395 protein-coding genes, 5 tRNA genes and 1 riboswitch (2 of these 401 cut by a window edge) are annotated in these 461,373 nt (G+C 36.8%); of the genes, 192 read left to right on the top strand and 208 right to left on the bottom strand.

The annotated features are described in order from the left end of the window. The 3 genes from MMF97_RS05560 to MMF97_RS05550 form a co-directional block, all read right to left on the bottom strand. Positions 1-518 carry the 5' portion of a hypothetical protein gene (locus tag MMF97_RS05560; RefSeq protein ID WP_243360410.1) on the bottom strand. It extends 427 nt beyond the left edge of the window, so only the first 518 of its 945 coding nucleotides appear in the window; its start codon is at positions 516-518; its stop codon lies off the left edge, out of view. A 205-nt stretch (positions 519-723) separates the two neighbouring features. Further along, complete coding sequence (locus MMF97_RS05555) at positions 724-1,908, bottom strand: M20 metallopeptidase family protein (RefSeq protein ID WP_243361174.1); 1,185 nt, start codon at positions 1,906-1,908, stop codon at positions 724-726. After that, positions 1,909-2,346: an SPOR domain-containing protein gene (locus MMF97_RS05550; protein ID WP_243360408.1), complete on the bottom strand. Its 438-nt coding sequence runs from the start codon at positions 2,344-2,346 to the stop codon at positions 1,909-1,911. It lies immediately after the preceding gene. A gap of 265 nt (positions 2,347-2,611) precedes the next feature. Here MMF97_RS05550 and MMF97_RS05545 point away from each other — a divergent pair, with 265 nt between their 5' ends. Both MMF97_RS05545 and MMF97_RS05540 read left to right on the top strand, forming a co-directional pair. Then, a complete protein-coding gene (locus MMF97_RS05545; protein ID WP_243360407.1) occupies positions 2,612-3,958 on the top strand; it encodes a T9SS type A sorting domain-containing protein in 1,347 nt (448 codons plus the stop codon). Positions 3,959-3,964: 6 nt separating this feature from the next. Continuing rightward, positions 3,965-5,686 carry a collagen-like protein gene (locus tag MMF97_RS05540; protein ID WP_243360405.1) on the top strand — a complete coding sequence of 574 codons (1,722 nt, stop codon included), beginning with the start codon at positions 3,965-3,967 and terminating at the stop codon, positions 5,684-5,686. 225 nt (positions 5,687-5,911) lie between these two features. Here the strand turns inward: MMF97_RS05540 and secA are convergent, their stop codons facing one another. Continuing rightward, entirely contained in the window at positions 5,912-9,214 is a 3,303-nt protein-coding gene (secA, locus tag MMF97_RS05535; RefSeq protein WP_243360403.1) for a preprotein translocase subunit SecA, read from the bottom strand. Between the two features lie 237 nt (positions 9,215-9,451). Beyond that, positions 9,452-9,748, bottom strand: a complete 297-nt coding sequence (locus MMF97_RS05530; protein WP_243360401.1) for a hypothetical protein — start codon at positions 9,746-9,748, stop codon at positions 9,452-9,454. 165 nt (positions 9,749-9,913) lie between these two features. Between MMF97_RS05530 and purD the strand changes: the two genes are divergently transcribed. Next, on the top strand, positions 9,914-11,185 hold the full coding sequence (purD, locus tag MMF97_RS05525; protein WP_243360399.1) for a phosphoribosylamine--glycine ligase: 1,272 nt from the start codon (positions 9,914-9,916) through the stop codon (positions 11,183-11,185). Positions 11,186-11,420: 235 nt separating this feature from the next. Here purD and MMF97_RS05520 read toward each other — a convergent pair whose 3' ends face one another. Next, entirely contained in the window at positions 11,421-12,254 is an 834-nt protein-coding gene (locus MMF97_RS05520) for a hypothetical protein (RefSeq protein WP_243360398.1), read from the bottom strand. Between the two features lie 179 nt (positions 12,255-12,433). On the opposite strand from MMF97_RS05520, the gene MMF97_RS05515 reads away from it, so the two are divergent. Continuing rightward, the gene (locus tag MMF97_RS05515; RefSeq protein ID WP_243360396.1) at positions 12,434-12,682 is read left to right on the top strand and encodes a hypothetical protein; all 249 of its coding nucleotides are present in this window, start codon (positions 12,434-12,436) and stop codon (positions 12,680-12,682) included. A 69-nt stretch (positions 12,683-12,751) separates the two neighbouring features. On the opposite strand, the gene MMF97_RS05510 is transcribed toward MMF97_RS05515, so the two are convergent. Together MMF97_RS05510 and MMF97_RS05505 are read right to left on the bottom strand one after the other, a co-directional pair. Continuing rightward, positions 12,752-13,903, bottom strand: a complete 1,152-nt coding sequence (locus MMF97_RS05510; protein WP_243360395.1) for a TlpA disulfide reductase family protein — start codon at positions 13,901-13,903, stop codon at positions 12,752-12,754. 116 nt (positions 13,904-14,019) lie between these two features. Next, positions 14,020-15,201, bottom strand: a complete 1,182-nt coding sequence (locus tag MMF97_RS05505; protein ID WP_243360393.1) for a formimidoylglutamase — start codon at positions 15,199-15,201, stop codon at positions 14,020-14,022. A gap of 35 nt (positions 15,202-15,236) precedes the next feature. On the opposite strand from MMF97_RS05505, the gene MMF97_RS05500 reads away from it, so the two are divergent. The 5 genes from MMF97_RS05500 to MMF97_RS05480 all read left to right on the top strand — a co-directional run bounded on the left by MMF97_RS05500 (position 15,237) and on the right by MMF97_RS05480 (position 19,976). Continuing rightward, complete coding sequence (locus tag MMF97_RS05500) at positions 15,237-16,235, top strand: NAD-dependent epimerase/dehydratase family protein (protein ID WP_317228598.1); 999 nt, start codon at positions 15,237-15,239, stop codon at positions 16,233-16,235. A 1-nt stretch (position 16,236) separates the two neighbouring features. After that, on the top strand, positions 16,237-17,535 hold the full coding sequence (locus MMF97_RS05495) for an HAD-IB family phosphatase (RefSeq protein ID WP_243360391.1): 1,299 nt from the start codon (positions 16,237-16,239) through the stop codon (positions 17,533-17,535). A gap of 65 nt (positions 17,536-17,600) precedes the next feature. Beyond that, positions 17,601-17,762: a hypothetical protein gene (locus tag MMF97_RS05490; RefSeq protein WP_243360389.1), complete on the top strand. Its 162-nt coding sequence runs from the start codon at positions 17,601-17,603 to the stop codon at positions 17,760-17,762. Between the two features lie 73 nt (positions 17,763-17,835). Next, on the top strand, positions 17,836-18,801 hold the full coding sequence (locus MMF97_RS05485) for a tryptophan 2,3-dioxygenase family protein (protein WP_243360388.1): 966 nt from the start codon (positions 17,836-17,838) through the stop codon (positions 18,799-18,801). A gap of 110 nt (positions 18,802-18,911) precedes the next feature. Then, the gene (locus tag MMF97_RS05480) at positions 18,912-19,976 is read left to right on the top strand and encodes a branched-chain amino acid aminotransferase (protein WP_243360386.1); all 1,065 of its coding nucleotides are present in this window, start codon (positions 18,912-18,914) and stop codon (positions 19,974-19,976) included. Between the two features lie 369 nt (positions 19,977-20,345). Here MMF97_RS05480 and MMF97_RS05475 read toward each other — a convergent pair whose 3' ends face one another. Together MMF97_RS05475 and MMF97_RS05470 are read right to left on the bottom strand one after the other, a co-directional pair. After that, positions 20,346-22,130, bottom strand: a complete 1,785-nt coding sequence (locus MMF97_RS05475) for an AsmA family protein (protein ID WP_243360385.1) — start codon at positions 22,128-22,130, stop codon at positions 20,346-20,348. A 56-nt stretch (positions 22,131-22,186) separates the two neighbouring features. Further along, positions 22,187-23,902 (bottom strand): AsmA family protein, encoded by a 1,716-nt coding sequence (locus MMF97_RS05470; RefSeq protein ID WP_243360383.1) that lies wholly within the window; start codon positions 23,900-23,902, stop codon positions 22,187-22,189. Between the two features lie 134 nt (positions 23,903-24,036). On the opposite strand from MMF97_RS05470, the gene MMF97_RS05465 reads away from it, so the two are divergent. The 8 genes from MMF97_RS05465 (at position 24,037) to MMF97_RS05430 (ending at position 32,184) form a co-directional block, all read left to right on the top strand. After that, positions 24,037-25,578, top strand: a complete 1,542-nt coding sequence (locus MMF97_RS05465) for a MiaB/RimO family radical SAM methylthiotransferase (RefSeq protein WP_243360381.1) — start codon at positions 24,037-24,039, stop codon at positions 25,576-25,578. A 66-nt stretch (positions 25,579-25,644) separates the two neighbouring features. Continuing rightward, complete coding sequence (locus tag MMF97_RS05460) at positions 25,645-26,877, top strand: sigma-54 interaction domain-containing protein (protein ID WP_243360380.1); 1,233 nt, start codon at positions 25,645-25,647, stop codon at positions 26,875-26,877. A 1-nt stretch (position 26,878) separates the two neighbouring features. Beyond that, positions 26,879-27,391: an LptE family protein gene (locus tag MMF97_RS05455; RefSeq protein ID WP_243360378.1), complete on the top strand. Its 513-nt coding sequence runs from the start codon at positions 26,879-26,881 to the stop codon at positions 27,389-27,391. A 32-nt stretch (positions 27,392-27,423) separates the two neighbouring features. Further along, on the top strand, positions 27,424-28,725 hold the full coding sequence (locus MMF97_RS05450) for a hypothetical protein (RefSeq protein ID WP_243360376.1): 1,302 nt from the start codon (positions 27,424-27,426) through the stop codon (positions 28,723-28,725). Between the two features lie 12 nt (positions 28,726-28,737). Further along, positions 28,738-29,085: a preprotein translocase subunit SecG gene (gene secG, locus MMF97_RS05445; protein ID WP_243360374.1), complete on the top strand. Its 348-nt coding sequence runs from the start codon at positions 28,738-28,740 to the stop codon at positions 29,083-29,085. Between the two features lie 216 nt (positions 29,086-29,301). Next, positions 29,302-29,580 (top strand): co-chaperone GroES, encoded by a 279-nt coding sequence (locus tag MMF97_RS05440; protein ID WP_243360373.1) that lies wholly within the window; start codon positions 29,302-29,304, stop codon positions 29,578-29,580. Between the two features lie 125 nt (positions 29,581-29,705). After that, positions 29,706-31,343 (top strand): chaperonin GroEL, encoded by a 1,638-nt coding sequence (groL, locus tag MMF97_RS05435; RefSeq protein WP_243360371.1) that lies wholly within the window; start codon positions 29,706-29,708, stop codon positions 31,341-31,343. A gap of 172 nt (positions 31,344-31,515) precedes the next feature. Continuing rightward, positions 31,516-32,184 (top strand): MgtC/SapB family protein, encoded by a 669-nt coding sequence (locus tag MMF97_RS05430; protein ID WP_243360369.1) that lies wholly within the window; start codon positions 31,516-31,518, stop codon positions 32,182-32,184. Here the strand turns inward: MMF97_RS05430 and MMF97_RS05425 are convergent. Continuing rightward, positions 32,144-33,253 (bottom strand): HEPN domain-containing protein, encoded by a 1,110-nt coding sequence (locus tag MMF97_RS05425; protein ID WP_243360366.1) that lies wholly within the window; start codon positions 33,251-33,253, stop codon positions 32,144-32,146. The genes MMF97_RS05430 and MMF97_RS05425 overlap by 41 nt on opposite strands. A gap of 7 nt (positions 33,254-33,260) precedes the next feature. Continuing rightward, a complete protein-coding gene (locus tag MMF97_RS05420) occupies positions 33,261-34,091 on the bottom strand; it encodes a hypothetical protein (RefSeq protein ID WP_243360365.1) in 831 nt (276 codons plus the stop codon). Positions 34,092-34,187: 96 nt separating this feature from the next. Here MMF97_RS05420 and MMF97_RS05415 point away from each other — a divergent pair, with 96 nt between their 5' ends. Then, positions 34,188-34,874 (top strand): S24 family peptidase, encoded by a 687-nt coding sequence (locus tag MMF97_RS05415; RefSeq protein ID WP_243360363.1) that lies wholly within the window; start codon positions 34,188-34,190, stop codon positions 34,872-34,874. 24 nt (positions 34,875-34,898) lie between these two features. After that, positions 34,899-36,326, top strand: coding sequence for an L-serine ammonia-lyase (locus MMF97_RS05410; RefSeq protein WP_243360361.1), 1,428 nt, complete (start codon positions 34,899-34,901; stop codon positions 36,324-36,326). 32 nt (positions 36,327-36,358) lie between these two features. On the opposite strand, the gene MMF97_RS14620 is transcribed toward MMF97_RS05410, so the two are convergent. Next, the gene (locus MMF97_RS14620; protein ID WP_243360359.1) at positions 36,359-37,294 is read right to left on the bottom strand and encodes an energy transducer TonB; all 936 of its coding nucleotides are present in this window, start codon (positions 37,292-37,294) and stop codon (positions 36,359-36,361) included. After that, positions 37,284-37,862: an RNA polymerase sigma factor gene (locus MMF97_RS05400; protein ID WP_243360358.1), complete on the bottom strand. Its 579-nt coding sequence runs from the start codon at positions 37,860-37,862 to the stop codon at positions 37,284-37,286. Before MMF97_RS05400 ends, MMF97_RS14620 begins: the two co-directional genes overlap by 11 nt. Before the next feature lie 187 nt (positions 37,863-38,049). On the opposite strand from MMF97_RS05400, the gene MMF97_RS05395 reads away from it, so the two are divergent. Then, entirely contained in the window at positions 38,050-38,796 is a 747-nt protein-coding gene (locus MMF97_RS05395) for a DUF4197 domain-containing protein (protein ID WP_243360356.1), read from the top strand. Between the two features lie 192 nt (positions 38,797-38,988). Here MMF97_RS05395 and MMF97_RS05390 read toward each other — a convergent pair whose 3' ends face one another. Next, positions 38,989-40,548 carry a trypsin-like peptidase domain-containing protein gene (locus tag MMF97_RS05390; protein ID WP_243360355.1) on the bottom strand — a complete coding sequence of 520 codons (1,560 nt, stop codon included), beginning with the start codon at positions 40,546-40,548 and terminating at the stop codon, positions 38,989-38,991. A gap of 186 nt (positions 40,549-40,734) precedes the next feature. Here MMF97_RS05390 and dapF point away from each other — a divergent pair, with 186 nt between their 5' ends. The 4 genes from dapF to MMF97_RS05370 all read left to right on the top strand — a co-directional run bounded on the left by dapF (position 40,735) and on the right by MMF97_RS05370 (position 47,735). Next, a complete protein-coding gene (dapF, locus tag MMF97_RS05385; RefSeq protein ID WP_243360353.1) occupies positions 40,735-41,520 on the top strand; it encodes a diaminopimelate epimerase in 786 nt (261 codons plus the stop codon). A 354-nt stretch (positions 41,521-41,874) separates the two neighbouring features. Then, positions 41,875-43,059, top strand: a complete 1,185-nt coding sequence (locus MMF97_RS05380) for an efflux RND transporter periplasmic adaptor subunit (protein ID WP_243360350.1) — start codon at positions 41,875-41,877, stop codon at positions 43,057-43,059. 70 nt (positions 43,060-43,129) lie between these two features. Next, positions 43,130-46,315, top strand: a complete 3,186-nt coding sequence (locus tag MMF97_RS05375) for an efflux RND transporter permease subunit (RefSeq protein ID WP_243360348.1) — start codon at positions 43,130-43,132, stop codon at positions 46,313-46,315. 16 nt (positions 46,316-46,331) lie between these two features. Further along, positions 46,332-47,735 (top strand): efflux transporter outer membrane subunit, encoded by a 1,404-nt coding sequence (locus tag MMF97_RS05370; RefSeq protein WP_243360346.1) that lies wholly within the window; start codon positions 46,332-46,334, stop codon positions 47,733-47,735. A gap of 145 nt (positions 47,736-47,880) precedes the next feature. On the opposite strand, the gene MMF97_RS05365 is transcribed toward MMF97_RS05370, so the two are convergent. Next, on the bottom strand, positions 47,881-50,166 hold the full coding sequence (locus MMF97_RS05365) for a helix-turn-helix domain-containing protein (protein ID WP_243360344.1): 2,286 nt from the start codon (positions 50,164-50,166) through the stop codon (positions 47,881-47,883). Positions 50,167-50,443: 277 nt separating this feature from the next. On the opposite strand from MMF97_RS05365, the gene MMF97_RS05360 reads away from it, so the two are divergent. Together MMF97_RS05360 and MMF97_RS05355 are read left to right on the top strand one after the other, a co-directional pair. Beyond that, on the top strand, positions 50,444-53,227 hold the full coding sequence (locus tag MMF97_RS05360) for an outer membrane beta-barrel family protein (RefSeq protein WP_243360343.1): 2,784 nt from the start codon (positions 50,444-50,446) through the stop codon (positions 53,225-53,227). Between the two features lie 4 nt (positions 53,228-53,231). Further along, positions 53,232-54,014, top strand: coding sequence for a GLPGLI family protein (locus MMF97_RS05355; protein WP_243360341.1), 783 nt, complete (start codon positions 53,232-53,234; stop codon positions 54,012-54,014). A gap of 20 nt (positions 54,015-54,034) precedes the next feature. On the opposite strand, the gene MMF97_RS05350 is transcribed toward MMF97_RS05355, so the two are convergent. The 3 genes from MMF97_RS05350 to MMF97_RS05340 all read right to left on the bottom strand — a co-directional run bounded on the left by MMF97_RS05350 (position 54,035) and on the right by MMF97_RS05340 (position 57,066). After that, on the bottom strand, positions 54,035-54,730 hold the full coding sequence (locus tag MMF97_RS05350) for a response regulator transcription factor (protein WP_243360339.1): 696 nt from the start codon (positions 54,728-54,730) through the stop codon (positions 54,035-54,037). Between the two features lie 10 nt (positions 54,731-54,740). Next, the gene (locus MMF97_RS05345) at positions 54,741-56,570 is read right to left on the bottom strand and encodes a sensor histidine kinase (protein WP_243360337.1); all 1,830 of its coding nucleotides are present in this window, start codon (positions 56,568-56,570) and stop codon (positions 54,741-54,743) included. Between the two features lie 130 nt (positions 56,571-56,700). After that, complete coding sequence (locus tag MMF97_RS05340; protein ID WP_243360336.1) at positions 56,701-57,066, bottom strand: DUF3127 domain-containing protein; 366 nt, start codon at positions 57,064-57,066, stop codon at positions 56,701-56,703. Between the two features lie 65 nt (positions 57,067-57,131). Here MMF97_RS05340 and MMF97_RS05335 point away from each other — a divergent pair, with 65 nt between their 5' ends. Continuing rightward, positions 57,132-58,316, top strand: a complete 1,185-nt coding sequence (locus MMF97_RS05335; protein ID WP_243360334.1) for a THUMP domain-containing class I SAM-dependent RNA methyltransferase — start codon at positions 57,132-57,134, stop codon at positions 58,314-58,316. A 315-nt stretch (positions 58,317-58,631) separates the two neighbouring features. Here the strand turns inward: MMF97_RS05335 and MMF97_RS05330 are convergent, their stop codons facing one another. Then, positions 58,632-59,579 carry a DUF5694 domain-containing protein gene (locus tag MMF97_RS05330; protein ID WP_243360332.1) on the bottom strand — a complete coding sequence of 316 codons (948 nt, stop codon included), beginning with the start codon at positions 59,577-59,579 and terminating at the stop codon, positions 58,632-58,634. 97 nt (positions 59,580-59,676) lie between these two features. Here MMF97_RS05330 and MMF97_RS05325 point away from each other — a divergent pair, with 97 nt between their 5' ends. Continuing rightward, positions 59,677-60,150: a VOC family protein gene (locus MMF97_RS05325; protein ID WP_243360330.1), complete on the top strand. Its 474-nt coding sequence runs from the start codon at positions 59,677-59,679 to the stop codon at positions 60,148-60,150. A 40-nt stretch (positions 60,151-60,190) separates the two neighbouring features. Here MMF97_RS05325 and MMF97_RS05320 read toward each other — a convergent pair whose 3' ends face one another. From MMF97_RS05320 to MMF97_RS05305, 4 genes are all read right to left on the bottom strand, one after another. Continuing rightward, positions 60,191-62,380 (bottom strand): ATP-binding protein, encoded by a 2,190-nt coding sequence (locus MMF97_RS05320; protein WP_243360328.1) that lies wholly within the window; start codon positions 62,378-62,380, stop codon positions 60,191-60,193. A 217-nt stretch (positions 62,381-62,597) separates the two neighbouring features. Continuing rightward, positions 62,598-62,669: transfer RNA gene (locus MMF97_RS05315), tRNA-Glu, on the bottom strand. Between the two features lie 82 nt (positions 62,670-62,751). Next, positions 62,752-62,823 (bottom strand) — tRNA-Glu (locus MMF97_RS05310). Between the two features lie 29 nt (positions 62,824-62,852). Then, a tRNA-Met gene (locus MMF97_RS05305) sits at positions 62,853-62,928 on the bottom strand. A 117-nt stretch (positions 62,929-63,045) separates the two neighbouring features. Here MMF97_RS05305 and era point away from each other — a divergent pair. Together era and der are read left to right on the top strand one after the other, a co-directional pair. Next, positions 63,046-63,924, top strand: a complete 879-nt coding sequence (gene era / locus MMF97_RS05300) for a GTPase Era (protein ID WP_243360326.1) — start codon at positions 63,046-63,048, stop codon at positions 63,922-63,924. A gap of 210 nt (positions 63,925-64,134) precedes the next feature. Then, positions 64,135-65,436, top strand: a complete 1,302-nt coding sequence (gene der, locus MMF97_RS05295) for a ribosome biogenesis GTPase Der (RefSeq protein WP_243360325.1) — start codon at positions 64,135-64,137, stop codon at positions 65,434-65,436. A gap of 33 nt (positions 65,437-65,469) precedes the next feature. On the opposite strand, the gene MMF97_RS05290 is transcribed toward der, so the two are convergent. Continuing rightward, the gene (locus MMF97_RS05290) at positions 65,470-66,600 is read right to left on the bottom strand and encodes a histidine decarboxylase (RefSeq protein ID WP_243360322.1); all 1,131 of its coding nucleotides are present in this window, start codon (positions 66,598-66,600) and stop codon (positions 65,470-65,472) included. Between the two features lie 171 nt (positions 66,601-66,771). Continuing rightward, positions 66,772-68,379 carry a S41 family peptidase gene (locus MMF97_RS05285; protein ID WP_243360320.1) on the bottom strand — a complete coding sequence of 536 codons (1,608 nt, stop codon included), beginning with the start codon at positions 68,377-68,379 and terminating at the stop codon, positions 66,772-66,774. A 162-nt stretch (positions 68,380-68,541) separates the two neighbouring features. Between MMF97_RS05285 and murQ the strand changes: the two genes are divergently transcribed. From murQ to metF, 6 genes are all read left to right on the top strand, one after another. Then, positions 68,542-69,345, top strand: coding sequence for an N-acetylmuramic acid 6-phosphate etherase (gene murQ / locus MMF97_RS05280; protein ID WP_243360319.1), 804 nt, complete (start codon positions 68,542-68,544; stop codon positions 69,343-69,345). A 56-nt stretch (positions 69,346-69,401) separates the two neighbouring features. Continuing rightward, entirely contained in the window at positions 69,402-69,968 is a 567-nt protein-coding gene (locus tag MMF97_RS05275; RefSeq protein ID WP_243360316.1) for a hypothetical protein, read from the top strand. Between the two features lie 37 nt (positions 69,969-70,005). After that, positions 70,006-70,743: a Bax inhibitor-1/YccA family protein gene (locus tag MMF97_RS05270; protein WP_243360314.1), complete on the top strand. Its 738-nt coding sequence runs from the start codon at positions 70,006-70,008 to the stop codon at positions 70,741-70,743. A gap of 121 nt (positions 70,744-70,864) precedes the next feature. After that, positions 70,865-70,963, top strand: a riboswitch (SAM riboswitch). 108 nt (positions 70,964-71,071) lie between these two features. After that, on the top strand, positions 71,072-74,773 hold the full coding sequence (gene metH, locus MMF97_RS05265; protein WP_243360312.1) for a methionine synthase: 3,702 nt from the start codon (positions 71,072-71,074) through the stop codon (positions 74,771-74,773). A gap of 37 nt (positions 74,774-74,810) precedes the next feature. Further along, a complete protein-coding gene (locus MMF97_RS05260) occupies positions 74,811-75,077 on the top strand; it encodes a four helix bundle protein (protein WP_243360310.1) in 267 nt (88 codons plus the stop codon). Positions 75,078-75,200: 123 nt separating this feature from the next. Next, on the top strand, positions 75,201-76,154 hold the full coding sequence (gene metF / locus MMF97_RS05255; protein ID WP_243360308.1) for a methylenetetrahydrofolate reductase [NAD(P)H]: 954 nt from the start codon (positions 75,201-75,203) through the stop codon (positions 76,152-76,154). A gap of 54 nt (positions 76,155-76,208) precedes the next feature. Here the strand turns inward: metF and aqpZ are convergent, their stop codons facing one another. Further along, positions 76,209-76,919, bottom strand: coding sequence for an aquaporin Z (aqpZ, locus tag MMF97_RS05250; RefSeq protein ID WP_243360306.1), 711 nt, complete (start codon positions 76,917-76,919; stop codon positions 76,209-76,211). Positions 76,920-77,160: 241 nt separating this feature from the next. Here aqpZ and MMF97_RS05245 point away from each other — a divergent pair, with 241 nt between their 5' ends. Then, entirely contained in the window at positions 77,161-78,657 is a 1,497-nt protein-coding gene (locus MMF97_RS05245) for a glycoside hydrolase family 10 protein (protein WP_243360305.1), read from the top strand. 129 nt (positions 78,658-78,786) lie between these two features. On the opposite strand, the gene thrC is transcribed toward MMF97_RS05245, so the two are convergent. The 5 genes from thrC to MMF97_RS05220 all read right to left on the bottom strand — a co-directional run bounded on the left by thrC (position 78,787) and on the right by MMF97_RS05220 (position 85,716). Further along, positions 78,787-80,094 carry a threonine synthase gene (gene thrC / locus MMF97_RS05240; protein ID WP_243360303.1) on the bottom strand — a complete coding sequence of 436 codons (1,308 nt, stop codon included), beginning with the start codon at positions 80,092-80,094 and terminating at the stop codon, positions 78,787-78,789. Between the two features lie 41 nt (positions 80,095-80,135). Then, entirely contained in the window at positions 80,136-81,068 is a 933-nt protein-coding gene (locus MMF97_RS05235) for a homoserine kinase (protein ID WP_243360301.1), read from the bottom strand. Between the two features lies 1 nt (position 81,069). Further along, on the bottom strand, positions 81,070-83,517 hold the full coding sequence (gene thrA / locus MMF97_RS05230) for a bifunctional aspartate kinase/homoserine dehydrogenase I (RefSeq protein WP_243360300.1): 2,448 nt from the start codon (positions 83,515-83,517) through the stop codon (positions 81,070-81,072). A 270-nt stretch (positions 83,518-83,787) separates the two neighbouring features. After that, positions 83,788-84,843: a ferredoxin--NADP reductase gene (locus tag MMF97_RS05225; RefSeq protein ID WP_243360298.1), complete on the bottom strand. Its 1,056-nt coding sequence runs from the start codon at positions 84,841-84,843 to the stop codon at positions 83,788-83,790. Between the two features lie 87 nt (positions 84,844-84,930). Next, a complete protein-coding gene (locus tag MMF97_RS05220) occupies positions 84,931-85,716 on the bottom strand; it encodes a lytic transglycosylase domain-containing protein (protein WP_243360296.1) in 786 nt (261 codons plus the stop codon). A gap of 199 nt (positions 85,717-85,915) precedes the next feature. Between MMF97_RS05220 and MMF97_RS05215 the strand changes: the two genes are divergently transcribed. Then, a complete protein-coding gene (locus MMF97_RS05215) occupies positions 85,916-87,073 on the top strand; it encodes a pseudouridine synthase (protein ID WP_243360294.1) in 1,158 nt (385 codons plus the stop codon). Between the two features lie 55 nt (positions 87,074-87,128). Here MMF97_RS05215 and bshA read toward each other — a convergent pair whose 3' ends face one another. The 4 genes from bshA to tilS all read right to left on the bottom strand — a co-directional run bounded on the left by bshA (position 87,129) and on the right by tilS (position 90,803). Further along, positions 87,129-88,259, bottom strand: a complete 1,131-nt coding sequence (gene bshA, locus MMF97_RS05210) for an N-acetyl-alpha-D-glucosaminyl L-malate synthase BshA (protein WP_243360292.1) — start codon at positions 88,257-88,259, stop codon at positions 87,129-87,131. Between the two features lie 144 nt (positions 88,260-88,403). Further along, positions 88,404-88,865, bottom strand: coding sequence for a hypothetical protein (locus MMF97_RS05205; RefSeq protein WP_243360290.1), 462 nt, complete (start codon positions 88,863-88,865; stop codon positions 88,404-88,406). 108 nt (positions 88,866-88,973) lie between these two features. Next, on the bottom strand, positions 88,974-89,456 hold the full coding sequence (locus MMF97_RS05200; protein ID WP_243360288.1) for a hypothetical protein: 483 nt from the start codon (positions 89,454-89,456) through the stop codon (positions 88,974-88,976). 12 nt (positions 89,457-89,468) lie between these two features. Further along, complete coding sequence (tilS, locus tag MMF97_RS05195) at positions 89,469-90,803, bottom strand: tRNA lysidine(34) synthetase TilS (protein ID WP_243360286.1); 1,335 nt, start codon at positions 90,801-90,803, stop codon at positions 89,469-89,471. A gap of 68 nt (positions 90,804-90,871) precedes the next feature. Between tilS and MMF97_RS05190 the strand changes: the two genes are divergently transcribed. Beyond that, the gene (locus MMF97_RS05190) at positions 90,872-93,004 is read left to right on the top strand and encodes an OstA-like protein (RefSeq protein WP_243360284.1); all 2,133 of its coding nucleotides are present in this window, start codon (positions 90,872-90,874) and stop codon (positions 93,002-93,004) included. Here the strand turns inward: MMF97_RS05190 and rdgB are convergent. Next, on the bottom strand, positions 93,001-93,585 hold the full coding sequence (rdgB, locus tag MMF97_RS05185; protein WP_243360283.1) for an RdgB/HAM1 family non-canonical purine NTP pyrophosphatase: 585 nt from the start codon (positions 93,583-93,585) through the stop codon (positions 93,001-93,003). The two genes, MMF97_RS05190 and rdgB, sit on opposite strands and share 4 nt — an antisense overlap. Continuing rightward, positions 93,578-94,177: a hypothetical protein gene (locus MMF97_RS05180; RefSeq protein ID WP_243360281.1), complete on the bottom strand. Its 600-nt coding sequence runs from the start codon at positions 94,175-94,177 to the stop codon at positions 93,578-93,580. The genes rdgB and MMF97_RS05180 overlap by 8 nt, the downstream gene beginning before the upstream one ends. Positions 94,178-94,273: 96 nt before the next feature. Between MMF97_RS05180 and MMF97_RS05175 the strand changes: the two genes are divergently transcribed. From MMF97_RS05175 to rsgA, 6 genes are all read left to right on the top strand, one after another. Beyond that, positions 94,274-94,864: a hypothetical protein gene (locus MMF97_RS05175; protein WP_243360279.1), complete on the top strand. Its 591-nt coding sequence runs from the start codon at positions 94,274-94,276 to the stop codon at positions 94,862-94,864. A gap of 54 nt (positions 94,865-94,918) precedes the next feature. After that, on the top strand, positions 94,919-96,286 hold the full coding sequence (locus MMF97_RS05170) for a peptidylprolyl isomerase (RefSeq protein ID WP_243360277.1): 1,368 nt from the start codon (positions 94,919-94,921) through the stop codon (positions 96,284-96,286). Next, positions 96,286-97,248, top strand: coding sequence for an AAA family ATPase (locus tag MMF97_RS05165; RefSeq protein ID WP_243360275.1), 963 nt, complete (start codon positions 96,286-96,288; stop codon positions 97,246-97,248). Before MMF97_RS05170 ends, MMF97_RS05165 begins: the two co-directional genes overlap by 1 nt. Before the next feature lie 21 nt (positions 97,249-97,269). Then, entirely contained in the window at positions 97,270-97,743 is a 474-nt protein-coding gene (locus tag MMF97_RS05160) for a GNAT family N-acetyltransferase (protein ID WP_243360273.1), read from the top strand. A gap of 59 nt (positions 97,744-97,802) precedes the next feature. After that, positions 97,803-98,924 (top strand): lipase family protein, encoded by a 1,122-nt coding sequence (locus MMF97_RS05155; RefSeq protein WP_243360271.1) that lies wholly within the window; start codon positions 97,803-97,805, stop codon positions 98,922-98,924. Between the two features lie 85 nt (positions 98,925-99,009). Next, positions 99,010-99,930: a ribosome small subunit-dependent GTPase A gene (rsgA, locus tag MMF97_RS05150; RefSeq protein WP_243360269.1), complete on the top strand. Its 921-nt coding sequence runs from the start codon at positions 99,010-99,012 to the stop codon at positions 99,928-99,930. Between the two features lie 7 nt (positions 99,931-99,937). Here the strand turns inward: rsgA and MMF97_RS05145 are convergent, their stop codons facing one another. Beyond that, entirely contained in the window at positions 99,938-100,984 is a 1,047-nt protein-coding gene (locus MMF97_RS05145) for a 3-oxoacyl-ACP synthase III family protein (protein WP_243360267.1), read from the bottom strand. A 135-nt stretch (positions 100,985-101,119) separates the two neighbouring features. Here MMF97_RS05145 and MMF97_RS05140 point away from each other — a divergent pair, with 135 nt between their 5' ends. After that, complete coding sequence (locus tag MMF97_RS05140; protein ID WP_243360266.1) at positions 101,120-102,034, top strand: serine hydrolase; 915 nt, start codon at positions 101,120-101,122, stop codon at positions 102,032-102,034. A gap of 60 nt (positions 102,035-102,094) precedes the next feature. After that, positions 102,095-102,376: an ATP-dependent Clp protease adaptor ClpS gene (locus MMF97_RS05135; protein ID WP_243360264.1), complete on the top strand. Its 282-nt coding sequence runs from the start codon at positions 102,095-102,097 to the stop codon at positions 102,374-102,376. Here MMF97_RS05135 and MMF97_RS05130 read toward each other — a convergent pair. After that, complete coding sequence (locus MMF97_RS05130) at positions 102,363-102,842, bottom strand: nuclear transport factor 2 family protein (protein WP_243360262.1); 480 nt, start codon at positions 102,840-102,842, stop codon at positions 102,363-102,365. The genes MMF97_RS05135 and MMF97_RS05130 overlap by 14 nt on opposite strands. 91 nt (positions 102,843-102,933) lie before the next feature. On the opposite strand from MMF97_RS05130, the gene MMF97_RS05125 reads away from it, so the two are divergent. Together MMF97_RS05125 and MMF97_RS05120 are read left to right on the top strand one after the other, a co-directional pair. Next, the gene (locus MMF97_RS05125; protein ID WP_243360260.1) at positions 102,934-103,350 is read left to right on the top strand and encodes an OsmC family protein; all 417 of its coding nucleotides are present in this window, start codon (positions 102,934-102,936) and stop codon (positions 103,348-103,350) included. A 228-nt stretch (positions 103,351-103,578) separates the two neighbouring features. Next, positions 103,579-104,892: an alpha/beta fold hydrolase gene (locus tag MMF97_RS05120; RefSeq protein ID WP_243360258.1), complete on the top strand. Its 1,314-nt coding sequence runs from the start codon at positions 103,579-103,581 to the stop codon at positions 104,890-104,892. On the opposite strand, the gene MMF97_RS05115 is transcribed toward MMF97_RS05120, so the two are convergent. Continuing rightward, positions 104,879-105,709: an NAD(P)H-binding protein gene (locus MMF97_RS05115; protein ID WP_243360257.1), complete on the bottom strand. Its 831-nt coding sequence runs from the start codon at positions 105,707-105,709 to the stop codon at positions 104,879-104,881. The genes MMF97_RS05120 and MMF97_RS05115 overlap by 14 nt on opposite strands. Positions 105,710-105,801: 92 nt before the next feature. On the opposite strand from MMF97_RS05115, the gene MMF97_RS05110 reads away from it, so the two are divergent. Then, positions 105,802-106,650 (top strand): DUF2911 domain-containing protein, encoded by an 849-nt coding sequence (locus MMF97_RS05110; protein WP_243360255.1) that lies wholly within the window; start codon positions 105,802-105,804, stop codon positions 106,648-106,650. A gap of 54 nt (positions 106,651-106,704) precedes the next feature. Here the strand turns inward: MMF97_RS05110 and MMF97_RS05105 are convergent, their stop codons facing one another. The 3 genes from MMF97_RS05105 to MMF97_RS05095 form a co-directional block, all read right to left on the bottom strand. Beyond that, positions 106,705-108,414, bottom strand: a complete 1,710-nt coding sequence (locus MMF97_RS05105; RefSeq protein ID WP_243360253.1) for a sodium:solute symporter — start codon at positions 108,412-108,414, stop codon at positions 106,705-106,707. 135 nt (positions 108,415-108,549) lie between these two features. Then, positions 108,550-108,948, bottom strand: coding sequence for a GxxExxY protein (locus MMF97_RS05100; protein ID WP_262916090.1), 399 nt, complete (start codon positions 108,946-108,948; stop codon positions 108,550-108,552). A gap of 23 nt (positions 108,949-108,971) precedes the next feature. Then, positions 108,972-111,395 carry a PIG-L family deacetylase gene (locus MMF97_RS05095; RefSeq protein WP_243360250.1) on the bottom strand — a complete coding sequence of 808 codons (2,424 nt, stop codon included), beginning with the start codon at positions 111,393-111,395 and terminating at the stop codon, positions 108,972-108,974. A 187-nt stretch (positions 111,396-111,582) separates the two neighbouring features. Between MMF97_RS05095 and MMF97_RS05090 the strand changes: the two genes are divergently transcribed. After that, entirely contained in the window at positions 111,583-112,182 is a 600-nt protein-coding gene (locus MMF97_RS05090; protein ID WP_243360248.1) for a hypothetical protein, read from the top strand. A 258-nt stretch (positions 112,183-112,440) separates the two neighbouring features. Then, positions 112,441-115,224: an outer membrane beta-barrel protein gene (locus MMF97_RS05085; RefSeq protein WP_243360246.1), complete on the top strand. Its 2,784-nt coding sequence runs from the start codon at positions 112,441-112,443 to the stop codon at positions 115,222-115,224. Positions 115,225-115,280: 56 nt separating this feature from the next. Here the strand turns inward: MMF97_RS05085 and MMF97_RS05080 are convergent, their stop codons facing one another. Next, on the bottom strand, positions 115,281-115,913 hold the full coding sequence (locus tag MMF97_RS05080) for a hypothetical protein (RefSeq protein WP_243360244.1): 633 nt from the start codon (positions 115,911-115,913) through the stop codon (positions 115,281-115,283). A 45-nt stretch (positions 115,914-115,958) separates the two neighbouring features. Beyond that, positions 115,959-117,605 carry a urocanate hydratase gene (hutU, locus tag MMF97_RS05075; protein ID WP_243360243.1) on the bottom strand — a complete coding sequence of 549 codons (1,647 nt, stop codon included), beginning with the start codon at positions 117,603-117,605 and terminating at the stop codon, positions 115,959-115,961. Positions 117,606-117,695: 90 nt separating this feature from the next. Between hutU and MMF97_RS05070 the strand changes: the two genes are divergently transcribed. Both MMF97_RS05070 and MMF97_RS05065 read left to right on the top strand, forming a co-directional pair. Continuing rightward, the gene (locus MMF97_RS05070) at positions 117,696-118,028 is read left to right on the top strand and encodes a hypothetical protein (protein ID WP_243360241.1); all 333 of its coding nucleotides are present in this window, start codon (positions 117,696-117,698) and stop codon (positions 118,026-118,028) included. A 93-nt stretch (positions 118,029-118,121) separates the two neighbouring features. After that, positions 118,122-120,434 (top strand): TonB-dependent receptor, encoded by a 2,313-nt coding sequence (locus MMF97_RS05065; RefSeq protein ID WP_243360240.1) that lies wholly within the window; start codon positions 118,122-118,124, stop codon positions 120,432-120,434. Between the two features lie 144 nt (positions 120,435-120,578). Here the strand turns inward: MMF97_RS05065 and hutH are convergent, their stop codons facing one another. After that, positions 120,579-122,069 (bottom strand): histidine ammonia-lyase, encoded by a 1,491-nt coding sequence (gene hutH, locus MMF97_RS05060; RefSeq protein ID WP_243360238.1) that lies wholly within the window; start codon positions 122,067-122,069, stop codon positions 120,579-120,581. Between the two features lie 145 nt (positions 122,070-122,214). Then, a complete protein-coding gene (locus MMF97_RS05055) occupies positions 122,215-123,228 on the bottom strand; it encodes a Gfo/Idh/MocA family oxidoreductase (protein WP_243360236.1) in 1,014 nt (337 codons plus the stop codon). A 77-nt stretch (positions 123,229-123,305) separates the two neighbouring features. On the opposite strand from MMF97_RS05055, the gene MMF97_RS05050 reads away from it, so the two are divergent. Continuing rightward, positions 123,306-123,650 (top strand): hypothetical protein, encoded by a 345-nt coding sequence (locus tag MMF97_RS05050; protein WP_243360234.1) that lies wholly within the window; start codon positions 123,306-123,308, stop codon positions 123,648-123,650. 71 nt (positions 123,651-123,721) lie between these two features. Here the strand turns inward: MMF97_RS05050 and MMF97_RS05045 are convergent, their stop codons facing one another. The 4 genes from MMF97_RS05045 to MMF97_RS05030 all read right to left on the bottom strand — a co-directional run bounded on the left by MMF97_RS05045 (position 123,722) and on the right by MMF97_RS05030 (position 128,080). Then, a complete protein-coding gene (locus tag MMF97_RS05045; RefSeq protein WP_243360232.1) occupies positions 123,722-124,402 on the bottom strand; it encodes an OmpA family protein in 681 nt (226 codons plus the stop codon). Positions 124,403-124,618: 216 nt separating this feature from the next. Then, the gene (locus MMF97_RS05040; RefSeq protein ID WP_243360231.1) at positions 124,619-125,314 is read right to left on the bottom strand and encodes an ABC transporter ATP-binding protein; all 696 of its coding nucleotides are present in this window, start codon (positions 125,312-125,314) and stop codon (positions 124,619-124,621) included. Positions 125,315-125,318: 4 nt separating this feature from the next. Further along, positions 125,319-126,791 carry a DUF5687 family protein gene (locus tag MMF97_RS05035; protein ID WP_243360229.1) on the bottom strand — a complete coding sequence of 491 codons (1,473 nt, stop codon included), beginning with the start codon at positions 126,789-126,791 and terminating at the stop codon, positions 125,319-125,321. A gap of 8 nt (positions 126,792-126,799) precedes the next feature. Then, positions 126,800-128,080: a replication-associated recombination protein A gene (locus MMF97_RS05030; protein WP_243360227.1), complete on the bottom strand. Its 1,281-nt coding sequence runs from the start codon at positions 128,078-128,080 to the stop codon at positions 126,800-126,802. Between the two features lie 225 nt (positions 128,081-128,305). Here MMF97_RS05030 and MMF97_RS05025 point away from each other — a divergent pair, with 225 nt between their 5' ends. The 5 genes from MMF97_RS05025 (at position 128,306) to MMF97_RS05005 (ending at position 132,879) form a co-directional block, all read left to right on the top strand. After that, positions 128,306-128,974, top strand: a complete 669-nt coding sequence (locus MMF97_RS05025) for a succinate dehydrogenase cytochrome b subunit (protein WP_243360225.1) — start codon at positions 128,306-128,308, stop codon at positions 128,972-128,974. 28 nt (positions 128,975-129,002) lie between these two features. Then, entirely contained in the window at positions 129,003-130,982 is a 1,980-nt protein-coding gene (locus MMF97_RS05020) for a fumarate reductase/succinate dehydrogenase flavoprotein subunit (RefSeq protein ID WP_243360224.1), read from the top strand. 69 nt (positions 130,983-131,051) lie between these two features. Continuing rightward, entirely contained in the window at positions 131,052-131,822 is a 771-nt protein-coding gene (locus MMF97_RS05015; RefSeq protein ID WP_243360223.1) for a succinate dehydrogenase/fumarate reductase iron-sulfur subunit, read from the top strand. 111 nt (positions 131,823-131,933) lie between these two features. Further along, a complete protein-coding gene (locus tag MMF97_RS05010) occupies positions 131,934-132,161 on the top strand; it encodes a YtxH domain-containing protein (RefSeq protein ID WP_243360221.1) in 228 nt (75 codons plus the stop codon). Positions 132,162-132,168: 7 nt separating this feature from the next. Next, positions 132,169-132,879, top strand: a complete 711-nt coding sequence (locus MMF97_RS05005; protein WP_243360218.1) for a class I SAM-dependent methyltransferase — start codon at positions 132,169-132,171, stop codon at positions 132,877-132,879. Here MMF97_RS05005 and pepT read toward each other — a convergent pair. Then, a complete protein-coding gene (gene pepT, locus MMF97_RS05000; RefSeq protein ID WP_243360190.1) occupies positions 132,876-134,129 on the bottom strand; it encodes a peptidase T in 1,254 nt (417 codons plus the stop codon). The genes MMF97_RS05005 and pepT overlap by 4 nt on opposite strands. 72 nt (positions 134,130-134,201) lie before the next feature. Between pepT and MMF97_RS04995 the strand changes: the two genes are divergently transcribed. The 4 genes from MMF97_RS04995 (at position 134,202) to MMF97_RS04980 (ending at position 138,110) form a co-directional block, all read left to right on the top strand. Next, positions 134,202-134,906 carry a hypothetical protein gene (locus tag MMF97_RS04995; protein ID WP_243360181.1) on the top strand — a complete coding sequence of 235 codons (705 nt, stop codon included), beginning with the start codon at positions 134,202-134,204 and terminating at the stop codon, positions 134,904-134,906. Between the two features lie 85 nt (positions 134,907-134,991). Continuing rightward, a complete protein-coding gene (locus MMF97_RS04990; RefSeq protein ID WP_243360179.1) occupies positions 134,992-135,678 on the top strand; it encodes a hypothetical protein in 687 nt (228 codons plus the stop codon). Between the two features lie 66 nt (positions 135,679-135,744). Continuing rightward, the gene (locus tag MMF97_RS04985; RefSeq protein WP_243360177.1) at positions 135,745-137,496 is read left to right on the top strand and encodes a M14 family metallopeptidase; all 1,752 of its coding nucleotides are present in this window, start codon (positions 135,745-135,747) and stop codon (positions 137,494-137,496) included. A 2-nt stretch (positions 137,497-137,498) separates the two neighbouring features. Continuing rightward, positions 137,499-138,110, top strand: coding sequence for a rhomboid family intramembrane serine protease (locus MMF97_RS04980; protein ID WP_243360176.1), 612 nt, complete (start codon positions 137,499-137,501; stop codon positions 138,108-138,110). On the opposite strand, the gene MMF97_RS04975 is transcribed toward MMF97_RS04980, so the two are convergent. Both MMF97_RS04975 and MMF97_RS04970 read right to left on the bottom strand, forming a co-directional pair. Further along, positions 138,090-139,055 (bottom strand): hypothetical protein, encoded by a 966-nt coding sequence (locus tag MMF97_RS04975; protein ID WP_243360174.1) that lies wholly within the window; start codon positions 139,053-139,055, stop codon positions 138,090-138,092. The genes MMF97_RS04980 and MMF97_RS04975 overlap by 21 nt on opposite strands. Positions 139,056-139,130: 75 nt before the next feature. Next, complete coding sequence (locus MMF97_RS04970) at positions 139,131-140,264, bottom strand: hypothetical protein (protein ID WP_243360172.1); 1,134 nt, start codon at positions 140,262-140,264, stop codon at positions 139,131-139,133. Positions 140,265-140,342: 78 nt separating this feature from the next. Here MMF97_RS04970 and MMF97_RS04965 point away from each other — a divergent pair, with 78 nt between their 5' ends. Beyond that, entirely contained in the window at positions 140,343-141,374 is a 1,032-nt protein-coding gene (locus MMF97_RS04965) for a dipeptide epimerase (protein WP_243360170.1), read from the top strand. A gap of 91 nt (positions 141,375-141,465) precedes the next feature. Here MMF97_RS04965 and MMF97_RS14660 read toward each other — a convergent pair whose 3' ends face one another. Further along, positions 141,466-141,651: a DUF6358 family protein gene (locus MMF97_RS14660; protein ID WP_394801153.1), complete on the bottom strand. Its 186-nt coding sequence runs from the start codon at positions 141,649-141,651 to the stop codon at positions 141,466-141,468. 82 nt (positions 141,652-141,733) lie between these two features. Further along, entirely contained in the window at positions 141,734-142,051 is a 318-nt protein-coding gene (locus MMF97_RS04960; protein ID WP_243360168.1) for a rhodanese-like domain-containing protein, read from the bottom strand. 171 nt (positions 142,052-142,222) lie between these two features. On the opposite strand from MMF97_RS04960, the gene MMF97_RS04955 reads away from it, so the two are divergent. The 3 genes from MMF97_RS04955 (at position 142,223) to MMF97_RS04945 (ending at position 146,755) form a co-directional block, all read left to right on the top strand. After that, positions 142,223-143,326 (top strand): DUF4407 domain-containing protein, encoded by a 1,104-nt coding sequence (locus MMF97_RS04955; RefSeq protein ID WP_243360166.1) that lies wholly within the window; start codon positions 142,223-142,225, stop codon positions 143,324-143,326. Positions 143,327-143,586: 260 nt separating this feature from the next. After that, positions 143,587-145,416 carry a M61 family metallopeptidase gene (locus MMF97_RS04950; protein ID WP_243360164.1) on the top strand — a complete coding sequence of 610 codons (1,830 nt, stop codon included), beginning with the start codon at positions 143,587-143,589 and terminating at the stop codon, positions 145,414-145,416. Between the two features lie 16 nt (positions 145,417-145,432). After that, on the top strand, positions 145,433-146,755 hold the full coding sequence (locus MMF97_RS04945) for a M20/M25/M40 family metallo-hydrolase (RefSeq protein WP_243360154.1): 1,323 nt from the start codon (positions 145,433-145,435) through the stop codon (positions 146,753-146,755). A gap of 55 nt (positions 146,756-146,810) precedes the next feature. Here MMF97_RS04945 and MMF97_RS04940 read toward each other — a convergent pair whose 3' ends face one another. From MMF97_RS04940 to MMF97_RS04930, 3 genes are read right to left on the bottom strand one after another with little or no spacing between them, the layout of a single operon-like run. Then, positions 146,811-147,305 (bottom strand): GNAT family N-acetyltransferase, encoded by a 495-nt coding sequence (locus tag MMF97_RS04940; RefSeq protein WP_243360152.1) that lies wholly within the window; start codon positions 147,303-147,305, stop codon positions 146,811-146,813. Then, the gene (locus MMF97_RS04935; RefSeq protein WP_243360150.1) at positions 147,302-147,865 is read right to left on the bottom strand and encodes a thiamine pyrophosphokinase; all 564 of its coding nucleotides are present in this window, start codon (positions 147,863-147,865) and stop codon (positions 147,302-147,304) included. Before MMF97_RS04935 ends, MMF97_RS04940 begins: the two co-directional genes overlap by 4 nt. Positions 147,866-147,868: 3 nt before the next feature. Next, on the bottom strand, positions 147,869-148,486 hold the full coding sequence (locus MMF97_RS04930) for a hypothetical protein (RefSeq protein WP_243360149.1): 618 nt from the start codon (positions 148,484-148,486) through the stop codon (positions 147,869-147,871). 54 nt (positions 148,487-148,540) lie between these two features. Between MMF97_RS04930 and MMF97_RS04925 the strand changes: the two genes are divergently transcribed. After that, the gene (locus MMF97_RS04925; RefSeq protein WP_243360147.1) at positions 148,541-149,035 is read left to right on the top strand and encodes a DUF1579 family protein; all 495 of its coding nucleotides are present in this window, start codon (positions 148,541-148,543) and stop codon (positions 149,033-149,035) included. Between the two features lie 53 nt (positions 149,036-149,088). Here MMF97_RS04925 and MMF97_RS04920 read toward each other — a convergent pair whose 3' ends face one another. Continuing rightward, on the bottom strand, positions 149,089-150,024 hold the full coding sequence (locus tag MMF97_RS04920) for an SPFH domain-containing protein (protein ID WP_243360145.1): 936 nt from the start codon (positions 150,022-150,024) through the stop codon (positions 149,089-149,091). Between the two features lie 135 nt (positions 150,025-150,159). Here MMF97_RS04920 and MMF97_RS04915 point away from each other — a divergent pair, with 135 nt between their 5' ends. Next, positions 150,160-152,193, top strand: coding sequence for a M13 family metallopeptidase (locus tag MMF97_RS04915; RefSeq protein WP_243360143.1), 2,034 nt, complete (start codon positions 150,160-150,162; stop codon positions 152,191-152,193). A 47-nt stretch (positions 152,194-152,240) separates the two neighbouring features. Here MMF97_RS04915 and MMF97_RS04910 read toward each other — a convergent pair whose 3' ends face one another. From MMF97_RS04910 to MMF97_RS04900, 3 genes are all read right to left on the bottom strand, one after another. Next, positions 152,241-152,426 carry a hypothetical protein gene (locus MMF97_RS04910; RefSeq protein ID WP_243360141.1) on the bottom strand — a complete coding sequence of 62 codons (186 nt, stop codon included), beginning with the start codon at positions 152,424-152,426 and terminating at the stop codon, positions 152,241-152,243. A 15-nt stretch (positions 152,427-152,441) separates the two neighbouring features. Next, positions 152,442-153,545: a CapA family protein gene (locus tag MMF97_RS04905; RefSeq protein WP_243360139.1), complete on the bottom strand. Its 1,104-nt coding sequence runs from the start codon at positions 153,543-153,545 to the stop codon at positions 152,442-152,444. A 77-nt stretch (positions 153,546-153,622) separates the two neighbouring features. Next, positions 153,623-154,174 (bottom strand): C40 family peptidase, encoded by a 552-nt coding sequence (locus tag MMF97_RS04900; protein ID WP_243360137.1) that lies wholly within the window; start codon positions 154,172-154,174, stop codon positions 153,623-153,625. Between the two features lie 417 nt (positions 154,175-154,591). Here MMF97_RS04900 and pdhA point away from each other — a divergent pair, with 417 nt between their 5' ends. From pdhA to hisS, 4 genes are all read left to right on the top strand, one after another. Then, positions 154,592-155,587, top strand: coding sequence for a pyruvate dehydrogenase (acetyl-transferring) E1 component subunit alpha (pdhA, locus tag MMF97_RS04895; RefSeq protein ID WP_243360127.1), 996 nt, complete (start codon positions 154,592-154,594; stop codon positions 155,585-155,587). Between the two features lie 36 nt (positions 155,588-155,623). Then, positions 155,624-157,273 carry a 2-oxo acid dehydrogenase subunit E2 gene (locus MMF97_RS04890; protein WP_243360125.1) on the top strand — a complete coding sequence of 550 codons (1,650 nt, stop codon included), beginning with the start codon at positions 155,624-155,626 and terminating at the stop codon, positions 157,271-157,273. Between the two features lie 127 nt (positions 157,274-157,400). Next, positions 157,401-157,739 (top strand): TfoX/Sxy family protein, encoded by a 339-nt coding sequence (locus MMF97_RS04885; protein WP_243360124.1) that lies wholly within the window; start codon positions 157,401-157,403, stop codon positions 157,737-157,739. Between the two features lie 83 nt (positions 157,740-157,822). Then, positions 157,823-159,199, top strand: coding sequence for a histidine--tRNA ligase (gene hisS, locus MMF97_RS04880; protein WP_243360122.1), 1,377 nt, complete (start codon positions 157,823-157,825; stop codon positions 159,197-159,199). A gap of 176 nt (positions 159,200-159,375) precedes the next feature. Here hisS and MMF97_RS04875 read toward each other — a convergent pair whose 3' ends face one another. After that, the gene (locus tag MMF97_RS04875; RefSeq protein ID WP_243360120.1) at positions 159,376-159,978 is read right to left on the bottom strand and encodes a thioredoxin family protein; all 603 of its coding nucleotides are present in this window, start codon (positions 159,976-159,978) and stop codon (positions 159,376-159,378) included. 86 nt (positions 159,979-160,064) lie between these two features. Here MMF97_RS04875 and MMF97_RS04870 point away from each other — a divergent pair, with 86 nt between their 5' ends. Genes MMF97_RS04870 through MMF97_RS04855 form a run of 4 tightly spaced genes read left to right on the top strand, consistent with a single transcriptional unit; the run spans position 160,065 to position 166,339 of the window. Further along, positions 160,065-162,548 (top strand): TonB-dependent receptor domain-containing protein, encoded by a 2,484-nt coding sequence (locus MMF97_RS04870; protein ID WP_243360118.1) that lies wholly within the window; start codon positions 160,065-160,067, stop codon positions 162,546-162,548. Between the two features lie 18 nt (positions 162,549-162,566). Further along, positions 162,567-164,972, top strand: coding sequence for an outer membrane beta-barrel protein (locus tag MMF97_RS04865; RefSeq protein WP_243360104.1), 2,406 nt, complete (start codon positions 162,567-162,569; stop codon positions 164,970-164,972). A 54-nt stretch (positions 164,973-165,026) separates the two neighbouring features. Further along, positions 165,027-165,581 (top strand): NUDIX domain-containing protein, encoded by a 555-nt coding sequence (locus tag MMF97_RS04860; protein ID WP_243360102.1) that lies wholly within the window; start codon positions 165,027-165,029, stop codon positions 165,579-165,581. Between the two features lie 11 nt (positions 165,582-165,592). Next, positions 165,593-166,339, top strand: a complete 747-nt coding sequence (locus tag MMF97_RS04855) for a lysophospholipid acyltransferase family protein (protein WP_243360100.1) — start codon at positions 165,593-165,595, stop codon at positions 166,337-166,339. A gap of 19 nt (positions 166,340-166,358) precedes the next feature. Here MMF97_RS04855 and MMF97_RS04850 read toward each other — a convergent pair whose 3' ends face one another. Together MMF97_RS04850 and MMF97_RS04845 are read right to left on the bottom strand one after the other, a co-directional pair. Then, positions 166,359-167,123, bottom strand: coding sequence for a LytR/AlgR family response regulator transcription factor (locus tag MMF97_RS04850; RefSeq protein WP_243360098.1), 765 nt, complete (start codon positions 167,121-167,123; stop codon positions 166,359-166,361). After that, positions 167,120-168,154 carry a sensor histidine kinase gene (locus MMF97_RS04845; RefSeq protein WP_243360096.1) on the bottom strand — a complete coding sequence of 345 codons (1,035 nt, stop codon included), beginning with the start codon at positions 168,152-168,154 and terminating at the stop codon, positions 167,120-167,122. Before MMF97_RS04845 ends, MMF97_RS04850 begins: the two co-directional genes overlap by 4 nt. 242 nt (positions 168,155-168,396) lie before the next feature. Between MMF97_RS04845 and MMF97_RS04840 the strand changes: the two genes are divergently transcribed. The 3 genes from MMF97_RS04840 to MMF97_RS04830 are packed head-to-tail and all read left to right on the top strand — an operon-like array spanning position 168,397 to position 170,282. Continuing rightward, positions 168,397-168,573, top strand: coding sequence for a hypothetical protein (locus MMF97_RS04840; RefSeq protein WP_243360089.1), 177 nt, complete (start codon positions 168,397-168,399; stop codon positions 168,571-168,573). Then, a complete protein-coding gene (locus MMF97_RS04835) occupies positions 168,573-169,481 on the top strand; it encodes an ABC transporter ATP-binding protein (protein WP_243360088.1) in 909 nt (302 codons plus the stop codon). Before MMF97_RS04840 ends, MMF97_RS04835 begins: the two co-directional genes overlap by 1 nt. A 6-nt stretch (positions 169,482-169,487) precedes the next feature. Further along, positions 169,488-170,282, top strand: coding sequence for an ABC transporter permease (locus tag MMF97_RS04830; RefSeq protein WP_243360078.1), 795 nt, complete (start codon positions 169,488-169,490; stop codon positions 170,280-170,282). Positions 170,283-170,307: 25 nt separating this feature from the next. Here the strand turns inward: MMF97_RS04830 and MMF97_RS04825 are convergent, their stop codons facing one another. After that, on the bottom strand, positions 170,308-171,669 hold the full coding sequence (locus MMF97_RS04825; RefSeq protein ID WP_243360076.1) for a M20/M25/M40 family metallo-hydrolase: 1,362 nt from the start codon (positions 171,667-171,669) through the stop codon (positions 170,308-170,310). Positions 171,670-171,822: 153 nt separating this feature from the next. Between MMF97_RS04825 and MMF97_RS04820 the strand changes: the two genes are divergently transcribed. Beyond that, complete coding sequence (locus MMF97_RS04820) at positions 171,823-173,397, top strand: M28 family metallopeptidase (protein WP_243360074.1); 1,575 nt, start codon at positions 171,823-171,825, stop codon at positions 173,395-173,397. A 64-nt stretch (positions 173,398-173,461) separates the two neighbouring features. Here MMF97_RS04820 and MMF97_RS04815 read toward each other — a convergent pair whose 3' ends face one another. Further along, on the bottom strand, positions 173,462-173,899 hold the full coding sequence (locus tag MMF97_RS04815) for a helix-turn-helix transcriptional regulator (RefSeq protein ID WP_243360072.1): 438 nt from the start codon (positions 173,897-173,899) through the stop codon (positions 173,462-173,464). A 254-nt stretch (positions 173,900-174,153) separates the two neighbouring features. On the opposite strand from MMF97_RS04815, the gene MMF97_RS04810 reads away from it, so the two are divergent. The 4 genes from MMF97_RS04810 to MMF97_RS04795 are packed head-to-tail and all read left to right on the top strand — an operon-like array spanning position 174,154 to position 176,687. After that, positions 174,154-174,642 (top strand): hypothetical protein, encoded by a 489-nt coding sequence (locus MMF97_RS04810; protein ID WP_243360071.1) that lies wholly within the window; start codon positions 174,154-174,156, stop codon positions 174,640-174,642. A 41-nt stretch (positions 174,643-174,683) separates the two neighbouring features. Then, positions 174,684-175,298 carry a hypothetical protein gene (locus tag MMF97_RS04805; RefSeq protein WP_243360069.1) on the top strand — a complete coding sequence of 205 codons (615 nt, stop codon included), beginning with the start codon at positions 174,684-174,686 and terminating at the stop codon, positions 175,296-175,298. Beyond that, a complete protein-coding gene (locus tag MMF97_RS04800) occupies positions 175,256-176,041 on the top strand; it encodes a sensor histidine kinase (protein WP_243360067.1) in 786 nt (261 codons plus the stop codon). The genes MMF97_RS04805 and MMF97_RS04800 overlap by 43 nt, the downstream gene beginning before the upstream one ends. A gap of 4 nt (positions 176,042-176,045) precedes the next feature. Beyond that, on the top strand, positions 176,046-176,687 hold the full coding sequence (locus MMF97_RS04795; RefSeq protein WP_243360065.1) for a response regulator transcription factor: 642 nt from the start codon (positions 176,046-176,048) through the stop codon (positions 176,685-176,687). Here MMF97_RS04795 and MMF97_RS04790 read toward each other — a convergent pair. Continuing rightward, positions 176,684-178,087, bottom strand: a complete 1,404-nt coding sequence (locus MMF97_RS04790) for an MBL fold metallo-hydrolase (protein WP_243360064.1) — start codon at positions 178,085-178,087, stop codon at positions 176,684-176,686. The genes MMF97_RS04795 and MMF97_RS04790 overlap by 4 nt on opposite strands. A gap of 119 nt (positions 178,088-178,206) precedes the next feature. Between MMF97_RS04790 and MMF97_RS04785 the strand changes: the two genes are divergently transcribed. The 18 genes from MMF97_RS04785 to rfbA all read left to right on the top strand — a co-directional run bounded on the left by MMF97_RS04785 (position 178,207) and on the right by rfbA (position 196,978). Continuing rightward, on the top strand, positions 178,207-178,584 hold the full coding sequence (locus MMF97_RS04785) for a BlaI/MecI/CopY family transcriptional regulator (RefSeq protein ID WP_243360062.1): 378 nt from the start codon (positions 178,207-178,209) through the stop codon (positions 178,582-178,584). Further along, positions 178,581-180,239, top strand: a complete 1,659-nt coding sequence (locus MMF97_RS04780; protein ID WP_243360060.1) for a M56 family metallopeptidase — start codon at positions 178,581-178,583, stop codon at positions 180,237-180,239. Before MMF97_RS04785 ends, MMF97_RS04780 begins: the two co-directional genes overlap by 4 nt. Before the next feature lie 12 nt (positions 180,240-180,251). Beyond that, the gene (locus MMF97_RS04775; RefSeq protein WP_243360051.1) at positions 180,252-180,893 is read left to right on the top strand and encodes an energy transducer TonB; all 642 of its coding nucleotides are present in this window, start codon (positions 180,252-180,254) and stop codon (positions 180,891-180,893) included. A gap of 230 nt (positions 180,894-181,123) precedes the next feature. Then, complete coding sequence (locus tag MMF97_RS04770; protein WP_243360050.1) at positions 181,124-181,375, top strand: DUF4834 domain-containing protein; 252 nt, start codon at positions 181,124-181,126, stop codon at positions 181,373-181,375. A 149-nt stretch (positions 181,376-181,524) separates the two neighbouring features. Next, positions 181,525-184,008 (top strand): YfhO family protein, encoded by a 2,484-nt coding sequence (locus tag MMF97_RS04765; RefSeq protein ID WP_243360042.1) that lies wholly within the window; start codon positions 181,525-181,527, stop codon positions 184,006-184,008. Positions 184,009-184,312: 304 nt separating this feature from the next. Then, positions 184,313-185,167, top strand: a complete 855-nt coding sequence (locus tag MMF97_RS04760; RefSeq protein WP_243360040.1) for a UDP-2,3-diacylglucosamine diphosphatase — start codon at positions 184,313-184,315, stop codon at positions 185,165-185,167. 29 nt (positions 185,168-185,196) lie between these two features. Continuing rightward, entirely contained in the window at positions 185,197-186,183 is a 987-nt protein-coding gene (locus MMF97_RS04755; RefSeq protein ID WP_243360038.1) for a glycosyltransferase family protein, read from the top strand. Between the two features lie 30 nt (positions 186,184-186,213). Then, positions 186,214-187,191 carry a DUF6427 family protein gene (locus MMF97_RS04750; protein WP_243360036.1) on the top strand — a complete coding sequence of 326 codons (978 nt, stop codon included), beginning with the start codon at positions 186,214-186,216 and terminating at the stop codon, positions 187,189-187,191. Positions 187,192-187,307: 116 nt separating this feature from the next. Further along, positions 187,308-188,045, top strand: a complete 738-nt coding sequence (locus MMF97_RS04745) for a type III pantothenate kinase (RefSeq protein WP_243360035.1) — start codon at positions 187,308-187,310, stop codon at positions 188,043-188,045. Position 188,046: 1 nt separating this feature from the next. Next, the gene (locus tag MMF97_RS04740; protein ID WP_243360027.1) at positions 188,047-189,339 is read left to right on the top strand and encodes a hypothetical protein; all 1,293 of its coding nucleotides are present in this window, start codon (positions 188,047-188,049) and stop codon (positions 189,337-189,339) included. Between the two features lie 12 nt (positions 189,340-189,351). Further along, positions 189,352-189,921, top strand: coding sequence for an LptA/OstA family protein (locus MMF97_RS04735; protein ID WP_243360018.1), 570 nt, complete (start codon positions 189,352-189,354; stop codon positions 189,919-189,921). Between the two features lie 126 nt (positions 189,922-190,047). Next, positions 190,048-192,141, top strand: a complete 2,094-nt coding sequence (locus tag MMF97_RS04730) for a peptidylprolyl isomerase (protein ID WP_243360016.1) — start codon at positions 190,048-190,050, stop codon at positions 192,139-192,141. 67 nt (positions 192,142-192,208) lie between these two features. Continuing rightward, on the top strand, positions 192,209-192,724 hold the full coding sequence (locus MMF97_RS04725) for a DUF2480 family protein (protein ID WP_243360008.1): 516 nt from the start codon (positions 192,209-192,211) through the stop codon (positions 192,722-192,724). A gap of 36 nt (positions 192,725-192,760) precedes the next feature. After that, complete coding sequence (locus MMF97_RS04720; RefSeq protein ID WP_243360006.1) at positions 192,761-193,531, top strand: DUF3108 domain-containing protein; 771 nt, start codon at positions 192,761-192,763, stop codon at positions 193,529-193,531. Beyond that, entirely contained in the window at positions 193,531-194,097 is a 567-nt protein-coding gene (locus MMF97_RS04715; RefSeq protein ID WP_243361170.1) for a DUF3109 family protein, read from the top strand. The genes MMF97_RS04720 and MMF97_RS04715 overlap by 1 nt, the downstream gene beginning before the upstream one ends. 65 nt (positions 194,098-194,162) lie before the next feature. Further along, positions 194,163-195,215 carry a dTDP-glucose 4,6-dehydratase gene (gene rfbB, locus MMF97_RS04710; RefSeq protein ID WP_243360005.1) on the top strand — a complete coding sequence of 351 codons (1,053 nt, stop codon included), beginning with the start codon at positions 194,163-194,165 and terminating at the stop codon, positions 195,213-195,215. A 16-nt stretch (positions 195,216-195,231) separates the two neighbouring features. Beyond that, positions 195,232-196,095 (top strand): dTDP-4-dehydrorhamnose reductase, encoded by an 864-nt coding sequence (rfbD, locus tag MMF97_RS04705; RefSeq protein WP_243360002.1) that lies wholly within the window; start codon positions 195,232-195,234, stop codon positions 196,093-196,095. Positions 196,096-196,117: 22 nt separating this feature from the next. After that, complete coding sequence (gene rfbA / locus MMF97_RS04700; RefSeq protein WP_243360000.1) at positions 196,118-196,978, top strand: glucose-1-phosphate thymidylyltransferase RfbA; 861 nt, start codon at positions 196,118-196,120, stop codon at positions 196,976-196,978. Between the two features lie 52 nt (positions 196,979-197,030). Here the strand turns inward: rfbA and MMF97_RS04695 are convergent, their stop codons facing one another. The 14 genes from MMF97_RS04695 to MMF97_RS04635 form a co-directional block, all read right to left on the bottom strand. Further along, entirely contained in the window at positions 197,031-198,776 is a 1,746-nt protein-coding gene (locus tag MMF97_RS04695; RefSeq protein ID WP_243359992.1) for an ABC transporter ATP-binding protein, read from the bottom strand. 88 nt (positions 198,777-198,864) lie between these two features. Beyond that, a complete protein-coding gene (frr, locus tag MMF97_RS04690) occupies positions 198,865-199,431 on the bottom strand; it encodes a ribosome recycling factor (RefSeq protein WP_243359985.1) in 567 nt (188 codons plus the stop codon). Between the two features lie 34 nt (positions 199,432-199,465). Further along, a complete protein-coding gene (pyrH, locus tag MMF97_RS04685) occupies positions 199,466-200,173 on the bottom strand; it encodes a UMP kinase (protein ID WP_243359984.1) in 708 nt (235 codons plus the stop codon). Between the two features lie 43 nt (positions 200,174-200,216). Further along, positions 200,217-201,308 (bottom strand): N-acetylglucosamine-6-phosphate deacetylase, encoded by a 1,092-nt coding sequence (gene nagA, locus MMF97_RS04680; protein WP_243359973.1) that lies wholly within the window; start codon positions 201,306-201,308, stop codon positions 200,217-200,219. A gap of 104 nt (positions 201,309-201,412) precedes the next feature. Continuing rightward, complete coding sequence (gene tsf, locus MMF97_RS04675; RefSeq protein ID WP_243359963.1) at positions 201,413-202,252, bottom strand: translation elongation factor Ts; 840 nt, start codon at positions 202,250-202,252, stop codon at positions 201,413-201,415. 113 nt (positions 202,253-202,365) lie between these two features. Continuing rightward, positions 202,366-203,190, bottom strand: coding sequence for a 30S ribosomal protein S2 (gene rpsB, locus MMF97_RS04670; protein WP_243359960.1), 825 nt, complete (start codon positions 203,188-203,190; stop codon positions 202,366-202,368). 18 nt (positions 203,191-203,208) lie between these two features. Then, positions 203,209-203,595 (bottom strand): 30S ribosomal protein S9, encoded by a 387-nt coding sequence (gene rpsI / locus MMF97_RS04665; protein ID WP_243359958.1) that lies wholly within the window; start codon positions 203,593-203,595, stop codon positions 203,209-203,211. A 16-nt stretch (positions 203,596-203,611) separates the two neighbouring features. After that, positions 203,612-204,055, bottom strand: a complete 444-nt coding sequence (gene rplM, locus MMF97_RS04660) for a 50S ribosomal protein L13 (protein ID WP_243359937.1) — start codon at positions 204,053-204,055, stop codon at positions 203,612-203,614. A gap of 121 nt (positions 204,056-204,176) precedes the next feature. Next, on the bottom strand, positions 204,177-204,710 hold the full coding sequence (locus MMF97_RS04655) for an ORF6N domain-containing protein (RefSeq protein ID WP_243359928.1): 534 nt from the start codon (positions 204,708-204,710) through the stop codon (positions 204,177-204,179). Between the two features lie 61 nt (positions 204,711-204,771). Beyond that, positions 204,772-206,877 (bottom strand): ATP-dependent DNA helicase RecG, encoded by a 2,106-nt coding sequence (gene recG, locus MMF97_RS04650; protein WP_243359926.1) that lies wholly within the window; start codon positions 206,875-206,877, stop codon positions 204,772-204,774. A gap of 6 nt (positions 206,878-206,883) precedes the next feature. Then, positions 206,884-207,789: an EamA family transporter gene (locus MMF97_RS04645; protein ID WP_243359924.1), complete on the bottom strand. Its 906-nt coding sequence runs from the start codon at positions 207,787-207,789 to the stop codon at positions 206,884-206,886. A gap of 2 nt (positions 207,790-207,791) precedes the next feature. Beyond that, positions 207,792-208,172: a RidA family protein gene (locus MMF97_RS04640; protein ID WP_243359916.1), complete on the bottom strand. Its 381-nt coding sequence runs from the start codon at positions 208,170-208,172 to the stop codon at positions 207,792-207,794. An 11-nt stretch (positions 208,173-208,183) separates the two neighbouring features. Then, positions 208,184-208,297, bottom strand: coding sequence for a DUF6728 family protein (locus tag MMF97_RS14615; protein WP_317228597.1), 114 nt, complete (start codon positions 208,295-208,297; stop codon positions 208,184-208,186). A 141-nt stretch (positions 208,298-208,438) separates the two neighbouring features. After that, a complete protein-coding gene (locus MMF97_RS04635; RefSeq protein ID WP_243359915.1) occupies positions 208,439-209,062 on the bottom strand; it encodes a porin family protein in 624 nt (207 codons plus the stop codon). Between the two features lie 321 nt (positions 209,063-209,383). Here MMF97_RS04635 and MMF97_RS04630 point away from each other — a divergent pair, with 321 nt between their 5' ends. Beyond that, complete coding sequence (locus MMF97_RS04630; RefSeq protein ID WP_243359913.1) at positions 209,384-211,096, top strand: glycoside hydrolase family 3 protein; 1,713 nt, start codon at positions 209,384-209,386, stop codon at positions 211,094-211,096. 39 nt (positions 211,097-211,135) lie between these two features. Here MMF97_RS04630 and MMF97_RS04625 read toward each other — a convergent pair whose 3' ends face one another. Beyond that, complete coding sequence (locus MMF97_RS04625) at positions 211,136-211,621, bottom strand: thioredoxin family protein (RefSeq protein WP_243359911.1); 486 nt, start codon at positions 211,619-211,621, stop codon at positions 211,136-211,138. Positions 211,622-211,773: 152 nt separating this feature from the next. Here MMF97_RS04625 and MMF97_RS04620 point away from each other — a divergent pair, with 152 nt between their 5' ends. From MMF97_RS04620 to MMF97_RS04580, 9 genes are all read left to right on the top strand, one after another. Further along, a complete protein-coding gene (locus tag MMF97_RS04620) occupies positions 211,774-212,433 on the top strand; it encodes a TatD family hydrolase (protein WP_243359910.1) in 660 nt (219 codons plus the stop codon). 42 nt (positions 212,434-212,475) lie between these two features. Beyond that, the gene (locus tag MMF97_RS04615; RefSeq protein ID WP_243359907.1) at positions 212,476-213,276 is read left to right on the top strand and encodes a tRNA threonylcarbamoyladenosine dehydratase; all 801 of its coding nucleotides are present in this window, start codon (positions 212,476-212,478) and stop codon (positions 213,274-213,276) included. 137 nt (positions 213,277-213,413) lie between these two features. Then, positions 213,414-216,629, top strand: a complete 3,216-nt coding sequence (locus MMF97_RS04610; RefSeq protein ID WP_243359905.1) for a UvrD-helicase domain-containing protein — start codon at positions 213,414-213,416, stop codon at positions 216,627-216,629. 16 nt (positions 216,630-216,645) lie between these two features. Continuing rightward, a complete protein-coding gene (locus MMF97_RS04605; RefSeq protein WP_243359896.1) occupies positions 216,646-219,507 on the top strand; it encodes a PD-(D/E)XK nuclease family protein in 2,862 nt (953 codons plus the stop codon). A gap of 67 nt (positions 219,508-219,574) precedes the next feature. Further along, entirely contained in the window at positions 219,575-222,751 is a 3,177-nt protein-coding gene (locus MMF97_RS04600; protein ID WP_243359895.1) for a S41 family peptidase, read from the top strand. A gap of 64 nt (positions 222,752-222,815) precedes the next feature. Beyond that, positions 222,816-223,379, top strand: coding sequence for a GNAT family N-acetyltransferase (locus MMF97_RS04595; RefSeq protein ID WP_243359893.1), 564 nt, complete (start codon positions 222,816-222,818; stop codon positions 223,377-223,379). Between the two features lie 62 nt (positions 223,380-223,441). Further along, complete coding sequence (locus MMF97_RS04590) at positions 223,442-224,608, top strand: PQQ-dependent sugar dehydrogenase (protein ID WP_243359891.1); 1,167 nt, start codon at positions 223,442-223,444, stop codon at positions 224,606-224,608. 4 nt (positions 224,609-224,612) lie between these two features. Next, a complete protein-coding gene (locus tag MMF97_RS04585; RefSeq protein ID WP_243359889.1) occupies positions 224,613-225,023 on the top strand; it encodes a c-type cytochrome in 411 nt (136 codons plus the stop codon). A 48-nt stretch (positions 225,024-225,071) separates the two neighbouring features. After that, positions 225,072-225,317, top strand: coding sequence for a hypothetical protein (locus MMF97_RS04580; RefSeq protein WP_243359887.1), 246 nt, complete (start codon positions 225,072-225,074; stop codon positions 225,315-225,317). 56 nt (positions 225,318-225,373) lie between these two features. Here MMF97_RS04580 and MMF97_RS04575 read toward each other — a convergent pair whose 3' ends face one another. The 5 genes from MMF97_RS04575 to MMF97_RS04555 all read right to left on the bottom strand — a co-directional run bounded on the left by MMF97_RS04575 (position 225,374) and on the right by MMF97_RS04555 (position 231,605). After that, positions 225,374-225,775 carry a GreA/GreB family elongation factor gene (locus tag MMF97_RS04575; protein ID WP_243359885.1) on the bottom strand — a complete coding sequence of 134 codons (402 nt, stop codon included), beginning with the start codon at positions 225,773-225,775 and terminating at the stop codon, positions 225,374-225,376. A 443-nt stretch (positions 225,776-226,218) separates the two neighbouring features. After that, positions 226,219-228,537, bottom strand: coding sequence for a S9 family peptidase (locus MMF97_RS04570; RefSeq protein ID WP_243359883.1), 2,319 nt, complete (start codon positions 228,535-228,537; stop codon positions 226,219-226,221). Positions 228,538-228,611: 74 nt separating this feature from the next. Then, positions 228,612-229,496 (bottom strand): DMT family transporter, encoded by an 885-nt coding sequence (locus MMF97_RS04565; RefSeq protein WP_243359881.1) that lies wholly within the window; start codon positions 229,494-229,496, stop codon positions 228,612-228,614. A gap of 132 nt (positions 229,497-229,628) precedes the next feature. Beyond that, positions 229,629-231,059: a pyruvate kinase gene (pyk, locus tag MMF97_RS04560; RefSeq protein WP_243359879.1), complete on the bottom strand. Its 1,431-nt coding sequence runs from the start codon at positions 231,057-231,059 to the stop codon at positions 229,629-229,631. 126 nt (positions 231,060-231,185) lie between these two features. After that, positions 231,186-231,605, bottom strand: coding sequence for an IPExxxVDY family protein (locus tag MMF97_RS04555; RefSeq protein WP_243359870.1), 420 nt, complete (start codon positions 231,603-231,605; stop codon positions 231,186-231,188). Positions 231,606-231,757: 152 nt separating this feature from the next. Between MMF97_RS04555 and MMF97_RS04550 the strand changes: the two genes are divergently transcribed. The 3 genes from MMF97_RS04550 (at position 231,758) to rnc (ending at position 234,088) form a co-directional block, all read left to right on the top strand. Next, on the top strand, positions 231,758-231,994 hold the full coding sequence (locus tag MMF97_RS04550) for an acyl carrier protein (protein WP_008508386.1): 237 nt from the start codon (positions 231,758-231,760) through the stop codon (positions 231,992-231,994). Positions 231,995-232,022: 28 nt separating this feature from the next. Then, positions 232,023-233,276 (top strand): beta-ketoacyl-ACP synthase II, encoded by a 1,254-nt coding sequence (gene fabF / locus MMF97_RS04545; protein ID WP_243359867.1) that lies wholly within the window; start codon positions 232,023-232,025, stop codon positions 233,274-233,276. An 83-nt stretch (positions 233,277-233,359) separates the two neighbouring features. After that, positions 233,360-234,088: a ribonuclease III gene (gene rnc / locus MMF97_RS04540; RefSeq protein WP_243359856.1), complete on the top strand. Its 729-nt coding sequence runs from the start codon at positions 233,360-233,362 to the stop codon at positions 234,086-234,088. Here the strand turns inward: rnc and MMF97_RS04535 are convergent. Beyond that, entirely contained in the window at positions 234,081-234,794 is a 714-nt protein-coding gene (locus tag MMF97_RS04535) for a hypothetical protein (protein ID WP_243359841.1), read from the bottom strand. The genes rnc and MMF97_RS04535 overlap by 8 nt on opposite strands. A 70-nt stretch (positions 234,795-234,864) precedes the next feature. Between MMF97_RS04535 and MMF97_RS04530 the strand changes: the two genes are divergently transcribed. From MMF97_RS04530 to nadD, 4 genes are all read left to right on the top strand, one after another. Further along, on the top strand, positions 234,865-235,605 hold the full coding sequence (locus tag MMF97_RS04530; RefSeq protein WP_243359839.1) for a lysophospholipid acyltransferase family protein: 741 nt from the start codon (positions 234,865-234,867) through the stop codon (positions 235,603-235,605). Between the two features lie 69 nt (positions 235,606-235,674). Beyond that, positions 235,675-236,538 carry a YicC/YloC family endoribonuclease gene (locus MMF97_RS04525; protein ID WP_243361168.1) on the top strand — a complete coding sequence of 288 codons (864 nt, stop codon included), beginning with the start codon at positions 235,675-235,677 and terminating at the stop codon, positions 236,536-236,538. Positions 236,539-236,594: 56 nt separating this feature from the next. Further along, positions 236,595-237,161, top strand: a complete 567-nt coding sequence (gmk, locus tag MMF97_RS04520) for a guanylate kinase (RefSeq protein WP_243359836.1) — start codon at positions 236,595-236,597, stop codon at positions 237,159-237,161. A gap of 6 nt (positions 237,162-237,167) precedes the next feature. Beyond that, entirely contained in the window at positions 237,168-237,755 is a 588-nt protein-coding gene (nadD, locus tag MMF97_RS04515; RefSeq protein ID WP_243359828.1) for a nicotinate (nicotinamide) nucleotide adenylyltransferase, read from the top strand. 107 nt (positions 237,756-237,862) lie between these two features. On the opposite strand, the gene MMF97_RS04510 is transcribed toward nadD, so the two are convergent. Further along, positions 237,863-239,515, bottom strand: a complete 1,653-nt coding sequence (locus MMF97_RS04510) for a glutamine--tRNA ligase/YqeY domain fusion protein (RefSeq protein WP_243359826.1) — start codon at positions 239,513-239,515, stop codon at positions 237,863-237,865. Between the two features lie 117 nt (positions 239,516-239,632). On the opposite strand from MMF97_RS04510, the gene MMF97_RS04505 reads away from it, so the two are divergent. The 9 genes from MMF97_RS04505 (at position 239,633) to MMF97_RS04465 (ending at position 247,961) form a co-directional block, all read left to right on the top strand. Further along, positions 239,633-240,052, top strand: a complete 420-nt coding sequence (locus tag MMF97_RS04505) for a cobalamin B12-binding domain-containing protein (protein ID WP_243359825.1) — start codon at positions 239,633-239,635, stop codon at positions 240,050-240,052. A gap of 2 nt (positions 240,053-240,054) precedes the next feature. Continuing rightward, complete coding sequence (locus MMF97_RS04500; RefSeq protein ID WP_243359823.1) at positions 240,055-240,837, top strand: enoyl-CoA hydratase/isomerase family protein; 783 nt, start codon at positions 240,055-240,057, stop codon at positions 240,835-240,837. A gap of 123 nt (positions 240,838-240,960) precedes the next feature. Beyond that, a complete protein-coding gene (locus tag MMF97_RS04495) occupies positions 240,961-242,370 on the top strand; it encodes a sigma-54-dependent transcriptional regulator (RefSeq protein WP_243359822.1) in 1,410 nt (469 codons plus the stop codon). A 69-nt stretch (positions 242,371-242,439) separates the two neighbouring features. Next, a complete protein-coding gene (locus MMF97_RS04490; RefSeq protein ID WP_243359820.1) occupies positions 242,440-244,842 on the top strand; it encodes a sensor histidine kinase in 2,403 nt (800 codons plus the stop codon). Next, positions 244,839-245,255 carry a response regulator gene (locus MMF97_RS04485; RefSeq protein ID WP_243359818.1) on the top strand — a complete coding sequence of 139 codons (417 nt, stop codon included), beginning with the start codon at positions 244,839-244,841 and terminating at the stop codon, positions 245,253-245,255. The genes MMF97_RS04490 and MMF97_RS04485 overlap by 4 nt, the downstream gene beginning before the upstream one ends. A gap of 4 nt (positions 245,256-245,259) precedes the next feature. Beyond that, complete coding sequence (locus MMF97_RS04480) at positions 245,260-246,705, top strand: hybrid sensor histidine kinase/response regulator (RefSeq protein WP_243359816.1); 1,446 nt, start codon at positions 245,260-245,262, stop codon at positions 246,703-246,705. A 150-nt stretch (positions 246,706-246,855) separates the two neighbouring features. After that, positions 246,856-247,122 carry a YtxH domain-containing protein gene (locus tag MMF97_RS04475; protein ID WP_243359814.1) on the top strand — a complete coding sequence of 89 codons (267 nt, stop codon included), beginning with the start codon at positions 246,856-246,858 and terminating at the stop codon, positions 247,120-247,122. A gap of 25 nt (positions 247,123-247,147) precedes the next feature. Next, entirely contained in the window at positions 247,148-247,519 is a 372-nt protein-coding gene (locus MMF97_RS04470; protein WP_243359812.1) for a phage holin family protein, read from the top strand. Further along, positions 247,506-247,961 carry a hypothetical protein gene (locus MMF97_RS04465; protein WP_243359805.1) on the top strand — a complete coding sequence of 152 codons (456 nt, stop codon included), beginning with the start codon at positions 247,506-247,508 and terminating at the stop codon, positions 247,959-247,961. The genes MMF97_RS04470 and MMF97_RS04465 overlap by 14 nt, the downstream gene beginning before the upstream one ends. A gap of 6 nt (positions 247,962-247,967) precedes the next feature. Here the strand turns inward: MMF97_RS04465 and MMF97_RS04460 are convergent, their stop codons facing one another. Next, the gene (locus MMF97_RS04460) at positions 247,968-248,678 is read right to left on the bottom strand and encodes an SAM-dependent methyltransferase (RefSeq protein WP_243359803.1); all 711 of its coding nucleotides are present in this window, start codon (positions 248,676-248,678) and stop codon (positions 247,968-247,970) included. A gap of 258 nt (positions 248,679-248,936) precedes the next feature. Between MMF97_RS04460 and MMF97_RS04455 the strand changes: the two genes are divergently transcribed. Both MMF97_RS04455 and MMF97_RS04450 read left to right on the top strand, forming a co-directional pair. After that, positions 248,937-250,250 carry a DUF6600 domain-containing protein gene (locus tag MMF97_RS04455; protein WP_243359802.1) on the top strand — a complete coding sequence of 438 codons (1,314 nt, stop codon included), beginning with the start codon at positions 248,937-248,939 and terminating at the stop codon, positions 250,248-250,250. A gap of 129 nt (positions 250,251-250,379) precedes the next feature. After that, a complete protein-coding gene (locus MMF97_RS04450; protein ID WP_243359801.1) occupies positions 250,380-253,790 on the top strand; it encodes a glycosyltransferase in 3,411 nt (1,136 codons plus the stop codon). Positions 253,791-253,850: 60 nt separating this feature from the next. Here MMF97_RS04450 and typA read toward each other — a convergent pair whose 3' ends face one another. After that, on the bottom strand, positions 253,851-255,659 hold the full coding sequence (gene typA, locus MMF97_RS04445) for a translational GTPase TypA (protein ID WP_243359793.1): 1,809 nt from the start codon (positions 255,657-255,659) through the stop codon (positions 253,851-253,853). A 311-nt stretch (positions 255,660-255,970) separates the two neighbouring features. Here typA and MMF97_RS04440 point away from each other — a divergent pair, with 311 nt between their 5' ends. The 7 genes from MMF97_RS04440 to MMF97_RS04410 all read left to right on the top strand — a co-directional run bounded on the left by MMF97_RS04440 (position 255,971) and on the right by MMF97_RS04410 (position 261,435). Continuing rightward, positions 255,971-257,071, top strand: coding sequence for a carboxylate-amine ligase (locus MMF97_RS04440; RefSeq protein WP_243359791.1), 1,101 nt, complete (start codon positions 255,971-255,973; stop codon positions 257,069-257,071). Between the two features lie 5 nt (positions 257,072-257,076). Further along, on the top strand, positions 257,077-257,901 hold the full coding sequence (locus MMF97_RS04435) for a glutamine amidotransferase-related protein (protein ID WP_243359789.1): 825 nt from the start codon (positions 257,077-257,079) through the stop codon (positions 257,899-257,901). 9 nt (positions 257,902-257,910) lie between these two features. Continuing rightward, positions 257,911-259,095 carry a hypothetical protein gene (locus MMF97_RS04430; RefSeq protein WP_243359787.1) on the top strand — a complete coding sequence of 395 codons (1,185 nt, stop codon included), beginning with the start codon at positions 257,911-257,913 and terminating at the stop codon, positions 259,093-259,095. Between the two features lie 49 nt (positions 259,096-259,144). Next, a complete protein-coding gene (locus MMF97_RS04425) occupies positions 259,145-259,303 on the top strand; it encodes a FeoB-associated Cys-rich membrane protein (protein ID WP_243359785.1) in 159 nt (52 codons plus the stop codon). A gap of 4 nt (positions 259,304-259,307) precedes the next feature. Further along, entirely contained in the window at positions 259,308-259,901 is a 594-nt protein-coding gene (locus tag MMF97_RS04420; protein WP_243359783.1) for a Crp/Fnr family transcriptional regulator, read from the top strand. A gap of 95 nt (positions 259,902-259,996) precedes the next feature. Continuing rightward, a complete protein-coding gene (locus MMF97_RS04415; RefSeq protein WP_243359781.1) occupies positions 259,997-260,527 on the top strand; it encodes a YceI family protein in 531 nt (176 codons plus the stop codon). 32 nt (positions 260,528-260,559) lie between these two features. Next, complete coding sequence (locus MMF97_RS04410) at positions 260,560-261,435, top strand: pirin family protein (protein WP_243359780.1); 876 nt, start codon at positions 260,560-260,562, stop codon at positions 261,433-261,435. 60 nt (positions 261,436-261,495) lie between these two features. On the opposite strand, the gene ispF is transcribed toward MMF97_RS04410, so the two are convergent. Together ispF and porV are read right to left on the bottom strand one after the other, a co-directional pair. Continuing rightward, entirely contained in the window at positions 261,496-261,975 is a 480-nt protein-coding gene (ispF, locus tag MMF97_RS04405; protein ID WP_243359777.1) for a 2-C-methyl-D-erythritol 2,4-cyclodiphosphate synthase, read from the bottom strand. Beyond that, positions 261,972-263,135, bottom strand: coding sequence for a type IX secretion system outer membrane channel protein PorV (gene porV / locus MMF97_RS04400; protein WP_243359760.1), 1,164 nt, complete (start codon positions 263,133-263,135; stop codon positions 261,972-261,974). Before porV ends, ispF begins: the two co-directional genes overlap by 4 nt. Positions 263,136-263,500: 365 nt before the next feature. Here porV and MMF97_RS04395 point away from each other — a divergent pair, with 365 nt between their 5' ends. Further along, on the top strand, positions 263,501-265,048 hold the full coding sequence (locus MMF97_RS04395; protein ID WP_243359758.1) for an SUMF1/EgtB/PvdO family nonheme iron enzyme: 1,548 nt from the start codon (positions 263,501-263,503) through the stop codon (positions 265,046-265,048). Positions 265,049-265,207: 159 nt separating this feature from the next. Here the strand turns inward: MMF97_RS04395 and MMF97_RS04390 are convergent, their stop codons facing one another. The 31 genes from MMF97_RS04390 to MMF97_RS04240 form a co-directional block, all read right to left on the bottom strand. After that, positions 265,208-265,708 carry a biotin/lipoyl-containing protein gene (locus tag MMF97_RS04390; RefSeq protein ID WP_243359730.1) on the bottom strand — a complete coding sequence of 167 codons (501 nt, stop codon included), beginning with the start codon at positions 265,706-265,708 and terminating at the stop codon, positions 265,208-265,210. Position 265,709: 1 nt separating this feature from the next. Next, entirely contained in the window at positions 265,710-266,321 is a 612-nt protein-coding gene (locus MMF97_RS04385; RefSeq protein WP_243361166.1) for a DUF4159 domain-containing protein, read from the bottom strand. Positions 266,322-266,428: 107 nt separating this feature from the next. Beyond that, positions 266,429-267,133, bottom strand: a complete 705-nt coding sequence (locus MMF97_RS04380) for a 16S rRNA (uracil(1498)-N(3))-methyltransferase (protein WP_243359728.1) — start codon at positions 267,131-267,133, stop codon at positions 266,429-266,431. 11 nt (positions 267,134-267,144) lie between these two features. Continuing rightward, entirely contained in the window at positions 267,145-268,455 is a 1,311-nt protein-coding gene (locus MMF97_RS04375) for a hemolysin family protein (RefSeq protein ID WP_243359725.1), read from the bottom strand. Positions 268,456-268,457: 2 nt separating this feature from the next. After that, positions 268,458-269,009, bottom strand: coding sequence for an inorganic diphosphatase (locus tag MMF97_RS04370; RefSeq protein ID WP_243359716.1), 552 nt, complete (start codon positions 269,007-269,009; stop codon positions 268,458-268,460). A gap of 22 nt (positions 269,010-269,031) precedes the next feature. Further along, entirely contained in the window at positions 269,032-269,676 is a 645-nt protein-coding gene (locus MMF97_RS04365) for a DedA family protein (protein ID WP_243359714.1), read from the bottom strand. Between the two features lie 48 nt (positions 269,677-269,724). Then, positions 269,725-271,098 (bottom strand): NADH-quinone oxidoreductase subunit N, encoded by a 1,374-nt coding sequence (locus MMF97_RS04360; protein ID WP_243359712.1) that lies wholly within the window; start codon positions 271,096-271,098, stop codon positions 269,725-269,727. Positions 271,099-271,101: 3 nt separating this feature from the next. After that, positions 271,102-272,565 (bottom strand): complex I subunit 4 family protein, encoded by a 1,464-nt coding sequence (locus MMF97_RS04355; RefSeq protein ID WP_243359709.1) that lies wholly within the window; start codon positions 272,563-272,565, stop codon positions 271,102-271,104. A 20-nt stretch (positions 272,566-272,585) separates the two neighbouring features. Beyond that, positions 272,586-274,487 carry an NADH-quinone oxidoreductase subunit L gene (nuoL, locus tag MMF97_RS04350; protein WP_243359700.1) on the bottom strand — a complete coding sequence of 634 codons (1,902 nt, stop codon included), beginning with the start codon at positions 274,485-274,487 and terminating at the stop codon, positions 272,586-272,588. A gap of 15 nt (positions 274,488-274,502) precedes the next feature. Beyond that, positions 274,503-274,832, bottom strand: a complete 330-nt coding sequence (gene nuoK, locus MMF97_RS04345; protein WP_243359697.1) for an NADH-quinone oxidoreductase subunit NuoK — start codon at positions 274,830-274,832, stop codon at positions 274,503-274,505. Further along, the gene (locus MMF97_RS04340) at positions 274,825-275,331 is read right to left on the bottom strand and encodes an NADH-quinone oxidoreductase subunit J family protein (RefSeq protein ID WP_243359696.1); all 507 of its coding nucleotides are present in this window, start codon (positions 275,329-275,331) and stop codon (positions 274,825-274,827) included. The genes nuoK and MMF97_RS04340 overlap by 8 nt, the downstream gene beginning before the upstream one ends. Before the next feature lie 99 nt (positions 275,332-275,430). Continuing rightward, positions 275,431-275,931, bottom strand: coding sequence for a NuoI/complex I 23 kDa subunit family protein (locus MMF97_RS04335; RefSeq protein ID WP_243359694.1), 501 nt, complete (start codon positions 275,929-275,931; stop codon positions 275,431-275,433). Beyond that, complete coding sequence (gene nuoH, locus MMF97_RS04330) at positions 275,931-276,968, bottom strand: NADH-quinone oxidoreductase subunit NuoH (RefSeq protein ID WP_243359691.1); 1,038 nt, start codon at positions 276,966-276,968, stop codon at positions 275,931-275,933. Before nuoH ends, MMF97_RS04335 begins: the two co-directional genes overlap by 1 nt. Further along, entirely contained in the window at positions 276,968-277,978 is a 1,011-nt protein-coding gene (locus tag MMF97_RS04325) for a 2Fe-2S iron-sulfur cluster-binding protein (RefSeq protein WP_243359689.1), read from the bottom strand. The genes nuoH and MMF97_RS04325 overlap by 1 nt, the downstream gene beginning before the upstream one ends. Positions 277,979-278,029: 51 nt before the next feature. Next, complete coding sequence (locus MMF97_RS04320; protein ID WP_243359687.1) at positions 278,030-278,395, bottom strand: four helix bundle protein; 366 nt, start codon at positions 278,393-278,395, stop codon at positions 278,030-278,032. 11 nt (positions 278,396-278,406) lie between these two features. Further along, a complete protein-coding gene (nuoF, locus tag MMF97_RS04315; RefSeq protein WP_243359678.1) occupies positions 278,407-279,780 on the bottom strand; it encodes an NADH-quinone oxidoreductase subunit NuoF in 1,374 nt (457 codons plus the stop codon). A gap of 64 nt (positions 279,781-279,844) precedes the next feature. Continuing rightward, entirely contained in the window at positions 279,845-280,369 is a 525-nt protein-coding gene (locus tag MMF97_RS04310; protein WP_243359675.1) for an NADH-quinone oxidoreductase subunit NuoE family protein, read from the bottom strand. Further along, complete coding sequence (locus MMF97_RS04305) at positions 280,362-281,579, bottom strand: NADH-quinone oxidoreductase subunit D (protein WP_243359666.1); 1,218 nt, start codon at positions 281,577-281,579, stop codon at positions 280,362-280,364. The genes MMF97_RS04310 and MMF97_RS04305 overlap by 8 nt, the downstream gene beginning before the upstream one ends. Positions 281,580-281,582: 3 nt before the next feature. Continuing rightward, entirely contained in the window at positions 281,583-282,083 is a 501-nt protein-coding gene (locus MMF97_RS04300; RefSeq protein ID WP_243359664.1) for an NADH-quinone oxidoreductase subunit C, read from the bottom strand. Next, the gene (locus MMF97_RS04295) at positions 282,083-282,625 is read right to left on the bottom strand and encodes an NADH-quinone oxidoreductase subunit B (protein ID WP_243359663.1); all 543 of its coding nucleotides are present in this window, start codon (positions 282,623-282,625) and stop codon (positions 282,083-282,085) included. The genes MMF97_RS04300 and MMF97_RS04295 overlap by 1 nt, the downstream gene beginning before the upstream one ends. 111 nt (positions 282,626-282,736) lie before the next feature. Next, positions 282,737-283,108, bottom strand: coding sequence for an NADH-quinone oxidoreductase subunit A (locus tag MMF97_RS04290; RefSeq protein ID WP_243359662.1), 372 nt, complete (start codon positions 283,106-283,108; stop codon positions 282,737-282,739). A 77-nt stretch (positions 283,109-283,185) separates the two neighbouring features. Further along, on the bottom strand, positions 283,186-284,916 hold the full coding sequence (locus tag MMF97_RS04285) for a tetratricopeptide repeat protein (RefSeq protein WP_243359661.1): 1,731 nt from the start codon (positions 284,914-284,916) through the stop codon (positions 283,186-283,188). A gap of 92 nt (positions 284,917-285,008) precedes the next feature. Then, positions 285,009-285,920, bottom strand: a complete 912-nt coding sequence (locus MMF97_RS04280; protein WP_243359660.1) for a PstS family phosphate ABC transporter substrate-binding protein — start codon at positions 285,918-285,920, stop codon at positions 285,009-285,011. Continuing rightward, positions 285,917-286,159 (bottom strand): hypothetical protein, encoded by a 243-nt coding sequence (locus MMF97_RS04275; protein WP_243359657.1) that lies wholly within the window; start codon positions 286,157-286,159, stop codon positions 285,917-285,919. Before MMF97_RS04275 ends, MMF97_RS04280 begins: the two co-directional genes overlap by 4 nt. 9 nt (positions 286,160-286,168) lie before the next feature. Further along, positions 286,169-286,981, bottom strand: a complete 813-nt coding sequence (locus tag MMF97_RS04270; protein ID WP_243359655.1) for an energy transducer TonB — start codon at positions 286,979-286,981, stop codon at positions 286,169-286,171. Positions 286,982-287,011: 30 nt separating this feature from the next. After that, positions 287,012-287,557: an ExbD/TolR family protein gene (locus MMF97_RS04265; protein ID WP_243359638.1), complete on the bottom strand. Its 546-nt coding sequence runs from the start codon at positions 287,555-287,557 to the stop codon at positions 287,012-287,014. An 8-nt stretch (positions 287,558-287,565) separates the two neighbouring features. Then, positions 287,566-288,186 (bottom strand): ExbD/TolR family protein, encoded by a 621-nt coding sequence (locus tag MMF97_RS04260; RefSeq protein WP_243359636.1) that lies wholly within the window; start codon positions 288,184-288,186, stop codon positions 287,566-287,568. An 83-nt stretch (positions 288,187-288,269) separates the two neighbouring features. Beyond that, positions 288,270-289,154: a MotA/TolQ/ExbB proton channel family protein gene (locus MMF97_RS04255; RefSeq protein ID WP_243359634.1), complete on the bottom strand. Its 885-nt coding sequence runs from the start codon at positions 289,152-289,154 to the stop codon at positions 288,270-288,272. A 280-nt stretch (positions 289,155-289,434) separates the two neighbouring features. After that, positions 289,435-291,039, bottom strand: coding sequence for a phosphoenolpyruvate carboxykinase (ATP) (pckA, locus tag MMF97_RS04250; protein WP_243359632.1), 1,605 nt, complete (start codon positions 291,037-291,039; stop codon positions 289,435-289,437). Positions 291,040-291,170: 131 nt separating this feature from the next. Further along, positions 291,171-291,527 (bottom strand): translation initiation factor, encoded by a 357-nt coding sequence (locus tag MMF97_RS04245; RefSeq protein ID WP_243359629.1) that lies wholly within the window; start codon positions 291,525-291,527, stop codon positions 291,171-291,173. Positions 291,528-291,536: 9 nt separating this feature from the next. Beyond that, a complete protein-coding gene (locus tag MMF97_RS04240) occupies positions 291,537-292,427 on the bottom strand; it encodes a diacylglycerol/lipid kinase family protein (protein ID WP_243359627.1) in 891 nt (296 codons plus the stop codon). 224 nt (positions 292,428-292,651) lie between these two features. Here MMF97_RS04240 and metK point away from each other — a divergent pair, with 224 nt between their 5' ends. Then, positions 292,652-293,938: a methionine adenosyltransferase gene (metK, locus tag MMF97_RS04235; RefSeq protein ID WP_243359624.1), complete on the top strand. Its 1,287-nt coding sequence runs from the start codon at positions 292,652-292,654 to the stop codon at positions 293,936-293,938. Between the two features lie 48 nt (positions 293,939-293,986). Here metK and MMF97_RS04230 read toward each other — a convergent pair whose 3' ends face one another. Next, entirely contained in the window at positions 293,987-294,544 is a 558-nt protein-coding gene (locus MMF97_RS04230) for an ExbD/TolR family protein (protein WP_243359623.1), read from the bottom strand. 70 nt (positions 294,545-294,614) lie between these two features. Next, positions 294,615-295,142: a superoxide dismutase family protein gene (locus MMF97_RS04225; protein WP_243359613.1), complete on the bottom strand. Its 528-nt coding sequence runs from the start codon at positions 295,140-295,142 to the stop codon at positions 294,615-294,617. 145 nt (positions 295,143-295,287) lie between these two features. On the opposite strand from MMF97_RS04225, the gene MMF97_RS04220 reads away from it, so the two are divergent. Next, positions 295,288-296,334, top strand: coding sequence for a tetratricopeptide repeat protein (locus MMF97_RS04220; protein WP_243359611.1), 1,047 nt, complete (start codon positions 295,288-295,290; stop codon positions 296,332-296,334). 74 nt (positions 296,335-296,408) lie between these two features. Here the strand turns inward: MMF97_RS04220 and MMF97_RS04215 are convergent, their stop codons facing one another. The 5 genes from MMF97_RS04215 to MMF97_RS04195 form a co-directional block, all read right to left on the bottom strand. After that, the gene (locus MMF97_RS04215; RefSeq protein ID WP_243359609.1) at positions 296,409-296,699 is read right to left on the bottom strand and encodes a DUF3892 domain-containing protein; all 291 of its coding nucleotides are present in this window, start codon (positions 296,697-296,699) and stop codon (positions 296,409-296,411) included. Between the two features lie 336 nt (positions 296,700-297,035). Further along, positions 297,036-297,109, bottom strand: a tRNA-Asp gene (locus tag MMF97_RS04210). 139 nt (positions 297,110-297,248) lie between these two features. Continuing rightward, complete coding sequence (gene prfA / locus MMF97_RS04205; RefSeq protein ID WP_243359599.1) at positions 297,249-298,322, bottom strand: peptide chain release factor 1; 1,074 nt, start codon at positions 298,320-298,322, stop codon at positions 297,249-297,251. Positions 298,323-298,444: 122 nt separating this feature from the next. Next, on the bottom strand, positions 298,445-299,263 hold the full coding sequence (locus MMF97_RS04200) for a hypothetical protein (RefSeq protein ID WP_243359598.1): 819 nt from the start codon (positions 299,261-299,263) through the stop codon (positions 298,445-298,447). A gap of 15 nt (positions 299,264-299,278) precedes the next feature. Further along, a complete protein-coding gene (locus MMF97_RS04195; RefSeq protein ID WP_243359596.1) occupies positions 299,279-300,022 on the bottom strand; it encodes a UDP-2,3-diacylglucosamine diphosphatase in 744 nt (247 codons plus the stop codon). 157 nt (positions 300,023-300,179) lie between these two features. On the opposite strand from MMF97_RS04195, the gene MMF97_RS04190 reads away from it, so the two are divergent. Together MMF97_RS04190 and MMF97_RS04185 are read left to right on the top strand one after the other, a co-directional pair. Next, positions 300,180-301,190: an NAD(P)/FAD-dependent oxidoreductase gene (locus MMF97_RS04190; RefSeq protein ID WP_243359594.1), complete on the top strand. Its 1,011-nt coding sequence runs from the start codon at positions 300,180-300,182 to the stop codon at positions 301,188-301,190. Positions 301,191-301,193: 3 nt separating this feature from the next. After that, positions 301,194-301,523 carry a 2Fe-2S iron-sulfur cluster-binding protein gene (locus MMF97_RS04185; protein ID WP_243359586.1) on the top strand — a complete coding sequence of 110 codons (330 nt, stop codon included), beginning with the start codon at positions 301,194-301,196 and terminating at the stop codon, positions 301,521-301,523. Between the two features lie 57 nt (positions 301,524-301,580). Here the strand turns inward: MMF97_RS04185 and MMF97_RS04180 are convergent, their stop codons facing one another. The 7 genes from MMF97_RS04180 to MMF97_RS04150 form a co-directional block, all read right to left on the bottom strand. Continuing rightward, positions 301,581-303,263, bottom strand: coding sequence for a S41 family peptidase (locus tag MMF97_RS04180; protein WP_243359577.1), 1,683 nt, complete (start codon positions 303,261-303,263; stop codon positions 301,581-301,583). 74 nt (positions 303,264-303,337) lie between these two features. Further along, the gene (locus MMF97_RS04175) at positions 303,338-303,553 is read right to left on the bottom strand and encodes a hypothetical protein (protein WP_243359575.1); all 216 of its coding nucleotides are present in this window, start codon (positions 303,551-303,553) and stop codon (positions 303,338-303,340) included. 66 nt (positions 303,554-303,619) lie between these two features. After that, on the bottom strand, positions 303,620-304,438 hold the full coding sequence (locus MMF97_RS04170) for a DUF4397 domain-containing protein (protein WP_243359573.1): 819 nt from the start codon (positions 304,436-304,438) through the stop codon (positions 303,620-303,622). Positions 304,439-304,442: 4 nt separating this feature from the next. Further along, a complete protein-coding gene (locus MMF97_RS04165) occupies positions 304,443-306,023 on the bottom strand; it encodes a SusD/RagB family nutrient-binding outer membrane lipoprotein (RefSeq protein ID WP_243359571.1) in 1,581 nt (526 codons plus the stop codon). Positions 306,024-306,041: 18 nt separating this feature from the next. Beyond that, complete coding sequence (locus MMF97_RS04160) at positions 306,042-309,128, bottom strand: SusC/RagA family TonB-linked outer membrane protein (protein ID WP_243359568.1); 3,087 nt, start codon at positions 309,126-309,128, stop codon at positions 306,042-306,044. A 334-nt stretch (positions 309,129-309,462) separates the two neighbouring features. Next, a complete protein-coding gene (locus MMF97_RS04155) occupies positions 309,463-311,124 on the bottom strand; it encodes a RagB/SusD family nutrient uptake outer membrane protein (protein WP_243359566.1) in 1,662 nt (553 codons plus the stop codon). 12 nt (positions 311,125-311,136) lie between these two features. Next, positions 311,137-314,319, bottom strand: coding sequence for a SusC/RagA family TonB-linked outer membrane protein (locus tag MMF97_RS04150; RefSeq protein WP_243359563.1), 3,183 nt, complete (start codon positions 314,317-314,319; stop codon positions 311,137-311,139). 223 nt (positions 314,320-314,542) lie between these two features. On the opposite strand from MMF97_RS04150, the gene MMF97_RS04145 reads away from it, so the two are divergent. Further along, positions 314,543-315,289: a DeoR/GlpR family DNA-binding transcription regulator gene (locus tag MMF97_RS04145; RefSeq protein ID WP_243359561.1), complete on the top strand. Its 747-nt coding sequence runs from the start codon at positions 314,543-314,545 to the stop codon at positions 315,287-315,289. Positions 315,290-315,292: 3 nt separating this feature from the next. Here the strand turns inward: MMF97_RS04145 and MMF97_RS04140 are convergent, their stop codons facing one another. After that, positions 315,293-316,492 carry an anhydro-N-acetylmuramic acid kinase gene (locus tag MMF97_RS04140; RefSeq protein WP_243359551.1) on the bottom strand — a complete coding sequence of 400 codons (1,200 nt, stop codon included), beginning with the start codon at positions 316,490-316,492 and terminating at the stop codon, positions 315,293-315,295. A gap of 194 nt (positions 316,493-316,686) precedes the next feature. Between MMF97_RS04140 and nagB the strand changes: the two genes are divergently transcribed. Then, positions 316,687-318,606, top strand: a complete 1,920-nt coding sequence (gene nagB, locus MMF97_RS04135) for a glucosamine-6-phosphate deaminase (RefSeq protein WP_243359542.1) — start codon at positions 316,687-316,689, stop codon at positions 318,604-318,606. A 65-nt stretch (positions 318,607-318,671) separates the two neighbouring features. Continuing rightward, complete coding sequence (locus MMF97_RS04130) at positions 318,672-319,820, top strand: acyltransferase family protein (protein WP_243359539.1); 1,149 nt, start codon at positions 318,672-318,674, stop codon at positions 319,818-319,820. Positions 319,821-319,880: 60 nt separating this feature from the next. Here MMF97_RS04130 and MMF97_RS04125 read toward each other — a convergent pair whose 3' ends face one another. The 3 genes from MMF97_RS04125 to pnuC all read right to left on the bottom strand — a co-directional run bounded on the left by MMF97_RS04125 (position 319,881) and on the right by pnuC (position 323,794). Beyond that, positions 319,881-322,331, bottom strand: a complete 2,451-nt coding sequence (locus MMF97_RS04125; protein ID WP_243359529.1) for a TonB-dependent receptor — start codon at positions 322,329-322,331, stop codon at positions 319,881-319,883. A gap of 343 nt (positions 322,332-322,674) precedes the next feature. Beyond that, entirely contained in the window at positions 322,675-323,211 is a 537-nt protein-coding gene (locus MMF97_RS04120) for an AAA family ATPase (RefSeq protein WP_243359527.1), read from the bottom strand. Then, complete coding sequence (gene pnuC / locus MMF97_RS04115; protein WP_243359514.1) at positions 323,195-323,794, bottom strand: nicotinamide riboside transporter PnuC; 600 nt, start codon at positions 323,792-323,794, stop codon at positions 323,195-323,197. Before pnuC ends, MMF97_RS04120 begins: the two co-directional genes overlap by 17 nt. 568 nt (positions 323,795-324,362) lie before the next feature. Here pnuC and MMF97_RS04110 point away from each other — a divergent pair. Continuing rightward, positions 324,363-327,227 (top strand): M16 family metallopeptidase, encoded by a 2,865-nt coding sequence (locus MMF97_RS04110; RefSeq protein ID WP_243359505.1) that lies wholly within the window; start codon positions 324,363-324,365, stop codon positions 327,225-327,227. A gap of 118 nt (positions 327,228-327,345) precedes the next feature. Beyond that, positions 327,346-328,098, top strand: coding sequence for a DUF1835 domain-containing protein (locus MMF97_RS04105; RefSeq protein WP_243359496.1), 753 nt, complete (start codon positions 327,346-327,348; stop codon positions 328,096-328,098). 9 nt (positions 328,099-328,107) lie between these two features. Here the strand turns inward: MMF97_RS04105 and MMF97_RS04100 are convergent, their stop codons facing one another. Next, positions 328,108-329,655, bottom strand: a complete 1,548-nt coding sequence (locus tag MMF97_RS04100) for a glycoside hydrolase family 10 protein (RefSeq protein WP_243359494.1) — start codon at positions 329,653-329,655, stop codon at positions 328,108-328,110. Positions 329,656-329,818: 163 nt separating this feature from the next. On the opposite strand from MMF97_RS04100, the gene MMF97_RS04095 reads away from it, so the two are divergent. Continuing rightward, the gene (locus tag MMF97_RS04095; protein WP_243359492.1) at positions 329,819-330,730 is read left to right on the top strand and encodes a hypothetical protein; all 912 of its coding nucleotides are present in this window, start codon (positions 329,819-329,821) and stop codon (positions 330,728-330,730) included. Between the two features lie 18 nt (positions 330,731-330,748). On the opposite strand, the gene MMF97_RS04090 is transcribed toward MMF97_RS04095, so the two are convergent. The 12 genes from MMF97_RS04090 to MMF97_RS04035 all read right to left on the bottom strand — a co-directional run bounded on the left by MMF97_RS04090 (position 330,749) and on the right by MMF97_RS04035 (position 342,950). Beyond that, entirely contained in the window at positions 330,749-331,903 is a 1,155-nt protein-coding gene (locus tag MMF97_RS04090) for a glycosyltransferase family 87 protein (protein ID WP_243359490.1), read from the bottom strand. Between the two features lie 64 nt (positions 331,904-331,967). After that, positions 331,968-333,356, bottom strand: a complete 1,389-nt coding sequence (locus MMF97_RS04085) for a Gfo/Idh/MocA family protein (RefSeq protein ID WP_243359488.1) — start codon at positions 333,354-333,356, stop codon at positions 331,968-331,970. Positions 333,357-333,508: 152 nt separating this feature from the next. Then, positions 333,509-334,840: an argininosuccinate lyase gene (gene argH, locus MMF97_RS04080; RefSeq protein WP_243359487.1), complete on the bottom strand. Its 1,332-nt coding sequence runs from the start codon at positions 334,838-334,840 to the stop codon at positions 333,509-333,511. Between the two features lie 3 nt (positions 334,841-334,843). Further along, positions 334,844-335,497, bottom strand: coding sequence for a hypothetical protein (locus MMF97_RS04075; protein ID WP_243359479.1), 654 nt, complete (start codon positions 335,495-335,497; stop codon positions 334,844-334,846). Positions 335,498-335,526: 29 nt separating this feature from the next. Further along, positions 335,527-336,591, bottom strand: a complete 1,065-nt coding sequence (locus MMF97_RS04070; protein WP_243359470.1) for a M20 family metallo-hydrolase — start codon at positions 336,589-336,591, stop codon at positions 335,527-335,529. 90 nt (positions 336,592-336,681) lie between these two features. After that, positions 336,682-337,470 (bottom strand): acetylglutamate kinase, encoded by a 789-nt coding sequence (gene argB / locus MMF97_RS04065; RefSeq protein WP_243359468.1) that lies wholly within the window; start codon positions 337,468-337,470, stop codon positions 336,682-336,684. Between the two features lie 12 nt (positions 337,471-337,482). Further along, a complete protein-coding gene (locus tag MMF97_RS04060) occupies positions 337,483-338,466 on the bottom strand; it encodes a Rossmann-fold NAD(P)-binding domain-containing protein (RefSeq protein WP_243359459.1) in 984 nt (327 codons plus the stop codon). A gap of 42 nt (positions 338,467-338,508) precedes the next feature. Further along, positions 338,509-339,639 carry an aspartate aminotransferase family protein gene (locus MMF97_RS04055; protein WP_243359457.1) on the bottom strand — a complete coding sequence of 377 codons (1,131 nt, stop codon included), beginning with the start codon at positions 339,637-339,639 and terminating at the stop codon, positions 338,509-338,511. Between the two features lie 27 nt (positions 339,640-339,666). Then, positions 339,667-340,644 carry an N-acetyl-gamma-glutamyl-phosphate reductase gene (gene argC / locus MMF97_RS04050; protein ID WP_243359455.1) on the bottom strand — a complete coding sequence of 326 codons (978 nt, stop codon included), beginning with the start codon at positions 340,642-340,644 and terminating at the stop codon, positions 339,667-339,669. A 32-nt stretch (positions 340,645-340,676) separates the two neighbouring features. Beyond that, positions 340,677-341,036, bottom strand: a complete 360-nt coding sequence (locus MMF97_RS04045) for a four helix bundle protein (RefSeq protein ID WP_243359454.1) — start codon at positions 341,034-341,036, stop codon at positions 340,677-340,679. Between the two features lie 30 nt (positions 341,037-341,066). Beyond that, on the bottom strand, positions 341,067-342,254 hold the full coding sequence (gene argG, locus MMF97_RS04040) for an argininosuccinate synthase (RefSeq protein WP_243359451.1): 1,188 nt from the start codon (positions 342,252-342,254) through the stop codon (positions 341,067-341,069). Further along, on the bottom strand, positions 342,255-342,950 hold the full coding sequence (locus MMF97_RS04035) for a GNAT family N-acetyltransferase (RefSeq protein WP_243359448.1): 696 nt from the start codon (positions 342,948-342,950) through the stop codon (positions 342,255-342,257). It abuts the gene before it with no gap. A gap of 444 nt (positions 342,951-343,394) precedes the next feature. Between MMF97_RS04035 and MMF97_RS04030 the strand changes: the two genes are divergently transcribed. Then, positions 343,395-344,102 (top strand): DUF4397 domain-containing protein, encoded by a 708-nt coding sequence (locus tag MMF97_RS04030; protein WP_243359445.1) that lies wholly within the window; start codon positions 343,395-343,397, stop codon positions 344,100-344,102. Between the two features lie 226 nt (positions 344,103-344,328). Here MMF97_RS04030 and carB read toward each other — a convergent pair whose 3' ends face one another. The 5 genes from carB to MMF97_RS04005 all read right to left on the bottom strand — a co-directional run bounded on the left by carB (position 344,329) and on the right by MMF97_RS04005 (position 349,598). Next, complete coding sequence (carB, locus tag MMF97_RS04025; protein WP_243359443.1) at positions 344,329-347,220, bottom strand: carbamoyl-phosphate synthase large subunit; 2,892 nt, start codon at positions 347,218-347,220, stop codon at positions 344,329-344,331. A gap of 280 nt (positions 347,221-347,500) precedes the next feature. Next, positions 347,501-347,950 (bottom strand): hypothetical protein, encoded by a 450-nt coding sequence (locus MMF97_RS04020; protein WP_243359429.1) that lies wholly within the window; start codon positions 347,948-347,950, stop codon positions 347,501-347,503. A gap of 126 nt (positions 347,951-348,076) precedes the next feature. Further along, entirely contained in the window at positions 348,077-348,688 is a 612-nt protein-coding gene (locus tag MMF97_RS04015; RefSeq protein WP_243359427.1) for a superoxide dismutase, read from the bottom strand. Between the two features lie 81 nt (positions 348,689-348,769). Then, a complete protein-coding gene (locus MMF97_RS04010) occupies positions 348,770-349,243 on the bottom strand; it encodes a nucleoside deaminase (protein ID WP_243361164.1) in 474 nt (157 codons plus the stop codon). A gap of 19 nt (positions 349,244-349,262) precedes the next feature. Beyond that, positions 349,263-349,598 carry a tRNA-binding protein gene (locus MMF97_RS04005; protein WP_243359425.1) on the bottom strand — a complete coding sequence of 112 codons (336 nt, stop codon included), beginning with the start codon at positions 349,596-349,598 and terminating at the stop codon, positions 349,263-349,265. A gap of 158 nt (positions 349,599-349,756) precedes the next feature. Between MMF97_RS04005 and MMF97_RS04000 the strand changes: the two genes are divergently transcribed. Beyond that, positions 349,757-350,284: a GNAT family N-acetyltransferase gene (locus MMF97_RS04000; RefSeq protein ID WP_243359423.1), complete on the top strand. Its 528-nt coding sequence runs from the start codon at positions 349,757-349,759 to the stop codon at positions 350,282-350,284. A gap of 51 nt (positions 350,285-350,335) precedes the next feature. Here the strand turns inward: MMF97_RS04000 and MMF97_RS03995 are convergent, their stop codons facing one another. Together MMF97_RS03995 and MMF97_RS03990 are read right to left on the bottom strand one after the other, a co-directional pair. Further along, a complete protein-coding gene (locus tag MMF97_RS03995) occupies positions 350,336-351,199 on the bottom strand; it encodes a PorP/SprF family type IX secretion system membrane protein (RefSeq protein ID WP_243359421.1) in 864 nt (287 codons plus the stop codon). A 154-nt stretch (positions 351,200-351,353) separates the two neighbouring features. Then, a complete protein-coding gene (locus MMF97_RS03990) occupies positions 351,354-359,102 on the bottom strand; it encodes a YDG domain-containing protein (protein ID WP_243359419.1) in 7,749 nt (2,582 codons plus the stop codon). A 71-nt stretch (positions 359,103-359,173) separates the two neighbouring features. Here MMF97_RS03990 and MMF97_RS03985 point away from each other — a divergent pair, with 71 nt between their 5' ends. Next, positions 359,174-360,190, top strand: a complete 1,017-nt coding sequence (locus tag MMF97_RS03985) for an SAM-dependent methyltransferase (protein WP_243359410.1) — start codon at positions 359,174-359,176, stop codon at positions 360,188-360,190. A 22-nt stretch (positions 360,191-360,212) separates the two neighbouring features. Here the strand turns inward: MMF97_RS03985 and MMF97_RS03980 are convergent, their stop codons facing one another. The 5 genes from MMF97_RS03980 to MMF97_RS03960 are packed head-to-tail and all read right to left on the bottom strand — an operon-like array spanning position 360,213 to position 364,043. After that, on the bottom strand, positions 360,213-360,806 hold the full coding sequence (locus MMF97_RS03980) for a phage tail protein (protein ID WP_243359408.1): 594 nt from the start codon (positions 360,804-360,806) through the stop codon (positions 360,213-360,215). A gap of 19 nt (positions 360,807-360,825) precedes the next feature. Continuing rightward, the gene (locus MMF97_RS03975; RefSeq protein ID WP_243359406.1) at positions 360,826-361,434 is read right to left on the bottom strand and encodes a phage tail protein; all 609 of its coding nucleotides are present in this window, start codon (positions 361,432-361,434) and stop codon (positions 360,826-360,828) included. A gap of 16 nt (positions 361,435-361,450) precedes the next feature. Then, positions 361,451-362,062 (bottom strand): phage tail protein, encoded by a 612-nt coding sequence (locus MMF97_RS03970; RefSeq protein ID WP_243359404.1) that lies wholly within the window; start codon positions 362,060-362,062, stop codon positions 361,451-361,453. Between the two features lie 14 nt (positions 362,063-362,076). After that, positions 362,077-363,036: a methionyl-tRNA formyltransferase gene (locus MMF97_RS03965; protein ID WP_243359402.1), complete on the bottom strand. Its 960-nt coding sequence runs from the start codon at positions 363,034-363,036 to the stop codon at positions 362,077-362,079. Between the two features lie 29 nt (positions 363,037-363,065). Next, on the bottom strand, positions 363,066-364,043 hold the full coding sequence (locus MMF97_RS03960; protein WP_243359399.1) for an SAM-dependent methyltransferase: 978 nt from the start codon (positions 364,041-364,043) through the stop codon (positions 363,066-363,068). Between the two features lie 237 nt (positions 364,044-364,280). Between MMF97_RS03960 and MMF97_RS03955 the strand changes: the two genes are divergently transcribed. The 4 genes from MMF97_RS03955 (at position 364,281) to MMF97_RS03940 (ending at position 368,217) form a co-directional block, all read left to right on the top strand. Next, positions 364,281-366,227: a histidine kinase dimerization/phosphoacceptor domain -containing protein gene (locus MMF97_RS03955; RefSeq protein WP_243359390.1), complete on the top strand. Its 1,947-nt coding sequence runs from the start codon at positions 364,281-364,283 to the stop codon at positions 366,225-366,227. 4 nt (positions 366,228-366,231) lie between these two features. Beyond that, on the top strand, positions 366,232-366,834 hold the full coding sequence (locus MMF97_RS03950; protein ID WP_243359389.1) for a response regulator transcription factor: 603 nt from the start codon (positions 366,232-366,234) through the stop codon (positions 366,832-366,834). A gap of 248 nt (positions 366,835-367,082) precedes the next feature. Further along, on the top strand, positions 367,083-367,628 hold the full coding sequence (locus MMF97_RS03945) for a cyclic nucleotide-binding domain-containing protein (protein ID WP_243359388.1): 546 nt from the start codon (positions 367,083-367,085) through the stop codon (positions 367,626-367,628). A gap of 238 nt (positions 367,629-367,866) precedes the next feature. After that, entirely contained in the window at positions 367,867-368,217 is a 351-nt protein-coding gene (locus MMF97_RS03940; protein WP_243359387.1) for a hypothetical protein, read from the top strand. A gap of 179 nt (positions 368,218-368,396) precedes the next feature. Here the strand turns inward: MMF97_RS03940 and MMF97_RS03935 are convergent, their stop codons facing one another. Genes MMF97_RS03935 through MMF97_RS03925 form a run of 3 tightly spaced genes read right to left on the bottom strand, consistent with a single transcriptional unit; the run spans position 368,397 to position 373,490 of the window. After that, on the bottom strand, positions 368,397-369,758 hold the full coding sequence (locus MMF97_RS03935) for a RagB/SusD family nutrient uptake outer membrane protein (RefSeq protein WP_243359385.1): 1,362 nt from the start codon (positions 369,756-369,758) through the stop codon (positions 368,397-368,399). 4 nt (positions 369,759-369,762) lie between these two features. Then, complete coding sequence (locus MMF97_RS03930) at positions 369,763-372,933, bottom strand: SusC/RagA family TonB-linked outer membrane protein (protein ID WP_243359382.1); 3,171 nt, start codon at positions 372,931-372,933, stop codon at positions 369,763-369,765. Further along, positions 372,930-373,490, bottom strand: a complete 561-nt coding sequence (locus MMF97_RS03925; protein WP_243359380.1) for a TlpA family protein disulfide reductase — start codon at positions 373,488-373,490, stop codon at positions 372,930-372,932. Before MMF97_RS03925 ends, MMF97_RS03930 begins: the two co-directional genes overlap by 4 nt. Positions 373,491-374,465: 975 nt before the next feature. Between MMF97_RS03925 and MMF97_RS03920 the strand changes: the two genes are divergently transcribed. From MMF97_RS03920 to MMF97_RS03905, 4 genes are all read left to right on the top strand, one after another. Then, positions 374,466-375,020, top strand: a complete 555-nt coding sequence (locus tag MMF97_RS03920) for a hypothetical protein (RefSeq protein ID WP_243359378.1) — start codon at positions 374,466-374,468, stop codon at positions 375,018-375,020. A 74-nt stretch (positions 375,021-375,094) separates the two neighbouring features. Next, positions 375,095-376,093, top strand: coding sequence for an HNH endonuclease (locus tag MMF97_RS03915; RefSeq protein WP_243359375.1), 999 nt, complete (start codon positions 375,095-375,097; stop codon positions 376,091-376,093). A gap of 116 nt (positions 376,094-376,209) precedes the next feature. Further along, positions 376,210-376,698, top strand: coding sequence for an XF1762 family protein (locus MMF97_RS03910; protein WP_243359374.1), 489 nt, complete (start codon positions 376,210-376,212; stop codon positions 376,696-376,698). A gap of 1 nt (position 376,699) precedes the next feature. After that, on the top strand, positions 376,700-377,692 hold the full coding sequence (locus MMF97_RS03905; RefSeq protein WP_243359371.1) for a hypothetical protein: 993 nt from the start codon (positions 376,700-376,702) through the stop codon (positions 377,690-377,692). Between the two features lie 52 nt (positions 377,693-377,744). Here MMF97_RS03905 and MMF97_RS03900 read toward each other — a convergent pair whose 3' ends face one another. The 4 genes from MMF97_RS03900 to MMF97_RS03885 form a co-directional block, all read right to left on the bottom strand. Further along, entirely contained in the window at positions 377,745-378,665 is a 921-nt protein-coding gene (locus tag MMF97_RS03900) for a response regulator (RefSeq protein WP_243359368.1), read from the bottom strand. Beyond that, positions 378,662-381,436, bottom strand: a complete 2,775-nt coding sequence (locus tag MMF97_RS03895) for an ATP-binding protein (RefSeq protein WP_243359367.1) — start codon at positions 381,434-381,436, stop codon at positions 378,662-378,664. The genes MMF97_RS03900 and MMF97_RS03895 overlap by 4 nt, the downstream gene beginning before the upstream one ends. Beyond that, positions 381,414-383,051, bottom strand: coding sequence for a DNA cytosine methyltransferase (locus MMF97_RS03890; RefSeq protein ID WP_243359366.1), 1,638 nt, complete (start codon positions 383,049-383,051; stop codon positions 381,414-381,416). The genes MMF97_RS03895 and MMF97_RS03890 overlap by 23 nt, the downstream gene beginning before the upstream one ends. A gap of 354 nt (positions 383,052-383,405) precedes the next feature. Then, positions 383,406-383,909 (bottom strand): very short patch repair endonuclease, encoded by a 504-nt coding sequence (locus MMF97_RS03885; RefSeq protein WP_243359365.1) that lies wholly within the window; start codon positions 383,907-383,909, stop codon positions 383,406-383,408. Positions 383,910-384,057: 148 nt separating this feature from the next. Between MMF97_RS03885 and MMF97_RS03880 the strand changes: the two genes are divergently transcribed. Continuing rightward, entirely contained in the window at positions 384,058-384,543 is a 486-nt protein-coding gene (locus MMF97_RS03880) for an SH3 domain-containing protein (protein ID WP_243359364.1), read from the top strand. A 118-nt stretch (positions 384,544-384,661) separates the two neighbouring features. Here the strand turns inward: MMF97_RS03880 and MMF97_RS03875 are convergent, their stop codons facing one another. The 4 genes from MMF97_RS03875 to MMF97_RS03865 form a co-directional block, all read right to left on the bottom strand. Next, positions 384,662-385,969 carry a serine hydrolase domain-containing protein gene (locus tag MMF97_RS03875; RefSeq protein WP_243359362.1) on the bottom strand — a complete coding sequence of 436 codons (1,308 nt, stop codon included), beginning with the start codon at positions 385,967-385,969 and terminating at the stop codon, positions 384,662-384,664. A gap of 305 nt (positions 385,970-386,274) precedes the next feature. Beyond that, a tRNA-Arg gene (locus tag MMF97_RS03870) sits at positions 386,275-386,346 on the bottom strand. A 556-nt stretch (positions 386,347-386,902) separates the two neighbouring features. Beyond that, a complete protein-coding gene (locus tag MMF97_RS14685; protein ID WP_449586275.1) occupies positions 386,903-387,112 on the bottom strand; it encodes a bacteriocin-like protein in 210 nt (69 codons plus the stop codon). 345 nt (positions 387,113-387,457) lie between these two features. Beyond that, the gene (locus MMF97_RS03865; RefSeq protein ID WP_243359360.1) at positions 387,458-388,753 is read right to left on the bottom strand and encodes a mechanosensitive ion channel family protein; all 1,296 of its coding nucleotides are present in this window, start codon (positions 388,751-388,753) and stop codon (positions 387,458-387,460) included. Between the two features lie 234 nt (positions 388,754-388,987). Between MMF97_RS03865 and MMF97_RS03860 the strand changes: the two genes are divergently transcribed. The 4 genes from MMF97_RS03860 (at position 388,988) to MMF97_RS03845 (ending at position 395,402) form a co-directional block, all read left to right on the top strand. Continuing rightward, positions 388,988-392,239: a SusC/RagA family TonB-linked outer membrane protein gene (locus MMF97_RS03860; protein ID WP_243359358.1), complete on the top strand. Its 3,252-nt coding sequence runs from the start codon at positions 388,988-388,990 to the stop codon at positions 392,237-392,239. 33 nt (positions 392,240-392,272) lie between these two features. Next, positions 392,273-393,718, top strand: coding sequence for a SusD/RagB family nutrient-binding outer membrane lipoprotein (locus tag MMF97_RS03855; RefSeq protein ID WP_243359355.1), 1,446 nt, complete (start codon positions 392,273-392,275; stop codon positions 393,716-393,718). Between the two features lie 27 nt (positions 393,719-393,745). After that, positions 393,746-394,669 carry a DUF1735 domain-containing protein gene (locus MMF97_RS03850; protein WP_243359354.1) on the top strand — a complete coding sequence of 308 codons (924 nt, stop codon included), beginning with the start codon at positions 393,746-393,748 and terminating at the stop codon, positions 394,667-394,669. Between the two features lie 73 nt (positions 394,670-394,742). Further along, positions 394,743-395,402 (top strand): hypothetical protein, encoded by a 660-nt coding sequence (locus MMF97_RS03845; protein WP_243359353.1) that lies wholly within the window; start codon positions 394,743-394,745, stop codon positions 395,400-395,402. A gap of 127 nt (positions 395,403-395,529) precedes the next feature. Here the strand turns inward: MMF97_RS03845 and MMF97_RS03840 are convergent, their stop codons facing one another. Both MMF97_RS03840 and MMF97_RS03835 read right to left on the bottom strand, forming a co-directional pair. Next, complete coding sequence (locus MMF97_RS03840) at positions 395,530-395,937, bottom strand: DoxX family protein (RefSeq protein ID WP_243359351.1); 408 nt, start codon at positions 395,935-395,937, stop codon at positions 395,530-395,532. A 4-nt stretch (positions 395,938-395,941) separates the two neighbouring features. Continuing rightward, the gene (locus MMF97_RS03835; RefSeq protein ID WP_243359347.1) at positions 395,942-396,838 is read right to left on the bottom strand and encodes a S66 peptidase family protein; all 897 of its coding nucleotides are present in this window, start codon (positions 396,836-396,838) and stop codon (positions 395,942-395,944) included. A 37-nt stretch (positions 396,839-396,875) separates the two neighbouring features. On the opposite strand from MMF97_RS03835, the gene metG reads away from it, so the two are divergent. Continuing rightward, a complete protein-coding gene (gene metG / locus MMF97_RS03830; protein ID WP_243359346.1) occupies positions 396,876-398,984 on the top strand; it encodes a methionine--tRNA ligase in 2,109 nt (702 codons plus the stop codon). Between the two features lie 166 nt (positions 398,985-399,150). Here metG and MMF97_RS03825 read toward each other — a convergent pair whose 3' ends face one another. The 5 genes from MMF97_RS03825 to MMF97_RS03805 form a co-directional block, all read right to left on the bottom strand. Continuing rightward, the gene (locus MMF97_RS03825) at positions 399,151-400,029 is read right to left on the bottom strand and encodes a DUF1735 domain-containing protein (protein ID WP_243359342.1); all 879 of its coding nucleotides are present in this window, start codon (positions 400,027-400,029) and stop codon (positions 399,151-399,153) included. 13 nt (positions 400,030-400,042) lie between these two features. Continuing rightward, positions 400,043-401,611: a SusD/RagB family nutrient-binding outer membrane lipoprotein gene (locus MMF97_RS03820; RefSeq protein ID WP_243359341.1), complete on the bottom strand. Its 1,569-nt coding sequence runs from the start codon at positions 401,609-401,611 to the stop codon at positions 400,043-400,045. A gap of 11 nt (positions 401,612-401,622) precedes the next feature. Next, positions 401,623-404,748: a SusC/RagA family TonB-linked outer membrane protein gene (locus tag MMF97_RS03815; RefSeq protein ID WP_243359340.1), complete on the bottom strand. Its 3,126-nt coding sequence runs from the start codon at positions 404,746-404,748 to the stop codon at positions 401,623-401,625. Between the two features lie 248 nt (positions 404,749-404,996). Further along, entirely contained in the window at positions 404,997-405,923 is a 927-nt protein-coding gene (locus tag MMF97_RS03810; protein WP_243359337.1) for a tyrosine-type recombinase/integrase, read from the bottom strand. 365 nt (positions 405,924-406,288) lie between these two features. Continuing rightward, a complete protein-coding gene (locus MMF97_RS03805) occupies positions 406,289-408,781 on the bottom strand; it encodes a M14 metallopeptidase family protein (protein WP_243359336.1) in 2,493 nt (830 codons plus the stop codon). A 221-nt stretch (positions 408,782-409,002) separates the two neighbouring features. On the opposite strand from MMF97_RS03805, the gene MMF97_RS03800 reads away from it, so the two are divergent. Continuing rightward, positions 409,003-410,304, top strand: coding sequence for a UDP-N-acetylmuramoyl-tripeptide--D-alanyl-D-alanine ligase (locus MMF97_RS03800; RefSeq protein ID WP_243359335.1), 1,302 nt, complete (start codon positions 409,003-409,005; stop codon positions 410,302-410,304). 75 nt (positions 410,305-410,379) lie between these two features. On the opposite strand, the gene MMF97_RS03795 is transcribed toward MMF97_RS03800, so the two are convergent. The 4 genes from MMF97_RS03795 to MMF97_RS03780 are packed head-to-tail and all read right to left on the bottom strand — an operon-like array spanning position 410,380 to position 414,545. Continuing rightward, positions 410,380-411,564 (bottom strand): thioredoxin family protein, encoded by a 1,185-nt coding sequence (locus MMF97_RS03795; protein WP_243359332.1) that lies wholly within the window; start codon positions 411,562-411,564, stop codon positions 410,380-410,382. A 4-nt stretch (positions 411,565-411,568) separates the two neighbouring features. Then, the gene (locus MMF97_RS03790) at positions 411,569-412,030 is read right to left on the bottom strand and encodes a gliding motility lipoprotein GldH (RefSeq protein WP_243359330.1); all 462 of its coding nucleotides are present in this window, start codon (positions 412,028-412,030) and stop codon (positions 411,569-411,571) included. Then, positions 412,023-413,393: a PSP1 domain-containing protein gene (locus MMF97_RS03785; protein ID WP_243359327.1), complete on the bottom strand. Its 1,371-nt coding sequence runs from the start codon at positions 413,391-413,393 to the stop codon at positions 412,023-412,025. Before MMF97_RS03785 ends, MMF97_RS03790 begins: the two co-directional genes overlap by 8 nt. A 3-nt stretch (positions 413,394-413,396) precedes the next feature. Then, positions 413,397-414,545: a DNA polymerase III subunit gene (locus tag MMF97_RS03780; RefSeq protein WP_243359325.1), complete on the bottom strand. Its 1,149-nt coding sequence runs from the start codon at positions 414,543-414,545 to the stop codon at positions 413,397-413,399. 112 nt (positions 414,546-414,657) lie between these two features. On the opposite strand from MMF97_RS03780, the gene MMF97_RS03775 reads away from it, so the two are divergent. The 3 genes from MMF97_RS03775 to aspS all read left to right on the top strand — a co-directional run bounded on the left by MMF97_RS03775 (position 414,658) and on the right by aspS (position 419,350). Beyond that, entirely contained in the window at positions 414,658-415,089 is a 432-nt protein-coding gene (locus tag MMF97_RS03775) for a MarR family winged helix-turn-helix transcriptional regulator (RefSeq protein ID WP_243359323.1), read from the top strand. A 27-nt stretch (positions 415,090-415,116) separates the two neighbouring features. Continuing rightward, complete coding sequence (locus MMF97_RS03770; protein ID WP_243359322.1) at positions 415,117-417,534, top strand: outer membrane beta-barrel protein; 2,418 nt, start codon at positions 415,117-415,119, stop codon at positions 417,532-417,534. A gap of 70 nt (positions 417,535-417,604) precedes the next feature. Next, positions 417,605-419,350, top strand: a complete 1,746-nt coding sequence (gene aspS / locus MMF97_RS03765; protein WP_243359320.1) for an aspartate--tRNA ligase — start codon at positions 417,605-417,607, stop codon at positions 419,348-419,350. Positions 419,351-419,401: 51 nt separating this feature from the next. On the opposite strand, the gene MMF97_RS03760 is transcribed toward aspS, so the two are convergent. Beyond that, positions 419,402-419,851 (bottom strand): GNAT family N-acetyltransferase, encoded by a 450-nt coding sequence (locus tag MMF97_RS03760; protein ID WP_243359319.1) that lies wholly within the window; start codon positions 419,849-419,851, stop codon positions 419,402-419,404. Between the two features lie 876 nt (positions 419,852-420,727). Here MMF97_RS03760 and MMF97_RS03755 point away from each other — a divergent pair. The 8 genes from MMF97_RS03755 to MMF97_RS03720 all read left to right on the top strand — a co-directional run bounded on the left by MMF97_RS03755 (position 420,728) and on the right by MMF97_RS03720 (position 432,439). Next, complete coding sequence (locus tag MMF97_RS03755) at positions 420,728-421,930, top strand: HEAT repeat domain-containing protein (RefSeq protein ID WP_243359318.1); 1,203 nt, start codon at positions 420,728-420,730, stop codon at positions 421,928-421,930. Between the two features lie 182 nt (positions 421,931-422,112). Continuing rightward, entirely contained in the window at positions 422,113-423,414 is a 1,302-nt protein-coding gene (locus MMF97_RS03750; protein WP_243359317.1) for a glycosyltransferase family 2 protein, read from the top strand. After that, complete coding sequence (locus MMF97_RS03745; protein WP_243359316.1) at positions 423,395-426,268, top strand: tetratricopeptide repeat protein; 2,874 nt, start codon at positions 423,395-423,397, stop codon at positions 426,266-426,268. Before MMF97_RS03750 ends, MMF97_RS03745 begins: the two co-directional genes overlap by 20 nt. 2 nt (positions 426,269-426,270) lie before the next feature. Further along, on the top strand, positions 426,271-428,412 hold the full coding sequence (locus MMF97_RS03740; RefSeq protein WP_243359315.1) for a DUF4838 domain-containing protein: 2,142 nt from the start codon (positions 426,271-426,273) through the stop codon (positions 428,410-428,412). Continuing rightward, positions 428,393-428,974: a DUF1573 domain-containing protein gene (locus MMF97_RS03735; RefSeq protein WP_243359314.1), complete on the top strand. Its 582-nt coding sequence runs from the start codon at positions 428,393-428,395 to the stop codon at positions 428,972-428,974. Before MMF97_RS03740 ends, MMF97_RS03735 begins: the two co-directional genes overlap by 20 nt. Before the next feature lie 77 nt (positions 428,975-429,051). Further along, positions 429,052-431,568, top strand: a complete 2,517-nt coding sequence (locus MMF97_RS03730; protein ID WP_243359313.1) for a glycoside hydrolase family 9 protein — start codon at positions 429,052-429,054, stop codon at positions 431,566-431,568. A 68-nt stretch (positions 431,569-431,636) separates the two neighbouring features. Then, complete coding sequence (locus MMF97_RS03725) at positions 431,637-431,822, top strand: hypothetical protein (RefSeq protein ID WP_243359311.1); 186 nt, start codon at positions 431,637-431,639, stop codon at positions 431,820-431,822. Positions 431,823-431,863: 41 nt separating this feature from the next. Continuing rightward, the gene (locus MMF97_RS03720; protein WP_243359310.1) at positions 431,864-432,439 is read left to right on the top strand and encodes a DUF2911 domain-containing protein; all 576 of its coding nucleotides are present in this window, start codon (positions 431,864-431,866) and stop codon (positions 432,437-432,439) included. A 15-nt stretch (positions 432,440-432,454) separates the two neighbouring features. Here the strand turns inward: MMF97_RS03720 and MMF97_RS03715 are convergent, their stop codons facing one another. The 4 genes from MMF97_RS03715 to MMF97_RS03700 all read right to left on the bottom strand — a co-directional run bounded on the left by MMF97_RS03715 (position 432,455) and on the right by MMF97_RS03700 (position 434,541). Beyond that, positions 432,455-432,946 carry an anti-sigma factor gene (locus tag MMF97_RS03715; protein ID WP_243359309.1) on the bottom strand — a complete coding sequence of 164 codons (492 nt, stop codon included), beginning with the start codon at positions 432,944-432,946 and terminating at the stop codon, positions 432,455-432,457. A 5-nt stretch (positions 432,947-432,951) separates the two neighbouring features. Further along, positions 432,952-433,533: an RNA polymerase sigma factor gene (locus tag MMF97_RS03710; RefSeq protein ID WP_243359308.1), complete on the bottom strand. Its 582-nt coding sequence runs from the start codon at positions 433,531-433,533 to the stop codon at positions 432,952-432,954. A gap of 47 nt (positions 433,534-433,580) precedes the next feature. Beyond that, positions 433,581-433,910: a DMT family transporter gene (locus MMF97_RS03705; protein ID WP_243359307.1), complete on the bottom strand. Its 330-nt coding sequence runs from the start codon at positions 433,908-433,910 to the stop codon at positions 433,581-433,583. 64 nt (positions 433,911-433,974) lie between these two features. Then, positions 433,975-434,541, bottom strand: coding sequence for a Crp/Fnr family transcriptional regulator (locus MMF97_RS03700; RefSeq protein WP_243359306.1), 567 nt, complete (start codon positions 434,539-434,541; stop codon positions 433,975-433,977). A gap of 149 nt (positions 434,542-434,690) precedes the next feature. Between MMF97_RS03700 and MMF97_RS03695 the strand changes: the two genes are divergently transcribed. Then, a complete protein-coding gene (locus MMF97_RS03695) occupies positions 434,691-435,047 on the top strand; it encodes a DUF6249 domain-containing protein (RefSeq protein WP_243359305.1) in 357 nt (118 codons plus the stop codon). A gap of 127 nt (positions 435,048-435,174) precedes the next feature. Continuing rightward, a complete protein-coding gene (locus MMF97_RS03690; RefSeq protein ID WP_243359303.1) occupies positions 435,175-436,572 on the top strand; it encodes a DUF4932 domain-containing protein in 1,398 nt (465 codons plus the stop codon). A gap of 8 nt (positions 436,573-436,580) precedes the next feature. On the opposite strand, the gene MMF97_RS03685 is transcribed toward MMF97_RS03690, so the two are convergent. From MMF97_RS03685 to MMF97_RS03675, 3 genes are read right to left on the bottom strand one after another with little or no spacing between them, the layout of a single operon-like run. Then, positions 436,581-437,009, bottom strand: coding sequence for a hotdog fold thioesterase (locus MMF97_RS03685; protein ID WP_243359295.1), 429 nt, complete (start codon positions 437,007-437,009; stop codon positions 436,581-436,583). Next, positions 437,006-437,509: a DinB family protein gene (locus MMF97_RS03680; RefSeq protein ID WP_243359292.1), complete on the bottom strand. Its 504-nt coding sequence runs from the start codon at positions 437,507-437,509 to the stop codon at positions 437,006-437,008. The genes MMF97_RS03685 and MMF97_RS03680 overlap by 4 nt, the downstream gene beginning before the upstream one ends. Beyond that, positions 437,490-438,698, bottom strand: a complete 1,209-nt coding sequence (locus MMF97_RS03675) for a sensor histidine kinase (protein WP_243359290.1) — start codon at positions 438,696-438,698, stop codon at positions 437,490-437,492. Before MMF97_RS03675 ends, MMF97_RS03680 begins: the two co-directional genes overlap by 20 nt. 115 nt (positions 438,699-438,813) lie before the next feature. On the opposite strand from MMF97_RS03675, the gene gltX reads away from it, so the two are divergent. The 8 genes from gltX (at position 438,814) to MMF97_RS03635 (ending at position 448,287) form a co-directional block, all read left to right on the top strand. Next, positions 438,814-440,319 (top strand): glutamate--tRNA ligase, encoded by a 1,506-nt coding sequence (gltX, locus tag MMF97_RS03670; RefSeq protein WP_243359288.1) that lies wholly within the window; start codon positions 438,814-438,816, stop codon positions 440,317-440,319. 96 nt (positions 440,320-440,415) lie between these two features. Next, positions 440,416-441,240, top strand: a complete 825-nt coding sequence (gene ypfJ, locus MMF97_RS03665) for a KPN_02809 family neutral zinc metallopeptidase (RefSeq protein ID WP_243359286.1) — start codon at positions 440,416-440,418, stop codon at positions 441,238-441,240. Positions 441,241-441,448: 208 nt separating this feature from the next. Then, on the top strand, positions 441,449-442,564 hold the full coding sequence (locus tag MMF97_RS03660) for a hybrid sensor histidine kinase/response regulator (RefSeq protein WP_243359285.1): 1,116 nt from the start codon (positions 441,449-441,451) through the stop codon (positions 442,562-442,564). Between the two features lie 13 nt (positions 442,565-442,577). Further along, entirely contained in the window at positions 442,578-446,141 is a 3,564-nt protein-coding gene (locus MMF97_RS03655; protein WP_243359283.1) for a response regulator, read from the top strand. Positions 446,142-446,158: 17 nt separating this feature from the next. After that, a complete protein-coding gene (locus MMF97_RS03650; protein WP_243359281.1) occupies positions 446,159-446,521 on the top strand; it encodes a response regulator in 363 nt (120 codons plus the stop codon). A 1-nt stretch (position 446,522) separates the two neighbouring features. Continuing rightward, the gene (locus MMF97_RS03645) at positions 446,523-447,347 is read left to right on the top strand and encodes a CheR family methyltransferase (RefSeq protein WP_243359279.1); all 825 of its coding nucleotides are present in this window, start codon (positions 446,523-446,525) and stop codon (positions 447,345-447,347) included. Continuing rightward, positions 447,329-447,919, top strand: coding sequence for a chemotaxis protein CheB (locus tag MMF97_RS03640; RefSeq protein WP_243359274.1), 591 nt, complete (start codon positions 447,329-447,331; stop codon positions 447,917-447,919). Before MMF97_RS03645 ends, MMF97_RS03640 begins: the two co-directional genes overlap by 19 nt. 2 nt (positions 447,920-447,921) lie before the next feature. Then, entirely contained in the window at positions 447,922-448,287 is a 366-nt protein-coding gene (locus MMF97_RS03635) for a response regulator (protein WP_243359272.1), read from the top strand. 112 nt (positions 448,288-448,399) lie between these two features. On the opposite strand, the gene MMF97_RS03630 is transcribed toward MMF97_RS03635, so the two are convergent. Both MMF97_RS03630 and MMF97_RS03625 read right to left on the bottom strand, forming a co-directional pair. Continuing rightward, entirely contained in the window at positions 448,400-450,835 is a 2,436-nt protein-coding gene (locus tag MMF97_RS03630; RefSeq protein ID WP_243359270.1) for a TonB-dependent receptor, read from the bottom strand. 252 nt (positions 450,836-451,087) lie between these two features. Next, positions 451,088-452,758, bottom strand: a complete 1,671-nt coding sequence (locus tag MMF97_RS03625; protein WP_243359268.1) for a dipeptidyl-peptidase 3 family protein — start codon at positions 452,756-452,758, stop codon at positions 451,088-451,090. Between the two features lie 83 nt (positions 452,759-452,841). Here MMF97_RS03625 and MMF97_RS03620 point away from each other — a divergent pair, with 83 nt between their 5' ends. After that, entirely contained in the window at positions 452,842-453,696 is an 855-nt protein-coding gene (locus tag MMF97_RS03620) for an N-acetylmuramoyl-L-alanine amidase (protein WP_243359266.1), read from the top strand. A gap of 45 nt (positions 453,697-453,741) precedes the next feature. On the opposite strand, the gene MMF97_RS03615 is transcribed toward MMF97_RS03620, so the two are convergent. The 5 genes from MMF97_RS03615 to MMF97_RS03595 form a co-directional block, all read right to left on the bottom strand. After that, positions 453,742-453,990, bottom strand: coding sequence for a DUF6952 family protein (locus MMF97_RS03615; protein ID WP_243359263.1), 249 nt, complete (start codon positions 453,988-453,990; stop codon positions 453,742-453,744). Positions 453,991-454,039: 49 nt separating this feature from the next. Continuing rightward, positions 454,040-454,348, bottom strand: a complete 309-nt coding sequence (locus MMF97_RS03610; RefSeq protein WP_243359262.1) for a thioredoxin family protein — start codon at positions 454,346-454,348, stop codon at positions 454,040-454,042. Between the two features lie 16 nt (positions 454,349-454,364). Then, positions 454,365-454,997: a peroxiredoxin gene (locus MMF97_RS03605; RefSeq protein WP_243359260.1), complete on the bottom strand. Its 633-nt coding sequence runs from the start codon at positions 454,995-454,997 to the stop codon at positions 454,365-454,367. A 373-nt stretch (positions 454,998-455,370) separates the two neighbouring features. Beyond that, the gene (locus MMF97_RS03600; protein WP_243359258.1) at positions 455,371-457,740 is read right to left on the bottom strand and encodes a S9 family peptidase; all 2,370 of its coding nucleotides are present in this window, start codon (positions 457,738-457,740) and stop codon (positions 455,371-455,373) included. Positions 457,741-457,833: 93 nt separating this feature from the next. Then, entirely contained in the window at positions 457,834-459,003 is a 1,170-nt protein-coding gene (locus MMF97_RS03595; protein WP_243359255.1) for a hypothetical protein, read from the bottom strand. A 101-nt stretch (positions 459,004-459,104) separates the two neighbouring features. Here MMF97_RS03595 and MMF97_RS03590 point away from each other — a divergent pair, with 101 nt between their 5' ends. Together MMF97_RS03590 and MMF97_RS03585 are read left to right on the top strand one after the other, a co-directional pair. Continuing rightward, positions 459,105-460,505, top strand: coding sequence for an aldehyde dehydrogenase family protein (locus MMF97_RS03590; RefSeq protein WP_243359253.1), 1,401 nt, complete (start codon positions 459,105-459,107; stop codon positions 460,503-460,505). Between the two features lie 2 nt (positions 460,506-460,507). After that, a complete protein-coding gene (locus tag MMF97_RS03585) occupies positions 460,508-460,972 on the top strand; it encodes a DUF6265 family protein (RefSeq protein ID WP_243359248.1) in 465 nt (154 codons plus the stop codon). A 28-nt stretch (positions 460,973-461,000) separates the two neighbouring features. Here MMF97_RS03585 and MMF97_RS03580 read toward each other — a convergent pair whose 3' ends face one another. After that, positions 461,001-461,373: the 3' portion of a multicopper oxidase family protein gene (locus MMF97_RS03580; protein ID WP_243359246.1), read on the bottom strand. The gene runs 1,760 nt beyond the window's last position; 373 of the gene's 2,133 nt are visible here — the last part of the coding sequence; its start codon lies off the right edge, out of view; its stop codon occupies positions 461,001-461,003.

Below are 461,373 nucleotides of genomic sequence, written 5' to 3'. Positions count from 1 at the left end.
CCCGGATTAAAGATCAGCGTTTTCAGTTTGTCTTTATAACCCTCATTGCTGCCACCTTTACCATTGCTTTTTGGGGCATTGGGTACAAAATCGGTGCTATAGGCATTCATAAAAATGTAATCGAACATTTCTACTGTATATAACTGGTATTTGCCATTTTTCTTATACAGGTTTCCCCAGTCTTCTTTAGCCAGATATTCCATTTTATAAGGCCCGTCATTATTGTGCCTGATTTTACGGTAAATGCGGCCATCTACCTTGTTCTTTTTATCGTAGGTATAAATCCTGTTTTCGGCAATAAAAGTATATTTTTTCATATTGCGAAAAGCCTGATAGAAACTGGTATCATTAATAATGGCATCTATAAACGTTTCTATATTTAAACGTTTGGCTTTGATGTTCACAACTGAATCAAGTGTAATGGTTTTGATGGTATCAGGATTAAAACGGGGTATCTGCTGGGCATTTACCTCAACAAAAAACAATAACAGCAATATAACAAAACTAAGTTTTTTCATAATTATTCAATTTCAGTTGGCAGTTTTTGAACCACAAAAGGCACAAAAGAATACCAAGGCTTCTGAGACTTTAATGATTTTATATCGGGCTGCACTCAAAGTCTCGAGACAGGTAGTCGAAACCCGATAATTTAACACTCCAACAAAAAACACTCCAACAATTTAACAATATATTCAGTTGGCGGTTAACAATTCGTAAATCAACTTAATTACCCATTTGTTTTAATGCCATATAAGCCATTAGCCCGGTTGATATTTTAAAGGCATCTTCATCAATATCAAAGTTTGGCGTATGTACCGAGTTTAGCGTATTCTTTTCTTTATTTCCTGTTCCCAACCTGTAAAAGCAGGCATTGGTTTCCTGCGAGTAAAAAGCAAAATCTTCGGCCGCCATCCAGATATCCAGGTCAATTACGTTGTCTTTTCCCAAATAATCTTGTGCAAACATTTTTGCATTATTGGTCAGTTTTTCTTCATTAATCAGAAAAGGGTAACCTTTGTGGATATCGAAATCGCAATGTGCACCCATGCTTTCTGCAATACCCTCGGCCATTTTTTTCATGATCTGGTGGGCTTCTTTGCGCCATTCTTCATTCAGCGTTCTGAAAGTTCCTTCTAATTTTACCTCGTTAGGGATAATATTGGTAGCACCATTGGCAGTTACTTTTCCGAATGATAATACAGATGGCAAACGCGGATCTGAACGACGGCTCACAATTTGCTGCAAGGCTACGATAATATGAGAAGTGATCAGAACCGGATCGATATTTAAATGCGGTTGTGCACCATGTCCACCTTTACCGGTAACCGTTACATACAATTCATCGGTTGAAGCCATATAAATTCCCGATCTGAAACCCACTTTACCAGTTTCAATAAAAGGCATTACATGTTGTCCCATTATGCCCTGCGGTTTAGGGTTTTCAAGCACACCTTCTTTGATCATGATACTGGCTCCGCCCGGTAGCAATTCTTCAGCAGGTTGAAAAATCAGTTTAACCGTACCTCCAAACTCTTCTTTTAACTGGTTTAGGATATAAGCTGTTCCCAATAAAGAAGAAGTATGCACATCATGCCCGCAGGCATGCATTACACCTTCTATTTTTGATTTATAAGGTTTATCATTGGTTTCATGAATAGGCAGCGCATCCATATCTGCACGCAAAGCAATTACCTGATCTGAAGGTTTAGCACCTTTGATCAAGCCTACAACTCCTGTTTTAGCCATTTCTGTAAACGGAATACCCCAATCTGTAAGTTTTTGCTTAACAAAACGAGCGGTTTCAAATTCCTGAAAAGAAAGTTCCGGATTTGCGTGTAAATGATGCCTGTAAGCAACCACTTCTTCAAAAATGGTATGGGCTAAGTGTTGTACTTTTTCTTTCATAATTTAATTATCGCTGCCATCTAACGCAGGGGCGTTTATTTTTTCCCTGAAAATAAAAAGGGTTGGATAAACGCTTTTGAACTCGTTAAGAAACTGCTGGGCTTCAAGACGTGTTCTGAAATCGCCCACCCGTAAAAAATAATTAGGTTCTTTGTAGGTAATATAGGTATTCAGCTTAGGATAATCGGCTTTAAATTTTGCCTGTTCTCCAAAAGCCTGTTTCCGGTCTGACCCGTAAAAAATCTGCACCCTATAGCCCATTGATGAAACAATGGTAGGGCTTGTTGGATTAGTAGTTGTTGGCCGGGCTTTGTTCAGTTCAATTCGTTTAGCAATCAGGCTATCTATTAAAGGGTCTTTCACTACAATAACTTCTCCCTTGCTTTGGGCAAAAGCCTGACAACTCACAAAAAGAAGAAGTATAGTTAAAAGCTTATTCATTTGATCTTTAAGAATTACTCTACTTTGAAGATGTATATTCTTCGCAAAATTCGGCATAATTGACGGGCTAAACAAATTAATTAATGTTCTTTCTTAGCATACAAAATGAGACTTTCATATAATTCCTTTTAATTGAATAATTAAAACTGCTGAACAGCTTTTAGTTTAGTTATCTCAGACAATCATTTATTTACAAGAAATAATTATCGCTTTTTTGTTTTAAATAAATACAAAAGTTATAACTTTATTTTACCAAAATCTAAAAATGAACTTTCAGCGTCTCGCACTCTTGCTCTTTTGTTGGTCTGTAGCTACCGCAAGTGCACAGGTTACCATTTCTAGCGGAACAAATTTTGTAATTAATACCGGAGCTAATGTTATCTTAAATGATCTGTCTTTGAATTATGGCAGTAGTAATCTGGTAAACAACGGAAACCTGATTTTTACCGGTAATTCTGACAATACCATTGCAGGATCTTCAGCATTGAACAAATTTACTTTGGCGAAAAGTTTTGGTAAAAAACTGATGCTGGGCAATCAGCTTTCGCTAACAGGTTCGGTTGATCTAAGCATCGGAATTTTAGATCTGAATGGCTATAACTTAAATCTGGGTACTACAGGACAGTTATTAAACGAAAATGCGGCTTCATACGTAACAGGAAATTCGGGCTATATTATTGCTACTGCAAATTTAAATGCCCCACAAAGTGTAAATCCAGGTAATATAGGAGTAGTGCTTACCAGCTCAAGTAACTGGGGTAATACTACGATCAGAAGAGGCAATTATGCGCTGAGCGATGGTACCCACCAAACCATAAAAAGATTTTTTGAGATTGAGCCTACGCTTAATACCAACCTTAATGCTACTATCAGGTTTAATTATCTAGATATGGAGCTTAATGGATTGCAGGAAAGTCAGCTCAAGCTTTTATATTCAGATAACAATGGTACAACCTGGAATAATTTAACCAGCGCCACCATCAATACAGCCCAAAGTTATATAGAAGTTTCAAATGTAAATACAATGGGTCAGTTTTCTGCCGCCAATGATTTTACTACGCTACCTATATCTGCTATTAATTTAAGTGGCATTTCCAACAATAGTAAGATTGTTGTTAAGTGGTCTACGCTGAATGAGATCAATGTAGATTATTTTATCATAGAGAAAAGCATAGACAGATCCAGTTTTAAAGAAATTGCACGTATGGCTTCTAAAAGCAATGTTTCTGCAAATAACGATTATTCAATTGAAGATAAGAGCCCTGTTCTTGGCGCAAACTATTATCGCATAAGAGGCATTGATAAAAACGGAGATGAAACAACTTCTGGTATTTTAGCTGTTCCGTTCAGTTTAACTAAAGATCAGACCGTTTCCATTTATCCAAATCCAACAGCAAAACTGATCAAGGCCAGTTATTATGCTTACAATAACCAACCTGTAACTTTATCTGTGATTTCCAATTCTGGTAAAACAGAGTTTAGTAAAGTATTCCCGATCATATCAGGATTGAACGAACTACCATTGGATGTTTCATTACTGCCGGCCGGTGTTTATTATTTAAAAATATCTAATATAACCTTTAATAAATCAATAAAATTCATCAAAAATTAAGTTCGAATGAAGCTTAGAATTTTACAATTAGCTGTTTTAACCTGCATTTCATTTTCGTTGAAAGCACAGAATGTAGGTATCAATACCGATGGCTCTACCGCCAATGCCAGTGCAATGCTGGATGTAAAAAGTACTGACAAAGGTATGCTGATACCCCGAATGACAGCCTCGCAACGCAATATGATAGCATCTCCCGCAACCGGTCTGTTAGTTTACCAAACCGATGGCACAAGCGGATTTTATTTTAACCAAGGCACACCAGCTAGTGTAAATTGGGTTTTACTTGGTGCCAAAGGTGATACTGGAGCTACGGGTGCTGCAGGTACAAGTGTCTTACAGGGATCAGGAGCTCCAGCCGGAGGTCTTGGTAATGTAGGAGATTCTTATATTAACAGTGCTAATGGCAGTTTATATTATAAATCAGGTACATCCACATGGACTTTATCGTCAAATATAACAGGGGCTACAGGAGCAACAGGTCCGGCAGGAATAAACGGTTACAGCATATTGCAAGGGACTACTAACCCTTCATCAAGCACTGGTGTAGACAATGATACCTATATCAATACTTCAACCTGGGATGTGTATAAAAAGTCGGGCGGATCTTGGTCATCACAAGGAAATATTAAAGGACCGCAAGGTGCTCAGGGTATCCAAGGCCCTCAAGGAAATACCGGGGCTACAGGTGCAACAGGTCCGGCAGGAATAAACGGTTACAGCATATTGCAAGGGACTACCAACCCTTCATCAAGCACTGGTGTAGACAATGATACCTATATCAATACTTCAACTTGGGATGTGTATAAAAAGTCGGGCGGATCTTGGTCATCACAAGGAAATATTAAAGGGCCGCAAGGCTTTCAGGGTATTCAAGGCCCTCAAGGAAATACCGGAGCTACAGGAGCAACGGGTGCTACCGGCGCAACAGGTCCGGCAGGAATAAACGGTTACAGCATATTGCAAGGGACTACCAACCCTTCATCAAGCACTGGTGTAGACAATGATACCTATATCAATACTTCAACCTGGGATGTGTATAAAAAGTCGGGCGGATCTTGGTCATCACAAGGAAATATTAAAGGGCCGCAAGGTGCTCAGGGTATTCAAGGCCCTCAAGGAAATACTGGGGCTACAGGAGCAACGGGTGCTACCGGCGCAACAGGGGCCACCGGACAAGGTTTTGCCAATGGAACTGCTGCTAACCAAATTTATATCACGGCTAGTATTAGCCCTTGGGCTCCAACTAGCCCGGTTACAGTTAGTGGTGATGCTACTTTAGCCAGTAATGGAACCTTAACTATCGCTAATAATGCTATTACCTCCTCTAAGATTGCCAATGGAGCTGTAGGTATTGCAAAAATTAATACTACGAGTGGAACGGCCGGCAGTACGACCTATTTAAGAGGTGATGGAACCTGGGCTACACCTAGTGGCAACGCTTTAAAAACGATAACAGTAAGTAGCAGTACAACACTTACTAATGAAACTCAATTTGTATTTATTAATGCAGATTGTACGGTTACTTTGCCTACTGCTCCTGCAACAGGGCAAATAGTTTACTTGTATTCTGATGCTTCTACTGCAAACCGTAAAATTGACTTCGGAGGAAAATATTTCTATAGCAGCGGTATTAGAAGCAATGCTCAAGCAAACTTTGGTAACCTAGGGTATGCTATAACATTCTTGTACAATGGCACTGATTGGTTTCTTATATCTCCCGCATTTTAAGAAATAGCTAGCAATTATGCCATGGTTTATAGCCGGAGGAGGAAAATCTCCCGACTTTTTTGTTTATACGAATTAAGCTTGTAGCTCAGCAACCATGATTTGCGGCTTACAAAGCTTGATGTGAAATGCAAATTCACAAAAAAGCCTCAATTGCTTTGATTGAGGCTTTTTATGTTAATAAAGGCTTGTGAAGTATAATAAACTTCACAAGCCTTTAGAGAATTTTTATGCATTTGCACCGTGGCAGTTTTTATATTTCTTACCGCTACCGCAAGGGCATGGCTCGTTACGGCCAATGGTTGCTTCTTTTCTGATAGGCTGCATAGGTTGTGGCTCGCGGGTATCGCCCACTAGATCCAAACCTGAGTTATCTCCGTATTCTTGCTTGGTTGCATTTAATTTAGGCTGTGGTTGCGGTGCTCTGGCCTCGCTTAAGTTCTCTGGCTCAGCCTGTACAGGAATACCGCCTTTAAACAAAAAGCTTACCACTTCTTTGTTTACGGTACTCAACATGCCTTTAAACAAGTTAAATGCTTCCATTTTGTAAATGATCAATGGATCTTTCTGCTCATAAACGGCATTTTGTACCGATTGCTTCAACTCGTCCATTTCACGTAAATGCTCTTTCCAGCTATCATCTATCAGTGCAAGGATAATAGTTTTCTCAAAAGATTTGGTTACTTCCCTGCCTTTGTTTTCAATTGCTTTTTTAAGGTTAACCGGAACCTGTACATGACGCATACCATCTGTAAACGGCACGATTACCTGCTCTATCATCTCTCCTCTTTCGGCAAATACCTGGCTCAGCACTGGCATAGCCTGATTAATTACGCCATCAGATTTACGAATGTAGAACTGCATTACTTCATCAAACAAACGATCGGTAAGGTCATGTATTTTTCCTGAGTTAAAATCCTGCTCGCTGATAGCTGTATCAACCGAGAAGTTCTTGATCACTTCAAGCTTAAATCCTTCATAATTGGTGTTCTCTTTATATTCGGTAACGATATCTTCAACCACATCAAAGATCATGTTGTTCATATCTACATCTAAACGATCGCCAAATAAAGCGTTACGTCGTTTAGCGTAAATTACCGTACGTTGTGAGTTCATTACATCATCGTACTCTAACAAACGTTTACGCACACCAAAGTTGTTCTCTTCTACTTTTTTCTGTGCTCTTTCAATAGAGTTGGTAATCATTGAATGCTGAATTACTTCACCTTCTTCGATACCCATTTTAACCATAATGTTAGAGATACGCTCTGAACCAAATAAACGCATTAAGTTATCTTCTAACGACACAAAGAATTGAGATGTACCCGGATCTCCCTGACGACCTGAACGACCACGCAACTGCCTGTCTACACGACGCGACTCATGACGCTCTGTACCAATAATAGCCAAACCTCCAGCTTCTTTTACACCAGGGCCTAACTTAATGTCGGTACCACGACCAGCCATATTGGTAGCAATGGTTACCGTACCTGCCTGACCTGCTTCTGCAACGATATCAGCCTCTTTCTGGTGTAATTTCGCGTTTAATACATTGTGCTTAATACCTCTCAGTTTTAACATACGGCTTAACAATTCCGATATCTCAACCGATGTGGTACCTACCAATACCGGACGACCTGCTTCTGTCAATTTCACAATCTCATCTGCAACAGCATTGTATTTTTCACGTACAGTACGATACACATAATCTTGCTGGTCTTTTCTTAATAAAGCTCTGTTTGTTGGGATTTCTACCACATCTAATTTATAGATAGACCAGAACTCACCAGCTTCTGTAGTTGCTGTACCCGTCATACCGCAAAGTTTGTGGTACATACGGAAATAGTTTTGTAAGGTAATGGTAGCGTAGGTCTGCGAAGCATCTTCAACCTTTACATTTTCCTTAGCCTCGATAGCCTGGTGTAAACCATCAGAATAACGACGACCTTCCATGATACGCCCCGTCTGCTCATCAACGATCTTGATCTTATCTTCGTCAATGATATATTCTACATCTTTCTCAAATAAGGTATAAGCTTTTAAAAGCTGGTTGATAGAGTGGATGCGTTCTGCTTTAATACCATAATCGCGCATTAAAGCATCTTTTCTTGCAATTTTTTCTTCGTTGCTTGCGCTCGATTTCTCGATCTCTGCAATTTCTGTACCTACATCGGGTAAAACGAAAAAGCTTGGATCTTCTCCTTGCTGAGTGATCAATTCAATACCTTTTTCGGTAAGTTCAACCTGGTTATTTTTTTCATCTATATAGAAAAACAGTTCAGCATCAACCTTAGGCATATTCTTAGATTGATCTGCCATATAATGGTTTTCTGTTTTTAATAAGGTTTGTCTTACGTTACCTTCACTTAAAAACTTGATCAATGCTTTATTTTTTGGCAAACCTCTGTGTGCACGTAATAAGGCTAAACCACCTTCTCCTTCTTCTGTACCTGTATTACCACTGTTAATAAGATTTTTTGCCTGATTTAATGCCTGGGTAACATAAGCTTTTTGTGCGTTTACCAAACGCTCAATACGTGGTTTTAATTCATAGAATTCATGCTGATCACCAAAAGGTACCGGACCTGAAATGATCAAAGGTGTACGGGCATCGTCAATTAACACAGAATCGACCTCATCTACCATAGCAAAGTGCAGTTTGCGCTGTACCAGTTGATCTGGTCCTTGCGCCATATTGTCACGCAGGTAGTCAAAACCAAATTCGTTATTGGTTCCGTAAGTGATATCTGCCAGATAAGCTTTTCTACGTTCTTCTGAATTCGGTTGGTGTTTATCAATACAATCTACACTTAAACCATGAAACTCAAAAAGAGGCGCATTCCATTCAGAGTCACGACGGGCCAGGTAATCGTTCACCGTAACTACGTGTACACCTTGTCCGGCCAGTGCGTTTAAGTACGAAGGCAAAGTACTTACCAAGGTTTTACCCTCACCGGTAGCCATCTCGGCAATTTTACCGCTGTGCAATACCATACCACCTATTAACTGCACATCGTAATGTACCATGTTCCAAACCACTTCGCTACCCGCAGCATCCCAACGGTTTGCCCACAGCGCTTTATCACCTACAATCTTAACATTGTTCTTACGGGTGGCCAGATCTCTGTCAAACTGAGTTGCAGTAACTTCAAGAACTTCATTTTCTGTTAATCTGCGTGAAGTTTCTTTTACTACAGCAAATGCAGCAGGTAATATTTCTTTTAATATTTTTTCAAGTTCTGTGTCTCTTTCTTTACCTAAAGCATCAACTTCTTCATAAACAGCAGTTTTCTCCTGTAGAGAAAGTTCGCTGTTCTCTCCCTGAGCTTTCAGGTCTGCAATCTTTGCATCAATATCAGCTAATCCTGAAGCTATGGTTGCTTTAAATTCGGTTGTTTTTGCACGTAACTCGTCATTACTTAAAGATGAGAGCTTGCTATATTCTTCGTTTATCTGCGCTACAATAGGCTGTAATGCTTTAATATCTCTTTCTGATTTGGTTCCAAATATCTTGGCTAAAAATCCTAACATTTTATGGGTTGTTTATATTGTTTTATTGCTGAATTGTTTTGTTGTTAATAGTTCTTGGTCAGCATCATGTTTATGCTTATGACCTTATTCATAAATCAACTGCTTCTGTTTTCAAGTGTTTCTAATCTTCAGACATGAGCCTGCCGACATCTTACACAACAACCAGGCCAGCAGCACAATACGGCCAACTTGACAGATGCTTTTATAAATTAACTATTGAAGTTGAAGGGGAAACAGCTAAGGACTGTTATTCTTGGTATGGCGCCCGGTAACGTTTTCATTAAGTCTGCTTGCTGTAAAATCAGGGTAGCAGGTCTTGATCTGAAACAAAGTACCGCTTAAAGAAAGATCGCTGTAAGTTAAAAAACCTGAATTAAGCTGTTCGGTTTGTTCGTAAGCTTTTACCAGTTGTATGGTAGCATTCTGATTTGCACATACGCGTTCACTCGAAAGATCGACGCTCTCCACACGCTGGGCCTGAGCCAAATGTGTTAAGCTAAAAAAAACAAGCGAAAGGGTAAACAGGTGTTTCATTAAGAGGGCAAATCTAATTTTAATCTTTAAAAAACCGAAAAAAGATTGCATAAAAGCCTGATTATTTGCAAAAACATTACCCAAACATTAAAAAAAATCTGAACAGATGCCTCACAAAGCACAGTTTTTATATAGCATTTAAGTTTAATGCAATATCTTTGCCTTATGAATATCCTATTAATCGGTTCAGGTGGAAGAGAATGTGCTTTTGCCTGGAAAATGAGCCAGTCTGAACAATGTTCTAACCTCTTTATTGCACCCGGTAATGCCGGTACACTAAATTATGGTAAGAACGTAAACATCGATATTAAAAACTTTGAAGCCATAAAAGAAGTTGTGCTGAAAGAAAAAATTGAGCTTGTTGTAGTTGGTCCGGAAGAGCCGCTGGTTTCAGGTATTCATGATTATTTTGTAGAAGATGAAGAATTGCAGAAAATACCGGTAATAGGTCCTAAAAAAGAAGGTGCAGTTTTAGAAGGCAGTAAAGATTTTTCTAAGCAGTTTATGGAGCGCCATCAGATCCCTACGGCAAAATCAAGATCATTTACAAATGAAAATTTACAGGCAGGCTTAGATTACCTTGCCAGCCATAGTTTACCTGTTGTTTTAAAAGCCGATGGATTGGCAGCTGGTAAAGGTGTGTTAATCATCGATAATCATCAAGAAGCACAGGACGAACTGAAACTAATGCTTGATGGCAAGTTTGGCAATGCGGGTTCTACTGTAGTAGTTGAAGAGTTTCTTACCGGAATTGAGCTTTCTGTTTTTGTATTAACAGATGGCGAGAATTATGTAACCTTACCCGAAGCCAAAGATTATAAACGCATTGGCCAAGGCGATACCGGCTTAAACACAGGCGGTATGGGTTCGGTTTCTCCGGTTCCTTTTGCAGACCAGACTTTTATGTCTAAAATTGAGGAACGGATCATTAAACCAACCATTAAAGGTTTAAAAACCGATAATATTGATTATACGGGTTTTATTTTCTTTGGGCTGATCAAAGTTGGTAACGAACCTTATGTAATTGAATACAATTGCCGTATGGGCGATCCAGAAACAGAGAGTGTTTTACCAAGAATTGAAAACGATCTTGTTGAATTGTTCTTAGCTACTGCTCATAAAAAACTTGGCGATTACCAAATTAAGATAAACCCTAAAAATGCAGCTACTATAGTAATTGTTGCAGGTGGTTATCCTGGCGATTACGATAAAGGAAAAGCCATAAGCGGTTTAGAAAACCTAAGAGATTCTATTGCATTCCATGCCGGAACGCTTAAAGACGGAGGCGTGGTAAAATCAAACGGAGGTCGCGTTTTAGCCATTACCAGCTTACAAAACACGCAATTTGAAGCTTTACAATGCGCCACTGCAGATGCCGGACGTATTTATTTCGATGGAAAATATTTCAGAGAAGATATCGGGTTTGATCTGGTGTAAAACCTTAGAGACCTAACAAAAAGCTTCGCAAAATTTGTGAAGCTTTTTTGTTACATTAGAAACTTCATAAAAGGATTTCGTCATCCTGAACTTGTTTCAGGATCTCTATTAAAATCTCTTAAGAACAATCCTTTCCCTGAAGTAACTTACATAAAGGCAATAAAAATACCATCGATATGCAAATTCATGGGTAATTTTTCCTACTAGTTTATTGTTAATGGATTAAACTTCAACCCTAACCGCCTTTTTTAACCAGCGTGTACGTTCCTGAAAAATCAGTAGCATATGTTACATAAAGATTATCTGCCCCTACAGTTGTTAGAACATTTCCCGAGATGGTTGGAGGAGCATAAGGGCTATCAGGTGCTTTTTCAGGCAGCCCGTTCATTTTAATATTATAACTGAATTTCTGTCCATTGTTGATAGAAGGCCCCAGATATTTCAACGGTATAGCTAGCTCATATGTGTACTGAAAGTGTTCATTAAGCTGTGCTGCTACCTTTATGCCTTCGGCATTGTAAATGGAAATTGAACGTTCTGGAATATTTTTTATACCAGTTACATTTATTTCTTTAAAGGTTTCATTGATGTATTTATTAGCAAAAAGCCTTAATGAATCCATCTTTTTCTTACCTGAATTTGTTGTATCAGCTTTTTGTTGTCTAATAGTGGTCATCGTAAGCCTAATAGGCGTAGTTTTTCGCACCTCGCTTAATGGTGGAAATGTGACCATTACATTTTCTTTAGATTTGCCACCCTTTTCACTAGGCAATTTTACAGTAAAGCTTATTCCAAAGATTGCCTTCTCATTACCATATCCATCACTGGTGCGTACAGTAAGATATAAATTGCTGTCATCATTAGATATGGTATAATAAATACGGTTATTTAAATTATGGGCCTGAAATTCGTCATTCCATTCCGTTGTCTTACCGTCAATTTTAATATCAGCGGGCGCAAGCTTACCCGTTTGCTGGATTTGAGGCAGCTTTTGCGATTTAGCAATAAAGGGAATGCTTCCGAACAGACCAATAAGAAATAGTGAAATATTGATGGTCGTAATTTTCATTGCAAATTGGTTATAAATCGATTTTAGAAAGACAATAATGAGCGCTAATATTTAAAAGTCAAGTACAAGTTAGTGAAAGATTTTTAATAACTAATAAAATAGTTTTAATATTTTATTATGATTGATATAACACAAAAAAATACTTACTTTCAGTAAATCAATCATTTAAACCTTAAAAAATGAAAACAACGAAATTAAACAATCTCACTTTTAACGGCGAAGCATTGTCTAGGGCGCAGTTAAAAGAAGTACGCGGTGGGGCTGCGAATTATGTTGATCTGTGCGGAGTAATAGGGGGACTTGTATGTGACTGGACATGTGACATGCCAAATCAATCTATACATTTGGGTGAGATGGCTTGTTTTGAAGCCGAAGCAGCCTGTCCTTTTGGCAACACTCACGGAAACGATTGTAGCGGAGCGAATTAGCTTATCAATTTAGTATTAAAAAAGCCGCTTGAGTCTCTCAAGCGGCTTTTTTAATATGATAGCAGAAATTTATTTACTTCTGTTCGTTAAAACTTCTTCTAATTTTTTGTGAAGTTTAGAACCTCTCAAGTCTTTAGCAATGATCTTGCCTGAAGGATCTAACAAGAAGTTAGCAGGAATAGAAAAGATTCCCCATTCTCTCGATACTTCGTTATTCCATCCTTTTAAGTCAGATACCTGAGTCCAATTCAAGCCATCATCTTTGATTGCTTTCATCCATGCTTCTTTTGTTGTTCTGGTATCACCTCCATCTAACGAAACACCCAAAATGGTAAAGTTTTTATCTTTGTACTTGTTAAAAGCAGCAACAACATTCGGATTTTCTCCACGGCATGGCCCACACCATGATGCCCAAAAATCAATCAGAACATATTTACCTTTAAAGTCTGATAATTTAACCGGCTTGCCATCTACATCATTTTGGGTAAACTCAATTGCATTTACTCCAATAGCGGTTTTCCTGGTTGAAGAGAATCTTGCAGGCAAAGAAGCGCCAATCTTGCTTTGTTTTAAAGCCGGATCTAAAGCTGCATATAATTTTTCTGTTTGATCTATAATCTTATCATCGCCCGAGATACCACTCAAGGTAACTAAGCTAATGTATGACTTAGGGTTTTGCTTAATGAATTCTAGATAAATTGGTTTCTTTTCATTATCAACCTTATCATATTTCTCATAGAAAGCTTCCATAAAAGCTTCATCTTCTTTCTGCTCTTTGGTAAATTTTGCATACTCGTCATTAAGCACTTTCTCTTTTGCAGAAATGGCAGTAAGCATTCCTTTTAGTTTGGTATTATCAATGTTTGCGGCAGTACCACCAGCAACTAAAGATTTTACACTGTCAACACTGGTTACTGTAACGGTTCCAGGTTCAATATAAAAACCTGCAAAATCTAAGTTCTTGGTATTTGCTCCTTTAACAAAAGGGTTTACATTTTTAAATAATTGTGCAGTAGTTGGGTTTTCAATGGCCCCTTTAAACTCAAAGCTTCCGTTTGTAACAACAGCTGAATCAATTACACGCTGATTGTTATATGGGTAGGCTATATAAAGCTTGGTGCCATCTTTAACTTTTGCTAGTTTCCCTTTTACCGTAAATTGGTTTTGGGCAAAAATGCTCAGTGGTAACACAAGCATTGCCGATAATAATGTTCTTTTCATGGTTCGTTTATGCGTTGATTAAGTTTTTATAACGCAGAGTTTTACTCTAAATTGCGCTTTTTAATAAGTTAGTTTTTTCAAATATAAGCTTTTGAAAAAAACATATTCACATTTATTTAGGATAATTTTTGAAAAGTTCGCCACCATAAATTAGGCATTTCGCCATTAATGGCCATCTGATAATCTTCATATCTGCAAGGCACCAAGTGATATCTTTCATTTTTTGAGCCGCTTGAAGGATAAGGAACCTGCATCCACCAGCGATCCGATTTTTTGCTTTTTACAAAGTTCATTTCGCCCGAACCGTCTTTTAAACTTGCTCTGTAAATCAGATATTGTGATTTTGGTGTAAGCGGAAAATCTTGTTTACGGTTATAAAATCCATCTACAAAATACCACACCATCTGAGCCAGTAGCATGGCACTTTGCGCATTTTGATCAAAAGCCGGATTAAACTCATAAAAACCTATCGAAGTTAATTTATCGCTCATCCCCGCATAACGGGCAATCCTGCACGCATCCTGACCAAAAAAACCATTTGGCACAGCATTGTAATTAGCACATAGATCTGCCGAACGAATAGAGCCTACGTCAAAACTCAGCATATTGGCATTTCTTACGATCGGCTCTGCAATGGTCAGATCATTCATAAACTCGCCCAAACGATGTGCATCAAAATAAAGCTTGTCCATAACCTTTAGACTTTCCTGGCTCACAAAATAAGTCTGGTAACCAATATTGCTGAAATTGAACAAATAATTAGGTTGATGCAAAAATATTTTGCTCAGGTAAGATTGAGAAGTGGTTATATTACTGTCTGGTTCATCCTCTTCCAAGTCAAATTTAGAATCTACCACTACTAGATCTACTTTTTGCTCCAAAGCTTCATAAGCCATATATTGCGCATAAGTCAGATCCTGCCCCCCGCCAATAATTACCGGAACAATGTTCAGTTTAACCAGCTCTTCAACAGTTGTTTTTAAGGCAAAATAAGTATCAGATATGTTTTGTCCTGCAATGATGTTACCCAGATCAATAATGCGACTGGTATAGGGTCCTTCATGCAAAGTATAAAACTGCGATCTGAAATAATCAGGTGCTAAACCACAACCCGAATTTTCAACCGCTCCCCTATCTTCGTTAACCCCTATTATAGCAATATCGTATTTGCCTTTCTCCAGGTCAGGAAAATATTCGGTATGAAACTGAGCTTTTGCTCCTATCTGCGTTGTATAAAAACCTTTCTTGGGGGTGAACTTTTCTACGCTAAGCGGCGAAAAAAAATCTGACAAAGACATATGCTATTTAAATGTTTGAGCTCAAATATCTATTTTTGAAAGCATATTTTAACATCGTTTTAAAAAAAGATATGATATTGGTAAGCGGAGCCACGGGCTTTTTAGGTTCTGAACTGGTTAATCAGCTCACAGCTCAACATTTAAAAGTAAGAGCCTTAAAAAGGAACTCATCTAAAATACCCGAACTGCTTAAGAACAATCCTTTAGTAGAATGGTATAATGCCGATATCAATGAACCCGAAGATTTAGCCGATGCTTTTGAAGGGATTACAGCCGTTTACCATTGTGCGGCATTTGTTTCATTTGACCCAAAAGACAAGAAAAAACTTTTTAAAGTAAATATAGAAGGTACCGGAAACATAGTTGATCTCTGTCTTGAAAAACAGATCCGCTTATTACATGTAAGTTCTGTTGCAGCACTTGGTGATGCCAAGAAAGATGAGTTGATCACTGAACAACATTTTTGGGAGTACGACCCAAAAGTACATGCTTACGCCATTTCTAAATACGAAGGCGAAATGGAAGTATGGCGTGGCGTAGCCGAAGGGTTGGATGCAGTTATTGTAAATCCATCGGTAATTATTGGCAAAAATGCAGGGTTTGATGGCAGTGGAGCTATTTTTAAACTGGTTAAAGACGGATTAAAATTTTATACAGATGGCGCAACCGGACTTGTAGATATTGAAGATGTTGCAAAATGTATGATCAGCTTAATGCAAAGCTCAATTACCGGGCAGCGATACATATTATCTGCCCAGAATTTAGATTATAAAACTTTCTTCGCCCAAATTGCAAAAGGTTTTGGTATTAAAGCCCCGAGTATTGAAGCAAAACCCTGGATGTTAGGTCTTGCATGGCGGGGAGCAAAATTAGCTTCGCTATTTACCGGAAAAGCTCCTGCACTTACCAAAGATGCTGCCCGTAGTAGTTTTAATCATAGTTATTATAGCAACCAAAAAGTATCTGCTGCTTTAAATTTTCAATTCAGACCTATAGAACAAAGTATTACCGAAGTTTGCAAAGCACTTAAATAAAATGGACGAACAGCATTTCTATATCATAGATTTTGACAGCACCTTTACACAGGTAGAAGCATTAGATGAACTGGCCCGCATTTCTCTTAAAAATAATCCCGACCGTGAGGCGATCTACCAAAAAATAGAAGATTATACCAATCTTGCCATGGAGGGAAAGTTATCCTTTTCTGAAAGTCTTGCCCAACGCGTAAGATTGCTCGAAGCCAATGAAGAAGATCTGAAGAAGTTGATCAAGCACCTGAAAAAGAAAGTATCTAAATCGTTTTCCAGAAATGCCGCTTTTTTTAAAAAACATGCAGATGAAGTGTTAATCGTTTCGGGCGGATTTAAAGAATTTATTACGCCTGTAGTAAGTCAGTACCATATTAAAAAAGAAAACATTTACGCCAATACATTCATTACAAACAGTGAGGGTAAAATCATAGATTACGATCATGCCAATCCGCTTAGCAAAGAGGGAGGCAAGGTTAAACTTTTGCAAAACCTGAATTTAAAAGGCAGTTTATATGGCATAGGCGATGGTTATTCAGATTTCCAGTTACGCGAAAGCGGACTGATCAAAAAATTCTTTGCGTTTACTGAGAATATTGCCAGAGAAAGTATCATCTCAAAAGCAGACCATGTAACGCCAAGTTTTGATGAGTTTTTGTATGTAAACAACTTACCACGTGCAATTTCTTATCCAAAAAACAGAATTTTATGTCTAGTAATTGGCGATGTACCACAGGAAAGTATCGCTTTGCTCAAAAAAGATGGTTTTTCTATACGCCATAAAACAGAATTTGAAGAAAAGTATGTTAAAGATGTAGGCATGCTCATTTTAGCCGATGGAGAAAAGATAGAACAAGAAAAATTGCAGCGAGCGGCCAAGCTCAAAACCATTGGATATTTAGGCAATGCCCGCAACAAATTCTCTATAGAAACGTGCAACAATATGGGTATTGTGGTTTTTGATGATCCAAAAGCCAACCCAAGAAATGCCAGTTTTATTCCTAAACGGGTAATTGATTTCATGAACAAGGGCACAACTTATTTAAGCAGCAATTTTCCAAGCATACAGTTACCAGCTCTTGAGAGATCGCACAGGCTCATTCACATCCACCAAAATGTGCCTGGTATAATGGCTCAGATCAATACAGCCTTTGCTAAGCATGACATTAACATTGTTGCACAGTTTTTAATGACCAAAGACAATATTGGCTATGCCATAACCGATATCAATACACAATATGATAAAACCCTGTTCAAATCATTAAAAAAGATTGAGCACACCATAAAATTCAGAGTTCTGTATTAAATTTTAATTGTAACTTCAACAACATTTTTAAAGGATAAAGAAGAACTGAGTTTCGTTTTGTAAATATGACAATAGAGCGTTACCTTTTACATATAGCCCCTAAAAACAGTGCGGCAATTAACAGCTATAGTTCTGCAGCTTTATTTACCCGTTCTTATCCAATTCCTTTTCCATGTACCTGGATGTCTTTATGTGAATTGTGCTTAATTATAGACAGGCCAAGCTAAATAGGATTTGATGACTTGTAGCGCCTTTATTGGCGTTGATTAAACAAACATTCTTATCATTTTATTTAGACACATGGAACTTACGCCTGAAATAAAACAAAAAATAACCCTGCTTCAGGAAAAATATGAAGCAATGGGACAAGATATGGCATCTTATTTAGATGGCCTTTTATATGCTGATTTTCTCACTTATTGGGATTATATACATTTAGACACTTTATTAAGTCTTCAAAATCCTAAAACACCTTTTCCTGACGAGAAGATTTTTATCATGTACCACCAGATTACAGAATTGTACTTTAAACTGGCTTTACATGAGTGCGAGCAGATTGCAGAAAGAGAAAATCTGACCGCTGATTTTTTCACTGCAAGGATTAAACGCATCAATGCTTATTTTAATGCTTTAACCACCTCATTTGAGGTAATGGTTAACGGTATGGAAAAAGAACAGTTCTTAAAATTTAGGATGTCACTTTTACCTGCAAGCGGTTTTCAAAGCGGACAGTATCGTATGATCGAAATCAGTGCTACTGATTTTATACAGCTTATCGATAAAAGCAAGCGCGAAGAGCTTAAAAATGCAGCTATAGAACAGCAATTTGAATATATTTACTGGAAGTTTGGCGCAACCGAACTGGCTACAGGTAAACAAACCTTAACCCTTAAACAGTTTATCAGCAAATACGCACAACAGTTTCTGCAACTGGCTAAAGATCGTGTAAACACCAATTTCAGTGCACTTTACTTAAAATTAGAAGCAGAGGGCGAAGATGTAAGTCTGCTGGCCGAAGAGCTTAGAAAACTTGACCTTTATGTGAATGTAGAATGGCCACTTTCTCATTATAAATCGGCGGTACGTTATTTGGAAAAAGATCCTGAAGATATTGCGGCAACAGGCGGTACAAATTGGCAGAAATACCTACCTCCACGTTTTCAGAAGCGGATTTTCTATCCATTCTTATGGACCAACGAACAGATAGACGAATGGGGCAAAGGTTGGGTATTAAATGTGTTAAGCTCACTTAAAAATAACAAATAAATAACCTTACACCCATTTTTTTTACTAATTTTGCGGCACATTTTTTTCACTAAATGCCTGAAATAAAACCAATAAACTATTCGTTTAAACAGGCAAAAAATTGTTATATCATGACCGATACAATTGACATAAAAGTAACCAAAGTTGAACAAAGCCGTTTAACTGTTACTGATTTTTCTCAGCTTCCATTCGGTAAGGTTTTTACCGATCACATGTTCTTATGCGATTATGAAGACGGTGCCTGGAAAAATCCTCGTATAGTGCCTTATGGTCCAATACCGATGAGTCCGGCTATTTCTGCCCTTCATTACGGACAAGCTATTTTTGAAGGTATAAAAGCTTATCGTCAGCCTGATGGCAAGATCAGCATTTTTAGACCGGAAAAGAACTTTGACCGTTTCAACAAATCAGCAAAGCGCATGGCGATGCCTGAGGTTGATAAAGAAATTTTTATGCAAGGTATGGCCGAGTTGATCAATGTAGATGAAAAATGGGTACCTTCTCAGGAAGATTACGCTTTGTACATCAGACCTGTAATGTATGCTACCGAGCCTTATTTAGGTGTAAAAGCTTCTGATACTTATACATTTGCTATATTAACTACACCTACAGGTAAATATTATACCAAGTCTTTAAGGGTAAAAGTAGAAACTGAATTTACAAGAGCTGATGACGGTGGTGTAGGTTTTGCCAAAACAGCAGGTAACTATGCCCGCTCTTTATATCCTTTTGAAGTAGCTAAAAAAGAAGGTTTTGACCAATTGTTATGGACTGATGCACAAACACATGAGTTTATAGAAGAAGCCGGAACAGCCAATTTATTGTTCGTAATTGATGGTAAATTAGTTACGCCTTCTGTTAGAACCACTGTTTTAGATGGTGTTACAAGAGATACCATTATTCAGCTTGCAAAAGCCAATGGCATAGAGGTAGAAGAGAGAAGATTATCTGTTAAAGAAGTCATAGAAGGCATCGAAAACGGAAGATTAACTGAAGCTTTTGCTGCCGGAACTGCTGCAACGGTAACGCACATCGGTGTAATCAATTACAATGGTAAAGATTACCAGTTAACTGATCCTGAGACCAGAAAAGTATCTAACGGTATTGCCAAACAGTTGAACGATATTAAATATGGTTTAGCAACAGATAATTTTGGCTGGAACTGGATTGTATAATCCTGGTGATCAATTGATATAAAAGTAAAAAAGCAGCCTATTGGCTGCTTTTTTACTTTAGCTATAATCTTTGGTACGATGTCAAGCCTTAGCACAAACCATTAATACACGAAAAATCGGCCTCCGCTATTTGCGGTAGTCATGCAATTGCCCTATCACTTACTTTAAAGCAAAAAGCGCAGCCGAGAGTTTATTCACTGTTTTTTATTGTTCTTATGGTGTTCATGAGCTCGGCAAGGCCTCGGTTTTGGGTACTTTTTGTGGAAAAAAGTACCTGCCATTGCCCGGCATGAGGGTAGGCAAGATTGCGAGGTGGACTATAAAAAGTTTTAAGGAAATGAGCAGATCCCCCCATAACTCAAGTTGTTTTTACTTTTCTAACCTTTTCCTTTGCTCTCTTTTAAATCGTCGCAGATCTCTATCTTCTTTCATCTGTTTAAATTTGGCAATCTGTTGCTTGATCTCGGCTTCTTTTTGGGGTGTAAACCCAACGCTGTATTTAACACCCTGAAAAATAGTTTTCCACAAAAAATTAAAAAATGAAGCACTGGGCTTTCTTTGGTAATTTATAGGCGCAATAACATGTCGCCCATTTTCTGAAGGATTATCAGGAGAGATTACAATAGCATTAGCCAGTAACGATAAAATCCCCATTCCGGTTAACCCCTCTCCTTCTTCCTGTTTTTTCAGTATTTTTAACGATAGGTCGTTGAACCTGAAATCTATTTTACCCTTGGCTATATCTTTTTTCACATCAATATCAAAATCCAATTCCTTGATCTGGCATCTGTTTACCTGAACCATAGCTAAAGGCTTAGTCACATAATTCAGTTGTCTTGCATCCATTACGCCTAAATTTCCCTTATAACTAAAATCCCCATCAGGCGAAATGATGTTAAATTTAAAATCGACCTGAAGTTTTCCTTGTCCCATTAAATAACTGGTTAGTTTCGCTGTTGTAAAAGAATTTAGCTTTTTAAACTTCTCCTGATTGGTTACATTACTAAATTCTCCTGAAGTATTTTTAAATTCTACCCTACCTCGCTGTTTGGTAACCTTATCGTATTCGGCATAATCAATATCCAGATTATTGACGTTGATCTTATGGATACTTAAAGGAATATTAAGCTTTTGCAGTAGCTGGTGTGGAAACCGGCCACTTTTAGGCTCCGTATTTTTGGGATAAAAATTGTCGTTAAAAACCGAAAGTGTTCCATCGGCAATATTCATTTGCTTAGCAATAATTTCTCTCCTTCTGATATAAGCCAGAATATCTATGTCTGTAAGGTTAATATTATTCAGATTAAGCAGATAACGATCCTGTGCCATTCCTACTTTATGCGCAAAGTCTGCTTCACTATATCTAGGCTGAACTTCAAAGTTTTTAATGTTTACCTTTTTTGAGGTAACAGAAAAATCCAGTTGACTGAGCTTAATGTAGTACAAACTGTCTGGAGTAGCATAGCTATAATTATTAAGATAAATCTGTATATCTTTTAATAAAAATGTTCGGCTTTCATCTTTAGCAGATAAGGAATCTATAAGCCAATCTGTAAGGGTAATATTTAAATTAGCTATGGTATCTGTTTCGGGCTTTAAACCATTTTTATCTACATATTCAAAAAAAGCATTCCTGAATTCTATCTTATCTACATGAAATGACTTACAAATAGACTTGATATAATGGTAAGGTGAAATCTCAGGTCTCGAAGGTTTATTCTCGTTAAATTCAAATGCCTTATTGTTCATGCTTATACTGGCATAATCAAAACGCAAAAGCCCTATTTCTATTTCTTTTTTAAAGAAAAGCCTGAAAGGATGAAATTGTTTAATGGTTAATTTTTTAAGCTTGATCTGGTATAAATTATTTGGGGCTTTCTTATTTGTTACCAACTGTTTATAGGTATTGGTATCGGGATTTAGAGTTACATCTCTTAATGTGGCATTACCTGTTAATAGATTAGCATTGATGTCTTTAAAATCTATATCATAAAGCTTGCCCGAGGCATCTTTGATCAGTAGCTTAAGCTCCTCCCTAACACGGGGTTTTATGTTCATGAAAATAAGAACAGAAACACCATAAAGCAACAGTAAAGAACCCACAACAAGGGCAAGTACCTTATAAAGTAATTTCATTTTTGCTTTCTGTGGCATAACCTGCTTTTAAAACCAAGATAGCTTTTATTTGATGAACATCAATTAGCCGGAGCTTACTTTTTTATACCTTTTTTAGGCGGAGGCATTTTTTTCATCGGTATCATTCCTACACTTGCTGTTTCTCTGATTCCTTTAAGTACTGTTTTCCACATCAGGTTAAAAAAAGAGGCCTGTTTAACCCTATTATGATCAACATAGGCAATACGTTGCGGATTGTTTCCTGTTGGGTTATCATCTTTAATTAAAAGAGTATTAGCCAAAAATGATAACAAGCCCTTTTTCTTTTCTTTTCCATCTCCATCCTCTCCTAGCATCTTAATTTTTAATCCGTTATAAAGAAATACAATCTTACCACTAGCCTGATTAAAATTTGCATTTACATTAAAAGTTGCACTGTTTGCATGTCCGCTTTCAATTTCCATCTGTCCTAAAGGTTTTGAAATGGCATTCAACACTTTCATATCAAAACTTCCAACAGTACCATAATAACTAAAAGCACCATTTTTGGCAGCCAGGTTAAAATCTATCTTTACATTCATTTTTGCAGCTCCCATTATCATGGTGTTCAGATCTGCATAGGCATGATTATATTGGTTAAGACGTAAACTATCATTGGTTAAATTACTTAGCGTGCCGCTAAGCGCCTGTAATTTTACCGTTCCTTTATTATTGGTTTCAGGATTAAACTCTGTATAGGCAACATCAACCTTATTGAGTACTACCTGTTCAATAACCGTTGGCAAGGGTAATCGTTGCAAAGCAACATGCGGAAAATTTCTGCCTTTATCAATATCAGGAGGAGGCAAAGACCTATTCATAAAAACGGCAACTTTTGCGGGACCTATAGTCATCTTTTTAACCTGTAAATTCCCATTATTACTTAAACCCGTGAAATCAACTTTATTCAGGGTAATTGAACTAAAATCTAAATCGTACCTATCTTTTTGAACCTTGTATTGTCTACTGAACTCCAACTCAGGGTACATGGGAATAACTTTAAATCCTTTAACCTCCAGACTGCTTTTATTTAAAGATCCTCTTACACTGTCTATTTTAATCGTGTACATCTTATCTTGTGTCAGTGATTTATACCCACCCAATTCAAAGCCAATATTTTTACTGTAAAGCACTCGGGTTGTGTCCAATGATGTTAACGAATCAATCAGCAGATCTTCAATCCTAATATTTACATGTTTCACTGCACTGAGTTTGCGATCTGCATTATAGTAATCGAAATCAGCATCAATAACTTTAATCAGTTTAACCTCTATTGAGTTTAAGATATTTTTTAAGATTTGGTATAAATTTTCTGAGCTTGCTGTATCATTAGTTCTTTTTATCCCTTTATGGTAAACCATATCTATGGAAGGGTTATCCAAAAGTATGGCCTTAGCATGTAGCTCCTTTTTAAAATAAGCATCCAAAATCCCTATCCGAGTTATTTTTAAGTGTTCCAGTTTTACCCGAAATAGATGTACCGGAGCTTTCTTTTGCAGTTTAAGTTGATTAAAAACATTGCTATCCGGCCAAAAAACTACATTATCCAGCGTTACTGTTCCTCTAAGCGGGTTGAGATGCAAATCTTTAAAATCCAATGTATATAATTCGCCAGAAGCTTTTTTCACACCCTCTTTTAATTTACTACTTAATACAGGTTTCCATTTTACTGCTATGATGGTTATCCCCATAACCAGAATAATTAGCAAACTCAGCGCTATGCCTCCAAACCAATACCAAAACCTTTTTTTTGTATAAAAATGCTTACTCATTAAAATAAAATACAAAAAAGCTGTTTAATTGTTTTGAGGTAGGTATTGTAATATAATTCATTCGTAAAATAACTGCCATTCTGTCATTTTCTATTTATTTTTTGTATTTTTGAAGCCCGTAAAATTTTTATTTAATGATCGATTTTAAACTTCAGGACAAAAGTCACGACGAATCTCGTCAGGGCGAAGCCTTAATATTAGATAATCAGAATGCCGATAGCAAAAAGCTTTATATTGAAAGCTATGGTTGCCAGATGAATTTTGCAGACAGCGAGATCGTTGCCTCAATTCTTGCTGAAACCGGCTATCAAACTACAGGCGATTATCAAAATGCTGATGTGATCTTTATCAATACCTGCTCTATACGCGAAAATGCTGAGCAACGTGTTCGCAACAGATTATCGCAATTTGGAGTAGAAAAACGTAAAAATCCAAAATTGGTAGTTGGCGTATTAGGCTGCATGGCCGAACGTTTAAAATCTAAATTTTTAGAAGAAGAAAAACTAGTTGACGTAGTAGTTGGACCTGATGCTTACCGTGATTTACCCAAACTGATCAATGAAGTAGAAGATGGTCACAAAGCCGTAAACGTAATCCTTTCTCGCGAAGAAACTTATGCAGATATCAATCCTGTTCGTTTAACCGGTAATGGTATTAGTGCATTTATTTCTATTACCCGTGGCTGCGATAACATGTGTTCTTTCTGTGTGGTACCTTTTACACGTGGCCGTGAGCGCAGCAGAGATCCAAAGTCTATTGTAAACGAAGCCATCCAGTTATTTGAACAAGGCTATCGTGAGGTTACTTTATTAGGTCAAAACGTAGATTCTTACCATTGGAAAGATGGTCAGGAATTAAAAAGCAAAGCCGATGATTTGCAGGATGAAATGAACACCCTAACTGGCGATGCATTATTAGAGGCATTGGTAAATAAAACCGACCTGCCTGAAAAACGTGGACATCATACCGATGAACAAGTTGATGGCAGTGTAAATTTTGCACAGTTAATGGCAATGGTAGCAGAAATTAGTCCTGAATTAAGGGTTCGTTTCTCAACCTCGCACCCTAAAGACATTACTGATGAGGTGTTGCATACCATAGCTAAATACGATAATATTTGTAATTACATCCATTTACCGGTACAAAGTGGCAACAGTCGGATATTAAAGCTGATGAACCGCACTTACGATCGTGAATGGTATATGGACCGTGTAGATGCCATTAAACGTATTATTCCGGGTTGTGCAATATCTACTGATATCATCACAGGTTTCTGTACCGAAACAGAAGAAGAACATCAGGATACTTTAAGCATGATGGATTATGTAACTTACAGTTTTGCTTACCAGTTTGCTTATTCTGAACGTCCGGGAACACTTGCCGCACGCAAATACGAGGATAATGTACCTGAAGAGGTTAAATTGAGACGTTTAAACGAAGTTATCCAAAAACAGCAGGAAGGCTCACATGCCTACATCAAAAACTTTGTAGGTAAAACCGTAAAAGTACTCATCGAAGGTTTCTCTAAAAAATCTGATAAAGAATACAGAGGACGTAATGATGAAAATGTAATGGTGGTTTTCCCTATTACAGATTCGGTAAAACCAGGAGCGTATGCAAATGTTTTAATAGAAAGCTGCACATCAGCTACCTTAATTGGAAAAGTTGTTGACTAATTAACGTTTCAGGAAACCAGATTTTTTAAGAAACAAGCAGTCCGAACCCTAAACAGGAAAACACGAATGGACATACAAGACATTAAAAACAGGTTTGGTATCATTGGCAATTCGCCCTTACTAAACCGGGCAATAGATACGGCAAGACAGGTTGCACCTACCGATATGTCGGTTTTAATTACCGGCGAAAGTGGTAGTGGTAAAGAAGTCTTTTCACATATTATACATCAATTAAGCGCTCGTAAACACGGAACCTTTATTGCCGTGAACTGTGGCGCTATACCGGAAGGCACCATAGATTCTGAACTTTTCGGACACGAAAAAGGTTCTTTTACCGGAGCACACGAAGCACGAAAAGGTTATTTTGAAGTAGCCAATGGCGGCACCATCTTTTTAGATGAAGTAGCCGAACTCCCTTTAGGCACACAAGCCCGTTTATTACGTGTTTTAGAAAGTGGCGAATACCTGCGTGTAGGTTCTTCTAAAGTTCAGAAAACAGATGTGCGCATTGTAGCTGCAACAAACGTTGATGTTTACGACAGGGTTAAATCAGGGAAATTCCGTGAAGATTTATACTATCGTTTAAATACGGTTCCATTACGCATCCCTTCATTAAAAGAGCGTAAGGAAGACATCTATCTTTTATTCAGAAAGTTTGCGGCCGATTTTAGTGATAAATACCGCAGCCCCGGTATTGTTTTAGAACCCGATGCCATACAGGTTTTAAGTAATTACAGTTGGCCCGGTAACGTACGTCAATTGAAAAATATTGCCGAGCAAATCTGTGTATTAGAAAAAGACCGCAATGTAAGTGCACAGGCTTTACTAAATTATATCCCTAATGAGCAGGGTAACCAGCTACCTATGGCTTTAAATACGGGTAGTAAAGAAGATTTTTCAGAACGTGATATCCTTTACAAAGTATTGTTTGATATGAAGAAGGATATGATGGACCTTAAAAAACTGGTTGCAGAAATTATCCAGAATGGTGGAAATACTTCTCACATCGTAGCCGATAATTCGCCATATATCAACCAGCTTTATCAGGATATTGAATTAAGTAGTCCTAATGAACCTACTTTAACTATCAAGCATCCTTCAAACAACATGCCTACAGACTACAATTATGCGCATGATGCTGAGGAAGTTGAAGAATCATTATCATTGGTAGATAAAGAATCTGACCTGATTAAGAAAGCACTTAAAAAGCACAAAGGAAAAAGAAAATTTGCGGCTCAGGAACTGGGTATTTCTGAACGTACTTTATACAGGAAAATTAAAGAATTAAACCTGAGCTAAGATGAAAAAAATATGGGCCGTACTGGCTGCTATTATTGTTCTGTTTGGATGCAGCTATAAATTTAACGGAGCATCTATTCCAGCCGGAATGAAAACCGTTAATGTTCGTTTTTTTGAAAATAACGCTCCCTTGGTAGTTCCTGATCTAAGTCAGCAGTTTACCGAAGATCTGAAAGAGAGAATACGTACACAGAGCAGGCTGGTGGTTACCCAAAATGAAGCCGATGCTACTTTTGAAGGACGCATTACAGGTTACGATATTAAACCAATTGCTTTTACCGATAACAAAAATCCTGTGGCAGGCGCAAACCGTTTAACCATTACCGTTTTTGTTAAATACATCAATAACCTGGATACAGGAAAAATTAAGACCAGCTTTGAAAAAAGCTTTACCCAATATGAAGATTTTACTTTGGGTGGGCAGACATTACAAAGTATTGAGAGAGGCCTGATTAAGAAAGTAAATGCCAAACTTACAGAGAACATTTTTAATGATGCTTTTGCACAATGGTAAAAAATTGAGCTTTCAATTACTATCTTAGCAACATGGAGTTAGATTATCAACATAAACAGCAGCTTTCTAAATTACTGGCACAACCTTGGCTGGTAACATCTGAGCATGCTGAAATGTTGCATACACTTACTCAAAAATATCCTTATTACCAGCAATTATATCTTTTGCTGGCCAAGGCAGAAAGCAATACACCCGAAGCTGCAAAGTCACTAACTAAAGCAGCTATCTATAACAATGGTACAGTTCTGCACAGATTAATAAACAACCCCAGATCATTAAAGAAGTTTAATGAAATTGAAGTTGTAAAATACGATTCTGTTGAAACTGCCTTGCCAATTAGTACTGAAAATCAAGCAGAGCCTAACAATACGTATCAAACACATCAGGAAGAACCTGTTACACATCAGGAAAAGACAGCAGCTTATCATGAAACTATAGTTCTTGCTGCTGAACCAGATGAACAGGAAGTTTTTGAAGAAATCAATGAACTGATTATTCCGGAAGCTACAGAAACGCCAAAGGCAGACCCGGTTCATCATACAGAAGAAACACCTGTAATTGAAAGTTTAGACAGTACAAATACTGACATCCCTCAAGAACATTATGCAGATTTCTTAGAAGAACCTGCAAATGAATACGCAGGCATAAACCATACGGTTTCTGAAGAAAAAACAGACACTGACAATTTAAAGCCTGAGAGTTTAGCCAATACCGATTTTTTCTATTTCGACAGAGATTTTGTTTCGGAGAAGGTAGATGAAGACACAGAAACCGCAAGAGATGTTGAAGAAACAACTTCTGCTTTAAATATCACCGAGCCTGAAAAAAACAATGTTGATACCGAAGCCAAAGTAAGTAAATATGACGATGATAAACTTCCGTTTACTTTTCTTTGGTGGCTTGCTAAAACACGTAAACATTACGAAGCTGTTTTCAGACCTTTTGTAACACAGAAAACCAATACCAAAAACACAGGTTCTGAGCTTCAGCAACAATATGTAGAGCATATTTTCCATGCCCAGTCTCCACTTGAAGAAGATGAACATGGCGCTATTATCAGTATCACTACCAAAGAAAGTGAGCTGATAGATAATTTTATTAAAAATGATCCGCAGATCAAGCCTTTAAAACCAGATCAGATCAATAACGAAAATAAGGCCAAGAAAAGCGCTGAAGATAACTATGATTTAGTATCAGAAACTTTAGCGTCGATCTACATTGAACAGATGCTTTATCACAAGGCAATAGACACTTATCAAAAATTAAGTTTGAAGTTTCCAGAAAAAAGCCGTTACTTTGCCGACCTTATCCAATCATTAGAAAAGAAAATTTAGAATAACGATATTATGGTAACCTTTTTAATTATTTTATTAGTTGTTGTATGCATTGCTTTAGGTCTTTTTGTTTTAGTTCAAAACCCTAAAGGTGGTGGTTTAGCTACAGGCGGCGCTAACAGCAATATGTTTGGCGTACAACGCACAGGCGATGTTTTAGAAAAAGGAACATGGGTTTTATTAGCATTACTTGTTGTTTTTAGCATGGCTATTACAGTAGCTTCAAAAAACGGTGGTGCAGCTACAGGTTCAAAAATTGACGACCATATCAACAAAACAGCAACTCCGTCGGTAATTGGAGGTGGCTTACAAAAACAAGAAGCTACTCCGACTAAAACTGGTGACAGTACAAAAAAATAAGGCTTAAACATATTTTACATAAAACTCCGCAGTAGATTACTGCGGAGTTTTTTTGTTTAACATGGCACTGTCAGACTGACACTCCTGTGTTAAACTTATTTTAAGAAACTGACAGCTTTGCCAAGTTTTTCAGACAAAAGCCAATTGGCATAAAAACTGATAAAACGTTAACTGTTAAATTAAACATTTTAAATCAAAATAAATATTATTAGAGTTATGGCTTTAAATTTAAAACCAATTGGAGACAGGATTGTAGTAGAAGCTGCTCCTGCCGAAGAAAAAACAGCGTCGGGTATCTATATTCCTGATACCGCTAAAGAAAAACCTCAACAAGGAACTGTAGTTGCTGTTGGATCTGGTAAAAAAGATGAACCAATGACTGTAAAAGTTGGTGATATTGTGTTATACGAAAAATTTGCCGGTACAGAAATCACTCATGAAAGTAAAGAGTACTTAATTATGCGTGAAAGCGATGTTTACGCTGTAATCGGATAAAAATTAATGATTAAGTGATTGAATTTCGAATGAGTAAATTCAGCACAAATCAGAAGTAATTATTAAAAAATTCGAGGGAATATTCAATCATTCTCTCATCCAATCATTCAAAATTTCATAAAGAAATGGCAAAACAAGTAAAATATAACGTTGAAGCCCGTGATGCTTTAAAAAAAGGTGTTGATGTTTTAGCAAATGCAGTAAAAGTAACTTTAGGTCCAAAAGGACGTAACGTAATTATCGATAAAAAATTCGGTTCACCAACCATTACTAAAGACGGTGTATCTGTAGCTAAAGAAATTGATTTAAAAGACCCAATTGAAAACATGGGTGCACAAATGGTAAAAGAAGTAGCTTCTAAAACTGCTGATATTGCAGGTGATGGAACTACCACTGCTACCGTATTGGCGCAAGCAATTGTTACTGCTGGTATTAAAAACGTAGCTGCAGGTGCAAATCCAATGGATTTAAAACGTGGTATTGATAAAGCAGTTGCAGCTGTGGTAGCTAACTTAAAAGAGCAATCACAAACTGTAGGCGAAGACAACAATAAAATCAAACAAGTTGCTTCTATCTCTGCCAATAATGACGAAGTTATTGGTTCTTTAATTGCAGAAGCAATGCAAAAAGTAGGTAAAGACGGCGTAATTACTGTAGAAGAAGCAAAAGGTACTGAAACAGAAGTAAAAACTGTAGAAGGTATGCAATTTGACAGAGGTTACCTTTCTCCATACTTTGTAACCAATGCTGATAAAATGGAGGCTGAGCTAGATGCGCCTTTCATCTTAATCTATGATAAAAAAATCAGCAACATGAAAGAATTGTTGCCTGTTTTAGAAAAAACTGTTCAAACTGGTAAACCGCTTTTAATTATCTCTGAAGACCTAGACGGCGAAGCTTTAGCTACTTTGGTAGTAAACAAAATCCGTGGTTCACTAAAAGTTGCTGCAGTTAAAGCTCCTGGCTTTGGCGATAGAAGAAAAGCAATGTTAGAAGACATCGCTATCTTAACTGGTGGTACTGTAATTTCTGAAGAAAGAGGTTATAAATTAGAAAATGCTGATTTAAGCTATTTAGGTACTGCAGAAAAAGTAGTTGTTGATAAAGACAATACTACTGTAATCAATGGTTCAGGTAAAACTGAAGACATTAAAGCTCGTGTAGGCCAGATTAAAGCTCAAATCGAGACAACTACTTCAGATTACGATAAAGAAAAATTACAAGAGCGTTTAGCTAAACTTTCTGGTGGTGTTGCCGTACTTTATGTAGGTGCCGCTTCAGAAGTTGAAATGAAAGAGAAAAAAGATCGCGTTGACGATGCTTTACACGCAACTCGTGCAGCTGTAGAAGAAGGTATTGTTGCTGGTGGTGGTGTTGCTTTCATCCGTGCGGTAGGAGCTTTAACCAATCTAAAAGGTGATAATGATGATGAAACTACTGGTATCGCAATCGTGAAGCGCGCTATCGAAGAGCCATTACGTCAAATTTGCGAGAATGCAGGTATTGAAGGTTCTATCGTAGTGCAAAAAGTAAAAGACGGTAATGCCGATTTCGGTTACAATGCCCGTACAGATGTTTATGAGAACTTAATTGGTGCCGGTGTTATCGACCCAACTAAAGTATCTCGTGTAGCTTTAGAGAATGCTGCTTCAATTGCATCAATGTTATTAACAACAGAAGTTGTTTTAGCGGATGAACCAGAAGAAGCAGGTGCTGGTGCTGCTCATCCGCCAATGGGCGGTGGCATGGGCGGCATGATGTAATAGCAGCCGAAAGACAGGAGCTAAAAGCATAAAGCTATTTGCAAGCTCTAAGCTTCTTTAGTCTTTAAACCTTATATAAAATCCCTCGGAACACAAATTCTGGGGGATTTTTATTTAATCAGTTTTTCTATTTCTCAAAAAACAGCCAAAGCAATTACTTATATTTACCTACATGGAAGAATTGTTTAAGTTTCTTGGCGACAATAATAAGTACCTCACCATGGCAGAAGTAAATAAGTTTCTGCTAACCATACTTCTATGTGGAATCATTGGTGCAGAACGTGAATATCGAAGCAAATCTGCCGGATTAAAAACCATGATCATGATAGGACTTGGTGCTTCTTTATTTACTATTCTTTCCATTAAAATCGGGGTAAGCAGTCATGATCGTATTGCTTCAAATATTGTAACAGGTATAGGCTTTTTAGGGGCGGGCGTAATCTTTAAAGAAGAGAACCGAGTTAAAGGTTTAACCACTGCCTGTGTAATCTGGATTGTGGCAGCTATTGGTATGGCGGTAGGTTCAGGATATTTTATACAAGCTGTTGGCGTAACTATCGTAGTACTGTTTGCACTCCTGATCTTCCCTTCTGTTGAGAGTATAGTAGAACGCAGGTTCACCAAACGTACCTATCGTATTGTAAAACACTTTAACGATCAGGATTTTGATGAATATGAACAACTCTTTAAACAATTTAAATTAAAGGCCGACAGGGGTAAGCACCAGCTAGCCAAAGGCATTATTACAGGTACCTGGAATGCCGTTGGTACCCCGCAGCACCATCACCAGTTTGTTCAGGCTATGCTAAAAGACAGCAGTATTCTTGAGTTTGATTTTTAGCATCAGGAAACTGTACCGCATGTAGCTGCTCATCTTGCAGATCTTTTACCTTATCTGCAAACAAGATAAAAGCTTTCTGATACAACATGTTTACTTTCTGGTATAAAGAACTTACAGTTTCTTCTGTAATGGTATATTCACGATTGTAACGGGCATCACAGTAACCTTTTTCAAGAATTTCCAGATCATGTAGTTCTTCTTTTTCATCCGCAGAAAAAATACCTATAAGATAAGGTGCAAAACGTTTCAAATTACGTCTTAACACAATAAGTGAATGGCATTTTATATCCTTGCCTCTCATAATATTTAAAAAACATCTGTAAGTAAGTTCTGCTGTTTGCTGCAACATAAAAACGGCCAGTTCATAAGAACCGGTATCAATATAATTTACGGCCCCGCTTAAAAATGAAGAAGCTTTTTTCATTTCTGCATCAAACACATGTTTACAACGAGCTATCATCACTTTATAAATTTTAACACCTGCACAAGGCAATAACTCTGCAGTGCTTTTTCTGTAAACAACGTTTTTTTCAATACAAACAGAACTGTAAAAGAAATTTCCTTCTAACATCTGTTGTTTTAAATAACCAAAAGTATGCAGCGTACAAACACTATCAGGATAACCGAGCAAACTCATGTCTATAACGTTTTCAAACGTTTCTAAAGGCTTACCACAACATTTTTCTAAAACAATAATCAGATCCAGTTTATTTTTTTCACTGCTGATATTGTAAATAGTACCAATAGGTATAGCCTGCTTAAGTAAAGAAACAATCCCATCAAAAGATACCAGTGTATGTTCAGAAAAAGAACAATCAATAAACATTTCATCTTCATTACACTGATAACTCGAAGCTAAGCTGTTCAGCACATTTAAAAGCTCCTCTAAAAAATCTGATTCTTTATGGCAAAGATGCCCAGTTAACTGATTGCTTTCTCTGTAACATTGCCAAAACTTTTGCAGATGATGGTAAATATCTAACTGACTATATTTATTAAAAAACCTACTGAAAGACTGCTCATGCATGTCCTGATCAGTTTCCCTGTACATGATTGGGTATATATCCATTGCTTCACTAATTTTCGTTACCGTTATTAATTACATGATCTAAGAAATTGTTTAACCGGTAATAATCACTTACTACCTCTTCAAAATCAAGAGGCAGTCCATTCGCATTATACAGCGTATAATCTACCAGCATTTTACGCAAACTCATAGATAATTTAACAGGTGAGCGTGTTTTAATTAACGTATTTAAAGAATCATTAACTGAAGTAAAAAAACCGCGATCTTCATTTTCCTTTACAGACTCTATAACCGTTTCTGTTGTATGATGACTTGCGATCTCATTCTTAAAAATTAGCCAACAGCATATCAAAACTTTAACTAATGATTTATAAACCTTTTTGATTTTTACCTGTTCTTCAGCATGTTCATTAGAACAAAGACTCAGATTCAACATCTCATACAATTGATCCTGAAGTTTATATAAACTTAGTTCCTTGTAAAGTATTTCAAACACTAAATAAGGGTCAACTATTTCATCAGGCTTTAGGTAAGCAGCTAGCTTAGTATCACTTAATACCTTACCTTTCAATTTATGCTTACCGGACAGGCCAATACTTTTAGAAAATTTCACATCTGTTTTATAAACCACCCACGTAGCATTTAAAAGTTGAGAAATCAGTTTATATCTATATAAAACATCTGCAATATCCCGGTTAAAAGATTTCAGGCTTATGGCATTCTTATATATCCTCCTTAACAACAATAAATGATCTTCAATGCTTGCTGCATCAAAAAAATTGCTGATAATTTCATAAGGATTTGTGCTTTCTCCGTAAATAGGATTTTTTTGTAAGGCCTTTTTAAAGTAGCCTTTGTAAACCGATTGCAAATTCTCCATAATTGAAAAGATAAGATGTTAGTTATAGATTAGGTTATTTCTTATATTAGCTCTACTTACCATTAAATTTACAAACACATTTGAAGAATTCAAACAATGTTGAAAAATAATTCAAACATATTTGAGAGAATGATGTCTTTCGCTCTTGAAGAAGGATGTAAAAATGCCAACGATTTATCTAAGCGGTTAGGATATAAAAGTCCTGAAAAATTATATCGTTTAGAAAGAGATAACGCCGCTAAACCCTCAGCAGATATACTCATTGATTTCTCAAGGGTATTTGAGAACGCAAACATGAACTGGGTATTAACCGGCATAGAGCCTAAATACAATTCTGAACTAACCGAAGGCATAAACCCTTACGAGGAGATTGAAGATAATAGAGTACCTTATTATGATGTTAAGCTTACAGAAATAAACAGCTTAACAGCCATGGAAGAAAAGCCCGATTATTTTGTAAGCTATAAACCCTTTAATGATTGCACCGCTTACCTACCCGTTTATGGCGATAGTATGTACCCACGGTATGCAGCAGGCGATGTAATAGCCGTTAAGGAAGTAAAAAATAAAAGTATTATACTTTGGGGAGAAGCCTATGTGGTTATTACAAACGAAAATGCCAATGAAATTAAGGCCATTAAAATTATCCATGAACATACTGATGAAAAGAAAGTAATTCTAAGATCATCAAACCCCAACTATAAAGGCGATATTATCATACAAAAACAAGATATCTTATCATTATACATTATTAAAGGGAAAATAACGAGAAATATTATTTAAACCTTGTAATTTTGTATACAAATCATGCAACAAGAACAAATCTCCGTTTTCGATATTTTTAAAATAGGTATCGGCCCTTCAAGTTCGCACACATTAGGTCCGTGGCGTGCAGCCCAGAAATTTACTGATCTGCTCATTCAGCACAATGTGCTTAACAATGTAGAGCAGGTTAAAATATTATTATATGGCTCTTTGGCTAAAACAGGCAAAGGACATGGAACAGATATCGCCATATTATTAGGCTTATCAGGGGGTGATCCTGTAACTTTTGATGTAAATGCAATAGACAGTACTGTTAACCAGATTAAAGGGGAACAGAAGCTTAGTTTGGCTGCTAAACATGAAATTAGCTTCACTTATGCCGAAGACCTGATTTTCCTGTTTAATGAAAGTTTGCCTTTCCATCCAAATGCCGTAACCTTTCAGGCTTTTTTAAATAACGGAAAAGCCATTTCTGAAACCTATTATTCTATTGGAGGCGGTTTTGTAGTAAAAGAAGGTCAGGAGAACAGCGATAAAGAATCTGTAGAGCTACCTTTTCCTGTTGAAAAAGCCAGTGAATTACTGCACTGGTGCTTATCTACAGGGCTTAAGGTAAGTGAAATTGTAATGGAAAATGAAGCTGCATGGCGTCCTGAAGAAAAAACCCGCAAAGGTATTTTAGAGCATTTTCACGTAATCAGAGATTGTATCTATCGCGGCTGCCACACCGATGGTTTTTTACCGGGAGGATTAAATGTAGCCCGTCGTGCTGCCAAACTAAATAAAAGACTGATTAATAACCAGACTTATACGGATTACAACACTTGGGTTAAAGCTATCCAAAATGGCGGAACTGGTTTTAATTATATATTAGACTGGGTAAGCTGTTTTGCTTTAGCTGTAAATGAAGAGAATGCTGCTTTTGGTCGTGTGGTTACGGCCCCAACCAATGGTGCATCGGGCGTTATTCCGGCTGTTTTGCAATATTTCATCACATTTTGCAATGGCTATACAGAAGATAAGATTATACAGTTCATTGCCTGTGCAAGTGAGATTGGCAGTATCTTTAAAAAAGGTGCTACCATATCGGCCGCAATGGGTGGCTGCCAGGCAGAGATTGGAGTTTCATCTGCAATGGCTGCTGCGGCTTTAACCGAATGTTTGGGAGGATCTCAGCGACAGGTTTTAATGGCCGCAGAAATCGCTATGGAGCATCATTTAGGTTTAACTTGCGATCCTATTGGCGGGCTGGTACAAATTCCTTGTATCGAACGCAATACCATGGGCGCCATCAAAGCCATCACAGCAAGTCAGCTTGCATTACAAAGTAACCCAGATAAAGCTAAAGTAAGTTTGGATGCAGTAGTAAATACCATGTGGGAAACCGCTCTTGACATGAACGTGAAATACAAAGAAACCTCTGATGGTGGTCTGGCAACCAAAGTGCCTATAAGTCTGCCTGAGTGCTAATGATATAACTTATTGAAAGTACGGTTTTAGCATTAAAATTGTACTTTCAATATAACTTGGTTAGGAGTTCCTTCAATATACTTCCACTTAGAACCCTCTTTAACTAAACGTACTGCCTCATTATCCAGCTGCCCTCCTGCAGATTTGGTTACTTCTATTTTAGCTGGTAAACCATTTCTATCTATAAGAAAATGCAGTTCTACTGTTTTGCCCAATTCCTGATTTTTACTTACTCTGTTCTGTTCTGTTAAATAATTTTGGTAGGTAGTCCATCCGTTTAAAGGTTGAGGCTTAGATGAAATACTATCTGCTTTAGGTACAGATAAGGCTACCGGGCTGCTCATTGCGGCCACACCTAAACTTTCTGGTTTTGCCATTGACCGTTTAGCCTGTGCAGCCATCGGTGGTTCTGCTGCTGTTACTATTTCTTGTGATGGAGCAATATCTTTCTGATTTTTATCAGTCTGTTTATTGTTTCGGGCAAGTGCCTCGCTATTGTTTTTTAAAGTATGATCTAACTCTGCCTCTACTTTTTCAGGCACAACCTGTGATTCATTTTTTTGGCTTTCAGGAACATCAGCAGCCTGTGGTGCCAGATTTACTTCTATATTTTTAGGTTTGTTTGCAGCCAGTTCTGCCTGCTTCTGTCTATTGGTCTCCCGCATCCAGAACAGAATACTAACTGATATAAATACAACTGCAGCAGTAGCCGCAATGCTTAAACGATGAGAAGTTAAACGCCACATTTTACGTTCAACAGGTTTCTGCTGCAAACGCTCTTGTAATTGCTTTTGTAAGAGCGAAAGATGATAGGTTCGTTTTTTACTGGCAGCCAGACCTTCTAAAGCCTGAGCAACAAAGGGATCTTCAAGGGATAGTTTTTCCACCTGATGCATCTCTTTAGCATCCAGCCTACCGTCAAGGTAATCTTCTAATACCTCAATATCTAACCAATCGTTATAAGCCACTGTTTTTCTCTATACAAATTTTTAAATTTCGTTTACCATTCTGGATATAGCTTTTTACTTTAAGCATATCGTAGCCTGTAATTTCGGCAACTTCCTTATAGCATTTTTCTTGCAGATAAAATAAATCTACACTTTTTCTCTGCTCTTCAGAAAGCGTTTCCATGCACTTTTCCATAATGCTTAGCTGCGTTTCTTTTGTATCGTCAATATCCAGATGCACAAAATCATCTTTTTCCACAAAGTTCTCATCCATTGGCACCAATGGATTTCTATTTTGTTTACGCAGGGCCATTAAGCAATGATTACGGGTTAAGACATGCAACCAGCTTTTGAAATTCTGAACCTGATGAACCCGCAGTTTAACAACCAATTCTTCAAAAATCTGCATAACAGCATCTTTGCTCTGCTCTTCATCTTTAAAATAACTCAGGCAAACACCGTACACCAAATGCATGTACCTGTTATAGAGATTACCCAACACATCCAGATCGCCACTTTTTTGGTAAAGGGCAACCAACTCTGCATCGTCAGGGTTTTGATTTTTGGATGTATTTTTGATAAACTTCAAGTGGACATTAAACTTTAATCTTATTCAATTATAAAAATATTTTTTGACATGAGCGTTTAATTTTAAAAAACACATTACCTCTTAAATAAGACGATAATCTATTTATTTAAGCGACAGCCGCATTGATCGTAAAAGATTTATTAATATTGTAGCAATTCTAGTCATTGAACTTTAGTCTTCAAATCAAATGAATAAAAAGATAGCGTTAAGCATGTTAATTGCAGCTACAGTTACTTGTAGCAGCTGCGATGTACAATCACAACAACAAATAAGTGGAATTTTAGGCCAGGTAGCTACAGGAGCTACTGGTACGCCTACCAGTTTAGAAATAGGCAATGCTTTGAAACAGGCATTAGAACTGGGTACCAGTGCCGGAGCAGATCGTTTATCGGCAAGAGATGGTTTCTTTGGCAATATGGCAATAAAAATATTGTTTCCAACAGAAGCACAAAAAGTAGAAAGCACGTTGAGGAGCCTTGGTTTAAACAGCTTGGCTGATAATGTTATTTTAAGCTTGAACCGTGCTGCCGAAGATGCGGCAAAAGAAGCCAAGCCTATTTTTGTAAACGCGATAAAACAAATGACCATTGCCGATGCTACCAATATTTTATTGGGTAATAAAGACGCGGCTACCCAATATTTTAAAAGAGTTACTACCGCACAGTTAATGGAGAAATTTTCGCCTGTAATTGCCAGCAGTTTAAGTAAGGTAGGTGCCACAAAATACTGGACGGATGCTGCAAGCGCCTACAATAAAATACCTTTGGTAAAACCTGTAACAACAGACCTTACCAGTTATGTGGCTCAAAAAGCCATTGACGGTATGTTTGTTCAGGTAGCACAGGAAGAATTAAAGATCAGAGATAATATAGGCGCCCGTTCAACAACATTATTGCAGAAAGTATTTGGTTACGCTGACAGCAAAAAAAGATAACAAACCTAACTGATTCTTTATATTTAGGGGCGTTAAAATCGAAAGTTGTATCATATAAAGGCAAGCCACCTATTTTTATCTGCAAGTAAAAAGCCTGTGTTAAACACAGGCTTTTTTTATTCTAATAAGGTAAAAAAGAGACCATCTCAAAAACTCTAATTAGTGGTGCTTTAAGATGATCTCTCTCAGTTTTTATTCTCCTCCATTAAAAGAGAAAGTAAATGCACCTCTCTCGCTCACTCCTGTAATAGTAACCTTACCATCTCTTGAGGCAGGCAGAGCTTTCTGTATATCAGCAGCACTATTTACAGCGGTACCATTCACTTTGGTAATGATCAACCCTTTGTGCACGTCCCAGTAATCAAATAATTTACCCGGAACAACATCGGTTACTACTACCCCATTTTTAATACCATATTTAGATTTCTGAGCATCGCTTGCAGGCGCAAAACTTGCACCTAATGCACTGATGTTAGTTCCTGTGGCTTTCTCTTTAGTATTATTTTTAGCCAGTACAGGGTTAATCACACCTTCAGGTTTTAAAGTAACTGATACATTTTTTAATGAACCATCTGTTTTTAGAACAGTTAAATTTACTTTATCACCAGGGCTCATACGCCCTATTTTTTCCTGCAGATCTGGTGAATCATAAATATCAACACCATTTACTTTTTTAATGATATCTCCCGATTTAATACCCGCAGCTTCAGCACCTCCATTCGGAACAACTTCGCTCACATATAAACCTGCTATTTCTTTGGTTTTTAATTCCTCAGCCATATCAGCATCTAAAGGTTTAAATGATACGCCTATATAGCCACGTTTTACTGAACCGTATTTCCTGAAATCTTCTAAAATCTTCTTAGCCAGATTAACAGGGATCGCAAATCCATACCCTTCATTTCTGCCAGTTTGTGAAGCAATAGCTGCATTAATACCGATCAGTTCTCCATTTGCATTTACTAAGGCGCCTCCGCTGTTTCCAGGATTAATGGCTGCATCTGTCTGAATAAATGCTTCTATAGAATTATTGGTACGGCTTGGTAATTTACCTGTTCTTTGGTATTCTTCATACTCTTCCTGGGTCATTTGTCCGCTCTCACGATTTAAGATACCAATATTGCGTGCTTTAGCACTCACAATACCTGCTGTAACGGTAGTTTGTAAATCTAAAGGGAAACCAACAGCCAATACCCACTCTCCTACCTGTACGTTATCTGAGTTGCCCATTTTTATAAAAGGCAATCCATTAACATCAATTTTAATTAGGGCTAAGTCTGTGTTAGAGTCTTTACCAACAACTTTTGCAGTTACCTTACGTCTGTTAGATAAAATTACTTCTATTTTATCTGCGCCATCAACTACGTGATTATTCGTTGCAATATACCCATCAGAAGTTAGGATTACTCCCGATCCTGAAGCAGCTTGCGGCTGACGCGGAACGCGTTGCATACCACCACCTCCAAAACCAAAGAACTGCTCAAAAATATCACCCATATCTCTGCCTCCATTACCCGATTTAGCGGCATACGTAGTTTTAATGTGTACCACTGCTGGAGAAACAGCTGCTGCTGCCTGGACAAAATCAGGCGCACCAGTAGATGAGGAAACTATAGGATTTTTTGCAAACATCATATTTTGTCTGTCTGCAATTGTAAAACCATCATCGTGGCGCTCAAATAACTTATAGGCGCCTATTGCAGCTACCCCTCCTATAAAGGCAGCCAGCACAATCAAACCTATTTTTTTCATTTGCATATTATTACTTTTATTCTCGTAAAATCAATTTTTAATGTCAAGTATTCAAATTTAATACCATATCAACGATATTTGTACATTTATAACACATCTTTTGATGTTAAAAAATGTTAAAACAATTAGCTCTTAAATAATTGTTTAACAGCATAGGCAAATATTTCATCATTAAATGAAGAAAATATGAATATCTCTTTCTATAAATACCAGGGGGCAGGAAATGATTTTATTGTGATAGATCACCGCGAAGCACCCTTAAAAAATATCGACAATGCGCTTGTTGCCCAACTTTGCGACAGAAGATTTGGCATAGGAGGCGACGGATTAATGTTTTTAACCTCACATCCTGAGTACGATTTTGAAATGCATTACTACAATGCCGATGGCAATGTGGGTACGATGTGTGGTAATGGCGGACGTTGCATTGTTGCTTTTGCCAAACATCTGGGTATCATTGAAAATGAAACTAATTTTTTGGCAGTTGATGGCCCGCACTATGCCAAAATTACAGAAGAAGGCAACTGGGTAGAGCTGCAAATGATAGATGTAGAGCAAATTGCCAATGATGAAGATGCCTTTGTGCTCAACACGGGCTCTCCTCATTATGTAAAGGAAGTAAGTGGTTTAGAAGCATTAGATGTGTACAAACACGGTTACGAAATCAGGAATAACGATACCTATAAAGTAAATGGCATTAATGTAAACTTTGTGGAAAAAAAGCCGAATCATTTATTTGTACGCACCTTTGAACGTGGCGTTGAAGATGAAACTTATGCATGCGGAACAGGCGTAACTGCCGTTGCTATGGCCATGGCAAAGAAAGATAACCGCATAGGCCATATTGAAACTCCTGTTAAAGTTTTAGGTGGTAACCTGGAAATAAAATTCAATTATAACGGTCAGGTTTTCTCTGATGTATTTTTATGTGGCCCCGCCGAGAAAGTTTTTGAAGGAAAGATAATAGTTTAATCTTCTCATCATAAATAGGTTCTGCGGCATTACACACAACCTATTTTGTAACAAAATTCAATCAATTGATTAAATGAGATTTCTCTGACTTTGGCGAAACAACGCTCTGCTATTTTTGTTGTCGTTTTAATAATTAAAATACTGCAACTTGGTAAAAAGGAATATCATCAAATCAAGCATTAATAGGTTGTTACGCAACAGAAACCATTTATTTCATGATTTGGTCATACCAAGTTTTTCCCCTGATTTTAAAAATCAATATCTCAATCATAAAACCATTAAACCATCTCGTTTAATGGTTTCTATTTTTAGTATAGACATATTATCAAAAGCATCAAACTCAGTAACATATATATGAAAAAAGCAACACAATTTTTAACCTTAGCAGGTACATTTAGCATACTGGTTGCCGCTTGTAGCGGCGGCGATAAAGGTCAAAAAGCAGGTGCACCTGCGGGGCCTACAGGTCCGCAACCTTATCCTGTTGTGCAGGTTGATGAGCAAAACACTTCTCTTGAAACTGATTATCCTGCTACTTTAGAAGGTATGCAGAATGTAGATATTAGACCAAAGATCGATGGCTTTATTGAGCGTATATATGTTGATGAAGGCGCTACCGTAAAACAGGGGCAACCTTTATTTGCCATTAACGCACCTCAGTATGAGCAGGCGGTAAGAACTGCCGAAGCTGCTATTAAAAGTGCTGAAGCAGATGTTAATGCAGCTCAATTGCAGTATAACAAAACAAAACCTTTAGTAGAAAAGGACATCATCAGCAAGTTTGACCTTCAGAATGCTGAGCTTACATTAACTGCAAAAAAGGCTAACCTTGCTCAGGCAAAAGCAGCTTTGGTTAATGCAAAAGTTAACTTAGGTTATACTGTAGTTGCAAGTCCGGTAAACGGGGTTATAGGAACAATTCCTTATAAAGTAGGTGCTTTGGTAAGCAGCAACAGTCAGTTACCTTTAACCACTGTATCTAATATTTCTAAAGTTTTTGCTTATTTCTCTTTAAACGAAAAGCAACTGCTTGATATTTCTCGAAATGTAAAAGGAAATAATCTGGCTGATAAAATTAAACAAATGCCTGCCGTTTCATTGGTATTGGCCGATGGAAGCATTTACAATGAGAAAGGGAAAATCGAAACGGTTAGCGGACAAATCAACAGCCAAACTGGCGCTTCGAGCTTAAGAGCTACTTTCTCAAATCCTAATGGCTTACTCAGAACCGGAGGAAGTGCATCGATCAGAGTACCTCAATACCTAAAAAATGCCATCTTGGTTCCTCAAAAATCAACCACAGACATACAGGGTAAGAAATTTGTTTATCTGGTAACAGATACAGGAGGTGTAAAAATCACCAACATAGAAATTATGGAGTTAACCAAAGGCAATTTCTTTGTAGTAACCAACGGCTTAAAAACAGGCGATAAAATTATTTTGGAAGGTTTTTCAGGTTTAAAAGAAGGTGATAAGATCAAGCCTGTAAATAAACCTGCCGATTCTGTTTTTGCTGATATTAAAACGCAAAAACCATAAATTTTAGCTGCTGCCCTCTCGTATGAGGCTTAACTTTATCATCATAAATTTAAAATCGTAAATCGATACTATGTTTAAGAAATTTATAGAAAGGCCGGTTTTATCTACAGTTATCTCCATTATCATTGTTATACTGGGTATCTTAGGTATCATTACTTTGCCGGTTTCTCAATATCCAGAAATTGCGCCTCCAACCATTCAGGTATCCGCATCATATCAAGGTGCCAATGCCGATGTGGTAATGAGTAGTGTGGTTATTCCGCTCGAAGAGCAAATAAACGGGGTTGAAAACATGACTTACATGACTTCAACAGCTGGTAACGACGGTTCGGCAAATATTACCGTTTATTTTAAATTGGGTACTAATCCCGATCTTGCCGCCGTAAACGTGCAAAACCGTGTTGCTAGGGCAACCAGTTTATTACCTGCCGAAGTTACACGTGCAGGTGTAATTACGGCCAAACGCCAGGCCAGTAACGTACTGATTTTCTCTTTATACGGAGAAAAACCTGAGTATGATCAGAAGTTCTTACAGAACTATGCTGAAATCAATATTATCCCGCAAATTAAACGTGTACCGGGTGTAGGTGATGTAAACGCTTTCGGCCAGTCTATTTACACTATGCGTATCTGGTTAAAACCTGATGTAATGGCTGCTTATGGATTGATTCCTGCCGATATCAGCGCTGTACTTGCCGAACAGAATATTGAAGCCGCACCAGGTCAGTTGGGCGAGCAAGGTCAGCAATCTTTTCAATATACTTTAAAATATACAGGCCGTTTAAAAGACGAAAGCCAGTTTGGCGATATTATCGTTAGAACCGCAGCAAACGGACAGGTATTAAAATTAAAAGATATTGCCCGTATTGAAATGGGTGCACAAAGCTATGCCAGTTCTATTAAATTAAATGGTAAACCGGGTTTAGGTTTTGCTATTAACCAAACTGCAGGCTCTAACGCCAAAGAAGTTATTGAAGGCGCATTGGCTGCTATTGAAAGTGCATCGCACACTTTTCCTTCGGGTGTAAAATATACTGTTCTTACCAACGTAAACGATTTCTTGGATGCATCCATTGAAAAAGTGTTGCATACTCTTTTTGAAGCATTTATCCTGGTATTTATTGTGGTGTTTATTTTCCTGCAAGATTTTAAATCTACTTTAATCCCAGCCATATCTGTACCGGTTGCTATTATTGGTACATTCTTCTTCCTTAGTTTATTTGGTTTTACCATAAACCTGTTAACGCTGTTTGCTTTGGTATTGGCCATAGGTATTGTGGTAGATGATGCCATTGTGGTGGTTGAAGCAGTACATGCCAAGTTAGAAACGGGTAAATATACTTCGGCAAAATCGGCCACAAAAGATGCTATGGATGAGATTACCGGAGCAATCATTTCCATTACATTGGTAATGTCGGCGGTATTTATCCCGGTAAGTTTTATCAGCGGTTCATCAGGTGTGTTCTTTAAACAGTTTGGTTTAACACTAGCTATTTCCATTGTGTTATCGGCCATCAATGCCTTAACCTTAAGCCCTGCGCTTTGTGCTTTACTTTTAAAACCACATAAAGATCATCCGGAGCATGAAAAAACAACTTTCATAAAACGTTTTTATGCTGCATTCAATGCTTCTTTTAACAGCATGACAGCTAAATACCGTAAGTCTGTTAACTTCTTAGCACATAAAAAGTGGATTGCTGGTTTAGGTTTATTAATTGCTACCCTTGCTTTTGGATGGTTGATGTATAGCACACCTAAAGGCTTTGTACCAAACGAAGATTTAGGCTCAATCATGTCTGATATTGCCTTGCCTCCAGGTTCTTCAATGGAACGTACCGCAGAGGTGTTAAACAAAGTAAACGATATTGTTAAAGAAATTCCAGAGGTAAGATTAACCTTACAGGTAAACGGCCGTGGTATGTTAAGTGGTAGCGGAAGTTCTAACGGTATGGTAATTTCAAGGTTAAAGCCTTGGAACGAAAGAAAACGCGATGTAAAAGCGATCATTAAAGAGCTTTTTGCAAAAACTGCTGGTATCAAAGAAGCCCGTATCATTTTCTTTGCACCACCTACTATTTCTGGTTTCGGTTCGAGCGGTGGTTTTGAACTTCAGTTACAAGATCGTACAGGCGGAAGCATTGAGAACTTTACGCAGGTAAGCAGTAAGTTTATTGGCGCTTTAAATCAACGTTCTGAAATACAATACGCATCTACTTCATTTAACCCTAATTATCCGCAATACCTTATTACAGCCAATGTGCCTAAAATTAAACAGGCAGGTCTTTCACTTAATGAAGTAATGAGCGTTCTACAAGGTTATTATGGTGGTATCTACGCTTCTAACTTTAATAAATTTGGCAAGCAGTACCGTGTGGTTTATCAGGCAGACCCTCAGTACAGGGCTAATTTAGAGAGTTTAAATAATGTTTATGTACGCACACCGGGCGGAACAATGGCACCTATAAAAGGATTTATCAGTCTCCAGAAAGTATATGGTCCACAAACCATCTCACGTTTTAACCTTTATACGGCTATTACCATTACGGGTAACCCTAGCCCAGGTTTCAGTTCTGGTGATGCCATCAATGCCATTAAAGAAGAAGCTGTTAAAAATCTCCCTCCGGGATTCGGTTATGAGTTCTCGGGCTTATCTAGAGAAGAACAGAATGCAGGTAGCCAAACGGTATATATTTTCTTACTGTGTCTGGTATTTGTTTACTTCCTGCTTTGTGCACAATATGAAAGTTATGTATTACCAATAGCCGTTATTTTATCCCTACCTGTAGGTATGGCGGGAGTATTCATTTTTGGTAAGATCTTTGGCATCGATAATAATATCTATACCCAGATTACACTGATCATGTTAATTGGTTTATTGGCCAAAAATGCCATCCTGATCGTAGAATTTGCCGTTGACAGGCGAAGAAGGGGCATGAGCATTTTACATGCAGCTTTAGATGGGGCTACCGCTAGGTTAAGGCCTATTTTAATGACATCCTTTGCATTTATCTTAGGTTTATTACCATTGATGCTATCTACCGGAGTAGGTGCCGCCGGTAATAATTCTATTGGTGTGGGTGCTGTAGGTGGAATGCTTTTTGGAACCATTTTAGGGGTATTCGTAATCCCGATATTATTTATCGTGTTCCAGACTTTACAGGAAAAAGTAAGCTCAAAATCTCCTTTTGAAGAAGATTTAATTCAAGAGCAAACACATTTAAATTTTGAAGAGGTTAAAGAAGATACAGACGAATAAAAAACAGTCTTTAGAAATGAACAACAATAAGAACATATTCATTTTTGTGGCAGGTTTCATTGCTTTAAGCTTTGCATCTTGCGTTACACAAAAATATAAACAACCCGAGCTCAAAACAGAAAACCTGTACAGAGGTATAAGTAGTACAGATAGTACCAGCATTGCCGATTTGCAGCCTTCAGTCCTTTTTAAAGATGAGGCCTTGAGAGCTTTAATACAGGAAGGTTTAAGTAACAATCTTGACCTGAAAAGTGCTATAGAACGTATGCGAATAGCGCAGGCCAATTTAACAGGAAGCAAATTAGCATTTTTGCCTACTTTAACGGCCGATGTTTCTGTTGCAGATAATAAACAGTCTTCTGCAGCTTTAAACTTTCCTTCGGGCGTAAATATCAATACTGAAACCCAACTTTACAAGGTGCAACTAAGTGCTGCATGGGAATTAGATGTATGGGGTAAACTGGCAAGCAGCAAGCGTTCTGCTTTAGCTTCTTTTCTACAAACAGATGCGGCAAAAAGAGTGGTTCAAACCCAGCTGATCAGTAATATAGCCAATGCTTATTATAGCTTAATTGCATTAGACCAGCAGTTAAAGATTACTGAGCAAACTTTAAGAGTTAGAGAAAAAAGTGTTGAAACCATTAAATCTTTAAAAGAAGCCGGTATAGTAAATGGTGCGGCAGTAGTGCAAAGCGAAGCCAATAAATATGCAGCCGAGGTGAGCATCCCTGATTTGAAAAGAAGCATCAGAGAAACCGAAAATGCTTTAAGTATTTTATTGAACAGACCTGCCGGACAAATTCAACGCAGTAACATAGACAACCAACAAGTTTATACCAATTTGAACACCGGAGTGCCGAGCTTATTGCTCAAAAATCGTCCGGATGTACAACAAGCAGAGTTTGCTTTCAGATCGGCTTTTGAAAACACCAATGTGGCCAAAACTTATTTCTATCCTTCATTAACTTTAACGGCTAATGGTGGTTTATCCAGTTTAAAGCTTCAAAACTTGTTTGATAATTCTATCTTCTATAACATTGTAGGTGGATTAACTCAGCCCATTTTTAACCGCGGACAAAATAAAGTCCGCTTAGAAACCGCTAAAGCGAACCAGCAAATTGCGTTCAACGATTTTAAGAAAACGATCTTAACAGCCGGAGGCGAAGTTTCAAACGCATTATATGCCTACCAAACTGCAATAGAAAAAGAAACTTCAAGAGCAAAGCAAATTGCTTCTTTACAAAAAGCGGTTGAGTTTACAGAAGAATTGTTAAAATATAGTTCGGCTACCAATTATACCGATGTGTTAACTTCGGAGCAAAGTTTATTAAATGCACAGCTAAGTGCTGTTAACGACAAGTTGCAAAAATTGCAAGCTGTGGTTAACTTGTACCGTGCGCTGGGCGGTGGATGGAAATAATTTGCTAAGCTTAATATAAAAGGCTGTTTAAAGCAACAACACTGTCAGGCTGAGCTTGTCGAAGCCTCTCTAAAAATGCATTTCGACAACTTGTCCTGATACTTCGGGAAGCAATGTGACAGTTATTTTAAATAGCCTTTTTCTTTTACTCTCCTTCTGCAAGATAAGCGGCTATACCTATTTTGATTTCGGCATAATCTATATTTTTAGGCAGAATTTCTTTCAGTTCTCCCAACTTTATAGTCTTATGTTCCCTAATGACGTGTAGAATTTCTTCTAGTTTTTTCGGAGCTATAACTTCTTTGGCATTGATGATTTGCTGAGCTACAAAATACGCCAAATGCCCTTCAATAGTGGCTTTGGCCATTTTCCTTTCCTGTGCTATTTCCGTTGGCGTTTTTCCTTCTTTAAATAACCTTAACGTAATGGCTTTGGTATCTTCTTTAGGTTCTTTTACCTTCTGGGCTTTTTTAACCTTTTTAGGTTTGCTAAAATAAGTTTCTTCTGTAAGCTCTTCGTCATTGGCTAAAGTATAAGCTCTTAGGATTTGTGCTTCCCGTTCAGGATTTTCATTCAGAGAAGCAAAGGCTTCTTTGTCTAATTCTATATTATTAACAGCAGCCCGCAACAATAATCCCGCTTTGGCAATCCTCTTGTATTGCTCGTAAATCATCGCCTCCAAATCCAACAATTCTCGATGATAAGTCTTGGTTTGCTTTTGCTGCTTAATTTCCTCTATGGTATCAAAAACAGAACGGCTATATTGTTGCAACAAAGGGTTAAAATATTGGGTCGCAGCTTCTATCCTTTCGCTTAATATATTTAATTGTTCAGTATTTTCTGTGGCAAATATTCTTTCTATCTGCTTTAAAAACTTATCGGCATTTACCTTGAGCGCTTTGATATCTGTTTGCAATTGTTCTGCCCATTTTGCATAGTGTTGTTTAACCGATCTTTTTTCATCTTTTGAGTAACTGAAAGCATGCTCATATGTATATATATCCAGATGAGTAAAGTCAAAACTATTGATCAGGATATGCCTGATATAAAGCCCTCTCTCTTTTTTGATCTGTGTCTGCAAATCGCCCTGTTGCTCTTTAAGCCGAGAAAAATAAGTAACATTCTGATCTGCCCTTATTACCCTGTTGCCCATTAAAGAAGTAAGCACCAAACCATTTAATGAACGTAATCGCGATAAAGCCACGTAAATCTGTCCCGGAGCAAAAGCATCCCCAATATCTATAATGGCTTTATCAAAAGTTAATCCTTGGCTTTTATGTACGGTTATTGCCCAAGCTAGCTTAAGAGGAAACTGGGTAAAAGTTCCGATGACATCTTCTTCAATCTCGTTGGTTGTTTTATTAGTGGTGTACTTGATATTTTTCCAACTATATTGCTCCAATACCAATGTTTCTGCTTCACCATCAGGCTGTACTTCTATAAACGAATTGCTTAAATGGGTTACAACAGCCAGCTTACCATTAAAAAACCGCTGCTCTCCCCGCGGGTCGTTTTTGATAAACATGACCTGCGCTCCTACTTTTAATTCTAAAGTGCCTTCGGCCGGGAAAGCATTTTCAGGAAAATCACCCTCAATATGAGCCTTGTAAAAAAAAGATTTAGATTTTAGTTTCTCCAGATTGCTTTTGTTCAAGCCATCAGCTTTATGATTATGCGTAGTTAAGGTAATGTAATTATCTTTTAATGAAGGCTCGAAATCAGCCTTATAATATTGCTCCAGCAAAGCAATATCTGCTTCGTTAGTTTTATTATTGCGTAGGTTGTTCAATAAGCTGATGAAAGTGTTATCATCCTGACGGTATATTTTTTCAAGTTCAATGTAAACCGGAGGCTGGTTCCTTAATGCCAGTGCATCAAAAAAGAAAGCACTGCTATAACATGAGCTTAAAAGATTCCATTCCGTACTTTTTACCACAGGAGGTAGCTGATGTAAATCACCTATAAACAGGAGTTGCACACCTCCAAAACCTGCATTATTTCTGCGCACAAATCTCAATACAAAATCTATGGCATCTAACAAATCGGCACGCAACATACTTACCTCATCTATGATCAGTAACTCTAAATCCAACAGCATCCGCCTTTTTACAGCATTCATCCCTAAATGCTTTACCAAAGTTTGAGGATTATGGTAATGCTGTCCTGCAAATTGATTCTCAGTAAGAATACGAGGTATAAAAGTACCAAAAGGAAGCTGGAATAATGAGTGTATCGTTACACCTCCCGCATTAATAGCCGCAATGCCTGTAGGTGCTACAATAATGGTTTTCTTATGCGTTTTAGCAATAATTTCTTTTAAGAAAGTAGTTTTTCCTGTACCAGCCTTACCTGTTAAAAAAACATGACGATGCGTTTGGTTAATAAATTTTGCCGCGATCTCTGCAGGTGCAAGTGATAAATCTTCTATCATTAAAAACTAATTTTTCTTAAGCTGGGTCAGGTAAACTGAAAGGCCAAACCTATCTATAAAAGTTTGACTATCATAATTGTTACTTGCTAATCTGGAGCAAATTTAAAATTATAATACTTAATAATACCCCCTTTTAATGATATATGCTCAGTAAAATACCGCCCAATTAATTATCATACAAGTGTTAAATAATGTTACAAAATGTTAAATCTTAAAATTCTACTTTTAAAACTAAGATTTTAGTTTTAATTTAACTCCCAAATCAAACCAGCCAGATATGAAGAAAGCTCTTTTGCTGTTATGCTGTTATTTAATAATAGGCATAACTGCCCGCGGACAGAACAATTCTATAAAGGGAATAGTTGAAGATGTTGCCGCAAAAGTGAAACTCACCAATGCAACTATTAGTATTTTAAATGCTAAGGATTCTACGCTTTACAAATTTACCCGAGCTGCTGCTGACGGTAGTTTTGCGTTGAACAATTTAAAACATGGGAATTTTATTCTCTTACTCACCTACCCTGAATATGTTGATTATGTTAATCCCTTTACCTTAAGCAACGAGCAAAACCACATTGATCTGAAAAGCATAGATATGAAATTAAAATCTAAGCTTTTAAATGAGGTAATTATCAAAGGACAGGCTACTGCCATCAAAATTAAAGGCGATACCACCGAGTTTAATGCCGCAGCTTATACCATACAACCCAATGATAAGGTAGAGGATCTGCTAAAGAAATTTCCCGGCTTACAGGTTGATGCAAACGGTAAGATTACAGCGCAAGGCAAAGCTGTGGAAAAAGTTCTGGTAGATGGTGAAGAGTTTTTTGGCGACGACCCTACTTTGGTTACCAAAAACCTACGGGCAGATATGGTTGATAAAGTACAGCTTTTTGAAAAAAGCAGCGATCAGGCTGCATTTACCGGTGTTGATGATGGACAGAAAAAGCAAACCCTCAATATTGTACTGAAAGAAGATAAAAAACAAGGGTATTTCGGAAAAGCTGAGGCTGGTTATGCCACACAGGATTTTTATGTATTGCAAGGCATGTTCAATAAGTTTAAGAACAAAGAGAAGGTTGCTGCTTATGTAACCTCAAGTAACACTAACAGAACAGGCTTGGGATGGGAAGATGCAGGTAAATACGGCAGCATGTCTGGCAATATGGAAATGACAAGTGATGGTGGTATGATTATGTACTCAACTGACGATATTGGCAGTCAGTTCTGGGGCGAAGGTTTACCTAAATCGACAAATGGGGGTTTCCATTATGAAAATAAATGGAACGATGATAAGCAAGGCATCAATACCAATTATAAGTTAGGTAATATGAATGTATTTCTTGATAAAAATACTTTAAACCAAAACAATCTGCCTGATGGCATTTTTAACTCTAATAGTAGAGAGTTAACCAACAGCAAATCGTTTAAACAAAAAGTTGACGGTACCTATACGATTAAAATTGATACAACCTCTAATTTAAAAGTTACTATAGACGGAAGCCTTAGCACTATGACCAAGAACAGTTCTTATAATTCCGTTACAAAACGAGGTGATAATACGCTTGTAAATACTTCAGGGCGTACCAATGATGATAAAAGTAAACAACAGGCTTTTAATTTAAACGCCTTATATGCTAAAAAATTCAAAAAACCTGGCAGGAATTATTCTCTCAATTTAAGCCAATCTTATAACCAGAGCAATAGTGATGGTTATATCAACTCTTTAAACAAGTTTTTTAATGAGAAGGAGGTTAACTACAAAACAGAAGCTATAGATCAGTTAAAAGACAATAATCTTTCGACTTTTAAAATAAGTACAAACTTCACTTATAATGAACCATTGAGTAAATTCTTTACTCTGGTAGCTAACTACGGGCTTACTTTTATAAATGGCAAAGCCGATAAAAGAACTTATGATGCATCTGTTCCCGGTGTTTATGACCAGCTAAATGGTGAATACAGCAATTACTTTGAATCAGATCAGCTTACGCACCAGGTAGGAGCTGTATTTAATTATGTTAAAGGTAAAACGGTACTTAATTTTGGTAATAAAACCAATTTTGCCAGTTTTAATCAGCTAGAGCATTTAACCAATCAAAAGTTTGACCGCAATTTTATTAACTGGTTACCACAGGCCTCTTATACCTATAAATTCTCTGCTCAGAGATCGTTTTCAATTGGCTATAATGGAAATACTACCCAGCCAAGTGTAGCACAGCTACAACCCGTAAAAACCAATGACGATCCGTTAAATATTCCAGAAGGGAACCCAGACCTGAAACCTTCTTACAGCAGTAACATACGACTTAATTACAGAACTTATAAAGTTATTTCAAGCGAGAGTTTTTATTTTAATGCCAACTACCGTTTTACCAATAATCCTATTGTAAGCAATAATACCACCGATGGTAAGGGTGTAACTATTTATAGATCTGCAAATCTGCATGAAAAAACACCTTTTTCTGGTTATGCATATCTAGGATATAATAGAAAAATTCCTGTTTTAAATGGAATGAGTGGGGGGATTAATTTGAATTTTAACAATTCTAAAAATTACAACTACGTTAACGGCGAGATGAACACTTCTACCAGTACAAGTTATGGCCCAAGTTTGGAATTGTCATCTTTTAAAGACAAAATCAATTATTATTTTAGTTTCGGCCCGCGTTATAGGGCACAGGAAGCCTCATTACAAAAACAAATGAGCAATAAAGGTTGGGGTACGTCAGGCTATTTTGATATGAGTGCCAAATTGCCTCAAAAAATAAGTATAAGAACCAATGGAGATTATTCTTATGAACCAAAATCGGCTACATATGACCAAAGCATTGAGCAATTTATTATGAACGCCAGTTTAACCAAAGCTTTCTTTAAACAAGAAAACCTAAAACTCGTATTAAGCGTTAACGATATTTTTAACCAGAATCGTGGTTTTGACCGTTTTAGCAATGCCAACAGTATAACTCAAACCACATCGAACAACATTAACCGCTACTTCATGTTCTCATTAGTTTGGGATTTCAATAAAATGGGTGGTGGTGCACCTCAAAAACCTTAGAGCCATGAACAAGATAAAAAATTTCATTATCATCATATTATTGGTTGCCATGCATAAAAGCTATGCACAGCACACACGTTTTGTAACACAGGGTACCATTGAATTTGAGAAAAGAATAAATTCATTTGCTTTGATCAAAAAGCAAATGGAATTATGGGGTAACAGCGATAACATTTTCAGTAAAACGTTTGTTGAGAATTACCAGAAAAACAATCCGCAGTTTAAACTTCAAAAAAGCAAACTTACATTTGCCAACAACAAAACACTTTTTACACCTATAGAGGATGCTGTGGCCTCTAATGGTTTCTTAGACCTAATCCAGTTTCAACAAAATAATACCATCTTAACTAAAGTAAATGAGGGTACCAGTACCATTTTAAAAAAGGTATATGAACAAAATTACCTCATTAACGATAGTACAAGAAAAATAAACTGGAAGATTACCGATGAGTTCAGAGATATTGCCGGCTACAATTGCCGCAGAGCCAATGCATTGATTATGGATTCGGTTTATGTAGTGGCCTTTTATACCGATGAGATTGCTGTAAGCGGTGGTCCTGAAGGTTTTAGCGGTTTACCGGGTATGATCTTAGGTGTAGCTTTACCTTATGAGCATGTAACCTGGTTTGCTACTTCTGTAAACGATCAGCCCATTACAGATGATAAATTAAAAGCACCTACAAAAGGTAAAGCTGTAAACCATAAACAGCTCTACGATATTTTAAAAGAAGCGTTTAAAAGTTGGGGAAAAACAGCAAATGAAAACTATAAATGGTTTACACTTTAAGTGAACCAAAACAAAGGGTATTAGCTTACAATAAGCTTGTACCCTTTTCCATGTACATTAATAATTTCTACCTTAGGATCCTCTTTTAAGTATTTACGAAGCTTACTTAAAAAAACATCCATACTGCGCCCGTTAAAATAATTGTCGTCATGCCAGATATTAAGCAGGGCCTCTTCACGGGTTAAAACGCTATTCATTTTTAAGCAAAGCAAGCGCAATAACTCTGCTTCTTTGGTTGATAATTTTTGTTGTGTACCGTTAAAGTTGATCTGCTGTGTAGTATAATCAAAAATATATTTTCCAATTTCAAATTGTGTTGGCTCAGGTTCTGCTGGAGTAGTTTCTGTTGTGGTTATACGTTTTAAAAGCGCATTGATCCTCAAAAGCAGTTCTTCTATTCTGAAAGGTTTGGTAATGTAATCATCACCTCCTAAATCATATGCCGAAGCTTTATCTTCTATCATTGATTTAGCTGTGGCAAAAATAATAGGTACCTGCTGATTAATCTTTCTGATCTCCTTACCTAAGGTAAACCCATCTTTCTTAGGCATCATCACATCCAGTATGCAGAGGTCAAAATGCTGTTTTGAAAAAGCTTTAAATCCTTCTTCTCCATCTGTACATAAAATTACCTCAAAATTACCCTTAAGCTGTAGGTAGTCTTGCAGCAGCAGGCCTAAATTTGGATCATCTTCAACTAATAGTATTCGTTTCATGGTTTTATTTTTATATCGGAAGGATTATTTCAAATGTGGTTCCCTTATCTTTTTCACTGTTTACTTTAATTTTGCCATGCATTTGGGTAATAATATCCTGCACGTAATTTAGTCCCAAACCAAAACCCTTTACATTGTGTAAATTTCCGGTTGGTACTCTGTAAAACTGGTCAAATATACGTTTGGTCTGCTCACGGGTCATCCCAATACCTTCGTCAGTAATTTTTATATTGATATGGCTAAAACTGCTTGCAGTCTCTATGGTAATCTTAGGTTCGTTTACACTGTATTTAATGGCGTTATCTATCAGGTTATAAATTACGTTTGATAAATGTAGTTCATCGCCTTCCAGTTCATCTGTAATGGCATCCAGATGCAAAGTAAGCTGAGTATCTCTTTTTTGTAGCTGTAAGCTCATGCTATCTACCACAGCTGCAATCAATTCATTGATTTTAACTGGCTTAACATCAAACTTAATTTCTTTCCTATCGGCTCTTGCTGCATTCAATACCTGTTCAATGTGATTACCTAAGCGCACATTTTCATCATAAATAACATTGGCCAACCGGTTAACTCTGTTCTTATCGCCAATAATATCAGGATCTTTCAAAGCCTCACTTGCAATCATAATAGTAGCTACCGGAGTTTTAAATTCATGAGTCATGTTATTGATGAAATCATTTTTCATTTCAGACAATTTTTTCTGTCTTACTATAGACATGATGGTATAAGTAAAAATAAAGATTAATATCAATAACAAACTCGCTGATGATGCAAGTGTTACAAACATATTACTTAAGATCAGGCTGTTTTTAGAAGGGAAACTCAAGTAAAGCATTCCGGGGTCGGCAATGGCAATATCATTACCAAAAACAACCTTCTGATAGGTATTTTTAGGTAGAAGCTCGTCATTTTTATTGACAGCATTCCTGTAAATGATCTTATCCTGATTTTTTGAAGGGGTTAGCCAAAAGCTATAAGGCAGGTTAATATTGCGGCTTAAGAGTTCTTTTCTAATCAATGTATCGAGATCATCTTTACTAGGCACTCTGTTCTCTAAAGGCACATCTTTATTCTGTAATTCTTTAGCTACATCCTGCACCAGGTTATAGCTTGTTGTTTCATATATGTTTAAAGTATCTGCATACAGGCGTTCCAGTTCCATTTGATATTTACGTTCTGCCTTGGCATCTTCAACCTTAAATTTCCGAACCAATTCTGGATCTTTACTGGCCAGTGAAACTGTATAAGGTAAATAATTGGATGGATTAATGGCAATGTATCTGATGGTATCGGGCAGGTTATTGATTCCAGGCAGACGCCTTATACTGGCAATATTGGTAATAATGCGTCTGTCAACCAAATTACCATTACTGTCCTTGATATCTTTAACTTCGTATTTAAGGCCGTTACTTCCCGGGTTAGGATTGGTAAAGGCTCTATAAGTTTCTTCGCTAATAATGGTAGGTGAAAAATAATTGGCTCTGATTGCACTATCCTGAAAATTCAGATAATCTACCAATTGTTGTTGCTGTTTATATTTTCTGATAGCTTCATTTTCTTTGAATCTTACTTTAAAAGCAACAATAGAATCTGTCTGGCTTCTTATCCTTGAAGTGTGTTCTCTTTGCGAAACCCGATCTCTTTCGTCAAAATGCTTTACCACATTACGTTTTTGTATGTTGTTTACCACCGACGCAAGCACCTGGTTCACATCCTGATCAAACAACTGTAATTTCAGGGAATAAGATTCTCTGATGTAAAACAATTGCATTACAAATACTCCCAAAAGGGCTATTGTCATTAAAGCCGTAATAATCCAGAGGTTTCTCTTTTTCATGTTATCTCATTCAAAAATAAGCAAGTAAGCACTAACCCGCCTTCATTTAACAATTTTTAACAGTGAAAAGCATAAAAAAAGCCATCCAGAAATTACTCCGGATGGCCTCAATTGTTTCCTTAAAAATTTATTAAAATGGCAAATCGTCTTCTTCAGCAGTCGTATTTAAATCAGCTGGTGCTGCAAAAGCCGGTTGAGCGGCCGGCGTAGCGGTATTGGTAAGGGCAGTTAAGCGCCAAACCGAAAGGGTGTTAAAATATGTGGTTACACCTTCTCTGTTTGTCCATGGTCTGCCACGTAGGTTAAAAGAAACTTCCACTTCATCACCCGGTTTTACCGTATCAAATAAAGATGTTTTATCTTGCGTAGCTTCAAATCTGATGTATTCAGGGTATTGTGGGTTTTCTACGTATTCTATAATTAAGTCACGTTTTTTAAACGTTTCGGTTACTTGTTGTACAGCGCCAATTTCATGCACCTTGCCTTTAATTTCCATGTCAAATCTTTTTATTATCTCTCCAATCAAATCTCTATATTTTTATTGATAACTTCGCAATCGTTATGAAACAAGTTTTCCACACAAAAAGCAAGGTCATTGTAACCTGCAACAAAAGGTTATCTCCATACCTGGAAAAAGAGATTACAGAACTTGGTTATGAACCGGTTAGAACATTTCAAACAGGGGTAGAGTTAAACATAACGCTTACTGAATGTATAAAACTCAATTTGAACCTGCGTTGTGCAAGTCAGATTTTATATAGTTTACAAAGCTTTAAGGCTGATACTCCTGCCGAATTGTATGACACATTGGTGCAATTGGAATGGGAAGAACTGATTGATTTTGCAGGTTATTTCTCTGTAACCTCAAATGTAAACAATGTACATATTACTACTCCGCTTTTTGCCAATTTAAAGGTTAAGGATGCCATTGCCGATAGGATTAAAGCACAAAAGGGGATGCGTCCTAATTCTGGAAATGAGGTTAACAAAGCTGTCATTCACCTGTACTGGCAAGACAATAATGCCGAAATTTTTATAGACAGCAGTGGTGAAACGCTGAGCAAGCATGGTTACCGCAAAATTCCGGGAAAAGCGCCTATGCTCGAGGCTTTGGCTTCAAGCGTAATCTTTGCTACACAGTGGGATCAGAAATCGCCTTTTGTGAACCCGATGTGCGGCTCTGGAACTTTAGCCATTGAAGCTGCTTTGATTGCCACTAACAGACGCCCGGGCTTATTCAGGATGAATTATGCTTTTATGCACATTATAGGATATGATGAACTGGTATTTTTTGCCGAAAGAAGAATATTAAAGGATCAGGTTGTAAAAAATACAGATATACAGATTTATGCTACCGATATTTCTGAAGATGCGGTTGATGTGAGTCGTAAAAATGCTAAAACTGCAGGAGTTGATCAGTTGATTCATTTTGAGGTATGTGATTTTGCAGCAACACCTGTGCCCGAAAATGGAAAGGGCGTGGTTGTTTTTAATCCTGAGTATGGCGAGCGTTTGGGTACACACCAGAAACTGGAGCTTACGTACAAACGCATGGGCGATTTCATGAAACAGTATTGTAAAGGTTACAGGGGCTATATTTTTACAGGTAACCCTGACCTGGCTAAGAAGATTGGTTTGAAAGCTGAACGCAGAATTGAATTTTACAATGGTAAATTGGATTGCAGATTGCTAACCTACGAATTGTATGACGGTACACGCAGAACAGATACCAGACCTGCTGATTAACCATCACACTGAAACAGTTATCGTCATTCTGAACTTTGTTTCAGAATCTAAAACATTCTTGTACTGCCCTACAAAGAGACCCTGAAACAAATTACCTTCGATGAGCTTGCTTAGGCTCGGTTTACTCTGTAGCTTTCCGCATTGCTCCAAGTCAGAGTGACGAGAAAAATTTTCATCATGCTGAACTTCCTGATTGAACTCGGAACAAATCTAAAAAAAGAAAGTATCCATTTTTTAAATTAAATGGATACTCCTGTCTGGTTCTATATTGATCCAGAATACTTTTATCTATCTTAAGCACTACTTCTTACACAGCTATTTAAAAGCCTCCTTCAGTTCAATTAAATTAAAGTTCTCATCATTTTTGAAGAATTCCCTGAACATTGCAGCATGTCCTCCGCCAACCAACACCACAACGTTTTTGGCACTAGGCTTTAATTGATGTTGAATATTTGCATACATGATTAAATTTCGTTTATACCAATCAGCAACCAGGTGTGCCCCAAAGTACTTTCCATCTTTGCCCAATGCATTGGCAAAAGAAATGTAGAAACCTTTGTTCCGGTTAAAATCAGCCTCTTCATTCATACATAGCAAAACCTCCTTTAAATTCTTTTTGCTTAAACAATCATTAGATCTTGCCGTTAAGCTTGCCAGTGTCTCCTCAAAAATCTTGTTAGCTACAGGATCTGCTTTTACCATTTTCTGCAACAGGTCAAAGCGCATTTCTATCAAGGTATCTATCGGATAAACTTCTTTATTTCCTGATTTTTTTGCCAATCTGAAAGCTAGCTGATAGGTCTCACCTTCTATGTAAAACCTTTTCATACGAGGCTTTGTTACAGTATCTGTAAATTTAGCAAACTCATTGTTAAAATATAATTGGTATTGTTGATCCAGCTTAGCCTTTTGATTGAAATTGCTTTCTACAAAAATCTGATCAGGTTGATACTTTTTTTGTAACTGATTGGTAATCTGCTCCAGGTCTTTTTGGCTTTCTTCCGAAAGGATATTTCTTTCCTTGGCCTTTACAGCATCATTTCCTGGATTATTAAAATGATAGGTTCCGATTAAGATTACATTTATTTTTTTGTTTTGGGAAAAAGCATTCAGGAAGCATAAGGAAAAAGCGAAAGCAATAAACAGTTTTTGAAAACTTGATTTTAACATAGGTTCAATTATTTTATGAGGCGGCAAAGGTAACAAATGACAAGGTTGTTTTAAAGGAAAAACACTTGAATAAGGGCTTTTCTTTATCCTCATATCATTATTAGAGTCATGCTTTTCTGCCTTAAAATGGCTAGTTAAAATTTTATTTATCTGGTCTGCTACGTATATTTAAGAATCACAAACACTTACAATGAAAAGAACATTATTAATAGTTTCAGTCATCGCGACATCTTTTCTGTCGGGTTTTACGCTTAAAACAATCATTTCAACACAAAATAAATCAGCAATGAAAAAAGTAACGGGCATTGGCGGCATTTTCTTTAAATGCAAAGACCCTAAAAAAATGACAGAGTGGTATCAAAAACACCTTGGCTTAGATACAAATCCTTATGGTGCAACTTTTGAATGGTACGAAGGAGAAGATCATAGCAAAAAAGCCCAAACGCAATGGAGTCCATTTGCCGAAACCACCAAATATTTTGAACCTTCTGCAAAAGATTTTATGATCAATTACAGGGTTGCAGATCTTGAAGCGCTTGTTGAAGAATTGAAAAAAGAGGGAGTAACTATTGTAGATAAAATAGAAACCTACGACTACGGTAAATTTGTGCATATTCTTGATGCAGAAGGCAATAAAATTGAACTATGGGAACCTAAAGATTAATTTTGATCGCAATAGAAAAACCGCTAATTGATTAGCGGTTTTAAAATTTCCGTAGAGGGAAGTTGCAAGATGTCGAACCCGTATGCGGATTTGCAACGCATGTTGGCAACCTTACAAAAAAAGTAGTACACTGATTTTGAATACTTTCAAACCATATCTTTCCTCCATGTGCTTCAACAATTTGTCTAGAAATGGCTAATCCAAGTCCAAAGGTTGCCTCACCTGCTGTACCAACCCGTTTTGTTTCACTTGGCATATCAAATATTTTTGTCTGTAATTCAATCGGGATCCCAATGCCTTGATCAGCAACGGCAATAAGCACATATTCTTTTTCAGGCGTTAAGCTTACTTTTATTGTTGTATTTGAATGACTAAACTTAACTGCATTTCCTATCAAATTGCTAATTACACGCCATAACTTCTCACGATCACCGTAAATTATAGTTGGTTTTGCATCGAGCTCAATGCACAATTGTTTTTGTGCAGCCTTAATTTCCAAAAGACCAACACAATATTTCAATAATGCCCGAACATCTAAAGCCTCTTTTTTAAGTTTTTCTTTTTGGGTGTTGGTTTTTAACAGATCATTTACCAATGCAAGAGAGCGATCTCCTGCTTCTCTAATTAAGTTCAAGCTGTGTTGATCTTCTTTACTCCTATCTGCTTTAAGCATCAGTTGTGACAACATGGTCATTGCCCCTATTGGATTACGAAGATCATGGGCAACTACCAGAAGCATCTCGGTATTTTCTCGCTGGCTTTGCTCTAGATCCTGAAGTGTATATTGTAATTGCTCATTCTGCTCATAAACTCGTTTGTTGAGGGTGGTTAATTTTAATACTTGTCTACGACTTTTTTTCAAATTCACAATTACAATCCAGATAATCAAAACCGCCATCACTACAAAAACAACCGCTGTAAATAAGGAAAGATTCTTAATCTTATTATCTTTTGCCAGCAAAGCTAACTGTTGTTGTTGTTCTTTAAACTTAAATTTATTTTCTATATCAATGGATATAAGCTGCTTACGAACATCAGCAATAGAATCTCTAAGGTGGTAATAAGAATTTATAGCGCGATAAGCCTGATGGGTTTGTCCTTTCAGATCAAAATATTTCCAGCTTAACTCGTGATAAAGCAACCATTGATCTAAATCCTCTTTAAGTGAGGGATTTTTATCAATCTCAATCTTTATTTGCTGCAAAAGATTGTTTGCATCCGAAAACCTGTTTTGAGCAAGATATAGCTTAAAAAGCTTGTTTAGAGAAGAGATTGATTCTGAACAGCGACAATCTGGCTTTATGGTTAATGCTGCACTTGTTTTAAGATATTCTTCTGCTTGCTTTTCTTTTCCTGTTAGCGCATAAACACCTCCCAAATTCCCCAAAAATTCTCCACGATAATAATCAGTAATATTTTTCTCTAGGCGATATCTTTTCTCTTGATAATATAAGGTATCTAGAGCTTGTTGATAGTAATGGATTGCACTGTCTAATTTATTTATACGCTCATAACACATTCCTATGTCATTAAGCGTAGATTGAATGAAAGGTATTCTACCAGGTTCTTTGGGCGAAGGTTTGCAGGTACCAACGTATTTTGCCGCTTTCTTGAAATAAGGTATTGCTTGATCAAATTTCAATTGTTTGATCTTCATACGCCCCAAAGCATCGTAAAAAGTACCAACATCACAGCTGTCAAGATGTTTCTTGGCAAACTCCAAACCATCATAAAAATGATCAAAAGCTTCATCATTACGATTTACATACAACAATAGCTTAGCATGGTTATATAAAGTCCAAGCATAGTTCTGAGGATACCTATCAACCTTATCTTTAACAATTGCATACATGCTGTCTATTACTTTAAACGCCTCAGCAGTATCTCGCAGGTTAAATATATACATATTAGATTTCACAGAAAGTAATTTCCAACGATCTCCTGGGCCTGCCGAAGTAAAGTTTTTTGATAATGAATCAATATAATGGATTAACAACCTAGGATCTTCTTTAGATAAAGCCGCAGCACGCGTAATGATCACTTGAGTTTGCTCGGGATAATCCTCTTGATGTTTTAGGTACTTTTTACAAGCCCCTAAAAATATCAGGATTAGCAGGCCTAAACAGATTGACTTAGAGGTTAATAATTTAAAGGTATCCAAAATTTCATTTATTACTCTAAATATTAAGATACGAATAAATTCAATACAATTAGAAACCTGCTTAGCCAAAAGTGTATTATTTGTCAATATTCGAATTATAAAATGAAATTACAATAGCTAAAAAGGAACAGGCTATATATATAGGTTTTATGACGTATTATTACTAAATTTTAAATTAAAAAGCTTGTTTGGAAGGTGCAATTATATCACAATTAGATAAGAACCATTTGTTTTTAACTTTTTAAGCATAAAAAAAGGAAACATGCAATAAGCATGTTTCCTTAAGTAGTCCATAGGGGAATCGAACCCCTGTTTCCAGAATGAAAATCTGGCGTCCTCACCCCTAGACGAATGGACCAAAATTCAGTAAACCAAGCAGATATACGCTCTTTAATCTGCATAAAAAAACACCAACCTTAATTTTTGATTGATGTTTTTCGTAGCCCGTAGGGGAATCGAACCCCTGTTTCCAGAATGAAAATCTGGCGTCCTAACCCCTAGACGAACGGGCCATTATTTCAAGTGCTACCTTGCACTTATTTGGTAGCGGGGACACGACTCGAACGTGCGACCTTCGGGTTATGAGCCCGACGAGCTACCAACTGCTCCACCCCGCACTATATACAATTCTTCTTATTTTTAATGTTAAATCCTTAACACTTGTTCCGAATTGGAATGCAAAGATATAATTCGTTTCTTTGTATCGCAAATTTTTTTTAAAAAAATATTAGAAGATGGCACATAAAGCAGGCTTTGTAAGTATTATTGGTAAACCTAACGTAGGAAAATCTACATTAATGAATGCCATAGTGGGCGAAAAACTATCTATTATTACCCCAAAAGCACAGACTACGCGTCACCGTATATTGGGGATAGTAAACTCAGAAGATTATCAGATTGTTTTTTCTGATACGCCCGGCATTATCAAACCTAAATACGAATTACAAGATTCGATGATGAGCGCTGTGAGCTTATCTTTATCAGATGCCGACCTCATTCTCTTTGTAACCGACATTCATGAAAAGCATGATGAAAACGACGTTTTAGAAAAAATTGCAAACAGCAACATTCCCTTAGTGGTATTGATCAATAAAATAGATACGGCTACACAGGAACTCGTTGCCGAAAAAACTGCTTTCTGGCAGGAGAAACTTAATCCGTTGTACATTTTTGCCATTTCGGCATTACATCAGTACAATTTGGAAGGCTTATTACCTCTTATTTTGGAGCATTTGCCCGAGCATCCGGCTTATTACGATAAAGAAGATCTTACAGACAGGCATTTACGTTTCTTTGCTTCAGAGATTATCAGAGAAAAGATCTTTTTAAATTACCAGAAAGAAATCCCTTACAGTACCGAAGTAATTATCACTTCATTTAAAGAAGAAGACGGACTTACCCGTATCAGCGCCGAAATTATTGTTGAACGCGATTCGCAGAAAAATATCCTGATAGGCAAAGGTGGTAGTGCACTAAAAAAAGTGGGCACAGAAGCCCGTAAAGACATTGAGAAATTTATAGATCAAAAGATATTTTTACAGTTGTTTGTGAAAGTGATACCAGACTGGCGCAGTAAAAAGAATTACTTGAAGAGTTTTGGATACGACAGTTAGTTGTTGGTTGTTTAGGATTATTCTGCCACTAACAATTTGCCACTCAACCACTTCGTCATATCGATAAAATACCGTACCTTTGCACTCCTTTAAAGGTTTAAATCCTTTGGAGCTTAAAACGTTAGCAGAAATAGGGCTTTTCGACAGAATAGGTAAAATGCATTATATCTAACCAACGAACCGACCAACAAACTAACAAACCATAATATCATGAGCAACATTATAGCAATTGTAGGAAGACCAAACGTAGGTAAATCAACACTTTTTAACCGTTTAACGGAAAGCAGAAAAGCTATTGTTGACGATTTTAGCGGTGTAACACGTGATAGGCATTATGGTATTGCAGAGTGGACCGACAAAAAATTTACCGTAATTGATACCGGGGGTTATGTTGCAGGTTCTGACGATGTTTTTGAAGCTGCCATACGTGAACAAGTGGTTATTGCCATTGAAGAGGCTACCGTTTTGCTTTTTATGGTAGATGTAACTACAGGCGTAACTGATCTGGATGATGAAATAGCCGATATCTTACGTCGCAGCAAAAAACCTGTTTTTGTAGTGGTAAACAAGGTTGACAACAATAATCTTGAACATGATTCTGCTGTGTTTTACAGTTTAGGTTTAGGAGACATTTATACCATTTCTTCAATGACCGGCTCAGGTACTGGCGACTTGCTTGATCAGGTGGTAAGTCATTTGGAGAATGTTGAGGAAGAAGAAAGCAAGCTACCTAAAATCACCATTATTGGTCGCCCTAATGTAGGTAAATCATCTTTGGTTAACGCATTAATGGGCAAAGACCGTAACATTGTAACGCCTATTGCAGGCACCACCCGTGATTCGATCCATATACATTATAACCAGTTTGGGCATGAGTTCATGTTTATAGATACTGCCGGGCTGCGCAAAAAAACCAAAGTTAAAGAAAACATAGAGTTTTATTCAGTAATGCGTACCATCAAAGCTTTGGAAGAAGCCGATGTATGTATTTTAATGCTGGATGCCATAGAAGGTCTGGAAGCGCAGGATATCAATATTTTCCATTTAGCCGAAAAGAACAAGAAAGGCGTTGTAATTTTAGTGAACAAATGGGATTTAATTGAAAAGAACAATAAAACCATGAAGGTTTTTGAAGATCAGATCAAAGAAAAGCTACAGCCTTTTACAGATGTTCCGGTTATCTTTACATCGGTATTGAACAAACAGCGTATTTTTAAAGCGGTTGAAACCGCCATGGAAGTTTACCAGAACCGCAGCAAAAAAATACCGACTTCTAAGTTAAACGATGTAATGTTGCCTATTATTGAGAATTATCCACCACCAGCAACCAAAGGAAAGTACATCAAGATCAAATACATTACGCAGATCAATGGAGTAGCACCTATGTTCGCTTTCTTCTGTAACCTGCCTCAATATATTAAAGAGCCTTACAAACGCTTCTTGGAGAATAAATTGCGTGAGAATTTCGATTTTTCGGGAGTGCCTATCCAAATCTATTTCAGACAGAAATAAGAGAGCGCTAATTAGAACGTATGTTTTAAGGTTTTAAATCAAAACTGGCTGTGCTGCCATTTCGGCAATCAGTGCATCAATGTGTTCTTTTTGTACGTTTGGCATACAAATAATATGCGACCAGCCGTTTTCTGAAGCCAGTTGCCATTTTTGTCGTATAACCGGATCTGGAGCAGGAAAATTAACCGTTATGGTATTAGGATTGCGCCATGCTTTTACGCCTATCTCATTCAATTTATCAGTAGCATATTGGGCAACGGCCAAACTGTGTACCGCACGTTCACGTAAACCCTCTATGCCTAACTTCTTAATGGTGTACCATAAAAACAAAGGACTATGCCCGTTTCTTGATCCTGTTATGGTGGTATCCATGCTACCAATATAAGCCACAGATCTAGCGATACGATTACGGTTAGATTTCTTTACCACTACAACGCCACAAGGCATAGGCGAACCAAAAAATTTATGTCCGCTTATGGCAATGCTATCTGCGCCATCAGCAAAATCAAATGCTGGTCTTGGCTCAATAAAAGCACTGTAACTACCCGATAAGGCCCCATCGGCATGGATATAGTAATTCTTGATTGCTAATTTCTTCAATATGGCTTTGATCTTCGCAATATCATCTCGGGCTTCGGTCATGGTAGTGCCAATATTCGCCATAATAATCACCGGAATATGCCTGTTCATGCCAATCGTTCTTTCTAAATCCTCATAATCTATCTCACCGTTTTCCTGAGCACTGATCACGATATTGGGCATATTCAATAAATGCAAATTCTTTTGTACACTGTAATGTGTAGCTTCAGAATAATAAACCATTCCCTTAGGGTGCAGCTCACGAGCCAAATACAAACCATACAGATTTCCCTCAGAACCACCATTGGTTACATAACCCCACCAATCGTCTAAGTTAGCTCTGAATAGAGAAGCAAAGAAAGCAATGACTTCCTTTTCCATCTCTCTTGAATCAACCGCATAAGTAGAATCTACAAAAGGATCTCCCAGATTGTTCATCGGGTAATTTAAAAAGGGTAGCAAATCGGTATAATCGAAATCTTTAGCAACCGGATAACCCATAAAATGATCGGTATTGGTCTTTACTTTTTGCAGTAAGTTCTGTAAGGTTTTTAAATCTCCAGGCAATAAATTTTGTAACGGCATCGGCTATATGTTTGAAATGCAAAGCTACAGCCAGTAAAACTATATTTCAAAAAATAATTTCAATTCAAAATAAAATTCTGAAATAAAAATTTTAATAAAATATTAAACCGAAAGGAAAAAGAAAAAGAGAGCTAACCGGTATTTTAATTGTTAGTGAGCAGTTAGAAAATTTTATTGCAAAGCATTTAAGGCCTGTTTCACAACATTATCGTTTAAATTCAGCGCTCTGTAATAACCATTATCACCTAAATAAAACTTGCAGAGCAGAATTTTAAGCGCATTATAGATCAAAGGTTTGGCTGCGTTAATCTGTTTAGCATCAGCTACAACCTGTTTTTGTTTAGCATATTTTAGAAAATCTGTAAAGTCCTGCTCGCTTATGGTAAAAGCACTTAAATTCTGGTTTAACTGATCAGCATTGTATCTTTCTGATAATACATCAAAAACAAAATCGATCATCACATTTTTACTTTGTAAACCTGCATAGAATTTATTATAGCCTGTTGTATCCAGTTTCACGTAAATATCAGGCTGTATGCCTCCGCCTGCAAAAACCCTTTTGCCATTTTTAACCACATAAGGCATGGTCTTGTTAATACTGTCTATCTGTTTATTTTCTGCGGTAAGTTCACCCGTACTTAATCGGTCTTCTATTTCGTGCTGATAAGCTTTCAATCCATTTTTATAAGATTTTTGGATACTTCTGCCTAGCGGCGTATAATATCTTGCTACGGTAAGGTTTAAAGCTGCTCCATCTTCAAACGCGAACTGCTCCTGCACAAGCCCCTTACCAAAAGACCTTCGACCAATGATAATTCCCCGGTTCAGATCCTGAATAGCACCTGCAAAAATCTCGCTGGCAGAAGCCGAATTCTCATTGATCAGTACAGCAACCTTCCCCTGTGCAAATTCAGCACCACCTGTGGTAAAATAATCTGTTCGGGGTTCATGTTTACCCTCGGTATAAACAATCAGTTTATTTTCGGGGAAAAACTGGTTAGCCAGCCCCGTTGCAGCACTTAAATAACCGCCGCCGTTATCCCGTAGATCCAGCACCATCTTTTTCATGCCTTTGGTTTTCAAAGCTTTAATAGCATTCACGAAATCTGCGTCGGTATTTGCACCAAATCTGCTGATCTTAATATAAGCTGTTTCAGCATTCAGCATGTAAGCTGCATCAATGCTACTTACTTCCACACGTCCTCTTCTGATATTTAAAGAAACCGGATTACTCAGTCCCTGATGTAAAACCTGCAGTTTAACATAACTTCCTTTTTTCCCTTTTATTCTTCCCGTTACTTCAGATCGCGGCAAAGATCTGCCGCTAACCACCATACTGTCAATTTTTAAGATTTTATCTCCTTGTCTTAAGCCTGAAGAAAAAGCGGGGCCATCTTTCAAAACATTGGTAACCAACAACGTATCATTTAAAATATAATACTCAACCCCAATTCCTTCAAAATTACCATCTAAAGACTGACTCAATTCTTCGGCTTTAGCAGGTGGCAGATAAGTGGTATGTGGATCTAACTGATTTAAGATACTGTCTATAGAAGTGTCACTCTTTAAATGAGAGGTACTGACTTCATCCACATATTTTTTCTTGATGATGTGAATAATATCTTCTACCCTATCGGCTTCAGTACTTGTTGCCGTTACCTGTTTACTACGCTCAAATTCAGAACGGCTCAGAAGTCTGTAACCCAGATACATACCTCCAACTAAAAACACCACATAAATTAAAGCCAGCAGTAAGGCAGAACGGTTATTCTTTTTCATGTAAATGAACTACACAAAGTTACAAAAATTTAATCTTCTTATTTCATAACAACGCTGAAATTACTTTTGAGTTTTTTAATTTTTATTCTCGATATTTGTGTTTAAAGCACACTTTCTAAAAAAGTGTGTTTATAAGTTAAGAGATTTATCCCGATTTATAGAATGAACAGAATTACCGAACAAGAATCAAAATATAAAGACATTGATAAAATGTCTGTATCAGAGATATTAAAGAACATAAATAACGAAGATAAATTAGTACCACTGGCTGTAGAAAATGCGCTCCCTCAAATAGAAAAATTAGCTACCGCAGTAGCAGAAAGAATGCAAAACGGTGGAAGATTGTTTTATATTGGAGCTGGTACCAGCGGACGTTTAGGCATTGTTGATGCCTCAGAATGCCCTCCAACCTTCGGTGTTCCTTTTGATATGGTAGTAGGTATTATTGCGGGAGGTGACACAGCGATACGTAAAGCAGTAGAGTTTGCCGAAGATGATGATGAACAGGCATGGAAAGATCTGCAGGAATACGAACTTAATGAAAACGACTCTTTAGTAGGTTTAGCCGCATCAGGCACTACACCTTATGTAATTGGTGGATTAAATATGGCCCGTAAACATGGTATTTTAACCGGATGTATCATTTGTAACCATGGCGGACCTGTTGTTGCAGCAGCAGATTATCCTGTTGAAGTGGTAGTTGGACCTGAATTTTTAACAGGTTCTACCCGCATGAAATCGGGAACTGCACAAAAACTGGTACTAAATATGCTAAGTACAACAGTAATGATCAAATTAGGTCGCGTAAAAGGTAACCGCATGGTTGATATGCAACTGACTAATCATAAACTGGTTGATAGAGGCACACAAATGGTAATGACCGAGTTAAATATTAGCCAGGAAGAAGCATCGGCATTGCTAAACAAATACGGAAGTGTACGTAAAGCCGTTGAAGCTAAACATTAAAAAGCAGATCAGATCATCTAAAAAATCTCTTTATTTTTTACCCTGAAAATCCGTAAATGCACGAGATAGAACCATATTACCAATGGCGTGATGATTATATTGCTGCAGAAGATGAGCGATCACCATTTTACAATACAGAATATTCTGAGTTTTATTTCGATAAGCAGATCTATAATTTTCTTTTGCACCCACAATGGGATGCTTTTGGTTCAAATACACTTTATCTCAAAGTTTTATTTGTTGATTATGAGCGTTGCTATGCAATTATTGAATTTATAGGCGAATGGAATGATGCCATTACCAATGACATCATGATACTAAAGCGCGAGATCATTGAGTTAATGATAGATGAAGGCATTAATAAATTTATCCTGATAGGTGAAAATGTATTGAATTTTCATGCTTCAGACGATAGTTATTACGAAGAATGGTTTCAGGAAGTTGAAGAAGGATGGGTAGCCGGAGTAAATTTCAATGAGCATGTGGTTAAAGAATTTAGAGATAACGGTATCGATTACTATATCAATTTTGGTGGTGAACTGGATGATTTGCACTGGCGCAAACTAAAACCTTTACAGGTTTATAAAAAAGTTGAAGAAATATTGACCAAAAGGTTAAACTAAAATAGTATTTTTAACCAATAACCAATTTTTAATAAGAATGGAACAACAAAATTATCAATACCAGAACGATTCAGTTTTTGTACAAGAAACTTCAGCCTCAAAAAAATTCTTTGCCAATGTATTTTTATGGATGTTTGTGGCTTTAGCAGTTTCTACAGTATCAGCCTACTTATTGGCTACTACTCCTGCTATGCTATCTTATCTAGTAAATGAAAACGGCTTCACCATTTTTGGCTATATCACCATATTTGCACCACTTGGATTAGTTATGATAATGGGAGCAGCTATGCAAAGATTATCTTTTCCTGCGTTGGTAGGTATCTTTCTATTATATTCTATATTAACAGGGGTAATGTTAAGCTTTATTCTTTTAATATACACTTTTTCATCTATAGCTATCTGTTTTGCAGCGGCAGCAGTTATTTTCGGGGTAATGGCTATTATGGGCTATACAACCAATGTTGATTTAAGTAGGTTTGGTCCTATATTAATGGCCGGTGTAATTGGCTTGGTTATAATAAGCGTTATTAATATGTTCTTAGGCAGCGGTACTTTAGATTATATTTTAGGTTTTGCAGGTGTAGCAATATTTACTGCTTTAACTGCTTATAAAGTCCAAGAGATTAAAAGAATAGGTGAAGGATTAGACGAACACGGTAATGAAATAGCTATTGCAGATAGCAAAAAATTAGCCTTAATGGGTGCCTTATCTCTATACATTACCTTTATTAATCTGTTTATCTCTCTATTAAGAATTTTTGGAAACAGACGATAATTTTTTAGTCACCTCAGAATATTATACCGAAGGCCGTGCAATTTTGCATGGCCTTTGTAATTTTATTTGGTTATTATCGCCTCTTTTTTGGAAATAACAAAGCGATGTTACATTTTTGTACTGCTTATTAAGAAAGGCGGAGGGATTAGACCCTACGATGTCTTAGCAACCTGTGCTAACAAGGTGCTACATTCTACCCGTAACCGGGGAAAGATAAGTTTAGGATTACGATCACGTACCATCTTTTAGATAAGCCTTTTATAGATTTGAGTTAAAGATAAACCGTTAAGTCAACGCATCTTTCTCTTCATCTCTCCTATCTTAAGAAATGGATATTAGAAAAGAATTAGAAAATAAGATTTTGGTGATTGATGGTGCAATGGGCACCATGATACAGCAATATCAACTTACCGAAGAAGATTTTAGAGGCGAGCGCTTTAAAAACCACCCTTGTGATGTAAAGGGGAATAACGATTTGTTAAACATTACCCGTCCTGATATCATCAAGGCTATTCACACCAAATACCTGCAAGCGGGAGCCGATATTATAGAAACCAATACCTTTAGTACGCAACGCATTTCCATGGCTGATTACCAAATGGAAGAGCTTTCGTATGAACTGAGTTTTGAAGGTGCCAGAATTGCCAAAAAAGCTACTGCCGATTTTATGGCAGCAAATCCCGGCAGGGTTTGTTTTGTTGCCGGAGCCATTGGTCCTACAAACCGTACTTTATCCTTATCGCCAGATGTAAACGATCCCGGCTTCAGAGCCATCTCTTACGATGAATTATATGAGGCCTATTATGAACAGGTTAAAGGCCTGGTAGATGGTGGGGCTGATGTACTATTGATAGAAACGATTTTCGATACTTTAAATGCTAAGGTTGCCATTGCCGCCATTAAAGATTACGAAGAGATCATAGGCCGCAAGCTCGAAATCATGATTTCGGGAACCATTACCGATGCCTCGGGAAGAACTTTATCAGGGCAAACGGCAGAAGCATTCTTAAATTCAGTAGCACATGCCAAGCCTTTAAGTATTGGATTCAATTGTGCTTTAGGCGCTAAAGAAATGCGTCCATATATAGAAGAACTGGCGGCAAAAGCAGCCTGCTTTGTTTCTGCTTATCCCAATGCCGGCCTGCCTAATGAATTTGGTGCTTATGATGAGTTACCGCATGAAACCGCTCATTTGGTAGAAGACTTTATTGAATCTGGTTTTGTAAACATTGTAGGCGGATGCTGCGGAACCACACCTGAGCACATTGGTTGTATAGCCAAAAAGGCTAAAAAAGCCCAACCCCGCAAAATTCCTTTCGTAAATCCTTATTTACGTTTAAGCGGTCTTGAACCCGTTACCATAACACCCGAAAGTATTTTTGTGAACGTAGGTGAACGCACAAACATTACGGGTTCCCCAAAATTTTCTAAACTCATTTTAAGTGGCGATTATGAAGCAGCACTTTCTGTTGCACTTCAGCAGGTTCAAGGCGGTGCCCAGATCATCGACGTAAATATGGATGAGGGCATGCTGGATTCAGAAGCGGCCATGACCAAATTCTTAAACCTGATTGCTTCTGAACCTGAAATTGCAAAATTACCTATCATGGTCGATTCTTCTAAATGGAGTGTGATAGAAGCTGGGTTAAAATGCTTGCAGGGGAAAGGAATTGTCAATTCAATTTCTTTAAAAGAAGGAGAAGAAAGCTTTAAATCTCATGCCCGCCAAATCTTAAAATATGGTGCAGCGGTAGTGGTAATGGCTTTTGATGAACAAGGACAGGCCGACAATTACGAACGTAGAACAGAAATCTGTAAACGCAGCTATTATATTTTAGTGAACGAAGTCGGTTTTCCACCCCAAGATATCATTTTCGACCCTAATATCTTAACGGTAGCTACCGGTTTAGAAGAACACAATAATTATGCAGTAGATTTTATAAAAGCTACCAAATGGATCAAAGAAAACCTACCTCTGGCAAAAGTGAGCGGTGGGGTTTCCAATATCTCTTTCTCTTTTAGAGGAAACAATGTAGTTCGCGAAGCCATGCACTCTGCTTTTCTGTATCATGCCATTAAAGCTGGCTTAGATATGGGTATTGTAAATGCAGGAATGTTGGAGGTTTACGAAGAAATTGAACCCGAATTATTACAAAAAGTAGAAGATGTACTGTTAAATCGCAGACCTGATGCTACCGAGCGTTTAGTAGAATTTGCTGAAACAGTAAAAAACAAAGGCAAAGTCCTCAGCAAAGATGAAACCTGGCGCAAAGAAACTGTTGAAGAACGCCTTTCGCATGCCTTGGTTAAAGGTATTATCGAATACCTGGATGAAGATGTAGAAGAAGCCCGTCAGAAATATCCACGTCCTATACAAGTGATAGAAGGTCCTTTAATGGATGGCATGAACATCGTGGGTGACTTGTTTGGATCAGGGAAAATGTTTTTACCTCAAGTAGTAAAATCTGCCCGTGTAATGAAAAAGGCTGTAGCCTACCTCTTGCCCTTTATTGAAGCAGAAAAACAGGCCAATCCCGATTTAGATCAGGGTGCTTCGGCAGGTCGAATCCTTTTAGCTACCGTAAAAGGCGATGTACACGATATCGGAAAAAATATTGTAGGTGTGGTTTTAGCCTGTAACAACTTTGAAATTGTAGACATGGGCGTAATGGTTCCTGCACAGGATATCATTAAAAAAGCCAAAGAGATTAATGCAGATATTATTGGCCTAAGCGGACTAATTACGCCGTCTTTAGATGAGATGGTGCATTTTGCCAAAGAAATGGAACGCGAAGGCTTTAACATACCGCTTATTGTGGGTGGCGCAACCACTTCACGCATCCATGCAGCTGTAAAAATTGCTCCGAATTACTCAGGCCCTACCATTCATGTATTGGATGCTTCAAGAAGCGTTACGGTATGTAGTACTTTAATGAACGGCGAGCTGAAGAACAATTATATTGCGCAGATTAAAGAAGAGTATAACAAAGCCCGTGAAGCGCATTTGAACAAGCGCTCTGATAAAAGATTTAAAAGTATTGAAGAAGCAAGGGCAGCAAAATTTAAGATAGATTTAAACAAGGTAGCTTCTGCGCCTTCATTTACGGGCACAAAAGTACTACATGATTTCCCGCTTACCGAGCTTATTCCTTATATAGACTGGACACCGTTTTTCCATACCTGGGAACTCAGGGGCAGTTACCCTAAAATATTTGAGGATAAGAATGTGGGTGTTGAAGCCCGGAAATTATTTGATGATGCACAGGCCTTATTAAAAACAGTAGTAGATGAAAAATTGCTGAAAGCTAAAGCCGTATTAGGCTTCTGGCCGGCTACTTCAATTGGCGATGATATAGAGCTGGAACTTGATGCACAGCTTTTAGCTCAAAGCGACCGACTGAAAAACGGAAAAGCAGATAAAGTACGTATTCATACCTTACGCCAGCAGGCAGAAAAACCTGAAGGACAACCTTATTACGCATTATCAGATTTTATTGCACCGAAAGAGAGCGGAGTAAAAGATTATTTTGGCGCTTTCGCCCTAACTGCAGGTATTGGTTGCGATGAATTGGTAGCAGAGTATGAACGCAATCATGATGATTACAACAGCATTTTAATTAAAGCACTGGCCGATCGTCTTGCAGAAGCATTTGCCGAAAAACTGCACGAAATGGTACGTAAAGAATACTGGGGCTATGCAAAAGATGAACATTTTACCAACGAAGAGCTGATTAAAGAGCAGTACTTAGGTATACGTCCGGCACCGGGTTACCCTGCCTGCCCAGAACATACCGAAAAAGGAACTCTGTTTGCCTTACTAAATGCAGATGAAGAAATTGGCCTGCACATAACCGAAAGCTACGCCATGTATCCTACTGCAGCGGTAAGCGGCTTTTACTTTTCGCACCCCGAGTCTAAATATTTTGGATTGAATAAAATCACCAAAGATCAGGTAGAGGATTATGCACAACGTAAATCTATGCCACTTGAAGAAGCAGAACGCTGGCTGGCTCCTAATTTAGCATATTAGTTGTATGGATAATTAGTTTTTTAGTTATTTGGGATTAATGCAGTTCAATAACAATATGGCATATCAGAAATATACAGAGCTAGAGGTTTGGAAAGTTGCAAGAACATTTACCGCCCAAGTTTATAAGATTACAGCTAATTTTCCGAAAGAAGAAACGTACGGACTAACCTCTCAAATCAGACGTTGTGCTGTTTCAGTACCATCAAATATTGCGGAAGGTTCGGGAAGACAACATACAAAGGAAACAATTCGGAAGAGCAAGCGAACGAATGTATTGCCCAAATTGAAATACTTGGAAAGTTAATAAATGGCTATATCAGATATTTAAACAAAGGATAATATAAAAGATACTATTATTGGGATTGCGTAGGATTAGTAAAGCTATGTACCAAGCAACTAACAAACTAAACAACCAACAAACCAACCAATGAAAATAACAGAACATATTAAAAATGCAAAAGGCAAGACCTTATTCTCATTTGAACTGCTACCGCCTATAAAAGGCCAAAGCATACAATGGGTTTATGATTCAATTGAACCTTTATTAGAATTTAACCCTCCTTTTATTGATGTAACTTCATTACGAGAAGATTATATCTACAAAGATAAAGGCGATGGTTTATTACAAAAAATATCCTACCGTAAACGCCCAGGTACCATTGCCATTTGCGCTGCAATCATTAACAAATATGGCATTGATGCTGTACCTCATTTAATTTGCGGTGGATTTACCAAAGAAGAAACCGAAAATGCGCTGATAGACCTTCAGTTTTTAGGAATAGATAACGTATTGGCTCTGCGTGGAGATTCTCGTCAGGCCGATGCAAGCTTTGTGCCTACTCCCGGCGGACATACTTATGCCAGCGATCTGGTGCAACATATCAAAAACCACAATAATGGTAAATTTCTACATGAAGATATTGATACTTTTAAAAGTGATTTTTGCATTGGTGTAGCTGGTTATCCCGAAAAACACTTTGAAGCTCCTAACCTCAACACAGATTTTAAATACCTGAAGCACAAAGTTGACTTGGGTGCAGAATTCATCGTAACGCAGATGTTTTTCGACAATCAGAAATATTTTGATTTTGTAAAGAAGTGCAGGGAGAACGATATTAATGTGCCCATTATTCCGGGCTTAAAACCCATCAGTACCGCCAAACAATTAATCAGTTTACCAAAGATTTTCCATATCGATCTGCCCGATGATCTTACAGATGCTGTTCATCATTGTAAAACAGCGCAGGAAGTGAAAGAAGTAGGCACCCACTTTATGATCAAACAATGTAAAGAACTCATTGAGTTTGGTGCTCCGGTACTACATTTTTATACCATGGGCAAGCCTGAACAGACTCAGCAAATCGCACGTGCTATATTTTAATTAAAAACTATATAAAAGAAATCCCGTTTTCGGGTAACGGGATTTCTTTGCGTTTTATTGAGCTGTTTCTCTTTTGCTAATTAAGTAAGTATAAATCAAAGCTCCTGCAATTGCACCCAAAATAGGTGCTGTCCAGAATAGCCACAATTGATTTACGTACTCACCTCCCGCCATAATAGCCTGTGAAGTAGATCTGGCAGGATTAACCGATGTATTGGTTATAGGAATAGAAATGAGGTGGATAAGTGTAAGTCCTAAGCCTATGGCCAAACCTGCAAATTTTCCATTTGAGGTAGGGGCAGTAGCTCCGAGGATAATAATCAGAAAAAAAGCCGTAAGTATAAATTCTGCTAAAAATGCTGAAGCAAGTGCGTAGCCGTTAGGCGATAGCGCTCCATAACCATTGGCGGCAAAAGCGCCGGGTTTTGTGTTATCAATTGCAAAATCAGCATGACCTAAAGAGATCATGTAAAGTGCTGTGGCTGCCAACATTGCACCCAAACATTGTGACACAATATAAGGGATTAAATCTTTCATAGGGAAACGACCTCCCACAGCCAGCCCTACAGATACCGCAGGATTAAAATGCCCTCCCGAAATAGAGCCAACGGCATAAGCCATTGTAAGTACCGTTAATCCGAATGCCAGTGCAACACCAGCAAAGCCAATCCCTAAATTGGGTATGCCTGCGGCAAAAATTGCACTGCCACATCCTCCAAAAACCAACCAGAAGGTACCGAAAAATTCAGCGAATAATTTCTTCATATGATTAAAATTTAGTTTAACAACATCAACTATAACAGCTTAATGCACAAATTGTTCTCCTTTTTTCTCTAACATCTTAACACGAGTATATCTTTATAAAATAAGTTTATAGAACAAACGCTTTGGTTGTATCAAAAACCAAGAAAATAAGCTTTTATATTGCTGCTTTATGTTTTGTTTTGCAGGTATATGCGGTATTTAGACAAAATATTTTTATTATTGAGAAAAATACTTTGCGATCATGCTTAAAAAAACCATCATTTTTACACTCCTCAGCTGTTTAATCATCTTACAAGTAAAAAGTCAAATTGTAAATGGCCCCAAGGCGCAGCGTGAATTCAGGGCAGCTTGGATAGCAAGTGTTGCTAATATCAACTGGCCAAGCAAACCGGGTCTTAGCACACAGCAACAACAGGATGAAGCCATTGCTTTATTAGATATGTTGCAGAAAAATAATTTTAATGCAGTTATTTTTCAGATCAGACCTCAGGCAGACGCATTTTATAAAAGCGATCTGGAACCCTGGTCATATTACCTAACAGGAGAACAAGGTAAAGCACCCGATCCTTATTATGATCCTTTAGAATTTTGGGTAAATGCTGCTCATGAACGTGGTATGGAACTTCATGTTTGGTTAAATCCTTACCGTGCACATCACATTGCCGGTGGCCCTGTTAGCGATTTCTCAGTAGTGAAGAAACATCCTGATCTGGTAGTAAAATTAAAACAAGGCTATTGGTGGTTCGATCCTTCAAAAAAAGGAACGCAGGATCTGGCTGTTGCCGTGGTAAAAGATATTGTTAAACGATATGATATAGATGGTGTACATTTTGACGATTATTTTTATCCTTACGCCGAATACAATGGCGGCGCCGATTTTCCTGATGATGAAAGTTATGCTGCTTACCAAAACAAAGGCGGCAAATTATCAAGAGGTGACTGGCGCAGAGAACAGGTAAATACTTTTGTGGAGCGTGTTTACAAAACTATTAAGGCAGAGAAAAAATATGTAAAATTCGGGATCAGTCCTTTTGGTATATGGCGCCCGGGTTATCCCGAATCAATCAGGGGAATGGATCAATATGATAAACTCTATGCCGATGCCAAATTATGGTTAAATAAAGGCTGGATAGATTATTTTATGCCACAATTATATTGGCAAATTAATAATATACCTTTAAGTTTTCCTGTGTTATTGAACTGGTGGAATTCAGAAAACACTAAACAACGCCACTTATGGCCCGGATTAAACAGTGGAATAGGCGGCGGTGAAAAAAACAGCGACGAAATCATCAATCAGATCATGATTTCACGTGCAATTACACCTTCATCGCCCGGAGTGGCACACTGGAGCATTGCAGCTTTAGTTCAACATGAAAGTTTGCGTAAAGATTTATTAGCAGGCCCTTATCAGGAAGAAGCTTTGGTACCTCAATCTCCATGGTTAAATAAAAACCTTCCAGCGGCACCTACAGTAACTACAGAAAACCGGGACAATGACCTATACATCAAATGGGCACAAAAAGACGCTAAAGATGTATTTAAATATGTAGTTTATACCCAGTATGGCACCAAGTGGACATACCGTACCTTAAATGCCAAGAGTTCATTCCTTCAATTGCCAAAAACCATTGAGCTAAATGGTAAAGTCAAATCTACACAGACCTTAAAAGCCATTATGGTTACGGCGGTTGACAGAATAGGAAATGAAAGTAAAGCAGATATTATTAATTTATAATTTGCTATAAAAAGGGTTGTTTTAAATAGGCCTGTGTCACATTGAGCCTGTCGAAATGTAAAGCCTCTACCATAGAGAGACTTCGACAAGCTCAGTCTGACATTATAGTCTATAAACAACCCTTTTTAATTAAAATTGCATCAAGTAAGCCTTAAACACATTAAAATCAGCTGCCAATTGCTCAGATTGCTTAGGCTTGTGCATCAAATCCCTAACCTGAGCCGGAACTTCTATCTTAGCAGCCATTTCTACAGGAAACACTTCAGGAAATTTACAAGGATGCGCAGTTGACAAAAATACCGTTGTTTCATCATTTGTCTTATTTTCACTTTTATACCTTTCGGTTGCCAGATATGCAATGGCTGTATGCGGACAAGCGATGTAATTATATTTATCAAAAATCGCTTTCATACCATTTAAGGTTTCTTCATCGGTAAAACGATAAGCTTTGATCATCGTTTTTACGGCTTCCATATCATTATGAAACAAATCCATAATGCGTACCCAGTTGCTGGGTGCACCTACATCCATAGCGTTTGCATAAGTAGGCACAGATGGTTTGGTTTGGTAAATCCCCGATTCCAAATAACGGGGAACCGTATCGTTTACATTAGTCGCAGCAATAAACTGCTTTACAGGTAAGCCCATCCTATAAGCCAGCAGGCCAGCACCTATATTCCCGAAATTACCGCTCGGTACAGCAAAAGTTACTTGTTCAACACCTTTGCGTTTAAGTTGAGCATAAGCATTGAAATAATAAAAAGTTTGCGGTATTAAACGGGCAATATTAATGGAGTTAGCAGAAGTTAAGCGTAATTTAAGGTTCAATTCTTCATCTGCAAAAGCCTGTTTAACCAATGCCTGACAATCATCAAAAGTACCTTCAATTTCTATTGCTCTTATATTTTGCCCATTTGTGGTTAACTGCAGTTCTTGTATTGGGCTAACCTTTCCTTTAGGATAAAGAATAGTAACCCGCGTATTCGGCACACCTAAAAAACCTAAAGCCACTGCTCCTCCGGTATCACCAGATGTAGCCACCAATACATCTAGCAAAGGTTCGTCTGCCTGCAAAAAGTAGCTCATTACCCTGCTCATAAAACGCGCTCCAAAATCTTTAAAAGCTAAAGAAGGACCATGAAATAATTCTAGCACGTAAGTAGAATTATCGAGCTTTACCACGGGTGCTTCAAAATTTACAGCATCTTCTATAAGCTTTCTTAACGTTTCGGAAGGTATTTCGTTTTGCAATAAGGCAGAAGCCACTTCAAAAGCAATTTCCGGCAAATTGTATTTTTCTATCTGGTCAATAAATCGACTGCTTAACCGGGGAATAGACTCAGGCATATACAATCCTTTATCTAAAGGCATACTGTTAAAAACAGCATCCTTAAAGGATACGCGAAGGTTTTTATTTTGGGTTGAATAGAATTCCATTTTTCAATATTGATTATATGTACAAATAATTGGAGGCCAGATTACAATAGCTTAGGCCCTTCAGTATTTACGGCTGATACAAAAGCAGAACTGTTGATTTTCATTTTTGTAAGATGCGCCTGCTGTAAATCGGTTATTTTCCTGGCAGTAAGAGAATCTTTGGTCAATGCAAAAACCGACGGCCCTGAACCCGATATGCCAAATCCTACTGCTCCGTTTTCTATGGCTATATTTCTCAATTCTTCAAAACCCGGTATCAGAATAGAACGAAAAGGTTCTACCAACACATCTTTCATACTACGTCCCACTAAATCCAGATCATCTAAAAACAACCCACTTACCAGACCTGCAACATTGCCCCATTGTGTAACCGCATCTTTCAACTGAATTTTTGTACGGATCATTTGCCGGGCATCTTTGGTAGGCACATCAACTTCGGGATAAACGATAGCTGCATGTAAATTGGTTGGTACTGGCAGAGATATAATATCCAAAGGATCATAGCTTCTAATCAGTACAAAGCCTCCCATTAGAGCAGGAGCTACATTATCTGCATGACCATAACCACAAGCCAGTTCTTCACCCTTCATAGCAAATGGAATCAATTCTTTTGCTGTTAATCGACTACCCATTAATTGGTTAATGGCAAAAAGACCTGCAACTGTGCTTGCCGAACTTGAACCTAGTCCACTACCTATAGGCATTTTCTTATGTAAAGTGATTTCTACACCCACATCTTCTCTGTTGATGTGTTTCAGATAATGCTGTACAGATACACTTACTGTATTTTTATGACTTTCCAAAGGGAGTTTTCCATTATCACCTGTTATCTGTACAATTTTAACTCCCGGTTGATCTGTTAAAGTCATTTCTACTTCATCTCCAGGTTCATTTACGGCAAAACCCAACACATCAAAACCGCATACCACATTGGCTACAGTAGCGGGAGCAAATACTTTAATCTGCTTTTTCATGTTATGCTCTCCCCACGTTAATGATATCAGCAAAAACACCAGCTGCAGTTACTTCAGCTCCCGCTCCCGGTCCCTTTACCACCATTGGTCTGTTCATATAGCGATCTGTGGTAAATGAGATAATATTATCACTACCCGAAAGCATATAAAAAGGATGATTTTCATCTACCATCTGTAAGCTGATTTCAGCTTTTCCATCTTCCAGTTTACCGATGTAGCGTAATACCTTATTTTGGTCTTTTGCTTTATTTTTAAGTGTTTCAAAATAAGCGGCATTGCGCTCCAGTTCCTGATAAAAAGCTTCTACTGTTGGAGCCTGCAAACATGAATCAGGCAAAATATTATCAATCTTTACATCATCTGCCTCGAGATTGTGACCCGCATCACGAGCCAGAATAAGCATCTTGCGCATAAAGTCTTTACCATTCAGATCATCACGCGGATCGGGTTCTGTATAACCTAAATCCTGTGCCTGTTTAACAGTTTCATAAAATCCGGCATCATCTTTAAAATTGTTAAAGATGTAAGAGATCGTTCCCGACAAAATTGCTTCTATCCTGGTAATCTTATCGCCACTCATCATCAAATCTTTTAAAGTGCGTATGATAGGTAATCCCGCACCTACATTGGTTTCGTAATAAAAATCTACACCATGTTTACGGGCTGCATCTTTAAATGATTTATATTGCGCATAGGCCGCTGAGTTGCCTTTCTTGTTACAGGTTACTATAGAAATCGTATTTTGAAAGATATGCTGGTAAAAAGTTACAGGTGCCTCGCTGGCGGTATTATCCACAAAAACGCAGTTTGGTAAATTCATAGCTATCATCTGGTCAATGAATTGTTTCAACTCCGCCTGTTCGCCATGCTCGTTCAATTCAGTTTCCCAAGCACTCAGATCTAAGCCCTCGGCATTAAAAATCATTTTCCGGGTATTGCCTATACCTGTAACCCTTACTTGCAAATCATTATTCTTTGCTAAAAATGGCATCTGCTCTTTTAACTGAGTAAAAAGGGTTTTCCCTATGTTTCCTGTTCCTAAGCAAAAGATGTTCAACGTACGTTTAAGATCAGTAAAAAAAGCATCGTGAACAGCATTTACCGCTTTTGATAAATCATCTTTCCCGATAATAACCGAAATATTGTATTCTGAAGATCCCTGCGCTATAGCTCTTACATTAATACCATTTCTGCCTAATGCATGAAAAAGCCTGCCACTCATCCCGGGAGTATGTTTCATATTTTCTCCAACCACTGCTAAAACGGCAAGGTTATGTTCTACTTCTGGCCGACTTAATTTTTGTGCATTGAGTTCCAGTTCAAATTCTTTCTCGATCAATTTGATAGCTGTTTCTACATCTGATGGTTTTACAGCAAAAGTGATACTATGTTCTGATGATGATTGGGTAATCAATACCACGTTGATCTGTTCTCGGGATAGCAGGGAAAACAAGCGCCCGCTAAAACCTGCTTTTCCTACCATTCCACCTCCTGATAAATTGATGATGCTGATCTGATCTATAGAAGATATACCTTTAATAGGCATAACAGAGGGTTTTACATCGCTTCTAATATAAGTACCTTTAAAATCGGGCTGAAAAGTGTTTTTGATAACCAAAGGTATTTTCTTAAGAAATGCAGGCAGCATGGTAGGCGGATAAATGACTTTGGCTCCGAAATAGCTCAGTTCCATCGCTTCAGTATAGCTTAACTCCTCCAATGAAAAAGCTTTCTTTACCATACGGGGATCTGCGGTCATCATGCCGTTTACATCTGTCCATATTTGTATTTCTTCTGCATCTAATGCCGAACCCCATATTGCAGCAGTATAATCTGAGCCGCCTCTACCCAAAGTGGTTACTTTATTTTCTGTATTACTGGCGATAAAGCCGGTTACAAAAAGTACTTTATCTTGATTTGAATGGTAAAAATCTTTGATTAAGAGATCTGTTAAAACAGTATCGACTTTGGCATTACCAAAATTGTGATCAGTTTTAATGTAATCTGCTCCAAAAACATACAAGGGATTATCAATATACTGCCTAGCAATATGACTAACCATAAAAGTAGCGCATTTCTCGCCATAGCTCAAGATCAGGTCTTTAGTTTGCAGGCTTAGTTCTTTTAATGAAGAAACGGCCTGTAAAACATCTTCCAGTTCATTCAAAAATATCTTGATCTTTGTAAAAACCGGATTTTGATCTGCTGCAGGCAATAACGTCCTGATTACCTCAAAATGTTTGTTTTCAATTTGTTTAAGTTGTGCAGCAAAAGGCTCGCCCCGTTCGGCCATTTCGGCCATTTCGGTAAGCATATTGGTTACACCACTCATTGCCGATAATACAACTACCGGGTTTTCGTTCTGTTTTTCTTGTAATACAAGTTTTAAAAGTGTTTTAATGTTCTCGGCCGAACCTACGGATGTGCCGCCGAATTTCAGTACTTTCATCGTTTTTAGGATATGGTTAAATAAAAAAAGCGCCCCCAAAATTTGGGGGCGCTTTCTGTGTTTATATGTTCTTCAGATTATAACAACAGGCTATCCCCCAGAAAAAATTCCGGTGGTAATAATTGTTGTAATAATTGAAGTGTTAAATTGCATTTTGCTGTAAGTGTATTGTGTACACCGCAAAGTAGAAAATAAAATTTTACTTTATCAAGCATTATTTCAAAAAACAAATACCTGATTTTTAATACTTAAGAAACGAGATGGATCAGATTATGCATCCCAGGTTATGGTCGTATCGTTTTGTGTAGGATGTCCGGTACAAACCAAAACCCTGCCCTCGGCAATTTCTTCGTCAGTAAGCACTTCGTTATAATCCATACGAACATCTCCTTTTATACAGGTAGCTGCACAGGTACTGCATACACCTCCGCTGCAACTGTAAGGCAGTTTTATTTTATTTTCTAATGCCACATCCAGAATGCGCTTAGGATAAGGAACCGCTAAACGGTACTGACTTCCTCGAAAAATCAAATTAACAGTATAGGTATTTTTATCTACCAGCTTTTCAGTGGTATCATCTTCATCTTGTTCATCTTCGGGTAAAACAAAGGTCTCTCTTTTAATTTGTACAGGCGCATAACCCAGGCCTAAAAGCTTAATTCTGCACATATCCATATAATCTACCGGTCCGCAGGTATAGAAAAGTGCATCTTTAGCATCGAAATGTATATTTTCATGTACCAACTGGCCAATTAAGAAGCTATTTAACCGTGCCCGCATTAAGTTTTTTGAACTGCTGAACAAATAAATCAGAGTCAGTCTTTCAGCATATCTTTCTTTCCAAGCGTCAAGCTCGTCTTTAAAAAGCACATCTTCGGCTGTTCTGTTACTAAAAATAAGTACAACCTCACTGTGCGTTTCTGCTGTAAGCGCCGATTTTAAGATAGAGAACAAAGGCGTGATACCTACACCTGCGGCAAACAGAAAAACTGTACGTTTTATTTCTGCATTGATTTCATAAATAAACTGACCATTGGGTTCTGTTGCTTCTACAACATCGCCCACAGCTATCTGATGATGCAAAAATCTGGAAATTTCACCATTCTCTACCAATTTAACAGCTATAGCCAGAGGTTCGGCAACATGAGGAGAACTACAAAAAGAATAAGACCGTCTCAACTCCCTATTATTTACATTAAATACCAAGGTTAAAAACTGTCCGGCACTATAACTAAACGGTTTACCATCTGTCGTTTCAAATGTGATTTTTATCGTTTCATTAACCTGCTGTTCTACCGCTGTAACCTTTAATTTCCTGTTATGCATAACAATGCTAATGTAGCGTTTTTAAACTTTGAGACATAAAAAAGCCCCGATTAAAAACCGGGGCAAATTGCTTATCACATGTAAATGCTATTCAATTGCAGTATTAGCATTTTCATTTTCAACATTATAGGCAATAAATGGTCTTTGATTCTTGTAACCATATACCGCCGGATTTTCCAAGATCTCTTTCATAGATATCAGCTTATAAACATAACTGGCAGTTTCTCTGTTCAGCTTCATCTTAAAGTAGTTATCCTGCTTCTGTTTTCTAATCTGTTTCTTCATATGCGTATCGCCTACATTGTAAGCTGCTGCAACTAAAGTCCAGCTCTCAAAAACACCATACAATTCATTGAGATACTTGCATGCCGCTATGGTAGATTTGCGCAGATTATATCTTTCGTCTATCTGACCATTAACTTTTAAGCCATAAGTGCGGGCTGTACCTGGCATAAATTGCCAATATCCAGCCGCTCCTTTAGGAGAAACCCCGTCTAATAAACCGGATTCTACCAAAGGCAAATACTTAAAGTCATTAGGAATACCGTATGCCGCCAGAATAGGCTCAATAATCGGGAACCATTTCCCCGCCTTTTCATGCAAACGGTTAGTTTGTAATTTCTGATAAGAGAAGGCAGCTAATGCTTTTTTCATCTTTTTGCTTACTTTTTCATCACCTACTGGTAATGTTTCTTCTGCAAAAGCCAACTGCTCTTCGTGTTTAGGTTTAAGCTCCTCAGCCTTTTGTATAATGTTGATTTTTTTGTCTTCTCCAAGACTTGTTTTTACTGCCGGTCGTGTATAAGCAAACACTTTTACCATAAGTAGCATTACTAAAATTGCTACCAATGGAATGAGGTGTTTTTTAAACATCTTCCTCCTTTTTTAGTTAAACAATAATTTTAGGGCAGCAAAGATAATACATATTTATTTAATTATCAAATAGTTACAAAATAAGCCGCAAAAAACAGCCTCTAAAGCACTTTAAACATCGATTCTATTTTTATTCTTTTAGCGCATTTTTTTAGAAATACATTAGCACATTTTGTGTAATTTTGCATCCGCATATTTTATGCATTTTGAATATATGATGAGCAAAGATAACCACAAGAACAGTCGGGATGACAAGTCTGGTAAGGGCGAAAAAAGAGGAGGAAGAAGAACTGCTGAGAAGCCCTTTTCTAAATCAGGTAAAAAGGATTCACAGAATTTCACACCAAGAAATTTTAAAGAAAACGGTCCTTCGCCAAGATTTAAAGATAACAAGGATAGTAAAAACAAAGAATTTAATAAATTTGATTCTAAACCTTCAAAATTTGACCGCGGTACCCGCAGTAAAGAAGGCTATAAAGGCAAAGAAGGTTACAAAAGAGATGAACAGGGTAAGTTTTCAGATAACCGCCCGTTCAGAAAAAGAGAAATCTCAAAATACAATCATAACACTGCCAACGAGGATAAAGGAGAAAGAGTAGCTCCTGTTTTAAGACCAAGGAAAAAGACCAGTGTTGAACAAGATACCATCCGTTTAAACCGCTACATTTCTAATTCAGGTATTTGCTCAAGAAGAAAAGCCGACGAACTTATAGAGGCTGGTGTAATCAGCGTAAATGGCAAGGTGGTTTCTGAATTAGGTTTTAAAGTAGATCCGTTTAAAGATGAAGTACGTTACAATGGCGAATTGCTTAAACGGGAGAAAAAAATCTATGTACTTTTAAATAAACCAAAAGACTACATCACAACTACCGATGATCCCCAGGAACGCCGTACTGTAATGCAATTGGTTGATAATGCCAGCAGAGAACGCATTTACCCTGTAGGTCGCTTAGATAGAAATACAACAGGCTTGTTATTAATGACCAATGATGGTGAACTGGCTGATAAACTTTCGCACCCGAGAAACGGCATTACTAAGATTTATCATGTTGAACTGAACAAAAATCTTACACAAGGTGATTTCAACAAAATTCAATTTGGTTTGGACCTAGAAGATGGTTTTATTAAGCCAGACAATATTTCTTTTGTAAGCGGAGGTAGTAAACGCGAAATAGGCATTCAGATACACAGTGGAAAAAACCGTATCGTAAGAAGGATTTTTGAACACTTAGGTTATGATGTGGTAAAACTTGACCGTGTAGTTTATGGTAACTTAACCAAAAAAGATTTACCAAGGGGCAGATGGCGTTACCTTGATGAGCACGAACTGATACAGATTAAACATCTAATCAAATAAAAAAAGGTGTCTAATTAATTTTAGACACCTTTTTCTTTTCAGGTTATTTATTCTATTATGATTTGATTTGCATCACTTCATTGTAAAGCTCAATATATTGAGGCAATATTTTTTTCAGATCGAAATCTTTAGCCCTCGTTAATGCATTCTCTTTAAACCTTTGTAAAGTTTCATCATCTTTTAAAATGGAGATTGCTTTTTGTGCCATATCATCTACATCGCCCACATTGCTCATATAGCCACAAAAGCCGTCTATATTCAGCTCTGGCAAACCTCCTGCATTTGAAGAGATTACCGGAACCTTACAAGCCATCGCTTCTAAAGCGGCCAAACCAAAACTCTCATTTTCTGACGGGATAATAAACAGGTCTGATACCGAAAGAATTTCTTCAATAGCATCCTGCTTACCTAGAAAGCGAACATTATCGCAGATATTTAGTGTACGGCACAATTGTTCATCTGCCGAACGTTCAGGGCCATCGCCCACCATTAGCAGCTTTGAAGGAATTACTTCCTGAACTTTCTGAAACATTTTAATCACATCAGCCGTGCGTTTAACCTTTCTAAAGTTAGAGGTATGAATTAAAATCCGTTCATTGTTTGGTGCAATGGCTTTCTTAAAATGATCTTTGGGTTGCAGACTAAAACGGTTAAAATCTATAAAGTTTGGTATTACTCTGATGTCTTTGGTAATCTCAAAATGGCGGTAAGTATCGTCTTTTAGATCCTGGGATACTGTTGTAACACCATCACTCTGATTAATAGAAAAAGTAACTACGGGTTTGTAAGTAGCATCTTTTCCTACCAGTGTAATATCTGTTCCATGCAAGGTGGTTACTACAGGAATATTTATACCGTATGTGGCTAAAATCTGTTTTGCCATAAAAGCGGCAGAAGCATGCGGAATGGCATAATGTACATGTAACAGGTCTAGTTGCTCAAACCTTACCACATCTACCAATTTACTGGCCAAAGCCGATTCATAAGGTGCGTAATCAAAAAGAGGATAATCTCTTACCGCTACTTCATGATAGAACAAATTGGCTGAGAAGAAGTCTAGTCTGGCTGGCTGGCTATAGGTTATAAAATGTACCTGGTGCCCCTGATTTGCCAAAGCTTTACCCAACTCGGTGGCTACAACGCCGCTACCTCCAAAGGTAGGATAACAAACAATCCCTATTTTCATTTAGTTTAATGATTTGCTGTTTTTATAAAACAAAGTAACCGATATACATTTAACTTTTTGTTAATGGTCTGTAATTAAAAATAAAAAGAGCCGCATATTTTTTAGGAATAATGCGGCTGCTCTTATTTAAAAAAATTATAACCTTTATTTAAATACAACTTGTGAGCTTTTCTGTGTAATTTTTTGCTCTTCACTTTGTATCTGGGCACGTAAATCCTCAACTCTTTTAATTTGCTTATTGTATTTTTCTAAGGCCTTAGCGGCTGCAGCCATTTCAGATTGAGCAGCTTTAGCAGCTTTAGCTACATTCTTATGCTCTGTTTTTCCATCTTTTAAAAGTTCGGCAACAGATGTATTTTTCTTTGCGGCTTGTTCCGCTTTGGCATTGGCATCTGTGAGTTTTACCCTTAGTTTTTCAACTTCAGCCTCTTCATCGGCCTCTTTAATCTTAAGCTCATACAACTTTTGGCTTGCCTTTAGAGCATCTAACCTATAGTTTAAAGTGGTTAAAGAATCTTTAGAAACCTGTGAGGTATATTTTTGAGCAAAAACATTTGCTGACAATAAACTAAATCCGACGGTTAACAAGGTGTAGATTTTTTTCATATTGTTCAATTTAATTAACATATAACATGCCTTAGTAAGGCAATAACTATTCCTAATTTAAAACTTATTGTAATGAAAAAGCAAATTAAAATTGAAGGGATACTGGATTTAACCGTTCATTTCCTTTTGGATAACCAAGAGCATCTCGTTAGGTCTTTGAGTACCAATAAAATACTCTAAACCATCACGATCTGTAAGTACAACAGCATCCTTACCTGAAGAGTAAAATCTGATGCTTCCTTTTTTATGCAGGTTATAAACGGGATTATTAAAAAGATAATTGCTATAGGTAGCCTTACGCACATTTACAATGCTATTCAAGTCTATTTTTACTCTTTTTGCAGTCCATAAACCATCTATAATTACACTTTTATTGGTTATAGTGGTTTTATACTGAATTAAAAACAAGAGAATGATAGATACAGCTATGATACCAAAGCCTACCACAAGAAACAGATCTACAGTATTATCACGGTCTCTTTCATAAACATAAGCACCAAAACAAAATGCAGCCATCAATAACCTGATACAAATACGGATATAATCCCTGCCTATGTATTGTTTCTCAACGAAAGGATATTTACTGTCCATTGGTCGCTTAAATTAAATGATATTTAACAGTTCGAATATAGCAACTTTTTTTGTGCTTGCAGTTAATTTATAGCGATCGTCCTGCCTTATTCCAGCCAGCCAGATAATTTCATCATTGCCGTTTACCAAAACCAGGTTTTCGTTTTTCTGCGGCAAAGGCACTTTTTGGTCTATAAAAAAATCACTGAGTTTCTTAAATTGTTTCATACCCAAAGGCTTAAACTTATCGCCCGCCTTCCATACTCTAACTGTAAGCGGAAATACCAATTGATCCGCATCCACATATGCGGCTTCTCTCCTTGTATCAAATGATAAACTATCGCTATAGCTCAATTGCAGTTTTACAACACTATTTACCGTAAAAGTTCCTTCATGATCAATCTCAAAATATGGATAATCTTCTTCAGCTGTCGAAATGATGAGTTGTTGCCTGTCAACAGTTACTCTATGGCTCTTGCTGTAAAAAGAGGTTCCACTTTGTGCATTTAGATGTTCTAAAATTTCTTTACAGACCACTGCACTAAAATGATAAGGCAATAAGAGCTCATAAAACAACAACTGTTGAGGTTCTAAGCTCAGCACATCTTTTTTACTGATTAATATATGATTACCATCTTTAACCAGCATTTGTTCCCGCAGCCCGTTAACCACATGTTGCAACAGTTTTTCGGTTTGTGCAAAACGCTCTATATTCTGCGCAAAAGTTTCTTCCAGATTTGGGTTAATTTGTCGCAAGTGCGGAACTACTTCCAATCTTATCTTATTGCGGGCATACTTGCTGCTCAGATTTGAACTGTCTTCTACAAAATCAATATGGTTTTTGCTGATCCATTCGTCTATCTCCTGACGTGACAGAAACAATAAAGGTCTTACAATTTGATCTCTCTTAGCTAAAATACCATGCATCCCGCTGATACCCGTTCCACGCACCAGGTTAAGCAGCAAAGTTTCTATGGAATCGTTCTGATGATGGGCTACAGCTACACAAGCGTAATTATTTTCTACACAAAGCCGCTCAAACCAGTCGTAACGAAGCGTCCGGGCAGCCATTTGTATAGATATGTTATGTTCAGCCGCATAAGCTGCTGTATCAAAATGCACAACATGAAAATGCACACCTAAAGTAGTAGCCAGAAGCTTTACAAAAGCTTCGTCTCTTTGCGCTTCTTCTCCTCGCAGATTAAAATTACAGTGCGCAATACTAAAATTAAATCCGGCCTGTTTAAAAAGATATGCCATTAATACAGAATCCTTACCCCCGCTTACGGCTAAAAGGACTTTATCCTTAGCTGTAAACAGCTGATTTTGGCTTACAAATTGTACGAATTCATTTAAGGGCAACAACATTGTTCAAAGTTATTTAAATATTTATGGCTTCTGATAAACAGTTCTAAAATTAAATCTAAATTTGCAGCGTGTACAGGATTTTAACATTTATATTTTTTCTTTTTTCGCCTTTGTTCTTACTTGGTCAAACACCGGGACAACGCACTTTGATTTTCCTGGAGCGGGCCGACATGATGCATGGCGCCAATAAAGACCAGATTGCGTACCTAAGGAATCCTACATTCAGACATGATAATGCCCGTTTATTTTGCGATAGTGCTGTATTTTATAAAGAACGGAATTATTTTGAAGCTTTTGGCAATGTACACATTAATCAGGCCGATACCCTGAATATTTATTCAGACCTGCTCAATTACGACGGCAATAAAAAGCTAGCCCACTTAGAGAAGAATGTACGCATGGTAGATAAAAACAATTCTACCTTAACTACCAACGTGCTGGATTATAATATGGCAACCCGTATAGGCACCTATGTTAACGGGGGAAAAATTGTTACCAAAGATGTAACCATTACCAGTAAAAGAGGCTGGTATTTTGCCAATACCCGTGATGCTTTTTTCAGGTATGATGTTTTGGTAACCAACCCTGAAAGCACCATAAAATCAGATACCTTACGTTACAATACGTTGAGCAATTGGGCATATTTTTATGGCCCTACCAATATCAAAAATAAAAAGAACGAAAATCTTTATACTGAAAACGGAGTTTATAATACCAAAACAGAGAATGCCGTTTTCGGGAAAAATAACCTTTACACCACTGGCAGTAAATCTCTAAAAGGTGATAGTTTATTTTATGATGGTAAACGAGGTTATGGAAAAGCCGTAAAAAACATTGTTTTTAAAGATACCGTTGACGATTTTACTCTGAAGGGAAATTTGGGAGAATATTTCAGAGATATAGAAAAGATCTTAGTTACCAAAAACCCTTACGTGGCTATGGTATCTGACGACTCGGTAATGGTTGACAATAAAAAAATAGCGGATACACTTTGGCTCGGAGCAGATACTTTAGAAAGCCAGATGGTGCTACAAAAAACACTCAAACTGTTGGCCAAACCTGTTATTAAAAAAGATAACGAAGTAGGTAGTGAAGATGAAAAAGCCAAACAGGAAAGGGAAAAAGAGAAAGCAGAGGCCAGAAAAGCCTTAACTGCAACCGGAAATAAAGAAAGAAATGCTACTACTATAGCACCTAAAAGTAAAAACCGCAAAGATGCAAAATCCTTAGATGATAAACCGGGTACTGTTGTTCCTATAAGTGCTGACACAACAATTAAACAAAAACTTACCGACACGCTTAGCAAACATGCCCCACCTGCCATAAAAGACACAGCAAATACGAAAGCCATTAAAATAGACAAAGAGCTCAAAGCTGACTCAAGTAAAAAGCTACAGGATAAAAAAACAGGCAATACACAACAGGCATTAACCAAAGCTGTTGTAAAAGATTCGCTGGTTAGTCCTGCTGATACGATACGTACCAGAGTAATTAAAGCTTACCACAACGTTAAGGTTTTTAAACACAACCTGCAGGCAAAGGCAGATTCATTGTTTTTTGCCGCTGCTGATTCTACTTTAAGATGGTATAAAAATCCTATTCTGTGGACAGACAGTACTCAACAAACCGGCGATACCATTAACGTATTTCTAAAAAACAAAAAAATACACAGCTTTCAGATTATTGAGAATGGCTTCATTGCCAACCAACAGTCTGACACTTCTAAATTTAACCAGATCAAAGGCAAGCTCATCACCGGTTTTTTTAATGATGGGCAAATGCGTGATTTGTATGTAGATGGTAATGCCGAAAGTATTTATTTTACTAAAAACAATAAAGGCGATATAGACAATTTAAATCAAACGGTAAGTAGCCGGATCAGGTTTAAATTCAAGGATAAAAAAATTAACCAGATTACAATGGTTAAAGAGATTGATGGCGCAGTTAATCCTGCCGATAAGCTTCCCAAAGAAAGTTTCCTGACAGGTTTTACCTGGAAACCAGAATTAAGGCCAGCGAATAAAGATGAAATTATTAAAGGGAAACCTAAAAAGACTGTAAAAAATCAACCTCCCACAAAGCCTGCAGTTAAAGATAGCAAACCTAAAACAGTTAATAGCAAAAGCATAGATAGTATTCCTCTAACAGCTAAGCCCAAAACAATTGTAAAAGATATAGAAATCAAAAAGCCGGTTAATTAACCGGCTTTTTGATTCAGAAATGCGATAAGCCTTTTTGTAGCAATTGCTCTATGACTGATCTGGTTTTTTTCTTCCATTCCCATCTCAGCAAAAGTAATCTCATAACCTTCGGGTACAAAGATAGGGTCATAACCGAAACCTTTTTCACCTCTTGGTTTATCCAGCAAAGTACCTTCTATGGCACCTTCAAAAAGATAATTCTGTTGATCCATCATAAGCGAGATCACTGTTTTGAAACGGGCTTTCCTGTTTTGAATACCTTTCATCTTTTTCAGTAGAAATTCAAGATTGATCTTATCATCTTTTACTCCGCTGTATCTGGCCGAAAAAATACCCGGCTCGTTATTTAACGCGTCAACCTCTAGGCCACTGTCATCAGCAAAGCAATCCATATTAAAATGTTGCACAACATAGGTACTTTTTAATGTAGCGTTTTCAGCAAACGAATTGCCGGTTTCGGGTATATCTACATCGCAGCCTATATCTTTTAAATTCAATACCTCGTAGGCAGAGCCTACTAAGGTGGCTATTTCTTCTTTCTTATTTTGATTATTAGTTGCAAAAACTAATTGTTTAGACATATTTCAGTTGTTTTAAATTTCCCCAAAGCTGCTTTTTTGCAGACAGATCAGAGCTTAAAGGATGTAAATTACTTGTAAAAATGATTTCCACATCATTGTATAGCTCCAGATCATGCAACGGAAATTCTTTCTCTAAGCCCAGTTCACTAGCAGAAACGCCAAAAGACATTAACAGCCTGAACCCAAAAAAAGATTTCAGACTTTCATATCTGGCATGTGCATTTCTTGCAAAGTTTAAAATAGCAATATCTTTGCTGGTTAAGCCTACAGCGCCTACAATTTTGGTCAAAAATTCCATCCCCTCTTTACTGCAAACACTGTTCTCTGCATCATTTACAAGTACAAGGATATTTTTCTGGTTTTTACCCAAATACACAAAATTTACGGCTTGGGTTACAGCAGGAGTTTCAGCAATAACAGGCACCTCTATTTTTGCAGATTGTTCTTCTACTTTTAAAGGTGCTTTTTCTTTGCTTTCTACTGAAGGTTTTTCCTGTAAATCATACTGCTGCACAGGTTCATTAACCAGATAAACATCATCTGTAAAGAATAAACGTAAAGCTTGTTCGTTATGGGTTAGCTGACTATGCATAATAATTGAAAAAAATTTCTGTTAAAATTAGTTAAATATCTTATTATAGCAGTGCAATTTGTTACTTTTATAAACTAAACTTAGACCTTATTCTTTGTGAAACAGTTCTTTTTTGTATTAGCTTTAAGTACTATTGGTAGTGTATCATGGGCTCAGAATGTAGCTTTGGTAAATAACGTACCGGTGCATGCTGATGAGTTTTTATGGGTGTACACTAAAAATCATACGGATAATACTATTTATACGCTAAAAGACCTAAAAGCTTATCTAAACCTTTATATTAATTTTAAGCTTAAGGTTGCCGATGCCAGAAGCATGGGCTTAGATCTGGATAGTGGCTACATAAGTGAAATAGATGGATATAAAACCACCTTAATGCAGCAAAAAGATAGGAATGACAACGCAAAAGAGCTCAATTTCATTCTTAATGAATATAAAGAAGGTGTTTTAATGTTTAACGTTTCAGAAAAAAAAATCTGGAACCAGACAGATGATAATGAAGAAATACTTAAAGACTATTATACCAGGAACAAAACAAAATATGCAGGTTTAAATTATAATGAGATTAAGGGTAACCTGATTGGCGATTACCAGCAGGACCTGGAAAATCAGTGGATAAAAGATCTCAAAAAGAAGTATAAAGTAATCATTTACGAAAGAGAGTTAAAGAAATTAGCAAAGCCCTGAAAAGCCTTAACTTAATAATGCTAAATTTGCAAAAATTAACAGTATAAATACAGAATGAAGAAAATATTTACATTGGCAGTAGCTTTAATATATTTTGCCTTAAATGCCAATGCACAAAAACCTAATCTTGATAAAATTGTAGCCGTAGTAGGCAACAACATCATATTATTATCAGAACTAAACCAGCAATATGCTATTTACTTAAATCAGGGCAATCCTGCCGATGAAAAGGTAAAATGTTACTTTTTACAGCAAATGTTGGTTCAGAAATTATTGAAACAACAGGCTGAAATAGACTCTATCGTGGTTGAAGAAAATCAGGTAGATGATGTTTTAGATAAAAGAATGCGCTACCAGATACAGCGTATGGGTGGACAGGAACGTTTAGAGCAATTTCTACAAAAATCTGTGCTGCAATATAAAGATGAAATGAGAGCCGATGTAAAAGAAGGTCTTATAGCTGAAAAAATGCAGCAAAAAATCACGGAAAACACTACAGTAACACCTTTAGAGGTAAAAAAATATTTCGATAGCTATCCTAAAGACAGCTTGCCAGATATTGGTGCCGAGGTTGAAGTGGGCGAAATTGTTTTAACGCCTAAATTAACTAAGGCAGAAAAACAAAAATATTACGACAGACTTGAAGCCATACGCTTACGTGTAAAAAGCGGTGAAGACTTTGGTTTTTTAGCTAAAACTTACTCTGAAGACCCAGGCTCTGCAGCAGATGGCGGTGATTATGGTTTTATTGACAGAAGCACCATGGTTAAAGAATTTACTGCATGGGCATTCAAATTAAAAGCCGGAGAGATGTCGCCGGTATTTGAAACTGAATATGGCTATCATATTTTACAGGTTATTGAAAGACGTGGAGAACAGGCCCATGTACGCCATATCCTGATCAGACCGCAGAATACACCTGAAAGTTTAGAGCGCGTAAAACTTAAAGCCGATAGTATCTATAAAGATCTTATAGATAAAAGATTACCTTTTGCTACAGCAGCTTCTTTATTTTCAGATAATAAAGAAACACAATATAATGGAGGTATGCTGTTATACGCAGATAACCAGACTTCAAGAACCACTTTGATCCCGGTTGAAAAGTTAGATCCTGCGGTTTTCATGGCAATAGATACTATGAAAGTGGGCGAAATTTCTAAGCCGATTTCTTTTAAAAACCAGAATGATGGCAAAGAAGGTTATAAGATCTTTTTCTTAAAATCTAAAATAGCTCCGCATAAAGGAAGCTTAGAACAGGATTATCCTAAATTTAAGGAGCAGGCTCAACGCGAAAAGGAAGCTAAAGTGATGAGCCAGTGGTTTGAAAAACGTAAAGAAAACACCTATATTAGGGTTGACGACGAATTTGCTACATGCGATGAGTTGAAACTTTGGGTTAATAAAAATACTAAAAGCAACTAATGCATTTTAAAAACGAAGTTGAAGCTGTTGATGCTTTACACCAATCGTTTAACAACATTAAAACCGAAATTGGTAAGGTTGTTATCGGACAAGATGATATTATTAAATCAGTGCTCATTGCGATATTCAGTAATGGGCATTGCCTTTTAGTGGGCGTACCGGGTTTGGCAAAAACCTTATTGGTACAAACTGTTGCAGGCGTTTTGGATCTTAACTTTAACCGTATCCAGTTTACACCAGATTTAATGCCCGGAGATATTATCGGTACTGAGATTTTAGGTGAAGACCGCCATTTTAAATTTGTAAAAGGCCCCATCTTCTCTAATATTATTCTGGCCGATGAGATTAACCGTACGCCTCCTAAAACACAAGCGGCCTTATTAGAAGCCATGCAGGAAAGAGCTGTAACCGCAGCCGGACAAACCCATATTTTACCTAAACCATTTTTTGTTTTAGCTACCCAAAACCCTATTGAACAGGAAGGAACCTACCCTCTTCCCGAAGCGCAGTTAGACCGTTTCATGTTCAATGTGCAGCTAAATTACCCAAGCTTTAACGATGAGCTTACCATTGTTAAAAATACCACAGGAAATAATGTTCCGTCTATCTCTAAAATAATCAGCGCTGAAGAAATCCAGTATTTTCAGCAATTGATCAGAAGCATACCCGTAACTGATAATGTATTACAATATGCGGTAAAACTGGTGGCTCAAACCCGCCCTCATACCGAACTGGCCACAGCGCAGGTTAATCAGTATGTGGCATGGGGTGCAGGACCACGTGCTTCGCAATTTTTAATTCTAGGAGCCAAATGCCATGCTGCCATATCTGGCAAATATGCTCCTGATATAGAAGATGTACAGGCAGTAGCAGAAGCCATACTCAGACACCGTATTGTACGCAATTACCGTGCAGAAGCCGAAGGCTTATCTACAGAACAGATCATTAAAAACCTTTTCTAAGTCTATTTCTGTTATTTGAAGATGTTCAATAACAACTATGCCATTGTTCTGCTGCAAAAGAACGAGCTCTTACCTCTTGATCTACTGTTAATGGCCGATGAAACTGAGGCTGCTGTCCGTAAATATATTTTTCAATCGGAGGTATATCTGGTAACAGATAAAATTAGCCATGAAAAAATTGCGGTATTTGTGCTGTTCAAAATTGATAATACTAAACTCGAAATCAAAAATATTGCAATTACTGAAAAGCTCAGAGGAAAAGGCATAGGTTCATGGTTAATCTCAAATATTAAACAAATAGCCACTCAGCAGAACTATAAAAGCTTAATTGTAGGTACTCCCGACTGTGCTATTCAGCAAATCAACTTCTACCAAAAGGCAGGCTTTATACCATTTGCGCTTAAAGAGAATTTCTTCATAAATAATTATGAAGAGCCTATATATGAGAATGGTATCTTATTAAAAGATATGCTCATGCTTAAAATGACATTATAAAAAATTAAAGGATCTTTTTAACTTTAGGGATATAGGTTTCATTTCTATAGAACTATAACATGAAAAAGACTCTCTACCTGCAATGTATAATGATGCTTGGCATTGTTATAAGCTCTTTTGCGCAGCAAAAGCCCTTTACTTTTAATCCCGGTTTTAATGCACAGGAATGTGATGAAATGCTAAAAATCAATTCTGCCTTTACAGATACATTAAAAGGCAATAAGTTTCAGGCTTTCCTTAATGGATATAGCTTTTTGTCGCGTTCCAAAAGTGTAGGCTTAGATAATATGGTAGATTTTTGGTTGAGGTCAGATTCTACCGTAATCATTTCATTAAGAGGTACCACCAAAGACCCTAAATCATTACTGGCAGATTTCTATTGTGCCATGATTCCTGCCAAAGGAAAGGTTATCATTGCTCCTTCAGATACCATAAAATATTATTTAGCAGACGATGACCGCGCAGCCGTGCATGCAGGTTTCCTGGTAAGTTTTGCTTATCTATCTAAGGAAATAGCACCCAAAATAGATTCTTTATACCATAAAGGTTACCATAAATATTTAGTTACGGGTCACAGTCAGGGCGGTTCTATCAGCATTTATGTAACGGCCTGGCTGGCTTATTTAAAAAAGCACGGTACTTATCCCGAGTTAGTCCTAAAAAATTATGCAACAGCCCCAGCTAAAATGAGCAATATGTATTTTGCGTATAATTTCCAGCATATTATGCATTCCAATCAGGCATTTAGCCTCATTAGCAATGTAGATCCTGTACCCGAAATGCCTTTTACCACGCAACAACTGGCTACCGATATGAACAAGCCTAATCCTTTCATCACTATTTATGAGCATGTAGGCAATCTTTCTTTTTTTAAACGCATCATTTTAAAAAATGCTTTCAAGAGTATGGAGCGCAAAGCCGAAAAATCATCTAAAGCTTACCAACAATACCTAGGAAAAACAGTAGAAAAAATGGTAAAGACTGCTTTACCGGGCTTACAGTTAGAGCCTATGGCAAATACCACTCATTTTGTAACTCCCGGGGTAACCGTAGCTTTAATGGCTGATGAAAATTACGAACGTCATTTCAAAACTGAGATTGATAAATCTCTTTTTCATCATAGTTACGAGGCTTATAGGTTTTTACTCAAACAGTATGCTCTAGAGCTAGAGAAGAAATAAAAGCTGTATCTCAGGGCTTTTACAAAGATGGATAAACAATTGAATTACATTTCAGAAAAATGTTTTTTATACCTTTATGCCCAATATGCATGGATTAGTTATTAAATCTACGGGAAGTTGGTATCAAGTGCTGGCCGATAACGGGCAAGTGTACGATTGCCGTATCAAGGGAAAATTCAGGATTAAAGGCATACAAACCACAAATCCTGTTGCGGTGGGCGATAATGTAGATTTTGAACTTGAACCAAATGCCCAAACAGGAGTGATTGACCATTTGCATGAACGTAAAAACTATATCATCCGCAAATCGATCAACCTGAGCAAACAAGCCCAGATCATAGCTGCTAATTTAGATCAGGCATTTCTAATTGTTACTTTAGCTTCACCCAGAACATCTTTAGGTTTTATAGATCGTTTTTTGGTTACTGCCGAAGCCTATGATATACCAACCTGCATCATCTTTAACAAACTAGACCTGTTTAATGAATATGGTTTAGAAATTTTGGCCGAATACAAAGCCATTTATGAGAAAATAGGTTATCCCTGCTATGAAGTATCGGCTTTAAAAGGTACAAACATAGAGCAGATCAAAGCATTGCTTAAAGACAAAACCACTTTATTTTCGGGACATTCAGGAGTTGGCAAATCAAGCTTAATTAATGCCATTTTACCCGGTTTTAGCATCAAAACGGGAGAAGTGAGTGAATGGAGTGATAAAGGACAACATACCACTACTTTTGCAGAAATGTACCAATTACCATTTGGCGGTCAACTGATAGATACGCCTGGCATACGCGAGTTAGGCATTGTAGATATAGAGAAAGAAGAGCTCAGCCATTTCTTTGTTGAAATGCGTGAGCGCTTAAATCAGTGCAAGTTTAACAATTGCAGGCACATTAACGAGCCGGGTTGCGCCGTAATCAAAGCTGTTGAAAATGGCGAAATTGAGCTTTCACGCTATGAAAGTTACCTGAGTATTTACAATGGTAATGAAACTCGTGGTTAATTGATATTTACCATCTGATCAGCGCACTTGCCCAGGTAAAACCCGAACCAAATGCGGCAAGACAAACCAGATCACCTTGTTTAACTTTTCCGGCTTCCCAAGCTTCACTCAATGCCAAAGGCACAGATGCTGCCGTAGTATTTCCGTATTTCTGTATATTGTTAAAAACCTTATCATCAGGTAAACCCAATAATTGCTGTACGTACTGACTGATCCGTAAATTGGCCTGATGCGGAACCAGTAAATCAATATCCTTAGCCGTAAAGCCGTTTTTAGCTAAGGCTTCGTTAATTACCTCTGGAAATTTAACTACGGCTTTTTTGAATACTGCTGGGCCATCCATATAAGGAAGCGCAGCACCGCTATCTAATTGCTCATGCGTTAAAAACAAACCTCCCAATTCCTGATCCGGAAAAGGTGGATTATCTGGCAACCATTTATTGGCATGTGCACCCGGATAGTGCATAGCTAATATCTCTGCATCAGCTCCATCGCTATGTAAATGCGTACTTAAAATTCCCTGACCTTCTTGATCTGCCCGTTGCAGAACAACAGCACCTGCTCCATCTCCAAAAATTACAGAAACATTTCTGCTCCGGGTTTGAAAATCCATAGCAAACGAATGCTTTTCACTGCCCACTACCAAAATATTTTTGTACATCCCTGTTTTAATAAACTGATCGGCAACAGACAAGGCATATACAAAGCCCGAACACTGGTTGCGAATATCCAATGCTCCTACTTCTTTCATTTTCATTTCACGTTGCAGCAAAACACCACATCCCGGAAAATAATAATCAGGACTTAACGTAGCAAAAATGATAAAATCGATATCCTGTTCAGTAATACCTGCACGTTCAATGGCAATTTTGGCGGCTTCGATACCCATTGTGGTAGTCGTTTCTGCAAAACGATCCGCAAATCTGCGTTCCTTTATACCCGTACGCTCCTGTATCCATTCATCGCTGGTTTCCATGAAACGTGATAAATCATTATTGGTATAAATATTTTTAGGCACATAATGCCCTATTCCCGCAATTTTTGAACTGTACATATATGATGGTTTGATAACAAAAATACTAATTTACCCCTTATGTAGCTAAGTAGAGCTGATTATAACTTAAACAAAAGATAAGCATTAAAAATGGTAAAAGGTTTTATAAATTTGTAAAACACCAGATTTAAAACTATGCGTAATTTATACTGTATCATCTTATTAAGCTTTGCCAGTTTCTTTTCATTTGCTCAAACAGAAAAGACAGACACCAAACTTCAGAAAATGATTACCGATTTAGCCAAAGGCTTTAACGGGGATGTAGGTATTTATGTAAAATCACTTAAAACAGGTAAAGTTGCAAGCCTCAATGCTGATAGTATATTTCCTACTGCTAGTATGGTTAAAATACCTATAACCATTGGGATGTTTAACAAGATTGACCAGGGAGAGCTGGATTACAACGCTTCTCTTACTTATAAAGACAGCTTGCTTTATGCTGGAGAAGATATTTTAGGCTCTTTTAAAAATGGTGAAAAAATATGGCTGCCTAAAGTTCTAATGCTCATGATCACAACAAGCGATAATACAGCAAGCTTATGGTGCCAGAGCATGGCCGGAGGTGGAGAAACTATTAATGGGTTATTAGAAAAATATGGTTTTGCCCATACTCGTGTAAATTCACGTACGCCCGGACGAGGTGCAAACCAGCGAAAATATGGCTGGGGACAGACCACCCCACGCGAAATGGCTACTCTGCTTACCATGATCAGACAGGGGAAAATAATTAGTGAAGCCGCTTCTGAACGTATTTACAGAAATCTCATCAGGATTTATTTTGACCATGAGGCTTTATCTGAAATTCCACCTTATGTACAAGCTGCTTCTAAATCTGGTGCGGTTGATCCCGCACGTTCTGAAGTGGTTATGGTAAATGCACCCCATGGCGATTATGTTTTTTGTATTGCTACCAAAAATCAGAAAGACACTTCATGGAAGCATGATAATGAAGGCACAACGCTGATCCGTAATTTAAGTAAAATGTTATGGAACTATTTTGAACCTCAAAGCAAATGGGAGCCAGCAAAAGGCATGGAAAAATATTACTAAGGAAAATCTGACCACAGTTTTATTTAAATATGAAATTCTATTTTTTAGTAAATTTGTAGCATGTCCACCCAAACAAAAGAAGAAACTTTTACGCTCGAAGAGATCTTAACTTCGTTAAAGACGATACATCGTTTAATTTTATGGAACGACGATGTAAATACTTTTGATCACGTAATCTGGTGTATGATGAAATACCTGGATTATACCGAAAGCCAGGCCGAAAAAATTGCATGGGAGGTACATACCAAAGGTAAATGTGCAATTTTAGAGGGTTCTTTTACAGAAATGGAGGTTTACCGGAAAATATTAAAAGCCGAAGGTCTTGAGGTTACGGTTGACTGATTTTTTTCATAAAAGCCGTTAAATTTTTTCGGGCCTGCTCTCCTACCTTTTCTTTAAAGTTTCTTGTTCCGCCCAATAACCAACCCCCAAAACCAAAGGCTTGTTTTGCCCATTTTTTAAAATCAAATTCATCGGTTTGATTAATAATCTTACCTTCTTTAATCTCAAAAGAAGATTTTACATTATTGATTACTTTTTTTCCGGTGGCAGTAAAAAGATATGAAGCCTGCCAAACAGCAGTAACCCTTTCTTCATCCTGTTGCTCAATTTGTCCAAATTCTATTTTAAGCTCTTTACCTCTGCTAATCAACATTTGCCACATGGCACGTACCTGTGTAGCATCCAGATTGCCAAATACAGGATCATTAAACCTGGCTTCATCAGCATAGCTTTTCTGCATAGTCTTAAAATCACTACCGGCAAAGGCAGTATAAAACTTGTTGATGAGTTGTTCGTTAGAAGTCATAACTGATTTGAACTAAATTTTATCAAATGTATTAAAACAATCAGCAGGCTAAAAACATTATTTAAAAGAAGTAAAACTTAACCTTAAAATTATGAACCGATATGCAACTGCCATTTGGAATGGCACCGGAAAAGAGGGCTCCGGAAAATTAAGTACACAAAGTACGGTTTTGAGCGAAGCTCAATATGGCTTTAAAAGCAGGTTTGAGAATGGAGCAGGTACTAATCCCGAAGAGCTGATTGCAGCAGCACATGCTGGATGTTTTAGCATGAAACTAAGTTTTAATATCTCTGAGGCCAATGTTATTCCTGATTCGATCAGAACAAAATCAAGCGTAAACTTTAATACTGAAAAAGGCGAAATAGATAAAATACATCTCGAAGTAAGTGTGAAAGCGCCGGGCTTAACCAAAGAGAAGTTTGAAGAGCTGGCCAATGATGCTAAAAATAATTGTCCCATCTCTAAGCTGCTTAATGCAGAAATTACCATGAGTGCCGAATTGGTATAAGTATAAATTCTTAACTACACAACTTTGACAAGCTTCGTGATAAGTGAATGGGTTTGTCAAAGTTTATTTGTTTTTCGCTCTCAAATGAAATAGATCGTTTCCCCTAGAAAGTCTTGTAAACCCGCACAATAAAGGTTTCTTTATTTTTAACAGGTATTAACAATAGCCTACGTTGTTTTCGTAGTAAATATTATTACATTTGGTCTTTCAGACATTTTGAAGATACACATGAAAAAATTTTTCTTAATACTGCTGTTAAGCGTTTTTAGCCTGAGCTCTTTTGCCCAGAACGTTTTAAGCCTTTTTAATAAGGCCAATACCTTTTTCGATTTGTTTTTTGAAAACAAGCTCGATGAGGCTCACAATTATTTCTCTGATGAGGCAAAAACCAAAGTTTCTACTGAAAATCTAAAGCAATTGGCTAATCTGCTCGAAAGTAGATTAGGGAAAGTAAAAAGCATAGATGCCATACAGAGCAAAAATCAGGGTGATTTTTTTGCGGTAATTTTAAATGGAGTTTTTGAGAATGACACACAGGATTTTGTAATGCTGTTTGATAAAAGCGAAAAAATTGTAGGTCTGCAACTCCTTCCTAAAGCCATTACTTACCAAAAGCCTTCATATGCAGACACAAATGTATATGTAGAAAAATCTACTTATATCGAATTTCCTAATCACCAGTTAGCTACTGTCATCACCACACCTAAAAATGTAAAAAGTTTTCCTGTAGTGGTTCTGGTACACGGTTCTGGTCCTAGTGATATGGACGAAACCGTTGGCCCGAACAAACCTTTTAAAGATATGGCAGCTGGTCTGGCTGCAAAAGGTATTGCTACGGTAAGATATGTTAAAAGAACTTTAATTTATCCAAATGATTTTAAAGGTGCTTTTACAGTAAAAGAAGAAACATTGGATGATGCTGTTTTAGCGCTAGAGCTGGCTAAAAAAATACCAGGAGCAGATTTGAAAAATATTTATGTTTTAGGACATAGCTTAGGCGGTATGCTTGCACCCAGAATTGCTACATTAGTATCTGATTTAAAAGGAATTGTACTAGTTTCAGCCCCTGCCCGTAAACTTACCGATATCATTGCAGACCAGAATAAATACATGTTTGAGCTGAGTAAAGATACTTCTCAGGCCATGAAAGATGAGCTTCAAAAGGCTATGACCGAATTGGAGAAAACTAAGATTACCAAGTTATTGCCAAACATGAAACCAGACTCTGCTATTGGCGGATTACCTGCTTCATACTGGATAGACCTCAATAATTACGATCAGCTTGCTACAGCAAAAAAACTAAATAAACAGCGTATATATATCTTACAGGGCGGAAACGATTTTCAGGTTACAGAAACTGATTTTAACATCTGGAATAATGAGCTTGGCAAAAAGAAAAACGTAACCTTAAAGTTATACCCTGAATTAAATCACCTCTTAAGTGTGCAAACAGAAAAAGGCAATATTATGCAGTACCAGAAACCTGCAAACGTAAGTGAGCAGCTTATTGATGATCTGGCCAATTGGATTAAAGCGAATTGATATCCTGTTCTGCAATCCAACTGAACCAATTGCTTACCATAAATTCATAATTTAAGATACGAGGCACGTTGAAACTATCTATTTGTTTCCATGTGCCTTTTTCACATACAAACTCAGGTGTTTCATATCCTGTATTTTTTGCCAAAGCCGTATAAAAATCTGCTCTTGTTGGATGGTGTGGGCAAACTGCGTGATAAATTCTTCCAAACGCATTTTTAGCTAATAATTGCAAGCAAATGCCAATGCAATCTTCCAATACAATAAGATTAATTGGAGCTTCTCCATTAGGTATATGATTTCGTCCTGCAAAAAATTTAGCCAGATTTCGTCCTGGACCTATTAAACCCGCAAAACGAATGATAGTAGTTTCAAACTTAGTATTGCTATTAAAAACTGCCTCAGCTGCGAGCAATGCCCTCCCGGCATCCGTATCAGGTTGGGGTATAGAATTTTCGTCAACCTGAGAGTTTCCATCTTCAAAAATGCCTACAGAACTAATAAAAACGAGATGCTTTACTTTTCCTTCAGCTGCTTTAACCACTGCACTCATCTTCTTAGGATATTGAGATACATCTTCGGATTTGGCACGTGGTGGTACACTTATGAAAAGTACATCAACATCAAAAAAATCAGGAGGCAATTCTCCAGTATCATTTAAATTAATCTGATAAGGCCTAATTCCGGATTCTTCTAACTCTTTCAACTTAGCGGTACGGGTAGTTGAGCCTTTAACTTCATAGCCTGATTTTACCAAAGTTTTGGCAAAAGGCAAACCAAACCATCCACACCCTAAAATTCCGACTGTTCTATTTTCCATTTGTTTGCAAAATAACATAATTCTAAGTAGCAGTAACCATGAAAGATTTATTCTGTAATTTTAAGTCGCAACTCTAACAAAATATAAAAAACATGAAATCATCAATTAAACTAGTTTTAGTACTTTTTGTACTGGTTATTTTGGGTGAAAATATTAAGGCCCAAGGCATAAAAATGCCTCAACCCAGCACATCGCAAACCATTTCGCAGGATTTTGGTTTAGGAAAAATCACTGTAAATTACTCACGTCCAAACGTTAAAGGACGTAAAATATTCGGCGCATTAGAACTTTATGATAAAGTTTGGCGTACAGGAGCAAACTCTGCTACCGTAATTAAATTTACTGATGCCGTTAAAGTTGAAGGTAAGGATCTGCCAGCTGGCGAATATGCTTTATTTACCATCCCCGGAAAAACGGAATGGACCATTATTTTTAACAAAGGTGTTAAAGAATGGGGAGCTTATACTTATAGTGAAGCCAACGATGTATTACGTGTAAAAGTGAAACCTACTATCCTGAAAGAAAAGGTAGAAACTTTCACTATCAATTTTGCCCATGTATATGATACTTCGGCGCAAATGCAATTATCGTGGGAAAACACTTTAGTAAATGTTAACCTTAGCACTTCTATTGATGAAAGAGTAATGGCCAGCATTGCAGAAGCAATGAAAGGCGACAAAAAACCTTACTTTCAATCGGCAATTTACTACTACAGTAACGGAAAAGACTTGAAAACTGCATTAGGATGGATGAACGAAGCTGAAAAGGAAATGACAGATGCTCCTTGGGTTAAACTTTGGAAGGGCAGAATACAATTGAAAATGGGTGATAAAGCTGGTGCTGCAAAATCGGCAAAAGAGGGTATTGAGATCGCTACCAAAATCAAAAATGATGAATACATTCGTTTGAATACCCAATTATTAGACGAAACGAAGAAATAATATCATTTCCAGAAAATAATTTAAAAGGCTCCTAAATTGGGAGCCTTTTTTCTTTTAAGCTACTGAACATACTTCACTGCTTTTTTCTTCGATGAACATTTGCAGCAAGTAAGCAATGATCACTACTGATAAACATCCAATTACATTTAGCCATAAATAGGCAACTACTTCTTTAAATCCTAAAATACATACGATCACTTCTGCTAAAATAGCCGCATAAAAAACAGCTCTGCCTCTAACTTTTTTCAAGTAAAAAGCCACCAAAAACACACCCAAAATAGTTCCGTAAATAAAGGATCCCAGAATATTTACCGCTTCTATCAAATTACCAATTTTACTGGTAAACAAAGCCATAACCACACAAACCAATCCCCAACCAACCGTAGCCCATCTTGAAGCATTTACATAAGCACCATCGTTACCACTTTTATTAATCAATCGCTTGTAAATATCTACTACCGTGGTGGAAGCCAAAGAGTTTAAAGCACTGGCTGTCGAACCCATCGACGCTAGAAAAATGATTGCAATGAGCAATCCTATCAATCCTTTTGGAAGATACTGTGTTACAAAACTTAAGAAAATATAATTGTTGTCATTGGTAGCTGCATCCGCATCATTCTTTATCATTAAAGCCTTCAATTCCCCTCTAATGACTTTACCTTCTTCATCATATTGCTTTACCAAGGTACGTTGTTGATCAATCAAAGCCTGATTATGGGTAGCTAAAGCAACATCCAATTTTTCTACTTCTTGTTTCTTTTTTTCAAAAAGCTGATCGTGTTTTAACTGGATATTTGCCAGTTCAGCCCTATGCTCACTATGTTCCAGTTTATGTAATTCATAACTATTAAAAAACAGTGGTGCTTTGTTGTATTGGTAGAAAGTAAATACCAAAACGCCAATCAGTAAGATCAAAAACTGCATAGGAATTTTAACCAAACCGTTCATTAATAATCCCAGTCGGCTTTGCCCTACCGAAGAGCCCGTTAAATATCTACCCACCTGACTCTGATCCGTACCGAAATAAGACAACTGCAAAAAGAAACCACCAATAATTCCGCTCCAAACATTGTAAGGATTAGTCCAGCTAAAATCGAAATCAATGGCATTAGTGCGACCCATTTTACCTGCAATATTAATCGCCTTACTAAAGCCAACACTTTCAGGCAGCAGATGTACCACCATTACGCCTGCTGCAAATAAGCCGCAAAATATAATGGTCATTTGCAATAGCTGTGTGTATGAAACTGCTTTTGTCCCTCCAAAAACCGTATAAAAAATAACCAATCCTCCCATAAACAAAGTAGTATAGGTCACATTGATATTTAAGATGGTGGAAAGGATAATGGCTGGTGCGTATATGGTGATTCCTGTAGATAGTCCACGTTGTATTAAAAATAAAAAAGCAGTTAATGCTCTCGTTTTAAAATCGAAGCGTTGTTCTAAAAACTCATAGGCGGTATATACTTTCAATCTATGAAAAATAGGCACGAAAGTGATGCACAATACAATCATAGCCAATGGCAAGCCAAAATAGAATTGCACAAAACTCATCCCCGATGAATAAGCTAAACCGGGTGCTGATAAAAAGGTAATTGCACTAGCCTGTGTAGCCATCACCGAAAGACAAACAGTGTACCAGGGCATACTTTGACTACCTAACAGATAAGCGTCCATGCTTCTGGTACCACGACTTTTATAAACACCATAACTCACTATTCCCAACAGGGTAATTAGTAACACTGCCCAATCTAAATTACTCATTGAAAATATTCAGTAAAAGCGTAAAACAAAGCAATAAGTAGCACCAACCAAAATAGCAGCAGGTAATAAAACTGTTTCCAGCTTTTTACAAATGGGGGTAGTTCGTTTTTACTATGACTCATTTGATTTTTATGATTACCTTGATGACTTGTATTTCTTATTTGTAAGTCGTTTAAAATTCAGACTTCTTTCTCCAAAATTAATGAGCAAACCTATTTCCAAATTATAAGCTTCTAAATAATTAATTGCTTGCGCAAAATGTACGTCTTCTATCTGTGTTCTTGCTTTAAGTTCTACAGAGATAACACCTTCAACCAAAAAATCAACTCTTCTTGTACCAATTCGTTGTTCCCTATAAAAGATGGGCATTTCAAATTCACGACTAAAGGAAATATTTTCCAACATCATTTCAATTTCCAACGCTCGCTGATAAATTGCTTCCTGAAATCCATTGCCTAGAGCGCTGTGAACATTCATCGCACAGTGTATAATTTTAGAAGTTAACTCTGAATATTTGTACTGTTCATTAATCATAGGAAATCAATTAATCAGAAAAATCATAGTGGCTTTGCTAATAAATTTGCGAATAAACGATAAGCTCCCGAAACACCTGCAGGCAGTTGCCTGAAAAATGATAAAGAAGTGTAAACAAACTTGCCTTTACCATAGTTAGCAATCAGGAGCGAACCATCGTTAGCCGCTTCGTTCGTATCATTCATCTTTAAAACCGTTTCATATTTAGGATCAATATCTTCTGCAAAATACAAGCCTCTTTCCTGTACCCAACCTTCAAAATCTTTACTGGTAATTTTATTAGGATAATTCAGCGCAGCATGAGCTGGATTTGTGAAGGTTATTATCGCATCTTCTTCGGTAACCCGTTTATTTACCAGTTTAAATGGATATGGACCCAAATTAGTTGACTTCAATCCATTGTTCACATTGTATTGCTCCAATAAAACACCTCCATTCTTTACATATTCCATCAATTTAGGATAGATGTTTTTAACCTCTTCGTTCACATTGAAAAATCTTATCCCAGTCACAATCGCATCGTAGGTAGAAAGGTCATTAAGCAATACTTGCGAAGGGTTCAAATGTACCACCTGATATCCTGCTTGTTGTAAGGCATTAGCGACTAAATCTCCTGCACCATCTATGTAAGCAATACGTTTTCCTGCGATTTTCAAATCGGCCACTTCTAATTTAGCAGTAGCTTCTGGAAAAAGATTGATATTAGGAATATGGTCGTAACGAATGGTTCTTAGTCCTTTATTTTCCGTCTGCCCATTGGTTTTTACTTGTAAATTGAGTTTTCCGGTAATTGATGCCACACTTGGAGTAATTTGAAATACCACTAATTGTGCATCACCTTTTGCATTAAACTTAAAATTGATTTTCTCTGGACTAGTCTTCCATCCACTTGGTAAAATAGGGACAAGCTCACCTTCCACATTCTTGGTAAAACTTTTCAGGGTTACTTCAATGTTTTTTGGTTGTTGGTTCACAAACAAATAAGCCTGATCACTCAAGGTAGCTGTTACCTGTGGAGCAATTACCAACGGCTGGTAAAGTTCTCCTTTAATGGGGTCTGTAGATTTGTATAAAATTGGCAAATCAAGTTCAATCTGCTCATTGTCCAATTTAAAAATTGCTTTTGCAGTTAGGCTGTTGGGATTTTCCGGATAGCCAACTTCCTCTTGCTGATCGATTATATAATGCCCAATTGGATGTTCTTTTTTGAGGTAATATGGCTGAGTAATGTCTGATTGGTTTGCTTTAATACCGTATTTAATAGAAGACATGCGATTTTCTTGCAAATCAAGACTCTTACCATTTACCGAAGCTTTTACTTTCAATGGGGTGGCACCTCTGTAAATAGCATTTACCGTAACCGCAACTGAATCGCCTACTGCATAACTTGCTTCAGGAACCACTGCTTCGGCCCATAAACCTGCACAAGCAGCAATCACTTCGTCTAATAATTGATGATTAAAACCTTGCTCTTTAGCCGCCAATTTTTTTAACTTCAATAAATCTGGCAAAGATGCTGCTGGTTGACTAAGTTGATATTGCTGCTGGATTTTTGCTAAAAGATTGATGATTTCTTTATTGCCCACAGTGATATTAATTCCATCAAATAATGAAGTTTTTGCAGGTTCTCCAGCAGTATGGCTAAAAAACTCAAAAGCTTCGCCACGTTGCAAAGCCGAACCAAAACCCTGGCTTTTATGATTGGTGCGGCTAATGGCGGCAATCTCACCATAATTTCTTCCCAAAAGGGAATTATAAACTCCTACATTGATCTTTAACTGATCAGGTGCAGTCGTATTATTTCCGCCAAAATTGTAGGTATTCCACAAAATGCGTTTGGCCTGCCATACGCTTACACCATTTTTTAATTGTTCTGGAAATCGCTTTGGATCCGCAGCAGCCACAAAAGCTTCCCTAGCTATAATTGCAGAAGCCGCATGATGACCATGACCAGCTCTCTCATCCTCAGGAAAACGGGTGATAATTACATCAGGTCTAAATTTTCTGATGATCCATACTGCATCAGCTAAAATCTGTTCTTTCCCCCAGATCTTAAAAGTTTCCTCCGAGGTTTTGGAAAAACCAAAATCATTTGCCCGACTAAAAAACTGGCCAGCCCCATCAACTCTCCGGGCCGCCAATAGCTCCTGTGTTCTGATTTGTCCTAAGAGTTCAGCCTGTTCGTTTCCAATTAAGTTTTGCCCACCATCTCCTCGGGTCAGTGATAAATAAGCTGTTCTTACTTTAGCTTCCTTGGCCAAATAAGCCAGCAACCTGGTATTTTCATCATCTGGATGGGCTGCGATATAAAGTACACTGCCTTTTACAGACAGACTAGCAATGTCTTGTGCTATTTCAGCAGCATTAAGCGTACCAGGCATTTGCATTTGTGCGCTTACAAGACACGGCAATAGCATAGCAGCAAGGAAAAGTCTTTTGACGTTCATTCTATATTGGTTGTATGGCTAAAATAGCTAAATTTTACTAAAGCTTTTGAAATGGAACACTGTTTGCAGAACTTATCGCATATTTTTACAAGTTGCAGATATACAAATATTTTTTATTCAAATAGAAGCCTAGCTTTCTGCTGATTAAAACAGCTGTACACTTGCGACTATTTTAAACTACACACATATGAAAAATTTAGTTTTAGCTTGTCTTATCGTTTTAAGTTTGGGCTCATGTGGCATCAATAAGCAAGCGCAGCAGATTAGAGCATTAGAAAAATGTGAATACAGGGTTATTGATGCCACAGATATTTCTTTGGCGGGTACTGATGTAAAAAAACTGATTAATGGTAAAGCAGTAAATCCTGTAAACCTCCCCGGCATTGCACTAGGTTTATTGAGGAAAGATATTCCATTAAGAGCAAGACTTAACTTAGAGATTACCAATCCAACAGGTGACTTGGCAGCCATCAACAATTTTGAATATAAAATCCTGATCAATCGACAGGAAATTGCAAATGGCTTTGTTGATCAATCTGTAAATATTGGCAGTAACCAGTCTGTTAGAGTTCCTCTGGTGCTAAACACAAATGTTTACCAGTTCTTAACGGATAATAAAATTATTGACGACATTTCTTCATTCATTGCCGGAGCTACCAACGGATCTGAAAAAAAAGGTCTGGTTACGCTTAAAATAAAACCTTCTATAAGGGTAGGAAATGAACTCATTAAATACCCTGGATTTATTACCATCAATAAAGAAATTAGCAGTAAAATCTTGCTATAATCTTTTCATTAAAATACAAGTCAAACAGGCTCTTATTAAATGTGTAACAGGCATTTTAATAAGAGCTTTTTTATTTTTCATTTAAACGTGCAACATTTTTAAAGGCGTTGCGTCTAAATATCAAATGTCTTTTTGAAGAAAGAATTTATGATATTCTACAGTTTGCATGCAACAGGCTTTTTACAACTAAAGAATTAATTATATTACGAATTAACCGTAGATTTAAACCAACAACACTAAAACCACAAATAAACCTACATGAGAAGATTTACCCTAACTGCTATACTTGTAGTATGTGCCCTTATTACGTTTGCTCAAAAAGGTACTGTAACCGGAACGCTTGTAGATAGTGTTAACACGAAGAGAACTTTAAATTATGCTACTGTATCTGTATTTAAAGGTGCTGATACCGTATTAAGTACATATAGACTTTCTGATGATAAAGGTGTTTTTAAGATCAACAATTTGGAGCTTGGCGTTAAATACCGCCTTGTAATCAATGCGTGGATGTATAACATCGTACGTAAAGAAATAACGGTAGAAGCTGGGCAGCCTAATCTAAATTTAGGCACTATAGCCCTGAGCGAAAAAACCAATACACTGAATGAAGTAGTAATCCAATCTGAAAGACCACCTGTTATTGTACGCAAAGACACCATAGAATTTAATGCCGAATCATTTAAGACTTTACCTAGTGCGGTAGTAGAAGATATGTTAAAAAAACTGCCTGGTGTAAGCATAGACAACGATGGCAATATTACAGTAAATGGCAAAACTGTAAGTAAAATATTGGTTGATGGCAAAGAATTCTTTGGTGGAGACCAGCAGATTGCAACCAAAAATCTTCCTGCCAATATTATCGATAAGATACAGGTAACTGATGATAAAGATGCAAAAAGACGTGATCCAGATATATTAGCAGCAAATACTCCACAAGTGATCAACCTTAAGCTTAAGAAAGCTATTAAAAGCGGGGCTTTTGGTAAACTTTATGCAGGTGCAGGCATAAAAGATCTTTATGAAGCCGGCGGTATCATGAACTTTTTCAGAGATACCACACAGGTTAGTGTATTGGCCTATGGCAATAATGCCAATAAACCGGGCTTTAACATGAGCGATGTAATGCGTATTGGTGGCTTTCAAAGAACGGGTGTAAACAGTGTTATGATTAACTCTGAAGGTGCTTATTCGCTTAACGGTATTTCTTTTGGCGGCGGTATGTCTGGTGGTGTGCAAAAATCAGCAGGAGCCGGTGCTAATTTTAACACGCTTACTAAAAAAGGAACAAAGATTAATGCCAAATACTTTTTTGGGCAGGGTAATAATCTTACGGAACGTTTCACTGATGTTGAGCAGACTTACGACAACAATAATCGCCTGTTTACAAATAGCATTAGTAACCAGGACAATAACAATTACACGCATAACTTTGGTGGACGTATAGAAGCCAAATTAGATAGCCTTACACAACTTACCATTGAACCTAGCATCTCACTTGGAAAAACCAGAAATTATAGTGCAACTTCAACCTCAAATCAAGATTCAAATAACCAGAAAATAAGCGATGGAAACAGAAGCTCGAATGTTAAGGGGCTTTCTACAGAATACAATCTTTCTACCAATTTATGGAAAGACTTTAAAAAAGCCGGCCGCTCATTAAACATCTCTCTTAATGTAAGTAAAAAAGAGAATGACAATGATGATTTCAATTTCAATAATACTAATTTTTTCAACCCTATCTCTTCAACTACCAGAGACCAATTAAGAAATACCAACATACGTAACTTTAACACTTACTTAAGCTTAAATTACAGTGAGCCTTTGAGTAAAAAATTAACTTTAGGTATTGTTACCAATGGTAATTATATTGATAATGAAAATGCTTTGAGTACGTTTTATAAAAATCCAGCCAATCAGGCTTATGATATTGCCATACCAAACTTATCAGAAACGGTAATGCAAAGTGGTTTTAAAACCAATACCCGCGTAACCCTTAAATGGAAAATAAACCAAAGCTTTAATATACAACCGGGTATTGTTTTCAATACGATAGATTTAGAGAATAAATTCTTAAACAACCCTCAAATTAACCAGAATTACACCTTCTTTGCACCTCAGTTAACGGTAAAATATAAAGACCTTAACCTGAGTTATACACCAAGTTTCAGGGAAGCTGATATTTCATATTTACAACCTGTACCGAACAATACCGATAATTTATTTAAGCAAAATGGTAATCCTTATCTTAAGCCCTCTAAAACACATCAGATTAACCTGAATGTTTATAAATATGATACCAAAAGAACTTTGAGCTACAACGCTTATTTAGGAGGTAGTATTCAGAACGATGGCATTATCATGTCAAAAACTATATATACTGATGGTAGACAGGAAAGTACACCTGTAAACGCAAATGGCATATGGCAATTCCACGCTAACGGCAATCTTTCTAAAGACTTTAAAAATAATCCTAAGTTCCAGTACAACCTTAACACAGGATTCTGGTCTAATTTTAACCGCGGTGTAGTTCTGGTAAATAATGAACGTAGCCACAGCAACATTTTACAATTTGGCCCAAGAATTGGTGGTCGCATCAACTTAAATGATAAAATAGAGTTTAGTGAAACCTACAGCGTTACCTTTAACAACAGTAAGTATGAAACTGAGTTCTATAAGAATCTAAGTTATACTTCTCAGAATTCAGATTCAGAATTGATCATCCGTTTCCCTAAAAAGATCGTTTGGGAAACCACTTACCGCTTACAATATGATAACCAAAAAATACAAGGTTATAACAATACTCAACAAATCTGGAATGCTGCTGTTACCTTATTGTTCATGAAAAATGACAGGTTGCAATTAAAAGCCTCTGTAAATGATATCCTGAATACCAACTTAAGAAATTATGCCTATATAACCGCAAACGCATTAAATACGATCAGGACAAACAATCTGGGTCGTCACGGTTTGCTTACTTTAACTTACAATATCCAAAACTTTGGAGGTAAGGTAGGCGGAAGAGAAACTATGTTTAGGTTTTAGCGTAGTTTGATTAATAATAAAAGGCCGCAATTGCGGCCTTTTTAATTTTTATATTTTTACGAGATTTGCTCTCCTTTTTGTAGTTTTTCTTTCCTCTGATCCTGCCATAAATAGTGCATCAAAGTATTCAGAACAACCGCGTTCCAATCATCATGTAAGCTTAAAGCTAGCTTTTTCTTCCCATCATGCATATCCTGTATATGCAACATTCCTTTATCCTGAAAATACCTGATGTTTGTCCATGGCACTACCGTAGTTTTAGTTTTACCCCAAAACCAGGTTTTATAAGGCATTACAAAACCCTGGTGATCAAACTTGGCATTGCCTACTTCCAGTGCTTGCTGTTCATTAAGCTGGGTAATAAAACGATTCACCAAATGCTTTTTCACATTTTGCCATAAACCAGACATGATGTAATAATAAGTATGATCTTCGGCCAGCATTTCTTCAACTTTAGTGCTGCTAAACTGAATATGAACTGTTTTGCCATCTTTACTTTTTACCTCTATTGCATATATCTTACGCTGAGGCTTTTTAGCTCCACCAATTAAAGAAACGCCATATTTTACGGCATCAATATCTTCGCAACGAATAGTAGTCTGATCTACCTGTACAATATCTGAATTGATTTTTACCTTTTGTTTTGAATAAGGGATTACAAAATCTACATCAAAGTTATGTTGTTCCATATGGCTAAGTTAAAACTATTTTAATTACAAAAAGCAAAAAAACTTTTAGAGGTTTAAGCCCAGTCTGTATTTACGCAAGGTATCTTTTGCAATATCATAACCTGCGTCGGCATGACGAATTACGCCCATTGCCGGATCATTATGCAATACTCGTTTTAATCTTTTTGCAGCATCTTCGGTACCATCGGCAACGATTACCATACCTGCATGTATAGAATAACCTATGCCTACACCGCCTCCGTGATGCAACGAAACCCAGCTTGCTCCTCCTGCAGTATTGATCAGCGCATTTAAGATTGGCCAGTCTGCAACTGCATCAGAACCATCTAACATAGCCTCTGTTTCTCTATTAGGTGAAGCTACTGAACCTGTGTCTAAATGATCACGACCAATTACAATCGGTGCTTTAACTTTACCTTCGGCAACCAGTTTATTAAATGCCAAACCGGCTTTTTCACGTTCGCCCTGGCCTAACCAACAAATACGTGCCGGTAAGCCCTGAAAAGCAATACGCTCTTGTGCCATGGTAATCCAGCGGCGTAAACTTTCATTTTCTGGGAATAGCTCCAGGATAACCTTATCGGTTTCATAAATATCTTGCGGATCGCCACTTAAAGCAGCCCATCTAAAAGGACCTTTTCCTTCGCAAAACAATGGTCTAATGTAAGCCGGCACAAAACCTGGAAAATCAAATGCATTTTTTACACCAACTTCCAGTGCTCTGCCTCTCAGATTATTTCCATAATCAAAAGTGATGGCACCTCTTTTTTGCAATTCAAGCATTTGCTGTACATGTTTGGCCATGGTGGCATAAGAACGTTCTACATATTTGTCTGGGTTTTCAACTCTCAGTTTTGCGGCTTCTTCAACCGTTAACCCTTCAGGGAAATAACCGATTAAAGGATCGTGAGCAGAAGTCTGGTCGGTCAATGTATCAGGTGTGATATTTCTGTCTATTAAACGCTGCAACAACTCAACAGCATTGCAAACCACACCTATTGAAATGGCTTTATTTTCAGCCTTGTATTTTAAAGCACGATCTATGGCTTCATCAATATCATAAGCAATCTCATCAATATAACGGGTTTCAAGACGTTTTTTGATACGCCATTCTTCTACATCTGCCGCAAGACAAACACCTTCATTCATGGTAATGGCCAAAGGTTGTGCTCCACCCATTCCGCCTAATCCGGCCGTAACATTCAATGTACCTTTTAAGCTACCGTTAAAATGTTTACGTGCCAATGCTGCGTAGGTTTCGTATGTTCCCTGTACAATACCCTGAGAACCGATATAAATCCATGATCCGGCAGTCATCTGTCCGTACATCATCAATCCTTTATCTTCAAGCTCATCAAAATGTTGCTGTGTAGCCCATTTTGGCACCAATTGTGAATTAGAGATCAACACTCTTGGCGCATCTTTATGTGTAGGTAAAATGCCAACGGGTTTACCCGACTGAATTAAAAGTGTTTCATCTTCTTCAAGGCTCTTTAAAGCTTTAATGATCAACTCTAAACTCTCCATATTACGGGCAGCTTTTCCTCTGCCTCCATATACAATTAAATCTTCTGGACGTTCTGCCACCTCCGGATTAAGGTTATTAAGCAACATTCTTAAGGCTGCTTCCTGTATCCATCCTTTACAATTGAGTTGTGTACCGTTAGGGGTTTGATTAACTTTTAGGTTCATATCTGGTGTTTATATATAGTAATAGTTAAGCCTTTTGTTACAAATAAATGCGCGTAAAGTTATTATTATTTGCTTAATTTTGTGCTTAAAGTGAAAAAGCGCAACGCAAATATCAAACAATTTTTTACCATAATCATGTTATGGGTATTTGGTATTGCCATTACGCCATGGGGTGCTTTACACCATCACCAAGTAAATGATGTTCCGGTAGAAAAAACATGTACACACTCTGTACACGTAAAATCTAATCAGGATCATTGTTTGATATGTAAAGCCCACTTTGAAAAAAATTATACCATTGCTTCTTTAAGTTATTATACTTATTTAAGCAGCAAGTTAATGCGAAGAATTGCACCTGTAGTAAGCGGTTCTTTTGTTCAGCTCATCTCTACCTCGCTAAGAGGCCCTCCTGCCTTAAGTTAAACTTTGTATTTTTTTTGCACCCGGCAAAGCCGATGTGCCTTACCTTCAATTAACTAAAGTTTAATATTAATTAGGCGCTGCCTTTTTATATACATGAAAAAATCATTTATTCTTTTTGTCGGCCTTTTTTTATTGGCCTTTCAAAATATTTTTGCTCATCCTGCATTTATTGATATCAAGGGAAAAGTTACCGATGCGGCTACTAAAGAACCTTTAGCTGGAGCAACCGTTTTTATTTCTGATTTAAAAACCACTGTTATTACCGGTAATACCGGCGAGTTTATATTTAAAAACGTACCTGTAAAGGGTAAGTTTCTGGTAGAAGTACGTTATATTGGCTATAAAACCTCTTCTCAATTGATTGATTTTGCTTCAAAGAACGATATTGAGTTTGCATTAGAACCGTCTGTAGTTGAAAGTGCCGAAGTTGTGATTACCGGAACGCCTTCAAGCGCAAACAGCAAAACCAATAGTTTAGCCGTTGTAACGGTAAATAAACAGAAATTGGCACAGGCAGCAGGAACCAACCTGGTAGATGCTATTGCCAAAGTGCCTGGTATATCTCAGGTTACTACAGGTGGTGCCATTTCTAAACCAACCATTAGAGGATTAGGCTATAACAGAGTATTAACCATGGTTGATGGTGCCCGCGAAGAAGGCCAGCAATGGGGAGACGAGCATGGTATTTTAGCCGATCAGTTTGCGGCTTCGAGAGTTGAAGTATTGAAAGGTCCGGCAAGTTTATTATATGGTTCTGATGCACTTGGCGGTGTAATTAATATTATCGACGATTTGGTACCTCCTCCGGGAACTTTTAATGGTAATTTCAATGCAAATTATTCTACTAATGGTGGATTAATGGGTTCTTCATTAATGTTTCAGGGTAATGACAATGGCTTTGTGTACCGTGGCAGGGCTTCTTATAAAAATGCTTACGGATTTAGTTACAAAGACAAAGTAGTACCTAATTCTGGCTATAACGAAACAGATTTCAGTACCATGTTGGGTTTAAATAAAACCTGGGGCTACACTCATTTGAACTTATCGCGCTTTAGCACTAATATAGGACTTGTTGAAAGTGGACCCGATGCCAGTGGCGATTTCTTGGATGAAGATGGCGAGGTTATTTCAAATGATGAGGCAAGACAGCGAAGACTTGAAGTGCCTTTCCAAAATATTAACCACTACAGAGCCGCATTGAACAGCAATATTCTTATTAACGGTGGGCAACTAAAAAGCACTTTTGCTTTCCAGAAAAATATCAGAAAAGAATTTGAAGACAGCCCTACCGAACCGGGTTTACACTTAGGTTTAAGCTCATTTACTTACGATGTTAAGTATTTATTTGCTGGTAACGGTAAATGGGAACCTGCCATAGGTGTACAAGGCATGTATCAGAAAAACGTAAACAGCGGAGATGAATTTCTAATACCAGATTACCGCAGCGATAATATTGGTGCATTTGTTTATTTAAAAAGGAACTTTACCAACGGTGCTATTAACGCAGGCGTACGTTACGATTATAAAAAGATAAACGGCGATGAACTGATAGAAGATCATGGTAACCATAGCCATGAAATCTTTAAAGCTTTCGACAATAAATTTTCTAATCTGACTGCTTCGGCAGGGTTTGCTTTTGAATTAGCCAAAGATTTCAATATTAAAGGTAATATCGGATCGGGGTTTAGAGCACCAAACATTGCCGAATTGGGTTCTAACGGGAAACACGAAGGTACTTTCAGGTATGAGATTGGTAACAGTAGTTTAAAACAGGAGACCAGTCTGCAATTTGATCTGGGCTTAGAATATCACGCAAAAAGTATAACGCTTGGTTTAAATGCATACCATAATTCTATATACGATTACATTTATCTGGCTAATCTTAACAACGAAACTATACAGGTAGGCGATCATCATACGGGCATTACAGAAACTTTACCGGTTTACAGATACCTGCAAACTAATGCAACTTTAATGGGCGGAGAAGCTTCTGTAGATTTCCATTTGGTTAAATCTTTACATTTTGAAAATACCTTTGCTTATGTTAAAGGCACTAATAATGCTACCAACTCGCCTCTGCCTTTTATTCCGGCAGCCAGTTTAAACAATGAGATCAGATTCGAACCCGAAATTAAAGGGTTAGAAGACAGTTTTATTAAAGTGGGTTTAAACAATGTATTTAAACAAGATCGTTTTGATGTTTTTGAAACAGAGACAGATGGTTATACCTTATTAGACGCAGGTATTGGGACCTCTTTTAAAACACCAAAAGGCAAGATTAATGTTTGGATTACAGGACAGAATCTTACCAATAAACTTTATTATAACCATTTAAGCCGCTATAAACTGGCTAATATTTACAATCCGGGTCGTAATGTAAGTTTTGGTATCAATATACCACTGTAAGTAAAAACGATTATTATAATGAAAAGAAGGTATCTAAAATAGATTTATCGTCATCCTGAACTTGTTTCAGGATCTTAATTATATTTTAAAGATTCCGTATCGAGTACGGAATGACGAAAGAACTTTTAGATACCTTCTTCTATTTTAGTTTAATTGGTATGTTCCGATAAAATTTACCGCAGATTTAATATCAACAGAAAGTATCCGGTCTGTTTCATTAAAAGGAACTCTTTTTCTAAATTCCTGCATTAAGCTTTCGATCTTTTCAGATGATTTTTCAGGTCTTCGCAAGTCTAACGCCTGTGCTGCTGTAATCAGTTCTATAGCTAAGATGCGCTCTAAATTTTCTACTACTCTTAAACATTTGGTTGCGGCATTTGCACCCATACTTACATGATCTTCCTGTCCGTTACTGCTTACAATACTATCTGCCGAGGCAGGTGTACACAATTGTTTATTTTCACTTACAATTGAAGCCGCAGTATATTGGGTAATCATTAAGCCCGAATTTAATCCTGCTTCTTTAACCAGGAACGGAGGTAATCCTCTGCTACCCGATATCAGTTGGTAAGTCCTCCTTTCAGAAATAGAACCTAGTTCAGCCAAAGCCAGACATAAAAAATCTAAGGTTAAAGCCAAAGGTTGTCCGTGAAAATTACCTGCCGAAATCACAAGATCTTCATCCGGAAAAACGTTGGGGTTATCTGTTACTGAATTAATCTCCGTTTCGAACACCGACTGAATATAAGCAATGCTATCTTTACTTGCACCATGCACCTGTGGTACACAACGGAACGAATAAGGGTCCTGTGTTTGTTTGCCTGGTTTATTGATCAGCTCGCTACCTTTAAGCAATTCTGAAATATTTCTGGCTGTGTCTAATTGTCCTTTGTGCGGTCTGATCTCATGGCTTAAGCTTAAAAAAGGATCTATACGACAATCAAAAGCATCAATAGCGATAGCTGCAGAAGTATCTGCCCATGTAGAAAGTTTCTGTGCCTGCAATAAACAATATACACCATAAGCGCTCATAAACTGTGTTCCATTAATCAAGGCCAGCCCCTCTTTGCTTTGCAAAAACAAAGGTTTCCAGTTTAACTGCTCATACAGTTTAGTAGTACTCATCCGCTCATCTTTATACCAAACTTCACCTTCGCCAATTAAGGGCAGGGTTAAATGTGCCAAAGGTGCTAAATCACCTGATGCACCCAAAGAACCCTGGGTATAAATTACTGGAGAAACATTGTAATTATAAAAATCTACCAATCGCTGTATAGTGGTTAAAGCTACAGCAGAATGACCATAGCTTAAAGATTGAATTTTAAGCAACAGCATTATTTTTACAATCTGCTTAGGTACTTCTGCGCCTGTGCCGCAGGCATGAGACAATAATAAGTTATGCTGTAATTGGGTTAATTTACTGCTATCTACTTTGATATTTTGCAAATAACCAAAACCTGTATTGATACCATAGATAGGATCCTCGCTTTTGGCTAATTTACGGTCTAAATAAAGACGACATTTTTCAACTTTGTCTATCGCTTCTTTAGACAGTTTTATCTTAATTTGGTTTTTTAATATAAAATCGATTTTTGCGAGGCTTAATTTTTCTGCCCCTACTTCATATACATTCATTTAAATTGTGTTAGATCAGCAAATTTATAAATATTTATAAGGATTGGCTAAAGCCGGAAGTCCGATGACCGATTTGGAAGTCTGGAATTAGAAAATCCTTAAGCAATTCAATGCATAACGAACACCCAAAGACGATCAACGTCCCTTAAAACTCCAAAATCTCTATCTGGGTTAAAATATCCTGTTGAGTAACCGGAAAAGGTACATCATTTACAAGGGTAGCGTAAACCGCATCAAATAACTCCATGTAATTTCCTTTAAGCGATGCCGGTCTGATTACTTTACGCTCTCCGTTCTCTTCCATTAACGTAATTTTGCCCATGTCTTCTTTATGCTCAACACCATAGATTTCTGCTGTTGGTTTGATTCCTTTCAGTAACTGACCTTCCTGTACATCAGCATGATTTTTTGAAAAAGAACCTGAGGTACCATTTACAATAAATGAAGCTGGAATATCGGCTACCAACATACTTGCATGCAAATAAACATTTAACTGATCGGGATATTGTAAGTGAATAAAAAAGTAATCATCAACTTGGGTATGTTCACGGTTTTTAGACAGTACTTTATAAAAGTTAAGTGGTTTGCCAAATAAAGCAATGGCCTGATCAAGTAAATGAGGCCCTAAATCGTATAAAAGTCCACTTCCGGGTACAGGTTCTTCTTTAAATTTTTTAGGTCCGATATGATTTCTATAACGGTCAAACCTGAAATAGACATCGGTTAATTTACCCAACTGCCCACTTTCTATGACTTGTTTGGTTAATTTAAATCCACTATCGTACCTGCGGTTTTGGTAAACCATTATCTTTTTATTCTGCTTTTCTGCCAATTCAAAGAGTAATTGTGCTTCGCTAACTGTAATAGCAAAAGGCTTTTCTACCAGCACATGCTTACCAGCCAACAAAGCTGCTTTAGCATATTCACAGTGCGTATAGTTGGGTGTATTGACAATAATCAGATCTAAGGTTTCATCTTCAATCAAATCATCAACCTTATTATAACTGATTACTTCTGGATAGATTTGTTGAGCCTGTTTCTGATTTCGCTCTGTTACGGCCTTAAAAGCAAAACCTTTATGCGCATCTATAAAAGGTGCATGAAAGACTTTACCCGACATACCAAATGACAGTAAACCTGTATTTATGACTGTACTCATTAAACAAAGCTAAAAATTTGACCTATATGTGGTTTAAATTTTAACAACAAAAAGACGGATACAGTATATTTGCCTTTATGAAACCTTCAGAAATTAACAGTAAGTGGAAGCAATTACAAAACAAAATAGCCAGTGAATTCGATTCTGAAATTCCGGATTTAAAGGTTGTTCTTTTTTTAATTGGTGTACAGGAATTAGGTAAAGGCCCTAAAAAGTATAGCAAAAGGCAAAAAGAAGAGCTGATGCATATTGCGACCTGCAGGTTATTAAGTGAAATGGGTTTTTATGAGCTGGAAGGTCTTGATCAGGATGGTTGGCCACATTGGAAACTGACCAAAAAGATACCAGCCTATACAGGTCTTGAGCAGGAAATGCTCTTAAAGTCTTTAGCCATAAATTACTTTGCTGATATTTACGAATAACCGTATCTTATAAATGAAAAAGCCCGGAATATTCCGGGCTTTTCACGTTTTTAATAGATAGATATTATGTTTTACCCTGCTTTTTGTGCAGCTTCTTTTTTCAATTCGTCGTTAGCAACGATTACAATTTCAACTCTACGGTTCGCAGCTCTTCCGGCTTCAGTAGAATTATCAGCAATTGGGTCTGAGAATCCTCTTCCTTCGGTTACTAAACGTGATGACGGAACACCTTGTGACACAGCATAAGCTTTAACCGCAGCAGCTCTTTTCTCTGATACCGATTGGTTTACTGCAGCAGTACCTATGTTATCTGTATGGCCGATTACTTTTACATCAGTACCTGGGTATTGATTTAATGAAGCAGCTAAAGATTGAATATTTTTCTTAGCCTCATCTTTAAGATCGGTTTTGTTAAAGTCGAAAAGGATACCGCTGTCAAATCTCACAATAATTCCTTCACCTTCTCTGATTACGTCTGCTCCCGGAATAGCTGTTTTAATTTCTGCAGCCTGTTTATCCATTCTTTTACCGATAAAACCACCGGCAGTACCACCTACAGCAGCACCAATAACAGCACCAACAGCTGTGTTACCTGCTTTTTTGCCTATTAAAGCGCCAATTACTCCACCAGCCGCAGCACCAATACCTGCTCCTTTTTGTGTATTATTTAAGCTGTCGCAACTTTGAAATAACATTGCTCCTACTGATAGGGCTACTGCTAATGTTGCTGTTTTAAATTTTGAAATCACCATCTTTTTGTACTTTATAATTAGTTTATTATGTGGCTATCTATTCAAACCTGATGCCAAAAATTAATAGACCGACATGTTAACCTCAAAAAATACTGAATTAAAATGCGTTAGGTTTAATTTTTAACAGCATATACTGCCTTTTTACAATAATTGCAAAATCAAATCGGTAAATCCGTTACTCATTTTTACCTCCCCACTGACCATAATTTTGTACAATTAAGCAGAAAAATAACTCTCCAGTTCTTTCAATGAATTTTCATTTGTATGGAAATCCTTGATTACTTTTCCTTTTTCAAGCAGGATAATTCTATCGCATACATCTGTAACATGATTTAAATCATGGCTTGATATCAAGCAGGTAAAACCCCTGCGTTCTTTTAATTTTTTGATAATCGTTTTCAATCTTATTTGAGTACTCGGATCTAAGTTCGCAAAAGGCTCATCTAAAATCAAAAGTTCAGGTTCCTGCATTAATGCAGCAACAATACCTACTTTATTTTGGTTTCCTTTTGAAAAATCTCTGATGTATTTACCTCTGCCTAAAATCTCACCATTAAAAAAATCTGTATAGCTGTTTAAACAATCGGCTACATGAGCCTCGTTAAATCCATTTAAACTGCCAATAAATTTAAAATACTCTTCAGGAGTAAGGTAATCTATCAAAAAACCTTCATCCAAATACGAAGCGGTATAATTTTTCCACTGTGTATCCTTAGCTACGTTCTGGTCTTTTGATAAAACTTCACCAGCATCAGGTCTGATCAGATCTAATATCATTCTGAAAAGCGTGGTTTTTCCGGCTCCGTTATTTCCTACCAAACCTATAACCTCTCCCGATTTGATTTCAAGATGATCAATATCTACAGCCAAACGCTGGGCATATACTTTTTTTAAATCTCTTATTGTTAACATAGTCTTATTCTCTAAAGCCTTCGGCTATTTTATATTTTTCTTTTTCAAATCTTTTTACAATAATATCTATAAAGAAATTTCTCAGCAGCAATGCTGTTAATCCAAAAATTCCTAACGCCAGCAACCCCCAATAGGGTTGGTTCATCATACCAAAAGGCACATAAATTACAAATGGCAATAATAATAAAGGAAAAGCCAAGATCCATTGAGTAGCGCCTACACCCTGCCAGTTAAAGCTGGCTGATTTTGTAATATCGAGGCGCTTACGGTTAAATGTAGCAATATACAGTACCAGAGTTGCACCAAAACCAATATTAAAAAAGTAGGCAGCTAGGTGTATAAACAATATTTTATAACTAATCACAACGTAAAAGCTCGACAGAATAGTGATAATGGTTGAGCTTAAAGTAAAAAGCAGGTATTTGGCTTTTATAAAATCGCGGTGGTCTATCTTATTAACCAGCAGGCCATCAAAATGGGCACTTTGCCAGGCAAACATGAACTGTCCATAATTTACTAAGGTTATACCTGTCATAAAAACTGCGGCAAAAAGCATTTTTCCGAACTCATTATTTGCCACCAATTTTTCCTTGTAAAAAATGAAACCATATAACAGAAATAAGATACTCATAAAAAACGCAGTACGCGAGCGCTTGTGCCTTAAAATAAGTTTAAATTCAAGCGCTGCCAGCTCACCTACTCTGCCAAAACGATTAAAGAAAGCGTAGTCTGTACTTACTTTTTTCTGTTCTTTAGAACCCAGTTCTTCTGTATAAAGGTTAGCACTTAAAAATGCACTATTTAGCTTAAACATTGCAAAAGCGATAGCTGCCAAAATAATGGATAAGTAAGGATGTAGAGCAATACCTGTAAATAAAGTATTGGATAGGCTACGTATAGATACAATATGGTAATAATCCAAACCCATTAGCACAAATACAGCAAGAAGTATTATCCCAAAATAAGCGATATTATTAATCGATTTCCTTTTAACATAGAGGATAAGGAAGTTATTAAGCATGGTTAAGCTTAAAATAGCGCACACATATCCAGCCAAAGTTCCTGCTCCATAAAATGAGTAAATGCGGGTAAACACAAAGGGCAGGAAAATAAAGAGAGGCAGAAAATTAAAGAAATTAATAAGAGCTCTTACATTCAGAAAATTGACAATAGTTTTTCTTTTTATTTTAAGATGCAAATAAGGCACAATACTTAGGGTTGGCAATTCCTGTAATTGTATGCGCATGGCTATATCCAACATAAAATAATAAAGAATAAGTCCATTAAATGCCTCGATAAGGTTTACTTTAGGCAGAGTTTTTTCTAGTAGTACCGGCATGAGAAACCCGACACCTATAGCTACAGCTAAAAGATACAGCATAAAAAGTCCTAAGATAATCTGTACAATAATACTTGACCCTTTATTTCTACTGCGCCAAAAAGATTTCCATTGGTGGTTTAAGAAAGTTGATATCATATGCGTTTTTAGTATTGGTATTTGTTTCCCCAGTTTTGTTTCAGTTTTTCCCTTAATTTTTCTTCGGCCGCATTTTTACCCGGATCATAAAGCTTTGTTCCACTTAAATTTTCAGGCATAAATTCTTGTTCTACAAAATTACCCTCATAAGCATGGGCATATTTATATTCTTTACCATAGCCTATGTTTTTCATCAGCTTAGTTGGCGCATTTCTTAGATGCAAAGGTACCGGCAGATCTCCTGTCTGTCTTACAAGAGCCTGTGCCTTATTAATTGCTTCATAAGCGGCATTACTTTTAGCAGATGAGGCCATATAGGTTACGCATTGTGACAATATGATACGTGCTTCGGGATAGCCGATCACATTTACAGCCTGAAAACAATTATTGGCTAATAGCAAGGCATTGGGGTTTGCATTACCTATATCTTCAGATGCCAGGATCAGTAACCTTCTTGCAATGAAAGAAGGATCTTCTCCACCTTCTATCATCCGGGCAAGCCAATATACAGCTGCATTGGGGTCGCTGCCTCTTATTGATTTTATAAAGGCAGAAATAATATCATAATGCTGTTCTCCTGCTTTATCATAAAGCGCCATGTTTTGTTGCGCATGTGCCAAAACATTCTCATTGGTTAGTTCTATTACATCGCCGCCTATTCCGTTTATGGCAATTTCCAACACATTTAAAAGTCGTCGGGCATCTCCTCCGCTCAGACGGATCAAAGCTTCATGTTCTTTTATGGTGATTTTTTTAGCAGAAAGAATTTCATCTTTTTGAATGGCTGTATTTAATAACCCCACCAATTCATCCTCAGACAAGTTTTGTAAAATATATACCTGACACCTCGACAATAAAGCCGAGATAACTTCAAAACTTGGGTTTTCTGTAGTAGCACCTATTAAAGTAACCAAGCCGCGTTCAACAGCACCAAGCAAACTGTCTTGTTGCGATTTACTGAAACGATGAATCTCATCTATAAACAGAATAGGCTGCCCCATAAAACTGTCTTTTAAAGCAGCGGCCTTATCTATGACTTCTCTTACTTCTTTTACACCAGAGTTGATTGCACTCAGATTAAAGAAGGGGCGGTCTAGACTATGAGAAATGATTGTAGCTAAAGTCGTTTTTCCAACTCCCGGTGGTCCCCAGAATATCATAGAGGGGATACGGCCGCTTTCAATGGCTTTTCTCAGCACGGCATCTTTACCTACTAAATGCTTCTGACCTACATATTCATCCAGATTTTGAGGGCGCATACGTTCGGCTAAAGGTGGAATATTTTGCATAGTTAAAGGTAATTAAAATATCAATTTTTCTATAGATATATGTCTGTTGGCTTTATATTTTTAACCAAATACGAACTCTCCGATTGTCATGGAAAAGTTTGCGCGTTTTTTCTTAGAATGTTTCTAAATAATTTAATCCCATGATTTTTACCTTATTGCTTTCACAATTTGATTTATATTTTAAATACATTTGTGCATCAAGAATAAAAATATAAAAACAATCTAATGGGTAGTTTAAGTAAGACTTTTACGTCATCTGTAGGTAGAAAGTTTGTAATGGGATTAACTGGTCTGTTTTTGATCTCATTCCTTATTGTTCACGTATCTATAAATGCACTAATTTTTTTAAACGATGGCGGCCAGACTTTTAACGTAGCTGCTGATTTCATGGGGCATAATTTAATTGTCCGCATTATGGAGATCGGTTTATTTGCCGGCATTATCTTACACATTGTTCAAGCTATTGTATTAACCGCACAAAATAAGGCTGCACGCCCGGCTACATATGCTTACAGCAATGCATCAGCAAACTCAACATGGTACTCTCGCAGTATGGGTTTATTAGGCACATTAATTTTAATGTTCCTTATTTTACACCTTTATCATTTCTGGTGGCCAACTAAAGCGGCTGTGTTTAACCACGAAGAACATGACACTTTTCAAAACATCACTATGGTTTTCCAAGAACTATGGGTTGTTATTGTTTATGTTCTGGGAGTAATTTCATTAGGGTACCACTTATTACATGGTTTCCAATCTGCTTTTCAGACCATGGGCTGGAACCATAAAAAATGGACTCCAATTGTTAAAGCCATAGGTTTCTGGTTTTCTATTATTGTGCCGATAATTTTTGCCTTAATGCCAATTTCAATTTATTTAGGCTGGATTAGTTAACCAAAGTTTTATTTAAAAGATTAAGTAAATGTCAAATTTCAATTCAAATATACCTGAGGGAGAATTAACACAAAAGTGGACAAAATACCGTTCTTCTGTAGCTTTGGTTAACCCTGCAAATAAAAGAAGTATCGAGGTTATTGTTGTAGGTTCGGGTTTGGCCGGTGCTTCGGCTGCTGCAACACTTGCAGAAATGGGTTACAAAGTAAAGTGTTTCTGTTTTCAGGATTCGCCACGCAGAGCGCACTCAATTGCAGCTCAAGGTGGTATCAACGCAGCTAAGAACTATCAAAACGATGGTGACAGCGTTTACCGTTTATTTTACGATACCATTAAAGGAGGCGATTACAGAGCACGCGAAGCAAACGTACACCGTTTGGCAGAAGTAAGTGCAAATATTATAGATCAGTGTGTGGCTCAGGGTGTTCCTTTGGCTCGTGAATATGGCGGTTTATTAGATAACCGTTCTTTTGGTGGTACACAGGTACAACGTACTTTTTATGCCGCCGGACAAACTGGTCAGCAATTATTATTAGGTGCCTACAGCGCATTAGAGCGTCAGGTAGGTATGGGTAAAGTAGAAATGTTTACCCGTCACGAAATGTTAGATGTTGTAGTTATTGACGGAAAAGCACGTGGTATTATTGCCCGTAACTTACTTACCGGAGAACTGGAGCGTCATTTCGGTCATGCGGTAGTATTAGGAACCGGAGGTTACGGAAACGTTTTCTTCCTTTCTACCAATGCTATGGGTAGTAACGTTACTGCAGCATGGAAAATACACAAAAAAGGTGCTTTCTTCGGAAACCCTTGTTATACACAAATTCACCCTACCTGTATTCCGGTATCAGGTGATCACCAATCTAAATTAACCTTGATGTCTGAGTCGTTACGTAACGACGGTAGAATCTGGGTACCAAAGAAAAAAGATGATCCCCGTAAGCCTCAGGATATTCCTGAAGATGAAAGAGATTATTACTTAGAGCGCAGATACCCTGCTTTCGGTAACCTTGTTCCTCGTGATGTGGCCTCTCGTGCGGCTAAGGAACGTTGCGATGCAGGTTATGGCGTAGGTGCTTCTAAACTGGCGGTATATTTAGATTTTACAGCAAATACTGAGCGTTACGGCCGTATAGAGGCCAACAAACAAGGTAACCACCATCCAGATAAAGAAACCTGCATGCGTTTAGGGCGTGAGGTAATCAAAGAAAAATATGGTAACCTGTTTGATATGTATGCGCAGATTACTGGCGAGAATCCTTATGAAACCCCAATGCGTATCTACCCTGCTGTTCACTATACCATGGGTGGTATTTGGGTTGATTATGATTTAATGACTACCGTACCAGGCTTATACTGTATAGGAGAAGCCAATTTCTCTGATCATGGTGCCAACCGTTTAGGTGCCTCTGCATTAATGCAAGGTTTGGCAGATGGTTATTTCGTATTGCCTTACACCATAGGATCTTATCTATCAAAAGAGATTTCTACAAAGGCAATTCCAACGGATCACCCTGCATTTGTTGAAGCTGAAAACCATGTAAAATCAACTTTAGATAGATTCCTGAATATCAAAGGAACAAAGTCTGTTGATCATTTCCATAAAAAATTAGGCCACATCATGTGGGAAAAATGTGGAATGGCTCGTAATGCAAAAGGTTTAACTGAAGCAATTGAAGAAATCAAGGCATTACGTAAAGAGTTCTGGTCTGATGTTCGTGTACCGGGCTCTAGCGATGAGTTTAACCCTGAATTAGAGAAAGCAGGCCGCGTTGCAGACTTCCTTGAATTAGGTGAATTGATGTGTATCGATGCTTTACATCGTGAAGAAAGTTGTGGTGGTCACTTCCGTGAAGAATTCCAGACTGAAGAAGGTGAAGCAAAACGTGATGATGCTAACTTCTCTTACGTAGCTGCTTGGGAATACAAAGGAGAAAGCGTATATGAGCTACACAAAGAAGAGTTAAATTACGAGAACATTAAAGTAGCACAAAGAAATTATAAATAAGATATGAGATAAGAGGTTTAAACAAAAAGCTTAATACCTCAAATCTAATGTCTCAAATCTAAAGATAAAATGAGTACAGGAAATATGAATTTAACGCTAAAAGTTTGGCGTCAAAAAAACAGTAAATCAACAGGAAATTTAGTTGATTATAAAGTTTCTGATATTTCTCCAGACATGTCTTTTTTAGAGATGTTTGATGTTTTAAATGAACAACTGATCAATAAAGGCGAAGAACCTATCGTATTTGACCACGATTGCCGCGAAGGTATCTGCGGTATGTGTTCAATGTATATCAATGGTCGCCCACATGGTCCTAAAGACCTGGTAACTACTTGCCAACTACATATGCGTTCATTTAAAGATGGCGATACCATTGTAGTTGAACCATGGAGAGCAAAAGCATTTCCGGTAATTAAAGATTTAGCGGTAGACCGCTCTGCTTTTGACCGCGTAATTGCTGCCGGAGGTTTTATTTCTGTAAATACGGGTAATGCACAAGATGCCAATAACCTGCCTATTGCCAAATCAAAAGCTGATGCAGCGTTTGAAGCAGCAGCATGTATTGGTTGTGGTGCATGTGTTGCAGCATGTAAAAATGCTTCGGCAATGCTATTTGTATCTGCAAAAGTATCTCAGTTCTCTTTACTTCCTCAAGGCCAGCCAGAAAGATACAAACGTGTACAAAATATGGTAGCCCAAATGGACTCAGAAGGTTTTGGAAACTGTACCAACACAGGTGCCTGCGAAGCAGAATGCCCTAAAGGAATTTCTTTGGAAAACATTGCCCGCATGAACCGCGACTATTTAACTGCAAAGTTATTTAGCGAAGAAGAAGCATAAACACAATATCTGAATAGAGATTATAAAAGCCCCGGCCTTAAAACCGGGGCTTTATTTTTTTAAGAACAATTAATTATTGCATTTGTTAGTACTCTATAAAAACTGTGCGTTATGACAAAGAAAACTAAAGTATTAACAGGTGTATTGGCTGGTGCAGCACTAGGCATCACTATTGCGTTATTATTAACGTCTGATAAAAAAGGTAATCTGCAACGTAAAGCAGAAGATTGGTTTTGTGATGTATTGAAAAAATCAAAAAAGAAAATGGCGGGTATGAGCGAAAAGGTAGATAAAGTTATAGATCATACTAAAAACCAAGCCGAAAATCTTACGGTCTAAAACATAAATGCACTGCCATTTTTTATCTTTGTTTATGGATATTTATGGCAGTGCATTATTAGACTTTTATAAGAACAACCAAAGCCAAACACTCTGGCTACATAATAGCTACGGCGAAACAGAAGAAATGCCGGTAGATGTTTTCTTCAGGGAAGAAGAAGAAATGCCAGAAATCGAGTTAAAAGCGATGGATTTATGCCAGGGAAGTATTCTAGACATAGGCGCAGGCGTTGGCAGTCATGCTCTAATTCTCCAAAAACACCATAAAGATGTTACAGCTATTGACACTTCTTTAAATGCTGTTAATATTATGAAACAGCGTGGTGTAAAGCGGGCTTTACAACAAGATATTTTTACTTATAAAAGTAAATTTGACACCCTCTTACTTTTAATGAACGGCATTGGATTAACCCGAACTTTAGATGGATTGGAACATTTTTTAGAAATGGCTAAAATCTTGCTTAATCCAAAAGGCTCACTTATTTTCGACAGTTCAGATATCAGTTATCTTTATGAAGGCAGCATCAAACCAAAAGACAAGTACTTTGGCGAAGTGAGTTATGCCTACGAATATAAAGGTAAAAAGGGCGAGTGGTTTAAATGGCTTTACATAGATCCATCCACACTTAAAACATTAGCGCTTAAACATGGATGGAACTGCAAGATCATTATAGAAGATGAATATGATCAGTATTTAGCTCAGCTTACTTTACATTAAGCTTTTTCTTCATATATATTGGCAATATGGATAATGGTTTCTGTTGCCTTTATCATATCTTGTACCGATACCCATTCCTGTTTGCTGTGAAAAGCATGTTCGCCTGCAAAAATATTAGGGCAAGGCAAACCCATGTATGATAAACGCGAGCCATCTGTACCTCCTCTTATGCTTTGTTTTTTAGGCTCAACCCCAGCTCTTTTAATAGCTTCTACCCCATTTTCAATAATATAAGGGTATTGGTCTAAAATGCGTTTCATATTTCTGTATTGCGCTTTTATATCTAACTGATACGAAGAGTGAGGATAATTCTTTAATACATTTTTCGTGGTTTCTTCAATTAAGGTAGCATGTGCTTTTAAAAGCTCATCATCAAAATCGCGGATGATGAATCTAATCTCGGCCTGTTCAACACTACCGCTCATCCCTACCGGGTGTACAAAGCCTTCTTTTTGCTGTGTACTTTCAGGAGAAAGATAATCTTTAGGCAAAGCAGCAAGAATATCGCCGGCAATTTTGATAGCGCTTTCCATTTTGCCTTTGGCAAATCCAGGGTGAGCACTAATACCATTAATGGTAAGTACTGCTCCATCAGCAGAAAACGTTTCATCTTCAATAGAGCCTAAAGTTTCTCCATCAATGGTATAAGCTAGATCAGCTCCTAATTTTTCTAAATCGGCTTTATCAACGCCTCTTCCAATCTCTTCATCAGGCGTAAATAGAATTTTTATATCGCCATGTTTTATGTCTGGATTTTGTGCCAGGTAAGTAACCGCTTCCATAATTTCAGCAACACCAGCCTTGTTGTCTGCACCCAGTAAAGTGGTTCCACTGGCTGTAATGATGTCGTTTCCAATCTGGTTTTTCAGGTCTTTATGATCGGCCATTTTTAAAATAACAGTTTGATCATCAGGCAATATCAGATCTTCACCCTGATAGTTTTTATGCACAATAGGTTTTACATTTTCGCCACTGGAATCTGGCGAGGTGTCCATATGAGAACAAAAACACACAACGGGCACTTTTTTATCACTGTTTGATGGAAGTGTTGCATACACATAACCCCACTCATCTAAATGTGCATCAGATAAACCTAATGCTAAAAGCTCATCAGCCAATAGTTTCCCTAAATTCTTCTGTTTTTCAGTAGATGGAATAGAAGTAGAAAAAGGATCCGATTGAGTATCTATTTTAGCATATTTTATAAACCGCTCTGTAAGCGAATCTGAATTAATTTTGATATTTAGCATAATTTCAAAGTTAATACTAAAAGTTTTCAATAAAATTATATTTTTGTAATAAAGCACCTAATTCATAAGAACTTGAAAAAAATTTGTGCCGCTTTCATTCTAAGCATTTTTACTTCAGTAACATACGCTCAATCTAATTTTTACAAGCTGGGCGTTGGACTGGGCGCTGGGGGTACATACTCTTTCACAGATGTTAAAAAAGGAAAATTCGGTCTGGCCGGTTATGGCACAGTAGAATATTACCTTACTCCATTTATTACAAGTGGTTTAGAACTTCAGATGGGTACGGTTAAAGGAGGTGATGTAAAAACCGATCCTCATAACAGAGAGTTTTTTAACACTTATAAAGCAATAACATTAGGTGGCAAAGTAAGACTTGGACAGTTCACAGATTTCTATTACAACGATTTACTTAATTATACCAAAGGCTTTTATATTGGAACAGGGGTTGGGGTTATTCTCAATAACATGAAAGATATCATAAGGACTAAACCTGATGGAAGTGGCTATGTTTTTCCCGGTAAAGATAAAAGCGTTAACGCTGCTGTTCCAATTAATGTAGGTATAGATTTTTATTTTCCCGATCAGTGGGGTGATATCAGATATGGAATCAACATTAACTACCAAACCAATTTTACCTTTGGTGAAGGATTGGATGGATATGATGACCCGAAAACCAAATTCAAAAATGTAAGCCCTGATCTATATACTTATTTCTCTGTAGGTGTGAGATATAATTTCGGCTTCATGGGTCTTACAAGCAAACCTGTAAGATAGCTATTGTAACTTACTTATTACCAGAGTTTAAATTTCTTTTTTACATTGATTATTTATAATATTACATTAAATAATTAATGCCTTTTTGATTAAAAACCTAACACTACTATTTGTCCTTTTTTGCTGTAAAACCTGCTTAGGCCAAGTTTATTACAATAAATTTGCTGCCGAGGTTCTTGTTGGTGCCAATGTGGTCTATGCAGATCTGGATACCAAACGATCAAAAGCTACGGTTTCTGCAAATCTAGACTATTATTTTACACCTTATGCTAACCTGGGTTTTAACCTGCAGGCCGGCAATTTAACCGGCGGAAGCTCATCTTCTGATCCGCACCAACGCTATTTTGTAAATAATTATAAGGCTATTTCCTTAAACACTAAATTGTTTTTAGGGAATTTCTTTCCACTCACAGAAAATGAAACGCTGGCGGCTTTAAAAAATTTTTATGTTGGCCCGGGCTTTGGCGTAATTAAAAATAAAATGACACATATTATCCGTCAAAAACCTAGCTCCAGTTATATTTTCCCTGGTAAAGACGAAAGCCTTAACACTTTATTATCCTTTACTACGGGGCTTTATATTCCTTTAAAAGATTATGCTGGCGACAGCATTTTTGCCATTCATTTTAACTTTCAGAGTAATTTTACTTTTGGAGAAGGATTAGATGGATATGACGATCCGAAAACCAAATTCAAAAACACAGGTATAGATGTTTATAATGTAATATCTTTTGGTTTACGTTATTCTTTTGGTCCTCTAGATTTTTGGTAATAAAAATTTCGTTATACATCCATTATTTGAATAATTGTAGCTTAAATTTATAGCAAATAATTTCTTATGAAACCACTGTACTTCTGTTTTGCATTTTTAACCTTCGTCTTTATGATAGATACCAATGCCCAGGTAACACCCTTTGAAAAAAGCAAAGGAAAAGAAACCACAACGTATTATCAAGCCATTTCTTTCTACCAGGAAATTGCCAAACAATATCCTAACCAAGCTAAACTGTTTACCTATGGCAGTACAGATTTTGGCAAGCCCTTAAACGTACTGGTACTTTCAAAAGAGGGTGTATTTAATCCTGCAGAAATTAAGAAACAACATAAAGCTATTTTGCTAATTAACAATGGCATTCATCCGGGCGAACCCGAAGGTGTAGACGCGAGCATGATGCTGAGCCGCGACCTGTTAAAGAATAACAAGCTTCCGCAACATACTGTAATCTGTATTATTCCGCTTTATAATATTGATGGAAGTTTTAATCGTACAGGTACTTCAAGAGCTAACCAGAATGGCCCTGTTGCTTACGGATTTAGAGGCAATTCAAAAAACCTGGATCTGAACAGAGATTTTATTAAAACTGATTCGAAAAATGCCTATACTTTTCAGCAGATTTTTAACACCTGGGACCCTGATATTTTTGTAGATACGCATACCAGCAATGGGGCTGATTACCAATATACCATGACTTTGATCCCTACACAGAAAGATAAATTAAACCCGGTACTGTCATCGTATTTAACACAAACTATGCTACCTTATCTTTACAAGAACATGAAAGAGAAAGGTTTTGAGCTTATTCCTTATGTAAACTCTATTAAGCAAACTCCTGAAAGTGGTATTACAGGATTTTTAGAAACACCCCGTTACTCTACTGGTTACGCAGCGTTGCACAATGTAATTGCTTTTATGCCCGAAACACATATGCTCAAATCATATGATAAACGGGTTGAATCGACTTATAAACTTTTAGAAACTTATATCAGCGTTGTAGATCGAGATGCGCATACTATTACGGAAAACAAACGCAAAGCCAATGAACTAACTGCCAGCCAAACTGAGTTTCCTTTAGAGTGGCAACTGGATAACAGCCAGTTCAACGAAATTGAGTTCAAAGGATTTGAAGGAAAGCAAAAGCCAAGTGAAGTAAGTGGCTACAACAGGTTATATTATGATAGAAATGATCCTTACACCAAGACCATTAAAGAATACAATACCTTTAAGCCATCGGTAAAAGTAAACAAACCTTATGCGTATATTATCCCAAAAGCATGGGATAGAGTAATTGACCTGCTCAAAACAAACGGCGTAAAATTACAGCGGCTAACTAAAGACAGTCGTTTAAAAGTTGACATGTATTACATCGAGGATATGAAAACAGCATCAAGACCTTTTGAAGGGCATTATCTGCACAATGATGTAAAAGTGCGCAAATTAAAACAGGATATTGATTTCTATGAAGGTGATTATGTAGTTTTTACCGACCAGCCTAAAAACCGTTATATTATGGAAACTTTAGAACCTCAGGCTACCGATTCATTCTTTAACTGGAATTTCTTTGATTCTATTTTAGGCCAGAAAGAACATTTTTCCGCTTATATCTTTGAAGACACCGCAGCAGAATTATTGAAAAATGATGCTTCTTTACGCAAGAAGTTAGAAGATGAAAAAGCTAAAAATCCTGAGTTTGCCAAAAGCGGAAGCGCTCAGCTTAATTTCATTTATAAGAATTCAGCTTATTATGAACCTACATTTATGCGTTACCCTATAGGCAGATTAGAAGAACGAACCAATTTAAATTTAAAATAACAATGGAATATCTTAATGCCGCACCTGTTGCATCAGCTATATTTGTTTTAACTCTATTAACCAGCATTTACGCTTTTAATAACTATAACCTGTATGCCAAATTTGTGCTGCATCCCTATTCGGTTTCAAGAGGACAAAGAATATATACATATGTTACAAGCGGCTTAATCCACGCCAACTGGATGCACCTTTTCTTTAACATGTTTACCTTTTTCTTCTTTGCTTTTAATTTGGAGGTAATGATTGGCCACTGGCAATTTGCCCTATTGTATCTCGGATCTCTGATTTTAAGTGATATTCCTACTGTAATGCGGCATAAAGACGATTTCAGATATAATAGTTTAGGAGCATCTGGAGCAATTAGTGCAGTATTATTCAGTTATATTTTATTTCAACCCTTAAGCATGATCGGTGTAATGTTCATACCTATGCCGGCCATCTTATTTGGGGTGCTGTATCTGGTATATTGTATGTATATGTCGAAAAATGCAAACGATAATATTAACCATGACGCCCATTTTTTTGGTGCGCTTACCGGATTAATTTTTACTGTTCTTTTAGTAAAAGGCATTATTCCACATTTTATTGATCAGTTAACCAGCATCTGGCAATAATGACGGTTCAAAAAAGCTTACAGGCTGCATAGGATTTTTAATGATTTCAAAAAGAGTCAACTCCCATGGTTTCCAGAAGTTTTCAAGCACCTGTGCATAAGTTTTATGCTCCCATTCGTCAAAAACAGGCTTATTTTGCATACCTCTTAAAGGCATCTGGTCAATATACACTACTCCGTTAACGGGTAGGTAATTATACTCAGGCAAACGATTAAATAAATAAGCTGAATAAAAGAACCGGGCGGCTATCTCTTCAAATTGCTGGCCACTCAGGTGTTTATCCTGTATTGAGGATAAGATTTCCTGATGATACCTTTTATTGGTACCATTATCTTGTAAACAGGCTACAATGCCAAAATCTTTAAATTTTAAGGAGAAAATCAATGTATTGATCTCATCTCTGAAAGAAAAAGCGGTATGCTGATCTTCTAAAGGTACAACTACAATAGACCAGGGTTTAAATTCCTCAAACTCAACCTCGGTATGCATCCCCTGTAACATGGCGTGCAGGTTTGCAAACTTATGCATCAATCCTTGCGACATGTTCATACCATCACCACTCAATTGTTTTAAACGTATAGCAGCCTGCATTTCTAAATACAGAAATCCATACATCAGTTTACCTATCCAGTGAAACAGGTCTAACTCTTGCAGGGCAGAAACTTCTTTGTATCCTTCTTCAAAGGCTTTTTCTATCCTGTTCTCAAGAGGAAGTATATTTTTCAGGTAAACTTCTTCGTTACATGGAACTTTTAAACTATTGTATGATTTTACGCTTTCATCTAACAATTTGATCTGTTCGTTACCCGTAAGCTGGGCCATATCAAGCAACCATTGAGGCAGCAGATTGATCATTATAGGCTCAGAAGTAGAAAGTCCTGTTAAAAAGCATTTATTACCTTTAAAATCAAACAGTTTAAAAGGATTATAGAGTCCGGTATTCATAAGCCTGCAAAGCTAAGGCATTAATATAAGGCTGCCTAAGAAGTTTTATTTTTTAACTTTTATATTACTTTAAGCTTAAAATCTGCTGTAGTAACTATTTAAATAATCTACAAACTGGCTGTAAATAGGTTTGGTAAATTCTACAAACAATGTAAGCGGAGGTGGCGGAACAGTTTCTCTTCGTTTGGTTAATGCAAGCTGATTTCTGTCTAACGCTCTTTCATCGCCTTTATAATTTGCCCAGCTATCAGTCCATACAAAGGTTCCGGGTAATTTCTTCTGTGTCACCACTTTGTTGGTCTGCCAATCGGTTATAGCAACACCTAAAAGCCCGCTTGATGAAATGCTTTTCTCAAACACGCTCAATTCTGCGGTTACAGTACCATAAACAGGCTTATTATCTCTTGTTCGACCTATTTCAACACTATCTTTTTTAAGTTTTTCTACCTTCTCTTTTACATAAGTCTGTCCTACTATAAAATCATCGAACCTCAGATTAATGACCTGATCTGGAACTAATCTTTTAGCATTGGCTTCTTTTTCCGTGTAAAAGGCTACATATTTATTGTTACGGTAATTAGCCGTATAATTTTCTATTTGCTGCTGAAAATAATCACTACTTAGCTTATAATAATTACTATTTACAATTACAGGACGCAACACTACTTTTAGCACAGAAGCCCAGTAAGCATCTTCTATCTTATTATTAATATCTTTATACCCGGGTACCCACTGTTTTACCATCTCAAAATTCTGTAAGGCCCTTTTTGCACTTTCTCTGGTATTTTCGCTCAACAGATTTTGGCCTAAAGCATAACGCACCTCTGCCGATCTAAGTCTGGCATCCTCATATTCTCGAACAAATTTTTGCGGGGCAGGCACCACTTCTAAACAAGACGGACAGCCATTGATCTCATCTGCCATGCGGTTAATTTTACCATATTGTTCCATAATGGTTTCCCATCGCAAAACATTGGTCGACATTTTAGCTTCGTCAATTATTCTCAAACTATTTTTCAAAGACAGATCATAAGCCTTAGATAAAACGCCTGAAGCTTCATTATTTCGTGGCGAACTTTTTAACCGATCTACCGCTTTGCTAACTGCTGCCTCATAATTACCTTTTTGCAAGGCATTTTTTCCTGTGGTACAACCCGCAAGAACCAACAACAGATAAATAAAATATGGTATTCTTGAATAAAATTTCATTGGTTTAGTATTTTTTACAATTTTTACAAAAGTAATCTTTTTAGTATTTGCATACCTTAATTTTTAAGACGATAAATAATGGAAATTAGTTACAAGGATTTTGAACTTCAACTTAAACATCCCTTTTCTATATCAAAATTTACCCGCACAAGTACACCAGTACTTCTGCTTAAAATAAATCATGAAGGCTTTACAGGATATGGTGAAGCCAGCATGGTTCCTTACATGGGCGAAAGCTTTGAATCTGCCCATGCGTTTTTAAAGAAAATTGACTGGAAGCAGTTTAAATTTCCTTTTGATTTTGCTTCAATCAATGCTTACCTGGACAATATTGCTACAGGTAATCCCGCTGTTAAAGCAGCCGTTGATATTGCTTTAAATGATCTGAATGGTAAAATGCTGAACAAATCCTGCCATGAAATTTATGGTGCAGATGTAAGTAAAATGCCAGCGACTTCATATACCATTGGTATTGACACCCCCGAGGTAATCAGGGAAAAAGTGGCTGATGCCAAAGGTTTTAAGGTACTTAAAGTAAAATTAGGTCGCGATAATGATAAAGAGATTATTGAAACCATTAGAAGTGTAAGTGACTTACCTCTTTTTATAGATGCCAACCAAGGCTGGAGCGATAAAAAACAGGCCATAGACATGATTTACTGGCTACATGATCAAGGAGCGCTATTGATAGAACAACCTATGGATAAAAACAATCTTGAAGGCAATGCCTGGCTTACAGAGCGCAGTCCCATCCCTATTTTGGCCGACGAAGCTTTTCAACGCTTAGCTGATATTGACGGGTTAAAAGGCGCTTATCATGGCATCAATATTAAACTGATGAAAAGTACAGGAATGTATGAAGCACATCAGATGATTTTAAAAGCCAAAGGTCATGGCATGAAAATATTGGTTGGTTGTATGAGCGAAACTTCCATTGCAACCCTGGCCGGGGCTGCTTTGGCGCCTCTTTGTAACTGGGCTGATCTAGACGGACCATTTTTAACAGTAAACAATCCTTTTGATCGTCCTGATTTTATAGAGGGAAAATATGTATTGAACAATTTGCCAGGTTTAGGTTTAACTGGAGAGAAACCAGATTTGTTTAATTAATAATAGATTAATACACTTCGTAGCCCTGAACAAGATTTAGATTTGGTTGATTAACCTATCAAATAAAAAAAGCGCTTAATAAGCGCTTTTTTTATTTTTTCAGATCGTTTCTAATCTGTTTTGCCAGCCTAAATTTAAAGTAAATAAAAGCAATTAGCATAACTGCAAAAAAGACCACAATTAAAGGGCTGCTATTCTTATAAGCCCAGTTTGCGCCTACAATTGAACAGATTATAGCGATATTATAAAAAACGTTTAAAAAAATCTTCTGTTTCATACTTCTTTTTAAAGAGAGCAGGCAGAATTAAGCGCTGCTTTAATAGTAATTACTATAGTTACTACTACTCTCTATTTCAATATTAATAAACCGGCATGTTCGGATCAAAAGCCTCTTGCCAGGCCAGGATACCACCTTTTAAATTATACAGATTATCGAAGCCATGAACCTGCTCTAATTGCATAATAGCTGCAGCACTTCTTTTACCACTGCGGCATTGTATAATTACGGGTTTGTCTCTGTCTATTTTATCAGCTTCGATCAAGATACCTCCCAATGGAATATTCACTCCATCTAAATTAGACATTTCGTATTCAAAGGTTTCTCTTACATCGATCAGTTGAAAAGCTTCTTTTTGATCAATTTTTTGTTTTAGTTCCTGAACTGTAATCTCTTTCATTGTGTATTTCTTTTTTTCAAAGATAAATAAATCCCTGTAATATCATTATCTGCTTAAGCTAGCTTTACTTTTGGTAAACAAACATTTACAGAGAAATGGAACTGATTTTCTATTTCACTTTTTTTTGTAACAACTTCATACCACGGGCGTTTAATAATAAATAAAAAACAAATGCATAATCTAACGCGTTTTTTCTGGTTCTGTTCAGGAGTGCACATCAGCACACTGCAAAAACATCCTACAGAGCATAATAAGTATATTGGTATTGGTGCAACTATCTTTTTTACCGGTCTGTTTGCAGCATTATCAGGTGGATACGCCATGTATTTTGTATTTAAGGGTTCTGATCTAGACTGGCTTGCAGCAATACTATTTGGATTAATATGGGGCTTGGCTATTTTTAATATGGATCGTTACATCGTATCCAGTATCAATAAAAATGCGACAACCAACAAGCAGATTTTACAGGCTACACCTCGTATTTTACTGGCCATTATGATCGGTATCGTAATCTCTAGGCCTCTTGAGCTTAAAATATTTGACAAAGAAATCAAAGAAAAACTAAAAGTAAGTTACCTGAACGGGCAGCGTTCTAAAATAGACACGATAAATAAGGCTTTTGAAAATAAATATGCTATAGAAATAGGCAAACTTAATGACGTAAAAAAACAGCGTGATTCTATGGCGGCCACGATTAAAAACGATCGTCAGAAACTCAACTTTGAAATTTTTGGAAGTAAAACCACTGAAACTTCCGGCGTAATGGGTTATGGACCTTATGCCAAACGTAAAGAAGCAGAACTTAAAAAAAGGGAAGAAGATCTGGACACTTTAAATGTTGCTCTTAAAAAAATGGAATCATTTATTGATGGCAGAAAACAGTTTGACGGCTTAATGAGCGAGAAATTGTACACTTCAAAACAGCTAGACAGTTTAAGTGCAATTGCCGGTTTTGCCGATAGAAACTGGGCCTTAGGGCAAATAGGTTATAAACAAGACGGAACCCGCGATACAGGTACTGCTATGGCTGTAACCTTTATCGGGCTTCTTTTTATATTCTTTGAATGTTTACCTGTATTTGTAAAGTTAATGAGCGGCAAAGGCACTTATGATCATGCCATACTCAATGCAGAGCAGGTAGAAAATCATGTTTCTGATAAAGACAGAGATTTCGAAATAGAAGTAACAGACCAAACCCACTCACAACGTGTACAAACAGGTATAGAAGACCGGATTATAGAAATGCAATCAGGCAGAAAAGATAAAGGTATTTAGCTTCGTCATATAGAATCTGATTCTGCATCTACAAAAATTATATATACAGGCTAAAAGACCCTGAAATAAATTCAGGATGACGATTAATTTGGATAAATTTTCCTATGCATCATATTGACCTCGGTTCAGTATCTTTAGGCGTACTCAAAAAGAATATTAGAATCATATTCTGCAAATAAATTAACAGGACAAGTAACAATAGGTTCACAAAAGCTGAAAATTAAGCGGTAAATATTAATTTCAATCTATAAATTTATAACATGAAGAAATTTATTTTCACTACCGCAGTTTTAGCCTTGGCATTAAGCGCAAATGCCCAGCAGGAAATCAGCTATCAGGTTAGTTTTCCAAACGCTAACCATCACGAGGCACAAGTTTCGATGCTTATCCCGAATGTTCCTTTGAACCAGCCCTTAAAGATTCGTTTTAGTCGCTCATCACCAGGCAGATATGCCACGCATGAATTTGGTAAAAACATTTATAACCTTAAAGCTTTTGACCAGAGCGGCAAGGTATTAAATTTAAAACAACCGGCAGGCGATGTGTATGAAATTGCCAAACCTACTACAACAGTAAAAGTAACTTATACCGTATTTGGTAACTGGGTTGATGGCACTTATGCCGCTTTTGACCAGGATCATGCCCATATGAACATTCCTTCTACTTTTGCTTTTCCTGTTGGAATGGATAAAAGACCTCGTCTGGTTAAATTCGATTATAAAAACAATCCCGAATGGAAGGTTGCTACCCAACTTAAACCTATGCCTAACGGCGCTTATTATGCTAAGGATTTCCAATTCTTTATGGATAGCCCGATAGAAATTGCCAATTATAAAACAGCCAGCTGGCAGGTAAAAAATCCTGATGGGAAAATCCAGACCATTCATTTGGTTTCTCATGTAAACGATAGTCAGGAAGCCGTTAACAATTATGCAAAAATGCTTGAAACCATGGTGGCAGAACAGCAGGCTGTTTACGGAGAGCTTCCTAATTTTGACTACGATAATTATTATTTCCTACATTGTGTACATCCAAGCTATGCAGGCGATGGCATGGAACACCGCAATTCAACAGTAATTGTACAACGTACGCCAACCATCAAAGGATATGAAAGCAATTTATTAGGTACTTTCTCTCACGAGTTTTTTCACGCGTGGAATGTAGAACGCTTACGTCCAAAAACATTAGAGCCTTTCGATTTTACGCAAGCCAATGTGAGTGATGAATTATGGATTGCCGAAGGTTTTACCCAATATTATGGCAATCTGGTTCTTAAGCGAGCAGGCTTTAGAAACCTGGAAAATATACTGATGGTATTTAATGGATTGGTTAATTCTGTATTGAATTCACCAGGAGCTAAAAATTTCTCTCCAGTACAAGCGAGCAGATATGCGGTATTTGCAGATGCCGCAACATCTATAGACCAAACCAATAAGCAAAATATCTTTACTTCATACTATACTTATGGTGCCGCAGTTGCCTTAGCTTTAGATTTGAGATTACGCAGTGATTTTAAACTGACCTTAGACGATTATATGCGTGCACTTTGGAAAGCTTATGGCAAAACCGAAATCGCTTACACCATTCCTGATTTAGAAAAAACACTGGCAACCTTAACTAAAAATCCTTCTTTTGCCACTAACTTCTTCAAAGATTATATCTATTCTACCAAAAAAGAAAACTATGAAGCATTACTTAAAAATGCAGGACTGATCTTAAGGAAAAAATTTGCTGGAAAAGCTTATAATGACCTGGGCCGTTTAACTGATAACAAAGGTGAAATTACGTTACCTGCTACTTTAAATGGTTCTGCTGCTTACAATGCTGGGCTTGATATTGACGATGTATTAATTAAAGCTGATGGGATGGAAATCAAATCTATAACTGATTTTGATAAAGTTGCAGAAAAACACAAACCGGGCGATACCATTGATATCGTTTACAAAAGACAGGGTGTAGAAAAAACAACTCGTCTTACATTTTTAGAAAACCCTATAATGGAATTGGTTACTGTAGAAAGTACAGGAGGTAATTTAACCGATACGCAAAAAACTTTCAGAGAAAACTGGTTAAATTCGCAGATCAAGTAAATCATAAGATAAACGCATGAAAAAAACAATTTATACCTTAGCCTTAGTATGGATAGCTTCTTTAAGTTATGCCCAGCAGATCGATAAAATCATTACCAAAGACTATGTTGATCATTTAATTAAAACCTTAAGCAGCGATGATATGCAAGGCCGTGCAACTTTTTCGCCAGGCATTGATAAAGCCGCTAGCTTTATTGAAAAAGAGTTCAAAGAAATTGGCCTGAAACCGCTTGATGGAGAAAATGGTTACCGCCAGACTTTCTACAAATACCAGATTAAACCAGCCGAAGCCAAAGTTACCATAGATGGCAAAGCTATTGCTACTGAGAACATTTTAGTAGCAGGTAACAATACTGCCGAAAGCTTAACTTTTGATAAAAGCAATAGCGAAGGATGGATCAAATTAGATGAAAGCAAAGATTTTATCAGCCAATATAGAACCCTGTCAAGAAGTACTAAAAACCAATTGGTTTTAGTAGATGTTAAATTTGTAGATGCTTTTAAACGTTTAAAAGGATTTGCAGGAAGAGGTGCCATTGTTGATGAAAAAGACTACAAAGCAGGCACAGGCAGTGCCGTAGTTTTTGTTTTAGACGTAGATCATGTGCAGAACGATTTTAAAGTAGAGCTTAAAAATACGGTTACCAAAGCACCTTTATTTAACGTTGCTGGTATGATCCCAGGTAAATCTAAAGCTAAGGAACTGGTAATTTTTAGCGGACATTATGACCACATGGGTATTGTTAAACCTTTAGAAGGCGATAGTATCATGAATGGTGCAGATGACGATGCTTCAGGTACTTCGGCAATGATCGCCCTAGCCAAATATTATAAAAAACTGAACAAGAACGAACGTACTTTAATCTTCGTAGCTTTCACTGCCGAAGAAATAGGCGGTTTTGGAGCCCGTTATTTCTCTCAGAAATTAAATCCTGATGATGTGGTAGCAATGTTTAATATAGAAATGATTGGTAAAGACAGCAAATTTGGTAAAAATACTGCTTTCATTACAGGTTATGAGAAATCAGATTTCGGGCAAATCCTGCAAAAGAATTTAGAAGGTACTGAGTTTACTTTCCATCCAGATCCATACAAAGATCAAAATCTTTTCTATAGAAGTGATAACGCTACTTTGGCTGCATTAGGTGTGCCTGCACATACCATCAGTACAGACCAGATTGATATAGATAAGTTCTATCATACCGTTAAAGATGAGTATTCAACGCTTGATGTAGACAATATCTTATCAACCATTAAAGCCATTGCAAAAAGTGCGGTGAGCATTATTTCGGGTAAAGATACCCCTACACGTATCCCTAAGCTTGAAAACAGAAGATAAACCAACCGATATCATAAAAAAGGGGCTGTTTAATTTAAACAGCCCCTTTTTTATTTTAAAGCGCAATCTCCATCACGTAATCGTTCATATAAAACCCATTGCCAATATCAATATCTACCGTTTCTTTTACCCTGAAACCCATTCTCTCGTAAAAATCTTTTGCTTTGTTAGCTCTGTTTACATTAAGCTGTAGATATGCCCCCCCTGCCTTACGCACCTGATCTACCACTTCATTGATCAGAAATTTGCCAAAGCCGCCGCCATGAGCATCAGGTAAAACATAAAGCTTATGTAATTTGTACACATTATTTTCATTTTCGTCTGCAGAGAATCCGGCAAAACCAATATCAACCATATCATTACTTAGAATTAGAAAAGTATGTCCTTTCTCTAGCTGTAATAACAATTCTGCATGACTGTACATTCTATCCAGCATATAGCGCAATTGCTCTGAACTTATGATATCACCATAAGTTAAGGGCCACGTTCTTTCCGCAATATCAGCTATAACAGACAGGTCCTGTTCTTTTGCTTTTCTCAGTGTAATCATATGCGTTCTCCTATAAATAAAAATGGGGTATTAAAGTTAAAGCTCACCATGCCATCTTCTATTACTACAAAAGTACCATCCTCCTGCTGTTCCAGATTATCTGTTTCAAAATAGGATATGATATCAATTAAAAAAATCGAATCTTTAGGTTTCCAAACGCTAAAATCCTTTTTAATCACATAATATTTCTCATTACCGGTAAAGAGCACAATGTTAATATAAGGTACAAAATCAATCAGATCATCAAACTTACTCACCTTGCTGATAATGTTCACAGCAGGATATTTCTCTGCAATCAGGTAGCGCAAAGCAGTATCCATTGAGCTTCCTCCAGCTGTAATAACTTTAGTATGCTCCTGCAATAAGCTGGCATCTATATCTCCTATTACAAAATCTACCTTTAAGCCCAATGATATTACTTTTTCATATTCCTGAGCTGAGGTAATAATAGTAGGGCTCCACTCCAAAAGCTGCCCTAAATATTCTTCATCAAAACTACCCAGTTCATGAATATACAGTGCCGGTTCTTGTTTTTCTTTTACAATATGATGTGATGACATATCTTACTTTTCAAAAGTTGAAGCTTTTAAAGCGTTTAACAGAACATCTTTATCTGCTTCGTTATTAAATGAAATATTTATTCCCAGATCGTAGCCTTTAATTAACGCCGCATACATCTGCTGTTGCATAACAACACTGCCATTAGGCCCATAAATTTTAATATTAAACACCTGAAAAGGTACATCTGATATTTTCTGGGTAAAAGAAGAGGTATCTATCCTGATCTTTTGCGCTGCATAAATATCATAAAGCATTTTTTGCGTGGCTGCATTATTTTTTAAATAATCACCATCTCGTTTCACATCAAATTTCTTTATGGTAGAATCAAAAAGGTTAAACTGGTTTCTCTGAAAACTAAGTAGATGCATAATACTGTCTGTATTAACTTCTGTATTGTAGTTTTGCTTAACCGCGTTTTTCCCATTCTCATCGTTCAGTTTTAAACTGTTTTCATGAGTCTGTTTATATCCCTGAGGAATATCAATATGCCAACCTATAATCGCATTATAATACTGCCGTTCGTTATCTTTTACTGATGTTTGAGCGGGTTTCTTATCGTTACGGCATGATAGTGCCAGACAGGTAAAAAACAGCAGGATTTTTATAAAATTTGATTTCATCTGTTACACTTTCTGCGTGTAGGTAAAGCTAAATAAAATCCTTATATTAGAAGAATGAGCAAAAGTAAATTTGATATTTCAAAAGAAAGTGGCCCACATTGGAAACTCCATACATTAATTGGTAACTGGGATGGAAATACACGCACTTGGTTTGAAAAAGATGTACTGGCAGATGAGTCTCCGATGGAAGCAAAGATCACTGCTGTTTTAGGAGAAAGATTTATCCGTTATGAGTATAAAGGTAGTGTACAGGGCAAAACTTTTGAAGGGATCATGATATGGGGATTTGATTTAGACAATAACAAATGCCAATGTAGTTGGGTGGATAGTTTCCATATGGGTACAGGCATTATGCTTTCTGAAGGCGAAGAAAATAAAAAAGGATTTTGGGTATTGGGAAGCTATGGCAGTTTAGAATATCCCGAACGCTGGGGCTGGCGTACCGAGTTAGAAATCATGAACTCTGAACAATTTTTAATCAGAGCGTTTAACATCTCTCCTGATGGTGTTGAAGCTAAAGCTACTGAAACCATTTATTATAGGAAATAAAAAAGCGAGAGTTTCATTTCCTCTCGCTTTTTTTAGCTGTTTACCTTATTGGCTCAGCTTTTTTTAGGTTCGGCCTGCTTATTCAGTTGCATAGCCATTAGTTGCTTCATGGTATTGTTCATACCATCTGTACTTCCATCCAAAAAGATTACATTACCTTCACTGTACTCGGCAAACTGTTTAATCGCTTCAGTCCACATAGTAAATAAAATTACCGAAGTATCTAAATTAGCTTGCTGCATTTCTTGCGCTGCATTGGTCATACCCTTTGCTACCTCTTCTCTAAACAAAGCAATACCCTGTCCACGTAGCTGTGCAGCTTCACGCTCTGCAGTTGCGGCTATTTTAATGGCATTACCATCGGCCTCTGCTCCTTTAGTTTTGGTAATTAAAAGTGCCTGTCCTTCATTTTCAGCAGCCGCTTTTAAGTTATTAGAAGCCACCACTCTGCTCATTGAACGCATAATTTCTTCATCAAATGTGATGTCGTTCAATTGTAGATCTTGTAAATGGTAACCCCATGTTTCTAAAACAGGATCTATCTGATGTTTTACATGTTCAACTATTTCATTCCGTTGCGCAAGAACATTCGCTTGCTTTTGTGTAGCTACGTATGCTCTTATTGAACCTTCAATGGTTCTGATCAATGCCTGCATCAGGTTATTCTGATCCACAAATTTAAACGCCACATTTTTTATGGTCTCTTCATTCTGGTCTAATACAGAATAAAGTAACATCGCTTTAAAATAAACATTTGCCTGATCTTGCGTTACAGCCTGAAAAGAAAGTTCTACAGAACGATTTTGCACCGATATGCGGGCATGTATCTGTTCAATTAAAGGAATTTTAAAATTTAATCCGGGAGGTAACTGCCTTCTGTATTTGCCAAATACGGTAACCACCGCAATAGTTCCCTGTTTAACTGTTACAAAAGAGCTTAAAAGTACAACCAGTAACAAGAAAAGTAAAATACCGCTTATATATTCCATAATATTTGTTTTTTCTAAAAATAGGAAACAGTTTCAGTATTTCACCAATAATGCACTTAAATATTTCTGTGACCAAATACCATTTCAAACATTTTTGTCGTAAATTGTATTTAAGAACTAACTTATATTAACATTATGAAAATAAAACTTGGTTTACCTTTGGTGGGTTTAACGCTGATGATCGCCTGCCAGAGCAAACAAAACAACAACGAACAACAGGGACCATTTATAGATACCTTAGGTATGGATAAATCAGTAAGTCCCGGTGATAACTTTTTTGAATACGCCAATGGAAAATGGCTAAAATCTGCCAAGATACCAGACGATCAAAGCGGATGGGGCAGTTTTTATATCTTATATGAAGATAACTTAAAAAAACTTAAAGGCATTGTAGAAGACGCCGAAAAAGAAAATGCCGCAAAAGGTAGCATTAAGCAAAAAGTTGCAGATTATTATGCCAGTGCAATGGATACCGTAACTATAGAAAAATTAGGGGCAACTCCTCTTCAGGCTACTCTAGCTAAAATAGATGCCGTTAAAACTCCACAGGAACTGTTAACGGTTATCAATGAATTGTCTAAAACCAGTGATCAGAACTTAATTAGCTTTTATGTAGGTGCTGACGAGAAAAACAGTACAAAAAATATTGCCTCGTTTTCGCAGTCAGGAACATCATTACCTGAAAAAGATTATTACTTTGCCACAGATAGTGCCTCTAAAGCTGCAAGAGAAGGTCTTATAAACTATGCAAAACAGATGTTTAGCTTTACCGGACTTGATGCAACTAAAGCCGCTCAGGAAGCCAACACTTTATTAGCTTTAGAAACGCAGCTAGCCAAATCACACCGTACACCGGTAGAGTTACGCAACCCGCAAAAGAATTACAACAAAATGAGCGTTGCAGAATTTGCACAGCTTATGCCAATTGTTAATCTTCAGGAGCACTTTAAAGCCTTAAATGTAAAAATGGACAGTGTAAATGTTGCCCAGCCAGATTACTTTAAAGCGCTAAATGCTCTATTGAGCAGCCAACCGGTTGATGCATGGAAAACCAAACTTAAATTCGATTATATTTCGGGTAATGCCCGTTACCTGAGCCGTAATTTTGTAGATGCTTCATTTAATTACAGCAAAATCTTTAGCGGACAGAAAAAGCAATCTGAGCGCTGGAAACGTGTAATTAATCAGATAGATGGTAAACTTAGCGATCCGCTTGGACAGCTTTATGTAGAGAAATATTTTACCCCTGAAGCTAAAAGCAGAATGGATGAGTTGGTAAACAACCTGCAAAAAGTATTTGCTAAAAGAATTGAAAAACTGGACTGGATGAGTGCCGAAACTAAAACCAAGGCTACGGAAAAATTAAATATTTTCCTTAAAAAGATAGGTTATCCGGCCAAATGGAAAAACTACAGCGATGTAACCATTACAAAAGACAACTACTTTGAAAACGTAATGAGCACAAAAGCCCATGCCATTAAAGAAGAATTGGAAAAAATAGGCAAAAACGTTGACAAAACAGATTGGGAGATGACCCCTCCTACGGTAAATGCTTATTACAATCCCACTTACAATGAAATTGTATTCCCTGCTGGTATTTTACAACCTCCTTTCTTCTATGCCAGTGCAGATGATGCTGTAAATTACGGTGCTATTGGTGCAGTAATAGGTCACGAAATGACACACGGTTTTGACGATCAGGGCAGACAATATGATGCTGCAGGAAATATGAAAGACTGGTGGACAAAAGCTGATGCAGAAAAATTCCAGCAGAAAGCTGATAAAGTTGTGGCCAAGTACAATAGTTTTACTTTGTTAGACAATCAACATGTAAACGGTAGTTTAACTTTAGGCGAAAACTTAGCCGATATAGGCGGATTAGCTATAGCATACGATGCTTTTAAACTCACTAAACAAGGTAAAGAAGACAACACCAAAATTGATGGCTTTACACCTGACCAACGTTTCTTCTTAGGATTTGCACAGGTATGGCGTATTAAAACCAGAGATGAGTTGATGAGAGTAAGGTTAAAAACAGACCCTCACTCACCTGAACAATACAGAGTTAATGGTGCAGTTTATAACATGGAATCTTTCTATAAAGCTTTTGATGTTAAACCTACTGCTAAAATGTACCTTACTCCTGAAAACAGATTGGGCGTTTGGTAATAAATTCTAAATAATCTTATAAATAAGGGTGTTCAAATTGAACACCCTTATTTTTTACTTTTCTTTTGTCTTATAATCAAAATTTGCCCTACCGCAACCAATAAACATCCCGCAATAGTGAGCATCAGAAATTTAGCGTTAGCGCTGTCTTGGTAAATCTTGAATAAAGCTGCAAGCACTACCATAAGCGCAGATATCGTAATGATATAATGAAGTAAAAGATTAGATTTCATTTCAGGTTAATAATGTTATTTCAGACTAATACGCTGCTTTTGTTCATCAAATAACAATTGGTTTTCTGGAAAGTCTAATGCGGTAAGACTCTGTATCTTTTTAAATGCTCCAAAATCCCGGTCTAAAGTTAAACCATCCTGTTTGTCTTGCTTTACAGATACAATATCTGCATACAGAAAATCGCCTTTGGAATTGATTTTAAGTTGCAATAAAGGCGCTATCCCGTTAGGACCTTTTAGGCTGAACATACCGTAGGTACAAAAATTACCAAGACTGTAGGCTATAAATTTATTTTTATAAACTTCTACCGCACGGGCTACATGCGGCCCATGCCCCAGAACCACATCGGCTCCTGCATCTACCACCGCGTGAGCAAAAGCATAAACATTCCCCCTGTTTTCACCAAAAAAGGTTTCTGTTTTACGGGTTACCCGCTGATAATTGCCCCCCTCACCTCCACCATGAAAAGATACAATAACAATATCGGCTTTAGCCTTAAGTTGAGCAACCAGAGCCTTGGCACTATCTATTTTTAGAATTGAAACCGTATTTTCATTCGGTGCAAAAGCACAAAAAGCATAAGTAACACTATCTATGGTAAAAAGATCAAATGGCTTTTGCAGCTGACCTGCATATTTAATCTGCAACGAATCTAAAACACGTGCCGTGTTCTTTCTCCCTTTTGAATTAAAGTCGCCAACATGGTTGTTGGCTACACTCATTACATTAAAACCCGCAGCTTTTATAATCCCTGCATAACGCTCAGGCATCCTAAAAGCATAGCAATTATTGGGATTGATGCCTTTGCATTTATCAGAATTACCACTGTTTAAAAAACAGCCTTCCAGATTACCAAAAACGATATCGCCTTTTAAAAGACTATCTACCGCTTTAAAACTATCTTTACCATCGTTAGGCGGCAAGAGCTTAACACTTGGAAAGGCAGAACCGATCATTACATCACCTACCGCTGTAATGCTAAGTGTGTCTTTTATTCTTTTTAACGGAACCGTATCGGTATGCACTTGCTGTTTTGCTTCAACCGTTTTACTTTGACAGCTCATCAGGCCAAACAATAACACCAGCGATAAATTAAGCAGGTAAAAGAATTTCCTCATTTTATTTCATAAAAAAATCCCCCTAAAAATAGGAGGATTATATGTCTTTATTGTAAAATCTACAATGAATTGTATTTCTATTCCTCTACAAAGTTCTTATCTCCCGGTTCAATAATACGTCCGCCCTTGTAAAAATAGCGACTGTAATAAGGCTCGTTCAGATTGCTGATTACCACACCTCTTGTGCTCGAAGCATGTGCAAATCTGTTATCACCTAAATAAACACCTATGTGAGATATGCTTTTACTTTTAATTTTAAAGAACACCAAATCCCCTTCTTTCAATTCATCTTTAGACAAGGGATTTACCATGCTAAAAATATCTCTTGAATTACGAAGGATATTAGTATTAAAAACTTTATCATAAATAGCTTTGGCAAAAGCAGAACAGTCTATTCCCTTTTTGGTATTTCCCGCATAACGGTAAGGCGTACCAATCCACTCATAAATAAACTTGTAAAGTTTTAAATTAGAAGTCGCATCTACTGCTACTCCCATTACCTGAGAGAAATACTGCGACGCCAGGTTGTCTGGATCTTCAACTTTAGTTTCTTTTGGTTTAGTTTGTGCAAAACTTGCTGAGCAAACAAAAAGGGCAATTAAAGTAGAACACAAAAACTTTTTAATCATTATACAATTAAGTTTGGGTAAACAACACTTACACTTAACGCAAACCTTAGAGGCTTATTGTTTGGTGAGCAAAAATAGAACTTTAACAAACTTAATCCAAATATATTAACAGCTATTGCAAAAGTTTTTAACATTTTAACGTTTTTAAACATTTCAACCAGCGTTTCTCATTGTAATATTTTATTCACAAACCCGCAAAAACAACAACCGCTACATATTAGGTTAATTATGCACAGCACAAAATTTAATTTGCCAGCAATGTTAATTATCATGCATTTGAAGTCCGTTTGTTCTGCAAATGCCAAAACAGGGTGGGCAACACACACTATTTAATGTTGTTTTTGCAAAGGCTTATATCAAAAAATAAAAGAAAAAAAGTTAGATTTGCTCCTTGATAAACAAAACTAATATCTTAAAATGAGTGCAGTAGAAATAAATAAAGATACTTATTTGAAGTGGTTCGAGTCGATGTTGCTAATGCGTAAATTCGAGGAAAAGACCGGACAACTTTACGGACAGCAAAAAATTCGTGGATTTTGTCACCTTTACATTGGGCAGGAAGCAGTAGTTGCCGGTGCAATTTCTGCAATGCAAAAAGGCGACTCAATGGTTACTTCATATCGCGATCATGCTCACGGCCTTGCTTTAGGTATGGACGCAAAAAGTATCATGGCCGAAATGTACGGCAAAGCCACCGGTTGTTCTAAAGGCAAAGGTGGATCTATGCACATCTTTAGTAAAGAACATAATTTCTTCGGCGGGCATGGTATCGTAGGTGGTCAAATCCCATTAGGTGCCGGTATCGCTTTTGCCGAAAAATATAAAGGAACTAACAATGTAAACATTTGCTATATGGGTGATGGTGCTGTACGTCAGGGAGCGCTGAACGAAGCATTCAATATGGCTATGTTATGGAAATTACCGGTTATTTTTGTTTGTGAAAACAATGGTTATGCTATGGGTACTTCAGTACAACGCACAACAAATATGATCGATATCTTTAAAATAGGTTTAGGTTTTGATATGCCATGTGCGCCGGTTGATGGTATGGACCCTGTAGCTGTACACAACGCTATGGATGAGGCTATACAACGTGCTCGTGCTGGCGAAGGACCAACTTTCTTAGAAATGAGAACCTACCGTTACAGAGGTCACTCTATGTCAGACCCTGCTAAATACCGCACTAAGGAAGAATTAGAAGAGTACAAAGCTAAAGACCCTATTGAACACGTTAAAGAAGTAATCTTAAAAGAAAAATATGCTGATGAAGCATGGATTACAGCAATTGAGGAAAAAGTAAAAGCAACGGTTGATGAAGCTGTAAAATTTGCAGAAGAATCTCCTTGGCCTCAACCGGAAGAATTGTTCACAGATATTTATGTTCAACAGGACTATCCGTTTGTTAAAGATTAATTTAGTTTAAGACCATCATTTAAAATATAAATATAAATGGCTGATATTATTAGAATGCCTAAAATGAGCGACACCATGACTGAAGGGGTTATGGCGAAGTGGCACAAAAAAGTTGGCGACAAGGTAAAAAGTGGAGATGTGCTTGCCGAAGTAGAAACAGATAAGGCAACCATGGATATGGAATCATATTGGGATGGCACATTACTTTATATCGGTGTAGAAGAAGGCAAAGCCGTTCCGATTGATGCAATTATTGCAGTAATTGGTAAAGAAGGCGAAGATTATAAAGCAGCTTTAGCTGCAGAGCAAGATACTGCTGCTCCTGCTGCTGAAACAACAGCACCAAAAGAAGAAGCTAAAACTGAAACTGCTCCTGCAAAAGGTGATGGTTTAAGTGAAGAAGAACTTGCTGCGAAAGGTATTACAGTAATACGTATGCCTTTATTAAGTGATACTATGACTGAAGGCGTAATTGCCGAATGGCATAAAAAAGTGGGTGATAAAGTAAAAGATGACGATGTACTTGCTGATGTAGAAACTGATAAGGCTACAATGGAAGTAATGGGTTATGCTACAGGTACTTTATTACACATTGGCGTTGAAAAAGGTCAGGCGGCTAAAGTAAATGGTATTATCGCCATTGTTGGACCTGAAGGAACTGATGTATCTGGCATTTTAGCACAGGGCGACGCACCTGCTGCTGCTAAGTCGGAAAGCAAAGAGACTGAAAGTTCGAAAGCCGCTGCTGAAGCTTCAAAAGAAACTACTGCCCCTGCTGCAGTAAACAATGCTAATGGTGGGCGCATTATTGCTTCTCCTTTAGCAAAGAAAATTGCACAGGAAAAAGGAATTGACTTAGCACAGGTTGCAGGTAGTGCAGAAGGTGGCCGTATCATTAAAAAAGACGTAGAGAACTTTACGCCAGCGGCGAAGTCTGAGAGCGCTAAGACCGAAAGCCCGAAAGAAGCTGCGGCTGCTCCGGTTATCCCAACTTATGTTGGCGAAGAAAGATACACTGAGAAACCTGTTTCGCAAATGCGTAAAGTAATTGCTAAACGTTTAGGCGAAAGTTTATTTACAGCTCCACATTTCTACTTAACGATTAGTATTGATATGGACAATGCAATGGCAGCTCGTACAGCGATCAACACTGTTGCTCCTGTAAAAGTATCTTTCAACGATATCGTAATCAAAGCAGTTGCTGTAGCATTGAAAAAACACCCAGCAGTTAACTCTTCATGGCAAGGCGATAAAATCCGTTTCAACGAGCATACCAACATTGGTGTAGCTATGGCTGTTGAAGATGGTTTATTGGTTCCTGTAGTTCGTTTTGCTGATGGCAAATCTTTATCTCACATTTCTGCTGAGGTTAAAGAGTACGGTGTTAAAGCAAAAGCTAAGAAATTACAACCATCAGATTGGGAAGGCTCAACTTTCACCGTATCTAACTTAGGTATGTTTGGTATCGATGAGTTTACTTCAATCATCAACTCTCCAGACGGAGCTATTTTATCTGTAGGTGCTATCCAAGCAGTTCCTGTAGTTAAAAATGGTGCTGTAGTTCCTGGAAACGTAATGAAATTAACTTTAGGTTGCGATCACCGTGTAGTAGACGGTGCAACTGGTGCAGCTTTTTTACAAACATTAAAGCAATTGTTAGAAGCACCTGTTACGTTATTAGCATAATTGTAAAACTGTCATCTTCGCCTGTTTCCGTAACAACGGGAAGCTTGTCGAAGGATAAACCATATAAAGGCTTCCAAAAATTTGGAAGCCTTTTTTCTTTTTTAAAGCCAAATGAATAACTTTAAAAATGGCTTACAGCATTGCATTAGCAGATAGAATACGGGAATATTTATCAACAATACCCAATATCACAGTAACCGAAAAACGAATGTTTAGCGGTCTTGCTTTTATGGTAAATGATAAGATGTGTATTAACGTAAGCGGCGAAAACCTGATGTGTCGCTTCGACCCGAATTTACTTGAAGAATTAGCAGAAAAAAGAGGCTTTTTACCTATGAATATGAAAGGAAGGCAGATGAAAGATTATTGTTATGTAGAGCCCATCGGCTTCAATCGAAAAGAAGACTTTGAATTTTGGCTTAAGCTGTGTTTAGATTTTAATGAACGGGCAAAATCATCAAAGTAGCTACCAAAGAAAGTTACCTTAGCTAACCAAGGGCAAACCTTTACTCTCTTTTACCTTTCGTCTTAATTAGTTACTTTTGCGCCATGTCAGTTACAAAACCGAGCTTACCAAAAGGCACAAGAGATTTTACCCCGCAGGAAATGGTAAAACGCAATTATATTTTCGACACCATTAAAACTGTTTTCAGAAAATATGGCTATGCCGAAATCCAGACCCCAAGTATGGAAAATCTGCAAACGCTTACCGGTAAATATGGTGATGAGGGAGATAAACTGATTTTTAAGGTTCTTAACAGCGGAAGCTATTTTCAAAAAGTTCCTCTACATTTTTTAGAATATAAACAAGAAAACGCTGTAACCCCCCTCATCTCAGAAAAAGCTTTACGTTACGATTTAACAGTTCCCTTTGCTCGTTACGTGGTAATGCACCAGAACGAGATTGCTTTCCCGTTCAAACGTTTTCAGGTACAACCCGTATGGCGTGCAGACAGACCACAAAAAGGTCGTTACCGTGAGTTTTACCAATGCGATGCCGATGTGGTTGGTTCTCCTTCTTTATTAAATGAAGCTGAGTTCGTACTGATTTACCAGGAAGCTTTAAGTAACCTAGGTTTAAAAGATTTTACGATCAAGATCAATAACCGCAAAATCTTATCGGGCATTGCCGAAATAATAGGGAAACCTGAACTGATTGTAGACATGACCGTAGCCATTGATAAACTAGATAAGATTGGTTTAGATGGCGTAAGCAAAGAATTGTTAGAACGTGGTTTTACTGAAACCGATATCGAAAAACTGAAACCGGTAATTTTATTACAAGGTTCTAATACAGAGAAATTAACCAGCTTAAAAACAGTGCTCAAAAGCTCTGCTGTTGGTTTAAAAGGTATTGAAGAGATTGAAACCGTTTTCAATTATATCTTAAATCTCAAATCTCAAATCTCAAATCTTGAGCTGGATATTACCTTAGCCCGTGGATTAAATTATTATACAGGCTGCATTTTTGAGGTAAAAACCAATGAAGTTGCTATGGGCAGCATTGGAGGTGGTGGCCGTTACGATGATCTTACAGGCATGTTTGGCCTAAAAGACCTTACAGGCGTAGGTATTTCTTTTGGAGCAGACCGTATTTATGATGTACTGGAAGAATTGAACTTATTCCCGGCAGAAACCGTACAAGGTACAAAAGTACTCATCAGTAACTTTGATGAAAAAGCAGAGTTATATGCTTTATCTGTTTTACAGGAATTAAGAACCGCAGGTATAGCTACTGAACTTTATCCTACATCTGCCAAGTTAAAGAAACAAATGAGCTATGCCGATGCCAAAAACATACCTTATGTAATTTTAATTGGAGATGATGAGATGAGCAGTGGTTTATTGACGTTAAAAAATATGCAGAGCGGCGAGCAGCAAAAATTAAATATTGTTGATATCTTAGAAAAGCTAAAAGCTGCTTAAATTTATTGTTTTCGCAAAATCCAATACCCTTAAGTAAAAGTAAAAAAAAAGCATTGTTCCTTCGACAAGCTCAGGATGACAATGCTTTTTTTATGCGAGAAGTCTTCTACAGGCTCAGACTGACAGCATAATAAATAGTTTATGCTTTAAATGTACAACAAGTACAAGAGAAACAATTAAGGCAATTGCTTAATCAATACGGCTAATTCTTTCTGCGTATGCTGTGTTTTATCTTTAGCATACCAGCCATGCAGTTTTTCTGCCAATTCGGGCATAACTACGCCTTCTTTTTTCCATTCGCCCATTAACTCTTGTAATGCAACAGGTCTTGGTCCCCATTTAGGCAGCATCAGGTTTCCTTCTTTATCCAATATCAGTAACACAGGAATAGCTCTTCCACCATTTGTTAAATGCGCATCTATTAAAGGCAGGTTTTGATCCCTAAGCACAAGTTTTAAAGACAGTTTACCATTGGCAATCTCAGTCATTTTATAAATTACGGGCACAATTTGAGCTGCATCTCCACACCAGCCCTCAGTAATAACCAAAAGATCATATGATCCTTTTAATTGTGCCAGAGCTTCAGTTAATTCTTCATTTAAAACCGCAGTTTTTTCAACACGGTTCATGCGTTGCACATTCATTTTGCTATAATGCAACATAGCCTCGCTATGGTCTTCTCCTGTTGTTTTTCCCTCTGCTAAAAGGTCATCTACTAGCTTTCTGTAAGCTTCATAAGTTAAAGCTTCCTTATCAAAAATATTACGGTATTCTGTCATAACTATGGTGTAATAAAATGGTTACTGCCCTCACTTTAAAGTTTTAATTAGCGAGATTTGGGGCTCACAAATGAAACTGAATTAAAATGAATAGGATTACGTGCAAAGTTCTTTTATTATTTGTTGTTTTTAGTATAGTTATTGTAAAAACTCATGCGCAAAACAATATTGGAAAAATTACAGGTAAAGTTGTAGATGCAGAAACCGGCGAAACTTTACCTTTTGCATCAGCTACGGTTTTAAATAAAAAAACCAAAGCTACAATCAGGGTTGTACAAAGTGATTTAGATGGAAACTTTGAAGTACCCAATTTAGCATATGGAACTTATAGTTTTAAAGTAAGTATGATCGGATACCAAACCATGGTGCGCGATTCTGTTGCCATTAATGCAGCCCAGAAAGAAGTTAAACTAGGTACCATTAAAATGAAAACCGGAAAAGGTAATATTTTAAATGAAGTAACCGTAACAACTTCTAAACCAACCATGCAGTTAGGCATTGATAAAAAAGTTTTTTCGGTTGATCAGAGTATCGTAAGTGAAGGCGGATCGGCAACAGAAGTATTGCAGAACGTTCCTTCAGTACAAACTGATATGAATGGAAATGTTTCATTACGTGGTTCAAATGCAAGAGTTTTAATTGACGGTAAACAATCGTTAATTGCAGGGGGAGATGTGGCGCAGATTTTGGCTTCTATCCCTGCAAGTTCTATTGAAACCATTGAAGTAATTACCAACCCTTCGGCTAAATATGATGCAGAAGGTCAAACAGGTATCATTAATATCATTTTAAAAAAGAATAAGAAGCTTGGTTTTAATGGTAGTGTAGCATTAACCGCAGGAAACAAGGATAATTATAATGCTAGTACCAATATTAGTTTCCAGAATAAAAAGGTCAATTTATACGCAAACTATGGTTATCGCTATGGCAACAGGCCTGGCGGTGGTTATAACAATATCTTTTATAAAAATGCGATCAATAGTATAAGTCTTGCTAACCAGTTAACCTCATCATCAGATTTGAATAAAGGCCATAATGCAAAAATAGGGCTTGATTATTACTTAGCTCCTAAAAGTGTGATCAGCCTTTCGGGAGGTATTAATAGTCGTAACAGTGAAGAAGATAACAACCTGAGCATTAACGAATATGACATCAATCGTACACCTGTTAACCTGAGTAATCGTATTAATGCAGAGAACCGTAAAGGTAACAGCTATGACGCAAATTTGGATTTTGTTCAAAAATTTAAAAAACAAGGTGAAGAACTATCTATAAATATGAACTATTCAACAGGTAACAATAACACTTACCAGGTTTACAATACTTCAAAATATTTCCAGGGTGGTTTACCAACACCTAACCAGCCGGCTTCATTACAACGTACTACACGCTTAGGCGATAACAATAATTACAATGCACAAATTGATTATGTTTTGCCTTTAGGTGAAAAAGGTCGCATAGAAGCGGGTTTTAGAAGTCAGATACGTAAATCTACCAGCGCAACCGTTGCAGATTCATTAATCAACAATGTTTACGAGTTTAGTCGTACTTTAAGTAATGATTTTAACAGTACAGATCAGGTACATGCCATTTACATGAACTACCAGAACCAGATCAACAACTTTGGTTATCAGGTTGGTTTACGTGGAGAGGATGCCACCTTAGATACGGAGATGGGTACATATAATGCTAATCATAACATTAGTTATACACCAGGGAAAGTGGCTTACACCCGCTTATATCCAAGTGTTTATTTAACCCAAAAATTAAAAAACGATCAGCAGTTACAGTTAAGCTACAGCCGCAGAGTTAATCGTCCGCGTGGTTGGGATACCAATCCTTTTATAGATGTATCAGACCCTTTAAACCACCGCATGGGTAATGTAAACTTAAAACCTGAAGATGTACATGCTTTCGAGTTAAGTTACAGCAGGTTTTTCAAAAAATGGTCTTTGGTATCAACTGCTTATTTCCGTCAGACCAATGATGTAATTCAACGTTTAAAATCTGAACCCGATGCCAATGGGGTTACATTGACCATACCTCAGAACTTAACCAATGCCAAAAACAGTGGTATTGAGCTTATTGGTAAATTTGATCTGGTTAAAAACTGGAATTTTACGGCAAATGTAAATATGTACCAGCGTAATATTAAAGGTATTCCGGCCTTAGGTACTATTGATAATAGTGGTTTTAGCTACAATGCCAACCTAACCAACAACTTTACTTTACCTTATAGCATTACTCTCCAGGTAAGAGGTGATTACCGTTCAAAAGAAGTAATGGCACAGGGTACCATGAAAGCCATGTACGGCCTTGATGCAGGCGCTAAAATGGATTTTTATAATAAGAAAGCAAGCTTGAGTCTTAATATAAGAAACGTTTTAAATACCCGTAAATTTGAAATGCAGACCGTAAATCCTGCATCTGTTACAGACTTTAGCCGTAGCTGGTCTGGTACAATGGGTAGCCTTACCTTATCTTACCGATTTGGAAAATCAGACTTCAGTTTAAAGAAAAGCAAAAAGCCTGAAGAAAATCAGTCGAGACCTGATGAAGAAAGCTTCTAAAATTATATATTAGGTGTAATGAAAAGAATTATCTGCTGTTGCATTTTTATACTCACATTACACCTATATTCTTTTGCACAAAACAATAATAATGGCATTATAAGAGGCAAAGTAGTTGAGCAGGAAGGTGGACTTCCCATTCCCTTTGCAGTAGTGGCTGTTTCAGAAAATAATGCTGAACAGCCATTATTTACTTTCCAGACTGATGAAAATGGTCTTTTTAAATTTACTAACCTTAAACCGGGCACTTATAAATTAAAGGTAAGCTATGTAAGCTACACTCCTTTAATCGTTAATGAGATTGCCATTACCGCAGCAAGTCCCGATAAAAACCTGGGATTACTGAAATTAGCCTCCAGTCAAAATAACTTAAACGAAGTAGTAATTACCCAAGATAAACCTGTTATAGAAATAGGGGCAGATGTAATTACTTATAATGTAGGCTCAAGTATACTTGCCGAGGGTAGCACAGCTACAGATTTATTAAAAGAAGTTCCCATGGTTCAGGTAGATATAGATGGCAATGCAACCATAGCTGGTAAAAGGAGTACCAGAGTTTTTATAGATGGCAAGCCGTCTGATTATATGACTTCCAATATAGCCGATCTTTTAAATGTACTGCCATCTGATGCTATAGAAAAGATAGAGGTGATGACCAATCCACCGGCCAAATATTCTGCTGATGGCGAAGGGATCATTAACATTGTAATGAAAAAAGGCTTTAAGGTAGGCTTTAATGGCAATGTAAGTATTTCTGCAGGCTTACAAGGCAACACCAATGCCAATGCCAATGCATCATACAAAGGGCAAAACTATAACCTTTCACTAGGAGGAGCCTACCGTAAAAATGTGGGCAAAAGCAATAGTGAAAGCTACCGTACTAATTTTTTCCCTGATACAACCTTTTATTATAACCAGTTTAATCAGGCCAATTCAAAAAGCGATGGTGGTAACTTCAGAACATCTTTAGACTGGGATATTACCAAACAGCAAAACTTAAGGGTTACCGCAAGCTTTAATCTTAATAATGGCGATAACGAATCGGGAAATGATTTTTACTATATCAGTGAAGAAAATATTACCAAGCGTTTGCGCAACCAAATAAACACTGGCAATACCAGTAGCAATAACTTTGTATTCAATACAGATTATAACTTTAAATTAGACACCATTGGCAGTAAATTAAGTGCAGGTATTACTGTAGGCACAAACAGCAACAATTCTTTGCGGAGTTTCCATCGATCTTATGCCTTTCCTGCAAATTTAAATCCTACTTTACAGCAAAATGATAACGAAATAGGCAATCGCAATATCAATTTCAATCTCGATTACGACAAGCCTGTATTTAACAAAAGAGATCGCCTAGAGTTTGGTATAGCTTATAACTATCGTAAAAACGACAATAACCAGCTCGTAGAAGATTACAATTTTAAGACACAGCAGTATAATACTAACATAAAGCTAAGTAATCAGTTCTTTTATAATGAGAACATATTAGCTGCTTACGGTTCGTACAATTACCGTAAAAACGGCTGGTCTGCAAAGGCTGCCTTACGTTCAGAATATACCAATGTTAACTTCGATCTGTCAACCGGGCAAACTTACAATGTAGATCCTTATTTCAGCTTTTTCCCTTCTCTATCATTAAACAGATACTTTAGAAAACGTTACAATATTGGCTTAAGTTATAGTGTACGTATTAACCGCCCCCGTGAAAATGCTTTAAATCCACAGATCAATAACGCAGATACACTGAATATTTCTTACGGAAATCCTCATCTTAATCCTTCATTTACTCATCAGGTAGATCTTACATTTGGTGTATTTGGTAAAAACTGGTCTTTTACACCCCGTTTATCCTATTCAACCGCTAAAGGTGTAATAGAGCGTTATCGTTTTGTAAAATCTAATGGGGTTTCAGAAAGCACTTTTGATAATGTGGGGTCAAACGATAACATGTCTTTAATGCTAATTGGTAATTACAGGCCTACAAAAACCATCTCTGCAAATGGCAATTTTGGTGTATTCAGAAGCAAGTACCGTTCAGACATCAACAACAGCCTAAACAAAGAAGGGGTCAGTATCAGATCAAGAATAGGTTTTTCTGCTCAGTTACCTTATAAAACGGCTTTTGAAGCAAGTTTAAGCTACAACAATAATGTAAATGCTCAGGGGCGTAATAAAGGTTCTGTAAATACAAGTTTCGGATTACGTAAATCTTTCTTAAAAAACAATCTGATTGCTCGTATCAGTGCCAATGATCCTTTCAGGGCTAGCCATACAAGTACTTACAGCGAAGGTCTCAATTTCTATTCTCAAAGCTATGGAGTTAGCAATAGCAACAACGTTACCTTTTCGTTAACATGGCGTTTTACCAGAATAAAAACTAACAAGGTTGAAATACCCCCACCCCCTAAAAATTAAGCATTCAGTTACCAACAATATGGTGCTGTAAAAGCTTTTACGTATCTTGCGGCCATGAACAATAATAACCCCTGGCAAACGCTGGGCAGTAAAAATATATACCAAAACAACTGGATTAGCCTAACCGAATATCAGGTTATAAACCCTGCCGGTAATGAAGGTATTTATGGTGTTGTTCACTTTAAAAATATTGCAATTGGTATCTTACCGCTAGATCAAGATCACAACACCTGGTTGGTGGGTCAGTTCAGATATGCTCTAAATGCCTATAGCTGGGAAATCCCGGAAGGTGGAGGACCGTTGGATATTGATCCTGTAGAAAGTGCAAAAAGAGAATTATTAGAAGAAACTGGTTTGCATGCTCAACAATTTACAGAAATACAACGTATGCATTTATCAAATTCTGTAAGCAATGAAAGTGCTATTATTTATATTGCGCAAGGCCTTAGCCAAGGCATAGCAGAGCCAGAAGAAACGGAAGACCTGCAAGTCAAAAAAATCCCTTTCGAACAGGCTTACCAAATGGTACTCAACAATGAAATAACCGACAGCATGAGTGTAGCTGCTATCTTAAAAACCCGCTTATTGATGCAACAAGGTTTAATTTAATCTGACAAATTATGAATAAGATATTAGGTATCATTTTAACCCCTATTTTTTACCTGTTATTTGGACTTTTTTTATGCATATTTCACCCCGTACAATGGATATGCTATAAATTATTTGGCTATAAGGCACATAAAAAATCTGTTGACTATCTAAATTTCTGTCTTACTTATTGTAATCTATTCTTGCTAAACAGTGTCAGCTTTAAGAACGAGCAGAACTTGCCTGTTGATCAACCTATCATCTTTGTGGCCAATCACCAAAGTATGTATGATATACCTGCACTGATTTGGTTTTTACGTAAGTTTCAACCTAAATTTATTTCTAAAATAGAACTGACAAAAGGAATTCCATCTATTTCATTTAATCTTAAATATGGGGGCGGAGCCAATATTGACCGTAAAGACAGTAAACAGGCTATTGGAGAAATCATCAAATTGGGCCGCCGTTTAAAAGAAAACAACTGGAGTACGGTTATTTTTGCTGAAGGAACACGTGCAAGAGATGGTAAAATGAAACCTTTTCAGGTAGGCGGTATAGCTACGCTTTTAAAAACCACACCCAATGCTTTAATTGTACCTGTTGCCATTGAAAACTCCTGGAAAATTGTACAATATGGTTCTTATCCGTTAAATGCCTTACTCAATCTGAGATGGACCGTTTTAGCTCCTGTTGAACGCGAAGGCAAAACCACGGATGAAATTGTATTGGAAACCGAAAATGCAATAAGAGAACAATTAAATCAACCCCGCCGCAGCTAATATTAAAGGGGTTATAATCTTAAATATTTTTCCCATCAATATGCTTAAAGAATTCGTCCCGGTAGGTGTCCCCTATCGGAATAATTTTTGATGCAATACTAATCCGGCTACGCTCAATACTCTCAATCTTATCTAAAGCAATGATATAAGATTTGTGCACACGCATAAAATTGCTCTTGGGCAAAGTTTCTTCCATCTTTTTCATGCTTTGCAAAGTAATGATACGCTCGTTATTGGTAAAAATAGAGATATAATCTTTCAGTCCCTCTATGTAGAGTATATCCTCTAGTTCTATTTTTTGAATCTTATGCTCGGTTTTAACAAAAATATAATCCTGAATTGCATTGGCAGGAGGTGTATTTACCGGACTAACTATCGGAGCAGCCTGCTGTTCGGCTGGTTTAGAGTTACCATTGTTCTCCAGTTTTTCACGTAGGTTACGCACCTTTTCTACTGCTTTGTAAAAACGATCAAAAGCAATCGGTTTCAGTAAGTAATCAGAAACATTTAAGTCGTAGCTTTCTAATGCATACTGCGAGTAAGCTGTTGTTAAAATATAATCTGCCTTATTACCTGCTATCTTTAAAAACTGTATACCTGTAAGCTCAGGCATCTGAATATCTAAAAAAACAAGGTCTATACCACCTTCATTTACAACTTGTAATGCTTCAATAGCATTTTCGGTACGTTTTACCAGCTTTAAGAAAGGTACTTTAGAAATATAGTCCTCTAAAATATCGAGCGCCAAAGGCTCATCATCAACCGCAATGCATTTTAAAATCATAGATCAAGCATAAGTTCTGTTGTATAATGTGTAGCCGTATTTACAATATTTAGTTTATACCGGTCAGGATATAACAGTTGCAGCCTACGTTCTACGTTATTTAAGCCAACACCGCCTATGGCATCTTTATTGGCTTTACTTTTTTTATTGGTTACGCTAAAATGAAGAATTTTTTGATTAGCAACAATATTTATTCTTATCGGGTCGCTATGGTCATTTGCCACCCCATGTTTAAAGGCATTTTCAACGAAAGAAATCAAAATTAATGGCACGATCTTTTGTCCGTCAATTTCGCCATGTATGGTAACTTCTACAGCCGCTCCATCTTTAAACCGCAATCTTTGCAGATCAACAAAGCTTTGCACATACTCTACCTCTTTATTTAAACTTACCCAACTGTCGTTACTTTCATAAATCATATACCGCATAATTTCTGAAAGCTTGAGGATAGCGTCTGCTGTCTTATCAGATTTTTGGTAAGCCAACGAATAAATATTATTTAGAGAGTTAAACAAGAAATGCGGGTTTAACTGCGATTTTAAAAACTGCAGTTCCATATCTTTTTTTTCTGTTTCTAAATTACGCCTGATGCGCATATTAGAGAACCAGTCTGTAGCAAATTTGATGATACAGGACGAAACCAGAAAGAACCCACCACTAAATATGCTATTAACTACATAAGTAGTAATAGATAAAGTTTCTGTTTTGCCTTGTCTGGTATATTGCAGGATTTCCTCGGGATTAAGTACCGCAACCACAGCTTTAATCAAAGTAACAACACCTAGCAATACCACAAAACAAATAAAGTAAACCCAATAACGTTTACGCTTGATGATCAATTCGGGCATCAGATAAATATAATTGATATAGAACATCGATATGTTCAATAATCCATATATACCTATACTGATCAGATAATCTTTAAGCGAGTGGTCTTTTGGTGAAAAAAATATAAGTAAAGCAATAATAAGAGAGATGATTCCCCAATAAATGCAGTTCAATACAATTGATGCCTTGCTATTTTCTGTCATAACATATAAAAACGAATGCTTACTAAGCTAACCTTTTAACCTATATTTTTCTTATGCTTTCGACCAACTGGCATTTTTTTTCTACCAAAAGGCTCTATCATTCAATTATCAGTAAAAGTACCAATAATGGGCATTTATCTATAATTTTTTACGCTTGGTCTAAAACATTTTTGCAGCATTTTTTTAATTATTCTCTTTGTTATGTAAAACAAAAACAATTTTTTACCAAAGCAAATAAAGCCATGAAAAGATTATCAAACGTTTCGCCTTTTTTATTACTGTTATTTCCGGTAATTATGGTTATGCTTTTAGGCATTACCCTAAACTCTGCAAACGATAATCAGGATACTGATATAGTAGTAAAAACAAATACACCTGCAAAAACAGTGGTTAAAATAGCTTCATCTCTTTTAAAATAATGAACAACTTTGCCATACAAACCGTTGACCTCAGTTACAATTTTGGCAGCCAGGTCATTATTAAAGATTTAAACTTAAATGTACCTAAAGGAAGCATTTACGGGTTTTTAGGCCCAAATGGTGCGGGTAAAACCACAACCATAAAGATTTTGCTCAACCTGTTACGTACACCTAATGATACGGTATTTATTTTTGGCAAAGACATTAATACGCACCGTATAGAATGTCTGAAAAAAATGGGTTCTCTGGTAGAACAGCCCGCTATTTACGGACATTTAACCGGTAAAGAAAATTTACGTAACAGAGCATTGCTTTTAGGCATTCGCAAATCAAAATGTGATGAGCTTTTAAAGCTTGTAGGGCTAAACGATGCAGCAAATAAAAAAGCTGGTAAATACTCTTTAGGAATGAAACAACGCTTGGGTATTGCACTGGCATTATTATCAGACCCAGATCTGCTGCTGTTAGATGAACCTACTAACGGATTAGATCCTAACGGAATTATTGAGATCAGGAATTTAATGATAGAGCTGGCCGAAAAGCACCAGAAAACTATTCTAGTATCGAGCCATTTACTTGCCGAAATTGAAAAAACAGCTACTCATATTGGTATCATCAATAAGGGCGCCTTACTTTTTCAGGGAGAAGTAAGTGAACTGCGTAATCTTAATAAACCTGCTCTTAAAATAGAAACCAATAACAATAATCTTTCCATCCAGATCTTAGCTCAAAAAGGTATAGAGATTTTACGTAAAGATACTGGCAGCATTTATCTTACTTACCAGGACAAAACAAATATTGCTCAAATCAATGCCTTACTTGTAACCAATGGCATAGATGTTTATGGTATAGGAACGGAGAATAAAGACCTCGAGAATTTATTTTTAGATATTACCTCAAAAAATTAACCGTTTATGAAGCAGTTTTACATCGCACTTCTTTCTGAGTTTTATAAATCACGCAAGACTTTAGCCTTTTGGGCTGCCATTATACTTCCTGTCTTAATTTGTGGTTCAATTACATTAGGTTTTTATTTCAATGCCGAAAAAATCTTAAAGTCCAACTATCCGGGCATGATATTATGGGCTCAGTTTAGTGGTGCTTCACTGAATATCATGGGTTTGCTGATCTTGCCATTTTATGTAATCTTTATGGCTTTCTCCATAAATAACATTGAGCATAAGAATGATACCTGGAAAACGCTGTTTTCCCAACCTTTAAATAAGTTCTCAATCTATGCAGCCAAATATGCTTATGCAGTTCTGCTCATTTTTATCTGTCTGCTCCTGTTCTTCGGCATTACTTATCTATCGGGATATTTATTACAGAGCCTAATACCTGAATACACTTTTAAAGACTATAACCCAAGTATTATTCTTTCTAAATTTTACACCCGTCTTTTCTTTTCATCCTTAGGTATATTGTCTATCCAGTTTATTTTAAGCTTAATCTGGTCAGATTTTCTAAAGCCGATGGGTATTGGTTTTGTAGGAACCATTATGGGCATCATTACGGCTAATGTACAATGGAAATATGCACAATATATCGCATATGCCATACCTACAATTACATTACGCTCAGCAAAACCCAAGGGTAGCAACCCCGAAGATTTCCAGATATTCAGCAATGATATTTATATTAGTATAGCTTATGGTGTATTGCTATTTATTATCGGTTATTTCATCTTAACCAAAAAGAATATAAAATAATTTCTATTTACCTAAGCCTGCAAAACTACTTATTTGCAGGCTTAGGTATCATAATAAGGCTTTCATGCCCTCCATTATCTACGCTTTGAACACCAAATAGGTAATTATCTTTAGAGTAGCCTAATAAGGCTTCATTACCTTTTACAAAGATTTTTCTTTCCCAAACAGGGTTGGTGGTTTCCCTCATGAGCACATAGTAGCCAAAAGGTTCTTTTCCTTTAGGTTTATCCCATTTTAACTGGGTTTTATTGGTTAAACCACCTGTTATAATTTTTACATTTTCAGGCTCCTGTACAGACAAAGCTAGATTTGCCATTGTCGATAAGTTTAAACGTGTAACTTTCTGCAAATAAATATAATCCAAAAATTCAGGTAAATCTCCATATTGCTTTCCATTCTCAACCCTCACATTCTGGTGTTGTTTATCAAAATCCTCATTCATTTCGGTAACTCTTACTGCAGTAAAGCCCTGTGCAGAAAAAGGAGTATGATCCCCCCCACGCAAAAACCGATCTCTTCTATAAATCAGTTTTACATCTAATTGATCCACATAACGTTCAGCTATTTCCTTAATGTATCTGGCAGCTTGTCTTGCTGTACCGTCATTATCATATCCGGTAGAATATCTCAATGCAGCCTGTTCTTTGGTTTCTGCCGGTGACACACCCTCACTAAAAATCCTTACGCTCCTGTTATCTCGTATATTGGTTTCAGAGCTGTAAGAATTACCTACAATATCATTGTTCAATAAAAGATGAACTTTCCATCCTTCATCCTTTGCTTTTTTAGCTAAATGAGTAGCACCATATAGCCCTTGTTCTTCACCTACAAAAGCAATGAAAACCAAGGTTGCATTAAATTGGTATTTACTTAAAACGCGGCAGCTTTCTAAAACCGCTGCCACTCCTGAGGCATCGTCATTTGCACCAGGTGCAAAGTCTTTAATGTTCATTACATCAGTAACCCTCGAGTCATAATGTCCCGAAATCATGATCAGACGTTTATCTGTTGTATCTGTTCCTGGTAAAACAGCCATTACATTTTTTAGTACCGTTTCCTGGCTCACACGTCTTCCGTCTGCAGGTTGTACAAAACTATCAAAACTAACCTTTAATCTTCCTCCGCTATTTTTAGCATATCGCTCAAACTCTGTTTTAATCCAGTTTCGGGCAGAACCTATGCCTGTTGTTTTGTTTAAGGTATCGCTTAGCGTATGACGGGTATTGAAAGACACCAGTTTTCTAACTAAGCTCTCAAGATTCTGATTAGAAACTTCCTCTACCATTTGTACAATCTGAGGGTCTTTATTTTGGGTAGTCTGTGCCTTTGCATTAAAAATAAGGACAAAAAGTGCAAATAGTACTATTGATATTCTTCTATTCTTCATGACATGGTTTTTCTTAAAGTTAAATGATAGGTTATTTACTGCATCATAAAAACTGTAAAATTCTGAATAGATAGTTAAAACAAGCTTACATAAAATGTAAATTCACATTAAAAATTAAATTAGCTGAATTAGCTAAAACCAAAAACTAATTATATGTTCAAAAAATTTACGACTACCACCACACTGGCTTTTGTTGCTTGTTTTGCTGCTTTGGCACAAGAGCCTGTGAACAACGCTGCTGTTCAGAAGATCAGAACAGAAGGGCTAGAAAAATCAAAAGCAATGGAAATTGCTTATAAGATTACAGATGTTGCAGGTCCACGTTTGTCAAATTCGCCGGGCTTAAAAAGAGCGCAAGACTGGGCTGTAAAATATTTCAATGAAATTGGCTTAAAAAATGTGCATTTAGAAGCTTGGGGAGATTTTGGTAAAGGATGGCAGGTTGACAAATACTATGCTGCAACCACCAAACCTTTTTACCGTCCTATTATTGGTTATCCTAAAGCATGGACACCAGGCACAAATGGGCCTATCAAATCTGAAGTTATCTTAATCAAAGCTGATACGGTAACTGATTTAAACAAATATAAAGGCAAACTGGCTGGCAAAATTGTTATGATTGAGTCTGTTGCCATCCAACCTTTAAAAAACTCCTACACTCCTGATGTAGTACGTTATACAGACGAAAAATTAGCCGAAATGGCTGCTCAGCAACCTGCAGCTGAAGGACAGGGAAATCGTCCTCAGAGATCGGGAAACAACCAAATGGCTATGATGATGAGAATGCGTCAGAACAGAGCTGCCATTAACGAAGCATTGCTACAAGAAAATGTAGGCCTAATCTTAACTTATGCACGTGGTAGCTATGGTACGTTTTTTACCAGCAACGGGGCATCATATGCTTTAGATGCTAAACCCGTTTCTCCTGAACTTGAAATCTCTGCCGAAGATTACTTACACGTTTTAAGATTATTACGTGGTGGTGAAAAAGTTGAAATTGAAGCTGATATAAAAACTTCTTTCTATAATGATGACCCTAAAGGTTATAATGTAGTTGGTGAAATTCCAGGTACAGATCCTAAATTGAAAAGTGAGATTGTAATGATAGGCGGTCACTTTGATTCATGGCATGCAGGTACTGGCGCTACAGATAATGCTGCCGGCTCTACTGTAATGATCGAAGCTATGCGTATTTTAAAAGCTATTGATTTTAAACCTAAACGCACCATCAGAATTGCATTATGGAGTTCTGAGGAACAGGGTTTATTTGGTTCAAGAGGATATGTTAAACAACATTTTGCAGATCCTGCAACCATGGCTGTAAAACCTGAGCATGAAAAACTAAGCGCTTACTATAACTTAGATAACGGAACAGGTACTATTAGAGGAGTATATTTACAAGGAAATGCCGCTGTAAAAGATATCTTCCAATCTTGGTTAAATCCGTTTGAAGACTTAGGTGCAAAAACCATAACCATTGGCAACACAGGTGGTACAGACCACTTAGCTTTTGATGCAGTTGGATTACCTGGTTTCCAGTTTATTCAGGATCCTATGGACTACAACACCCGAACCCACCACTCAAATCAGGATACTTATGATCGCTTAGTTGAAGATGATCTTAAAAAATCAGCAACCATTGTAGCATCTTTTGTTTATCACACATCAGAAAGAGCACAAAAAATACCTCGCAAGGAAATGCCTAAACCGGCACCTGCAAGACAATAAAAGCGAAGAGGCTGGTTAATACCAGCCTCTTTTTTTTGCACAACCAACTAATGTTTAACACAGGTTAAGAGAAAAAAATCTTATAATGCATAATTTCTGCTAACGAATTATACTTTAACTTCTGTCTCAGATTCTTTCTATGGGTAAAAATAGTGTGATAAGATAAAAATAACCGATCGGCAATTTTACGAGAGCTATATCCTTGTAGTAGATATGAGAGCACTAATTTTTCCATTTTTGTTAAAGTGTTGAATTTACTCGTACACTTTTTCAGTTCAATATTTTCATTAACAATATCTTTGAAGCGTTTAATGTAAAAAGTCAGTTCTTCTATTTCAACTTCCAGGCTAATAGTGGCTTTTTGCTGATCTGCAATGTAAATATTCAACTCGGGTTCATTGCAACCGGTTTCCTGTTTATGAGCCAGCCAGCTAACATTTAATAGGCTGCTCTTGAGTACTTTTGTACTTTCTTCTAAAGATTGAAGAATATTCTTATACATATACATTTAGTTAGAAATAGATACAGCTTTTAACTGATGAGCAGTTTATAATTTTGACATCATCCTAATTTGCCTGTTAAGTTTAACAAAGCTATCACTTAAAAGAATAAGCGTTTTTCAACAAAACACCTTAAGCAAAAAGGTATTTTTACGGTATTGCATACAGCAATTAAACCCTTGTGTGCATTACATCCTTTAAGCACTTTTAGCAAATCTTTATATATATTTAAAACCACTAATTATTACTTAAAACAATGAAGAGATTAACCGCAGACGGAATACCATTTGACGAGGCCAAAACGATGGTAAACAATTTCCTTACTAAACAGGAAAAAGATGTTAACGGCAATTATGCCAATACAATAGCTGTTTGGTTTAGTTTAGAACAGCTCAATGAAATGGTAATCAGATTAAATGAAGAACAGAGAACAACTGCAGCTATAAGTCCTGGCAAAGAAACAGACGGAGTACGTATTTATTTTGCCAATTATGGTGAAAACCCTCCGGCTGAATACCCTGAATACACCAATAGAAATACTGTGGTATTTGTATCAACACATAAAGACATTGATATACCCGAAAAGCATATCGATTATTTTTCTGAAGATAAATTATTTAACAACGGTGGTATTATAAAAATGTCTCCTCAAAACAGAGGAATGCTATGTCCTCCTGACAAAGGATGTGACTGCGATAGCGAAATTTATACAGAAGAAAACAAACCTCTTTGCCCTTTTGAATAATGTCTGAAGTAAACCTTCTTCTTGAATTCATATGTTTTGCTATGGCATTATACTTTTTAAAGGGTAATAATGATAAATTTGCGCTTTTTACAAAGCTATATCTAGGTCTGGTATGTGTCACAGAAATATCGGGTTTCATGTGGAAGTTATACACGAACAAATCCAATGTGTGGATTTATAACATTTATATTTTATTTGAGGTTCTGTATGTGAGTTTCGGTTTATACCATTTTATAAAACCATTTAAAAAGAACGCCAGACCTCTGTATATCTCCGCCTATTTTGTCTTTATAGCAGTATATCTATATGGAGTATTTACCCGTGGTGCTTTTAAATTCCAAACTACTGCAATTATGGTAGCATCGGTATTGATTGTATTTCTATGTTTATATTATTATTACAATTTAATGAAAAGCGATAAGATCATATCTATAAGAAACAGTTTTGGTTTTTGGTGGGTGGCAGCCGTGTTATTTTTCTATTTTGGCAGCACAGTTTATAATTTGTTCATGAACGTAATTTTTAGCAATAAGCCGTTTGCATATGAAATTTTAGTCTATATTATGCTAACTTTAAATGCTATACTTTATGGTATTTGGTCTTATTCATTTATATGCAGTTCTCGTCATCAGAAATTGTTAACATCATCATATTAGCTACCTGTGTATTCTTAATTGCACCGGTTTTTCTACTTATTTATATTAAGGAGTATTTACGCAAGAAAAGAGTTCACGAAGAAGAAAAGGTAACATTAAACCAAAAATTTGAAGCTGAAGTTTTAAAAACCCGTATAGAAGTACAGGAACAAACCATGCAAACCATAGCAGCTGATCTACATGATAATATTGGTCAGCTGCTTAGTTTAACTGCGTTAAACCTGAATTCCATCAATATTGAACATACTGAAAAAGCCAGGCAAAAAATAAATAACTCAATAGAGTTGATTAACAATTCAATCAGAGAACTCAGAGCACTGGCTAAATTGATGCAGGCCGAAAACATATTGATGATGGGTTTAGGGTCTGCCTTACAGCAAGAATTTAATCATATAGAAAAAACAGGTCGCTATCAGTTAATCATTAGCAATCAGCTTTTGGAGATCAATTTTGCTTCTCCACAAAAAGACCTGATTCTTCTAAGACTTGTACAGGAAATCTTTAATAACATTATTAAGCACTCAAACGCAAATCATATAACCGTAAACATACAATTAATAGAAAACCACCTTGATATAATTATAACAGATGATGGTATAGGCTTTGATGTTAACCAGACCGGATACAATGGCTTAGGCCTAAGCTCTATACGCAAGCGTGTGGAAATGGTGCAGGGGACATTAAATATCAACTCTGCTGTTAATCAGGGTACTTCTATTCATATAAAACTACTTTATCCTTAATTTCATGTCTGATAAAAAAATTTCAATAGCAGTTGTAGATGACCATACTTTATTTAGATCGGGTTTAGCCAGCCTGCTTAACGAATTTGATGATATTTCTATTTCTTTTGAAGCCGAAAACGGCATAGACTTTCAGGATAAAATAAAATTCCATTCTCATGTACAACTGGTTTTAATGGATATCAATATGCCGCTAATGGATGGATATGAAACCACAAAATGGATTAAAAACAATTATCCCCATATACTGGTTTTAGCATTAAGCATGTTTGATAATGAAAAAGAGATTATTGGCATGCTAAAAGCAGGTGCAGGCGGTTATCTGGTTAAAGAATCAAAACCTGTTGACCTACATTTAGCCATAGTAACAATGGTTGAAAAAGGGTTCTATGTGAATGAGCTGGTTTCTGGCAGGCTCCTTACTTCACTCAAGAACGACAAACTAACCCCTCATTTTACAGAAAAGGAATTGGCTTTCTTACAGTTTTGCAGCTCAGAACTTACTTACAAAGAAATTGCCGATAAAATGGGTGTAAGCCCACGAACCGTAGATAATTACAGAGAAGCTCTGTTTGCCAAACTTAATATCAAATCAAGAACAGGTCTGGTGGTATATGCAATTAAAAATGGCCTGATTAGTATTTAGTAAATATCAAATTCCTGATGACGAGCGGGTATTTCTACATTTTTGTACCCTACAGCCAATAGTTTTTGCCTGAATATCTGTTGCACTTCATATTCTCCATGAACCAAAAACAATGTTTTAACTCTAGAGGGGTCCTGGTTTGAGATAAATTTTAAAAGATCCTGGTAATCGCCATGCGCACTCATAGACTGAATACTGGCAACCTCAGCAACCACGTTAAAAAGTTCACCGTATATGCTTACCTGCGTTGCCCCGTTCTTTAATCTTCCTCCTAAAGAGTTTGGCTCACAATAACCCACCATTAAAATGGTATTCTTATGATCTCCTATATTATTTTTAATATGATGTTTTACTCTTCCAGCCTCGGCCATACCCGAAGCAGAAATAATAATACAAGGCTCCTCAAGATAATTCAGGGCTTTTGAATCTTCTACATCATCTATATAAGTTAAACCCGGAAATTCAAAAGGATTATCATCTACTTTTAAAACATCCAATACTTCGTCACTATAACCCTCTCTGTGATTTTCTACAATACTTGTCGCCTTTGCTGATAGTGGGCTATCCACAAATACCTTTACATGTGGCAGTTTGCCTTCAAGGCTCAGATTATTCAGCACAAATAAGATTTCCTGAGTGCGGCCTACACTAAATGCCGGTATAATGAGCTTTCCTTTTTTCTCTACACAGGTTTTCAGTACCACTTCCAATAAAGCTTTATCTGTAGGTTGTGCATCTTCATGCAACTTATCGCCATAAGTAGATTCCAATAAAATATAATCAGCCTGTGCAAAAGCTTGTGGCGGGCGTAATAGCATATCTCCATATTGGCCTACGTCACCACTAAAAGAAAGCTTGGTAGATTTACTCTCGTTCTGTATCGTTAAATGTACTGATGCGCTTCCAATAATGTGACCTGCATCGAGAAATCTTACGCTAACACCAGACAATATTTCAGTTTCTGTATCATAAGGCACTTTTTCAAAGAAACTCATCGCATATAATACGTCCTGCTCATCATATAAAGGTTGCTCTAAAGGTAAGCCTCTTTTAAGCAATTTCTTATTCTTATATTTCAAATCTCCTGCTTGGATCTTGGCAGAATCAAGCAGTAATATCTTACTCAGTTCGCTGGTGGCCGGCGTACAAAAAATCTTTCCTTTAAAACCTTGTGCCACTAAACGGGGTATTAAACCGCAATGATCAATATGTGCGTGAGAAAGCACCAGCACATTTACTTCTGCGGGGTTAAAACCAAAACTTTCATTTAGTTCTTCTGTTTCATGCCCCATGCCTTGAAACATGCCACAATCCAATAATATTTTCTGCCCATTATCTAAAGTTATCAGATGCTTAGAACCGGTAACATTCCTGGCAGCCCCATGAAAAGCTATTTTCATTATGTTAAATTTTTACTTCATTCAATAATAACAAAAAAATATAAAAATATTTTTTAAACTAAATATTTAGTTTTATATTAGGGTTAATATTTACAGCTGTTATATAATTTGAAATAAAAATGGAGATTAAAGATTTAACAAAAGCCGAAGAGCAAATTATGCAGGTGCTATGGCAACTAGAAAGTGCTTTTGTGAAAGACATGATTGATTTACTGCCAGAACCTAAACCAGCTTACAATACGGTTTCTACTATTGTAAGGATTTTGGAAACAAAAGGATTTGTAGATCATACTGCTTTTGGTAAAGCACATCAATATCATCCGCTTATATCAAAAGAAGAATATAAACGTCATGCCACAGAGAAATTATTGGGTAATTACTTTGAAAATTCGGTAGAAAGTATGTTCTCTTTCTTTGTAAAAGAAGAAAAACTGGATGTAAATGATGTAGATGAAATTTTAAAGCTAATCAACAAATTTAAGAATAAGCCTAAATGAATTGGTCACTTTACTTATTGCAGATAAATATTTATCTGGTTGTGTTTTACTTGCTTTACAGAACGCTGTTGGCTAAAGAAACTTATTTTATTTTAAACAGAGTATTTTTGATTGCTGCAGGTATCTTATCGCTATGTATTCCATTTATTCATTTTGATTGGTTTACCCAGCAACCTGTAACACATCATATATCGCACAGCGTTAACCAGTTTAATCAATTTATAATAGAAACCAGTAACGCAAATGCAGTAGAGCAGCGTAAAATCAACTGGTGGGCTTATATTGTGGGCATCTATCTTTTAGGTATCGTGTTTTGCCTGATCAAATTAGTCTGGCAGATTTTTGCAGTAAGTAAACTTTTCAAGGACCTTAAGAATGGTTCTGCATTTTCGTTTTTAGGCAGAAAAGCTGTGGACGAAAATCTTCCACATAGCAAAACCATTAATCATCATGAAGATGTGCATATTAAACAGTTTCATACTGTAGATGTGCTTTTATTCGAAATAATTGCCATCATTACCTGGTTTAATCCGGTAATATATGCCTATAAACATGCAATTAAAGAACTGCATGAATATTTAGCTGATAAAGAAGCCGCTAAAATACATGGCGATAATGAAGCTTATGCTATGCTATTGCTTAGCCAGGCTTTTGGGTTAAATAATAATTCTATTGCACATGGTTTCTTAAAGAAATCAATGGTAAAGAAAAGAATAACCATGTTATATAAGCAGCCTTCTGCGAAAGTAGCTGTTTTAAAATACGGATTAGCTGTACCTGCCTTAGCTTTTGCATTAATGTTATCATCGGCCAGGTTTAAAAATAATCCTCAGATTAATGCACTAACTGATAAACTGCAATTGGCTGAAGTAGAAGATGTATTAACTAAAGTTATTCCTCCTACAACTCCCTCAGAAAAAGTAACCATAGCTGAGTATCCAAAAGCATCAATTAAAAATTCATCAGAAGATCTCTCTTCATTTTACAATGAATTAAGCAAGAACTTGAAGTATCCGGTTACTTCGCTCAACAAGGCCGAAGAAGCCTATATGTTAGTAAGATTCAAAGTTGCCGATAACAAAATTGTTCATGTTAACACGGGCAGTGCTCCCGAAGATCTGCAATTAGAAATTGTAAACGCACTGAATAATATCCCGAATAAATTAAAAGGTGGCCAGTATATTATTCCTGTAAAATTTAAATTTATCAAGAGCCCCGCAGTAAAATTCCCGCCACCTATTGTTAAACCAGACAAGAATACAACCATGCTTCCTGAGGTTGTTATTTTAGCTCCTGAACAGGATGTTCCTGAACCTGTATACAGTTTTGTATCCATGGAAAACCCTCCCTCTTTTCCGGGAGGTATTGAAAAGTTTTATGATTTCTTAAGTAAGAACATTAGTTACCCTAAGGAGGCTGCAGAAAATAACATACAAGGAAACGTTTTCATCTCCTTTGTTGTTGAGAAAGATGGTTCTTTAACCGATCTCAAAGTAGAACGAAAATTAGGTTATGGAACAGATGAAGAAGCCATCAGGGTATTGAAACTTTCAAGAAGATGGAATCCAGGTCAGATTAACCAAAAACCGGTAAGAACGAAGTATAATATCCCTATAAAATTTACACTTAACTCATACTACTTCACTAACTCTTAAAAATTAATTATCATGAAAAAATTTAACATTGCATTTATTGCAACAGGACTTTCTTTGCTCTGTTTTTTCGCAAAAGCACAAGGTCAAAATGAACAAGACAAGGTTTACAATTTCGTATCAATGGAAACCCCGCCTTCTTTTCCCGGGGGTATTGCAAAGTTCTATGATTTCTTAGGCAAGAATATAAAATACCCGGAAGCAGCTTTGCAAAACAAAACACAAGGAAATGTCTTTCTATCTTTCGTTGTAGAGAAAGACGGATCACTTACAGATATTAAAGTAGAAAAAGGTTTGGGTAATGGTACCGATGAAGAAGCCGTACGTGTATTAAAGCTTTCAAAAAAATGGAACCCTGGCCAGATTGAACAAAAACCTGTAAGAACCAAATACAATATCCCGATCAGGTTCACACTTAACAACAGCTCATCTTTGCCATCAAAACCAGGTAAAGATATTGCTACCATGATTATTAAGGCTTTCTCAAGCGGAGCTCCACTCATTATGATCAACAAAGTTCAATCAAATATGAATAATGTACTTGAGCTTAGTCCAAACAAGGTTAATAATATCCAGTTCTTACAAGCCGCTCAGGCCACTAAAGAGCTTGGAGAAAAAGGCAAAAATGGTGCGGTTGTCATAACAACAGCTCAATAAAAGTAAAAAAGCCGGTGTAAAATACACCGGCTTTTTTACAAAATACTTCCTTGCCTCGGAAGTATAAATTTAAGATTTTTATCTTAAACCTACACAAGAAAAAGTGTATTTTTTTTGTGCAATTATGTTCTGCATTCAATCCTCTACTTTGTAATTATAATGCAATGAAACCTTTTAATGGTAACAAAAAATTAAATTATCCGTCTATATTTGTAACAATCGTTATTTAAATGAAGTACATGTTAATTTTTCTTATAGTTGCGATTATTATCTTATGGGTAATCAGGGTTTTAGTGCGTTTAATTTTTCCAGCAGTAATCAGAAATGCGTTTAGCAATATGCAAAATCCCAGCACAGGAAATAGCTACCAAAAACCAAGAAGACCTGAGGGCTCAATTTCGATAGACTTTGTTCCTCAAAAAAAGAAAAAAGGTAACTCAGACAAATTAGGTGAATTTGTAGAGTATGAGGATGTTAAATAGTTTTCTTTTCTCCATTTTTAATTTTCTTTTTTAAGCATAACAGTTTTACCATTCGGGAGCATCAATTTTTATATTAAAGCGTTGAGTTTACTTTTTAATCTCGTTCAAATTTCTATTTTTGGGCTGAGTTTAATTTTAATATACCTTTAATGAATAATTGGTTTAATAAAAATGGCATTCATTTAGCCATTATTGCTGCATTTGTAGTTATCTGCTTTATTTATTTCAGTCCGGTGCTACAAGGCAAAGCACCTATACAAAACGATGTATTGCAATCTAAAGCAATGCAGAAAGAAATCATGGAGTACAAGGGAAAAGAAGGCAAAGGCCCTCTTTGGACTAACCAGATGTTTGGCGGTATGCCCACTTATCAGATCTGGGTACAATATGCTTATAATGGGGCAACCTATGGCATAGCGTTAATTACTAAAGCCTTACCTAATCCTGTAGGAACTGTATTATTGTTACTTGTTGGTGCATATTTTTTATTCATTACCTTAAAGGTAAACCCCTGGCTGGCTGCCGCAGGAGCCATTGCTTTTGCATTTACCACATACAATTTTGTTTTAATTGCCGCTGGGCACAGCAATAAAGCTTTAGCTATTGGCTTTTTTGCACCTATACTGGCTGGTATATTTATGACCCTAAGGGGGCGTTATTTACTGGGTGCAAGTTTAACAGCCTTGTTTCTGGCCTTAGAACTCAGGGCTAATCACGTACAAATGACCTATTATTTGTTCTTGTGTGTTTTAATCTTAATCATTGTTGAAGTATATAATGCCTATAAAAACAAACAATTACCCGCTTTTGGAAAATCTGTAGCTTATCTGGCCGGAGCTGTTATTTTAGCTGTTATGATTAACGCCAGCTTACTTTGGACTACTTCAGAATATGCGGCTGAAACCAATAGAGGTAAGTCTAATCTTACCAGCATGAATTCTGAAAAGAACAAAGGTATGAGCAAAGAATATGCTTATAACTGGAGTCAGGGTGTTGGAGAAAGTTTTACATTCTTAATACCGCATTTATATGGCGGTGCAACAAGTATCGATGAGCTGGTTAAACCTGAAAGCCATATGTATAAATCTATTGCCGAAGTTACCGGTGGAGATCCCAATCAGACTGTACAAGCTATCCAGCAACTTGCACAAGGATTAAACATGCAGCAATATTGGGGCGAAAAGCCAGGAACTCAGGGGGGATATTATTTTGGTGCTATTATTTGCTTCCTGTTTGTATTTGGTTTATTCATTGTTAAAAGCCCTTTAAAATGGTGGATAGTAGCCACTTCAATTTTATTCATTCTTTTATCATTTGGCAAAAACTTTCCTTTCGTTTCCGATCTGTTTTTTGATTATTTCCCTTTATATAATAAATTCAGGGCAGTAGAATCTATTCTTGCGGTTGTAGGCTTAATGTTTCCTGTATTGGCCATTCTAGCTTTGAGAGAAGCACAAAACAGCACATTAAGCGCTAAAGAACTCACGAAAAAGCTTACATGGTCTGCTGCTATTACTGGCGGTTTTGCTTTGATCGTAGCTTTAGTACCCACCTTATTCTTTAGTTTTAAAACAAGTAACCACAATGAAATTATCCAGGCCTTAACCCAAATGTTGCAAAACAACTCAACCCTTGCACATAAAATAGGTGATGCGCTGGTACAAGACCGTATTGCTATTGCAAGAGCAGACGCTTTCCGTTCTTTAATTTTCATTGCCATAGCATTTGGACTAGTTTGGGCCTTTATCAACAAAAAAATGAATATGCAATTGGCCTTCGGGTTATTGGCTCTTGCTATTCTTGCTGATATGTGGCAGGTAGACAGAAACTATCTTAACAACAATAACTTTGAAAGCAAAGCTGCGTTGAATAATTATTTTCAGCAAAGAGATGTAGATAATTTCATTATAGCAGATAAGGACCCTAATTTCAGGGTTTATGATCAAACTATTAATACTTTCTCCGATGCAAGCGCAACAGCATTCCACAAAACTATTGGAGGCTATCATGCAGCGAAACTGAAAAGATATGACGAGCTGATACAAAATCAACTAACAAAAAGCGTTAATCAGGATGTATTAGACATGTTAAATGCTAAATACTTTATTACTCGCGATCCACAGAACGGATCATATAAACTGTCTAGAAACAGTTCTGCATTGGGTAATGCCTGGATTGTAAAAAGCGTTCAGTTTGTTAAAAATTCTGATGAGGAAATGAAAGCCATCAGCAGTTTCGATCCTAAAAACGAAGCCATTGTTGACCAAAGCTTCAAAAAATATATTGATACTACCCGTTTAGGTGCTGATCCAAGTGCCTTTATTAAAATGGAAAAATACCATCCTGATCATATTGAATACAGTTACAGCGCACCAAGAGATGTAGTTGCTGTTTTCTCTGAGATATATTATGATAAAGGCTGGAATATGTACATTGACGGAGTTAAAAAGCCGTATTTCAGAGCAGACTATGTTTTAAGAGCTGCCCAATTAGAAGCCGGAAACCATAAAGTAGAATTCAAATTTGAACCGGTTTCTTATTATACCGGCGAAAAAATTTCACTTGCCGGCTCTGTATTACTGGTAGGTTTCTTAGGCTTGGCCCTCTACACAGAAAACAAAAAGAAAAAATAAAAAGAATTATAATTTTTATAAAAAGGTTTGGGTTATACCCAAACCTTTTTTGTTACCTAGACTTTTAACCAAGCAAAAACATAATAAACACTTAACAGTCTGTTAATCTGCAAAGTACAACTTTGCAAAAAAAAAGATTAAATGCCAGAGTTATTTGTAATTATTTGTGTAATCGTAATTGTTGCGTTTTACTTTAGCCCATTTGAGCTTACGCTTAGCGAGGAAGATGATTAATGGTTTGTTGTTGTAAATCTCTTCTGTGTTTAAATACAGAAGGAGTTTAAGCTTTTAAACATATATCTCTATGGAAAAACGTAAAGTAGAAATCGTAGTCATTTCTGATGTGCATTTAGGCACTTATGGGTGCAGGGCAAAAGAACTCCTCAAATATTTAAAAAGTATCCAACCCCAAACCATTATCTTAAACGGGGATATTATTGATATCTGGCAATTCAGCAAACGTTACTGGCCCGAAACCCACATGAAAGTCTTAAGAAAACTCATGAAATTTGTGGTAGAAGGTGTTCCGGTATATTATTTAACTGGTAATCATGATGAGCTTTTGAGGAAATTTGCCGATATGCAATTAGGATCTTTCTACCTGCAGAATAAGCTTGTTCTGGAGCTGGACGGTAAGAAAGCATGGTTTTTTCATGGTGACATTTTCGATATCACCATGCAACATTCTAAATGGCTTGCAAAATTAGGTGCTATTGGTTATGATAGTTTAATCTTACTCAACAGCATGGTAAACTGGTGCTTGGAATTATTTGGAAAAGAAAAAATGAGTTTCTCTAAAAAGATAAAGGCCAAATTTAAAGATGCGGTAAAATTTATCAATAGTTTTGAGCAAACAGCGGCCGACCTTGCCATTAATAGTGGCTATCATTATGTGGTTTGCGGGCATATCCATCAACCCGAAAAACGGATGATCAACACAGATGGTGGCGAAGTGCTTTATCTCAACAGTGGCGACTGGATTGAAAATCTAACCGCTTTAGAGTATAATGATCAAGCCTGGAGTATTTTTAAATACGATGCAAAACAGTTTACAAAAGAAGAGGATGTAGAATATGGTCAACTTTCAGATGGAGAGGATCTGCAAAGCAAGTTAGATGTGCAAACGCTGCTTCAAAAGATTAAATTAGAAATTGCTTAGATATATATTTTTTGTGATATTAGGGCTCGATGAAGATACTTTATGCCATACAAGGCACCGGAAATGGGCACATTAGCAGAGCTCGTGAAATTGTTCCTCTATTACAGCAACATGGCGAATTAGATATTCTGATCTCAGGAACACAAGCCGATGTACAGCTAACACAGGAAGTAAAGTACAAATTACATGGTTTTAGTTTTATTTTCGGGAAAAAAGGTGGCGTGAACCATTATCAAACATGGAAAAACATGGATCTTTTCCAGTTCAGAAAAGACATGAAATCCATTCCTCTAAAAGACTACAATCTCATCATAAATGATTTTGAACCTGTAACAGCATGGGCTTGTAAATTACAGGGAATTGAAAGTGTTTCACTAAGTCATCAGGCTGCATTTAAGTCCAGAAAGGTTCCAAGACCTAAAACTATTGACTGGGGAAAGATTATTTTAAGTAGGTACGCGCCTACTACCCATCATATTGGTTTTCATTTTGAGCGTTATGACGATTTTATTTATACTCCTGTCATCAGAAGTGAAATAAGAAATCTTAAGCCTTCAAATATGGGTCATTATACCGTTTATCTGCCAGCCATAGATGATAAAAACCTAGTTAAATTATTAAAGCAGATACCACAGGTTAACTGGCAGGTTTTTTCAAAACACACCAAAACTTCTTATACTGATGCCAATGTAATAGTTGAACCGGTAAATAATGAAAAGTTTAACCTCAGTATGGCAAGTTGTGAAGGCGTATTTACGGGCGGAGGTTTTGAAGGCCCTTCTGAAGCTTTATTTCTAGGTAAAAAATTATTAGTTGCACCTATGCGTTTTCAGTATGAGCAGCAATGTAATGCGTATGCACTTAAACAACTCGGAATACCTGTAATATGGGGTAGTAACCACAATTGGTTACCGGTTTTGCAAAAGTTTGTTACAGAACCTCAGTATCACCAATTCTATTTTCCGGATGAAACTGCACAGATAATTCAGCACACAGTAAATACATTTGCCAGATAAATTTATTTACTTTGCCTTTGTATAACAGGCATGATTAATCAGTTCAGAAATTTAAATCCTATTAATATATTGTTTTTGGCAGTTTATACGCTGTTCATGCGTATTGCTATTTTCTTAGATCTGCCAGAAACCCTAACTTTTGATTTTTTAGAACCCTACACTCAGTTCTTTTTAAAATTACCGGAAAGCAGTTTTTCTCCTTTGGTAAACATTATGCTTGCTGCAATAATTGTATTTATACAGGCATTATGGTTCAACAGAATCATTAACAATCATGCGTTAATGCCTAAACCTACCTATATACCGGCATTGATATATATTACAGGATCAAGCTTATTCTTGCAGTTTCTAGTATTAAGTCCGCCACTTATCTGTAATTTTCTGGTTCTCTTAGTTATTGATAAGTTTTTAAAGCTGGCTAAGATGCCAAGTGCAATGGGATTGATGTTCGATGTAGGTATGATCATCGCTATTGGTACCCTAATTTATTTTCCTTTCATTGTGTTGTTTGCCATGCTTTGGTTAAGCCTGTTATTGTACAGACCTTTTAATTGGCGCGAATGGTTATCCGGAATCATTGGCTTTCTTACCATTTTCTTTTTCATCGCAGTTTTTTATTATTTAAATGACAGCCTCAATAGATTTTTAGCCATATGGCAGCCATTAACCAATAAGTTCCCTACTTCTCTCCAAATCAATTATAAAGATTATCTGGTATTAATTCCAGTAAGTATCATCATCATTATGGCTGCTCTGCAGCTCAGAGAAAATTTTTTCAGAAGTTTTATCAGCACAAGAAAAGCCTTTCAAATGCTCTTCTTCATGTTTTTAGTTAGCCTGATAAGTTTTTATACCAAACCTGGTGTTACTGTCAGTCATTTTATTCTTTGTGTACCTACAGGATCGGTTCTCATTGCTTATTATTTCGTTAGCGCACAAAGAAGATGGATTTATGAAAGCCTCTTTGCTATACTCATTATCTGCATCCAATACTTTTTGTTTGTTTAACCTTTTTTAACAAATTGATAGCTTGAAACTAAGCAAAGATTAATAGCTTTGTGCAGTAAAATAGGTTTCTAGCCTTTATTATTTCGATTTTTAATATTTAATAAGACAGATGCTTAATGCATAATCTGGTAATTGACATAGGCAATTCTTATACTAAAATTGCCGTTTTTGATAAAAAGAATATGGTTTTTTATCAAAGATCAGAACAACTGGATGATTTGTTATTGCTACAACTCATTAAAGAATACGAAATAACAAATGCTACGGTTTCAAGCGTTAATAATGATATAACTCAGGTTGCTGATTTATTACAGGACAAAGTAAATTATATAGAATTTACCACCTCTGTTAAAGGCAATATTCACAGTTATTATCAATCTGGACAGACCTTAGGTCTCGACAGATGGGCTAAGGTTATTGCAGCGAGTCAGCTCTTGCCAAAAACAAATTGCCTGATGATTGATGCAGGGACATGTATTACTTACGACCTGTTAAACAAAGACTCTGAATACTTTGGAGGAAGCATTAGTCTTGGGATCAATATGCGTTTTAAGGCTTTAAACCATTATACCGGTCGTTTACCTTTAATAACATGGAACGGAAACGATGATATGATACCTGAAGGCAATAACACAATTAATGCGATAAGAAACGGAGTATTACAAGGCGCTGTAAATGAGATTATTGGTTTTATAACCAATTATAATGATAAATACCCTGATTTAAAGATAATTTTAACCGGTGGTGATGCAGTTTTTTTGACTAAACAGTTAAAAAATAGCATATTTGCCCCCCAAATAATACAAGAACCCCATTGGGTTCTTAAAGGACTGAACGAAGTTATTACACTATAGAATGAGTTATAAACTAAAATACATCAAGCTTGCATTATTGCTTTTAATGGGTTCTAATGCCTTGGCACAAATCACTGTACAATCTCCTTATTCAAAATTTGGTGTAGGAAATTTAAATGGCACAACTCTGCCACAACAGCGTTCAATGGGCGGTATTTCTGCGGGCGTATTCAGAAGTAGCTACATCAGTAATATTAATACCGGAAATCCGGCTTCTTACGCAGGTATTGGTTTAACTACATTAGATATTGGCCTAAGTGGCGATATTACTACCCTTAAGAGCAATAGCTTATCAGAGCGCAGCTTCAATTCTACATTAAGCCATGTAGCCATGGCATTCCCGGTAACTTCTAAATCTTCTTTAAGTTTTGGCCTTTTACCCTATTCAGAACTTGGTTATAACTTTAAAAACACAGTAAATATTGGCGGAAGATCATTTGATCACATTTATGCTGGCGAAGGAGGTTTGTCTAAAGCATATTTAGGTTATGGTATTCAGTTTGGAGATCACTTTAGAATTGGGGCTAATGCAGAATATTTATTTGGCAACCTGATACAAAGCACTTCAACAGAAAATGCTGATGCCGGATCATTCAATTCAAGATCTCAGCATAAAAATAATATTGGTGGCTTAACTTATAGTTATGGAGCACAGTTTGACTTTAAACTGAACAACAAAACTTCATTAATTATTGGATATTCAGGTTCGGCACCATCCAGCTTAAAATCAAAAACGAGCATTGTTAACACCATTTATTTAAAAAACAGTGTAGGCGAAGAGTTAAGTGCATTAGATACATTAGATCATGTGGTAAACAATAGTTCTAATATGAAACTACCTCTTTTACACAATATTGGTTTCAGTATTTACAAAGAAAACAAATGGTTATTTGGAGCAGATTATCGTATAGGTAAATGGTCTGATTTCAGATTAGACGGAACCAATCAAAATCTTACAGATACTTATGGCGTATCAGTAGGTGGACAATTCACACCTGATGTATCTGCAATCAACGGCTACTTTAAACGTGTTGATTATCGCTTAGGATTTTCATACGATAAAACATACGTTCAAATCAACAATACCGATGTTAAGCAAATGGCCATTACAGTGGGCTTAGGTTTACCTTTGTCGTCTTCTTATGGCCGTTCTTCATTTTACAAAATGAATTTTGGTACTGAAATAGGAAAAAGAGGTTCATTAACCAATGGATTGGTTAAAGAGAACTACATTAATTTCCGTTTAGGCTTTATGTTAAACGACAGATGGTTCCAACGCTTTAAGTTCGACTAATTGTGAAAATTAATGACTGGTGATTATTTGAAATATTTATGGATTGCAGGTATGTTGGCCCTATTATTAACAGCCTGCAATGATGATGACCTTAAAAAAGCCAGCTCAATATCTAATACCAAGATTAGTCTTACAAAAGACAGAACTTTAGGTGTAGAATTGATTTACAGTGATTCTGCAAAAGTAAAAGCTAAAGGTTACGCTCCTATCCTCGATAAAGTTACCCCATCAAATGGTAGTCCTTATAATGAAATGCCAAAAGGCGTAAAAATCGATTTCATAGATGACAACCAACAATCCAAAGGAAGCATTACTTCTGATTATGCTATCAATAAGGAAGGCGAACGGCTTACCATCTTTAAAAAGAATGTTACTGTAGTAAATGAAAGTATCACCTTTACTACCGAAGAATTGACTTGGGATGAAAATAAAAAATCCTATTTCTCTCCCAGTGGCACGGTAAGGTTTAAAGATGGCAGTATACTAAGTGGTGCTCAGTTTACTGCTCCACAGGATTTCAGCACTTATACCATATCACAACCCTCGGGACAGGCTTATTTAAAAAACGGCGCAAATCCTTAATTTAAGTATTTTAAAGCGAGTAGTTTATCTGTTCTAAAACTTGAAATTTAATATTTTCTAATTAGTTTCAAATTTGTATCTTGCGCCCTCTTAAAAAAAGTAAAAAACAATAGAATATAGAATAATATGGGATTAATGACTTTCATGCGTACCAAAATGGGCTATTTTTTGGTTGGAGGTATTGCAGTAGTATTAGCATTATTTGTTTTGGAACCTTTATTACAACAGGGTTCAGCTATTTTTGGTTCATCTCGTAACGAAGTTGGCAGTATTGATGGAGAAAAGATCAGCTACGAGGCATTTAATACCAAAGTAGATCAAACTACCGCTCAATTTAAACAGCAATATGGTGCCATGAATCCTCAAATGCAAGCTATGGCTGTTGAGCAGGCCTGGCAATACGAGGTTGCGAATGTTTTATTAAACAAAGAGTATGGCCGTGTAGGCTTAAGTGTATCTGGCGATGAGCTTTTTGACCTTATTCAGGGTAAAAAACCAAGTCCGCTGATTATGCAATATTTCGGAAATCCGCAAACCGGACAAATCGATCATGCTGCTATTATCAATTCATTAAAAGCGCAGTCAAAAGATCCTAACTTAAAAATGCAGTGGGACCTGTTGCAAAATGAAATTGAAAAACAAGCTCTACAACAGAAATACAATAATCTGGTAAGTAACTCTGTTTATGTAACTTCATTAGAAGCTAATGATGAATATGTGAACAGAAATAAATTAGCCAGCTTAAAATATGTAAACTTAGATTATAGCTCTGTTTTAGATAAAGATGCTAAATTAACTGATGCGGATTATCAGGCATATTTTGATGCAAACAAAAAACGTTTCTTCAATCCTACTGAAACCAGATCTTTAGAATACGTTTCTTTTAGTATTAAACCAACTGCAACAGATAGTGCCTTAATCAAAACCCAAATAGAAAAATTGGCTGCTGATTTTCAAACTACACCAAACGATTCTCTATTTGCCGCAAATAACTCTGATGTAAAAGTTCCGTACACTTATATCACTAAAGGAAAATTAGACCCTGCTGTTGATTCAGTTATTTTCAACTATCAGGCAGGCAGTTTCTATGGCCCTAAATTTTCTGGCAATTCTTACAAACTGATTAAAGTTATAGGTAATCGTGTATCTCCAGATTCAGTTAAAGCAAGCCACATCTTAATTGATCCTTCAAAAGTTGGTGGCGAAGAGAAAGCCATGAAACTTGCTGATTCATTAAAGAACTTAGCATTAAAGGGTTCTAGTTTTGCTGAACTTGCCAAAACTTATAGTGTTGATGGTTCTAAAGAACATGGCGGAGAGCTAGGTACATTTGCTCGTGGCGCAATGGTACCTGCTTTTGAAAATGCTGCTTTTGATGGTAAAACAGGAGATATTAAAGTAGTTAGATCTCAGTTTGGTGTACATGTAATTAAAATTGAAAAGCAAATTGGTGCTTCAAAAGTGGTTAAACTGGCTTACATAGAAAAAGCATTGGCTCCTAGTCAGAAGACAAGAGATGCAGCTTACAAAAAAGCATTGGCTTTCTTAAACGAAGTTAAATCAGACAACTTTAATGCTTTAGCACAAAAGAATGGATACACTGTTGGCGTTGCAGACAGGATTACACCTACTCAGGGCTATGCTCCTGGATTAGACAATCCTCGTCAGGTCATCAGAGATGCTTACGATGCGAAAAAAGGCACGGTATTACCTCAGGTTTATACAATGGATAATGACTATGTAGTTGTTAAACTTACAGCTATACAACCAAAAGGTCAACTAGCCTTAGAAGATGTTAAAAAGCAAATTGAACCAATGGTATTAAATGCTAAAAAAGCACAAATACTAACTGAGAAAATGAATGCCGCACTATCTGGTGCTTCAAACATAGATGGAGTGGCTCAAAAATTAGGCAAAAGTGCTGTTGATGTAGAGAATCTTGTTTTTGCTAATCCGGTTATACCAGGCTTAGCTCAGGAAAATAAGTTTACAGGAGCTGTGTTCGGTTCGCAGGCTGGTAAACTTTCTAAAGCTATAGATGGCGAAAAAGGAGTATATGCATTTATTGTAACAGGATTTACCAATCCGGCTCCTTTGGATAATACTTATAAACAAAAGCAAACTATGCTTTCGAGTATTGCACAACGTGCTTTTGGTAACGCATTCCAGGTATTACAGGATAAAGCTGATATAAAAGACAATAGAGTGAAATTCTATTAATCTTTATTACGTAAATTTGTAACCGTCTTTAAGTAATTAAAGGCGGTTTTTTATTATCAGGATAGTTATGGAAATACAGGAAAACTTCATAAATAAAGTAGCTAACAGCGGTTTAATCACCTTTAATCTAGAAGATTACTATGATAAAGGAGAAAGATTAGTGTATGATATAAAAGACAATCTTTTTCATGGATTGATTTTAAAAGAAAAAGATTTTAGAGCATTTATAAAAGACCATGACTGGTCTCAATATGCTGGAAAGAATATTGCTATCATTTGTTCTACAGACGCTATTGTACCTACCTGGGCCTACATGCTACTGGCAAACAAAATGAAACCCTATGCGAACGAAGTTGTGTTCGGCAATCTTGAAACTTTAGAAAATATTCTGTTTACCAAAGCATTAGCCCATATAGATTTCAACATTTATAAAGACCAACGGGTGGTTATAAAGGGCTGTGCAGATTTAAATGTGCCGGTTTCTGCTTATGTAGAGATTACCAATCTGCTTACACCCGTGGTAAAAAGCATTATGTATGGCGAACCTTGCTCTACCGTACCACTATATAAACGAAAAGACTAATTCTTTTTTGGATTACTTTTTGTTTTGTCACGTAATATGATAAAGATTGTTTCATCTGTTTTATTGTGTCTTATTACCCTTGCAGGGTTTGCACAAGAGCTTCCGTTAAAAAAAGATCCGGCCTTTAATGAGGGCGAAGTACTTACTTATAAGCTAAAATATGGCTTTATTACAGCTGCCGAAGCAACTTTAAAAGTGCTTCCATCAGATATGAAGTTCGACAATAAATCTACATACAGACTATCTGTTGATGCACAAACATCCGGAACTTTTGATATCTTTTACAAGATTAGGGATCATTACGACTCTTACATCGATAAAACAGATCTTACACCTTATTTCTACCAGGAAAATATACGGGAAGCCAGTTACCGCAGGCAGGATAAAGCAAGATTTTACCAAGATGCAAAAAAAGTAGTGGCAAACCGAGGTACTTTTGCTACACCTACAACACAGACATTCGATTTGGTTTCTGCCTATTATTTTGCCCGTAGCCTAGACATTTCTAAACTCAATATAAATGATACTTTTAAGCTTAACTATTTTTTAGGAGAAGAAATCTCTTCTTTGGAAATAGAATACATAGGCAAGGAAGTGATAAAAACCAAGCTCGGCGAAATCAGATGTCTGAAATTTAGTCCTTCTATTAAACCAGGGAGAATCTTTAAAAAAGATAGTAAACTGTATCTTTGGATAACGGATGATAATAACCGTGTACCCGTAAAAGCTCAGGTAGAGATCTTGGTTGGAGCAGTTACCTTAGAAATTAAATCGGCTGAAGGCCTAAAATACCCTATTGGAAAATGATGATTGAAGTTGACGGAACCTTGGTACATGAAGATGTACTTAAACAGGAATTTGTTTGTAATTTAAACAAATGCAAAGGTATTTGTTGTGTAGAAGGCGACTCAGGTGCACCTTTAGATCACCAAGAAAAGCTGATATTAGAAGAAATATACCCTAAAATAAAGCACCTTTTAGCACCAAAAGGCATTGAAGCCATTGAACAGTTTGGTACATCTGTAACTGATGCTGATGGTGATCTTACCACTCCTTGTGTAGACGGATATAAAGAATGTGCTTATGTAACCTTTGAAAATGGAATAACCAAATGTGCTATTGAAAAGGCTTATGAGCAAGGTTTGGTAGACTGGAAAAAACCAATCTCGTGCCATCTATACCCAATACGCATTACAAAATATCCTGAGTTTGATGCTCTTAATTATGATCGCTGGCATATCTGTCATGATGCCTGCAGTTTTGGCCGTGAACTTAATGTAAAGGTGTTTGAATTTTTAAAAGAGCCTTTGATCAGAAAATATGGAGAACAATGGTACAATGAATTAGAAGTTGTTGCACAAAATCTACCTTAATTAGCCTTAGATTTTATTCTTAAGCAGATTCTTATATTTTTGTTACAAACAAAAACAATATTAAATTGAAAAAGATCTTAATTACCGGAGGTGCAGGCTTTATCGGGTCGCATGTTGTACGTCGTTTTGTAAATAATTATCCCGACTATCATATTGTAAATTTAGATAAGCTGACCTATGCAGGTAATCTGGCAAATCTTTCAGATATTGAAGACAAACCCAATTACAGTTTTGTAAAAATTGATATTACAGATGCCTCTGCTATTAATCAATTGTTTGGTCGTGAAAATTTTGATGCAGTTATCCATTTAGCTGCCGAGAGTCATGTTGACCGCTCAATTACAGACCCTACTGCATTTGTAATGACCAATGTGATTGGGACTGTAAATCTGTTAAATGCAGCAAGAGAATATTGGAAAGACGATTATAGTAATAAAAGATTTTATCATATCAGTACAGATGAAGTTTATGGAGCTTTAGGCGAAACGGGTATGTTTACCGAAACAACCGCTTATGATCCGCATAGTCCTTATTCGGCTTCAAAAGCAAGTTCAGACCATTTTGTAAGAGCTTATCATGATACTTATGGAATAGATTGTGTAATCTCTAACTGTTCTAATAATTACGGATCTCATCATTTTCCAGAAAAATTAATTCCTTTAGCAATTAATAACATTAAAAATAATAAACCAGTTCCTATATATGGCAAGGGAGAAAATGTAAGAGACTGGCTATGGGTTGAAGATCATGCAAGAGCTATTGATGTAATATTTCATCAGGCTAAAGCCGGAGAAACCTATAATATTGGCGGACATAACGAATGGAAGAACATTGATCTTATTCATTTGCTGTGCAAAATAATGGATGATAAACTGGGAAGAGAAGCAGGCACATCTGCCAAACTCATTACCTTTGTTACCGACCGTGCCGGACATGATCTGCGTTATGCAATAGACTCAACTAAACTCCAAAAAGAGTTAGGCTGGACACCAAGCTTACAATTTGAAGAAGGTCTGGAAAAAACCGTTGACTGGTATCTGGTTAATGAAGAGTGGTTAAACAATGTGACCTCAGGCAATTATCAATCTTATTACGATAAACAATATAACGGCCGCTAAAATCTGAATTAAACTTATGGATAATACAATTTTAGTAATAGGTGCTGGTGGGCAATTAGGCCATTGCTTGAAAGATGTTGCAAAGGCTAATCGTATCACGAACATTATTTTTCCTGAAGAAGGTGCTGCCAACATTTTAGATCTGGCTTCCTTGCATGAGTTGTTTACAGAGATAAAACCCACTTATGTAATCAATTGCGCAGCTTATACAGCTGTTGATAAGGCTGAGGATGAAAAAGATCTGGCTACAGCCGTAAATGCAACAGGCGCAAAGAATTTAGCTGTGCTTTGTAATGAGTTTAATGCCGTGCTTATTCATATTTCTACTGATTTTGTATTTGAAGGAAACATCGTAAAATTACTTACAGAAGAAGACACTTCCCAGCCAATTAACGTTTATGGTCTCACCAAATTAGATGGTGAAAGAAGAATTACGGAAAATTTAAAAGCATATTTCATTTTGCGTACAAGTTGGCTTTATTCTGAACATGGTAACAATTTTACAAAGACCATGCTCAAGTTAGGTACAGAAAGAGATGAATTAAATATCATAGCTGATCAGGTTGGAACACCTACTTATGCCGTCGATTTAGCTACTGTTATTTTCCATATTATTGCTTCAAACAGCAAGGAATATGGTATTTATCATTACAGCAATGAAGGTGTAACCTCATGGTTCGATTTTGCCAAAGCTATATTCGAGATAAGTAAAGTACCTGTAAAAGTAAATCCGATACCTACAAGCGCATACCCAACCAAAGCTAAACGTCCTCATTTTTCTGTAATGGATAAAAATAAAATAAAAAGTACCTTTAACATAGATATTCCATACTGGCGTAACAGTTTGGAAAAATGTATAACTGCAATCAATAATAACTAAAGCAAACTAAGCTAATTTACATATGAAAGGAATAATCTTAGCCGGAGGAAGCGGAACCCGTTTACATCCTTTAACACTGGCAACCAGTAAACAAATGATGCCGGTTTATGATAAGCCAATGATATATTATCCTCTTTCTACTTTAATGTTAGCAGGTATTAAGGAGATTTTAATTATTTCTACGCCACATGATCTTCCTAATTTTGAAAAGCTTTTAGGAGATGGTTCTCAATTGGGATGTAAATTTAGCTATGCCGTACAACCAGAACCTAATGGATTAGCCCAGGCTTTTGTTATTGGTGAAGAATTTATAGGAAAAGATAAAGTAGCACTTATATTAGGTGATAATATCTTTTATGGTGATGGCATGGCTAAGTTGTTACAGAATAGTGCAGATCCTGAAGGAGGCATTGTATTCGCTTATCAGGTATCAGATCCTGAAAGATATGGCGTTGTGGAGTTCGATAATAATCATCAGGTGATTTCTATAGAAGAAAAGCCTAAACAACCTAAATCTGATTACGCGGTACCAGGCCTATACTTTTACGACAATGATGTAGTTGAAATTGCAAAAAACATCAAACCTTCTGAACGTGGAGAGTATGAAATTACAGACGTGAATAAGGCCTATCTTGAACGTGGTAAGTTGAAAGTAGGTATTCTGAGCAGAGGAACAGCCTGGCTTGATACAGGAACTTTTGCTTCGCTTATGCAAGCCGGACAATTCGTTCAGATTATTGAAGAACGTCAGGGACTTAAAATAGGCTGTATAGAAGAAATAGCTTACCGTATGGATTTTATTAATGCTGAGCAATTAAGGAACATAGCCGAACCTTTGGTTAAAAGTGGATATGGCGAGTATCTCTTAAGAATTATAAAATAATAAAAAGGGAGCAAAAAGCTCCCTTTTTATTTAACAGCTTCTTTTTTCATTTTTAATCAGCTCTCTCTCCCACTTGTTGACGCCACATAGCATAATATAAGCCTTTCTCAGCTAATAAATCATCATGAGCACCTTGCTCTATGATCCGGCCTTTCTCAAGCACGTAGATACGATCTGCATGGCGTATAGTTGATAATCTATGAGCAATAAGAATGGTAATATGTTGTTCTAAAACCGAAACATCTTTTATGGTAGCCGTAATCTCTTCTTCTGTAATCGAATCAAGTGAAGAAGTTGCCTCATCAAAGACCAAAATATCCGGATTACGTAAAAGTGCTCTTGCAATGGATAAACGTTGTTTCTCTCCTCCTGAAACTTTAACACCTCCTTCGCCAATCACACTGTCTAAACCTTTTTCTGCTCTTGCCAATAAGGTATGGCATGCCGCCTGACGTAAAACCGTTAAACATTCTTCATCAGTAGCATGAGGCTTTACAAATAATAAATTTTCTCTGATTGTCCCTGAAAACAATTGGGTATCTTGTGTAACAAAACCTATTTTCTCACGTAATTGGTCCAAGTTAATTTTGCTACCTGAGATATCATTATAAAAAACCTCGCCTTCAACCGGCTGGTATAAACCTACCAGAAGTTTTACCAATGTGGTTTTTCCTGAACCCGAAGGGCCTACAAAGGCAATGGTTTCGCCACTGTTTACGCTAAAATTAATATGGTTTAGTGCATTACTCTTTCCGGTAAGGTGTTTAAAGCTAACCTGATCAAAAGTTAATTTCCGTACTTTATCCAAGGTAACCGGATTTTGAGGTTTTTGATCAACAGGCGTATTCAAAATATCTTTAAAACGATTTAAAGATACTTCTGCTTCACGCCAGGTTAAGATTACATTACCCAGTTCCTGTAAAGGTCCGAACAAGAAGAAAGAATAAAACAAGAAAGAGAAATACTGGCCCGGCGATATGGCATTATCAAAAATAAGGATCAGCAACACCACAACCATAGTACTGCGTACTAAATTAACCGTAGTACCTTGTACAAAACTCATGCTTCGTACATATTTCACCTTACGTAATTCAAGGCCTAATATTTTATAGGTTGTCTTATTTAATCTGTCTATTTCTTGGTTAGCCAAACCCAAACTTTTTACCAGCTCAATGTTTCGGAGCGACTCTGTTGTAGAACCGGCAAGCGCTGTAGTTTCGGTTACAATTTTACGTTGTATAACTTTAATCTTACGGCTTAGGAACCAGCTTACAAATGCGATAATTGGAATGGAAGCAACATAAATTAAGGTAACCTTATAGCTTACACTTAAGGAATACACGATTACAAACACCATTCCTATTAAGCTTACGAACAAAATACTGATAAAGGAAGTAATAAATTTTTCACAGTCTGTTCTCACTTTTTGTAAGATGCCCAAAGTTTCTCCACTTCTTTGATCTTCAAATACCTGATAAGGTAATTCTAATGAATGCTTCAAACCATCAGCATACATTCTTGCACCTACTTTCTGAACAATGATATTGGTGAAATAATCCTGAAAGTTTTTAGCAATCCTCGATACCATAGCTGCACCTACTGCCAAGCCTACCAAGCCCAACACACCCCAAACAAATTCAGTTCTTTGCAGATGGTCTTTTTTCTCTATAAAATTATCAACTATACGACCGGTAAAATAAGGATCCATTAATGAAAAACCTATGTTTAACGCTGCCAAGAACAACGCAAATATGACTGTCCATTTATAAGGTTTAAGATATTGTATCAATAAATTCATCTTTCTCAATAATTAGGATGCAAAAATAAAAAAAGGGAATGTAGCAAAACCACAATCCCTTTTTGTTTACATTTTACCGATATAAGTCTTATATCGTCATGATATCTTTTTCTTTGGCTTCGGCATGTTTATCAACCTTAACAATATAATTGTCGGTTATTTTTTGCACTTCTGCCTCGCCAACTTTTATTTCATCGTCAGAAACATTATCTGAAGTTTTTAACTTTTTGATTTTCTCGTTAGCATCTTTACGGATGTTACGTACTGTTATACGTCCTCTTTCTGCTTCTTCTTTTACTTTTTTAACCAGCTCTTTCCTGCGTTCCTCAGTTAAAGGAGGTACAACCAATCGAATTACGCTTCCGTCATTTTGCGGATTAATACCAATATTAGCTTCCATGATAGCTCTTTCAATAGGTATTAGCATATTTTTTTCCCAAGGTTGAATAATTAAAGTACGAGCATCTGGCGTATTAATACCTCCAACCTGCGCCAAAGGTGTAGCACTTCCGTAGTAATCTACCATAATACCATCAAGCATACCTGCTGATGCTTTTCCAGCTCTGATCTTAGTCAACTCTGATTCACAATGCGCAATAGCTTTATCCATATTTGCCTGAGCATCGGCTAATTGTTTCTTTATGAGGTCGTTCATATCTTATTGTCTTTATACAAAAATATAAAATTCGTTATCCTTTTACTAATGTACCTATTTCTTCGCCATTGGTAATTTTCATAAAATTACCGGTCTTATTCATGTCAAATACGATAATAGGCAGATCGTTCTCCTCACAAAGCGTAAAGGCGGTCATGTCCATTACATTCAGGTCTTTTTCATAAACTTCCTTAAATGTAATTTCATCATATTTCTTGGCTAAAGGATCTTTTTCAGGGTCGGCAGTATAAATACCATCTACCCTTGTGCCTTTTAATACCACATCTGCTTTAATTTCAATGGCCCTTAAAGCAGCCGCAGAATCTGTTGTAAAATAAGGATTACCGGTACCTGCGCCAAATATTACAATACGACCTTTTTCTAAGTGACGTACAGCACGTCTGCGAATAAAAGGCTCGCAGATCTGTTCCATTTTTATAGCTGTTAATAAACGCGTTTTTAATCCTACTTTTTCTAAGGCATCTTGCAAAGCCATGCTATTGATTACGGTAGCAAGCATTCCCATATAATCGGCCTGCGCCCTGTCCATACCAGACTTTTCGGCACTCAGACCTCTAAAAATGTTTCCGCCTCCAATAACAATGGCGATTTCCATTCCTTTACTGTGTACAGCCTTAATATCTTCGGCATACTGCTTAACACGCTCGTTATCAATACCATACTGCTTATCCCCCATTAACGATTCGCCGCTAAGCTTAAGTAGAATTCGTTTATATTTCATAAAGCGCAAAATTACAAGATTTTTCTAATTGGGCAGGCTTATTCTATTTTATTTCTTTTCCGTTAAAAAATATGCTCTTTAGTTCAAGATTACCATCAAGGATCAAGAAGTTACTCTTGTTACCAACTTCCAAAGTACCACCTCTATTAAAACCGGCCGCTAATTTTGAAGGATATACCGTGGCCATGGCAATTGCAGTAGGCAAATCAATATTGCAGTGCTCTACACAATTTTTTACGGCCTGTAACATGGTTAGAGAAGAACCAGATAATGTGCCGTCAGGCATTACAAATTTTCCGTCTACCGCTTTATGCTGATAAGGGCCCATATTACAATCTGTAACCGCATCCGTAATCAAAAACAAACGCTCTTTCATTTGCTTATGTGCCATCTTCACTACTTCAAAATCTACATGCATACCGTCTGCTATAATACTTGCCATTGCGCTATGATGGTTAAATGCGGCTGTGGGTACACCAGGTTGTCTGTGTAGAATTGGCGACATGGCATTAAATAAGTGGGTGGTAGTTTGTACACCCTTATTATATGCTGCCATTGCCTGTTCAAACGTGGCATCACTATGACCTAAAGAAACGATAATGTTATGATCTATAAGGTAAGTAATGATTTCATCGTCCTGCAATTCAGGCGCAAGCGTAATCATTTTAACCGTTCCATCTGCAAAATCTAATAAAGCTTTAATTTCATCTAAAGAGGCTTTTCTGATGTATTCTAAAACATGAGCACCTCTTTTTTTAGGGTTGATAAAAGGCCCTTCAAGATGTAAGCCCCAGCAGTTTTTTGCATATTTTCTGTGGGATTTTATAACCTCAATACAACGATTAAAAACTTCAGGTGTATTGGTTGCCAAGCAAATCAAGAATCCTGTTGTTCCTTCTTTTAAGAGTTGATTTTCTATAAAACCAATGCTTTCAAGCGTAGGGTTAGCAGAAAATAGTTCTCCACCTGCTCCATAAATTTGTAGATCAATAAAACCAGGCACCAATAAATCACCATTCGGCAATACATCATCATTCGCTTGAATATGGGTAACCGCTTCTTCAGTAAAGCTGAAACTTTCTAAACGTTTGATCTGGTTATGGTAAAGAACGTTCAGATTTTCTACATTTAACATGACAATAAGGATAAAGAAATTAAGATACGAATAACGGCTTTTTATCTCGCAAAAAAAAAGCTTCAGGTTAAACCTGAAGCTTTTTAAATTTATGTAATTGCTAATTAAGCGCCTAATTGTACACGTTTAAAAGCAGTAACTGTTAATCCTTTAGAAGTGTTATCTAAGAATTTACGAACATCTACCGAACCATCTTTAACAAACTCTTGGTTTAATAAAGTGTTTTCTTTATAAAATTTGTTCAATTTACCAGCAGCAATTTTCTCAACCATTTCTTCTGGTTTACCTTCTGCACGGATTTGCTCTTTAGCGATTTCTAACTCACGCTCGATAGTAGAAGCATCAACATCAGCTTTGTCTAAAGCAACCGGGTTCATAGCAGCGATTTGCATTGCAACATCTTTACCAGCTTCTTCAGCACCAGCTACATCTTCATTTAAAGCTACCAATACCCCTAAACGGTAGTTTCCGTGGATATAAGCAACTACTTTTTCTCCGCTAACTACTTCATACTTAGAAATACCGATTTTTTCACCGATTTTACCTGTATTTTCTACGATTGATTCTTCAACTTTTTGTCCGTCTATTTCTAAAGCTAATAAATCAGCTAAAGTAGCAGGATTTTTTTCAATTGCTAAATCAGCAAATTTTTGACCTAAAGCAACGAAATCAGTATTCTTAGCAACGAAATCGGTTTCGCAGTTTAATTCGATAATTACACCACGTTTACCATCTGCAGTAGCTTTAGCAATTACTACACCTTCGTTGTTATCTCTATCTTGACGAGAAGCAGCAACTTTAGCACCTTTTTTACGTAAGTAATCAACTGCGGCTTCGAAATCACCGTTAGATTCCATTAATGCTTTTTTGCAATCCATCATGCCGGCACCAGTTTGTTGACGTAATCTATTTACATCTGCGGCAGAAATTTGTACTGTTGACATCTTATTTTTTTGTTTTTAAATGACAAGCGGCAGGCGTTTGGCGCTTTAACGCTAATCGCCTACCGCTTAACTTATCTTATTTAATTCCCACCATACTGGCAGGCAATGGTTTTTTAAGCTTCTTTACTATCTTCTGTAGATGATTCTACTTCTGCAGCAGCTTTTTTACCTTTTTTTGCAGGAGCTTCTGGAGCATCAGCAGCAGTTTTAGCAGCTACAGCTTCTTTTTCAGCTTCTTCATCTTTCTCACGTTTACGCTCTTCTAAACCTTCCTCAATAGCTTTAACAATTACGCTAGTAATCAAAGAAATTGATTTTGTAGCATCATCATTAGCTGGGATAGGGAAATCGATGTTTGAAGGATCAGAGTTCGTATCAACCATTGCAAAAGTAGGAATGTTTAATTTCAAAGCTTCTGCTACAGCGATATGTTCTTTCTTAACATCAATTAAGAAGATAGCCGCAGGTAAACGGTTCAAATCAGCGATACCTCCTAAAAGGTTTTCTAATTTGATACGCTCACGTTGGATCATTAAGCGCTCTTTTTTAGAAAGAATTGCATAAGTACCGTCTTTAGTCATTTTATCGATGTTAGCCATCTTTTTGATTGACTTACGTACGGTAGCAAAGTTAGTTAACATACCACCTAACCAACGCTCGGTTACGAAAGGCATATTTACTTTTTTTGCTTGATCAGCAACAATTTCCTTTGCTTGTTTTTTAGTAGCAACAAATAAAATCTTACGACCAGATTTTACGATTTGTTTTATTGCAGAAGCAGCTTCTTCTGTTTTTGCTAAAGTTTTATTTAAATCAATAATGTGGATTCCATTACGCTCCATGAAAATATAAGGAGCCATTTTTGGATTCCATTTGCGGGTAAGGTGACCAAAGTGTACACCTGCATCCAATAAGTCTTGATATGTTGTTCTTGCCATTGTTTTGTCTCCTTAAGATTAACGTTTACTGAATTGGAATCTCTTACGAGCTTTTGCACGTCCTGGTTTTTTACGCTCAACCATACGCATATCACGGGTCATTAACCCTTTAGCACGTAAAGCAGATTTTTTCTCAGCATCAAGTTCAACAATAGCTTTAGCAATAGCTAAACGAACAGCCTCAGCCTGACCTTTAACACCACCACCTGATACATTTACTTTAACATCGTATTTACCAGCAACCTCCGCAACCTCAAACGATTGGTTTACGATATATTGTAAAGGCAAGGTAGGAAAATATACTTTATAGTCTTTACCGTTTACGGTAATTGCACCGTTGCCGTCTGTTAAATAAATACGGGCAACTGCTGTCTTTCTTCTTCCTGAAGTATTTGTAGTTGACATTTCTTTTCTCCTTTAATTAAAGTTTAATGGTTTTTGGTGATTGTGCCGCATGCGGATGTTCAGAACCAGCATAAACATAAAGGTTGGTATATAATTTTTTACCCAACTTAGTTTTAGGCAACATACCACGTACAGCTTTTTCTACGATACGAGTAGGATGCTTTGCCAATAACTCCTTAGGAGAAATAAATCTTTGACCACCTGGATAACCTGTATAAGAAATGTATTCTTTTTCTTCTAACTTGTTACCAGTTAATTTAACCTTGTCTGCATTAATAACAATTACGTTATCTCCGCAGTCTACGTGTGGGGTGTACTCTGGCTTGTTTTTTCCTCTGATAATCATTGCGATTTTAGAAGACAAGCGCCCCAAAATCTCTCCTTCTGCATCAATAACAACCCACTGTTTGTTAACAGTTTTAGCATTCGCAGAGACAGTTTTGTAACTTAACGTATTCACTTGCTTTTATTTAATTTGTTAATAATTTTTACAATCCCGCTTTTTACGGGACTGCAAAGATACGGCAATTAATTGAATTACAAAACAGTTAAGTAAAAAAGTTTTGGGCAAAATGGAGAGACTATAAGTTATCTGGTTTGAACCCTATTCTTCTTCTAGGGGCGGCTTTCTTTTCGGTCAGCTCATCTAAATATGTAAATACCAGTTCTATATTCTTATCGTGATTTTGCAGATGCTTTTTAATATCGGTAATTTCCAGTTTCAGTTCGCTATGTTCGTTAAGTAGTTTTCTTAGCCTTGTAAATATTCTTACAATTTGTATGTTTACCTGTATTGCTTGGGAGCTGTTGAGCACACTTGATAACATAAGTACACCATGCTCGGTAAAGACGAAAGGAAGCTTTCTTCTTCCGCCCCAACTTGAAGTCGCAATTTGCGACTTCAAGTTTTTCCATTCGTTTTCTGTTAATTGAAACATAAAGTCTTCAGGAAAACGATCTGGATTTCTGCGAACTTGTTCATTAAGCCGTTTTGTTTCAACTTGATAAAGTTCTGCCAAATCACTATCGAGCATTACTTTTTGCCTTCGTATTTCATAAATCTTATTGATGACAACTTCATCATTAAAAGAGGAAAGAGCGTTTTTATTTGTCATGGATTATAATTCTTTATTCTTCAAGATAAACAATTATAACGAGTAATAACAGCAGATGACCTCAGGAAATCTTATCAAAAGAAATACCTTGATTTTTGCGATGGAGATAATTTTTTAGCAAGTTATTCTCTGGTTTATCTAAGAGTTGATCTTCATTTAAGATCTCTATTACCGTGTTTCTTGCTTCTTGTAAAATAACCTGGTCATGAGCCAGGTCTGCCACTTTCAATTCTATAGTACCGCTTTGCTGGGTTCCACTAATATCACCAGGGCCACGTAATTGCAAATCAACTTCAGAAATCTCAAAACCATTATTTGTTCTAACCATAGTTTCCAATCGCTGCTTCGAAGTAGGGTTCAGTTTATTGCCCGACATTAGAATACAAAATGATTGTTCAGCACCACGCCCAACCCTGCCTCGCAACTGGTGCAATTGAGATAAACCAAATCTTTCTGCATTTTCAATCACCATTACAGATGCATTAGGCACATTAACACCAACCTCTATTACCGTAGTAGCCACCATAATTTGTGTTTTACCTTCAATAAAACGCTGCATTTCAAATTGCTTATCGGTATTGCTCATTTTGCCATGCACAATACTGATCTGGTAATCAGGTTGTGAAAACTGGTAGCTTAATTGCTCAATACCTGCTTCGAGATGTAACAAATCCAGTTTTTCACTTTCCTTAATTAAAGGATAAACGATATATACCTGTCGTCCTTTGGCAATTTCCTGCTTCATAAAGCCAAACATTCGTAAGCGCTGGCTCTCATAAAAATGTCGGGTATCAATAGGCTTTCTTCCTGCAGGTAATTCATCTATTACTGATACATCCAGATCACCATATAAAGTCATAGCTAAGGTTCGTGGTATAGGAGTAGCTGTCATTACCAATATATGAGGAGGGATATTATTCTTTCTCCAAAGCTTTGCCCTTTGCTCAACCCCAAATCTGTGCTGCTCATCAATTACAACCAACCCTAAATTCTTAAACTGAACTTTATCTTCAATTAAGGCGTGTGTACCAATTAAGATATCTATTTCACCTTTTTCTAATTGTTGATGAATCAGAGTGCGTTGTTTTTTTGTAGTACTTCCGGTTAAAATAGCCACATTAACCAGGTCATCTTTAACCAGATCTACCACAGATTGGTAATGCTGCCTAGCCAAAATCTCTGTAGGTGCCATCATGCAAGCCTGGCAACCATTGTCATTGGCTAACAACATGCTCATTAAGGCCACCACCGTTTTACCACTTCCTACATCACCCTGTACCAACCTGTTCATTTGCGCACCTCTCTGCGTATCTATCCTGATTTCTTTAATTACCCGTTTTTGCGCGTTGGTTAGATCAAATGGCAAGATTTCATTATAAAACTTGTTTACTTTTTTGCCTACATTGTTAAAAACAGCTCCTTTAAATTTTAAACTATTGATTTGTTTGTTATACAGTAGCTGTAATTGTATAAAGAAAAGTTCTTCAAATTTTAAACGTCTCTGCGCTTGCTGCAACATAGCTGCACTCGCAGGGAAATGAATATGCCGATAGGCATCTTTACGTGATATTAGTCTGTATTTTTCCAACACATAACCTGGCAGAGTTTCCCTGATTTCATTTATATGCAGTTCTAAAATAAGCTGTATCAGCTTTTGTATGCCTTTGCTATCCAAAAAACTTTTCTTCAGCTTTTCGGTAGAATTATAAATAGGCTGCAGTGTTAAATTTCCGGTAAGTCCTTGTTGTCGGGGATAGTTTTCTAACTCGGGATGCGAAATACTGAATGTTCCGTTAAACAAAACCGGTTTTCCAAAAGCAATGTAAGCACCTCCTTTTACAATATGTTCATCAACCCATTTTAAGCTTTGAAACCATACCAGTTCCATTACTCCTGTATCATCTGCAAATTTGGCTACAATTCTTTTTTTCTGTTTATCACCAACTGTTTCTTTACCGATGATCTTACCTATTACCTGTACCAAAGGCAAATCAGGATTTAGCTGATTAATTTTATAGAAACGGGTTCTGTCTATGTACCTGAAAGGAAAATGCTCTAAAAGTTGTGCATAAGTAGATACCCCCAGCTCTTTTTGTAAAAGCTCAGCACGCTTAGGGCCAACGCCTTTTAAATAAACTAAAAGTGTATCTAAATTATTAGCAAACAATACTTTCTATTTTATTTTAAAAGTAAGGATATCTTTTATCAACTTCCAATTAAAGAGAAAAACGGCAAAAAGCAATAATAAATATGCCGTAATCTGATGGGCACCTATATGCTCATTAAAATATAAGATGGCTACTGCAAAAGCAATGATAGGATTAATATAAATAATAATACCCAGCGTTGAAGAAGGGATTCCTACCAGTGCAAATAAGCTTAAAAACAAAGGAATAATGGTAAAAACAATCGCAATGAGGAATATATTTAGCCAAAAACTTGTTTCTGCAGGCACTTGGGTATGCTGATAAAAAAATAAAGGTATCATCAGCAAGACAGCAATTAAGATCTGAAATGCCAAGACATTAAGCTTATCCAGGCTTTGCATCTTACGCTGTAAAATTAGATAAAACGCATAAAGTGCCGCAACAATAACCGACCATGTTACTTCTAAAAAAGAACCTGTGGCCAGCATTAAAATACTGGTTGTTGCAATAGCCAAAGCTATCATCTGCAATTTTGAAAGATGCTCTTTTAAAATAAGATAGCCACCAAAAGCAGTAATTAAAGGGCATACCATATAGGCAAATGCACCCGATTTGATACTAATATTATTGATTGCAAAAATAAAAGTGTACCAGTTTGCTGTAAGCAATAAGGTTGAACCGATAATCTGTGTAAGAATAACTCGCTTGGTTTTACGGTCTACCGATTTGAAATATGCAATATCTTTTTTAAGCTCTGCCTTGCGGAATAAAAAAATAACCGCCCATATAACCAGCAAAGAAGCAAAAATGCGAAAATATAAAATCTGATTGGCTGGGTAAGCTCTTAGATTTCTTAACGGAATAGCAAAGAAGCCCCATATTGCTGTTGACCCAAAAGCCGACAACAAGTATTTTGATTTATTATTGGTCAACTTTATCCTTTATACGCAGTTACAGAAATCTCAACATTAACACCTTTGGGCAATCCTTTTACAGCCACGGTTTCTCTTGCCGGAAAATCGCTTTTGAAATAAGAACCGTAAACCTCATTAACTTCTGCAAACAAAGACATATCTGATAAGAATATGGTTGTTTTTACCACATCTGTTAATTGGTAACCTGCTTCTACCAATACAGCTTTTACATTGCGCATTACCTGATGCGTTTCTTCTTTTACAGAACTTATATTTAATTCGCCGTTTTCAGGGTTAATTGCAATCTGGCCCGAAGCAAATAAAAACCCATTGGCAATTACGGCCTGGTTATATGGTCCAATCGGAGCCGGAGCATTGGTGGTATTAATGACTTTTTTCATCACGTTAATAATTAAAAGAATATTTTATAAAGAATGCCCAATACAAACATGGTTATAGCAATAATATTAATCCAACGCATAACCTTTAGATTAAAGTTCGACTCTTTCTGTTGTTTATTTTCCATGTCAAATATGAATACACAAAGCTAACAAAAGTTTAAAATTCATACTCTTTTCTATGTAATCTTTATATGAGCACCTGTATAAACACAAAAAATCTCGTCCGGTTTCCCGAACGAGATCATAAATCTTAAATGTTTAAACAATTAAAACTTTACACCTAACCCAACCTGAAATACCTGATTTTTAAATTCGGGTGTAGTTGTGGTTCCGTTTTCATTATTTTTCTGGAAATCCAACGCATATCGCCCAAAAATTCCAAATTGGCTGTTCACGTCAAAACGGGCACCTATTACCCCACCCAATAAACTCTTTTTAAAACGATCAGATTCATCCTCAACAACTTTCTGCTCTGTTACTGCAAACCCATTCTCAAATTTGTTATTGGTAGATAACAGGAAAGACACCTGAGGGCCAGCTACCAAATTCAATCCCGGAGCCAATTGAATGCTCGCCAAGATTGGAAGGTCTATAAAATGCGTGGTCTGGGTAAATTTACCAAAGCTCGATGTTAATTTGTAACCTTTGGTTGAGTACAACAACTCAGGCGTAAAAGCCAGGTTTGGTAATAATTTAATATCTAAGGTTACACCTGCGTTATAACCTACCAGATAATCTGATTTAAAATCATTATTTCCATCATCTTTTATGATATTGGAATAGTTAAGTCCGCCTTTAACCCCTACCCTGATAATTTTATCGGTAGATTGGGCTTTTACACCTGCGGCCATAAATACGAAAGCGACTGCTGCAATTAATAACTTTTTCATCGTGTATAAATTTTGGTTCCACAACAACCTGTAATAATAATGCCAATTCAACAGGGTTTGTGATAAGATATGGTTAAGAAATCCTACCAATCCCATTAAAAACAGTTATTTACAATTATATATTCTAATTAAAAAGCGTGAACGTCGCTTATTTTTAGTGTCTATAAAAAAATACAACCCTCACTTTCAATTAAAAATAATCAGTCCGTGAAATTTTGTAAAATTTTAACTCCTTTTTTGATTTTATTGATATTTATTGACCTGTTGAGATAAAAATTTAGCATTTTTGAATTTAGAACTCACATATTACTTAATAACCTGATGAAGAAATTATTGACTTGTGGCCTTGTCTTCTCGGCCATATTTGGTCTGAGTACAGCAAAAGCACAAAATCAGCAAAAATCGTATTTAGAACTTTTAAAAGATGAACCTAAATGGGTAGATTCTGTATTTAATCGTTTGAGCAAACGCCAGAAGATTGCGCAAATGTTTTTTGTAAGAGCCCATACAAATATGCCTAAGGCTTTTCAGGATTCTATCGGAAAAGTTATCAAAAAAGAAAGAGTTGGCGGATTGATTTTCTTTCAGGGTGGACCTGGCCGTCAGGCAATCCTGACCAATCAATACCAAAAGAAAACAAGAGTACCTTTATTGATTGCTTCTGATGGCGAGTGGGGCTTAGGAATGCGTTTGGACAGTACCATTTCCTATCCATACCAAATGGCTTTAGGCGCTATACAAGACAAACAGTTGATTTACAAAATGGGGCTTGAAGTGGCCAAAGATTACAAGAGAATTGGTATGCACATGAACCTTGCACCTGATGTAGATGTAAACAACAACGCCAAGAACCCGGTTATCAACTACCGTTCTTTTGGCGAAAATAAATATAATGTAGCCGAAAAGGGAGCTGCTTATTTAAAAGGTATGCAAGATGGCGGTTTAATGGTCAGCATTAAACACTTTCCGGGGCATGGCGATACAGATGTAGATTCACATTACGATCTGCCTCAGCTTAAATTCACTGCCGAACGGTTAGATAGTTTGGAGCTTTACCCTTTTAAAGAGCTGATCAAACAAGGCGCATCAGGTGTGATGATTGCACACATGAATATTCCGGCATTAGACCCTACACCCAATCTTCCTTCTACGCTTTCTAAACCAATTGTTACCGGTCTTTTAAAAGAAAAGTTAGGCTTTAAAGGCATCATCATTTCTGATGCAATGGAAATGAAAGGTGTGGTAAAGTATTTCAAAGATGGCGAGGCCGATGTGATGGGCGTAATTGCGGGTAACGATATTTTAGAACTATCTGAAAACAGTAAACGAGCCATTAAAATGGTTAGAAAAGCCGTTAGAGAAGATCGCATTAGCATGGAGAGAATTGATGAGAGCGTAAAGAAAATCTTAACTGCTAAATATTGGGCAGGATTAAACAAAAACGTTTTTGTTGATGAGAATAATGTTTATGAAGGTGTTAACAGACCTGAAAGTTATACTTTGCTTAAACAATTAGCTGATGCCAGCATGACTTTGGTGAGAAACAATGGCTATCTTGAACGTCTAACTCCAAATAAAAGAACGGTAATCATCAATGTAGGCACACCAAATGAAACAACTTTCCAGAAAGAGCTTACCTCATTCTATAAAAATGCTGTTGTTTACAACGTTGATAAAAATGCAAATGCAGCAGCTATTACTACAGTAGTAAATAATATTCTACCAGAAGACCAAGTTATCGTAGGGATTTTTGATACACGTACCCGTCCGGGAAACAACATTCCTTTAAACCAGGACGTGAAAGCTTTTATTGCAGCAATGGCTAAAAAAGATGTAGGTTTTGCCTTGTTTGCAAATCCTTACAATTTGGCTAACATTCCAGGTATTGAAAATGCAAAAGCGCTTCTGGTTGCTTATCAGAAAGAAGATTATATGCAGAAATCTGCCGCTTCGGTATTTAAAATTCAGCTTATACCTACCGGAAAATTACCGGTTACAGCCAACAGCTATTTTAAATCAGGAGATGGTTTATAATCATAAAAAAAGGTGTCTGAAAATTTCAGACACCTTTTTTTATTTTGAATTAACCGCAGCTACTGTCCAGTTTTTCAAGAAATCTAAAATCAGTTTCGGGTCATGTCCATTGCCTTTTTCAAGGTAGGCTGAGTTCTGAATATGAATAACTTCACCTGCACCATTTAAGATTACAAAAACCGGAAATCCAAAACGTCCGGGATTTTTCAATCGTTTTAAGGTTTCTTCATTTTTATTTTCCGGACTGTAATTCACCAATACAGTTTCGTATTTTTCATTCAGATAGTTCTTTAATTCAGGAGTTGCGTCAACTAAATCATGAAATCTGATGCACCATACACACCAGTTACCACCCACCTGAACAAAAACATTTTTATTTTCTTTCTTGGCTTTGGCTATCGCCTTATCTAGATCAGCCTTTGCATTGGCTTCTACATTGTAAATTTTAACCGGTTTATTATCTGTCTGCGCATTGGCAACCAGCATACCTATAACACAGGTTAAAAGCAGCAATATTTTTTTCATTGTCTTTGAATTTATGATAGTTAACGTACAAAAGTAAGGAATCCATACGCACAATTAATTCCTCCTACTTGAATTTTACTTTTAGCTGTAAATAAATTTATTCAATCGGCCAGATGAAGCTAGGCATGTTTTAATTAATTTTACATTCTGTCATGCCCCGTTTTTTAGATCTACATACGCATACTGTAAAACAAAGTGAAGAGGTAACAGCTATACAAAGCCTTTCCATTACACAGGATATCTTTCTGGCCATGCCTAAAACCAGACCTATTTCTATTGGCATACATCCCTGGTATGGTAATTTACCAGAGCTGCAAACTCATATGAAATACCTGAAGGTGTTGTCCAAACAGCAAAATGTTAAGCTAATTGGAGAATGTGGACTGGATAAACTACGGGGCGCACCTTTAAATGAGCAAACAGAAATTCTAACCAAGCAGATACAGCTTGCTGTTCAGCTAGATAAACCTATAATTCTACATTGTGTAAAAGCATTTGACGAACTAATCGCCTTAAAAAAACAATTAAATCCATCCGTTCCCATGATTATACATGGTTTTGATAAGAAACCTGAATTGGCTTTACAGCTTGTGCATAATGGTTTTTTACTTTCTTTCGGTTCAGGATTAATTAAACGCCCATCAACTGCACTGGCCTTCCAACAAATTGGTGATGTATTCTTTCTCGAAACCGACAACAGTAGTTTTAGCATAGAAGAAATTTACCAGAAAGCAGCAGAATTAAAGAAAATAAGTATAGAACGACTTAAAGATATTATTTTTGCCAACTGGAAAAAGTTGAACTTATTATAGTTCAGCCACAAAGCTTATTTTTTAGAATTAACAATAATTTAAATGTCTGATTTAGCATGGCTGTCACGTTCTGCCCTATTGGTAGGTGATGAGGGAATTGAAAAATTACAAACCAAACATGTTCTGGTAGTAGGTTTAGGAGGTGTGGGTTCATTTGCTGCAGAATTTGTTTGCAGAAGTGGTGTGGGCGAAATGACCATTGTTGATGGTGATGTGGTTGATCCCAGCAATCGTAACAGACAATTACCTGCACTCTCAACTAATCATGGTGTTGCCAAAGCAGAAATCATGCGTGAAAGATTATTAGCTATTAATCCTCAGTTAAAGCTCCATGTTATCCAGGATTTCCTGACACCTCAGAAATGTCGTGAAATTTTAACCACAAGATTTGATTATATCATGGATTGTATCGATAGCATTACACCTAAAGTTACCCTGCTATCAACTGCCTTGCAATCTAACCTTCCTATTGTAAGTTCCATGGGAGCAGGTGGAAAATTAGATCCAACCAAACTGCGTGTAACCTATTTAACAGATACCTATCAGTGTGTATTTGCACAATATGTTCGTAAACGTTTAAAAAAATTAGCCAATGCAAGCTCTATAAAAGCCGTTTTTTCTATTGAAGAAGTGATGAAGGAATCGCTCATTATGACAGATGGGAGCAATTTCAAACGCTCGGCTTATGGAACCATTTCTTACTTACCAGCTGCCTTTGGTGGCGTTTGTGCTTCAGTGGTTATTCGTGACTTATTAGGTTATAAAGTAGATATCGAAAAAAGACCCGAACGCATCAGCAAAAAATCGATTGTTAAAGCCAAACAGAAAAAAGAAGCCCAATAAATTCAAGAATTAAGAAAATTAAATAAGACATCCAATTGCATTTTGAAAGTGTCCAATCGGACAATTTTGGTAAAATATCACACGGATTTAGCTAAGCTTGGCAAATAATTGTAAGTTTAAAATCCGAAACTGATTTTATGCCCAAACCCCTAAAAATCTTACAGGCTTCTGCCGGCTCGGGTAAAACTTTTAGCCTTGCCGCGCATTATCTTACCTTATTGTTCAGCAATGAGAATAAGTACAGGGAAATATTGGCCGTAACTTTTACCAATAAAGCTACCGAAGAGATGAAAACACGTATTCTCTCGGAGTTAAAAGACCTGGCTCAAGGCAATAAAAAAGCAGAAGCCTACCAAAATATCATTTTAAAGGCTCATCCACATTTTAACGCAGAAACCTTAAAGCTGCAAGCCGACCTCATTTATCGCAGAATTCTGCATGATTACAGTCGTTTTGCTGTAAGTACCATAGACGGTTTTGTGCAAAAGGTAATTAGAGGTTTTGCCTTTGAACTGGGGCTAAACGCAGATTATAATTTAGAGATGAATTATGATAAAGTTAAGGATGAACTGGTAGCCAAACTTGATAAGAATTTAGATCATAATAAAAATTTACTGCAGTGGATCATAGATCTGGCACTTGAACGCATTAGCGAAAATAAAAGCTGGAACTATAAAGATGAGCTTTCACGTCTCATCGGCGAAATTTTTAAGGAAAGCTTTGAAGTATTTGAAGAAGCACTGCACCAAACTGGGCTCGAAAACGTTGATGAGCTTTTTAAGCAATACGTACTTATCACCAAAAAGCAATTAACAGATTATGAAAATGACCTGACCGCATTAGGTGAAGAAGGCTTTAAGTTATTTGAAAAGCACAACATTACCGTAGATCAGCTCAAAGGAAAATCGAGAAATCCTTTATTAAAAATACAGTTGCTGGCCAATCAAAATTTTGAAAAGGTTGCCGATATCTTCAAAATGGAGGATGACCCTGATAATTGGTTTCAAAAAGGTGTTGACCTACCTGGTTTTTACCAGGAATTTAATGCGCTGATCAAAAGATTAAGAGCTTACCACGAGAGCAATTTACCTGCCTATACGCTTGCCGCTGCATTTAACAAAAACCTGTATTATATGCGTATTATGCAGGAAGTTGCATTACTGTTAAGTGAATACCGTAATGAGAATGACAATCTGTTGATTAGCGACGCGCAGAAACTAATTACTGGAATTACAGATGATGCAGGAGAAAATCCCTCTTTTATCTGGGAGAAAGTAGGTTCAAAATATCAAAATTTCCTGTTCGATGAATTTCAGGATACCTCTGGTAGCCAATGGAAAAGCTTTAGGTCATTACTTAAAAATGCAATGGCAGCTCCCAGCGAAAAAATGATCGATAACTTAATTGTGGGCGATACCAAGCAATCCATTTATCGTTGGCGAGGCGGAGATTGGAACATTTTGTACCAACAGGCAAAAAGTGACGTAGGTTTTGAACAGGTTTTGGAAGACAGTTTAGAGGAGAACTATCGCAGTACATCAAATATCATCAAATTTAATAATTATCTGTATCAGTCTATTCCCCTACTGTTGCAAACGCAGCTCAACAATCTGCTCGCAGAAAATGCAACGCTTGAACAGTGGTGGCAGCAAATGGGCTTTAGCCAGATCATCACTTCTATTTATAATGGCGCCAGTCAGAATTTAGCCAGCAGCACCAAATCTGGTGGTGTAATTAAGGTTAAACGATTTGGGAAAGAAGAAGAAAGCGGCCGTTACACCGAAACCGTATTCAGAGACCAGGTTCTTACAGATGTGATTATAGAAATCAAAGACCTGATCGCCAACAAAAAATACCAGGCCAAAGACATTGCGATATTGGTTCGTTCAAACGCCGAAGCCGAATTATGTGTAAACCGTTTAATGGAAGAAGGCATTCCTGTTTTATCGGGCGATGCGCTCTTAATCGCCAGCAATTCGGCTATACAATTGATCATCAACACCCTGAAAATTTTGGTGGGTTTAAATGAACAAACCGCATTATATAAAGCCAACGCTATTTCCTTATACCATTACATTCAGCAAAAAGAGGTAAATGTTAGCCAGTATTTTGATCTTAAAACCAAAGACCTTTCGCAGCTTGCAGATGTATTGCCACAGTCTTTATGCGAAAACTGGCAAACCTGGTTACAGCTGCCACTTTCAGAGCTGATCGAGAACCTGATCGAAAGTTATGGCATAGGCCAATCAGATGTGCACCTGCCTTATCTATTAGCTTTTAGAGATCTAGCCGGACAAGCTACCAGATTAGGAGAAAAAGGCATTGTTTCTTTTTTAAAATGGTGGGATGAAGATGGCTGTAAGAAATCTTTACCATCTCCCGAAAAAGCAGAAGCTGTACAAATTATTACCATACATAAATCTAAAGGGTTAGCTTTCAGAGCTGTGTTTATTCCGTTTTGCTTGTGGAGTTTAAAAACAAAATCAGACAGCATATTTTGGGTACCAGCACATGAAACAGCCTACCACCAATTAGGCGGCATGCCTTTACGGTTTAGCGATGCTTTAGCCAACAGTAAAGTAGCTAAATCTTACTTTGAAGAAGTGCTATATAGTGGTATGGATAGCCTGAATATGCTATATGTGGCTACCACAAGAGCCATCGATTATATGTATTTGGGTGTAATGGATAAAACAGACCGTTCTAAGATTACTGTAATTGGTGATATCCTCGCTAAGTCTTTAACAGATCTCGATTTGTCTTTTGATGAAACCAATGAATATATGATTGATGAATATGTAAGTACAGTTGGTACAGATGAAGAAAAACAACTGATCAGTTTGGCACAATATCCTACAACAGAACGCTTATCCGAGTTATATGTTCCTCCACAGGAAAAGCATTTAAAGCATATCTTAAATATCGAAAAATCGGGTCGCAAAGGTTCTATTTTACATGATATTTTAGCCAATGCCAATACAGAAACCGGAGTTGAAAATTACCTTTGGAAATTACTGATTGATGGCGATATCACATCAGATGAGAAGGACAAATTAAAGACAGATGTATTAGAGGTGTTGAATCATCCTGAATTAAAGGACCTGTTTGCCGGTTCTTCAGCGCATATTATTGAGCAGAATATCATTGATGTCAATGGAAAACTCCATCGCCCCGATAGGATTATAATCAAAGCGGATCAAGTTATCATTCTTGATTATAAGTTTACCCTTGCAAAAAGCGATTTACACATTCAACAGCTCCAAACGTATAAAGAACTTTTAAAACAAATGGGCTATGAACATATCCGGTCGTACCTGTTTTATGCTGTAACTCAAGAATTGGTAGAGGTTTAAACATTAGCAATATATCATGACTCCATTTTTAAAAGAAGTTGCCCAAGATCTCTATAACAAATTTGGTTTGGATATACAGCATTGTGCTATTGTTTTTAACAACAAACGTCCAGCTACCTATATCCAGAAATACTTAGCTGATATTGTCCAAAAGCCATTTTTTAGTCCTAAGATCTATACCATACAAGAATTCTTTTCTGCTGCCGTGCCAGAAAAAGTAGCAGATTTTTATTTACAGTTCTTCACGCTACTTGAAATTTACAACCAGTTACTTAAAGAAGAAGATTTACAACCGCTCAAAAGCAGTCACTTTTTTCCTTTGGCCAAAATTATCTTAAGCGATTTTAGTCAAATAGATAATGATCTGATTGATGCCGATAAGTTATACCGGGAATTGGAAGACATTTCCAAGATCAATTTAGAATTCGATTACCTCACTTCAGAGCAATATCAGTTCCTTTCGCAGTTCTGGCAATCGTACTCAGAAGGCAGGCATAAACGCCAACAAGAACTGTTTATACAGATGTGGCGACGTATGCCAAAGCTGTATCATTTATTTCATCAAAGGTTAAAAGAAAAGCATTGCATCACCAACGCCGGTGCATACAGATATTTAGCTAACACAAATATTGGCGAAGTAGATTTTATCAAAGACTTTGAAAAAGGTAAAATTGTATTTGTAGGATTTAATGCGCTAAGTAGAGCTGAAGCTAAATTATTTACCCAATTACAAGAAAGCGGAAAAGCTATTTTTTATTTTGATACAGACAGCTATTACCTAAACGATCCTTTACAGGAAGCGGGACTGTTCTTGCGTAAAAATATTGAGCAGCTCCAGCTCAAAAATGAATTTGACAATGAAGTAAGTTATCTGAAAGCGCAAAACAGACCTGTAAATGTTTATCAGGTGCAAGGGCAGGCCGCTCAGGCCAAAATTCTGAATAATATTCTTGAAAAGGATTATTTAAAACACGAGGAAGTAAGTACCACAGCTGTAATTTTAGCGGATGAATCATTATTGATCCCTGCATTACAAACCATCCCTGTAAATTTTCAGGACCATGCGGTTGAACTGAACGTAACCATGGGATTTCCTTTGAATATCTCTACAGTTTACGGCCTTGCAGATCTTTGGCTCAGCACGCAATTGGAGCTCAGATCAAAAGATAGCAAAAGCAAGGTAGGCTATGAAAACATAGAAGCCTTTCTAAGTCATCCTTTAACCGGAATAACCCAAGCCAATAAAAGCAAGATCTTAAAAAAATTACTGGAAGAAAATGCTGTTGAAGTAGATAGTCAACGTTTACTTAACCAAAAAGGCATTTTTGAAAAGTTTTATACCAGAGTAGAAGAATCTTCAAAACTTATACCACAATTGTTAGATGTGATGGAGTTCCTTCTTCAACGCCTATCCAATCGAAAGACTTTAAAAAAGATCGATGCCGAATTACTGGTAAAAACTATACAAGAACTAAACCGTTTAAATGATACCATAACCTCATACATAGCCAGCGAAGAACTTGAGTTTGTAATTACCCTTATTCAAAAAGCTTTACAAAGTATCAGCGTACCTTTAAGCGGCGATCCTTTAAATGGCATACAGCTTATGGGCTTGTTAGAAACCCGTAACCTGAATTTTGATAAAGTTGTATTTTTAGGCTTTAATGAAGGTATTATCCCTAAAACATCTATTGGCAGTAGCTTTATTCCAGATAGCATCAGGCGTGTATTTGGCTTACCTGTATTAGAAAACTTAGATGCCATTTCTTCTTATATGGTATATCGTCTATTACAGAGGTCGAAAAATATAAATTTTGTCTATAATGCTTTAACGGATGAAAGCACAACCGGAGAAGCCAGTAGAATATTAAAACAATTGGCTTATGAAAGTGGCTATGATTTTAACTATTATGAACTTAATTTAAATATCGCTACCGAACAAGGAAAAGATCTGGAAATCAACAAAAACAACCCTCAAATCATAGCAGCCCTCAACAGATTTTTAACCAAGCAAAAAACCATCTCTCCTTCTGCACTCTCTACATATATAGCCAATCCTGTAGATTTCTTTTTTAACTACATAGCAGGCATCAAAGAGCCACAGGAAGTTACAGGAACTATAGAAGCCAATGAACTGGGCACTATTTTGCACCTGGTAATGGAAAAGTTTTATGAGCCATTTAAAGGCTTACAGGTAAACAAAGCACAAATTCATGAGCAGCGTAAAAATTTAAGAGCTGTAATTAATGCGGCATTTTGCGAAACAAGAAAACTTCCTTTAAATACCAGCGAATTTTCGGGTATGCAAGAAGTGGTGATGGCGATAGTAAATGCTTATGCCAATATCATCCTCGACAGAGACGAAAATGAAGCTCCGTTTAAAATCATTGACCTAGAATACAAAATTAGCGTAGAAATTCCTTTTGAACTAAATGGCAAACAGGAAAGCATCAAAATCTATGGTATTGTTGACAGGGTTGATGAAAAAGATGGCATAGTTAGAATCATTGATTATAAAACAGGCAAAGACAAGCTAAGTTACGGCGCCATTGATAAGCTTTTTGATACGGATGACAAACACATCAACAAGGCTCTGATTCAAACATTATTGTACACCTATGCTTTTGAAATACAATCAGGCATGAAAGATGTTGAGCCAAATCTGTACGTGGTAAGAACCATGAGCGATGGTAATGTGCATTTTAAAAGTGGTAGACAAACACTTAAACACGAGTACCTTGCAGAGACCAAGGCCGAGTTTTTAGCTAACCTACAGCTAAAACTACAAGAATTATTTGACCTGAACATACCATTCAAGGTTAGTGCCATACCAGACAATTACCAATACTCTATATACAAAACATTGTTTAACCGATAAAAATGTCAGATATTTTTTAGGTTTGTAAAAACCCCGTTCACCATATTAAACCAACCATAATTAAAACATGAAGATTAAAAAAATATGGAGCAGCATTGCAGGTTTACTTTTACTGCTCCCGGCATTAACGTATGCCCAAAAACAAACTTATTTTGCTTCCTATCCCGCTCTCTCACCAGACGGACAAACCATTGTATTTAGCTACGATGGCGACATCTGGAAAGTCCCTGTAAAAGGCGGCCTGGCTTCACGTATTACAGCCATGCAAGGCGAAGAAATCAACCCTAAAATATCTCCTGATGGAAAATGGTTGGCTTTTTCTTCTAATCAATATGGAAATTTTGATGTATATATAATGCCTATGAGTGGCGGCGACATCAAACAGTTGACCTTTAATGACGCAGCAGATGAAGTGGACAACTGGAGTTGGGATTCTAAAACAATTTATTTCACATCGAGCAGGTACAATAATTATTCTAGCTATAAAGTAAACATCAATGGCGGTACAGCAGTTCGTCTATTTGACAACTATTTTAACACCACGCATAACATTGCCGAAGCTCCGGATGGTAATCTCTTTTTCAATGATACCTGGGAAAGCAGAAACTTTACCAACCGTAAACGTTACAAAGGCGCATACAATCCAGATATTCAATCGTACAACCCTAAAACAAAAACTTATAAACGATATACAGATTATATAGGAAAAGATTTCTGGACTACCATAGACCAAAAGGGCAACATTTATTTTGTTTCTGATGAAGCCAATGATGAATATAATCTCTATACTTTCATAAATGGCAAAAAAACTGCACTTACTAAATTCGATACATCCATTAAAAGACCTTTTGTTGCTGCCAATGGCAATACTGTAGTTTTTGAAAAAGATTACCAGTTATATGTGTATGATGTTGCCAATAAAAAAGCAGAAAAAGTAGATATTTCTACTTTTAGAAACCAAACTCTTGCCAAAGAACAAGAGTATGAAGTAAGGGCAAATATTTCCAACTTTGATGTTTCACCCGATGGTAAAAAAATGGCTTTCATTTCAAGAGGGGAGCTTTTTGTAAGTGATGTAGATGGAAAATTCATCCGTAAAATCAGCAACAGTGGCGAACGCGCTTTAGAACTGAAATGGCTGGCCGACAACAAAACCATCTTGTTTAACCAAACCACAGAAGGTTACCAGAACTGGTTTACCATTACAGGCGATGGTAAATCTGCACCTAAGCAATTAACTACCGACAAAGCCAATAACCATGACATCAGCTTTAACAAAGCCAGAACACAGGCAGTATATTTGAGCGGCCGTAACGAGCTGCGCATCATGGATCTGAAAACATTCCAGAGCAAAACCGTGGTAAGAGATGAATTTTGGGCTATCCAGAACTCTTCTCCTAGCTTCTCTCCTAATGATCAGTATTTGTTATTTACCGCTTACCGCAACTTTGAGCAAGATATTTTTGTGCACGATATTAAGGCTAACAAAACGATTAACTTAACCAATACAGGAGTTACAGAAGCAGGGCCAATTTGGTCGCCAGATGGGCGTTACATCTACTTTACCAGCTCACGTACAAAGCCATCTTATCCGCTTGGCATGGAAGATGCCCATGTTTACCGCATGGCTTTAGATTACTATGATACGCCTTATCGCTCAGATAAATTTGATGAGTTGTTTAAAGAAAATGCTCCTGTAGCACCAAAAGAAACCACTCCGGCAAAAGAAGATAAAAAACCTACAGATACTGCAAAGAAAAAGGCAGAAGAAAAACCGGCTACCAAACTCATCACCATCAATACACAACGTATTTTAGACCGCATAGAGCTGGTAAGTCCAGCGTTTGGCACACAATATCTTACAGATGTTTTGGCCAAAGGCGACAAAACTTATGTGTTTTATTCATCCAGTCACGAAGGCTTTCCAATGTCAACCTACAGAACGGTTATAGAGCCTTTTGAGAACAATAAAACAGAAAAAGTTACCGAAGGTGGTTTTGGTATTGCAGAAGTTGCAGGCAAATATTTTGTAATAGCCCGTGGCGCAATCAGCAAGTATAATATCGATGCCAATAAATTGGATAAGATAGACCATACCTATAAATTCACTAAAAACCTGAATGCAGAGTTTAACCAGATGTTCTATGAAACCTGGGTAGGCTTAGATGAAAATTTCTATGACGAAAATTTTCATGGTGTAGATTGGGAAAAAATGAAAAAAAGGTACGCGGCATATTTGCCTTACCTTAACAACCGTACAGATTTACGTATCCTTCTAAACGACATGCTAGGCGAATTAAATTCTTCGCATATGGGCTTTAACAGCTTTGGGACCGAAGAACGCAAAAGCCTAAATTTTGTGACCAATGAAACAGGGATCATCTTCAACAATGAAAACCCATACCAGGTAGAACGAATTGTTGCTAAAAGTAATGCAGCCCTGTTAAAAGACAAAATTGCCAAAGGAGACGTGCTAACCCACGTGAACGGTGTTAAAGTAGATGCTGCCACAGACAGAGATTACTACTTTACCAAACCTTCTTTAGATAAAGAAATGAGCTTAACCTTTTTGCGCAATGGTAAATCGGTAGATGTAAACATCCATCCGCAAAGCTCTGGCGCATTAAAATCAAATTTATATGATGAATGGATCGCCAATAACCGTAAAAATGTAGAAGAATGGGGTAAAAACCGAATCGCCTATTCATACATGAAAAACATGAGCAAAGGTGAGCTGGAAACCTTCTTATTGGATATGGTAGAGCAAGAAAACAACAAAGATGCGGTTATTCTGGATTTAAGATACAACACCGGAGGTAATGTGCATGACGAGGTTCTGCGCTTTTTATCGCAACGCCCGTACCTGAAATGGAAATACAGAGGCGGCGCCATTTCACCGCAAAGTAATTTTGCTCCAGCCGCTAAACCTATTGTATTGCTGATCAATGAACAATCGCTAAGTGATGCAGAAATGACTGCAGCAGGTTTTAAACAACTTAAATTAGGCAAAATAATAGGTACAGAAACTTATCGTTGGATTATTTTCACTTCGGCAAAAGGCCTGGTTGATGGTTCTTCATATCGTTTACCTTCATGGGGATGTTACACCATGGACGGCAAAAACTTAGAAAAAGAAGGTGTTTCTCCTGATATTTATGTGAAGAATACTTTCGAAGACCGTTTAGCTGGTCGCGATCCGCAACTGGAAAGAGCTATTGCGGAGATCATGAAAGACCTGAAATAGAATATGTAAACCCATTTTAACTGTTGGGATGATTATTCCCAACAGTTAATTAATAATTTCAAACATGTTAGAACTATCTTTTAGCCCCTTCCCGGTTCTGGAAACAGAACGCCTGATTTTGAGAGAACATAACATCGATGATGCGACTGCATTGTTTGATATGCGCAAAGACGAAGAAGTGATGCGCTATATCGACAGAGAAAGACCCAAAACAATAGAGGATATCTATGCCTTTATCCGCAAACTTAACCAGGACTTTAAGCAGGGACAGAGTTTAGCATGGATCATTGCTTTAAAAGATACCCCACAACAAATGATTGGCTCTATTGGCTATTGGCGAACAGACCTGCCTAACCACCGTGCTGAGATTGGTTACATGCTGCACCCAGATTACTGGCGTAAAGGCATTATCAGCGAAGCACTCAAAGCCTCTATAGATTTTGGTTTTAATGAGATTAATCTTCACAGTATAAATGCCAATATCAACCCCGGTAACGATGCATCAAGAGCATTGTTATTGAAACATGGTTTCGTTAAAGAAGCTTACTTTAGAGAAAATTATTATTTCAATGGAAAATTTCTGGATAGTGAAATCTATGGATTGCTTAAAAGTGACATTTCATTGTAACTAATCCACTATCATTAAGCGAGTTTCATAATTTTTAATTAAATTTAAGTAAAGTCATTACTATGAAACTCCTTATCCATTTATTCAAAAAGCAATATAAAATACTGATTGCACTGTTTACATTAAGCTTTGGTTTATTGTTAATCAGTTGTATCAACAAAGCACAGAACTCCGATAATCCTCCAGAATTTGAGGTTAAAACTGTAGTTAGTGGACTCAACATGCCTTGGGCAATGGCATTTCTACCTGATGGAAACATCCTGGTTACTGAACGTGGCGGAAAATTACGCCTTGTAAAAAATGGGATTTTAGACCCACAGGAAATTACCGGAATCCCTAAAGTTTATTACCGCGGACAGGGTGGCTTACTGGATATAGTCTTACACCCTCACTATAAAGAAAACGGCTGGATTTATATGAGTTTTGCCTCTCCTAAAAAAGACGGTGAAACGGGCGATGATAACGGTGCCAATACAGAACTGATCAGAGCTAAACTTAACGGACATACCCTTACCAACATAGAACATTTATACAAAGCCCAGCCTAATGTAAGAGCAAACATACATTTTGGCGGACGTATTCTTTTTGATGGGAAAGGTTATGTTTATCTTTCTTTAGGTGAAAGAGGGCAAAAAGAAGAAGCTCAAAACTTAGCCAAAGCACAAGGCAAAATTGTACGCTTACATGAAGATGGCAAGATCCCTGCTGATAATCCTTTTGTAAACCAGAAAAATGCAAGACCTGAAATCTGGACTTACGGACATCGTAATCCACAAGGATTGGTTATCCATCCGGCAACAAGGGTAATCTGGGAGCATGAGCATGGCCCACAAGGAGGCGATGAGTTAAATATCATTGAGAAAGGCAAAAATTATGGCTGGCCTTTAATTACTTATGGCATAGATTACGATAACTCTATCATTTCTGATAAAACCGCAGCACCTGGAATGGAACAACCCGTTATTCACTGGACTCCATCTATAGCACCCTGCGGCATGACCTTTATTACAAGCGACCGGTTTAAAGGTTGGAAAGGCGACCTGATTGTAGGTTCGTTAAAATTCATGTACCTTGAACACCTCAGCATCAAAGATAATAAAGTAGTAAAAAAAGAAGTGATCCTAGATAAGATTGGTCGTGTAAGAGATGTTAAACAAGGACCTGATGGCTACCTCTATGTGGTATTGGAAAACACAGGTTCTATTGTAAGAGTTAAACCTAAAGCTTAAAACAATGAAAATAGTTATCAGTTTTATCTGTGCAGCAATATATGGTTTAACTTTTTTTTCCTGCCCACAAAATGATGAACTAACCAAAAGCATCAACCGGGGGAAACAAATCTATACCGAGAACTGTATTACTTGTCATTTAGGCAACGGACAGGGTGTAAAAGGTACCTTTCCTCCTTTAGCAAATGCTGATTTTTTAATTAAATATCCCGAAAAATCTATACATGCCATCAAATTTGGTTTACAAGGCGCTATACAGGTAAATGGTGAAACTTATAAAAGTGCAATGGCCCCTTCAGGACTTGAAGATGATGAAATAGCAGATGTAATGAATTACATTAGAAATGCTTTTGGCAATAAAAACAGTAAGTTAATCACGGTTAAAGCGGTGGCTGATATCAAAGAAAAGCAATAAGAGTTTGTACTTAAAATCAGGCAGTGTAAATTGCACAAAATTTACGATATGCCAGAATTGCTTCTGCTTACTGTTTTGATGATTCCACAACTTGTGGCCGGTATCTATGCAAAAAGTATAGGGAAGAATTTTTGGTTCTGGTTTTTCATTTCCTTTCTTATTCCAATTATCTCATTAGTCATTTTACTAATTATTGATTCTAAAAACCCAAAAAAAGAAATGAAAAAGGGATATAAACTGGCAGATCATGTAGAACAGACAAAAGCTGGCAAAGAAAGAACAGAAGATACCTGAAAATAAGCCATTGGTAAAATGATTCCCAAGTACCTTCTGTAATCAGAGCCCATAACTTATGCTAAGGGAGTTACTTCTAATATTTTATAGAACTTAACCCCTTCGGGCATTTCCCAACTTAGCTCAGCACCTTCCTCATAACCCAACAAAGCGATACCTATTGGCGATAAGATAGAAAGGGTATTATGTTTTCTCCTGGCTTTTTGAGGGGCAACCAGATTATATTCATATTCTGCTCCTGTTTCAAGTTCTTTTACCTTTACTTTTTTGTTGAGATCCACAATCTTTTCAGGCACATCTTTTCTTAGAACCTGATTGGCATATTTTAATTCCTGATCTAACTTCAGTTCATTATGCCTGCTTAACTTCTTTTTGTTGATAAAGATTTTCAATAGGTCATAAATTCCTCTGGTAATAATGATAGGGGTTTCATTGGTTTTTACTGCAATAGTACTCATGATGTATGTTTTAAAATTGATTAAAATTCCTGTTCTCTCAGTTTTTGAAACATGCCTCAGCGCAATGCCGAGGCTTAAACATCAAAGTCGGTAGCACATACCCAATGACAAATGAAGAAACGCATGGTTTTAAAGCTTAAAAAAATGATATACCGTATAAGACAAATCTTACACAGCGTTAGAATTAACAATAATGTACAAAAGGAAATCCCGGACTAGAGAACAGCCGGGCAAAAAACATTAAAGTCTTTATAATTTGAGAAGAAATACATTTTTTCAAATAGGATCATGCTATTTAAATTTTTATCCCTTTTTCTCAAAGATAGGCTTTATAATATTGAAAAGCTAATTTGGTAGGCGAACCAAAAGGAAAAGGCTGCTTCTAAGTCTTTGGAAATTAACCTTAGTACTTTGAAACAGCCTCTTATTTGTTTAAATGTATCTTATTTTACATCAGTACCTCTCAAAGGGTAATTTTGTGGAGGGTCTGCATCCAGCAAGTTTTTCACAAAATAATCCCATCTGCGGCGCATCATGTAAGGGCTAAACTGTCCAAAACCATGTGCACTATTCGGATAAACAATCAGGTCAAAATCTTTATTGGCTTTGATTAAGGCATCAACCACCAACATAGTATTATATGGAGGTACGTTGTTATCCATCAAGCCATGGGCCAACATTAATTTACCTTTTAAATTTTTAGCATAAGTTTGGTTAGCCTGCGCGGCATAATCTACGTTCTCCATTAAACCATTATATCTTTCGCCCCAATCATCTTCATAGTTACGGTTATCGTGGTTACCAGATTCAGATATACCTACTTTAAAGAAATCAGGATAACGGAAAAGCGCAGCAGCAGTTGCAAAACCACCACCTGAATGTCCCCAGATACCAACTTTATCAATATCAATAGGATATTTTTCTGCCAGTTGCTTAATCGCTGTTATTTGATCAGGAAGTGTATTCTCGGCCATATTGCCGTAATTCATATCATGAAAACTCTTAGAACGGAAAGGATTTCCGGTTCCTTCTATCAAGACTACAATAAAGCCTAATTCTGCCAGCGCCTGATGATCACCTCTCGCAATAGAGAAAGCCCAACTACCAACACTTCCACCCTGCGGACCAGGATAGATGTAATCGATTACCGGATATTTCTTGTTAGGTTCCATTTTGCTTGGTGTAAATACCAACCCGTATATATCGGTTTTACCATCATGCGCTTTTACGTTCACTACATCAGGTGTTTTCCAACCTGCAGCCTGCAGTTTAGAAAGATCGGCCTTTTCAAAAGTATGTAAAGCTTTGCCTTTTGCATCTCTAACAACACTTACTGGAGCTACGTTCGGTTGTGAATAGGTATCTACAAGGTAATTGTCTGATGGCGAGAAAACAGCTTGGTGATTACCCAAATCAGGTGTAAGTAAAGTTAAACCTTTACCATCAAAGCCAATTTTATATACATAAGCAAAATAAGGGTTGCCTTGCTCGCGACCGTAACCTGTGAAATACAATTGTCTGTTCTTCTCATCAACTTTAAGCAATCTGCCTACCAACCAATTCCCTTTAGTGATCTGATTTTTCAGTTTACCGGTCTTCGCATCATACAGATACATATGCCCCCAGTCATCACGCTCAGAGTACCATAAAATTTCATTGGTTTTAGGTAAGTAGCGCCAGTTAACTGTTCCTCTACCCGATTCGAATTGTGTTTGAACCACTTCTTCAAATACCTCTCTAACTTCGCCTGTAGTAGCGTTGGCAATTCTAAGTTTAGAAATTTTGTGGTCTCTTGAAGTAGAGAGCAAAGCCAACTCACTGCCATCAGGGTTCCAATCAACATCTGCCAGTTGAGCTCCATCCACAATATCATCACTTAAAGAACTTCGGTGTACATCTAAAGGCATTTTAAGGCTTACAATAGCTGCCTGCTCAACATCAATCACCACTCTTCTTAATTTTGCTACCTCTTTATCGCCCGGCAATGGGTATTTCCATGCCCTCAGGGTTGGAGAACCTACATTTGTACTTACTAGGTACATATCTTTCAAATGACGCTGATCCTGTTGAAAAGTAGCCACCTTTTTAGAATCGGGCGACCATTTTACAATAGGTCTGTCACTGTTTTTCCAACCTGCGTTATCTGTTGCATAACCGTAATCTTTAACGCCATCAAAAGTTAACTGTTTGGTTGCCCCGGTTTCATTATTTCTTACCCAAAGGTTCCAGTTCTCAATGTAAACTGCTTTTTTACCATCTGGAGATGCTACGCTATTATCTCCAAAGCCACCCCTTCTTCCTGGTCCACGTTCTGCAACTGCATTATTAGCTTCTTTAGTACTAATAAGCTCGTTGGTTTTATTGTTAAATTGCCAGTTTTTACCTTCGGCCATAAAACCGATCTGTGTACCATCAGCCGAAACAGTTATACTTCTGAACGGAAGTGTTGCTGCCGTATAAGATTTGCCTGTAGATACGCTTAGTGCTTTAGCTAGTAAATCGTGGTTAAATGCTTGTGCATTTGATTTCTTTACCACATCAAACAACATAAACGTGGCACCCGATTTGGCATTGCTTACGTACCAGAACTTGGTATTATCTACCCAATTTGGCCTCACCGTTACATCATCATAATATTTATCCAGATTATATGACATAAAACCTTCGGCCCGCTGATAATCCTTATCGGTTAATTTAAGTTTTTGTGCCCCGGCAGTAAAGCCATACAGCACTAAACCAACAGTAAGTAAATTTATCTTCATTTTAATTAGTTTTTACGTAGATAAAGTTACGCTGTTTGTAGTTTAAATACCTAAAGTATTAACAATAATACATGCTAATTACCTGTAGATTTTAGTTGAAGACGCCATACTCTTAGCATTTGCAACGCCACAGAAAGCACAATAAGCAATAAGCCTGCATAAAATGCCAGACTTAATTCATGGTTCTCGTGGTAAATGATAATGGCTAAGAAAATAGTATAAAGCGGCTCGAGGTTAAAACTTAAACTTACCGTAAATGCTGATATTTTCTTCAATGCGTTCAGAATGAATACATACATCAATATGGTACAAAAGACCACCAATATCAGCAACCAGAACAAATCTTTAAGAGTGGGTAAATACCTATCTACTTTAAAGATAAAGGCAAACAAGGGCATTAATAAGGAAAAACCTAAAAAGCCCCAGGTCATTTGGTAAAGCTGTATCGTTTTTCCGGTATATTGTTCTGCAAGCTTTTTATTGAGAATGGTATAGACGGCAGAGAATAAAGAAGAAATCATTCCTAAAAAAATGCCTAATCTGTAAGTAGAATCCAAGCCAAAGATTAGTCCTATACCTAAAACGCTGATACCACTTAAAAGAACTTCCTGTATAGCAATTCTTCTTTTGCTGAGTAAAGGATCTAAAACTGCCGTAAAAAAACTGCTCAATGCAAAACAGACCACTCCTACAGAAATGTTGGCATATTTAATACTACCGTAAAAAAATACCCAGTGTATAGCCAATACAGCCCCTACTGCCCCAATCTGTATTTGCTTTTTTAAAGAGATATTAAATTTCTGTTTGCTTAATAGTGCCAGTAATACCAATATAATTCCGGCCAGCATCATCCTGTACCAGCTAATTAAAACGGCATTTAAGGTTACCAGGCGTCCAAATATTCCGGTAAAGCCGGCTAAAAGAACCGCAATATGCAATTCAATGTATGATCTTTTCATTCAACAATAAAGATAAGAGGTAAATATTAGCTTCTTATAAAAGAAAACAGGTTACCTTAAAGGCTTCACCTGTCGCTTAACAGCCAAATTGTAACGCCTTCTAAGTAACCTGTTGAGGTTAATTGAGTTTATTTATTCAATAACCGTAACTTTTATCATGTTGGTTTTACTGCGGCGCTCTAATGGAATAGCAGCAGTATTAATTACCACATCTCCTTTTTTAATTAGCTTCTTTTTCTTTAAGAACTCATTTACTTCGGTTATGGTTACGTCTGTACTTTCAAACTTATCGTAATAAAACCCTCTTACACCCCAAACCAGACTTAACGTATTTAACAGGCTTTCGTTACTTGTAAAAATAAAAATCTGTGATTGTGGCCTGTGACTTGAAACTTCAAATGCAGTATAACCACTTTGGGTCATTGAAACAATACCGGCAGCATTAGCCAATTTTGAAAGTGAGCAGGCCGAGCTACAAACCGAATCGCTTAAAAAGCTTGGTGAATGAGCTTTAAGGAACTTATCAGAGTGAAAAGGATAATTATTCTGCTCAATATTGATTATGATTTTCTGCATCGTTTCTATAACGATTACAGGAAATTCTCCCACCGATGTTTCGCCGCTCAGCATCACGGCATCAGCTCCGTCGAGCACAGAATTAGCCACATCATTTACCTCTGCACGCGTAGGTCGCGGTGTTGTGATCATACTCTCTAACATTTGAGTAGCAATAATTACCGGTTTAGAAGCTGCTCTACATTTCTTAACAATCATTTTTTGAAGTAAAGGCACTTCTTCCATAGGCATTTCAACACCTAAATCACCTCTGGCAACCATTACAGCATCTGTAACTTCAATAATTTCGTCAATATTGGCAATAGCTTCAGGTTTTTCAATTTTGGCTACAACCCTTGCTGTTTTTCCTCTTTCTTTAATGATATCTTTCAGCTCAACAATATCGCTGGCATTACGTACAAAAGACAAACCGATCCATTCTACATCATGCTCTAAAACAAAGTCCAGATTTTTACGGTCTTCTGCTGTTAAAGAAGGGATAGAAACTTTGGTGTTAGGTAGATTAACTCCTTTTCTAGAAGTTAAAATCCCTCCGTGAACCACCTCACATACTACCTCGTCCTTATAATTGGTTTCTACCACACGCATTTGTAGCTTACCATCATCTAATAAAATGATCTCACCAGCTTTTACATCTTTAGGAAAATTATCATAAGTAATGTAAATACGTTCATCATTACCAATACACTCCTGTGTTGTAATCACAGTTCTGGCACCATTTACCAGATTTATACCGCCATCTTTAACCAGTCCTATTCTGATTTTTGGTCCTTGTAAATCGGCAAGAATACCTACATTGTATTGGTGTTTTTTATTAATTGTTCTGATTGTAGAAATAACTTTTTGATGATCTTCCTGAGAGCCGTGAGAGAAATTTAACCGACAAACATCTAAACCTGCGTTGATCATACTATATAAAACTTCAGGTTTTGCCGATGCCGGTCCTAACGTTGCTACAATTTTTGTTCTGGAATGATATGGTTTCATCTTGTTATTATTTTTTTTACAAAACCCAATGCATCTGCTTTATGGCAATACGCTTACAGGTTTTATTAAGATTGCTCTGTTATTTAAAACTCAAATATAGTGTAAATGCTACACTAACAGTAAAAATTACATCACCAAATTTTCTTTAGACTTTAATTTCTTTACATCTATCTGCACAGCAACCTGAATATCAGGCAGTTTATTTAATCCGGAAAGCATAGAATTAAGATCTTCTTTATCGATATAATTATGAATAACCATAAAATAATCTACTTTATTCATTTCAGGAACAAGGAAACCTTCAGAACCTTTATTGCTGATTAAATAAAACTCGGTTTCGCCATCTTCCTGTGCATAATAGTATTTAGAAAAAGAAACCGCAGGCTCATCTACATTAAAAAACACCTCGTGATCTTCAATTTTTTCAAATTCAAAATTAAGATTGGTATTAATTTTATGACACAGGGTGTAGTCTTTTAAAGAAGATGTAACGGCAATTAGAACAAAGTCTAAATCTAACGATAGTTTTAAATAAGTTTTGTTCAAAACATTTTTTTTATTAGAATTACGAAAATATAAAACTAATTTTAATTTGCTTTTTTTAAGCTTAAATTTAACCGAGAAATAAAAACATTTGGCAAGTGCGAGAATTTTATTTTTCTTTGCACTGAATTATTTAACCATTAAATTATAAAATTATGTCTGATATTGCTTCAAGAGTAAAGGCTATTATCGTAGAAAAATTAGGAGTTGATGAAAGTGAAGTTACGCCAGAAGCGTCTTTCACAAACGACTTAGGTGCAGATTCATTGGATACTGTAGAACTAATTATGGAATTTGAGAAAGAATTCAACGTAGCAATTCCTGATGATCAAGCAGAAACAATTGGTACTGTTGGTCAAGCAATCGCTTATTTAGAAAAAAACGTTAAGTAGAAATACTTTTTCTGTACAATACTTATAAATGGGATTAAAAAGAGTTGTAGTTACTGGTTTGGGCGCACTCACTCCAATTGGGAATAACGTTCCTGATTTTTGGGAGGCATTAACAAATGGTGTGAGTGGCGCTGCGCCTATCAAAGGCTTTAATACTGAAAAATTCAAAACGAAGTTTGCCTGCGAGGTTAAAAATTTCAATCCGGAAGATTTTCTGGACAAAAAAGAAGCCCGCAAGTTAGACCCTTTTGTGCAATACGCTTTGGTTGCCACAGAAGAAGCCGTAAAAGATGGTGGATTTGACTTTTCTAAGTTAGACACCAATCGTATTGGCGTAATCTGGGGTGCCGGTATTGGCGGGTTAAAAACGTTTTTGGATGAAATTTCAAATTTTGCCAAAGGCGATGGAACTCCTAGGTACAACCCTTTTTTCATCCCTAAAATGATTATTGATATTGCTCCCGGGCATATTTCAATGAAGTATGGATTGCATGGACCTAACTTTGCTACAGTTTCTGCCTGCGCTTCATCAACCAATGCCCTGATTGATGCATTCAACTATATCCGCCTGGGTATTGCCGATGTAATCATCAGTGGTGGTTCAGAAGCCATCATCAATGAAGCGGGCATGGGTGGTTTTAATGCAATGCATGCGCTTTCTACACGTAACGATGATCCACAAACGGCTTCACGTCCGTTTGATAAAGACCGCGATGGCTTTGTAGCCGGAGAAGGTGCAGGTACAATCATTCTCGAAGAGTTAGAACATGCCAAAGCACGTGGTGCAAAAATCTATGCCGAAATTGTAGGTGGAGGTATGAGTGCTGATGCACATCACATCACAGCCCCACACCCTGAAGGTTTAGGTGCAAAAATGGTAATGACTAACGCTTTGAAAGATGCAGGATTAAATACCAGCGACATTGACTACATCAATGTTCACGGTACCTCAACTCCTCTTGGCGATATACAGGAAGCTAAAGCGATTGTTAATTTGTTTGGCGAAGATGCTTACAAATTAAACATCAGTTCAACAAAATCAATGACAGGCCATTTATTAGGTGCTGCCGGAGCTGTTGAATCTATTGCGGCAATCTTAGCGGTACAAAACGATATTGTTCCTCCTACAATTAACCATTTTACCGACGATCCTGAGTTTGATCCAAATCTGAACTTTACTTTTAACAAAGCACAAAAACGTCTTGTTAGAGCTGCGTTAAGTAATACATTTGGTTTTGGCGGACACAATGCGTCTGTAGTCTTTAAAAAGTACGAAGAATAAAAGCCCAAATTTATATTGATTAAAATTATTGTATTGTATATTTATGCTATACTTTGATTGTGAATTTGCTTGCTTAACATTTAATGCATTTGCTGAACCTATACAAGCTTTATTTCTCTTCCAATAAAGAGTTTATCAAAAAGCTGAAAAACGTTTTAGGATTTATCCCTGGAAATGTAAGCCTTTATAAAATGGCTTTTAGGCATAGGTCTGTGGCTAAAGTATTAAAGAACGGTACCCGTAGCAGCAATGAAAGATTAGAATTTTTGGGCGATGCAGTACTAGGATCTGTGGTTGCCGAACTGCTTTTCAAAAGTTACCCTTACAAAGACGAAGGCTTTTTAACCGAAATGCGTTCTAAAATTGTAAACAGGGGTAATTTAAATCAGTTAGCTAGAAAAATGGCCTTTGATAAGCTCATTGTTTTCGATCAGAAAACAGTTAATCCCCAGTCTAAACATCATTCTATGTTGGGCGATGCATTTGAGGCTTTGGTAGGTGCTATTTATCTGGACAAGGGTTATAATTTCACAAAAAGTTTTCTGATCAAACGTATCATCAACCCTTATGTTGATATACATACTTTAGAAATCACCGAAACTAACTTTAAAAGTAGGTTAATTGAATGGTGCCAACGTAATGGTAAGGAAATATCTTTTGATGTTGTAGAAAACCAGGAAGGAGAAAGCACCAGACTCTTTACCGTACAAGTACTGATCGATTCGGAAAATTTAGGTACTGGCAGAGATTACAACAAGAAAAATGCTGAAAAATTAGCAGCAGAAAAAGCCTGCGAAGCTTTAGCTATTTAATCCCCTTTTCTTCTTTATATTGCTTAAAACAAGTGTTGATCCATTTTATGGCATCGTATTGATTCCAGTGTTTAGCCTGCTCGTATTCGGGTCTGTATTTTACCATAAAATCTTCAAGTTCTTTATCTGTAAGCCCTGTGTATTTATTGATTACAGATTTGTTATAAATCAGGTCTATCTGGTTTTGTTGTATTTCTGAGTTATAAAGTCGTGAAAATCTACGTGCCTGACGCGGTGTTTTACCTAAAAGCTCATATAGAAACGTAAGCGGACTACCACCAAAAGGATTTAACAATGACAATGGAGGTTTGCCATTATAAAAACTTCCTTTATTTCGGAATTCTTGCTTCATTTCTTCCAGTTCTTTAGCCTTGCTTTGTCCCTTAATTACAACTTCATTTAATAAGTTGCCCCGATTAAGATTTAAAATGATGTCCTTCTTGGAACTTACCACAACAACAGCATCATTAAATCCCCTTTTGGTTATTTCAAGCGTATCGCCCAAAGCAGCCTTTAAACTAAAGATACCCATATCATTACTGCCGATAGAAAATCCAGTTCTTTTATTCTTAATTTCTGCCAAAGCAATCCTGATTTTTGAACCCGCTTCAAATATTGCCCCGTTCACCACAAACTCTTCTTGAGCAAATGCTGCCTTAATCGTAAAAATCAATAAAAAAAGAAAAGAGGTGGCATACTTATACATAGTTTCCTTATTTTTAATCTGTAAACTTAACAAATGTTTAACCTAAGCTCGCGTTAAAAAAAGTTAATTCATGAGAAAAGCCCTTTCTGTTGTTTACCTGTTTTATGCTGCAATCATATTTATAAGTTTAATGCTTATTGCTTTTCCGCTGGTTTTATTGATTTCTTTTTTATTACCCGGTCTAACAGGAAAAAAAATTATTCTGGTATGCTTAAGAGCATGGGCTTTTCTATTTAGCTGTCTTAGCTTTTTCTGGGTTGTAACCCATGGAAAACAGCATATAGACCACAAAAGACCTCATATTTATGTAGGTAACCATGGTTCTTATTTAGATGCGGTTGCGGTATGTTTATGCATTCCACAACACTTCTTTGCACTAGGTAAAATAGAAATGACCAAAGTCCCCGTTTTTGGCATGATATATAAAAGAATTGTAGTCATGATAGACCGCAGTAGCGCCGAAAGCCGGGCCCACTCTGTGCAGATTTTAAAAGAAGAAATTGCAATAGGGCAATCTATATTGATCTTTCCTGAAGGAACTATGAATAAAACCAATGAACCTTTATCTGAGTTTTATGATGGTGCTTTCAGAATTGCCATACAAACACAAACACCTATACTACCTTTTGTTATGGTAAATGGCAAAAATCTTCTGCCCAGAACCAACCCTTTAAAAGCAAGGCCAGGAATAATTAAGGTTATGATGTTGCCTGCTATAGAAGTTGAGGGTTTAACAGAAAGCGATATTCCGGCTTTAAAAGAAAAAACTTATCAAATCATGTATAACGCGTTGCTATCTGAAGCAACATAACATGCTCAATCATAAAACGAAATATTTATAGCGTTATCTTTTTTTATATCTTTGCACATGATAAAATCAATGACAGGCTTTGGCTTGGCCTCTACCGAACATCAGAACACCAAATTTCTGGTAGAGATTAAATCGTTGAACTCAAAGTTTCTGGAGCTCAACCTCAAACTTCCTCGTGCATTTTCTGAGAAGGAGTTATACTTAAGAAATATTTGCAGTAAAGAAATAGAGAGAGGAAAAGTAAGCGTAAGTATCAATGTTGAGCGCAATGAAGAAGCTTTAAAAGGTGCTAAAATAAACACCCAGTTATTAACTGTTTATTACAATCAACTTCAGCAGATTAACGAAAACCTAAAAGCAGGAAGTTCTAATCTTTTACAAACTGCACTTAATTTCCCTGAAGTAATTACATATGCAGAAGAAGAAGCTAGTGAAAGTGAGTGGCAGGCTTTAAACAGTGCCTTTGAAAAGGCCGTTCTTAACTTTAACAGGTTTAGAGCCGATGAAGGCAAAGTTTTACAGGCAGATCTTGAGCTTCGCATAAAAAATATATTGGAACACTTTGAAGAAGTAGCAAAACTTGCTCCTTTACGTGTACCTGTTATAAAAGAACGTCTTAGCCAATTTCTTGAGGAGACAATCGGCAAAACCAATATAGACCAGAATAGATTTGAACAGGAACTGATTTATTACATCGATAAGTTAGATATCACAGAAGAGCAGACCCGCCTGAAAAGTCATTGCGATTACTTTATGGCTACCCTGAAAAGCAACGAAGCAAATGGTAAAAAATTAGGCTTTATTTCACAGGAAATAGGGCGAGAAATCAATACCATGGGTGCAAAGGCCAATGATGCCAAAATACAGCAGTTGGTTGTAGGCATGAAAGAAGAATTAGAAAAAATCAAAGAACAATTATTGAACGTGTTGTAGCAATAAGCGTTGGGCAATAAGTGCCGAACGCAAATGCCAAACACAAAATGCACATTATGCAAGGCAAACTTATCATATTCTCTGCCCCATCCGGAGCCGGAAAAACAACAATAGTAAAACACCTGTTGAGTAAATTTCCTCAGCTAAGTTTTTCGATCTCTGCTACAACAAGAGAACTCAGAGGAAATGAAACCAATGAAAAAGATTATTATTTCATCAGCAAAGAAGAATTCTTACATAAAATTGCCCATCAGGAGTTTGTAGAGTTTGAAGAAGTGTATAGTGGAACTTTTTATGGAACCTTACGCTCCGAAATAGACAGAATATGGGATTCGGGCAAGCACGTTATTTTTGACATTGATGTAGAAGGTGGTTTACGCCTTAAACGAAAATTTAACGAACGTGCCTTAGCTATTTTTGTGCAACCCCCTTCTCTTGAAGTGCTGAAAGAGCGTTTGGTAGGTCGTGGTACAGACAGCCCTGAAAAATTACAGGAAAGATTTATAAAGGCCGAAAAAGAGCTTTTATATGCAGATAAGTTTGATGTTATCTTAAAGAATTTTGATTTAGAGATTGCCTGCAAAGAAGCAGAAGAACTGGTTGGGCAGTTTATTGGCGGATAGTTTAAAATGGAAAAGACCAGGCAAAAAATCGGCTTATTCTTTGGCTCATTTAACCCGGTACACATCGGGCATTTGATCATAGCCAATTATATGGCCAATTTTAGCGATCTGGATGAGGTTTGGTTTGTAGTTTCTCCACATAACCCGCTTAAGCAAAAAAGCAGCTTGGCCAATATGTATGATCGTCTTGAGATGGTTAATCTGGCTATTGCAAATACACCTTGTTTAAAAGCAAGTGATATAGAGTTTAAGTTGCCTCAACCTTCTTATACCATTGACACGCTTACTCACCTTAAAGAAAAGTACCCAAGTAAAGAGTTTATCCTTATTATGGGTTCCGATAATCTGGTTTCTTTTAAAAAATGGAAAAACTATGAGATATTGCTAAGAGATTACAATATTTATGTATATCCAAGGCCAGAGGCTAATGTTGAAGAATGGGAAACCCATCCTTCTATCACTTTTACAACTACTCCTCAAATGGAAATCTCTTCTACTTTTATTCGCAATGCTATAAAACAAAGAAAGAACATCCGGTTCTTAGTGCCCGATAAAGTGATAGAGTTTATAGATAAAAAGAATTTATATAGCTAGTCTTAAGGGTGTCATGCTGAACTCATTTCAGCAGCCATTATAAATAAAAAGCAGCGATCAATTGATCGCTGCTTTTTATTTATAAGAATGTTTACCTATGGGATATCTTATCCTTTCCAACTATCCTTTAACGAAACCACACGGTTAAACACCAAATGATCTGCTGTTGAATCCTTATCCAGACAGAAATATCCTTTACGAATAAACTGATATCCGTCGCTTAGGTTGGCTTTAGCCAAATGAGGTTCTATGTAAACGTTTTCAATTACCTCCATGCTTTTCGGGTTTAGGTAATCTTTAAAATCACCTTCTTCCGCATCAGGAGATTCTACGGTAAATAAACGATCATACTGACGAACAGTAGCTGTTTTTGCATGAGCTGCACTTACCCAATGAATAGTACCTTTTACATTGATACCACTAGTATCTGAACCACTTTTTGATTCAGGGATATAAGTACAGTAAATGGTTTTGATCTCACCATTTGCATCTTTTTCAAAGCTATCACATTGAACAATGTAAGCAAATTTAAGCCTTACCATTGCTCCCGGAGCCAATCTGAACCATTTTTTAGCAGGTTCTTCCATAAAATCTTCGCGTTCTATCCAAAGCTCTCTGCTAAATGGAATTTCACGCATACCTCCTTTATCTTCTGCTTCTGGGTTGTTCTCACCTACCAAAATCTCATCTTTCCCTTCTGGATAATTGGTAATGACTAACTTTATAGGGTCTAACACTGCCATTACTCTATTTGCTTTCTTGTTCAGATCTTCTCTGATACAGAATTCCAATAAGCTCAGTTCGATCAGATTCTCACGCTTGGCAATACCAATACGCTCGCAAAACTCCCTGATACTTTCTGGTGTATATCCTCTCCTTCTCAAGCCACTAATCGTTGGCATACGCGGATCGTCCCAACCAGCCACATGCTTTTCATTAACCAATTGCAAAAGCTTGCGTTTACTCATTACCGTATAGGTAAGATTTAAACGGGCAAATTCATATTGTTTAGATGGAAATATCTCTAGTTTTTCAATAAACCAATCGTATAATTCGCGGTGCGAAACGTATTCTAAAGTGCAGATTGAATGTGTGATGCCTTCTATACTATCACTCTGTCCATGTGCAAAATCATACATAGGATAAATACACCATTCATTCCCTGTACGATGGTGAGGCGTATGTTTAATCCTGTAAATAATTGGATCCCGCATTAACATATTAGGACTGGCCATATCTATTTTTGCACGTAGGGTACATGCACCATCCTCAAATTCACCGTTTTTCATCCGGTTAAAAAGATCCAGGTTCTCTTCTACAGAACGATTTCTGTAAACGTTATCTACACCAGATTCTGTTGGCGTGCCTTTTTGCAAGGCTATTTCTTCGGCTGTACTATGATCTACATAAGCTAAACCTTTTTCTATTAGTGTTACAGCAAATTTATGTAACTGACCAAAATAATCAGAAGCATACAATTCATTTTTCCACTCAAATCCAAGCCATTTGATATCTTCCTGCTGGCTGTTTACATATTCTGTTTTCTCAGTAACAGGATTGGTATCATCAAACCTTAAGTTCGTATAACCTCCGTATTTCTGAGTTAAACCAAAATTTAAACAAATAGCCTTAGCATGGCCAATATGCAGATAGCCATTAGGCTCTGGCGGAAAACGTGTTACCAAGGTCTCATATTTTCCACTCTTTAAATCATTTTCTATTATTTCTTCAATAAAATTTAATGATTTTTCCTCGCTCATATAGATAAAAATTAAAATGCAAAGTTAGCAAGATTATAAAGATTTTTACGGTGTTTTTAGCTTATCGCATAATAAGATTGGTATTTTAATTAAATTTACGGCCAATCAATATAAACTATGGATAAAAAACTGAATAGGCCTATACGTGTTTTAGTTGCCAAGGTGGGTTTAGACGGTCATGACCGCGGAGCAAAGGTTATTGCCACTTCGCTACGTGATGCCGGCATGGAAGTGATTTACACTGGTTTACGTCAAACTCCCGAAATGGTGGTTAATGCCGCTTTACAGGAAGACGTGGATGCAATAGGCATTTCTATCCTTTCAGGTGCTCATATGACTGTTTTCCCAAAGGTAATGGAGCTGATGAAAGCCAAACAATTAGATGATGTGTTGCTTACCGGAGGCGGAATTATTCCTGAAGCAGATATGGAAAAACTCAAACAAATTGGCGTAGGAGAGCTTTTTGCACCTGGCACACCAATGGCATCTATTGTAAAATATATTGAAGATTGGGTAACCACTAACAGAGCTTTTTAACTATGGAATATCAAAACATTTTAACTGAAGTAAAAAATCATATTTTTTATTTAACTATAAACCGCCCTCAAAAATTAAACGCATTAAACCGATCTGTTTTAGAAGAGATTGCAACGGCAATTCAAGCCTCTACCGAAAATGCTGATGTAAAGGCTATTCTTATTACTGGGGCTGGAGAAAAAGCTTTTGTAGCCGGAGCTGATATCAGTGAATTCCAGAATTATAATGTTGAAGAAGGTCGCCAGTTGGCAAAAATTGGCCAGGAAAGCGTTTTCAATGCAATTGAAAATTGTACAAAACCTGTTTTGGCTGCCATCAATGGTTTTGCTTTAGGCGGGGGGTTAGAATTAGCCATGGCCTGTCACATTCGCATAGCCTCCAACAATGCAAAATTAGGTTTACCCGAAGTTACTTTAGGACTCATACCCGGATACGGCGGAACACAAAGATTAGCACAGCTTATAGGTAAAGGTAAAGCAATGGAAATGATCTTCACTGCCGATATGCTTACTGCAGATGAAGCTGAAAAAACAGGACTTGTAAACCATGTTACCGAACCAGGCCAGTTGATTGCCAAAGCCGAAGAAATTTTGGCCAAAATTATCTTGAGAGCACCTTTAGCTTTAAGCAGTGCTATAAAAGCCATTAACGCATCGGGACAAAGCCAGATTAACGGATTTGAGGTTGAGATCAACGAGTTTGCCAACTGTTTTAACACCAACGATTTTAAAGAAGGTGTGAACGCATTCCTTGAAAAACGCAAACCCGCATTTAAAGGCAATTAATCCTTCACGATTGTTAATATCTTTATTTTCTACACATTTTTTCAAAAAAGTGTAGAAAATATTTCCCATCGCATTTTTTTTCTCTATATTTAGGCTGAAATAAAGTTTACGAGCCAGATTACCATGAGAAAAATATTAATTGTTGATGATGAAATTAACATTGGTTTACTCTTATCTAAATTTTTAACCCGTAATGGATTTGAAGTAACCAGCGCCATAAGCGGAGCTTCTGCGATGGAGCACTTAGCTAAAGATAATTATGATCTGGTTTTGTGCGATTACAGGCTGGAAGATACAGATGGCAAGGAAATGCTGGTTAGAATCAAGAACAGTTATCCTAAAACCGGAGTAATCATCATCACCGGATATTCAGACATCAAACTGGCTGTAGAACTGATTAAATTAGGTGCGTATGATTACATCACCAAACCGCTTTATCCGGATGAGATATTAAATACCATCAATAAAGCAATTGAAACCCAAAACGCACTCAATGCTCCTATCAGCCATACTGAAGAGCCTCAAAAAGAAAAATCCAAAACTAAATCTACCTACGTATTTAGTGATGAATTTGTAATTGGCCAAAGTGCAGCCTCAAAAGATCTGATGAAACAAATTTTATTGGTTGCTCCTACCGCATACAGTGTGATATTAATTGGCGATAGTGGAACCGGAAAAGAATCTGTAGCCAAAGCCATTCACCTTAATAGTCCCAGAAAAGACAAACCTTTTGTGGCTATGGATTGTGGATCTTTAACCAAAGAACTTGCAGGCAGTGAATTTTTCGGGCATGAAAAAGGTGCTTTTACAGGTGCTTTATATACTAAAATAGGTCATTTTGAAATGGCCAATGGTGGCACTTTATTTTTAGATGAAGTGGGCAATCTTTCATACGATATACAGGCTGTTTTATTAAGAACTGTTCAGGAACGTAAAATTAAGCGCATAGGCAGTACCAAAGAAATTGATCTGGACGTACGGATTATAGTTGCTACCAACGAAAACTTGCAGGATTCTATCTCTAAAGGTAGATTTCGTGAAGATCTTTACCACAGGTTTAATGAGTTTGCTATTCATTTACCTCCTTTAAGTCAAAGAGGAAAAGATATTCTGTCTTTTGCAAACAGCTTTTTAGAGGTAGCCAATAAAGAACTTAACAAAGAAGTTAAAACCTTCTCTCAGGAAGTAATAGACTGTTTTTTAAACTACAACTGGCCCGGCAACGTGCGTGAGCTTAAAAATGTGGTAAGAAGAGCTACTTTACTTACAGAAACAGAAGAAGTCCAAACCAAAGCACTTCCACTCGAAATATCTACCTACGCCAAAGGTTCTGTTTATAATTTAAATCCTGAAAATGAAGCCGAAAAGCCTAAAGTACGGGACTTAAAAAATGCTGCCCTCGAAGCTGAGTATGAAACTATACTCAACGTGCTAAAAGAGGTCAATTTTAACAAAACCAAAGCGGCCAAGATTTTAAACATCGACAGAAAAACACTCTACAATAAAATGAAGGCTATAGACCTCGACAAATAGAATGTGAGTAATTTTTTCCAAAATCTTGTGACATACAGGCTTAAACAATCGCTGCCTTTAACTAAAAAGATGTGGTTTGTTATTGCTGCGCTATGCCTCATCTCAATGGTACCCCTGTTGTGCACAGAACTCACTGCCAATAAATACGAATCCTACAAGGTTTTTTTGGGCTTTAAGCTTGATCTGAGTTTTTATACCACCGTATGGATTGTATTAGGCATTGCTTCGGCTTTATTTGCAGGTGTATTGGCATGTGTTGATTTTTATCTTCGCAAAGAACTTACAATTACCCTTTTTGGTTTAACACTGCTAGGTGCAGGTGCTTTAGACGGTTATCTGCTGTTAACTCTAAACCAAAGCAAACTGGCTGATAACCTTATACTTGCCCATAACAACATCTATTTTGTATGGTCTATTACCAATATTTTTTATGCTGCTAACCTTTTATCGGGAACTATATTTTACCTGAAATTAAAGTCTAGACATAAAAGAACTTTAGCCCAAAAACAAAAAGCAATTACCAAAACCACACTTCTTACCATTTTATTGTTTCTGTGTTGTGTAAGCATTATTTATTACAACAAAAACTATCCGCTATATAACATTTTCTTTATGCAGGCAATAAAGTTCGATGTAATATACATCATCCCTTTTTGCCTTCTACTGATCTGGACATTTCTCCTGCTCCCTAAGTTCAAACTCAGGTATTATAACATCTTTTCTAAATTATTGGTTTTAAGTATAGCGCCTTTAATTATCGCACAGATCTTAATGGCAATTAGCTTCAAAGCCTTTGATATTTATTTTAATACTGCATTTTTTCTCCGCTTTTTAAGTTATCTGGTTTTATTAGGCGGTACCATTCTGCATTATGTAGAAACCTTTAGAAATGAAGAAAAAATGGCTACAGCCTTAAATGCAGAAATCAAGCAAAAGAGAATTATTACACAGCATCTTTTAGACCGCGAAAAATTACTGGCCAGAGCAGAAGAAATATCTCATATAGGCAGCTGGGAATTGGATATTAAATCAAAAAAATACAGGCTTTCAGATGAGGTTTATAAAATATTCGGATTTCCTCCTGCTGACCTTACGCCTGAAGAGATCTTAAACAACGAACTAATTGTACCTGAATATAGAGCCAAATTGCGAAAGGAGTTTTTACATGCGCTACATAAAAAAACCAACTTTGCTGTAGAGTATCAAATTCTGCTCAGTAACGGAGAAAGAAAATACGTTCTTACGCAAGGATACTATGCCGAAAAAGACGACAAACTTATTGGCACCATGCAGGATATCACCGAGCTTAAAAGAGCTACGCTTAAATTGCGTAAAAGTGAGATTCTGTTACGTGAAGCCGAAACGGTATCGCACAACGGCAGCTGGGAATGGAAAGTTACTGATGAATATTTTTTCTGGTCTGATGAAATGTATAATATCCATGGTTTCTTGCCCCACTCTATTTTTATCACCTTAGAAAGCTTTAAAAGCTTGGTACATCCCGATGATTATGAAGTATTCGAAGCAACCTTTGAAAGAGCAATTATTCATAAATCTTCTTTTAAATTAGATTACAAAATTATCAGACCCAATGGCGAAATCAGATTTGTAACTACCGTTGCCAGGTATAAAGAAGACGAGATATATGGTGGATTTTCTTATCTGGGAAACACGCAGGATGTAACCGCCCTTAAACAAACACAAAGACAACTTGAAGAAAAAATCACTCAGATCGACGCTTCAAACAAAGAATTAGAACAGTTTGCTTATGTGGCTTCACATGATTTACAGGAACCTTTAAGAAAAATAAGAGCATTTGGAGACCGGCTAATGACCAAATATAGTCCACAGCTGGCCGAAGAAGGACAGGATTACATTGTACGCATGCAAAATGCCGCAAGTCGTATGCAAAACCTGATAGATGATTTACTTGCCTTTTCAAGAACAACCAAACAGCAGCCACAAACATTTGTAAATATCAATTTAGCCGACATCTTTAAAAAAGTACTTACTGATTTAGATTACAGTATAGAAACCGCTAATGCAACTGTAAATTTAAATGTTGCCCAGCATATTGAAGGCTCCCCAACACAATTAGCACAGTTATTTCAAAACATCATAAGTAATTCATTAAAGTTTATCCAGCCTGATGTTAAACCTCTCATTGAGATTGATGCGCAACTCATAAACAGCAACCAGACATCATATAGTGAAATTCACAAAAATACTGTATATTGCTTGGTAACAATTAAAGATAATGGGATTGGATTTGACCAGGATTATGCCGAAAAGATTTTTGATATGTTCCAAAGGTTACACTCAAGAGCCGAGTACCAGGGTACAGGAATGGGTTTAGCCATTTGTAAAAAGATCATAGAAAATCATAACGGTTATATTTTTGCAGAAGGGAAAGAAGGTTTAGGAGCTACATTTTCTATTTTGTTACCTGTAAACCAACATGCGCTATCATGATTGACAAACTTTTGGAGCCATTAATTTTAATTGCAGAAGATGACCCGGATGATACACTTATGCTTATGGAAGCTTTCAGTGAAATTAACCAGACCTCAATAAAGTTTCTTTCTAACGGTAAACTGTTGGTAGAACAGGTTATGGAATTGAGCCAAAAAGATTTCCTGCCTAAGTTAATTTTAATCGATTTAAACATGCCTGTCCTTGACGGAAGAGGTGTGATAAAGGCCTTAAAAGCTAATCCCTCAACAGAAAATATCCCTGTTGTGGTCTTATCAACCACTAAAAATAAAGATGATATTGATAGTGTTTTTAATTTAGGTGCAACTGATTTCTTTACTAAACCATCTAACTTTTCAGATCTGGTAAATATTGCTAAAATTGTTTCCCAGAAATGGCTTCCTTCAAATTGATCTTATGGAAAAGATAAAGGTTCTACTAATCGATGATGATGAAGATGATTTTATCATCACAAAAGATATTTTCTCTCAAATACCCAGCATTAAGAATTATGAACTGAGCTGGGCCAATAGCTTTGAAAAAGGTATTAATGCTGTTTTAAAACAGCAACATGATATTTATTTAGTTGATTACAGACTGGGCAAAAACACCGGAATAGACCTTTTAAATGAAGCTGTCTTATCAGGAATAAAAGAGCCTATCATTATCTTAACCGGAAAAGGCGATTATGATATAGATCAGCAAGCCTTGAATTTTGGAGCAGCCGATTATCTGGTAAAAGATCAGATCAATGCACAACTCCTTGACAGAACATTACGCTATGCCTTAAAACAGGCCGAAGCCACCAAGGCGCTTAAAGAAAGTGAATTTAAATTCAGGGTAATTTTTGAAAAAACAAAGGAACCCATTTTGATTTCAGATTTCAACGGCAAAATATATGAGATGAATAAAGCTGGGTTGAGCTTTTTCGGATTTCATCCCAATGATCTGAACACAGTTACAGACAGGCAATTGTTTAAGAATTCTGAAGACAGAGATAACTTTATTCAACAGCTCGAAACAAAGGGCGCCGTAAGTAACTTTGAATGTGAGATGATTTCGAGCAGCGGACAAACTTATTTTTGTACTCTTTCTTCTTTCTTACAGATAGATCCTCAGAATATTATGAGCATCTATCATACCATTATTCATGATCTTACTCCAAGAAAATACAAAGAAAACAACTCTATCAATCAGAGTAAACTAAGCGTATCTGCACATATAGCTAAAGCTTTTGCCGAAGAGATTAGAGATCCTTTATCTACAATCAACTTCGTAATTGAAGAACTTAATACAGATAAGAATCTGGCTTATAATGAAACCGTACAAACTAATCTGGATATCATTAAAACCAATTGTGATAACATTAACCAGCTCATTAAACAGGTAATTGTAAGCACAGAGAATAAACCGCTTTCTTTTGAAAAAGCAAACATTAAAGAGCTTATAGAAGATGCGCTGAACCAGGTTAACGATCTGATACTAGGGCAAAGAATTTCGGTAGATAAAGATATTCTAAATGCAGATCTGGAAATACTGGCCGATGAATACCAGTTAAAAAAAGCATTGCAAAATATATTGGTTAATGCAATCGAAAATATGCATGATTTCCCTAAAACTATTCATATTACCACCATTAAAGATAGCGGCTTCTATTCTATACTTATAGAAGATAACGGTACAGGTTTGGGCAAAAATTATAACGATAATATATTGGAGCCTTTTTTTAGCACCAAAAAGAATGGTAATGGGTTGGCTTTAACCGAAGCGCAGAAAATTGTGATGAATCACAATGGTATAATAGAGATCAAGCCACAAGACGCCGGAAATCTTGTTATCGTAAAATTACCCATAGCTTATTAGAATATCTTCCCCTTGTAAAAAGCTTATCAGATAATCATTTCATGATAAGTTTTTTACACCTATTTTAGCTATTTTAGCTGGAAACAAAAACATTTTTACTTAAATAACAGTTATTATATTAGAATTTAATACCCTTTAATTATAAACGTCATGAAAGATAACTCAAAAGTTGTAGTAGCATTATTAGCTGGATTAGCAGCAGGTGCAGCATTAGGCTTATTATTTGCTCCTGATAAAGGAAGTGAGACCCGTGATAAATTAAGTCAGTCGTTAAAAGATCTTGGCGATGCCATTAAAGATAAAGCTGCAGATGAGATTAATAACTTGAGCAGTTTAAAAGACAAAGTAGTGAGCTCAATCAAAAGCAAGCTTCGCGATGTTGAAGAAGAATATTCTGACGAAGTAGAGCACGTTTAAGCCGGTAAATATTTTTTAAAGCGTAATGGAAGAAAAGAAGGAAATAAAACTCGAAGAAATTGTTGCTGAGGCAAAAGAATACGTAGAAGAAAGAATTGAGTACATACGCCTGAGCACGGTAGAAAAAGGTTCTAAAATAGCAGCAGATTTTATAACCAATGCTGTTGTTGCCATAGGATTTACACTAGCCTTTTTATTTGGCTCGGTAACACTTGCGTTTTTTCTATCGAATTTATTTGGAAGTTATGTGGCAGGTTTTGGATGCGTTGCAGGAGTTTACCTTCTTTTATCCATTATAGTATTCCTTACTAAGGATAACATCATAGAAAAATGGCTGGTTGATTTGTTTATTAAGAAATATTTTGAAAAAGTTGCCGATAAAGATGACGAAAATTAGACCACATATCCAATCATTAGCAGATCTGCAATCTGAAAGGCTTCGTCTCAAATCTTCTTATTTATTAAGAGAAGAAGCATTGAAGAGCAATGCCAAAACTTATATACATCAGTTTTCTCCTTTATATTTTTTGAACAAATTAACCAATTCAAAGACACTCTTTAAGATTGATGAGAAAACCAATATTACAGGCAAAATGATGTCTGTGATATTGCCTTTTATCTTGAATAAAACCCTATTTAGAGGTTCTGGTTTAATTACCAAAACTCTGGGGGCTTTGATATCAGGTAAAATAGGAAATTCTTTAGATGCTGATCAAATTACAGGCGCAATATCTCATATAAAATCTTTTATCACTTCCATTTTCAGTAAATCAGAAAAGAAGAGCAAGCCATTAAATTTTGCTGATTATGGCATCCCACCTGATAGCGAAACTTATTAGCAGAATTTAAGGTTTATATAATACAAATACCGTAGGCTGCTTATGTAGGTCTATCTGTTCTTTGCGCCACGCAGCTATACTTTTGGTTTTAATAAATTCATTTTCCGCATTGATATTGCTGGCAATGCAAAGTAAAGTTTGTGGATTACAGGTTTTCAGCAAATCATCAAGCAATTGATTATTTCTAAAGGGAGTCTCCATAAACAATTGAGTTTGCAAATGTTTAGATGCTAAGAGCTCTAATTCTTTAATTTTTCTTGTCCTTTCAGCCTTGTTAATAGGTAAATAGCCGTGAAAAGCAAAGCTTTGACCTGTAAATCCTGAACTCATCAGAGCCTGTATCATAGAATTAGGGCCAACCAAAGGCACTACCTTAATTCCTTTTTTATGCGCTTCTGCCACAATTTCAGCTCCAGGATCAGCAATACCAGGGCAACCCGCTTCACTCATTAAACCCACATCCTGTCCTTTATTCAATTGCGTAAAGAAATGTTCAACGTTTCCATCGCGCTTATGCTTACCATAATCATGAATAATCAGTTCGCTTTGAGGTATTTTTAATCCGGCTTCTTTTAAAAACTTACGGGCAGTTTTCTCGTTTTCTACAATATAGACTTTAATCTGATTAATGGTTTCAACCAGAAACGGAGTAAAAGATTTAGCCGCAGCATCGTCAGCTAACGGAACAGGGATAAGAAATAAGGTTCCTTTATGCATTTATAAAATAAAATTTTGCCAAAACTTTTAAAAACAAGTTTTAATCCCATTTGTTTTAAACATGTAGCAAATTTAGTTCCTTATCTGACTAATTTTTTAAACACATTAATGGTCAAAACCCAATTTTTTGTAAAATTATCACTTAAAATATAATATTTATATAACAAATTCCCGTTTCGTGCATTATTAATAGCAAAGTGGCTCTCCTTTTGATATTAATATTTCGTTAGGTTAATAATAAATTTAAAACACACAGACATGAAACGCACAATTAAATTTCCAGCTATACTGCTCGGACTCATGCTGCTACTCTTCGGAACCACACAAAGAGTAAGCGCACAATACGAAGATGTTTCTTTACAATCTTTTTATGATGAACTATCGCCTTATGGCATTTGGATCAACGACCCTGATTACGGTTATGTGTGGAGGCCGGATGTTGATCAAAGTGAATTCAGACCCTATTATAGTAATGGCCGTTGGGTAATGACCGAATACGGTAATACCTGGGTTTCAAATTATGATTGGGGATGGGCCCCTTTCCACTATGGCCGCTGGGTATATAATCGTTACAACAGCTGGATATGGATTCCCGATACTGTTTGGGGACCCGCATGGGTAACCTGGAGAAGCGGAGGAGGTTATTATGGATGGGCACCTATGGGACCAAGTATTAACATCAACATTAGCTTTGGCCGTCCTTACCGTTTACCAGATTTCTGCTGGAACTTTATCCCTCAGCGTGATATCTATTACTCTAGCTTTCCAAGATATTATTCAAGAAGAAACACAGTTTATATTCAAAATACGGTTATCATTAACAATACTTACGTAAGAAATAGCCGTACTTATTATACCGGACCTCGTGCAGATGATATTAGAAGAGCAACAAACAGAGATGTAACCGTATATAACATTAACAGAAATAGCAGAACTGGAGGTACAAGGATTGAGAACAACACTGTAAATATTTACAATCCTCGTCCGGCAAGGGGTTCGGCAAATGCCGACAGACAGCCGGCTCCAAGTCGTGTAGTTGATGCAAGTATTAACCGTGATGTTATAGATAGAAGCTCAAGAGTGGTAAATACTAGAGAAAGCAGAGGAAACGAGGTGATGAACAGAGAAGGCAGAGGAACGCAAAATATAGACAACAACATGAGCAGAAACCCTCGTCAGGATAACGGTAGTACAATGAACAGAGAACGTGATGTTAATAGAGGTAGAGAAATGGGAAACACTTCTGTAAATGAACAACCGCAACGTGTAGATAGAACAACAAATGGAAGAGGACAAATGGTTATGCCTCCTCAGGAAGACCGTTCAAACACACCTCAGGCTAGAACGTTTCCACAACGTGTTGAACGTACAGAAAGAACTGAACCACAGCGTATGGAAAGACCTCAACCAAGAATGGAGGCTCCTCAACCACAACGTGTAGAAAGATCACAGCCTAGGATGGAAGCTCCTCAACCTCAAAGAGTAGAGCGCAGCCAGTCTAATGGCAACAGCAACCGTGGTGGCGAAAGTAGCAGATCAAGTCGTGGTGAAGGAAGACCAGGAAGAGGATAAAAACGATCTGATCTAACACATAAATAAAAAGCCCTTTCAAATAAGAAAGGGCTTTTTTATTGTTTAAGCTGTTGTTTCATCTAATCTTCATTTTAATTGGTGAAAATTGTATCTTAAGATAAGGAAATTATGGAAAAACAGGTTTTCCAGACAGAGAAAAAAAGCAGGTGGTATATATTTACCTGGGTAAGCAGAACATTATTTTTGGTTTTTCTATTTGCAGGAGTATGTGTTTATTTAACCATTTCTTCTATGCAGGCTCCTCCCGTGGTGAGCATAAATACCAATACACCGTTAAACAAAAATAAGATAGAACATCTTAAACAAACCCGACAGTTTAAAGATTTTAAGATCGTTAAAAGCAAACTCGAAAAAATAAAAGCAGATCGAGAACGCCTGCGTATGAAAGCACATGCAGTTGGCAAACGAATCAACATGGTTTTTTATGTTAGCAGTTGGTCTAAAACAGTACAAAAACAATCGTTAAGTGCTTTAAAGAAATACATTGCACATATAGACATGGTTGCAATGGAATCTTTTTTCTTTGATGCTAAAACGGGTAATCTGATTAATAAAACAGATACTACCGCATTAAATATTGTAAAAAAGTACCATAAAAAACCTATTGCTCAGATTACAAACTTTATAGGAGGTAATCCTAATGCTGATGTGGTTAAACAGATCCTGTTTGATCAGCAAATGCAAGCCAGATTTATCAACAATCTGTTACAACAAACAAAGTCTTTGGGCTTTGCAGGCATAAATATTGATTTTGAAGATTTAAACCTGAAAGATCCGCAGCCTTTTACACTTTTTATGCAAAATGTATATATGGCTTTTCATAAAAATGGTTTATTGGTAAGTCAGGATATCAGCCCCGAAAATGATGATTTTAAGGTTGAAGAATTACAGAAATATAATGATTATCTGGTGCTTATGGCATATGATCAGCACGAAGTAGGAAGCAACGCGGGCGATATTTCACATCAAGCCTGGGTAGAAGAGCAGTTAGATAAGATATGTAAAAAGGCAGATCCTGATAAGGTAATTTTAGCCTTGGCCTGTTATGGTTATGACTGGCCCGAAAACAAAACCGGAACCTCTTTAAGCTATGAAAATGCATTGATCACAGCTCAGGATTTTGGCAGTAAAGTTATATTCGACCCAAGTTCTGCCAACTTGCACTACAACTATAAAGATGGTAATGGCTATAAGCACCAAGTTTACTTTACAGACGCAGCCACCAATTTTAATCTGATACGTAAAGCAGATGATTGGAACATTGCGGGAGTTGCGATCTGGCGTTTAGGTACCGAGGATACGAGGTTATGGCATTTTATAGATAAAAATCTAAGTCTGGATACACTTAAAAAAACAGGATTTAACTTTGATAAAATCAGCTCACTAAAAACAGCAGGTGATGTTCAATACATCGGATCTGGCGAAATATTAGACCTTATCAGCACACCTAATCCGGGCGAGGTAAAATTTACAGCAGACAATTTTGACATTGTTAACGAAGATTATGTAAAGCTACCTACAAAATATGTGATTAAACGTTTTGGTGAAGCTGAAAAGAAAATCGTATTGACTTTTGATGACGGACCAGACCCCGTTTATACACCGCAAATCCTCAGTATTCTTAAAAAAGAAAAAGTACCCGGAGCTTTCTTTGTGGTTGGGGTAATGGCCGAAAAAAACATGGAATTATTACGTCAGGAATATGATGATGGCTTTGAGATAGGAAACCATACTTTTTTTCACCCTGATATGTCAACCATCGGCGAGAAAAGAGTAAAATTTGAACTGAATGCTACCCGCAGGATCATTGAGTGCGTTACGGGCCACAGTACCATTTTGTTTAGGGCACCTTTTAATGCTGATGCCGAACCCGAAACTGTTGCAGAAATCTTACCTGTTGCCCAAAGTCGTAAAGAAAACTATATCAACATTGGCGAATATATTGATCCTGAAGACTGGCAACCAGGCATTACAGCAGACCAGATTTATAATGCTGTAGTAAAACAATCTGAAGCTGGTAATATTATTCTGCTTCATGATGCGGGTGGTAACAGAAGTGCCACAGTAGCTGCCTTACCTCGTATCATTAAATACTTTAAAGACAAAGGTTATGAGTTTACTACGGTAAGTAGTTTAATGGGCAAAACCCGTAATGATGTAATGCCTTTGGTAAAAAATAATGCAACTACAGGTATTACCGCATCAGGCGATTATTTCTTTCTTACTTTATTTTATTACGGCAATATTATACTGAATACTGTATTTACTATTGCCATTGTACTGGCCATTTTACGTACTTTGTTTATTGCTTATCTGGCTTTAAAGCAACGCAGATTAAGCAAACAGACACAAGATCTTTTAGTTAAAAATCCTACTGAAAAAGTAAGTATCATTATACCGGCATACAATGAAGAAGTTACCGTTATACAATCTATAAGCAGCTTACTACAAACTGATTATCCTGATTTTGAGCTGATTTTTGTAGATGATGGTTCTAAAGATTCAACCTATAAATTGGTGAATGAACATTTTGCTGGTCATCAACAGGTTAAAATATACACAAAAGCAAATGGTGGAAAAGCATCGGCACTTAATTACGGCATTTCTAAGGCCACCGCTAATTATATTGTGTGCATTGATGCCGATACCCAGCTTAAACCTGATGCGGTTACTGCATTAATGCGTTATTTCTATAACGACAAAATTGCAGCGGTAGCTGGAACAGTTAAAGTGGGCAATACTACCAACATTTTAACCAGATGGCAGTCTATAGAGTACATCACTTCACAGAACATGGACAGAAGAGCTTTTGACCTTTTAAATACCATAACTGTGGTACCTGGAGCCATCGGAGCCTTCAAAAAGAGTGTAGTTTTAGAAGTAGGTGGTTTTACTACAGATACCCTGGCTGAAGATTGTGATTTGACCATGCGTATTTTAAAAGCAGGCTATACTATTAAAAATGCTGAAGATGCCATCGCATTAACCGAAGCTCCTGAAACAGTTAAGATGCTATTGAAACAGCGTTTTCGCTGGAGTTTTGGCGTACTGCAAAGTTTCTGGAAAAACAAAAACACCCTATTTAATAAAAAGTACGGTTATTTTGGAATGGTAGGAATGCCTAATATTCTGGTTTACCAGATCATTTTGCCATTATTTGCACCTTTGGCAGATTTCTTTATGCTTGTTTCTCTTGTTAGTGGTTTATTTGCTTTAAGTGCAGGCAATAATCTTACCCTTGATGGATTTATGGGAATTTTAAGCCTTCATAACGGCTTTGGCCAAGTGCTATTTTACTATCTTATTTTCATCCTGGTTGATATTGCTTTTGCAGCATTAGCATTTAAACAGACCCATGAAAAAATGAAGAACCTTCTTTATTTATTTCCACAGCGCTTTTTCTGGCGCCAGCTAATGTATGTTGTATTGTTCAAATCATTTAGAAAAGCTATTAAAGGCGAACTAAATACCTGGGGAACACTAAAAAGAACCGGAAACGTTAGCCCTAAAGTGGCTTAAAAACAAAAAAGGGTGTCTGAAATCAAATTCAGACACCCTTTTTAATATACTAATCTCAGTCTATGACTGGAATTTCTTAGCATTAACTTTACGCTCGTTCTCTGTTAAATAGATCTTACGTAAACGCATACTTGCAGGCGTTACCTCAATATACTCGTCTGCCTGTATATATTCCATTGCTTCCTCTAATGAGAATTTAATAGCAGGTGCAATACGAACGTTATCATCAGAACCCGAAGCACGCATATTGGTAAGCTGTTTTCCTTTTACGGCGTTAATTACTAAGTCATTATCTCTAATGTGCTCACCCAAAATCTGTCCTTCGTAAACATCTACTCCCGGATCAATAAAGAAACGACCTCTGTCTTGTAATTTATCAATTGAATATGCAGTAGTCTGTCCTTTATCCATAGAGATCAATACGCCATTCAAACGTCCAGGAATTGTTCCTTTCCATGGCTCATAAGCTTTAAAACGGTGAGCCATAATCGCTTCTCCGGCTGTTGCCGTTAAAACGTTATTACGCAGACCAATGATACCACGAGAAGGGATTTCAAATTCCAAATGCTGTAAATCTCCTTTTGGTTCCATTACCAGTAATTCGCCTTTACGCTGTGTAACCAGTTCTATTACTTTACCAGATACATCGCCCGGAACATCAACAATTAAAGTTTCTACCGGCTCACATTTTACGCCATCAATCTCTTTAACGATTACCTGTGGCTGACCTACCTGTAACTCATAACCTTCACGACGCATAGTTTCAATTAAAACTGACAAGTGCAGAATACCTCTTCCGTACACCAACCAAGCATCAGGCGATTCGGTTTCAACAACTTTTAACGCCAGGTTTTTCTCCATTTCTTTAAGCAAGCGCTCTTTGATACGTTGAGAAGTTACCAATTTACCCTCTTTACCAAAAAACGGTGAGTTGTTAATGGTAAACAACATGTTCATGGTAGGTTCATCTATTTTAATTACAGGTAATTGTTCAGGCGCATCAAAATCTGCAATGGTATCGCCAATATCAAAACCTTCAATACCTACAACTGCACATATATCACCAGATTTAACTTCAGAAGCTTTTACCTTACCTAAACCGTCAAAAGTATAAAGTTCTTTTACACGTGATTTTACCATTTTGCCATCACGCTTAATTAAAGTAACCGGTTGGTTTTCTTTAATTACACCACGGTGTACACGACCAATAGCAATACGACCTACAAATGAAGAATAATCTAATGAGGTAATCTGCATTTGTAAAGTTCCTTCATTTAATGGCGCTGCAGGAATATGCTCTACAATCGCATCTAAAAGAGGGAAAAAATTATCTGTTGGTTGTTTGTAATCTGTGCTCATCCAACCGTTTTTAGAAGAGCCGTATATTACCGGAAAATCTAATTGATCTTCTGTAGCTTCAAGGTTAAAGAACAACTCAAAGATCTGCTCATGCACCTCTTCAGGGCGACAGTTCTCTTTATCAACCTTATTAATTACAACAATTGGTTTTAAACCTAATGACAATGCCTTTTGCGTTACAAAACGGGTTTGAGGCATAGCACCTTCAAAAGCATCGCAAAGTAATAAAACGCCATCGGCCATTTTTAAAACACGTTCTACCTCACCTCCAAAGTCGGCGTGGCCAGGAGTATCAATAATGTTTATTTTGATATCCTTGTATTTAACCGAAACGTTTTTTGAAACAATGGTAATACCACGCTCACGTTCCAAATCGTTGTTATCAAGAATTAAATCTCCTGTTTGCTCGTTATCTCTGAAAATAGCGCAGGCATGTAAAATTTTGTCAACCGTAGTTGTTTTACCATGGTCAACGTGTGCAATAATTGCGATGTTTCTGATATTTTGCATATATATGCTTCTGTAAAAATTAGGGCGCAAAGTTAAGGTTTTTCATCGAAAAACTGAAGATTTAAGCGTGTTAAAATTCAATATTCTTTTTGTTAAATTTTGAATATCAACAGGTTCTAAACGCTACTTAACTGCATAACACAGGTTTGACCTTCAGCAGGCTAACCGTTTTTTTGCACAGATTTTACCAATAATTTATAGACATAACACAACTTAAAACATAAAATAGCCGATTAATACGGATATTTGAAAAAGAAGAGCTAATTTGCTTCTGTTACAAACAAAGAGATAAGTGTTGCTTTATTCCAGACATGAACAAATTTACATTAGGTGTTGAAGAAGAGTACATGGTTATTGACCCTGTTACGCGAGAGCTAGCCTCACACGAGCAAAAAATTGTGGAAGCGGCACAAAAAATATACAAAGATCAGGTAAAGGCCGAAATGCATCAAGCCGTAGTTGAGGTAGGTACGGGTATATGTCGCGATACAGAGCAGGCCCGTAAAGAAATAGGACAATTACGCAATACAGTTGCTCAGCTGGCAGGAGAAGAAGGTTTTAAAATTGGCGCGGCAGGAACCCATCCCTTTTCTCATTGGGAGAAACAATTAATCACTGATCATCCACGTTACAGCAATATTGTAAATGAGTTACAGGAAGCAGCCCGATCAAATCTGATTTTTGGCTTGCATGTACATGTGGGTTTCCAATCCAGAGAACTGGCTATACATATTGCTAACCAGGTACGTTATTTCCTACCCCATGTTTTTGCACTTTCCACCAATTCGCCCTTTTGGGAAGGCAGAAATACAGGCTACAAATCTTTCAGAACCAAAGTATTTGATAAGTTTCCTCGTACCGGAATACCTGATGCTTTTAACAGTATTGAAGATTATGACAATTATGTAAAGCTGCTGATTAAAACTAATTGTATAGATAATGCCAAAAAAATCTGGTGGGATATCCGGGTACATCCTTTTTATGAAACCATAGAATTCAGGATTTGTGATTGCCCGATGCTGATTGATGAATCAATGGCTATTACGGCCCTTTTCCAAGCTTTATGCGTTAAATTATATAAATTACGTTTACAGAATTTAAATTTCATTACTTATTCACGTGCCCTGATTAATGAAAATAAATGGCGAGCGGCCCGTTATGGCTTAGATGGCAACCTGATCGATTTCGGAAAAGAAATGGAAGTGAACTGCCGAAATCTCATCTTAGAATTATTAGATTTTGTAGATGATGTGGTAGATGATTTAGGCAGCCGCAATGACATCAATTACATTCAGAAAATACTTGAAACCGGCACAGGTGCAGATAAGCAGTTAGCCGTTTATGAACAAACCTTGAGCTACCCTGCTGTAGTAGATTATATTACTTCTCAAACCTTAATCAATACTGTATAGAGAATATGACAAAACCTAACTTTAAAGTTGCCATCATAGATATGAATAACGGAGCTCCTAATCAGGGCATGCGAAACATTTTCGAAATTCTGGATCATTATCAACAGCAAAATGAAGTTAAGTTTAGTCTTGAAGTTTATGATACCCGTAAAAAAGGAGAAATCCCAAATCTTGATCATGATATTTACATCTCAAGCGGTGGCCCAGGCAGTCCGCACGATGGAGAAAAGATGAAGTGGGAGAAAGATTTTTTTGCTCTTCTTGATCAGATAGATGAACACAACCACACAAAGGAAGATAAAAAATTCGTTTTTCTGATTTGTCATTCGTTTCAACTAGGATGTCGTAAATACAAATTAGGTCAGGTTATACCAAGAGGCTCAAATCTGTTTGGGATATTCCCTACTTTTTTAACTGATGCGGGGTTAAATGAAGTTGTTTTTAGAGGATTACACAATCCTGTATATGCTGTTGACAGCAGAAAATGGCAGGTTGTACAACCTGATCTTGCGCTGTTCAAACAAAAAGGAGCCTCTATATTGGCCATTGAACGAGAAAGAGAACATCCTGAACTAGAGCGCTGCATTATGGCAATCAGGTTTTCAGCTTATATGGTAGGCACGCAATTTCATCCCGAAGCAGACCCTATTGGCATGAAAATACATTTTTACCAGGAAGAAAAAAAGGCTGTAATCGTTAAAAATAATGGCATAAATGCTTACAATGAAATGCTCGAACAACTCAATGACCCCAATAAATTAGCCTTAACACATCATACAGTACTTCCCAATTTCTTAAGTCAGGCTATCAATTATGATCATACATTGTAACTTTATATTATGATAAAGGAGCTGAGGCAAGAATTTAATCGAAATTTTTCGGAAGAGAAATACCAAAACTTTCTGAGCAGCCTAAATGTGGGTTATCCAAAAATTCCTTTCAGAGTAGCTGAAACACCTGTGTTTATTCCTGATGAGCTTAAACAGAAACTAATCAAAGCAGGCGATGATATTTTAAATTTTATTAAACAGCCTAACTTTAAAGAGCTTACAGATAAAGCTATTCCTGCCAAGTGGTTTGTACCAAATGAAAATGCACATCCCCATTTTGTCGTAATGGATTTTGGCATACATCAGAACCAGAATGGTGAGCTGCTTCCTATGCTTATTGAAATGCAGGGCTTTCCTTCTCTATTCGGTTTCCAAACCTTATTAGCTGAAAAATATGTCAGCAGTTATCAGCTCAATCCACTTTTAACTTCTTATTTTGGTAATTTTGATACCCACTCTTACTTCAACCTGCTTAAAAAAGTAATTGTTGGAGATGAGGATCCTTCACAGGTGGCTCTTATGGATATAGATGCACCACATCAAAAGACAGCTATTGATTTTTACATTACAGCCCAAAAACTGGGGATTAAAATCCTGTCGATTACAGATATTAAGAAAAGAGGCAGGTCACTTTTTTACATTGAAGAAGGAAAAGAAATACAACTGAAAAGAATATATAACCGTTTAATATTTGATGAAGTAGCTGATAATTTATCTGTTTTTAAAGAAGGATTTGACCCCAGGGAGGAGCTAGATATAAAATGGATAACACATCCAAACTGGTTTTATCGCATTAGCAAATATACCATGCCTTTTTTGAAGAGCCCGTTTATACCCGAAACCTCTTTTCTTGATAAAGTATCATTTCTACCAGCAGACCTGGAAAATTATGTATTAAAACCGCTTTTTAGTTTTGCAGGTTCGGGTGTAATTATTGATGTAACCCAACAGGATATAAAGAACATTAAGAATCCCGAAAACTGGATCTTACAACGTAAAGTTAATTATAGCCCCGTGGTTGAAGCGCCAAATGGTGGAGTTAAGGTAGAAATTAGGCTAATGTATATCTGGCCTGATCATGAAGAGCCACAGCTCTGCATCAATTTAGCCCGTTTAAGCAAAGGTAAGATGATAGGCGTTAGTCATAACAAGGATTTTGACTGGGTAGGCGGAACAACCGGGTTATTTCTTTAATTTTACATAAATCTGAGCCCTGTGATTTTAAGAATGCTATTTTTGTAAAATGGATATACAATTTGTCATTATGGTAATGCTCTTTTTAGGAGCACTATGGTATGTAGGCAGAATTATCTACAGATCAGTAGCACCTAAAAAAGGCTCCTGTGCTTCGGGTTGTGGTAAATGCAGTGCAGATTTTTCTAAAATAACTCCAAAAGAATAAACAGGTGCTTGAGCATTTTCAATTATATCTAAAATCACGCTTACAGCTTACTGATGAACAAGCTGTAGAAGCCACATCATGCCTTAATACCAAGACTTTTAAGAAAGGGCAGGTTATTTTAAGCCCTGGCGATCTGCGTTCAGATAATTATTTTGTAAACAGCGGTTTGTTACGGAGTTTCACCATAGACGAAAAAGGTAAAGAACATATAATACAGTTTGCTCCTGAAAACTGGGTAATCTCTGATCGTGACAGTTCTATCTTTAATGAACCTTCACAGTTATTTATTGATGCCATTGAGCAAACCGAAGTATTAATTGTTCCCAAAGATTTTTTTAGTGACATCAAAAATATTGTTCCTCAAATTTTAGAGCTTAACATTTTGATGCTGCATAACTCTATACGTTTTATGCAAAAAAGAATAAATATGCTTTTAGGTGCCACCGCAGAAGAAAGGTATTTAGATTTTATTAAGCTTTATCCTAATCTTACATTACGAGTACCGCAATGGATGATCGCATCTTATTTAGGCGTTACGCCCGAATCTTTAAGTCGCGTACGTAAAGATCTGGCTCATAAACATTTCAAAAAAGATTAATAATCTCATTTCTTAACATAAATCAATTTCTAACTAAAACTGCTGCCGTAATTTTGTGTTATAAAATTTAAATAAGAATTAAAAAACATAAAATTATGGCAACAATAAAATGGTCTTTAGACCCATCTCACAGTGAACTACAGTTCAAAGTAAAACACTTAATGATTTCTACCGTAACCGGTGATTTTAAATCTTTTTCAGCTGATTTAATTTCAGATGACGAAAACTTTGAAAATATACAGGTAGATTTTAAAGCGGATATGTCAAGCATTGATACCCGCAACCAGGATCGTGATAACCATTTAAAAAGCGGAGACTTTTTTGATGTAGAGAAATATCCTGAAATGACATTTAAATCAACCAGCGTTACAAAAGATGATGACGATTTTGTAGTAACCGGAGATTTAACCATCAAAGGCACCACTAAAGAAGTAAAACTAAAAGCTGAATTAGGCGGTGTAAACACAGATCCTTGGGGTAACACCAAAGCAGGTTTTACCATAAACGGAAAAATTAATCGTGGCGACTTTGGCTTAACCTGGAACGCTGCCCTTGAAACAGGTGGAGTAATGGTTAGCGACGAGGTAAAAATATTAGGTGAGCTACAATTTGTAAAACAAGCCTAATCACATTAAATTAAATAAAGGAGAAAACAATCATGCAAGCAAATGTAAAACAGGTTGCAGGGATCTTAAACCCACCTGCACCTCATATGGTAGGTGATGGATTTAGAGTACATAATTTTTTCCCGGGTGGGTATAAAATTAAAATGGATCCATTCTTTTTGCTTGATTACAATGCCAAAATCGATTTCTCTCCCAGAAATACACCACGGGGTGTAGGCGTACACCCTCATCGTGGCTTTGAAACCGTTACCATTGCATACCAAGGGGCTGTTTCTCATCATGATAGTGCAGGCAATAGCGGAACAATATTTCCGGGAGATATACAATGGATGACTGCCGCCAGCGGCATATTACATAAAGAATACCATGAAGAGAATTTCACAAAAACAGGTGGCCCTTTTCAAATGGTACAACTTTGGGTTAATCTTCCCGCTAAATTCAAAATGAGCAAACCTAAATACCAGACTTTGCAAAAAGATAAAATTGCCCGCTATGATTTTGATGATAAGGGTAGTTATGCAGACATAATTGCCGGAAACTTTAAAGGTATAAAAGGGAGCGCAGATACTTTTAGTCCTATTGAGATGTATAACCTGCATCTTAAAAATAACAGTAAGATAGAGTTTCCCTTACCTGCAGGCTATCATACCGCTTTACTTGTAATAGAAGGGAGCATTACGGTTAATCACAATAAAAAAGCCGAAACTAACCAATTGGTTTATTTTGAAAATGAAGGCGAACTGATCGAGATAGAAGCCAGTGCTGATGCCGTAATCTTAGTTTTAAGTGGGGAACCCATCAATGAACCTATAGCCGCATACGGACCGTTTTTAATGAATAAACCGGAAGAAATAGAACAGGCAATTAACGACTATAACAATGGCAAATTCGGGTATTTAGAAGAGTAATAGCAGTAAATAATCATTTAATAAACGGGTAGTTGAGTTAATCAGCTACCCGTTTATTTGCTAAATCTTCTGTATTAAACAAACCGCATAAGCAACTACGCCTTCTTCTCTGCCAATAAAACCCATCTGCTCGTTAGTTGTAGCTTTGATAGAAATCTCATCTGTAGAAATTCCTGCGGCTTTGGCAATGTTTTCCTGCATCTGAGGTATATGTGGATTAATCTTCGGTGCCTCTATGCAAAGCATGGCATCTATATTTCCTATTTCGTAATTCTTTTCTTTTAAAAGCTTAGCCACTTCTTCCAATAAAATCAGGCTGCTTATTCCTTTCCATCTTTCATCTGTATTTTTAAAATGGAAGCCAATATCTCTGAGATTGGCGGCACCTAAAAGTGCATCACAAATGGCATGTAAAAGCACATCTGCATCAGAATGGCCAAAAGCACCTTTATAATGCTCTAAATTTACGCCTCCTACTATGAATGGATGATTTTCTTTTAATTGGTGAACATCAAAACCAAAACCTACTTTGATTTTCATTTTTTTGTTTCGCGGTCGAAATTAAATATAAGTGTAAAACGTAATGTATTGGCCAAAGGGTTTTTCTGAGGGCTGCCTACCAGATAAGCAAAATCGATATTAAAAACATTATACTTTAGACCTGCCCCTAAAGTAAGGTATCTTCTGTCGCCTTTTTGCGGCGACTCATAAAAATATCCACCTCTTACAGCAAACTGCTGGTTATACCAGTATTCAATACCTGTAGAGATACTAATTTCTTTCAGTTCCTCACTAAAACCTCCCGGAGCATCTGTAAATGATTGAAATATACCCGCAGGCACTGAGACATCCGGATCTTTACCCGCTATAATATTTCCATTGTTATCTCTTATAGGCTGCGTAGGAACCATCAGTTTATTAAAATCCAAACCAATAGTAATCTGATTATAATCATCCAATATAAAAGTAGAAGCTCCGCCAAGTTTAAAATTAGCAGGCAGAAAAGGTTTATCTGCCGCGTCTGAATAATTTACTTTAGTACCGATGTTAGAAAGGTTAATTCCGGCTGAAAGAATAGCATCTTTACCAAACACAATGGTAGGCTTTTTAAAAAAGCCCGATACATCAACCGCAAATGCAGTCCCTGGTTTTTGTTGCCCCCCCGAAATCTGACCAGATGTTAAATTCGAATAAATGAACCTTGCAGTAGTTCCTAATGAAAATTCTTCGCCAAATTTTCTGGCAAAAGTTCCATCAATGGCAAATTCATTAGGATTAAACATTCCCTGTTCATTTCTGTTTTCATCAACCAAAGGAATATTACCTAAAGAAAAATATCTTAACGATGCACCTATGGTAGTACGATCATCGGCTCGGTAGTAACCACTTAGATAAGCTAAATTAATATCTGGCACAAGACTTTTTAACCATGGGCTGTATGAGAGAGAAGCTCCATAAGGCTTTTCCAGAAAAGCCAGTTTAGATGGATTAATACTCATTGCATTTGCATCTGGCAAAACTGCAACTCCGGTTTCTCCCATGGCTCCGGCTCTTGCATCGGGTGTAATTAACAAGAATGGAACACCTGTCATTACGTTATTTGTCCGACTTCCATCCGTATTTTGAGCCTTAGCTTGTATAAGGGTAATACAGCTTAGAATTATCGAGAAAAGTAGAGCCCCGCCATTTTTTAAATTCATGGTTTGTGAGTGTTAAATCTTAAAGCAATCTTAGTTTTTAACGTAATTTTTTCAAAGTTAACAGTTTAACTATTTATTGCAACACAACTATAACGAAAAGGAAAAGACAATAATATATGCCCATTAAAATATATACGTCGGGAATATTTATGAGTAAAAAATTCTACAAACCCAAAGCCTGCTTAATCCCGGTTAAAACACATCATAATGCTATAAAACGCTATGCTTGTTTAAACTACAAAACTGTCTTTGAATGAGCAAAAAACCATCCTTATTACCTCATTTAAAATATTTAAGCAAAAACTTTTTTGTCTCTGTTTCTTTTTTGTGTAATTTTAACTTCGAAAGCCAATTTGTAGAAATTTATGAACAAACTATACTTATACACATTATCTGCATTTCTTAGTGTAGGTCTGCTTGCTTCGTGTGGATCAGGGAAAAAAGGCGGCAATGTGTCGAGCAAAACCGGTTATGCCTATAACAAGCGTGAGAATGGCGGTTTTGAGGTTAACAAAAAGTATAAACGCGGGCCGGGTCCGGGTTTAGTGGAAATTGAGGGTGGTGAATTTATCATGGGCGGAAGTGCTGTTGATGTACCTGGTCAGGATATAGGTGACTATAATTACAAAAGACAAGTTACCGTAAGCTCTTTCTACATGGATGAAACTGAAGTTTCTAACACTGACTGGCTTGAGTATTTACATTGGATTAAAACAAATTTCCCTCAGGACAAAGAATATTACTATACTGCTTTACCCGATACTTTAGTTTGGAGAAGGCCTTTATCCTTTAACGAGCCTTACGTTAACAATTACTTAAGACATCCTGCTTATCAGGATTATCCTGTTGTTGGGGTAAGTTGGGAACAAGCCAATGATTATTGTGACTGGAGAACTGACCGGGTAAATGAGTTATTGTTGAGAGATAAAGGCTACATGACTACGTTTAAAGATCTGAATAAGCCTAGTGCCGCTAATGCAGCTCCAAAAACAAACGGAGAACCTTTTAACACAGAAATATACCTTAATGGTCAGATCAAAGATGTGGGCAAAAAAGCTCCTCAAGACCTGAATAAACCAGGTAAAGGTAACCGCAGACCTGTGCGTCTCGAAGATGGTGTAATTTTACAACCTTACCGTTTACCTACAGAAGCCGAGTGGGAATATGCTGCATTAGGTTTAATTGGTAATACCAAGTATTCAAACATCAACCAGAAAAAAATATACCCGTGGAACGGAATGGGCATTGTCTCTCCTAAAAAACAAACCCGTGGTATGATTCTGGCCAACTTTAAACGAGGTAAAGGAGATTATATGGGTGTTGGCGGTTCATTAAATGATAAAGGTAGTTTAACCATGCCTGTAAGAAGTTTTACTCCTAATGATTTTGGCCTATACAACATGGCTGGAAACGTAAACGAATGGGTAGCCGATGTATACCGTTCAAAAACATTCCAGGCAACAGAAGGTTTAAATCCTTACAGGGGTAATGAATACCAGAATAAGGAAAGAGATGCAAATACTGGCACACTAGCAAAAGACAAGCATGGCATGCCTGTAATGAAACCCGCTATTTCTGGAGTTAAACAAACTTGGTCGCAACTTCTGCAAGACAGCGTTCCGGGAGGTACTTACAATCCTGATCAACGCGGTTACAGAGATCCAGAGGCTAAATTAAGTAACGGTGAGGTATTGACATTGATTAATGATAAATCAAGGGTTTACAAAGGCGGTTCATGGGATGATCAGGCGATCTGGCTAAACCCTGCCTCAAGAAGATATATGCAACAAACAGAATCTACAGCTGATATCGGTTTCCGTTGTGCGATGACCATGTTGGGTGCATCAGAAGTAAAACCTGCAGGTAAACCTCAGTTTAAAGTTGCTCCAGCTAAAGCATTTAAATCTAAATAGTAAGCAATTTGCTCAACAACATAAAAAAACTCCCGTAAATAGGCTTTACGGGAGTTTTTTGCTTTGTAATGAAATATTTTAACATGAGTTAGGGATACTTATCTATGCTCATTTGCTTAAAACCTTTTATAAACTATAAATAGCAGCAGAGGTCGATTTTTAGCTAAAACTGATCAGCAATTCGTTCTTTTCTACTTTATCGCCTTGCTTAACTTCTATCTTTTTTATGACCCCATCTGTTGGTGATTTAATCATGTTCTCCATTTTCATGGCTTCAAGTACCAAAAGACTATCTCCTTTTTTAACCTCTTCTCCTGCCTGTACCAGTACATTTAGAACCAATCCGGGCATAGGAGCCTTAATTTGAGAAACTTTATTTGAAGTCAGATTTTCCAGACCTAATTGTTTTAACAACTGATCATACTGATCTTTAACAGCAACTTGGTAAATATTATTGTTAACCTTTACCGTAGCTTCTTTCTCTTCTTTATTTAATGCAATAACCTCTACGGTATATGATTTGTTGTTATGAAGGAGATGGGTTACATAATCATTTACCTTAATCTGGTCTATATCAATGGCCTCATTGCCCACTATGATCTCTTTATTATTTATTGAAATATCGTAATTAAAATTACCGTTTACTTTTACCTGGTTCATATCAATTGGTTAATGCGTATTGAATTAAGTTGGCTCCCATTCTTAAGGCTTTTAAACGAGTTTCCTGAGTATCTGAAGGGTAAGTACCAAAGTCTTCCCAACCATTGCCAAGATCGCACTCATAAGTATAATAACAAACTACTCTACCTTTATAGATTAGAGCAAAGCCTTGAGGCCTTTTATTATCGTGTTCGTGTATTTTGGGTAGTCCTCCAGGAAACTTAAATTTTTGATGATATATTTTATGATTTGGGGGTAATTCCACAAAATCTAGTTCTGGAAATACTTTTTTCATCTGAGGTCTTATAAATTTATCAAGACCATAATTATCATCTATATGTAGAAAACCTCCCCCTATTAGATATCTGCGTAAATTCAGCGCTTCAGCATCACTAAAAACCACATTGCCATGTCCGGTCATATAAATAAATGAATAATTATATAACTCTTCGCTTCCAACATCTACCACATCTTCGGCAACATAAAAATTAGTAGATAGGTTCTTATTACAAAACTCAATTAGATTAGGAAGTGCTGTACGGTTGGCATACCAATCCCCACCTCCATTATATTTAAGTTTAGCCATTTTATAAGACGGCGATGTAAAACCCATTAAAAGAAAAATCAACAGAATGGGAGAGAAGATCAACCTCTTACGCTTTATCCTTCCACGAAAATCGTTTGAGATGATAGTCTTAATGTTGCCAATCTTAAATTGATTCATCTATTGATATAATTTAGCTCAAAACATGCGGCCAGACCTGCTGTTTCAGTTCTGAGGCGTGTATTGCCTAAAGTTACCGGTTTATAACCATTTTGCAAAGCAGCAGTTATTTCGGCAGGAGAAAAATCGCCTTCGGGACCAATTAGTATTAAATAAGATTGCTGGTTTTTAACCAGTGTATTGATATATTGCTTGTCATTCTCATCCAGACAATGAGCAATCAGTTTATGATTGGCTTTTGCCTGTTGCAGAAACTCTTGTAAGCTTATTGCTTCGTTTAACTTTGGATGATAAGCTTTGATAGATTGTTTAACAGCAGATGTAATTACTTTTTCTAAGCGCTCTGCCTTAATTATTTTACGTTCTGATCTTTCACAGATGAGAGGCGTAATTTCATCTATGCCTATTTCAGTTGCTTTTTCGAGAAACCACTCAAATCTATCGATATTTTTAGTAGGTGCTATGGCAATATGGATATGAAAATCTCTTTTACCATAATCTTTAATGCTGTTAACGACCTTAAGATCTACATTGCGTTTATTTACTGCCGTGATCTCTGCCTCATACAGACCTCCTACTCCATCGATCAGATGTACAGTATCACCTACATTCAGCCTTAATACTTTGCTGCAATGCTTACTTTCTTCTTCGTTTAAAGTATAGGTATTGGTTGTTAGATCGGGAGTATAAAATAAATGCATAAATCTAAAATTTAATGCAGATCTACCATTTCTTCTTTATCTATGATTACTTCCAGCTTTACGGTTTCGATGTTATGCTCAGTTTTTTTCAGTACAGTAAAATTATAACCATAGCATGCTGCCCGCTCTCCCACTTCGGGAATTTTTCCAAAAGCATGTGAAACCAAGCCGCCAACAGTATCAAAATCTTCGTCTTCAGGAAGATCATGGGGCAAATGCTCATTTACATCATATACCGTGGCATAAGCATTTACAATAAATTCTGTATCAGATATCTTTTCAACAATAGGTTTCTCTTCATCATACTCATCCTGAATTTCACCTACCAGCTCTTCAACAATATCTTCTAAGGTTACCATTCCGGCTGTACCTCCAAACTCATCTAAAACAATTGCAATTTGAATGCGCTTTAACTGAAGTTCGCTTAACAAATCATTGATTTTTTTAGTTTCAGGGATGAAATAAGCCTTTCTAATGATGTCTCTTAATGCCCATTCTTTGTTATCGGCAAGTAAAGGAAGGATATCTTTTGCGTGAATTATACCCACTATTTTATCCATTGTATCAACATACACCGGTAAACGGGAGTAACCTTCTCTCACAATCATCTCCACAACCTCATTATTCTTTGAGTTGATATCTATACCTGCAATCTTTGTACGTGGCACCATAATGCTTCTAACCACACGCTCATTAAAATCAAAAACATTTTTAATCAGTTCGTGTTCGTTGGTATCTAAAGCACCACTTTCTTTACCCTGCTCTAACAGGTAATGCAATTCTTCTGTACTATGGGATGATTCGTGCCCTCCGGCAACAATGCCAAAAGGTTTAAGTATTAAAGTAGCAAAACCGTTTAACAGCCAAATTATAGGTCGACCTATAATATAAAAAGCATGCAATGGAAAAGCAACAAATAAAGTGGTAGCTACTGGTCTTTGTATGGCCAGACTTTTAGGTGCCAATTCTCCAAATACAATATGCATTATGGTGATAATTGAAAAAGCTATTACAGTAGAAATAGATGTAATTAAGGTTTCGCTAAACCCAACATTAAGCAATGCATCATGTATAATCTCATGCATTACTCTTTCCCCTACCCAACCTAAGCCCAGAGAAGCTAAGGTAATACCTAACTGGGTAGCTGCCAGATAGCCATCAAGATGGTTAACAATGTGTTTTGCCATCTTGCCAACGCCACTTCCTGACTTTGCTTTTATTTCAATTTGCGAACCTCTAACTTTTACAATAGAGAATTCTGCGGCTACAAAAAAGCCGTTTAAAAGCACTAAAAACAAAGTCAAGAATATATCCCAGGCCATTATTAAGCGTTGTTTCTAAAAGTTTTATTATAAAGCTCTATACTTTCCTGTATTACTTTATGCGCATAACGCACACCTAACAGATGTTCTATAGTAACCTGTTTGTTTTCTAAGGCCTTGTAATCCTGAAAAAATTTCACAATTTCTTTCATGGTATGTGGAGGCAGATCAGGTAAATCATTAATATAATTCAATGATGGATCATTTTTAGCCACAGCAATAATCTTGTCATCTTGCTCGCCATTATCAACCATATGCATTACACCGATAACTTTCGCTTCGATGATAGTCATAGGAAAAACATCTACAGAACACAAAACAAGGATATCTAACGGATCGTTATCATCACAAAAAGTTTGTGGAATAAAGCCATAATTTGCCGGATACATTACAGAAGAAAAAAGTACTCTATCTAATTTGATCAGGCTTGAATTTTTATCGATCTCGTATTTTGCTTTTGATCCTTTTGGAATTTCGATGATTGCGTTAACTACTTCGGGTAATTCTTCTCCCGGAGATACACTGTGCCACGGATGGTGCTCGTCTTTACTCATTTTTATTCTTAAACTCTAATTCTTAGTTATTATTATCGTTTTTTGACAACTTTTCTCTTACAAAGGTAATAAGTAATGGTATAGTTGTAATTAAAATAAATCCAATTATGATATAAATTAGATATTCTTCTATTTGTCTAGCAAAACTTTTGCCTAAAAAATAACCCAGCAGGGTTAATGAAAAAATCCACAAAATTGCACCTGAAATATTGTAGAACGCAAATTTCTTAAACTCCAGTCTTACTATACCTGCTATGATGGGTGCAAAGGTTCTGACAATTGGCACAAAACGTCCCATAATAAGGGCAAATGCTCCTTGCTTTCGATAATAGCTCTCAGCAGATTTCAGGTATCTTTTCTTAAAAAAGAAAGTATCTTTTCTGGTATATAAGACAGGCCCCGTTTTTTTACCAAACCAATAGCCTGTAAAATTACCCAGTATGGCTGCAGCACATAAGCTAAAAACAAGCGTATAAATGCTTACATCAAGCTTACCGGTTGCCACAAACATGCCTGCTAAAAATAGAAGGTAATCGCCGGGCAAGAAAAAACCGAAAAAAAGACCTGTTTCTGCAAAAATTACAAATACAACCAAATAAAACCCGCCTTCTTTTAGAAGCTTCTCAGGATCTATCAAATGATGTAATGAATTTAAAAATTCTTGCATGTTGAAATATTTGTAAAACTACAAATAATTCTGTATATCACTATTATTCTATATGATGTTTAAAATAATATTAGGATAGATACCAATCAGCAATATACCTACCACAGACAATGCGAAAACCAATTTATATTGCATTGGTGTTTCAAGTGCTACATCATGTCCTTCTTTGAAATACATAGCCACAATCACTTTGAAATAGTAATAGAAGCCTATTAAAGCATTTAATATAGCTATTACCAATAAAAGTAAATGGTATCCGTGCATAACATTCAGAAACATCAGGTATTTACCAATAAATCCTGCCGTTAATGGAATTCCCGCCATTGACAACATGGCAACAGTTAACGCAAATGCAATAAAAGGGTTTTTCTTAGCTAAACCGTTAAAGCTCTCTATAACATCGCTGCCTGTTTTTTGTTTAACCAATATCAATACCGCAAAAGCAATTACGCTCGCCAATGTATAAGCAGAAGCATAAACAAAAATATTGTTAGCAGAAGCCGAACTGATAATGATCAGTGAGAACAACAAATATCCGGCATGCGAAATACTTGAATACGCCAGCATACGCTTAAAGCTTTTCTGGTACAACGCAGTGATGTTTCCAACACATAGCGTTACAATTACAATGATACCTAAAGCTGGAGTCCAAAAATCATGTAAAGGTTCAAATGCGCCAGCAAAAAGTCTCAAGAATGCAGCAAAGCCTGCAGTTTTAACTACAGTTGCCATGAAAGTTGTAATCAAGGTTGGCGCACCTTCATACACATCTGGAGTCCAGAAATGAAAAGGAGCTGCTCCTACTTTGAAACATAAACCAATCATAATTAATATGATACCCGGATAAAATAATGGCGATACAGTTGTAATGCTGTTAACCAGATTATTTTGGATAACATCAATATCAAAAGAACCTGTAGCTCCATAAATAAGGGTAATACCAAACAACAGGAATCCTGTTGAGAAAGCTCCCATCAGGAAATATTTTAATGATGCTTCATTTGATGCAAAATTCAGCTTTCTGATACCTGCAAGGATATACAAGTTCACAGACATGATTTCTATTCCTATAAACAACATTGAAAGGTTTTTATAGGATACCATCATGATAATACCAGACAATGCAAACAAAATCAGCGTGAAATATTCTGCTATGTTCTTGCTATTGCTGGCAAAGTAATTTTGTGTTAGTAAGAATATCAGTAAAGTACTGATAATGGAAATACCTGAAAAAGCCAATGCAAAATTATCTACATGGAGCATTCCGTAATAGGTTACAGGATTGTTCCAGCTGCAAACGGTAAATCCGAAAGCAATCAATAATCCCAGGAGTGTTAAAGGCAATAATGCTTTTTTAGCTTTAAACAAACCTGCATAAAGTACTACTAAAGCCGTTACGGCGATGGTTATAATTATATTCATCTGCTAATTTACCCCTGTTAGTTTTTGATTTACTTGTTCTATTAAATGTTGTACTGATGCTTCTGAAAGATGCAGTAATGGCTTAGGATATACACCTATGATAATAACTAAAGCACAGATGATATAAAGCACGATCTTTTCTGAGCCTTTAATATCTGTAAAGCCCGCAGTAAGTGCATTGGTCTCACCCAACATCATGTTCTGATACGTTCTGAACATATATACTGCACCAAAAATAATGGTTAAACCAGCAACTGCACCAAGCCAGGCATTATAGTTATATACGCTAAGCAATAATAAAAACTCACCAATAAACCCGTTGGTACCTGGTAAGGCTACGGCGCCTAACATAATGATCAGGAACACAATAGCTAACTGAGGAGCTACTTTTGCCAAACCTCCCAGTTCTTCTATTTTGTTGGTTTTTAATCTTGAATATATAATATCCAATACAAAGAATAAACCTATAACGTTAATACCGTGACTTAACATCTGTATCATAACTCCTTGCAGGCTTTGAGCAGTGAAAGCAAATACACCAGCAGCAATCAAACCTACGTGAGCAACCGATGAATAAGCGATTAAACGTTTGGCATCTTTTTGTTTAAAGGCAATAATAGAAGCATAAACAACACCTATTACTGCTAATACCATAACCAGAGAAAGCCATGTATCTGTTCCTTGGGGCACAACTGGTATAAGCCATCTCACAGCACCATAAACCCCCATCTTTAACATGATACCAGCCAATAACATAGTTCCTGCAGCAGGTGCAGTAGTATAAGTATCTGGTTGCCATGTATGGAAAGGGAAAACAGGCATTTTAATCGCAAAAGCTAAAAAGAAAGCCCAGAATATCCACGATTGCTGAGTGGTATCTAAGTTAAGTGCATAGAAAGCATTGATGTCAAAATTATGCATAGGGTTCTGCAAATACAGGTAAATGATACCCAAAAGCATAAACAACGATCCAGCAATAGTGTAAACAAAAAACTTCATGTTTACTTTAATGCGGTCTTTACCTCCCCACATTGCGCAGATAAAGTAAATTGGAATCAAGGCTGCTTCCCATCCTATGTAGAATAAAAAGGCATCAAAAGCCGTAAATACCACAATTAACCCACTTTGCATGAATAATATCAGGCCATAAAAAGCATTTGAATTTTCATAATTACGCTTATAGCTTGCTAAAATGATTAGCGGAGTTAAAATATTGGTTAAGATTACGGTAATTAAACTAATTCCATCTATCCCAACATTAAAATGAATACCTAATTGAGCTATCCAGCTTACATCAGTTACAAACTGACGACTTGCATCGGGGGTAAACTGACAAACAATAACACCCGTAATAACAAGTGATATAATTGAAAATATTAATGCAATAGTTTTTGCGCCGTTACCCTTAATAAAAGAGGTAAGAATTGCGCCAACTAATGGTAAAAATATAAGTAGTAAAAGTTCCATTTATATTTATTGAGCCTTTTTTACGATAATGATAAATATGTGTATAACATTAGGGCAATGACACCCACTACCATCAGTAAAATATAGTAACCTACATTTCCTGATTGTAATAATCTCAAGCCTTTACTTCCTTCATTTGCAGACCAGCCTAAGCCGTTTACAATTCCGTCTATAATTTTTGTATCAACCACTTTATAGAAAAACTTAGATAAAGCATCTAAAGGTTTTCTGATGATGGCATCATAAATCTCGTCTAAATAGAATTTATGATAAGAAAGTTTTTCAAGGAAAGATCGTGGAGCTTCATCTGCAACCGGCAATGCTGCACTTTTAACATATTTGTTGTAGGCAAATAATAGTGCAATAAGCGCTGCTGCTACAGAAACACCCATTAAAATAAATTCTGTACTGTGATCTAAGTCCAGTTCTTTATGGCTAACATTTGCCCCCGATAACCAACTCGCTAACCAAGCATTACCACCAAATACGTGTGGCATGTTAATCAACCCGCCTAAGATTGACAGAATAGCTAGAATGATTAAAGGCATAGTCATTGCCTTTGGCGATTCGTGGATGTGGTTTTCTTCATGATGTGTGCCTCTATACTTACCGTAGAAAGTTAGGAACATCATTCTGAACATATAAAAAGATGTCAGGAAAGCCGTAAACACGCCCATGATCCACAATAGTTGATTTTGCTGAAATGCATAGGCCAGAATTTCATCTTTTGAGAAAAAGCCTGAGAATGGAGGTAGACCTGCAATAGCAATTGTACCTATCATCATGGTCGCAAAAGTGGTTTTTAATTTACCTTTTAAACCTCCCATATGGCGCATATCCTGTTCATGATGCATTGCGTGTATTACAGAACCTGCCCCCAAAAATAAAAGTGCTTTAAAAAAGGCATGTGTAAGTACATGAAAAAATGATCCTGTATAAGCACCCACACCTAAACCCAAAAACATATAGCCTAATTGCGATACAGTTGAGTAAGCCAGCACTTTTTTAATATCTGTTTGTGTTAAAGCTATTAATGCAGCTATTAATGCCGTTGCCATTCCAATAATGGCAATTACATTTTGCGTAACCGGAGCCAAATCAAATAATACGCTTGATCTTGCGATCATATAGATACCAGCTGTTACCATGGTAGCTGCGTGAATTAATGCCGAAACTGGTGTTGGACCCGCCATCGCATCAGGCAACCAAGTAAATAAAGGTAATTGAGCCGATTTACCACAAGCTCCAATAAACAATAGTAATGTAATAACGATCAGTGTACCATGACCGGGCAACATTTTAGCAGCCAAAGGAAAAACTTTGGCAAATTCTATGCTACCGAAAAAGCCAAACATTAAAAATACACCTAATAAGAAACCTAAGTCACCAATACGGTTCATTACAAAGGCCTTCTTTGCAGCGCTGGCATAGTTACGGTTAGTATACCAAAAGCCAATCAGTAAATATGAACATAAACCTACACCTTCCCAACCAATAAACATCACGATGTAATTGGATCCCAATACCAGAATAAGCATGAAAAAGATAAACAGGTTTAGGTAACTGAAAAACTTACCAAAGCCTGCATCTTCATGCATATAAGCTGTAGAATAAATATGTATTAAAAATCCGATTCCGGTTATAATCAGAAGCATTACCGAACTTAATGGATCATACAGGAACGAAAGCGGAATATGTAAATTACCTACACTTATCCAATCAAAAAGTGTTACAGTAACTTGTTTATCTGCTAATGTACCTAGCTGAAAAAATAAGTATAAGCTCAGTATAAATGAAGCAAAAATCACACCGCTTCCAATAAAGCCAACAGCACCTTTACTTAATTTATTTCTTCCTAAACCGTTTATGATAAAACCTAAAAGCGGAAGTAGCGGAACTAACCAAAGTAAACTTTCAATCATCTTACTATAATAAAATTACCACTTAAGGCGGTTTAACACGTTAATATCTATTGATTGCGTATTCCTGTACACCATTACAATTATACTTAGGCCTATTGCAACTTCTGCAGCAGCCAAAGCCATGATAAAGAATACAAAAACCTGTCCTGAAGGATCATTATGATGCACTGAAAACGCTGCCAATAGCAAGTTCACCGCATTTAACATTAACTCTACAGACATGAAGATAACGATGGCATTTCTACGTATCAGAACGCCTATTACGCCAATCGTAAAAATAGCTGCACAAAACCATATATAATGATTTAGTGGTACTGTTTGCATGGTTTCAACTATGTTACCCATTATCTTTTTCTTCTTTTTTTGTTAACAATACAGCCCCAACCATTGCACTTAATAACAAGATAGACGAAAGCTCAAAAGGCAGCATAAAAGGCCCAAAAAGCTCTTTGCCTAAATTCTCTACCAAACCAATATTAGGGTTACTCAATGTTAAAGGATTATTGATTGATACCGCTTTTAATGATCCTGCAAGGGTTATGAATAAACAACCCCCGGCAACTACGCCTATAACTTTAATTAGAGCAGTTTTATTCGGTTCATTTTCTTTATTGAGATTGAGTAGCATCAGTACAAATAAAAAGAGTACCATGATAGCTCCCATATAGACAATAAAATTAACTACGGCCAAAAATTGTGCATTAAGTAGAACATAGTGCACAGTAAACGTAAAGAACGTTAAGATTAAGTATAATACACTATGAATGGGATTTTTAGCAAAAATCACCATTAAAGCAAAGAATATACTTAATGTTGCTACAAAATAGAATACTGATGTACCCATTAATTTTTATTTAGTTGTTAGTCTCTTCGTCATGCTGAACTTGTTTCAGAATCTTCCTCGCAGATGCTGAACTAAATTCAGCATGACGGCTTTTTAAAATTATTTTACCTCCAAAGGGGCTTCTACCAGTTTATCTTTACCGTAAATAAAGTTTTTACGTAAATAATCTGCCGGAACAATAGGTCCGTCAAGATAGATTGCTTCTTTTGGACATGCTTCCTCACATAAACCACAGAAAATGCAACGCAACATGTTTATTTCATAAACCACTGCATATTTTTCTTCTCTATATAAATGTTTTTCGTCGTTCTTACGTTCAGCAGCAATCATTGTAATCGCTTCTGCAGGACATGATAACGCACATAATCCACAAGCCGTACAACGTTCTCTACCCTCCTCGTCTCTTTTTAAAGAATGCATACCTCTCCAGTTCAGTGAAAATTCTCTTTCCTGCTCAGGATATTTAATGGTTGCACTTTTTTTGAAAAAGTGACTAATAGTAGTAGCCAAGCCTTTCGCAATGACAGGTAAATACATTCTCTCTGCCAAATTGAGCGACTTTTGCTCTAATACCTTTTTCTTATTACTTAATGATTCCATTAAAAATTATTTACTAATGCGATAACAATACCTGTAATAACAATATTTGCAATAGCCAAAGGAATTAAAACCTTCCAGCCTAAATTCATCAGCTGATCATAGCGGAAACGCGGAATGGTCCAACGCACCCACATAAAAAAGAAGATGAATGCAAATATTTTCATGAAAAATATGAATGAACCAAACAAAGGAGCCCAGAATGGCCCTAAAATGGTAGCCATATAATCCATACCCGGATAGTTATATCCTCCAAAATAAAGTGTAGCCATTACAGTTGAAGAAACAAACATATTGATGTACTCTGCAAAAAGGTAGAAACCTAACTTCATTGATGAATACTCCATATGATAACCTCCGTTTAACTCTGCCTCACACTCAGGCAAGTCAAAAGGTGCACGATTGGTCTCTGCAAATGAACATACCATAAAGATCAAGAAACCTAATGGTTGATATATGACATTCCAATGCCAGCTACTCTGTTGTTCAACTATACTTTTTAAGCTTAATGTATTGGTTACCAATAAAAGCGCAATGATTGATAGCCCCATGGCTATTTCATAGCTAATGTTTTGTGAAGCAGCACGAATAGCACTTAATAAAGAGAATTTATTATTTGACGCCCACCCGCCAATCATAATTCCATAAACACCCAAAGAAACTACACCAAAAATATACAACAGGCCAACATTGATATCTGTAACCTGCAAAGGCATTACTTTTCCATTTATGGTAATATCTTGCCCCCACGGTATTACTGCGGTACCTATACAAGCACACAACATAGCCAGCCCAGGACCAACTAAAAACAACCATTTATTTGAACTGCTCGGTATAATCTCTTCTTTCATGAACATTTTGACACCATCAGCCAAAGGCTGTAAAATACCAAAAGGCCCTGCTCTGTCTGGCCCTAAACGATCTTGCAAGAATGCAGCAACTTTACGTTCGGCGTAAGTAGAGTACATGGCAATAACTAAGCTGATTGCAAAAATTACTGTTACCAGTATAAATTTTTCTATAACAAAATTAGTATCCATTAAAACTTGGTTGTTTTTTCTAACTCAATTTTATTAGCCGCCTGTAATTCAGGATTTTCTTTAATTACCGGAAGCGGTTTAAATGTTTCGTAATGATTTGATGAAATTACCGATGTATCTGATATATGAGTTGGATGTTCCAATGTCCAATCAGAAGTTTTCTTTTTATCGAAGCGACACTCGTTACAGATAAACTCTTCTACTTCTCCAAATTGATCTTTTCTCGCTGTAACACGTAAAACATCTTCGCCTTTATACCAAAGGGTTACCTTCCCATTACATTTTTCGTGGTTGCAGTTTCTATGTGCATCAACTGGTTTGGTAAACCAAACGCGATTTTTAAAACGGAAAGTTTTATCGGTTAAAGCACCTACAGGGCATACATCGATAACGTTTCCTGAGAAATCATTGTCTACCGCATTTTGGATATAAGTAGAAATCTCAGAATGGTCGCCACGGTTTAAAATTCCATGAACGCGTTTGTCGGTAATTTGATCTGCAGTAAACACACAACGGTAGCATAAGATGCAACGGTTCATGTGTAACTGTATCTTATCTCCTATATCTATCCTGTCAAAAGTTCTGCGTTCAAACTCATATCTGGTTTTCTGCAAACCATGCTCGTAACTTAAATTCTGTAAATCGCATTCTCCAGCCTGATCACAAACAGGGCAATCTAGAGGGTGATTGATTAATAAAATCTCTACAACTCCCGCACGGGCTTCAAGTACTTCTGGCGAAGTTATATTTTGAACTTCCATACCGTCCATAACCGTAGTGCGACAAGAAGCTACCAGCTTAGGCATTGGCCTAGGATCTTTTTCAGAACCTTTACTTACTTTTACAATACAGGTACGGCATTTTCCACCACTACCTTTAAGTTTTGAATAATAGCACATTGCAGGCGGCACAATATCTCCTCCTATTTGCCTTGCAGCATTTAGAATAGTTGTACCCGGTTCTACTTCTACCGTTATTCCATCTATGGTTACTTTAACTAAATCACTCATTCTTTAAGTCAAAAGTGAAAATTTAAAATTAAAAACATCTAAGTTTTTAACCTATTCTTTATTTATGTTAATTATTATTGAGGCGATTATTTTCGATATTTCATCTACCTCTTTTAATAATTCTTTTACTACCATCCTATCCACTTCTATTACCTCTGTATCTCTCACTAAACAGAGCCAATATTTAGTTTCATTTGCAGATTTTAGTGCTATTGTATAGAAATTTCTAAAATCTTTTCTTGAACTTCCCGCTTTTGCTTCTACTACATTTGCACCTATGGAAGTTGAACTTCTTAATAATTGGTCTATAATTGAAAAGTACAATCTGTCGAATTTTGCTTTAGATATCAGATTAATAATAGCTTTTGAAAAATGATAAGCTCTTATCTTTATATCGTATGCCTTTTCTTCAGACATTTTTTGACTTTTTAATTTTGACTTTTAACTTCCTCCGGAGTCTTTTCAATCGGATTTGCATAATCAGCTAATCCATAATTGCTGGTCTGGCTTTTTACCGGCTCTTTTATATGCCATTCAAATTCATCTCTGAAATGACGAATAGCAGCAGCAACAGGCCATGCAGCAGCATCACCCAATGGACAAATCGTGTTTCCTTCTATTTTTCGTTGAACATCCCACAATAAATCAATGTCATCCAGGGTGCCATGTCCATACTCAATCTTATGAAGAATTTTCTCCAGCCATCCTGTTCCTTCCCTACATGGTGAACATTGACCACAACTTTCATGGTGATAAAAACGAGAGAAATTCCAAGTATTTCTTACAATACACTGATCTTCATCAAAAGCAATAAATCCACCTGAGCCTAACATGGTTCCGGTTGCAAATCCGCCTTCTGATAAAGATTCGTAACTCATTAATCGAGGTTCGCCATTAGCCAATTTAAGAGTTAAATTAGCAGGCAAGATAGGAACTGAAGAGCCTCCGGCTACAGTAGCTTTTAATCGCTTACCGTTTGCTATACCACCACAATATTCATCTGAATAGATAAATTCTTCTACCGGTAAACCTAATTCTATTTCATAAACCCCAGGCTTAACTAAATTACCCGAAGCAGATATCAATTTTGTTCCTGTACTTCTTCCTATACCTATTTTGGCATATTCATCACCACCATCATTTACAATTGGAACTACAGCGGCAATAGACTCTACATTGTTAACCACAGTTGGGCAACCATATAAACCTGCTATAGCCGGAAATGGAGGTTTAATACGAGGATTTCCTCTTTTTCCTTCCAGCGATTCTAAAAGTGCTGTTTCCTCTCCGCAAATGTATGCACCACCACCCGGCTGAACATACAGCTCAAGATCATAACCAGTACCTAAAATATTTTTACCTAATAATCCTGCGGCTTTAGCCTCTTCAATGGCTTTTTCTAATATCCTGATCTGAGGCATCATTTCACCTCTTACATAGATATAAGAAGTATTTGCACCCAAGGCATAACTCGATACAATCATACCTTCAATTAAAGCATGAGGAATGTGTGTCATCAAGTATCTATCCTTGAAAGTACCAGGTTCAGACTCGTCACCATTACACACCAAATAACGAGGCACTCCTTCTGGCTTTGCCAAAAAGCTCCATTTCATCCCTGTAGGAAAACCCGCACCACCACGACCTCTCAAACCAGATTTCTTCACTTCTTCTACCACATCATCAGCAGTCATGGTTTTAAGCGCTTTCTCTACCGACCGATATCCACCCTTTTGACGATATACTTCAAGCGTGTGAATGCCTGGCACATTTATATGTTCTAATAATAGTTTACGTCCCATTTTTCTAGATATGAGATGTGAGATATGAGATGTGAAACTAAAGGTCCAATCTCAATGCTCAAATCTATTGTCGCAAATCTTTATTTTTTAAATCGTCTATCAATTGATCAACCGATTGCTCGGTTAAATTTTCATAAAATGTATATTCAGGTCCGATTTGTAGAACCGGCCCAAATCCGCATGCAGCTAGGCACTCTACTCCTCTCCAGCTAAACATACCATCAGCAGTAATCTCTCCTTCTTTTACACCTAGTCTATTTTCTATATGCTGCATGATTTTTTCGGCTCCTACCAAACAGCAAGGCCCTGTTCTGCAAACCTCTAAAACATATTTCCCTTTAGGTTCTAAAAAGTACATCGTGTAAAAAGATGCTACTTCATAAACCTCAATGGGTTGTATATTAAGATATTCAGCTACTTTATCCATTGCCGGCACACTTGTCCAGCCATATTCTGCCTGCACTAAATGTAAAATAGGCAGCAAAGCAGATTTTTGCCTGCCTTCCGGATAACGTTTTACAACTTCATCAAGCTTTGCTATTAAAGCCGATGAAAATTCTACAGGTTGTGTTTCTTCTACTTTAAGCATCTAATTCTCCTGCAATAATGTTCATACTACTCATGTTTATAATGGCATCTGATAACAACATACCTTCGCTCATTTTTGCAAACATAGAATAATTAATAAAGCTCGGTCTTCTAAAATGCAAACGATAAGGACTTCTTCCTCCGTCGTTGATCAGGTAAAAACCCAATTCACCATTTCCGCCTTCAACAGCATGATAAACTTCTGCTTTTGGCGCATCAATTTCGCCCATCACAATTTTAAAGTGATAGATCAATGCCTCCATATTGTTATAAACCTCTTCTTTTCCTGGCAGGTAAAAATCTGGCACATCTGCATGAAAGATTCCTTTAGGTTCTGATTTAATCTTTTCTAAAGCCTGCTGAATAAGACTATGGCTCTGCCACATCTCTTCATTTCTAACCAGGTATCTATCGTAAATATCACCGCTGGTTCCTACTGGGATCTCAAAATTGAAATCCTCATATGATGAATAAGGTTCACTTATACGCACATCGTAATCAACACCTGTAGATCTTAACAAAGGACCTGTCCAACCGTAACTAAGAGCCGTTTCCTGTGTAACCTCTGCTACGCCGGCTGTACGATCTATAAAAATACGATTGCGGTTTAAAAGACTTTCAAACTCACGCAATGCTTTAGGAAAAGCAGCTATAAATTTGTTGATTTTAGCAAATGCAGCATCATTAAAATCTCTTTCTAATCCACCGATACGTCCAATATTTGTAGTTAAGCGTGCTCCACATATTTCCTCAAAAATTTCGTAGATATGTTCCCTAAACTGGAAGAAATATAAGAAAGGAGTAGTTGCTCCTGTATCTTGGGCTATGATGGTATTACAAATGATATGATCTGCAATACGCGACAACTCCATGATAATCACCCTCAGATAATCTACTCTTTTTGGTGTTTTGATATTTAACAGTTTTTCAACTGTCATATGCCACCCCATATTATTAATAGGTGACGAGCAATAGTTCAAACGATCAGTAAGCGGTGTTATCTGATAAAAGGGTCTGTGTTCTGCAATTTTCTCAAACGCCCGGTGAATATATCCTATAGTAGAAACGCCACTCACAATGCGCTCTCCATCCAACTGAACTACATTTTGAAACACACCATGCGTTGCAGGGTGTGTAGGCCCCAAATTAAGGGTTACCAACTCATTTTGAGGATCGTTGTCTGTGAAAATCGGTTGATTATTATGTTTCATTTGTTATCTACCAAAAAATTCATCCTTTTTATCTACCCTGTTAGGGTCTTCTAAAGGATATTGTTTTAACATTGGATGTACACCTAAATCATCCATATTTAAAATTCTCCTCAGATCAGGATGCCCTTCAAATTTTACTCCGAAAAAGTCATAGGTTTCCCTCTCCATCCAGTTTGCAGAATTCCAAAGAGCAGTGGCACTGGCAATACGAGGATCATTTTCATGAATAAAAACCTTTAACCTTAATCTTATCCCATTTACCATGCTATGTAAATGATAAACTACAGCAATCAGCTCTTTCTCAGGGTAATGTACTGCTGTAATATCAGTTAAAAAATTAAAGTTTATAATTGTGTTTTCCTTTAGAAAGGTTAAAACATCTATTATTCTGTCTTTAGTTGTAGAGAAAGTTAGTAAGCCATAAGGCTCTGACACATCAAAAAGCTGCTCTCCAAATTTCTCTCCAAGCAGATCGATTAATTCTGTATTCGTTGCTTTAGCCATTATTGTATTCCGTATCCAGCTAACATTTCTTTATATTGAGGAGAATATCTTCTTCTACCCGATTCATTTTTTACCAAATCTTGGATACGCTGAAAGCCATCTAAGATTGCTTCTGGTCTAGGCGGACAGCCCGGCACATAAACATCTACAGGGATAATTTCATCAATACCCTGTAAAACCGAATATGTATCAAAAATACCTCCGCTTGATGCACATGCACCCACAGCCATTACCCAACGTGGCTCAGCCATTTGTAAGTAAACTTGCTTTAATACGGGCCCCATTTTCTTTGCGATGGTTCCCATTACCATTAAAACATCTGCCTGACGGGGCGAAAAGCTTAATCGCTCTGCACCAAAACGACCAAAATCATAATGAGAGCCCATCGTTGCCATAAACTCTATACCACAACATGAAGTTGCAAATGGCAAAGGCCATAATGAATGTGAACGGGCCAAACCAATCACCTTATCTAAAGAAGTGGCAAAAAAGCCTGAGCCTTCAATACCCGGAGGGGCTTCAACTATCTTAATTTCACTCATGTTTTAAACAAAAATGCTTATCCAAGCTGGCTTGGACAAGCAACAAATTTACAATATTTAGCTCCAAATGAATTACGCTAACATCATTTAGAAACAATCTAAATAACCTGCTTAATTCCAGTCTAAAGCTCTCTTTTTGAGAATATAAATAAAGCCTAATAATAATGTAGCCATAAAAATGAACATTTCTATAACTCCATTCCAGCCAAGCTCCCTAAAATTTACAGCCCAGGGATACATAAATATAACCTCTACATCAAAAAGCACGAATAAAATTGCCACCAAGAAATACTTAATGGAAAAAGGTTGACGTGCGTTTCCAACTACTTTAATACCCGATTCAAAAGGGGTTAGTTTATCGCTTGTTTTACGCTTAGGACCTAAAAAGTGGGTTGCCACAAGGGTAACCACAACAAATCCTAATGCAACAATAACCTGAAATATAATAGGTATAAAATCTTGAGCTGTACTCTGTGCTGCCATATTAAATTTAGTTTGTGGCAAATTTAAAAGAAAAAGGCAGGATTACAAACCCTGCCTTCTTTATCCTTATTTTAAAATTACTTTTTAATTGGACTTTTTTTAGCTGGTGCTGGTGCAGGAGATAACGCTTTTAAACTCTCTGTTGCATAGCTGTTTTGTGGATCTAATGCTAAAGTTTTGTTAAAATATTCTTTAGCTTTTTCTTTATCAGTATTTGCGTAAAACTGTCCGATATTGTTATATGCATCGATCAAGTTTCTGCTATTCTGAGCAGCTTTTTCAGGTTTAGTTACAGTTACCAATTCTACAAATTTCTCATAGAATGGAATAGCTAATCCTTTTTGGTTTTCGCCATTATCTTTGATATCTAACAATTTATTTACACGAGCTCTCTGAATGTATGTGCTTTCATAATCAGGAGCCATTTCAATAACTTTAGCATAAGCCGCATCAGCTTCTACTAATAAATCTCTACTTGGGTTTTTATGTGCCTGATCAGCAAAAGCATAATCAAAATAATTTGAGTAACCCAAGAAGAAATAAGCCATTGCTAAGTTAGGGTTCTTACTATTGGCTTTTGTAAGAATTCTATAAGCGTCTGCAGCTTTTTTATAGTTTTTATTGTCAAAATACTTTTTAGCCAAATCACCTAACGCTTCATATTTAGTAGAGTCTAATTCTATTGCTTTAGTAATATTAACGAAAGCCAAACTATCTTGTCCAACGGCTTGCTCTGCTTTACCTAAGTATAAATAGTCTGAACCTAAGATACGAGATGCATCTTGTTTTCTGTTAAACAGCTCATTCATGTATTTAATACCTTGCTCATAGTTTTTATTTTCTATAGCAGAATAACCTCTCATCCTTGTAACGATAAAAGTTTTAGGGTTATTAGCGTCTGGTGCCTGTAAAGTTGCAACTTCTTTTTCCAATGTTGCGAAATCATTTGCATAAACTAAGAACTGAGCATAACGTAAACGAGATTCAAAAGATTTATCTGTTAAATCAAGATATTTTCTGTAATTCTCTAACGCTTCGTTGCGTTTAGCGGCTCCATTCTTAGGATCAAAATCTGACCATTGCATATTTAACTCAGCCAATTCACGGTAAGCCGGACCATAATTAGGATCTGCTTCTATTACTTTTTTCAAAGCCGCCTCTGATTCTGGGAAAGCATAAGCTTCTTTATACATTTTTCCAATTTGTACATTGGCACGAGATAAAGCTGGATTAATATCCAAAGCTCTTAAATATTGAGGATATGCCTCTGTATTTTTCTTTTGTTGAGCCCAGTAATCTGCCAACGCAAGAAATACATCTGCATCTTTATCTTTAGAATCTAACTCATCTGCTTTTTGCAAATTAGGTAAGGCCGATACATAATCAGGATTCTTTTGATCAATATAAGCTCTTCCTATAGCTAAGTAGGTTAGATAATTTTTTGCTCCTAATTGAATAGCTTTATCAAAATTAGCTTTGGCTGCCGCCGCATTATTTTGCATTAAATCAGCTTGTCCTAAGCCTACATAATTCAAAGGATTTTTAGCATCGGCCGTTACACCATTATTAAATACAATTTTAGCCGAGTCAACATCATCTGTTAATAAATAAACGCGACCAAGATTATAATAGTTATCTCCTGATTTAGCTTGGTTCGCAACTAATGTTTTAAGCATAGAAGTTGCTTTTTGATACTGTTCTGCATCAATAGCTTTTTTCGCATCGGCTAAACTCTGAGCAAATGAGGCAGCTCCACCCATCAATACTAACCCTAATACAAGGGCTGCTGTTTTCTTAATCATTTTCATTGTTTTCTATTAGTTAATTTTGAGATAAGTTTTACTGCATGTATGTGATTTCTTTACAGTTAATTTATTTTCTCAAGTTTAATAATTTTTTTTTAGTTCTTCGATTTCAAATTAAATTCTCTTGGCATAATTTTATGTGGGCCTAATCCAGACTTCAACACAATAAGCTGTCCACGGGGACTAGCTAACCAATTTGCAAATCCCGTGCCTAAACCACTTCTTCCTTCTCCATTAATGACATAAATGTTACGTAAAAAGGGATATTTGCCATTAATTAGGTTCTCTTGAGTAGGTTTATAAAAATTATCATCTCCTTTTTTACCTGGCAGGTTCTTCACTGCCAGCATTTTAATTTTGGGCAAATAAGAAGCAACACTTTTGTTACTTTCTAACAACCAATTTACACCTAGTACACCGATAAAGTCATTGTGTTCTGCTACATACTTAATAACGTCATTATTGGTTTCTAGTGTATATACACCCTGTTTTGGTAAAGCTGTTACCTTAGCAGAGTCTACAAAATATCTTAAAGTGCTTGAATAAGCATTATCAAAAACCAATTTTTTATTAGATTTAGAAGTGCCTTTAATCAAGTCAAGAACATCAGCTACAGTTATGGTTGAATCTCTGTCGGCAGAATTAGTAATAAGTGCTATACCATCAATGGCAAACCGGTCTGTATATACCGGTATCTGTTTTCTCCGGTAATAGCTCAATTCTGAAGGTTTCAACATCCTCGAAGCGATTAACATATCTACTTCTCCGTTTAAGAATCTGGGAATAATCTTATTTTCATTGTCTGGTATTACCTTAATGTTCGCATCCGGGTAATCGCTATTAAATACATTGATCTGGGCATCTAATATTCTTGAAAAAGATTCATCCACCAACAATGTGGTATAACCAGAAGTTCTGGTTTCTTTAGTTTTATCGGTTTTAGGTTTGCGATTGCAGGATGCAGCGAACAGCAACAATATAACCAGACTAAAATTCAAAATCCTCATTCGTTCTCGTTATTGTCTTTTAGTATCCTATAAAATCTGAACGCGGCATAGACGATTAATAAAATGCCAAATGCGATCTGATAATTGCGTGGAAAGCGTTCAGGATCTAATGAAAGGGCTTCGTTAAAAAAAAGTATCACGATGCTTATGCCAAGATATATTACCATCATGGCAAGGCCTAAAATAAACAGAAATCGCTTTTGAGGCGATTTCTGTCTTGAATTATTAAAATTAAACATGCTTTACGGTTACTGTAAGCTAAATTTAATTGGAATGTTATATTTCACACGAACCGGTTTAGCATTTTGCATACCAGGATTCCAACGTTTACTTAACTTTAATACACGAACGGCTTCTTCGTCTGTACCATAGCCAAGTTTTCTTTCTACTTTAATATCTGTCAAAGAACCATCTTTTTCAACGGTGAATGAAAGAAACACACTACCTTGAATGTTATTCTCAGCTGCCATTGGCGGGTATTTGATATTCTTACTTAAAAAGTCATAGAACTTTTCAATACCTCCAGGGAATGTTGGCGGGTTTTCCATACTTACGAAGTTATATACGGTGTTATCCTCTACAATCTGCGCTTGCTTAGGTCCTTCTCCAACAGGGGCAATCTGAACGATATCAGCAGTTGGATCTCCTTCAACTGTTTTTTGTCCTGGATCTGCTTTTTTCAAATCCTCAGCTTTAGGCGGTTCCTCATCACGTACCAAGTTATCTGGTTTAACAACTGGTGGAGGAAACTTAACCTGGTCCTGCTTTGGTGGTGGCGGCTCAACCGGCGGAGGTGTTTTCACTTCCGGGTTAATTGGCGGAGGTGTTGATATCACTACCTCAGTCATTTTCTCTTGTGGCGGTTCAGGAGCTAAGCCTTTTAACAAGGCGTAAATCTTAGGCGCCAAAAATAGAAGAATGAAAATCGCCGAAGCTATAAACAATGACTTAGTTGTATTCCAAGCGTTAGACTGACGTAGCTCATAAGCTCCGTAAGCCTTGTTTTTTTTCTCGAAAACAACATCAAGCCATTCTTTACTAAATAAATCTATTTTAGACATTGCTTAATATTTTTATCTGTTTATACTTATTTATAAAATCCCTTTAGATTTCATAAATTCTTTCTCGCTATCTAAAAGATGGTTAGGATCATCATCAATAGCCGGTGCATTAATATTTGTTTTAGTTATACTTAACTCATCCATGATATCTACAAAGTTCTTATATGTAGACGCATCAGTTGGTTTAATAATAACAATAATATCTTTCCCGGTTTTTGCTTTCACTTCTTGTTTATTTTTCAATAAAGAAGATTGGATGTCATTAAAACCTTCAATAGTTGGAGCTGATTTGCCAGCCTCTCCCATGTACCAAGCAATGCGGTCATTTTTACCTAATAATATAGTCATGGTTTGCGACTGTCTCAATTCCAGTTTATTTTCATCTTTTGGATCTTTATCCGGCTTGGCTATATCCATTGCCGAAGGTTTAGATAAAGATGTGGTTAGCATGAAGAAAGTAATTAAAAGGAATGCTAAATCCACCATTGCTGTTAAATCAACCTTGGTAGATTGTTTCTTACTTCTTACTTTACCACCTTTATTTTTGCCTCCGCCGGAGGTGTCTAATTCTGCCATATTATTTCTTAGTTAGAACCGCCTGCTTCGGCTGATGTAATTAAACTAAACTTATTTATTTTTTGTTTCTGAAGTAAATCAACAACCTTTCTGATTGCAGGATATTCTTCGTTGGCATTTCCTTTTATACTGATACGCATATCTACTCCATGTAATTCTGCAGTAGCAAAACGTGCTTGTTTAATCCACTCAAACAATTCGTTATTAACGGTTGAGTCATTAGGAATACCCGCCTGAATGCCTGATTTCTCTCTCTCTTGACCGTTCATTGCTAAAAACTTTTTCAAGTTTCCGAATGGAACACCAAATGAAGATACTACAGAAAAGCGTTTTGCTTCTTCTTCAGTAAATGGCACATTGTACAAGCTGCCCATTTTTTGTAAAGTTAACTTCTTTACATCCTGGCCAACAATCTCAAGGAAAACTTTTCCTTTACCGATGCTTACAATCGCAATGTCTTTATCTGGCACTTTAAATTGTACCGTTGATGAAGGCGTAGTGATCTCTAAGGGATCGGGTTGACGAGCTGTTGCCGTTAAGATAAAGAAAGTTAACAACAAGAATGCAACATCGCACATCGCGGTCATATCTACTGCTGTACTCTTTCTTGGAACTTTTACTCTAGGCATAATATAAAAATTATAATTTTTTAACTAATGATGATTTCATTTCCGGTTTTCCATAAAGCCGGCAAAAAAAATTAAAATAATTTTTATTTATGTGTACTAGCGTAAGTCTGGATGATACTAAATCCTGCTTCATCAATAGCGTAAGTTAATTTATCTATTTTAGAAGTTAAGATGTTATACATGATAATAGCTAATGTTGAAGTACTGATACCTGTAGCAGTGTTGATAAGTGCTTCAGAGATACCTGTTGCTAAAGCTGCCTGATCCGGAGCTCCTGAGTTAGCTAAACCACCAAACGCTTTGATCATACCTGTTACTGTACCTAATAGACCCATTAATGTACCTACAGAAACCAAAGTAGCAATGATAGTTAAGTTTTGCTCTAACATTGGCATTTCTAAAGAAGTAGCTTCTTCGATATCTTTTTGGATAGCTACAACAGATTGTTCAACGTCTAAGTTTGTATCTGCTTCTACTTCACTATATTTTTTTAAACCAGATTTGATTACGTTAGCTACAGATCCTTGTTGTTTATCACACTCTGCAACTGCAGCTTGGATGTTACCTGAACTTAATAAAGACTGGATTTTTTTGATGAACGATTCTAAACTACCTTTACCTGTTGCTTTACCAATTACGATTAGGCGCTCGATTGAGAACACAAATACCATTAAAAGCATACCCATTAAGATAGGCACGATAAAACCACCTTTAAACGCCATACCGCCGTAGTTTCCTGGATGTGGTAAAAAGCTGTGGGTATCATCGCTATAAAACGCTAAAGATAACGCACTGTTATTCTTAGCAACATCTTCAGGGATGTTAAAGTTACTTGGTTTACCCAATACGAAAATAAATAATGCAATACCGATTATTAAACAAATAGGAATTACAAGCGTAGCAAATAAATTAGATGCTGTTGCACTGCTCTCTTTCTTAGCAGCTGTTGGTTTTGGTGCGTTTGCCATTTTTTTAATTTTTAGTTTTAGTACTTGTTTTTTTAATTTTTAAATAATTAATAACTCAATTTTGTGTGTACACAAAGCTGCAAAATAACGTTGCAGAAGCAAATTTATAATTTTGATTCAAAAATCAAATTAAATATTACTTGCGCAATCATTTCTTTACATTACCCGATGACCACTTAAATCCCACTTTAATTAAAAAAGATTGCCCCGTTTGAGACAATCTTTCGCAATTAAAGACAAAATTTTATTTAAATGCAAATTTTTAAGCAAAAAAACATACTCAATTTATGTTTTGGGCTACTTTCGGCATACCGCTAAGGATCTCTTCATCAGCCAAATCACTAAATTGTTTAAAGTTATTTACAAAAGCCTCTGCCAATTCTATAGCTTTTGCATCATAAGCTTCTGCATTGGCCCATGTGTTTCTTGGATTTAAAACTTCATGTGGTACTTCAGGACAGCTAATTGGCATAGCTAAGCCAAATACTGGATGCTCAACAAATTTCTGATCATTCAGATTACCTTTTAAAGCTGCGGTGATCATTGCTCTTGTATATTTAAGTTTTATACGGTCGCCAACGCCATAAGGCCCACCACTCCATCCGGTATTAATTAGCCATACATTCACTTTATGTTTTTTCATTTTCTCTCCTAAAAGTTGAGCATATTGTGCAGGATGAAGAGGTAAAAATGCTTTTCCAAAACATGCCGAAAAAGTTAACTGAGGCTCTGTAACTCCTGCCTCTGTTCCGGCAACTTTTGCGGTATAACCCGAAATAAAATGGAACATAGCCTGCCCCGGAGTTAATTTCGATATAGGAGGCAATACGCCAAAAGCATCTGCAGTTAAGAAAAATATATTTTTAGGAATAGGACCTACAGATGGAATAATTGCATTCTCGATATGATTTAATGGATAAGCCACACGGGTATTCTCTGTTTTTTCAATATTAGAAAAATCTACTGTACGCGTATTTTCAAAATAATTGATGTTTTCTAGTAATGCACCGAATTTAATGGCATTAAAAATCTGAGGTTCTTTTTCTGCGGTTAGATCAACGCATTTTGCATAACAGCCTCCCTCAAAGTTAAACACTCCATTTTCGCCCCAGCCATGCTCATCATCTCCAATAAGGGGCCTGTTAGGATCTGCTGAAAGTGTGGTTTTGCCTGTTCCAGATAAGCCAAAGAAAATTGCAGTATCTCCGTCCATACCAACATTAGCAGAACAGTGCATTGAAAGTGTATTTCTTTGGGTAGGTAATATATAATTCAGTACAGAAAAAATACCTTTTTTTATTTCTCCGGTATATGCTGTACCTCCTATCATGATAATCTTTTTTGAAAAGTTTAAGATAGAAAAGTTTGCCTGTCTGGTTCCATCTACTTCTGGATTAGCCATAAAAGACGGCATAGCTATAATGGTCCATTCAGGCTGAGCCGGAAGCTCTTCAGACTCATATCTTAAAAACAGGTTATTGGCAAACAGATTTTGAAAAGCATGTTCGGTAATAACTCTGATTGTGGTTTTATAATCTTCATGGGCACAAGCATATGCATCTCTTACATATACGTCTTTTTGTGCAATAAACTGAAGCATTTTCTGATATAATCCCTCAAAATGCTCTTGGGAGATTTTAATGTTGATATCACCCCACCATACGGTATCTTCTGTTAATGCATCGGCAACAACAAACCGATCTTTTGGTGATCTTCCTGTAAATTTACCTGTGTCAATAGCTAAAGCTCCTGAATCTGCCAAAGTACCTTCACCATTCTTAAGGGCCTCTTCTACTAATTGGGCTACCGTTAGCTGGTATTTAACGGTCTTGGGCTTTAGATTTAGATAGCTCAAATCAAGTTTCCGTTCACTTAAACTGTTCATATCTTTTGGTTTTTTGAAAGCCCAAAGCTACAGAGTCTGGTGTGGAAAACCGCTTTTTTTAAAATATTTTTTTACTTATTGTCGCTTTTACACTATTCAACAAAACACTAATATTCAACACATTAAATGTATTATCCTCCGGATTTTTTTACTTTGTAACCTTGGTCTGTAAGGTATTGTAAAATCTTATCTCTGAAGTCGCCCTGTATAATAATTTCTCTATCTTTCACACTCCCTCCTACACCACATTTGGTTTTTAATGTTTTACCTAATGCCTGCAAGTCTTCATCTTTACCTATAAATCCGGTAATTACCGTAGCTGTTTTTCCCGCTCTGTTTTTCCTGTCTAACAGAATTCTTAAATTCTGCTGCACATTAGGTAATGTTTCCTCCGGCAGTGACTGTTCTTCTTCAAATTCGAAATCTGGATTTGTAGAAAACATGATTCCACCAAAGTCATTATAGATCTTTTTTTTCTGCTTGCTCACGGTTTAAATTTAAAGTTTTCCAACAATTATATTTAACGATGCCGGTTCTATTTTAATATTAATATGCTTTTCCATTTGAAAAGGTTCTCCATCGAGATGAACGGAATCCGGCTTATTCCTTATGATTTTAATTTCCTTACCCCTTATAATCTCTACCAAAGATGAATTATGGGTTTTAGCAGCTATCATTTCATAAGCTAAAACTGGTAACTTAAACAAAGGTATGGGCTTTATGATGCAAACATCTAACCAGCCATCTGTTAGTGAAGATTTTGGTGATATATATACATTATTGCCATATTGAGAAGAGTTGGCTATACTAATTGCAAACGCATCGCGTTCATAGAATATGCCATCTATTTCCAATTTATAACGTTGTGCCTTATAAGAAGTGATTTCTTTAAGTCCTAATTTAACATAGCTTTTTAAGCCCCGACTTTTATTCCCGGCAAAGACAGCACTGATGTGGGCATCAAACCCCATACCTGCCATATTAAAAAAGTGCCTTTCATTCAATTGGGCAGAATCAATTGCCTGTATGTTTAATAAATTAAGATATTTCACGGCTCCTTTTGTAGTCATAGGAATACCTAAAAATCTGGCCAGGCCATTACCAGAACCAAAAGGAATAATTCCCAGACTTACCTTAGTATTTACTAAGCTGCTGGCAATTTCATTTATAGTTCCATCACCTCCTACAGCTACCACAATAGCAATATTCTTGCATTCGGCCTCTGCAGCTATTTCTGTGGCATGACCTTCTTTTTCAGTAAAAATATAAGTGGCATTAAATTTAGTTTTATCTAAATATTTACTGATTAAAGCAGGGATGCGATCCTTTTTTTTTCCACCGGAAATAGGATTGATCACAAACAGAATGTTATACTTTTGTAAAGACATAAGGATTTGAGCGACAAAATAATTGATAATTTTTGAGTATTAAAATTTATTACACTACTTTTGTGCCGTTAAGGTGGACTGATTTGCTAAACTCTTAATTAAGAGCAAGATTGCAACCACGTAAAAAAAAGTGCTAATTCTTTCTACACTTATTTTACAGGCCGATTTATTCGGGGCTTTCTCACTTAACATTTTATATTTTTTAACATTAGAGAAGATTTAAAATGTCTTATTTATTCACATCAGAATCTGTATCTGAAGGGCATCCTGATAAAATTGCCGATCAAATTTCAGACGCGTTAATTGATAACTTTTTAGCTTTCGACAGCGAATCGAAGGTTGCTTGCGAGACCTTAGTAACCACAGGGCAGGTTATATTAGCCGGAGAGGTAAAGTCTACAACTTATCTTGACGTACAACAAATTGCCAGAGATGTAATTAAAAAAATTGGCTATACCAAAAGTGAATACATGTTTGAAGCCAATTCATGTGGTGTGTTATCGGCAATTCATGAGCAATCTCAAGATATTAACCAAGGTGTAGATAGAAAGACCAAAGAAGAACAAGGTGCTGGTGACCAGGGTATGATGTTTGGTTATGCAACTAACGAAACTGAAAATTATATGCCGTTAGCGCTTGATTTGTCTCATGCTTTATTGAGAGAACTGGCTGTTTTGAGAAGAGAAAATGCTGAAATAACGTATTTACGTCCAGATGCTAAATCTCAAGTAACCTTAGAATATTCTGACGACAACCAACCGCAGAGAATTGATGCGATAGTAATCTCTACGCAGCATGATGATTTTGTGAAAGCGAAATCTGATTCTAGAGCAGATAAAGATGCTGCCAACGATGAAATGCTGGTTAAAATTAAAAGCGACTTGATTTCGATCTTAATTCCTAGAGTTAAAGCTAAATATCCACAATACGCTCACTTATTTAACGATGACATCACTTATCACATTAACCCAACTGGTGTTTTTGTAATTGGTGGTCCTCACGGTGATACAGGCTTAACTGGTAGAAAAATCATCGTAGATACTTATGGTGGTAAAGGTGCTCACGGTGGTGGTGCTTTTTCTGGAAAAGATCCAAGTAAAGTAGATCGAAGTGCTGCGTATGCAACCCGTCATATTGCTAAAAATCTAGTTGCTGCAGGTCTATGTGATGAGGTTTTAGTTCAGGTTTCTTATGCTATTGGAGTTGCTAAACCAACTTCAATCAACGTAGTTACTTATGGTACTTCTAAAGTTGGCTTAACTGATGGCGAAATCAGCAAAAAAGTAGAAAGCATTTTTGATATGCGCCCTTATTTCATTGAACAACGCTTAAAACTAAGAAACCCCATTTATAGCGAAACAGCAGCTTATGGCCATATGGGTCGTAAACCTGAAACTGTAACCAAAACATTCAAATCGCCAAATGGTGAAGAGAAATCAGTTACTGTAGAATTGTTTACTTGGGAAAAACTTGATTTTGTTGATCAGGTAAAAGCTGCATTTGGCTTATAACAATAACTTTTTAATATAAAGGCCGGCTTTTTAGCCGGCCTTTTGTTTTTATATTCCTCTCTGTTTCATAAAAACCTTTTCCTGTTCTAAGATATTCTTATCATCAATAAAGTAAGATTGTATAGAACCGATATGCACCTCATCCATGATATCTACAAAGTTTTTATAATTGGAGCCTGAGGTGGGCTTAATAATTACTATCATAAATTTTGAAGCATCATTATGATATTTTTGAGCTACTATCTTTTTATTTTGAGTAATCTGCTTTTGTATCCCCGATAAATCCGTTTGATGCATCACTGCTTTTCCGGGCTCTCCCATATAATAGGCCGCCTGATTGTTTTTACCTAAAAGAATGGTCATTGTTCTGGATTCTGCCAAGTCTATGGATTCATTACTATTAACAGGTTTAGCAATTTCCATAGCGTTCATTTTGCTCAAAGAAGTGGTTAGCATAAAGAATGTAATCAGCAGAAAAGCTAAATCTACCATTGCGGTCAGATCTATACCTGGTGCCAATGTTTTTGATTTTCCTTTCACGGCCTTGCCATTACGAGGATTGGTAAGTGTTGCCATATTAAAGTTCAGTTTTATTGAAGATGACATTCACCTACTAATTACATAAAGAGAGCTCATCTAAAATGCAAGCTAAGTGATAGACAAGCTCTTTCTAAGTTTATTTCACTTCTTCAATTACACCGCAGCCCACTCTTGGCCCTGAATTACCGGTTGGTTGTGTGGTATAATCATCAGTTCCTCCATGAACTATAATTCCTCTGCCTATGATATTTTTGACATCATTAGGCATTACACTCCATCTATCGGTAGTTACACTAAGCGTAGCATGTCCTTTTCCATCTAATTTGATATTCCCTATATCACCTGAATGGTATGCAGCGCTTCCCCACTTACCATGTGGTTCGTTGGTAGGATTCCAATGACCATGTGTATTTTCTCCCATATTTCCACAGTCTCCGTATTCATGAAAATGGACTGCTACAGTGCTGTCTGCTCTTTCCGGAAAATTAAGTTCCAAGTCCATCTTAATTTTACCTCCTGCCTCACTATAAAATTTAGCTACTCCGATAGAAGTATTATCCTTTGTAGAATTTAACATAGCCTGGGCAATTTCTTTGCCTGGTCTGGAGCATGATCCCAAGATCATTACCATACCCATGGTTAATAATAACAAATACTTTTTCATAACGATTTAAGTTAGAGTTTAAAAAAACAACACCCTTTACAACTATTTGGTTTTTAATATTTTGGAATTGTGTAATCAACCAAATATGAGTATATTCAGTTAATTTATTGTATTAACCTTCGCATTTACAATGATGAAAAAGGTCATGATCACCCTATTTTTTCTGATTGGCCATACTATTATTCTACAGGCTCAACAAAAGAATAAAATACGTTCTTCTATTAGCCCTAAAGCTAAATGGCAAAAATTAGAGTTCACCAGAGCTTCTAATCCAAAAGACACTATCTATTACAATGGCGAAGTAGGCAATGGTAAGGCTAATGGTTATGGTGAAGCTTCTTCAAGCCTCAGATACAATTATAAAGGTTACTGGAAAGACAATGACCTTAACGGGAAAGGAAGAATAGTATGGGCTAATGGGCATGTCTATGAAGGCGAAATCAAAAACGGTACCCGAACCGGAACGGGCAAATACACCTGGGCTGATGGCAGTGTTTATGAAGGTAATTTTATAAATGGGCAAAGAAGTGGAAAAGGAAAAATGACCTGGGGGAAAAATACCCAATGGGGTGGAGAGAGTTATGAAGGCGATTTTAAAAACAATCTACTTACAGGATTTGGAAAATACATACATGCAAATGGAAAAAGTGAAGAAGGTTTCTTTGAAAATGGCATCTATAAAGGTAAATCAAATGCTCCCGAACAAAATCAGAGTAACGGTAAAAGTAAACTTGATATTGGCTTAGAGACCGTAATATTGCAAAACAAAGGAGTTGAATACTACAATAAAAAACAATATGAACTGGCTTTACAGGAATTTAATAAAGCAATTGATGTTAACCCCAATTATGCAACTTCTTCTCATGCTTTGGTAGGAAGAACTTATATGGCCTGGTACACAGAAAGCAAAGATGCTAACTACCTCAAGCTGGCATTAAACAGTCTTTCAAAAGCCATAGAATTAGATTCCAAATATGCTCCTGCATATTTTTACAGAGGCATAGTATATGGAAACTTAAGAGAATACAATTTAGCTCTTAAAGATTTAACCCAAGCTATTGTATTAGACCCTGAAGTGGCAGAGTATTATCAGAATCGCAGTGTAATCTACAAAGCAATAGGAGAAGACAAACTATCTGCTTTTGATCTGAAAAAATTTGAAGAGCTTAGAAAGAAATCGGAAATCAAATAACTTTTTTAGGTCAAAATACCTTTGGATTAAATCCTCAAAAATAAACCCCGGATTTCTCCGGGGTTAGGTTAAGTTTAATCATGTACTGTACAATTTTCCAAACCTATAAGGTCTAAAGTATCTGCGCTGTCACTGGTAGTCAGATATTTGTTCCCTTGAGTAGAAACTGCTATTTCAACGTACCTTTTCTGATCGTTAACAAGCGTATAAAACTCCCAATGACCAGCTTCTATTCCTCTAATAGCTGTTTCAACAGAAATATGCCATTTCTTTCCCTTATGTTCACCTCCAATACTACTTATTCTTTTGTGAGGATCTGGTTTAGTTGTTTTGTTCACACACATGATCTGTACCTCAAATGCCATAAGCCAATAAGTCTAATTATCGCAATGGGCGATACCACGAGTGCTTACATTCGTTAAACCTATTGTGTTTATGTTTTACCCATCAAGAGTAATAGGCACCCTCTCTGTTTTTACCCGTTAACAGTGAGTTGTATAATATCTATCAATTTTAAAACCATTTTGTTTTATTGAAAGGAACATAGCCTGAAGGGATTATTGTTGTTAAAAAATGTAGAAAAAAATTCCCGAACACCTCGTTTTTGGAATAATTATTCTACTCTTATATAGCGTTTAGGAAAAAACGAGAAATAGCTTAAAAAGCAAAAAGCCCTGAAACAATGTTTCAAGGCTTTTATGCGGTCCGGACGGGACTCGAACCCGCGACCTCCGCCGTGACAGGGCGGCATTCTAACCAGCTGAACTACCGAACCGTTTTCCTAACATCAGACATTGTCTTTCTGTTTGGGTTTGCAAATATAGCTTGTTATTTTTTATTTGCAATATTTTTTTTAACTTTTTTATAACTCCTTGATTTGCAGAAAGAATATTTCAAATCTATTTAGAGGTAGTTTAGTTAACAGCTCCTTCTTTCATTTTTTCTGCATTTTCTGCAAACTGAAGCTTATCTATTAACTCTTGTATTTCGCCATTAACTATTGCAGGCAAATTATAAAGTGTTAAACCGATACGGTGATCCGTTACTCTTCCCTGCGGATAATTATAGGTTCTGATCTTAGCCGATCTATCGCCTGTTGAAACCATGGTTTTGCGTTTCGCGGCAATATCTCCGTGTTTCTTTTGCACTTCAAGATCATACAATTTAGAACGCAGCATTTCCATAGCCAATTCTCTGTTAGCCAACTGTGAGCGTTCAACCTGACAAACCACTACAATACCAGAAGGTTTATGGGTAAGCTGAACTTTTGTTTCTACCTTATTTACGTTCTGTCCACCGGCACCGCCTGAACGTGAGGTCTGCAATTCAATATCTGCAGGATTAATGTACACATCCACTTCTTCGGCTTCTGGCAATACCGCTACAGATGCTGCCGATGTATGTACACGACCTTGTGTTTCAGTATCGGGCACACGTTGTACACGGTGTACACCACTCTCGTACTTTAATTGTCCGTAAACATCTTCGCCACTTACTTTTAAGATTACTTCTTTGTAACCTCCTGCTGTACCTTCTGTTACATCCATTACTTCGGTACGCCAGCCTTTAGTCTCAAAAAAGCGGGTGTACATACGATATAAATCGCCTGCAAAAAGTGCAGCTTCATCGCCTCCCGTACCTCCTCTTATTTCAAAAACCGCATTCTTAGCATCTTCAGGATCCTTAGGAATCAACATTAAGCGTATGGCCGCCTCCATTTCTTCTTGTTTAACCAATAAAATATCCAGCTCCTCTTTAGCCATTTCACGTAATTCCTGGTCTTTCTCGTTGCTTAGTATCTCTTTATTGGCATCGATATTACTCATTACGTTCTTGTAGATCTTGTATTCTTCTACAATCTTGGTAAGATCTTTATATTCTTTATTTAAAGCCGCAAAACGCTTCATATCCTGTATTACATCAGGATTACTTAATTGTTCTTCTACATCTTCCCAGCGCAGCTTTATAGCTTCTAATTTATCTAACATATTTATTCAGAAAATCTATTTACATGCATGATTAACGGATCTGATTTGAGCCTTAAAAAAATTTAGCTTTTTAGATCAAAACCCGGATTTACACAAAAAATAATGCTTTTTATTTCAAGGTATTAATTTGCAGGGTACAAAAATACGCCTTTTTCGGTTAATGCTGCAATTATTTTATTGCCAAGCGCTACCTGCTTTATTTCAACGCCAACAGGCAGAAGTGTTGTAGATACCTTTTGGCTGTTTAAATCATAAAGATGAAGCTTTTTCTCAGCCATATAGATTAATTTATTATTATGTATTTCAAAATCAGCTAATCCCTCCAAGCTTAGAAGTCTTAAAAAAGCACCAAATACATCGAAAATTAAGACATCATTGTTAGGTTTCTGCAAATAAATATGTTGATTGGCTACTAAAATCTTTTTTGGGAAAACGAGCTCATCAAATAACTGATAAAGGTTAGCCGAACGTGTATTTTCACTAAAATCGCTACTCAACTTGATTAGACTATTACTGGTTGTCTCAAAGATCCAGAATGCATTATTATCGGCCACAGCTATTGCCGAAACCAATAAATTGCTGTTATAAGCGAAAGAATAGGTTGCAATCTGGCTCAGGTTATTATTTAAAACCACCACCTGCTGAAAATCGGCATAAAAAATAACGACACGTAAAGGATCTGTAACATCAATACTTTTTACCTTACCATATCTGTTATTGCTGTAACGCCATTTTAATGCTCCCTTTGTATCATATTTTAATAATTCATCTTTAGGAGTTAGTACGTAAACCGCATCTAAGTTGTCTATAAAGACAGTCTTTGCAGGTGTATCTATTACAGCAATAGCCTTTTGCTGGGAAAAAGAGTTACCGGAGAAAAGCACCACAAATATAAATGTACCCAGTAGATACTTATTCCAATTTCTTCTCTTATTAACCATTAACATATCCTGTGTTTATTTTTCAAAATAAGTAAGGGTTAAATCATTTCCATCAAATACAGCGTACGAGTTGTATTTAAGCCACTCACCAATATTGATATAAGTACTGTGTTCGTTTAATTTTATGGTAAGCGGCAAATGTCTGTGACCAAAAACAAAATAATCATAGTGCTCTTTTTGCAGTAACTCTTTGGCATAAATAGCGAGCCATTCTTTTTCTTCGCCTAAGAATACTTCGTCATTATGATTAGCTGCCCTACTATGTGTTGACCATTTATTGGCGATACCTATGCCTATACGAGGAGGTAGCATACCAAATAGCCATTGGCAAAACGGATTTCTGAATATCTTTCTCAGAAATTTATATTTTGCATCTCCGGGCCCTAAACCATCTCCATGGTGCAAATAGATCTTTTTACCATTGCGCACAATGATCATCTCATCACTTACAATCTGCATTCCCAATTCTTTGGTAAAGTAATCTTTCACCCACATATCGTGGTTTCCTTTAAAGAAATAAATTTTTATGCCAGAATCGCTCATCTGTGCAAGCTTGCCCAGTAGCCGGGTAAATCCTTTAGGCACCACATATTTGTATTCAAACCAGAAATCAAATACATCGCCCATCAAAAAAAGTTCGCTGCAATCTGGCTCGATAAAATTTAACCAGCGTACAATGCGGTTTTCCCGCTCGCGGCTAGTCTCAAAACTTGGAGAACCCAAATGAAAATCGGAGGCGAAATATATCTTATCTCTCATCTCTGTCAAAGATAATAAAAATGATAACGCTATTGTTCATGACACCTCTGCTCACATCCTATCTTTTTCGTCCTTTTATTGTCATCTATATAGAATTCTTCTAAATAAGCAAATACTTTTATAAGTTAATTTTGTATTTTTGCCCAAATTTTAAAATATGATTTCAACTGATATAGCCATTATTGGCGCTGGTCCGGTGGGTTTATTTGCGATTTTCGAAGCCGGATTATTAAAAATGCGTTGTCATTTAATTGATTATTTACCTCAGGTTGGCGGCCAGTTATCAGAAATCTACCCTAAAAAGCCTATTTACGATATACCGGGTTTCCCGTCGGTTTTGGCCCAGGAACTTATTGACAACCTGATGGAACAGGCCAAGCCATTTCATCCTGGTTTTACTTTAGGTGAACGTATTGAAGGATTAGAAAAACGTGGTGAAGCCGATTTTGTGCTTACAACAAACATGGGCACTGTTATAGAAGCCAAAGTTATAGTAATTGCAGGCGGATTGGGTTGTTTTGAGCCTCGTAAACCTGCAGTAGCTGGCTTAGAACACTTTGAAAATGGCCGTGGTGTTAATTACATGATTTTGGATCCTGAGAAGTATCGTGGACAGAAAATGGTGATTGCCGGTGGTGGAGACTCTGCTTTAGACTGGACGATTTTCCTGGCTGATATGGTAGAAGAACTTACTTTGATACACCGTAGCGAAAGCTTTAGAGGTGCTCCTGATTCTGTAAATAAGGTAATGGAGTTAGCTGCATCTGGAAAAATAAATTTACTATTGAACAGTAATTTAAACGCTGTTTCTGGCGAAGGCAAATTAGAAACGGTAGAGGTAATCCATAATAAGACCATGGAAACTACTACCATTGAAACAGATCATCTTATTCCGTTATTCGGATTAAGCCCTAAATTAGGCCCTATTGAAAACTGGGGATTAAACATCAGCAAAAGTGCTATTGAAGTAAATACTGATGATTATTCTACAAACATACCAGGTATTTACGCCATTGGCGATATTAATACTTATACCAATAAATTAAAGTTAATTTTGTGTGGTTTTCATGAGGCTGCATTGATGAGTCACAGCGCTTACCAATACATGAATCCGGGCATAAAATATACCATGAAATACACTACTGTAAACGGAATTAGCGAGTTTTAAGATATGGCAACAGATATTACCATACACGTTGAAGACAGGGAAGGCAACACAGCCACTCTAAGTGCCCCTACTGATATGGGCTTAAGCTTAATGGAATTTTTAAAAGCCAGTGAATATGATATTTTGGCAACCTGTGGAGGCATGGCTCTTTGCGCAACCTGCTGTGTAGATATAATGGAGGGCGAAGAAAAACTCAATGAAATGAGCGATGATGAATATGCCATGTTAGATACCCTACCTGATGTATTACCCAACTCGAGATTAGCTTGTCAAATACAGTTAAGCCCTGAGTATGATGGTTTAAGAGTACGTTTACACGCGATGGATAACTAGATTATTCTAATTTACTATATGCTAAAGGCCAAAATCAATGATTTTGGCCTTTTAATTTTAATCTACTTTAAGAACAGGGCTACCTATATTCTTATAGGTTCCATCTCCTTTTAAAATAGCCAACATCTGCTGTCCGTTAGCCAGAATAGATTGAGCTTTGATCAGTTCTTTATCGTATTGAAAAGATTGCTCTATTTTGCCTCGCTCAAAATAATAACGAGAAATGATTTGGGTTTCAAGCATTCGTTTTATTTCGTCTTTATGCGTAGTTAAATCTGTTTTTTTGGCTTGGCTAACCTTTACCTTCAGATCTTCTATATCTGTTTTTACCAAAGCCAGCTTATTCTCTTTTTCAGCCTCTTCTTTTAGGGCCGTTAACAGGCGTTCAGTATTTGAAGTATAATTATAATTTTTACCCGAAACAGCATTTATAAACTGAGTATATGCCGCATCTGAAAGCTGGAATTTATTGGCAGTTCCAACTTCTTTATTATTCTTTCTGAAATTGTTTGCATAATCAAAAAACAGGTTTTTAGTAATAAGAGAAATTGTAACCGGACTCAGTTTATCCTGTTCTACTGTAACATCAGGATATATGCCATTACCATCATAAACAGTTCGTCCGGCTTTGGTTCTGAATGGCTTTAATGTCGAATCCGCAAACTTACTTGCCGTTCCGTCTTTCTTTTTATGCGCATAATCCAAGGCCTGTATGCATCTTCCTGATGGTGTGTAATATTTTGCTACCGTAACCTTTACCAGACTGTTATACGGAAGATTAAAGGTTTGCTGAACCAATCCTTTTCCAAAGCTTATCTGACCTACTATAATAGCTCTGTCTAGATCTTGCAAAGCACCAGCTACAATTTCTGATGCAGAGGCAGAACCTCTGTTTACCAATACAACCAAAGGGGTTTGTGGAGCCAAAGGAATATTTTGTGTATAGTAATTGATAGATTTTTCGGGGTTACGCCCTTTCTGTATTACCGCTAACACATTTTTATCTACAAAAAGATTTACAATTTTAACTGCTTCCTGTAAAATACCGCCTCCATTATTGCGAAGATCTAAAATTAGCCCTTTAGGATTTTGCTTGTTGATCTTTTCTAACGCATCCTTAACTTCCTGCCCCGAGTTTTCTAAAAACTTATCCAGTTTAATGTATCCAATCTGGTTGTCAAGCATACCTGAATAAGAAACATTAGGTTGCTTAATTTCTTCGCGGGCAAGGGTTTTATTCACTACAGCTCCATCTCTAACCAAAACTAATGAAACCTGTGTTCCTTTGGGCCCACGTAAAAGCTGACTAACTTCTGCTCTGTCTTTATCTTTTACTTCTATTCCATTAATTTTAACAATCTGGTCTCCTGGACGTACATCTCCTTTATGTGCCGGATTTCCCTCCGTTACTTCATTAATAAATAGTTTTCCATCTATAACCAGTGTACCTGCTCCAATACCACCGTATTGCGTACTTACATATTTAAGTTTATAATTTTCTATTTCTGATTCGGGAACATATTCGGTATAAGGATCGAGACTATTCAACATGGCATCTATTCCTGTTTTCATTAAACCAGCAGGATTAGAGTCTTCTACATAGTTTATACTTACTTCTTTGTAAACTGATGCAAAAATGTCTAAGTTCTTAGATACCTGAAAAAGATCTTCTTTGAAGGCAAAGCTTATGGATAATATACCTATGCCTATGAGGATAATGATTTTATTTACTTTTCTCATGAGATGCTGAGTTTTCAAACACGTTTGTGTGTTATCCGGAGAAGTAAATTTAAGAAAATTGTTTGAACTCTTGACTAAAGTCTGTTACCAGTTGGATCTGCCAGGGCTTTACGTATGGTGAATTCTATATAATTACGGTCACGGTTTACCAGTTTGGCCAACGTTTGAACCAGCTCATCTTCATGTCCGGGTGTAAAAACCAGATCAACTGTTGCCAGCTCGCGATACTTTCTTAAGAATTTGGTTTGAACTCTTTTCCAGGTTTCGGGTGTAAGTGTAAACGTTGCCATGATAATTATTTATGGAGCAAATTTAATAAAAAAGCCCATCAAACAAAATTGATGGGCTTTGATCGTTTATCGGTTTTCCGTAAAGTCCAAGAATAATGTTGGACTGCTGGCTACACCACTAATTAAGTCTCCTCTTAATGTAAAGGTATATACTCTGTTTTTAGCAAAACCGGTGGCTGCACGGGTAACTGATTTACCTGTAGCCTGGTCTGTAAGTTTTAAAGAGTAACTACCTGGAGCAACTTTAACAAAAGGAGAGGCGGCCTTATATGGCACTCCAGTAATAGGAGTAGTTACTTCTGTTATAGTAGATCCATCAGGCAGTTTCAATGTTCTTGTAATCTCTAAAGACAATGTACTTGTATTATGACCAGGATTCACCAGCCTGATGTAACTTGCAGAAGAGTCTGGTTGAGGTAATTTATCTTCTATAATAAAGCAATCTGCTTTTTGGGTAGTTTTGTTAAAAACACCACTTGCATAAAAGCTATAGTTTTTCCCGTCTTCTATCGATGCTGTTACAGCTGCTATTTCTAAATTAGGTCCAAAACCTGTAGTAGTACTAGCTGCCATTGTGCTTGGAGTAACTACTCTAAAAACAATATTTGAACCAGCCTGAACCAAAGAATATCCCCTTGCCGGAGCAACTCCCCCAGCAGAAGTACCTGCGGCACTTTCTACTCCTGTTAATGAAGCTATGGCTGTAAATTTAGTATTATTTGCATATGCATTTACTGTAGGGCTTGATAATGCAAAATTGTAAAATTTAAATAAAGCGCCGTTATATGGAACCGTAATATCTTCTACGGCATTTTTTTCACAACCTATAAAGCATGCTATTGAGAACACACTTAATGCAGCTACTATGATTTTTAACTTTTTCATATTATCAATTTTTTTCAAAAATCCACATTATTTTAGTATGGTAATTTAATTTATCACCTCCCAGTTTCTTTAAAGATTCTAAATTCCATATCCATTCTGAATTATACCTTGGCCTAACTCTATATACAGGATTACCCTCATTTGCCTCAAATAATTTGCTCGCTTCAGGAATAGTAAACCCTCTAAAAACCTCGTCAGTAGCACTTCCAGGTTCTAAATCTGTATAATGGTAGCGGCGTAAATCTGTCCAAGCTTCATTGAAAGCCCATCCCCATTGCACAATATATTTCTGGGTCATAATGTCTCCCAATTTCAGATTATTAGGGTTGGTAGGAACAACAGCAGAGGCCAAAAAGTCACTTTTCTCTGTAGCACTGATCTGAGTAACACCTGGATTAGCAGACTCTGCATTGGCAGTATTTACAAAATCCATGTGTGCAGCTATGCCTTTTTTGTAAGCGCCTAATGCAGTTACCTTATCGCCTTTTAAGAATGCAGCCTCTGCTTTTACAAATTGAAGCTGAGCATAAGTTAATAAAGGGAAGCTTGATTTTGCATTGAAAACATAGTTTCCTGGTAAATCAATTCCTGATACTGTAGTACCCCATATTGTTTTAGGAATTTGATTGGTTGTTAATCCAGTTGTACCATAAGTAGGGTTAATACCATAATATCCACCATCAGTCGATTTAAAAATCAATCTACTTAAACGAGGATCTGTTACACCTCCATTTTGATTTCCATTCAACAAATTCAGGAAAAAGTTGGTATGGCGAACTAGTGTAAAGTTGTCACGATCAGGACTTAAATAATTTTTAGACCCATTAGCTACCCCACTGAATTTGAATTTAGCATCATCGGCATTGCTTGTAAATGAGTTATCTACAGCTGTGATAATGTCATCAGGCTTATATTTTCCTGTTTTATTTGAAAGGTGATTTAAAGCTGTTGCTTTTAAGCCGTAAGCCAGTTTTAACCATTTCTCCCTGTTACCATTATAAACATTATCTGCTGTTCCTATAAAAGCGGCATCTACTTTACCATCTGTTTTCTTAAGATTTTCTATAGCTAAATCAAGTAATCTGATGATTTCATCGTAAACCACTTCCTGAGAGTCGTAATCAAAGGTTTTAAGGCTTGTATCAAAAGCCTGTTTAATGATCAGCTCACCATGGAATGTAGTTAAATTTAACCAGCCCCATGCTTTTAATACATATCCTATTCCTAGCAAATCCCATCTTTGCTGTTGCTCAGAAAGGGTCATCATATCGATAAGATTATAGCCCATTAACCAATAAACTGTACGCCATTGTTCGGCAGCATAATCTGCTGTTGTAAAAAGGTAACCGTGTCTGTCCCAAGTATCATTAGTTGTAGTCTGCGACCAGAACTGAGCATATTTACCCGTATAACGACCATCTATTTGTTGTGAAAAAACAAAATTGGTCATCATTGGCCCTAAATAAAGATTTGGTGCTACCACATCGGGAGCATTAGGGTTTTTATTTACATCCAACCATTTTTTACAGCCTGTACCTGCTAAAATGGTAGATATCAATAATATTTTTGCAAAAGTCTTTTTCATATTTTCTAAAAAATAATATTATAATCCAATTCTAACTCCAAAGTTTATTCCTGTAGAAATTGGGAAGTTACCATAATCAATACCCATCCCGCCTGCACCAACGGTAGCTGCGTTATTTCCGTTAGCAATAGGATCTGCTCCTGAATAATTTGTGATCAAGAACACATCTGTAGCTGTAATAAATGCTGATGCTGATTTAAAGAATTTCTGTCTTGCCAATACTTTACTTGGTATTGCATATGATAAGGTAACATCTCTTAACCTAATCCAGTTTATATTTCTTTCTATAAATAGCTCCTCGCTTATATTACTATAATATCTGCTATCATAGAATGGATTTACTACAATATTATTTACTGTTGGATTAGCGGTATTCTCTTTACCATCTCTCAATACGCCTTTAATTACTCTTGGTGTTTCTCTATCAAGTGTTCTTAAAGCTAAACCTTTTTGCGTTAAAAAATGTTCTGTAGCATTTAACACATCTCCCCCTTTTCTAAAATCAAGTAAGAAAGATAATCTGAAATCTTTAAATGAAAACTCATTGGTTAAACCTAAGGTCCATTTTGGCCAGGTATCTGTACCATTTAATATGAAATCCTGAGTACGATAAGGCAATCCAGTTGCTGGATCTATTAAGATATCTCCCGCATCATTTCTAAGGTAGAATTTACCTGAAAAGGCAGTTAATGAACTTCCCGGCCTGGCTGATTTTCTTATATCATTATATAACCAGGTATCTGAATTATAAGATTCTGGTAAATCACGAGGTAAAGAAACTACTTTAGATCTTGAAATGTCAAAATTAGCAATTACATTCCATGTAAAGTCTTTTTTCATGATTGGCTTTACAGTTAACAAAGTTTCATAACCATGGTTTTGTGTAACCCCTCCGTTCATATCTGTTAATACGAAACCCGTAGCATAACTTGCTCTGATATCTCTTACAATCTGGTCTTCTGTTTTCTTTTTGTAATAAGCAAATTCTAAATTAATTCTGCTATTTAAAAACGACAACTCTGTACCAAATTCATAAGAAGTTGCCATTTCTGGTTTTAAACCAAAGTTAGGTCCTGTAAAACCATAGCGATAACCCCCAACGGAGTTGTCTTCGAATTGTAATGCCGGATAAATTTTATACGCTCTTGCATCACGACCTACCTGAGCAATACTTGCTTTTAATTTACCATAATTTAATACTTTTTTAATTCCAGATAATGCCTTAATATCTGTAAAGTTTAAACTTGTTGACAAAGAAGGATAAAAGAAAGAATTATTTGGCACTGGTAAAGTTGAAGTCCAGTCATTTCTTCCTGTTGCAGTTACATAAAGAATTTTATCATAATTAAGTTGAACCTGACCATATATAGATGCAACTCTTCTTTGATATTTTGTAGTCAACACTTTTCTTGATAAACCATCGGTATTATTAATCGACTCAAAATTTGGCTCTAAGAACTTCTCACCATAAGTAGATAATGCATTAGATTCTTCTGATTTAATTTCAGCGCCTGCTAAAACATTAAAGTTTAATTTAGGTATAATTTTTTTCGAATACCTTACAAAACTGTTGATATTTAAATTCTGAGAAGTTCTGGTAACCTGATCTAAAGCTCCTTTTCTGGTGTAAGCTCTAGCCGATTCTGGGTGCTGAAAAGTCATACTTTCAAATGTACCCACATCAAATCCTACTCTAGTTGTAAAAGATAAATCTTTGATTGGCGTAATTACCAAGCTAGTAGCTGCAAAAACTCTATTATTTACATCATATAAATCATTTTTATTGATATTGAAATAAGGGTTATCTATCTCATTAGCATAACTTACACCTGTAAATATTTTTCTTCTTAAACCTCCCGGTGTAAGATAATTTGAAGCGTCATCTGTAACCGGCCACATTAATAGTCCAATGAGAGGTCCGCCACCGCCTTTAAAAACTTTATCGTTTTTAGAATAGCTGTAAGTCAAGGATAAATCAACATTAAACCAGCTATTAATTTTAGCTGTTGAAGCTCCATTTAATGTAAAACGATCATATCCTGTGTGAGGAACCACACCTTTTTGGTTATTATAGGTTGAAGAAATTCTATAAGTAGCTTTTTCTGAACCACCTTCAAATGATAAATTGTGTTTTTGTGTTAAAGATGTCTGAAAGAAATTAGAGATATTATCATAAAACTGAGTACCCTCTCTATATTTTGATCCAAAATAAGCATAGGTTTCATCATCCAGACCACTTGCTCCTGCACCATATACTTTTTGTACTTCAGGCATTTTAGTTACATGGTCAATTCTGAACGCATTGCTGTAATTAATCCTTCCATCTCCGGCCTTACCTCTTTTTGTAGTAATAATAATGGCTCCGTTTGCAGCATCAATACCATAAAGAGCTGCAGCTTCAGGACCTTTTAATACCGTAATATCTTCAATGTCTTCAGGACTAAAATCTGATGAACGGTTTGTAAAGTCAACCCCCCTATTTTCAAAAGATGTTGCTGTTGCACCACTAGAGGCTAATTCACCTGTAGCAAAGGTATTATTATCAGAAGGAATACCATCAATTACGATTAATGGCTGGTTACTACTGTTAATAGAGCTTATACCACGAAGAATAATGGAACTAGATGCTCCCGGAACACCAGAAGTGCTATTTACGGTTAAACCCGCAACTCTTCCCTGAAGACCGTTAATAAAATTTTCTCTTTGAGTTTGAGCAACTTCTGTACCTTTTATAGATTGACTTGAAGCTCCAAGGGCTCTTTTCTCTTCTTTGATTCCCATAGCTCCTGTAATTTTAACTTCAGATAGCTGATTGGCATCTGATTTTAAAACCACATCAATTGTTGGAGTTTTAACGGTTATTTCTTGAGTAATAGTTCCAACAAAAGAAAAAACCAACGTCTGACCAACAGACGCCTTGATACTATAGTATCCATCACTTGAAGTAGATACAGCCGTTGTCTGTCCCTTAATCCTTACGGATGCCCCAGGTAACGGCAATCGGTCTTCATCAAAAACTTTTCCAGTAACTGTAGCCTGCTGGGCAAACACCTGAGCAGCAAGCACAAAAATACCGAAAAGCATCATGAGTAGTCTTTTTTTCATAAACATGAATTTGGTTAGTTATTAAATAATTTTTTAGTTTAAATAAGGATTCAAAAAACGCAAAAACCCTTATCGATAGTAAATATGAGAAATGTTTTTTTAAAAAAAAAGGCTCCAAACTATTTTAAAAGCTTTTTCTAAAAAAAGCAAAAACTTTAAACACGTAAAAAACCGCAAATTCTTACCAAGAACGGCTACTAGGGGCAATCATCCTACAAATCAGCATGCTAGCAATTTTGTTTTCTAAACGGACACTCTGTTTCAATTTTAATTAAAATAAAAAAGCATGAGTAAAATATTTTACTCATGCTTTAAACAACATATTAAATAATTGCTAATTCCAATCAGGGTTTTGTTCCAAATTATTATTTGGATATAAAGAAATTTGTCCTGTAGGTATTGGAGAAAGGTAATGTTTAGGAGAAATAAATTTCCTTACAGTAGTTGCTGTATAAGGCATGATATAACCTGCTGCATTTCTAGTTACTTTGCCATTATTTGGAACATTAGCACCTAATATACAATCAGGGTTTAATGTAGTATCTAAATATTCTCCTTTTTTCCATCGCATTAAATCGTTATATCTGAAACCATCCATCATTAGCTCTGTTCTGCGTTCTCTTCTGATTTCCCATATAATAGGGCTGATATCAGCAGTACGTTTTGGATCATTAATAATAACATCGCCCGCAATACCAGACATTACGTTTGTTCCAGATAAAATTAATGGTTTAACATTAGCACGCTGCCTAAGCTTATTAACAGATTTATCTAAGTCATTTTGAGTTAATGTATAAACACCTAAATCATTTAACTCAGCACTAGCTTCAGCGTAATTAAGTAAAACCTCCGCAAGCCAAAATATTGGAGCATCTGTTTCATTATATGGAGCCAACTGATTTGAAACCGAGTTTAAGAACTTAGCTGGGCGATAACCTGTACTAGAACTGAACCCCTGTGGAGATAAATTTCCTTGATAGCAAAGAAAATCACTGATTGTTTTCAGAAGGCGGTCATCGCGATCTTTTCTAACGGCAGTAATTGTTGCATCGCCAGTGGCTAAAGGCGATTGTCCTACAGGCAGGCCATCTGTATAAACGTATGACTCTACTGCAGATTTTGTTAAACCGTGCATTGTTGTGGTAGAAGCAGTATAGCCTATAACAGAATGCGTAAGTGTTCCAGCAACATATTCTTTATAAAGAATTACTTCTGTATTTCCTTTTAAATCCATTGAATTATATACTGGCCCATATTGTGTAGTAAGAATATATTTCCCCGTCATTAAAGCTTCGGAAGCTTGCTTGGCTGCTTTTAGATAAGCTTCTGCATCTGCTTGCAATCCTAATTCGGTATGATACTTCCTATATGTGCCTTCAAATAATGCAACACGAGATTTTAGAGCTAATGCAACAGATTTATTTACTTCATTTAAGTTATTATCCCTTAGATTAGCAATTGCAAAATCTAGATCCTCCATAACTTTATCCATTACAAACTTTCTGGTATCTCTCTTTTTATAGATCAAATCGTTTTGAGCTATATCAAGTTCGCTATCAATCCAAGGAACCCCACCAAAGAGTTTTACTTTGTTAAAATAATCCATTGCTCTAAAAAAACGACCAACGCCTTTCCAATGGTTTTTCGCTTCTTGTGATAGAGATGCTATTTTATCTACGCGATCTATCAGAATATTAGCTTTTCTAATGTAATACCAACTCCAGTTGCTATTTGTAGCAGGTGCAGATACCGCAAAGTTACTAAAGCCGGTAGTGGCTTGATCATCTGAAAATGCAGAGAAATAAAAATCTGCAGTAGTACCTGTACCAAAACCCGTAAATAAATTGTAGAATTCCCAACTATAGGTTCTTACGTTGTTCTCGTTTGTCCAAAAATTAGAATCTTCGAACTGGTCTGCAGGACCAAGATCTAACTTCTTACATGCTCCCACTAACAGAAAAATAGATAGCAGGAAAGATATTTTAAATATTTTCATATTTTTATTAAATTAAAAATTCAGATTTAAACCAAAAGAGTACATTCTAGCAAAAGGGAATGTTCTGCCCAAAAAGCCATTATCACCGTCTGTAATCTCTGGGTCTAAAGGTAATTTTGAGTTTTTAAATTCAGCTAAATTCTGTCCACTTACATATAATCTAAATGATTTGATCTTATATTTATTTAAGAAATCATTTTTAAACGTGTATCCAACAGTTACATTCTTTAATCGAAGATATGCCATATCTATCATGTACTTAGACTGCACATAATAGTTGTTTCCACTTGTTGGAAGACCTGCAATTTTGGTTGCGTTATTGCCAACATATGGTCGTGGATAAAAAGCGTTAGGATTTTCAGGAGTCCAATAGTCTAATTGGTGTGCATATAGAATATCTGCACCCTGATATAAAGGAATAGCTACGTTACCTAATCCCCAGAAATCTCTTTTTCCTACCCCCTGTAGATAAACATCAAAATCAAATCCTTTATAAGTTCCTCCTAAGCGGGCACTGTATTGATAGCGAGGATTTGTGTTGCCTAATTTTACTAAATCGCCATGATCAGAAAGAGTCATCTTACCCCCATCTATTTTATTATCGCCATTTTGATTTTTGTACTTAATATCACCAGGACCATATACGAAGTTGCCATTTTGCAAAGCGACTTGACTCGGAGACGCTGCTACATCTTCTGCAGATGTGAAATATCCTTCTGTTTCAAAACCCCAAATTTCTCCTAATTCTTTACCTTTATAGTTCTGTGATAATAGCATTGATGGGTTATCCCATTCTGTAATAATACTTCTGCTATCATTAAGAGAAAGTGTTGCATTAAGTTTTAAATCTTTAGTAACGTTATATCTACCATCAATACTTATTTCAAAACCACGTGTTCTTAAGTTACCACCATTTACTCTAGGGCCACCTGTCCCAAATGTAGCAGGTACACTAGTTGATGTAAGCATTCCCGTAGTATTTCTCTCATACCAGTCAAAAGTAACTCCAATATGGTCTTTTAAAAATCTAACGTCAACTCCTAAATCTAGCATTTTTACACGTTCCCATGTTAATGAGTTAGCCACAGCAATGGGAGGATTGATTGTAGGGGCTAATACATTACCTGAGATCCAGCTAGCCTTATCATTAGCCATAGTTTCTAGATAATATTGGCCACCAACATCTTGGTTACCTAATTGTCCGTATGATGCTCTAAGTTTTAAGTCATCTATATATTTTTTAGAAAACTGCATGAATTTCTCTTCAGATAATCTATAACCTAAAGATCCTGAAGGGAAAAAGCCCCATCGGTCCTTTTTAGAGAAAGATGATGCACCATCATAACGGCCGTTTAACTCTAATAAATAGATACCTTTATAATCATAGTTAATCCTTGAGAAAAATCCAGTATATGCATAGCGTGCTCTTGTACCAGAAGCAAATTGATCACCTGTAGCTAAGTTGATTTCACCCATAGCAGGATCTAATAACTTTCTTTTCTCAGCGGTTAAACCAAAAGAATCATAACTATCAACATTAGCACCGCCCATTAATTTCAAGTTATGGTCGTTTTTAAAAGTTTTGGTATAAGTAGCAAACGCATTTAAAGTATTTACTAATGCTCTTGAACTGGCGTATCTTACCATATCCTGAGTTGCTGTAGAAACATCAGTTAATAAAGGAGGAGTTCCAGCAGTCCAAAAATCATATGCCATAATTTTACCCCCAACCACATGTCTTAAGGCATTGTCTCTTCCAATGGTATAATCTGCTCTGATATTTAAATCTTTAGTAAGCTTAATTGTCGCTCCTAAATCTATGCGATTATAGTTAGAAGAAAGATTACTGTTTTGTGCCCCTGCTTGGTAAGCCGGTAAATGCCTGAAATAATTTCCATTATAGGTACCATAAGGAAAATATGATCCCCAACGCCAAAAATAATACCAATCACCAGTAGAATAATAAGACATAGGGTAGTCATACCTGAAATTACGGAACAACATTTTTGCATCTACATCTAACCAATTTGTAACGGTTGCGTTAACAGAAGCAGTGATGTTGTATTTATTTACCTCATCTGGGTTTAGTTTGAAAATTCCACCTTCATTGCTATATCCACTAGATAAATAATAACCAACTTTTTCGCTTCCACCCCTAATTGTTAAATTGTGGTTATTTTGATTAGTGTAATTATTCAGCATTTCTTTTTTAGGGTCCCAAACTTTAAAGAAGTATACTCTTCCACCGACATAATCGAAATCTTGTCCCAAAATCATTTCTTTTCCGGTGTTAGTGGCTTGATATTTTTGCTGCCAATTAGCAATACCGGCTTTCAAAGTTTCCATTTCCATACCAAAAAGTTCAGGAGTGGTTGTCCCTGCTCTTTTAGATGCTTCGATTAATCCAGTTAATTCTGGAACAGGATCAGAGAAATCAGGTAAAACTGTTGCTTTATTCCAAGAAAAATTATTAGAGTAGCTTACCGAGGTTTGCTCATTTCTTTTACCTGTTTTGGTTTTGATTAATACAACACCAAAAGCAGCTCTTGCACCGTATATTGATGTAGAGGCAGCATCTTTAAGTACAGAAACACTTTCAATATCATTAGGATTAATAATGGACAAATCAGAAGTTTCAACATTGTCCACTAAAATCAGAGGCGAGCTAGAACCATTTATAGACCCAATGCCGCGAATATTGATTTTTGGTGCGCTGGTAAGTCCACCATTACCATAGGTAATTGTTAACCCTGGTACTGTACCTTGTAATGCTTTTGTAGGGTCACTTAAAGGCTTGCTTTCAAAAGTTTGAGCTACATTTACAGTGCTAACGGCACCCGTTAAATTTGCTTTCTTCTGTGTGCCATAACCTACAACCACTACTTCATTCAAGTTAGTGTTATCGTCTTTTAATGCAACATTTATTACAGAAGCAGTTCCTACTGTTTCTTCTTTTGTTTGCATACCAAGAAATGAGAATTGCAGTACATCTCCCTTGTTTGCCTTAATAGAGTATCGACCGTCAGATTCTGTCTGCACAGCGGTACTTTTCCCTTTGATTTTTATAGAAGCCCCAGGAATAGGCAAACCATCCTCTGCTCCGGTAACCTTTCCAGTAATTGCAACTTGTTGAGCAACAACCTGCCCAACAAATACCAAAACACCCAAAAGGATCATGAGTAGTTTTTTGTTCATACAAATGAATTTAATTGATTTTAATTATTTAGCTAATGTTTATTTTGAGTAAGGGCCAGAACAAACCCGCAAAAACCCTTATTCTAAGTAAATTTAGAAATTATATTTCGACAAAAAAAAATGTTTTTTCTATATTTATAACATAGCTTCCTATATTTTACTCCGAAAACCTGCACATACCAGCATTTTTTTTATATTAGCGCTATCACTAACCAACCTGTTTATGTTAAAAAAAGAAAGACAAGATGCTATAATGAGATTAATCAATCTTCATAATAGGGTTCTTACTTCAGATTTAGTTCACTTATTAAACGTTTCAGAAGATACTGTAAGAAGAGATTTACAGGAAATGGCCAGCGAGAATCTTTTATATAAGGTTCATGGCGGAGCGCTGTCAAAATCCTACCAATCATCTTTTGATGATAGCACAGTATATGCTAAGGATACAAAAATTGCCATTGCAAAAAAAGCATTACCTTTAATTAAAGATGGCTCTGTTGTTTTAACCGGAGGTGGCACAACCATTATAGAGATGGTTAAACAATTACCTCAGCATTTAGAAGCCACTTTCTTTACCATTAGCCCGCTCGTAGCAGTTGAATTAGCTAAATTTAGCAGAATTGAAGTCATATTAATTGGCGGCTTGTTCTCTAAAAATTCGCAAGTAACTTATGGAGGGCACGTAATTAATCAGTTAAATGATATTAAAGCAGATCTTTGTTTATTAGGTACCAGCGCACTACACCCCGTAAATGGTTTGACCGATACCGACTGGGAAATTAACCAGCTAAAAAAAACCATGCTAAATTCGTCAAGAAAAGCTGCTGTTTTATGTATCTCTGAAAAATTAGATACTTCTTTCAGATTAAGAGTTTCTTCTTTAGAAAGTATCCAATACCTTATTACTGAACTTGATGCAAATGATCCAAGGTTAAATCCTTACAGATCTAAGGACTTAGAAATCATATAATACCTATTTAGGCAAGCATATTTTACCCATAAAAACCGGAGGCACGCCTTCTTTACCAAGATTAACAGCAGAATTGCCAGAAACTGTTTCATTTGCCAACAAAGCAAATAATACGGCTTCTTTGGCATCTGGATTTATTTCGAGGTCTTTTGTAGTTTTAAAAACCCCATTAGGAATTAATCGCTTAAGCTGTTCGACAAGGTAAGGATTATGCATCCCTCCCCCACTCATATAGATATTAAATGAAGCCCATTGATTGGCTTCACGCAAAATAGCCTCAGCAATAGTGGCTGCAGAAAAATGCACCAGTGTAGCCATTACATCTTCTTTGCTGAGATCTTCTGTATTACTCTGAATCTGAGCTTTGTTTAGATATTCTAAACTGAATAGCTCTGGGCCTGTTGTTTTAGGAAAAGCCCCCTCAAAAAAAGAATTCTGCATAAGTTCTTCCAGAAGTGCCTGGCTTAGTTTTCCTTGTTTTGCTATTGCTGCATCTTTATCATAATACAAACCTTCAAAATGGTTTTGAATATATTGATCCATCAAGGTATTTCCTGGCCCCACATCTGTTGAAAAGACTTTAGAAGCATTCAGATCTCCTGGCAAAAAAGTATAGTTGGCAATTCCGCCAATATTTAACATAATCCGGTCTTCTCCTTTTTTTGAGAAAATCAAGTAATCACCATATACGGCCAACGGAGCTCCTTCACCCCCTGCAGCAATATGCTTTTGTCTGAAATCAGCGATAGTAATAATACCCGTTTTAACAGCAATATGATCACCATCTCCTATTTGTAAAGTAGCGTTAGGCAGATCAGAAATCTGGTGTAACAATTTAGGGGCATGAAAAATGGTTTGTCCATGGCTGGCAATAAAATCAATATCTTCATTTTTATAACCCCATTCTCTAATAGCGTTGTTAATTAATTCTGCATGTGTAATGGCTATTTCCTCATTCATTATGCATACCATTTGCAGATCTACCGTTTGTTTAGAAAAAATAGATTTTACCCTTTGCCTGAACAAATCTGTATAGTCTGCTGTTTTAAACTCAAGTAATCTGATTTGGGTAGAAGTGCCTGAACCCTTAAACGAGCATAGTGCTATATCTAAACCATCCATTGAAGTACCAGACATTAAGCCGATAATCAATTTCTCTTCTTTTTGTGCCTTATGATAAAGCAATGCAACCTGATTTAACATATATTTCTATTGAAAAATGTCTTGAAATATGAATACTAAAAACTTTTTAAAAAAATTAAAAAAGCAATCTATCGTTTTAAACACCATTAAAGGCCCTTTTCACTTAAAAACTCTATTACTGGGTTAATTATACGTTTTTTTTTCGGCACAACATTATATATATTTACTGCTCCGTTTAATTTAAAATAAGATTAATGGCACGATTAAATCTCTTAGAAGAAACGAGGTTCGAAAAACTTCCCGTAACGATATTTAAAAATCCTAAAGAAGCTTCTTTACATGTTGCTCACCGCATTGCTAATCTGATTAAAGAAAAGCAGAAAAAGAACGAGAATGCAGTTTTAGGCTTAGCTACCGGTGCAACTCCAATTGCAGTTTATGCCGAACTGGTAAGGTTGCACAAAGAGGAAGGACTAAGCTTTAAAAATGTGGTTACTTTTAATTTGGATGAATATTATCCAATGCAACCTAATGCTGCACAAAGCTATGTCACTTTTATGAATGATCATTTGTTTAATCATATTGACATTGATAAAAACAATATTCATGTACCAGATGGCACTTTAGCTCTTGATGATATCCAGGCATATTGTTTAGCTTACGAGAACAAAATAGAAAACTTCGGTGGGTTAGATATTCAAATATTAGGTATAGGTAGAACAGGACACATAGGTTTCAATGAGCCTGGCTCTGCGCCTAATTCTGGAACTCGTCTGGTTACTTTAGATGATTTAACAAGAAGAGACGCCGCCAGAGATTTTGGTGGTAAATCTAACGTACCAACCAAAGCCATTACAATGGGCATCGGCACCATTTTCAAAGCCAGAGAAATTGTATTAATGGCCTGGAACAAGAAAAAAGCACCTATTATTAAAAAAGCTGTAGAAGGAGAAATTTCAAGTGATGTTCCGGCAACTTATTTACAGCTTTCAGATAGCGTTGAATTTATTCTTGATGAGGATGCAGCATGTTTGCTAACCCGATTTGATACACCCTGGCTGGTAAAAGACTGTACCTGGACAGAAGAGCTCAAACGTAAAGCTGTGATCTGGCTAGCCAGAAAATTAAGAAAACCCATCTTAAAGTTAACGGAAGACGATTTCAATAATAATGGCATGGCTCAGCTCGCTACAGAACAAGGGCCAGTTTACAATATCAATATACAGATCTTTAATCATTTACAGCACACCATTACCGGATGGCCAGGAGGTAAACCTAACGCAGACGACAGTCAACGTCCTGAAAGAGCTATGCCTGCAAAAAAACGATCTATCATTTTTTCTCCACATCCAGATGATGATGTGATTTCTATGGGTGGTACGTTTATTCGTTTGGTAGATCAGCATCATGATGTGCATGTAGCTTACCAAACTTCGGGTAATACAGCTGTATGGGATGATGATGCGCTTAGATTTGTTGAGTTTAACATAGATTTCTCAGAAAAAATGGGTTTTGATCAAACAGAAATGAGAAGAACCTATAACGAAATGAGAAATTTTATCGCTAATAAGAAACCTAATCAGGTTGATACCGATGAATTAAAAGCAGTAAAAGGACTGATCAGAAAGGGAGAAGCCATTGCAGGAGCCCGTTATTGCGGTTTACCTGATGACCATATACACTTTATGGCATTGCCGTTCTATGAAAGTGGTAAGGTGGTTAAAAACGCTGTAACAGATAAAGACATTGAGCTAACCATGGAGCTTTTACAAAAAGTAAAGCCTCAACAGGTTTTTGCTGCAGGAGATTTTGAAGATCCACATGGCACACACATTATCTGCTTTAATATTATTGTAGAAGCATTAAGACGTTTACAAAAAACAGAAAGCTGGGTAAATGACTGCTGGCTATGGATGTACAGAGGCGCATGGTTAGAGTTTGAGCCTTATGAGATTGAAATGGCTGTGCCACTTAGTCCACAAGAAGTTGAACGTAAAAAAATGGCCATTTTCAAACATCAGTCACAAAAAGACAGGGCGGTATTTCCTGGAGATGACTCTAGAGAGTTTTGGAAACGTGCTGAAGACAGAAACCGCGAAACAGCAAAAATATATGACGATCTGGGCCTTGCCGATTATGAGGCTATGGAAGCATTTGTTCGTTACCGTTATTAAAATTACTTACTTTAAAAAATTATCTCCTATATTTAGTTTTTGAACTATTTATAGGAGATTTTTTTATGACATCCAAACCTCAGAGGTTATTATCTCTGGATTTTTTTAGAGGTCTTACTGTTGCCGCTATGATATTGGTAAATAACCCAGGAAGCTGGGCTCATATTTACCCTCCTTTAGAACACGCCACCTGGAATGGCTGCACACCAACAGATCTGGTTTTCCCTTTCTTCCTTTTTATTGTGGGTGTATCTATAGCTTATGCTATGGGTTCAAAAAAGTCAGATAAAACTACTCATAAACAAATTATATTAAAAGCATTAAAAAGGTCTATCACTTTATATCTATTGGGTTTTATACTCGCCATGTTCCCGCGTAATTTTGCAGACTTTTCATTTTTAGAGTCTTTAAAAACTGTACGTATTCCAGGTGTTCTGCAGCGCATATCAGTCGTATTTATTTTTGCTACGGTAATCTTTATAAAAATGTCTGAAAAGAACATTTTGCGCACAATGATTACTTTATTGGTAGTTTATTGGGCCTTAATGACTTTTGTTCCTGTACCGGGAGTAGGGCCCGCCAATTTGGAGAAAGAAACCAATTTAGCTGCCTGGGTAGATCGTACAGTATTAACTGAAGCGCATTTGTGGAAAGCGGCTAAAACATGGGACCCTGAAGGCTTATTGAGTACTCTTCCGGCCATAGCCACTGCTTTATTTGGTGTATTGGTAGGTGTTTATTTAAAACGTAAAGATGTAGAACCTTCAACTAAAATTTCATGGTTATTTACTGTAGGTTTTTTAACTACCATAGCAGGGCTGATCTGGGATTTACAATTCCCGATCAATAAATCGCTATGGACCAGTTCATATGTATTATATACCGGAGGATTGGCAACCATGTTTTTATCGGCCAGTTACTGGTTGATTGATATTAATCAATACAAAAAATTTACCACGCCTTTTGTTGTTTACGGTGTAAATGCCATCACAGTATTTTTCCTTTCGGGATTAATGCCTCGGGTATTAAATATGGTAAAATTTGATCAACCCGACGGCAAACAGATTGGTGCATTGGCATACTTCTATAAGACATTCTTTGTTCCTTATTTTTCACCTCTCAATGCTTCACTTGCTTATGCTATTGTTTTTATATTATTCTGGTACGTAATCCTTTGGATTATGTATAAAAGAAATATTATTATCAAGGTTTAAAAGATATCAAACAAAAAGGGCTTCGAATTTGAAGCCCTTTCTATTTTAATCATAGGCAGATTAAAATCTCAAATTAACATTCAGCAAAAAGTTTGTGCCTGCCTGCGGAAAATAGAAGTTCTCGGTAACCAATCCGCCGGCATAATAGCTATAGGTATAACCATTGCTTTCATATTTCTTGTTAAATACATTATTTACCAATACCGCTATATTGATATTTTTAGTCCCTTTTAGCTGCCAGTTATAAGCTAAGCGAATATTATTAGTTAAATATCCATCCAGCTTCCTTTTATCGTTTTGTGTATTATCTAAATATTGTTTCCCTACGTATTTACTTTGCCAGCTTAATGCAAAAGCGTTTACAGGCGTAAATACCAATTCTCCTGCTACTACTGTATTTGGAGAAAAGGAAATATCTACATTTTTATATTTGTTTTCTATCTGTCCACCATTATCATAATCATCAATAAATTCTACGAAGTTCTTTATTTTGTTTTTGCTAAAGGCTGCATTGGCCAACACAGAAAAATATTTAGAGAAAATGTAACTTGCATCCATTTCAATACCTAACCGGTAACTGTCATCAACGTTCTGACGGTAATACTCACCCACATCATTCACTTTTCCTGTAACCACCAACTGATCTTTGTACCACATACCATATACGTTAGCCCCTAAATTCAATGTTTCTGTTTTTAAACGATAACCTGCCTCCAGATCATTTAATCGTTCCGATTTAGGTAATTTACCAGCATCGGCATTAATATAATCATCCCTACTTGGTTCTTTATTGGCTATACTGAAAGAAGCATAAAAGTTTGAGTTAGGATTGATAAAATAGCTTGCTCCTATCTTAGGATTAAAGAATTTGAGCTGATCTTTCAGATTGATTTGGTTAATGTTCTTATCTGTACCTAAAATATTATAATTGATATAACGGTATTGCAAGTCTGCAAATAAATTTAATGATGCCAATGGACTATAATTCACTTTCAGGTAAGTATTGAAATCATCTTTGTTGGCTTTGTTATCGTAATAATGTCTGTCATTATCTCCGTTGCTTGCAAATTTTGCCCAAATTACCTGCCCAAAATGTTTACCTCTGTACTGGTTGTATCCTCCTGCCAATGTAAACTGGAGATTGCTTTCTGGCGTATAGTTAAAGCCATAAGTAAGGCCATATAAGTTATTATCTAACCAACGTCTTCTGATCAGGTCTGTTTTAGATATGGTAGTACCATTTATAACTACATTATCCAAGCCGTATTTAGATAATTTCTGACTGTTTTTATATTCTTCATAATACCCTTTACCTGTAGTATAATGCAATGCTCCGTTAAATGAAAAATGTTCAGAAAAAGATCGTGCATATAAGGCCTGATAATGGTTCTGCTGATAGTTATCCGTCTGATCTTTATACAGGAACTGATTGTAAGTGCGGTTATTTGCATCAAAAAGATTAAGCGAATCTTCCTTGGTAAAATACAATTGTCCTTTATTATTTAAATAGTGTGTTAGTAATGCGGCTTTATCGTTTCGCAATTTAGCTTCTGGCACACCATTCCATGCCTGATAGGTTTTTTCACTGCCGCCAAAAACATTAACTCTTAACAAATCGTTTTTACCATGGTAAGCTCCAGATAGAAAATAAGATTTAAGATCTGATGATGCCCTGTCTATAAAACCATCTGATTTTATTCTCGATAGACGGCCATCAAAACTCCATTTATTCTGAATTAAACCTGTCCCTATTTTTATGGTATTTTTCCAGGTGTTATATGAGCCATAAGTGTTATTTAATTCTGCATAGGCCTCTGGTTCACTGGCCGTAGTCTGTATGTTTAAACTTCCACCAAAAGCACCGGCACCATTGGTTGAGGTACCCACGCCTCTCTGGATTTGTATGTTATCTACAGAAGACGCAAAATCAGGCATATTAACCCAGAATGTACCCTGACTCTCACTATCATTATATGGAATACCGTTAATGGTTACATTTACTCTGGTAGCATCACTTCCTCTCAGGCGTATGCCCGTGTAACCTACACCTGCACCAGCATCAGAAGTTACCACAACTCCCGGTGTATTATTCAGGATAAAAGGCAAATCTTGTCCGAAATTATTTTTTGTGATCGTTTCTTTATCAATATCCTTAAAAGTAGCTGCTGCCTTATTCCCTGCCCGTGTTGTACTTACGACCACTTCCTCGCCTAAAAAGGCAGATGGTTTCAAGCTAAAACTGAGCTCTTTATCTGTGTCTAAGTGAACATTTTTTTCCTGAGCTTCAAAACCAATAAAACTTACCTGTAAAGTGTAGTTTCCTGTTGATAGGTTATTGAAATTGTAATTACCAGATTTATCGGCAATCGCAACTTTTCCATTCTGTTTAATTCTAACTGTTGCTCCTGCTAATACGCTGCCTTTTTCACTTTCGGTAACTTTTCCCGAAATACCAAACTGTGCCAATACGTAAAACGGACACAGCACCGCAAACCATGCGGCTAACATCATTTTTTTCAAGTTTTTTGTTTCTTTTTTAGTTAAACCCTGCCGATAGTAGGGGTTACTACCAACCTTAGTTAAACTTCATAAGCCATTCCCTACGCCAGCATTACCTGGATCAGGTGTATTTAAAGATTTCTGATTTGGGTGTAACACCTTATCTTCTTTCTTTAAAATGGGTATGATCTCAGCCTTTATTTGTGTTTATGCAAAACAAGGCACCCCTTTTTGATACGACAAAGATATGCTTTTTTTTGAAAAGCAAAATTTAATACCGTTTGCTCGTGATTAAGGCAATTGTATAAAATAATATTTTACTATACCTAAATTTAGATTTCAAATACAAGTCCTCTTAGATTTTTGACAGCAGGAATTCATCTATTACTTTAATTGCATTATCTAAACGTTGCTCTCCAACGCCCGAAACCAGTTTATAATTGGCATTAAGCGCTTTTAATTCGTCATGCCAAACCTGCATAAAGTGTTCTCTTTGATTAGGAAAATCTCGTAAAGGGTCATCTTCCCAAGGCAGGTCTATATCCAGAAGCACATAAAAATCATATTCCCGTTGTTTTAATGCCTCTAAAACCACCTCCGGAGTTTGCCCGAAAAAAGCATCACTCCATATTTTAACCGTTACAAAAGTAGTATCACAAATCAGGAAATCTCCTTCCATGTTTTCAACCACAGAATCTTCTAAGGCCACTTGACCATAAAACATATTTACCTCGTCCTGTAGCGTACAGGCTTCTGTTAAATTGGCACAATAATAACGTGCATATTCTGGCACCCAGGGTACATTATAGTATTTTGAGAGTTGTTTGGCCATAGTAGATTTACCCGTACTTTCCGGACCCACAACAGCTATTTTCTTAATTTTTCTGTTCACTGTAAATCGTTTTCCAGTCTTTATAGCCCATATAGGCAATAAATATGTATAAAGCATACATACCCGCAGTAGGATAAAGTCCTTTTGCACAATAAATACCTACATAAATTAAATCAACAAATATCCATATCAGCCAGTTTTGCAGAACCCTTCTGGCCAAGAAAAATTGCCCGATTAAACTACATGCCGTACAAAAGCTGTCTATAAAAGGAAAAGCGGCATCTGTATTCTTATGCAGGGTAAATCCCAATAGCAATGTAAATGCAATTACACCAAATATGGCAAAAATCCATTCTCCTTTATGCATTAAAGTTATAGGTCTTTGGGTAGCCTTATCTTTATTCCTGCTCCAGTAATACCAGCCATAAATATTCATGACCATAAAGTAAAACTGTAGCCCCATATCGGCATACAGCTTCGTTTCAAAAAAAATAAAGATATAAATGGCAACGCTAATGATTGCAAAAGGCCAGTTCCAGATGTTATTTTTTGCAGCGAGCCAGACACAGAGTATCCCTGTAAATACACCAAGCCATTCCAAGGCTCCGTTTTGTATGAGGTATTGCTGTATAAACTCTGTCATAACAGCCAAAAGTATAAATTTATTTCAGCTTAATTAAAATGGGTATAAAACAAAAAATCCAGTAGGGCACAACCCCTACTGGAAAATAAACCAAACAAACTATTTATGAAGAATACCCTCTAGCGAGGATGCTTTTGATCAAATTATAATTAAAACAATTATCTAAATAATTTGTTTTAATTTTTTTTTAAAATCATCCGATTTTACTTTCTAATTTTTGAACTACATCTTCAAAACGTATTTACAGTTTCAGTTATTGCAAGTATTTTGCCAAGTCGGCTTATTCCATTGTTTAATGACTTTAAGATGACCCGACAGTAAGGAAGGATTTATTTTCAATACAATTTCATTTAATTTACTGGCTTTATCAGCATACAGGAAGTGTAGTATATAACAGAATTTATGAATGATTGTACAAAAATCTGTTCATTTTTTATCAAAGAACCTCGCTTTGCTTAATTTAATTTTTATACACCCGACAGAATTACATGTTCTGCCATTAATTCATCGACATTTTATTAATATTGTAACAAATCTATAATATCAATCCCCTTTAGCTAAAATAGTTATGAAAAAACATCAATTCCTCATTGCATTGTGTACAGCAGCCTGGATTTATGCCCAACCTTCCATAGCACAAGTTGCGCCTCAAAAAAGAGCTGCTCCTGCAGGCAAAGCTGTTAACAAGTCCAACAGTGGTAAGGCTATGCCTACTGACAGTGAGGTGAGGACTGGCAAATTAGCCAATGGCTTAACTTATTATATCCGTAAAAATTCAGAACCTAAAAACCGCGCAGAACTTTATCTCGCTAATAAAGTTGGTTCTTTGATGGAAAACGATAATCAGTTAGGCTTGGCCCACTTTACAGAGCATATGGCTTTTAATGGCACTAAAGATTTTCCTAAGAATGAAATCATCAATTACCTACAAAAAGCAGGCGTAAGATTTGGAGCCGATTTAAATGCTTATACAATTTTTAATCAAACGGTATATCAGCTACCTATTCCTACAGACAGTGCCGAAGTTTTTAAAACAGGCTTCAAAATCTTAGCAAACTGGGCTGGAAAAGTAAATATGAACGGTGAAGATATTGATAATGAAAGAGGCGTAATTGTTGAAGAAGACAGACAACGTGGCAAAAATGCCGCACAACGTATGTCTAAGGAGCTATTTCCTTTTTTACTGGGCAATTCTCAATATGCAAAACGTATCCCTATAGGAACCGTTGAGATTTTAAACAATTTTACGCACGATAAAATCAGGAATTTTTACCATGATTGGTATAGACCCAACCTACAAAGTGTAATTGCTGTGGGAGATTTTGATGTAAATGAAGTTGAAAAGCTGATCAAAGAAAACTTCTCAGGTTTCAGTAATCCTAAAAATGAAAAACCTCGCTTAAATTATAGTATTCCTGATAATACAACTCCTTTAGTAAAGATCGTTACAGATGCTGAACAACCTTATAATATTGCACAAGTTATTTACAAGCATAAAGAAGGCCCTGTAGTTACAGAACAGGATTACAAATCCAGATTAATTCAAAGTTTAGTAAACAGTATGCTGGGAGCCCGTTTAGCAGAAATTACACAAAAAGGCAATGCTCCTTTCTTAGCTGCTCAAAGCATTTATGGCCCTTATCAAGGTGGTGCTGTATGGGGCTTAAGTGCTCTAACTACCTTTGCCGTTGCTAAAAGTGGTAATGAGCTCGAAAAAGCTTTAACCGCAGCGCTTGCAGAAAATGAGCGTATGGCCAAATTTGGCTTCACTAATAGTGAAATAGAAACAGTCAAAAAGAAAATGGATGCTGGCATCGAGAAACAGCATAAAGAACAAAATAAAACCAAATCTGCAGCTTATGTACAACGTTATCTTGATAATTTCTTAACGGGTGCAGCTATGCCTTCTGATAATTATACTTACGAGTTGGCAAAAAATATACTGAAAAATGTTACGGCGCAAGAAATTAACCAAGTGGCTAAAAATATGGTTGGCAAAACCAACCAGATCGTTATTGTCCAAGCGCCTGAAAAAGAAAAAGCAAATCTCCCAACAGAACAGCAACTATTGGCTGTTCTAAAAAATGCAGGAAACAATGTTACGCCTTATGTTGACGATAAGATTAACCAGCCTTTGATTGCACAAAGCCCTAAAGGAGGCAGTATTGTAAACGAGGCTACCAATAAGCAGCTAAACGTTACAACTTTAAGTCTTAACAATGGCATAAAAGTGGTACTTAAACCTACCGATTTTAAAAATGACCAGATTATTTTTACTTCTTTTGGCAGAGGTGGAACTTCTTTGGCCAAGGATGATAATTTTCTTTCGGCAGATAATGCCAACCTTATTGCACAAAGTGGTGTAGGTCCATTTAACCCTACGCAGCTTAGCAAGTATTTAGCAGGTAGTACTGCTGGTGTGCGTTCATATATCGATACCGAATTTCAGGGTTTTTCAGGTAGTACTTCTCCTAAAGATATTGAAACTGCTTTCCAACTTATATATGCATACGCAACAGAGCCAAGAAAAGATGCCGAAATCTTTAATAAGAACATCAGTGATTATAAAGTAATCGTAACCAATAAAAACAGTAATCCGGCAAGTGTATTTGCCGATACCGTTCAGGCAGTAATGGGAAATTACCATAAGAGAGCTATGCCAACCACGTTAACTGATATTGACCAAATTTCTTTAGATAAAGCTTATGCTTTTTATAAAGACCGTTTTGCCGATTTAAGTGGGCAGACTTTTGTATTTGTAGGAAATTTTGATGTTGAAAAAATAAAACCTCTTATTATCAAATACCTAGGTAGCCTACCTGCCTTAAACCGTAACGAAGATTTTGTTGATCTGGGTATTTATCCGCCTAAAGGGAAAGTATCAAAAACTGTTCGTAAGGGCATTGAAGACAAAGCAACCGTTCAACTTATCTTCCATAATGATTATGAATACAATGCGGTTAATAATATTCAATTAGATGCATTAAAGGCTGCCTTGGAAATCAAGATACTTGAAAGGCTTCGTGAAAAAGAAAGTGGCGTATATAGTCCTAATGTTTCGTTAAGTATTGATAAATTACCAAAAGCACATTATTATTTTACCATATCTTTTAATTGCGCAAAAGCCAATGTAGATAAGCTGATCAACGCTGCTTTAGAAGAAGTAAATACTTTCAAACAAAATGGCGCTACCAGCGAAGATCTTGTTAAATTTAAATCTGAAGAGTTAAGGCAGGAAGAATTGAATTTACGTGAAAATGGCTACTGGTTATCTTATTTAAGTACCCGGTTAAAGAATAATGATGATATTAATCAGGTGTTAAGCAACAAAGAGCGTATTAATAATGTAACGGTTGAGAGCTCTAAAACTGCTGCTCAAAAATACCTGAACGGAGATAATTACATTCGTTTGGTATTGGTGCCTGAAAAATAATCTTAGCAGATAATTAATCTAAACAGGCTGTTCAAAAGCTATACTTAAGATCCTGAAACTTTAGGATACCAGGTATCTAGCTTCTTTGAGCAGCCTGTTATTTTTGTATCTTTCTGATATGAACAAGATCTTACACATTCTTAATGGCGAAGCCACCCTCGAAATATTTAAGCAGACAGCTATAGAAGGCGACACGCTTACTTGGAACGAGGTATTGGCGCAAGGTCCGGTAGCGGAACAAAATTTTTGGAAAACCAGACAGGATTACATTTGTGAGACCTACCATGTTGCTCCAACCGATTATGATCAGCAAGTGTTAAAAGAAATTGAAAAACTGAACCGGTTAAATCAATATAAAGACGTTGTATTATGGTTTGAATTTGATGTTGTTTGCCAGATTAATCTGATTTGTGTACTGGATCTCATTTCTAGAAAGCTACATCCAGATCTTAAAATAGAATTGATCTGCCCTGATAAGTTTGAGGGTATTGAAGATTTTAGAGGTTTAGGTCAACTTAATGCCGCCCAACTCAGCAGCCTGTACCCTACCAGAGAACTGTTAAATAAGAACGATCTTAAAGTAGCTTCACAAGTTTGGCATGCATTTACTAAACAAGATATTAAGTTTTTATCGGCGCTTGATACCAATGGATCTGATCATCTGCATTTACTTAAGCCTGCCTTAAAAGCTTATACAGGTCTCTACCTTAAAAAGGATGGCTTTAATCTTATCGAAACATTTTTTCTAAATCTCAAGCAAAAAGGGATTACAGATCAAACAGAAATGATCCATTTATTTTGGAAGAAATATCCAATTTATGGTTTTACCGACCTTTATTTAGCTGAAATTATTGACAACCTACCTGAATAGAAAAATAACTTAAGGTCGCTCTATACTTACAGAATCACTCGGTTCACTTTCATTCTTAATCCGATCTAAAGCTGTTACTACATAGGTATATTGCTTTCCTTTTTCAGCACTACGATCAAGATAAAAAGTATTATCTTCAAAACTGAGGTTTAAAATATTTTTAGGATTCTGAATATTGACTTTATCTCCTTCTTCAAACCTATAAACCACGTAACCCGAAGCCGTTTCTCCGTCCTTAGCTTTTATCGGTTTGTGCCATTTTAATCTTATGCCATCGGTCGTAAGCTCTGCATTCAAATCCTGTGGCTCATTGGGAGGCACATTATCAATCCAAGACATCTGAGGTGGTAATGCAGGATACTTATAAAAATCGTTTCTCAAAGAATCTGCTACTCCTCTAGCCACGGTTGATAAGGATTTCGAGCTAAAAAACACACTTCCCTGCACTTTATCATTGGCTCTTATTGCCCTAATCTGATTAGGGATTTCTGAAGGAGTGCGCCATGCCTGTTCTCTTGAAACATTTACCAGATAGGCAGCCTGTCCTATATATAAATGCCTTCCAAAAGTATTTTTAGCCCACCAGTCCAACAATACCCCAAAAGGAGCCGCTGATCTGTTGAAAGCAAAATAAATCTGCGGATTGATGTAATCTACCCAGCCTTCTTTTACCCATTTTCTTGAATCCGCATACAATTCACCGTAATTAGAAAGTCCGTTTGTTTTAGAACCCAATGTATCTTCTCGGTAATTTCTCCAGATACCAAAGGGGCTTATTCCAAATTTAACGTACTTCTTATAGTAGTGTATACTGTCGCTTACCATCTTCACCAGCAAATCCACATTATTTCTACGCCAATCGTCAATCTTCGTAAAGCCATTTGGGTATTTTGCAAAAGTAGCACTATCTTTAATAACCTGTCCTGCAATACGATAAGGGTAAAAATAATCATCGAAATGAACGCCATCTATATCATATTCTTTTACCACATCTAAAATTACCTGTGTAATGTATTCTCTGTTTTCAGGCAATCCAGGATCAAATAATTTTTGCCCGCCATAAGTATAAAAAAGCTCAGGTTTGGTTTTAGTAATATGATCTGCAGCGGTAACCGCATTGGCACTCATTGTAGCTCTATAAGGATTAAACCAGGCATGTAGCTCCATACCTCGTTTATGTGCTTCTTTAATTGCAAATTGTAAGGGATCATAACCTTCGGCAGGTTTTAGCCCTTGTTTACCCATTAACCAGTGGCTCCAAAGTTCACGTGATTTTGCATAAAGCGCATCAGCTGTGGGTCTGATCTGTAAAACAATTGCATTTATTCCATTGGCCTTATGCTGGTTTAATATGCCAATTAACTCTTGCTTTTGCTGCTCTGCGGTTAATCCCTGCCTTGAAGGCCAATCTATATTGGTTACACTGGCTATCCATACACCTCTAAATTCACGTTTGGGTGCAATTTTTTCTTCACTTTGAGCGTTTACTATTTTCGGAATGGTAAACAGAATGCATAAGACAGATAAAAGTTGTACGTAACGTTTGGTTTTTTGCATGAAAACAGGCTTCTTGTTCAAAAATTTAAAGGTAGCTGATTTTAAGAATTAATGTAATAACGCTTAATTGATAATTTTGATACAAAGGTGCATATTTTTTTACTTTTATTTTTTTTGTTAAGTTAGTCGTTTATTTTTAATAGAGGATTTTTGATTATTTATAATGCAGGCAGATAACACTCGTAATAAGACCGATAAAACCAAGGTTTATTTTTTAATGGTTGTTATAGCAGCTCTGCTAGGTATAAATGGCTATTTGTATTTCAGCAATAAAAGTAGTGCCTCTTCTTCTCCTTCTGCTTCTTTAAATACTGAACAGGAACGCTTAAAATTAGAAGTTGAAAAAATTGAGGTCGAATTAGATCGTGTAAACCTCTCTAATGTAAATCTAAATGATAAACTGATAGAAGAGCAGAATCATGCCCGTCAAAAAATTGAAGAATTAAAAGAAGCTTTACGCAGAGGCGAGCTTACCCAGAAGGATCTGGATGAGGCCGGTGAAAAAATTTCTAACCTGCGCAATTTCGTTAAAATATACAACAACAAGGTTACCTTATTAGAGCAAGAGAACGTTTATCTGAAAGGTGAACGCGATAGCTTGAAATCAGTTGTCACTACTTCTAACGATAAGAATGTAAAGTTAGAAAAAGAAAATAAGAAGCTGACTGCCAAGGTTAGAGTAGGAGAATCTCTAAAAGCCTACGACATTAAAGTTAGCGCTTTTAAGATCAAACAAAGCGGCAAGATTACGGGAGTTACCAGAGCAAGCACGGCCAATCAGCTTACTATAGATTTTGCGCTTGTGCCTAACGACCTGGCTGAGAAAAAATACCACAGGGTATTTTTAAGGGTAATTGATCCGGCTGGCAATTTAATTGCAGATGAGAACAACATGTTTGAAGCTGAGGGTCAAAAAATGCAATACAGCACAGCCATTGAATTCTCTTTTAACAACGATAATACCCGTTATAAAATTGATTGGATAAACCCTCGTCAATTTATGAAGGGTATATATACACTGATCTTATATTCAGGTGGTAGTGTAATGGGCAAATCTGAAATAGAGCTCAGATAGTTATATTCCTTTCTTTTCTCAAATCAAAGCCAGTTCATTTACCTGTTTATGCTGAAAGGCCATTTTAATGGTTTTTAGCCACACTATAAAGTATGGAAGACATATAATCTTTATAATAAGTGGATAACGCTCCGTAAAATCAGGAAAAAGCATTAGCGGAAAATCAAACGATGCAATAATGACCAGTACCAATAATAATTTATTTGCCCGGTTTTTTATTGTGTAATTAAACCAAATGCCCACACCAATCACGGCAATGATGTAAGTACAATCTTCTGTACCCGAACTAAACAAAACAGGGAACATCAATGTCATAGCCAAAATCAGCATTCTAAATCTACTCGAATTGTATTGGCTGGTATTGATATAGGGTAGCAAAAATAATCCCACACCGATGATTAAAAAGTAGAGATTAGGTATATGAAAGCTAAATAAGGTCCTTACCATTCCCATTACAGACAAATCGCCTGTTAATGATCCTATATTAGATATGTTTTTTATACTTAACGAGCTTTTCCACTCTACATAGCTATTCAACACATAAGCTGGAGAAGAAAAAAACATAGGTAGTATAAATAATATAATTGACCAAACAATTAAAGAAATAATGAAATGCTTCTTATCTTTTATAAAAAAGAAGAATGCGAGACCTACAATTCCGTATAATTTAATAAAAGTGCCCAGAACAATACAGAAGGCCGACCAAAAACCTCTATGATAATTTCTTAAGGTATAACTAAAAATAATCAGGGCTGCCGTGGCAGGATTAAATTGCTGGCTCAACATAGAAGATACAAAACAAGGAAGTGCAATTAAATAAATATCATCCCTATGTTTTATATGAATGGTTTGAATGGCTTTAAACAATAGCCCACAATTAAATAAATTCCATAGCAGGAAACCCAAAGTTCGAGGTAGTATAGCAAAAGGTGCTATAAAGACTGAAAATACTGGTCCATAATGATTGGCATCATCATGTAACTCAGGATAATCGATATACAGAGATTTCTGGTGAATTAAATTAAAGAAAGTATTCTCGAAAATGAGGTAATTGTTAAGCCTCAATCGCAAAACCGATTGCAAAAAACAGTATAAAGAAATGGCTACCCAAAAAGCCAAAGCATATTTAGCTTTTACGCTTAAATGCTTAAAAGAGATTAGTTGTTTGGTCATACAAAGTGTCGGGAATAAACCCGACACCAAAATACCACATTTCTGTTACAATGTATTTTTTTAATTACATTTTAATCTCCATCACCTTATTGGTCTTACGGCTTTCTTCTGCCATAAAACCCATAACATGACTTTCTATGGATTCGTCAATTGTAGAGGTAAGCAAACCAGGGTTTTTCTGTGCTACAGCCTGTACAAAATCCCTAACCAGCAGCCAGTCTCCACCTCCATGCCCTGATCCTTTGTATTCTTCAACATCTTCTGCCTGTGGCAAGAATTTGGTTTGTTTCATGGTTCTGAAATCGGTATGAACCAGTTCTGTCATATCTCCTACCAAATCGCCCATGGCTCCCATTACTCTTGTTCTACGACCTCCGTATGAAGTAAAGGCTTCCATAGAGAAACTTGCGGTAACACTATCTGCAAACTGGATATTTGTAATGTAATGATCAGGTTGGTCATTTTCCATTCTGTAAACACAACGCCCGTAATTGGTGGTTTTTAGCTTTTCGCCGATAAATGCTTTTCGGTCTTTGGCTCCGGGAGGAACATCAAAAACAGATGTTCTTTTATTCAGATCAACATATTCTTTAATAGCAGAGTAAGGGCATTCTCTTTCTATTTTACAGCCATCGGTACAGCGTGCGGTACTGCCTTCCGGTGCATTTTGTTTTTTAAACCATTTTAAATCGCCCATGGCTGATATCTTTTTGCTTGGCTTGTTCAGTACCCATTTAATGATATCTAAATCGTGGCATGATTTGGCTAAAATAATAGGTGTAGTTTCTTTAGAGTTATGCCAGTTACCACGTACATATGAATGCGCCATATGCGTATGATCAATAGGCTCAAGGTGCTGCACACTTACCACTTCGCCAACAGCTCCCTTGGCAATTAGTTCTTTCATTTTCACGAAATAAGGCGCATATCTCAACACATGGCATACTGCAACAATACATTTATTCTTTTTTGCTAAAGCTAAAATATCCCTGCATTCTTTTTCTGTGGGTGCTATAGGTTTCTCAAGTAAAATATCATAACCCATTGCCAACGCTTTCATACATGGCGCATAGTGCAAATTATCGGGTGTTGAAATAATTATCGCATCTGCAAATTTAGGGCGCTTAAATACCTCCTCCCAGGTATTAAACCTATTCTTATCTTCTATATTGTGAAGTTTGGCATATCTATCGTTTCTGAAGGTATTGGGCTCTGCTACGCCAACAATCTTGATCTGTTCTTTAAATTTTGCAGCATAGTTACCATAAACCATTCCTCTGTTACCTGCTCCGATCGTAATAGCCGTTACAGGTTTATCCAAAGCTTTGTATAGGGGATTCTCCGGCACTTGGTATAAAAAAGAATGCTCGCCCAAACTGGCCAGTACATCTGTACTGATTATTGAAGCTCCTACTCCCAGGGATAATGTTTTAATTAGTTTTCTGCGGTTCATTGTTTATTAGGTTTTGTTTTCGAAATCAAATATACATTTCATTATGTTTTGAATTATTCTAAAATAACACAAAACAAACAAAATAAAAACAAAACGAAATATAAAATTTCTACAATCCGCAGAGCCGCTTCTAGAGAGTTAAATTTTGCTGATTATGCTAATAAGTCTTTAATGGCTTGTTTAACCTGCTCAAACCCAAACTGATTTACGGTATTTTCCATAGCTTTTGAAATTTCTTCATTCATCAAATTGCCAATACTTCCTTCGTGCGTATGGTTTACCTCTGTTTGGGGTTTAAACGTTCCGATTTCTATCTGTTCACCCACAATTTTATAGGCTTCTCTAAATGGAACGCCTTGTAGGGCCAAGTTATTTACCACTTCAACACTAAACAGGTAGTCGTATTTGGAATCTTTCAGTATATCTGGTTTAATAGAAATATTCTGCAACATGAAGGTAGCAATCTCAATACATTCATTTAAAGATGTAATTGCAGGGAACAGGTTTTCTTTTAGCAATTGCAAATCTCTGTGGTAACCTGATGGCAGGTTTGTGGTCATCATGGCTATTTCATTAGGTAAAGCCTGAATTTTATTACAGCGCGATCTGATCAGCTCAAACACATCAGGATTTTTTTTATGCGGCATAATGCTGCTCCCCGTTGTGAGCTCAGCCGGGAAGCTGATGAAACCAAAATTCTGATTGATGAAAAGGCATACATCCATCGCCATTTTTGCAAGTGTAGCTGCTATTGAAGACATAGCCTGTGCTAAAATACGCTCAGTTTTGCCACGCCCCATTTGCGCATATACCACATTGTAATTTAAGCTGTCAAAACCCAACAACTGCGTAGTTAATGTTCTGTTCAATGGAAAAGATGAACCGTAACCTGCAGCAGATCCCAGTGGATTTTTATTGGTAATCTTCCATGCTGCGAGCATTAATTCCATATCATCTGCCAAGCTTTCGGCATAAGCGCCAAACCATAATCCAAATGATGATGGCATAGCAATTTGTAAATGGGTATAACCTGGTAATAATTTATCTTTATGGGTATTGCTTAGTGCAATCAGTTCTTTAAAAAGAAGATTTGTATTGTTTACCATCTCTTCAATACAACTTCTAAAGTATAGCTTTAAATCTACCAGCACCTGATCATTACGTGAACGTCCGCTGTGAATTTTTTTGCCAGCCTCACCTATACGTTGAGTTAAAAGCCATTCTACCTGCGAATGCACATCTTCAACACTATCTTCTATTATAAATTTACCTTCTTCTATTTCCTGGTAAATATGCTTTAGCTCATGATGAATTTCTTTCAACTCTTCGGCAGTTAAAAGGTTTATGGTCGATAGCATTTTGGTATGAGCCATCGATCCCAACACATCAAACTTTGCCATTTGTAAATCCAGTTCTCTGTCTTTGCCAACTGTGAAATTCTCTACAAACTGGTTTACATCAATATTTTTTTGCCAGATTTTCATACCTTAATTAAAATATTTTTGAAATAACTTTAAATATTGTTTTTGTATTGCGGCCGAATCTAAAGGGTCGATTTGTTGAACAGAATAATTAAAAAAACTTATTTTTTTGAGCTCATTATTAATTATACAAACATATATAGATGAGTTATATTTTATAGGAGTACTGTTTACCATTCCTAAAGTTAATAGCCCGGTAGCAAGAGATTTACCCACTTGCTTGCCAAAATTTCCTTTATTACGGGTAAATCCTCGTTGCAAAGTTACAAGTGTATATTTAGCCTTATCTCCAAATAAGGTATTAAATGCCTGAGGAATCTTTACGCTATCTAATTTTTTATTCCTAAAAATTTCATTAAACAACGCAATTATCGCCTTGTTCTTGATCAAGCTATCTACTCCCTTTTCATCAATTTCTTTTATCTCCTTAAAGCTAACTAAGTTATCTTTAATAGCCTTGTTAAGAAGCCCATTAGCCACCACAGACAAACTATCGTTAAATACCGGCTTGTTCCCTTCTGAAATCAAAAATATATTGCTAACTGCCGAGATTACATGAATGTCAGAAATAGCAGATGAAGGCTCAGTTGATTTAAATTTCTGAGCATTTACCGAAATCCCAATGAATAAAAAAAACAGTGCACTAAAAAAAAACTTCATAAACTCTGACGTATATCTTTTAACTATATCTAAATAACAACCGGCTTTAACATCGCTATATAGCCTTCTACTCCTTGTCTAATTTCATCAACAAATATATACTCGTCTGCCATATGCGAACGGCCCGAAAAACCCGGCCCGCATTTTAAAGACGGTATAGAAAGCAAAGCCTGATCGGACGTAGTTGGCGAACCATAAGTGGTTTTACCCAAAGCTACCCCCGATTTTACGATAGCATGTTCTTTATCTATTGAAGAAGGTTTTAATCTTACTGAACGTGGGTTAACCTCACAGCTTACATGGTGTTTGATGATTTCTACCACTTCTTCATTGGTATAAGCGTCTGTAACTCTTACATCAACCGTAAATGTGCAGGTTGCCGGAACTACATTATGCTGCGAGCCTGCATTAATAATAGTCACACTCATCTTAACCGGGCCAAAAACCTCAGATACTTTAGGGAATTGGTAGGTTCTGAACCACTCAATATCTTTTAGTGCTTTATAGATGGCATTATCTCCTTCTTCACGTGCAGCATGGCCCGCTTTACCATGTGCAATACAATCTAAAACCAATAAGCCTTTTTCAGCAATAGCCAGATGCATTTCTGTAGGCTCACCTACAATAGCAAAATCAAGTTTCCCCAAATCAGGTAAAACCAGTTCCAAGCCGTTATGACCAGAAATTTCTTCTTCTGCTGTTGTAGCTAAGCAAAAATTATATTTTAAGTCTTTTAGCTCATAGAAATATAAAAATGCAGCTATAAGAGATACCAAACACCCTCCTGCATCATTACTCCCTAATCCATACAGTTTTCCATCTTCTATTGCTGGATCATAAGGATCACGGGTATAACCCGAATTGGGCTTAACCGTATCATGATGCGAATTAAGCAAAATAGTAGGCTTATGTTCATCAAAATGCTGATTGTAGGCCCATATGTTATTTAGCTTTCTATGAGTGGGGATATTTCTTTCCTTTAAAAACAGTTCTATCAGATCAGCCGTTTTGTCTTCTTCTTTACTAAACGACTGTATAGTAATCAGTTTTTTTAAGAGTGCTATACTTTCGTTTACTAATTTATCTGGTATCATTTAAGGTAATATTAGTCAATAAGCGCTTAAGCTATAAATAAAAAGACAAAGGTATTAATATCGGTCTGCATTCATATATAAATAAATGGTTTATGCTTCCATTCTGGTACCGAATATTCCCTTATTTAGCATTGGAAGTTCATCTGCCTTGCCAATATATACAGCCGCCACACCTTTATGAATAGCATCAAAAGCATTCTGCAATTTAGGCACCATTCCTCCGGCTATGGTACCATCTGCCTTAAAGTCTTCGAATTGAGATGATTTTACAGTTCTTACCACCGTTGTATCATCATTTACATCTTTTAAAACGCCTTTCTTTTCAAAGCAATACACCAATTCTGTTTCGTACTGTGCAGACATCGCTACCGCAATTACTGCAGCAATTGTATCGGCATTGGTATTGAGCAACTGCCCTTCCTTATCATGCGTAATTGCACAAAAAACAGGAACAAAGCCACCTTCCAACAGGTTGTTTAGCATTTTTGCCGAAACAGAAGAATCATCTAAATCGCCCACATAACCATAATCTATTACTTTTACGGGCCTTTTTTGAGCTTTGATAATATTTCCATCTGCACCTGTAAGCCCAATGGCATTACAATTAACCAATTGCAGTTGGGCTACAATATTTTTATTGATTAGGCCGGCGTATACCATTGTAACTACTCTCAGGGTTTCTATATCGGTAATACGCCGCCCTTCAACCATTTGCGCTTCTATGCCTAATTTACCGGATAATTCTGTAGCTATTTTACCTCCTCCATGTACCAAGATCTTTTTACCTGGTACAGCAGAGAAATCTCTCAGAAAATCATGCAGTGCTTCTGAATCGTCGATTACGTTTCCGCCTATTTTAACAATGGTTAGCTTTTCCATATCTATAATTGGTTAATGATTTTCAAGCAGTGCTTTTAAAACAGCCTGAGCCGACCATAACCTGTTACCTGCCTCTTGAATAACCAATGAGTTTGGACCATCCAGTATTTCTGCGGCCAATTCTAAATCGCGGCGTACGGGCAAACAGTGCATAACTTTAGCATTATTGGTAAGGCCAAGCTTTTCGTTGTTCATCATCCAATTTCCTTCATAAGGTAATATTTGTCCGTATTCTTTATAGCTGCTCCAGTTCTTTACATACACATAATCTGCATCTGTTATTGCGTGATCCAGGTTATGTACAATTTCTGCACCTTTTGTAAACTCATCGGCCAGTTCAAACCCTTCTGGTTGTGCAATTACAAATTCAATCATATGCAATTCCTGTGCTTTACACATCCACTCGGCAAAAGAGTTAGGTACTGCCTGCGGCAAAGGTTTAACATGGGGAGCCCATGCCAATACCACCTTAGGCTTTTTACCCTGTGCTCTTTGTTCTATAGGCACAGGATTAGTTTCTACAATGGTAATCAAATCTGCAAGGCTTTGCAGAGGATGTCTGGTTGCGCTTTCAAGACTTATTACCGGAACACCACAAAACTGTACAAATTTGTTAAAAAAGCCTTCGCTATAATCTTCTTCTCTATCTTTTAGCTTAGGAAAAGAACGTAAGCCTAAAATATCGCAATACTGCCCCATCACTGCCGCAGCCTCACGTATATGTTCGGTTGTATTACCATTCATTACCACACCATCTTGTGTTTCTAAAGCCCAGCCATCTTTATCCATGTTCATTACCATGACGTTCATTCCCAAATTCATGGCAGCTTTTTGGGTACTTAGCCGTGTTCTTAAACTTGGATTCATAAAAACCAGACCTAAAGTCTTGTTCTTACCCAATGTGTTATGCGCATATGGATTTGCTTTCAAAGCCAATGCATCGGCTACCAATTGTTTGATGTCTGTAACATCATGAACGGACGTGAAAAGGTTCATACTCCGATTGCTCCTATAGAGATTTTAAATTGTGAACTATAATTATTTAACCAGTTTGCCAAAAGCTGTTAAAAACTCGTCGGCATGAGTTTTATCCAGGTTTAAAGCAGGCAATAAACGGATAACATTAGGTTTAGCCTCACCTGTAAAAATATGGTGCTTAAACAATAACTCTTTCTTTACATGAGAAAGCTCTTCAGGCAAGTCAATGCCAATCATTAAACCTCTGCCTCGTATTGCTGTAACCTGCTCAAATTTTTTCAATTCTGAAATAAGGTAATCTCCTATATTCCTGGCATTTTCTAACAAATTTTCTTGTTCAATTGTTTCCAGAACAGCAAGGGCTGCTGCACATGCCAGATGGTTTCCACCAAAGGTAGTTCCCAATTCTCCATGCCAAGGCTTAAATTTTGGTGCAATAGAAATGCCCGCAACTGGGAATCCGTTACCCATACCTTTGGCCATAGTATAAACATCTGCATTTATACCAGCCCAATCATGTGAATAGAATAAGCCTGTTCTGCCGTAACCACATTGTACGCTATCTGCAATATAAACGGCATTGTACTGATCACAAAGTGAACGTATTTTTTGTAAAAAAGATTTTGAAGCTTCTTTAATACCTCCTACACCCTGAATACCCTCAATAATTACTGCCGAGATCTCATGACCTTGTGCTTTAAAAGTATCTTCTAAAGCCTGTTCATCATTATGAGGCAAAAAGATTACATTTCCTGTTTCATTTACCGGAGCTACAATCTTAGGGTTATCTGTTGCTGCGACAGCAAGAGAAGTTCTGCCATGAAAGGCACCTTTAAAAGCAATTACTTTCTTCCTCCCGTTGTAGAAAGATGCCAGTTTTAATGCATTTTCATTAGCTTCTGCTCCAGAATTACACAAGAACAATTGATAATCTGTTTTGCCTGATACTTTACCTAGTAGCTCTGCTAACTGTACCTGAACAGCAATTTTAACCGAATTAGAATAAAATCCTACTTTATTTAACTGACTGGTTAAACGGCTTACATAATGTGGATGGGTGTGTCCGATACTAATTACAGCATGTCCACCATACAGGTCTAAATATTTTTTGTCTTCAGCATCCCAAACATAACTGCCCGATGCTTTTACTATTTCTATATCGTTTAATGGATAAACGTCAAATAAATTCATTTCTTAAAAGTTATAAGTTGTTATTAACTAAAACCCAACCGCTTTCAATTTCAGTCCTGCTGTTTCTTCCAAACCAAACAGCAAATTCATATTTTGAACGGCCTGTCCGCTGGCTCCCTTTAACAGATTGTCTATAATACTTATGATCAATAACTTGTTACCATGTTTTTCTATATGTACCAAACACTTATTGGTGTTTACAACTTGTTTGAGGTCGATATTTTTCCGGCTTACATGCGTAAAGGCATGATTAGCATAATACGTTTCATACAGATGATAAGCTTCTTCTTCTGTTAAGTTACTGTCAATGTACATTGCGGCTAAAATACCTCTTGCAAAATCACCTCGTTGAGGTATAAAATTCAATGCATAATTAAGCTCTCCCTGCAATTGCTTTAAACTTTCGCTTATTTCATTTAAATGTTGATGTTCAAATGCTTTATAAGCCGATAAGTTATTGTTGCGCCAGCTGAAGTGAGATGTTTTACTTAAACTTTGTCCGGCTCCTGTAGAACCTGTTGTAGCGTTGATATGAACTTCTGACTGTAATAAACCTGCTTTAGCAAGTGGTAATAAACCCAGTTCTATACATGTAGCAAAACAACCCGGATTAGCAATATTCTGTGCCGATTTTATAGCTTCTCTATTCAGTTCAGGAAGACCGTAAATGAATTGACGATTTTCAATTGATGAATTACGACTTAACCTAAAGTCTTGCGATAAGTCTATAATTTTGATCTGTTCGTCAATAGGATTAGCTTCCAAAAATTTTCGGGCATCGCCATGACCTACACAAAGAAAAAGTACATCAATATCCTGAACTATTTCATCTGTAAATTTCAAATCTGTATCGCCTACTAAATCTGTATGTACATCGGAAACTAAGTTTCCGGCATTACTGCTACTGTTTATAAAAACAAGCTCAACTTGCGGATGATTGATGAGAATACGCAACATTTCTCCGCCTGTATATCCTGCCCCTCCTATAATACCTGCTTTAATCATAAGTTAAAAAGTTGAATGTTTAAAGTTAAAAGTCAGGGTGCTAGTCTAACCTTCTTGATTAACGAAATTAACATTGCCTTAATTTCGCCTACTTCTTTCTCTAATTCTATAAATAATTCTTCATCAATGAATTTTAAATCCTTTGATAATAGTAATTGATATTCTAACTCGTGGGTAGAGCCCAAAGCAATTTGTAAAAAGCTTGCCAAATTTTTTGATGTAAACCTACCACATCCTTCGGCAATATTGCTTCCAATAGATGATGCAGACCTTTTAATTTGACTCGTTAAATTGTATGTTTCCTCCTTTGGGAAAGCCGAAACAACCGCATACATTTTTAATGTAAAACGATGCGCCTTTTGCCATACCAATAAGTCTTTGTAATTCTGCATAAAGCTTTTTACTTTAAATTCTTAACTTCCTTACTTCCCATTTACTTTATGCCATATTGTTACTTGATTCCCGAAAATCTTAGAAAAACCTTTTACGTCTTCGCCAGACCAGGTATTGTTCATTTCTCCGTAACTACCAAATTTATTGCTCATCAAATCGTGATCAGATTCTATACCGATGATATGGAAACGGTAAGGAAGCAGTTCTACAAACACTTTACCACTAACAGTTTTCTGTGTAGAAGTTAAAAAAGCTTCAATATCTCTCATAACCGGATCATGAAACTGACCTTCGTGCAACCAGTTCCCGTAGAAAGAGGCCAAGTTTTCTTTCCAGCTTAACTGCCATTTGGTTAAAGTATGTTTCTCTAAAGTATGATGCGCTTTGATAATGACCACGGGTGCTGCGGCTTCAAAACCTACACGTCCTTTAATGCCTATAATGGTATCTCCGACATGTATATCTCTGCCTACGCCATAAGGCTGAGCAATGGCCTGTAATTTCTGAATTACTTTAACCGGGCCCATTTTCTCGCCATCAATTGCTGTCAGTTCGCCTTTTTCAAAAGTCAGTTCAACTTTACGGCCTTCTGTTTCAGTAACCTGTGTAGGCCACGCACTTTCAGGCAAAGTTTGGTTTGAGGTTAGTGTTTCTACTCCACCAACCGATGTACCCCACAAACCCTTGTTAATTGAATATTTTGCTTTTTCTGCACTGTACTCTACACCATGTTTAGCCAGATATTCTATTTCTGCTTCACGGGATAATTTTAAATCCCTGATTGGAGTAATGATCTCTACCCCAGGAATTAAAATATTAAAAATCATGTCAAAACGTACCTGATCATTACCTGCTCCGGTACTGCCATGTGCAACATAATCTGCACCAATCTTTTTAACATAATTTGCAATAGCCGTTGCCTGACAAACACGTTCTGCGCTTACCGAAAGAGGATAAGTTGCATTTTTAAGTACATTTCCGTAAACCAGATATTTGATACTATCGTTGTAATAGTTCTCTGTTTCATCTACCGCAGCGTGCGAAGCTACTCCTAAACTATAGGCTTTCTTCTCTATTTCAAGTAGTTCTTCTTCAGAGAATCCTCCCGTGTTAACTACAACAGAATGTACTTCCAAACCTCTGTCTTTTGCCAGATAAATACAGCAAAATGAGGTATCTAAGCCGCCGCTAAATGCTAAAACAACTTTCTTTTTCATTTATTTATCAAATATTAGGGTAAACAAAACAATTAATGATTTAAGACCGGTTCTTTGTTTCAAAATCAGTCTTTGTTTAATACGCATAAAACGTTCATAAAGTTTAGGTTTCTTTTGAAGTTCTTCTGCGAAAATTTTGGCTGCTTCATGTTTCTTCTCTGCCGGATCATAAAGCATTGCCGTACACATACAGTTTTTACGGTCTTTCATCTTCAATATCTCGAAGTTTACGCAGCTCTGGCATCCTTTCCAAAAATCTTCATCCTGCGTAAGCTCAGAATAGGTAACCGGTTCGTAACCCAAATCAGAATTGATCTTCATTACTGCCAAACCTGTAGTTAGGCCAAATATTTTAGCTTTTGGATACAGTTTTCTTGATAGGCTAAAGATTTCCTCCTTAATGGCTTTTGCCAGTCCGGCTTTACGGAATTTAGGGCTTACAATCAGCCCAGAGTTTGCAACAAACTGCCCATGGCTCCAGGTTTCTATATAGCAGAAACCTGCCCAGGTTCCATCTTTATGAAATGCGATTACGGATTTTCCCTCTTGCATTTTATTAGCCACGTATTCTGGTGAGCGTTTTGCAATACCTGTACCTCTGGCTTTTGCAGATTCGGCCATCTCGGTTACGATTTCTTCTGCAAATACACGATGTTCAGGTAAGGCCACCTGCACTATAAAATCGTTTAGATTCATTAATATTCTAACGAAAAAAATAAGAGTATTTTGTTAATTGGGTTTTTAGTGAGGATCAATTCCTCATGGTATAAGTTCCGGGAAAAGGGTAAACTTAAATACGCGGCGTAAAGATTTGCCGGCTTGTGGTAATGTAAAAAACGGGGCGCAAACGCTCAATAAAATAGCTGTTTGAAGCAATGTTTTTTGCCTCAAGAACAGATAATTTATGAAAAATATGTTTGCTCATTTTACTGTTGAAAATTATTGTGCTGCAAAGGTTTAAATAAAAATTGGATTGTGCAATAATTTTCTTATTTTTTTACCAAAATCAACTGCTTTTTTGACGAATCTTTGTGCTTTTAACAAAGTTTAACATCACTCTTTTTAAGATAAAAGCCATATTTGTATTCTAAATAAAATTAAGTAGTTAGATTTGCTTGATTTTTTTAATTTTTACTGCGCATGAATATCAACTTCTACAAAATGCTTAAACCGTTTACTTTATTTATGGCTTTTGCCGTAATGGCCCTAAGCTTTGGCTGTAAAAGCAAAAACGACCCTGCTCCCACTGCCGGAGTATTAAGAATTTATAACGCTTCTCCTACATTTTTAACGTACGACATTTATTACAACGGTAATAAAGCGAATAGTGTAGCCATTCCTTACGGTGGTGGTATCAAGAATACCCAGTACCCTGTTGGAACTTATGACATTAAGTTCAAAGTAGCTGGAGAATCTCAGGATGCTTTCAGTAAGTCTGGCCTTAACCTACAGCAGGATGTATTAACCAGCTATTATCTTTTAGGAAAAGCTAACCAGTTTGAATTGCTTACGGTGGTTGATAATCTTTCTAATTTAGATATTAAAAAAGCTTATGTACGTTTTATTAACCTGTCATTAAATGCTCCGGCTCTTGATCTCTTTGTTAAAGATAAAACCAGCGCCATCAGCAGTAATATCCCTTATAAAGGTTATGGAACTTACACAGCCGTAGATGCGGGCACAATAAAATTTAATTTAAAAGAAAACTCAACGGGAACGGTTAAAGCCGAGAGTGATGATGTGAAAATTGAGATTGGAAATGTCTATACCATCTTTGCAGGCGGGGTTTACAGCAATCCGGCTGCAGATGAAAGAGGTTTAAATATACAGGTAATTAAGCACCAGTAATTTTTATTTGGTGCATGAAAAAATCCCGTTTGGCGTTGCCAAACGGGATTTTTTGTAAACAAGGTTGTAGCAAACGGGGCTGTCCAAAAAGTTTTCAGATTCGTCATTCTGAACTTGTTTCAGAATCTGAAACATCTTGTAGTAACTCTACAAAGAGATCCTGAAATAATTCCAATAGCTATCGGAATAGAGTGACGGCAGACCTTTTTGGACAACCCCGTTATTTTTATTGCGACAGATACATCGATTTTACTTTATTCAGATGTCTGAAATAAGGATCTTCCAGATCTTTAATAAAGAGGATCGCTTCTCCTGTTGATTTCATTTCCGGCCCTAATTCTTTAGGCACCTCAGGGAATTTTTCGAAAGAGAATACCGGCTCTTTAATCGCAAATCCTTTTAGCTTGCGCTCGATGGTAAAGTCTTTCAATTTATTTACACCTAGCATTACTTTAGCCGCAATATTGATGTAAGGCACATCGTAAGCTTTAGCAATGAAAGGTACGGTACGTGATGCACGTGGGTTGGCTTCTATCACATATACTTTTTCGTCTTTAACCGCAAACTGTATATTTAATAAGCCTCGTACATTTAACGCTTTGGCTATTTTCTTAGAGTATTGCTCCATATCTGCTATTACTTTATCAGACAAGCTGTAAGGAGGTAATACTGCACTTGAATCTCCAGAGTGGATGCCAGCAGGCTCAATATGCTCCATTAAACCAATAATATGTACATCTTCTCCGTCACAGATAGAATCTGATTCGGTTTCTTCTGCTCTGTCTAAGAAGTGATCGATCAGTACACGGTTGCCCGGCAGATCTCCTAATAGTTTTACTACAGCTTTTTCCAGGTCCTCATCATTGATCACAATGCTCATACCTTGCCCACCTAATACATAACTAGGACGTACCAATACTGGATAACCTACTTCGTTAGCTACTTTAATTGCTTCTTCCGCATTTTCAGCCACACCGTATTTAGGATAAGGAATATCTAACTCTTTCAATAAATCAGAGAAACTTCCACGATCTTCAGCAATATCCATATTTTCAAAAGAAGTACCGATGATAGGGATATTGTTCTCATGTAGCTTTTCAGCCATTTTAAGTGCCGTTTGTCCACCTAACTGAACAATAACACCTACTGGTTTTTCTAAATCTATAATCTCACGCACATGCTCCCAGAAAACAGGCTCGAAATAAAGCTTATCGGCCATGTTAAAATCTGTAGAAACAGTTTCAGGATTACAGTTGATCATGATCGCTTCAAAGCCTGTTTCTTTAGCTGCTAACAGACCATGCACACATGAATAATCGAATTCTATACCTTGACCTATGCGGTTTGGTCCAGAACCCAATACAATAACTTTCTTTTTATCTGAAGGAATTGATTCGTTTGTACCGTAATTGTTTCCTTGTACCTGTACTCCGTTTGCTGTGATTTGCTGAGGTGCTTCTTCAAATGTAGAGTAGAAATAAGGTGTTTGTGCAGGGAATTCAGCTGCACAGGTATCTACCATTTTGTACGCACGGGTAAGGCCCAATTCTTTACGACGTTGGTAAACTTCGTCTTCGGTTACGTTACCTAAAATATAAGCAATTTGTATATCTGAAAATCCTTTTTGCTTAAGTGTAAAGAAAAAATCTCTAGGAATATTGCTCAGGTTATAACGCTTTAACTCTGTTTCTAAAGCTACCAGCTCTTGTATCTGTACTAAAAACCATTTGTCTATCTTGGTTGCTTTACGGATAGATTCTAAAGGCACGCCCATACTCATTGCATCTTTGATCAGGAATAAACGGTTCCAGCTCGGATGCTCTAAGCCATGCATAATTTCTTCGATATTGCGCTTCTGACGTCCATCTGCACCAATCCCCGCCCTGCCTATTTCTAAACTCTGACAAGCTTTTTGTAATGCCTCGGTAAAGTTGCGACCTATAGACATTACCTCTCCCACGGCTTTCATTTGCAAGCCTAATTCAGGATTAGCTCCTTTAAATTTATCAAAATTCCAGCGAGGGATTTTTACGATAACATAATCTAAAGTAGGTTCAAAATATGCTGAGGTTGTTTTGGTGATCTGGTTTTCAATCTCATCTAGATTATATCCAATAGCTAATTTAGCGGCAATCTTAGCAATAGGATAACCCGTTGCCTTACTTGCAAGCGCTGATGAACGTGATACACGTGGATTGATTTCTATCGCAATGATCTCATCATTGGCTGGGTTTACCGAGAACTGTACGTTACATCCTCCGGCAAAGTTACCAATGGCACGCATCATCTTAATAGCCTGATTACGCATTTCCTGGTAGCAACGATCTGATAAGGTCATTGCAGGAGCCACAGTAATCGAGTCTCCGGTGTGAATGCCCATAGGGTCGAAGTTCTCGATAGAGCAAATGATAATTACGTTGTCATTGCTATCTCTTAAAAGTTCTAGCTCATATTCTTTCCACCCTAAAACAGCCTGCTCTACCAATACCTCATGGGTAGGAGAAGCTTCTAAGCCGCGTTTTAAAGCTGCATCAAAATCTTCTTTTTTATGGACAAAACCGCCGCCTGAGCCTCCTAAGGTATATGAAGGACGAATTACCAACGGGAAACCTATTTCTTGGGCGGCTTCTTTTCCTTCTAAAAAGGAATTGGCAATTTTAGAATGTGCTACGCCCACACCAATATCAACCATTAACTGACGGAAAGATTCCCTGTTCTCAGTTTTATCAATGGCAGCAACATCTACACCTATAATACGTACGTTGTGTGCTTTCCATAAGCCCCGTTCCTCAGCCTCTACACAAAGATTTAATGCAGTTTGTCCGCCCATTGTAGGTAAAACGGCATCAATAGTTGGTAGTTCCGGGTTGTTTTTGTGTTCAATCAAAATTTCTTCAATTGAATCAACAGTTAAGGGTTTCAGATAAACGTGGTCACCAATAACTTTATCGGTCATAATGGTAGCCGGATTTGAATTGATAATGGAAACCTTAATTCCTTCTTCTTTTAAAGATAAGGCTGCCTGAGATCCTGAATAATCAAACTCGCAGGCCTGACCAATAATAATAGGGCCAGATCCGATAATCAATACTGAACTAATGGAAGTGTCTTTAGGCATGTGGGTAAAAAAGTCTAAATGATTGTCTAACTGACAAATAGCCAGGAGAATTCCTCTGCTATGAAATGAAAAATCCCGACTGTCTTGTCGGGTTGCAAAGATACATTTTATGAAAGAATTTTCGCTGATTTTTTTAATATATTATGTAATACATGAATTCATCTAAAAACGAGTTCTAACTTTTTTGAACATCTTCTTTTTGTAAATGCTTTTATTTATCAGCAAAAAAGCCTTTTGAATTGTTCAAAAGGCTTAAAATTTATGTATAAAATCAGACCGTCTACAGATTTACACCCGTAGATTTTAATCCTTCAATACCCACTACTTTTTCTTCTTCTTCTCCTTTTTTACGTTTCTTCTTTTTCTTATCAGGAGTTTCTCCACTCAGGCGCTCTTCAATAATTTTGTCAAATTCAGCAATTTGCTCTGTTTTTAATACCGCCTTGATACTTTTATTGGTTTCGTTATTAATGCGATAGAATTTGGCCATTTCTTCATCATTATAGCCGCTTGCCTGTTGTTTTTTAATTAAGGCAACCTGTTCTTTAGCTAAATTAAAAGCATAGTTATAGATTACACTTTTTTGTGTAGAACTTAAATTTAAACGCTTTTCCAGTTCATCCACATTTTTCTTCGCCAGCTCATCAGGCCCCGGTATTTTATTTTGGGCATTTGCCTGAACGGTAAAAACCGCAAAAAACATCAACAGATAAAATAATCTCTTTCTCATCGCTAAAATTTTAGCCAATTTAAGTATTTATTTTTATCTGCCTGCATTTTGTTTGATAGAGTGGGTTTATTAAAAGCAAAGAGCGGGCACTTATGTGTCCGCTCTTTGCTTTTATCTTATTTTGGATTAAGACATTGCTTTTTTGTAACGCTCAGCTACTGCATCCCAGTTTACTACATTCCATATTGCAGCTAAATAATCAGGACGTTTGTTCTGATATTTTAAGTAATATGCATGCTCCCAAACGTCGATACCAAAAATAGGTGTTCCTTTTTGCTCAGCAACATCCATTAAAGGATTATCCTGATTAGGCGTAGAGGAAATAAATAATTTTTTATCTGCACCTACAGAAAGCCATGCCCATCCTGACCCGAAACGGGTAGCACCTGCATCCTGAATTTTAGTTTTAAAATCAGCAAAAGATCCAAAAGCCTCATTAATTGCTTTTGCTAAATCGCCTGTTGGTTCTCCGCCTTTATTAGGGCCTAACACGGTCCAGAATAAGGTATGGTTATAGTGACCACCGCCATTATTGCGTACTGCAGCAGGGTATTTAGAAATATTTTTGATGATATCATCAAGATTTGCATTTGCTTCTGGCTTGCCCTCTAAAGCTTTGTTAAGATTGGTAACATAAGCCTGATGATGTTTGCCATGGTGGATTTCCATGGTCATTTTATCAATATGCGGTTCTAATGCATCGGTTGCGTATGATAACGCAGGTAATTCAAAAGCCATAATTTTTTATTTAAAGTTAAAAATTGTTTCTATACAAATATAAGAGCACAACGTTAAGTTTTATTCAAAAGTTTGTCAACTTTAATCTCGTTTTTTGGCAAAGAAGCTGCGCATCAGGTTAGCACACTCTTCCGCTAAAACCCCACTTTTTAATAACGTTTTGGGGTGTAAAAGGTTTTGCTTTATTTGGGTAAAACCCCGTTTCTCTTCGCTTGCGCCATATACTATGCGGCTAATCTGTGTCCAATAACTAGCACCAGCGCACATTACACAGGGCTCAATAGTTACATATAAGGTACAGTCTTTAAGATATTTTCCGCCCAAGGTTTGCGCTGCTGCCGTAAAGGCCTGCATTTCGGCATGAGCGGTTACATCATTTAGTTGTTGGGTAAGGTTATGTCCTCTGCCGATTACCTTTCCTTTGCAAACCACTACTGCGCCTATAGGTATTTCATCTAAAGACAATGCTTTTTGGGCTTCATTAAGCGCCATTCGCATATAATGTTCATCTTCTGCCTCAGGATTGAGGGCATCTTCAAAATTATAAAAGCTCACTTCAGATCTGTTAAATTTCTTAAATAAGTTTAGTGCCATTAGGCACTTTTTTATCGACAGTACTTAGGACAATATCTCCATTTTCATCGGCAAATCCGGTAACCAAAAACTCACTCATAAACTTACCAATCTGTTTTTTCGGAAAATTTACAACACCTATAATCTGCCTACCTACCAAAGTTGCTGGGGTATAATGCTTGGTAATCTGTGCACTGCTCATTTTAATGCCCAATTCTCCGAAATCTACACGCACTTTATAAGCCGGGCGTCTTGCTTCAGGAAACTCAAAGGCTTCGAGGATAGTACCTACTCTTAATTCTACTTTCTCAAAATCGCTCCAGTTAATTTCTTCCATAGCGGCTAAATTACTAATTATTGTTGTTTATAGGCATGTAAATTAAAGGTTAGCATCTATCTGATATTCCTATCGCTAATTATTTTAATTTTTTCAATGAGGAATAAGCATATTTGTTACATTCGAAAACATCTTAACTGATTATTCATTTATAGAGCATGAACTTTTCAATACAACCTACTTTAGAAACTGAGCATATCATATTATCGCCTTTAGCAACAGATGATTTTGATGCGCTTTACAATGTAGCTGCTGACCCGAAAATATGGGAGCAACATCCGAATAAGGATCGATGGAAGAAAGAGGTATTTGCTAATTTTTTTAAAGGGGCGTTACAAAGTGGTGGTGCTTTTAAGATAATCGATAAAAGCTCAAATGAATTTATTGGCAGCACTCGTTTCTATGATTACAATCCGGCAGATAATAGTCTGTTGATAGGTTATACTTTTTATACTACAAAATATTGGGGCAAAGGCATAAACCATCAAGTAAAAAGGCTCATGCTAAACTATATTTTTAACCATGTTGATGTGGTTTATTTTCATGTAGGTGCACAGAACATCCGCTCACAAATTGCTATGGAAAGATTAGGTGCGCAAAAAATTGCGGAGCAGGAAGTTGCTTATTTTGGTGAACCTTCGAGAATGAATGTGGTTTATGAAATTCGTAAGGAAAACTGGGTTTAATCTGCATTTAGATTAAACCCAGTATTAAAACACAACGGGGCGTTTATAGCTTTATTTACCAATCTTGTATCCAAGCACTACATCAAAGATACCTCCACTTAGGCCTCTCAGGTTTGAGGGTTCTGAGTTGTACATGGCTGAGATCATCAGTCCACTTTTATCTAAATAGCCCATACCACCTGTAAAACTCTTGTTGCTGTGGTACATGGTATAAAAACGCAATTGATCGGCGTTCCACTCGCCTGCCACATCCCATTGGTTATCGTAGTTTTTTACGCCGCGGTAAACCAACATCGGTTTTACACCAAAGCTGTCATCGAAGTTGATTTTGTAGCTTAAGGAACTGTAAAAAGTTGCGTAATCTACTGTGGATATTTTACTGTAACGCTTTTCATTCAGGCTCAGATAGCTGAACTGGGCTTCCAAGTTCCTAATTTGATAGGTTACACCAAAATTGCCGTCTATATAATTCTCTCTGTCATTGTATTTAGCCAGTTCACTATCATTGAGGCCGCTGGATGTTGCCCGGCCGTAATCCAAACGATCTTGCGACCAGCTCATAGATACCCCAAAACGTAGGGCATGATCTTCGGCAAAAGGCACTTTATACGAAAAGCTTCCCCTAGCTTGCGTTTTTCGGATCAGCCCACTTTTATCATTAATAAGGTTTACACCTACTGTAGCTCTATCATTTAGCGGAAGTACTCCTGAGAAAGAAGCCATTACTGGTGCCCCGTCTATTTTGTTCCACTGGTTTGAATAATTCAGAAACATTTCTGCTCTGCCATGGTTTCCTGCCATTGCCGGATTTACCAAATATTCATTTTGATAGTATTGGCTTTTTAGTGGACTCAACTGTGCTCTGGTAGTTCCCACCATGATGCTCAGCAGTAGTAGAGGTATATATCTTTTCATCTTTTGTTTCTTTGTATGGTATCTGAAATATTGAATAAGTAAATTTTTATTTAAAAATTACTAAATAAATTTATTAATTAACTTAATATCTCATTTGTTATAAACTCAGGCATCTTTTTTACAGACACCTGAGTTTCTACTTTTTTTTAACTTTTTATTTACTTCTTACTATCGTTATAAATCCTTTTGCAACTTTAGCACCGAGGTTGGCTGGGTTCTGGTCGAAGCGGATAATATAGTAATACGTTCCTTCGGCCAACGGTGATCCGTTAAAGGTCCCGTCCCAATCGTTTTTGTAGTTTCGTACCTTGTACAGTTCCTTTCCTGATCTGTCATAGATTGAAAGCGTATGGTTTGGATAAGCATCTATGTTCTTGATTACCCAGGTATCGTTTACCCCATCGCCATTTGGTGTGATGAAATTCTCGGCCTGCACCATGTAGTCTTCTTTTACTTCTATAGTGATGGTTGAGGTGCTTTCACAACCCGTAGCATTTTTTACAGTTACGGTATAGGTAGTGGTTTCCATTGGACGTACCGTTAACACAGCACTGCTCTGACCGCTGATGATACCATTCGCCGTGGTCCAGCTGTAACCTGTTCCATTATCGCTGTTTACCCTAAGTACCGCTGTTTCTCCTTTACTGATGCTCGTACCTTTGTCACTCACAATAGTATTTACCGGTAATGGGTTTACCGTCAAGGTTCCTTTTACATAGCTGAAATCATAGTTGGCGGATGCGCCTCCGGATGGCACCAGCTCGTAATTACCAGCAACACTGCCTGCATTGGCGATGGTACTCACTGTTGGTTTGGTCGTCAGGCCGTTTTCATTGTCGCTGTATTTAAACCCGCTGTAGCTTACACTGAATGCCGGGTTATTTGTTCCGTAGCAGCGTGAGCTGTTGTTTGCTGTAACGGTTAACAATGCCTTATTGATTATCAGGTTTGCCGGTTGGTAGCTCAGGTTATAGTTATTGCTCAGGGCAACCGTTCCCTGTTTGATCGTATAGCTACCTGCATTCTGTCCGTTATCGCGTAGCAGCGCACCTGTAAAGGTATCTCCGTTTACCAGATTTCCAGATGTAATCTGATAGCTTAATGCTGGATCGTTATCTCCGTAGGTCTTGGCTTTCGCATCTGCCTTGATGGTAACCGGGCGGGCTGTTATGGTCAATGCCGCTGCATTGCCCGTTGCCTGCTCTAAGGTATAGTTCTGTGCCGTTAGGCCGCTGCCGGTAATCGCATAGCTGCCTGTACTGCTGGCATTGTTGGCCACTGTGCCAAAGCTCGGGGTTCCGGTAGTGGCATTGGCCTGGTCGTCTCCTGTTGCAAAACCTGTAATCGTTCCTGTTAATGTTGGGTTTGCATCTCCATAGACTTTTGTTGCCGGCGAGGCCACATAGCTGAGTTTAGCCGGAGTGATACCCGCTGTTGTAGCCGCAGTATTATTGAATGTGTAGTTTCCTGCATCTGTACCGCTAATACTGATACCGCTTACACTTACCGCTTTGTTGGTTCCTACGTTCTTATTATCGAATGTGGCTGCTGTATTTGCTAAAGTCAGTACATCGCCTGTTAAACGGTTATCGCTTAAGCTTACCGTTGCATTGGTATTTCCATCGTACACCTTATCCGTTGCTGTTGCGGTAATGGTCAGGTTTTTTGCGGTAATGTTTGCTGTAGCCGATGCCGTGGTATTAAAGGTATAGTTTATAGCATCTGCTCCGCTGATGCTGATACCGCTTACGCTTACCGGCTTATTTGTACCAACATTCTTGTTGTTGAATGTGGCATTGGTATTTGCCAGGGTCAGTATATCTCCGTTTACACGGTTATCACTTAAAGCTACTATAGCATTGGTATTTCCATCGTAAATTTTGTTGTTTGCTGTAACGGTAACCGTTAAGGCTTTTGCGGTAATGTTAGCCGTAGCCGATGCCGTGGTGTTAAAGGTATAATTCACCGCATCTGTTCCTCCAATACTGATACCTGATACCTCCACTGATTTATTGGTGCCCACGTTTTTGTTATCGAACGCAGCGCTTGTATTTGCCAAGCTCAGTATATCACCATTTACGCGGTCATCACTTAAAGCTACTATAGCGTTGGCATTTCCGTCGTACTCTTTATCCGTGGCCGTTGCGGTAACCGTTAGGGCTTTTGCCGTGATATTTGCTGTTGCTGATGCTGTGCTATTGAAAGTATAATTATCGGCATCCGTTCCGCTGATGCTGATACCGCTTACCGTTACCGCTTTGTTTGTTCCAACATTTTTGTTATTAAATGTTGCGCTTGTATTTGTTAAAGTCAATATGTCACCGTTGATGCGGTTATCGCTTAAGCTTACCGTTGCATTGGTATTTCCGTTATACACCTTATCTGTTGCCGTTGCGGTAACTGTCAGGTTTTTTGGTGTGATGCTGGCCGTTGCCGATGCCGTGGTGTTAAAGGTATAGTTATTTGCATCTGTTCCGCTGATGCTGATACCGCTTATTTCAACTGATTTGTTGTTTCCCACGTTTTTATTATCAAACGTAGCGTTGGCATAAGTTAAAGTCAATGCATCTCCGTTTACCCGGTTATCGCTTAAACTTACCATCGCATTGGTATTTCCATCGTACACTTTGTTAACTGCTGTAGCTGCAACAGTAAGTGTTTTTTTGTTTATGGTTAAAACCTGTACCTCATCGGCTGCAGCTTTGTAGAAATTATTTCCTGCCTGACTGGCTGAGATGTTAGCGGTTCCGGCTCCTACAATATGTACCTTACCTGCAACTATGGTTGCTACCGCTGTGTTATCAGAACTGTAACTGATGGTTAAGCCCGATGTTGTTGTGGCTCCTGCATCAAAATCTGCATCGCCATAAGTTTTAGCGGCAAGAGCATTAAAAGTAATGGTTTGCGATGCTTTTGGAATAGCCGTTACTTCTGTACTGTAAGTGCTTTCGTTGCCAGCCTGATCTACTGCTGTTATCCGATAATAATAGGTGGTTCCATTGATCAGTCCACTGTGCGTGTAAGTAACCGTTGGACTTGTTACCGTAGTTAATAAATTAGTTGGGTTGGTACTTGTACCTCCATAAATTTTGTATGATGCCAAGTCTGCTTCTGTATTGGCTGTCCAGCTCAACACGCTCTGCTGGTTATCAAAAATTGCGGTTAAACCCGTTGGTACGGCCGGTGCTTTGGTATCGTATGCAATATCGGGAGATAAAACTCCTTTCGATCCTTCATTTCCTGCTGCATCGGTATAAGCGCCTGCTGCAACAATAATATTTGCGGCACCGTTATCTGTATTCGCATTAGGTGTAAATGTAGCTGTACGTAAGAAACCCATGCCTGAAATCCCCGATATTGTACCCCCTGTAACGGTAATACTTCCTGCAGTGAAACTAACTCCCGGATCTTCACTAAAAGTAAAGGTTATAGTAGCCGTTTCGTCCTTTTTAAGGGTAGATATACTGCTGGTAATAGCCACTGAAGGTTTCGTGGTATCTATTGTAATCGCTATTGCCAAAGAAGCTGAACTAACATTGTCTGCTAAATCGGTTGCCTTTGCTGTAATGCTATAAGTACCATTGACCAGTGGCGATGTTAAAGTAATGATCCAGTTTCCACCTGTTGCTATTCCGGTACCCAATACGGTAGATCCGCTATACAAGGTTACTGTTGTTCCTGGTTCGGCCGTACCCGTAAAAGTAGGCTGTGTTACATTGGTAAGGTGATCTGAATTAGACACACCGCTATCGCTTGCTGCTGTCAGTACCGGTGTTGACGGTGCCGCCGGTGCCTGTGTATCCAGTACATAAACCTGAGCATGCTCTGTTCCTTTGTTACCGGCCTGATCACCTACATATACTTTTAAGGTATTGCTGCCCGATAGTGTTACCCCGTTTAAAGAAAATGTATTTGAACCAACAGCTACTGTTGCCGCTACATAAGTTGATCCATTGTCCAGTGAAATATATACTATCTCTCCGGTTTGTAAATTGGCACTTAAGGTCCCTGATAGTGTTTGGGCTGCGATATTTGTGATAAAGTCTGTTGAAGAAGGGCCGCTGTCATCTGACAGTTTTAAAGAGGTTACATAGGTAGTTGGAGGTGTTTTATCGATAGTAAAGCTTACTGTTGTCTTATTACCTGCCGCATCGGTTACTACCAAAATGTAAGTTCCTTCTGTACTTACTACTGAACCGCTTGAAAAAGTCGAACCGTTCAATGTTGCGGTACCTTCATTAAAGCTAATGGTTTTATCAGTGTTGTACAGACCACTATTAGTTACACCTGATACTATAGGTGCTGTCTTGTCTATAGTGAAAGCTATTGTCGTGTAGTTACCTGCCGCATCGGTTACCACCAAAGTATATAAACCTTCGGCACTTACCGTTGTACCACTTGTAAACGCCGATCCGTTCAGCGTTGCGGTACCTTCATTAAAGGTAATTGTTTTATTGGTATTGTATACCCCACTATTGGTTACACCTGATATTACAGGTGCAGTCTTGTCTATGGTATAACTCTGGCCTGCTGTATATCCGCCTGCGATATCATTACCTGCGCTATCTTTTATACCCGTTGGAGAACTGTTCAAATCGAGGCGAATGGTTCCATCGCCAGTTCCCGTACTTACCGTAACAGTATAAACACTACCGCTTCCTGATACTGAACTAACCGCAGCGCCCATAACCCCTCCAGTTGTTGTTAATGTAAAATCCGCCGCATCCACTCCAGTTACTGATTTTGAAAAGCTTACATCGAAACTAATCTGCGAAAGCTTAGTTACTGACGGGTTTCCTGAGGATCTGACAATAGAGGTTACCGAAGGTGCAACGCCATCTACAAGCACCCCTGCAGTTGAGCTTACACCATTTAATGTCAGCACCACCGCGTTAGATGCTACGTCTGTTATGGTTCCTCCATTTAAATCAATAGCGTTTCCTACTACAATACCATTCGCATCCAAATCTCCTGATTGTATGGTATAAGTAAATACCAGATCTGTTGTTCCGCTTCCTGATGCGTAAGCTGCATATCGTGTAGTTGAGCCAATCGTTAAGGCTAAAAATGGTATACCTCCTGTTGTGGTAACATTTACATTTCCACTGAATTTTATGGTAAAACTTAATTGTTGTCCTATACGATAAGTTACATTAGAAGGTACGGTTACCGTTGTAATTGCTGTTGCAGCATCGGCCTGTAACTCGTAAGCACCCATATCTATCACACCGGCACTAGCATATTTATACACACGGGCATTTCCTGCGAGGTCTTTGGTATTGGCATCTAATCCGGTAAACGAGGCATTGCTTCCTTTATTTACAGCCGGACTTGAAGCTGATAGCGTATAGTCGCCTGCTGCTGCATTGGTAAATTGTGGGTCTGCATTGAGTATAGCTGTCCCGGGATATACACCTTGCACTATACTGTTGTTAACTGTGGCTCCATTACCTCCAATTCCATTGGTGCCAGTATTGCCCCAGATAATGCTATTTTTAACTGTAACTCCATTAGAGGCATCATTATCCATAGCTGATCCTGTTGGTCCGGTTGTATTACCCGTAATTGTTACATTGGTCAATTCAGGCGCTGCCTCACCATACATGTTATAAATTGCACCTCCTCTAAAAGACGTATTATTATTATTGATAAGGGAGTTAATTATTTTTGGACTAGAACGAATATTCGTAATCCCTCCTCCATAAATAGCGCCTCCATTATAGCTTATCTTAACAAATTCCATTTTAGAGTTAGCGAAAAAATTATAAATACCTGCTCCGTAGGCTGCTTTATTTTGTGTAATGGTAAGATTGGTTAGTCCTGGGCTGGAATTATTAATCAACATACCACCTCCAGAATTTTTATCTATGGAATTTCCACTTATCTGAAAGCTTCCTGCCCCATCTGCATAGCCTCCTTTTATGGTAAAACCATTTAAAGTTGCTGTTCCGGCATCGCCTGAACTTACTACCACGTGGTAAGCATTATTTCCCACAATCGTTCCGTCAACCGCGTCATTATTATCTATGTCTCCACTCAAAATACTGGCATTGGCTGTAAGGTTTAAATTTCTATCAGCCAAAGTATTTTCTGTCCCTGCAAAACCACCATATATCTTTACATCTTTTACCAGCAAGAAAGTATTATCTCTACCCTGGTCGGTTCCAAAATTTGCTCCATCCTGCGGGCTGTACTTGGGTTTATAAGTACCGGCTGCTACCCAGATTTCCTTAATGGCAGTATTGGTCTTGGCCACTTTCAATGCGTCTGCCAGCTCGGCGGCAGCATTGGTCCAGCTGTCTCCGGTTTTACTTCCGGCTCCATTTTGTTTAACTCTTACTATGCCGCTGGCATCTGGGGTAATTCCAGAAGGCGCATTTACAACTACAGTCGTTGTACCTGCTGCACTGGTACAACCAGTCACAGTTACAGTTACGCTATAGGTACCTGCTGATGCTGCTGTTATATTGGAAATACTTGGGTTTTGTACATTCGAAGTAAAAGCATTAGGGCCAGTCCAACTATATGTAGCTCCCGATACAGTAGGTGTACTTAAATTAAGTGTAGTGCCCAAAACTACCGGACTATTACTTGAAGCAGACGGTGTTGCCGGGGTTATGTTAGCAGTACCGCTAACTGCTATAGTTTTAGAGGTTGCTCCGGTAGAACTTACAGCGATATTACCCGAAGGGCTGCCAATAATATCCGCTCTTAAACGAATGTATATGGTGGTATTGCTTACTGTACCTCCCGTTGGAAACATACTAATAGAAGAGCCATAAGTACCAGCTGATGATGTTGATATCTCAAAACCTCCAGGCGCTGTTATTATTAAATTAGCGGTTAAGTCACTGCCTGATACCGTAAAAGATTGTGGTGCAGATGCCGTTCCTGAACAGGTTGAAAAAACCGAAAGTATTGTTACTGAAGTGGTAATAGCAGGAGTTGCAACAACAGCACTGGTAGTAACATTATTAGGGTTATTGGTACCCGACACTCCCTGATATTTTTGTGAGCCTGAAGCTCCATTATACTCTACCACCATTGCTCGGTATGTAGTATTGCTCGTTAAGCCAGTGACTGTTACAGAACTACCTGTTCCATTATAAACACAATACCAGCCTGATGATCCAACCTGAGTTCCCGAACCAAATATAGTATTCGCGGTGTAGGAAGTATTATCAATTAAAGCAGGATTTCCTGTTGCTGCTGCTTTCATGAAAACAGCTCTCGATGTTCCTGTGCCATTTGTCCAGTCAAGCGTTGTTTGCGCTTGCAGAGTGGAGGTAAAATTTATATTTGTTGCCTGTGTAAGAGAGCTAAAAGTATATTTAATATCATCCAATGCAGCATAAACCAAACTGCCTTTTAACTGGATTTCCAGTTCATCTATATCAAAAGTATTAGCGGCTGAATAATTTGCAAAATTGATAAGCGTAAATCCTTCTTCTACACCTTGAACATTGTTCAGAGTACTGCCAAGCACTGTAAAAGTATATTGTATCTGTCCAGATTTTTTACCGACAAATACAATATCTCCTGAATTAGAAACCGTTTCGCAATTATTCGAAGGAAAAACCCATAAGCTCTGTATTTTTAAATAACCGGGCTCATTTAATTTAATACTTCCTATAGATGTAGCTATAGCTCCTGGTACTGTAGTTAAACAATCATCGTAAGTATCAATAATATAATCATCTCCTCCATGACCTAATCCTGGATAAATTGTTCCATGCAATCGCCCTGTAAAGGTATATTTTCTTGATGTGTTAGGGTTTAGATAGCTTTTAACGAGAGTTCCATTACCTATATTCCTGAAGTCCTCTATGATTTGCGCCTGTGCCGTAAAGGTCAGTAAACTTATGAAAACTCCTAAAAATAAACTTGTGTAAAGTTTTACCATATTAATAGTTTGTTTGTTTTTCTTTTTCAGCCCTAAAAGTATTACTTTATCAAAAATTTCTTAGAGCTTAAATGAATAATTTTCTTTTTAAAATTGCTACTTCTATTGTTCACGCTAAAACGAAAGCCGAAGAGTTCGATGCCGGAAAGGCTTATGCCGACTTTCTAAACAGCCTAACTTTTCCTGAAACCTGTTATAGTGATGAAGAAACCACCCTCACAGGAGGGGTTGCTTTATCTCCTTTACAAGCGGCCAACTGTGCTCTGGAGCACATCAGAACTGTACGCTTTATCAAAGGAACTTACCTCGCTATTCTCGAACTTTTTAAACGCTTTCCTCATGAACAATTAAATATTTTATATGCCGGTACCGGGCCTTTTGCTACTATTATTTTGCCTGTACTTTCCCTTCTTCCTCAAGCAAGCTTAAGCCTTACTTTATTAGATATCAGCAGCCAGTCAGTTAAATCCGTTAAATCTTTATTTAGTCAGCTGGGCTTCAATTCCTTCGTTTCTGAAATTTTACATACAGACGCCATTACCTACACTTATCCCTCTGCTAAAAATCTTCATATGGTCATCTCTGAAACCATGTTTGAAGCTTTGAATAGAGAGCCACAAATTGCCATTACGGCTAATCTGGCCAAGCAAATCTGTAAAGACGGTATTCTCATACCTGAACAAATCAATATCGATTTGCTATATGCAGATTTTAATTCAGAGCCTAATCTTCAGATTTCCAATGAAAGCGATTTAATTCTTTCCAATACATCTTTTAAAGAACGTGTTGTCCTTGCTAAATCTGTTCTCAGTTTAGATTTAAACAATAATTTTTCTGATTGCGGACAGGAAAAAATCCATTATACACCCTGGTTTACCACTTCTTCTCTTTCTTTTTCTGTACCCGATCTGTGCCTGTTTACTACTGTAAAGGTATGGGATCATGTTGTGATCCACAGTTCCCAATCTACCATTACCAATCCTGTTTGCATCAGTTCTTTCCATACTTTGAACCAATTCGGTTCTTTCAGGTTATATTATTCTTTTCAGCACATTCCACAATGGTCTATTGAATACAGGAAAGATTAATCTTCCCTGTATTTTTCATCTATCAAGGTCTGGGAGGATAAAGTCCGACTAAGCAAATGATATAGTTCATAACCAAATAGGGCTGCATATTGTTATGCGGAGCAGATGCTCCAGCAATACTCGTTGAGGCAGTCACTGACTGAACTACCACAGATTGGTCATTCAGAGCCACATTTGGGGTTGCCTGGTTATAGTTTGCATCTGCAGTAAAGCTTCCGGCGTTATTTACCCCACTGGTTGCAATAGTTGCTCCCTGTGCAGGTAACGGTTGTAAAGCATTTTGTGCGGATACTTTTAACTGCGCAGATAGGTTTGTTACTGCACCTGCAGCATGTGTATGCTGAGGCATCTCATTACTTGTTAGAACATGTGTTTCTTCTCCACCTTTTGTAGCAAGTAGAAATTGCGGCACAGTCATGTTTGCAAAAAGAGGAGCGCGCCCTCTAAGGTCGGGCAAATTAAAATCAGTACTTGCATTTCCACCATAAGTTGTACCTATCAGCGAATATAAAGCCTGATAATTTCTTATTTGTAAACTTGTCCCATCGCAAACATGCCAACCACGAGGGACATTTTCAAGTGGCCATAGCATAATTGAACCTATAAAAGCTTCCATAATATCTTTTTCTTTTTAATTATTGATTAAAATCCGGGTAAAGTCCGTTTGTGCATATAATAAAGTTAAGTGCAAAAGAAGGCTGCACATTGTTATGGCTTGCTCCACTCCCTGTTCCAGTGTTCATATAATCTCCAGAAAGGGTTACAGATTTACTGTTCAGGATTACTGTAGGAGCACTATTACCATATTTTAACACTGGGCTGAATGATCTGCCTGAACCTGAGCCTGCGATTGCCAGCGTGGCATTGGCTGTTGCAGCAGTTTGCGAGGCATTCGCTGAACTTACATTAAGGACTGCTTTTACATTTGCAGCCCCCTGAGCAGTAGCGGTATGAATATGAGCAGGCATTTCTGCTAGGGTTAAAGTATGTGTTCCTTCACCACCAGTCTGTGCCAGTACACGAGAAGTAAGCCCCGGCCCCTGTCCTGCACCTATGGGTACACGGCCTCTTAAATCTGGTAAGGCAAAATTTGTCCTACCATCGCCTCCGTATCTTGTTCCCAATAATGCGTATAATAACTGGTACTCATTAATATTTAATAAGCTGCCATCACAAAGATGCCAGTCCATTGGTATTCTATTTAATGGCCATAATATAATGGCTCCTGCATATGCATCTATCATTTTCTAATTTTTAAGGTTAATCATTGAAGTAGGGATATACTGGCCCGTCAATACTAATAATTGCATTTAGCACCAAATAGGGCTGCATATTGTTATGAGCTTGCGAACCTCCTGTAGCACCGTTAACAGCTGTAACACCACTACCCTGTGTGCTTATACCTATAGACCCAAGGTTTAGGGTAGTATCAGGGTCAGACATTACAAAGTTTTGTCTTGGAGCAAAAACTCCCCCTGTGCTTGTTCCTGCTACTGAAATAGAACTACCCGCAGTAGGAATTGATGCTTCGGCATTGGCATTGCTAACTGCAAGTGTAACTACTCCGCCTATATTTCCTGCATGCGAATGTGAAGCCATTTCGTTAACATTTAAAGTATGCTGAGCTTCTCCTGTCGTTTTTCCCAAATCTAAATTCAAAGACCCCGGAATTTGTCCCTTTCCCACAGGAATGTAAGTTCGCAGATCAGGCAATTTAAATGTGCTTTGCCCACTTCCACCATAAGTTTGCCCAATGAGCGAATAGAGTGCGGGATATTGATTAACCAGCAACTCCTGTCCCTGACAGAGCAAATACCCTGCAGGCGCCCAATTTAAAGGCCATAAGATAATTGATGAATAAAATGTTTCCATATATGTTTAGTGATTTATGTTAAAGTGGTTTCAGGTATACTAACTACCATTGTTTCAAAACTTTGCCCTGTCTGCAAACCTAAAGCGGCCAGCTTAAATCCCGATAATACGCCATCTGCTGTTTGCACTATGTTAATTCTTAAATACTCATCCTGCTTGCAGCCCACAAAAATTCCGCTATCTGGCTGGCTGTAAACAATTATTCCTGATTTATATTCTCCGTTTGAGGATAAATTAGCAGGCGTAACCTCCAAAATGCTTACCGGCTGATGGTTTAAATAAGTAATTGCCCCTCCATAGCATGGATTTGCTGCGTTTATCAGATTTTCTATTTCCCCAGCGCTCATGTGTTCCCAATCTATGGTAAGGTCTTGCCTTTCGGGCATTTTATAATAGGTTGAGGTTTGCTGTGTTTGTACCTCAGGTAATTCATTTCCATTATACAGATTTTGGGTAAATTGTATCAGCATATTCTGTGCTACAGCAGCATAACGACTATTACAGATACCCCAATTTTCGCCGGGTATAAAAGAGATTTGCTGTTGCATTAGCACTTCGCCTTCATCAAATGCCGCATTCACTTTATGAATGGAAATTCCGCCAGTGGTTTCACCATTTTTAATCTGCCAGAATATAGGGTCAGGTCCTTTGTAAGCAGGCAACAAGCTAAAGTGTACATTATAAAAACCCAGCTTGGGCGTACTGAATATTTTCTCGGGTATGCGGTAAGAAAAACCAAACATGATAGCCAAATCTGCTTGTTGCAAATCTATTTTATGGGCTAAATCTTCGTTCAGTTGTTTTTTGCTTACCTGATAAAAGGGAATATTTGTCCGATCACAATAATCTCTGATTTGAAAATTTGGTCCCTGCAATTTATCTGTAGAAACTACAGCCTGCAACCAGCCCGATTTTTGAAAATGATCCAATGCGGGCAAAACAGCAAGATGGTTGGCAAAAACAATAATTTTCATCAGTTTAGTTATTATATGATTTTCATCATCTATCCGGCATATACATTAAATCCTGTCTGTTCGCTCAGTTTATAAGCAAACTTCAGTGTTTTGGCTTCGTTGAAATCCCCTTTTACCCTATAAGGCAATGTCAATGAGCAATCGTTATAACCGAGTTTATCGGTTTTGTAAACGGTTATATTCGTTGTAAGCATCAGTTTAGATCCTATTTCTTCATCCGGTTCATAAACGACCTCCTTAAAAGACCATTTATCAGCATTTGAACCTGCTATAATTTCACGATAGCTTTCTTTGTTAAATCTGCCCAGCTCTTTTAAAAGCAAGGGTTCATTCTCTTTTCGGGGTGTTGCCAAAGCAACAGTTATTTCTTCAGGTATAAGTAGGGTGTTTTCGGGTAGTTGACTAGCTAAATTGAGCATAATCGCTATTTGAGGTTCGTTGCGTAAACCACCGTTCATGGTTTCGCTTACCACAATATCTGCTGTATCTGTTACCTTCCACGTAGCAGCATCGGCCAGAACAAATTCTTTTACGTATGCATTCAAATCAAGTATGGTTAAAAGCTGCTGCAGTTTAGCATAGCTAACAGGATTAATCTCCAGCAATGTAAACTGTACCTGATTGGGCCTGAATTGCATCATGGTTGGAATTGCCAAGGCTGCAAGAGGACCAGTACCCGCATAGATCACTTGTATTGGTTTTGTAGTTTGTTTAACGAGACAATCTTTCACAGCCTCATAGATCCCCCTGCAGAAACGTTGTGTCCTTAGCACTTCACGCACACAGGCCGCGGCCCAAAACGGACCGATCGCTTTACCTGTATGAGTAAAAATATCTGTTCTCTGCTCATCGCTTTCACTGTTTATGCCTGCCAGTTCGAAGAGCATGGAAGTATATTCATTTATGGCGGGCACTAATGCCGCATGAAAATCTCCGGGTAACAAGATTGTGCTGCAGGCAATCTCTAGTTTTTCCTTTATTTGGGATATATCTATTTTTTGCTGCATTACGTTAAGATAGATTGGCTGAGAACAGATTGTTAATTATAAACTCAAATTTATGAGGCTATACCTATAAATCATATAGACCCATAGGTCTGTTTTGTCTTTATCCTTTAATTATGAAATAAATATTTTTAATTTAGTAGTTATAAACTAAACATATCCGACACACCAATACATATAGTTTTTATTTATAGTTTTTAAGCCAGACTATAGGCAAAAATTTAAATAGATTAACGCTACATGAAGTTTGTTTCAGGTCTTACGCTCTATCTTCTTATCCTGCTGGGCATATCTTCGGTATGCCAGGGTAAGGAGATCTTTTTATCTGAAAAAAACGCTCAAAAAAACATTCTGCTGAAGCCGTTTTTCTATGCAGTTGAAGACTCTTTAGATATTTATAGCTCTACAGATATCCTACGCAGGCAGACATCTGATCTTAAATGTCTTAATCAGTTTTCTATAAGTTCTCCCGATCATACTATCTGGTTAAAAGCTTCTTTAAAAACAGATCAAGGCTTAAACTACAGCAATTTTTGCATTACCTTTCCTCATCTTACCTTTGTAGAACTTTATCTCTTTGAAGGAGAAAAACTGATAAGTCATCGTAAAGCTGGTGCATTTAGAAAAAAAAATGCTATTTATCCCGGAGACAGTCGCTTTATGTTTAATGTTTCCTTTAATAGGGGCATCACTTATCAACTTTTATTTAAAATAAAGCATACCAAAAAATATCCCCCCGATTTTAATTTCACCTTACAAACTACTTATAACAGCCTTTATTACAAAAAAACCATAGATATTGTCAATGCATGGCTACAGGGAGCTTTATGTGTGCTCTTCATCTATTCGGCACTTTCCTGGTTAGTAAACCACTATAGACCTTTTTTATGGGTAAGCCTATTTATCTTGTTCTTGGGCCTTTATGGTTTCTCATTAGGAGCTGCCTATATAGATATTCTATTTCCTATGCAGCCTGAAACAGGATGGCTCCTGGTGCTGGTGTTCTTGCACTTGGGAATATTAAGTTTTTACCTTTTAATGGTCGATTTTCTGGAAGTCAGAAAAAATAGTCCTCGGCTTTATTCATATAGTCGCATAGTCATTATCGGCTTACCTGTCTTCTCTGTGCTTTGTTTGCTCAACAATATTTTAACCTCAAATTATTACTTAACCAATCAGATCAACCTTTATATTTCTGTGGTTCATGTAAGCTACATCATTTCCACTTTTACTTTGTGGAAAAAATTAGATAACAGTCAACGGTTTTTACTCTATGGCATTATCGTATTTGTTTTAGGTGCAATTTGTCTGGTGAGTATGACTGCCGTATTGCATGAGCAAGGTTTTGTTTATGCACCTATTATTACACAGACTTGTATCATACTTATTACCATATTGTTTTTAACCGGAATCAACCTAAAGTTAAAGCAACATGAGCATGAAAAAATAGAAACGCTAAAGCAATTAAACAGGCTGCATCAGGAACATAACATTATTGTAGAACGCAAAGTAGAAGAGCGTACACTCGAATTGCAGGCTTCCAATCACAGGTTACAAGAACAGCAACAGGAACTGATCAACCATCGTAATCATATTCAGACTTTAATGGATGAATTAAGCCACAGGGTAAAAAACAATCTGCAGATGCTATATGGCTTAAGTTCTTTTCAGCTACCCGGAACAGAGCTGGCACAAGATCAATACGGTTTTAACGAGATGAAGGGAAGGATCAAAGCAATGATGCTGGTAAATGAACACCTGAACACCGAAACAGAAAAACAATATATAGAACTCGTATCCTTAACAAAGGATCTGAGCTTTCATCTGCAAAATATATATGATCCTTTAAAACAAGTACAAATAACCATAGAGGCCGATGGCGAACTTTCGCTTCATCCCAAACAATCTTTACCTTTTGGATTGATCCTGACCGAGCTTTTTACCAATACTTTCAAACATGCTTTTGCAAGCCATAGTGCCAATCCTGCAATAAAAATCAATATCTCTTTATCTCAGGATCAGGTAAAATTAACTTACCATGATAATGGGAAAAGAACTAACCCTTCAAGTGATTCTTCTTCTATGGGTATTTCATTGATCAAAGACTTAACCCGACAACTTAAAGGTCAGGTACAAATCGATACTTCATCAGGATTTTATTATTCTTTTACTTTCTCAAAACGATAGAACCATGCGCATATTAATTATAGAAGACGAAATTGTAATTGCCCGCTTTATAGAACAACAGGTACAAAACATATCTTCCGCTTTTGAAATTGCAATCGCTATTTCTGTTGATGAGGTAGAACACCTTTTTCCTGATTTTATTCCACAGCTGGTCATATGTGATATAGAACTTAACGATAAGCTGGATGGAATAGAATTACTTAGACAATTAAAGGTATCTCATACTTTCGAAACCGTTTTTATTACCTCATATAAATCTATGAATATGATTAACAGGGCTTTTGAAATTGAACCTCTTAATTATATCATCAAACCTTTGGATGAAAACAGATTGTATGCAGGCATTTTACCAGCAATCAAAAAAATAAAAGAAAATCTGCCGCAACCAGCAGCAGATCTTAACGAGACGATCAGCCAGAGTGAACTCAATATCCTTAGACTGATTGCCCAGCAAAAAACAACTCCTGAGATAGCCAGTATATTAAATCTTAGCCCTTATACCATCAAGAATCACCGACATAATATTTGCCGTAAACTGAGACTTAACGATGAAACCAATGCTTTACTAAAATGGTCACTAAAGAACCAACATTTACTTGCTAAGTAAACCCATGCTTAATCATTTTTGATAGGCCTCTAGACCCCTGTTTTTATAAAAGTTTCCCATGGGGTTAGACAATAGCCTGCAAATCCAAGGATTATCCTTCGTCCTTATTTCATTTTAGAAAGTCATTAGCCTTAACAATAAATTTAGTATATTAGGTTTATTCTACCTGTATCCTCTCGTCTTATTTGCCGATTACGCTCACAGTTACTTAAAATATTTATTTTATACATCTAAATAGGAGGTAAGTTATGATGAGTCTACATTTATCTGCACTTAAACTTTTCCTTTTGCAACAAGGAGCCTTACATCCCCAGGCTTGGTTGGCCATTTCTCAATGTGCCAAAGTAGTGTCTGTAAAACCTAATGAAGGCATAAAGCTTGAAATGGGTTCACTTTATTATGTAGCCCAAGGCCTGCTCAAAGAGTATGATACTTTACAACGCAGCCAGCCCCGAATTGTAAATTTCATATCCTACAATACCTGTTTTTATATCGATATTTTTAATCAGAACCATTATTTTAAAGCTATACAACCTAGCTTAATTTTAGTTTTTGAGATGACCCAACTCAAAGAAATTTATAAATTTCACAAAGAATTAAAGGTTACATATGATCATCTTAAATACCAATATATACAGCAGCTTAACCTCAGAACTCTCATTATAGAACTTCCTGTACCGCAGCGTTTACAACAGTTTAAACATCATTTTGCATCAAGTATTAATTACCTGAAAAAGAAAGATGTGGCTGCTTACCTCAACGTAAGCTACAATTATTTGATTGCCAACTGGTAAAAAGTTAAGATTTCGTAGCTTTTTTTAATCTTTTTTGTAACTGCAGGCATGGTAAAACCGGGCTAACTTTGTTCTGTGCAGCAAAACACATAGCTTTTATCCGGCCTTTACCCGTACCGGCTTAGTTTTAAATTTTTATGCGGAGGGTGTAAACGTTCTTAGTACAAAACAATGCTGCCTATTATTAACCTCTAAACTTTTTGGTCTGCTTTTTCAAATGCAACAAAGCAGTCTTTAAATGATGAAAAACTTAAAAAAATTATTATTTGGCCTAGCTACGCTGTTAGTGGTGTTTGGGCTGGTGTTTATGGTGAGTGCTTTTACTTCGTCAAAAAAAACTGCCACACTAAAATACCGTTATACTGGTAACGATGAAACGGGACTCCATACCGCTTCAAATTGGGATGACGTTTCCAGCCAACCCAGTCCTGAGGGTTGCGAACCTGGGGACGAAATCCCTTGTCTGGTGCAGTTTGATTCTGGAGAGTATACCGATATCCAGGATTTTATTAACCAAAACCCTTCGTTAACCGACATGATTGAAACTAACAGAATTCAATCTTATAAAAATGAAGTGGTAGAGCCATAGCATTATTTAAGGGCGTTTCAGCCCCTAAGTACTTTAATCAAACTTTGGTTTATTTTATTATCTCCTCCCCCTACCCCCTCCAAAAGGGGGAGATACAAATTGCATAATTAATTGTGTGTATCTTACATTCTGTAAGAGAATTATAGGAAGAGCAATTGATCGATAACGTTATAGAGGGTTTAATCATATTTATTTTGTGGCATACCGCTCAACTCTATCACTACCTCTGGTATGGGTGCGGCAAAACGAGGTGAATTTGCGGGCAACAGGTAAGTTTGCCCGTTTACGGTTCGCTCCAAGGTTATTCCTGCACCAAGTATATTTAACCGTTTGATATCTGCCCATCTCAAATTTCTCATCAATAACTCCTTACGTCTTTCTTCCAATACCAATTTTAATACGTCGGTAGTATTTGCCAATGTATAGGGGACGAATGTTCCGGTCTTGTAACGGTTCCTTAATAACAGATTAAGGTCTTGCAAGGCTAATTCTTGTTGCCCGAGCCTCGCTTTACATTCGGCTCGGTTCAAATACATCTCATCGGTAGCTAAGCCACTAAACAGATTGGCAGAACCTTGATAACTGCCCTTGAACCTATAAGTTCCATCGCTGTTGCGTAGAAAAAAGACGGTTTTTCGCAGGTCATTATCGGAGTAGGAGGCATATAACAATGGATCTATTCGGGCTGTACTTGGATTGATGGTACTTAACAATTGCACCATGCTCGAATGGATCACCTCTTTTCCAAAAGCGGCAATTGGAAAATTACTAGCTACATTTAAGGTATTATAATCGATCAGTTCTGATCTGATGGCCAAGCAAGAATCTGCATACAAACTAGCTTTCTCGAAATTCCCCATCTGCAAATATAGCCTAGACAATAGCGCATAAGCTGCAGGCTTGCTAGGACGCATTACGTGCACGGGAACATTGGGTAGCAATTGGGCAGCTGAAGTAAGATCTGCCAAAACCTGTGCGTAAGAGGTAGCCTGACTGCTCCGTACAGATGTTTCATTAAAATTGACATTTAACCTAAGTGGAATGCCCAATTCAGTTGCAGCGGTAGTGGGATGATAAGCCTTGCTCCAGATACTTAAGCCCAATAAGAACATTTTCCCCCTGTAAAAATGTGCCTGTCCTTTTACATTCCGCCACTCGGCAGCATTAGTGGTAGTTAATTCCACCTCATCTATACCAGAGATTACCGTATTTGCCCTGTAGACCACATTGTATAAATTGGCCCATTCATTGGTGATGCGATCATAAACCTCGCTGGTTTGCCAGGTGTACATTCGTTGCTGCCATTCGGTACGTGATAGAAAATTGGCCGTAGTTAAATAGCAATCTGTGGCACTGGCTTCGCCAGAAGCAGCATCCAAATCATTCATTACATTGCTTTGATCTAATAGCGCCTGAAAATCTTTCAAGCTACTCGGCACGGCCAAGTTAGACCTTGGCTTCTCCTCTAAAAACTTTTTGCAGCCTAACAAGCTGCTAAAGGCTAACAAGAAAACCCAGAAAGTGATATATCTTAATTTCATGTGTTTAGAATTTAATTTGAACATTAATGCTGTACATTTTCAAAGCTTCGCTGTAGGGATAATCTGGATCATGCGATTCATTATTGCGTTTCCATACTAAACCCGCTTGGTTAAGGTTTCCAGTAACTGTTAATTGCTGAAAGGGCAGTTTCTTCCATTGCTGCTTGGCAAAGGCATAGCTTAAACTTATGTTCTGCAAACGGATATGGTCGCCACTAACCAAGGTAGCTTCAGAGAAATTATAAAAGGAATTTCTGTTGCCCGCAATGGGATATACCATACTTGGCACATTGGTAAAAGCCTCATCGCCGGACTGCTGCCACCTTTGCGTAAACTCCCTATTTCCATTTCGGCTGTTGTACAAATCTGAATAATTTAGACTAGGCCGTCTGTAGTAATGCCCGAACTTGTAGGAAAACCTAAAGGATAAATTAAAGCCGTTGTAACTTAGAGTATTGGCAAATGCGCCAGTAAGCTTGGGCAACACAGGGCCAACATAGGCCAGATCGTGAATGGTTGTTCGGCTTCCGATAAGTGTAGCATAATCTTCGCTGAGTACACCATCTACATAGCCTCGTGAACTACCCGTTTGTGGGTTGAGCCCTCCCCAACGGTAACCATAGGCACCATACACCGGCATGCCCACTACCGCTGTGACTACGTTACTTCCGTTTACAAAGTTTGAGCCCGTTAGCGAATTTAGGTAATAGGTATCTACCCTATCCTTGTAGAAGTTAGCAAATAGACTGCTGTTCCATTTTACCACGCCTAGGGTATTCTGCGTAGCGAGCTCTACATCTATACCGCTTGCTGTAATTTGTGCCGCATTACGCCTTGTCCTAGAACCTACGCCACCCGTGTAATCAATGGGGTCGGAGGCGATGAGATCATAAGACCTTTTTCGATAATACTCTAGCGAAAGTGCTAGCCTACCGTTGAACCATTTGCTATCTAAACCAGCGTTTAGCGTATTTACCGTTTCCCACCTTAAATCTGGGTTGGCATAATTGTTATAGCCCGCCGTGGGTGTACCTGTAAAGTTGGAAACACCTGTATAGGTAATGGTAGTTAGTGCCGCATTTCTAGAATCACTATTACCACTACTGCCATAGGTAAGCCTCAAACGCAGATAGCCTAACGGTTGCCACCTTAACCATTTTTCTTCGGTTGCGAGCCAGGAAACACCGAGCGACCATAAAGGATTCCATAAATTATTGGTAGCTACGCCGAAAAGGTTGGATGCATCGCGGCGGACACTGCCAGACAGTGTGTACTTACCTTGATAAGATAATGCCCCGTTTGTATAAGCGGAAATATAGTTGTTTACCTCGCCAAAGGCATCTGCGAGATAAGGAATGAACTGGCTATTGCCGTTAATGATATTGGTATAGGCATTTTGATAATCTACAGGGCTGCTCAGCAAGGTCTCCCGATCAATGCCGTACATACCGTTGCTCTTTGTGTTGCGCTTGGTACTGCGCATTTCGGCACCAACGAGTATATTTAGGTCGAACGCTGCCCAGCGCTGTTTGAAATTGAGCTGTGTACGCAAGTTCTGGTTATTGAGCAGCACCCTACTCTCCTGGCTAATGCCACCCAAAGGAATGGTACGTTTGACTTCGTTGCCGTTCAGTTGTGTAAATTGGTTGATCAGGTTACGCACGTAGTAACTTTGAGCACCGTAATCTGTGCCTGTTATATTTCTGGCCACCTGTGTACTATAATTGGCCGTGAACTGTAAACCACTTGATAGCTGATAGCTCAACTTGAAATTAAAAAGGGCATCCATCTGCTTTCCAGTACTTAGCACCTCATTTCCTTCATTTAAGGGATAGTATTTCCAGTCGAGCAATTTTCCCTGCCCCAATTGAGCTGTATAGCTTTCCCTATAATTTTTCATTATCGATAGGGCATTACCATCTGCATCTGTAAAAGTTGTATAAGGTGGTAACAGGCCATTGCTGGTTGTTAACTGGCTAAAATCCAGCCTACCGCTCTGGTTGTTCTGCAAGGTGAGCCATGCTGCCGCAGTCAGCTCCATCTTTTTGCCCAACTTGAAGGTATAATCGGATTTTAAGTTCAAACGATCACTGTATGCCCCTAGAGCATCTTTACCTTGATTATATCCAGTAAAAAGATACCACTTGCTCAGTGCATTACCACCGCTTATATCTAGATGATATTGCTGCAGCCATGGCTGGCCGTAAAAGTGGTTGCGGTATTCCTGTACAATATCTTTTTCGGAAAGCATGCGGAGCCTATCGCTCAGCTCGGCGGCGCCCAATTGCCCATCCCTGTTGGCAATCAGCAACTCGACCACCGGCGAAAGCGGAATACGCGCTGTAGAGTTTTCCTGTGTATTGTAAAAACCCTTGCCGAACAGGAACTGCTCTACCTCGATCATTTCGGCACTGCTCAAATTATTATAATTGGCCAGTTTTGGTTTTTGGTTGAGGAGCAAGCCAGTGCTTACATTTATTTGCATAGTTTGGTTGAACCGCCCTTTTTTTGTGGTAATGACAATAACTCCGTTACCTGCCTGCGCTCCCCAAATAGAGGCCGCGGCGGCATCCTTTAATACCGTTACACTTTCCACATCGTTAGGGTTAAGGTTGGATAGCTCCCCTGCATAGGGAAAGTCATCGACCACGATGAGTGGTGAGCGATCACCGTTGATGGTACTTAATCCACGTACCATGATGGAGCCTGCATAGGTACGGCGATCGACACTTAGTGCCGGAGTGATACCCTCTAGCCTACTGAGCACATCTACTCCCTGTTGCTCGTTGAAGGTCTTGTTATTGACCACGCTGAAACTTCCCGTAGCCCGTTCTTTTGGCAATTGCTGATAGCCTGTATTTACGATGACCTCATTTAACTGTGTTGCTACAGGTTTAAGTTGATGTAGCAACCATTGTGTAAATGGCAGGTTGAGCATTAACGTATCAGTTTGATAGCCCATTGCCGCAACGCTTACCCTTTGCCTGCCACTTAACCCATCTAATGTGATTTCTCCATTGGCATTGCTTGGCAAAATCTTGTTAGCACCCAATAGCTTTAACGTAGCCGTATGGATAGGCATGTTGGTTTCCGCATCCCTCAATTTGATGCCATATTGCGCCTGTGCACCGAAGTAAAGGCAGCAGCAACACCAAACCATCAATAACTTTCTCATGGCCTGCCCTCCACTTTTTGGGCATTTAACGTTTGTGCTTCTATGTTAGCTGCATTGATAAAATCAGAATTGGTAATACCTATTAATGTTCCGTTTGCTCCTATCCAAACATAATGTGGCAGTTGCCAATGGGGAAACAGTACGCCCAGATAGGTATCGCTTAATATGGTACCTAGTTGTAAGCCCATGTTGTGCCTATCAAATACCTGTATCACCTTAGGCTGATTGGCATCTGTTTTTACCTTGTTTATTAATAGGATATTGGCTTTACCTGCGAATGCTTGCTGCAAGTTATTGAGCAGTGGAAACTTGGCAATACAGCTGCCGCACCATGTAGCCCAAAAATCTAAAATGAGCAGTTTGCCCTTGTATTGCGCTAATGTTTGTTTTGTTGTTTGCCCATTCGCGTAGATGTTATGCTCCTGTTGCCAAAAGCTATCGGGCAGTTTATCACCTACTTTTAAGGGCTTTATTTCAGATAGGGATGCCTGAGCCATAGCTAAAAAATTTAGGCATAGCAGAGCCAGTACGCCTAAAAGCGTTATTTTTTTAAACATATTTTAAATGGTTTTAAGTTTTTAGTGGTTTGTTTAATACAATAAAAACTGCCGCTTTAGAACTATTAACCTAAATTTTATGAGAAAAGCGGCAGTTAAGCCTTATGGCTAAACTGGGTTTTTAGGCTTTAAAGCATAAAGCCGATCAAATGGATAAAACAATTGCGGGTTGTGTGTGCGAGCAAAAAACCATAAACCACCACCGCTTTTACAGCCAGGTATACTTAAGTGGTTAGTATTTGGTTTTCTGTTCATTTGGTTAAGGGAATAAGAAAAACTGAAGTTAATTTTATCATGAATAACCAGCCCTTACGGTAAACCGTGTTGCTTATTAAGAAAAAGATGCCTACCTTAGGTATTACGACAAACCATTGTATGTGCAACTTTTAGCCTAAAAAGCTTAAGGGCTGGCACCAAGCTAAATACGAACCTCTTAGATCCAATGTGCGCTCTCTCCACATTGCCTCTTTTACGGCTTTTTTATTTTGCCTGGTTTCTTGCCGCAGCTACGATGGCGAACGGAATACGTTCTTTAACAAGAGTAACTGGAAATACCTGTACCCTAGCTCCCAGAGGTAAGGGTATAGCACGGAGCTTAATTTTTTCGTTTGCATAACGTTTAATATTTGGTTATGTAACGATGTGTACCCAAAAGCAAAGAGAGAAAACCGAATTGATAGGAATCAATAAGGCGAACTTCAAAGCTTTTGATAGTGGTACCGTCAAGAACCGCTCAAACCAAAGTTTGAGTTCCGCAAAAGACTTACATGAAGTTCGCCCTATTGAATAGTATACGAAGATACAAAATTCAATAGAAAGCGAACCCACGATCGGCTCATGCGGAAAATTGACGGTTTTCTATCATGAGTGACATCGTAAAAAGCAAGACCTAAGCCTTACTCTATTTGTCGCTATAATTAACTGAAAACAAACATAATAAATAAAAGTATAAAAGAAAAATAATTTATACTATTTATGGATAAAATAAATCTTACTAAAGAATACTCAAAAATTTTAGCAAAATACTTAAAGAGATTTAAGCTAGAATCTATTGATATTGCATATTTAGTAAAGACAAAGAAAGATGTAATTGAAGGTATTTTAAAAAATGAGAAAGGCATTGTACTTAATACTTTAGAACAAGTCGCTCAGGTTTTTGGCTTAAGGTATTTCGAGTTTGGCAACCCTCATCATCCTATCCCCTCTTTTGATTCGCTTCCAGAAAAAACCAAACAACGGATCGCCTATCGAAAAGAAGAAGGTCCATCTGTTGAAACCACCTACACGCCAAGTGATATTAATGAGCAAATTAATAAAGCAATATTAAGCTACAATGTTGGCGAAGAGTTTTTAGCAGAAGATATTGCAAATAGCATTTTAGAGGAAGATGGAGAAAAGTATTCGGTAAGCCAAATCATAGATCGCTTCAATAAATCTTTTAAAGAAAAAATAGAGAAAACAGATAGGAAAGATATGGCAAAAGAAGGCAGAGGGCCAAAGCCTGTGTTTTATAAATTGGTGAAGAAGTAGGAGTTTAGAGAGGTAAGGAGAAAGGGCTTTTTTTAAAGCTTCTATGGTAATTTAAATATAAAGAAAATCACTTAATGATACATTCTATTAACAACTTACTTTATTTTAGACAAAAAAATCCGGGTATTCGAGGTAGTGGAATTAGCGTCAACGACCCTGTCCTATTACCTGTACTTTCGGAATTAGAGAATTTAAAAACCTCTTTAGAAAACTATTTAAGTGATAAGGTGGAGAAGCTAAAAATAGAGATTTCAAAGGGTCAGGCAAATTTTCCTAGCATATTACATGTTTCCATCTTGCCACGTAATCAAAAAGTAAGTAATGGCATTTATGTTGTAATGTGTTTCGATATTCTGGGAAGGGGGATCTTAGTAGGATGTGCCGAATCGATCACGAACCCAAAGGGATTAAATACAGTTATAAGAAAACAACGAGGAATTAAATTAAATATAGATGTTGATGGTTTACGGCCAACTACAAAATATAATAACGTTTTTGAAAACCCAAGAGAATTCTACTTCGGCTCTATTGATGAAAAACAGCTTTTAGATCATATTTCTTTATCCTTAGATATCGCTCTTTACAATTTGGGGTTAGCCAAAAAAGATGATTTGACTATAGCTGAAAAAGCAGATACTGGAGCAAACGACCAAGCTTTTGACCCACAAAATTTAGCAGATGCCAGAACAAAAATTGCTCGACAAATTACGGCAAGAAGAGGGCAAAAATCATTTAGAGACCAATTACTACGGGCATACGAATACAAATGTGCCGTGACAGGCTGCGATGTCGTAAGCACTTTAGAAGCGTGTCATATCATGCCTTATAAAGGAGATCAGACTAACCATATCCAGAATGGCTTATTATTAAGGTCTGACATTCACATATTGTTCGACCTCGGATTCTTAACTATAAATTATAAAAATAAGACAGTAATCCTCAATAAAGAGATAACAAGCTCATATTATGGCCAGTTTAAAGCAAAAAAAATATTTCTGCCAAAAAAACCAAGTGATCATCCACATTTGGATGCCTTAAAGTTCCATAACGAACATGAATTTAAACAAGGATAGACAACGAATAATTCTAAATTAAGGTAATAAAGATTGCTTTTTCTCAAATTCCTAATTAAAATAGACATACGTATAATTTATTGTATCATACGACCAGTTAAATTGAAAAAGAAAATATGTCAACACGCCTCTCGACTAAACCTACTACTATAAAAGAAGCAAATACTTTTGTTTTAAAACACCATAGACATCATAGGCCGACATCTAGAAACTGTGGCAAATGGGCAATTTCTGCTATCGACAATATTACTGGAAAAACAATAGGGGTTGCAATTTGTGCAAATCCAGTATCGGCAACTTACATGGACGGTTATACTCTTGAGGTTACACGTTTGTGTATTTGCGAAGAGGCTCCTAAAGGAGCTGCTAGCTTTCTTCTTTCAAACTGCGCAAAAATATGGAAAACAATGGGTGGGAAGAGAATCCTAACTTACACTTTAGATTACGAAAGCGGCTCGTCTTTAAGGGGTGCTGGGTGGGAAAAAAAAGCAACCGTACAGCCACACAATAATTGGAGCCATAAAACCAATATCGACGGAAAGTATAGAGATAACCTCTCTATCTATCAGTATAAAAAATTTAGATGGGAATTAGAATTAGCTTAAGATGAAAGAAGTTTATATAGCTGTAAGCTCAAATAGTAGAGAGCTTTACAAAGCTGATGTTTATCGAATATTAGCAAAACCAGAAAATGCAATAGAGCATTTTAGATATCAAGATCAATGGATTGGAGACCTAGATTCCAAAACCAGAGGAAAATTAATTGGCAAAGAGGTTATCTTAGTTTTCAAACATCTTCAAAATGGAAAAACTCTAGAATACATCCCTATTAGAAAGGGGGAAATTATTGATTTTGAATACAATACAGAGACTGAAATCTATCATTATTATTTTAAACTTGGTAAATTTTGTGATTTAACCAATCTTGCAAAGATTCAATTTAATGATAATATTTTTTTCTTTAAAACCAAGGCAATATCTAAAGATGAGATTTGGAGAAAAATTATTGAGAAAATAAGCTTGGCATTTACTAATCATTTTTTCTATAAGATAGAAGGAGTTACAGATAATAAAGGGAGAAATATTGCACTTAATACTGATAAATCTAATCATTCATATTATTATACTCTTCGTCACGGAAATTCTTACACACTAAATCTAATTGTAGCAAATAAAAACGAATCAAAAAATACCCTAACAATAGAATCTTCCTCTAACGATGTAAGTATTATAATAACAGATAATTACTTTATTAGTGTTCCCTTTGATAAGTTGAGAATACCAATAACCACAAAATCTCTTGATTCATTCGAAGAAAGATCATTCTTTTCATTCTATATAAAAAACGAAAAAAATGAGGAAATAAAAGAATATGAAAACCATATTCACGTATTGAAAAAAATGAAAAAGTATAAACCGGCTTTATTTGGCGTGTTGTCTTCTCTATTAATCGCCTCGACCTGGTTATTAAAGGATAAGACGGCTTCGATAGAAAACCTATTTTGTTGGAAATGTGGGTTTGATTTTTTTGCTTCTCTTTATATATTGTCCATATTAACCTGTTCAGGTATATTATATGCCTTGTTTAATAAGAAGTAGAAAGCTAAAGTAATTTGAACCATTAATCTATAATAAAACAAAAGCTTATACTTTAAAGAGTTGAAAGAATTGAATTTAGTTGTTGATAATGTTTTTTTAAATTTTTTCTCATTATCACACATTCTTCATCATTAAACTCTCTTGTTCCTTTTATACACTTCAATATGCTACGCCCACCTTCATTTTCTTCTTTTACATGAGCCAAATCATTTCGCATCTCTATAACCTCCTCTGTGTATTCTCTTAAAAACAAATCTTTGCTAACCAGATTTTCATTTTTTAGTTTCTCAATGATTTTACCAACAGCACGCATTTTTTTATAAGAATCAAACAATTTATGATTAAGCAAATCTTCACTTGCTATATTATTTGTTATGTTCTCTGCCCTCTTTAAATTATCTTTAGCGGAACTTAATATAAGATCTTTTACTATATATTTTTTTAAAGAAGTGATTTCTTCTGTTTCTCTATTTTTAAAGAATAAGCCAATAATATCTACAAGTAAAACATCTAGCTGGCTAGTCTCGGAAAGAACTAAACCCCTCATAGAACTGATGTGTTGAATTTTTTTGATAGTTGTCAAAAAAACTCTTTCAAATTTATCTTCGAAATCAGCTCTGTTCCGACTAGAGCAATATACACCGTCAAGCCATTGATCTTTCACAATTTGTCGAATCCCTTCGGTGTCTTGAGAATAAAAAATTACGTCTGTAAATATCTTATGATCTCGAATATTTTTAATGATATTACTTCCTCTATCTCCTTTGTCCAATTGCAAATCGACCAAAATTAAATCAAAATCTTTAAAAGGTTTCTCCTCTGCCAATAGGCCTAATACTTCCTCTTCTTTAGATCTCACTGTTGGCACAGGCTCAAAACCATGTTCTTCAATTAAATCTGAAACGAACTCTAAGGCAGGGTCTAACCACTCATGCTCATTTTCTATCCAAAGGATATTGTATTTTAGTTTCATTTTGGGAACGTTAATATAAATTGAATTCCGGTATTCTCCGGCTGATATGCTTTATCTAATGTCACAGAACCTTTTAGTTCGTTCATTATCTTTCTAACGTGAAATAATCCTAACCCTGAACCTCTCGTAGTGGTAATTCCCTTTTCAAAAATTAATTCAGAATTTTCAAGCTCCTTGTCTAATCCATCTCCATCATCCGTGTAACAAACCTCCAAATCTTTTTCACTATTAAGCCTAAATGTAAAAATTACTGATTTAGCGTTCTTCCGCTTTGAATTACTAATTAGGTTATCAACTATTATAGTTATTTCAATAGGTTTAAAGCTGATTCTAAAAGGATTGTTGATTTCATCCACTACTTTCAAATCGAGATCCTTTCCTAAATGAAATTTATAAATATTTAAAAGGTAGTTTTTCAAAAAAGAAATCAAATCGTCTTCAATAATTCTGGCAGCAGCCATAAAATTCTGTCTTGTGGAGAACTTGGTTACCGCTAATATTTTTTTATTAGCAAAAGTAATCTTATCTAAAAATAGCTGAATATCATCATTACTTATAACCTTGCCATTATCAAGTTTTCTTTTAAAATTAACAATATGCTGCTCAATCGCATTCGAATCAATTCCTATTTGATGATTTAAATTAAGTACGTCTTCCACGTCTAGAGAACTAATCGATTCCAGAAAACGCACTTGACTCTCCCGCTGTCTTCGTCTTTGCTCTTCGGCTGTCCTTTTCGCCCTTTCCTCTCTAGCTTCTTCCTCCGCCTTTAAACGCTTATATTCTTCCTCTTTTCTTTTATCTCCTTCTTCTTTAAGTTTCTTTTCTGCAAGCAGCCTTTTTTCCCGTTCTTCCTGAGCAAGTCTTTCAGCTTCTAAGCGTTTGCGTATTTCTTCTTCTTTTTCTCGCTTTATACGAACATACTCAAGCTCACTTTCATCTATTTCATTAATAAAAGTTTCATCATTTAATTCTGTCGCAATTTTTTTCAGATTTGAAAATACCTCGGGTGGAGTATCAGTAGTTTTATTCTCAAGAATATTTAAAAACTCTTTTGAATACTCTAATAATTTGATTGTTTTATTTCCAGCAAGATTAGCAACAAAATCTATAATATCAGCCTTTGCATTAAGATCTATTTCCTCATTTTCATTTCCTGTTCTTTTTTTTATTTGCCACAAAATTGGCTGTACATATTTTTCTAATTTTTTAAGCGTGTCTAAAAAAAAATCGAATAACTGTTGAGTTCCTGGAGTTTCAATAAGCCCCCCATCTCTGCTTGAAGTCTCTTGAAAGTGTTCGGATTGCCCCCATACCTCAATGCTCCCAATTAACTCTCTAGTACCTAAAAATCTTGCGTGACCTTGAGCTTTTCTTTTATCAATGCCAAATGGGTCATCACCTGGCTCACCCATAGGAAAAACCCTAAAGCCATTATTAAAAAGAAATACTGAACCAAAATTGACAGCTTCAATTCCCATTAACCTTGTGAAATTATTTTTAGCAGATCTATTTAGATAAAAGAGCTGTATTCTAGAACTCTCAGGCACATAATAATAGGGATTCTCTTCTTCTATTTTATAGATTAAATTCCCTCTGTCATAAAGTGTAGTAATAATTTTGTTATCCTCTACGCCTGTTTGGATTTGTGTAGTTTTTATATTAAGTGTCTCAAATATAAAATTTGAGACCAGCCCATTAACTAAGTCCCTTAAAGAAAAATCATTTTGCTTTTTAATTTGGTTATCTAATGGTTTTTGTTCCTCAGATATTATTTCAATTTGAAATGTCTTATCGTTATCTTGATTATCTAAGTTAGAAAAAGGATTTATCAACTTTTCCAAAGACCATTTTAAATTCAACAACTTTTCTCGCGGCCATATAGATCTAAGATTTGTTATTTCTAAAATAAGGCCATGATCAAAATTCTCATAAGATGTATTTTCAGAAGACGAATGGTCCACTTCAATATTGACAAATTCATCCTCTGCATCTTGCTCAAAATCATCCCAATTAAAAGTCAGATTCCAATAGGGGGAAGTTTCGGTAATCTTTCTTGTAATAAGATTCAATCTAGCTCCAAGTCTATCAGCTGAGAACCGACCTATTCCTTTCGCTCCAGCAAAACTTCTTTTAGGTATCAGCTTATCTCTGTATGAATTGTCGGTTTTGTCCTCAAACTCTTTGTCTTCTATGCCTTCCTTCTTTGCTGAATATGCAACAAACAGCCACTTATTATGGATATCGTCAATATCCATACCTTTCCCATCATCTTGTATAATTATTTTGTCCTCTTCAAAAATTACTTTAACCTTTTTAGCATGGGCATCATAAGAATTTTTAACGAGCTCAAAAATGGCTATGTAGTCATCCGTAATAAGTTCTTTACCAATTATATTTTTTAATTGCGAACTTATTTTAAACTTGAAATCATATTGCGTGTCTTCTTTTTTGTCGCTGAACTTTACTGGAATGCTACTCTCCGTAGCTTTTCTTTTATCATCCCAGATATCTTTTATCAGACGATTATAATTGGCCCTCCCAGTCGTGCCAGTATCCACAATTCTAAAGCCTAAGAGCTGATTTTCGACGGAGCGTACAGTCCTACCTAAATCTTTCGCTAGACGATGTATTTTAGGGTTATTCTCATGTATCCCTTTACCGTTAATTTCGATATAAAGATCGTATACCTTCTCTAGTTCAATTCGAGAAAACGGGACTCCGGTTCTCTCATTTTTTTCTCCTCCTTTAATCCTCTGATATTTTGCCATAATACATCACATTTAGAATTCTAGAAATCATATTCCCTAAAGATAGTGCTAATAAAGGAGGAACAGCATTCCCTACCTGCGTATATTGTGGAACTTCAAACTTTCTTCCATCTCCACCAGTTGTAACCTTAGACCTAAAAACAAACCAATCTGGAAACGATTGAAACCTAGCCATTTCCCGCACTGTTAAAGTACGAAGATTTTCCATGTGATAATGACATAAATCATCTGGTATTGTCAGTTGTGCAGGTGCTGGCTCATATTCCAAAAGGGCTCTCTGAGAGTGCTTTTTTGTAGGTATAGTTCGTAATAGATTATTTACCTCACTCAATGTTTTAGGCTTTTTATAAAACTCTCCATTTGTCCCTTTAAAATATAAGTTATAATTTAAAAAAGCAAGTGTTAACCTTTCCTTGGTTTCGTCATCAATCTCCTTTCCCGTAAATAAATCAGTGGCTCCTTTTTTAAGGCCATTTTGAAATTCATTAATTACTTGATAGAACCGAAATCTTGCCTTAGTCCCGAAATTATGATTTCTAGGTTCATGATTCTGAACTTTGACTACATCGTGATGCTTATTTTTTAGAGTAAGATTGATTTTGCCACTATAACCTTTCTTAATTGTTGAAACATTGTAGTCTATTTCAGTACGTCTAATATCTCCTATTGCTTCTAAAACGGATACAAAATCTCCTTCCCTATTTGTTATTTCTGGAAAAAGCAATCCATCAAATAACTCGGGATCATTATCTATATCATAATAATTAAAATCATGAATACCTATATCTGATAAATTATTGTGCTTTTTTTTAACAAGCTTGTAGAAGTTATTCGAACTAATTAGAATTTGGTTCTTTCTGCTTGAACTAAAAAGACGACTGAAGACATCATACCTATACGCGATCATAATAAAACGAGGTCTATTTTGCGCTACTCCATAAAATTTGGAATTTAGCATCATGCAGACAGGCACGAAACCTTCTAAAGCAAATGCTTTACAAACTTCTAACCATGCATAGTATTTTTCTCCACCTTCATCAAAAGGAGAAGTTATTCCTTTGACATTTTCTAGTAAAACTACTTTTGGCTGTATGAGCCCTGCAATCTTTGCAAATGATAGCGGTAATAAATTTTTATGATTGTTCTTTTCTCGTTTACCCGCTAAACTAAAACTTTGACAAGGGGGACCTCCAGATAACAGATCTATATCTACATTACGAATTTCCTCAACAATTTTTTGGTTATCATTAAAGAATGTTAATAGGTTGTCAATATCACCAATTAGTAGCTTACCTCTAATATCCTCTATAGTTTTAAGATCAGTATATTCTCCATTCGTAGCTTCAAAAGGGTTTTCCCTTAATCTAAACTTTAGTTTATCTTCTGGATATTGGCTCTTAATCCATTTTACTTTAGAAGATGACAGTTTTTTTTCAGACAAATTTGCTAAATCCTCACCTAACATATTGTAAGCAAACGTTTCCCCGGCCATAGGGGATAACTCATTTGCGAAAAAAAGCTCAAAACCTGCGGCCTCTAAGCCCAGACTCATTCCACCACAACCAGCAAATAATTCTATATGTTTAAGCTGCTGCTCTTTTAATGGGTTTAACATCTTTTAGAAATCTACAATATTTTAATAGAATTGTTAAATTAAGGTATAATCCACGTGGCGTATTCAAAATCATAGCTAAACACACCAGCAGACAATTCACTGCAAAAAATGAATAATTGAACAAAATTACATTTTTTCTAAACGATTAACTCATAATGTCTAGAGGAAAAACTGATAATGAATTATCTCTTATCAATATAGAGATAATACAAATAAAAATCGTATTTCTTCATCATGTCAATACTTTCATTTTCAAAAAATAACAAAACAATGTTCTTGAAGAAGATTACATAAGCGAAACCAATTTTATTGAATAAATTGTGCTAAAACTTCTACGTAAATAAAACCTCTTGCTTACAAATTAGGAATTTTAATTGTTCTTGCCGTTTCTATATATAACAATATCTGATTTATAACTCTTTCTAAATGTTTGATCACTTCCTCCGACCAAAACCTAAAGATCGTATAACCCATTTCTTGTAGCTGCCTATTATGAATACGGTCTTTTTGCATATTTCGCTCTATTTTAGGTATCCAAAATTCTTTATTTGCTTTAAGCTTTGGTTTTACCTGCTCCCAATTGTAACCATGCCAAAACTCGCCATCTATAAAGATAGCCAGTTTATACTTTTTAATAACAATGTCTGGGGCCCCTGGCAGAGAGCTGTCATGTATACGGTACCGTAGGTTCTTTCTCCAAAGAGCCTTACGGAGCAATAGTTCCGGTTTAGAGTTTTTGCCCTTTATCTTTGACATTACCCCGCTCCGCTGCTTGGTAGTATAAAAGCCTGCTTTTTCCTCAAATCGAGGGACTTTGATAGGTTCTTCTTCTGGGTTGCTATATAGTTGGGCTGCCATATGTATGGAACAGTAAATTTAGGGATTGGTTTTTGAAAAATTATGAGTAATAAACCATTAATCTCTTTGAAAAATCAAACCTTACGGAATACCGTAGTACGGCAAATTGCCAAGCAATTATCTTCGTTCTTCATCAAAAACACAAACCATGAAATACTTTTTATCTGTTATTGGTATTGCTCTGCTGCCCTTGTACAATTACGCCCAAAACGTAGCGAGTAGCAAACTCAAAGAGGAGGCTTTAGGCAGGTGTACCGGATCGGCCTATTGCTCGGCCTGCCGCAACTGTTCTCGTTGTGCGCACTGCAGTAGCGGCGGTACCTGTGGCGTATGCGCTCCTTCTTCAACATCAACATCTGATTATTATTCTACCAAAACCGCTAACCCTAAAAGCAAAAAGCCTTCAAAAATAGCCTCTAACAAAAGTTTAGCCAGCCCTGCAGGCAACAAAAATATTGAGGTAGTTATTGAAGAACTTAGCCTGCGTTCAGGCCCGGGTAATTCTTATCCGCTAATAGAAAAGTTAAAGCGCAAGCAAAAACTAATGCTGATTAGCAAAAAAGATCAATGGGTAAAAGTAAAGGTAGTCAGCTCAGGTAATATTGGCTTTTGTAATATAGCGCATGTACGTTAGCTTTGTTCGCCTTACTCTTTTTTCTATGAGGTGGAGCATAACCAATATTAAAAAAGGATGGTTAAAAACCATCCTTTTCTTTTTTTATCGTATCTAGGAAAACCCTTTGAACCTTATACTATTTTCTTCTGTTGAACTCCAATTCTCTCTTTCCGTCAATAACCTTTAGAGAAACAGCGCTTCCGTCAGGTGTCATCCCGAAACGGATGTACACCCCGTTCATGGGCACATAGAAATTGTGGGCACCAATGGGCCTAAGGCTTACGGTGGGCTGGCCCTCAATTTTACTTAACAGTTTTCCGCTTTCAAGAACGATGGCCATCTTCAATTTGTTCTGCAACAGGTAATCGCCGGTATAAACATTAAGCTGGGATTGCGAAAGTGAAACCGCTTTTATTTCAGACGGCATGTGGAAAGGCTCGTTAAAAGCAATGGCCTCTAAGGCAGCACAGATTTCGGGTCCTGGTGTATTGAAATAGTTTGAAAGGAAGATTATAGCCGTTTCTGATTCTGGAAACAGTTGGATATTTGACTTGAACCCATCAATAGAACCCGAATGCGAGTAACTCAAACGACCGATACGCTTGCTCACCTCCCAGCCCAGCCCATAATTCTTAAGATAAGGCTGGAACATCTGTTCCTTGCTACTATCGCTTAGGATCTGGTTGCCATACATCGCACGTTCCCAACGCATCAGATCTTCAATGGTACTGTACATTGCCCCTGCTCCGGCTAACAATCCAATGTTATTGGCGGGCGAAATATCATGGTCGCTCCGGATGGTAGCTTCATGACCCAAAGCCTTATGTGTTGATTTTCGTTGGTCACTATCAAATCCGGTAGCTTTCATTCCCAGGGGTCTGGTAATTTCATCCCTCAACAGGTTAGAAATACTTTTTTGGGTCACCTTTTCGGCAATATATCCCAACAGTAGGTAGTTGGAGTTACTGTATTGAAAATTGCTTCCCGGCGAAAATAGCAATGGGGCATCGAAAAACGTACCCATTATTTCTTTAATGCCCGACATCTTCATTTTCTCCTGCTGAAATTTCTCAATGGAAGTGAAGCTCCTGATCCCCGATGTGTGGTTCAGAAGATTTTTAACAGTTATTGAATCGCCAAAACGATAATCTGGCAAGTATTTCGAAATCTTATCCTCCAGCGAAAGTTTGCCTCGCTCCTGAAGGCGCATAATCAGGGCTGCCGTGAATGTTTTCGTAATAGAACCTATACGGAATTGCGTAGCTAGGCCATTAAGTCTTTTGGCCGCTGCATCACTATAGCCGTAAGATTTGGAAAAAAGGACTTTGCCCTTTCTCAGAATGGCCACATTTCCTGAAAAGAGCCCCTGGCGTGAGTAGCTCGTTAATAAAGAATCTGCCTGGGTAGGAATATCTTGTGATTTGGCCAGTGTCGGTAGAATCAAAAGGACCCATAATAGTTTTTTGTACATAATTGCTTTGTTTATTGTTTAGTTGACTACCAAACCCATCTCCGGGTTACACATTGTCGACGGAAGCCTATAAATTGTAGACGAAATGCAACTTAGGGTATGATACCCCTAAAAAGTAACAGCAGGCACTTACAATCCTTCCTAATTATGGGAGAAGCAGGATTACAAAGGTTGAATGTTCTTACTGAAGAGTTTATCAATGAAAAATTCGACTAGCTATAACTCAACGTCTAGTCCCAAATAAAAAATGAACGACCTAAATAAATCGTTCACTTAAGTAGCCCCGAGCAGAATCGAACTGCTATCTAATGTTTAGGAAACACCTATTCTATCCGTTGAACTACAGGGCCAACTGGGCGCAAATATAAAAAATTATACATTTCTAATTATACATTTCTATACGTTTTACATCACCTACAGCTTCCAATTCAAACACCTGTAAATCAAAACAAGGCGCAGCAGCAATGATATGATTAAAAATGTTTGCCATGATATACTCATATGCTGTTCATACAATGGTATTGGTAAACACATAACTCTATAGAAAAACTATGTTCAGTAGGTGCCAGTTGACGCACCATCATGCTCATGCGGTTATGATACCCGAATGGCTAGAGATGTAGTCAAAATATCAAACTTACAATAGTTCCTTACAATAAGGGGCTTAGTTGGATTTATCAACCTATTAATAATTAGGTATTTTCATTATTAATAGTAAATATTGTTAAACAAAATACTTGCATAAAAATAACTTATGCAAGTATCTGTAAAAGCAAAGCAATCTTTAAGTTTCTATCCTTTTCCTGTATTACATGGTTTTATTAAGAATAGTTAGTGTATGTTGCTGGTTTTTATTAGCACTTTTTTTTTCGCTGCAAAGTCTTTAAATTTCGCAAGAGTATAAAATTAGATCAGTATATCCCGACATGGTTTACCTTTGTCTGGGTCATAACAAATATCTCCTACTCCAAACTCATGACACATAGCCTGACAGCATCCAAGAGGATACCCATATGCTAGCGAACCAGATGGAGCACAGAAAGGTCCCTCATATCCCCAACCTCCTTTTACATTTTTCATCTCTTCTCGAGATAAATTTTTCCCAAAATTTAACATATTAAAAGATTTAAAAGGCTATAGTTTTATTAGCGGTATATAGCTCATTACCTAATTCAAGATACGTAATATTTCTTAACAACAAGAAAATCAAATTATTAGTCTAATGACGGCTATCCCTTTTCAATACTATACTTACCTAACCTACTAAATCAAGCTAAAAAAATATCCCTCATAACATTAAAAATGATATTACTAAAACCTTCGTAAATAATATAAAATTAGAGCTTTTTATTTTTTTTGCTTTGAAAATACACCGTCATAAGCCTTGATGACCTACTGTTAACCTTCTACTTCATTTTCAAATCGTATCGCCCGTTAAGTTTCTAATTAACAATCGTCATCTTAATCAGCATCATTCCCTTTAATATAAAACTGCTTCACATCTCCTGAACCTTCTGCCTCGTAAATCTGCAGGCCAAAGTAGGGTGCCGCAGCAATGATATGATCAAAAATGTCTGCCATGATATATTCGTACTCTGTCCATACAATGGTATTGGTAAATACATATAACTCTATAGGAAGACCATGTTCAGTAGGTGCCAGTTGACGCACCATCATACTCATTCTTTTATGGGTACCCGTATGATTGGTAATATAATTATCGATGTATTTCCTAAATAAACCTGCATTAGTTAGGTTACGTCCATTAATGGGCAAGCTTTTATCGGCATTAACACGGGTATTATGCTTTTCTATATCCTTTTGTCTATGCTCAATATATGAGGTAAGCAATTGTATGCGGCTAAAATTTTCTAATTCATCAGGCTTAATAAATCGTATGCTCGATTGTTTAATGTGAATGGCTCTTTTGATGCGACGTCCCCCCGCCTGGCGCATACCTCTCCAGTTCTGAAACGAATCTGAAATGAGCGCATAAGTTGGAATTGTAGTAATGGTCTTATCAAAATTCTGCACCTTTACTGTAGTAAGGTTGATCTCTAAAATATCTCCGTCTGCACCATATTTAGGCATCGTAATCCAGTCGCCTATACGCACAATATCATTGGTATTTACCTGGATACTGGCTACGAAACCCATAATAACATCTCTGAACATGAGCAAGAGAATAGCTGATATTGCACCCATTGTAGTGAAAAATACCGCAGGCGATTTACCGGTAAGGTTAGAAAAAAGATAAATCATGCCTGCCAGATACAAACCTATTCTGATAACCTGCAGATACCCTTCTATTGGTTTGGTTTTGTAAGAGGGCAAAGATTTTAAAGCACTGGCCCCTGCTCTAATCAGAGCTATCATAATCCATACAAATACCAGCACAGTATAAATTTCGATAAGTGCATTGCAGAATTTAATTACTGTAGGTTGTTCTTTAAAAATAAGGGGAAGGGCAACATCTATAATAAACAACGGAGCTGTAAGAGATAGAAAATAGGGCGCTTTGCTATCTAAAAGACCTTTAAAAAACTCATTGTTGGTTTTTCTGATGGTTTGAATAACGATAAGACGCAATATACGGCGTAATACATATTGACTTAGCGTAATGAGTAAAAGCGTAATTAAAATAAGGATAAACATATTGATCAGCTCAGCAATATTTTCTTGGATGCGCCATTTTATAAACAGTTTATAAAAGAACTGGCTTAAATCTTCTAATCGCTGATATTTTAGGAGTATCATAATCTTTAAATAATTTTGTTGGGCTTAATCTTATGATCTTTGTAATATTACATAATATATCTTAAAGGAGTGTACAATTTACCGGCAAATTAACGCCTCTTTTTTCCATTCCAGATCATAAAATAAAAAAGCATTCCTTCATAAAAACAAAAACCTAAATAAACAATCATTCACCTGATTTTCAATTCAATAAAAGAATTTTAAGCACTGTTTTTTCATAAATTTTATTAATTTATGAAAAAACTTCTACAAAGTTTGTTCATTCTTTTGTTCGTTGCTACCACGGCAATGGCACAAGAAAGAACAATTACTGGTACAGTTACTTCTGCAGAAGACGGGCTGCCTATTCCGGGAGCTTCTGTAAGGTTGAAGGACATTCCGGGATCAGGAGCAGTTACTGATGCTCAGGGAAAATTCTCTTTAAGAGGTCCTTCAAAAGCAAAAACACTTGTTATTTCATCTATTGCATTTCTTAAGAAAGAAGTAGAGATTACAGGAAACGTAGTAAACGTTGCCTTATCTCCTGATGCTAAAGTTTTAAACGAGGTAGTAATTGAAGGTGCTTACGGTACAAAAACAACTTCAAGAGCAGCTTCGGCAAATATCCAGAACGTAACAGGAGAAAAGTTAAACACCGTTAGAAGCACGAACCTTAATAACGCATTAGCGGGTAAGGTTGCAGGTGTTCAGGTAAGAAGCCAGTCTGCTGCTGCTTTAGGTAGAAATACTACTATACGTTTAAGAGGTGCAAGTGGTTTTGGTACAGGAAATGATGTTCTATACGTAGTTGACGGTACGATTTTACCCAATGCGGATGATGTTAACTTAGATGATATAGATGATATTTCTGTTCTTCAGGGACCAGCTGCCGCCGCTTTATTAGGTTCACAAGCTGCTGCCGGAGCAATATTAATCACTACCAAAAAAGGTAAACCTGCAGTTGGAAGTGGTATTGCTGTTAATATAGGAACAACATTTGAAAATGCTTATGTTCTCCCAAATTATCAGAATGTATACGCAGGTGGTAACCAGAAAGATTTGATTCAATATAATTGGAAAGCAGGCGATCCTCTTGAGTGGAAAGCACTAGATGGTAAATACTATCACAATTATAGCGATGATTCAAGCTGGGGTCCAAAAATGGTTGGACAAGAATATATTCCATGGTACGCATGGTATCCGGGAACTCAGTATTCTTATAAAACAACCAATTTAGTTGCTCAACCTGATAACGCAAGAGATTATTTTGATACTGGTGTAACTTATAACAACTCTATCAGCTATAGCAATGCCAATGAAAAATACAATGTAAAAGTTTCATACGGAAATCAATACACACATGGATTGATTCCTAATACCAATCTGAAAAAGAATACCCTTAATTTTGTAGCTAATTACAATATTAATGATCATTTCTCTGTTGGTGCCAACATCAATTATGTTAATACACTATTAAACGGAGAAATTGATGATGCTTATTCAAGTCAAAGTACAGGATCATTTAACCAATGGTTCCACAGAGATTTGGATATGAAAATTATGAAAGAACTAAGAGGGCTTACCGTTCCGGGTATAGGTTCACAAAAAATCTATGCAAGCTGGAACCATAATGATCCAAACACCTATAATGCTGCAGATCCAAGATCTTTCTATGCCGCAAACTATTGGTATAACTTCTATACTTACTATGATTTGTTAGATAAAGTTAATCAGAGAGATAGATTTTATGGCAACATTTCATTTACTTACAAAGTAAATAATGATCTGAAATTTACAGGGACTTACAGAAAACAACAAAACACTACTTTTTACGAAAGTAAATATAGTACAAGGTTAAATGATAGTGGAACGCAAACTTCTGGAAATAACGCTTTAGTAAAAGGTTATTATGGAACAGGAAACACTTATTCTAATAGAGAAAACTATGAGATATTAGGTTATTATACTAAAAAAATAAATGATTTTAGTATTGATGCAACCGCAGGTATGGATATCTTCAGATCTCAATACAAAACCAATACTGCTGCAACAAATAATGGTTTATCTATTCCGGATTTATTTACCATCGGAAACTCAGTTGATCAACCAGTTATAGGAAATGACCGTAGCCAGGATAAATACAGAGCGCTTTTAGCACGTGCCACTTTTGGCTATAAAAATATGGTATTTTTAGAAGGATCAATACGTAATGACTGGTATTCTACACTTCCTGAGAAAAACAGTTCTGTATTATCTAAATCTATTGGTGCATCATTTGTATTCAGTGATTTATTAAAAGATAATACGGCTTTTAACTGGCTATATGAAGGTAAAATCCGCGCTTCTTATGGAGAGATTCCTCAATCAATAAGTGCTTATACATATCCAGGCTCTGCATATGGTGTAGATCCGTTAAAATGGAATGGTAACTTATTAATGAATACTCCAGATCAATTGGTGGATCCAGATATTAAAGGAGCAACTTCTTCAAACTCTGAATATGGTATCGATTTAAAATTCCTTAAAGGAAGGTTAGGTGTTTCAGCAACTTATTGGGATGCCAGAGAGATTAATTATCCAAGAGCAATTACAATCAATGCCGCTTCAGGATTTAGTTCTATTGTAACTAATATCGGTCGTATTGACAGAAAAGGTCTGGATTTCTCTTTAAATGCTAAGCCTTTCAGAAGTACTAATTTTTCATGGGATATCAACGCTTCATATGCTAATTTGTTAGACAATAAAGTTGTTGAAATCAGTAAAAAATACCAACAAACCCGTATTTCGGTACAAGCTGTATGGGGAACTACTATGCCTTACATGATTCATCAGGAAGGAATGCAGTGGGGACAAATTTATGGTAACGGTATAAAAAGAAATGCTGACGGAGTTCCATTGTTAACATCTACAGGAGCTTATATCAACGATCCTAACGTATATTTTGGAAGTGTTCTTCCTAAGCATACAGGTGGTTTGCAAAACTCATTTGTAGTAATGAAAGATTTTGAAATCAATGCCAATATTGACTGGCAAATTGGTGGTAAGTTCGTTTCACTATCAAACATGTGGGGTACATATAGTGGTTTAACAGCCCGTACTGCTGCATTAAATGATAAAGGCGTTTCTGTAAGAGATGCTGTAGCAGATGGCGGTGGTGTTAGAGTAGATGGTGTAGATGCAACTACTGGTCAGCCAAAAACTTATTATGTAGATGCCCAAACCTATTATCAGAACTTATATAACAATAAAACATTTGATGACTATGTTTACGATTTAACTTTCGTTAAACTAAGGGAGGTTTCAGTAGGTTACAGACTTCCATTAAAAAAATGGGGTGCTGATAAATTCGTAAGAAGCGCTACTTTCTCTGTTGTTGCCAGAAATCCTGTTTTAATTTATGCTAAAACAAAAGATTTCGATCCTTCAGAAATTTCAGCTACTACAGGTGAAACAGCTCAATTACCAGGTACAAGAGGGATTGGTTTTAACTTAAGAGTGGGATTCTAATTGTTCGGTCATTAATAGATAAAACAGAATAAAATGAAAAAGAAATTTATATATTATACATTGGCAGGCCTTTTAGCTCTGGGATCAGCAGGATGTAAGAAGATGAGCGACTTCGGGGATACGAACGTGGATCCATCAGTAACTACTGTACCTAATATAAGTGCCCTAATGACCAATGCACAATCAAACTTAGGCGGTCAGGTTTTTGGTGGAAATATGATTATAGAAGGTTATTACTGCCAGTATTTTTCTCAAAGTCAGTATCCTGATGCAATGAATTATTCGCTTCAACAGCTGTCTTTTACAGGTGCTTACGCAGGTTCTCTTTATGATTTACAAAATATCATTAACCTGAATCAGAGCAATAACCAGAATCAGGTCGCTAAAATTCTTCAGCAATATTATTTTTGGAGAATAACTGACCAATGGGGAGATGTTCCTTACAGTGAAGCTTTAAAAGGTATAGAATTTAATGCACCGAAATACGATACACAAGAAGCTATTTATAAAGGAATGATTGCAGCTTTAACAACAGCAGTGGCATCTTTTGATGGCTCTCCTATTACAGGTGATATTGTTTTTAATGGAGATGTGGCTTCTTGGAAAAGAACTGCAAACTCATTAAGAGTTCTAATGTCAATCCAGCTATCAAAAAGATATCCTGGTGCAGGTGATTATGCTGCTACTCAGTTAAAAGCAGCTCTTGCCGATCCTGCAGGTGTTATAACTACAAATGCTCAGAATTTTAAATTGTCTTTCCCTGGTGGTAACTATAAAAACACCATCTGGAGAGGTTATGATGGACGTAAAGATTATGGAGAAAGTAAAACTCTGACAGATTTAACTGCAAGTTTAGCAGATCCTCGTCAGAGCGCTTTTGGAGGAGCATCAGAGCAAGTAGGCAATACTGCTACTTCTAGTGTAGGTATTCCTTACGGTTTTGATAAAGCAACAACAGAGGCTTTTACAAACAATAACCCTACTTGGGCACGTGTATTAAGAGGAGACTTAAGAGCTGAAAATAGTCCTGTATATATTGTTACTGCTGCTCAGGTTAATTTAGCAAGAGCAGAAGCAGCTAATCTTGGCTGGACTACAGAAAACTTGGCGACCTTATATGCAGATGGTATAAGTTTATCATTTGAACAATGGGGAGCAGGAGCACCTTCTGCAGGCTATTTATCAAATACTAATGTTGCTATTGGAGCAGTAGGTGCGGCAAATAATGTTAAAAATATTTCTACTCAACGTTATTTAGCAAGCTACCCTGATGGATTAACTGGCTGGAACATCTGGAGAAAAACCGGATTCCCTGTATTAACTCCTGCTACTGCAGCAACAAATGCTTCTAAACAAATTCCTAGAAGAATAGCTTATGCTACCAGTGAGCAAACCAGTAATAAAGCTAATAATGATGCCGCTATTGCCAGACTACAGGGAGGTAATACCCAGGATGCCAGAATATGGTGGGATCAATAATTTAATCTAAATTATAATTCAAATAAAATGAAAAAAAGATATATATATCTGTTGTTATCCATCGTGTTGTTCGGAACAACAATAGGCTGTAGAAAAGACAGCTTTGAAGGAGAATCAGCCGCTGATAAAGGCGTTACTATGGTTAAGCTTTTAGAAGCTCCCTCAAAGAGTCTGTACTTTACTCCATTTACAGGTGTAAAAGAGAAAATTCAGTTATTTAGTGTGCGTAAAGATGCCGCAAGTGCAGCAGATTTAAACACAGCTTCTAAAGTAACTTTGGTTTCTGACCCGGCAGCTATCACTGCATATAATACTGCAAACGGTACAGATTATGAATTGCTTCCTGAAGCGATTTATACCTTAGCAGCAGATGCAGGAGTAACTAAAACAGCTACCGGCTTTACTATTGATTTTGCGGCTGGAGACTTTTCAAAGAACATTAAAATCAATTTGAACGGAAGCTTATGGGATCTAAGCAAGAAATATGCTGTAGCCTATAAGATTGATCAGACAAATGGTCTTTACAAAAAGAAAGGCTCTGAGTCTATTATTGTTCTAATCAGTATTAAAAATGCATATGATGGCGTTTATACTGTAGATGGAACCTGTGTAGATGCGAATGGCTTGTACAAAGGAGATTACCCTAGAACATTCTCTTTAACTACTGCTTCTACTACAGCAGTTAGCGTTTATGATATAGATTACGATTTTGACAGATACATTGTAATTAATAATGCAGGAACTTCTGCTGCAAATACAGGTATTGGTTTAAAATTTGACTTTGATCCGGTAACGAATAACTTGGTTTCTGTATCAGACCCGTTCTCGCCTGCCAGGGTATTTACCAATGTAAGTGGTAAGTTCAATCCTGGAGATAGATCAGTTACAGTAAAATGGACTTCTGGAAGATGGACCGTTAGTGAAAAATGGACCTTTGAAGAAGAAAGATAATCTTTATTAAAAAATGCAAAAAGAGGGATTTTTCAATCCCTCTTTTTGTTCACGATTACATTAGATTTAGAAGATGAAAAAAGTATTTGTTTTGATTTTATTCTTTGCTTTAGGTAAAAGCAGTTTTGCCCAGCTTCAGCAAAAAGTTAGAATAAGTGGCGATCCTATGTTGATTAAATCTGTAAAAGGAATTGATCTGGATATTGAAGGCAATCCCTTTTTATATGATAAATGGATGAATGCTACTATTGTTTTTAAAGATTCGACATTTAAGAACATGCAGGCAGAAATTAAATATAATGTAATGTCCAGTGAGGTTTTAGTTAAAACAGAGAACGGATCAGAAGGTGTTTTTAGAGAGCCTATTAAAGAGTTCATCCTAAAAAATGATGGCAAATTAAAGGTATTCCGGGATGGATTTACAGGCGCTGGTTTGAAAAACGAACAATTTGCTGAAGTTTTATATGACGGGAAAATAAAATTTCTAAAACTTTTGCAAAAAGATATTATAGAAACCAAGGGCTACAATACCGCAGTTGTATCTAAAAAAATTGATCAGAACGTGAAATATTTCTTTGTTCAAAATGGGAAGGTGACTGATGTTAAGCTAAATGATCGCTCTGTTCTAGACTATCTGAATTCTAATGATGCGAGCAATTATGTTAAGGAAAATAAATTAAATCTTAAAAAAGAGAATGATATTATCTCCTTACTGAGAAATATTTTTAAATAAATAGAACAATAACAAACTACTTTTAACCCATTTCAAAAATTGAAGTGGGTTTCTTATTTAGGTTAATTTAATACGAAAAAGGAGCATACTTTGCATGCCCCTTTTTGAATTTTATAATCTGTATTTTTTACTTTTTATCTACACTATATTTTCCCGGGCCAATAAATATTAAGCTCAAAAATACAATTCCAAGCTCAATTGCATGAGAAGCGCCCGAGAGTCCTTCTCCTTTTGAGAAATGTACCAATGCAGCAATCATCATGGTAAATACTAATAGTATATTTACCGGCCTGAAAAATAAGCCCAAAAGCAATAAAAACCCTCCAAACCCTTCAGAAACTGCAGCCATAAATCCCCAGAATGCAGGTATAAAATCAATACCAATTACTTTCATACTACCACCAATAGCAGCCCATTTATCAGGGCCTCCCATAATTTTCGGCAGTCCGTGAGTCATCATCATTATACCTAAGCCTAATCTCAATAAGAGAAGGCCTGTATTACGATATTTACCTAAATTGTCTAAAATAGCCATACGGTTAATATTTAAAGATTACTTTATTTTTTTCTATACTTAAATTTACAGTTTTACCTAATACCATGGCTCTATTATCACTTATATGGCCGCTAGGAAAATTAAAACAAACCGGATAATCATATTCTTTTACCAATTCCCATATTACCTCTTCAGGACTTTGTCCAAAGGCAATACTTTCTTCGCCAAGCTCATTAAATGCGCCAACAACTAAGGCCTTTAAATCCTTTAATTTCCCATTTCTTTTTAGCGTTCGCATCATTCGATCTATTGCATATTCATGCTCACCAACATCTTCAATAAATAAAATTTTGTTGCTATAATCCATCTCAGAAACTGAGCCTTCAACGGCCAAAAGCAGGGTTAAATTCCCGCCTATAAGTTCTCCACTAACATTTCCTTCTCTATTGGTAAATTCACTCGAATAATTATATACATCAACCTCTCCAAACAGCGCTTTACGCAAACTTTCCAGAGCTTCCGGTGTACTTTCATCAAATGTGTAAGGCATTTGCCCATGTATGCTTTGCATTTTTAAATCTGCATTCAAATGTGAAAGCAACACTGTAATATCACTAAAGCCTATAATCCATTTAGGATTTATTTTAAACAAAGTAAAATCAAGTTCATCAATTATACGGATGGTACCATATCCGCCACGTGCTGCAATAATTGCTTTTACTGATATATCATCTAAAAATTGCTGCAAGTCTTGGGCTCTTAACTGATCAGTTCCTGCAAACTGATGGTGCGATGCCGTTACTGATTGACCTATAACTACTTCAAGTCCCCAACTTTGAAGTACACTTATTCCATAATCAATGGGCTTGGGAAGTTTCTTTGCAGGGCAAACAATTGCAATTTTATCGCCCTTTTTTAAATATGCTGGCTGCTTAATCATTTTGAAAACAATATCTTTGCAAAATAAAAAAATAGTTTTGGATAATAATAAATTTAAAAGATATACGGTTACGGCTGCCTTGCCTTATACCAACGGGCCTGTACACATTGGCCACCTAGCTGGCGTGTATTTGCCTGCCGATACGTATGTACGTTATCTGCGTGCCAATAAAAGAGATGTTAAATTTATCTGCGGATCTGATGAAAATGGAGTTCCTATAACGCTTAAAGCTAAAAAAGAAGGAGTTACGCCACAGGAGATCGTAGATAAATATCATAAAATAATTGGCGATTCATTTAAGGAATTCGGCGTATCTTTCGATATTTATCATCGTACTTCTTCGTTAACACATCATCAAACAGCCGAAGATTTCTTTGAAAAGTTATATAAAGACGGAGTATTTACTGAAGAAATAACAGAGCAGTATTATGATGAGCAGGCTAAATCTTTTCTGGCAGACAGATACATTACAGGCACCTGTCCCAAATGTGGCAACGAAAATGCCTATGGCGATCAGTGCGAAAGCTGTGGAAGTTCATTAAACGCCACAGATCTAATCAATCCAAAATCAACATTATCTGGTCAACCACCTGTTTTAAGACAGACTAAAAACTGGTTCTTACCCCTTGATAAATATGAAGATCAATTACGTACCTATATAGAAAGTCATAAAGAGTGGCGGCCTAATGTATACGGACAGTGTCAAAGCTGGCTTAATGCAGGTTTACAGCCAAGGGCAATGACCCGCGATCTGGATTGGGGCGTAAAGGTTCCTGTTAAGGGAGCAGATGGAAAAGTATTGTATGTTTGGTTTGATGCACCTATTGGTTATATATCAGCTACTAAAGAACTATCTGAATATGCTAAATTAGGAATATGGAATCCTAAAGCTGAGGAATATTATATTAACCAAAGCAACTTAACATCCTTTAATTATGAGGATTACTGGAAAAATAAAGAAGCTAAACTGGTTCACTTTATAGGTAAAGATAATATCGTTTTTCATTGCATTATTTTCCCTGCTATGTTAATGGCTCATGGAGATTATATTTTGGCAGATAATGTACCGGCTAACGAGTTTTTAAACTTAGAAGGACAAAAAATATCAACCTCTAAAAATTGGGCTGTATGGTTAAATGAATATCTCGAAGATTTTAAAGACAAGCAGGATGTTTTACGCTATGTTTTAACGGCAACTGCTCCTGAAACAAAAGACAATGATTTTACCTGGAAAGATTTTCAGGCAAGGAACAATAATGAGCTGGTTGCTATTTTAGGTAATTTCATTAATCGTGTGGTAGTTCTAACCCATAAATATTTTGATGGTAATGTACCAACCTTAATGGAACTTACAGCGCACGATAAAGCGATTATAGAAGAACTTAAGTCTTATCCTGATAAGATCAGCACCTCTATAGAAAATTATCGCTTTAGAGAAGCTCTAACAGAGGTAATGAATGTTGCTCGTTTAGGGAATAAATATTTAGCAGATACAGAACCCTGGAAATTGATTAAAACAGACGAAGACAGAGTACGTACTATTTTAAATATCAGCTTACAAATTGCCGCCAATTTAGAAATTCTGATAGAACCATTCTTGCCTTTTACCTCTGTTAAGCTAAAACAAATGTTAAATTGTGGTGGAAATACCTGGACTGATGCAGGATCTATTGATCTGTTAAAACGAGGGCATAAATTAAACCAAGCGGAGCTGTTGTTTGATAAAATAGAAGATGAAGCTGTACAGGCACAGATAGATAAGTTAAATCAGAGCAAAACTGCCAATCAACAAATGCAAAAAGAAGTTACTCCGTCCAAACCTAACATTGAATTTGAACAGTTTAGTGCTATAGATATCAGAGTAGCCACAATAGTTGCTGCAGAGAAAGTAGAAAAAACCAAGAAATTACTTAAACTGACTTTAAATACGGGATTAGATGAGCGCACAGTAGTTTCGGGTATTGCCGAACACTATAAACCTGAAGATATTATAGGAAAGCAAGTAAGTATCATCGTAAATCTAGCACCAAGAGAAATCAAAGGAATTGTTTCGCAGGGAATGATATTAATGGCTGAGGATAGCGAAGGTAAACTGACCTTTGTGAAAGCAACTGATCGGATGCCAGAGGGTGCTGTAATCAGATAATTAATTTTATATAGGGCAATTATACAACTTTCCTGAGTCATATATTAATTTATAGTAATCCCTATCTGAACAAAGAAATCCTTTCCACAATATATAAAAACAAATAAGCCGCCCTTAAAAGGCGGCTTATTTGTTTTATGAATGAAAGAATTATAAGATGTTAATCTTATGGACCTGTTCTTACCCAAGTTTCTGTCATACCTCTACCTGCAAAAGTATATCTTATGGTAAACTTACCATTCACCGGATCGATCAAATCAACTCCATCAACTGAAGAAGCCAAGATTGAACCCGAGAATACAGTAACAGAGGTTATAGAGGTATTGTTACCATTAAACTGATACTGAGTATAGCCAGAATAAGTATTAGCAGCGTATTGTGTCTGTAATTTATTCGGACCTACAGTTTCCAATTTAACTCCTGTTTCAGTGAAATCTCCAATATTTACGTCAATTCCACCATAGTTATTATTGAAACGTACAGTATAAGTACCTTGCCATATACTCTTTAATGGCATACTGAAAATAACAGCACCAAAATTTCCACTAATAGTACCAGTTGATGCAGAAGTAATTCTTAAAGCTAAAGCGTTTTCTTTAGTTGCATCAAAAGTATTTGGTTTAACTGATATTTTAAATTTAGCTTCTCTTTGTCCCTTAGGTATAGTAACCGTTGATGGGAATGAATATGAAGTTGCTGCCAATTGAGCATAATTAGCGCCAGAAACTCCGGCATTATACGTTGCTATCATTGCAGGATCTGCTGCGATATTAACCGTAATATCATTAGGAGCTACATCAGTACCTGCATAATTAACAATACCTTCAAACTCAGCCGTTGTTGCTGTAGGGTCTAATGTAAAAGGAATATAAAGTGCATAAGGAGCTGATGTTCCTGATTTTATACCTCCAATGTTTTTAAACTCAATCACATTTTTGATAGCTCCCGGTGAATCCGGGCCTATCATCGTTTTATCTTTTAAACAAGATGTTAAGCTTCCTGTTAAAAAGGCTAAAACTGCTGTATATTTTATAAAATTTTTCATAATAAATTTCTATCTATCTTGCCCAAAATATTTTATTGCTATAAACATTAACCGCAGGAACATTTGATGCATTATACTTAAATTCACTTGTTGGATACTGAATTCTTGTAGGTAATTTGTCTGCAGCAGTTGACTCAGAAACTATAGAAACAAATGTAGTCGTCTTAGTAGTTCCGGTAATTTTTGGATATCCAGTTCTTCTGTATTCGTTCCATGCTTCATGTCCGAACAACATATTGAAAGCAATATATTTCTGAGTTAAAATAGCTTCTAATTTAGCATCATCTGTAGTAGCCAAATCAAAATTAACCAATGGACTTAAAGTATTATCTGTTTTATATGTAGCAAGATCTGTAGTAGGATTTTTACCTGCTGTTGCAGCTCCTGTATTGTCTTTATACAAGTATTTTAAAGAAGCAATAATTCCGTTTTCGAAATTGGTTTTTGCTGTTCCGGTTAATAAACCTCTAACATTTGCTTCAGCTTGTAAGAAATAGCTTTCAGCAGCTAACATTAATGGTTGTCCGGCTTCAGGGCCTTTTAAAATACCTATTTTGCTATAAGTAGTTGAATTGGTTCCGATAAACCATGAACTTGGAGCCAAACCTCTACCCGCATCAGATTCCTGATAACCTAACTGGTTTACAGGAGTTGTTGCACCGGTTTTATACGTAACAGCAAGTCTTGCAGCATCTTTAAGCTTAGTTCCGTTATAGAAAGCCATGATAAACGGAGTAACAGCATATTGACTTGCTGCTCCAACCGCTGTACCAGCATAGTTATAAGCCCATGAGTTCCATAAAGGAGTTTGTTTACCATTTAATTTTGCATAACCAGGGTTTACCATAGCATCATCGGTAATGAAACCAACTCCTGCATCAAAAGTAGTATTAGCAAAGTTAACTTTTCCTGTTCCTTTGATAATTAACTTAAGCTTCAAAGTTTGTGCAAAAGCAGCCCATTTAGTAGCACTTCCTGCATAAAGAGGGTCATTCTTAACAAAGAGAGGACTTGCAGTAGTGATTGTTTTAAAAGAAGCAATAGCTTGATCTAACAGAACAGCGATATTTCTATAAATATCAGTTGCTTTGTCATATTTAGGTTGCAATTTTTCATTACCCAAGTTAGCCTCAGTGTATGGAACATCATTATAAGTATCTACCAATAGTGAATAATTATAAGCTTTTAAAACCTTTGCAGCGGCTTCAAATTCTTTATAATTAGCATTTCCAGCAGAGTTCTTCAAAACATATTCCACATCTGTTAAAACATCATATGTTGTAGCCCATAGGTTTGCAAAATTATCTGTTTGCCAGTTGTATGAAATGATACCACCCCATCCACTTACACCTCCACCATTGGCGAAGTATCCTACTTGCTGGCCTCCCATTGAGTTATATGAAGTTGTTGTGCCTGAAGTTAAGCTATTGGCTGTAGAAACAATGGCTGTAGGTAATACCAGATCAACCGTTGCTGCTGTTGCCGAATTGGGATTAGTATTGATATCCAGATCTTTCTTACAAGAAGAAAAAGCAGATACCGCAATAAATAATCCACATATATATTTAATATTTCTTTTCATCTCTATTTCTATTATAAGTTAATCGTTAATGTAGCTCCATAATATCTAGAAGGTGGGGTTTGTCCCAAATTGGTTAAACCAATGGCATTACCACTGCTTGTTCCGTTACCATCACTATATTCAGGATCGGTATAAACATTTGTTTTTGGCAACCAAACAAATAAGTTTCTTCCTTGAACACTAATTTTAGCTCCTTTAATGAATTTTGTTTTTGCCACAACAGAAGCAGGTAAGTTATATGATAAAGAAAGTTCTCTTACTTTCCAGAATGCACCAGAAGTAACATAGTTCTCATCTATACCTGTTCTTGGACCAGAAATAGTCCAATAACCAGGACCACCATCTCTAACTGTAATATTTGTGTTTGCAACATAAGTATTAGTAGCAGGATCTAAATAAGATGAGTTAGGGATAACAAATCTATCTCTGTTATAGGCTACAGTATTGATACCAGCACCACTAAAGTCGAAAGTACCACCACCAGCATTGTATATAACGTTTCCTGAACGATACTCACCTGAACCATATAAAGTAAATCCTTTATAAGAAACATTCAAGTTAAGACCTAAAATATGTGCTGCGTTAGCTTGTCCTAAGATGCTTAAACCAGTAGTAGCTGATGGATAACCAGTAAATCTGTTTACAATAATTCTTCCTTGGTTATCACGTACGTGAGTTTTACCTTGAATTACAGGGAATTGTTGACCAGCTACAGCATAAGAACCTACTGTTCCACCGTAAGCACCTAAAGTTAGTTGGTTTAGATCCGCACTAATATAATCAACAGTATTATCATAGTGTGAATAGTTTGAACCTACTGTAACTTCCCAGTCTTTTGTTCTTAAAGGCACTACAGAAAGTGATGCCTCAATACCTCTTGAACTGGTTTGACCTGTATTTGTTAATAAACTAGAGTAACCTGTTGCACTTGAAACACCTGTTGATACAGTTTGATCTTTTGTTTTAGTATCATAGTAAGTAAATCCAACATTAACTCTGCTTTTGTATAAACTAAAGTCGGTACCAATCTCCCATTGAGTAGTCATCTCTGGTTTAAGACTAGAAGAAACCATTCTATCACCCACAGAAAGACCTCCTAACCCGTTGTAAGGGTATCCAGAAGCTTGTGAGAAAGTAGGAACTAAGCTATAAGCACCAATGTTAACCTGTCCAACTTTAGACCAACCTGCTCTTAATTTTAAGAAATCGATTTGTTTAATGTTTTTGATAAAATCTACTGCTTCACTAGCTACGAAAGATAATGTTGCGCTAGGATAGAAGAATGATCTGTTTTCTGGAGCTAACACAGAAACCCAGTCATTACGTCCTGTTAAGGTTAAGAATAAATAATCTTTATAGCCGATATCTAATTTACCAGATAAACCATAAGATCTGGTTAATGAACTAGATTCACTTGCGGTTGGGTTATTTAAACTGTTACCTAAATTGAAAATACCAGCAGTTACAAGACCGCTAACAGAAGCACTTTCATTTTTAGCTTGTCTTTGGATCAATTGTCCTAATACAGTTAAGTCAAATTTAAAGTCATTTACTTTTTTCTGACCATGTACAATGAAATCACTAACGATATTAGTAGTGTAGCTAAAGTCATCAGTAACACCACCTAAGATATTTTGTTTTTTGTATTCACTTGATCCTGCTTGATTAGCATAAAATGGATCGAAGATAAAAATATCCGAAAAGCTTTTTGTTGAAGCATTTTGTGTGGTCAAACCTAAACGGCCAGTAAAATCTAACCACTCTAAAGGTCTGTATTTTAATTCTGAACTACCTACAAAATAGTCATTTCTTGTCTTTTGTCTGTAGTTATCTGCCATAAAGTATGGGTTATTATAATATGCATTAAAGTATCCGTTTGGACTTGCATAAATATCATTTTTCCAGTCTTTATAGCTTGTTAATGGAACTTGACCAGGGGCATTTAATAAGTAGTTATAAATGTTACCTGTTTGTGTAGTAATATCATATCTGTTCTGAACATAATTAACACTATAATTAAAGGTAATTTTATCAGAAACAATTCTAGTTCCACCTACCCTAGCTGTTGCACGGTTAAATTTATCACCAGGAGTGGTTCCTTGAGCGGTAACAAATTGTGCTGCAGCATACATACTTCCTTTTCCTGCACTTCCTGATGAAATTGAAAAATCAGTAGCATTGTTATAACCTGTATCCCAGAAATTATATTTTGCGTTAGTCCAAGCATAAGGAACTCTTTGAAAAGATCCATCAGGGAATACACGACCAATAGGTCTAACAGCACCGTCAAATGCAGGGCCATATTGTTGGTTTTCTATTGGATTGTAAATCTGAACATCGTTATCAGAACCAGAACCAAATTGTTTTTGTAATTCAGGATAGAAAGATACTTGTTCAAGAGTTAAAGTATTTGAAACTTTAATATCAAATCCATCTCCTTTTTTACCTTTTTTAGTAACGATAATCAATGCTCCGTTTGATGCTGCAGAACCATATAATGCAGCAGCACTACTTCCGTTTAAAACAGTTAGGTTTTCAACATCATCTGGATTAAGGTTTCCTAAGATAGAGTTAGGAACGATAACATTATCAATAACGATTAAAGCCTCGTTATTACCTGTTAAAGATCTCATCCCCCTTAGTACTACCCTGTAGTTAGGGTTAACACCACTACCAACACTCTGAACATTTAAACCAGCAACTTTACCGGCTAAACCAGAAACAACGTTAGTTGGCTTAGCAACCGTAACAGCGTCATTAGAAAGAGTAGTTTGATTTGCTCCTAATTCTTTTTTACGAGCAGTTAAACCACCCCCAGAAACCACTACCTCATTTAAGATCTTTGTGTCTGGGTTTAAAGTAACGTTCATTACAGAAGCAATTGAAACTTCTTTAGTTTCATATCCTAAAAAAGTAAAAACAAGAGTTTTCGCAGATGAAGGTACTTTTAACGAGAATTTACCGTCTCCGCCTGTCTGCACAGCTATGTTTGCAGAACCACTAACTCGTACCGTTACACCCGGAATCGGAAGGCCATCGTCAGAAGCCTTAACAACACCAGTAATTGCCCTTTCTTGTGCCATTGCTGTGGTAGCAACAAACAAAAGAATGAACAAACTTTGTAGAAGTTTTTTCATAAATTAATAAAATTTAGGTTAGTTAATAATTAATTAATAGGCTAATATAAATACATTCAAGATGTAACACAAATTTTATTTAACATTTTTTAACGCTAAAAGGAGAGATTAAGAATAAAAATTAAAGTTTTTTATTCTAATTCGTTTAAAATAATTTTCTTCTTTACACGTAATCTGTTAATAAATGATTAGAACCTTGCTGGCTTGTCAAAGCTCTAGGCTATCTGTATGTAAAAACAAATGAGTATTTATTTTAAAGCCTTCAACATTTGATCAATACATTTTTTCTTTTGTTCTAGATTAGGATGCACATATAAATTTAAAGTAGTGTTGATATTAGAATGCCCCAGTAAAGCGCTCACAGTTTTATAGTCACATCTACTCTCAATACATCTTGTAGCAAAACTGTGTCTCAGTCCATGGAATTTCAGATTAGGCATGCCCAATTCTTTCATAAAGCTTTTGTAATAGTTCATATACGTCCTTGGCTCTGTAGGCCTTGAGCTATTACTAAGCACAAAAAAAGAATTATTAATAATTTTTTTAATTGGCTTCAGCATTTTCAATAAATCCTTGCTTATAGGAATATCTCTATTTGAATTTTTGGTTTTAGGGGTATCTAATATAAGCTCAGTCTTACGAGATCCTTCTTCTATTACATAAATTCGTTGTAAAGTTTTTCTGATTCTTATAACTTCAGCATCTGCATCTATATCTTCCCAGGTAAGTGCACATATCTCCCCAATTCGCATACCTGCACTCAGACATATATACACTCCTAAATTTTTGAAAGTAAAATGCTCTTTGATATGCTGCATTATCTTTTTTTGATTTGAGCGACTCAATACTTCAATTTTACTTGGTCTTCTTTGTGTTGGAAATTTAACTTCCAAAGATTTGTTTTCAAGCCATTTATTCTTAGCGCCAAACTTCAGTACCATTTTCAAAACGATTAAAATATCTTTAATTGTTTTTTGGCTTAACCCTTCGTCTATTTTTTTTAACACAAAAGCTTGTACATGTGCCTCTTCAATATCGTACAGGTCTCCAAATTCGGGCAATAAATGATTTTCAATCAAAAGCGCATAGATAGAAAAACTTGATTTTTTCACATACTGCTTTTTGTCTGTTTTCCATAAACCGATCACTTCTGAAATTCTTTTTTGTTCATTCATAAAATCTACTTTTTAAATTACGTACTAATCTTAAAAAATAAGGAGAGACAGTTTCTTATTCTTATTTATAAACGAAGATAAATAGCATTTTTAAGACATTTAAACAAACATCTAGATCCTATTATTATTTATAGATTTTATTCCTATTAAATCATCATACCTCATTTAACTAAAGGCTCGCCTGAAGACAATGAGAACTAACTGGATATTAAATTATCCGAACCAAGAATATTACTCTTTTCATATAAGAAAGAAAAAGTGATTAACTTGTATGACCAAAAATTAAGAAAAGATGATTAATTATGTTTTTAAGTTATAACTACATTATAGAAAAGATTTCTTTATGAATTTCTCTTGTTGTCATGTTAAAACAAAAACACCCCGTTTACCCATATCTGCTTGCCAGCTTCCCAGAAATTTCTAAACAAACTGTTAGTAGCCAAATAAATAACAGTTCCTTTACCCATAGATTGTGTACGATAAAGAGCTCCGCCTGAAGATAATTTATTTTTAACCGCCTGACCGGCAATACCCGAAGTGTAACTATCTGCTTTTAAAAGGCCTACATTAAAAACATCATTAGAGATTTCATACAGCTTATCATCTGTTTTTAAAGTATAGTAATCTTTTCCTAATCCAAAAGTAAGTGGATGGGTATCGTCCATATAAACTTTATAAATAGCCCCAGGAATAGCATTCTCAAAATCGTCTTGCTCTCTCTTGCCATATGTGGACACATTGGCATTTTGAGCTTTATTTACTTGGGCAACAGACTTTAACTTAATGTTGTAAGGCTTTTTCTCTACAAAAGAATTAATGGCATCCTCAACAAGGATTAGCTTGCCACCTGCGTTAATCCATGGCAATAGCTGTTCTGCAATCTTATCATTATAGTTACCATCAGGCAAAATAAGTGTATTGATATTGCTTTTATCCATATAAGGCAAGCTCTGAAAGTTAACTACTGACAAAGGATAGTTCAATTCTGTTTCAAAGAAATGCCAGATTTCTCCTAAAGATTGCGATGTTACCTCTGCTCCTGCTACAACAGCCACTTTGGGAGCCGTTAGCAAAGGATAACCTGAAGAGCCAAAATCTTTACCTTTTTCTACACGACTTGATGTTAGAACAAAGCCATTTGTTTTATGGTCTGCAAGAAATACATTCATCACGTTCTCGACCCCCTTAATATTTCTTTCATTTTCAGCTTTCAATACAATCAATGATCCGGCTTTGTGCAAAATGCCATTTGCAGTAAATGCCTGTTCTGCCATTCGCACTTTAATACCATTCTTCTGCAAGTCAATCAGGATTTTTGCATCATTTACCGATTGCCATGACAAAACCCAAGCATAGCTTTTTTGTTCTTGCTTTTTTTCGGGTTGTTTGTTTATATACAGTTCTTTATGGGTACCCTCTATCTTTTCTTTTAGGGCATAAGCATTTAAATTGTAAGCAAATGGCAAGGCCCATGCAGTTATATCATAAGTATTAGAATCTGTTATCTTGGTTTGAGGCTCAAAAAGTACCGTGGTAAGTACAGCTTGTGGCTGATATATATTCACCACTAAATCATTGCGCTCAAGTTTAAAGTTTTCATTTTTCTTAGTTCCAAAATTATATCCCATTAAAGATTTATTGCCCCCATAAGTAAATTGTATATGGTTTTTCTTTAACAGGTTAGCCAATTGTTCTATTCTGTACAAATTATCTGCTTTAATTACGTAGCTTTTATATGTGCCATTGGGGCTTGTATTATTTCTTTCAAAGAACAGCTTATATTCAGACAGTAATTTCTCAGCATATTTAGAACTGACTTCAATCGTAGAAAGAGAAGTGGTAAAATGATGCGCTATCCGGTCTTTTAATCTGAGTGTATCACCATCATTAGTAATCACACCTAACCCGGCTCTGATCCCACCTTGCTCATAGGTCATTCCTATTGCTCCGTTATATAAAGGATAGGTATCTCCATAAGATGGGTATAAAAGGTCAAACCTTTCTTTGGTAAAATACCTCCAGCCATTCTCATCAAAATATTTAGCATTGTTCTGACCCACAATAACCTGAAATTCTTTTTGCCAGCCGGTAACCTGTTCATGTACAGGTTCTGCTGCTGGGGCAAAATAATAGGGCTCATTATATCCTTGTTCATGAAAATCAACATGAACCTGAGGCAGCCATTTATGGTATTGCATTAGTCTTTGCTGAGTTTCTGTTTGTGTCTGCCATGCCCAATCTCTGTTCAAATCAAAATAATAATGATTGGTACGTCCTCCAGGCCAAGGTTCTGTATGTTCTCTTGCGGCAGGATTTAAGTCTGGCGGCGTTGAACTTACACTATTAAAATAATTCACATAACGTTCGCGACCATCAGGGTTCAGGCAAGGGTCTATAATCACAACCACATTCTGGAGCCAGCTTTTGATTTGTGGATCTTTTGCTTGTACCAAGGTATAAAGCACTTTCATTGCTGTTTCTGTTGAGCTAGCCTCATTTCCATGCACATTATAGCTCAACCAAACAATAACAGGTTGCTTTTTACTAGATGTTGCTGATGCTTCCTTTTGAGTTAAAGAAAGGTTTTGCCGGCGAATTTCTTCCAACCTATCTATATTTTCTTTGGAAGAAATATAGGTTAAGATTAAACTTCTGCCCTCATAGGTCTTTCCGTAATCTTCTACTTTTACGTTCTCTGCATTTTTGGCTATATATCTAAAATAATCCACTACCTTTTGATGGTTTGTAAAGTGTTCTCCTAGAGGATATCCCAAGAAATCATCCGGGCTTTGCACTTGAGCCTTAGCAATATTTGCAATAAAAAGCAGGGAAACAGAAAACAGTAAAATAGACTTCATAATTTTTTTCTTTATCAAAAGCTATTTAAAATTAGAAAATACTCGTCTTTCTGAACCTGTTTCAGAATCTTTTTACTACAGACCCTGAAATAATTCCGATAATTATCGGAACAGGGTGACGGAGGTTTATTAAGTTAATTTTAAACAGTTTATCAATATTACTAAAAGAATATTTTATTTCTTTGCTTCATTTGTAATTTTACCGTATCAAAAACTCTAACATGCACAACATTACATTGCTTTACCAGATTTACCTGAAACACCCAAAAATCTGTACCGACACAAGGCTTATCAGCGAAAATTGTATCTTCTTTGCTTTAAAAGGAGAAAACTTTGACGGAAATACCTTTGCCGAAAAAGCGTTGGAAATGGGCGCAGCATATGTGGTTATTGATAATCCTGATTTCAATAAGGGCGAAAGCTATTTTCTGGTAGATGATGTACTTTCTGCACTACAAGAACTAGCAAAGCATCACCGCAACCAACTGAACATTCCTGTAATAGGTTTAACAGGCAGTAATGGCAAAACCACTACAAAAGAGCTGATTAACGCAGTTTTAAGCCAGAAGTTCAAGACTTATGCTACCAAGGGCAATCTAAATAATCATATTGGTGTTCCCTTAACTCTCTTGTCCATTTCAAATGAAGTAGAAATAGCGATTGTGGAAATGGGGGCCAATCATCAAAAGGAAATTGAACAGTTATGTGAAATTGCCCAACCGGGCTTGGGATTGATTACCAACGTTGGTATGGCTCATTTGGAAGGATTTGGAGGTTTTGAAGGTGTTAAAAAAGGAAAATCGGAGCTTTATGCCTATTTAAAAACCCAAAGCGGCATAGCCTTTATAAATAAGGACAATGAGCATTTGGTGGAAATGGCTGAAAAACACAATTTAGACAATAAGGTATATTACGGCAAAGAAGCTTCTAATTATGTAAGTGGCTATTTAAAAGAGAGTAATACATTTCTTGAGATTGAATGGATACATAACAACCGTATTTACCATGCTTCTACCCATTTAACCGGGAAATATAATTTTGAAAATGTATTAGCTGCAATATGTATAGGAACTTATTTCAAATTAACTCCTCAGGAGATTAACCAGGGGCTTGAAAGCTATAACCCGGCAAATAATCGCTCTCAGGTTACCAAAACCGAAAGAAATACGGTTATATGTGATTATTACAATGCCAATCCCAGCAGCATGACCGCAGCTTTATCCAATATCAAAACATTGGAGGCCAGTAAAAAGTTAATCATATTGGGAGATATGTTTGAATTAGGCCCAGAATCTGCTACCCAACATAAAAACATTATAGAATCCGCACTGCAAAGTGATGCAGAGCAAGTAGTATTTATAGGAAGTAACTTTTATGCATTTAAAGATGCTTACAAAGCAGCGTTTTTCAATAACACCGCCGATGCAGCGGATTATCTAAATAAAAATCATTTTAAAGATTTCTTGGTCCTACTAAAAGGTAGCCGGGGCATGGCTTTAGAGCGATTATTTCCGTTGTTATAATTCTAAATAATATTACAACAAAAAAGCCACAGGAATAATCCCGTGGCTTTTTTTGATTTCTTATAAATAAGGTGGTTATTTCTTATTCAAATATTGCTCTATAATAAACTTTACATCTTTAGGTGTTTTATCGTTTTTCAGGATGTTATCAGCAACCGCTTTAAACTTATCTTGTTGTTGGGTCTTATTATAAACCACCGCTTTTGCAAAATCTTTTAAATAGGCTAAATCTTTCTCGCTCTCGGGCACTGGTATGCCATCAAGTTTCTTAAAAGCTTCATCTAACTGTCCATTTTCAAAAAAGACAGGGCCTAAAGCCATCACAGCATTACAAATTTGTGCGTAAGTTGATTTTGAAGGATTATTTAAGATCTGGTTCACAGCATCTAATGCCGGCGCCACTTCTTTGTTTCCAAGAAAGTATTGTGCCCTAAAATAGTTGTAAATAAAAAACGAGCTCTGTGGAACGTATTTATTCAACAGTTCTTTCACAATATCAAAGTCAAGGTCATCAGAGAACTGAACTTTACTCGACATAGCGTATTGTAAGGTTAAATCAACCAGTCGGCTTTCAAAATCTGCTTCAGTATATGTACCTTCTCTTAATATTCTGCTTTTGTTATCTGCAAAATATTTAAGGTTCTTTTCATCGCCCAATGTTGGGAGGTATTTCATTACCAGATTAATCAAATCAGCATTGGCTAAAATATCAGGTTGTTTAGCTAAATAACTCTCCCCTATTTCAAAAAGATCATCATCCTCAAATTCCATTGCTTTCTCCGCAAAAACCAAAAACTGTGCATTAGAGAGTTCTAACGCTTTCTTTTTTAAAGTATAATATTGGCTTTCCGGATTTTTAGCTTCTTTACCCAAAGAAATGAACTCTTCTGGCTCTCTAAAACCTACGGCTTTATGTAGCATTACTCCATCAGGACTGATAAAGACCAAATTTGGATAAGCATTTACATAGTATCTATCTGCAAGCATGGCACCCTCTCCCTTTTCCATATCGATCTTTACATTAACAAAATTGGCATTATAAAAATCGGCCACTTCTTTTTTAACATAAACATCTGCTTCCATTTGCTTACATGGGCCACACCATGTAGCATAAGCATCCAGGAAAATAATTTTATTTTCTTTTTTGGCTTTTTCCAATACGGTTTCCCACTTAGGGTTATCCATAAAGTTAATTCCCTGGGCATTTACATACAGGCTAACCAGTAATGCAAACAATACCATATAAATTCTTTTCGTCATCATGCTAATTTTTAACCACTTGTAGTCCAACATCACTAATTCCTATAAGTGGATTATCTCTCATATTTTGTTCTATAGTTATCGTGTACGTTCCTTGGTGTTTAAAAGAAAGGTCTTTCAATAACGTAAATTCTTTGGAATAAATATCACCTGAGCCTTTTCCTAACCATTCTCCTGTCTGCGTAGCCAGTTTTAGCTCGTACCTGATCTTTTTATTCACATCCTTACCCCTTACAACCAAAAGTACAAAGAGGTTAGAATAACGGTAATCTACGGTATGCCTTAAGTTAAATTTTACCGCATAGGTTTTCAAGGTATCGCTAATTTCAAACTGTGTCTTTGCCGGATTATTATACAGCCAATTATTTCCCGGTACACTTTGTGTACTGTCTGCAACTGTATTGAGGTTACAAGCCGAAAATCCGGCTAAAACAATAAAAAATAAAAGGCAATATATTTTATTCATTATTTGACGGGGAAGAATTCTGAGAATTAGACCTGTTTCTGCCTCTATTGCGATTTCTGTTACGGTTGTTTCTATTGTTCTTTTTAGCCGTGTTGTTATCTTGTTCAGTTGCTTCAGGGCTTGATTGTGCCAGCTGCTGAGGTTTAGATGCATTTTGCGGCCTAGCCTGAGGTTGTTTCGGTCTATTGCCTTGCTGGCTTTGCGTAGCCTGCACAGGTTTATTTTTATCGCTTCTTTTCTTATTCCTGTTTCTATTTCTTCCTTTGTCATCTAGGCGTGTTAAGCTATCCTGACCAACCACATTCTCATAATCATGTACAATTTCAGCTACAGCTGATGTTTTGATTTCAACTGCTTCGTCTTTAAGATCAGAAGGCTTATCTCCTTTCTTATTCATGGCCATGATTTCTTTAACACGATCTACTTTTAAAGGAATCCAGTCTTCCTGGTTTGAATAGCTGAACCACATCAATTTCTTGAAAATATCTGTTTTTTGCAGTCTGGCCACTCCTGTCTCGGTAAGCAGTGAATCTACTTTTTCAGGGATATCCTTTAAGGCATCCAGATAAGTATCTAACTCATAATTTAAACAGCATTTTAGTTTACCACATTGACCTGCCAGTTTCAAGGTATTTAAAGATAGGTTTTGATACCTTGCCGCTGCTGTAGAAACCGTTTTAAAATTGGTTAGCCATGTTGAACAACACAGCTCTCTTCCACAAGAACCGATGCCGCCTAAACGTCCGGCTTCTTGGCGCATGCCTATCTGGCGCATTTCTATGCGAATGCGAAAAGCCTCAGCCATTCGCTTAATCAGTTCTCTGAAATCTACCCTGCCTTCTGCAGTATAAAAGAAAGTTGCTTTGGTTTTATCGCCCTGATAATCTACATCGCTGATCTTCATAGAAAGATTCAGGTCAAGCGCAAGCGTTCTTGCCTTGTGCATGGTTTCCCATTCAAGATCTTTGGCCTGTTTCCATTTTTCCACATCAGCCTCCGAAGCCTTTCTGTAAATTTTTCGGCTTACTTGGTCTGCATGCGTTTTTTTCCTTTTTAACTGGGTACGCACCAATTCTCCGGTTAGAGAAACATGTCCCACATCATAGCCTCCGGTTGGTCCTTCTACAACCACAAGCTCACCTATTTCTAGATAAATGTTGTCGCTATTTAAAAAGAATTCTTTTCTTGCGCCTTTAAATTTTACTTCAATAACTTGAAAAGGTATATAATTAGAGGGCATATCTAAATCAGACAGCCAATCGTAAACTTCCATTTTCTGGCAACCGCCGGTTAGGCAGGAGCCATTACTTTTACACCCGGCTGGAGCGCAACCTCCGCCCGATGAACAACTTCCACATCCCATATTTTAATTGTATATATATTGATTCCCTTGCGGGAGTGTTTTAAACTTAATAATTTTTACCAGCTGTAAAGATACATCTAAAAACAGAATTTTCGGATTCGCGTTTCTTTCTATGTGGTAATGTGCCTTTTCCAGCTCCTCAACCAATGCTTCTATCATAGGCATACTCAATACATGAACAGAAAGCTTTTGCGCTACCTCCATGGTACTTTGCGGTAATTTTACCAGATTTTCGGCTCCACTTAATATCAAACTGCACTCACGCAGGAAATTAATTCCGTATCTTAAAAAGTTCTTTTGGTTCTCCCTGCCCCATGATGCGGCCGTTTCTGTAAAGGCAATCATTGCGCTTACTTTATTGCCATAACCCATTCGCAACCACTCTGCAAAATAACCTGCATTATTATTTGAAATATCATTTACCAGCGTATTGGCCTCTATCAAATTGCCATCAGCCAGAAAACTGAATTCTTCAGCCAGATTTTGGGAAACGCCGGCCTTTTCTATCAGATAAGTTGTAATATCAGTGTCTGTTAACTTAGGTATTTTAACCAATTGAGTTCGCGACAATATAGTTGAAAGGATCTGTTCTTGATTTTGAGCAACCAGTATAAACAATGTATGTGCAGGAGGCTCTTCAATAATTTTCAATAAAGCATTTCCTTCCTTATCCAAAAACTCAGGCAACCACATGATCAGTACTTTTGTTTGTGCTTCAAAAGCTTTAAAACTAAGCTTTTTGATAATATCATGGCATTCGGCCATGTTAATATTGGCCTGCTTGTTATCGGCATTGAGCTGTGATCTCCAGATATCTAAATCAAAATATGGGTTTTCCAAAAGCATCTGCCGCCATTCTTCCAGAACATCTGTGGCTACTTTTATATCTTTAGATGCAAAGAATGGATAAGAAAAATGTAAATCGGGATGAATATATTTCTCATATTTACGGCATGATGCGCATGCTCCGCAACTGTCTGTCTCTGTTCTATCCTCACAGTTAATGTATTGTGCATAAGCAATTGCTAAAGGCAATGCCCCGCTACCAGATGGAGATAAGAACAACTGTGCATGACTTATTCTGTTTTCTTTAACGGTTTGCAAAAGATGCTTTTTCGCTACTTCCTGTCCAATAATATCTTTAAACTGCATAGCTTGCAAAATAACAATTTACATTGATAAGAGCGTATGAAAAAACAAGAAATGTAAAAATATACTTGATATATCAAGCATTGACATATCAATAGTATTATATTTGTATCACATGGAAAAATTAAATAACACCCTACTTTATACGCTCGATAAATGTTTCAGAACTTATAATCAGTTCTCACAAAAAAATGTGAGTAAGGCTGGTTACAATATTACAATTGACCAATGGCTGATCTTAAAAAGTTTATCTGAAGAAAGTAGTTTAACACAAAGCGATATGAGCAGGGTCTTGTTTAAAGATGCAGCTTCTATTACCCGTATTGTATTTCTATTAGAAAAAAAAGGTTACATCAAACGGAAAGTAAATCCCGCCGACAGGCGAAAAGCACTTTTGCAACTTACAGAAGCTGGTTTAAAAATAACGGTTGATGTAAATGAAGTGGCTTTAAAAAACCGGGCCAAAGCATTAAAGGGCATTTCTCTTGAAAAAATTAATGAAATGAGAAACTTATTACATCAGATTATGGAAAACTGTAAATCATAAAACACACAAAATAAACCAAACACACACATGAAATCTATCCTAAAATTAGTAGCAATCATAGCTATGCTATGGCCAGCTATTTCTACTGCACAAAACACAACTGCCGATTTGCAGGTTATCATTAAAGAAACCAACAATCAGTCTGTTCCTTATGCCTCGGTTGAGCTCAAAAAAGCATCTGACCAAACACTTGTTAAAGGTGCTTTCAGTAACGAAAACGGAAGTGCTAACTTTAGTTCCATTCCTAATGGTAATTACATTATAAAAGTATCTGCCATGGGTTTTGCCGTAAAAACTTCTGAAGTGTTTAGTTTACCCGCAAAAAAGCGGATAGAAATAACTTTAAACCATGATACTAAACAGCTTAAAGAAGTTTCTGTTAACGCCACCAGACCTTTTATTCAACGTAGCGAAGGTAAATTATTGATTAATGTTGATGCAACAGCCAGTAATGCCGGATCTACTGTACTTGAAGTCCTTGAAAAATCGCCGGGTGTAATGGTAGATCGCAATGGAGGTATTAGCTTACAAGGTAAAAACGGCGTTTTGGTTATGATAGATGGTAAGCAAACTTATTTATCTGGCACGGAGCTAAATGCTTTGCTAAGCTCCATGAATGCCAGCCAGGTCAATCAAATCGAGTTGATAACCAGTCCTTCTGCAAAGTACGATGCCACAGGTAATGCGGGTATTATTAACATTAAAACCAAGAAAAACAACCAGGAAGGTATCAATGGAAATTTACAGATAGGCGGTGGCCGAGGCAAAGGCTACAGAAGCAACAATTCCATGCAGTTTAATTATCGTAAAGGTAAGATTAATGCTTTTGCTAACTATGCTTTCAACTACAATACCAATTCTACAGAAATATATGCAGACAGAGCCTATTTTGATAACACAAACCAAAGTCATTTAGAACAACCTTCACATCTTTCCTCATATGCTTACATTCAAACTTTAAAAACAGGTTTAGACATCTTTGCTTCAGAGAAATCTACCGTTGGCTTTACACTTCAGGGCACACTGATTAACCGATCAAATCAAAACCAGGCAACTGCTTTATGGTTAGACAAGAATAATACCCCAGATTCAGTCATATATACAACCGGAAAAGCACCTTTAAATGTAAGAAACGGTGGTATAAATTTTTACAGCAGACACAAACTGAACAATAAAGGCGAAATAGGTTTTGATCTAGATCTTTTAAAATACAGAAATAAAAGCAATCAGTATTTTAACAACAGCCGAAATGATGACATCATGGCTTATGAACGGCAGTCGAGAGGTGAAATCCCTACAAGACTTAACATATTTTCAGCAAAAACAGATTACAGTTATCCTTTAAGCCGGGGGAAAATAGAAACCGGCATTAAGTTTTCTAACATCAATACAGATAATTTTGCCTCGTATGAGCTAAATAATAGCGGAACATGGTTTCCTGACTTTAATAAAACCAACCATTTCATCTATAAAGAAACCATTTCATCTGCCTATGGAAGTTTCGATCAGAAATCAGATAAGCTGAGCTATCAATTGGGTATCAGAATAGAAAACACCCATTATTCTGCCGATCAATTGGGCAATATGCAAAAACCTTCAAGCAATTTCAGTAAAAACTATCTGGATATTTTCCCTTCAGGCTATTTAAGCTATAAGGCCGACAGTTTAAATAGTTTCACGTTGCTATTTACTCGTCGCATAGATCGGCCTCCTTATCAAAAGCTCAATCCTTTCGTACTCATTATCAACAAATATACACTGCAAAAAGGCAATCCCGATATTACGCCTCAAAGAACATGGAATTTTGAATTAAGCCATACCCTAAACCAATTTTTAACAACCACACTGAGTTATAGCTTAATTAAAGATTACTTCTCTCAGATATTTATCAATGAATCTAATGATATTCTGGTTTACACAGAAGGGAATGTTGGTAAAATGCACAATTATGGTATTGGTTTAACGCTACAGTTAAAGCCCCTTTCATGGTGGGATGCAACCATTCAGAGTAACTTTAACCACAAAGTCTTAAATAATTCCAACGGATTGAGCTTTAAATCAAACATCAATCAATTACATACCAGTATGAATAACCAGTTTAAAATCAGCAAAACATTAAGTGCAGATCTTTCTGGGTTTTATACCACAAAAGCACGAAACGATCTGCAGGAATTATTATACCCTAATGGACAGCTATCTGCCGGGCTGTCTAAATCTATCTTTAAAAATGCCGGAAGCATTAAACTGGCATTGCGTGATATCTTTTACACACAGGCTATGGAAGGTCTAACCACTTTTCCGAATGCACAGGAGTATTTTAAGCTGCAAACCGATAGCCGTGTAGCTATTTTAACCTTTACTTACCGTTTTGGCAAGCCACTTAAACCTGCCAAAAGATCGAGTGGTGGGGCCAGTGAAGAAATGAACAGAGCAGGTAATTCATAGAAAATGAAATTGAGCGGCACGAAATGGTAAATCATTCGTACTTTTGCAGCATTAATTTTTTAAAGTAAAGATGTTAAGAACAACGACTTGTGGTGCTTTACGCCTTGAACACTTAGGCGAACATGTAACCTTATGCGGCTGGATGCAAAATTCAAGAGATTTAGGTGGCATGACTTTTATTGATATCAGAGACAGATACGGAATTACTCAGCTGGTATTTAACATGAATGATGATACCGATCTGTGTAATGCAGCCCGCAGCATGGGCCGTGAATATGTTATCAAAGTAACCGGTACTGTTGTTGAACGTTCAAACAAAAATAAAGATATACCTACTGGTGATATTGAAATCAAAGTTTCGACTTTAGAAGTTTTAAACGCTGCAAAATTACCTCCTTTTCTTATTGAAGATAAGACTGACGGAGGTGATGATCTGCGCATGAAATACCGTTATCTGGATTTAAGACGTAATCCGGTACGCAATAATTTAGTTTTGCGCCATAAAATGGCTCAATCGGCACGCCGTTACCTAGACGGATTGGATTTTATAGAGGTTGAAACGCCTGTACTGATGAAATCTACACCCGAAGGTGCCCGCGATTTTGTTGTACCAAGCAGGATGAACCCGGGTGAGTTTTACGCACTACCACAATCTCCGCAAACCTTTAAGCAATTGTTAATGGTTTCGGGATTTGACCGGTATTTTCAGATTGTTAAATGTTTTAGAGATGAAGATTTAAGGGCAGACAGACAACCTGAATTTACTCAGATTGACTGCGAAATGAGCTTTGTAGAGCAGGAAGATATTTTGAATATATTTGAAGGACTGGTACGTACCCTGTTTCAGGAAATAAAAGGTATAGACCTTCCTTCCGTACCTCGTATGCAATACGCTGATGCCATGCGCCTGTATGGTTCAGACAAACCTGATACCCGTTTTGAAATGCTATTTGTAGAGCTTAACGAAGTGGTTAAAGGTAAGGATTTCGCCGTTTTCGACAATGCAGAACTGGTAGTAGCAATTAATGCAAAAGGATGTGCTCATTATACCCGTAAACAGTTAGATGAGCTTACAGATTTCATAAAACGCCCTCAGATTGGCGCCACCGGATTGATCTACATGCGACATAATGAAGATGGCTCTTTAAAATCATCTGTTGATAAATTCTACAATGAGGAAGAATTGAAAAAATGGTCTGCAGCTATGCAAACTGAACCAGGCGATTTAGTTTTAGTGCTAGCCGGAGAAACCGATAAAGTGCGTAAACAATTAAACGAACTCCGTTTAGAAATGGGAAGCCGTTTGGGTTTACGTGATAAGGATAAATTCAGTGCACTTTGGGTATTAGATTTTCCTCTTTTAGAGTGGGATGAAGAATCTAGTCGTTACCATGCCATGCACCACCCTTTTACCTCCCCTAAAGCAGAAGATATTGCTTTATTAGATAGTAAACCGGGAGCAGTTAGAGCCAATGCTTATGATATGGTTATTAATGGAACCGAGATTGGTGGTGGTTCAATACGTATTCACAATAAAGAATTACAGGCATTAATGTTTAAACATTTAGGCTTTTCAAACGAAGAGGCGCAAAAACAATTTGGGTTCTTAATGAATGCGTTTGAATATGGTGCTCCTCCGCACGGAGGTCTAGCTTTCGGTTTTGACCGTTTAGTATCGATTTTTGCAGGTTTAGATAGTATCAGAGATGTGATTGCTTTCCCTAAAAACAATGCAGGCAGAGATGTAATGATCGAAAGCCCTAGCGCCATCGATCAAAAACAATTGGACGAGCTTAAAATCAGATCTACAGTATAAAAACCAAATATAAATAAGCAGAAAGGGCATTTTACAATGCCCTTTCTGTTTTTATGAGGTATATAACATCTCTATATGCGGAATGTCATCTTCTAAATACGCTTCTCCTTGTGCTATGAAGCCCTGCTCTTCATAAAATCTCTGCAAATAACATTGCGCACTTATTCGTATTGTTTTAACCATAAAAAGCACTTTTACCTGCTCTATGCTTCTTTTCATCAGTTCTTTACCGAAACCATATCTTCTATAATTTATATGGGTTAAAACCCTTCCTATACTGGCTTCTTCATATGAGATCCCTGGCTTAATCAATCTTGTATAAGCCACCAGCTCATTTTTATCCCAACCCATTAAATGATAGGCATCCAGGTCCTTATTGTCTATATCATGATAAACACAATTCTGTTCAACTACAAACACATCTGATCGCTGCTGTAATATTTTGTAAAGTTCAATAACCGTTAATTCTTCAAACTTTTTACAAGCCCAATTTAATTCCATATAACTCAGGGGGATTTAGAAATGCCAAATATAAAAAACCTGAATAAAGAGTTATTAATAAGGCGTCAAAAAATACAATACACATCTTTAGAAACTAAAAAATTATGTGAATAATAATCGTAAAAAATATAAATAAAAGCTGACATTAAATAACTTTAATTGATTGTTATAAAACAATCTATGAGATTTTAATAATAAATGAGTTTATATAATCAATATATAACATTATTTAATAAATGATTATATAATTCAACGAAACAGATAATACAACTAAAAGATCTTATTTTATAATATAAATAAAAAGTTTATAACTTTCAATTAATTATCTTATTATTAAATATTTAATTTATTATTTCATCTAGTACTAATATCTGAATTACCAATTATTATAGATTGATATTATTTTACCAAAATCCATATTTATATTTAGCAATTTCCTCTTATTTTATATTTAAAACTTAACGAGAAAAACAATATGAATTTCAGAGAAAAAAGCTTTGCGAATTTTATCTGGCAGAACCTTTATAAATTTTGAATTCTCATATAGATTAACTACCTTGTACTCATTAAAGGTTTAACAAATCTTTTAAAAGCATTTAAACGCTGTACAGCGTATGCAAATTGTTAATTTTTTGGGATGAACTGCCCCTGCTGTAAAAGTTGGGGCAGTTTTATTTTCCTCTATCTTCATCTGTTTTTACGCAACCCAACGGGAAATACATTCCACACTTTTACCCACAAAAAATACTGTTTCCAGCATAAACAACGGCCCAAAACGCTTTTACATCGCTTTAAAGCTTATTACTAAATAATTAACACATTGGCCTTCTTTTTGTCTTTATACCAAGCAAACCTAAACTACAATTAATAAAATTTATGGCTTTGCTAAATTATATAGACCGTTATTTAGATATTATGCTGAGCTACCCTTTTGTAATAAGGGTTGCAATGATTTTCATATTAATCAATATTTTTGCTGCGCTCATATTTTTTGCCACCCTTTATTTTACGGTAAGAAACCGCAAGAAATTAGAAAAAGAGATTAAAACAGTATATCCTGAACAAAGAAAATTCTTCTCAGATATTTTAGCCTCGCAAGCTTTCATGCCGGATTTTGAAATACAGAACCAATTTGTAGAAAAATTTGGAAAGCTTAATAACAGGTCTTACATCCCAGCTATTACCTCTCTTCAGGATTTAGTGAAAGAAAACCCGGATTTAATTAAGGCAAAAAACTATCGTTCTATCATTGATGGATTAAAAATAGACCGTCATTTAGAAAAAAGACTTGATTTTTCGAGCACCAGAGAGCGTTTAAGAACGTTTCAGACCTTGTCTATATTAGATTTAACCATTTCAGATTCTAAAATACTCCCACACACATACAGCAGAAATATTTCTCTAAAAAAAGAATCTCGTAACTCTTATGTAGGTATCAGCAGTCATGATCCATTCAAGTTTTTTGAGCATACAGATAATAGTATCAACTATTGGGATCAGATCAACCTGATTAAACAACTGGAGATACATCATAAAAACCATTTACCCAATTTCAGTAAATGGATCAAATACTCTAAAAACATTTCTCAGCAAACCTTTATTATAAAAGCTGTTGCTTATTTTAAACAAAGATCTTCAATACCAGCTTTAATAGAATTGCTAGATACACCTGATCATACTGTAAGAAAAGAGGTAATTTCTGCTTTAGGAACCATGCAGGTAGAACAGATCGAAGATCGTTTGATCAGCATATACCATGATCAGCCACAGGCTTGTCAGGATGCTATAATAGAGGCGCTTTACACCATAAATTCAGGGAATTGCCTGGAGTTTTTAAAAGAAGCTTATACTTTTTCAAGCAATATGGAGTCTAAAAAATTAATTGCAGAAGTTATTTATAGATACAACGAGGCAGGAAAACACTTTATCGAGACTTTATCTCAACAGGAAGAGGGATTTGAAAAATTAATTTTAGAACACGTTAAAAACCCTCTTATACCTTCAAGATTATCATTAGTAAGCCGTAAAACCGCTAAAGATTATGCAAACAATCTTGATAATTTAAGTTTTTCAATTTAATGCGCTCAGCCAAGAGCAGATTTACCTATTAGTTTATGCAGGCTACCTTTGATTTTTTTGAGTACTTCGTTTTTTTCTACTCCACCATGCTTTTCTTGTTGTATGGTGTATTAGGAGCTTTTGCGTTCGTTAATATTATTCGCTACAAAACATACAATTCAAGGCTTGATGACGACTATCTGATGAATTCTTCGTTAACGCCGGGTATTTCTATTGTGGCCCCTGCCTACAATGAAGAAAAAACCATTATCGTAAACGTAAATTCGCTCTTAACTTTAAAATACCCACTTTTTGAAGTAATTATTGTTAACGACGGCAGTAAGGATAAAACCCTTGAACTACTGATCAAGGAGTTTGAGCTTGTAGAAACACCTTACGCTTATGTTGAGCGTATCAAAACCAAGCCTTTTAAACGAATATTTAAATCTACCAACCCTAAATATTCTATCTTAACCGTAGTAGATAAAGAGAATGGTGGTACAAAAGCCGATGCTTCTAATGCGGGTATTAATGCAGCTCAATATCCATACTTCTTATGTACAGATGTAGATTGTATTCTGGATCGTAACACTATGTTGCGGATGATTAAACCTATTTTAAACTCAAAAACTCTTACTATTGCTGTTGGTGCTACCTTACGCATGTCTAACAGTTGCGATGTGGAAGACGGAGTAATTAAAAGGGTTAGGCCGCCAAGAGGCCTTGTGGCACGTTTTCAGGAGCTAGAATACCTTAGAGCATATCTTTTTGGTAAAATGGGCTGGAGCCTTATTAATTGCGTCCCTAACATTTCTGGTGGCTTGGGGCTTTTTAATAAGGAAGTTGCGATAGATGCCGGTGGATATGATGGCGAATCGCATGCCGAGGACATGGATCTTTTGACCAAAATGGCCTCTCACATGATCAATAACAAAAGAAATTACCGCATTCAGTATATCCCAGTGTCTTGCTGCTGGACAGAAGGACCTCCAAATCTCAAGATTTTATCAAGACAACGTGTAAGATGGGCAACAGGACTGGCGCAGTTATTTTTGGTGCATCGTAAAATTCTATTCAATTACAGGTTTAAAAAATTAGGCCTTGTAATTTTTCCATTTATTTTTGTTTTTGAGTTTTTAGCACCAATTATTGAGTTATTGGGCTTTATTTGGTTCATTTTATTGATACTGAAAGGCGATGTAAACTGGCATACAGCAGGTTATATTTTTCTATATGCCTATTCATTTGCAGTTTCTATTGGGACTTTAGTTATTTTATTTGATAATTTTGTACAAAGGCAATATAAAACGTTTTATGAAACCTTAAAACTTTGGATCTTGATATTTCTCGAAGGCTTCATATATCACCCTCTGCTCATTTTCTTCTCGATTAAGGGATATTTCAATTATTATACCTCAAAAGAAGTAAAATGGGGCACAATGACCAGACAAGGTTTCGACAACAAAAAACAGGCTAACAAATCCAATGAACAAACATCTATATAATATTTTAAAAGTTGTGATCATCTGTTGCATTACGCTGATACAGGCAGGTATCTTATTGGCGCAGGATTCTTCAGATGAATTTTACACGCTGGCCCGGGCAGCTGGCGAAAGGGGTAAATATACCCAGGCTTTAGAATACTGCGAAAGGGGATTGAAAAAATCGCCTTTAGACATGGACTTGCAAGAGTACTTAGGTAAATGTTATATGGAAGTTGGTCAGTTAGATAAAGCCCGCATTATTTTGCTCGATGTACTGAAAAAAAGCCCTAAAAGAGTTGATGCCCGGCATTACCTGATCAATATAGAAACACAAACCAAGCGCTATTATAGTGCTGTTTGTTACGTAAACGAGCTTTTAGAGATCACACCTTATAGTAAAACACTCTGGTTAAAAAAAATCAATCTTTACAACCTCATGGATAACAAGATTGAGGCTAACCGCTCTGCAAAGAGGCTCTACCAAATATTTCCTAATGATAATGATGTAAAAAGTATCTATAACCAGTATTTAAGAGAAGATGCGTTAAAATTAACCCGGGAAAGGGATCTATTCAGAGCTTCTAATCAATATGAAAAGATTATTGAACTCGAATCTAACGATCCTGATATTTATTTAAACCTGATCAACACCTATTTAAAGCTGGGTAATTATGTGGAAGCATTGACCATTGCCGACATAGGCCTACAAAAGCTTCCAAACAGTAATGCTCTTTTTGATAAAAAGATAGGCATTTTAGAAGAACAGAACGAATATCAGAAAGCGATTGACCTGTTACAGGCTAAATTAAGAAAAGGAGAATCTCCACAGTATCGTCGTGCATTAAACTATTTAACTATACGTGCGGCAGAATATTACAAAAATACCGACCCTTATGTGCTATATGGCAAGGTATATGCCCAAAACCCCGGCAACCAAGATGCCTACAATTTCTTAGTGAATACGGCCATAACTCGTGGCTATACCCAAGATGCTGAAGAACTATTGAAAAAAGGGTTAAAATCTAATCCTAATTCAAAAATACTGCTTACAAAGCTGTTAACCGTATATGAAATTCAGAAGGATTGGGAAAAAATCGGAAACATTGTAAACAAGCTTTATACTCTGTACCCCAATGATACAGATATTAAAGAAAGCTATTACGCCTGGTCTTACCAGAAAGCAAAATTAGATTTCAGCGAACAGAACTACAAAGAAGCGCTTTGGGGCTTCCTAAAAGTATCTCAATCGCCAGAATACAAACGCTATGCTAACCAGTACATCTTCAATATCCATGCACAAAGAGGCAATTATGACGATGCGCTTAATACCATAAATGGAATGATCAAGGCATATCCACAAGAAAGTCAATATGTTTTGAATAAAGTGGATTTGCTGATGAATATGGGCGAAAATGAGGAAGCTTATAATTTGGCAAAATCATACCAAAAAGAATATCCTAACAGCCCTGAATACGCTCAAATGACCAAAGATGCTGCTGTAGGGTTTATCAAATATCTTAATAACAATCAAGATTTTGCGAGGGTCAAAGTTGTAGCAGACGAACTTATTACCTCAGACCCTAATAACATACAAGCTTATAATTACGCTGTAGGCGCAAGGGTAGCCATGAAAAATTACGATGAGGCATTAGATCTGTTACAAAAAACCATTGTCTTATATCCTTCATCAAAAGACCTGAAATTAAAATTAGCAGGTATTTATGCCGAAACGGATAAGCATGAACAGGCAGCCGGATTGCTTAAAGACCTGAGAGTAAAATATCCTTATAACGATACCCTTAAAAACAGCCTGGTAGAAGAACTTATGCTGTATGCTAAATCTACAGACGAGAAAAAAGAGTTTGATAAGAGCAAGCAGCTTTATGGAGAAGTGATCTCTCTTGAGAAGAAAAGTCAGGATGCAGCTATTAAATTATCTAATATTTACTTGGATGAGAACAAAGTTGACAGCGCTATGCTGGTTGTAGATAACAGTTTAAATAACAATCCCGATTATCCTGATCTGCTTTTCCAAAAAAGTGTTGTATATGAAAAAATGGGCGATTACAAGCAAGCCAAAGAATACCAGGCACGTTTTGTGGCACCTTTAAACAAGCCTAAACAACATTTAGAAAGACTTGACGAGCTTGAAGGTAAGTCGCTTGATAATCAAGTAAATATAAGTTATCTAAGAGCACATACAGACTCTGCGCTGTTCAATACCTCCGTGGCTTCATTAGAATACCTGAAGGCCACAAAAAACAAGATGAATACTTATGTAGCAAGAGTTAACTATGCTGCAAGGAGTAATGGAGTAGGCTTGCAGGGTGAAGTAGATTGGTACCATTCATTTAAGAACAAATCTAACTTCTTAGCCAATGTGGGTGTTTCCAATCAGTTCTTCCCAAGCTTTAAAGCAGCATTTTCTTTTTATCAGCCATTTGCCAAAGCTTGGCAGGCAGAAATTGGTGCCCGTTATGCACGCCTTCCAAATAAAGACAACTTTATTACCGGAATTGTAGGCTTAGAACGGCAGTTTAACAATGTATGGTTAAACGGAAAGCTGCATGTAATGAGCGATGGTAACAAAATGTACAACAATATTCTGGCGCAGTCGAGGTTTTACATGAAAAATGAGAAGAATTACATTATGACCATGGCATCGGTTGGTAATGCACCTGAAGACCCTCGTTTAGATTTCCAGGTAAATACCTTCCTTTCGTATGTAAATACAATGGTTGGAGCCGGATATTTTCATTACATTAACAATAAAACATCAATAGGAGCCATTGGAAACTGGTATAATTATAAAACTTCACCAAATTCATACCTAAACCAGTATAATATCTACTTAACCGTTAGGACTAAGTTTTAGAAATGTTTAAAAAATTGTTGTTCTTATTAATTACACAGCTTTTGCTGGTTGGTTGCGCAAATTCAAAAGATTTTGTGCTTTACAGGAACAACAGTGCCTTACCTTTGGTAATTGCCACAACCCAACACGAATTAAGGGCGGCTACGCAGTTTCAGCAGCTTTTTAAAATCGCAACGGGAAAAAACATTGAAGTAAAAAATAATGGAACGAATATAGGCGACAGAAAAAATATTGCACTTGTTATAGATCCTGATTTTAACCCTGATTCTTTTCGCATTTATATTGAGGAAAATACACTTTACATTAAAGCAATTGATTTAAACCAGCTTTTAACCGGGATTTCGATATTTTTTTCGGATTATGTTGGGCTTACGCAATTTGACACTCCAAAAACCTTTTCGAATCTTACAGAAATTAAAGTAGATCAAAGCTTAAATTATACATCGAAATACGACTTTGAATATAGGGAGCCTTATTTCGCCCAAAACTTCAATCCTGATTTCAGGCATTGGAACAGTACACAAAGTATAGAAGACAAATGGGCTTTATGGGGTCATAACATTGCAAAAGCGATCAAGGTAACTCCACAGATGCTCGCTAAAATAAACGGCAAAACAAATGACGAGCAATTTGATTTTAGCAGTAAAGAGCTGGAAAAAGCATTGAGTGATTATATTTCGCAAAAATTAGAGAATGATCCGGGCGTAAATCACTTTATGATCATGCCTAACGACAATGAGATTGTATGTCTATGCGAGGTCTGTAAAAAAGAAGGAAATACAGAAAATAATGCCAGTCCGGCCGTTTTTGCCTTACTTAATCGCTTAGCAGACAAGTTCCCTAAGGCTGTTTTCTTTTCTTCGGCCTATGTAACTACCCAAACGCCACCAAAAACCAAATTAAAAACCAATACTGGTGTTATGATCAGCACCATGTCTTTTCCAAAAGGCATTATTCTAGAAAAAAGCCCTAAAATTGCTTCGATTAACCGCATTTTTGACGATTGGAAAGCCATAACGGATAAAATATACCTTTGGGATTACGCCATTAATTTTGATAATTATTTCGAATTTTATCCTACCCTACTTATTCAACAGCAAAATCTTATCTATTACAAAAGCAAAGGAGTTAACGGCGTATTTATGCATGGCAGTGATGAAGGTAATTTTGTCGCTTTCGGAGATTTAAAAGCCTATATCTACGCCCAGCTTTTTAAAAATGTAAAAACAGATATAGAAAAAGAAATTAAGCTATTCTTTAACAAACAGTATCCTAAAACCGGAGTTATTTTATCTAATTATTACCTCAATACCGAACAAACTGCTTTGAAATCAAATAAAGCAATTGATATTTATGGAGGAATACAACAATTTAAAAATAAATACCTTAACTTAATTGATTTAAATAATTTATTCAATAATATTTCTACCCTTTATCCATCTGCAGATGTTGAAGAGCAGAAAAAGCTGAACCTGGTTTTGGCATCTGTGTCTTTTCAAGAATTGGAGCTTTTGCGTACAAATGGGGTGAGTGAAAACGGCTATGCAATTCCGGCAAATAATGCTTCTGTTTCTATAAATGAGCAGACTACAGCGGCTTTAAAAAGCTTTAAAGATTTTTCAGCAGCTTGCAATTTAAAAACTTATAATGAAGCTGGCCTATCGGTTATCGATTACCTTAAACAATGGCAAAATCTGCTCAATCAACCTTACAGAAATCTATTGTATGGAAAATCGTTAAAAGTCCTTTCAAAATTAGACGAAGATTACCCAATCATTAAGATGTTAAATGATGGTGCTTTTGGCTTTACAGATTATTACAACAACTGGCTTATTTCAACCGTTGAGCCGCTTAAGGTAGAAATGGCTACACAAGACGTTTCAGAGGCATCATGGCTGGAAATGCACTTTTTAGTTGACAAAAAGCATCGTATTTATGCGCCGGAAAGCGTGGTGTTAACCTTAGATGGGAAATCTCAGGAGTATAAGCTTAAAGAAGAGGATTTTACCAGCCCAACAGGCATACAGAAAATAAGAGTTCCGGTAAAGATCCCCAAAACGACACAATCCGTAACTTTAAGTGTTAAAAAGAAACCAGAATTTGAAAAAAGGGCAATAGCCTGCGATGAAATCATATTTAATTAATTTTACAACAATGGCCTTATCTCATTTAAAAAATATAAAATTCAATCTAACCGGTTTACTGGTAGTTTTGATTGCGCTTTTGCAAAGTTGTGCACCCAAAGATCTGCCTTTAACCACGCTTAAGATTGAAGATCCTGTAAGGAAATACTATCCTATTTTACAGGGACAAAAACAGCAGATCATTGTTAAGGTTACCAATACAGGCAAAAATCCTCTGAAAATATATGATGTATATCCTTCTTGTGGATGTACCATAGCCAAATACCCTAAAAGAGCCATACCAGCCGGAGATACGGGAACGCTTGTGCTGGAATATGATAGCAATAAAAATATTGGATATGTAGGCATACATACTACTTTAAAGACCAATACCAAAGAAGGATGGCAGTCTTTCTTTTTTGAAATCAATGTGGTACCAGATCCTCACTATACGCCAGATTATGAAGAACTTTATGCCGAATACCAGAAAAACAATCGAGATTTGGTACAACAGCTGGTTGATGGTAAAACCAATGAAAGGGGTTACGAAGTTCCAGGTAGCGAACGCAGTAAGTTTCAATAAATCTCATATCTTCTCCAAATCCTGATTTGTAAAAAAAGCCTATATTTATTGGCTTATACACTTTTTTACGAACCATAATGAAGAAGAAATTATTGTATGCCTTTTGTATGATCGGGCTGCTTACTTTAAGCACAGCTTTAACATCAAAAACAAATCACGAAGATAAAAGCTGGATAAGAATTAACCTTTTAGGTTACAAGCCCGATGGCATTAAAGTAGCCGTATGGGCTACAAAATCTGACTATATTCCGCAGCGTTTCGAGCTGGTAGATAAAAATACTGGAAAAACGGTTTACACATCGTCCAAAATCAAAACTTTTGGCAAATATGGTCCCTTCTCTCATTCTGCTCGATTAAATTTTTCTGATTTTAAAACTCCTGGTCGTTATTTCTTAAAAGCGGGAAATATCATTTCTCCCGAAATCATTATAAACAAAGATGTTTACAAAGGCGCAGCCGATTTTACGTTACGTTATATGCAACAACAACGTTGCGGCTTTAACCCTGTGCTAAAAGACAGTTGCCACACGCATGACGGCTTTATGGTTTATGGTGCCAAAGGTGGCTTAAAAGACAGCACACACTTTGATGCTGTAGGTGGGTGGCACGATGCCAGCGATTATTTACAATACAGCACAACTACCGCAAATGCGGCTTACCATCTTTTAATGGCTTATCGTGATTTTCCACTTGCTTTTCAGGATATAAAACAGGCAAATGGACTGGATGGTAAAAACAATATTCCCGATGTTCTTGATGAAGCTAAATGGGGATTAGAATGGATGGTAAAAATGCATCCTAAACGCAACATCATGTTTAACCAATTGGCAGATGACCGCGATCATATTTCTATGCGCATTCCTAAAGAAGATAACCAGTATGGAAAAGGCTTTGAGCGCCCATTATATTTTATTGACGGAGAAAAACAACAGCGCGGAAAATTCTTAAACGACACGAAAGGAACCAGTTCTACCGCAGCCAAGTTTACCAGTGCATTTTCTTTGGGTAGTACGCTTTTCAAAGATATTGATCCGGGCTTCTCTACTAAATTATCAGAGAAATCTGCTTCTGCTTACCAGTATGCCAATATCAAAAAAGGTGTTACACAAACTGTATCTGTAAAATCGCCATACATTTATGCGGAAGATAACTGGGTAGACGATATGCAACTGGCTCTTGCCAATCTAGGCTTAAAAGCTAGTGCGGCTGAGAAAAAGAACTATCTTGATTCTGCTTTCTATTATGCACAGCAGGAAAAAATAACACCATGGCTGGTTAATGATACTGCCGCTCACTATCAATGGTATCCCTTCATCAATTTAGGACATTATGAATTGGCCAAGCAATCTGAAGGAAATCGCAAACAACAACTGATCGGTTTTTATAAACAGGGAATTGAGCATGTTTGGAACCGAGCCAAAGAAAATGCCTTTTACCGTGGCATTCCTTTTATCTGGTGCAGCAATAATTTAACCGTATCATTTGCCATTCAATGTTTCTGGTATAATAAAATAAGTGGCGATGATACTTTTAGTGAACTTGAACAGGCCAATTTCGATTGGATTTTTGGTTGTAACCCCTGGGGAACCAGCATGGTATATGGTTTACCTTCGTGGGGCGATACGCCCAAGAATCCGCACTCTGCTTTTACACATTTAGGTGGTTATCCGATAGACGGAGGATTAGTTGATGGCCCGGTTTATACCAGCATTTTCAAAGGCTTAATAGGCATACAGCTTACCAAAGATGACGAGTATGCTGATTTTCAGAGTGATTTAGCTGTTTATCATGATGATTATGGAGACTACAGTACCAATGAACCAACTATGGATGGAACAGCTTCGTTGATTTATTTGCTAGCCGCACAAGATCAAAAAGTTAAAACCGAATCTGTCTATGGTGCCATTACCCGTGGAGATGTCAATGATAAAAAACTGGCCATTGTATTTACAGGAGATGAATTTGCCGATGGAGGTGAAACTATTCAAAAGGTTTTACAGCAACATAAAGTACAAGCTTCTTTTTTCCTTACCGGTAATTTCTACCGCAATCCAAAATACGCTACTTTAATTAAAAAACTTAAAACAAGCGGACATTATTTAGGCCCACATTCAGATCGTCATTTGCTTTATAACGATTGGAAAAACCGGGACAGTATGTTGGTTAGCCGTACCGAGTTTGACCGCGATTTAAATGCAAATTACGCCGAGATGAAAAAATTTGGCATAGAAAGAAAAAATGCACAATATTTCCTCCCTCCTTATGAATGGTATAACCAGGAGGTGGCCAGCTGGACCAAAGAACAAGGCTTACAATTAATTAATTTTACGCATGGCACCCGCTCAAATGCAGATTATACTTATCCTGAAATGGGAAAATCTTATGTAAACAGTAACGATATTATGCAATCTATACTCAACTATGAGCAGAAAAACGCAAATGGTTTAAATGGGTATATCTTACTGCTACATATCGGGACAGACCAACGCAGAAAAGATAAATTTTACAACAAGCTGCCCAATCTATTACAATATCTTAAAGCCAAAGGCTATAAACCGGTAACCATAAATCAGCTATTAAGCCCTGCAAATTAAATTTTTAGATTAACCAATATTAAATTAAATAATTACCTTTGCTCAAAATTACATTACTTTAAAATAAGATGAGTTCACAAGAAAATAACAAAAACAACTTTGATTGGATTTGGTATGTTTTAGGTATGATTACCTTTGTACTTGCATTTTCTGCAGTAACCCTACACATTGGTTATTTATTTTTAGCTGCAATTTTAGGTCTAATTTTTGGCGGAGTTTTCCTTGAGAAAATAGTTAAAGGCCGTCACTATTAATCGACACTAAAAAAGCTGTTAAAACGTTTTATTTTCATTGTATGAAAAAATTTTCGTTTTTAGTAGTACTAACATTTAGTGCACTAAGCTTATTTGCTCAATCGCCAAAAACAGGTGAAACACTATCATTTCCGCAGGTTGACGGTAGTCCCTTAGACGTAGTTTATTATCCGTTAAACACAACCAAAGCAAAAGAGAATACCGATCCGGTTATACGTGTTTTTTATTCTCGTCCTTTTAAGAAAGGGAGAGAAATATTTGGCGTTTTGGAGCCTTTTGATAAAGTTTGGCGTTTAGGTGCTAATGAAAGTACAGAAATCGATTTTTTTAAGCCTGTTTTTATCAATAATACCAAGATCAAACCTGGACGTTACAGTTTATTCGCCATTCCGGGAAAAGACAAATGGACTTTAATCGTAAATAAACAAACTGATAAATGGGGTGCTTTTTCTTATGATCAATCCAAAGATATAGTAAGAATAGAAGTTCCTGTTGAAAAGCCGAGCAAGGTAATTGAGGCGCTTTCAATGACCTTTACTGAAGCTGAGGATGCTACAAATCTCATTATAGGCTGGGACAATACACAAGTATCTATACCCATTAAGTTTAAGAAATAATAAAAAGGGAAGCGATCAGCTTCCCTTTTTTTGTGTCATATTTTGTTTAAGCTTACCATCTATAAAAGATAAGATGAGACCCGCTAAAGCTAAACTAACGGTACAAATAACTACATTAAGAAATACGCTGTTTAACTTCGAGAAATCAAAATTCATACTGAATAATGGAGTGGTATCTTCAGAAGCTGAAGGAGAAGAAAGTACGCCATAAATTAACCAGCCCGATATTACAAGCACAAAAAATGCAGCAATACCATAAATAATTCTGGTGTCTAATTTGGTTTTTAAGGGTGCCGGTAGCGTCTGCTCATTAACCTCCTCCATTACATTCCTTAAAAAAGACATAGAGGGTTCTTCCAGCTCCATTCCTTTAAGTTCCTCATTAAGTTTAAGCAGTTCTTCATAAAGCATTGCGGCTTTAGAATCTGTTTGCAAAAGGATTTCAACTTCTGCCCGCTCATCAGCAGGCAAAGCCCCGTCAATATAGCTCCAAATTTTTTCTTCCATTGCGATCATATTAAGTCCTCCACTTCATCGCCTAATACCATTTTCAGGCGTTCCTTTAATCTTTTTCTGGCTCGGTGTAATTTAACCTTAACCGTATTTGCGTGCATCCCCAACGAAGAGCCAATTTCTTCCAGACTTTGCTCTGCTTTATAAAACAGTGTAAGTATGGCTGCATCATCAGGTAAAAGAGCTTGTATACTTTCTTCTAACAAGATACTGATATTTTTGCGTTCAATAAGATTTGAATCAAAACTGCTATCAGGATTTGCGATCTGTATATACGCTTCATCTGCTTCTATTGGTTGCGTATCTAACCTTTGCCTGCGTAAAAAAGTCATTGCGGTTGTATAGGTTATCGTGTATAACCATGTAGAGAATTTAGCTGTTTTTTTAAAGGTTCCCAATGCCTTATAGGCCTTAACAAAGCAATCCTGCGCTATCTCCTCTGCATCTTCACGTTTTTTCACATATCTTAATGCCAAAGAAAAAACAAGCTTTTGGTGTCGTTTAACCAAAATAGCATACTTTTTCGTATCTCCCTCAAGTACGGCTTCTATCAATTCTAAGTCTGTTTCAATATGCGGCATAAGATGTGTATATGACGCAGCAAAGCCTGATGAGGTTACACTTAAAATTAGGCACCTTTGGTTTCGGCAAAAAATTTAAGTCCGCCAATAGAAAGAATCAACGTCGAAATAAAGAAAACACGCCAAAAATTTACCGGTTCTTTAAAGAAAAGTATTCCTATCAAAACAGTACCCACAGCACCTATCCCGGTCCATACGGCATAAGCTGTACCCATTGGCAATACTGTGGTAGCTTTGTTCAGGAAAACAAAACTCATGGTTGCGCAAATAAAAAAACCTATTGCCCATTTAAGGTTACTGAAGTTATTTGAAAGTTTTAAGCAAGTTGTAAAACCTACTTCCAACATTCCTGCTATAATTAAATATATCCAAGCCATTTTTTTATTTTTTTTGCAAAAGTGGCGCTTAATTCTCTTTTTTCTTTTAACAAATGATAAAATTTTACCTGATCCCTGCTCTGATTCTGCTCAAACTTACTTGCGTTATGCCCAAATAAGAAGCAATGTAACCCAGTTGCACTCTTTTAATTAGAGAAGGGTGTCTTTGCAACAGCTCCTCATAACGTTCGGTTGCTGTTTTAAATAAATAGCCAATAAAACGCTCTTCTGTATGTAACAATTCCTGTTCTGCAAACTTACGCCCCCAATTGGCCAATAAAATATTATTAGCATAAATAGCATTAAGCGAAGTATTAGATATTCTATACAGAACACTATCTTCGAGCATTTCTATGTATTCATATCCAGGAGTATTTTTAAAGGAGCTCATAAAAGAAACCATTATAGTTCCTTCTTCACCAAACCAAATGGTTTGCTGGCCTTTCTCGGTATGGCAATAAGCTCTGGCTATACCTTTCTCTATAAAGTAAATATACTTTTCTACCTGATCTGCACTGATAACAACTGTATTCTTAGAGACTTCCACTCGCTCCATTGCGGCCAAAAGAAGTTGTTCTTCTATCAATGGCAAAGAAGCTACCTGTTGAATGCTTTGTATAATATTTTTCAAGGTAAGATCATGGTTAAATTTTACAGGTATAAATTTACAGGATTATTTTTTTGTACCCGAGTGTAACCTAATCTTTTATGATGTTGTCATAAACCTCAGAACGTCGTTCATAACAAATAACAGATTAACAATTATAAAAAATTAATATTATGCCTGGAGAATTAATACCTATAACCCTTTTCTTAAGCATAGCCGTTGTTGCTTTTGCTTTCAGATATTTTATAAACCGTGAAAAAATGGCCATGATCGAAAGAGGGATCGATCCCGGGATAGCCAAGTCTATTCCAAAGCCTTTTTTAAGCCTAAAGACGGGACTTCTTTTAGTGGGCTTAGGTTTAGGACTGCTAGTTGCCATGATTTGTGTTAAATCGAGCTTTGGATCTTCTTTAAGTGGTCAGGAACCTTTACAGGTTACGGCTATCTACTTTGGTTGTGTCCTTGTTTTTGGCGGCTTGGGTCTTATTGTATCCTACGTTGTAGAAAAAAAATGGATGGATAAACAATAATCATGTTCATTGATTTGGTTCAGGCAAAATTGCTGTGGTAAGTCTGCTTACATGGGTAATTTTGCCTTTTTTATTTATGCTAAAGCATTCATTTCTAACCCAAAACATCCTTCAAAACAACAGTATAATGAAATTAATTGCAACCTTATTTTTTAGCCTTTTTGCTCTCTTAACTTTTGCACAGAAGAATACAAGCTTAGAAAAACCAAAAGTTGACGAGCGCATTGAGATTTTAAGCATTGTTTTCAGGCTTGCAGACAGCGAAGAATATAGATCAGAAAGATTTAAACTTTACAGCGATAAAATTCAGGGCTTTTATAGCCCTTTTAAAAATCATGAACTTATTCAATTCATTAAGAATTTGAGACAAAAGAACGGTGTAGGATACGATGCTGTTATGAGTATGGCCGTTTATCTTGACAATGATTTAAATCCAATCGTTAAATTTACTGATGAGATCCCTGACAAACGTTGGGGGAAAGACAATGCTTATGAATTTACCAAGCTCTTAAAGCAATTCTATAAAGACAGCAACAGCAAGCAATTTTTCGAATCCAATCAACAACTTTATGCAGAAGCAAGCAAACGCTTTCTGCCAGTATATGAACACCTTGATTTGAATTGGTACACAAAATTTTACGGGAAAGAGCCAGATGAAAAGTTTGTAATTATAAACGGACTTGGAAACGGAGGAGGAAATTACGGTCCTTCTATCACTTTACCCAGCGGAAAAAGAGAAGTTTATGCCATTATGGGAACCTGGAAAACAGACAGCTTAGGGATGGCAGATTTTACCATTAACAACTACTTTCCTACTTTACTTCATGAGTTTAACCATTCATTTATAAACCATCTTTTAGATAAAAACCCTAAACCATTTAAAAATTCGGGAGAAAAGATATTCAAAACGTTGGCTAAGGAAATGCAAAGCCAGGCCTATGCAACATGGGAAACAATGCTTAACGAGGCTTTGGTAAGAGCTGCGGTTATTAAGTACATGAAAGATCATAAATTTAACGAACAGGAAATTGAAGAAGAAACAAATGAACAGTTAAATAGAGGTTTTGTATGGATTGAAGAATTAGTTGCTGAACTTGAAAAATACGACCATCAACGAAATCAATATCCAACATTAGAAAGCTATATGCCAAAACTTATCAATGCTTACCAGACTTATGGAAAAAATATAGATATCTATGTTAAACAGCTTGATGAGAAGCGACCAAAGGTAATTTCAATTAACGAGTTTAAAAACAATGACCAAACCGTTGATGCCTCGCTAAAAAGCATTACCATTAACTTTGATCGACCACTTTTAGGGAAAGGGCGTTCTATCAATGGTATAGATAAAAGTACTTTCCCCAACTTTAAAAGTATCACCTATACAGAAGATAAAAAATCCATCATTATTGAGTGGGATTTGGAAGGCAATAAAAATTACGAATTTGTTTTAACCGGCTTAGCCTTTAAGTCTCCAAAAGGAATATCAATGAACGATTATAAAATAAGCTTTAAAACCAAATAATTATCAGATCAACCTTGAGGTTTAGGCAAAATTGCTGTGGTAAGCCTGCTTACACAAGTAATTTTGCCTTTTTCGTTATAGAGTTTTATATCCCAAACATGTGTTTTTGCACCAATATGCAAAGGTTTGCAAACGCCTTTAACATAGCCCGAACTTACTGATCGTAAATGATTGGCATTTACTTCAAGGCCTACGGCAATAAATCGCTCTGGGTTCACACATAAATAAGAGGCTATGCTACCCAGTGTTTCGGCCAGCACAACCGATGCGCCTCCATGCAGAATACCTGCCGGCTGGTGTGTACGTTCATCTACCGGCATGGTAGCACACAGATAATCCTCTCCTATTTCTGTAAAAACAATATCCAACAGCCCCCCAATATGATTTTTAGGTCGGCTATTTAATTGCTCAACTGTAACCTGCTTAAACCAGATCATAAATACCTTTCTTCAATAACATTCTTATGGTGAATAAGATGTCCCGCTATAAAATAAGCCAGAGCTCTTGGTGTAATAGGCACTCCGTTTGCAATACCTGCTCTATCAAGTTCTTCTTCATTTAATGACTTGATCAGATATAAGTTTGCAGTACGCATGGCCGCAAATTCCTCTCCTAAACTAAAAAGGCTTCTGTCCTGAAAATGCGCATGGCTTACATAGGCATCTTCATCAAAGCCCGGCAAGGGATTTTTATCTCCACGTACAAAACAAAGCATCCTGTACGCTAAAATACGTTCAGTATCTATAATATGTCCAACCAATTGCTTAATGGTCCACTTGCCTTCTGCATAAGCATAATCTCCCTTATCTGTAAGCGAGTTTATGAAATTCACAAAGTCTTTTACCTGTTTTTCTAAGGTAATTATAACATCGTCTTTTACTAAAGAGATATAAACATCTGCCCATTTTGGGTATTCATTAACTTGAGGTCGGTTCATAAGTTATACTGCTTTTTAATATTATCCTGAATGTTGTTCCTTTTCCCGGTTCTGAATCTTTTACAAAAATCTGTCCGTTATGGTAGTTCTCTACCATTCTTTTGGTTAATGATAAGCCTAATCCCCACCCTCTTTTACGTGTGGTGTATCCGGGTTGAAATACGGTATCGAACATGGCTCTTGGTATGCCTTTTCCGGTGTCACTAACATCTATAAACACCTCTTCTTTTACCAGGTTTTCAATAATGTTTACCGTTATTGTTCCTTCATTGTCGATGGCGTTTACCGCATTTTTAAGCAAATTTTCAATTACCCAGTCAAAAAGGGGTACACATAGCATGGCTCTTACCTGTTTGTCGCCTTCTATAACAAAATTGATCTTATCAGAAGTTCTGATTCTGAAATAATTGATAAAATTTTCTACCACAACATAAACCACATGATCTTCAAGTATAGGCTTAGAGCCTATTTTAGAAAAGCGATCTGCTATGATCTCTAATCGGCTGATATCGTTTTCCATTTCTGCTATCAACGAATCATCCTCTGCACTATACCTTGTTTTAATAATTTCTACCCAGGCCATTAAGGAGGATATTGGCGTGCCCAACTGGTGAGCGGTTTCTTTGGCAAGCCCTACCCAAACCTGATCCTGCTCTGCTTTACGGGCTGCGCTAAAAGCTACATAAGCTGTAAGCAAAAACAAAGCAATTACACCCAATTGTATATAAGGGAAATAGCGTAGTTGGGTTAAAATGGCAGAATCTTTATAATAAGCAATCAACGGTTCTCCATATATTCCTTTCATGGCAGTGGGCAGGTGCTGCTGCTTCATTACATTTAGTTGCTTTACAAAATACAATGAATCATATTCTTTTTGCTTGTTATCGGGATAAAGCGTTTTGGTAGAATCCAAACCATCCCAAAGATAAATTGCGCCATCCGCCTTGGTAATGATCACATCCATTTTATTGTTTTTCTTGATGGTCTCAAAAACCTCGGCCAGCATTTCATTATCATACATCTTCATGCGCTGTTCGGCCACTTTTACCCAAAGCTTAAACTGGGTAGCCTCTTCGCGCTCCATTTTTTTCACGAAGAAATCTGAATATAAGACCGAAGCGCTGCCAATTACAATGGCAAAAACCAAAAGAAAAATCTTCCACCTGCGCTTTTTTTGATATGGGTTCATTTTTATATCTGCCAATTTACAATATCAAAACGTAAAAATTACAAAAAACCTATCTTTGCAACATTAATGCTTTTGTCTTCATGATTCTAAGGCAAAACAATTAACATAACAGCTAATGAATAGACCAGTAAGAGTTAGATTTGCTCCGAGCCCAACAGGCGGATTGCATTTAGGTGGCGTAAGAACAGCTTTGTTCAATTATCTTTTCGCTAAAAAACATGAAGGTAAGTTTATATTAAGAATTGAAGATACAGACCAGACCCGCTTTGTTGAAGGTGCTGAAGAGTATATTGCTTCATGCCTTAACTGGTGTGGCCTTAATCCAGATGAAAGCCCGGAAAATCCGGGAAATTATGGGCCTTACCGTCAGAGCGAACGCAAAGCTTCTTATCGTAAATATGCCGAACAACTTGTTAAAGATGGGTATGCTTATTATGCTTTTGATACACCAGAAGAACTTAATGAGAAAAGAAATGAGATAGCCAATTTCTTATATGGTCAGAAAACACGGATGCAAATGCGCAATTCGTTAACCTTAGCCGAAACAGAAGTTAATGAACTTTTAAATTCAGGCACCCCCCATGTAATCCGTATAAAAATACCAACCGACGAGCAGGTTTCATTTAATGATATGATTCGTGGTCATGTAAGCTTTGATACAAACCTCGTTGACGATAAAGTGCTTTTAAAAGCTGATGGCATGCCAACTTATCACTTAGCAGTGGTAGTTGATGATAAAGCAATGGAAATAAGTCACGCTTTTAGAGGCGAAGAATGGTTACCTTCTGCACCTATTCATTTATTATTATGGAAATACTTAGGCTGGCAGAATGAAATGCCAGAATGGGCTCATTTACCTTTAATACTAAAACCTGATGGCAATGGTAAATTAAGTAAGCGTGATGGCGACAGGTTGGGTTTCCCAGTTTATGCCATGAACTGGACAGATCCCAAAACAGGCGATTTGACCAAAGGCTTTAAAGAGCTGGGATTTATGCCCGAAGCTTTTGTAAACATGTTGGCCATGTTGGGCTGGAATGACGGAACAGATACCGAAATTTTTACCTTAGCGCAATTGATCGCAGCTTTTTCTATAGAAAGAATAAGCAAAGCAGGTGCAAAATTCGATTTTGAAAAGGCAAAATGGTTTAACCATGAATGGATCAAACATAGCTCTGCTCAAACTTTATGGTCACAAACCCAATCGCTTTTAAGTAAATATGGAGCTACAGGCAATGAGTTTACCTTTAAAGTAATTGACCTCATAAAAGACCGTTGCACTTTGTTAGGTGATTTTGCCGCACAGGCAGGTTATTTTTTCAGTGCTCCGCAGCAATATGACGAACAAGCGGTAAAACCAAAATGGACCGCAGAAAAAGCAGCATTTTTTGAAGCTTTTTGTACCGTAATAAATGATGGCTTAAATGCGCAGGAATCAGAAAGTCTTTTCAAAGAATTGGCAGAAAAACACCAGTTAAAAGCTGGAGAAGTGATGCTTCCATTAAGAGTGATGTTGGTTGGTGGAAAATTTGGTCCCGGAGTATTTGATATTGCACAACTGTTGGGCACAAGAGAAACGGTTTCAAGAATCAGAAAAGGAATTGCTCATTTTAATCTATAGTTTGTTTGAGTTAAAGTTTAGCGTATATTTATAATGGCCCTTATCAGTTAATTGATCAGGAGAACTTGTTAATTGCAGACCATAAATTAGAAACATATGCAGTGGAAAGGAAGACGAGAAAGTGACAACGTTGACGATAGAAGAGGAAAAGGCGGTTTAGTATTAGGCGGGGGCGCAGGTATTGTCCTGGTTATATTAGGATTACTATTTGGACAGGATCTTACAGGATTAGTTAATCAGGTAAGTACAGATAACCAGCAGGTGCAACAAGCTCCTGTAAATGACGAGCAAACCAAATTTGTAAAAGTTGTGTTTGCAAGTACCGAAGATGTTTGGGAAAAAGAGTTTGAAGAAATGGGGAAAACCTATAAAAGACCCATTTTAACTTTGTTTACCGGTGCAACAACCTCTGCTTGCGGAAACGCATCTTCTGCCATTGGCCCTTTTTATTGTCCGGCTGATGAAAGAGTTTATATAGATCTTTCATTTTATGATGATCTGAAAAACAAATTTGGCGCTCCGGGCGATTTTGCCCAGGCTTATGTGATTGCGCATGAAGTGGGCCACCATGTACAAAATCTCTTAGGTACATCGGCAATGGTTGATCGGGCAAGAAGAACACTTAGCGAGGTTGAATACAACAAGCTTTCTGTTAAGCTAGAATTACAGGCCGATTTTTATGCTGGCTTGTGGGCTTACCATGCCAAAAATGATTTAAAGTTAGATCGTAACGATTTAGAGGAAGCCCTAACCGCAGCCAACGCAATTGGCGATGACAGACTACAGAAGCAATCGCAGGGAGAGATTGTTCCCGATGCATTTACACATGGTACTTCTGCCCAACGCATGTACTGGTTTAAAAAAGGTTTTGATACCGGCGATATCAGGCAGGGCGACACATTTAACGCTAAAAACCTGTAATCAAAAGGATTAAATAAAACCCGCATGTTTTAAAGACATGCGGGTTTTATTTTGTTATCAAAATCAAAACCATTCATACATCTTAATTGTTTAAAAGTATTCCGGATCTAAAGTTTACATTTTTAATTTTTATATTTAATCTTAAAATTTTTGCACCATTTAAAAGAGTTAATTTATAGGCAGATCCAAATCCTTTAATCCGTAAATAATGATTTTATTAGTAGATGATACCCCAGAGAATCTCATCTCTTTAAAAAAAGTTTTAGAAAGCCACAATTTTGAAGTCGATACAGCTTCATCAGGCAAAGAAGCCTTAAAAAAAGTTTTAAAAAACTCTTATGTTCTTATCATTTTAGACGTACAAATGCCAGAAATGGATGGTTTTGAAGTAGCCGAAGCCATTTCAGGATACAGCAAAGCTAAAGACACCGCTATTATATTTCTTTCTGCAGCCAATACCGATTTTAAATTTATTGAGAAAGGCTATTCATCGGGAGCGCTGGACTACATTACCAAACCGGTATCTATAAACCTTCTTTTATTAAAAATAAAGACATTTTACCGTATTTATGAGCAGAGCCGCAAACTCAATGAAATGCAGAAAACACTTTTGGCAGAAATCGAAACACGGAAAAATGCCGAAAGCAAAAAGGACGAGTTTATGAGCATTGCCAGCCACGAACTTAAAACACCCCTAACCAGTATCAAAGGCTATATGCAATTACTTGAACGGAGCATAGATAAAGGTGATATAGAAATTGTAAAGAAACATTTAAACAAGGCCAAATTGCAAATAGAAAAACTTAATGGCCTCATAGCCGATTTACTCGATGTTTCTAAAATAGACAGCGGCAAACTCAAATTCAATAAACAACTCTTCTCTGTAGATACACTTACAGATAACATTCTGGAAGTTATACAGCAATCTAACCCTACTTTTAAAATAGAAAAAATTGGCAATGCCAATTGTGAAATCTTTGCCGATGAAATGCGGATAGAACAGGTTATTGTGAATTTTCTTACCAATGCCATCAAATACTCACCCAATGCAGATCGTGCGCAGTTAAAAGTAGATGTTATTGATGACAAGCTCTTTGTAAGTGTAAAAGATTTTGGATTGGGTATGCTTCCTGAGCAGCAAAAGCAGGTTTTTGAAAAATTCTACCGAATTGAAGAAACTTCCCATAGATTCCAGGGCTTAGGAATAGGGTTATATATTTCTGCAGAAATCATTAGAAGACACGATGGAGAAATTGGTGTGAGAAGCGAGTATGGCAACGGCTCCGAATTTTATTTTAGCATTCCTATAAACCAACCTCAATAAAAGTTTTATTGTTATGTCATTATCTCTAAAAAATAATTTACGCTTAGGCTTAGGGCTATCCTTACTTTTATTGTTAGTTACTTCTATTGCGTCTTATACCAGCATTGTGGCTTTAACCCGAAGTACCGATATGGTTATAGCGAGCAATGAAAGACTTTCAGATATTAACGATGTATTATCAATCGTAAAAGATGCTGAAACCGGACAAAGAGGATATTTGCTAACCGGTAATCATAATTTCTTGCAGCCCTATATCGGAAGCCGGGAAAAGGCACTCTCAACGCTTGACAAAATTATTGCAGAAACTACTGATGACGTATTCTTACAACGAAAGCTAAAAGAACTCAGATCTACGCTGATTAAGCGTTTTGATATATTAGATAACAGCATCAATTTTAAAAACCAAAAAGCAACCTTATCAAACGAATTATTAATTACAGGCAAAGCCTACATGGACAATGCCCGCGAAATTATTACGGAAATTAAACAGGAAGAAAAGCGTCTGTCTAATCAATATACTACTGATGCCCAAAAATTATCTGAATACACTCCTTTATTAACTATTATTGCTTCAATATCTGCTATTCTGGTTACCATTTTTTTCTACAGACGTGTAATTAAGGGATTTGATACCACAACATCCCTACATAAACGCCTTGAAGAAGTATATACAGAAACCGAGGAGCGCATAAACAGCATTCAGAATCTGGCCGCACAAATCTCTTCAGGCAACTATGAAATCAGAATGAGCGATGAAAAAGAAGATGGCTTAAGCATTCTTTCAAGTTCACTCAATAAAATGGCTCAATCGTTGCAAAACTCATTTACCAAATTAGAAAATAAAGAGTGGATGCAATCTGGCATTGCTAAGTTGAATGAAAAAATGGTAGGTGAACAAAATATAGAAATCCTTACCTCCGAAATTTTAAGAGAAGTTGTTAGCCGTACCAAAAGCATTGTGGGTGCATTTTATCTTGTGGGCGAAGACCATCTTTTACATTTAACCGCGTCTGTATCTCTGAAAAGCAATTTGTTAAAACAAACCCTTTTACCGGGCGAAGGATTGGTTGGAGAAGTTCTTAAATCGGGCCAGATCATACAGATCGATGATATAAAACAAGATGAGCTTACCATTAGTTATGCAACCGGCGAAACGAAGGCTAAAAATATTCTTGCATTTCCTATTTTAAGAGATAAAACTATTATAGGTGTAATAGAAGTAGGTTCGCTTAATGATTACCCAGAGCGTAAAATAGCTTTTGTAAGCGAAGTTTCGCACAGCATTGGTACCGCAATTTATGTGGCTCAAAACCACAAAAAAATGCAAAATCTTTTGGAAGAGACGCAAGCTCAGGCCGAAGAATTACAAGTACAACATGTTGAGTTAGAAAAACTCAATGAAGAATTGGAAATCCAAACCCATCGTTTACAGTCATCTGAAGAAGAATTGCGTGTACAACAGGAAGAACTTTTGCAAAGTAATCAGGAATTAGAAGAAAGAACCGGTCTGTTAGAAGAACGAAATGAACTGATCAGGGAACAAAATGCCCGGATAAAAGAAAAAGCAGCTCAACTGGAGCAAAGTACCCGATACAAATCAGAGTTCTTATCTAATATGAGCCATGAATTGAGAACTCCGTTAAATTCAATTTTACTTCTATCAGGTTTAATGTCTGAAAGTGATGAACTTAACACCGAGTTTAAAGAATATTCATCGGTAATAAATAGTTCAGGGCACGGTCTTTTAAGTCTCATTGACGAGATTTTGGATCTTTCTAAGATTGAGGCCGGAAAAATGACCCTGGAAATTGGAGAGATCTGCATAAACGATATTATAAAAGATCTTAAAGGACTTTTCATGCCTGTTGCCAAAAGCAAAAATCTAGAACTCGCATTTGATATTGATGAAAATGTAGGTCAATTCATCTCAGATCGTATGCGTTTAGAGCAAATCCTGAAAAACCTCTTATCAAATGCACTTAAATTTACTTCCAGCGGCAAAGTTGGTCTCAGCATAAAGCATTTAGATGATCATCATATTACATTTAACGTATATGATACAGGCATTGGGATTCCTAAAGAAAAACAAGCGCTTATATTTGATGCCTTTCAGCAAGCCGATGGTTCTACACGACGTAAATTTGGCGGAACAGGATTAGGACTTTCTATCAGTAAACAACTAGCCAAGCTTTTAGGGGGCGATATTGATCTTCAAAGCGAAGAAAATATGGGTAGTAAGTTTACACTTACTCTTCCCAACATTTATAAAGAAAATGCTGAGCCTTATCCAATATATCCTTTAATTACCGATGAACCCGAATCGAAGCAACAGTCTGTTCGGCTAACTACAGAACGTATTCCTAATGAAATTGAAGACGACAGGGCCTCAATACAGGATAATGACAAAGTAGTGCTCATCATTGAAGATGATACAGATTTTGCCCAAACCCTGTTAAAGTTTACCCGTCAGCGAAAATATAAAGGCATTGTTGCCGTAAGGGGTGATCTGGGTATTGAAATGGCTCAGAAATATGAACCCGTGGCAATTCTTTTAGATATACAGTTACCCGTTAAAGATGGTTGGGAGGTTATGGAGGCTCTTAAATCAAATCCTAAAACAAGGCATATTCCGGTACACATCATGTCTTCTTTAGAGGCTCGAAAAGAGAGCTTGCAAAAAGGCGCTGTAGATTTTATCAATAAACCCTTTGCTCTTGAGCATATGAAAGATATGTTTGAAAAACTGGAGGAAACTTTTAGCAAAAATCCTAAAAAGGTACTTATTGTTGAAGAAAATGAACAACACGCAAAAGCACTTAGCCAATTTTTAAGCCAGGCTAATATCCATACTACTGTTACCAACAGCATACAATCTAGCATTAAAGAGCTACAGAAGAGAGAAATCAATTGCGTAGTTTTAGATATGGGTATCCCTGATAAAACCGCATTTGAAGCTTTAGAATCCATTAAAAAAACTGAGGGTTTAGAGGGTCTCCCTATCATTATTTTCACCGGAAAAAATCTCTCAAAAGGTGAAGAAAACAGGATCCAGCAATATTCAGACTCTTTCGTAGTAAAAACCGCACATTCATATCAGCGTATTTTAGACGAAACAGCCATTTTTTTACATCTTGTAGAAGAAAAAACCGATGATAAAGGAAACCAGAAATCATCATTGAACAAATTACAGGATGTTTTGGCGGGTAAAACCGTTCTGATTGCCGATGATGATATGCGCAACATCTTTTCGCTTACGAGAGCGCTTGAAAGCCATAAAATGAATGTGGTTATTGCTACAGACGGAAATGAAGCCTTAAAAGCACTAAAAGAGCACAAAAACATAGACATTATACTGATGGATATGATGATGCCGGAAGCAGATGGCTATGAAACCACACGAGCCATCAGAAAAGACAACACTTATAAGAATATGCCAATCATTGCTGTAACCGCAAAAGCAATGTTGGGTGATAGGGAAAAATGTATTGAGGCAGGGGCTTCAGATTATATATCTAAACCTGTAGATATCGACCAGCTTACTTCTTTATTAAGAGTTTGGCTGTATGAAAACTCATAATCATCAATCGCATCTCTATGAAAAAAATCTTAATTATTGACGATGATGGCAGAAACATTTTTGCCCTCACAGCTGTTTTAAAAGCTAAAAAGTACACCTGTATTTCTACAACTTCTGCCGTAGAAGGGTTAAAACTGCTCAAAACCGATTCTGATATTGCTCTGGTATTAATGGATATGATGATGCCGGAAATGGATGGTTATGAGGCTATGGCAAAAATGAAAGCAGATGAAATGTTAAAGAACATTCCCGTGATTGCTATAACGGCGCAGGCTATGGCGGGCGACAGGGAAAGATGTTTAAAAGCCGGGGCAATTGGCTATATATCCAAACCGGTTAGCATAGATAAATTAATAGAGCTGTTAAAATTATACCTGTAGTGTGATTATTGCGAATCAAATATCTGATCAGGAAATCGAGACTCTACTGGAAGAGATTCTGGATTATCATGGCTATGATTTTACGGAATATGCCCGGGCTTCCATAAAACGCCGTATCCTGCGGATTTTTTCTTTAGAAAAATTTGAAACCTTTTTACAGCTGAGAAATAGGGTTATTAACGATAGAAAGTTTTTTAAACGCTTTGTAGAAGAGATTACGGTAAACGTAACTGAGATGTTCAGAGATCCTAAATTTTACAAGTGTTTACGAAGTGATATTTTTCCAAAACTAGCTGCCTATCCTTTCATACGAATATGGCTGGCAGGCTGCTCTACAGGTGAAGAAGCTTATTCTATTGCAATTTTACTCAAAGAGCTAAATCTTTTGGAGAAATCTTTAATCTATGCTACAGATCTTAACCCTTTGGTATTGGAAAAAGCTGAAAGTGGTATTTTTTCATTATCACAAATGAAAACCTATTCTAAAAATTACATCGAATCTGGCGGGATAAAAGATTTTTCTTCTTATTATACGGCTACTTACGATTTGGTAAAATTTAACCGCGACCTAAGAAAAAAAATGATCTTTTCTACCCACAACCTTGTATCCGATCGTTCTTTTAATGAATTTCAGCTTATTCTGTGTCGTAATGTATTTATTTACTTTGACCGGGATCTGCAACATAAAGTGTTACAACTTTTTGATGCCAGCCTTGAAAAAAATTGCTTTTTAGCTTTAGGCACAAAGGAAACCATTGATTTTTCTTCTATTGCCCGTAAGTATGAGCGGGTTCAAAATCAAAAGATATGGAGGAAATTACAATGAAAGGAAAATGTACGGCATTAATTATAGGGGGCTCTGCAGGTAGTTTAGATGTACTGCTAAACGTTATACCGAAGCTCAATGTGGATATAAATTTTCCTATTATCATTGTTTTACACCGCAAAAAGGGAACCGATTCATTGTTAACCGAACTTCTGGCATCAAAATCGGGTCTTAGGGTTAAGGAAGTTGATGAAAAGGAAAAACCTTTGCCGAGGACCGTTTATATCGCGCCTTCAGACTATCATCTTTTGTTTGAGAAAGACGGAAGTTTTTCGCTTGACTATTCTGAAAAAGTGAATTATTCAAGGCCCTCTATAGATGTTGTCTTTCAAAGCGCAGCAGAAGTTTTTACCCAAGGATTGGTCTGCCTACTGCTTTCGGGTTCAAATGCCGATGGGGTAAACGGACTGGAGCAGGTGAGAGCATATGGAGGGGAGGTTTGGGCTCAAAATCCCGACTCTGCTACGGTACCCTACATGCCTCAACAGGCCATAAATATGGTTAAAATAGATAAGGTATTAACGATTGAGGAAATGATATACAACATAAACGCTCTGGATAACACCGCATGAACATGGAAGCTAAAAAAGTATTTATTTTTGATGACAACTCTGATATTCTGGAGCTGTGCACATTCATTCTTGAAGATGCCGGGTATGAAGTAAGAACATCCGAATCTTCAAACGATATAGAACAACAGGTTATTGATTTTATGCCAGATCTAATTTTTATGGATAACTGGTTGCCCGATATAGGAGGCATAGAAGCCACCCAAAAACTTAAAAGCAATCCTTTACTTAAAAATATTCCTGTGGTTTATTTCTCGGCCAATAATGATATTAAATCGCTGTCTGAACAGGCTGGTGCTGATAGCTTTTTATCTAAACCTTTTGACATCAACATTCTAGAAGAAGTGGTTCATAGCTACTTAAGAACCTAATTATCTTTTTTAACTGAAAGTAATTTATTTAGTAACTATATTTAAAGAAGGTGTATAAATCAATCTTTCATTAGAACTGACCAATTTATACACCCTCTCGCTTTAAAGGTTTTTAATTTTTCATTCTACCCTGTTCATCTTCTGTACCTGTTGTGCGTCTGCGTGCAGGTTTAATTTCATTTTTACCAAATCTGTAGTTAAAGCTCAATCTTACCACACGGCTTTCATTTTTCTGGTAAAGGTCATAGCTTAAGCCTGGATATGCGCTTTTCAGGTTGCTTTCTGAAATATTGAACAAATCTGATACCGCTAATCTTAAACTGGCTTTCTTCTGCATCAGGCTTTTGCTAAAACCTATATCAAAAGAATATCTTGATTTTAAGCTCAACGTTCCATAATCAACCGGCGATTCGTAATTGGCCATTGTTTCTGCGGTAAGGCCATCTACAATGATGAAATTGTTTTGCATACGGTACTGCATTGCTGTTTTTCTATTCTCTAAATTCTTTCCTCCCAAGTTTGGCGATTCAAAGATGATGTGAAAAGTATTTAAAGTATTGTTCATGTTCCACCATTTAGCAATTTTTACCGGAACATAGAGGTTAACTCCGTACACAATGTTTTTTGCCAGATTGGCATTGGTCTGGTAAAGGGCTTTTTTCTCTTCATCAGGTAATAAAACTTGTGTAATTGCATCATTTACTCTGCTGTAATGAGCCGTTAAAAGGTATTTCTGTTTGAAAGTATAATTAAGCTCTATATTATGTGTGTACTGCGGATTTAAAAAGGGGTTTCCTTTATTGTAAGCATATTCATCCAGATAGTAAACAAAAGGATTCAGGTCATCATAACTCGGACGATCTACACGTCTTCCGTAAGAAAGCCCTAACTGATTATCTTTATTGATGGTTTTCTGCAAATACACTGTAGGGAAAAAGTCCCAGTAACTTCTTTCTACCACATTATTAGTCGTGATAAGATTACCTTTAGAGTTGGTTTGCTCCATACGTAATCCGGCCTGTATGCTAAAACCTTTAAATTCTTTATTAATGCTTGCATAAACGGCATTCACATTTTCGTCATAAACAAAACGATTACTTCTTCTCACATCGTTCTGCCAGTTATCATTTTTTAACTCTTCAGCAATTAGGTTATTATCGGTTTTTACCCAACTGCTTTTTACACCCGCTTCAAGTTTTGCACTTTTACCTAAAGGCAACGCATAATCAACTTTAAAAGCTTTAATCTTAATATCAGAAGGCGTAGTATTCCTAATATAATTTATTGGTCTGATAAAACTTTGATCCGCATATAAGTATCTATTGGTGTAATAAGTAGAGTTATCTCCTGTATAGTTCGAATAATCAAGGTCAACAGAAATTTCCTGCCCTATCGTGTCTAATACCGATTTATAATTTACATTATAAGCAAAGTTATTGTATTTACGTTTTTCCTTGCTATCTGATATAAGCAATGAATCTATCTGCCCAAAATATTTGCCCATATTGGTATTGGCATCTCCATTCTCTTTACCGCTATTTAGGTATCCTGTCGCTAAAAATCCAATGATATTGTTTTTATCGATGTAATAATCTACACCCGCTTTAAAATTATTGCTATTATTCGTCCTTACCGTTGTACTGTTTTGCGAGAAATATACATTTGGTGTTCCGTTTGCAATACGGTCTATAGATAAAAAGTTCTCTCTCTTTACATTTCCATAGTTATAGTTGCCAAAAACATTGATATGCTTGTTCCTATAATTAAGGTTCAAGCCAGTATTCATCCTAAAGTTTTTGCCGTACCCCGCCCCAACGTTAAAACTACCATTAGCACCAGCATTTTTATTACGCTTGGTTTTAATATTGATTATCCCTGCATTGCCTGCGGCATCGTATTTTGAAGAAGGGTTGGTAATCAACTCTATAGACTCAACCTCTGAGCTTTGCATATTTTTTAGCAAGTTAGCCACATCAGCATTGCTCATGTAAGTAGATTTACCATCAAGCATAATTAATACGCCTTGTTTACCTTGCATCGTAATATTTTCATTTTGATCTACGGTTACTCCAGGAGCTTTTTGCAATACCTCAAAAGCGGTAGATCCTACAGCTGTACTACTATTTTCAACGTTCATGACCAATTTATCGGCTTTGCGCTCTAAAAGAGGTTTTACCGCGGTAACATTTACAGTTTTCAGCGTATTGCCAACCTGTTTTAATGCTATTGCGTTCATATTCAGTACCGGCAAATTATCGGCTACAGTAAACGATTTCCCTAAATAAGGCTGATATCCCATCATATTTACTTTTATGTAATAAGAACCAGCATTTATAGCTAAGAGCTGAAATTTACCGTCAGGAGTAGTAAATGCGGTTTTTACCAGCGAAGAGTCTGCTGCTTTAAACAAACCTACCGTAGCATATTCCAAGGGTTTCTGTTGTTCATCTGTAAGATGCCCGTTTATGGTTGTCTTCTTGTCATTTACCTGGGCTTTTGCCGCATTGAGACAAAAAATAGAAAGTAAGGCTAAGTAAAATATTCTCATGGTTTCATTTTTTATAAAATTTAAGGCAATAAAATTCCAGCACCCTAAAAGGCGTATTTTTTTCATTCCCTTAAATTTTAGTTTAGCAATTAAAGAGGTTTACTCTTATCATTTGTTTGTTGTCTTATAGACGAAAGCTTAAAGCAAAAGGTTACAAGATTTTTTTATTTTTTCTGTATTGGCATCCAAAAGCCATTAAAAAAGCCCCTTAAATTTTGCTTTAAGGGGCTTTTTATTTATTTAATTTTATCTTTATTTCATTCCCAAAACATCTACACCTTGCTCAAAAACCACATCAACAGGTATTCCTTTTTTACTTAAGCGATCTAAATCTGCCTGAAGTTCAGGTTTGATAATACCTTTTTCTTTCTGGGCTTTTTCTACTGCAGCTTTATCTCCGTTACCCTGTAAAGTAAGTATAACATTACCCAGATCATTCATTGCTTTTTCAAATTTCTCGAAATTCACGCGATATGTTCCCTTTGCAGTTCTTTCAAAAGCGCCTTTTTCCTGAAAAAAGTTAAAGCATTGCATATTGGCTTTTCCATGTGCACTTGATGCGCCAAAACGCACAGATCTTAATATTCCCGCCATATAGGTAGTATAATATTCTTTGATATCACCTTTTAGCTCCCCTTTTTTAAGTAAGCCTGTAACCATATATAGCCCTAAAACATCTGCTTTTCCCTCTTCTAACCATGAATATTGTTCTTGCAATGCCGATCTTACCGTTCCTTTTCCTGTTACGGTATTTTTAATTCCCAAACCATGTGCAACCTCATGAAACATCACATTGGCAAAAAAAGAATCAAACTTGATGTATTGCTGCTGTTCAGGATCTATCAGCTCTTTAGCTATAGGCACCAAGATTTTATCAAATTTAGCCTTCATCGCATTTTTTAACTGCGAACGGCGTGTGCCTTTTTCCTGCTGTATTTTTTCGTCATTAGGCAGGTTTACTGCAATTGTTTTTGATCCTGCATTACAATCGCCAGCATAGTACACTACGTCATAAGCATTTAGCTCTGAATCTGTTCCCGGCACTTCTTTTTTATATTTTGCATCTACCGGAAGTCCTTTTTGCAACTCTGGCAGCATCGCTACGTATTTTGATAATTTTTTACTCCACTCCTTATCTTTAACCAAAACATAGCTTTCAAAGGATGCCCGGGCATTAAATAGCTTGTCTTCATAGTTTTCAATGGGACCAATGATAATATCAAGACCATTTGTTTTCATATCCAACCAAGCGTAATCACTCGCTGTATAATCGTCGTTAACCAAAGCATCTGCTCGTAGATTCAGGTATTTTTTAAAGCCTGCATCCTCAGTCAATAATGCCGCTTGTTTTAGCAAACTACTTGCTTTTTGCAATTCTGTAGCGTAAAAAGTATGGTAAGGAATAGAAACCAATTTTCCGTTTTCACGTCTGATCACAGAATAAAGACCGGCTTTATCTTTTACATCAGATTTTTCCAACTCTTCTTTGGTCATATTCAAAGGGTAAAAAGTACCGCCCAAAGGTTTTTCACCAATACCCGATACAAAAGGTTTATCTCCGTTCAACCTGTCCCAAGGGCCATAATTGATTACCAAAAATTCTCGGGTTTTTTCGTCCTTAATAGTAGCAAGCAAGCTATCTTTCTGCGGATATGCCTGTTGCCAGAACAGATTATCCATAATTTCTGCTGCCTGAATTAGTAAAGGCAATACTTTGCGCTCATTAGCGGTAAGCAGATTCAGATCTGTGGTAAGCTTTACCTTTTCGTAAATAGGTAAACGATTGGCCACATACTCCTGTAATGAATCCAGGTTATGCTTGTCTTTTGCCTGTTCTGCATTGTTATTTGAAGACGTGCAAGCCGCAACAGATCCTGCCACTACTGCTCCTAACATTATTTTTGCAATAAATTTAATACTCATTTAGTAGCTGATTTTTTATTTTTAATGCACTAAATTAGTAAAAAATATAGTTCAAGTAATTTTACGTTATCAATTAACTTTTCATGTTCACCAAAAACACCTTTTTTAACTTGTTAAAGAGAAATCTCGTAGCAGTTAGCGGATTGTCTTTAGTTTTATTTATAGGCTCTTGCAGCACTAGCAAATATGCCGCTACAGACAAAGTTTACAAACAGAATGCAAAAAATTTCAGTAAGATCATTAAAGCCACTCCTCCTGAAAATCAGCATATCGATTCTTTAAATACCAGCCAATATTTTGTTGGAACAACCAATATGGGGATCAGAAAACCTAATTTTGTGATCATTCACCATACCGCTCAAGATTCATTGGCCCAAACTATCCGTACGTTTACACTTACCCGTACAGGAACAAGCGCACACTATGTGGTTAGCCGTGATGGTTCTGCAGTACAAATGGTTAACGATTACCTGAGAGCTCAGCATGCTGGAGCTGGTAAATGGGGAAATGTTACAGACATGAACTCTTGTTCTATAGGTATAGAAATGGATAATAATGGTACTACTGATGTTTGGACAGATGCACAAATCAATAGTTTGTGTGCTTTACTTGCTGGTTTAAAGAAAAAATACAGCATACCTACGGCCAACTTTATAGGTCATGCCGATTTTGCCCCGGGCCGAAAAAATGACCCTAAAAACTTTCCTTGGAAAAAACTTGCTGAAAAAGGGTATGGCTTATGGTTTGATGATGTATTAGAAACCCCTCCTGCCGATTTTGACACCACAAATGCGCTTAGAATTATAGGTTATGATGTAAGAAAGCTGAACTATGCCATAGAAGCCTTTAAAATTCACTTTATTCAAACAGATATTACTCAAACGCTAACCGATTATGATAAAAGCGTTTTATACAATCTCTACAAAAAATACATGTAATAAAAAAGGGAGCAAATGCTCCCTTTTTTATTGATCTTCTAAATTCTATCTGTCTATAGAACCTAAAACTTTTTGCGAAAACGCATTTAATGCTTCTCTTTCTGCAACACCATTTTTAACCTGTCCATGTACCTCTAGTGCTCCACAAATATTTGTGATCAGCTCTCCGGCTACATCAACTTCCGAATCATGTACACCTCTAAACTCACAAAAAGCTTCTAGAACCTCCAATGTAGCTTCTAATTTTTCTGGCGCAACATTCTCGAACAATTGTCTAATGATTGGAACTTTCATTTTTGTTTATTTTTAGGGTGCAGATCTTATGAGAAGCACCCTGGTTTTCTTATTTTATTTTATCAAAAAGCTGGGTTAAAACCTCTGCTTTATTGGTCTGCACCTGCTCTACCAAAGAACCATTTTCAAATGCAGCAAAAGTAGGCAGATTATCAACCTTTGCCAGTTTTCTTGATTCCGGAAATTTCTCAGCATCAACAATCAAGAAAGCAACGTCTTCATTTTCTGAAGCCAGTTTTTTAAACTTAGGTTTCATAATTCTGCAATTACCACACCATGTTGCGGCATATTGAACCATGACTTTCTGATTTTCAGCAACGTATTGCTGCAGGTTATCAGCTGTTAATTCTAAAAACATAAAACTCCTTAATTTATTAGTTAGCACTTAAGTAAGCAGCAACACCAGCTCTATCGGCATTCATCGCTGTTTTACCTTCTTCCCAGTTTGCAGGACAAACTTCACCATGAGTCTGAACGTGTGCATAAGCATCAATTAAACGTAAGTACTCTTTTACATTTCTGCCTACAGGCATATCGTTTACGCTTTCGTGGAAAACTTTTCCTGTCTCATCAATCAGGTATGTTGCACGGTAAGAAACGTTTGAACCATGGTAAGTTTCATTTCCTTCTTCATCGTACTCAACTTCCTGATCTAAAATACCTAAAATGTTAGATAATTGTCTGTGTGTATCAGCTAAAAGAGGATAAGTAACGCCTTCTATACCACCATTATCTTTTGGTGTATTTAACCAGGCAAAGTGTACTTCGTTGCTATCGCAAGATGCACCGATAACAATTGTATTTCTTGATTTAAATTCAGGTAATGCTGCTTGAAAAGCGTGTAATTCTGTAGGACATACAAAAGTAAAGTCTTTTGGATACCAGAATAACAATACTTTACTGTTATTTTTTACTGCTTCTTCAAAGATATTGATCTTTAAATTGTCACCCATTTCAGACATTGCATCAACAGCGATACTTGGAAATTTTTTACCTACTAAACTCATATTATTATAATGTTTAAAATTTTCGATACACAAAGGTACGCTTAATAAGCATGCCTAACAAGCTGATTGTAATCACTATTTACTATACTTCTATAGAGAAAACCTATATGTTGAGAAAAACAAATTAGTTTATGTTTATAATACTATTCGGGCTTAAATATGAAGGAAATCGCTATTTCAAGCTCCTTTTTAACGTACTGTAAACTACGAAAGTTAACAAAAGGGTATATAAAGAAGACAAGAATTGGAGAAAGGAGTATAGCAGAAAAGCAAAAAGAAAGCGTCTAAACTTCTATCGTCATTTTATATTCTAAAACCCTGAAACAGGATTAGCATGACGATTAGTTAGACGCCCTCTATGAGTGTTATTATTTTATTTTTTCAATGTGGTTTCAAATAGTTTGAAAATACGTTTATATTCATCTGTCCAGCTACTTGGTTCCACAAAACCGTGGTCTTCTACCGGATATACGGCCAGTTCCCAATTATCTTTACCCAACTCTATTAATCTTTGCGACAAACGTACAATGTCCTGGAAATGTACGTTTACATCAACCATACCGTGTAACATCAATAAATCTCCCTTTAGTTTATCTGCAAAGTAGATTGGAGAACTTAATTTATAAGCATTAGGGTCATTGTAAGGTTCATTCAGAATATTTGCGGTATAACCATGATTATAATGTGCCCAATCTGTTACCGATCTCAATGCTGCTCCGGCTCTGAATACATCGTTTTGATTAAATAAAGCCATTAAAGTAATGAAACCGCCATATGATCCGCCATAAATACCAACATTTTTAGGATTAACCCCATATTTATCAATCAATAGTTTAACGCCATCTGCCTGATCGGTAAGGTCTTTCCCTCCCATATGTCTGTATATACCTGTACGGTGGTCTCTTCCATATCCTGAACTTGCCGTATAGTCAATGTCGATTACGGTATAACCATTATCGGCTAACAGGTTATTAAACATATATTCTCTAAAGTATTGGCTCCACCAGTAGTGAACATTTTGAAGATAACCCGCACCATGTACAAAAACCACTGCAGGTTTATTTGGATGAGGATTTGAAGCTGGATAAACTCTTGCGTAAACATCTGCGCCATAACGGTTTTTGAACACCTCCATAACCGGTTCTCGCCATTTATAACTGTCAAACTCTGTTGAGGTTGATTTAGTAACCTGTACTGCCTTAGCGCCTGGTTTATTGGCTTGTATATACAGTTCCCATGGTTTATTCATGTAAGAATAATTGATAGCCAACCATTTTTCATCAGGTGAAAGCGTAATCTCATTGCCACCTTTCATGGAAGTAATCTGAACCAAATCTCCGCCGTTTACGCTCATTTTATAAAAATGAGTTATGCCCGGATGCTCTCTATTGGCCGAAATATAGAATGTGCTTTTATCTTTTGACAATTGCACGCGTTGTACCTCCCATTTACCAGAGGTCAATTGTTTTTTATCGCCAGTAGCAATATTGTAAACATATAAATGCGAGTAACCAGTAGCTTCGCTCTGGAAATAAAAGCGGTTGTTATCGATCCATTGTACGTCACGCCCTACACCCGGACCACCAATCCAGGCTTCATCACGCTGTCGGTCGATTAAACTTACATTACCAGTTGCCGGATCCAGTTTTAATATCCAGAAATCTTTATTATCCTGAGATCTTGCTGTAATTACGGCAAAAGTTCCTGTTTCATTCCAGTTAGCAACACCTAAATTAACTTTTCGGTCTTCGTTCTTTTTGGTACGCTCTTCTAATTCTTTAGGATAATCTTTCACATAATCAGGCAAGTCTTTAATACCTGGTATTTGCGAGGTGTTTATTGCATACAGCGTATCTCTAATTACGTCATACAAAAATGTTTTGTAGGTAGAAAGGGTTTCACCCACTTTGGTACGTCCGTTAATATCTTCGGTATAACCCGAAGCGGTTACATAGTTAGGAACAATTGTATTTTTATTGTTGGTTGCCGGGATTATAAGACGGTAACTTACATAATGAGCATCAGGGCTTGCTACTACGCCCGACAAGAAACTATCTTCGAGGTAAACTGGTTTAATAGTCCGTTGTTCTCCGCTGTTAAATGCGCCTCCTCTGCCGCCAAATCTTGGCCTGTTGGCTCCCGATGCATTCCGGCTTTTCAACACATCAAATAAAGACATTTGTTCATTGCGTAACCAGGTATCTTGTTGTGATGGAACCACTCTTGACATTGGCTGATTGTTAGGTTTACCCTTAACAAAGTTGGTTAGTTGCTTTAATTCGCCTGTAGCTAAATTTTGCAGGAACAGGTTATCTCCGCGTTGGTAAACCACATCGTTATTAAATAGAAACCGGGCTCCGTTTTCGCGGTCTAGTGTATTGGTTAAACGGATTTCTTTATTGCTTTTAAAGTTAAAAAGATAGATATCTCCTCCCTTTTCCAATAAACCTAAAGAACGATCTTTATTATAAACATAGTTTATAGGAGCAGCTTTGTCTGCTTCTTTATCTTCGGCTTTATCTATCTTATTATTTGAGATACTGACTTTATAAGGTTGTATTTTATCTTTGTTCTCTGGGTTCCAGTTAAAATAAACCGTTTTACTGTCGGCAGACCATGTATAATTTTCAGGAGAAGTTCCCATCCATTTGGGATCCCGCATAATTTTGCTTACGGTTAATGGTGCAAGTTGTGCATGTACCGCAGAGCCAAACAATAAAAAGAGAGATAAATATTTTTTCATCGTGTTTAGGATTATTTTATGCAAGTTATTTAAAAATTGCATTCTGCCAACCTAAACACATTTAAGATTTTACAAATGTTACATTTAAAGATTTTAGCGCTGAATATTGCCCTCTTTATCGGTATTTACCAGAAACGGAGAAGTATAATCTTGCAATAATACCGCTAATTCCTGTCGGGTAACTATTTTATTCAAATCAAAATCTGTTTTAAAGGCATATGTGGTTTTCCACTTCTTTTGTACTTCTTTTTCTGTTGTTTCTTTTGATTTATTTCCCGTATAACAAACCAGATCAAGCGCATCATTTAAAGAAAGAGAAGGTTTTGTATGATCATCAAACCAGATCTGAGCTTTGTAAAAATGATCTTTTAACGGCTGCTTTATCTCCTCTGTTGTAATTTCTTTTTCAGGCATAAAATAAAGCTGATCATTTTGAACCTGTCCTTTAATTATACCCATTACACCTGTTTTTTGTATGGCCGCCCAATTGGGATTACTGGTCTGAATATCTGCAAAGGGAATAAGATTCAATTTAAATTTAATGAGCTCACCCTGTATTTTCTTTACATCTACCAGCGACAATTTTACATTAAAAAAGGCACTATAGGCCGCTATAGCTCCAGCAGCTTGTCCGCTTAACATACTGTTATCTGTAAGCCATAAAAAACTTTCCTGCTGAGGAATTAAAAAGCGATATAGCGAGGCCTGCGTTATATTGCTGTTATTCATTGTTTTGCCCCCAGCCACGCTTGTTCTGTAAATATTATTTAAATAATCTACCTGTTGCCAAATTTGAGATTCTGCTGCATTAATCTTTAATGTATTATTAAGTTTTATATCGGCTGTATTAATTAGAATTTTGGCCTTAATGCTTTGTCCATTAGACAATGTAAGGCTCCAGCCATTACCAGATTTACCTGCTTTTATCCAACTTACATTTTTGATTACCGTTAATTTTTTCAGGCTGTCTGTCATTTGAGTCAATGCAGCGTTAGCCTCTTGTTTATTAAAGTTCTCTTTAGTAGCCAGTTTATTTACAAAATTAAGCTGTATCCCCGAGTTAATATCTTTAACAACAGGTTCAATATCAAAGCCTCCGGCCTGCAAAAGCAAGATAACTTTTACATCAGACTGAACAGCTTGTATTGCCGCCGATACAGCGGCGTTGTTGTTACCAATTACCAGAACATCTGTTTTTTGGGTCTGGGCAAACACTTTAAAAGTGAAAAACAAAATCAACGTAAAAACGAACAGTTTTTTCATTTTATCTTTATTTTGGTTGCAAGATGCAGCATTTAAATGTATTTTTAATAAAAATTAACCGGGTTTAACTATATTTAACTAAGGCCCACATCAAATGCCACATGAACTCAAGAGCAAATTTGATTTTTGAGCAGCAAAAAAAGCATCATCCTGCGGTCAAAAAAACTACAGCACTACAACGAATACATAAACTAAAAACGTTAAAAGAGAGCATCAGGAAGCATGAGAGACAGATTTACGACGCTTTAAGAAAAGATTTAGGGAAAAGTTCTTTTGAGGCGGCAGTTACTGAAGTCATTTTAATTAACGGAGAAATAGATTTTGCCATTAAAAACCTGAAAAGCTGGATGCATCCTAAACGGATGGGTAAAACGTTGAGTAATCCCTTTGCCAAAAACAGAATTTACTATGAACCTAAGGGTGTGTGCCTGATCTTGTCGCCGTGGAATTATCCTTTTCAATTGGTGATGGCTCCCTTAATCTCAAGTATTGCCGCCGGTAATTGCACAATTATTAAGCCTTCAGAACTGAGCCCGGCAACAAGTCATATCATCGGCAAGATTATTGGCAGTATTTTTTGTGAAGAAGAAGTTTCCTGTATCGAGGGCGATAAAGATACTGCTACCCAGCTATTGGCTTTACCTTTTGATCATATCTTCTTTACAGGCAGTACAAGCGTAGGAAAAATTGTAATGGAGGCCGCAGCTAAAAATTTAAGTTCGGTAACACTTGAATTGGGTGGTAAGTCACCTGCTATAATTGATTCTACTGCCGATCTTAGAAAAGCAGCTCAAAAAATTGCCTGGGGTAAATTGGTTAATTGCGGGCAAACCTGTATTGCGCCTGATTATGTATTGATACATGAACAAAATGCTGATGAATTTATAGGATTGTATAAAGACTTTGTTCAAGAGATGTTCTTTATGGGCGATGAGAAAATCAATCCTTCTTCTTATGGCAAAATTGTAAATAAATTTCATTTTAATCGTTTAAAGACCCTTGTAGATCAGGCTATAACAGAAGGTGCGCGGATAGATCTGGGAGGGAAATTTGATGAGAAAGCCCAAGTGATTAATCCGGTGGTTCTTCGTCAGGTAGCACCCAAATCAGCCGTAATGACCGAAGAAATATTTGGCCCTGTATTACCTATACTGACTTACAAGGATTTAAATGAAGCAATTGATATTATTAACCAAAAGCCAAAGCCTCTGGCCTTGTATATCTTTAGCCAAAGTAAGAAAAACATTAAGGATATTTTACGCAGTACTTCTTCTGGTGGTGCATGTGTAAACGACGTCCTGATTCATATTGCAAACCCTAAGCTTCCTTTTGGTGGAGTAAATCATAGTGGGCTTGGCAGCAGTCATGGTTTTTTCGGCTTTAAGAGTTTTTCTCATGAGAGGGCTGTGGTTATACAATCAAAAATTGATTTTAGCTCCCTGGTATATCCTCCTTACGAGGGAAAAGGACGTATATTGAACTTATTAAAAAGAATTATTTAAGCATGAAAAGACTGGTTTTATTCTTTGTGATCTGTTTTTGCGCTATTAACTGCATAGCTCAAAAAACCAATGATTTTAAGTTTCTAATAGGTTCATGGAAGCTCGAAAATAAAAAAGGAAAAGTTCTTGAAAATTGGAAAATACAGGGTGATAGCTTAATTGGAGAATCTTATCAATATAACTATAAAAATGAAGGTAAATTAACCGAGTCCATGATATTGAAAAAAATTAATAACATATGGCATCTGTGTGTTACCGGATATGAAGCTGGTAACGAGGGCAGCACCAATTTTAAACTGGTGTCTTTTGTCCAGAAGACTTTCTCTTTTGAAAATAAAGCCCACGATTTTCCTCAAAAAATCTGTTACCAAGATCAAGGAAAAGAATCTTTACTGGCCTGGATTGAAGGGCCTGATAATAATGGAAAAACGCTAAAAATAACCTTTCCTTATAAGCGAAAACATTAGTTTTTTTCGCTTCCAAGTCTGGTAAGAATTAATAACTTAAGGTGATTCCTGCTCCAAAGCCCATATCGCTGTCATAATGCGAAGATATGGCCAAATTCCTGGTAGCAATAAATTTTAATCCGCCCATATACTCCTTATCTGTATTCCACATCATGCTTGCTCTTAATCTTTTTGAAACTGGGATATCTTCTCTCATAAACTGCAATCTTAGTGTTCCGTCATGGTAAACTTCTGCCTGCGCCTGTATAAGCATAGGCAGCAGGTAAGTAAAACCAGCACTAAACATTGCCCGGCTGTCTTTGGTATTCTTTTGTCCGAAAATATTCTTTTCGTGCTCATCTTTACCCATTTTACGGTATCTCCAGTCGAACCCTATGAAAGGCATAAACCATTGCATGCGG

Source organism: Pedobacter montanisoli, assembly GCF_022809115.1.
Lineage (GTDB): Bacteria > Bacteroidota > Bacteroidia > Sphingobacteriales > Sphingobacteriaceae > Pedobacter > Pedobacter montanisoli.
Note: the sequence above shows the minus strand (reverse complement) of the source record. Positions and strands in the feature narration are given on the sequence as shown.

Excerpts from the sequence above, each read along its gene's own strand:
- MMF97_RS05550 (WP_243360408.1), bottom strand. The coding sequence starts at position 2,346 with ATGAATAAGCTTTTAACTATACTTCTTCTTTTTGTGAGTTGTCAGGCT.
- MMF97_RS05545 (WP_243360407.1), top strand. The coding sequence starts at position 2,612 with ATGAACTTTCAGCGTCTCGCACTCTTGCTCTTTTGTTGGTCTGTAGCT.
- MMF97_RS05540 (WP_243360405.1), top strand. The coding sequence starts at position 3,965 with ATGAAGCTTAGAATTTTACAATTAGCTGTTTTAACCTGCATTTCATTT.
- secA (WP_243360403.1), bottom strand. The coding sequence starts at position 9,214 with ATGTTAGGATTTTTAGCCAAGATATTTGGAACCAAATCAGAAAGAGAT.
- MMF97_RS05530 (WP_243360401.1), bottom strand. The coding sequence starts at position 9,748 with ATGAAACACCTGTTTACCCTTTCGCTTGTTTTTTTTAGCTTAACACAT.
- purD (WP_243360399.1), top strand. The coding sequence starts at position 9,914 with ATGAATATCCTATTAATCGGTTCAGGTGGAAGAGAATGTGCTTTTGCC.
- MMF97_RS05520 (WP_243360398.1), bottom strand. The coding sequence starts at position 12,254 with ATGAAAATTACGACCATCAATATTTCACTATTTCTTATTGGTCTGTTC.
- MMF97_RS05515 (WP_243360396.1), top strand. The coding sequence starts at position 12,434 with ATGAAAACAACGAAATTAAACAATCTCACTTTTAACGGCGAAGCATTG.
- MMF97_RS05510 (WP_243360395.1), bottom strand. The coding sequence starts at position 13,903 with ATGAAAAGAACATTATTATCGGCAATGCTTGTGTTACCACTGAGCATT.
- MMF97_RS05505 (WP_243360393.1), bottom strand. The coding sequence starts at position 15,201 with ATGTCTTTGTCAGATTTTTTTTCGCCGCTTAGCGTAGAAAAGTTCACC.
- MMF97_RS05495 (WP_243360391.1), top strand. The coding sequence starts at position 16,237 with ATGGACGAACAGCATTTCTATATCATAGATTTTGACAGCACCTTTACA.
- MMF97_RS05490 (WP_243360389.1), top strand. The coding sequence starts at position 17,601 with ATGACAATAGAGCGTTACCTTTTACATATAGCCCCTAAAAACAGTGCG.
- MMF97_RS05485 (WP_243360388.1), top strand. The coding sequence starts at position 17,836 with ATGGAACTTACGCCTGAAATAAAACAAAAAATAACCCTGCTTCAGGAA.
- MMF97_RS05480 (WP_243360386.1), top strand. The coding sequence starts at position 18,912 with ATGACCGATACAATTGACATAAAAGTAACCAAAGTTGAACAAAGCCGT.
- MMF97_RS05475 (WP_243360385.1), bottom strand. The coding sequence starts at position 22,130 with ATGCCACAGAAAGCAAAAATGAAATTACTTTATAAGGTACTTGCCCTT.
- MMF97_RS05470 (WP_243360383.1), bottom strand. The coding sequence starts at position 23,902 with ATGAGTAAGCATTTTTATACAAAAAAAAGGTTTTGGTATTGGTTTGGA.
- MMF97_RS05465 (WP_243360381.1), top strand. The coding sequence starts at position 24,037 with ATGATCGATTTTAAACTTCAGGACAAAAGTCACGACGAATCTCGTCAG.
- MMF97_RS05460 (WP_243360380.1), top strand. The coding sequence starts at position 25,645 with ATGGACATACAAGACATTAAAAACAGGTTTGGTATCATTGGCAATTCG.
- MMF97_RS05455 (WP_243360378.1), top strand. The coding sequence starts at position 26,879 with ATGAAAAAAATATGGGCCGTACTGGCTGCTATTATTGTTCTGTTTGGA.
- MMF97_RS05450 (WP_243360376.1), top strand. The coding sequence starts at position 27,424 with ATGGAGTTAGATTATCAACATAAACAGCAGCTTTCTAAATTACTGGCA.
- secG (WP_243360374.1), top strand. The coding sequence starts at position 28,738 with ATGGTAACCTTTTTAATTATTTTATTAGTTGTTGTATGCATTGCTTTA.
- MMF97_RS05440 (WP_243360373.1), top strand. The coding sequence starts at position 29,302 with ATGGCTTTAAATTTAAAACCAATTGGAGACAGGATTGTAGTAGAAGCT.
- groL (WP_243360371.1), top strand. The coding sequence starts at position 29,706 with ATGGCAAAACAAGTAAAATATAACGTTGAAGCCCGTGATGCTTTAAAA.
- MMF97_RS05430 (WP_243360369.1), top strand. The coding sequence starts at position 31,516 with ATGGAAGAATTGTTTAAGTTTCTTGGCGACAATAATAAGTACCTCACC.
- MMF97_RS05425 (WP_243360366.1), bottom strand. The coding sequence starts at position 33,253 with ATGGATATATACCCAATCATGTACAGGGAAACTGATCAGGACATGCAT.
- MMF97_RS05420 (WP_243360365.1), bottom strand. The coding sequence starts at position 34,091 with ATGGAGAATTTGCAATCGGTTTACAAAGGCTACTTTAAAAAGGCCTTA.
- MMF97_RS05415 (WP_243360363.1), top strand. The coding sequence starts at position 34,188 with ATGTTGAAAAATAATTCAAACATATTTGAGAGAATGATGTCTTTCGCT.
- MMF97_RS05410 (WP_243360361.1), top strand. The coding sequence starts at position 34,899 with ATGCAACAAGAACAAATCTCCGTTTTCGATATTTTTAAAATAGGTATC.
- MMF97_RS05395 (WP_243360356.1), top strand. The coding sequence starts at position 38,050 with ATGAATAAAAAGATAGCGTTAAGCATGTTAATTGCAGCTACAGTTACT.
- MMF97_RS05390 (WP_243360355.1), bottom strand. The coding sequence starts at position 40,548 with ATGAAAAAAATAGGTTTGATTGTGCTGGCTGCCTTTATAGGAGGGGTA.
- dapF (WP_243360353.1), top strand. The coding sequence starts at position 40,735 with ATGAATATCTCTTTCTATAAATACCAGGGGGCAGGAAATGATTTTATT.
- MMF97_RS05380 (WP_243360350.1), top strand. The coding sequence starts at position 41,875 with ATGAAAAAAGCAACACAATTTTTAACCTTAGCAGGTACATTTAGCATA.
- MMF97_RS05375 (WP_243360348.1), top strand. The coding sequence starts at position 43,130 with ATGTTTAAGAAATTTATAGAAAGGCCGGTTTTATCTACAGTTATCTCC.
- MMF97_RS05370 (WP_243360346.1), top strand. The coding sequence starts at position 46,332 with ATGAACAACAATAAGAACATATTCATTTTTGTGGCAGGTTTCATTGCT.
- MMF97_RS05365 (WP_243360344.1), bottom strand. The coding sequence starts at position 50,166 with ATGATAGAAGATTTATCACTTGCACCTGCAGAGATCGCGGCAAAATTT.
- MMF97_RS05360 (WP_243360343.1), top strand. The coding sequence starts at position 50,444 with ATGAAGAAAGCTCTTTTGCTGTTATGCTGTTATTTAATAATAGGCATA.
- MMF97_RS05355 (WP_243360341.1), top strand. The coding sequence starts at position 53,232 with ATGAACAAGATAAAAAATTTCATTATCATCATATTATTGGTTGCCATG.
- MMF97_RS05350 (WP_243360339.1), bottom strand. The coding sequence starts at position 54,730 with ATGAAACGAATACTATTAGTTGAAGATGATCCAAATTTAGGCCTGCTG.
- MMF97_RS05345 (WP_243360337.1), bottom strand. The coding sequence starts at position 56,570 with ATGAAAAAGAGAAACCTCTGGATTATTACGGCTTTAATGACAATAGCC.
- MMF97_RS05340 (WP_243360336.1), bottom strand. The coding sequence starts at position 57,066 with ATGGAAATTAAAGGCAAGGTGCATGAAATTGGCGCTGTACAACAAGTA.
- MMF97_RS05335 (WP_243360334.1), top strand. The coding sequence starts at position 57,132 with ATGAAACAAGTTTTCCACACAAAAAGCAAGGTCATTGTAACCTGCAAC.
- MMF97_RS05330 (WP_243360332.1), bottom strand. The coding sequence starts at position 59,579 with ATGAGGATAAAGAAAAGCCCTTATTCAAGTGTTTTTCCTTTAAAACAA.
- MMF97_RS05325 (WP_243360330.1), top strand. The coding sequence starts at position 59,677 with ATGAAAAGAACATTATTAATAGTTTCAGTCATCGCGACATCTTTTCTG.
- era (WP_243360326.1), top strand. The coding sequence starts at position 63,046 with ATGGCACATAAAGCAGGCTTTGTAAGTATTATTGGTAAACCTAACGTA.
- der (WP_243360325.1), top strand. The coding sequence starts at position 64,135 with ATGAGCAACATTATAGCAATTGTAGGAAGACCAAACGTAGGTAAATCA.
- MMF97_RS05290 (WP_243360322.1), bottom strand. The coding sequence starts at position 66,600 with ATGCCGTTACAAAATTTATTGCCTGGAGATTTAAAAACCTTACAGAAC.
- MMF97_RS05285 (WP_243360320.1), bottom strand. The coding sequence starts at position 68,379 with ATGAAAAAGAATAACCGTTCTGCCTTACTGCTGGCTTTAATTTATGTG.
- murQ (WP_243360319.1), top strand. The coding sequence starts at position 68,542 with ATGAACAGAATTACCGAACAAGAATCAAAATATAAAGACATTGATAAA.
- MMF97_RS05275 (WP_243360316.1), top strand. The coding sequence starts at position 69,402 with ATGCACGAGATAGAACCATATTACCAATGGCGTGATGATTATATTGCT.
- MMF97_RS05270 (WP_243360314.1), top strand. The coding sequence starts at position 70,006 with ATGGAACAACAAAATTATCAATACCAGAACGATTCAGTTTTTGTACAA.
- metH (WP_243360312.1), top strand. The coding sequence starts at position 71,072 with ATGGATATTAGAAAAGAATTAGAAAATAAGATTTTGGTGATTGATGGT.
- MMF97_RS05260 (WP_243360310.1), top strand. The coding sequence starts at position 74,811 with ATGCAGTTCAATAACAATATGGCATATCAGAAATATACAGAGCTAGAG.
- metF (WP_243360308.1), top strand. The coding sequence starts at position 75,201 with ATGAAAATAACAGAACATATTAAAAATGCAAAAGGCAAGACCTTATTC.
- aqpZ (WP_243360306.1), bottom strand. The coding sequence starts at position 76,919 with ATGAAGAAATTATTCGCTGAATTTTTCGGTACCTTCTGGTTGGTTTTT.
- MMF97_RS05245 (WP_243360305.1), top strand. The coding sequence starts at position 77,161 with ATGCTTAAAAAAACCATCATTTTTACACTCCTCAGCTGTTTAATCATC.
- thrC (WP_243360303.1), bottom strand. The coding sequence starts at position 80,094 with ATGGAATTCTATTCAACCCAAAATAAAAACCTTCGCGTATCCTTTAAG.
- MMF97_RS05235 (WP_243360301.1), bottom strand. The coding sequence starts at position 81,068 with ATGAAAAAGCAGATTAAAGTATTTGCTCCCGCTACTGTAGCCAATGTG.
- thrA (WP_243360300.1), bottom strand. The coding sequence starts at position 83,517 with ATGAAAGTACTGAAATTCGGCGGCACATCCGTAGGTTCGGCCGAGAAC.
- MMF97_RS05225 (WP_243360298.1), bottom strand. The coding sequence starts at position 84,843 with ATGCATAACAGGAAATTAAAGGTTACAGCGGTAGAACAGCAGGTTAAT.
- MMF97_RS05220 (WP_243360296.1), bottom strand. The coding sequence starts at position 85,716 with ATGTTTAAAAAACACCTCATTCCATTGGTAGCAATTTTAGTAATGCTA.
- MMF97_RS05215 (WP_243360294.1), top strand. The coding sequence starts at position 85,916 with ATGCATTTTGAATATATGATGAGCAAAGATAACCACAAGAACAGTCGG.
- bshA (WP_243360292.1), bottom strand. The coding sequence starts at position 88,259 with ATGAAAATAGGGATTGTTTGTTATCCTACCTTTGGAGGTAGCGGCGTT.
- MMF97_RS05205 (WP_243360290.1), bottom strand. The coding sequence starts at position 88,865 with ATGAAAAAAATCTACACCTTGTTAACCGTCGGATTTAGTTTATTGTCA.
- MMF97_RS05200 (WP_243360288.1), bottom strand. The coding sequence starts at position 89,456 with ATGGACAGTAAATATCCTTTCGTTGAGAAACAATACATAGGCAGGGAT.
- tilS (WP_243360286.1), bottom strand. The coding sequence starts at position 90,803 with ATGTTGTTGCCCTTAAATGAATTCGTACAATTTGTAAGCCAAAATCAG.
- rdgB (WP_243360283.1), bottom strand. The coding sequence starts at position 93,585 with ATGTCTAAACAATTAGTTTTTGCAACTAATAATCAAAATAAGAAAGAA.
- MMF97_RS05180 (WP_243360281.1), bottom strand. The coding sequence starts at position 94,177 with ATGCATAGTCAGCTAACCCATAACGAACAAGCTTTACGTTTATTCTTT.
- MMF97_RS05170 (WP_243360277.1), top strand. The coding sequence starts at position 94,919 with ATGAAGAAAATATTTACATTGGCAGTAGCTTTAATATATTTTGCCTTA.
- MMF97_RS05165 (WP_243360275.1), top strand. The coding sequence starts at position 96,286 with ATGCATTTTAAAAACGAAGTTGAAGCTGTTGATGCTTTACACCAATCG.
- MMF97_RS05160 (WP_243360273.1), top strand. The coding sequence starts at position 97,270 with ATGTTCAATAACAACTATGCCATTGTTCTGCTGCAAAAGAACGAGCTC.
- MMF97_RS05155 (WP_243360271.1), top strand. The coding sequence starts at position 97,803 with ATGAAAAAGACTCTCTACCTGCAATGTATAATGATGCTTGGCATTGTT.
- rsgA (WP_243360269.1), top strand. The coding sequence starts at position 99,010 with ATGCATGGATTAGTTATTAAATCTACGGGAAGTTGGTATCAAGTGCTG.
- MMF97_RS05145 (WP_243360267.1), bottom strand. The coding sequence starts at position 100,984 with ATGTACAGTTCAAAAATTGCGGGAATAGGGCATTATGTGCCTAAAAAT.
- MMF97_RS05140 (WP_243360266.1), top strand. The coding sequence starts at position 101,120 with ATGCGTAATTTATACTGTATCATCTTATTAAGCTTTGCCAGTTTCTTT.
- MMF97_RS05135 (WP_243360264.1), top strand. The coding sequence starts at position 102,095 with ATGTCCACCCAAACAAAAGAAGAAACTTTTACGCTCGAAGAGATCTTA.
- MMF97_RS05130 (WP_243360262.1), bottom strand. The coding sequence starts at position 102,842 with ATGACTTCTAACGAACAACTCATCAACAAGTTTTATACTGCCTTTGCC.
- MMF97_RS05125 (WP_243360260.1), top strand. The coding sequence starts at position 102,934 with ATGAACCGATATGCAACTGCCATTTGGAATGGCACCGGAAAAGAGGGC.
- MMF97_RS05120 (WP_243360258.1), top strand. The coding sequence starts at position 103,579 with ATGAAAAAATTTTTCTTAATACTGCTGTTAAGCGTTTTTAGCCTGAGC.
- MMF97_RS05115 (WP_243360257.1), bottom strand. The coding sequence starts at position 105,709 with ATGGAAAATAGAACAGTCGGAATTTTAGGGTGTGGATGGTTTGGTTTG.
- MMF97_RS05110 (WP_243360255.1), top strand. The coding sequence starts at position 105,802 with ATGAAATCATCAATTAAACTAGTTTTAGTACTTTTTGTACTGGTTATT.
- MMF97_RS05105 (WP_243360253.1), bottom strand. The coding sequence starts at position 108,414 with ATGAGTAATTTAGATTGGGCAGTGTTACTAATTACCCTGTTGGGAATA.
- MMF97_RS05100 (WP_262916090.1), bottom strand. The coding sequence starts at position 108,948 with ATGATTAATGAACAGTACAAATATTCAGAGTTAACTTCTAAAATTATA.
- MMF97_RS05095 (WP_243360250.1), bottom strand. The coding sequence starts at position 111,395 with ATGAACGTCAAAAGACTTTTCCTTGCTGCTATGCTATTGCCGTGTCTT.
- MMF97_RS05090 (WP_243360248.1), top strand. The coding sequence starts at position 111,583 with ATGAAAAATTTAGTTTTAGCTTGTCTTATCGTTTTAAGTTTGGGCTCA.
- MMF97_RS05085 (WP_243360246.1), top strand. The coding sequence starts at position 112,441 with ATGAGAAGATTTACCCTAACTGCTATACTTGTAGTATGTGCCCTTATT.
- MMF97_RS05080 (WP_243360244.1), bottom strand. The coding sequence starts at position 115,913 with ATGGAACAACATAACTTTGATGTAGATTTTGTAATCCCTTATTCAAAA.
- hutU (WP_243360243.1), bottom strand. The coding sequence starts at position 117,605 with ATGAACCTAAAAGTTAATCAAACCCCTAACGGTACACAACTCAATTGT.
- MMF97_RS05065 (WP_243360240.1), top strand. The coding sequence starts at position 118,122 with ATGAAAAAATCATTTATTCTTTTTGTCGGCCTTTTTTTATTGGCCTTT.
- hutH (WP_243360238.1), bottom strand. The coding sequence starts at position 122,069 with ATGAATGTATATGAAGTAGGGGCAGAAAAATTAAGCCTCGCAAAAATC.
- MMF97_RS05055 (WP_243360236.1), bottom strand. The coding sequence starts at position 123,228 with ATGAGTACAGTCATAAATACAGGTTTACTGTCATTTGGTATGTCGGGT.
- MMF97_RS05050 (WP_243360234.1), top strand. The coding sequence starts at position 123,306 with ATGAAACCTTCAGAAATTAACAGTAAGTGGAAGCAATTACAAAACAAA.
- MMF97_RS05045 (WP_243360232.1), bottom strand. The coding sequence starts at position 124,402 with ATGGTGATTTCAAAATTTAAAACAGCAACATTAGCAGTAGCCCTATCA.
- MMF97_RS05040 (WP_243360231.1), bottom strand. The coding sequence starts at position 125,314 with ATGTTAACAATAAGAGATTTAAAAAAAGTATATGCCCAGCGTTTGGCT.
- MMF97_RS05035 (WP_243360229.1), bottom strand. The coding sequence starts at position 126,791 with ATGATATCAACTTTCTTAAACCACCAATGGAAATCTTTTTGGCGCAGT.
- MMF97_RS05030 (WP_243360227.1), bottom strand. The coding sequence starts at position 128,080 with ATGCAAAATATTCCACCTTTAGCCGAACGTATGCGCCCTCAAAATCTG.
- MMF97_RS05025 (WP_243360225.1), top strand. The coding sequence starts at position 128,306 with ATGGGTAGTTTAAGTAAGACTTTTACGTCATCTGTAGGTAGAAAGTTT.
- MMF97_RS05020 (WP_243360224.1), top strand. The coding sequence starts at position 129,003 with ATGTCAAATTTCAATTCAAATATACCTGAGGGAGAATTAACACAAAAG.
- MMF97_RS05015 (WP_243360223.1), top strand. The coding sequence starts at position 131,052 with ATGAGTACAGGAAATATGAATTTAACGCTAAAAGTTTGGCGTCAAAAA.
- MMF97_RS05010 (WP_243360221.1), top strand. The coding sequence starts at position 131,934 with ATGACAAAGAAAACTAAAGTATTAACAGGTGTATTGGCTGGTGCAGCA.
- MMF97_RS05005 (WP_243360218.1), top strand. The coding sequence starts at position 132,169 with ATGCACTGCCATTTTTTATCTTTGTTTATGGATATTTATGGCAGTGCA.
- pepT (WP_243360190.1), bottom strand. The coding sequence starts at position 134,129 with ATGCTAAATATCAAAATTAATTCAGATTCGCTTACAGAGCGGTTTATA.
- MMF97_RS04985 (WP_243360177.1), top strand. The coding sequence starts at position 135,745 with ATGAAACCACTGTACTTCTGTTTTGCATTTTTAACCTTCGTCTTTATG.
- MMF97_RS04980 (WP_243360176.1), top strand. The coding sequence starts at position 137,499 with ATGGAATATCTTAATGCCGCACCTGTTGCATCAGCTATATTTGTTTTA.
- MMF97_RS04975 (WP_243360174.1), bottom strand. The coding sequence starts at position 139,055 with ATGAATACCGGACTCTATAATCCTTTTAAACTGTTTGATTTTAAAGGT.
- MMF97_RS04970 (WP_243360172.1), bottom strand. The coding sequence starts at position 140,264 with ATGAAATTTTATTCAAGAATACCATATTTTATTTATCTGTTGTTGGTT.
- MMF97_RS04965 (WP_243360170.1), top strand. The coding sequence starts at position 140,343 with ATGGAAATTAGTTACAAGGATTTTGAACTTCAACTTAAACATCCCTTT.
- MMF97_RS14660 (WP_394801153.1), bottom strand. The coding sequence starts at position 141,651 with ATGAAACAGAAGATTTTTTTAAACGTTTTTTATAATATCGCTATAATC.
- MMF97_RS04960 (WP_243360168.1), bottom strand. The coding sequence starts at position 142,051 with ATGAAAGAGATTACAGTTCAGGAACTAAAACAAAAAATTGATCAAAAA.
- MMF97_RS04955 (WP_243360166.1), top strand. The coding sequence starts at position 142,223 with ATGCATAATCTAACGCGTTTTTTCTGGTTCTGTTCAGGAGTGCACATC.
- MMF97_RS04950 (WP_243360164.1), top strand. The coding sequence starts at position 143,587 with ATGAAGAAATTTATTTTCACTACCGCAGTTTTAGCCTTGGCATTAAGC.
- MMF97_RS04945 (WP_243360154.1), top strand. The coding sequence starts at position 145,433 with ATGAAAAAAACAATTTATACCTTAGCCTTAGTATGGATAGCTTCTTTA.
- MMF97_RS04940 (WP_243360152.1), bottom strand. The coding sequence starts at position 147,305 with ATGATTACACTGAGAAAAGCAAAAGAACAGGACCTGTCTGTTATAGCT.
- MMF97_RS04935 (WP_243360150.1), bottom strand. The coding sequence starts at position 147,865 with ATGTCATCACATCATATTGTAAAAGAAAAACAAGAACCGGCACTGTAT.
- MMF97_RS04930 (WP_243360149.1), bottom strand. The coding sequence starts at position 148,486 with ATGAAATCAAATTTTATAAAAATCCTGCTGTTTTTTACCTGTCTGGCA.
- MMF97_RS04925 (WP_243360147.1), top strand. The coding sequence starts at position 148,541 with ATGAGCAAAAGTAAATTTGATATTTCAAAAGAAAGTGGCCCACATTGG.
- MMF97_RS04920 (WP_243360145.1), bottom strand. The coding sequence starts at position 150,024 with ATGGAATATATAAGCGGTATTTTACTTTTCTTGTTACTGGTTGTACTT.
- MMF97_RS04915 (WP_243360143.1), top strand. The coding sequence starts at position 150,160 with ATGAAAATAAAACTTGGTTTACCTTTGGTGGGTTTAACGCTGATGATC.
- MMF97_RS04910 (WP_243360141.1), bottom strand. The coding sequence starts at position 152,426 with ATGAAATCTAATCTTTTACTTCATTATATCATTACGATATCTGCGCTT.
- MMF97_RS04905 (WP_243360139.1), bottom strand. The coding sequence starts at position 153,545 with ATGAGGAAATTCTTTTACCTGCTTAATTTATCGCTGGTGTTATTGTTT.
- MMF97_RS04900 (WP_243360137.1), bottom strand. The coding sequence starts at position 154,174 with ATGATTAAAAAGTTTTTGTGTTCTACTTTAATTGCCCTTTTTGTTTGC.
- pdhA (WP_243360127.1), top strand. The coding sequence starts at position 154,592 with ATGAGTGCAGTAGAAATAAATAAAGATACTTATTTGAAGTGGTTCGAG.
- MMF97_RS04890 (WP_243360125.1), top strand. The coding sequence starts at position 155,624 with ATGGCTGATATTATTAGAATGCCTAAAATGAGCGACACCATGACTGAA.
- MMF97_RS04885 (WP_243360124.1), top strand. The coding sequence starts at position 157,401 with ATGGCTTACAGCATTGCATTAGCAGATAGAATACGGGAATATTTATCA.
- hisS (WP_243360122.1), top strand. The coding sequence starts at position 157,823 with ATGTCAGTTACAAAACCGAGCTTACCAAAAGGCACAAGAGATTTTACC.
- MMF97_RS04875 (WP_243360120.1), bottom strand. The coding sequence starts at position 159,978 with ATGACAGAATACCGTAATATTTTTGATAAGGAAGCTTTAACTTATGAA.
- MMF97_RS04870 (WP_243360118.1), top strand. The coding sequence starts at position 160,065 with ATGAATAGGATTACGTGCAAAGTTCTTTTATTATTTGTTGTTTTTAGT.
- MMF97_RS04865 (WP_243360104.1), top strand. The coding sequence starts at position 162,567 with ATGAAAAGAATTATCTGCTGTTGCATTTTTATACTCACATTACACCTA.
- MMF97_RS04860 (WP_243360102.1), top strand. The coding sequence starts at position 165,027 with ATGAACAATAATAACCCCTGGCAAACGCTGGGCAGTAAAAATATATAC.
- MMF97_RS04855 (WP_243360100.1), top strand. The coding sequence starts at position 165,593 with ATGAATAAGATATTAGGTATCATTTTAACCCCTATTTTTTACCTGTTA.
- MMF97_RS04850 (WP_243360098.1), bottom strand. The coding sequence starts at position 167,123 with ATGATTTTAAAATGCATTGCGGTTGATGATGAGCCTTTGGCGCTCGAT.
- MMF97_RS04845 (WP_243360096.1), bottom strand. The coding sequence starts at position 168,154 with ATGACAGAAAATAGCAAGGCATCAATTGTATTGAACTGCATTTATTGG.
- MMF97_RS04840 (WP_243360089.1), top strand. The coding sequence starts at position 168,397 with ATGAAAAGATTATCAAACGTTTCGCCTTTTTTATTACTGTTATTTCCG.
- MMF97_RS04835 (WP_243360088.1), top strand. The coding sequence starts at position 168,573 with ATGAACAACTTTGCCATACAAACCGTTGACCTCAGTTACAATTTTGGC.
- MMF97_RS04830 (WP_243360078.1), top strand. The coding sequence starts at position 169,488 with ATGAAGCAGTTTTACATCGCACTTCTTTCTGAGTTTTATAAATCACGC.
- MMF97_RS04825 (WP_243360076.1), bottom strand. The coding sequence starts at position 171,669 with ATGAAGAATAGAAGAATATCAATAGTACTATTTGCACTTTTTGTCCTT.
- MMF97_RS04820 (WP_243360074.1), top strand. The coding sequence starts at position 171,823 with ATGTTCAAAAAATTTACGACTACCACCACACTGGCTTTTGTTGCTTGT.
- MMF97_RS04815 (WP_243360072.1), bottom strand. The coding sequence starts at position 173,899 with ATGTATAAGAATATTCTTCAATCTTTAGAAGAAAGTACAAAAGTACTC.
- MMF97_RS04810 (WP_243360071.1), top strand. The coding sequence starts at position 174,154 with ATGAAGAGATTAACCGCAGACGGAATACCATTTGACGAGGCCAAAACG.
- MMF97_RS04805 (WP_243360069.1), top strand. The coding sequence starts at position 174,684 with ATGGCATTATACTTTTTAAAGGGTAATAATGATAAATTTGCGCTTTTT.
- MMF97_RS04800 (WP_243360067.1), top strand. The coding sequence starts at position 175,256 with ATGCAGTTCTCGTCATCAGAAATTGTTAACATCATCATATTAGCTACC.
- MMF97_RS04795 (WP_243360065.1), top strand. The coding sequence starts at position 176,046 with ATGTCTGATAAAAAAATTTCAATAGCAGTTGTAGATGACCATACTTTA.
- MMF97_RS04790 (WP_243360064.1), bottom strand. The coding sequence starts at position 178,087 with ATGAAAATAGCTTTTCATGGGGCTGCCAGGAATGTTACCGGTTCTAAG.
- MMF97_RS04785 (WP_243360062.1), top strand. The coding sequence starts at position 178,207 with ATGGAGATTAAAGATTTAACAAAAGCCGAAGAGCAAATTATGCAGGTG.
- MMF97_RS04780 (WP_243360060.1), top strand. The coding sequence starts at position 178,581 with ATGAATTGGTCACTTTACTTATTGCAGATAAATATTTATCTGGTTGTG.
- MMF97_RS04775 (WP_243360051.1), top strand. The coding sequence starts at position 180,252 with ATGAAAAAATTTAACATTGCATTTATTGCAACAGGACTTTCTTTGCTC.
- MMF97_RS04770 (WP_243360050.1), top strand. The coding sequence starts at position 181,124 with ATGAAGTACATGTTAATTTTTCTTATAGTTGCGATTATTATCTTATGG.
- MMF97_RS04765 (WP_243360042.1), top strand. The coding sequence starts at position 181,525 with ATGAATAATTGGTTTAATAAAAATGGCATTCATTTAGCCATTATTGCT.
- MMF97_RS04760 (WP_243360040.1), top strand. The coding sequence starts at position 184,313 with ATGGAAAAACGTAAAGTAGAAATCGTAGTCATTTCTGATGTGCATTTA.
- MMF97_RS04755 (WP_243360038.1), top strand. The coding sequence starts at position 185,197 with ATGAAGATACTTTATGCCATACAAGGCACCGGAAATGGGCACATTAGC.
- MMF97_RS04750 (WP_243360036.1), top strand. The coding sequence starts at position 186,214 with ATGATTAATCAGTTCAGAAATTTAAATCCTATTAATATATTGTTTTTG.
- MMF97_RS04745 (WP_243360035.1), top strand. The coding sequence starts at position 187,308 with ATGCATAATCTGGTAATTGACATAGGCAATTCTTATACTAAAATTGCC.
- MMF97_RS04740 (WP_243360027.1), top strand. The coding sequence starts at position 188,047 with ATGAGTTATAAACTAAAATACATCAAGCTTGCATTATTGCTTTTAATG.
- MMF97_RS04735 (WP_243360018.1), top strand. The coding sequence starts at position 189,352 with ATGACTGGTGATTATTTGAAATATTTATGGATTGCAGGTATGTTGGCC.
- MMF97_RS04730 (WP_243360016.1), top strand. The coding sequence starts at position 190,048 with ATGGGATTAATGACTTTCATGCGTACCAAAATGGGCTATTTTTTGGTT.
- MMF97_RS04725 (WP_243360008.1), top strand. The coding sequence starts at position 192,209 with ATGGAAATACAGGAAAACTTCATAAATAAAGTAGCTAACAGCGGTTTA.
- MMF97_RS04720 (WP_243360006.1), top strand. The coding sequence starts at position 192,761 with ATGATAAAGATTGTTTCATCTGTTTTATTGTGTCTTATTACCCTTGCA.
- MMF97_RS04715 (WP_243361170.1), top strand. The coding sequence starts at position 193,531 with ATGATTGAAGTTGACGGAACCTTGGTACATGAAGATGTACTTAAACAG.
- rfbD (WP_243360002.1), top strand. The coding sequence starts at position 195,232 with ATGGATAATACAATTTTAGTAATAGGTGCTGGTGGGCAATTAGGCCAT.
- rfbA (WP_243360000.1), top strand. The coding sequence starts at position 196,118 with ATGAAAGGAATAATCTTAGCCGGAGGAAGCGGAACCCGTTTACATCCT.
- MMF97_RS04695 (WP_243359992.1), bottom strand. The coding sequence starts at position 198,776 with ATGAATTTATTGATACAATATCTTAAACCTTATAAATGGACAGTCATA.
- frr (WP_243359985.1), bottom strand. The coding sequence starts at position 199,431 with ATGAACGACCTCATAAAGAAACAATTAGCCGATGCTCAGGCAAATATG.
- pyrH (WP_243359984.1), bottom strand. The coding sequence starts at position 200,173 with ATGAAATATAAACGAATTCTACTTAAGCTTAGCGGCGAATCGTTAATG.
- nagA (WP_243359973.1), bottom strand. The coding sequence starts at position 201,308 with ATGTTAAATGTAGAAAATCTGAACGTTCTTTACCATAACCAGATCAAA.
- tsf (WP_243359963.1), bottom strand. The coding sequence starts at position 202,252 with ATGTCAACAGTACAAATTTCTGCCGCAGATGTAAATAGATTACGTCAA.
- rpsB (WP_243359960.1), bottom strand. The coding sequence starts at position 203,190 with ATGGCAAGAACAACATATCAAGACTTATTGGATGCAGGTGTACACTTT.
- rpsI (WP_243359958.1), bottom strand. The coding sequence starts at position 203,595 with ATGTCAACTACAAATACTTCAGGAAGAAGAAAGACAGCAGTTGCCCGT.
- MMF97_RS04655 (WP_243359928.1), bottom strand. The coding sequence starts at position 204,710 with ATGACAAATAAAAACGCTCTTTCCTCTTTTAATGATGAAGTTGTCATC.
- MMF97_RS04640 (WP_243359916.1), bottom strand. The coding sequence starts at position 208,172 with ATGAAAAAAGTCATTAATACCACCAATGCTCCGGCTCCGATTGGACCA.
- MMF97_RS14615 (WP_317228597.1), bottom strand. The coding sequence starts at position 208,297 with ATGGAAAATAAACAACAGAAAGAGTCGAACTTTAATCTAAAGGTTATG.
- MMF97_RS04635 (WP_243359915.1), bottom strand. The coding sequence starts at position 209,062 with ATGAAAAAGTTATTAATTGCAGCAGTCGCTTTCGTATTTATGGCCGCA.
- MMF97_RS04630 (WP_243359913.1), top strand. The coding sequence starts at position 209,384 with ATGAAGAAATTATTGACTTGTGGCCTTGTCTTCTCGGCCATATTTGGT.
- MMF97_RS04625 (WP_243359911.1), bottom strand. The coding sequence starts at position 211,621 with ATGAAAAAAATATTGCTGCTTTTAACCTGTGTTATAGGTATGCTGGTT.
- MMF97_RS04620 (WP_243359910.1), top strand. The coding sequence starts at position 211,774 with ATGCCCCGTTTTTTAGATCTACATACGCATACTGTAAAACAAAGTGAA.
- MMF97_RS04615 (WP_243359907.1), top strand. The coding sequence starts at position 212,476 with ATGTCTGATTTAGCATGGCTGTCACGTTCTGCCCTATTGGTAGGTGAT.
- MMF97_RS04610 (WP_243359905.1), top strand. The coding sequence starts at position 213,414 with ATGCCCAAACCCCTAAAAATCTTACAGGCTTCTGCCGGCTCGGGTAAA.
- MMF97_RS04605 (WP_243359896.1), top strand. The coding sequence starts at position 216,646 with ATGACTCCATTTTTAAAAGAAGTTGCCCAAGATCTCTATAACAAATTT.
- MMF97_RS04600 (WP_243359895.1), top strand. The coding sequence starts at position 219,575 with ATGAAGATTAAAAAAATATGGAGCAGCATTGCAGGTTTACTTTTACTG.
- MMF97_RS04595 (WP_243359893.1), top strand. The coding sequence starts at position 222,816 with ATGTTAGAACTATCTTTTAGCCCCTTCCCGGTTCTGGAAACAGAACGC.
- MMF97_RS04590 (WP_243359891.1), top strand. The coding sequence starts at position 223,442 with ATGAAACTCCTTATCCATTTATTCAAAAAGCAATATAAAATACTGATT.
- MMF97_RS04585 (WP_243359889.1), top strand. The coding sequence starts at position 224,613 with ATGAAAATAGTTATCAGTTTTATCTGTGCAGCAATATATGGTTTAACT.
- MMF97_RS04580 (WP_243359887.1), top strand. The coding sequence starts at position 225,072 with ATGCCAGAATTGCTTCTGCTTACTGTTTTGATGATTCCACAACTTGTG.
- MMF97_RS04575 (WP_243359885.1), bottom strand. The coding sequence starts at position 225,775 with ATGAGTACTATTGCAGTAAAAACCAATGAAACCCCTATCATTATTACC.
- MMF97_RS04570 (WP_243359883.1), bottom strand. The coding sequence starts at position 228,537 with ATGAAGATAAATTTACTTACTGTTGGTTTAGTGCTGTATGGCTTTACT.
- MMF97_RS04565 (WP_243359881.1), bottom strand. The coding sequence starts at position 229,496 with ATGAAAAGATCATACATTGAATTGCATATTGCGGTTCTTTTAGCCGGC.
- pyk (WP_243359879.1), bottom strand. The coding sequence starts at position 231,059 with ATGAAACCATATCATTCCAGAACAAAAATTGTAGCAACGTTAGGACCG.
- MMF97_RS04550 (WP_008508386.1), top strand. The coding sequence starts at position 231,758 with ATGTCTGATATTGCTTCAAGAGTAAAGGCTATTATCGTAGAAAAATTA.
- fabF (WP_243359867.1), top strand. The coding sequence starts at position 232,023 with ATGGGATTAAAAAGAGTTGTAGTTACTGGTTTGGGCGCACTCACTCCA.
- rnc (WP_243359856.1), top strand. The coding sequence starts at position 233,360 with ATGCATTTGCTGAACCTATACAAGCTTTATTTCTCTTCCAATAAAGAG.
- MMF97_RS04535 (WP_243359841.1), bottom strand. The coding sequence starts at position 234,794 with ATGTATAAGTATGCCACCTCTTTTCTTTTTTTATTGATTTTTACGATT.
- MMF97_RS04530 (WP_243359839.1), top strand. The coding sequence starts at position 234,865 with ATGAGAAAAGCCCTTTCTGTTGTTTACCTGTTTTATGCTGCAATCATA.
- MMF97_RS04525 (WP_243361168.1), top strand. The coding sequence starts at position 235,675 with ATGACAGGCTTTGGCTTGGCCTCTACCGAACATCAGAACACCAAATTT.
- gmk (WP_243359836.1), top strand. The coding sequence starts at position 236,595 with ATGCAAGGCAAACTTATCATATTCTCTGCCCCATCCGGAGCCGGAAAA.
- nadD (WP_243359828.1), top strand. The coding sequence starts at position 237,168 with ATGGAAAAGACCAGGCAAAAAATCGGCTTATTCTTTGGCTCATTTAAC.
- MMF97_RS04510 (WP_243359826.1), bottom strand. The coding sequence starts at position 239,515 with ATGAGCGAGGAAAAATCATTAAATTTTATTGAAGAAATAATAGAAAAT.
- MMF97_RS04505 (WP_243359825.1), top strand. The coding sequence starts at position 239,633 with ATGGATAAAAAACTGAATAGGCCTATACGTGTTTTAGTTGCCAAGGTG.
- MMF97_RS04500 (WP_243359823.1), top strand. The coding sequence starts at position 240,055 with ATGGAATATCAAAACATTTTAACTGAAGTAAAAAATCATATTTTTTAT.
- MMF97_RS04495 (WP_243359822.1), top strand. The coding sequence starts at position 240,961 with ATGAGAAAAATATTAATTGTTGATGATGAAATTAACATTGGTTTACTC.
- MMF97_RS04490 (WP_243359820.1), top strand. The coding sequence starts at position 242,440 with ATGTGGTTTGTTATTGCTGCGCTATGCCTCATCTCAATGGTACCCCTG.
- MMF97_RS04485 (WP_243359818.1), top strand. The coding sequence starts at position 244,839 with ATGATTGACAAACTTTTGGAGCCATTAATTTTAATTGCAGAAGATGAC.
- MMF97_RS04480 (WP_243359816.1), top strand. The coding sequence starts at position 245,260 with ATGGAAAAGATAAAGGTTCTACTAATCGATGATGATGAAGATGATTTT.
- MMF97_RS04475 (WP_243359814.1), top strand. The coding sequence starts at position 246,856 with ATGAAAGATAACTCAAAAGTTGTAGTAGCATTATTAGCTGGATTAGCA.
- MMF97_RS04470 (WP_243359812.1), top strand. The coding sequence starts at position 247,148 with ATGGAAGAAAAGAAGGAAATAAAACTCGAAGAAATTGTTGCTGAGGCA.
- MMF97_RS04465 (WP_243359805.1), top strand. The coding sequence starts at position 247,506 with ATGACGAAAATTAGACCACATATCCAATCATTAGCAGATCTGCAATCT.
- MMF97_RS04460 (WP_243359803.1), bottom strand. The coding sequence starts at position 248,678 with ATGCATAAAGGAACCTTATTTCTTATCCCTGTTCCGTTAGCTGACGAT.
- MMF97_RS04455 (WP_243359802.1), top strand. The coding sequence starts at position 248,937 with ATGAAACGCACAATTAAATTTCCAGCTATACTGCTCGGACTCATGCTG.
- MMF97_RS04450 (WP_243359801.1), top strand. The coding sequence starts at position 250,380 with ATGGAAAAACAGGTTTTCCAGACAGAGAAAAAAAGCAGGTGGTATATA.
- typA (WP_243359793.1), bottom strand. The coding sequence starts at position 255,659 with ATGCAAAATATCAGAAACATCGCAATTATTGCACACGTTGACCATGGT.
- MMF97_RS04440 (WP_243359791.1), top strand. The coding sequence starts at position 255,971 with ATGAACAAATTTACATTAGGTGTTGAAGAAGAGTACATGGTTATTGAC.
- MMF97_RS04435 (WP_243359789.1), top strand. The coding sequence starts at position 257,077 with ATGACAAAACCTAACTTTAAAGTTGCCATCATAGATATGAATAACGGA.
- MMF97_RS04430 (WP_243359787.1), top strand. The coding sequence starts at position 257,911 with ATGATAAAGGAGCTGAGGCAAGAATTTAATCGAAATTTTTCGGAAGAG.
- MMF97_RS04425 (WP_243359785.1), top strand. The coding sequence starts at position 259,145 with ATGGATATACAATTTGTCATTATGGTAATGCTCTTTTTAGGAGCACTA.
- MMF97_RS04415 (WP_243359781.1), top strand. The coding sequence starts at position 259,997 with ATGGCAACAATAAAATGGTCTTTAGACCCATCTCACAGTGAACTACAG.
- MMF97_RS04410 (WP_243359780.1), top strand. The coding sequence starts at position 260,560 with ATGCAAGCAAATGTAAAACAGGTTGCAGGGATCTTAAACCCACCTGCA.
- ispF (WP_243359777.1), bottom strand. The coding sequence starts at position 261,975 with ATGAAAATCAAAGTAGGTTTTGGTTTTGATGTTCACCAATTAAAAGAA.
- porV (WP_243359760.1), bottom strand. The coding sequence starts at position 263,135 with ATGAATTTAAAAAATGGCGGGGCTCTACTTTTCTCGATAATTCTAAGC.
- MMF97_RS04395 (WP_243359758.1), top strand. The coding sequence starts at position 263,501 with ATGAACAAACTATACTTATACACATTATCTGCATTTCTTAGTGTAGGT.
- MMF97_RS04390 (WP_243359730.1), bottom strand. The coding sequence starts at position 265,708 with ATGAACCAGGTAAAAGTAAACGGTAATTTTAATTACGATATTTCAATA.
- MMF97_RS04385 (WP_243361166.1), bottom strand. The coding sequence starts at position 266,321 with ATGGGTTTTACATCGCCGTCTTATAAAATGGCTAAACTTAAATATAAT.
- MMF97_RS04380 (WP_243359728.1), bottom strand. The coding sequence starts at position 267,133 with ATGCATTTATTTTATACTCCCGATCTAACAACCAATACCTATACTTTA.
- MMF97_RS04375 (WP_243359725.1), bottom strand. The coding sequence starts at position 268,455 with ATGGCCTGGGATATATTCTTGACTTTGTTTTTAGTGCTTTTAAACGGC.
- MMF97_RS04370 (WP_243359716.1), bottom strand. The coding sequence starts at position 269,009 with ATGAGTAAAGACGAGCACCATCCGTGGCACAGTGTATCTCCGGGAGAA.
- MMF97_RS04365 (WP_243359714.1), bottom strand. The coding sequence starts at position 269,676 with ATGCAAGAATTTTTAAATTCATTACATCATTTGATAGATCCTGAGAAG.
- MMF97_RS04360 (WP_243359712.1), bottom strand. The coding sequence starts at position 271,098 with ATGAATATAATTATAACCATCGCCGTAACGGCTTTAGTAGTACTTTAT.
- MMF97_RS04355 (WP_243359709.1), bottom strand. The coding sequence starts at position 272,565 with ATGGAACTTTTACTACTTATATTTTTACCATTAGTTGGCGCAATTCTT.
- nuoL (WP_243359700.1), bottom strand. The coding sequence starts at position 274,487 with ATGATTGAAAGTTTACTTTGGTTAGTTCCGCTACTTCCGCTTTTAGGT.
- nuoK (WP_243359697.1), bottom strand. The coding sequence starts at position 274,832 with ATGGGTAACATAGTTGAAACCATGCAAACAGTACCACTAAATCATTAT.
- MMF97_RS04340 (WP_243359696.1), bottom strand. The coding sequence starts at position 275,331 with ATGGGTACATCAGTATTCTATTTTGTAGCAACATTAAGTATATTCTTT.
- MMF97_RS04335 (WP_243359694.1), bottom strand. The coding sequence starts at position 275,931 with ATGGAATCATTAAGTAATAAGAAAAAGGTATTAGAGCAAAAGTCGCTC.
- nuoH (WP_243359691.1), bottom strand. The coding sequence starts at position 276,968 with ATGGATACTAATTTTGTTATAGAAAAATTTATACTGGTAACAGTAATT.
- MMF97_RS04325 (WP_243359689.1), bottom strand. The coding sequence starts at position 277,978 with ATGAGTGATTTAGTTAAAGTAACCATAGATGGAATAACGGTAGAAGTA.
- MMF97_RS04320 (WP_243359687.1), bottom strand. The coding sequence starts at position 278,395 with ATGTCTGAAGAAAAGGCATACGATATAAAGATAAGAGCTTATCATTTT.
- nuoF (WP_243359678.1), bottom strand. The coding sequence starts at position 279,780 with ATGGGACGTAAACTATTATTAGAACATATAAATGTGCCAGGCATTCAC.
- MMF97_RS04310 (WP_243359675.1), bottom strand. The coding sequence starts at position 280,369 with ATGCTTAAAGTAGAAGAAACACAACCTGTAGAATTTTCATCGGCTTTA.
- MMF97_RS04305 (WP_243359666.1), bottom strand. The coding sequence starts at position 281,579 with ATGAAACATAATAATCAACCGATTTTCACAGACAACGATCCTCAAAAT.
- MMF97_RS04300 (WP_243359664.1), bottom strand. The coding sequence starts at position 282,083 with ATGGCTAAAGCAACGAATACAGAATTAATCGATCTGCTTGGAGAGAAA.
- MMF97_RS04295 (WP_243359663.1), bottom strand. The coding sequence starts at position 282,625 with ATGAGTGAAATTAAGATAGTTGAAGCCCCTCCGGGTATTGAAGGCTCA.
- MMF97_RS04290 (WP_243359662.1), bottom strand. The coding sequence starts at position 283,108 with ATGGCAGCACAGAGTACAGCTCAAGATTTTATACCTATTATATTTCAG.
- MMF97_RS04285 (WP_243359661.1), bottom strand. The coding sequence starts at position 284,916 with ATGAAAATGATTAAGAAAACAGCAGCCCTTGTATTAGGGTTAGTATTG.
- MMF97_RS04280 (WP_243359660.1), bottom strand. The coding sequence starts at position 285,920 with ATGAGGATTTTGAATTTTAGTCTGGTTATATTGTTGCTGTTCGCTGCA.
- MMF97_RS04275 (WP_243359657.1), bottom strand. The coding sequence starts at position 286,159 with ATGTTTAATTTTAATAATTCAAGACAGAAATCGCCTCAAAAGCGATTT.
- MMF97_RS04270 (WP_243359655.1), bottom strand. The coding sequence starts at position 286,981 with ATGTCTAAAATAGATTTATTTAGTAAAGAATGGCTTGATGTTGTTTTC.
- MMF97_RS04265 (WP_243359638.1), bottom strand. The coding sequence starts at position 287,557 with ATGGCAGAATTAGACACCTCCGGCGGAGGCAAAAATAAAGGTGGTAAA.
- MMF97_RS04260 (WP_243359636.1), bottom strand. The coding sequence starts at position 288,186 with ATGCCTAGAGTAAAAGTTCCAAGAAAGAGTACAGCAGTAGATATGACC.
- MMF97_RS04255 (WP_243359634.1), bottom strand. The coding sequence starts at position 289,154 with ATGGCAAACGCACCAAAACCAACAGCTGCTAAGAAAGAGAGCAGTGCA.
- pckA (WP_243359632.1), bottom strand. The coding sequence starts at position 291,039 with ATGAACAGTTTAAGTGAACGGAAACTTGATTTGAGCTATCTAAATCTA.
- MMF97_RS04240 (WP_243359627.1), bottom strand. The coding sequence starts at position 292,427 with ATGTCTTTACAAAAGTATAACATTCTGTTTGTGATCAATCCTATTTCC.
- metK (WP_243359624.1), top strand. The coding sequence starts at position 292,652 with ATGTCTTATTTATTCACATCAGAATCTGTATCTGAAGGGCATCCTGAT.
- MMF97_RS04230 (WP_243359623.1), bottom strand. The coding sequence starts at position 294,544 with ATGTCATCTTCAATAAAACTGAACTTTAATATGGCAACACTTACCAAT.
- MMF97_RS04225 (WP_243359613.1), bottom strand. The coding sequence starts at position 295,142 with ATGAAAAAGTATTTGTTATTATTAACCATGGGTATGGTAATGATCTTG.
- MMF97_RS04220 (WP_243359611.1), top strand. The coding sequence starts at position 295,288 with ATGATCACCCTATTTTTTCTGATTGGCCATACTATTATTCTACAGGCT.
- MMF97_RS04215 (WP_243359609.1), bottom strand. The coding sequence starts at position 296,699 with ATGGCATTTGAGGTACAGATCATGTGTGTGAACAAAACAACTAAACCA.
- prfA (WP_243359599.1), bottom strand. The coding sequence starts at position 298,322 with ATGTTAGATAAATTAGAAGCTATAAAGCTGCGCTGGGAAGATGTAGAA.
- MMF97_RS04200 (WP_243359598.1), bottom strand. The coding sequence starts at position 299,263 with ATGGTTAATAAGAGAAGAAATTGGAATAAGTATCTACTGGGTACATTT.
- MMF97_RS04195 (WP_243359596.1), bottom strand. The coding sequence starts at position 300,022 with ATGAGAGATAAGATATATTTCGCCTCCGATTTTCATTTGGGTTCTCCA.
- MMF97_RS04190 (WP_243359594.1), top strand. The coding sequence starts at position 300,180 with ATGATTTCAACTGATATAGCCATTATTGGCGCTGGTCCGGTGGGTTTA.
- MMF97_RS04185 (WP_243359586.1), top strand. The coding sequence starts at position 301,194 with ATGGCAACAGATATTACCATACACGTTGAAGACAGGGAAGGCAACACA.
- MMF97_RS04180 (WP_243359577.1), bottom strand. The coding sequence starts at position 303,263 with ATGAGAAAAGTAAATAAAATCATTATCCTCATAGGCATAGGTATATTA.
- MMF97_RS04175 (WP_243359575.1), bottom strand. The coding sequence starts at position 303,553 with ATGGCAACGTTTACACTTACACCCGAAACCTGGAAAAGAGTTCAAACC.
- MMF97_RS04170 (WP_243359573.1), bottom strand. The coding sequence starts at position 304,438 with ATGAAAAAGTTAAAAATCATAGTAGCTGCATTAAGTGTGTTCTCAATA.
- MMF97_RS04165 (WP_243359571.1), bottom strand. The coding sequence starts at position 306,023 with ATGAAAAAGACTTTTGCAAAAATATTATTGATATCTACCATTTTAGCA.
- MMF97_RS04160 (WP_243359568.1), bottom strand. The coding sequence starts at position 309,128 with ATGAAAAAAAGACTACTCATGATGCTTTTCGGTATTTTTGTGCTTGCT.
- MMF97_RS04155 (WP_243359566.1), bottom strand. The coding sequence starts at position 311,124 with ATGAAAATATTTAAAATATCTTTCCTGCTATCTATTTTTCTGTTAGTG.
- MMF97_RS04150 (WP_243359563.1), bottom strand. The coding sequence starts at position 314,319 with ATGAACAAAAAACTACTCATGATCCTTTTGGGTGTTTTGGTATTTGTT.
- MMF97_RS04145 (WP_243359561.1), top strand. The coding sequence starts at position 314,543 with ATGTTAAAAAAAGAAAGACAAGATGCTATAATGAGATTAATCAATCTT.
- MMF97_RS04140 (WP_243359551.1), bottom strand. The coding sequence starts at position 316,492 with ATGTTAAATCAGGTTGCATTGCTTTATCATAAGGCACAAAAAGAAGAG.
- nagB (WP_243359542.1), top strand. The coding sequence starts at position 316,687 with ATGGCACGATTAAATCTCTTAGAAGAAACGAGGTTCGAAAAACTTCCC.
- MMF97_RS04130 (WP_243359539.1), top strand. The coding sequence starts at position 318,672 with ATGACATCCAAACCTCAGAGGTTATTATCTCTGGATTTTTTTAGAGGT.
- MMF97_RS04125 (WP_243359529.1), bottom strand. The coding sequence starts at position 322,331 with ATGATGTTAGCCGCATGGTTTGCGGTGCTGTGTCCGTTTTACGTATTG.
- pnuC (WP_243359514.1), bottom strand. The coding sequence starts at position 323,794 with ATGACAGAGTTTATACAGCAATACCTCATACAAAACGGAGCCTTGGAA.
- MMF97_RS04110 (WP_243359505.1), top strand. The coding sequence starts at position 324,363 with ATGAAAAAACATCAATTCCTCATTGCATTGTGTACAGCAGCCTGGATT.
- MMF97_RS04105 (WP_243359496.1), top strand. The coding sequence starts at position 327,346 with ATGAACAAGATCTTACACATTCTTAATGGCGAAGCCACCCTCGAAATA.
- MMF97_RS04100 (WP_243359494.1), bottom strand. The coding sequence starts at position 329,655 with ATGCAAAAAACCAAACGTTACGTACAACTTTTATCTGTCTTATGCATT.
- MMF97_RS04095 (WP_243359492.1), top strand. The coding sequence starts at position 329,819 with ATGCAGGCAGATAACACTCGTAATAAGACCGATAAAACCAAGGTTTAT.
- MMF97_RS04090 (WP_243359490.1), bottom strand. The coding sequence starts at position 331,903 with ATGACCAAACAACTAATCTCTTTTAAGCATTTAAGCGTAAAAGCTAAA.
- MMF97_RS04085 (WP_243359488.1), bottom strand. The coding sequence starts at position 333,356 with ATGAACCGCAGAAAACTAATTAAAACATTATCCCTGGGAGTAGGAGCT.
- argH (WP_243359487.1), bottom strand. The coding sequence starts at position 334,840 with ATGAAAATCTGGCAAAAAAATATTGATGTAAACCAGTTTGTAGAGAAT.
- MMF97_RS04075 (WP_243359479.1), bottom strand. The coding sequence starts at position 335,497 with ATGAAGTTTTTTTTTAGTGCACTGTTTTTTTTATTCATTGGGATTTCG.
- MMF97_RS04070 (WP_243359470.1), bottom strand. The coding sequence starts at position 336,591 with ATGATACCAGATAAATTAGTAAACGAAAGTATAGCACTCTTAAAAAAA.
- argB (WP_243359468.1), bottom strand. The coding sequence starts at position 337,470 with ATGGAAAAGCTAACCATTGTTAAAATAGGCGGAAACGTAATCGACGAT.
- MMF97_RS04060 (WP_243359459.1), bottom strand. The coding sequence starts at position 338,466 with ATGAACCTTTTCACGTCCGTTCATGATGTTACAGACATCAAACAATTG.
- MMF97_RS04055 (WP_243359457.1), bottom strand. The coding sequence starts at position 339,639 with ATGAATTTATTTGACGTTTATCCATTAAACGATATAGAAATAGTAAAA.
- argC (WP_243359455.1), bottom strand. The coding sequence starts at position 340,644 with ATGATTAAAGCAGGTATTATAGGAGGGGCAGGATATACAGGCGGAGAA.
- MMF97_RS04045 (WP_243359454.1), bottom strand. The coding sequence starts at position 341,036 with ATGCAGAATTACAAAGACTTATTGGTATGGCAAAAGGCGCATCGTTTT.
- argG (WP_243359451.1), bottom strand. The coding sequence starts at position 342,254 with ATGAAAAAGAAAGTTGTTTTAGCATTTAGCGGCGGCTTAGATACCTCA.
- MMF97_RS04035 (WP_243359448.1), bottom strand. The coding sequence starts at position 342,950 with ATGAATCTAAACGATTTTATAGTGCAGGTGGCCTTACCTGAACATCGT.
- MMF97_RS04030 (WP_243359445.1), top strand. The coding sequence starts at position 343,395 with ATGAATATCAACTTCTACAAAATGCTTAAACCGTTTACTTTATTTATG.
- carB (WP_243359443.1), bottom strand. The coding sequence starts at position 347,220 with ATGCCTAAAGACACTTCCATTAGTTCAGTATTGATTATCGGATCTGGC.
- MMF97_RS04020 (WP_243359429.1), bottom strand. The coding sequence starts at position 347,950 with ATGAGAAAGAGATTATTTTATCTGTTGATGTTTTTTGCGGTTTTTACC.
- MMF97_RS04015 (WP_243359427.1), bottom strand. The coding sequence starts at position 348,688 with ATGGCTTTTGAATTACCTGCGTTATCATACGCAACCGATGCATTAGAA.
- MMF97_RS04005 (WP_243359425.1), bottom strand. The coding sequence starts at position 349,598 with ATGGAAGAAATTAACTGGAGCGATTTTGAGAAAGTAGAATTAAGAGTA.
- MMF97_RS04000 (WP_243359423.1), top strand. The coding sequence starts at position 349,757 with ATGAACTTTTCAATACAACCTACTTTAGAAACTGAGCATATCATATTA.
- MMF97_RS03995 (WP_243359421.1), bottom strand. The coding sequence starts at position 351,199 with ATGAAAAGATATATACCTCTACTACTGCTGAGCATCATGGTGGGAACT.
- MMF97_RS03990 (WP_243359419.1), bottom strand. The coding sequence starts at position 359,102 with ATGGTAAAACTTTACACAAGTTTATTTTTAGGAGTTTTCATAAGTTTA.
- MMF97_RS03985 (WP_243359410.1), top strand. The coding sequence starts at position 359,174 with ATGAATAATTTTCTTTTTAAAATTGCTACTTCTATTGTTCACGCTAAA.
- MMF97_RS03980 (WP_243359408.1), bottom strand. The coding sequence starts at position 360,806 with ATGGAAGCTTTTATAGGTTCAATTATGCTATGGCCACTTGAAAATGTC.
- MMF97_RS03975 (WP_243359406.1), bottom strand. The coding sequence starts at position 361,434 with ATGATAGATGCATATGCAGGAGCCATTATATTATGGCCATTAAATAGA.
- MMF97_RS03970 (WP_243359404.1), bottom strand. The coding sequence starts at position 362,062 with ATGGAAACATTTTATTCATCAATTATCTTATGGCCTTTAAATTGGGCG.
- MMF97_RS03965 (WP_243359402.1), bottom strand. The coding sequence starts at position 363,036 with ATGAAAATTATTGTTTTTGCCAACCATCTTGCTGTTTTGCCCGCATTG.
- MMF97_RS03960 (WP_243359399.1), bottom strand. The coding sequence starts at position 364,043 with ATGCAGCAAAAAATAGATATATCCCAAATAAAGGAAAAACTAGAGATT.
- MMF97_RS03955 (WP_243359390.1), top strand. The coding sequence starts at position 364,281 with ATGAAGTTTGTTTCAGGTCTTACGCTCTATCTTCTTATCCTGCTGGGC.
- MMF97_RS03950 (WP_243359389.1), top strand. The coding sequence starts at position 366,232 with ATGCGCATATTAATTATAGAAGACGAAATTGTAATTGCCCGCTTTATA.
- MMF97_RS03945 (WP_243359388.1), top strand. The coding sequence starts at position 367,083 with ATGATGAGTCTACATTTATCTGCACTTAAACTTTTCCTTTTGCAACAA.
- MMF97_RS03940 (WP_243359387.1), top strand. The coding sequence starts at position 367,867 with ATGATGAAAAACTTAAAAAAATTATTATTTGGCCTAGCTACGCTGTTA.
- MMF97_RS03935 (WP_243359385.1), bottom strand. The coding sequence starts at position 369,758 with ATGAAATTAAGATATATCACTTTCTGGGTTTTCTTGTTAGCCTTTAGC.
- MMF97_RS03930 (WP_243359382.1), bottom strand. The coding sequence starts at position 372,933 with ATGAGAAAGTTATTGATGGTTTGGTGTTGCTGCTGCCTTTACTTCGGT.
- MMF97_RS03925 (WP_243359380.1), bottom strand. The coding sequence starts at position 373,490 with ATGTTTAAAAAAATAACGCTTTTAGGCGTACTGGCTCTGCTATGCCTA.
- MMF97_RS03920 (WP_243359378.1), top strand. The coding sequence starts at position 374,466 with ATGGATAAAATAAATCTTACTAAAGAATACTCAAAAATTTTAGCAAAA.
- MMF97_RS03915 (WP_243359375.1), top strand. The coding sequence starts at position 375,095 with ATGATACATTCTATTAACAACTTACTTTATTTTAGACAAAAAAATCCG.
- MMF97_RS03910 (WP_243359374.1), top strand. The coding sequence starts at position 376,210 with ATGTCAACACGCCTCTCGACTAAACCTACTACTATAAAAGAAGCAAAT.
- MMF97_RS03905 (WP_243359371.1), top strand. The coding sequence starts at position 376,700 with ATGAAAGAAGTTTATATAGCTGTAAGCTCAAATAGTAGAGAGCTTTAC.
- MMF97_RS03900 (WP_243359368.1), bottom strand. The coding sequence starts at position 378,665 with ATGAAACTAAAATACAATATCCTTTGGATAGAAAATGAGCATGAGTGG.
- MMF97_RS03895 (WP_243359367.1), bottom strand. The coding sequence starts at position 381,436 with ATGGCAAAATATCAGAGGATTAAAGGAGGAGAAAAAAATGAGAGAACC.
- MMF97_RS03890 (WP_243359366.1), bottom strand. The coding sequence starts at position 383,051 with ATGTTAAACCCATTAAAAGAGCAGCAGCTTAAACATATAGAATTATTT.
- MMF97_RS03885 (WP_243359365.1), bottom strand. The coding sequence starts at position 383,909 with ATGGCAGCCCAACTATATAGCAACCCAGAAGAAGAACCTATCAAAGTC.
- MMF97_RS03880 (WP_243359364.1), top strand. The coding sequence starts at position 384,058 with ATGAAATACTTTTTATCTGTTATTGGTATTGCTCTGCTGCCCTTGTAC.
- MMF97_RS14685 (WP_449586275.1), bottom strand. The coding sequence starts at position 387,112 with ATGTTAAATTTTGGGAAAAATTTATCTCGAGAAGAGATGAAAAATGTA.
- MMF97_RS03865 (WP_243359360.1), bottom strand. The coding sequence starts at position 388,753 with ATGATACTCCTAAAATATCAGCGATTAGAAGATTTAAGCCAGTTCTTT.
- MMF97_RS03860 (WP_243359358.1), top strand. The coding sequence starts at position 388,988 with ATGAAAAAACTTCTACAAAGTTTGTTCATTCTTTTGTTCGTTGCTACC.
- MMF97_RS03855 (WP_243359355.1), top strand. The coding sequence starts at position 392,273 with ATGAAAAAGAAATTTATATATTATACATTGGCAGGCCTTTTAGCTCTG.
- MMF97_RS03850 (WP_243359354.1), top strand. The coding sequence starts at position 393,746 with ATGAAAAAAAGATATATATATCTGTTGTTATCCATCGTGTTGTTCGGA.
- MMF97_RS03845 (WP_243359353.1), top strand. The coding sequence starts at position 394,743 with ATGAAAAAAGTATTTGTTTTGATTTTATTCTTTGCTTTAGGTAAAAGC.
- MMF97_RS03840 (WP_243359351.1), bottom strand. The coding sequence starts at position 395,937 with ATGGCTATTTTAGACAATTTAGGTAAATATCGTAATACAGGCCTTCTC.
- MMF97_RS03835 (WP_243359347.1), bottom strand. The coding sequence starts at position 396,838 with ATGATTAAGCAGCCAGCATATTTAAAAAAGGGCGATAAAATTGCAATT.
- MMF97_RS03825 (WP_243359342.1), bottom strand. The coding sequence starts at position 400,029 with ATGAAAAATTTTATAAAATATACAGCAGTTTTAGCCTTTTTAACAGGA.
- MMF97_RS03820 (WP_243359341.1), bottom strand. The coding sequence starts at position 401,611 with ATGAAAAGAAATATTAAATATATATGTGGATTATTTATTGCGGTATCT.
- MMF97_RS03815 (WP_243359340.1), bottom strand. The coding sequence starts at position 404,748 with ATGAAAAAACTTCTACAAAGTTTGTTCATTCTTTTGTTTGTTGCTACC.
- MMF97_RS03810 (WP_243359337.1), bottom strand. The coding sequence starts at position 405,923 with ATGAATGAACAAAAAAGAATTTCAGAAGTGATCGGTTTATGGAAAACA.
- MMF97_RS03805 (WP_243359336.1), bottom strand. The coding sequence starts at position 408,781 with ATGAAGTCTATTTTACTGTTTTCTGTTTCCCTGCTTTTTATTGCAAAT.
- MMF97_RS03800 (WP_243359335.1), top strand. The coding sequence starts at position 409,003 with ATGCACAACATTACATTGCTTTACCAGATTTACCTGAAACACCCAAAA.
- MMF97_RS03795 (WP_243359332.1), bottom strand. The coding sequence starts at position 411,564 with ATGACGAAAAGAATTTATATGGTATTGTTTGCATTACTGGTTAGCCTG.
- MMF97_RS03790 (WP_243359330.1), bottom strand. The coding sequence starts at position 412,030 with ATGAATAAAATATATTGCCTTTTATTTTTTATTGTTTTAGCCGGATTT.
- MMF97_RS03785 (WP_243359327.1), bottom strand. The coding sequence starts at position 413,393 with ATGGGATGTGGAAGTTGTTCATCGGGCGGAGGTTGCGCTCCAGCCGGG.
- MMF97_RS03780 (WP_243359325.1), bottom strand. The coding sequence starts at position 414,545 with ATGCAGTTTAAAGATATTATTGGACAGGAAGTAGCGAAAAAGCATCTT.
- MMF97_RS03775 (WP_243359323.1), top strand. The coding sequence starts at position 414,658 with ATGGAAAAATTAAATAACACCCTACTTTATACGCTCGATAAATGTTTC.
- MMF97_RS03770 (WP_243359322.1), top strand. The coding sequence starts at position 415,117 with ATGAAATCTATCCTAAAATTAGTAGCAATCATAGCTATGCTATGGCCA.
- aspS (WP_243359320.1), top strand. The coding sequence starts at position 417,605 with ATGTTAAGAACAACGACTTGTGGTGCTTTACGCCTTGAACACTTAGGC.
- MMF97_RS03760 (WP_243359319.1), bottom strand. The coding sequence starts at position 419,851 with ATGGAATTAAATTGGGCTTGTAAAAAGTTTGAAGAATTAACGGTTATT.
- MMF97_RS03755 (WP_243359318.1), top strand. The coding sequence starts at position 420,728 with ATGGCTTTGCTAAATTATATAGACCGTTATTTAGATATTATGCTGAGC.
- MMF97_RS03750 (WP_243359317.1), top strand. The coding sequence starts at position 422,113 with ATGAATTCTTCGTTAACGCCGGGTATTTCTATTGTGGCCCCTGCCTAC.
- MMF97_RS03745 (WP_243359316.1), top strand. The coding sequence starts at position 423,395 with ATGAACAAACATCTATATAATATTTTAAAAGTTGTGATCATCTGTTGC.
- MMF97_RS03740 (WP_243359315.1), top strand. The coding sequence starts at position 426,271 with ATGTTTAAAAAATTGTTGTTCTTATTAATTACACAGCTTTTGCTGGTT.
- MMF97_RS03735 (WP_243359314.1), top strand. The coding sequence starts at position 428,393 with ATGAAATCATATTTAATTAATTTTACAACAATGGCCTTATCTCATTTA.
- MMF97_RS03730 (WP_243359313.1), top strand. The coding sequence starts at position 429,052 with ATGAAGAAGAAATTATTGTATGCCTTTTGTATGATCGGGCTGCTTACT.
- MMF97_RS03725 (WP_243359311.1), top strand. The coding sequence starts at position 431,637 with ATGAGTTCACAAGAAAATAACAAAAACAACTTTGATTGGATTTGGTAT.
- MMF97_RS03720 (WP_243359310.1), top strand. The coding sequence starts at position 431,864 with ATGAAAAAATTTTCGTTTTTAGTAGTACTAACATTTAGTGCACTAAGC.
- MMF97_RS03715 (WP_243359309.1), bottom strand. The coding sequence starts at position 432,946 with ATGGAAGAAAAAATTTGGAGCTATATTGACGGGGCTTTGCCTGCTGAT.
- MMF97_RS03710 (WP_243359308.1), bottom strand. The coding sequence starts at position 433,533 with ATGCCGCATATTGAAACAGACTTAGAATTGATAGAAGCCGTACTTGAG.
- MMF97_RS03705 (WP_243359307.1), bottom strand. The coding sequence starts at position 433,910 with ATGGCTTGGATATATTTAATTATAGCAGGAATGTTGGAAGTAGGTTTT.
- MMF97_RS03695 (WP_243359305.1), top strand. The coding sequence starts at position 434,691 with ATGCCTGGAGAATTAATACCTATAACCCTTTTCTTAAGCATAGCCGTT.
- MMF97_RS03690 (WP_243359303.1), top strand. The coding sequence starts at position 435,175 with ATGAAATTAATTGCAACCTTATTTTTTAGCCTTTTTGCTCTCTTAACT.
- MMF97_RS03685 (WP_243359295.1), bottom strand. The coding sequence starts at position 437,009 with ATGATCTGGTTTAAGCAGGTTACAGTTGAGCAATTAAATAGCCGACCT.
- MMF97_RS03680 (WP_243359292.1), bottom strand. The coding sequence starts at position 437,509 with ATGAACCGACCTCAAGTTAATGAATACCCAAAATGGGCAGATGTTTAT.
- MMF97_RS03675 (WP_243359290.1), bottom strand. The coding sequence starts at position 438,698 with ATGAACCCATATCAAAAAAAGCGCAGGTGGAAGATTTTTCTTTTGGTT.
- gltX (WP_243359288.1), top strand. The coding sequence starts at position 438,814 with ATGAATAGACCAGTAAGAGTTAGATTTGCTCCGAGCCCAACAGGCGGA.
- ypfJ (WP_243359286.1), top strand. The coding sequence starts at position 440,416 with ATGCAGTGGAAAGGAAGACGAGAAAGTGACAACGTTGACGATAGAAGA.
- MMF97_RS03660 (WP_243359285.1), top strand. The coding sequence starts at position 441,449 with ATGATTTTATTAGTAGATGATACCCCAGAGAATCTCATCTCTTTAAAA.
- MMF97_RS03655 (WP_243359283.1), top strand. The coding sequence starts at position 442,578 with ATGTCATTATCTCTAAAAAATAATTTACGCTTAGGCTTAGGGCTATCC.
- MMF97_RS03650 (WP_243359281.1), top strand. The coding sequence starts at position 446,159 with ATGAAAAAAATCTTAATTATTGACGATGATGGCAGAAACATTTTTGCC.
- MMF97_RS03640 (WP_243359274.1), top strand. The coding sequence starts at position 447,329 with ATGGAGGAAATTACAATGAAAGGAAAATGTACGGCATTAATTATAGGG.
- MMF97_RS03635 (WP_243359272.1), top strand. The coding sequence starts at position 447,922 with ATGGAAGCTAAAAAAGTATTTATTTTTGATGACAACTCTGATATTCTG.
- MMF97_RS03630 (WP_243359270.1), bottom strand. The coding sequence starts at position 450,835 with ATGAGAATATTTTACTTAGCCTTACTTTCTATTTTTTGTCTCAATGCG.
- MMF97_RS03625 (WP_243359268.1), bottom strand. The coding sequence starts at position 452,758 with ATGAGTATTAAATTTATTGCAAAAATAATGTTAGGAGCAGTAGTGGCA.
- MMF97_RS03620 (WP_243359266.1), top strand. The coding sequence starts at position 452,842 with ATGTTCACCAAAAACACCTTTTTTAACTTGTTAAAGAGAAATCTCGTA.
- MMF97_RS03615 (WP_243359263.1), bottom strand. The coding sequence starts at position 453,990 with ATGAAAGTTCCAATCATTAGACAATTGTTCGAGAATGTTGCGCCAGAA.
- MMF97_RS03610 (WP_243359262.1), bottom strand. The coding sequence starts at position 454,348 with ATGTTTTTAGAATTAACAGCTGATAACCTGCAGCAATACGTTGCTGAA.
- MMF97_RS03605 (WP_243359260.1), bottom strand. The coding sequence starts at position 454,997 with ATGAGTTTAGTAGGTAAAAAATTTCCAAGTATCGCTGTTGATGCAATG.
- MMF97_RS03600 (WP_243359258.1), bottom strand. The coding sequence starts at position 457,740 with ATGAAAAAATATTTATCTCTCTTTTTATTGTTTGGCTCTGCGGTACAT.
- MMF97_RS03595 (WP_243359255.1), bottom strand. The coding sequence starts at position 459,003 with ATGAAAAAACTGTTCGTTTTTACGTTGATTTTGTTTTTCACTTTTAAA.
- MMF97_RS03590 (WP_243359253.1), top strand. The coding sequence starts at position 459,105 with ATGAACTCAAGAGCAAATTTGATTTTTGAGCAGCAAAAAAAGCATCAT.
- MMF97_RS03585 (WP_243359248.1), top strand. The coding sequence starts at position 460,508 with ATGAAAAGACTGGTTTTATTCTTTGTGATCTGTTTTTGCGCTATTAAC.